Annotated in this window: 382 protein-coding genes, 12 tRNA genes and 6 pseudogenes (3 of these 400 only partly in view); 191 read left to right on the top strand and 209 right to left on the bottom strand. The window is 70.1% G+C overall.

Going from position 1 to position 457,013, the window contains the following annotated elements; translation table 11 throughout:
- Nucleotides 1-9, bottom strand: the 5' portion of a protein-coding gene (gene aroQ / locus JHW38_RS05515; protein WP_242691362.1) for a gamma subclass chorismate mutase AroQ. Its footprint begins 642 nt before the window's first position; 9 of the gene's 651 nt are visible here — the first part of the coding sequence; it begins with the start codon at nt 7-9; the stop codon falls past the left edge of the window.
- Nucleotides 1-1,082: the 5' portion of a molybdopterin-synthase adenylyltransferase MoeB gene (moeB, locus tag JHW38_RS05520; protein ID WP_207524996.1), read on the bottom strand. 55 nt of this gene lie to the left of the window's left edge; 1,082 of the gene's 1,137 nt are visible here — the first part of the coding sequence; the start codon lies at nt 1,080-1,082; its stop codon lies off the left edge, out of view. Before moeB ends, aroQ begins: the two co-directional genes overlap by 64 nt.
- 197 nt (nt 1,083-1,279) lie before the next feature.
- On the bottom strand, nt 1,280-2,500 hold the full coding sequence (locus JHW38_RS05525) for a molybdopterin molybdotransferase MoeA (protein ID WP_207524997.1): 1,221 nt from the start codon (nt 2,498-2,500) through the stop codon (nt 1,280-1,282).
- Nucleotides 2,501-2,585: 85 nt separating this feature from the next.
- Complete coding sequence (mobA, locus tag JHW38_RS05530) at nt 2,586-3,176, bottom strand: molybdenum cofactor guanylyltransferase (RefSeq protein ID WP_207524998.1); 591 nt, start codon at nt 3,174-3,176, stop codon at nt 2,586-2,588.
- Between the two features lie 237 nt (nt 3,177-3,413).
- Nucleotides 3,414-4,814 (bottom strand): ribosome biogenesis GTPase Der, encoded by a 1,401-nt coding sequence (gene der, locus JHW38_RS05535; RefSeq protein ID WP_207524999.1) that lies wholly within the window; start codon nt 4,812-4,814, stop codon nt 3,414-3,416.
- 310 nt (nt 4,815-5,124) lie between these two features.
- On the bottom strand, nt 5,125-6,369 hold the full coding sequence (gene bamB / locus JHW38_RS05540; protein ID WP_207525000.1) for an outer membrane protein assembly factor BamB: 1,245 nt from the start codon (nt 6,367-6,369) through the stop codon (nt 5,125-5,127).
- Complete coding sequence (locus tag JHW38_RS05545; RefSeq protein WP_207525001.1) at nt 6,369-6,998, bottom strand: YfgM family protein; 630 nt, start codon at nt 6,996-6,998, stop codon at nt 6,369-6,371. The genes bamB and JHW38_RS05545 overlap by 1 nt, the downstream gene beginning before the upstream one ends.
- Before the next feature lie 178 nt (nt 6,999-7,176).
- Nucleotides 7,177-8,001, bottom strand: coding sequence for a helix-turn-helix domain-containing protein (locus JHW38_RS05550; protein WP_207525002.1), 825 nt, complete (start codon nt 7,999-8,001; stop codon nt 7,177-7,179).
- Entirely contained in the window at nt 8,001-8,852 is an 852-nt protein-coding gene (pilW, locus tag JHW38_RS05555) for a type IV pilus biogenesis/stability protein PilW (RefSeq protein ID WP_207525003.1), read from the bottom strand. Before pilW ends, JHW38_RS05550 begins: the two co-directional genes overlap by 1 nt.
- Nucleotides 8,842-10,062 (bottom strand): 23S rRNA (adenine(2503)-C(2))-methyltransferase RlmN, encoded by a 1,221-nt coding sequence (gene rlmN / locus JHW38_RS05560; protein ID WP_207526271.1) that lies wholly within the window; start codon nt 10,060-10,062, stop codon nt 8,842-8,844. Before rlmN ends, pilW begins: the two co-directional genes overlap by 11 nt.
- Before the next feature lie 128 nt (nt 10,063-10,190).
- Nucleotides 10,191-10,616, bottom strand: a complete 426-nt coding sequence (gene ndk / locus JHW38_RS05565; RefSeq protein WP_091793433.1) for a nucleoside-diphosphate kinase — start codon at nt 10,614-10,616, stop codon at nt 10,191-10,193.
- 308 nt (nt 10,617-10,924) lie between these two features.
- Here ndk and JHW38_RS05570 point away from each other — a divergent pair, with 308 nt between their 5' ends.
- The 3 genes from JHW38_RS05570 (at nt 10,925) to JHW38_RS05580 (ending at nt 15,391) form a co-directional block, all read left to right on the top strand.
- Entirely contained in the window at nt 10,925-11,545 is a 621-nt protein-coding gene (locus tag JHW38_RS05570) for a TetR/AcrR family transcriptional regulator (protein ID WP_207525004.1), read from the top strand.
- Nucleotides 11,546-11,712: 167 nt separating this feature from the next.
- Nucleotides 11,713-14,088 carry a 3-hydroxyacyl-CoA dehydrogenase/enoyl-CoA hydratase family protein gene (locus JHW38_RS05575; RefSeq protein ID WP_207525005.1) on the top strand — a complete coding sequence of 792 codons (2,376 nt, stop codon included), beginning with the start codon at nt 11,713-11,715 and terminating at the stop codon, nt 14,086-14,088.
- Nucleotides 14,089-14,188: 100 nt separating this feature from the next.
- Nucleotides 14,189-15,391, top strand: coding sequence for an acetyl-CoA C-acyltransferase (locus JHW38_RS05580; protein ID WP_207525006.1), 1,203 nt, complete (start codon nt 14,189-14,191; stop codon nt 15,389-15,391).
- 360 nt (nt 15,392-15,751) lie between these two features.
- Here JHW38_RS05580 and JHW38_RS05585 read toward each other — a convergent pair whose 3' ends face one another.
- The 3 genes from JHW38_RS05585 to JHW38_RS05595 form a co-directional block, all read right to left on the bottom strand.
- Entirely contained in the window at nt 15,752-16,066 is a 315-nt protein-coding gene (locus JHW38_RS05585) for a hypothetical protein (RefSeq protein WP_207525007.1), read from the bottom strand.
- A 275-nt stretch (nt 16,067-16,341) separates the two neighbouring features.
- On the bottom strand, nt 16,342-16,707 hold the full coding sequence (locus JHW38_RS05590; protein WP_207525008.1) for a tRNA-binding protein: 366 nt from the start codon (nt 16,705-16,707) through the stop codon (nt 16,342-16,344).
- Nucleotides 16,704-17,999, bottom strand: a complete 1,296-nt coding sequence (locus JHW38_RS05595) for an NAD(P)/FAD-dependent oxidoreductase (protein ID WP_207525009.1) — start codon at nt 17,997-17,999, stop codon at nt 16,704-16,706. The genes JHW38_RS05590 and JHW38_RS05595 overlap by 4 nt, the downstream gene beginning before the upstream one ends.
- A gap of 83 nt (nt 18,000-18,082) precedes the next feature.
- Here JHW38_RS05595 and JHW38_RS05600 point away from each other — a divergent pair, with 83 nt between their 5' ends.
- Complete coding sequence (locus JHW38_RS05600) at nt 18,083-18,520, top strand: hypothetical protein (protein WP_207525010.1); 438 nt, start codon at nt 18,083-18,085, stop codon at nt 18,518-18,520.
- A 196-nt stretch (nt 18,521-18,716) separates the two neighbouring features.
- Here JHW38_RS05600 and galU read toward each other — a convergent pair whose 3' ends face one another.
- From galU to cmk, 8 genes are all read right to left on the bottom strand, one after another.
- Nucleotides 18,717-19,619: a UTP--glucose-1-phosphate uridylyltransferase GalU gene (gene galU / locus JHW38_RS05605; protein WP_207525011.1), complete on the bottom strand. Its 903-nt coding sequence runs from the start codon at nt 19,617-19,619 to the stop codon at nt 18,717-18,719.
- Nucleotides 19,619-21,529 (bottom strand): polysaccharide biosynthesis protein, encoded by a 1,911-nt coding sequence (locus JHW38_RS05610; protein ID WP_207525012.1) that lies wholly within the window; start codon nt 21,527-21,529, stop codon nt 19,619-19,621. The genes galU and JHW38_RS05610 overlap by 1 nt, the downstream gene beginning before the upstream one ends.
- A gap of 74 nt (nt 21,530-21,603) precedes the next feature.
- Nucleotides 21,604-22,572 (bottom strand): lipopolysaccharide biosynthesis protein, encoded by a 969-nt coding sequence (locus JHW38_RS05615; RefSeq protein WP_207525013.1) that lies wholly within the window; start codon nt 22,570-22,572, stop codon nt 21,604-21,606.
- A gap of 3 nt (nt 22,573-22,575) precedes the next feature.
- The gene (gene lapB / locus JHW38_RS05620) at nt 22,576-23,754 is read right to left on the bottom strand and encodes a lipopolysaccharide assembly protein LapB (protein WP_207525014.1); all 1,179 of its coding nucleotides are present in this window, start codon (nt 23,752-23,754) and stop codon (nt 22,576-22,578) included.
- A 4-nt stretch (nt 23,755-23,758) separates the two neighbouring features.
- Entirely contained in the window at nt 23,759-24,037 is a 279-nt protein-coding gene (locus JHW38_RS05625) for a LapA family protein (protein WP_207525015.1), read from the bottom strand.
- 173 nt (nt 24,038-24,210) lie between these two features.
- Nucleotides 24,211-24,513: an integration host factor subunit beta gene (locus JHW38_RS05630; protein ID WP_057947915.1), complete on the bottom strand. Its 303-nt coding sequence runs from the start codon at nt 24,511-24,513 to the stop codon at nt 24,211-24,213.
- Between the two features lie 350 nt (nt 24,514-24,863).
- Nucleotides 24,864-26,552, bottom strand: a complete 1,689-nt coding sequence (gene rpsA, locus JHW38_RS05635; RefSeq protein ID WP_207525016.1) for a 30S ribosomal protein S1 — start codon at nt 26,550-26,552, stop codon at nt 24,864-24,866.
- A 204-nt stretch (nt 26,553-26,756) separates the two neighbouring features.
- Nucleotides 26,757-27,449, bottom strand: a complete 693-nt coding sequence (gene cmk, locus JHW38_RS05640; protein ID WP_207525017.1) for a (d)CMP kinase — start codon at nt 27,447-27,449, stop codon at nt 26,757-26,759.
- A 193-nt stretch (nt 27,450-27,642) separates the two neighbouring features.
- Here cmk and ykgO point away from each other — a divergent pair, with 193 nt between their 5' ends.
- The 5 genes from ykgO to JHW38_RS05665 all read left to right on the top strand — a co-directional run bounded on the left by ykgO (nt 27,643) and on the right by JHW38_RS05665 (nt 31,115).
- Nucleotides 27,643-27,768 (top strand): type B 50S ribosomal protein L36, encoded by a 126-nt coding sequence (ykgO, locus tag JHW38_RS05645; protein WP_010342887.1) that lies wholly within the window; start codon nt 27,643-27,645, stop codon nt 27,766-27,768.
- Nucleotides 27,769-27,957: 189 nt separating this feature from the next.
- Nucleotides 27,958-28,287 carry a hypothetical protein gene (locus JHW38_RS05650; RefSeq protein ID WP_207525018.1) on the top strand — a complete coding sequence of 110 codons (330 nt, stop codon included), beginning with the start codon at nt 27,958-27,960 and terminating at the stop codon, nt 28,285-28,287.
- Nucleotides 28,288-28,291: 4 nt separating this feature from the next.
- A complete protein-coding gene (locus JHW38_RS05655) occupies nt 28,292-29,344 on the top strand; it encodes an agmatine deiminase family protein (RefSeq protein WP_207525019.1) in 1,053 nt (350 codons plus the stop codon).
- Between the two features lie 311 nt (nt 29,345-29,655).
- Nucleotides 29,656-30,543: a carbon-nitrogen hydrolase gene (locus tag JHW38_RS05660; RefSeq protein WP_207525020.1), complete on the top strand. Its 888-nt coding sequence runs from the start codon at nt 29,656-29,658 to the stop codon at nt 30,541-30,543.
- Entirely contained in the window at nt 30,543-31,115 is a 573-nt protein-coding gene (locus JHW38_RS05665) for a GNAT family N-acetyltransferase (RefSeq protein ID WP_207525021.1), read from the top strand. The genes JHW38_RS05660 and JHW38_RS05665 overlap by 1 nt, the downstream gene beginning before the upstream one ends.
- 77 nt (nt 31,116-31,192) lie before the next feature.
- Here JHW38_RS05665 and JHW38_RS05670 read toward each other — a convergent pair whose 3' ends face one another.
- The gene (locus tag JHW38_RS05670; protein ID WP_207525022.1) at nt 31,193-32,209 is read right to left on the bottom strand and encodes a tripartite tricarboxylate transporter substrate-binding protein; all 1,017 of its coding nucleotides are present in this window, start codon (nt 32,207-32,209) and stop codon (nt 31,193-31,195) included.
- Nucleotides 32,210-32,532: 323 nt separating this feature from the next.
- Nucleotides 32,533-33,471: a hypothetical protein gene (locus tag JHW38_RS05675; RefSeq protein ID WP_207525023.1), complete on the bottom strand. Its 939-nt coding sequence runs from the start codon at nt 33,469-33,471 to the stop codon at nt 32,533-32,535.
- 323 nt (nt 33,472-33,794) lie between these two features.
- Between JHW38_RS05675 and JHW38_RS05680 the strand changes: the two genes are divergently transcribed.
- Nucleotides 33,795-34,412: a TetR/AcrR family transcriptional regulator gene (locus JHW38_RS05680; RefSeq protein WP_207525024.1), complete on the top strand. Its 618-nt coding sequence runs from the start codon at nt 33,795-33,797 to the stop codon at nt 34,410-34,412.
- 20 nt (nt 34,413-34,432) lie between these two features.
- Complete coding sequence (locus JHW38_RS05685) at nt 34,433-35,359, top strand: alpha/beta hydrolase (RefSeq protein WP_242691231.1); 927 nt, start codon at nt 34,433-34,435, stop codon at nt 35,357-35,359.
- Nucleotides 35,360-35,534: 175 nt separating this feature from the next.
- Here JHW38_RS05685 and JHW38_RS05690 read toward each other — a convergent pair whose 3' ends face one another.
- On the bottom strand, nt 35,535-36,179 hold the full coding sequence (locus tag JHW38_RS05690) for a glutathione S-transferase family protein (protein ID WP_242691232.1): 645 nt from the start codon (nt 36,177-36,179) through the stop codon (nt 35,535-35,537).
- Between the two features lie 236 nt (nt 36,180-36,415).
- Between JHW38_RS05690 and JHW38_RS05695 the strand changes: the two genes are divergently transcribed.
- Nucleotides 36,416-37,030 carry a TetR/AcrR family transcriptional regulator gene (locus tag JHW38_RS05695; protein ID WP_207525025.1) on the top strand — a complete coding sequence of 205 codons (615 nt, stop codon included), beginning with the start codon at nt 36,416-36,418 and terminating at the stop codon, nt 37,028-37,030.
- Between the two features lie 101 nt (nt 37,031-37,131).
- Nucleotides 37,132-38,343 carry a TraB/GumN family protein gene (locus JHW38_RS05700; protein WP_207525026.1) on the top strand — a complete coding sequence of 404 codons (1,212 nt, stop codon included), beginning with the start codon at nt 37,132-37,134 and terminating at the stop codon, nt 38,341-38,343.
- A 319-nt stretch (nt 38,344-38,662) separates the two neighbouring features.
- Here JHW38_RS05700 and JHW38_RS05705 read toward each other — a convergent pair whose 3' ends face one another.
- The 3 genes from JHW38_RS05705 to JHW38_RS05715 form a co-directional block, all read right to left on the bottom strand.
- On the bottom strand, nt 38,663-41,752 hold the full coding sequence (locus JHW38_RS05705) for an efflux RND transporter permease subunit (RefSeq protein ID WP_207525027.1): 3,090 nt from the start codon (nt 41,750-41,752) through the stop codon (nt 38,663-38,665).
- 1 nt (nt 41,753) lies between these two features.
- Nucleotides 41,754-45,272, bottom strand: coding sequence for an efflux RND transporter permease subunit (locus JHW38_RS05710; protein ID WP_428995311.1), 3,519 nt, complete (start codon nt 45,270-45,272; stop codon nt 41,754-41,756).
- A 97-nt stretch (nt 45,273-45,369) separates the two neighbouring features.
- Nucleotides 45,370-46,512 carry an efflux RND transporter periplasmic adaptor subunit gene (locus JHW38_RS05715; protein WP_207525028.1) on the bottom strand — a complete coding sequence of 381 codons (1,143 nt, stop codon included), beginning with the start codon at nt 46,510-46,512 and terminating at the stop codon, nt 45,370-45,372.
- Between the two features lie 379 nt (nt 46,513-46,891).
- Here JHW38_RS05715 and JHW38_RS05720 point away from each other — a divergent pair, with 379 nt between their 5' ends.
- On the top strand, nt 46,892-47,284 hold the full coding sequence (locus tag JHW38_RS05720) for a c-type cytochrome (RefSeq protein ID WP_207526275.1): 393 nt from the start codon (nt 46,892-46,894) through the stop codon (nt 47,282-47,284).
- A gap of 11 nt (nt 47,285-47,295) precedes the next feature.
- Entirely contained in the window at nt 47,296-47,745 is a 450-nt protein-coding gene (locus JHW38_RS05725; protein ID WP_207525029.1) for a c-type cytochrome, read from the top strand.
- 552 nt (nt 47,746-48,297) lie between these two features.
- Here the strand turns inward: JHW38_RS05725 and JHW38_RS05730 are convergent.
- Both JHW38_RS05730 and JHW38_RS05735 read right to left on the bottom strand, forming a co-directional pair.
- Nucleotides 48,298-50,061, bottom strand: coding sequence for a hypothetical protein (locus JHW38_RS05730; RefSeq protein ID WP_207525030.1), 1,764 nt, complete (start codon nt 50,059-50,061; stop codon nt 48,298-48,300).
- A 19-nt stretch (nt 50,062-50,080) separates the two neighbouring features.
- Complete coding sequence (locus tag JHW38_RS05735) at nt 50,081-50,677, bottom strand: NfuA family Fe-S biogenesis protein (protein WP_207525031.1); 597 nt, start codon at nt 50,675-50,677, stop codon at nt 50,081-50,083.
- 139 nt (nt 50,678-50,816) lie between these two features.
- Between JHW38_RS05735 and JHW38_RS05740 the strand changes: the two genes are divergently transcribed.
- The gene (locus JHW38_RS05740) at nt 50,817-51,158 is read left to right on the top strand and encodes a 4a-hydroxytetrahydrobiopterin dehydratase (RefSeq protein ID WP_207525032.1); all 342 of its coding nucleotides are present in this window, start codon (nt 50,817-50,819) and stop codon (nt 51,156-51,158) included.
- 7 nt (nt 51,159-51,165) lie between these two features.
- Entirely contained in the window at nt 51,166-51,576 is a 411-nt protein-coding gene (locus tag JHW38_RS05745) for an energy transducer TonB (RefSeq protein WP_207525033.1), read from the top strand.
- A gap of 76 nt (nt 51,577-51,652) precedes the next feature.
- On the opposite strand, the gene JHW38_RS05750 is transcribed toward JHW38_RS05745, so the two are convergent.
- Nucleotides 51,653-52,612, bottom strand: coding sequence for an RluA family pseudouridine synthase (locus JHW38_RS05750; RefSeq protein WP_207525034.1), 960 nt, complete (start codon nt 52,610-52,612; stop codon nt 51,653-51,655).
- Nucleotides 52,613-53,114: 502 nt separating this feature from the next.
- Between JHW38_RS05750 and JHW38_RS05755 the strand changes: the two genes are divergently transcribed.
- A complete protein-coding gene (locus JHW38_RS05755; protein WP_207525035.1) occupies nt 53,115-56,789 on the top strand; it encodes an Rne/Rng family ribonuclease in 3,675 nt (1,224 codons plus the stop codon).
- A 507-nt stretch (nt 56,790-57,296) separates the two neighbouring features.
- Here the strand turns inward: JHW38_RS05755 and JHW38_RS05760 are convergent.
- The gene (locus JHW38_RS05760) at nt 57,297-57,944 is read right to left on the bottom strand and encodes a response regulator (RefSeq protein ID WP_207525036.1); all 648 of its coding nucleotides are present in this window, start codon (nt 57,942-57,944) and stop codon (nt 57,297-57,299) included.
- Nucleotides 57,945-58,339: 395 nt separating this feature from the next.
- Here JHW38_RS05760 and JHW38_RS05765 point away from each other — a divergent pair, with 395 nt between their 5' ends.
- Nucleotides 58,340-59,152 (top strand): isocitrate lyase/PEP mutase family protein, encoded by an 813-nt coding sequence (locus JHW38_RS05765; RefSeq protein ID WP_207525037.1) that lies wholly within the window; start codon nt 58,340-58,342, stop codon nt 59,150-59,152.
- Between the two features lie 236 nt (nt 59,153-59,388).
- Here JHW38_RS05765 and JHW38_RS05770 read toward each other — a convergent pair whose 3' ends face one another.
- Entirely contained in the window at nt 59,389-59,778 is a 390-nt protein-coding gene (locus tag JHW38_RS05770) for a DUF4180 domain-containing protein (protein WP_207525038.1), read from the bottom strand.
- Between the two features lie 113 nt (nt 59,779-59,891).
- On the opposite strand from JHW38_RS05770, the gene JHW38_RS05775 reads away from it, so the two are divergent.
- From JHW38_RS05775 to JHW38_RS05790, 4 genes are all read left to right on the top strand, one after another.
- Nucleotides 59,892-60,065, top strand: a complete 174-nt coding sequence (locus JHW38_RS05775) for a hypothetical protein (protein ID WP_207525039.1) — start codon at nt 59,892-59,894, stop codon at nt 60,063-60,065.
- Between the two features lie 387 nt (nt 60,066-60,452).
- Nucleotides 60,453-70,022 (top strand): non-ribosomal peptide synthetase, encoded by a 9,570-nt coding sequence (locus JHW38_RS05780; protein ID WP_207525040.1) that lies wholly within the window; start codon nt 60,453-60,455, stop codon nt 70,020-70,022.
- Nucleotides 70,023-70,064: 42 nt separating this feature from the next.
- The gene (locus JHW38_RS05785; protein WP_207525041.1) at nt 70,065-72,803 is read left to right on the top strand and encodes a non-ribosomal peptide synthetase; all 2,739 of its coding nucleotides are present in this window, start codon (nt 70,065-70,067) and stop codon (nt 72,801-72,803) included.
- A gap of 10 nt (nt 72,804-72,813) precedes the next feature.
- A complete protein-coding gene (locus JHW38_RS05790) occupies nt 72,814-77,331 on the top strand; it encodes a non-ribosomal peptide synthetase (protein ID WP_207525042.1) in 4,518 nt (1,505 codons plus the stop codon).
- Nucleotides 77,332-77,341: 10 nt separating this feature from the next.
- On the opposite strand, the gene JHW38_RS05795 is transcribed toward JHW38_RS05790, so the two are convergent.
- On the bottom strand, nt 77,342-78,271 hold the full coding sequence (locus tag JHW38_RS05795) for a LysR substrate-binding domain-containing protein (RefSeq protein ID WP_207525043.1): 930 nt from the start codon (nt 78,269-78,271) through the stop codon (nt 77,342-77,344).
- 65 nt (nt 78,272-78,336) lie between these two features.
- On the opposite strand from JHW38_RS05795, the gene JHW38_RS05800 reads away from it, so the two are divergent.
- Nucleotides 78,337-78,957: a LysE family transporter gene (locus tag JHW38_RS05800; protein WP_207525044.1), complete on the top strand. Its 621-nt coding sequence runs from the start codon at nt 78,337-78,339 to the stop codon at nt 78,955-78,957.
- Between the two features lie 13 nt (nt 78,958-78,970).
- Here the strand turns inward: JHW38_RS05800 and JHW38_RS05805 are convergent, their stop codons facing one another.
- A complete protein-coding gene (locus JHW38_RS05805; protein WP_207525045.1) occupies nt 78,971-79,573 on the bottom strand; it encodes an FMN-dependent NADH-azoreductase in 603 nt (200 codons plus the stop codon).
- A 134-nt stretch (nt 79,574-79,707) separates the two neighbouring features.
- Here JHW38_RS05805 and JHW38_RS05810 point away from each other — a divergent pair, with 134 nt between their 5' ends.
- From JHW38_RS05810 to JHW38_RS05860, 11 genes are all read left to right on the top strand, one after another.
- Nucleotides 79,708-80,082: a winged helix-turn-helix transcriptional regulator gene (locus tag JHW38_RS05810; protein WP_207525046.1), complete on the top strand. Its 375-nt coding sequence runs from the start codon at nt 79,708-79,710 to the stop codon at nt 80,080-80,082.
- Between the two features lie 269 nt (nt 80,083-80,351).
- Nucleotides 80,352-81,068 carry an HvfX family Cu-binding RiPP maturation protein gene (locus JHW38_RS05815; RefSeq protein ID WP_207525047.1) on the top strand — a complete coding sequence of 239 codons (717 nt, stop codon included), beginning with the start codon at nt 80,352-80,354 and terminating at the stop codon, nt 81,066-81,068.
- 106 nt (nt 81,069-81,174) lie between these two features.
- Nucleotides 81,175-81,597 carry an HvfA family oxazolone/thioamide-modified RiPP metallophore gene (locus JHW38_RS05820; RefSeq protein ID WP_207525048.1) on the top strand — a complete coding sequence of 141 codons (423 nt, stop codon included), beginning with the start codon at nt 81,175-81,177 and terminating at the stop codon, nt 81,595-81,597.
- Between the two features lie 96 nt (nt 81,598-81,693).
- On the top strand, nt 81,694-82,563 hold the full coding sequence (locus JHW38_RS05825; protein WP_207525049.1) for an HvfB family MNIO-type RiPP peptide maturase: 870 nt from the start codon (nt 81,694-81,696) through the stop codon (nt 82,561-82,563).
- Complete coding sequence (locus JHW38_RS05830; RefSeq protein ID WP_207525050.1) at nt 82,556-83,341, top strand: HvfC family RiPP maturation protein; 786 nt, start codon at nt 82,556-82,558, stop codon at nt 83,339-83,341. The genes JHW38_RS05825 and JHW38_RS05830 overlap by 8 nt, the downstream gene beginning before the upstream one ends.
- Nucleotides 83,338-83,985, top strand: coding sequence for a ferric reductase-like transmembrane domain-containing protein (locus JHW38_RS05835; protein WP_207525051.1), 648 nt, complete (start codon nt 83,338-83,340; stop codon nt 83,983-83,985). Before JHW38_RS05830 ends, JHW38_RS05835 begins: the two co-directional genes overlap by 4 nt.
- A gap of 30 nt (nt 83,986-84,015) precedes the next feature.
- Nucleotides 84,016-84,441 carry an organic hydroperoxide resistance protein gene (locus JHW38_RS05840; protein ID WP_207525052.1) on the top strand — a complete coding sequence of 142 codons (426 nt, stop codon included), beginning with the start codon at nt 84,016-84,018 and terminating at the stop codon, nt 84,439-84,441.
- Between the two features lie 28 nt (nt 84,442-84,469).
- Nucleotides 84,470-85,252, top strand: coding sequence for an alpha/beta fold hydrolase (locus tag JHW38_RS05845; protein ID WP_207525053.1), 783 nt, complete (start codon nt 84,470-84,472; stop codon nt 85,250-85,252).
- 33 nt (nt 85,253-85,285) lie between these two features.
- Nucleotides 85,286-85,843 (top strand): thioredoxin family protein, encoded by a 558-nt coding sequence (locus JHW38_RS05850; RefSeq protein WP_207525054.1) that lies wholly within the window; start codon nt 85,286-85,288, stop codon nt 85,841-85,843.
- A 107-nt stretch (nt 85,844-85,950) separates the two neighbouring features.
- The gene (locus JHW38_RS05855) at nt 85,951-86,691 is read left to right on the top strand and encodes a response regulator (RefSeq protein WP_207525055.1); all 741 of its coding nucleotides are present in this window, start codon (nt 85,951-85,953) and stop codon (nt 86,689-86,691) included.
- Nucleotides 86,688-88,028, top strand: a complete 1,341-nt coding sequence (locus JHW38_RS05860) for a sensor histidine kinase (protein ID WP_207525056.1) — start codon at nt 86,688-86,690, stop codon at nt 88,026-88,028. Before JHW38_RS05855 ends, JHW38_RS05860 begins: the two co-directional genes overlap by 4 nt.
- 16 nt (nt 88,029-88,044) lie before the next feature.
- Here the strand turns inward: JHW38_RS05860 and JHW38_RS05865 are convergent, their stop codons facing one another.
- The 7 genes and pseudogenes from JHW38_RS05865 to JHW38_RS05895 form a co-directional block, all read right to left on the bottom strand.
- Entirely contained in the window at nt 88,045-89,076 is a 1,032-nt protein-coding gene (locus tag JHW38_RS05865) for a saccharopine dehydrogenase family protein (protein ID WP_207525057.1), read from the bottom strand.
- A gap of 199 nt (nt 89,077-89,275) precedes the next feature.
- A complete protein-coding gene (locus JHW38_RS05870) occupies nt 89,276-89,935 on the bottom strand; it encodes a DUF6304 family protein (RefSeq protein ID WP_207525058.1) in 660 nt (219 codons plus the stop codon).
- Nucleotides 89,936-90,021: 86 nt separating this feature from the next.
- Nucleotides 90,022-90,444: an SgcJ/EcaC family oxidoreductase gene (locus JHW38_RS05875; protein ID WP_343225446.1), complete on the bottom strand. Its 423-nt coding sequence runs from the start codon at nt 90,442-90,444 to the stop codon at nt 90,022-90,024.
- Nucleotides 90,445-90,525: 81 nt separating this feature from the next.
- A complete protein-coding gene (locus tag JHW38_RS05880) occupies nt 90,526-91,092 on the bottom strand; it encodes a GNAT family N-acetyltransferase (RefSeq protein ID WP_207525060.1) in 567 nt (188 codons plus the stop codon).
- A gap of 154 nt (nt 91,093-91,246) precedes the next feature.
- Nucleotides 91,247-92,050, bottom strand: a complete 804-nt coding sequence (locus JHW38_RS05885) for an AraC family transcriptional regulator (RefSeq protein WP_207525061.1) — start codon at nt 92,048-92,050, stop codon at nt 91,247-91,249.
- A gap of 105 nt (nt 92,051-92,155) precedes the next feature.
- Nucleotides 92,156-92,245, bottom strand: a tRNA-Ser gene (locus JHW38_RS05890).
- 208 nt (nt 92,246-92,453) lie between these two features.
- A pseudogene (locus JHW38_RS05895) lies at nt 92,454-93,371 on the bottom strand (LysR family transcriptional regulator); the annotation flags it as partial.
- Nucleotides 93,372-93,494: 123 nt separating this feature from the next.
- Between JHW38_RS05895 and JHW38_RS05900 the strand changes: the two are divergent.
- Entirely contained in the window at nt 93,495-94,073 is a 579-nt protein-coding gene (locus tag JHW38_RS05900; RefSeq protein ID WP_207525063.1) for an FMN-dependent NADH-azoreductase, read from the top strand.
- 165 nt (nt 94,074-94,238) lie between these two features.
- Here JHW38_RS05900 and JHW38_RS05905 read toward each other — a convergent pair whose 3' ends face one another.
- Nucleotides 94,239-94,634: a hypothetical protein gene (locus JHW38_RS05905; protein WP_207525064.1), complete on the bottom strand. Its 396-nt coding sequence runs from the start codon at nt 94,632-94,634 to the stop codon at nt 94,239-94,241.
- Nucleotides 94,635-94,720: 86 nt separating this feature from the next.
- Complete coding sequence (gene serS / locus JHW38_RS05910; protein ID WP_207525065.1) at nt 94,721-96,013, bottom strand: serine--tRNA ligase; 1,293 nt, start codon at nt 96,011-96,013, stop codon at nt 94,721-94,723.
- A gap of 172 nt (nt 96,014-96,185) precedes the next feature.
- On the opposite strand from serS, the gene JHW38_RS05915 reads away from it, so the two are divergent.
- Both JHW38_RS05915 and JHW38_RS05920 read left to right on the top strand, forming a co-directional pair.
- Nucleotides 96,186-96,857, top strand: coding sequence for an energy transducer TonB (locus tag JHW38_RS05915; RefSeq protein WP_207525066.1), 672 nt, complete (start codon nt 96,186-96,188; stop codon nt 96,855-96,857).
- Nucleotides 96,858-97,030: 173 nt separating this feature from the next.
- The gene (locus tag JHW38_RS05920; RefSeq protein ID WP_207525067.1) at nt 97,031-97,615 is read left to right on the top strand and encodes an energy transducer TonB; all 585 of its coding nucleotides are present in this window, start codon (nt 97,031-97,033) and stop codon (nt 97,613-97,615) included.
- Nucleotides 97,616-97,839: 224 nt separating this feature from the next.
- Here the strand turns inward: JHW38_RS05920 and aroA are convergent, their stop codons facing one another.
- The 4 genes from aroA to serC all read right to left on the bottom strand — a co-directional run bounded on the left by aroA (nt 97,840) and on the right by serC (nt 102,775).
- A complete protein-coding gene (aroA, locus tag JHW38_RS05925; protein ID WP_207525068.1) occupies nt 97,840-99,159 on the bottom strand; it encodes a 3-phosphoshikimate 1-carboxyvinyltransferase in 1,320 nt (439 codons plus the stop codon).
- Nucleotides 99,156-100,313 carry a histidinol-phosphate transaminase gene (gene hisC / locus JHW38_RS05930; RefSeq protein WP_207525069.1) on the bottom strand — a complete coding sequence of 386 codons (1,158 nt, stop codon included), beginning with the start codon at nt 100,311-100,313 and terminating at the stop codon, nt 99,156-99,158. Before hisC ends, aroA begins: the two co-directional genes overlap by 4 nt.
- Nucleotides 100,310-101,545: a prephenate dehydratase gene (pheA, locus tag JHW38_RS05935; RefSeq protein WP_207525070.1), complete on the bottom strand. Its 1,236-nt coding sequence runs from the start codon at nt 101,543-101,545 to the stop codon at nt 100,310-100,312. Before pheA ends, hisC begins: the two co-directional genes overlap by 4 nt.
- Before the next feature lie 144 nt (nt 101,546-101,689).
- Nucleotides 101,690-102,775, bottom strand: a complete 1,086-nt coding sequence (serC, locus tag JHW38_RS05940; protein ID WP_207525071.1) for a 3-phosphoserine/phosphohydroxythreonine transaminase — start codon at nt 102,773-102,775, stop codon at nt 101,690-101,692.
- Between the two features lie 184 nt (nt 102,776-102,959).
- Here serC and msrP point away from each other — a divergent pair, with 184 nt between their 5' ends.
- Together msrP and msrQ are read left to right on the top strand one after the other, a co-directional pair.
- Entirely contained in the window at nt 102,960-103,931 is a 972-nt protein-coding gene (msrP, locus tag JHW38_RS05945) for a protein-methionine-sulfoxide reductase catalytic subunit MsrP (RefSeq protein ID WP_207525072.1), read from the top strand.
- Nucleotide 103,932: 1 nt separating this feature from the next.
- Nucleotides 103,933-104,625: a protein-methionine-sulfoxide reductase heme-binding subunit MsrQ gene (gene msrQ / locus JHW38_RS05950; protein ID WP_207525073.1), complete on the top strand. Its 693-nt coding sequence runs from the start codon at nt 103,933-103,935 to the stop codon at nt 104,623-104,625.
- Nucleotides 104,626-104,740: 115 nt separating this feature from the next.
- Here the strand turns inward: msrQ and JHW38_RS05955 are convergent, their stop codons facing one another.
- A complete protein-coding gene (locus tag JHW38_RS05955; RefSeq protein ID WP_207525074.1) occupies nt 104,741-105,544 on the bottom strand; it encodes an FHA domain-containing protein in 804 nt (267 codons plus the stop codon).
- A 165-nt stretch (nt 105,545-105,709) separates the two neighbouring features.
- Between JHW38_RS05955 and JHW38_RS05960 the strand changes: the two genes are divergently transcribed.
- Together JHW38_RS05960 and JHW38_RS05965 are read left to right on the top strand one after the other, a co-directional pair.
- The gene (locus JHW38_RS05960) at nt 105,710-105,985 is read left to right on the top strand and encodes a polyhydroxyalkanoic acid system family protein (protein WP_207525075.1); all 276 of its coding nucleotides are present in this window, start codon (nt 105,710-105,712) and stop codon (nt 105,983-105,985) included.
- A gap of 10 nt (nt 105,986-105,995) precedes the next feature.
- Nucleotides 105,996-106,328, top strand: a complete 333-nt coding sequence (locus tag JHW38_RS05965; RefSeq protein ID WP_207525076.1) for a hypothetical protein — start codon at nt 105,996-105,998, stop codon at nt 106,326-106,328.
- Nucleotides 106,329-106,445: 117 nt separating this feature from the next.
- On the opposite strand, the gene JHW38_RS05970 is transcribed toward JHW38_RS05965, so the two are convergent.
- Nucleotides 106,446-107,168, bottom strand: coding sequence for an FFLEELY motif protein (locus JHW38_RS05970; RefSeq protein WP_207525077.1), 723 nt, complete (start codon nt 107,166-107,168; stop codon nt 106,446-106,448).
- 400 nt (nt 107,169-107,568) lie between these two features.
- Between JHW38_RS05970 and JHW38_RS05975 the strand changes: the two genes are divergently transcribed.
- The 3 genes from JHW38_RS05975 (at nt 107,569) to JHW38_RS05985 (ending at nt 111,061) form a co-directional block, all read left to right on the top strand.
- Nucleotides 107,569-108,933 (top strand): patatin-like phospholipase family protein, encoded by a 1,365-nt coding sequence (locus tag JHW38_RS05975; protein WP_207525078.1) that lies wholly within the window; start codon nt 107,569-107,571, stop codon nt 108,931-108,933.
- Nucleotides 108,934-109,082: 149 nt separating this feature from the next.
- Nucleotides 109,083-109,664, top strand: a complete 582-nt coding sequence (locus JHW38_RS05980) for a phasin family protein (protein WP_207525079.1) — start codon at nt 109,083-109,085, stop codon at nt 109,662-109,664.
- 353 nt (nt 109,665-110,017) lie between these two features.
- A complete protein-coding gene (locus tag JHW38_RS05985; protein ID WP_207525080.1) occupies nt 110,018-111,061 on the top strand; it encodes a restriction endonuclease in 1,044 nt (347 codons plus the stop codon).
- Between the two features lie 185 nt (nt 111,062-111,246).
- Here JHW38_RS05985 and JHW38_RS05990 read toward each other — a convergent pair whose 3' ends face one another.
- On the bottom strand, nt 111,247-113,235 hold the full coding sequence (locus JHW38_RS05990) for an SDR family oxidoreductase (protein WP_207525081.1): 1,989 nt from the start codon (nt 113,233-113,235) through the stop codon (nt 111,247-111,249).
- Between the two features lie 155 nt (nt 113,236-113,390).
- On the opposite strand from JHW38_RS05990, the gene JHW38_RS05995 reads away from it, so the two are divergent.
- From JHW38_RS05995 to JHW38_RS06005, 3 genes are all read left to right on the top strand, one after another.
- Nucleotides 113,391-113,648: an acyl-CoA-binding protein gene (locus JHW38_RS05995; protein ID WP_207525082.1), complete on the top strand. Its 258-nt coding sequence runs from the start codon at nt 113,391-113,393 to the stop codon at nt 113,646-113,648.
- Between the two features lie 38 nt (nt 113,649-113,686).
- On the top strand, nt 113,687-114,313 hold the full coding sequence (locus tag JHW38_RS06000) for a TetR/AcrR family transcriptional regulator (RefSeq protein ID WP_207525083.1): 627 nt from the start codon (nt 113,687-113,689) through the stop codon (nt 114,311-114,313).
- Between the two features lie 164 nt (nt 114,314-114,477).
- On the top strand, nt 114,478-115,059 hold the full coding sequence (locus JHW38_RS06005; RefSeq protein ID WP_207525084.1) for a dihydrofolate reductase family protein: 582 nt from the start codon (nt 114,478-114,480) through the stop codon (nt 115,057-115,059).
- 79 nt (nt 115,060-115,138) lie between these two features.
- On the opposite strand, the gene JHW38_RS06010 is transcribed toward JHW38_RS06005, so the two are convergent.
- Nucleotides 115,139-115,564 (bottom strand): hypothetical protein, encoded by a 426-nt coding sequence (locus JHW38_RS06010; RefSeq protein ID WP_242691236.1) that lies wholly within the window; start codon nt 115,562-115,564, stop codon nt 115,139-115,141.
- A 175-nt stretch (nt 115,565-115,739) separates the two neighbouring features.
- On the opposite strand from JHW38_RS06010, the gene JHW38_RS06015 reads away from it, so the two are divergent.
- The 3 genes from JHW38_RS06015 (at nt 115,740) to arsC (ending at nt 117,490) form a co-directional block, all read left to right on the top strand.
- Nucleotides 115,740-116,594: a hypothetical protein gene (locus JHW38_RS06015; protein WP_207525085.1), complete on the top strand. Its 855-nt coding sequence runs from the start codon at nt 115,740-115,742 to the stop codon at nt 116,592-116,594.
- A gap of 315 nt (nt 116,595-116,909) precedes the next feature.
- A tRNA-Val gene (locus JHW38_RS06020) sits at nt 116,910-116,984 on the top strand.
- Between the two features lie 140 nt (nt 116,985-117,124).
- Nucleotides 117,125-117,490, top strand: coding sequence for an arsenate reductase (glutaredoxin) (gene arsC, locus JHW38_RS06025; RefSeq protein WP_207525086.1), 366 nt, complete (start codon nt 117,125-117,127; stop codon nt 117,488-117,490).
- A gap of 123 nt (nt 117,491-117,613) precedes the next feature.
- Here the strand turns inward: arsC and JHW38_RS06030 are convergent, their stop codons facing one another.
- From JHW38_RS06030 to JHW38_RS06045, 4 genes are all read right to left on the bottom strand, one after another.
- Nucleotides 117,614-119,239: an FMN-binding glutamate synthase family protein gene (locus tag JHW38_RS06030; RefSeq protein ID WP_207525087.1), complete on the bottom strand. Its 1,626-nt coding sequence runs from the start codon at nt 119,237-119,239 to the stop codon at nt 117,614-117,616.
- A 408-nt stretch (nt 119,240-119,647) separates the two neighbouring features.
- Nucleotides 119,648-120,937 carry a nucleotide sugar dehydrogenase gene (locus tag JHW38_RS06035; protein WP_207525088.1) on the bottom strand — a complete coding sequence of 430 codons (1,290 nt, stop codon included), beginning with the start codon at nt 120,935-120,937 and terminating at the stop codon, nt 119,648-119,650.
- A 115-nt stretch (nt 120,938-121,052) separates the two neighbouring features.
- The gene (locus JHW38_RS06040) at nt 121,053-121,406 is read right to left on the bottom strand and encodes a hypothetical protein (protein ID WP_207525089.1); all 354 of its coding nucleotides are present in this window, start codon (nt 121,404-121,406) and stop codon (nt 121,053-121,055) included.
- Nucleotides 121,403-122,470: a diguanylate cyclase gene (locus tag JHW38_RS06045; protein ID WP_207525090.1), complete on the bottom strand. Its 1,068-nt coding sequence runs from the start codon at nt 122,468-122,470 to the stop codon at nt 121,403-121,405. The genes JHW38_RS06040 and JHW38_RS06045 overlap by 4 nt, the downstream gene beginning before the upstream one ends.
- Before the next feature lie 399 nt (nt 122,471-122,869).
- Between JHW38_RS06045 and JHW38_RS06050 the strand changes: the two genes are divergently transcribed.
- Nucleotides 122,870-124,372 (top strand): S8 family serine peptidase, encoded by a 1,503-nt coding sequence (locus tag JHW38_RS06050; RefSeq protein WP_207525091.1) that lies wholly within the window; start codon nt 122,870-122,872, stop codon nt 124,370-124,372.
- Nucleotides 124,373-124,572: 200 nt separating this feature from the next.
- The gene (locus JHW38_RS06055) at nt 124,573-124,920 is read left to right on the top strand and encodes a hypothetical protein (RefSeq protein WP_207525092.1); all 348 of its coding nucleotides are present in this window, start codon (nt 124,573-124,575) and stop codon (nt 124,918-124,920) included.
- Between the two features lie 179 nt (nt 124,921-125,099).
- Here the strand turns inward: JHW38_RS06055 and JHW38_RS06060 are convergent, their stop codons facing one another.
- From JHW38_RS06060 to JHW38_RS06085, 6 genes are all read right to left on the bottom strand, one after another.
- The gene (locus tag JHW38_RS06060) at nt 125,100-125,555 is read right to left on the bottom strand and encodes a macro domain-containing protein (RefSeq protein WP_207525093.1); all 456 of its coding nucleotides are present in this window, start codon (nt 125,553-125,555) and stop codon (nt 125,100-125,102) included.
- A 222-nt stretch (nt 125,556-125,777) separates the two neighbouring features.
- Nucleotides 125,778-126,497, bottom strand: a complete 720-nt coding sequence (locus JHW38_RS06065; RefSeq protein WP_207525094.1) for an SDR family oxidoreductase — start codon at nt 126,495-126,497, stop codon at nt 125,778-125,780.
- Complete coding sequence (locus tag JHW38_RS06070; RefSeq protein WP_207525095.1) at nt 126,497-127,060, bottom strand: 2-amino-4-hydroxy-6-hydroxymethyldihydropteridine diphosphokinase; 564 nt, start codon at nt 127,058-127,060, stop codon at nt 126,497-126,499. Before JHW38_RS06070 ends, JHW38_RS06065 begins: the two co-directional genes overlap by 1 nt.
- Nucleotides 127,061-127,190: 130 nt before the next feature.
- Nucleotides 127,191-128,174, bottom strand: coding sequence for an NAD-dependent epimerase/dehydratase family protein (locus tag JHW38_RS06075; protein ID WP_207525096.1), 984 nt, complete (start codon nt 128,172-128,174; stop codon nt 127,191-127,193).
- Between the two features lie 119 nt (nt 128,175-128,293).
- A complete protein-coding gene (locus JHW38_RS06080; protein ID WP_207525097.1) occupies nt 128,294-128,818 on the bottom strand; it encodes an HD domain-containing protein in 525 nt (174 codons plus the stop codon).
- Nucleotides 128,819-128,929: 111 nt separating this feature from the next.
- Nucleotides 128,930-129,100, bottom strand: a complete 171-nt coding sequence (locus tag JHW38_RS06085) for a hypothetical protein (RefSeq protein WP_207525098.1) — start codon at nt 129,098-129,100, stop codon at nt 128,930-128,932.
- 260 nt (nt 129,101-129,360) lie between these two features.
- Here JHW38_RS06085 and JHW38_RS06090 point away from each other — a divergent pair, with 260 nt between their 5' ends.
- The 6 genes from JHW38_RS06090 to JHW38_RS06115 all read left to right on the top strand — a co-directional run bounded on the left by JHW38_RS06090 (nt 129,361) and on the right by JHW38_RS06115 (nt 135,246).
- A complete protein-coding gene (locus JHW38_RS06090; protein WP_207525099.1) occupies nt 129,361-130,488 on the top strand; it encodes a hypothetical protein in 1,128 nt (375 codons plus the stop codon).
- Between the two features lie 12 nt (nt 130,489-130,500).
- Nucleotides 130,501-131,715 carry a toxic anion resistance protein gene (locus JHW38_RS06095; protein WP_207525100.1) on the top strand — a complete coding sequence of 405 codons (1,215 nt, stop codon included), beginning with the start codon at nt 130,501-130,503 and terminating at the stop codon, nt 131,713-131,715.
- Nucleotides 131,716-131,797: 82 nt separating this feature from the next.
- Nucleotides 131,798-133,414, top strand: coding sequence for a substrate-binding and vWA domain-containing protein (locus JHW38_RS06100; protein WP_207525101.1), 1,617 nt, complete (start codon nt 131,798-131,800; stop codon nt 133,412-133,414).
- Nucleotides 133,414-134,079, top strand: coding sequence for a hypothetical protein (locus JHW38_RS06105; protein WP_207525102.1), 666 nt, complete (start codon nt 133,414-133,416; stop codon nt 134,077-134,079). The genes JHW38_RS06100 and JHW38_RS06105 overlap by 1 nt, the downstream gene beginning before the upstream one ends.
- Before the next feature lie 8 nt (nt 134,080-134,087).
- On the top strand, nt 134,088-134,549 hold the full coding sequence (locus JHW38_RS06110) for a DNA-binding protein (protein ID WP_207525103.1): 462 nt from the start codon (nt 134,088-134,090) through the stop codon (nt 134,547-134,549).
- Between the two features lie 295 nt (nt 134,550-134,844).
- Nucleotides 134,845-135,246: a hypothetical protein gene (locus JHW38_RS06115; protein WP_207525104.1), complete on the top strand. Its 402-nt coding sequence runs from the start codon at nt 134,845-134,847 to the stop codon at nt 135,244-135,246.
- Nucleotides 135,247-135,267: 21 nt separating this feature from the next.
- On the opposite strand, the gene JHW38_RS06120 is transcribed toward JHW38_RS06115, so the two are convergent.
- On the bottom strand, nt 135,268-136,146 hold the full coding sequence (locus JHW38_RS06120; RefSeq protein WP_207525105.1) for a helix-turn-helix domain-containing protein: 879 nt from the start codon (nt 136,144-136,146) through the stop codon (nt 135,268-135,270).
- A gap of 226 nt (nt 136,147-136,372) precedes the next feature.
- On the opposite strand from JHW38_RS06120, the gene JHW38_RS06125 reads away from it, so the two are divergent.
- Nucleotides 136,373-137,422: a VOC family protein gene (locus tag JHW38_RS06125; RefSeq protein WP_207525106.1), complete on the top strand. Its 1,050-nt coding sequence runs from the start codon at nt 136,373-136,375 to the stop codon at nt 137,420-137,422.
- A 116-nt stretch (nt 137,423-137,538) separates the two neighbouring features.
- Nucleotides 137,539-137,625 (top strand) — tRNA-Leu (locus JHW38_RS06130).
- 41 nt (nt 137,626-137,666) lie between these two features.
- On the opposite strand, the gene JHW38_RS06135 is transcribed toward JHW38_RS06130, so the two are convergent.
- On the bottom strand, nt 137,667-138,611 hold the full coding sequence (locus tag JHW38_RS06135; protein ID WP_207525107.1) for an MBL fold metallo-hydrolase: 945 nt from the start codon (nt 138,609-138,611) through the stop codon (nt 137,667-137,669).
- A gap of 359 nt (nt 138,612-138,970) precedes the next feature.
- Between JHW38_RS06135 and JHW38_RS06140 the strand changes: the two genes are divergently transcribed.
- Both JHW38_RS06140 and JHW38_RS06145 read left to right on the top strand, forming a co-directional pair.
- Nucleotides 138,971-139,663, top strand: coding sequence for an alpha/beta hydrolase (locus JHW38_RS06140; RefSeq protein WP_242691238.1), 693 nt, complete (start codon nt 138,971-138,973; stop codon nt 139,661-139,663).
- A gap of 203 nt (nt 139,664-139,866) precedes the next feature.
- Nucleotides 139,867-140,181, top strand: a complete 315-nt coding sequence (locus JHW38_RS06145; RefSeq protein WP_207525108.1) for a hypothetical protein — start codon at nt 139,867-139,869, stop codon at nt 140,179-140,181.
- Here JHW38_RS06145 and JHW38_RS06150 read toward each other — a convergent pair.
- Nucleotides 140,160-140,501, bottom strand: coding sequence for a hypothetical protein (locus tag JHW38_RS06150; protein WP_207525109.1), 342 nt, complete (start codon nt 140,499-140,501; stop codon nt 140,160-140,162). The genes JHW38_RS06145 and JHW38_RS06150 overlap by 22 nt on opposite strands.
- A gap of 177 nt (nt 140,502-140,678) precedes the next feature.
- Here JHW38_RS06150 and JHW38_RS06155 point away from each other — a divergent pair, with 177 nt between their 5' ends.
- From JHW38_RS06155 to JHW38_RS06170, 4 genes are all read left to right on the top strand, one after another.
- Nucleotides 140,679-141,062 carry a hypothetical protein gene (locus tag JHW38_RS06155; protein ID WP_207525110.1) on the top strand — a complete coding sequence of 128 codons (384 nt, stop codon included), beginning with the start codon at nt 140,679-140,681 and terminating at the stop codon, nt 141,060-141,062.
- A gap of 283 nt (nt 141,063-141,345) precedes the next feature.
- The gene (locus JHW38_RS06160) at nt 141,346-142,026 is read left to right on the top strand and encodes a carbonic anhydrase (protein ID WP_207525111.1); all 681 of its coding nucleotides are present in this window, start codon (nt 141,346-141,348) and stop codon (nt 142,024-142,026) included.
- A gap of 13 nt (nt 142,027-142,039) precedes the next feature.
- Nucleotides 142,040-143,569 carry a SulP family inorganic anion transporter gene (locus JHW38_RS06165; RefSeq protein WP_428995312.1) on the top strand — a complete coding sequence of 510 codons (1,530 nt, stop codon included), beginning with the start codon at nt 142,040-142,042 and terminating at the stop codon, nt 143,567-143,569.
- Nucleotides 143,570-144,062: 493 nt separating this feature from the next.
- Nucleotides 144,063-144,425: a hypothetical protein gene (locus tag JHW38_RS06170; RefSeq protein ID WP_207525113.1), complete on the top strand. Its 363-nt coding sequence runs from the start codon at nt 144,063-144,065 to the stop codon at nt 144,423-144,425.
- On the opposite strand, the gene JHW38_RS06175 is transcribed toward JHW38_RS06170, so the two are convergent.
- The 24 genes and pseudogenes from JHW38_RS06175 to JHW38_RS06290 form a co-directional block, all read right to left on the bottom strand.
- Nucleotides 144,392-144,730 carry a DUF5713 family protein gene (locus tag JHW38_RS06175; protein WP_207525114.1) on the bottom strand — a complete coding sequence of 113 codons (339 nt, stop codon included), beginning with the start codon at nt 144,728-144,730 and terminating at the stop codon, nt 144,392-144,394. The two genes, JHW38_RS06170 and JHW38_RS06175, sit on opposite strands and share 34 nt — an antisense overlap.
- A gap of 169 nt (nt 144,731-144,899) precedes the next feature.
- Nucleotides 144,900-144,975: transfer RNA gene (locus JHW38_RS06180), tRNA-Gly, on the bottom strand.
- 114 nt (nt 144,976-145,089) lie between these two features.
- Nucleotides 145,090-145,165 (bottom strand) — tRNA-Gly (locus JHW38_RS06185).
- A 44-nt stretch (nt 145,166-145,209) separates the two neighbouring features.
- A tRNA-Cys gene (locus tag JHW38_RS06190) sits at nt 145,210-145,283 on the bottom strand.
- Nucleotides 145,284-145,424: 141 nt separating this feature from the next.
- Nucleotides 145,425-145,500: transfer RNA gene (locus JHW38_RS06195), tRNA-Gly, on the bottom strand.
- Between the two features lie 142 nt (nt 145,501-145,642).
- Complete coding sequence (pgsA, locus tag JHW38_RS06200; protein ID WP_207525115.1) at nt 145,643-146,215, bottom strand: CDP-diacylglycerol--glycerol-3-phosphate 3-phosphatidyltransferase; 573 nt, start codon at nt 146,213-146,215, stop codon at nt 145,643-145,645.
- A 95-nt stretch (nt 146,216-146,310) separates the two neighbouring features.
- Nucleotides 146,311-148,233, bottom strand: a pseudogene (gene uvrC, locus JHW38_RS06205) (excinuclease ABC subunit UvrC); the annotation flags it as partial.
- 503 nt (nt 148,234-148,736) lie between these two features.
- Nucleotides 148,737-149,213, bottom strand: a complete 477-nt coding sequence (locus JHW38_RS06210) for a low molecular weight protein-tyrosine-phosphatase (protein ID WP_207525117.1) — start codon at nt 149,211-149,213, stop codon at nt 148,737-148,739.
- Between the two features lie 3 nt (nt 149,214-149,216).
- Nucleotides 149,217-150,032: a 3-deoxy-manno-octulosonate cytidylyltransferase gene (kdsB, locus tag JHW38_RS06215; RefSeq protein ID WP_207525118.1), complete on the bottom strand. Its 816-nt coding sequence runs from the start codon at nt 150,030-150,032 to the stop codon at nt 149,217-149,219.
- Nucleotides 150,033-150,250: 218 nt separating this feature from the next.
- Nucleotides 150,251-151,288: a tetraacyldisaccharide 4'-kinase gene (gene lpxK, locus JHW38_RS06220; RefSeq protein WP_207525119.1), complete on the bottom strand. Its 1,038-nt coding sequence runs from the start codon at nt 151,286-151,288 to the stop codon at nt 150,251-150,253.
- Nucleotides 151,289-151,451: 163 nt separating this feature from the next.
- Nucleotides 151,452-153,206 (bottom strand): lipid A export permease/ATP-binding protein MsbA, encoded by a 1,755-nt coding sequence (gene msbA, locus JHW38_RS06225; RefSeq protein ID WP_207525120.1) that lies wholly within the window; start codon nt 153,204-153,206, stop codon nt 151,452-151,454.
- Complete coding sequence (locus tag JHW38_RS06230; RefSeq protein WP_207525121.1) at nt 153,203-153,655, bottom strand: ExbD/TolR family protein; 453 nt, start codon at nt 153,653-153,655, stop codon at nt 153,203-153,205. The genes msbA and JHW38_RS06230 overlap by 4 nt, the downstream gene beginning before the upstream one ends.
- 12 nt (nt 153,656-153,667) lie before the next feature.
- Nucleotides 153,668-154,327, bottom strand: a complete 660-nt coding sequence (locus JHW38_RS06235) for a MotA/TolQ/ExbB proton channel family protein (protein WP_074865316.1) — start codon at nt 154,325-154,327, stop codon at nt 153,668-153,670.
- Nucleotides 154,328-154,354: 27 nt separating this feature from the next.
- A complete protein-coding gene (locus JHW38_RS06240) occupies nt 154,355-156,757 on the bottom strand; it encodes a DNA internalization-related competence protein ComEC/Rec2 (protein WP_207525122.1) in 2,403 nt (800 codons plus the stop codon).
- A 703-nt stretch (nt 156,758-157,460) separates the two neighbouring features.
- On the bottom strand, nt 157,461-158,210 hold the full coding sequence (gene lolD, locus JHW38_RS06245; RefSeq protein ID WP_207525123.1) for a lipoprotein-releasing ABC transporter ATP-binding protein LolD: 750 nt from the start codon (nt 158,208-158,210) through the stop codon (nt 157,461-157,463).
- Nucleotides 158,203-159,447, bottom strand: a complete 1,245-nt coding sequence (locus JHW38_RS06250) for a lipoprotein-releasing ABC transporter permease subunit (protein WP_207525124.1) — start codon at nt 159,445-159,447, stop codon at nt 158,203-158,205. Before JHW38_RS06250 ends, lolD begins: the two co-directional genes overlap by 8 nt.
- Nucleotides 159,448-159,541: 94 nt before the next feature.
- Nucleotides 159,542-159,970 carry a hypothetical protein gene (locus tag JHW38_RS06255; RefSeq protein WP_207525125.1) on the bottom strand — a complete coding sequence of 143 codons (429 nt, stop codon included), beginning with the start codon at nt 159,968-159,970 and terminating at the stop codon, nt 159,542-159,544.
- Between the two features lie 109 nt (nt 159,971-160,079).
- Nucleotides 160,080-160,352, bottom strand: a complete 273-nt coding sequence (locus JHW38_RS06260; protein WP_207525126.1) for a succinate dehydrogenase assembly factor 2 — start codon at nt 160,350-160,352, stop codon at nt 160,080-160,082.
- Nucleotides 160,353-160,396: 44 nt separating this feature from the next.
- Nucleotides 160,397-160,819, bottom strand: coding sequence for an MAPEG family protein (locus JHW38_RS06265; protein ID WP_207525127.1), 423 nt, complete (start codon nt 160,817-160,819; stop codon nt 160,397-160,399).
- A gap of 237 nt (nt 160,820-161,056) precedes the next feature.
- A complete protein-coding gene (locus JHW38_RS06270; protein WP_207525128.1) occupies nt 161,057-161,845 on the bottom strand; it encodes a succinate dehydrogenase iron-sulfur subunit in 789 nt (262 codons plus the stop codon).
- 15 nt (nt 161,846-161,860) lie between these two features.
- Entirely contained in the window at nt 161,861-163,615 is a 1,755-nt protein-coding gene (gene sdhA, locus JHW38_RS06275) for a succinate dehydrogenase flavoprotein subunit (RefSeq protein ID WP_242691365.1), read from the bottom strand.
- Between the two features lie 42 nt (nt 163,616-163,657).
- A complete protein-coding gene (sdhD, locus tag JHW38_RS06280) occupies nt 163,658-164,056 on the bottom strand; it encodes a succinate dehydrogenase, hydrophobic membrane anchor protein (protein WP_207525130.1) in 399 nt (132 codons plus the stop codon).
- Nucleotides 164,053-164,448: a succinate dehydrogenase, cytochrome b556 subunit gene (sdhC, locus tag JHW38_RS06285; protein ID WP_207525131.1), complete on the bottom strand. Its 396-nt coding sequence runs from the start codon at nt 164,446-164,448 to the stop codon at nt 164,053-164,055. Before sdhC ends, sdhD begins: the two co-directional genes overlap by 4 nt.
- Nucleotides 164,449-164,565: 117 nt before the next feature.
- Nucleotides 164,566-164,763, bottom strand: coding sequence for a DUF1674 domain-containing protein (locus JHW38_RS06290; protein WP_207526278.1), 198 nt, complete (start codon nt 164,761-164,763; stop codon nt 164,566-164,568).
- A 30-nt stretch (nt 164,764-164,793) separates the two neighbouring features.
- Here JHW38_RS06290 and JHW38_RS06295 point away from each other — a divergent pair, with 30 nt between their 5' ends.
- Nucleotides 164,794-165,657 carry a YgfZ/GcvT domain-containing protein gene (locus JHW38_RS06295; RefSeq protein ID WP_242691240.1) on the top strand — a complete coding sequence of 288 codons (864 nt, stop codon included), beginning with the start codon at nt 164,794-164,796 and terminating at the stop codon, nt 165,655-165,657.
- Nucleotides 165,658-165,879: 222 nt separating this feature from the next.
- Here JHW38_RS06295 and JHW38_RS06300 read toward each other — a convergent pair whose 3' ends face one another.
- The 8 genes from JHW38_RS06300 to JHW38_RS06335 all read right to left on the bottom strand — a co-directional run bounded on the left by JHW38_RS06300 (nt 165,880) and on the right by JHW38_RS06335 (nt 176,206).
- Entirely contained in the window at nt 165,880-166,599 is a 720-nt protein-coding gene (locus JHW38_RS06300; protein ID WP_207525133.1) for a hypothetical protein, read from the bottom strand.
- A 9-nt stretch (nt 166,600-166,608) separates the two neighbouring features.
- Nucleotides 166,609-167,787, bottom strand: a complete 1,179-nt coding sequence (locus JHW38_RS06305; RefSeq protein WP_207525134.1) for a S1 family peptidase — start codon at nt 167,785-167,787, stop codon at nt 166,609-166,611.
- A 204-nt stretch (nt 167,788-167,991) separates the two neighbouring features.
- Complete coding sequence (asnB, locus tag JHW38_RS06310; protein ID WP_207525135.1) at nt 167,992-169,971, bottom strand: asparagine synthase (glutamine-hydrolyzing); 1,980 nt, start codon at nt 169,969-169,971, stop codon at nt 167,992-167,994.
- Between the two features lie 5 nt (nt 169,972-169,976).
- Nucleotides 169,977-172,256: a thiamine pyrophosphate-dependent enzyme gene (locus JHW38_RS06315; protein WP_207526279.1), complete on the bottom strand. Its 2,280-nt coding sequence runs from the start codon at nt 172,254-172,256 to the stop codon at nt 169,977-169,979.
- Nucleotides 172,257-172,349: 93 nt separating this feature from the next.
- On the bottom strand, nt 172,350-173,000 hold the full coding sequence (locus JHW38_RS06320; RefSeq protein ID WP_207525136.1) for a glutathione S-transferase family protein: 651 nt from the start codon (nt 172,998-173,000) through the stop codon (nt 172,350-172,352).
- A complete protein-coding gene (locus JHW38_RS06325; protein ID WP_207525137.1) occupies nt 172,997-173,593 on the bottom strand; it encodes a GNAT family N-acetyltransferase in 597 nt (198 codons plus the stop codon). Before JHW38_RS06325 ends, JHW38_RS06320 begins: the two co-directional genes overlap by 4 nt.
- A 234-nt stretch (nt 173,594-173,827) precedes the next feature.
- Entirely contained in the window at nt 173,828-174,991 is a 1,164-nt protein-coding gene (locus tag JHW38_RS06330) for an acyl-CoA dehydrogenase family protein (RefSeq protein WP_207525138.1), read from the bottom strand.
- Between the two features lie 381 nt (nt 174,992-175,372).
- Nucleotides 175,373-176,206: a glycine zipper 2TM domain-containing protein gene (locus JHW38_RS06335; RefSeq protein WP_207525139.1), complete on the bottom strand. Its 834-nt coding sequence runs from the start codon at nt 176,204-176,206 to the stop codon at nt 175,373-175,375.
- A 213-nt stretch (nt 176,207-176,419) separates the two neighbouring features.
- Here JHW38_RS06335 and JHW38_RS06340 point away from each other — a divergent pair, with 213 nt between their 5' ends.
- Nucleotides 176,420-176,641 (top strand): DUF6116 family protein, encoded by a 222-nt coding sequence (locus tag JHW38_RS06340; protein WP_207525140.1) that lies wholly within the window; start codon nt 176,420-176,422, stop codon nt 176,639-176,641.
- 13 nt (nt 176,642-176,654) lie between these two features.
- The gene (locus JHW38_RS06345) at nt 176,655-177,416 is read left to right on the top strand and encodes a TatD family hydrolase (RefSeq protein WP_207526280.1); all 762 of its coding nucleotides are present in this window, start codon (nt 176,655-176,657) and stop codon (nt 177,414-177,416) included.
- Between the two features lie 119 nt (nt 177,417-177,535).
- Here JHW38_RS06345 and JHW38_RS06350 read toward each other — a convergent pair whose 3' ends face one another.
- Entirely contained in the window at nt 177,536-178,384 is an 849-nt protein-coding gene (locus JHW38_RS06350) for a tRNA threonylcarbamoyladenosine dehydratase (protein ID WP_207525141.1), read from the bottom strand.
- A gap of 250 nt (nt 178,385-178,634) precedes the next feature.
- Here JHW38_RS06350 and JHW38_RS06355 point away from each other — a divergent pair, with 250 nt between their 5' ends.
- The 3 genes from JHW38_RS06355 to JHW38_RS06365 all read left to right on the top strand — a co-directional run bounded on the left by JHW38_RS06355 (nt 178,635) and on the right by JHW38_RS06365 (nt 181,161).
- Nucleotides 178,635-179,087 (top strand): cytochrome c, encoded by a 453-nt coding sequence (locus tag JHW38_RS06355; RefSeq protein WP_207525142.1) that lies wholly within the window; start codon nt 178,635-178,637, stop codon nt 179,085-179,087.
- Between the two features lie 225 nt (nt 179,088-179,312).
- Nucleotides 179,313-179,822 carry a glycine zipper 2TM domain-containing protein gene (locus JHW38_RS06360; protein WP_207525143.1) on the top strand — a complete coding sequence of 170 codons (510 nt, stop codon included), beginning with the start codon at nt 179,313-179,315 and terminating at the stop codon, nt 179,820-179,822.
- A gap of 232 nt (nt 179,823-180,054) precedes the next feature.
- A complete protein-coding gene (locus tag JHW38_RS06365; protein WP_207525144.1) occupies nt 180,055-181,161 on the top strand; it encodes a M35 family metallo-endopeptidase in 1,107 nt (368 codons plus the stop codon).
- A gap of 566 nt (nt 181,162-181,727) precedes the next feature.
- Here the strand turns inward: JHW38_RS06365 and JHW38_RS06370 are convergent.
- Nucleotides 181,728-181,937: a cold-shock protein gene (locus JHW38_RS06370; protein WP_057943363.1), complete on the bottom strand. Its 210-nt coding sequence runs from the start codon at nt 181,935-181,937 to the stop codon at nt 181,728-181,730.
- Between the two features lie 216 nt (nt 181,938-182,153).
- Between JHW38_RS06370 and JHW38_RS06375 the strand changes: the two genes are divergently transcribed.
- The 3 genes from JHW38_RS06375 (at nt 182,154) to JHW38_RS06385 (ending at nt 185,447) form a co-directional block, all read left to right on the top strand.
- Nucleotides 182,154-182,639, top strand: a complete 486-nt coding sequence (locus tag JHW38_RS06375; RefSeq protein WP_207525145.1) for a DUF456 domain-containing protein — start codon at nt 182,154-182,156, stop codon at nt 182,637-182,639.
- A gap of 169 nt (nt 182,640-182,808) precedes the next feature.
- Complete coding sequence (locus JHW38_RS06380) at nt 182,809-183,966, top strand: phospholipase A (protein WP_207525146.1); 1,158 nt, start codon at nt 182,809-182,811, stop codon at nt 183,964-183,966.
- Nucleotides 183,967-184,472: 506 nt separating this feature from the next.
- Complete coding sequence (locus JHW38_RS06385; protein WP_207525147.1) at nt 184,473-185,447, top strand: patatin-like phospholipase family protein; 975 nt, start codon at nt 184,473-184,475, stop codon at nt 185,445-185,447.
- Between the two features lie 176 nt (nt 185,448-185,623).
- On the opposite strand, the gene JHW38_RS06390 is transcribed toward JHW38_RS06385, so the two are convergent.
- The 3 genes from JHW38_RS06390 to JHW38_RS06400 form a co-directional block, all read right to left on the bottom strand.
- On the bottom strand, nt 185,624-187,138 hold the full coding sequence (locus JHW38_RS06390; RefSeq protein WP_207525148.1) for a fumarate hydratase: 1,515 nt from the start codon (nt 187,136-187,138) through the stop codon (nt 185,624-185,626).
- A gap of 248 nt (nt 187,139-187,386) precedes the next feature.
- Nucleotides 187,387-187,614 carry a hypothetical protein gene (locus JHW38_RS06395; RefSeq protein ID WP_207525149.1) on the bottom strand — a complete coding sequence of 76 codons (228 nt, stop codon included), beginning with the start codon at nt 187,612-187,614 and terminating at the stop codon, nt 187,387-187,389.
- A 57-nt stretch (nt 187,615-187,671) separates the two neighbouring features.
- Nucleotides 187,672-187,902 carry a hypothetical protein gene (locus JHW38_RS06400; protein ID WP_207525150.1) on the bottom strand — a complete coding sequence of 77 codons (231 nt, stop codon included), beginning with the start codon at nt 187,900-187,902 and terminating at the stop codon, nt 187,672-187,674.
- 233 nt (nt 187,903-188,135) lie between these two features.
- On the opposite strand from JHW38_RS06400, the gene JHW38_RS06405 reads away from it, so the two are divergent.
- From JHW38_RS06405 to JHW38_RS06415, 3 genes are all read left to right on the top strand, one after another.
- The gene (locus JHW38_RS06405) at nt 188,136-190,022 is read left to right on the top strand and encodes an ABC transporter ATP-binding protein (RefSeq protein WP_207525151.1); all 1,887 of its coding nucleotides are present in this window, start codon (nt 188,136-188,138) and stop codon (nt 190,020-190,022) included.
- A gap of 193 nt (nt 190,023-190,215) precedes the next feature.
- Entirely contained in the window at nt 190,216-191,409 is a 1,194-nt protein-coding gene (locus JHW38_RS06410) for a PQQ-dependent sugar dehydrogenase (RefSeq protein WP_207525152.1), read from the top strand.
- Between the two features lie 67 nt (nt 191,410-191,476).
- Nucleotides 191,477-191,869, top strand: coding sequence for a GFA family protein (locus tag JHW38_RS06415; protein ID WP_207525153.1), 393 nt, complete (start codon nt 191,477-191,479; stop codon nt 191,867-191,869).
- A 60-nt stretch (nt 191,870-191,929) separates the two neighbouring features.
- Here JHW38_RS06415 and JHW38_RS06420 read toward each other — a convergent pair whose 3' ends face one another.
- Complete coding sequence (locus JHW38_RS06420) at nt 191,930-194,326, bottom strand: Tex family protein (RefSeq protein ID WP_207525154.1); 2,397 nt, start codon at nt 194,324-194,326, stop codon at nt 191,930-191,932.
- Nucleotides 194,327-194,579: 253 nt separating this feature from the next.
- Here JHW38_RS06420 and JHW38_RS06425 point away from each other — a divergent pair, with 253 nt between their 5' ends.
- Complete coding sequence (locus JHW38_RS06425; RefSeq protein ID WP_207525155.1) at nt 194,580-195,389, top strand: ferredoxin--NADP reductase; 810 nt, start codon at nt 194,580-194,582, stop codon at nt 195,387-195,389.
- Nucleotides 195,370-195,969, top strand: coding sequence for a TlpA family protein disulfide reductase (locus JHW38_RS06430; protein ID WP_207525156.1), 600 nt, complete (start codon nt 195,370-195,372; stop codon nt 195,967-195,969). Before JHW38_RS06425 ends, JHW38_RS06430 begins: the two co-directional genes overlap by 20 nt.
- A gap of 34 nt (nt 195,970-196,003) precedes the next feature.
- Here JHW38_RS06430 and JHW38_RS06435 read toward each other — a convergent pair whose 3' ends face one another.
- Nucleotides 196,004-196,954, bottom strand: a complete 951-nt coding sequence (locus JHW38_RS06435; protein WP_207525157.1) for a LytTR family DNA-binding domain-containing protein — start codon at nt 196,952-196,954, stop codon at nt 196,004-196,006.
- 152 nt (nt 196,955-197,106) lie between these two features.
- Here JHW38_RS06435 and JHW38_RS06440 point away from each other — a divergent pair, with 152 nt between their 5' ends.
- Nucleotides 197,107-198,300, top strand: coding sequence for an acyltransferase family protein (locus JHW38_RS06440; RefSeq protein WP_207525158.1), 1,194 nt, complete (start codon nt 197,107-197,109; stop codon nt 198,298-198,300).
- 641 nt (nt 198,301-198,941) lie between these two features.
- On the opposite strand, the gene JHW38_RS06445 is transcribed toward JHW38_RS06440, so the two are convergent.
- Nucleotides 198,942-199,427 (bottom strand): glutathione peroxidase, encoded by a 486-nt coding sequence (locus JHW38_RS06445; protein WP_207525159.1) that lies wholly within the window; start codon nt 199,425-199,427, stop codon nt 198,942-198,944.
- A 65-nt stretch (nt 199,428-199,492) separates the two neighbouring features.
- Here JHW38_RS06445 and JHW38_RS25880 point away from each other — a divergent pair.
- Nucleotides 199,493-199,594: pseudogene (locus JHW38_RS25880) on the top strand (DUF6053 domain-containing protein); the annotation flags it as partial.
- A gap of 104 nt (nt 199,595-199,698) precedes the next feature.
- Here JHW38_RS25880 and JHW38_RS06450 read toward each other — a convergent pair.
- The 3 genes from JHW38_RS06450 to JHW38_RS06460 all read right to left on the bottom strand — a co-directional run bounded on the left by JHW38_RS06450 (nt 199,699) and on the right by JHW38_RS06460 (nt 204,892).
- Complete coding sequence (locus tag JHW38_RS06450) at nt 199,699-201,984, bottom strand: TonB-dependent receptor (protein WP_207525160.1); 2,286 nt, start codon at nt 201,982-201,984, stop codon at nt 199,699-199,701.
- A 411-nt stretch (nt 201,985-202,395) separates the two neighbouring features.
- Nucleotides 202,396-204,450, bottom strand: coding sequence for an amidohydrolase family protein (locus JHW38_RS06455; RefSeq protein ID WP_207525161.1), 2,055 nt, complete (start codon nt 204,448-204,450; stop codon nt 202,396-202,398).
- Nucleotides 204,451-204,505: 55 nt separating this feature from the next.
- A complete protein-coding gene (locus JHW38_RS06460) occupies nt 204,506-204,892 on the bottom strand; it encodes a VOC family protein (protein WP_207525162.1) in 387 nt (128 codons plus the stop codon).
- A 253-nt stretch (nt 204,893-205,145) separates the two neighbouring features.
- Between JHW38_RS06460 and JHW38_RS06465 the strand changes: the two genes are divergently transcribed.
- From JHW38_RS06465 to JHW38_RS06485, 5 genes are all read left to right on the top strand, one after another.
- Nucleotides 205,146-207,362, top strand: a complete 2,217-nt coding sequence (locus tag JHW38_RS06465) for a M3 family metallopeptidase (RefSeq protein ID WP_207525163.1) — start codon at nt 205,146-205,148, stop codon at nt 207,360-207,362.
- Nucleotides 207,363-207,661: 299 nt separating this feature from the next.
- Nucleotides 207,662-208,429: a response regulator transcription factor gene (locus JHW38_RS06470; RefSeq protein WP_207525164.1), complete on the top strand. Its 768-nt coding sequence runs from the start codon at nt 207,662-207,664 to the stop codon at nt 208,427-208,429.
- A 364-nt stretch (nt 208,430-208,793) separates the two neighbouring features.
- Nucleotides 208,794-212,135, top strand: a complete 3,342-nt coding sequence (locus tag JHW38_RS06475; protein ID WP_207525165.1) for a YadA family autotransporter adhesin — start codon at nt 208,794-208,796, stop codon at nt 212,133-212,135.
- Nucleotides 212,136-212,345: 210 nt separating this feature from the next.
- Nucleotides 212,346-212,816 (top strand): hypothetical protein, encoded by a 471-nt coding sequence (locus tag JHW38_RS06480; RefSeq protein WP_207525166.1) that lies wholly within the window; start codon nt 212,346-212,348, stop codon nt 212,814-212,816.
- Between the two features lie 213 nt (nt 212,817-213,029).
- On the top strand, nt 213,030-213,866 hold the full coding sequence (locus tag JHW38_RS06485) for an NAD-dependent protein deacetylase (RefSeq protein WP_207525167.1): 837 nt from the start codon (nt 213,030-213,032) through the stop codon (nt 213,864-213,866).
- Between the two features lie 127 nt (nt 213,867-213,993).
- Here the strand turns inward: JHW38_RS06485 and JHW38_RS06490 are convergent, their stop codons facing one another.
- From JHW38_RS06490 to JHW38_RS06500, 3 genes are all read right to left on the bottom strand, one after another.
- Nucleotides 213,994-215,319 carry a glycerophosphodiester phosphodiesterase family protein gene (locus JHW38_RS06490; RefSeq protein WP_242691242.1) on the bottom strand — a complete coding sequence of 442 codons (1,326 nt, stop codon included), beginning with the start codon at nt 215,317-215,319 and terminating at the stop codon, nt 213,994-213,996.
- 100 nt (nt 215,320-215,419) lie between these two features.
- Nucleotides 215,420-215,734, bottom strand: a complete 315-nt coding sequence (locus JHW38_RS06495; RefSeq protein ID WP_207525168.1) for a hypothetical protein — start codon at nt 215,732-215,734, stop codon at nt 215,420-215,422.
- A gap of 316 nt (nt 215,735-216,050) precedes the next feature.
- The gene (locus JHW38_RS06500; RefSeq protein ID WP_207525169.1) at nt 216,051-216,356 is read right to left on the bottom strand and encodes a hypothetical protein; all 306 of its coding nucleotides are present in this window, start codon (nt 216,354-216,356) and stop codon (nt 216,051-216,053) included.
- Nucleotides 216,357-216,592: 236 nt separating this feature from the next.
- Here JHW38_RS06500 and JHW38_RS06505 point away from each other — a divergent pair, with 236 nt between their 5' ends.
- Nucleotides 216,593-218,035, top strand: a complete 1,443-nt coding sequence (locus JHW38_RS06505) for an amino acid permease (RefSeq protein ID WP_207525170.1) — start codon at nt 216,593-216,595, stop codon at nt 218,033-218,035.
- 175 nt (nt 218,036-218,210) lie between these two features.
- Here the strand turns inward: JHW38_RS06505 and cfa are convergent, their stop codons facing one another.
- From cfa to JHW38_RS06520, 3 genes are all read right to left on the bottom strand, one after another.
- Complete coding sequence (gene cfa / locus JHW38_RS06510) at nt 218,211-219,356, bottom strand: cyclopropane fatty acyl phospholipid synthase (RefSeq protein ID WP_207525171.1); 1,146 nt, start codon at nt 219,354-219,356, stop codon at nt 218,211-218,213.
- 272 nt (nt 219,357-219,628) lie between these two features.
- The gene (locus JHW38_RS06515) at nt 219,629-220,468 is read right to left on the bottom strand and encodes a DUF3298 and DUF4163 domain-containing protein (protein WP_207525172.1); all 840 of its coding nucleotides are present in this window, start codon (nt 220,466-220,468) and stop codon (nt 219,629-219,631) included.
- 136 nt (nt 220,469-220,604) lie between these two features.
- Entirely contained in the window at nt 220,605-221,318 is a 714-nt protein-coding gene (locus tag JHW38_RS06520) for a pseudouridine synthase (protein WP_207525173.1), read from the bottom strand.
- Between JHW38_RS06520 and JHW38_RS25885 the strand changes: the two are divergent.
- Nucleotides 221,317-221,586, top strand: a pseudogene (locus JHW38_RS25885) (DUF6053 domain-containing protein); the annotation flags it as partial. The gene JHW38_RS06520 and the pseudogene JHW38_RS25885 overlap by 2 nt on opposite strands.
- On the opposite strand, the pseudogene JHW38_RS25890 reads toward JHW38_RS25885, so the two are convergent.
- The 3 genes and pseudogenes from JHW38_RS25890 to JHW38_RS06530 all read right to left on the bottom strand — a co-directional run.
- A pseudogene (locus JHW38_RS25890) lies at nt 221,505-221,714 on the bottom strand (DUF6053 domain-containing protein); the annotation flags it as partial. The pseudogenes JHW38_RS25885 and JHW38_RS25890 sit on opposite strands and share 82 nt — an antisense overlap.
- The gene (locus JHW38_RS06525; RefSeq protein WP_207525174.1) at nt 221,654-221,929 is read right to left on the bottom strand and encodes a GNAT family N-acetyltransferase; all 276 of its coding nucleotides are present in this window, start codon (nt 221,927-221,929) and stop codon (nt 221,654-221,656) included. The pseudogene JHW38_RS25890 and the gene JHW38_RS06525, both read right to left, overlap by 61 nt.
- A gap of 102 nt (nt 221,930-222,031) precedes the next feature.
- Entirely contained in the window at nt 222,032-223,762 is a 1,731-nt protein-coding gene (locus JHW38_RS06530) for a hypothetical protein (protein WP_207525175.1), read from the bottom strand.
- Nucleotides 223,763-223,983: 221 nt separating this feature from the next.
- Here JHW38_RS06530 and JHW38_RS06535 point away from each other — a divergent pair, with 221 nt between their 5' ends.
- Complete coding sequence (locus tag JHW38_RS06535) at nt 223,984-224,175, top strand: hypothetical protein (RefSeq protein ID WP_207525176.1); 192 nt, start codon at nt 223,984-223,986, stop codon at nt 224,173-224,175.
- 151 nt (nt 224,176-224,326) lie between these two features.
- Here the strand turns inward: JHW38_RS06535 and JHW38_RS06540 are convergent, their stop codons facing one another.
- The 4 genes from JHW38_RS06540 to JHW38_RS06555 form a co-directional block, all read right to left on the bottom strand.
- Nucleotides 224,327-224,944 (bottom strand): rhomboid family intramembrane serine protease, encoded by a 618-nt coding sequence (locus JHW38_RS06540; protein ID WP_207525177.1) that lies wholly within the window; start codon nt 224,942-224,944, stop codon nt 224,327-224,329.
- 92 nt (nt 224,945-225,036) lie between these two features.
- Entirely contained in the window at nt 225,037-226,659 is a 1,623-nt protein-coding gene (locus tag JHW38_RS06545; RefSeq protein ID WP_207525178.1) for an oligopeptide:H+ symporter, read from the bottom strand.
- A 204-nt stretch (nt 226,660-226,863) separates the two neighbouring features.
- Nucleotides 226,864-227,529, bottom strand: coding sequence for a hypothetical protein (locus JHW38_RS06550; RefSeq protein ID WP_207525179.1), 666 nt, complete (start codon nt 227,527-227,529; stop codon nt 226,864-226,866).
- Between the two features lie 153 nt (nt 227,530-227,682).
- Complete coding sequence (locus JHW38_RS06555) at nt 227,683-228,309, bottom strand: glutathione S-transferase family protein (protein ID WP_207525180.1); 627 nt, start codon at nt 228,307-228,309, stop codon at nt 227,683-227,685.
- 330 nt (nt 228,310-228,639) lie between these two features.
- On the opposite strand from JHW38_RS06555, the gene JHW38_RS06560 reads away from it, so the two are divergent.
- Both JHW38_RS06560 and JHW38_RS06565 read left to right on the top strand, forming a co-directional pair.
- Nucleotides 228,640-230,436: a M14 family metallopeptidase gene (locus JHW38_RS06560; RefSeq protein WP_207525181.1), complete on the top strand. Its 1,797-nt coding sequence runs from the start codon at nt 228,640-228,642 to the stop codon at nt 230,434-230,436.
- Between the two features lie 229 nt (nt 230,437-230,665).
- A complete protein-coding gene (locus JHW38_RS06565; RefSeq protein ID WP_207525182.1) occupies nt 230,666-231,523 on the top strand; it encodes an endonuclease/exonuclease/phosphatase family protein in 858 nt (285 codons plus the stop codon).
- A gap of 39 nt (nt 231,524-231,562) precedes the next feature.
- Here the strand turns inward: JHW38_RS06565 and JHW38_RS25430 are convergent, their stop codons facing one another.
- The 9 genes from JHW38_RS25430 to JHW38_RS06615 form a co-directional block, all read right to left on the bottom strand.
- Nucleotides 231,563-232,534 (bottom strand): YdeI/OmpD-associated family protein, encoded by a 972-nt coding sequence (locus JHW38_RS25430; RefSeq protein WP_242691243.1) that lies wholly within the window; start codon nt 232,532-232,534, stop codon nt 231,563-231,565.
- A gap of 100 nt (nt 232,535-232,634) precedes the next feature.
- Complete coding sequence (gene thpR / locus JHW38_RS06580) at nt 232,635-233,225, bottom strand: RNA 2',3'-cyclic phosphodiesterase (protein WP_207525183.1); 591 nt, start codon at nt 233,223-233,225, stop codon at nt 232,635-232,637.
- A gap of 107 nt (nt 233,226-233,332) precedes the next feature.
- A complete protein-coding gene (locus JHW38_RS06585) occupies nt 233,333-234,454 on the bottom strand; it encodes a hypothetical protein (RefSeq protein ID WP_207525184.1) in 1,122 nt (373 codons plus the stop codon).
- A gap of 38 nt (nt 234,455-234,492) precedes the next feature.
- Nucleotides 234,493-235,299, bottom strand: coding sequence for a helix-turn-helix domain-containing protein (locus JHW38_RS06590; protein WP_207525185.1), 807 nt, complete (start codon nt 235,297-235,299; stop codon nt 234,493-234,495).
- 208 nt (nt 235,300-235,507) lie between these two features.
- Nucleotides 235,508-237,394 carry an ATP-binding cassette domain-containing protein gene (locus JHW38_RS06595; RefSeq protein WP_207525186.1) on the bottom strand — a complete coding sequence of 629 codons (1,887 nt, stop codon included), beginning with the start codon at nt 237,392-237,394 and terminating at the stop codon, nt 235,508-235,510.
- Between the two features lie 206 nt (nt 237,395-237,600).
- Nucleotides 237,601-239,163 carry a protein adenylyltransferase SelO gene (locus tag JHW38_RS06600; RefSeq protein ID WP_207525187.1) on the bottom strand — a complete coding sequence of 521 codons (1,563 nt, stop codon included), beginning with the start codon at nt 239,161-239,163 and terminating at the stop codon, nt 237,601-237,603.
- A gap of 781 nt (nt 239,164-239,944) precedes the next feature.
- Nucleotides 239,945-240,622: a glutathione S-transferase gene (locus tag JHW38_RS06605; RefSeq protein ID WP_207525188.1), complete on the bottom strand. Its 678-nt coding sequence runs from the start codon at nt 240,620-240,622 to the stop codon at nt 239,945-239,947.
- A 60-nt stretch (nt 240,623-240,682) separates the two neighbouring features.
- Nucleotides 240,683-241,690 carry a nucleotidyl transferase AbiEii/AbiGii toxin family protein gene (locus JHW38_RS06610; protein ID WP_207525189.1) on the bottom strand — a complete coding sequence of 336 codons (1,008 nt, stop codon included), beginning with the start codon at nt 241,688-241,690 and terminating at the stop codon, nt 240,683-240,685.
- Complete coding sequence (locus JHW38_RS06615) at nt 241,659-242,447, bottom strand: hypothetical protein (protein WP_207525190.1); 789 nt, start codon at nt 242,445-242,447, stop codon at nt 241,659-241,661. The genes JHW38_RS06610 and JHW38_RS06615 overlap by 32 nt, the downstream gene beginning before the upstream one ends.
- A 114-nt stretch (nt 242,448-242,561) precedes the next feature.
- On the opposite strand from JHW38_RS06615, the gene JHW38_RS06620 reads away from it, so the two are divergent.
- The gene (locus JHW38_RS06620) at nt 242,562-243,059 is read left to right on the top strand and encodes a YaiI/YqxD family protein (RefSeq protein WP_207525191.1); all 498 of its coding nucleotides are present in this window, start codon (nt 242,562-242,564) and stop codon (nt 243,057-243,059) included.
- Between the two features lie 6 nt (nt 243,060-243,065).
- On the opposite strand, the gene JHW38_RS06625 is transcribed toward JHW38_RS06620, so the two are convergent.
- Together JHW38_RS06625 and JHW38_RS06630 are read right to left on the bottom strand one after the other, a co-directional pair.
- Nucleotides 243,066-244,247, bottom strand: a complete 1,182-nt coding sequence (locus JHW38_RS06625; protein ID WP_207525192.1) for an MFS transporter — start codon at nt 244,245-244,247, stop codon at nt 243,066-243,068.
- A gap of 195 nt (nt 244,248-244,442) precedes the next feature.
- Complete coding sequence (locus JHW38_RS06630; protein ID WP_207525193.1) at nt 244,443-245,225, bottom strand: DeoR/GlpR family DNA-binding transcription regulator; 783 nt, start codon at nt 245,223-245,225, stop codon at nt 244,443-244,445.
- Between the two features lie 354 nt (nt 245,226-245,579).
- Here JHW38_RS06630 and JHW38_RS06635 point away from each other — a divergent pair, with 354 nt between their 5' ends.
- Both JHW38_RS06635 and JHW38_RS06640 read left to right on the top strand, forming a co-directional pair.
- Complete coding sequence (locus tag JHW38_RS06635; protein ID WP_207525194.1) at nt 245,580-247,616, top strand: DEAD/DEAH box helicase; 2,037 nt, start codon at nt 245,580-245,582, stop codon at nt 247,614-247,616.
- A gap of 286 nt (nt 247,617-247,902) precedes the next feature.
- On the top strand, nt 247,903-248,658 hold the full coding sequence (locus JHW38_RS06640; RefSeq protein ID WP_207525195.1) for a type 1 glutamine amidotransferase: 756 nt from the start codon (nt 247,903-247,905) through the stop codon (nt 248,656-248,658).
- A 109-nt stretch (nt 248,659-248,767) separates the two neighbouring features.
- Here the strand turns inward: JHW38_RS06640 and JHW38_RS06645 are convergent, their stop codons facing one another.
- Nucleotides 248,768-249,691 (bottom strand): pseudouridine synthase, encoded by a 924-nt coding sequence (locus JHW38_RS06645; protein ID WP_207525196.1) that lies wholly within the window; start codon nt 249,689-249,691, stop codon nt 248,768-248,770.
- Between JHW38_RS06645 and JHW38_RS06650 the strand changes: the two genes are divergently transcribed.
- The 3 genes from JHW38_RS06650 to JHW38_RS06660 are packed head-to-tail and all read left to right on the top strand — an operon-like array spanning nt 249,690 to nt 252,828.
- Nucleotides 249,690-251,051 carry a DUF418 domain-containing protein gene (locus JHW38_RS06650; RefSeq protein ID WP_207525197.1) on the top strand — a complete coding sequence of 454 codons (1,362 nt, stop codon included), beginning with the start codon at nt 249,690-249,692 and terminating at the stop codon, nt 251,049-251,051. The genes JHW38_RS06645 and JHW38_RS06650 overlap by 2 nt on opposite strands.
- 30 nt (nt 251,052-251,081) lie before the next feature.
- Entirely contained in the window at nt 251,082-251,642 is a 561-nt protein-coding gene (locus JHW38_RS06655; protein ID WP_207525198.1) for a YaeQ family protein, read from the top strand.
- Nucleotides 251,643-251,694: 52 nt separating this feature from the next.
- Nucleotides 251,695-252,828: an NAD(P)/FAD-dependent oxidoreductase gene (locus JHW38_RS06660; RefSeq protein WP_207526283.1), complete on the top strand. Its 1,134-nt coding sequence runs from the start codon at nt 251,695-251,697 to the stop codon at nt 252,826-252,828.
- A 118-nt stretch (nt 252,829-252,946) separates the two neighbouring features.
- Here JHW38_RS06660 and rimO read toward each other — a convergent pair whose 3' ends face one another.
- Nucleotides 252,947-254,317, bottom strand: a complete 1,371-nt coding sequence (gene rimO / locus JHW38_RS06665) for a 30S ribosomal protein S12 methylthiotransferase RimO (protein WP_207525199.1) — start codon at nt 254,315-254,317, stop codon at nt 252,947-252,949.
- Between the two features lie 212 nt (nt 254,318-254,529).
- Between rimO and JHW38_RS06670 the strand changes: the two genes are divergently transcribed.
- The 8 genes from JHW38_RS06670 (at nt 254,530) to JHW38_RS06705 (ending at nt 266,437) form a co-directional block, all read left to right on the top strand.
- On the top strand, nt 254,530-255,192 hold the full coding sequence (locus JHW38_RS06670; RefSeq protein ID WP_207525200.1) for a dienelactone hydrolase family protein: 663 nt from the start codon (nt 254,530-254,532) through the stop codon (nt 255,190-255,192).
- Nucleotides 255,189-255,599 (top strand): HIT domain-containing protein, encoded by a 411-nt coding sequence (locus JHW38_RS06675; protein WP_207525201.1) that lies wholly within the window; start codon nt 255,189-255,191, stop codon nt 255,597-255,599. Before JHW38_RS06670 ends, JHW38_RS06675 begins: the two co-directional genes overlap by 4 nt.
- Nucleotides 255,596-256,354: a 5-oxoprolinase subunit PxpB gene (gene pxpB, locus JHW38_RS06680; protein ID WP_207525202.1), complete on the top strand. Its 759-nt coding sequence runs from the start codon at nt 255,596-255,598 to the stop codon at nt 256,352-256,354. Before JHW38_RS06675 ends, pxpB begins: the two co-directional genes overlap by 4 nt.
- Nucleotides 256,351-257,337 (top strand): biotin-dependent carboxyltransferase family protein, encoded by a 987-nt coding sequence (locus JHW38_RS06685; protein ID WP_207525203.1) that lies wholly within the window; start codon nt 256,351-256,353, stop codon nt 257,335-257,337. The genes pxpB and JHW38_RS06685 overlap by 4 nt, the downstream gene beginning before the upstream one ends.
- Before the next feature lie 360 nt (nt 257,338-257,697).
- Nucleotides 257,698-258,363 (top strand): ECF-type sigma factor, encoded by a 666-nt coding sequence (locus tag JHW38_RS06690; RefSeq protein WP_207525204.1) that lies wholly within the window; start codon nt 257,698-257,700, stop codon nt 258,361-258,363.
- Between the two features lie 43 nt (nt 258,364-258,406).
- Nucleotides 258,407-261,430: a serine/threonine-protein kinase gene (locus tag JHW38_RS06695; protein WP_207525205.1), complete on the top strand. Its 3,024-nt coding sequence runs from the start codon at nt 258,407-258,409 to the stop codon at nt 261,428-261,430.
- The gene (locus JHW38_RS06700; protein ID WP_207525206.1) at nt 261,427-264,438 is read left to right on the top strand and encodes a serine/threonine-protein kinase; all 3,012 of its coding nucleotides are present in this window, start codon (nt 261,427-261,429) and stop codon (nt 264,436-264,438) included. The genes JHW38_RS06695 and JHW38_RS06700 overlap by 4 nt, the downstream gene beginning before the upstream one ends.
- A 139-nt stretch (nt 264,439-264,577) precedes the next feature.
- Entirely contained in the window at nt 264,578-266,437 is a 1,860-nt protein-coding gene (locus tag JHW38_RS06705; protein ID WP_207525207.1) for a DUF885 domain-containing protein, read from the top strand.
- Nucleotides 266,438-266,563: 126 nt separating this feature from the next.
- Here the strand turns inward: JHW38_RS06705 and JHW38_RS06710 are convergent, their stop codons facing one another.
- From JHW38_RS06710 to JHW38_RS06720, 3 genes are all read right to left on the bottom strand, one after another.
- A complete protein-coding gene (locus JHW38_RS06710; RefSeq protein WP_207525208.1) occupies nt 266,564-268,333 on the bottom strand; it encodes a ShlB/FhaC/HecB family hemolysin secretion/activation protein in 1,770 nt (589 codons plus the stop codon).
- A gap of 104 nt (nt 268,334-268,437) precedes the next feature.
- On the bottom strand, nt 268,438-278,847 hold the full coding sequence (locus JHW38_RS06715; protein WP_207525209.1) for a hemagglutinin repeat-containing protein: 10,410 nt from the start codon (nt 278,845-278,847) through the stop codon (nt 268,438-268,440).
- 123 nt (nt 278,848-278,970) lie between these two features.
- The gene (locus JHW38_RS06720) at nt 278,971-279,174 is read right to left on the bottom strand and encodes a hypothetical protein (RefSeq protein ID WP_207525210.1); all 204 of its coding nucleotides are present in this window, start codon (nt 279,172-279,174) and stop codon (nt 278,971-278,973) included.
- 18 nt (nt 279,175-279,192) lie between these two features.
- Between JHW38_RS06720 and JHW38_RS06725 the strand changes: the two genes are divergently transcribed.
- The 6 genes from JHW38_RS06725 (at nt 279,193) to JHW38_RS06750 (ending at nt 282,948) form a co-directional block, all read left to right on the top strand.
- Complete coding sequence (locus tag JHW38_RS06725) at nt 279,193-279,357, top strand: LiaI-LiaF-like domain-containing protein (RefSeq protein ID WP_091793749.1); 165 nt, start codon at nt 279,193-279,195, stop codon at nt 279,355-279,357.
- Nucleotides 279,358-279,371: 14 nt separating this feature from the next.
- The gene (locus tag JHW38_RS06730) at nt 279,372-280,115 is read left to right on the top strand and encodes a LamB/YcsF family protein (RefSeq protein ID WP_207525211.1); all 744 of its coding nucleotides are present in this window, start codon (nt 279,372-279,374) and stop codon (nt 280,113-280,115) included.
- A gap of 70 nt (nt 280,116-280,185) precedes the next feature.
- Nucleotides 280,186-280,908, top strand: a complete 723-nt coding sequence (locus tag JHW38_RS06735) for a DUF969 domain-containing protein (RefSeq protein WP_207525212.1) — start codon at nt 280,186-280,188, stop codon at nt 280,906-280,908.
- Nucleotides 280,905-281,858 carry a DUF979 domain-containing protein gene (locus tag JHW38_RS06740; RefSeq protein WP_207525213.1) on the top strand — a complete coding sequence of 318 codons (954 nt, stop codon included), beginning with the start codon at nt 280,905-280,907 and terminating at the stop codon, nt 281,856-281,858. The genes JHW38_RS06735 and JHW38_RS06740 overlap by 4 nt, the downstream gene beginning before the upstream one ends.
- The gene (pcp, locus tag JHW38_RS06745; RefSeq protein WP_207525214.1) at nt 281,855-282,523 is read left to right on the top strand and encodes a pyroglutamyl-peptidase I; all 669 of its coding nucleotides are present in this window, start codon (nt 281,855-281,857) and stop codon (nt 282,521-282,523) included. The genes JHW38_RS06740 and pcp overlap by 4 nt, the downstream gene beginning before the upstream one ends.
- 125 nt (nt 282,524-282,648) lie before the next feature.
- Complete coding sequence (locus tag JHW38_RS06750; RefSeq protein ID WP_207525215.1) at nt 282,649-282,948, top strand: hypothetical protein; 300 nt, start codon at nt 282,649-282,651, stop codon at nt 282,946-282,948.
- 179 nt (nt 282,949-283,127) lie between these two features.
- On the opposite strand, the gene JHW38_RS06755 is transcribed toward JHW38_RS06750, so the two are convergent.
- The 3 genes from JHW38_RS06755 to apbC all read right to left on the bottom strand — a co-directional run bounded on the left by JHW38_RS06755 (nt 283,128) and on the right by apbC (nt 285,865).
- Nucleotides 283,128-283,640 carry an RDD family protein gene (locus JHW38_RS06755; protein WP_207525216.1) on the bottom strand — a complete coding sequence of 171 codons (513 nt, stop codon included), beginning with the start codon at nt 283,638-283,640 and terminating at the stop codon, nt 283,128-283,130.
- Nucleotides 283,641-284,110: 470 nt separating this feature from the next.
- On the bottom strand, nt 284,111-284,683 hold the full coding sequence (dcd, locus tag JHW38_RS06760; protein WP_207525217.1) for a dCTP deaminase: 573 nt from the start codon (nt 284,681-284,683) through the stop codon (nt 284,111-284,113).
- Between the two features lie 117 nt (nt 284,684-284,800).
- Nucleotides 284,801-285,865, bottom strand: a complete 1,065-nt coding sequence (apbC, locus tag JHW38_RS06765) for an iron-sulfur cluster carrier protein ApbC (RefSeq protein ID WP_207525218.1) — start codon at nt 285,863-285,865, stop codon at nt 284,801-284,803.
- 572 nt (nt 285,866-286,437) lie between these two features.
- Here apbC and JHW38_RS06770 point away from each other — a divergent pair.
- From JHW38_RS06770 to rnfB, 5 genes are all read left to right on the top strand, one after another.
- Entirely contained in the window at nt 286,438-289,185 is a 2,748-nt protein-coding gene (locus JHW38_RS06770) for a TonB-dependent receptor plug domain-containing protein (RefSeq protein ID WP_242691245.1), read from the top strand.
- Between the two features lie 406 nt (nt 289,186-289,591).
- The gene (locus JHW38_RS06775; RefSeq protein WP_207525220.1) at nt 289,592-292,585 is read left to right on the top strand and encodes a TonB-dependent receptor domain-containing protein; all 2,994 of its coding nucleotides are present in this window, start codon (nt 289,592-289,594) and stop codon (nt 292,583-292,585) included.
- 283 nt (nt 292,586-292,868) lie between these two features.
- Nucleotides 292,869-293,306: a DUF2147 domain-containing protein gene (locus JHW38_RS06780; RefSeq protein WP_207525221.1), complete on the top strand. Its 438-nt coding sequence runs from the start codon at nt 292,869-292,871 to the stop codon at nt 293,304-293,306.
- A 285-nt stretch (nt 293,307-293,591) separates the two neighbouring features.
- On the top strand, nt 293,592-295,664 hold the full coding sequence (gene metG / locus JHW38_RS06785; RefSeq protein WP_207525222.1) for a methionine--tRNA ligase: 2,073 nt from the start codon (nt 293,592-293,594) through the stop codon (nt 295,662-295,664).
- Between the two features lie 102 nt (nt 295,665-295,766).
- Nucleotides 295,767-296,177, top strand: a complete 411-nt coding sequence (gene rnfB / locus JHW38_RS06790; RefSeq protein ID WP_207525223.1) for an Rnf electron transport complex subunit RnfB — start codon at nt 295,767-295,769, stop codon at nt 296,175-296,177.
- A 132-nt stretch (nt 296,178-296,309) separates the two neighbouring features.
- On the opposite strand, the gene JHW38_RS06795 is transcribed toward rnfB, so the two are convergent.
- From JHW38_RS06795 to JHW38_RS06820, 6 genes are all read right to left on the bottom strand, one after another.
- The gene (locus JHW38_RS06795; RefSeq protein WP_207525224.1) at nt 296,310-297,371 is read right to left on the bottom strand and encodes a TraB/GumN family protein; all 1,062 of its coding nucleotides are present in this window, start codon (nt 297,369-297,371) and stop codon (nt 296,310-296,312) included.
- A gap of 616 nt (nt 297,372-297,987) precedes the next feature.
- A complete protein-coding gene (locus tag JHW38_RS06800; RefSeq protein WP_207525225.1) occupies nt 297,988-298,974 on the bottom strand; it encodes a DUF1684 domain-containing protein in 987 nt (328 codons plus the stop codon).
- 23 nt (nt 298,975-298,997) lie between these two features.
- A complete protein-coding gene (gene mutL / locus JHW38_RS06805) occupies nt 298,998-300,899 on the bottom strand; it encodes a DNA mismatch repair endonuclease MutL (protein ID WP_207525226.1) in 1,902 nt (633 codons plus the stop codon).
- A 186-nt stretch (nt 300,900-301,085) separates the two neighbouring features.
- Nucleotides 301,086-302,801 carry an N-acetylmuramoyl-L-alanine amidase gene (locus tag JHW38_RS06810; RefSeq protein ID WP_207525227.1) on the bottom strand — a complete coding sequence of 572 codons (1,716 nt, stop codon included), beginning with the start codon at nt 302,799-302,801 and terminating at the stop codon, nt 301,086-301,088.
- 123 nt (nt 302,802-302,924) lie between these two features.
- The gene (gene tsaE, locus JHW38_RS06815; RefSeq protein ID WP_207525228.1) at nt 302,925-303,443 is read right to left on the bottom strand and encodes a tRNA (adenosine(37)-N6)-threonylcarbamoyltransferase complex ATPase subunit type 1 TsaE; all 519 of its coding nucleotides are present in this window, start codon (nt 303,441-303,443) and stop codon (nt 302,925-302,927) included.
- A gap of 7 nt (nt 303,444-303,450) precedes the next feature.
- Nucleotides 303,451-304,977 carry an NAD(P)H-hydrate dehydratase gene (locus JHW38_RS06820; protein WP_207525229.1) on the bottom strand — a complete coding sequence of 509 codons (1,527 nt, stop codon included), beginning with the start codon at nt 304,975-304,977 and terminating at the stop codon, nt 303,451-303,453.
- A gap of 94 nt (nt 304,978-305,071) precedes the next feature.
- Between JHW38_RS06820 and queG the strand changes: the two genes are divergently transcribed.
- On the top strand, nt 305,072-306,109 hold the full coding sequence (gene queG / locus JHW38_RS06825; RefSeq protein WP_242691367.1) for a tRNA epoxyqueuosine(34) reductase QueG: 1,038 nt from the start codon (nt 305,072-305,074) through the stop codon (nt 306,107-306,109).
- A 128-nt stretch (nt 306,110-306,237) separates the two neighbouring features.
- Here queG and pgi read toward each other — a convergent pair whose 3' ends face one another.
- The 6 genes from pgi to pcnB form a co-directional block, all read right to left on the bottom strand.
- Nucleotides 306,238-307,749: a glucose-6-phosphate isomerase gene (gene pgi, locus JHW38_RS06830; protein WP_207525230.1), complete on the bottom strand. Its 1,512-nt coding sequence runs from the start codon at nt 307,747-307,749 to the stop codon at nt 306,238-306,240.
- Between the two features lie 13 nt (nt 307,750-307,762).
- Nucleotides 307,763-308,143 (bottom strand): aspartate 1-decarboxylase, encoded by a 381-nt coding sequence (gene panD / locus JHW38_RS06835; protein ID WP_123647667.1) that lies wholly within the window; start codon nt 308,141-308,143, stop codon nt 307,763-307,765.
- A 163-nt stretch (nt 308,144-308,306) separates the two neighbouring features.
- Nucleotides 308,307-309,158, bottom strand: a complete 852-nt coding sequence (gene panC, locus JHW38_RS06840; RefSeq protein ID WP_207525231.1) for a pantoate--beta-alanine ligase — start codon at nt 309,156-309,158, stop codon at nt 308,307-308,309.
- Between the two features lie 158 nt (nt 309,159-309,316).
- On the bottom strand, nt 309,317-310,159 hold the full coding sequence (panB, locus tag JHW38_RS06845) for a 3-methyl-2-oxobutanoate hydroxymethyltransferase (protein ID WP_207525232.1): 843 nt from the start codon (nt 310,157-310,159) through the stop codon (nt 309,317-309,319).
- 351 nt (nt 310,160-310,510) lie between these two features.
- Complete coding sequence (gene folK / locus JHW38_RS06850) at nt 310,511-311,026, bottom strand: 2-amino-4-hydroxy-6-hydroxymethyldihydropteridine diphosphokinase (protein ID WP_207525233.1); 516 nt, start codon at nt 311,024-311,026, stop codon at nt 310,511-310,513.
- A 178-nt stretch (nt 311,027-311,204) separates the two neighbouring features.
- On the bottom strand, nt 311,205-312,566 hold the full coding sequence (gene pcnB, locus JHW38_RS06855) for a polynucleotide adenylyltransferase PcnB (RefSeq protein WP_207525234.1): 1,362 nt from the start codon (nt 312,564-312,566) through the stop codon (nt 311,205-311,207).
- Nucleotides 312,567-312,725: 159 nt separating this feature from the next.
- Between pcnB and JHW38_RS06860 the strand changes: the two genes are divergently transcribed.
- The 3 genes from JHW38_RS06860 (at nt 312,726) to JHW38_RS06870 (ending at nt 314,076) form a co-directional block, all read left to right on the top strand.
- Nucleotides 312,726-312,801, top strand: a tRNA-Glu gene (locus JHW38_RS06860).
- Between the two features lie 194 nt (nt 312,802-312,995).
- Entirely contained in the window at nt 312,996-313,319 is a 324-nt protein-coding gene (gene fdxA, locus JHW38_RS06865) for a ferredoxin FdxA (protein ID WP_074865034.1), read from the top strand.
- 127 nt (nt 313,320-313,446) lie between these two features.
- A complete protein-coding gene (locus JHW38_RS06870) occupies nt 313,447-314,076 on the top strand; it encodes a hypothetical protein (RefSeq protein ID WP_207525235.1) in 630 nt (209 codons plus the stop codon).
- Between the two features lie 198 nt (nt 314,077-314,274).
- On the opposite strand, the gene JHW38_RS06875 is transcribed toward JHW38_RS06870, so the two are convergent.
- Both JHW38_RS06875 and dapA read right to left on the bottom strand, forming a co-directional pair.
- Nucleotides 314,275-314,796: a hypothetical protein gene (locus JHW38_RS06875; RefSeq protein WP_207525236.1), complete on the bottom strand. Its 522-nt coding sequence runs from the start codon at nt 314,794-314,796 to the stop codon at nt 314,275-314,277.
- 19 nt (nt 314,797-314,815) lie between these two features.
- Entirely contained in the window at nt 314,816-315,721 is a 906-nt protein-coding gene (dapA, locus tag JHW38_RS06880) for a 4-hydroxy-tetrahydrodipicolinate synthase (protein WP_207525237.1), read from the bottom strand.
- 372 nt (nt 315,722-316,093) lie between these two features.
- Between dapA and JHW38_RS06885 the strand changes: the two genes are divergently transcribed.
- The 14 genes from JHW38_RS06885 to JHW38_RS06950 all read left to right on the top strand — a co-directional run bounded on the left by JHW38_RS06885 (nt 316,094) and on the right by JHW38_RS06950 (nt 331,303).
- Entirely contained in the window at nt 316,094-316,654 is a 561-nt protein-coding gene (locus JHW38_RS06885) for a glycine cleavage system protein R (RefSeq protein ID WP_207525238.1), read from the top strand.
- Nucleotides 316,655-316,671: 17 nt separating this feature from the next.
- Nucleotides 316,672-317,157 carry a peroxiredoxin gene (locus JHW38_RS06890; protein ID WP_207525239.1) on the top strand — a complete coding sequence of 162 codons (486 nt, stop codon included), beginning with the start codon at nt 316,672-316,674 and terminating at the stop codon, nt 317,155-317,157.
- 142 nt (nt 317,158-317,299) lie between these two features.
- Nucleotides 317,300-318,697 carry a PhoH family protein gene (locus JHW38_RS06895; RefSeq protein WP_207525240.1) on the top strand — a complete coding sequence of 466 codons (1,398 nt, stop codon included), beginning with the start codon at nt 317,300-317,302 and terminating at the stop codon, nt 318,695-318,697.
- Between the two features lie 3 nt (nt 318,698-318,700).
- Entirely contained in the window at nt 318,701-319,381 is a 681-nt protein-coding gene (locus JHW38_RS06900; RefSeq protein WP_207525241.1) for a DUF5625 family protein, read from the top strand.
- A 156-nt stretch (nt 319,382-319,537) separates the two neighbouring features.
- Entirely contained in the window at nt 319,538-320,374 is an 837-nt protein-coding gene (gene thiD / locus JHW38_RS06905; protein WP_207525242.1) for a bifunctional hydroxymethylpyrimidine kinase/phosphomethylpyrimidine kinase, read from the top strand.
- Nucleotides 320,367-321,224, top strand: coding sequence for an alpha/beta hydrolase family protein (locus JHW38_RS06910; protein ID WP_207525243.1), 858 nt, complete (start codon nt 320,367-320,369; stop codon nt 321,222-321,224). Before thiD ends, JHW38_RS06910 begins: the two co-directional genes overlap by 8 nt.
- Nucleotides 321,225-321,779: 555 nt before the next feature.
- Complete coding sequence (locus tag JHW38_RS06915) at nt 321,780-322,526, top strand: TorF family putative porin (protein ID WP_207525244.1); 747 nt, start codon at nt 321,780-321,782, stop codon at nt 322,524-322,526.
- A gap of 14 nt (nt 322,527-322,540) precedes the next feature.
- The gene (locus tag JHW38_RS06920; protein WP_057948112.1) at nt 322,541-322,633 is read left to right on the top strand and encodes a potassium-transporting ATPase subunit F; all 93 of its coding nucleotides are present in this window, start codon (nt 322,541-322,543) and stop codon (nt 322,631-322,633) included.
- A 133-nt stretch (nt 322,634-322,766) separates the two neighbouring features.
- Nucleotides 322,767-324,482 carry a potassium-transporting ATPase subunit KdpA gene (gene kdpA, locus JHW38_RS06925; RefSeq protein WP_207525245.1) on the top strand — a complete coding sequence of 572 codons (1,716 nt, stop codon included), beginning with the start codon at nt 322,767-322,769 and terminating at the stop codon, nt 324,480-324,482.
- 116 nt (nt 324,483-324,598) lie between these two features.
- Nucleotides 324,599-326,584: a potassium-transporting ATPase subunit KdpB gene (kdpB, locus tag JHW38_RS06930; protein WP_242691368.1), complete on the top strand. Its 1,986-nt coding sequence runs from the start codon at nt 324,599-324,601 to the stop codon at nt 326,582-326,584.
- A gap of 79 nt (nt 326,585-326,663) precedes the next feature.
- Nucleotides 326,664-327,263: a potassium-transporting ATPase subunit KdpC gene (gene kdpC, locus JHW38_RS06935; RefSeq protein WP_207525247.1), complete on the top strand. Its 600-nt coding sequence runs from the start codon at nt 326,664-326,666 to the stop codon at nt 327,261-327,263.
- Nucleotides 327,264-327,445: 182 nt separating this feature from the next.
- On the top strand, nt 327,446-327,673 hold the full coding sequence (locus JHW38_RS06940) for a hypothetical protein (RefSeq protein ID WP_207525248.1): 228 nt from the start codon (nt 327,446-327,448) through the stop codon (nt 327,671-327,673).
- Nucleotides 327,674-327,869: 196 nt separating this feature from the next.
- Complete coding sequence (locus JHW38_RS06945; RefSeq protein WP_207525249.1) at nt 327,870-330,590, top strand: sensor histidine kinase; 2,721 nt, start codon at nt 327,870-327,872, stop codon at nt 330,588-330,590.
- Nucleotides 330,587-331,303, top strand: a complete 717-nt coding sequence (locus JHW38_RS06950; RefSeq protein WP_207525250.1) for a response regulator — start codon at nt 330,587-330,589, stop codon at nt 331,301-331,303. The genes JHW38_RS06945 and JHW38_RS06950 overlap by 4 nt, the downstream gene beginning before the upstream one ends.
- 349 nt (nt 331,304-331,652) lie before the next feature.
- Here JHW38_RS06950 and JHW38_RS06955 read toward each other — a convergent pair.
- The 9 genes from JHW38_RS06955 to lexA all read right to left on the bottom strand — a co-directional run bounded on the left by JHW38_RS06955 (nt 331,653) and on the right by lexA (nt 338,633).
- Nucleotides 331,653-331,729, bottom strand: a tRNA-Arg gene (locus tag JHW38_RS06955).
- A gap of 452 nt (nt 331,730-332,181) precedes the next feature.
- Nucleotides 332,182-332,258, bottom strand: a tRNA-Arg gene (locus JHW38_RS06960).
- A 125-nt stretch (nt 332,259-332,383) separates the two neighbouring features.
- Nucleotides 332,384-332,476 (bottom strand) — tRNA-Ser (locus tag JHW38_RS06965).
- 88 nt (nt 332,477-332,564) lie between these two features.
- The gene (gene csrA / locus JHW38_RS06970) at nt 332,565-332,768 is read right to left on the bottom strand and encodes a carbon storage regulator CsrA (protein WP_057948118.1); all 204 of its coding nucleotides are present in this window, start codon (nt 332,766-332,768) and stop codon (nt 332,565-332,567) included.
- Nucleotides 332,769-332,912: 144 nt separating this feature from the next.
- Nucleotides 332,913-335,546: an alanine--tRNA ligase gene (alaS, locus tag JHW38_RS06975; protein WP_207525251.1), complete on the bottom strand. Its 2,634-nt coding sequence runs from the start codon at nt 335,544-335,546 to the stop codon at nt 332,913-332,915.
- A 165-nt stretch (nt 335,547-335,711) separates the two neighbouring features.
- Nucleotides 335,712-336,212, bottom strand: coding sequence for a recombination regulator RecX (recX, locus tag JHW38_RS25435; protein ID WP_242691369.1), 501 nt, complete (start codon nt 336,210-336,212; stop codon nt 335,712-335,714).
- Between the two features lie 466 nt (nt 336,213-336,678).
- Nucleotides 336,679-337,707 carry a recombinase RecA gene (gene recA / locus JHW38_RS06985; protein WP_207525252.1) on the bottom strand — a complete coding sequence of 343 codons (1,029 nt, stop codon included), beginning with the start codon at nt 337,705-337,707 and terminating at the stop codon, nt 336,679-336,681.
- A 36-nt stretch (nt 337,708-337,743) separates the two neighbouring features.
- Nucleotides 337,744-337,968 carry a hypothetical protein gene (locus JHW38_RS06990; RefSeq protein ID WP_207525253.1) on the bottom strand — a complete coding sequence of 75 codons (225 nt, stop codon included), beginning with the start codon at nt 337,966-337,968 and terminating at the stop codon, nt 337,744-337,746.
- A gap of 8 nt (nt 337,969-337,976) precedes the next feature.
- The gene (gene lexA / locus JHW38_RS06995) at nt 337,977-338,633 is read right to left on the bottom strand and encodes a transcriptional repressor LexA (protein ID WP_207525254.1); all 657 of its coding nucleotides are present in this window, start codon (nt 338,631-338,633) and stop codon (nt 337,977-337,979) included.
- Between the two features lie 115 nt (nt 338,634-338,748).
- Between lexA and JHW38_RS07000 the strand changes: the two genes are divergently transcribed.
- Complete coding sequence (locus JHW38_RS07000; RefSeq protein WP_207525255.1) at nt 338,749-339,690, top strand: bifunctional helix-turn-helix transcriptional regulator/GNAT family N-acetyltransferase; 942 nt, start codon at nt 338,749-338,751, stop codon at nt 339,688-339,690.
- A 176-nt stretch (nt 339,691-339,866) separates the two neighbouring features.
- On the opposite strand, the gene JHW38_RS07005 is transcribed toward JHW38_RS07000, so the two are convergent.
- The 3 genes from JHW38_RS07005 to JHW38_RS07015 form a co-directional block, all read right to left on the bottom strand.
- Nucleotides 339,867-340,391, bottom strand: a complete 525-nt coding sequence (locus JHW38_RS07005) for a CinA family protein (RefSeq protein ID WP_207525256.1) — start codon at nt 340,389-340,391, stop codon at nt 339,867-339,869.
- A gap of 102 nt (nt 340,392-340,493) precedes the next feature.
- Entirely contained in the window at nt 340,494-341,543 is a 1,050-nt protein-coding gene (locus tag JHW38_RS07010) for a PD40 domain-containing protein (RefSeq protein WP_207525257.1), read from the bottom strand.
- A 448-nt stretch (nt 341,544-341,991) separates the two neighbouring features.
- Nucleotides 341,992-344,514, bottom strand: coding sequence for a TonB-dependent receptor (locus JHW38_RS07015; protein ID WP_207525258.1), 2,523 nt, complete (start codon nt 344,512-344,514; stop codon nt 341,992-341,994).
- A gap of 486 nt (nt 344,515-345,000) precedes the next feature.
- Here JHW38_RS07015 and JHW38_RS07020 point away from each other — a divergent pair, with 486 nt between their 5' ends.
- Nucleotides 345,001-346,029 (top strand): M15 family metallopeptidase, encoded by a 1,029-nt coding sequence (locus JHW38_RS07020; protein ID WP_207525259.1) that lies wholly within the window; start codon nt 345,001-345,003, stop codon nt 346,027-346,029.
- A 309-nt stretch (nt 346,030-346,338) separates the two neighbouring features.
- Entirely contained in the window at nt 346,339-346,635 is a 297-nt protein-coding gene (locus tag JHW38_RS07025; RefSeq protein WP_207525260.1) for a hypothetical protein, read from the top strand.
- 28 nt (nt 346,636-346,663) lie between these two features.
- Here the strand turns inward: JHW38_RS07025 and JHW38_RS07030 are convergent, their stop codons facing one another.
- Together JHW38_RS07030 and JHW38_RS07035 are read right to left on the bottom strand one after the other, a co-directional pair.
- Complete coding sequence (locus tag JHW38_RS07030; protein ID WP_207525261.1) at nt 346,664-348,082, bottom strand: amino acid permease; 1,419 nt, start codon at nt 348,080-348,082, stop codon at nt 346,664-346,666.
- Between the two features lie 139 nt (nt 348,083-348,221).
- Nucleotides 348,222-349,055 carry an oxidoreductase gene (locus JHW38_RS07035; protein WP_207525262.1) on the bottom strand — a complete coding sequence of 278 codons (834 nt, stop codon included), beginning with the start codon at nt 349,053-349,055 and terminating at the stop codon, nt 348,222-348,224.
- A gap of 89 nt (nt 349,056-349,144) precedes the next feature.
- Here JHW38_RS07035 and JHW38_RS07040 point away from each other — a divergent pair, with 89 nt between their 5' ends.
- Nucleotides 349,145-350,074, top strand: a complete 930-nt coding sequence (locus JHW38_RS07040; RefSeq protein ID WP_207525263.1) for an AraC family transcriptional regulator — start codon at nt 349,145-349,147, stop codon at nt 350,072-350,074.
- Nucleotides 350,075-350,090: 16 nt separating this feature from the next.
- Here the strand turns inward: JHW38_RS07040 and lnt are convergent, their stop codons facing one another.
- From lnt to JHW38_RS07055, 3 genes are all read right to left on the bottom strand, one after another.
- Nucleotides 350,091-352,553: an apolipoprotein N-acyltransferase gene (gene lnt, locus JHW38_RS07045; RefSeq protein ID WP_207525264.1), complete on the bottom strand. Its 2,463-nt coding sequence runs from the start codon at nt 352,551-352,553 to the stop codon at nt 350,091-350,093.
- Between the two features lie 64 nt (nt 352,554-352,617).
- Nucleotides 352,618-353,280, bottom strand: coding sequence for a hypothetical protein (locus JHW38_RS07050; RefSeq protein ID WP_207525265.1), 663 nt, complete (start codon nt 353,278-353,280; stop codon nt 352,618-352,620).
- A 23-nt stretch (nt 353,281-353,303) separates the two neighbouring features.
- A complete protein-coding gene (locus JHW38_RS07055) occupies nt 353,304-354,392 on the bottom strand; it encodes a hypothetical protein (RefSeq protein WP_207525266.1) in 1,089 nt (362 codons plus the stop codon).
- Nucleotides 354,393-354,599: 207 nt separating this feature from the next.
- Between JHW38_RS07055 and JHW38_RS07060 the strand changes: the two genes are divergently transcribed.
- Both JHW38_RS07060 and JHW38_RS07065 read left to right on the top strand, forming a co-directional pair.
- Nucleotides 354,600-355,166 (top strand): hypothetical protein, encoded by a 567-nt coding sequence (locus JHW38_RS07060; protein WP_207525267.1) that lies wholly within the window; start codon nt 354,600-354,602, stop codon nt 355,164-355,166.
- A gap of 174 nt (nt 355,167-355,340) precedes the next feature.
- Nucleotides 355,341-356,891 (top strand): hypothetical protein, encoded by a 1,551-nt coding sequence (locus JHW38_RS07065; RefSeq protein WP_207525268.1) that lies wholly within the window; start codon nt 355,341-355,343, stop codon nt 356,889-356,891.
- Between the two features lie 46 nt (nt 356,892-356,937).
- On the opposite strand, the gene JHW38_RS07070 is transcribed toward JHW38_RS07065, so the two are convergent.
- Entirely contained in the window at nt 356,938-357,135 is a 198-nt protein-coding gene (locus JHW38_RS07070) for a hypothetical protein (protein WP_207525269.1), read from the bottom strand.
- Between the two features lie 376 nt (nt 357,136-357,511).
- Between JHW38_RS07070 and mutS the strand changes: the two genes are divergently transcribed.
- From mutS to JHW38_RS07085, 3 genes are all read left to right on the top strand, one after another.
- On the top strand, nt 357,512-360,115 hold the full coding sequence (gene mutS, locus JHW38_RS07075; protein ID WP_242691370.1) for a DNA mismatch repair protein MutS: 2,604 nt from the start codon (nt 357,512-357,514) through the stop codon (nt 360,113-360,115).
- A gap of 132 nt (nt 360,116-360,247) precedes the next feature.
- Nucleotides 360,248-363,622 carry an AAA family ATPase gene (locus tag JHW38_RS07080; protein ID WP_207525270.1) on the top strand — a complete coding sequence of 1,125 codons (3,375 nt, stop codon included), beginning with the start codon at nt 360,248-360,250 and terminating at the stop codon, nt 363,620-363,622.
- A gap of 293 nt (nt 363,623-363,915) precedes the next feature.
- Nucleotides 363,916-365,382: a catalase gene (locus JHW38_RS07085; RefSeq protein ID WP_207525271.1), complete on the top strand. Its 1,467-nt coding sequence runs from the start codon at nt 363,916-363,918 to the stop codon at nt 365,380-365,382.
- A 440-nt stretch (nt 365,383-365,822) separates the two neighbouring features.
- On the opposite strand, the gene JHW38_RS07090 is transcribed toward JHW38_RS07085, so the two are convergent.
- Nucleotides 365,823-366,035, bottom strand: a complete 213-nt coding sequence (locus JHW38_RS07090; RefSeq protein WP_207525272.1) for a hypothetical protein — start codon at nt 366,033-366,035, stop codon at nt 365,823-365,825.
- Nucleotides 366,036-366,559: 524 nt separating this feature from the next.
- Here JHW38_RS07090 and katG point away from each other — a divergent pair.
- Together katG and JHW38_RS07100 are read left to right on the top strand one after the other, a co-directional pair.
- Nucleotides 366,560-368,743, top strand: coding sequence for a catalase/peroxidase HPI (gene katG, locus JHW38_RS07095; protein ID WP_207525273.1), 2,184 nt, complete (start codon nt 366,560-366,562; stop codon nt 368,741-368,743).
- A 252-nt stretch (nt 368,744-368,995) separates the two neighbouring features.
- On the top strand, nt 368,996-369,631 hold the full coding sequence (locus JHW38_RS07100) for a DUF937 domain-containing protein (RefSeq protein WP_207525274.1): 636 nt from the start codon (nt 368,996-368,998) through the stop codon (nt 369,629-369,631).
- A gap of 327 nt (nt 369,632-369,958) precedes the next feature.
- Here JHW38_RS07100 and JHW38_RS07105 read toward each other — a convergent pair whose 3' ends face one another.
- Nucleotides 369,959-370,381, bottom strand: coding sequence for an RNA-binding S4 domain-containing protein (locus JHW38_RS07105; protein WP_207525275.1), 423 nt, complete (start codon nt 370,379-370,381; stop codon nt 369,959-369,961).
- Nucleotides 370,382-370,568: 187 nt separating this feature from the next.
- Between JHW38_RS07105 and JHW38_RS07110 the strand changes: the two genes are divergently transcribed.
- Nucleotides 370,569-372,077 (top strand): MATE family efflux transporter, encoded by a 1,509-nt coding sequence (locus JHW38_RS07110; RefSeq protein ID WP_207525276.1) that lies wholly within the window; start codon nt 370,569-370,571, stop codon nt 372,075-372,077.
- 17 nt (nt 372,078-372,094) lie between these two features.
- On the opposite strand, the gene JHW38_RS07115 is transcribed toward JHW38_RS07110, so the two are convergent.
- The 9 genes from JHW38_RS07115 to ffh all read right to left on the bottom strand — a co-directional run bounded on the left by JHW38_RS07115 (nt 372,095) and on the right by ffh (nt 379,107).
- Nucleotides 372,095-372,565, bottom strand: a complete 471-nt coding sequence (locus tag JHW38_RS07115) for a ribbon-helix-helix protein, CopG family (RefSeq protein ID WP_207525277.1) — start codon at nt 372,563-372,565, stop codon at nt 372,095-372,097.
- A gap of 88 nt (nt 372,566-372,653) precedes the next feature.
- A complete protein-coding gene (locus JHW38_RS07120; RefSeq protein ID WP_207525278.1) occupies nt 372,654-373,019 on the bottom strand; it encodes a hypothetical protein in 366 nt (121 codons plus the stop codon).
- A 544-nt stretch (nt 373,020-373,563) separates the two neighbouring features.
- Nucleotides 373,564-373,962, bottom strand: coding sequence for a 50S ribosomal protein L19 (gene rplS / locus JHW38_RS07125; protein ID WP_207525279.1), 399 nt, complete (start codon nt 373,960-373,962; stop codon nt 373,564-373,566).
- Between the two features lie 78 nt (nt 373,963-374,040).
- The gene (gene trmD / locus JHW38_RS07130; protein WP_207525280.1) at nt 374,041-374,901 is read right to left on the bottom strand and encodes a tRNA (guanosine(37)-N1)-methyltransferase TrmD; all 861 of its coding nucleotides are present in this window, start codon (nt 374,899-374,901) and stop codon (nt 374,041-374,043) included.
- 47 nt (nt 374,902-374,948) lie between these two features.
- Nucleotides 374,949-375,179 carry a hypothetical protein gene (locus tag JHW38_RS07135; protein WP_207525281.1) on the bottom strand — a complete coding sequence of 77 codons (231 nt, stop codon included), beginning with the start codon at nt 375,177-375,179 and terminating at the stop codon, nt 374,949-374,951.
- Between the two features lie 76 nt (nt 375,180-375,255).
- On the bottom strand, nt 375,256-375,771 hold the full coding sequence (gene rimM, locus JHW38_RS07140) for a ribosome maturation factor RimM (protein ID WP_207525282.1): 516 nt from the start codon (nt 375,769-375,771) through the stop codon (nt 375,256-375,258).
- 41 nt (nt 375,772-375,812) lie between these two features.
- Nucleotides 375,813-376,070: a 30S ribosomal protein S16 gene (gene rpsP, locus JHW38_RS07145; protein WP_207525283.1), complete on the bottom strand. Its 258-nt coding sequence runs from the start codon at nt 376,068-376,070 to the stop codon at nt 375,813-375,815.
- 344 nt (nt 376,071-376,414) lie between these two features.
- A complete protein-coding gene (locus JHW38_RS07150) occupies nt 376,415-377,317 on the bottom strand; it encodes a hypothetical protein (RefSeq protein WP_207525284.1) in 903 nt (300 codons plus the stop codon).
- 422 nt (nt 377,318-377,739) lie between these two features.
- On the bottom strand, nt 377,740-379,107 hold the full coding sequence (gene ffh / locus JHW38_RS07155) for a signal recognition particle protein (RefSeq protein WP_207525285.1): 1,368 nt from the start codon (nt 379,105-379,107) through the stop codon (nt 377,740-377,742).
- A 254-nt stretch (nt 379,108-379,361) separates the two neighbouring features.
- On the opposite strand from ffh, the gene JHW38_RS07160 reads away from it, so the two are divergent.
- The 7 genes from JHW38_RS07160 to JHW38_RS07190 all read left to right on the top strand — a co-directional run bounded on the left by JHW38_RS07160 (nt 379,362) and on the right by JHW38_RS07190 (nt 386,790).
- Nucleotides 379,362-380,162, top strand: coding sequence for a cytochrome C assembly family protein (locus tag JHW38_RS07160; RefSeq protein WP_207525286.1), 801 nt, complete (start codon nt 379,362-379,364; stop codon nt 380,160-380,162).
- A 43-nt stretch (nt 380,163-380,205) separates the two neighbouring features.
- Nucleotides 380,206-380,892: a CPBP family intramembrane glutamic endopeptidase gene (locus JHW38_RS07165; protein ID WP_207525287.1), complete on the top strand. Its 687-nt coding sequence runs from the start codon at nt 380,206-380,208 to the stop codon at nt 380,890-380,892.
- 294 nt (nt 380,893-381,186) lie between these two features.
- A complete protein-coding gene (locus JHW38_RS07170) occupies nt 381,187-381,645 on the top strand; it encodes a MarR family winged helix-turn-helix transcriptional regulator (protein ID WP_207525288.1) in 459 nt (152 codons plus the stop codon).
- Between the two features lie 3 nt (nt 381,646-381,648).
- Nucleotides 381,649-383,169 (top strand): efflux transporter outer membrane subunit, encoded by a 1,521-nt coding sequence (locus tag JHW38_RS07175; protein WP_207525289.1) that lies wholly within the window; start codon nt 381,649-381,651, stop codon nt 383,167-383,169.
- Nucleotides 383,166-384,362 carry an efflux RND transporter periplasmic adaptor subunit gene (locus JHW38_RS07180; protein WP_207525290.1) on the top strand — a complete coding sequence of 399 codons (1,197 nt, stop codon included), beginning with the start codon at nt 383,166-383,168 and terminating at the stop codon, nt 384,360-384,362. Before JHW38_RS07175 ends, JHW38_RS07180 begins: the two co-directional genes overlap by 4 nt.
- 340 nt (nt 384,363-384,702) lie before the next feature.
- On the top strand, nt 384,703-386,295 hold the full coding sequence (locus JHW38_RS07185) for a DHA2 family efflux MFS transporter permease subunit (RefSeq protein ID WP_207525291.1): 1,593 nt from the start codon (nt 384,703-384,705) through the stop codon (nt 386,293-386,295).
- A gap of 279 nt (nt 386,296-386,574) precedes the next feature.
- Complete coding sequence (locus tag JHW38_RS07190; protein ID WP_207525292.1) at nt 386,575-386,790, top strand: hypothetical protein; 216 nt, start codon at nt 386,575-386,577, stop codon at nt 386,788-386,790.
- Between the two features lie 73 nt (nt 386,791-386,863).
- On the opposite strand, the gene JHW38_RS07195 is transcribed toward JHW38_RS07190, so the two are convergent.
- Nucleotides 386,864-388,609 (bottom strand): hydrogenase maturation protein, encoded by a 1,746-nt coding sequence (locus JHW38_RS07195; protein WP_207525293.1) that lies wholly within the window; start codon nt 388,607-388,609, stop codon nt 386,864-386,866.
- A 284-nt stretch (nt 388,610-388,893) separates the two neighbouring features.
- Between JHW38_RS07195 and JHW38_RS07200 the strand changes: the two genes are divergently transcribed.
- From JHW38_RS07200 to JHW38_RS07215, 4 genes are all read left to right on the top strand, one after another.
- A complete protein-coding gene (locus tag JHW38_RS07200; RefSeq protein WP_207525294.1) occupies nt 388,894-389,103 on the top strand; it encodes a hypothetical protein in 210 nt (69 codons plus the stop codon).
- A 33-nt stretch (nt 389,104-389,136) separates the two neighbouring features.
- Nucleotides 389,137-389,337 carry a hypothetical protein gene (locus JHW38_RS07205; protein ID WP_207525295.1) on the top strand — a complete coding sequence of 67 codons (201 nt, stop codon included), beginning with the start codon at nt 389,137-389,139 and terminating at the stop codon, nt 389,335-389,337.
- A gap of 294 nt (nt 389,338-389,631) precedes the next feature.
- A complete protein-coding gene (locus tag JHW38_RS07210; RefSeq protein WP_207525296.1) occupies nt 389,632-389,865 on the top strand; it encodes a hypothetical protein in 234 nt (77 codons plus the stop codon).
- 85 nt (nt 389,866-389,950) lie between these two features.
- Nucleotides 389,951-390,355 carry a glutaredoxin family protein gene (locus JHW38_RS07215; protein ID WP_207525297.1) on the top strand — a complete coding sequence of 135 codons (405 nt, stop codon included), beginning with the start codon at nt 389,951-389,953 and terminating at the stop codon, nt 390,353-390,355.
- An 88-nt stretch (nt 390,356-390,443) separates the two neighbouring features.
- On the opposite strand, the gene JHW38_RS07220 is transcribed toward JHW38_RS07215, so the two are convergent.
- From JHW38_RS07220 to JHW38_RS07240, 5 genes are all read right to left on the bottom strand, one after another.
- On the bottom strand, nt 390,444-391,964 hold the full coding sequence (locus tag JHW38_RS07220) for a hypothetical protein (protein WP_207525298.1): 1,521 nt from the start codon (nt 391,962-391,964) through the stop codon (nt 390,444-390,446).
- A 202-nt stretch (nt 391,965-392,166) separates the two neighbouring features.
- Nucleotides 392,167-393,579, bottom strand: a complete 1,413-nt coding sequence (radA, locus tag JHW38_RS07225) for a DNA repair protein RadA (protein WP_207525299.1) — start codon at nt 393,577-393,579, stop codon at nt 392,167-392,169.
- 198 nt (nt 393,580-393,777) lie between these two features.
- Nucleotides 393,778-394,065: a hypothetical protein gene (locus JHW38_RS07230; protein WP_207525300.1), complete on the bottom strand. Its 288-nt coding sequence runs from the start codon at nt 394,063-394,065 to the stop codon at nt 393,778-393,780.
- A gap of 320 nt (nt 394,066-394,385) precedes the next feature.
- The gene (locus JHW38_RS07235; protein ID WP_207525301.1) at nt 394,386-395,807 is read right to left on the bottom strand and encodes an HlyD family type I secretion periplasmic adaptor subunit; all 1,422 of its coding nucleotides are present in this window, start codon (nt 395,805-395,807) and stop codon (nt 394,386-394,388) included.
- 6 nt (nt 395,808-395,813) lie between these two features.
- Nucleotides 395,814-397,970: a type I secretion system permease/ATPase gene (locus tag JHW38_RS07240; RefSeq protein ID WP_207525302.1), complete on the bottom strand. Its 2,157-nt coding sequence runs from the start codon at nt 397,968-397,970 to the stop codon at nt 395,814-395,816.
- 315 nt (nt 397,971-398,285) lie between these two features.
- Between JHW38_RS07240 and JHW38_RS07245 the strand changes: the two genes are divergently transcribed.
- The 4 genes from JHW38_RS07245 (at nt 398,286) to JHW38_RS07260 (ending at nt 402,775) form a co-directional block, all read left to right on the top strand.
- Complete coding sequence (locus JHW38_RS07245; protein ID WP_207525303.1) at nt 398,286-398,768, top strand: hypothetical protein; 483 nt, start codon at nt 398,286-398,288, stop codon at nt 398,766-398,768.
- Between the two features lie 194 nt (nt 398,769-398,962).
- On the top strand, nt 398,963-399,973 hold the full coding sequence (locus tag JHW38_RS07250) for a glycoside hydrolase family 16 protein (RefSeq protein ID WP_207525304.1): 1,011 nt from the start codon (nt 398,963-398,965) through the stop codon (nt 399,971-399,973).
- Between the two features lie 396 nt (nt 399,974-400,369).
- Nucleotides 400,370-400,445: transfer RNA gene (locus tag JHW38_RS07255), tRNA-Thr, on the top strand.
- 716 nt (nt 400,446-401,161) lie between these two features.
- The gene (locus JHW38_RS07260; RefSeq protein ID WP_207525305.1) at nt 401,162-402,775 is read left to right on the top strand and encodes a hypothetical protein; all 1,614 of its coding nucleotides are present in this window, start codon (nt 401,162-401,164) and stop codon (nt 402,773-402,775) included.
- 178 nt (nt 402,776-402,953) lie between these two features.
- On the opposite strand, the gene ispH is transcribed toward JHW38_RS07260, so the two are convergent.
- The 5 genes from ispH to murJ form a co-directional block, all read right to left on the bottom strand.
- On the bottom strand, nt 402,954-403,904 hold the full coding sequence (ispH, locus tag JHW38_RS07265) for a 4-hydroxy-3-methylbut-2-enyl diphosphate reductase (protein ID WP_207525306.1): 951 nt from the start codon (nt 403,902-403,904) through the stop codon (nt 402,954-402,956).
- A gap of 79 nt (nt 403,905-403,983) precedes the next feature.
- Nucleotides 403,984-404,511, bottom strand: a complete 528-nt coding sequence (gene lspA / locus JHW38_RS07270) for a signal peptidase II (protein ID WP_207525307.1) — start codon at nt 404,509-404,511, stop codon at nt 403,984-403,986.
- Between the two features lie 82 nt (nt 404,512-404,593).
- Nucleotides 404,594-407,452, bottom strand: a complete 2,859-nt coding sequence (gene ileS, locus JHW38_RS07275) for an isoleucine--tRNA ligase (protein WP_242691371.1) — start codon at nt 407,450-407,452, stop codon at nt 404,594-404,596.
- Nucleotides 407,453-407,600: 148 nt separating this feature from the next.
- The gene (locus JHW38_RS07280; protein ID WP_207525309.1) at nt 407,601-408,614 is read right to left on the bottom strand and encodes a bifunctional riboflavin kinase/FAD synthetase; all 1,014 of its coding nucleotides are present in this window, start codon (nt 408,612-408,614) and stop codon (nt 407,601-407,603) included.
- Nucleotides 408,615-408,763: 149 nt separating this feature from the next.
- Nucleotides 408,764-410,392 carry a murein biosynthesis integral membrane protein MurJ gene (gene murJ, locus JHW38_RS07285; protein ID WP_207525310.1) on the bottom strand — a complete coding sequence of 543 codons (1,629 nt, stop codon included), beginning with the start codon at nt 410,390-410,392 and terminating at the stop codon, nt 408,764-408,766.
- A gap of 197 nt (nt 410,393-410,589) precedes the next feature.
- Between murJ and rpsT the strand changes: the two genes are divergently transcribed.
- Entirely contained in the window at nt 410,590-410,862 is a 273-nt protein-coding gene (gene rpsT, locus JHW38_RS07290) for a 30S ribosomal protein S20 (protein ID WP_207525311.1), read from the top strand.
- Nucleotides 410,863-411,154: 292 nt separating this feature from the next.
- Here the strand turns inward: rpsT and cgtA are convergent, their stop codons facing one another.
- From cgtA to rplU, 3 genes are all read right to left on the bottom strand, one after another.
- Nucleotides 411,155-412,222: an Obg family GTPase CgtA gene (cgtA, locus tag JHW38_RS07295; protein ID WP_207525312.1), complete on the bottom strand. Its 1,068-nt coding sequence runs from the start codon at nt 412,220-412,222 to the stop codon at nt 411,155-411,157.
- Nucleotides 412,223-412,426: 204 nt separating this feature from the next.
- Nucleotides 412,427-412,687, bottom strand: a complete 261-nt coding sequence (gene rpmA, locus JHW38_RS07300) for a 50S ribosomal protein L27 (protein WP_057948184.1) — start codon at nt 412,685-412,687, stop codon at nt 412,427-412,429.
- A gap of 12 nt (nt 412,688-412,699) precedes the next feature.
- Nucleotides 412,700-413,020: a 50S ribosomal protein L21 gene (gene rplU, locus JHW38_RS07305; RefSeq protein WP_057948185.1), complete on the bottom strand. Its 321-nt coding sequence runs from the start codon at nt 413,018-413,020 to the stop codon at nt 412,700-412,702.
- Between the two features lie 445 nt (nt 413,021-413,465).
- Between rplU and JHW38_RS07310 the strand changes: the two genes are divergently transcribed.
- From JHW38_RS07310 to JHW38_RS25440, 5 genes are all read left to right on the top strand, one after another.
- The gene (locus JHW38_RS07310) at nt 413,466-413,666 is read left to right on the top strand and encodes a hypothetical protein (protein ID WP_207525313.1); all 201 of its coding nucleotides are present in this window, start codon (nt 413,466-413,468) and stop codon (nt 413,664-413,666) included.
- Between the two features lie 488 nt (nt 413,667-414,154).
- On the top strand, nt 414,155-416,248 hold the full coding sequence (locus JHW38_RS07315) for a S8 family peptidase (RefSeq protein ID WP_207525314.1): 2,094 nt from the start codon (nt 414,155-414,157) through the stop codon (nt 416,246-416,248).
- A 578-nt stretch (nt 416,249-416,826) separates the two neighbouring features.
- The gene (locus JHW38_RS07320) at nt 416,827-417,798 is read left to right on the top strand and encodes an OmpA family protein (RefSeq protein WP_207525315.1); all 972 of its coding nucleotides are present in this window, start codon (nt 416,827-416,829) and stop codon (nt 417,796-417,798) included.
- A 400-nt stretch (nt 417,799-418,198) separates the two neighbouring features.
- A complete protein-coding gene (uvrA, locus tag JHW38_RS07325) occupies nt 418,199-421,147 on the top strand; it encodes an excinuclease ABC subunit UvrA (RefSeq protein WP_207525316.1) in 2,949 nt (982 codons plus the stop codon).
- Nucleotides 421,148-421,428: 281 nt separating this feature from the next.
- Entirely contained in the window at nt 421,429-421,821 is a 393-nt protein-coding gene (locus JHW38_RS25440) for an acyl-CoA thioesterase (protein WP_242691372.1), read from the top strand.
- Nucleotides 421,822-421,948: 127 nt separating this feature from the next.
- On the opposite strand, the gene JHW38_RS07335 is transcribed toward JHW38_RS25440, so the two are convergent.
- Nucleotides 421,949-422,443 carry a copper chaperone PCu(A)C gene (locus tag JHW38_RS07335; protein ID WP_207525318.1) on the bottom strand — a complete coding sequence of 165 codons (495 nt, stop codon included), beginning with the start codon at nt 422,441-422,443 and terminating at the stop codon, nt 421,949-421,951.
- A 64-nt stretch (nt 422,444-422,507) separates the two neighbouring features.
- Between JHW38_RS07335 and JHW38_RS07340 the strand changes: the two genes are divergently transcribed.
- Both JHW38_RS07340 and JHW38_RS07345 read left to right on the top strand, forming a co-directional pair.
- A complete protein-coding gene (locus JHW38_RS07340) occupies nt 422,508-424,094 on the top strand; it encodes a DUF4139 domain-containing protein (RefSeq protein ID WP_207525319.1) in 1,587 nt (528 codons plus the stop codon).
- The gene (locus JHW38_RS07345) at nt 424,091-424,849 is read left to right on the top strand and encodes an enoyl-CoA hydratase/isomerase family protein (protein WP_207525320.1); all 759 of its coding nucleotides are present in this window, start codon (nt 424,091-424,093) and stop codon (nt 424,847-424,849) included. The genes JHW38_RS07340 and JHW38_RS07345 overlap by 4 nt, the downstream gene beginning before the upstream one ends.
- Before the next feature lie 125 nt (nt 424,850-424,974).
- Here JHW38_RS07345 and JHW38_RS07350 read toward each other — a convergent pair whose 3' ends face one another.
- The 4 genes and pseudogenes from JHW38_RS07350 to JHW38_RS07365 all read right to left on the bottom strand — a co-directional run bounded on the left by JHW38_RS07350 (nt 424,975) and on the right by JHW38_RS07365 (nt 429,548).
- Entirely contained in the window at nt 424,975-426,315 is a 1,341-nt protein-coding gene (locus tag JHW38_RS07350) for a substrate-binding domain-containing protein (protein ID WP_207525321.1), read from the bottom strand.
- A gap of 645 nt (nt 426,316-426,960) precedes the next feature.
- Nucleotides 426,961-427,812: a sulfurtransferase gene (locus tag JHW38_RS07355; RefSeq protein WP_207525322.1), complete on the bottom strand. Its 852-nt coding sequence runs from the start codon at nt 427,810-427,812 to the stop codon at nt 426,961-426,963.
- Nucleotides 427,809-428,656: pseudogene (locus JHW38_RS07360) on the bottom strand (NUDIX hydrolase). Before JHW38_RS07360 ends, JHW38_RS07355 begins: the two are co-directional and overlap by 4 nt.
- A gap of 205 nt (nt 428,657-428,861) precedes the next feature.
- On the bottom strand, nt 428,862-429,548 hold the full coding sequence (locus JHW38_RS07365) for an FKBP-type peptidyl-prolyl cis-trans isomerase N-terminal domain-containing protein (RefSeq protein ID WP_207525323.1): 687 nt from the start codon (nt 429,546-429,548) through the stop codon (nt 428,862-428,864).
- Between the two features lie 238 nt (nt 429,549-429,786).
- Between JHW38_RS07365 and JHW38_RS07370 the strand changes: the two genes are divergently transcribed.
- The 4 genes from JHW38_RS07370 to JHW38_RS07385 all read left to right on the top strand — a co-directional run bounded on the left by JHW38_RS07370 (nt 429,787) and on the right by JHW38_RS07385 (nt 433,422).
- Complete coding sequence (locus tag JHW38_RS07370) at nt 429,787-430,569, top strand: enoyl-CoA hydratase/isomerase family protein (RefSeq protein WP_207525324.1); 783 nt, start codon at nt 429,787-429,789, stop codon at nt 430,567-430,569.
- A 7-nt stretch (nt 430,570-430,576) separates the two neighbouring features.
- On the top strand, nt 430,577-431,014 hold the full coding sequence (locus JHW38_RS07375) for a hypothetical protein (protein WP_242691247.1): 438 nt from the start codon (nt 430,577-430,579) through the stop codon (nt 431,012-431,014).
- 313 nt (nt 431,015-431,327) lie between these two features.
- A complete protein-coding gene (nth, locus tag JHW38_RS07380; RefSeq protein WP_242691249.1) occupies nt 431,328-431,984 on the top strand; it encodes an endonuclease III in 657 nt (218 codons plus the stop codon).
- 145 nt (nt 431,985-432,129) lie between these two features.
- Nucleotides 432,130-433,422 (top strand): OprO/OprP family phosphate-selective porin, encoded by a 1,293-nt coding sequence (locus JHW38_RS07385; protein WP_207525326.1) that lies wholly within the window; start codon nt 432,130-432,132, stop codon nt 433,420-433,422.
- 304 nt (nt 433,423-433,726) lie between these two features.
- On the opposite strand, the gene JHW38_RS07390 is transcribed toward JHW38_RS07385, so the two are convergent.
- Nucleotides 433,727-434,341, bottom strand: coding sequence for a LysM peptidoglycan-binding domain-containing protein (locus JHW38_RS07390; protein WP_207525327.1), 615 nt, complete (start codon nt 434,339-434,341; stop codon nt 433,727-433,729).
- Nucleotides 434,342-434,610: 269 nt separating this feature from the next.
- Between JHW38_RS07390 and pstS (JHW38_RS07395) the strand changes: the two genes are divergently transcribed.
- The 13 genes from pstS (JHW38_RS07395) (at nt 434,611) to JHW38_RS07455 (ending at nt 446,655) form a co-directional block, all read left to right on the top strand.
- Nucleotides 434,611-435,630 carry a phosphate ABC transporter substrate-binding protein PstS gene (gene pstS, locus JHW38_RS07395; RefSeq protein WP_207525328.1) on the top strand — a complete coding sequence of 340 codons (1,020 nt, stop codon included), beginning with the start codon at nt 434,611-434,613 and terminating at the stop codon, nt 435,628-435,630.
- 353 nt (nt 435,631-435,983) lie between these two features.
- Nucleotides 435,984-437,072 (top strand): phosphate ABC transporter substrate-binding protein PstS, encoded by a 1,089-nt coding sequence (pstS, locus tag JHW38_RS07400; RefSeq protein WP_207525329.1) that lies wholly within the window; start codon nt 435,984-435,986, stop codon nt 437,070-437,072.
- A 290-nt stretch (nt 437,073-437,362) separates the two neighbouring features.
- Nucleotides 437,363-438,334, top strand: a complete 972-nt coding sequence (gene pstC, locus JHW38_RS07405) for a phosphate ABC transporter permease subunit PstC (protein WP_207525330.1) — start codon at nt 437,363-437,365, stop codon at nt 438,332-438,334.
- A complete protein-coding gene (gene pstA / locus JHW38_RS07410; RefSeq protein ID WP_207525331.1) occupies nt 438,334-439,239 on the top strand; it encodes a phosphate ABC transporter permease PstA in 906 nt (301 codons plus the stop codon). The genes pstC and pstA overlap by 1 nt, the downstream gene beginning before the upstream one ends.
- A 37-nt stretch (nt 439,240-439,276) precedes the next feature.
- Nucleotides 439,277-440,086, top strand: a complete 810-nt coding sequence (gene pstB, locus JHW38_RS07415) for a phosphate ABC transporter ATP-binding protein PstB (RefSeq protein WP_207525332.1) — start codon at nt 439,277-439,279, stop codon at nt 440,084-440,086.
- A 136-nt stretch (nt 440,087-440,222) separates the two neighbouring features.
- Nucleotides 440,223-440,933: a phosphate signaling complex protein PhoU gene (phoU, locus tag JHW38_RS07420; protein WP_207525333.1), complete on the top strand. Its 711-nt coding sequence runs from the start codon at nt 440,223-440,225 to the stop codon at nt 440,931-440,933.
- A 331-nt stretch (nt 440,934-441,264) separates the two neighbouring features.
- The gene (locus JHW38_RS07425) at nt 441,265-441,780 is read left to right on the top strand and encodes an RNA polymerase sigma factor (RefSeq protein ID WP_207525334.1); all 516 of its coding nucleotides are present in this window, start codon (nt 441,265-441,267) and stop codon (nt 441,778-441,780) included.
- A 211-nt stretch (nt 441,781-441,991) separates the two neighbouring features.
- A complete protein-coding gene (locus JHW38_RS07430; protein ID WP_207525335.1) occupies nt 441,992-442,384 on the top strand; it encodes an HvfA family oxazolone/thioamide-modified RiPP metallophore in 393 nt (130 codons plus the stop codon).
- A 13-nt stretch (nt 442,385-442,397) separates the two neighbouring features.
- The gene (locus tag JHW38_RS07435) at nt 442,398-443,282 is read left to right on the top strand and encodes an HvfB family MNIO-type RiPP peptide maturase (protein ID WP_207525336.1); all 885 of its coding nucleotides are present in this window, start codon (nt 442,398-442,400) and stop codon (nt 443,280-443,282) included.
- 4 nt (nt 443,283-443,286) lie between these two features.
- The gene (locus JHW38_RS07440; protein ID WP_207525337.1) at nt 443,287-444,039 is read left to right on the top strand and encodes an HvfC family RiPP maturation protein; all 753 of its coding nucleotides are present in this window, start codon (nt 443,287-443,289) and stop codon (nt 444,037-444,039) included.
- 163 nt (nt 444,040-444,202) lie between these two features.
- On the top strand, nt 444,203-444,853 hold the full coding sequence (gene rnt / locus JHW38_RS07445) for a ribonuclease T (RefSeq protein WP_207525338.1): 651 nt from the start codon (nt 444,203-444,205) through the stop codon (nt 444,851-444,853).
- Nucleotides 444,854-444,878: 25 nt separating this feature from the next.
- A complete protein-coding gene (locus JHW38_RS07450; protein ID WP_207525339.1) occupies nt 444,879-445,910 on the top strand; it encodes a hypothetical protein in 1,032 nt (343 codons plus the stop codon).
- Between the two features lie 133 nt (nt 445,911-446,043).
- A complete protein-coding gene (locus tag JHW38_RS07455; RefSeq protein ID WP_207525340.1) occupies nt 446,044-446,655 on the top strand; it encodes a glycoside hydrolase family 19 protein in 612 nt (203 codons plus the stop codon).
- Between the two features lie 15 nt (nt 446,656-446,670).
- Here JHW38_RS07455 and JHW38_RS07460 read toward each other — a convergent pair whose 3' ends face one another.
- The 4 genes from JHW38_RS07460 to rnr form a co-directional block, all read right to left on the bottom strand.
- Nucleotides 446,671-447,117, bottom strand: a complete 447-nt coding sequence (locus JHW38_RS07460) for a GNAT family N-acetyltransferase (protein ID WP_207525341.1) — start codon at nt 447,115-447,117, stop codon at nt 446,671-446,673.
- 90 nt (nt 447,118-447,207) lie between these two features.
- Nucleotides 447,208-447,519, bottom strand: a complete 312-nt coding sequence (sugE, locus tag JHW38_RS07465; RefSeq protein WP_207525342.1) for a quaternary ammonium compound efflux SMR transporter SugE — start codon at nt 447,517-447,519, stop codon at nt 447,208-447,210.
- 269 nt (nt 447,520-447,788) lie between these two features.
- Nucleotides 447,789-448,544 carry a 23S rRNA (guanosine(2251)-2'-O)-methyltransferase RlmB gene (gene rlmB, locus JHW38_RS07470; RefSeq protein WP_207525343.1) on the bottom strand — a complete coding sequence of 252 codons (756 nt, stop codon included), beginning with the start codon at nt 448,542-448,544 and terminating at the stop codon, nt 447,789-447,791.
- Nucleotides 448,545-448,810: 266 nt separating this feature from the next.
- Nucleotides 448,811-451,306, bottom strand: coding sequence for a ribonuclease R (rnr, locus tag JHW38_RS07475; protein ID WP_207525344.1), 2,496 nt, complete (start codon nt 451,304-451,306; stop codon nt 448,811-448,813).
- A gap of 462 nt (nt 451,307-451,768) precedes the next feature.
- Here rnr and JHW38_RS07480 point away from each other — a divergent pair, with 462 nt between their 5' ends.
- From JHW38_RS07480 to JHW38_RS07490, 3 genes are all read left to right on the top strand, one after another.
- The gene (locus JHW38_RS07480; protein WP_207525345.1) at nt 451,769-453,145 is read left to right on the top strand and encodes a trypsin-like serine peptidase; all 1,377 of its coding nucleotides are present in this window, start codon (nt 451,769-451,771) and stop codon (nt 453,143-453,145) included.
- Nucleotides 453,146-453,384: 239 nt separating this feature from the next.
- Nucleotides 453,385-454,002 (top strand): CGNR zinc finger domain-containing protein, encoded by a 618-nt coding sequence (locus JHW38_RS07485; RefSeq protein WP_207525346.1) that lies wholly within the window; start codon nt 453,385-453,387, stop codon nt 454,000-454,002.
- A gap of 140 nt (nt 454,003-454,142) precedes the next feature.
- Nucleotides 454,143-455,090, top strand: coding sequence for a PD40 domain-containing protein (locus JHW38_RS07490; RefSeq protein ID WP_207525347.1), 948 nt, complete (start codon nt 454,143-454,145; stop codon nt 455,088-455,090).
- Nucleotides 455,091-455,107: 17 nt separating this feature from the next.
- Here JHW38_RS07490 and JHW38_RS07495 read toward each other — a convergent pair whose 3' ends face one another.
- Together JHW38_RS07495 and JHW38_RS07500 are read right to left on the bottom strand one after the other, a co-directional pair.
- Nucleotides 455,108-455,626: a hypothetical protein gene (locus tag JHW38_RS07495; protein WP_207525348.1), complete on the bottom strand. Its 519-nt coding sequence runs from the start codon at nt 455,624-455,626 to the stop codon at nt 455,108-455,110.
- 28 nt (nt 455,627-455,654) lie between these two features.
- Nucleotides 455,655-457,013, bottom strand: the 3' portion of a protein-coding gene (locus tag JHW38_RS07500) for a monovalent cation:proton antiporter-2 (CPA2) family protein (protein ID WP_207525349.1). 468 nt of this gene lie beyond the right edge of the window; 1,359 of the gene's 1,827 nt are visible here — the last part of the coding sequence; the start codon falls outside the window, past its right edge — the gene reads right to left on this strand; the stop codon is at nt 455,655-455,657.

The following is a 457,013-nucleotide window of genomic DNA, read 5'->3' on the forward strand; positions in this document are numbered from 1 at the left end:
GCCGCGCACACCGGGCAATCCGGATCCGGCCGCAGGCGGGTCTCGCGAAAGCGCATGCCCAAGGCGTCGAAATGCAGCAGCCGCCCGGCCAGCGATTCGCCGATGCCGAGGATCGACTTGACCACCTCGGTCGCCTGCACCAGCCCGACCACGCCCGGCAGCACGCCGAGCACGCCGGCTTCGGCGCAGTTCGGCGCCGCTTCCGGCGGCGGCGGCTGCGGGAACAGGCAGCGGTAGCACGGGCATTGGCCGCGGTGGCGGCCGGCGTCGAACAGGCTCACCTGCCCTTCGAAACGATGGATCGCGCCGTACACCAACGGCTTGGCCAGCTTCACGCAGGCATCGTTGAGCAGATAGCGCACCGGGAAATTGTCGGCGCCGTCGAACACGACATCGGCGTCGGCGATCAGCCGTTCGACGTTGCCGGAGGTGATCCGCTCGGCGAAGGTTTCGACCCGCAGCCGCGGATTGAGCGCCTGCAACGCGATCTTCGCCGACTCGACCTTGGCCATGCCGATGCGTTCTTCGGTGTGCAGGATCTGCCGTTGCAGGTTGCTGCGGTCGACCACGTCGTCGTCGGCCAGCACCAGGGTGCCGACGCCGGCCGCGGCCAGATAGAACGCCGCCGGCGAGCCCAGGCCGCCGGCGCCGATCATCGCCACGCGCGCGGCCTGCAGCTTGCGCTGGCCGGCTTCGCCGACTTCGGGCAGGCGCAGGTGGCGCGAATAGCGGTCGTAGAAATCGATCTCGTCGGGCGACTGGCGCGACTCGGCCAGCGGCAGCCCGTCGGCGATCCAGCGCGCGGTGCCGCCTTCGACCGAGGCCACCTGGGCGTAGCCGGCATCGAGCAGCGCCTGCGCGGCGCGCAGCGAGCGCGCGCCGGTCTGGCAGATCAGCAGGATCGGCGCGGCGCGGTCGGCGACGGTGGCGGCGGGATCGGCTTCGAGCGCGTCCTTGGCCACGCCGAGCGAATGCTCGGCCTGCCCGGTCGCGCGCTCGTGCGCCTCGCGCACGTCGATCAGGACCGCGCCGGCCTGCTGCCGGGCGCGCGCCTGCGCGGGGGAAATCTGTTCGATGCTCATGCGGGGATTATCCGCTTTCGCAACCGGCGCGGTGGGCGCGGGCGGGGATGCAGTGTTGCGGGGGTTGGCGGGAGCCCTCACCCCAACCCCTCTCCCGCAGGCGGGGTGAGGCGCTGCGCTTGCGAGCCATCGGCTCGCGCAGCGCCGAACGCCCGAACGCTATGCGTTCGGGCCGGGGCAGGATTGGGCTGAGGGACTTAAGCCAACGCGTACGGCCAAACCTCCACCACCGCCCCTTCCGCCAACTGCTGCGGCCCTTCAGGCACCACCATCAGCGCATCCGAATCCGCTGCCGCGCGCAGCCGGTGCGAGGCGGTCGCCGGATTCGGATCGACCCACAACACGCCGTCCTCGTCGCTGCGCAGCCGCGCGCGCACGAACTCGCGGCGCGGATGGGTCTTCTCGATCCCGCCGACCACGCGCGCGCGCAGCTTCGCCCGCGGCTCGCTGCGGCCCTGCAAGCCGTCGATCAACGCGCGCCCGAAACTCAGATAGGTCGCCAACACCGACACCGGATTGCCCGGCAAGCCGAGGAACCGCGCCTGATCCATGCTCGCCAGCAGCAGCGGCATGCCCGGCCGCATCTTCACTTTCCAGAAGTGGATCCGCCCGAACTGCCCCAGCACCGCCGGAATGTGATCCTTCTCGCCGGCCGACACCGCGCCGCAGGTGAACACCAGATCGAACGCGCAGGCGGCGTCGCGCAGCGCGATCTCGACCTGTTTCGGATCGTCCGGCAAGCGCGGCCACGCGGTCGGCTCCAGGCCGTCGGCGCGCAGCAGGCCCATCAGCAGCTCGCGGTTGCTGTCGTAGATCTGCCCGGGCCGCAGCGGCATGCCCGGCTCGACCAGTTCGTCGCCGCTGGTGAACACCGCCACCGTCGGCTTGCGCCGCACCGGCAGCGACGGCAGCCCCAGCGACGCCGCCAGCGACACCCGCGCCGGGGTCAGCGCCTGGCCGTCGCGCAGCACCGTCTCGCCGGCGCCGACGTCTTCGCCGGCGTAACGCACGTGATGGCCGCGCTTGGCGTCGGGCACGAACACGCGCGCGCCGTCGACGCGCACGTTCTCCTTGATCGCCACGGTATCGGCGCCGGCCGGCAGCGGCGCGCCGGTGGTGATGCGCGCGCATTCGCCGGCGCGCAGGGTCAGATCGAGCGCGACGCCGGCGAATTGTTCGCCGACCAGACGCAGTTCGGTTTCCTCGCCGCGCAGGTCTTCATGGCGCAGCGCGAAACCGTCCATCGCGCTGTTGTCGAACGGCGGCAGCGACAGCGGCGCGACCACGTCGCCGGCGAGCACGCGGCCGTGGCAGCGCGGCAGCGCCGGGTGCTCGATATCGAGGCGATGCGCGGCGACGACCTCGGCGGTCAGGCGCATGGCCTCGTCGAACAGCAGGCCGGTGGGGAATTCGGTCATGGCGGGCTCTTGCGGAAGGCGCGGAATCGTGGGGTTTGCGGCCTGCGCCGGCGCAATGCGGCGACGCCGGCGGTCGGGGCGCCGATCATGCGGGCGGATCGGCGACGACGCCGGCCGCGGCCAGATCGGCCGGCGTGTTGAGGTTGCCCAAGCGTAGTCCGGACAGGCGCAGCGCCGCCATGCCGAGCGTGGCCTGCAACTCGCGCACCGCCAGACGCCGCTGCGCCAGCGCCGGCGCCAGCGCGGCGCGCAACGGCGCCAACGGCCACAGCGCGAACAGCGGCTGCACGCCGTCGTCGTCGACGACGTAGGCGCCCTGCCCGGCTTGCGCGGCGGCCAGCGCGGGCAGCAGCGCGGCGTCGGCGTGCACGGCGTCGACCGGAAGCGTCAGCAGCCACGGCGTCGTCGCGACCGCCGCCAACGCGTCCAGGCCGCCGAGCGGGCCCAGCTCGGGCACGCGATCGGGCACCGCGCGCAGGCCGTGGCGCGCGTAACGCGCGAGATCGCGATTGGCGCTGACCGCGACCGCGGCGACCGCGGGCGCGAACATCCGCGCCAGCCGCAGCGCCTGCGGCTCGCCGTCGCGCCGCAGCCAGGCCTTGTCGATCCCGCCCAGGCGCACGGCTTGCCCGCCGGCGAGCAAGCCCAAGGTCAGATCGGCGGGAACGATGGGCATGGGCACCGGGATTCGCGGACTCGGAACCGGCATTGTGCGCGCTCGTGCGTCGCCTCGCCGCCGGGTCGTCCGCAGATCCGCCGGCGACGCGGGCCGCAAAACCGAAACGGGTTCCGGTTCGCCCCGGAACGACGGATCCGCGGAGCATCGACGCTCCCACCGCCGCTCCGGCGCAAGCCGGAACCCATTCGACTTCGGCGCCTGGCTTCGCGCATCGCGCGAAACCGGCCGCCGCGCTTACTTGCCGCGCTTCACATGCCGGATCAGGCGCTTCTTCTTCGCCACCTGCCGCTCGGTCAGCACGTTCTTCTTGCCTTCGTACGGATTGCTGCCTTCCTTGAACACGAACCGCACCGGCGTGCCGACCAGCTTGAAGCGCTTGCGGAAGAAGTTCTCCAGATAGCGCTTGTAGCTGTCGCTCAAGGTGCGCAGGCGGGTGCCGTGGACGACGAAGGTCGGCGGGTTGAGCCCGGCCGGATGGGCGAAGCGCAGCTTGGCGACGTGCCCGCGCACGACCGGCGGCGGGTTGGTCTCGTAGGCGATTTCCATCGCCTTGGTGACCTCGCTGGTGCCGATCTCGGTCGTCGCCGAGGCGTGCGCGCGGTGGATCGCCGCGAACAGCTCGCGCAGGCCGGAGCCGTGCTTGGCGCTGATGCGCACCGGCTCGGCCCATTCGACGAAGGCGAGCTTGCGCTTGAGCAGGTTCTCGGTCTGCTGGCGCTGGTATTCGGTCTGCCCGTCCCACTTGTTGACCGCGACCACCAGCGCGCGGCCGGCGTCGAGCGCGTAGCCGAGCACGCTGGCGTCCTGGTCGGTGACGCCTTCGGTGCAGTCGAGCATCACCACCGCGACCTGGCACTGCTCGATCGCCTGCAGGGTCTTGATGATGGAGAACTTCTCCACCGCTTCCTCGACCTTGGACTTGCGCCGCACGCCGGCGGTGTCGACCAGGCGGTACAGGCGGCCGTCGCGCTCCATGTCGACCGCGACCGAATCGCGGGTCGTGCCGGGCACGTCGGAGGCGATCATCCGCTCCTCGCCGAGCAGGCGGTTGACCAGGGTCGACTTGCCGACGTTGGGGCGGCCGATGAAGGCCACGCGGATGCGGTTGGGGTCGTTGTCCAGTTCGGCCGTCGCGCCTTCCTCGGGCACGCGCGCCAGCACTTCGGCGAGCAGTTCGTCCAGGCCCTGGCGATGCGCCGACGAGATCGCGATGGCGTCGCGGATGCCGTAACGGGCGAAGTCGTCGATCGCCGCGCGCGCGTCGAGGCCGTCGGTCTTGTTGACCACCAGCAGGGTCGGCCGCGAGGTCTTGCGCAGCCAGGCCAGGATCTCGTCGTCGAGCGCCGAGGCGCCTTCGCGGCCGTCGACCACGAACAGCACCAGGTCGGCCTCCTCGGCCGCCGCGCGCGCCTGGCGCGCGGTGGCGCCGGCCAGCCCCTGCTCCTCGCCGGCGATGCCGCCGGTGTCGACCACCGCGAACGCGCGCAGGCCCTCGGGCCGGCACACGCCGTAATGGCGGTCGCGGGTGACGCCCGGCTCGTCGTGGACGAGCGCGTCGCGGCTGCGCGTGAGCGCGTTGAACAGGGTGGATTTTCCGACGTTGGGACGGCCAACGAGGGCGACTAGCGGAAGCATGGTCAGTTTGGAACCGGGAAGAAGGGAAAGGGGATCGGGGACTGGCGGCGGCGCAGTCTGCGGGCCCTCGCGCCGAACGCGTCGGGGCCAGCGAAATCGCCGCCATAGTGCCAGAGCGGGCGCGAAGCTGCCTTCGCGCCGTCGTCGCCGGCCGCGCCGGCACGACCCGGAGGTCGGATCGGTCGCCGCAAACGAACGGCCCGGGACGGCTCAACGCCGCCCGGGCCGCGATATCTCAGGACGCCGGGACAGGCCGCGGGGAATCGGCGTCGCCGCCGTTCCCTGCCCGCTCGTTCCCGGTTCCCTGCTGTTACTGCAGCTTGAACGCGGTCAGCCCGCCCTTGACGTTCTGCACGATCAAGATGCCGTCGGCCACCACCGGCGCCGCCTTCAGCGGCTTGCGGCCGGCGCGTTCGCGCGCGGCGAACTCGCCGGTCGACAGCTTCATCCAGTGCACGTAGCCGTCGTAGTCGCCGACCACGGCGTAGTCGCCCTGCACCGCCGCGCCGCTGAGGTCGCGGCGCGCCAGCGACGGCTGCGACCACAGCGCGCTGCCGCTGTTCTTGTCCAGGCCGTACACGGTACCGGACGGATCGGCGACGATCAGCTTGTCGCTGGCCAGGCCCAGGCGGCCGACGCCGCCGTGCTCGCTGGCCCACATCGGCCGGCCGGTCGGCGCGTCGATGGCGACGGTCTGCTTCTTGAAGCTGCTCACGTACAGCACCGCGCCTTCGAGCACCGGGGTGCCGTCGATGTCGGCCATGCGGTCGAGCTCGGTGCGGCCATCGGGCTGCGCCACAGGCAGGTCCCAGGTCGGGCGGCCGTCGCTGGAGGCCAGCGCCTGCACCGTGCCGTCGTCGTTGCCGACGAACACGAAGCCCGGGCCCAGGGTCGGCGAACCGTTGCCGCGCACCGACAGGATCGGCACTTCGCGGGTCCAGAACCAGCGGCGCTCGCCGCTGGTGGCGTCGAACGCGGTCACCCGGCCGTCGTTGGAGCGCACGAACACCATGCCCAGGCCGATGCTCGGCGCGGAGATGACTTCGTTGGGCACCTTGGCGGTCCACTTCTGCTCGCCGGTGGCGGCGTCGAGCGCGATCACCTCGCCCTCCAGGCTGCCGACCACGACCAGGCCGTCGCCGGCGCCGGGACCGCCGGACAGGCGGATCTCCTTGTCCTTCTTGTCGCGGTCCTTCTTGTCCTTGCGGGTCGGCACGAAGTGCCAGACTTCCTTGCCGGTCTGCAGGTCGTAGGCATGCACGCCGCCGCGGATCGCCGCGGCGTAGACGCGGCCGTCGGCGACCACCGGGCCCTGGCGCACGCCGATCCGGTCCTCGCCCTTGCCGGCGTTGACCGACCAGATCTTGTCGACCTTGACGCTGGGGGTGAAGTCGGTGAGCTCGGTCGGCTCGGTCGGCTTCTCGTCCTTCTTCTTGCTGCTGCCGAACCAGCCCTTGACCGTCGAGCATCCGCTCAGGGCGAACGCGCACAACGCGGCGGCGGCGGCGACGCGCACGAAGGCGCCGCCGGAAGACCTTTTCTGGGCTTGGATCATTAAGACTTGGCCTCGGGCTTGGCCGGCGTGCCGCCGGCTTCGGTGAGCTTGAGTTCGAGCAGGCGGCGGCGCGGCGAGGCTTCGTCGAGCTTGGCCAGCGCGTCGGTGTATTCCTTGCGCGCCAGTTCCTGCTTGCCGAGCGCGAACTGCGCGTCGCCGCGCACTTCGATCGCCAGCGGCTGGGTCGAGGCGGACAGCAGCTTGAGCGCTTCGGCCGGCTGCTTGGCGTCGATCAACAGGCGCGCCAGGCGCTGGGACACGATCTCGGCGATGGCCGCGTCGTCGGTCTTGATCGAACGCAGGGTGGCGATGGCGGCGTCGCGCTGCGCGCCGTCGACCTGCATCTTGGCCAAGTCGAGCGCGGCCAGCGTGCGGTACGCGCTTTCCGGCAGCGCCGCGACCTTGGCCGCGGCGGCCTTGTCCTTGGCCTGGATCGCATCGACCGCTGCCTGGTACTGGCCGGCGGCCTGGGCGCTCTGCTGGACCTGCTGATTGCCCCACCACTTCCAGCCGCCGATCGCGGCCAGGCCGAGGGCGATGCCGCCGATGAGGCCGGCGCCGTTGGCGCGCAGCCAGGACAGCACGCGTTCGCTTTGTTCGTGTTCGTCGAGCAGGTCGTCTATCGCCATGATGCGCCGTGGTTGTGCTGCCTGGACGGCCCGAGGCCGCGCGTAGCGCGGCAGGCGGGACCGAACGGGCCGTTAGGGAAACAGGCCAGTGAGCCGGCCGCGTGGCGGCCGAGCCTGGACCTGCAACTCATGAACTGGAAACGCTATGTCCGGGTGGTTCGCGGACCCGCGGCGCGGGTCATTCCGAGACCGGCGCGAGGGAACCGTCAGAGGATAGCGTAAAGCGCGCCACGTTCGCGCGGCTGAACGGCGTCAGATCGACCGGTTGGCCGGCGTTTAGGACTTCCACCGCGGAGGTGTTGCCGAGCCGCACGTTGGCGACTTCGCCCGGGGCGTAGCTGCGTTCCTGGCCGGCGCCGAGAATGCCTTCCTCGAACTTGCGGCCGTCGTTGCCGACGATCTGCACCCAACTGTCGCCGCTGAACTTGAACGTCAGCGACTTGGCGGCCGATGCCGGCGCCGGCGCGGCCTGCGGCAGGCTCGGACCGATCGAAGCGATGACCGGCGTGCGCTGCGGCGGTTCGGCCGCGGGACGCGCGGCCTGGGCGGCGTCGCCGGCCGGCAGCGCGGCCATGTCCAGCGACTGCACGGTGGAATTGCCGGCCGGGTGGCGGGTGGCGATCCAGATCGGCACCGCGATCGCCGCGGTCATGACGATATAGACGGCGCGGCGTGTGGTCTGTTCGAACACCCGGCGGTAGCGCGGGGTGTGGGTATGGCTGATCAGCTCCGACGGCGCGGTCGAGGCGATCGGGCTGGCGACCAGCTGATCTTCCAGGTCGACGCCGAGCAGGCGGGCGTAGCTGCGCAACTGGCCGCGCACGAACACCGGCGCGCCGATACGGGCGAAGTCGTCGCTTTCCAGCGACTGGATCGCGCGCGCCGGCATTTTCAGCTTCGCGGCCACGTCCTCGACCGACAGCCCCGCGGCTTCGCGGGCCTGTTTCAGACGCGCGCCGCAGCTTCCGCCGACCTCAGGCGCGAATTCGTTCGACTGCATCATCACTTACCGCCATCCCCCGATTCGGAGCCCTGCGCGTCAGGGAACTCCGCCCTCATTCGCTGAACGTATCTCGCGGCGGCAGCCCTGTCGCCGAGTTTTTCTTCGATTTGTGACGCAGTCATCAGCGCTTCAGCTGAAATAGGCTCAACGGCCAGACGGCGTTCAGAAAAGGCGCGCGCCTCGAAGGCCTTGCCGATGCGCAGCTGACGCTTGGCCATCGCGCCCAGCGCGGTGGCGTTGACCGGGTCGAACGCCAGCGCCTGGCGCAGGTCGCGCTCGGCGCGTTCGCCCTGCCCGGCGCGGTCGGCGCAGGCGCCGCTGTTGGACAGCAGCACGGCCTGGTCGGTGTAGTCGGGATCGAGCCGGGCGTTGTCGAAATAGCCCAGGGCCTGGGCCGGCTGCCCGTTCGCGCACAGCCAGACCGCGTAGTTGTTGAGCACCGCGCCGCGCAGGGGCGCCAGTTCGGCGGCCTTGCGGTAGTAGCCGCCGGCCTCGGCGGTCTTGCCGTCGCGTTCGGCCATCACCGCCATCACGCTGTAGGCCTCGACCGACTTGGCGTCGAGCTTGAGCGCCTGGCGCAGTTCCTCGCGCGCCTTGGCGTCCTCGCCGGCCTGCAGGTAGCGCTGCGCGGCCAGGACCCGGGCGTTGGCCGCGGCCGCGCCGCTGGGCGCCTGCCGGCTTTTCTTCAGTTCGTAGCTCGGGCCGGTCTCGTCGTAGCCCTTGCGTTCCAGGTTCGGCTTGATGAAGGTCAGGCGGTTGCAGGCGGCGGCGCCGACCAGCACCAGCGCGGACAACATCAGGCCGCGCAACAGGCGGCCGCGCAACGCGCCCGGCGACCGGTCAAGCGGCATCGCCGATCTCCCCGCCGCGGCCGTGCCCGCCGTCGTCGAGCCCCTGCGCCTGCAGGCTCTTGCGGAACTCGGCCTGGCGGCGGGTGCGGTCCATGACCTGCCCCTTGAGCTGGCCGCAGGCGGCGTCGATGTCGTCGCCGCGGGTGCGCCGCACCGGCGCGATCATCCCGGCCTCGTTGAGCTGCTTCTGGAAGGCGCGGATGGCCGCGTCGTCGGGGCGCGCGAAACGGGTGCCGGGGAACGGGTTGAACGGAATCAGGTTGACCTTGGCCGCGTCCTTCATCTGCACCGCGTTGTCGAACTGGCGCAGCAGCCGCACCAGCTGCCGCGCGTGCTGCGGCTGGTCGTTGACGCCCTTCATCAGGGTGTATTCGAAGGTCACCGAGGTGCCGCGCTTGCGCAGCGCGTAGCGCACGCAGGCTTCCATCAGCACCGCGATCGGATATTTCTTGTTCAGCGGCACCAGCTCGCTGCGCAACTCGTCGTTGGGCGCGTGCAGCGACACCGCCAGCGACACGTCGGACACTTCGCCGAGCTTGTCGATCATCGGCACCATGCCGGCGGTCGACAGGGTCACGCGCTTGTTGGCCAGGCCGTAGCCGAGGTCGTCGCGCATGATGCTCATCGCTCGCACGACGTTGTCGAAGTTCGCCAGCGGCTCGCCCATGCCCATCATCACCACGTTGGTGAGGCGGCGCTGCTGGTGCGGGACGTTGCCGAGGTGGCGCGCCGCGACCCACACTTGGCCGATGATCTCGGCGGTGGACAGGTTGCGGTTGAAGCCCTGGGTCGCGGTCGAGCAGAACTGGCAGTTCAGCGCGCAGCCGACCTGCGAGGACACGCAGAGGGTGCCGCGGCCCTTGTCGGGAATGTAGACCGCCTCGATCGCGTTCTTCGGGTCCATGCCGAGCAGCCACTTGTGGGTGCCGTCGGCGGAGGGCTTGTCGAACACGACCATCGGCGCGCGCACTTGCGCGTTGGCTTCGAGCTTGGCGCGCAGCGCCTTGCCCAGGTCGGTCATGTCGGCGAAATCGGTGACGTAGCGGTGGTGGATCCACTTCATCACCTGGTGCGCGCGGTAGCGCTTCTCGCCCAGGGTCTGTTCGAAGAAATCCTCGAGCTGGACGCGGTCGAGGTCGAACAGGTTGGTCTTGCCGTTGTCGGGCACGGCGGCGGGTTTCGCCGCCGCCGTAACCGGCGCGGCGCCGATCGGATCGGCGCCGGCCGCAGCGGAGACGTCCGCGCGCGCGGCGGTTTCCGTCTGCGGCTGCGCAGCGGAAGCGGCGTTTGCGTTGTCGCGGATATCGTTCACTGCGGTCTCGTGTGTGTCGCTGGGGCTTAGCGCGCGTAGACGTCGGTGGCCGGGAAGAAGTACGCGATTTCGATCGCGGCGTTCTCCAGGCTGTCCGAACCGTGCACGGCGTTGGCGTCGATGCTGTCGGCGAAGTCGGCGCGGATGGTGCCCGGCGCGGCGTCCTTCGGGTTGGTGGCGCCCATCAGGTCGCGGTGCTTGAGCACGGCGTTGTCGCCCTGCAGCGCCTGGATCATCACCGGGCCGCTGATCATGAACTCGACCAGGGCGGCGAAGAACGGACGCTCGCGGTGGACGGCGTAGAAACCTTCCGCTTCCTGCTTCGACAGGTGCTTCATCTTGGCGGCGACGACCTTGAGGCCGGCCTTTTCGAAGCGGGTGTAGATCTCGCCGACCACGTTCTTGGCGACGGCGTCGGGCTTGATGATGGACAGGGTGCGCTCCAGCGCCATGGAATCTCTCCGGGTAGGCGGGCCGCTTGCGGTCGGCCCTGAGAATAACAGAAAACCCGCGACGGGACGCGGGTTTAGCCGATATGGCTGCGGTAATTCTACATGCAAGCGCGGCGATTCGGGAGTGGGGACGACGTGCGAACGGACGGCGTCCCGCCCTCCCCGGCTTTGCCGTTCGCCGCCGTCGGCGGCCCGACATACGCCACCGGATTGACCCGGAGGCCGCGCCCGGACTAGCATCAAACAAGCGTTTGATTCATGCCTGCCTTCCTGCCAGCCCAGGCCGCGTCCCGGAGTCGCCCGCCCGCATGTCCAGCACCGCCCATTTTTCGACCAAGGACCGCATTCTCGGCGCCGCCGAGGAGCTGTTCGCCCAGTTCGGCTTCACCGGCACCTCGCTGCGCCAGGTCACCAGCCGCGCCGATGTCAACATCGCCGCGGTCAACTACCACTTCGGCAGCAAGGAAAACCTGGTCAACGAGGTGTTCCGCCGGCGCATGGACGAGATGACCGCCCAGCGCATGAGCGCGCTCAAGACCGCCCTGGCCGAGCGCCCCGGCGAGCTGGAGCCGATCCTGGCCGCGTTCGTCGAACCCGCCCTGGCCCTGGCCCAGGACCGCAACGGCGGCGGCGCCTTCGTCCGGGTCATCGCCCGCGCCTACGCCGAGAAGAACGACAGCCTGCGCAAGTTCCTGTCCGACCATTACGGCCACGTCCTGCGCGAATTCGCCAAGGCCATCGCCATCGCCGTGCCGGGCCTGAGCAAGGAGGAGCTGTACTGGCGCCTGGACTTCCTGGCCGGCTCGCTGACCTATGCGATGGCCGACTTCGGCCTGATCAAGCGTCCCGCGGGTGTCACCGAACAGGCGCACCGTGAACGCGCCGCGCGCGAACTGATCCGATTCGCCGCCGCCGGCTTCAAGAGCTGAGCGGCGCGGGCGCCGGCCCCGGCGGGGTCGGCGCCGCCGGGACGCCTCGCGCCCGGTCCCGAACCTCCCGCCGCCGAACTCCCCCGCCACGCAAGTTTTCCGCTTCCGCCGGGCCGCTCGCCAAGCGCGTCCCACGAAGCGCTCTTCACTCCAAGGAGTTGTAGACGATGTCCAACCAATTGCTAGTCCGTCGCGCCGCGGTCCTCGGGGCCGGCGTCATGGGCGCCCAGATCGCCGCGCACCTGACCAACGCCGGCGTCGACACGGTCCTGTTCGACCTGGCCGCCAAAGACGGCGACCCCAACGGCATCGTCAACAAGGCCATCGCCAACCTGGCCAAGCTGAGCCCGGCGCCGCTGGCGAGCAAGGCCCTGGCCGAGCGCCTGACCGCGGCCAACTACGACACCGGCCTGGAACAGCTGCGCGGCTGCGACCTGGTGATCGAAGCGATCGCCGAACGCATGGACTGGAAGCAGGACCTGTACAAGAAGATCGCCGACTACGTGCCCGAGCACGCGGTGCTGGCTTCCAACACCTCCGGCCTGGGCATCAACAAGCTCGCCGAGGTGCTGCCGGAGCAGTTGCGCCACCGCTTCCTCGGCGTGCACTTCTTCAACCCGCCGCGTTACATGCACCTGGCCGAGCTGATCCCGGCCAAGACCACCGACGCGGCGGTGCTGGAGGGTCTGGAGACCTTCCTGACCACCACCCTCGGTAAGGGCGTGGTGATCGCCAAGGACACCCCGAACTTCATCGGCAACCGCATCGGCGTGTTCTCGATGCTGGCCGCGATGCACCACACCGAGCAGTTCGGCCTCGGCTTCGACGCGGTCGACGCGCTGACCGGCCCGGCGATCGGCCGGCCGAAGTCGGCGACCTACCGCACCGCCGACGTGGTCGGCCTGGACACGATGGCGCACGTCATCAAGACCATGGCCGACACCCTGCCCGAAGACCCCTGGCACCAATACTTCAAGGCGCCGAAGTGGCTCAGCGCGCTGGTCGAGAAGGGCGCGCTCGGGCAGAAGGCCGGCGCCGGCTTCTACACCAAGAAGGGCAAGGACATCCTGGTCCTCGACCTGAAGGCGCAGGACTACCGCGTCTCCGCCGGCGAGCTCGACGCCGACGTGGCGGCGATGCTGAAGGAAAAGGACCCGGCCAAGAAGTTCGCCGCGCTGCGCGCCAGCAGCCATCCGCAGGCGCAGTTCCTGTGGGCGGCGTTCCGCGACACCTTCCACTACAGCGCCTACCACCTGGAATCCATCGCCGACACCGCGCGCGACGTCGACTTCGCCATGCGCTGGGGCTACGGCTGGTCGCTGGGCCCGTTCGAAACCTGGCAGGCCGCCGGCTGGAAGCAGGTCGCCGACTGGATCGCCGAGGACATCGTCGCCGGCAAGGCGATGGCCAGCGCGCCGCTGCCGAACTGGGTGTTCGACGGGCGCGAGGGCGTGCACGACGGCAAGGGCAGCTACAGCCCGGGCCGCGGCGCGCAGGTGCCGCGCTCGTCGAATCCGGTGTACGCGCGCCAGCGCTTCCCCGACGCCCTGCTCGGCGAGAAGTTTTCGCAGGGCCAGACCGTGTTCGAGAACGACGGCATCCGCCTGTGGGCCGATGAAGGCGACGACATCGCGGTCATCAGCTTCAAGACCAAGATGCACACGGTCAACGACCACGTGCTCAACGGGATCCAGGAAGCCATCGGCATCGCCGAGAAGAAGTTCAAGGGCGTGGTGATCTGGCAGCCGAAGGAGCCGTTCTCGGCCGGCGCCGACCTGTCCGGCGCGCTCGGCCTGCTGCAGGCCGGCGACATCAAGGGCTTCGAGGCGATGGTCGCCAACTTCCAGGCCACCAGCCAGCGCATCAAGTACTCGCTGGTGCCGGTGGTCGCGGCGGTGCGCGGGCTCGCGCTCGGCGGCGGCTGCGAATTCCAGATGCATTCGGCGCGCGCGGTGTTCGCGCTGGAAAGCTACGTCGGCCTGGTCGAGGCCGGCGTCGGTCTGCTGCCGGCCGGCGGCGGGCTCAAGGAACTGGCGGTGCGCGCGTCCGACGCGGCCGGCCCCGGCGGCGACGTGTTCGCGCATCTGAAGACCGCGTTCGAAAGCGTGGCGATGGGCAAGGTCGCGACCTCGGCGTTCGAAGTGCGCGAACTCAAGCTCGCTCGCAACGACGACGTGGTGGTGTTCAACGCGTTCGAGCTGCTGCACGCGGCCAAGGCGCAGGCGCGCGGCCTGGCCGAGGCCGGCTACCGCCCGCCGCTGCCGGCGCGGCGCATCCAGGTCGCCGGCGACGTCGGCATCGCCACCTTCAAGATGCTGCTGGTGAACATGCTCGAAGGCCGCTTCATCTCCCCGCACGATTACGAGATCGCCACCCGCATCGCCACCGTGATCTGCGGCGGCGAAGTCGACCGCGGCGCGCTGGTCGACGAGGAATGGCTGCTCAAGCTCGAGCGCGAGCATTTCGTCGCCCTGGCGCAGATGCCCAAGACCCAGGAACGCATCGCGCACATGCTCAAGACCGGCAAGCCGCTGCGGAATTGAGATTGGGGATTGGAGATTCGGGATTCGCCAAAAGCGAACACGAATCTCCGCCCTTTCATCCCGAATCCCTAATCCCGAATCCCGCTTTCGGAGTAAACACATGAAACAGATCCAAGACGCCTACATCGTCGCCGCCACCCGCACCCCGGTCGGCAAGGCTCCGCGCGGCGTGTTCCGCAACACCCGTCCCGACGACATGCTCGCCCACGTGCTCAAGGCCGTGGTCGCGCAGGCTCCGGGCATCGACCTGGGCCGCATCGACGACGCGATCATTGGCTGCGCCATGCCCGAGGGCGAGCAAGGCATGAACGTGGCGCGCATCGGCGTGCTGCTGGCCGGCCTGCCCGACACCGTCGCCGCGCAGACCATCAACCGCTTCTGCTCGTCCGGCCTGCAGGCCGTGGCGCTGGCGGCCAACGAAATCCGTCTCGGCAACGCCGACCTGATCCTGGCCGGCGGCACCGAGTCGATGTCGATGGTGCCGATGATGGGCAACAAGGTCGCGCTGTCGCCGTCGGTGTTCAAGGACGACCACGTCGCCATCGCCTACGGCATGGGCATCACCGCCGAGAAGGTCGCCGAGGAATGGAAGGTCTCGCGCGAGGAGCAGGATGCGTTCGCCGCGGCGTCGCACCAAAAGGCGCTGGCCGCGCAGGCCGCCGGCGAGTTCCGCGCCGAGATCACCCCGTACGACGTGATCTCGCACGTGCCGGACCTGTCGTCCAACGCGATCAAGCTGCGCCAGCTCAAGGTCGAGAACGACGAAGGCCCGCGCGCCGACACCTCGGCCGAGGGCCTGGCCAAGCTCAAGCCGGTGTTCCGCAACGGCCAGTTCGGCGGCACCGTCACCGCCGGCAACAGCTCGCAGATGAGCGACGGCGCCGGCGCGGTGCTGCTGGCCTCGGCGCAGGCGATCAAGGACTACGGCCTGACTCCGCTGGCGCGCTTCGTCAGCTTCTCGGTCGCCGGCGTGCGACCCGAAGTGATGGGCATCGGCCCGATCGCCGCGATTCCGAAGGCGCTCAAGCAGGCCGGCCTGACCAAGGACCAGCTGGACTGGATCGAACTCAACGAAGCCTTCGCCGCGCAGGCGCTGGCGGTGATCCGCGACAGCGGACTCGACCCGTCCAAGGTCAACCCGCTCGGCGGCGCGATCGCGCTGGGCCACCCGCTCGGCGCCACCGGCGCGATCCGCACCGCGACGATCGTGCACGGCCTGCAGCGCCGCAAGCAGAAGTACGGCATGGTGACGATGTGCATCGGCACCGGCATGGGCGCGGCGGGGATTTTCGAAGCGCTGTAAGCGCCAGCGGCTTCGGACACGAAAAACCCCGGGATTTCCCGGGGTTTTTTGTTGCCTCGATGGCTACCTGTAGGAGCGGCGCGAGCCGCGACCGCGCCAACGCAACGACGACGAAAACCGCGGCACAGCGAAAGAGCCGCCGCCGCTGAGAAAAACGAAAGCGCAGGAAACCTTCGTCGTGATTGCGTCGGCGCGGTCGCAGCTCGCGCCGCTCCTACAGGAGCAAGCAAAGAAAAACCCCGGCGTCGTGCTAGGCCGCGCACCGGGGCCGCGCGACGCCACCCACAAGACAGGCGCGCGCGAACGACGAAACGGGAACGGCGCGGCCGCCGGTTCACGGCGGCCGCGCGGCGACGCGGGTTACTTCGGGCAGGCGGTGAACTTGCCCTTGGCGTCGCGGCAGTGCTTGCTGTCGGCCTTCTTGGTGGCGCAGGCGATGAACTTGCCCTTGGCGTCGCGGCAACGTTCGGTCGCGGCCTTGGCCGGAGCGGTCTTGGCCGGAGCCGCGGCGGCGGCCGGCGCCGGGGTCGCGGCCGGCTTGGCGGCAGGCATCGTGGCCGCGGGCTTGGCCGCCGGGGTCGGTTGCGCGGCGGGCGCCGGCTGCGGCGCGGCGAACGCGCCCAGGCTCAGCGACAGCAGGACGGAAGCGAGCGAAACGGCGAGCGTGCGGCGCATGGCGAGTCTCCCTGAAAGACGACCCGAATGTGGATCGCAGGGCGATGCTAGCGCCGCTGTGTGCGGCGGGATGTGTTTGGGGGATTAAATTTACTTAATGAAGCGGCGTCGTTTGTGCGGTTTCGCGGTCGCGGCTCGCGCCGCTCCTACAGGGGTGGCCGTGGCCACGCCCCCGACTGTAGGAGCGGCGCGAGCCGCGACCGCGAAACCGCAACCACGTCGCAATTACGCCCACCCGCGCGGCCGCAGGCCTGACGCCCCGAGAACCACCGGCCTCAAGCCAACCGCGTCCCGTTCGGCACCGGCCGCTCCACCGCGGTGATCACCACGCCCTCGTCGGTGTGAAACCCGGTCAGCAGAAACTCCGACACGAACGGCCCGATCTGCTTCGGCGGAAAATTCACCACCCCGACGATCTGCCGGCCGACCAGATCTTCGGCCGCGTACAAATGCCGGATCTGCGCGCTGGTCTTGCGCACCCCGTACGGCCCGAAGTCGACCCACAGCTTCCACGCCGGCTTGCGCGCCTGCGGGAACTCCTCGACCTGGGTCACGGTGCCGGCGCAGATCACCACCTTCTCGAAATCGCCCCAACTGATCGGCTCGTGCGCCGGTGCGGCGGCGTGTTCGTTCTCGCTCATCGATCGCGTCTCTCGCTGTTGTCCTTGAACCAATCCTTGAACTGCGCCCAGGCGTAGCTGACTTGCGCCGCCGCCAGCCCGGCCGGCTTGAACGCGGAGACCAGGCCGTAGCCGGACAGCTCGCGCCAGCCTTCGTCGCCTTCGGCGATGGCCTTGGCCAGCAACTCGCCGGCGAAGGTCGTCGGCGCGACGCCGTGGCCGCCGAAGGCCTGGGCCAGCCACAGCCCGTCATCGACCCGGCCGATCTGCGGCATCTGATGGCGCGCATAACTCATCAGCCCCGACCAGGCGTAGTCGATGCGCGCGCCGGCCAGTTGTGGGAACACCCGCAGCAGATCGCGGTACAGCACCCGCTGCACCTGCCGCGGCGAGCGGTCGCGCACCGAGATGCGCCCGCCCCACAGCAGCCGGCCGTCGTTGAGCGGGCGATAGTAGTCGAAGGCGAAACGGCTGTCGTAGACCGCGGCGCGGGTTTGCAGCGCGTGTTCGAGCCGCTCGCCGAGCGGCTGCGTGACCATCACGTAAGTCGCGATCGGCATCACCGCGGCGTCGACTTCGCGCCGCAATCCGGCCAAGTAGCCGCCGCAGGCCAGCACCACCTGTTCGGCGCGCACCTCGCCGCGCGCGCTGCGCACGCGCCAGCCCGCGCCGTCGCGCTCCAGCGCCAGCGCCGGCGAGCCCTCGTGCACGCGCACGCCGAGCGCCTGCGCCTGCGCGGCGAGGCCCTGCGCGTATTTGAGCGGATGGAAGTGGAAGGCCTGCGGTTCGAACAAGGCGTCGTGGTAGCGCGCGCTGCGCACGCGCTCGCGCAGGCGCTCGCGCGGCCACCATTGCCAGTCCACGCCGAAGTGCTCGGCCAGCAGACGTTGCCGCGAACGCAGCACCTCAGGGTCGCGGAACCAGTTGGCCCAGATGATCCCGGCCTCGGTGGCGTCGCAGTCGATGCCGTAGCGGCGGATGCGCGCGCGGATCAGTTCGACCGCGTCGAGCGTGCCGCGATACAGCGCCTTGGCCCGCGCCGGCCCGAGCTCGCGCAACAGCGCGTCCTCGCCGCGCGAGAAGCCGCCGAACACGAACCCGCCGTTGCGCCCGGACGCGCCGTAGCCGATCCGTTCGGCCTCCAGCAGCACGACGTCGCCGACACCGCGCTCGGCCAGGCCGAGCGCGGCGTTGAGCCCGGCGAAGCCGCCGCCGATCACGCACACCCGCGCCCGCACCGGTTCCTCCAGCGCCGGCCAATGGCGGTCGGCAGCGAGGCTGGCGCGGTAGTAATGATCGGCGAGTGTGGACATGGACGGTCGACGGCGCTTTGATGGCGGCGGACGGGCGGCCTGCGGACAGCGGTGCGCCGTCGCCCGAACGGAAGGGGAATGCGATGCAGCCGATGGAAATCCACCGCGCCGACCTAGCCTACCGCAGACGCAGCCTGCGGCTGCTGCTGGCGATCGCCGTCGGCTGCGCGTTCGCGCTGTGGCAGTTGCACGGCTGGCTGCAAACCGTGCAGACCTACATCGCCGGCGCCGATGCGGCGCAAGCGCGGCGCTGGCTGCGCTACGCGCTGGCCGGACTGGCGCTGGCGCCGGTGGCGCCGCTGTGGCTGTGGGGCCGCGGCCTGCGCCGGCTCGGCGCCGCCGCATCCGCGCAACGGCGCTTCCCGCCGCGCGACTGGAAAACCTGGCGCGACGTGCGCGTGCTGCGCGATGCCGCCGCCGCGGCGTGGGCGGCGCGCAGCGAGCGCCTGGGCCGCGTCGCCCAGTACGCCGCGCTGGCTTGCGTGGCGGCGGCGCTGGCGGTGTGCTGGCGGCTGGCCTGAGCGCCCTGCCCCTTCGCTCAGCGCTGACGCGCGCTCAGCACCGGACTCCTGGCCCTCTCGCTGTCGTCGCTTCGCTCTTGCCGCTCCGCCCTCGCCCGCTCGCGCACGACCTCACGCGCGCATCGACGCGGGCGCGAAACGAAAAAAGCCGCCGATCCTCGCGGACGGCGGCTTTGGTCGGTGCGCAGCGACCGACTCAGGCCAGGTCTTCGACGCCGAGCTCGTTGAGCGCGTTCTGCATCATCTGCCGCGCCGAGTCGCTGAGCTTCTCGTGGTCGAGCGCGTAGCGGATGGTCGCCTCGATCAGGCCGATATGGGTGCCGCAGTCGAAGCGCGTGCCCTGGAAGCGATAGGCGTTGACCGCCTCCTGCTGCAACAAGGTCGCGATCGCGTCGGTCAGCTGGATCTCGCCGCCGGCGCCCGGCGTGGTGCTTTCCAGCAGCTCGAAGATGCGCGGATTGAGCACGTAGCGGCCGACCACGGCCAGATTGCTCGGCGCGACCTCGGGCTTGGGCTTCTCGACGATCGCGGTGATGCGGCCTTGGCGCGCGTCGAAGTTCGAGGTCGCGACGATGCCGTAGCTGCCGGTCTGCTCGCGCGGCACGTCCTGCACGGCGATGGTGCTGGCGCCGCTGGCCTCGGACGCGTCGGCCATCTGCTTGAGCGCGCCGGCGCCGCCGCGGTTCCAGATCAAATCGTCCGGCAGCAGCACGGCGAACGGCTCGTTGCCGATCACGTCCTTGGCGCACAGCACCGCATGGCCCAGGCCCAGCGCTTCGGCCTGGGTCACGAACACCGCGCGCACGCCGCGCGGCAGCACGTTGCGGATCAGTTCCAACTGCTCGGTCTTGCCCGAGCGTTCGAGCTTGTGCTCGAGCTCGTAGGCCTTGTCGAAATAATCGGCGACCGCGTGCTTGTAGCGGTTGGTGATGAACACCAGGGTGTCGCAACCGGCCTCGACGGCCTCGTCGACCGCGTACTGGATCAGCGGCCGATCCACGATCGGCAGCATTTCCTTGGGGACGGTCTTGGTCGCGGGGAGGAACCGGGTGCCGAGGCCGGCGACGGGGAATACGGCCTTGCGGATGCGTGCAGCCATCAAATCTTCCTGGCGTTACGGGCGGGAAAGGCCACCACGGTAGCCGATTCCTTGTAATCCGGGTGTTCGCCGACCGGATGGAACTCCGGAACCGCGACGCGCAGCAAGGCGCCCAGGGCCTCGCGGTCGTAGCGGATCGAGGCCTCGCGCAGCTGCACCAGCGAGTGCTCCAGCGCGCTCATCGAGACCTCGCGCGGCTCGGCCTGCAGGATCTTGGGATGCACCGTCGGGCGGTAGCGCTCGTCGGCATGGAACAGGGTCTCGTGCAGCTTCTCGCCCGGGCGCAGGCCGGTGTAGACGATCGCCACGTCGCGCCCCGGCTGCTTGCCGGCCAGGCGGATCATCTGCTCGGCCAGCAGCCGGATCGGCACCGGCTCGCCCATGTCGAGGGTGTAGATCGCCTCGTGGGTGCCGATCGCCGAGGCCTGCAGGATCAGCTGGCAGGCTTCCGGGATGGTCATGAAGAAGCGGGTCACTTCCGGGTCGGTCACGGTGACCGGGCCGCCGGCGCGGATCTGTTCGCGGAACAGCGGCACCACGCTGCCGGCCGAGTCGAGCACGTTGCCGAAGCGCACGGTGACGAAGCGGGTCTTGCGCTGGTCGGCCAGGGCCTGGCAGGTCATCTCGGCCAGGCGCTTGGTCGCGCCGAGCACGTTGACCGGGTCGACCGCCTTGTCGGTGGAGATCAGCACGAAGGTGCCGACCCCGGCCGCGCGGCAGGCGCGGGCCACGGTTTCGGTCGCCAGCACGTTGTTGCGCACCGCTTCGCGCAGCTGCGCTTCCAGCAGCGGCACCTGCTTGTAGGCGGCGGCGTGGAAGGCGGCGTCGGGTTCGGACAGCTTCAGCGCGTACTCGATGACCGCGCGGTCGCCGCAGTCGCCGAGGATCGGAATGAATTCGACGTCGGGGAAATCGCGGCGCAGCGCGGTCTCGCTGGTGACCAGGGCGAGCTCGTCGATTTCGATCAGGGCGATGCGGCTGGCGCCGTGGCGCGCGCACTGGCGCACCAGTTCCGAGCCGATCGAGCCGCCGGCGCCGGTGACCAGCACCGAGCGTCCGCCGAGCCAGCCGCGGATCGCCTTCCAGTCCGGCAACACCGGCTTGCGGCCGAGCAGGTCCTCGATCGCGACTTCCTTGAGTTCGCCCGGCAGCGAGCGGCCTTCGAGCACGTCCTGCAGGCGCGGGACCATGCGGAACGGCAGGCCGGTGCGCTCGCAGGCGATGACGATGCGCTGCATCGCGTTGGCGTCGGCCGACGGCATCGCGATGACCAGCAGCTTGGCCGCGGTCTCGCGGGCGATGTCGGCGACGTCGTCGACCTTGCCGAGCACCGGCACGCCCTGGACCTTGCTGCCGCGCAGGCGCGCGGCGTCGTCGAGGAAACCGATCGGGTGGTAGGTGCCGAAGCGGCGCAGATCGCGCACCAGCGCTTCGCCGGCGCGGCCGGCGCCGAGGATCAGGATCCTCACCGACACCGCATTGGCGCTGTCGATGCGGCTGTCCTTCCACGCCCGGTACAGCAGCCGCGGCGCGCCAAGCATACCCATCAGCACCAGCGGATACAGCACCAGCACGGTGCGCGGCACCTGATCGACGCGGTTGTAGAGGAACAGCCCGAGCACGATCGCGAACAGGCCGAGCATGCAGGCTTTGAAGATGTTCCAAAGATCGGGCACGCCGGCGAAACGCCACAGCCCGCGGTACAGGCCGACCTGCCAGAACACCAGGCCCTGCGCGGCGAGCACCAGGGCGATCTCGGTCGACCACAGCGGCAGCGGCGGCGGCTGCGCGATCACGCCGAAGCGCAGCTTGTGCAGCGCCTGCCAGACCAGCCAGACCATCGCGAGATCGTGCGCGACCACGGCCAACCGCGGCAGGCCGCTCTTGAGTCGATCGCGCAATGAGCTCATTCCTGCCTCGCCTGTGAATCTTTGAGTTCGGTCGGTACGTTCGCCGATCGCAGATCCCGGGTACGCCAGGGTACTTAGGACGCGGGCCGCTCGGTCCGCTGGATCAGCCACCACAAAAAAGCGGCGGATATATACCACCCGCCTCCCATACACAGCATGAAACCGATCCGGACTTCGGTCACAAGGTGCAGCGAGACTAAAGACAGCGATGTGAAAATCGCATATGCGAGCGTGACCCGGACATGGCCCGCGCGGCGCGCCCAGACCTGGTACGCGTGCTGGGTGTGCGGGGTCCACCAGCGCTCGCCGCGGCGCACCCGGCGCAGCAGGGTGAAGCTGGAATCGACCATGAATGCGGCCAGCGGGATCAGCAGCAGCGGCGCGTGCCAGACGTCCAGGCCGGTCGCGGCCAGGGCGCCGATGCCGGCCACGGCGTAGCCGATCGCGCCGCTGCCGACGTCGCCCATGAAGATCTTCGCGCGCGGGAAGTTGAACGGCAGGAACCCGGCGCAGGCCGCCGCCAGCGCCAGCGCCAGCCAACTCCAGACCGCGCCGCCGAACCAGGCCAGGGCCAACGCCACCAGCGCCGCCTGCGAGGCGGCCAGGCCGTTGATGCCGTCCATGAAGTTCCACACGTTGGTCAGCCCGACCGCGAACACGAACGCGGCCAGCCCCAACCACGGGTCGCCGCGCAGCAGCCAGATCGCCGCGCCGAGCAGCGCCGCGGCCAGCGCGTGCACGGCCAGGCGCAGCCACGGCGACAGCGGGCGGTGGTCGTCGACCCAGCCGATCGCCGCGATCAGGGTCAGCCCCAGCCCGAACGCCAGCGCCAGCGCGGCGTAGGCGGGAAACTTCAGCCCCAGCGAGGCGGTCGCCACCAGCAGCGCGATCACGATGGCGATGCCGCCGCCGCGCGGGGTCGCCACGCTATGGCTGCGGCGCTCGCCGGGCTGGTCGATCAGGCGGCTGCGCAGCGCATACAGCCGCGCCAGCCAGGTACCGGCCGCGGCCAGCGCGGCGTGCATGCCGATCCAGGCCCACATCGCTCAGACCACCGCGTAATTGAGCAACGGCTTGACCGTGCCCCACTCCTTGCAGCTCGGGCATTGCCAGTGGTGGCTGCGCGCGCCGAAGCCGCAGCGGTTGCAGCGGTAGCTCGGATTGCGCACCAGCAACTGGTCGGTGATGTGCTTGAGGTCGTGCAGGGTCGCCTGCGGGTCGGCGCCTTCGGCCAGGGTCAGGTCGATCAGCGCGGCTTCGCCGCGCACCGACGGGCGGTCCTTGAGCTGGCGCGCGAGATACGCGCGCGCCGCCGGCACGCCGTCCTCGGCTTCGACCATGCGGGTCAGCGCCAGCACCGGGGCGATGCCGCGGTAGTGCTCGCACATCTCGGCCAGGAACGCGCGCGCGCCGGTCGGGTCGCCGTTGCGTTCGTAGCAGCTCAGCAGCGCCGGCAGCACTTCCGGCAGGTAATCCGGATCGGCGCGGGCGACCCGCTCGAACGCGCGGATCGCGGCGGTGTCGTTGCCGGCTTCGACTTCGATCCGGCCTTCCAGCATGCCGGCGCGGACCGAATTGGCGTCGGCCTCGTAGGCGCGCTTGACCGCCTCGCGCGCGGCCTGCGCGTCGCCGGCGGCGCGGTGGCGGTCGGCCAGCTCGCATTCGAACTGGGCGATCAGCTTGCCCATCGGCTCGCCGGTGGCGTCTTCGTAGCGCTGCGCGTTCTCGATCGCCTTGCCCCAGTCGCGCTCGGCCTGATAGATGCCGATCAGATGGCGCAACGCCAGCGGCGCGCGCATGTCCAGCGCGACCAGATCGCTGAACACGGTCTCGGCGCGGTCGAGCAGGCCCGAACGCATGTAGTCCTCGCCGAGCGCCAGCAGCGCCTGGACCTTCTGCTGGTCGCTCAGGCCCGGCCGCTGCACCAGCGCCTGGTGCAGGCGGATCGCGCGGTCGACTTCGCCGCGGCGGCGGAACAGATGGCCGAGCGCGACCTGGGTCTCGAAGGTGTCCTTGTCGAGCTCGGCGATGTGCAGGAACAGCTCGATGGCCTTGTCCGGCTGCTCGTTGAGCAGGTAGTTGAGGCCGCGGAAATAGGTGGTCGACAGGTGGCTGACCTGGTTGTCGCTATGCCGCTCGCCGCCGCGGCGGCCGATCACCCAGCCGCTCAGCGCCGCGATCGGCAGCAACAGGAAGAACCAGAACCACTGACTGATGAATTCCATGCGCTCAATTCTCGGCGGCGGTGACGGCCGGCAATTGCGCGCCGGCGGAGGAGCGCTCTGCGCGCGCGAGGCGCCGGCGCAGCGGCAGCACCACACTGGCGCTGATCGCCAGCCCGCCGATCAGCGCGCCGGCCAGCAGCGACACGATCAGGACGATGCCGAGCGAGGTCGCCGGCACGAAGCCGAAGCCCAGGTCGATGCTGACGCTCTGGCGGTTGAGCGCGCCGAGGACCGCGCCGGCGGCCAGGCACAGCACAGCGATGAGTACGCGGATCAGGCGCATGAGGACTCCCGGTGTTCGTGTACGCGCGATGCGTGCGGCAGGCTAAAGAGTAGCCGACGCGAAGCGATGCCGCGTAGAGGGCGGCGCAGCGGCGCGCGCGATGGCGCGGTCGCCCGTGGGCTGCGGGGCGCAGCGTGGGCCGGCGCGGACCGCGCCGGCGGCCGCGGACGGCCTCAGCCTTCTTCGTCGAGCGGGGTCACGCCGCTGACGCGCTCGCGCAATTCCTTGCCGGGCTTGAAGTGCGGCACGTGCTTGCCGGGCAGCGCGACCGATTCGCCGGTCTTCGGGTTGCGGCCCAGGCGCGGCGGACGGTAGTGCAGCGAGAAGCTGCCGAAGCCGCGGATCTCGATCCGCTCGCCGGCCGACAGCGCGCCGCCCATCATTTCCAACAAGGCTTTCACCGCCAGATCCACGTCGTCGCCCTTTAGGTGGGCCTGACGCTGCGAAAGGATCTCGATGAGCTCGGACTTGGTCATGCGCTGTATTGCCTGGCCTTATGAAAAGGTCTTCGTTGAAGATGCGGCCTCGCGCCGCGCGCGATCCCCTGCCGCCTGCCCTGGCGCGTTCCGGCCGTGCCGGCCCGCCGGGCCCGGTGCCCCGTCCCGATCGCGGGACGCGGCATCGAAAATTCTGATGGAACCGGTGTTGCGGGAACATGTGCCGCTGGAGCAGGTGTCGCTGGAGCAGGTGTCGCTGGAGCAGGTGCCGCTAAAGCGGATGCCGCAAAAGCAGCTGCTGCCATCGTCCGACGGCGCCGACAAGCGGCGCCGCGGAGGATGGCCGCCGTCCCGGCGGACCGGGACGGCGGCGGTACAGCGTGACGCGATTACTCGGACTTGCCGCTCAGGCGCTCGCGCAGCAGCGCGCCCAGGCTGGTCGTGCCGCTGGCAGCGTCGCCGGCCTGACGGTTGTAGTCCGCCATCGCCTCGTGCTGGTCGGCTTCGTCCTTGGCCTTGATCGACAGCTGCATGCTGCGGCCCTTGCGGTCGGTGCCGATGATCTTGGCCTCGACTTCCTGACCGACCTTGAGGTACGTGGAAGCGTCTTCGACGCGTTCCTTGGCGATGTCGCGCGCGGCGACGTAGCCTTCGATACCGTCGGCGAGTTCGATCACCGCGCCCTTGGCGTCGACTTCCTTCACCACGCCCTTGACGATCGAGCCCTTGGCGTTGGAAGCGACGTACTGACCCATCGGGTCCTGCTCCAGCTGCTTGACGCCCAGGCTGATGCGCTCGCGCTCCGGATCCACGGCCAGGACGACGGCTTCCAGCGTGTCGCCCTTCTTGTAGTTGCGGACCACGTCTTCGCCGGTGGTGTTCCAGCTGATGTCGGACAGGTGGACCAGACCGTCGATGCCGCCGTCCAGGCCGATGAAGATGCCGAAGTCGGTGATCGACTTGATCTGGCCTTCGACCTTGTCGCCCTTCTTGTGGATGGCCGCGAAGGTCTCCCACGGGTTCGAGGTGACCTGCTTCATGCCCAGCGAGATGCGGCGACGCTCTTCATCGACGTCGAGCACCATGACCTGAACCTCGTCGCCGACCTGCACGATCTTGGACGGGTTGACGTTCTTGTTGGTCCAGTCCATTTCCGAAACGTGGACCAGGCCTTCGACGCCCGGCTCGATCTCGACGAACGCGCCGTAATCGGTGACGTTGCTGACCTTGCCGAACACGCGGGTGTTGGCCGGGTAGCGGCGCGCGATGTTGTCCCACGGATCCTCGCCCAGCTGCTTGAGGCCGAGGCTGACGCGGTTGCGCTCGCGGTCGTACTTGAGCACGCGGACGTCGAGCTCCTGGCCGACTTCGACCACTTCGCTCGGGTGACGCACGCGCTTCCACGCCATGTCGGTGATGTGCAGCAGGCCGTCGATGCCGCCGAGGTCGACGAACGCGCCGTAGTCGGTGAGGTTCTTGACCACGCCCTTGAGGATCGCGCCTTCCTGCAGCTTCTCCATCAGCTGTTCGCGCTCGACGCTGTACTCGCTCTCGACCACCGCACGGCGGGAGACGACGATGTTGTTGCGCTTGCGGTCCAGCTTGATGAGCTTGAACTCCAGCTCCTTGCCTTCCAGGTACGCCGAGTCGCGCACCGGACGCACGTCGACCAGCGAACCGGGCAGGAAGCCGCGGACGTCCTTGATGTCGACGGTGAAGCCGCCCTTCACCTTGCCGCTGATGCGGCCGGTGATGGTCTCGTTCTTTTCCAGAGCCTGTTCGAGCTCGTCCCACACCATCGCGCGCTTGGCCTTCTCGCGCGACAGCACGGTTTCGCCGAAGCCGTTCTCGATCGAGTCGAGGGCGACCTTGACTTCGTCGCCTTCGGCGACGTCGATCTCGCCGGCGTCGTTACGGAACTGTTCGATCGGCACGATGCCTTCGGACTTCAGGCCGGCGTTGATCACCACCACGTCGCCGCGGACTTCCACGACGACGCCGGTGACGATGGCGCCCGGCTTCAGCTTGGCCAGGTATTGCTGGCTCTGTTCGAACAGTTCGGCAAATGATTCGGTCATTGGATTTGATTACTCGGTTGAACACACGGATCGCACCGTTTGACATCGTTGCCGTCGTGGCAACGCAAGCAGAACGTGGTCGACCCACCCGTTATGTGATGCGATGCAGCCGCATCATGTGTTGTGGTTGATCCGGCGCGGAATTGCGCCGGGGCTTTCGGTACAAACTGCTTCCGCTGCGAAGGTTTCGTCGCGCCGCGCCGTTCAGCGCGCAGGCAGCAAAGCCAGCACCTGTTCGACTACCGTGTCGATTCCAAGACCGGTGGTGTCGATGCGGACGGCGTCATCGGCCGGGCGCAAAGGAGCCACCGCGCGCTGGGCGTCACGGGCGTCGCGGGCGAGAATCTCCCGCAGCAGACCGTCTAAAGTAACCGAAACCCCCTTGTCCTTCAACTGCTTATAGCGCCTTTCGGCGCGTTCCTCGGCGCTGGCGGTCAGGAACACCTTATAAGCGGCGTCCGGGAAGATCACCGTGCCCATATCACGGCCGTCTGCGACCAGCCCCGGGGCCTGCCTGAATACGCGTTGGCGCTCCTTGAGCGCGGCCCGGACCTCGGGGATGGCGGCGATGGCCGAGGCGGCCGCGCCAGCGGTCTCGGTGCGCAGCTCGTCGGTGGCGTCGACGTCGTTGACCAGCACCCGCAGCTCGCCGGAGGCGTCGTCGCGGAAGCCGATCCGGGTGTCGAAGGCGCAGCGGACCAGGGCGGCCGGGTCGGCCAGGTCCAGGTCGGCCCAGCCGGCGGCGACGCCGACCGCGCGGTACAGCGCGCCGGAGTCCAGGTAATGCCAGCCCAGGCGCTGGGCGATCAGGCGGCTGATGGTGCCCTTGCCGGAGCCGGAGGGCCCGTCGATGGTCAGGACAGGGATGGAACGGGTGTCGGAAGATGCGCTATTCATGCGCCGCATTATGCCGCCGCGGCGGCCGGACCGGTCCCCGTCCGCCGCCCTCGCCGGGCGCGCAAATGCCGCGGCCGCCGGCCGCGCCCGCAGCCGAAGACGCAACCACTTGATCGGCCGAAGTTTTATCCGCTAGAATTGCGGGCTAGATTTTCTCAACCCATCCCATCCACTCAACCAGCCGAGATCTGTCATGAAGGTCCTGTCCTCTCTGAAGTCGGCGAAGGCCCGCCACCGCGACTGCAAAGTCGTGCGCCGCCGCGGCAAGGTCTTCGTGATCTGCAAGTCGAACCCGCGTTTCAAGGCGCGTCAGCGCTGAAACCGGCCGGCGGATTCAAGTCCGCCGCAGGTTCAAGTCGAAAGCCGCCGCAAGGCGGCTTTCTTCGTTCCAATCCCCCTCCACCGGCCCGCAAGGCCGGCCTGTTCGCCAAACCGTGACGGCCGCACCCTGCCGCTGCGCGTCACCTTGTGCCTAGAATCCCGCGTCCTTTGCCCAGGTGAATTCGCCATGAAGCTGCGCGTTGCCGTTGCACCCCTGCTCGCCCTGCTGGCCCTGTCCGGCGCGGCTTCGGCCGATACCCTGCTGATCCAGCGCGTGCAGGAAGAAGGCAAGGCGGCCCTGCCGGCGCGCGGCCAGAGCATGGACCAGGTCAAGTCGCGCTACGGCGAGCCGGCCCAGCGCCTGGATTCGCGCGGCGGCCAGAAGAAGGCGTGGCCGCAGATCAACCGCTGGGTGTATCCGGCCTTCACCGTGTACTTCGAGAAGAGCCGGGTCATCGACGTGGTGGCGAACAAGGCCGGTGCCGGCGAAATCGGGCCGAAACCGCCTATCCTTTGAGGTTATGACCAACAACGCATTGCGCTTCCCCGCGGAGTGGGAACCCCAGTCCGCGGTCTTGATCGCGTGGCCGAACGCCGACACCGACTGGGCCGAGCGCCTGGGCGAGGTCGAAGAAACCTACATCGCCCTGGTCGCGGCCATCACCCGTTTCCAGCCGGCGCTGATCTGCGTGGCCGACGACGACGTCCAGGCCTACGCGCGCGCGCGCCTGTCCTCGGCCCGGATCGACATGGGCCGGGTGCGTTTCATCGACGCGCCCTACGACGACACCTGGCTGCGCGATTCCGGTCCGATCACGCTGCGGCGCGAGGACGGCGGCGAGCGCGATGGTTTTCGCCTGCTCGATTTCCGCTTCACCGGCTGGGGCGGCAAGTTCGACGCCAGCCAGGACGACCTGCTGGTCGAGCGCCTGCATGAGCAAGGCGTGTTCGCGCCCGGCAGCGAGCGCGAGAGCATCGATTTCGCGCTGGAAGGCGGCGGCATCGAGACCGACGGCGCCGGCACCCTGCTGACCACCTGGCGCTGCCTGCACGAGCGCCATCCCGCGCTGAGCCGCGAAGAAATCACCGCCAAGCTGTGCGCGTGGCTGCGCCAGGACCGGGTGCTGTGGCTCGACCACGGTTATCTGGAAGGCGACGACACCGACGCCCACATCGACACCCTCGCCCGCTTCGCCGCGCCCGACGCCATCGTCTACCAGGGCTGCGACGACCCGTCCGACTCGCATTACCCGGAATTGCACGCGATGGGCGCCGAGCTCGCCGCGCTGCGCACCCGCGACGGCCAGCCGTACCGCTTGTTCGCGCTGCCGTGGGCGAAGCCGGTCATCGATGAGGACCGGCGCCTGGCGGCCAGCTACGCCAACTTCCTGATCGTCGACGGCGCGGTGCTGATGCCGGCCTACGGCGACGCCGCCGACGCGGCCGCGCAGGCGGTGCTGGCGCAGGCGTTCCCGGACCGCGAGATCGTCGCGGTGCCGTGCCGGCCGCTGATCTGGCAGAACGGCAGCCTGCATTGCGTGACCATGCAGTTGCCGAAGGGCGTGGTGGCGTAAACCCGTCGCGACGCGCAGCGATCTCGCGCTGCGCGTCGTATGCGGCGTCCGCGTTGCGTGTGGGTTGCCGTTGCGCAGGTTTTTACCCGCGCCGCAGCCCGTCGATCCGGCGAAGGCCGGAACTCATTTGGATTCTGCTTCGCCGCTCGCTGCGGCAACGACGGCGCCAGGGTTTCCGGCTTACGCCGCAACGACGGACTGGAAGCCGCCGCTCGTTCCGCCCCGAATTCCCGTGCGCTGCCGCTGGCCGCGCCCCCGTCATGGCGCAGTCCTACAATAGGAACCCGCCCCACAGCCGGACCCCGCTCCCGATGAAGAAGACCACCCTCCCCGTCGCCCTGATCCAGGACCGCGACCACGGCTCGCGCGAGGCCAATCTGGCCAACATCGAGCAGCGCGTCGGCGAGGCCGCCCGCCAGGGCGCGAAGCTGGTGCTGCTGCAGGAACTGCACAACGGCCCGTACTTCTGCCAGCACGAATCGGTCAGCGAGTTCGACCTCGCCGAGACCATTCCCGGCCCGAGCACGCAGCGCCTCGGTGAGCTGGCCAAGCGGCACGGCATCGTCCTGGTCAGCTCGCTGTTCGAGCGCCGCGCGGCCGGGCTGTACCACAACACCGCGGTGGTCTACGAAACCGACGGCTCCATCGCCGGCAAGTACCGCAAGATGCACATCCCGGACGATCCGGGCTTCTACGAGAAGTTCTACTTCACTCCGGGCGATATCGGCTTCGAGCCGATCCAGACATCGGTCGGGCGCCTGGGCGTGCTGGTGTGCTGGGACCAGTGGTATCCCGAAGGCGCGCGGCTGATGGCGCTGGCCGGGGCCGAGCTGCTGCTGTATCCGACCGCGATCGGCTGGGACCCGGACGACGTCCAGGACGAGAAGGATCGCCAGCGCAACGCCTGGATCCTCAGCCACCGCGGCCACGCGGTCGCCAACGGGCTGCCGGTGCTCAGCGTCAACCGCGTGGGTTTCGAACCCTCCCCGCTCGGCGCTTCGGGCATCCAGTTCTGGGGCTCCAGCCACGTGCTCGGCCCGCAGGGCGAATACCTCGCCGAGGCCAAGACGATGGAGCCGGAAATCCTCATGGCCGACGTCGACCTGGGCCGCAGCGAGCACGTGCGGCGGATCTGGCCGTTCCTGCGCGACCGCCGCATCGACGCCTACGCCGACCTGCTCAAGCGCTATCGCGACTGATGGCCGCGCCTGCGCCGCAGTTGCGCCTGCGCGCGGCGGTCGAGTCCGACCTGGACGCGATCGCCGCGCTGTACGCGCGCGAAGTGCGCGAAGGCGTCGCGACTTACGAGTACGACGTACCCGACCGCGCCGAGATGCATCGGCGCTGGCGCGCGATCGCCGACGCCGGTTATCCGTACCTGGTCGCCGAGCTGATCGACGACGGCGCGGCGCGCTTCGCCGGCTACGCCTACGCCAGTGCCTACCGCAGCCGCATCGGCTATCGCTGGACGGTCGAGAATTCGGTCTATGTCGAGCCGGCCTGCCACGGCCGCGGCGTCGGCGGCGCGCTGATGCGGCGGCTGATCGAGGACTGCGCCGCGCTCGGGTTCCGGCAGATGGTCGCGGTGATCGGCGACGGCAGCAACGCCGCGTCGGTGGCCTTGCACGAGCGGCTCGGGTTCAAGCTCGCCGGCGTGTTTCCCGGGATCGGGCGCAAGCACGGGCGCTGGCTCGACACGGTGCAGATGGTGCTGCCGCTCGGCGACGGCAAGCTCGGCGAGCCCGATCCGGACGCGCCCGGGCTGCGCTGAGCCTTCTCACCGATCCTGCGCGCTGAGCCTGCGCGCCGTTCGCGTACCGCGCGGCCTGTCTGCGGCGCGCGGCGCGGCTACGGCGTCGGCGCCGACAACGCGCGCAGCCAGCGCTCGCGTTCTTCGTCCTCAAGCGTCAGCAGTTCCTCCGGGGGCCCGCCGCCACCGATGGCCTGCAGATCCGCGAGCTGTTCGCGCACCGGCGCGGCGTCGAGCACCTGCGCAACGGCTTGCTGCAATGCGCGATTGGACGCCGTATCCGAACGCGCCGGCGCCCACAGGCTGAAGCGATCGTAGGCGTTGTAGCCGGCCAAGGCCGGGTTCGACGCCAGGCTCGGCCAGTCCTGACCTTCGAAACGCAGCGGTTGGTCCGGGTCGGCGGTGGTGCCGAGCACGCGCAATTGCCCGCGCCGCACGGCGACGATCACGCCGTTGACCGGAGCGAACAGCAAGTCCGCCGCGTGCTCGCGGGTGATGCGGTCCGAGTCGGGATACATGCCGTCGAAAGTCTTGCGCCGCACGTCGACGCCGCTCAGCGCGCGGAACTGGCCGTAGGCGAGTTGGCCGGTCCAGCCGTCGGCGCCGGTAGCGACGCTGAGCGCGCCGGGGTGCGCACGCGCGTACGCGAGCAGTTCGTCGAGGCTGCGAATGCCGAGCGCATCGGAGCGCTCGCGGTCGATCGCCAGCACCAGCGGCTGCGACGCCAGCAAGGTCACCGGACGCAGCGCGCGCAACGCGTCTTCGATCGCCGGCCCGGTCTGCACGCCGGCGATACCGCCGCGCGGCAGCCGCACCGCGGCGAGCAGCACCGTCGCATCGCTCGCATCCTCTGCGAACCGGCGGTAATCGGCTTCGCCGGCCTGGGCCACGTGTTCGACCCGAACCTCGCGCCCCAGCAGCTTGGGCAGACGCTGCGCCAGCAGTTCGGCGTAATGGCTGCTGCGGCCGCCGGGCGCGAACGGCACGAGGATGCGCAAGGGCGGCTGCGCGGCCGGCGACAACCTCAGCACGCGGCCTTCGACGGTGTCGACCGGTGCCGGCGCGCGCGGGGCCTGGTCGCCGAAGTTCAGGCTCAACCAGCGCGATGCCGCCATCGACTCGGGCGCCATGCCGAGGCTGAAGACGGAAAGGTCCCGCCGCGGCGGCGATCCTGCGTCGGCGGTCCGCAGTCGCCATGCCGGCGGCGTCGACGGCGCAGCGTCGAGATCGGCCTGCCGCGTCCGATAGTCCGACGGCGCAGCGGCGGCCGGGCATAGCGCCGCGACTAGAATCAGCGCAGCGCCGGCGAGTTTGGCGAGTTTGGCGAGTTTGGCGAGGCTCGCGAGGTTTCGTAGCGGATGTCGCATCGGTGGCGCCCTCCTTTTCGTCCAGCGATTCGGTCTGCGATGCGCGCCGGCGCGTGCGGCCGGCGAGCTCGTCAGGCGGCTTCGGCCGCGGCTTCGCGCGCTTGCGTCCCCAACTCCGCGACGATGTTGCCGGAAAAGAAATCGAGGATCTCGCCGGCGTGGCTCAGCACGCGGTCGCCGAACCAGTCCGCGGCCAGCCGCGCCGGCGGCCCGCGCTGGCGCAGCAGGTTCGCTTCGATCCGCCCGCGCTCGAGTTCGACGACGAGGTCCTCGCCCCAGCCCGAGCGCTTCGACGCCGGCAGCGACAGCAGCGCATGGGTGCCGGCCTGGTTCAAGAACAGATTGCCCGCGCCGGTATCGCCGATGGCGGAGAAGTCGAGCGACCAGTGCGTCGTGCCGTCGCGCGCGTGTCGCGACAGCGTTCCTTGCTCGCCGACCACCAGCAGCGACGCGCCGTCGCGGGCGAACCGCACGCGCGCGACGGCGCCGCCGACCGCCACCGCGACCCGCTGCGCGCTCGCGTCGGCGCAATCCACGCGCAGCAGCGCGTCGGCTTTGCGCGGATCGGGCACCCATAGCCGACCGTCGTCCGGATCGACCTCGCCGTTGCGCGCATCGACCTCGCGCGCCATCGTCGCCAGCACTTCGCAATTCGCCGTATCCAGCGTCACCGGGCGCGCCTTGCCGTTGAGCGTGCCGACCAAGGCGCGCTGCCCGCTCGGGTCGAACACGGTCCAGTGCGACAGCAGACGCTCGCTGACGCTGGGCGCCTGCCCTGCGGACACGAAACCGATGCGCGAGCGGTTGGCGCCGCGGACCGCGAGCCACTCGGCCGAACGCAGCGCCAGGCGGCGGTCGCGCGACACGTCGCAGACGACATCGTCGTCGCCTGCGCCAGGCACCGCATGCAGGCGGCCGTCGCCGGGGGCGTAGCGGCGCAGCGGCGGCGCGCCCAACACCCGGTCGGAGCGGTCGAAGTACACGAGGCCGCGGCGGATATCTACGTACATCGTCAGCCTCATCCAATCGCCAATGGGGTGCGCGGCTGCGTCGCCGCCGCGCGGGGGCGGCGCGGCCGCGCGCCGCGAGCACGGAACGGAGCCTGCAAACCGGGTATACGTCGCGGCCGCCGACGCCGTATTTTTTTGCGCCCGGCGGCCCGCCGGCGCGAAAAACACAATTTGAAACCCCGCAGCGGGCGATTTTCGGTCAAAACGTCAAGCGGCCGCCACGACTCGCGGCTGCGCCGGTCGCGGGCCTCGCCCGCAACGGCAACCAGGACCGGCCGACGAACGGCTCCATTAAAACGAACGGACGTGCTAATTTGCGCCCTATGTCCTCCCTGACCGCCACCAACAAAGGCGCCGCGACCCGCGAAGCCATCCTCGACCAGGCCTACAGCATCGCCTGCTCGGCCGGCCTGGAAGGCTTGTCGATCGGTCCGCTGGCGACCGCGGTGGGCATGTCCAAGAGCGGCGTGTTCGCCCACTTCGGCTCGCGCGAAGATCTGCAGCTGGCGGTGCTGGACAAGGCCAGCGAGCGCTTCATCGCCTACGTGCTGCTGCCGGCGCTGAAGCGCCCGCGCGGCCTGGCGCGGCTGCGCGGCATCGTCGAGTCCTGGTTCGACTGGTCGCGCCACACCGACGGCGGCTGCGTGCTGCTGGCCGCGGTCAACGAGTACGACGACCGCCCCGGCGCCCTGCGCGACAGCGTGGTCGACCAGCAAAAGCGCTGGCACCAGGAACTCGGCCGCGCGGTGCAACTGGCGATCGACACCGGCGAGCTCGAAGCCGGCACCGACACCGCCCAGCTCGCGTTCGAAATCTACGGCCTGGCCCTGGTGGTGCATCACGACGCCGGCCTGTTCGGTTTCGATGCCGCCCTGGTCCGCGGCCTGCGCGCGTACGAGCGGCTGATCCGCTCCTACGCGGCCCTTCCCCTCCCCGCCTGATCCTCCCCACGAGGCCTGTCATGCCTAGCGCTATCGGCAAAATTAGCACGACCGTTCGTCATCTTGGCCAGCTGTACGGCCTGCGCCTGGGCTTCGCGGTCGGCGCCTGGTTCGCGCCCGAGGCGACCATGCGCCGCGCCGCCGACCTGTTCTGCACCCCGTTCGCCTCCAGCCGCCGCCGCGCCCTGGCCGCGCCGACCCTGGACGCGCGCGAGGAGATCCTTCACGTCGACGGGCACGCCATCGCTTGCTACGTTTGGGGCGAGCCGCGCGAACAACCGTATGTGCTGTTCGCCCATGGCTGGTCCAGCCACGGCACCCGCGTGGCCAAATGGCTGCCGGCGCTGCGTGCGGCCGGCTATGCGGTGGTCGCTTTCGATCAGCTCGGGCACGGCCGCAGCGAAGGCCGGCTGGCGACCCTGCCCGACTTCACCCGACACCTACATGCAGTCGGTATGCATTACGGCCCGGCGGCGGCGGCGATCGGCCATTCGCTCGGCGGCGCCGCGACCTTGCTGGCGATGGCGCGCGGCCTGCGCGCCGAGCGCGCGGTGCTGATCGCGCCCGCGGCCGACCCGGTCGCCGCGGTCAAGCGCTTCGCCCGCTTCCTGTGGGTCGGCGAAGACCTGTGCCGGCGCATGTTCGCCTACTTCGAAGCGCGCATCGGCATCAGCTTCGATTCGCAACAGGCGCACCGCAACGCGCCGAGCATCGCCCAGCCGGCGCTGATCGTGCACGACCTCGGCGACAAGGAGGTGCCGTGGGCCGAGGGCGAGCGTTATGCGCGCTACTGGCCGGATTCGCGGCTGCTGACCACGCAGGGGCTGGGACATAACCGAATCGCCGACGACCAGACCGTGATCGCCGCAGCGCTGCGCTTCCTGCGCGGGGAAGCGGTCGGCGACAAGGTGGTGTCGAGCGCGAATCTGCCGTACGGAATCGCCTGAGGCGCGCAGGACGCGACCGGTCCCGCGCTCGATCCAAGCTGCAACCGCGAACCGGTCCGGCCGAAGCTCACCCCTCCCGCTTCGGCCGGACCGTTCGCCTCCCGCGCGGTCCGGGCGCGCCGCCGCGCAGGCCGCGCGCGTCGGATCGGCCTGGCCCGGCCGCGCGAACGGCGTCTCAAGCCGCCATATCGACCGCGTCGGCATCCGGATACGGCTGCCGCCACGCCGGCAACGCCTCGATCCGCGCGTACCACTGGCCCAGGTGGGCATAGTCGTCCAGCGGCAGTTGCGCGGCGCGCGTCCACGGCAGCATCGCCGCGACCGCGAAATCGGCGGTGCTCAGCGCGTCGCCGAGCAGATAGCGGCGTTCGCGCAGATGCGTGTCGAGCACTTTGGCGAAATGGCGCAGGTGCTTGCCGGCTTCCTCGACCGTGGCCGCATCGGGCGCGCCGAGGCCGAAGATCGGCTTGGCCACCCGTTCGAAGAACAGGCTGCCGGCGTGACGGTTGAAATGCGCGGCGCCCCAGTGGGTCCAGCGCAGCAGTTCGACCTGCTGCGACGGCGCCGACGGCCACAGCTCCGAACCGGTCTTCTGCGCCAGGTACGCGGCGATCGCCGGCGATTCCCAGATCGTCGTGTCGCCGTCGACCAGCACCGGCACCTTGCCGTTGGGGTTGATCGCCAGGAACTCGGGCCGGCGGTGTTCGCCCTGCCTGAGCTCGATGCGGACGAACTCGACCGGCGCGCGCACATGGCGGGCGACGGCGCAGGCGGTGCGGGCGTTCGGCGATTCGTAGTAGTACAGCAGCATGGGCTTCATCGCGATGTCCTCGTGGCGTGGGAGCGGGCGCAGTGCGGATGGATCGGAGCGGTGCCGCGCGGTCGATTTTGCGAAGCGGTTAAATATGTTCAAGAACACATTTAAAATCGTGCTAAACCCGTTCCAGCTAAGCCCTTTCCGGCGAAGCCCGCTCCAGTCAAGCCCGCTCCAGCCAAGCCTGTTCCGGCCAAGCCCACCCGCGAACGCCCCACACGCGCTGCCCGCTGCCACCCGCCATGCCCTACACCAGCGAACACAAAGCCCAGACCCGCGCGCGCATCGTCGCCACCGCGCGCCGTCTGTTCACCCGCCGCGGCTTCGCCGAGGTGTCGATCGACGAGATCATGGCCGAGGCCGGCCTGACCCGCGGCGGCTTCTACAACCACTTCAAGCGCAAGCAGGATCTGTACGCCGAAGCGGTCGAGCACATCCTCACCGCGATGCCCGCCGGCGGCTGCGAAACCGATCCGCCGGCGGCCGCGCGCCTGGCGCGCGAGTACCTGTCCGACCGCCACGTCGCCGATTTCGACTACCCCTGTCCGCTGGTCGCGTTTTCCTCCGAGGTCGGGCGCGGCGACGACTGCGTCAAGCGCGCCTACACCCAGGTGCTCGACAGCCTGATCGCGATGATGCAGCGCTCGCTCGGCCCGGGCCCGGCGGCGCGCGAGCGCGCGGTGACGATGGCGACCCTGTGCGTCGGCGGCACCCTGCTCGCGCGCGCGATCGACGACGCCGAATTGGGCAAGGAGATCCGCCGCGCCGCGCTCGATCAGGTTCTGGCCCTGACCGACGCCGTCGCGGCGCCGGCCGCCGCGCCGGCACAGGCGCGGGCGCGGCGCGCGCGCGGCTAGCCGCACCGGCCGCGGCGCCGGTTTGCCGGCCCCTGCCGCAGCCTCTATGCTGCGGGACTTTCTGTGTCCCGGCACAGCCGCCGCGAGCCGCCCAAACCCGCATGAACGAACCGCTCCCCGTTTCCGACGGCCTGCACGGCCAACCGCACGCCATCGTCGAGCGCGACGGGGTCCGCTATACCCTGCTGGGCACCGCGCACGTGTCGCAGGCCAGCGTCGAGGCGGTACGCGAGGCGGTCGGCAGCGGCCGCTTCGATGCGGTCGCGGTCGAACTCGACCCGCAGCGCCTGCAGGCGCTGACCGACCCGGACGCGCTGGCGCGGCTGGACCTGATCCAGGTGATCCGCTCGGGCAAGACCGCGCTGTTCGCCGCCAACCTGGCCCTGGCCGCGTATCAGCGCCGGCTGGCCGAGCAGCTCGGGATCGAGCCCGGCGCCGAGCTCAAGCGCGCGGTGACCGAAGCGCGCGAACGCGAACTGCCGGTGCACCTGATCGACCGCGAAGTCGGCCTGACCTTCCGCCGCGCCTCGCAGCAATTGGGCTTCTGGGGCCGGGCCAAGCTCGGCGTCGGCCTGGTCACCAGCCTGTTCGCCGCCGACGAGGTCGGCGAGGACGAGATCGAGAAGCTCAAGCAGGGCGACATGCTCGAATCGAGCTTCGGCGAGTTCGCCAAGGAAAGCCCGCAGTTGTACGAAGCGGTGATCGCCGAGCGCGACCGCTACATGGCCGCGCGCCTGCGCGAGACCGCGGGCGAGTCGCGCGAGGTGCTGGCGGTGGTCGGCGCGGGGCATCTGCAAGGCCTGGCCAGGCATCTGCGCGAAGACCAGGGCGACCCGGTCGCGCAGCGCACCGCGCTCGAACAGGTCCAGACCAAGAGCAAGGTGCCGTGGGTGATGATCGCGATCACCACGCTGATCCTGGCCGGCATCGCCTGGGGTTTCTGGAAAGGCGGCGCTGCGATGGGCGCGGACCTGTTGCTGCAATGGGTCATGTACACCGGCGGCCTGGCCGCGCTGGGCTGCCTGCTCGCCGGCGGGCATCCGCTGAGCATCATCACCGCGGCGCTGGTGGCGCCGCTCAAGCCGTTCCGTCCCGGCGTGCCGGCCGGCGCGGTCAGCGCCCTGGTCGAAGTGCACCGGCGCAAGCCGGCCTACGGCGACTTCATGGCCTTGCGCGACGATGCCCAGACCGTGCGCGGCTGGTACCGCAACCGGGTCGCGCGGGTGGTGCTGAACTTCATGCTGACCAACATCGGCACCGGCATCGGCGTGTGGCTGGCGGGGTTCCGGATCGCCAGCAAGCTGGTGGGATAAGGCGGTAGAGCCGTCCGGGGCGCGCGTTCGCGCCCTCGCCTTGCGCTGGCTGGCGTTCTTTCTTCGATGCGCGCGATGGATTCGATCCGTCGCTGCGGCTTCGTTCGCGAATGCGGGTGGCGCCGTAAGCGTGGTGTCGCGGTCGCGGCTTCCAGGGCCGCACGAAAACGGGCGCACTACCTGTAGGAGCGGCGCGAGCCGCGACCGCGGGCTAGCCGCTTGCGTCGCATCTGCGGTGTCGCGGTCGCGGCTTGCGCCGCTCCTACAGTCGGTATCCGCAGCGACGCCGAAGCCGATGGGGGCGATGCGCCCCCATCGCTCAGGCCTGCGCCGCAGCCGCGCCCTTCGCCGCCACGCCGCGCGCGCGCCGCACCAGCGCGGCGCTGCCGTCGCGCAGGTCGTCGAGGATCGCGTAGATGGTCGGCAGGAACAGCAGGCTGACCACGGTCGAGAACGCCAGGCCGCCGGCCACCGCGCGCGCCATCGGCGAGTACGCCAGGCCGCCGAGCACGACGGTGTCGCTGAGCGAGATCGGGATCATCGCCAGGATCGCCGTGCCCATCGTCATCATGATCGGGCGCAGCCGCTCGCGGCTGCCTTCCACCAGCGCCTCGTTGCGGCTCAAGCCGCGCCGGCGCAGGTTGTTGATGTGCTCGACCATGACGATGCCGTTGTTCACCACCACGCCCATCAGCACCAGGATGCCGATGAAGGCCATCACCGTGAACGCGGTGCCGGTGATCCAGAACAGCCAGAACACGCCGAAGATCGAGAACACCACGCAGCTCATGATCGCCGCCGGGAACAGCAGCGATTCGAACACCGCCGCCATCACCACGTAGATCATCACCAGGGCGATGACCAGGTTGAACATCATCTGCTTGCCGGCGTCGTCGTCGCGCTCGAACGAGCTGCCGTCGAAGCTGTAGTTGTAGCCGGCCGGGAACGCCACGGTCTTGAGCGTCTCCTCCATCGCCTTGCGCGCCTCGGGCGTGGTCGCCTTGCCGTTGAGGCTGGCCTGGATGGTCAGCGTGGTCTGGCGGTTGCTGCGGTTGATCTGGCTCGCGGTCGGCCGCACCGCCACGTCGACCATGGCCAGCAGCGGCACGCTGCGGCCGTCGCCGGCGCGCACGGTGAACTCCGACAGGTTCTCGATGCCGTAGCTCTCCGCGCCGGCGAAGCGCGCCCACACCGGCACCTCGGTCTCGCCGCGCTGGAAGTCGCGCAGCTGCGCGCCGCGCAACGCCAGACCCACGAAGCGCGAGACTTCCTCGACGCTGAAGCCGAACGAGGCCGCGCGCTCGCGGTCCACGCGCACGTTGAGCTCGGTGTTGCGGTCGCCGATGTCGATGCGCACGTCGCGCAGTTCCTTGCGCCGCGCCAGGATCGGCACGATGTCGTTGGCCAGCTCGGTCAGGGTTTCGGTCGAATCGCCGACCAACTGCACCTGCACGTTCTTGGCTCCGTTCTGCCCGCCGCCCTCGTCCTGCCCCATGCTGATCTCGGCCTTGGCCGACTTCGGCAAGGCCTTGGAAATCGCCTCCACCAGCGGCTTGGTGTTCTCCACCTGCTCCTCGTGGAACTGCAGGCGGGTGCCGGCGTCGCCGCCGCCCTGGGTGCTGAAGAACGAATAGATCTGCTTGATGTGGTACTGCTTGCGCCGCGCTTCCAGGAACTTCTCGATCTTGAGGATTTCCTCCGACATCTGCTCGCGGGTGTAGCTGCCCTTCCAGTGGTACTGGATGAAGGCTTCCTTGCCGCCTTCGTTGCCGAACATGTCGAACTTGGTCCGGCTCGCCGGGAACACGCTGATCGCCACCACCAGCACGATGCCGATCACGCTCAGGCCGCGGTGTTCCAGGGTCCAGCGCAGGAAGCGCGCGTAGGAACGCTGCAGGCGCGGGATCAGGCCGCGGTCGCTGGCCACCGCCGGCGGGGTCTTGAGCCGCGCCGAGATCATCGGGATCAGGCTCACCGCGACCAGCCACGAGGCCAGCAGCGACACCGAGATGGTGATGGCGATCTGCGACATGAAGATGCTGATGTCGTTGGTTTCGCCGAGCAGGTTGGGCAGGAACACGATGCAGTGGCACAAGGTGCCGGCCGACAGCGCGATGGCGACGTGGCGGGTGCCGAGGATCGACGCCAGCTCGGGCTGGTCGGGCATCTTCTCGCGTTCCTGGTAGATGCTCTCCACCACCACGACCGCGTTGTCGACCAGCATGCCGACCGCCAGCAGCAGGCCCATCAGCGACAGCACGTTGAGGGTCACGCCGACGAAATGCATGAAGCCCAGGGTCATCACGAAGCAGATCGGAATCGCCAACGTGACCATCAGGGTCGAGGGCCAGTGGCGCAGGAAGAAGAACAGCACCGCGATCGACAGCAGCAGGCCGATGCCGCCGGCTTCGGCCAGTTCCAGCAACGAGCTGGTCACGTCCTCGCCCTGGTTGCGCACCACCTTGATCTCGATGTTGCGCAGCTCCGGCTGGGCGCGGATCGCCTCGACCTCGGCCAGGGCCAGGCGCGAGACCTCGACCAGATTGGCGCTGCGCTCCTTGAAGATGTCCAGGCCGATCGCCGGCCGCCCGTCCAGGCGCCGCCCGGTTTCCAGCCGCGCCGGCTTGAGCCGCACGTCGGCGATGTCGCGCAGCTTCAGCCCGCTGGTGTTGATGCTGACGTTGCGGAACTGCTCCAGGTCGATCACCTGGCCGATCGGCTGCACCCGCAGGCGGCGGCCGCCGTCTTCGATCTCGCCGGCGGAAATCGAGAAGTTCAGCGCCTGCAGGCGCTTGGTCAGGGTGTTGAGATCGACGTCGTGGGCGACCATGCGGTCGGGCAGGATCGCGATCTCGACCTCGTTCGGCGCGGCGCCGCCGATCTCGACCTTGGCCACGCCGGGGATGCGTTCGAGCCGGCGCTTGAATTCGCGGTCGATCAGATCGTAGGAATGGCTCAGGTCCATGTCGCCGGCCAGACGCACCTGCAGCACCGCCTGGTCGGAGCTGGACCACTTGAACACGAAGTAGCGCTGGAAGCCGTCGGGCAGGTCGTCGACGATCGCGTCGATGCGCTCGCGCGCGTCCGAGGCGGCGATGGCGACGTCGCGGTCCCAGTCCTTGAACTCCATCTGGATCGTCGCCGCGTCCGAGCTGGCGGTGCCGTGCAGGCGCTTGATCCCGGTCATCGTCGCCAGCGCCTCCTCGGCGGGGCGCAGGATGGTGCGTTCGACCTCCTCCGGGGTGGAGCCGTCGTACGGCAGCTGCACCAGCAGGAACGGCGCGGTGATGTCCGGCAGCGACTCCAACGGCAGCCGCACGGCCGCGATCAGGCCGATCACGAACATCGACACGAACAGCATGATGGTCGTGATCGGCCGCTTGATGCTGATCTCGGCGACGCCGCTCATGTCAGTGCGCCTCGCTCAGCGGATCGTTGTCGTGGCCCAGCGACTCGGCCACCGCCGCGTCGCGGCGCTTGGCCTTGCGCACGCGTTCGCGGTAGTAGGCGTCGCCGCGGCGGTCGAGCAGGTCGTACACCACCGGAATCACCAGCAAGGTCAGCAGGGTCGACACCAGCAGGCCGCCGATCACCGTGATCGCCATCGGCGAGCGCACCTCGGCGCCTTCGCCGGTGGCGATGGCCAGCGGCAGGAAGCCGAACAGGGTGCACAGCGTAGTCATGATGATCGGGCGCAGGCGCGAACGCGCGCCTTCGATCAGCGCCTCGCGCTTGGCCACGCCGTGCTCGCGCAGCTGGTTGACCTTGTCGATCAGGATGATCGCGTTCTTGACCACCAGGCCGACCAGCAGGATCAGGCCGATGAACACCACCACCGAGATCGTCGAGTTGGTCAGCAGCAGCGCCAGCACCGCGCCGACCAGGGCCAGCGGGATGGTGAACAGGATCACGAACGGATGCAGCAGCGATTCGAACTGCGAGGCCATCACCAGGTAAACGAGGAAGATCGCCAGACCGAACGCGAACAGCAGCGAGTTGATCGACTGCTGCAACTCCTCGCCCTGGCCGCCGATGTGCATGCGCACCTCCGGGCTCAGCGGCTTTTCGCGCACCATCTGCTCGACCTCGGCGATGGCGCCGCCGAGGTCGATGTCGCGCAGGTTCGACGAGACGATCGCCACGCGCACCTGATCGGCGCGGTGGATCTCGCTCGGACCGGTGGTGGCGACCACGTCGGCCACCGATTCCAGGGTCACCGGACGGTTGCTGCCCGGGTTGACGATCAAGCGGCGGATGCTCTCGATCGACGCGCGATCGGCCTGGCGCGCGCGCACCAACACGTCGATCTTGCGGTCGCGGAAGCTGTAGCGGGTGGCGACGTCGCCGCGCACCTTCTTGACCACCACGTCGGCGACATCGCGCGTGGCCAGGCCGAGCGCGCCGGCGCGGTCCTGGTCGAAGCGGATCTGGATTTCCGGGAAGCCCTGCTCCACCGTCGACTTGACGTCGGCGAAGTGCGGGCTGCCGCGCAGCAGCTTGGCCATGTGCTGGCCGGCGCGCTGGATCGTCTCCAGGTCCTGGCCGCGCAATTCGATTTCCAGCGGCGTGGAGAAGCTGAAAAGCTGCGGACGGGCGAAGTCGACCTGGGCGCCGGGATGGGTGCGCATGGTCTGGCGCAGGCGTTCGGTCTCCTGCGCCTCGACCTGCTTGCTGCCGCCGTCGGCCATCACCACGGTGATCTTGCCGATGTTCTCGCCGCTCTCGGTCGGGTTCGCGTCGAGCCGCGTGCCGCTGCCGCTGACGCCGAACCAGGCGCGGATGCCGGGATCCTTCTCGTGCTGAGTCTGGATCTGCCGCACCAGCGCATCGGTCTCGCGCAACGGCGTGCCCGGCGGCAGCTTGACGGTCATGTCGAAGCGGTCCTGGGCCAGCTGCGGGATCAGGTCGGCGCCGAGCAAAGGCACCGCCGCCAGGGTCGCGGCGAAGGCCGCGCCGGCCAGGGTCAACACCAGCCCGCGGTGCGCCAGCGCCGCCGGCAGCAGCTTGAGGTAGCCGCGTTCGGCGCGGCCGTACGGCGACATCGCGATGTCGCTGGCCTTGCCCATGACCGGACCGACCACCGCGCCGAGCAGGCGCCAGCCGCGCACGATCACCCAGGCGAAGGCGAAGAACAGCGAACGCACGCCGATGCCGATGCCGCGCGGAATCCACGCCAGCGCGCGCAGCGCCGGGTTCTTCGGTTCCCAGCGCGGCTGCGGCGGTTCTTCCTGGAAGCCCAGCGCCGGCCGTCCGCGCAGCGCGCTGAGCATCGGGATCAAGGTCATCGACACGATCAGCGAAATGCCGATCGCCAGCGCCACGGTCAGCGCCTGGTCGCGGAACAGCTGCCCGGCGATGCCTTCGACGAACACCAGCGGCAGGAACACCGCGATCGTGGTCAGGGTCGAGGCGACCACCGCCATGCTGACCTCGCGCGTGCCGGCGACGGCCGCCTCGAGGATGCCGAGCCCGCGTTCGCGCGCCTTGGCGATGGATTCCAGCACCACGATCGAGTCGTCGACGACCAGGCCGGTCGCCAGCGCCAGACCGCCCAGCGACATCACGTTGAGGCTCAGGCCGAGCCGGTCCATGAAGAAGAAGGTGGCGACGATCGACACCGGCAGCGACAGGCCGATCACGAACGTGCTCCAGCCGTCGCGCAGGAACAGGAAGATGATCAGGATCGCGAGGAAGCCGCCGATCACCGCGTCCTTCTTGACGTCGGCGATGGCGTGGCGGATGAACTGCGACTGGTCGTCGATCGTGGTCAGTTCGACGTCCGGCGGAATCTGCGCCTTGATCTGGGTCAGCCGCGCCTGCACCGCGTCGGCGGTGGCCACGGTATTGGCGTCGCCTTCCTTGTAGATCGCCAGCTCGACCGCCTCCTTGCCGCCGAGGCGGATGATCGACTCGCGTTCCTTGTAGCCCTGGCGGACCTCGGCGATGTCCTTGAGCCGCACCGGCTTGCCGCCGGCGGCGACCGCCTGGTCGCCGGAGTTGGCGCTTTCCACCGACGCCGCCGCGGCCATCGCGTCGGCCGAGCCCGAGGCCGCGGCCACCCGCGCCATCTGCGCGGCGGCTTCGGCCGCGGCGTTGCCGCCGGCCTTCTGCGTGGTCACCAGCATCTCGCGGATTTCCGGCACGGTCGCGAACTCGTTGACCGTGCGCACCAGATAGCGCTGCTGCCCTTCTTCCAGGCGGCCGCCGGAAATGTTGACGTTCTCGGCCTTGAGCCGCTGGATGACGGTGTCGATCGGCAGGTTGAGCTGGGAGATCTTCTGCTGGTCGATGTCGACCTGGATCTCGTCCTCCAGGCCGCCGCCGACCTTGACCGCGGCCACGCCGTCGACCGGCTCGAGCTTCTTCTTCAGGTCGTCGTCGGCGTAGCGGCGCAGCGCGGTGAGCTGGCGGATCGCCTCGCCGTCGCTGGCCTTCTCGCCGCCCTTGTTGGACAGGGCGATGCGCAGGATCGGCTCGGTCGAGGGATTGAAGCGCAGCAGCACCGGCTTCTTGGCTTCCAGCGGCAGCTGCACGACTTCCATCTTGTCGCGCACCTCCAGGCTGGCCTGGTCCATGTCGGTGCCCCAGGCGAACTCCAGCACCACGTCGCTCTGGCCGGTGCGCGAGACCGACTTGAGCTTGCGCAGGCCCTTGACCACGCCGACCGCTTCTTCCAGCGGCTCGGTGATCAGCGTCTCGACCTCGGTCGGCGCGGCGCCGGTGTATTCGGTGCGCACGGTCAGCGTGGGATAGCTGAGGTCCGGCAGCAGATTGACCTTCAGGCTGTTCAGCGCGATCACGCCGAACAGCAGGAAAGTGAGGGTGACCATCGCCACGGTGACGCGGCGGCGGGTGGAGAACTCCACCAGATTGAAGGACGTCGCGTCCGGAAGCTGAGCCACAGCCGGTCCCCAGTTTCGGTATTGGATTGCGCGCGGTCGCGGCTACGGCCGCGCCGCGAGATGGCGGCTCGCGCCGCCGCGGGTTCCTTGCGCGGCGCCGCCTCGGCGGCGCCGGCGTTCGGACTTATTGCTGGGTCGGCGCGGCCGGAGCGGCGGCGCTGGCGATTTGCTTGGCGTTGATCGCCAGCACCTCGCTGCCTTCGCGCAGCGCGGTCTTGCCGGCCACCACGACCTGGTCGCCCTGCTTCACGCCGGCGCGGACCTCGGCCCAGGAGCCGTCGAGGTAACCGAGCTTGACCGAGGTGCGCGCGACCTTGTTGCCGCGCACCACGAACACCGCCGGATCGCCTTCGTCGTCGAGCAGCGCCGCGCGCGGCACCACCAGCGCATCGGCGCGGCTGTCGTAGTCGATGCGCAGGCGGCCGAACATGCCCGGCTGCAGGGCGCCGCCGCCTTCGAACGAACAGATCACCCGGAAGGTGCCGCTGCCCGAATCCACCACCGGCGCGATCCGGTCGACCTTGCCGGCGAAGCTCTTGCCGGGCATCGCGTCGACCGTCATCTGCACCGGCTGGCCGGCCTTGAGCGTGGCCAGTTCGCGCTCGGGCACGTTGAGCACGGCTTCCAGCTGCGAGGTGTCGACGATGCGGATGATCGGCGAGTTGATCTGGACGAAGTTGCCGGGCTTGATCGAACGCGAGGCGACCACGCCGGAAATCGGCGCCTGGACCTGGGCGTAGGAGACTTCCAGATTGGCCAGGCGGTTGCCGGCGCGCGCGGCTTCCAGGTCGTAGCGCAGCTGGTCGCTGTCGTTGGCGCTGAGCAGGCGCTGCTCGGCCATCTGGCGGGCGCGGGAGTAGTTGGCCTCGAGCTTGCGCAGGGTCGCCGCGGTCTGCGCGGCCTGCTGCTCGGAGCGGGCCGAATCCAGCCGCACCAGCACCTGCCCGGCCTTGACCTGCTGGCCTTCCACGACCATCACCTGCAGCGCCACGCCGGAGGTCTTGGCGACCACCTGCGACTCGGCGCGCGCCTCCAGCGGCGCGGTGCCGGTGTAGCTGGCCGCGATCGCGCGCCGGCCCGCCACCGCCACCTCCACCGGCACGGCGTCCGATGCCTTGTCCTTGCTTTCCTTCGCTTGCGCCTCGGCGGCGCCCGCGCCGCCCTTGCAGGCCGACAGGCCCAGCGCGCATGCCAGCGCCAGTGCAGCGACCGCTGCCGTGACGCGCACCGCCGGACCGCCCTCGCGGTTGTTGGTGAGTTGACGCATTCGAGACGACCCCAAAAAGTGCTAGAAAATTCGCCGGTTACCGGTCGTATGCCGGTGTTGTATGTAGGTATATCACCGACCTGGCGAGGCAACATCCGCCAGAGGTCATGATGACTGGAGCCACGGATCGGATCTGAGGCAAGGTACGCGCAAGTCCTGCTGCATTCGCGCGTACGGCCTGCATCGGCGATCCCGCTCCGGCCCCTGCTCCGGGCGGACGCCGCCGCGAATCCGCGACCGGCGTCAGTATGGATGCATCCAGGGACGGCTTCGTTGCAATCGCCGTGCCGGCTATACTCGCCGACTTATGCGCGGCCCCGGCCGCGCGGAGCCAGCCACCACCTTTCGCTAGCCACTCGAGATTGCGGATTACGACATGATGCGACCGCTGACGATCGCCTGCTGCTTCGCCCTGACCCTGGCCACCGCGACCGCGGCCGCCCAGGAACCCGCCAAGACTCCGGCCGCTCCTGCTCCGGCCGCCGCTGCCGCCGCGGCGCCCGCCGCGCCGGCCAGCGTCGCCGGCAACGCGCAGACCGGCCGCCAGCTCACCTACACCTGCCAGGGCTGCCACGGCGTCACCGGCTACAAGAACGCGTATCCGAACTATCACGTTCCCAAGATCGTCGGCCAGTCGCAGGAATACCTGGTCAACGCGCTGACCGAGTACAAGAAGGGCGCGCGCAAGCACCCGACGATGCAGGCCCAGGCCCAGAGCTTCTCGGACCAGGACATCGCCGATATCGCCGCCTTCCTCTCCAGCGCCAAGTGAGCCGCCGACCCATGACGAATCCCAGCCTCCTGCGCGGCCTCGCCATCGCCTCGCTCGCCCTCGCCCTGGCCGCCTGCTCCAACTCCGGCGACGCCCCGGCCGGCCATTCCTCGGCCGACCGCAACGAAGGCCACACCTCGTCGTCCTCGGGCCTGCCCGCGGGCAACCACCTCGCCGGCGAGAAGCTCGCCAGCACCAAGGGCAAGGCCACCGGCCAGTCCTGCGTGGACTGCCACGGCGCCGAAGGCAACGCGCCGATCGACCCGACCTACCCCAAGCTCGCCGGCCAGTACCACGACTACATCGCCCACTCGCTGCAGATGTACCGCGACGGCGACCGCGAGCACGCGCTGATGTCGTCGCAGGCCAAGGACCTCAGCGACCAGCAGATCGCCGACCTCGCCGCCTACTTCGGTTCGCGCGAGAAGGGCACGCTGCGCGACCTGCACGGCATCCACTGAGTTTTCGCCGGGTTCCGGCGAGCGTTTGCACGAACGGCCCGCGATTGCGGGCCGTTTTTGTTTTGAGGCTTATTGATTAAGAGACCTCAGAGCTGCGTTGCGATAAAGCCCTGGATTCCCGCATTCGCGGGAATGACGGCAGGTGGGTAGCGCGGAGAACCTTCCAGACCGTCATCCCCGCGAAGGCGGGGATCCAGAGACTTCAGAGCCATGCCGCGATAAAGCCCTGGATGCCCGCCTTCGCGGGCATGACGCCGGGTGGGTTGCGCGGCGGCTCTTACCAGTCGTCATCCCCGCGAACGCGGGGATCCAGAGACTTCAGAGCCATGCCGCGATAAAGCCCTGGATGCCCGCCTTCGCGGGCATGACGCCGGGTGGGTCGCGCGGCAGCTCTTACCAGTCGTCATCCCCGCGAACGCGGGGATCCAGAGACTTCAGAGCCATGTCGCGATAAAGCCCTGGATGCCCTCGTTCGCGGGCACGACGTCGGGTGGGTTGCGCGATAACCCCTGGGCACCGACGCATCGACACGCATCGAACCGCCGCCCGCCCTCACCCGCCCGGCGGCGGCCGCACGCTGCCGTTGTCTTCCTGCAGGTGCGGCTTGAACGGCACGTCCGGCGGCGGCCGCGCTTCGGCCGGCTGGTCGTTGAGGTTGGGATCGTTGAGACCGCAACCGCCGCCGAGCATCAGCAGCGCGACCGAACACTGGATCCGCTTGGTGGTGCCGGGAATCGGGATCGACACGTTCTTGATGCTGCGCCGCACCCACTCGGCCAGCAGGGTTTCGTTCGGCCGCCAGTACTTGTCGAGCGTGGTCGGCTCGTAGTCGGTCGGCTTGCGCCGCAGCCAGGTGCCGGCGCGGTCGAGGTTCTTGATCTCCTCGGTGACGGTGCCCGGCGGGAAGCCCGGCGACGCCGAACCCGGCGCGTCGGCGATGCGCGGGCTGCCGTCGCGGTTGTACAGGCCGGGCGCGGCGCCGGGCGGGCCGCCCGGGCGGTTGCGCGCGGACTCGCCCCAGTCGTCGCCGCGGTGCGGCGTCGGCAAGGTGCCCGGCGCCGGATTCGGCTTCGGTCCGGCGCCCGCGGTCGCCGCCGGCGGCGCCGCAGTGGACGCGGTGGCGCTCGGGCCGGCCGCGGGCGCGCTCGGCGCGGCCGGACTAGCGCTGGCCGCCGCGGGATTCGCCGCGGTCGCGCTGGCCGGCGTCGACGCCGACGGCGTGGCGGCCGGCGCTTGCGAGGGCGCCGCCGGCGCAGGCGTCGCGGCCGCGGGCGCCGGCGGCGTCGGAATCTCGGCCACCCGCACCTGCGGCACGTTGGCGTTCAACTGCGGCGCAGCGACCGGCTTCGGCGCGACCTCGCGCACCTGCAACTGCGGCAGTTGCGCCGGCGCCGGCACGTCGCGCACGGCGACCTCGCGCGGCTGCGCCTGCACGCTCGGCAGCGCGATCTCGCGCTGCCGCACTTGCAGCGACGGCGGCTGCACCGGCGCGGGTACGTCGAGGCTGCGCAGCGGCTGCTGCGCGGCCTGGATCTGCGGCGCGCGCACGCTGTCGTCGAGGCGCTTGCGCGTCGGCGGCAGCAGGAACACCTGCGGCGCGTCCGGAGTCGGCGTGCTGACCATCACCGGCTGCTCGACCGTCGGCGGCGGCAACTGCGGCTCGGGCACGTCGCGCACCGGCACGTCGGGCAGCTGCGCCTGCAATTGCGGCGTCGGCGGCGCGGCGACCGCGACCTGCGCCGGCGGCGCCGGTTCGGCCGGCGCGGGCTGCGGCGGCGAAGGTTCGGCCGGTTGCGGCTGCGGCTGGTTCTGCTGCGGCTGATCGGGCTTCGGTTGATCGCTCGGCTGCTGCGAACCGCCGCCGGGTTCCTCCGGCGTGCCCTTGCCGACGAACTCGATCATCGTCACCTGCTCGCCTTTCGGCTCGGGCCGGGTGGCGAAGTACTGCAGGTACATCAGCCAGATCAGCAACCCGCCGAACAGCACGTGCCACAGCAGCGAGATCGCGCCCGCGCCCCAGCGCAGACGGCGGTCTTCGGGTTCCGGCGGCAGCCATTGCTGGCGCCACAGCACGGCGAAGGCCTGCCAGCGGTTGAGCATCGGCGCGCGCCGCGGCGGCGAGGTCAGCGGGCGCTGGGCGAACACCGCCACCCAGGCGTCGGCGGTGGCGCCGACGACCGCGCCGGGACGCGCGCTCTGCGCGTCCAGCCAGCCCTGCCAGGCCGGCGGGAACTGGCCGGGTTCGGGCGAATCGCGACGCAAGCTCAGCCGCAACCGGCGTTGCAGGGCTTCGATGATCGATGCGGCGGTGGGCACAGGCTGCGCCGCGCCGGGGTCAGGCCGCGCTGTCGCGCGGGATGTACGGCGCCTCGCCGGTATCGTGATCGGTCGCGTCGCGCACCGCGGTCACGCCCGGCACCTTGCTCATCAAGGTGGTTTCGATGCCTTGCTTGAGGGTCACGTCGGCCATGCCGCAGCCGTGGCAGCCGCCGCCGAAGCGCAGCAGCACCACGCCGTCGGCGGTCACTTCCTGCACCGAGACGTGGCCGCGGTGCTGGGCCAGCTGCGGGTTGATCTCGTTCTCGACCAGCCAATGCACGCGCTCGACCAGCGAGGCCGAATCGGCCGGCGCCTCGCCCTTGATCTTCGGCGCGCGGATCTGCAGCTGGCCGCCGGTGGCGCGGCTTTCGTAATCGATCTCGGCGCCGTCGAGGTACTTCACGCTGTCGGCGCGCAGCCACAGGGTAAAGCCGTCGCAGTCCACCGCCCATTCGTCGCCGGCCAGGTCGGCCGGCTCGGCGAACTCCAGACGCACGTCGGCGCGCGCGGTGCCGGGATGGACCGCAGACAGACGCACGCCGAGGCCCGGCAAGGCCTCGCGTTCGATCAGCTTGCGGAAATGCGCCTGGGCGGATTCGGAAATATTGATCATCGGGCTATTCTAACGGGGACGGCGCGGCCTGATGTCGCGCATGCAGCCTACGACCGCCGCGGATACGGGTCCATTCACATGGGGCCGGCGCGGCCAGACGCAACGCCGCGGCGCCAACGCCGGGCCGCCAGGAGTCCCCATGAACGACCTCATTCCCCTCGTCCAGGCCCATTGCGTGCCGCTGCGCGGCAGCGAACACCGGCTCAGCGAGGCGCGCGTGCGCGAACTGCTGCCGCAGGTGCCGGGCTGGGAACTGGCCGAGGACGGTCACGCCCTCACCAAGACCTTCCGTTTCGACGACTACTATCGAACGATGGCGTTCGTGAACGCACTGGCGTTCATGGCCCATCGCGAGGATCATCACCCCGACCTCGGCGTGCACTACGACCGCTGCGTGGTGCGTTATTCCACCCACGACGTCGGCGGGCTCAGCGAGAACGACTTCATCTGCGCGGCCAAGGCCGAAGCCCTGATTGGTTGATCCCCTCATGAACCTCAAGCGCCGCCTGCTCGCTCCGTCCCTCGCTTTCGCTCTGGCCGCGACGGCGGCCGGCTGCGGCCAACGCGCCGCCGAGGAACCGATCATCCCGTCCACGCCGCTGCGCGCGGTCGACACCCCGCCGCCGGACTATCCGCTGGAAATCGGCTGCGACCAGGTCGGCGGCAAGGTGGTGCTGCAGCTGACCGTCGGCGCCGAGGGCAAACCGACCCGCGCCAACGTGCTGACGAGCAGCGGCGTGCCCGCGCTCGACGCGGCCGCGACCCAGGGCGTGCAGCGCTGGCGCTTCGAAGCCGCGACCCGCAACGGCAAGCCGGTGGCGACCGACATCCAGGTGCCGGTGACCTTCCACGCGCCGGCCGAGCGGCCGGAGCATTGCGGCGGCGCCAGCGCCCCCTGAGCCGCACGCGGCGCGGCGACGACGCGCGCCGCCGATCCAAACCTCAGGCCGGGCGCCCACAGTGCCCGGCCTCGCTTTATCCGCCCAAGCGGTCCAGCACCTCGATCAGCTCCGGCGCCAGCGGCGCATTGAGCGAATAACGCTCGCGCCCGCCGTCGAGGGCGAACTCCAGGGTCGAGGCGTGCAGGAACAGCCGGCGCAGGCCGAACTGGTCGCGCAGCTTCTTGTTGACCTCGGCCTCGCCGTACTTGTCGTCGCCGGCGACCGGGTGGCCGATGTGCTGGGAATGCACGCGGATCTGGTGGGTGCGGCCGGTTTCGATCCGCACCTCGCAATACGACTGCCCGCCGCGCCGCTCGAGCACCTTGAAGTGGCTCAGCGAGGCTTTGCCGTCGCGATGGACCTGGACATGCCGCTCGCCGCCCTGGCGCAGGCCGATGTGCAGCGGCGCGTCGACGGTCATGACGCCGTCGGGCATGCGCCCGGTCAGCAGGGCCAGGTAGCGTTTGGCGATACCGCCCTCCTCGCGCATCAAGGCCTGCATCTCGGTCAGCGCCGAGCGCTTCTTGGCCACGATCAGCAGCCCCGAGGTGTCGCGGTCGAGCCGGTGGACCAGCTCCAGGCCCTGGTTCGGGCGCAGCGCGCGCAGGGTCTCGATCGCGCCGAAGCTGATCCCGCTGCCGCCGTGGCTGGCCACGCCGGAGGGCTTGCTCAGGGCCAGCAGGCGCGCGTCCTCGAACACGATCGCGCGCTCCATCGCGTCCAGGAAGCCCTTCGGCGGGGCCGGTTTTTCGCCGGCCTCAGTGAGACGGACCGGCGGAATGCGCACCTCGTCGCCGGCCTCGAGCTTGCGCTCGGCCTTGGCCCGGCCCCCGTTCACGCGCACCTGCCCGGAGCGGACCAGCTTGTAGATCAAGGACCTGGGCGCACCTTTGAGTTGGCCGAGGAGGAAGTTGTCCAGGCGCTGGCCGTCGCGATCGTCGGGCACGCGCACGGTGCGGGCGCCGGCATTGCCGGAGTTTGCTGATTGGGTCATCCCGAAGCGTTATCTGTTACACTCGCGACGCGAGATAAGGTTTTGATTTCGCTGGGAGTTGCACCGGTCGTCCGCCCTCTTGGCGTGCGCCCCGGTACGGGGCCGAAAGCCCCTCCCGCGATTCCGGTCCGCGTCTAACCACTGCCCACGGGGCAGCCATGTTAGCAGCGACGGACCGGCGGAACCCGCCCTCGCCGACGGATGACACCGTCGCGATGAACACCTGTGCGGCGCCAGAGTCCGTCCTCGAACACGAACGAGCAGACCACTCGAAGCAGCCGTCGCCCGTCCCGTGCGGCGTTCGCGCCGCCGGCCCGAAAGTTGAGTAAAGGTATGAGAGCGCTCCCGCGGCGTGCCGTGGTGATGTAGCGCTGGTAGTGGAGACCTCGCCGGCGCGGCGGGCGGCCCGGTTCCGGGCGCCGAACGCGACGGCGCGGACTCAGTTCCCAGATTGCGAAACGCCATGGCGTTCCGCGCGGTAGAGCGCGCGAGGAACGCAACAATGAAGCGCATGCTGATCAATGCGACGCAGGCCGAAGAACTGCGCGTGGCCATCGTCGACGGCCAGAATCTGTACGACATCGACATCGAACAGCCGTCGAAGGAACAAAAGAAGTCCAACATCTACAAGGGCCGCATCACCCGGCTCGAGCCTTCGCTGGAGGCCGCGTTCGTCGAATACGGCGGCGAGCGCCACGGCTTCCTGCCGCTGAAGGAAATCTCGCGCGACTACTTCCAGCCCGGCGTCGACCACAACAAGGCCGGCCTGCGCGAGCTGCTGCGCGAAGGCCAGGAGATCGTGGTCCAGGTCGACAAGGAAGAACGCGGCAACAAGGGCGCCGCCCTGACCAGCTTCATCTCGCTGGCCGGCCGCTACATGGTGCTGATGCCGAACTCGCCGACCGCCGGCGGCGTCTCGCGCCGGATCGAGGGCGACGACCGCGCCGCGCTCAAGGAGGCGATGGACAAGCTGACCATCCCCGACGACATGGGCGTGATCATCCGCACCGCCGGCGTCGGCCGCGACGCCGAAGAGCTGCAGTGGGACCTGGACTACCTGGTCAGCATCTGGAAGGCGATCACCGACGAGGCGCTGAAGAAGCCCGCGCCGTTCCCGCTGTACCGCGAGTCGCGCCTGATCATCCGCGCCCTGCGCGACTACATGCGCGCCGACATCGGCGAGATCCTGGTCGACACCGACGAGATGTACGACGAGGCGCGCCAGTTCGTCGAGCAGGTGATGCCGCACAACCTGCGCAAGCTCAAGAAGTATTCCGACGACACCCCGCTGTTCAACCGCTTCCAGATCGAATCGCAGATCGAGAACGCCTACGAGCGCACCGTGCGGCTGCCGTCCGGCGGCGCCCTGGTGATCGACCAGACCGAGGCGCTGACCGCGATCGACGTCAACTCGGCGCGCGCCACCAAGGGCGGCGACATCGAGGAGACCGCGTTCAACACCAACCTGGAAGCGGCCGAGGAAGTCGCCCGCCAGATGCGCCTGCGCGACCTCGGCGGCCTGGTGGTGATCGACTTCATCGACATGTCCTCCAACCGCCACCAGCGCGAAGTCGAGAACCGCCTGAGCCACGCGCTCAAGCAGGATCGCGCGCGGGTGCAGATCGGCCGGATCTCGCGGTTCGGCCTGCTCGAACTCAGCCGCCAGCGCCTGCGCCCGTCGCTGGGCGAATCCAGCCAGCTGGTGTGCCCGCGCTGCGAAGGCCACGGCCGCATGCGCAGCGTCGAGTCGCTGTCGCTGTCGATCCTGCGCGTCGCCGAAGAGCACGCGATGAAGGAGAACACCGGCCAGGTGCTGGTGCAGGCGCCGACCGAGATCGCCAACTTCCTGCTCAACGAGAAGCGCCGCGCGCTGATGGAGATCGAAGCGCGCCACGACGCGCCGATCGTGATCGTCGCCGACGAGCACCTGGAAACCCCGCACTACGAAGTCACCCGGGTGCGCGAGAACGAGGTCGGCGAGGAAACCAGCAAGCCCAGCTACCAGCGCGGCACCCAGCGCAAGCTGCCGGTCCACGCGCTGACCAAGGCCCACCTCAACATTCCGGAAATGCCGGCCGTGACCAACGTGCGCCCGGCCCAGCCGGCGCCGCTGCGCGAGCCGCGCGAAGCCGTGGCCGCCGCGCCCGCGCCCGCCCCGGCTCCGGCGCCCGCGCCGGTGGCCGCGCCGACCCATTCGGTCGGCCTGGTCGAACGCATCCTGCGCATCTTCCGCGGCGCCCCGCAGCCGGCCCCGGCCGCGCCGGAACCGGCCGCGCGCGCCCAGGACGGCCGCGGCAACGGCGGCCGCAGCGAAGCGCGCGGCGAGCGCAACGGCAACGGCCAGCGCCGCGACAACCGCGGCAACGGCAAGGGCGGCCGCGACGGCCGCCGCGACGAGCCGCGCCAGCAGCAGGAACAGCCGCCGCGCCGCGACAAGCAGGCGCAGAACCCGGGCCAGCAGGCCGGCGGCGCGCAAGCGCAGCAGCAAGGCCAGGGCAAGCAGCCCAAGCAAGGGCAACAGCAAAACCAGCAGCAGCCCAAGCAACAGCAACCGCAGCAGCCCAAGCAGGCGCAGAACCCGCAGCAAACCAAGCCGCAGCAGGACGCGGCCGCGCAAGGCGGCAACGCCAACGCGCAGGCCGGCAACGGCGCGGCCCAGAACGGCAACGCGCCGCGCCCGCCGCGCGAGCCGCGGCCGCCGCGTCAGGACGCCGCCGCCGCTGAAACCGCGGCTGCGGTCGCCGGCGCCGCTCCGGTCGCCGCGGTAGTCGCCGCCGGCACCGCGCCGGCCGCTGCCGACCACGCCGCCGACAACGCAGCGAAGAACGACGCCGCCGAAACGGCCGCGGTCGCCGAAGCGGTCGCCGCCAGCGACGCGGTCGCCGGCGACGCGCCGGCCGACGCTGCGGGCGATGCCGGCGAAAGCGGCGGCCGTCGCCGTCGCGGCCGTCGCGGCGGTCGTCGCCGTCGTCGCGGCAACGGCGAGAACGCCGGCGCCGAGGGCGGCGCCGACGGCGCGCTCGACGCCGAGGGCGGTTTCGACGACGAAGACGAGGCCGGCGCCGAACCGGGCCAGGCCCCGGCCGCCGCACACCGTTCGCAGCCGGAGTTCGACTTCGACGACGTGAGCGCGCCGCAGTCCGCGCGCGCCGCCGCGCCGGCCGCGGCTGCCGCGACCGCCGTTGCGGCGGTGGCGTCCGCGCACGCCGCGCCGGCGAAGACCGAAGCCGCCGCCAGCGACGACGCTGCGCCGGCCAAGGCTGAAGCCGTTGCCAGCGACAGCGCCGCTTCGTTCAAAGCCGACGCCGCCGCCAGCGACAGCGCCGCTTCGTTCAAGGCCGACGCCGCCAGCGACAGCGCCGCTTCGTTCAAGGCCGACACCGCCGCCAGCGACAGCGCCGCTTCGTTCAAGGCCGACGCCGTCAGCGACAGCGCTGCCGCCTTCAAGACCGACACCGCCGCTAGCGACGACGCTGCGCCGGTGAAGGCCGAAGCGCAGGAAGCAGCGACGGTCGCGAAGATCGAAGCCGAGACGGTTTCGGCTCCGGCCGACACCGTCGTCGACGCGGTCGCGAACGTCGAGCCGGTCCCGCCGCAGGCGCCCGCGCCGATCGAAGCCGCCCAGGCCCAGACCTACGCCGCCCCGGTCCGCGCCGAGGCCGACCCGGCCGAAGTCGCCGCCGAGCGCGCGATCCAGGCCCAGCCGCAGGCCGAAGCCGCCGCACCGGCGGTCGCCGCCGCGCCGGCCGAGCCGGCGGTGGTGGTCGAAGCCGCCAAGGTCGAGCCGGTCGTAGCGAACCCGGAACCGGTGGCCGAGCCGGTCGTCGCGGTCGCGCAGGCCGTGCAGCCCGGCGAAGCCGAGCTCGCGCAGGCCGAAGCCGCGGCGCAAGCCGTCGCCTCGCCGGCGCGCGAAGCCGCCCAGGCCGTGCCGGGCTTCAGCTACGCCGCGCCGCCTGAAGCGCCGGCCGCGATCGCCCCGGCCTCGGCCGAGGTCGAAACCGGCGCCAGCGACCCGGTTTCGCCGCTGCTGCCGCGCACCGCCGGCCTGTTCGACGGCCTGCCGCATCCGGTCGCGCCGGCGCCGGTCGCCGACAACGCCGAGGCCGCCGCCGAGGGCGAGGCCAAGCCCGCCGACGGCGATGAAGGCGGCGACGGCTCGCAGGAGCGTCGCGCCTGATCGCGGGGCGGCCGTCGCGGCCGCCCTGGTTCGAAACGGCAATCCAAAAACCGGCCGCGCGAGCGGCCGGTTTTTTTGTGTCTGTCCGATCCGGCGGTTTTACGCGGCAACTGCGTAGGCCGCCCGCGACGCGAGTCAGCGCTCAGGCAGCGCGGGGATTCGGGTCCGGGCGACGCCTTCCGGCGCGCTGACGCTATGCCCGCTCGGAACGCGTTCGGTCTTCAACGGATGCGCGGCACACCCAGGACGCCGGCGCGGGAACGGCGCGCAAGAGCAACGACGAGTGGGTTCACGCGTTCTCGGGGCGGGTTCCCGGCAAGCCCAGCACGCCGACGCAGGAACGCTGCGCAAGAGCGGCAACAACGGTATTGCGACTTTCGCCGCGCAACGACCGGCAAGCGGCGATTCGCCCGTCGTCCCCGCCGTTGCGGCGAAAACCGTACGCCATGCCGGCCTCAGCTCCGCAGCGCCGCCAGACCCGGCGCGCCGCTCGAACGCCGCGCCGCTTTACAGCGAATGCGCCGGATCGGCGAGCCCGTACTGCGCCGCCAACCGCGCCAGAGCGATGGTGTCGGTGATCGTCAGCTTCTCGAACAGCCGGGTCTTGTGGGTGTTGACGGTCTTCGCGCTCAGGCTCAGGCGCTTGGCGATTTCTTCCTGGCGGAAGCCCTGCACCAGCAGCAAAGCGATCTCCAGTTCGCGCGGCGACAGCTCGTCGAACGGCGAGGCGCCGCCGTCGAGCGTCGACAGCGCCAGATGCTGGGCGATGTTGCTGGCCAGATAACGCTTGCCGCGGGCCACGTCGCGGATCGCGCGCAGCAGTTCGCTGGCGTCGCCGCCCTTGCCCACGTAACCGGACGCGCCGGCTTCGAGCAGGCGTTTGGGCATCGGCCCGTCCTCGAGCACCGACACGATGATGACGCGGGTGCCGTGGTCGCCCTTGACGATGCGCTCGGTGACCTCCAGCCCGCTGACGCCGGGCAGGTGCAGGTCGCACAGGACCACGTCGGGCTTGAGCTTGCGGATCAGCGGCAAGGCCTCCTCGCCGCTCTCGACATCGCCCAGCACTTCGATATCCGTCTCCGCCGAGAGGATCATGCGCATGCCCGTACGCACCAGCGCATGGTCGTCGACGATGAATACACGGATGGTCATACCGTCCCCAGAACTGCCTTGAAGCCCACGCCAGCGAGGCTACGCGGCGCCCAGGGGGCCGCGCAAGGCATTGATATTTATTGGCTCACTGCCGGCGCCCGGACTCGCACCCAGTCCGGCATGGCCCGCGCCGAAAAGGCGCACGCCGGCCGCAACGGCGCCCGCTACCGATGAACTGGGTCACAACTTGGCAATCCCTAGGCTGAGTTGCTAGCGCGAGCGCGCGGCAATGGTATCTCAGCGCCGCGCGATTGAACGCAATCGGCGGCGCAAACTCGGGAAAAAGCGGGCATTCGCACAGGCCGGGCGTCGCCGTCCGAAAACGGCCGGTCGCGCGAGCGCGCGCATGCGATGCTGCGCCGCGCAGTTCCCCACTCCTCATGCCAGGACCGTCCATGACCAGCCAAAGCGAACGCGCCGAACGATTCCGCCGACTGCACGCCGACGGCCTGCTGCTGCTCGCCAACGCCTGGGACGCCGGCAGCGCGCGCCTGATCGAGAGCCTCGGCGCGCAGGCGGTGGCGACCACCAGCGCCGGCGTGGCCTGGGCGCACGGCTTCGCCGACGGCGACCGGCTGCCGGTGCCGCGCCTGATCGCCACCGTCGCCGATATCGCGCGCGCGGTGCGGGTGCCGCTGAGCGTGGACATGGAAGGCGGTTATTCCGACGATCCCGACACCGTCGCCGACCATGTCGCCGGCGCGATCGACGTCGGCGCGGTCGGCATCAACCTCGAAGACGGCGGCGGCGCGCCGGACGCGCTGTGCGCCAAGATCGAACGGATCAAGCGCGCGGCGGCGCGGTTGGGCGCGGACGTGTTCGTCAACGCGCGCACCGACGTCTACCTGCGCGGCCTGGTTCCGCCCGAACGGCGGGTCGAGGAAACCCTGGCGCGCGCCGCGCGCTACCGCGCAGCCGGCGCCGACGGATTGTTCGTGCCCGGGCTGACCGACGAAACCCAGGTGCGCGCGATCGCCGCCGGCGGCGGCCTGCCGCTGAACCTGCTCGCCCGCGCCGCGCTGCCGCCGGCCGCGCGACTGCGCGACTGGGGCGTGCGCCGGCTCAGCGCCGGCTCCGATCTGGCCCAGTCGGCGCACGCGCGCGTGCGCAGCCTCGCCGCAGGTTTCCTGCACGACGGCGACAGCAAGCCGCTGGCGGCCGAGGCGATGGCGTATACCGAACTCAATGCGTTGTTCGAGCCGCGTTGAGGTTGCTTGCGGCGTGGACGGCGGGCGGTCGCGCGTCGAGGCTTCGTCGGTACGGCGGCGGAAACGCTCGATAAAGAGCAGGCTCGACGAAGGACTTACCCGCTAAAAGGCCGGCCCGCTAAAGAACCGGCTCGATAAAGAGCCCGTTCGATGAAAGCCGCTTCCATGGAACGCCGGATCGAGCGGTTTGCGGCTCAGGCCGCAGCGAGGGCGCACGAGCCTGCGCCGGCAGCGGCTTACTCGCGGCCGAGAATCCGCGCCAGCGCGTCGAGATCGTCGACGAACATCACCGCGCGCCCTTCGCCGCATTCGCGCACCCAATCGCGCAGCGGCGCGCTGCGCCGCAGATGCGCCTGGATGTCGCCGACCACCGCCAGGCGCAGGCGATAGTTCACCGCCTTCTGCGCGATCTCGCCCGCCAGTCCGCTGGCCAAGCGGAAGAACGAAACGTCCAGCCGCGCCACCGGCAACGCCAGCACCGTCGCGCCCGCGAACGAGGCTGCGCCGATCAGATCGGTCGCCGCGCGCGCGTCGGCGATCGGCGCGCCTTCGGCCGCGCACAGCAACACGCGTTCGCTGCCGATCGGCAGCACGGTGAAGGCGGATTCGTCGGCGGCGTCGTTCATATCGGTAAATTCGCAGCAAAGACCGCACAGTTCCGCACGCTGCGCGCGGATGCAAGCGCGTAGGCGCAGCGGCCCCATACCGGCCCGCTTCGGCACATCGGTTCGGCGCCAGAATGACGGCACGGATCGATGCGGATCCGATCCGTGCGGGTTCCGCCGAACGCACGCGCGAGCGCGGAAAACCGCGGAAAAACCCGCGGCGCCGATCCGGCCGCGAGGTTGCGCGCGCACTGCGCGCCGCCGCGCGTGAGCGCCGCAACGCCGACCACGCCGAAACGAAAACGTGACCGCGCACGCAATCGCTGCCGAAGCGCAAGCGTTCTCACGCTTTGGGACTCGCCGCCGCCAAGCTAAACGGCCATGACAACACTCACTTCGGAAGCATCGCATTCGTTGCCAGACTGCGCCGGCGCGACCGGCTCTGCGGCGCGCCATGAGCGTCGCCGGCGGCCGCGAAACGGAACCCGATCACGTTCATTTCAACGCGAACGGATGCCCGATGGTTCCGCGGCGATCGCGCCGTCCGAGCCGAGTGACCGCCCGACCGCCATCGCACTTGCCTCTCCCCCCGTTCACGAGTCGCCCGCTGCGACGTTGCATCCGGACCGTCGCGCCGCGACCCGGACGCCGTCGCGCGGCCTCGTCCGTCGCCGTTTCCGGAGCCCGTCGCACCCATGTCCCGATTCGAACCCACCTCCCCGTTGAATCCCGCCGCGGCGGGCCACGACGCCGCGCACGAGCGCGCCGCGTTCGCCGGCCTGCAGCACCGGTTCGAACGTCACGCGCAGCGCCGTCCCGACGCGATCGCCCTGGTCCACGACGGCCGGCGCATGCGCTACGGCGAACTCAACGCGCGCGCCAACCGGCTGGCGCAGCGACTCATCGATGCCGGCGCCGGCCCCGACGGTCTGGTCGCGCTGTGCGTGCAGCGCGGCTTCGCCCTGCCGGTGGCGGTGCTGGCGGTGCTCAAGGCCGGCGGCGCGTACGTACCGTTCGATCCCGACTATGCCTCGGCGCGGCTCGCGGCGATGCTGGCCGACGCCGCGCCGCCGATCGCGCTGTGCGACGAGGCCGGCCGCGCCGCGCTCGGCGCGCACGCGCTGGCCTCGCTGCGCGTGCTCGATCCGCTGGCCGATTCGACCTGCGATCCGGCCTGCGATCCGGACGGCGGCGACGAACGCGTCTGGGCCGCGCGCGACCCGCAGGTGGCCGGATTGCGCCCGCATCATCTGGCCTATGTGATCTACACCTCCGGCTCCACCGGCGCGCCGAAGGGCGTGATGGTCGAACACCGCAACCTGATCCACCTGTGCGCGACCGAAACCGCGCGCCTGGGCATCGACGCCGACAGCCGCATCGCCCAGTTCGCCTCGCCGGGCTTCGACGCCAGCGTGCTGGAACTGACGATGGCGCTGGCCCACGGCGCGCAACTGCATCTGGCCGCTGCGGCGCAGCGCGCCAGCGCCGAAGCGTTCAACCGATGGTTCGAGGACGAAGGCCTGACCCACGCGTTGTTGCCGCCGGCGTTCCTGCAAGGACGCGCGCTGCGCTTCGGCCGACGGCCGGTGCTGATCCTCGGCGGCGAGGCGCCCGGCCCCGCGCTGGTGCGCGAACTGGCCGCGCAGGCGACCGTGGTCAACGCCTACGGCCCGACCGAGATCACCGTGTGCGCGACGCAATGGATCGCCCCGGAGTCCGCCGCCGTCGGCGACGCGCCGGTGCCGATCGGACGCGCGCTCGCCGGCACCCGCGTGTACCTGCTCGATGCCGACGGCCGGCCGGTGGCGCGCGGCGAAACCGGCGAGATCCACATCGGCGGCGGCGGCGTGGCGCGCGGTTATCTGGGCCAGCCCGAACTCAGCGCCGGGCGCTTTCTCGCCGATCCTTTCGCCGCCGAGGACGGCGCGCGCATGTACCGCAGCGGCGATCTGGCGCGCGAACTCGACGACGGCGCGCTGCTGTTCCTCGGCCGCAACGACGATCAGATCAAGCTGCGCGGCTACCGCATCGAACTCGGCGAAATCCAGGCGCGCCTGGACGAGCATCCGCAGGTGCGCGAATGCGCGGTGCTGGCGCGCGAGGACGGCGCGGGCGAGCCGCAGTTGCTCGCCTACTACGCCGGCGCGGCCGCGCCGGCGGCGTTGCGCGCGTTCCTGGCCGAACGCCTGCCCGGCTACATGCTGCCGGCCGCGTACGTGGCGCTGCCGACGCTGCCGCTGACCGGCAACGGCAAGCTCGATCGCGCCGCCCTGCCCGCGCCCGCCGACGGCGACCGCGCGCGCGCCGATTACCGGCCGGCGCAAGGCGCGGACGAACGCGCGCTGGCGCAGTTGTGGTGCGAGTTGCTCGGCGTCGGACGGGTCGGCCGCGACGACGACTTCTTCGCCCTCGGCGGCCATTCGCTGACCGCCGCGCGGCTGCGCGTGCGGCTGCGCGAACGCGACGGAGTCGAATTGCCGACCGCGGCGCTGTTCGATCATCCGACCCTGGCCGCGCTGGCGGCGCAGATCGGGCATCTGCGCGCGCACGACGCCGGCGCGCCGCCGCTGCCGCCGATCGAACCGGCGCCGCGCGGGGCGACGCTGGCGGTCTCGCACGCGCAGCAGCGCCTGTGGTTCCTGCACCAGCTCGAGCCGGGCGAGGTGCGCTACAACATGCCGCTGCGCCTGGAGCTGGACGGCGAGCTCGACCTCGCCGCGCTGCGCCGCGCGCTCGACGCGGTCTACGCGCGCCATGAGGCGCTGCGTACGGTGTTCGCGGCGCAAGACGGCGAGGTCCGCGCGAGGCTGCTGCCGGCGGCGTCCGGCTTGCGCTTGTGCGAACACGATCTGCGCGGGCTGGACGATCACGCGGCGCGGTTGCGCGAACTGTGCGAAGTCGACGCGCGCACGCCGTTCGATCTGGCCGCGGGGCCGCCGATCCGCGCGCGCCTGATCCGCACCGGCGAATGCCGCCACGTGCTGATGCTGACCCAGCACCACATCGCCTGCGACGGTTGGTCGCTGCACCTGCTCGGCCGCGAACTCGGCGCCCTGTACGCGGCGGCGCGCGCCGGCGAGGCCGATCCACTGCCGCCGCTGCGCGTGCAATACCCCGACTACGCCGCCTGGGAGCAGCGCTGGCTGCACGGCGAGCGTCTGGCGCCGCAGGCGGAGTACTGGCGCGCGACCCTGGCCGGCGCACCCGGGCTGCTGGCGCTGCCGACCGATCGCCCGCGCCCGCCGCGGCCCGCGCACGCCGCCGGCGCGCTGCCGCTGCGGGTGGATGCGGCGCGGGTCGAACGCCTGCAACGGCTGTGCCGCGACCACGGATGCAGCTTGTTCATGGCCGTGGCCGCGGCCTGGTCGCTGGTGCTGGCGCGCCTGTCCGGGCAAGACGAAGTGGTGATCGGCACGCCCTCGGCCAATCGCGAGCGCGCCGAGATCGAACCGCTGCTGGGTTTCTTCGTCAACACCCTGGCCTTGCGCGTGGACTTCGCCGACGAACCCGACACCGCGCGCCTGCTGCAACGCGTACGCGCCGCCGCGCTCGGCGCGCAGGCGCACCAGGACCTGCCGTTCGAGCAAGTGGTGGAACTGGCCCAACCCGAGCGCCGGGTCGACCGCACGCCGCTGTTCCAGGCGCTGCTGGCCTGGCAGAGCAACGAAACCGGGCGCTTCGAGTTGCCCGGCCTGAGCGTGCGCGCGAGCCAGCCGTTCGCCGCGGTGCGCTTCGAACTGGAACTGCACGTGCGCGAGCACGACGGCGAGCTGATCGGCGAACTCGGCTACGCCAGCGAGCTGTTCGACGCGGCCACCATCGAGCGCCAGCTCGGCGGCCTGCACGCGGCGCTGGACGCGATGTGCGCGCAGCCCTCGCTGGCGGCGACGCGGATCGACCTGCTCGACGCGGCGCAACGCGCGCACGTGCTCGGCCCGCTTGGGCGCGGCGAACCCGAGGCGGACGCCGCTGCGCCCGAGTGCGTGCACCGGCTGTTCGAGCGGCAGGCCCGCGCGACCCCGCACGCGACCGCGCTGATCCACGGCGAGCGGCGCATGGACTATGCCGAACTCGACGCCCGCGCCGAACGCCTCGCGCGGCGGCTGCGCCGCTGCGGCGCCGGCGCCGACGAACGCATCGGCCTGTGCGCGCAGCGCGGCTTCGGCGTAGCGGTCGGCGCGCTGGCCGCGCTCAAGGCCGGCGCCGCCTACGTGCCGCTCGACCTGAGCCATCCGCGCGAGCGTCTGGCCCAGGTGCTCGCCGACGCCGCGCCGGTGGCGCTGCTGGCCGACGGCGCCGGACGCGAGGCGCTGGCCGGCGCCGTGCCCGGCGGCGCGCGCGTGCTGGACCTGGACGCGTACGCGTTCGGTCCGCTCGACGCGACCGAAAAGGACGCCGCCGGCGATCCGCCGCACGCCGGACCGGGCCCCGAACATCCGCACCCCGAAGGCCTGCACCCCGAAGGCCCGCGCCCCGAACATCTGGCCTACGTCATCTACACCTCCGGCTCCACCGGCGCGCCCAAAGGCGTGACGATGCCGCATGCGCCGCTGGCGCAACTGCTGCATTGGCAGCGCAGCGCGCTGGCGCCGGCGCGGCGGGTGCTGCAGTTCGCCGCGACCGGCTTCGACGTGGCGTTCCAGGAAATCTTCGGCGCCCTGTGCAGCGGCGCGGCGCTGGTGTTGATCGACGCGCCGCAGCGCCTGGACATGGCCGCGCTGCCGGCGCTGCTCGGCGCGCACGAGGTCGATCGCCTGCATCTGCCCTACATCGCCGCGCAAAGTCTCGCCGAAGCGATCGAGGACTGCGACGACGCGGCGCTGGCCGGAGTGCGCGCGCATTTGCGCGAAGTGATCGTCGCCGGCGAGCAACTGCGGCTCACGCCGCAACTGCGGCGGATGCTGCGGCGCCTGCCCGACTGCCGCCTGCACAACCACTACGGCCCGACCGAAACCCATGTCGCGGTCGCCTGCGCGCTCGGCCCCGACCTCGACGCCGAGCCCGACCATGCGCCGATCGGCCGGCCGATTTCCGGCAGCCGCGTCTACCTGCTCGACCGCCACCGCCAGCCGGTCCCGCGCGGCGCGGCCGGCGAGCTGTATCTGGCCGGGGCCTGCGTGGCGCGCGGTTATCTGCGCCGGCCCGGGCTCGAAGCCGAACGCTTCCTCGCCGATCCCTTCGCCGGCGGCGCCGCGCGCATGTACCGCACCGGCGACCTGGCCCGCTTCCGCGCCGACGGCCGCCTCGAGTTCCTCGGCCGCAACGACCAGCAGATCAAGATCCGCGGTTTCCGCATCGAACCGGGCGAAATCGAAGCGCGTCTGGCCGAGCATCCGCAGGTGCGCGAATGCGCGGTCATCGCGCGCGAACGGCCCGACGGCCAGACCGCGCTGGTGGCTTACGCCGCGCCCGCCTGCACGGTCGGCGCCGACTGGCCGGCGGCGCTGCGCGCGCATCTGGCCGCGCGCCTGCCCGATTACATGCTGCCGTCGGCGTTCGTAACGGTGACGGCGCTGCCGGCGACGGCCAACGGCAAACTCGACGCCCGCGCCCTGCCCGCGCCGGATCCGTCCGCGTTCGCGCACGCCGCGTTCGAGGCCGCGCGCGGCGCCACCGAAACCACGCTGGCGCGGTTGTGGCAGGAACTGCTCGGCGTGGCCCGGGTCGGCCGCGGCGACCATTTCTTCGACCTCGGCGGGCATTCGCTGATCGCGGTGCGGCTGCTCAGCCGGATCGGCCGCGCGTTCGCGATCGAGCTGCCGCTGGCCGAGTTGTTCGCGCGCCCGCGCCTGGCCGATCTGGCCGCGGCCATCGACGCGCTGGCGGCGCGAACCGACGGCGGCGCGGCCGCGCCGATGCGGCCGCGCGAACCCGGCGACGACGACGGCGCGCTGCCGCTGTCGCCGGCGCAGCAGCGCTTGTGGTTCCTCTCGCAGTTCGACGGCAACGGCGCCAACTACCACATCCCGCTGGCCCTGCGCCTGCGCGGCGCGCTCGATGCCGCCGCCCTGCGCCGCGCGCTGGATCGGGTGTTCGCCCGCCACGAAGGCCTGCGCAGCGTGTTCGTCGACCGATCCGGCGCGCCGCATGCGCGCCTGCTCGACCCCGACAGCGGCATCGACTGGGCGCAGTGCGACCTGCGCGGCGACGACGACGGCGAGGCCCGGCTGCGCGAACGCATGGACCAGGCCGCGGACGCGCCGTTCGATCTGCAACGCGGGCCGCTGCTGCGCGCGCGCCTGTTCCGCCTGCGCGACGACGAGCACGTGTTGTCGCTGGTGGCGCACCACATCGTCGCCGACGGCTGGTCGCTGGGCGTGCTGATGGACGAGCTCGGCGCGCTCTACGCCGCGTTCGCCGCCGGCGCCGCCGATCCGCTGCCGCCGCTGCCGCTGCAATACCCCGACGTCGCGATCTGGCAGCGCCGCCACCTCGACCCCGCGCGCCTGCGCGCGCAGGCCGACTATTGGCGCGGCGCGCTGGCCGATGCGCCGGCGCTGCTGGAACTGCCGGCGGACCGGCCGCGGCCGGCGCAGCAATCCTTCGCCGCCGGCTTCGTGCCGCTGCGCCTGGACGCCGCGCTGACCGCCGCGCTCAAGCGCTGCGGCCAGCGCCACGGCGCGACCTTGTTCATGACCTTGCTGGCGGCGTGGAGCGCGGTGCTGGCGCGAGTGTCGGGCCAGGACGACCTCGTCGTCGGCGCCGCCACCGGCGGCCGCAACCGCCACGAAACCCAGACGCTGATCGGCTTTTTCGTCAACACCCTGGCGCTGCGCATCGATCTGTCCGGCGCGCCCGACGCGGCCGCGCTGCTGGCGCGCGTGCGCGCGGCCGCGCTCGATGCGCAGGCGCACCAGGACCTGCCGTTCGAACAAGTGGTCGACGCGCTGCAACTGCCGCGCCGGCTCGACCGCACGCCGCTGTTCCAGGCCATGTTCGCCTGGCAAAACGAGGAAGACCCGGTGCCGCGCCTGCCGGGGCTGGACGCGCGCGCCGAGCCGCTGCGCCTGCGCTGGACCAAGTTCGACCTCGAACTGGTGCTGGGCGAACGCGACGGCATCGTCGAAGGCGGGCTCAACTACGCCGCCGGCTTGTTCGACCGCGCCACCATCGAGCGCCATCGCGACTATCTGCTGGCCGCGCTGCGCGCGTTCGCCGCGCAAGACCCGGGCGCGGTGGCGCACTGGCCGCTGCTGCCGCCGCACGAGCGCGCGGCGCTGCTGCACGAACGCAACCGCGGCGAAGCCGCGTTCGACCGCGAGCAGTTGTTGGACGCGGCCTTCGCCCGTCAGGCCGCGCGCACGCCGCAGGCCGACGCGGTGGTCCACGCCGGCGCGCGGCTGAGCTACGCCGAACTCGATGCGCGCGCCAACCGTCTCGCCCATGCGCTGATCGAGCGCGGCGTCGGCCGCGGCGACCGGGTCGCGCTGGGCGCGCAACGCGGGTTCGGCCTGATCGCCGGCGTGCTCGCCATCCTCAAGGCCGGCGCGGTGTACCTGCCGTTCGACCCGGTCTATCCCTCGGCCCGGCTCGGCCGCATCCTCGCCGACGCCGCGCCGGCGCTGGCGCTGTGCGACGCTGCCGGCCGCGCCGCGCTGGACGCCGTCGCCGGCGACAGCGACGGCGCCGTCGCGCCGCCGCGCCTGCACCTGGACGACGAAGCGCTGTGGTCGCAAGGCGTCGCGTACGCGCCGCAGGTGCCCGGCCGCAGCGGCGCGGACCTGGCCTACCTGATCTACACCTCCGGCTCCACCGGCGCGCCCAAGGGCGTGATGGTGGAACACCGCAACGCGGCGCAACTGGCCGCGGCGCAAGTGCGGCGCTTCCGCCTGGGCCGACGCAGCCGGGTGCTGCAATTCAATTCGATCGGTTTCGACGCCAGCGTGTTCGACCTGCTGATGGCGTTCGTGCGCGGCGGCGCGCTGTATCTGCCGGAACCGGCCGAGCGCGCGTCGGCGCAGGCGGCGATGGCGTTCGTGCGCCGCCACCGCATCACCCACGCGACCCTGCCGCCGGCGCTGTTGCAAGGCCAGCCGGTGCCGCGCTTCGAGCACCGTCCGACGCTGCTGTTCGGCGGCGAGGCGCCGAATCCGGCGCTGATGCGCGCGCTGTCGGCGCATGCGCGCGTGGTCAACGCCTACGGCCCGACCGAAACCACGGTCTGCGCCAGCGCCTGGACCGCGCCGCGCGATTTCGCCCAGGCGCCCGACGCGCCGCTGCCGATCGGCCGGCCGCTGGCCAACGTGCGCCTGTACCTGCTCGACGCGCAGCGGCAACCGGTGCCGACCGGATCGGTCGGCGAGCTGTACATCGGCGGCGCCGGCGTGGCGCGCGGCTATTTCGGCCGTCCCGACCTGACCGCCGAACGTTTTCTCGACGATCCCTTCGATCCGCGGCCGGGCGCGCGCATGTACCGCAGCGGCGATCTGGCCCGCTATCTGTCCGACGGCGAACTGCTGTTCCTCGGCCGCAACGACGAACAGATCAAGCTGCGCGGCTTCCGCATCGAACCGGGCGAGATCCAGGCGCGGCTGAGCGAACATCCGGCGGTGCGCGATTGCGCGGTGATCGCGCGCGAGGACCGCGCCGGCGAGCCGTATCTGGCCGCGTATCTGGTCGCCGACCGCACCCACCCCGCCGCGCAGGGCGAGGACGCGCTCGCCGCGACCTTGCGCGCGTTCCTGGCCGAACGCCTGCCCGACTACATGCGCCCGACCGCGTTCGTACGCATCGACGCGCTGCCGCTGACCGCGCACGGCAAGCTCGACCGGCGCGCATTGCCCGCCCCCGGCGGCGACGACTTCGCCCACGCCGCCTACCAACCGCCGCAGCCCGGCGAGGAACGGCGGCTGGCGGCGCTGTGGCGGGAACTGCTGGGCGTGGAGCGGGTCGGCCGCCACGACGATTTCTTCGAACTCGGCGGCCATTCGCTGCGCGCGGTGCAATTGGCCGCGCGGCTGGGCGAAGAATTCGACGCGCAGGTGCCGGTGCGCGAACTGTTCGCGCATTCGCGCCTGGACCGGATGGCCGCGCTGCTGCATGCGCACGCCGGCGCGGCGGTCGGCGACGCGGCGTTCGACGGCGTGGCGGCCGACGGCGCGGACCTGGACGCCGAAGCGGCGCTCGACCCGGCCATCGACGGCGCCGGGCTACGCGCGGCGGCGGCAGCCGCGGATTGCCGCGAGCTGTTGCTGACCGGCGCCACCGGCTTCCTCGGCGCGTTCTTGTTGCAGGCCTTGTTGCAGGCCACTTCGGCGCGCGTGCACTGTCTGGTGCGCTGCGCCGACCCGGCCGACGGCCGGCGCCGTCTCGAAACCGCGCTGGCCGCGCTCGGTCTCGACGGCGTCGCCGACCCGGCGCGGGTCGCGATCGTGCCGGGCGATCTGGCCCAGCCGCGGCTGGGCTTGAGCGAGTCGGGATTCGATGCGCTGTCCGAACGCATCGACGCGATCTACCACAACGGCGCCTGGGTCAATTCGCTGCACGGCTACGCCGCGCTCAAGCCGGCCAACGTCGGCGGCACGATCGAGGTCATGCGCCTGGCCGCGCGGACGCGGCGCAAGCACGTGCACTACGTTTCGACCCTGAGCACCGTGCCCGCGCCCGCGCAGGTGCGCGCGCTGGGCGCGCCTGCCGGCGACGAGGAAGCGCTGGCGCGGTGCTGGCGCGCGCTCGGCAGCGGCTACGCACGCAGCAAATGGGTGGCCGAACGGCTGCTGCGCGCCGGCGGCGAGCGCGGGCTGCCGTTCACCGTCTACCGTCCGACCCACATCGCCGGCGCCGGCGGCGACGGCGCCTGCAACCTCAGCGACGCCTGGAGCCTGTTCGTGCAGGCGTGCTACCGGCTCGGCAACGCGCCGGACATCGACCTGCGCATGAACTCGCTGGCGGTGGACCGCATGGCCGCGGCGATCGTCGAGCTGTCGCTGCGCGGCGACAGCGACGGCCGCAGCTTCAACCTCGCCGACCCGCACGGGTACCGGTTGGCCGACTGGATCGATTGCGCGTTGGAACAAACCGGCATGGCCGCGGCCAAGCGTCCGTACCCGCAGTGGTTGCGCGATTGCGCGGCGCACCCGGCGACTGCGGCGATCGCCTCGATCCTGCCGCCCGAGCTGAGCCCGCACGCCGACGCGGACGGCGAACCCGAGCAAAGCCCGATCGCCAATGCCGTGGCCGAACGGCTCGATCCGGCGCGCTTCCCCGCTCTCGATCGCGACCACCTGCGCCGCTGCGCGCAGTGGTTGCGCCGCCACTGCGACTGATCCGCTGTCATTCCCCTTCCAACCACCGATCGTGACGACACCATGGACGAGCTGCGTACGAATCCCAACCCGGCGCCCGCCGGCGCCACCCGCGCCGATCGCGGCGACGTTGCCGCCGGTGCGCCCGCACCGCGATGCGAAACCGACATCGTCGGGTTCGCGCACGGCGAATCCAGCCCGATGCGCGCCGAGACCGACGCGTCCGCGGCCGACGCAGCGCTGGCGTATTGGCGCCGCGCGCTGAGCGGCGCGCCGGCGCGGCTGGACTTGCCGACGCGGCAACCGCGCCCGGCGCAAGCGTGCATCGACGGCGCGATGCTGCCGCTGCGGATCGACGCCGCGCTCGCCGACGCGCTGCGGCGGCGCGCGGACCGCGACGGCAGCGGTCTGTTCGCGCTGGTGCTGGCCGCGTGGGCGTTGGTGCTCTCCCGGCTTTCCGGCCAGGACGATATCGTCGTCGGCGCGTCCGACGCGCAGCGCGAACCGGCCGGCGGCCCGCCGCCCGACGAGGTCTGCGCCGACGCCCTGGCGCTGCGCATCGACCTGTCCGGCGATCCCGAAGCCGGCGAACTGATCGCCCGCGTCCGCCGCTGCGCGCTCGAAGCCCGGGATCGCGCGTTGCCGCTCGAGCGCGTGGCCGAAGCGCTGATCCCGCCGCACCGCGCCGACCGCGCGCCGCTGTTCCAGGCCCTGTTCGCCTGGCAGGACGGGCACGCCGCAGCTGCGACGCCGTCGGGCACCGACGCGTCGGCGCACAGCGCCGGACTCGATCTCGAACTTCGGCTCGGCGAACGCGACGGCGGCCTGACCGGCGGCTTGCGCTACGCCACCGCGTTGTTCGATGCCGCGATGATCGAACGCCACCGCGGCTACCTGCTCGCCGCGCTGCGCGCCTTCGCCGACGACGTCGCCGGGCCGGCCGCCGGCATCGACCTGCTCGACGCCGACGAGCGCAGGCTGCAATTGCACGATTGGAACCGCACCGACGCCGACTATCCGCGCGACGCCTGCTTCCACGCCTTGTTCGAACAGCAGGCGCGGCGCACGCCGGACGCGGCCGCGCTCGAACACGCCGGCGCCGCACTGAGCTACGCCGCGCTCGACGCCGCCGGCAATCGTCTGGCCCGGCGCCTGCTCGCCGCCGGCGTGGCGCCCGACCGGCGCGTGGTCTTGTGCGCGCGGCGCGGCTTCGACGCGATCGTCGCGATCCTGGCCGTGCTCAAGGCCGGCGGCGCCTACGTGCCGCTGGATCCCGCCCACGTCAGCGCACGCAGCCTGCGCGTGCTCGCCGACGCCGCGCCGGTGTGCGTGCTGACCGATGCCGAAGGCGGCCGCGCCCTGGCGGCAGTCGGCGATATCGGCGCGTGGCCGCAGCTGACGATCGACGGTGCGGCAGCGGCGAGCGACGGCGACGCGGCGCCGCTGCGAACCGACGTCCGCCCCGAGCATCTGGCCTACATCGTCTACACCAGCGGCTCCACCGGCGAGCCCAAGGGCGCGATGATCGAACACCGCAACCTGGTCCAGTTCGCCCACAGCCAGGCCGAACGCTTCGGCATCGGCGAACGCAGCCGGATCGGTCAGTTCGCGTCGCTAAGCTTCGACGCCAGCCTGATCGAGATCGGCCTGAGCCTGATCCGTGGCGCGACGCTGTGCATCCCCAGCGAGCGCGAACGCGCCGACGCCGACGCGTACCTGGACTGGATCGCGCGCGAACGCATCGGCTTGAGCTATATGCCGCCGGCGTTCCTGCAGGGACGCGATCGCTTCCCCGACTTCGCGGCCGCGCCGACGTTCCTGGTCGGCGGCGAAGCGGTGCCGCCGGGCCTGCTGAGCGCCTTGCGACGCGGCGGCGCGCGCCCGGTGAACGTGTACGGCCCGACCGAAACCACGGTGCTGGCCACCGCCTGGGAACCGCCGCCGCACTGGCCCGGCGACGCGCCCACACCGATCGGCCGGCCGCTGGCCAACACCCGCGCCTATGTGCTCGACGCGCAGCGCCGGCCGTTGCCGCTGGGCGCGCCGGGCGAGCTGTATCTCGGCGGCGCCGGGGTCGCGCGCGGCTACCTCGGCCGCCCCGACCTCGACGCCCAACGCTATTTTCCCGATCCCTTCGACCCGGCGCCGGGCGCGCGCATGTACCGCAGCGGCGATCTGGTGCGCTATCGCGACGACGGCGAACTGATGTTCCTCGGCCGCAACGACGGCCAGGTCAAGCTGCGCGGCTACCGCATCGAACTGGGCGAAATCGAAGCGCGCCTGCGCGAACACGCGGCGGTGCGCGAGGCCGCGGTGCTGCTGCGCGAGGACGAGCCCGGGCGTAAACGACTGGTGGCCTATGTGGTCGCCGCCGCGGCCGGCGAAGGCGAGCTCGCGACCGCGCTGCGCACGCATCTGATCCCGCGCCTGCCCGGCTACATGCTGCCGGCCGCGTACGTGCGCCTGGACGCGCTGCCGCTCAATCCGAACGGGAAGCTCGACCGCCGCGCCCTGCCCGCCCCCGGCGCCGATGCGTTCGCGCGCCGCGCTTACGCGCCGCCGCAAGGCGAGCTGGAAACCCTGCTCGCGCAGTGGTGGCAGGAGTTGCTGCACAGCGACCCGGTCGGCCGCGGCGACGACTTCTTCGAACTCGGCGGCCATTCGCTGCTGGCGATGCGGCTGCTCGCGCGCTTGCGCGAGGAACTCGGCGTGGCGGTGGCGCCGTCGCTGCTGTTCCGCCGCCCGCGCCTGGCCGGTTTCGCCGAGGCGCTGTTGGCCGCGGCCCTGCAGGATCACGACTGAGGAACATGCCATGACCTTGATCAAAGCCATCCTCGGCCGGCTCGATCCGGCGCAGATCGAACACCTGCGCGAACTGCGCCGCGAGCTCGGCCTGGACGCCGCCGGCACCGCCGAACCGGCGTTGGCGCCGCGCGCGCACGACGGCGACGCGCTGCCGATGTCGTCGGCGCAACAGCGGCTGTGGTTCCTGACCCAGCTGGACGGCGCAAGCGCCAGCTACCACGTGCCCTTGGCCGTGCGTCTGCGCGGCGCGCTCGACCGCGCGGCGCTCGCGCGCGCGCTCGATGCGTTGTTCGCCCGCCAGCAGGCGCTGCGCAGCGTATTTCCCGCGCGCGACGGCGAGCCGGTCGCGCAGTTGCTGCCGGCCGCGCACGGCCTGCCGCTGCGCGAGCGCGACCTGCGCGCAGGCGGCGATCCCGAGGTCGCCCGCGCGGCGCTTGCCGCTGCGGAACTGCACGCCCCGTTCGATCTCGCCGCCGGCCCGCTGGTGCGCGCCACGCTGTTCCGTCTGGGCGACGAGGATTACGAACTGCTGCTGATCCAACACCACATCGTCTGCGACGGCTGGTCGATGGACGTGCTCGCGCGCGAACTCAGCGCGCTCTACAACGCGTTCGCCGCCGGCCGCGCCGATCCGCTGCCGCCGTTGGCCCTGCACTACTGCGATTACGCCGCCTGGCAGCGCGGCGGCGCCGACAGCCCGCGGCTGCGCGCGCAAAGCGACTACTGGCAACAGCGTCTCGCCGGCGCGCCGCAGCGCCTGGAACTGCCCACCGACCGGCCGCGTCCGGCGCAGCAGTCCTTCGCCGCCGCGAGCGTGCCGCTGCGCCTGGACGCGCACGACACCGCCGCGCTCAAGCGGCGCGCCCGCAGCCGCGGCGCCAGCGCGTTCATGGCCGTGCTGGCGGCGTGGTCGGCGCTGCTCGCGCGCCTGTCCGGCCAGGACGAAGTCGTCGTCGGCACGCCCGCCGCCAATCGCAGCCAGGCCTTGCTGCAGCCGCTGATCGGTTTCTTCGTCAATACCCTGGCCCTGCGCGTGGACGTGGCCGGCTGGGCCAGTCTGGGCGAATTGCTCGAACGCGCGCGCGACGCCGCGCTGGAAGCGCAGGACCGCCAGGATCTGCCGTTCGAGCGCGTGGTCGAGCGCTTGCAGCCGCAGCGCCGGCTCGACGCCACGCCGCTGTTCCAGGTCATGCTGGCCTGGCAGAGCAACGCGCCGCCGGTGTTCGCCTTCGACGGCGTGCGCGCCGATCCGCCGCGGCTGACCGGCGACACGCTCAGGGTCGACCTGGAACTGCATCTGCACGAGGACGACGACGGCATCGTCGGCGAACTGCAGTACAGCACCGCGCTGTTCGACGCCGCCACCATGCGCCGCCACGTCGGTTATCTGCTGACCCTGCTGCGGGCGATGAGCGCCGACGACAGCCGCGCGCCGGCGTCGGTGGAACTGCCGGATGCGGCCGAGCTCGCGTTGCAGTTGCACGAATTCAACCGCAGCGCCGCGGCGCCGGCGACGCACGAGGGCGTGCACCGCGCGTTCGAGCGGCAGGCCCGCGCCACGCCCGCGGCGATCGCGCTGGTCCACGGCGAGCAACGGCTCGACTACGCCGCGCTCGACCGCCTCGCCGAACGCCTGGCGGCGCGCCTGTGCGCGGCCGGCCTGGGCCGCGGCGGCATCGTCGCGTTGTGTTTGCAGCGCGGCATCGCGCCGGTGGTGGCGATGCTGGCTACGCTCAAGGCCGGCGGCGCGTATTTGCCGCTGGATCCTGATTATCCACGCGAACGTCTCGGACGGATCCTCGCCGATGCCGGCGCGACGCTGCTGCTCGCCGACGAAGCCGGGCGCGACGCCTTGGCCGACTGCGGCGCGGCGCTGCCGCCGATGCTCGATCCGCACGACCGGGACTTCGCGGATGGCGCCATTGCCGACGACCGCTTCGGCGACGATCCCGAAGCGCCGGCCTACCTCATCTACACCTCCGGCTCCACCGGCGTACCCAAAGGCGTGCTGATGCCGCACCGCCCCTTGCTCAACCTGCTGCGCTGGCAGGCGCGCACGCTGCCGCCGGCGCAAACCACGCTGCAATACGCCGCGCTCGGCTTCGACGTGGCGTTCCAGGAAATCTTCGGCTGCCTCGGCCAGGGCGGAACGCTGGTGCTGGTCGACGCGCCGCTGCGCTTCGATTTCCCCGCCCTGCTCGCGCAGCTGTGCGCGCAGCGGGTGCAGCGTCTGCATCTGCCGTACATCGCGCTGCAAGGGCTGGCCGAAGCCGTCGTCCAGTGCGATGCGGCGCAGGCGCAGGAACTCGACCGGCACTTGCGCGATGTCGCGGTGGCCGGCGAAGCGCTGCGGATCACTCCGCAGATCCGCCGCATGTTCGAACGGCTCGGCAGCGCGCGCCTGCACAATCATTACGGGCCCAGCGAAACCCACGTCGCTACCGCCCACACCTTGCCGCGCGAGCCCGCGCATTGGCCCGAGCTGCCGCCGATCGGCCAGCCGATCGACCGCGCGCGCGTCTACCTGCTCGATCCGCAGCGACGCCCGGTGCCGCTCGGCGCGGCCGGCGAGCTCTACATCGGCGGCGACGCGGTCGCGCAAGGCTATCGCGGCCAGCCGCAGCTTACGGCCGAACGCTTCCTCGCCGATCCCTTCGCCGCGACCGGCGACGACGCCGCGCCGCGCATGTACCGCAGCGGCGATCTGGCCCGCTACCGCAACGACGGCAGCCTGCTGTTTCTCGGCCGCAACGACCGCCAGATCAAGATCCGCGGCTTCCGGGTCGAACCCGGCGAAATCGAAGCGCAGCTGGCCGGCCAGCCCGGCGTCGCCGAGACCGCGGTCGTCGCGCGCGAAGACCGGCCTGGCGAAACCCGTCTGGTCGCCTACGTGGTGCCGACCGATCCTTCGCTTCCGCATGCGCAACTCGCCGCCGAACTGCGCGCCGCGGTCGCCGCGGCGCTGCCCGACTACATGCGGCCGGCGGCCTTCGTCGCCTTGCCGCGGCTGCCGCTGACGCCGAACGGCAAGCTCGACCGCGATGCGCTGCCGGCGCCGGACGGCAGCGATCTGGCCCGGCGCAGCGCGCAGCCGCCGCGGCCCGGCGCAGAAACCGAACTGGCGCAGATCTGGCGCGCCCTGCTCGGCGTCGAAGCGATCGGCCGCGACGATCACTTCTTCGAGCTCGGCGGGCACTCGCTGCTGGCCGCAAGGCTGGCCGCGCAACTGAGCCAGCGCGCGAACGCGCCGGTGCCGGTGCGTCAGGTGTTCCTGCGCCCGCTGCTGCGCGAGATGGCCGCGCTGCTGACATCGGCCGCGCCTGCGTCCGCGCATTCGCCGCTCGACCTCGCCGCCGAAGCGAGGCTGCCCGACGACCTGCGCGGCCACGGCCCGGCGCGCGCGCAGAGCGCACCGCAACGGGTGCTGCTGACCGGCGCCAACGGTTTCCTCGGCGCTTATCTCTTGCGCGAATTGCTGCGGCGCACGCCGGCGCGCGTGCACTGCCTGCTGCGTTGCGCCGATGCCGCGCAGGGCCGCCTGCGCCTGCGCAACGCGTTGAGCGCATTCGGCCTGGACGCGGACTGCGACCTCGATCGGATCGACATCGAACCCGGCGACCTCGCCGCGCCCGCGCTGGGTTTGACGCCCGAGCGCTTCGACGCGCTCGGCGAACGCCTCGACGCGATCTACCACAACGGGGCCTGGGTCCACTCGCTGCATCCTTACCGCACGCTCAAGCCGGCCAATGTGCTCGGCACGCTGGAGGTGATGCGGCTGGCCGCGCGCGGCGCGCCGACCCGCGTGCACTACGTGTCCACCGTCGCCGCGCTGTCGCCGCGCGATCCGCTCGCGGACGCCGATCTCGACGAAGAAACGCTGCTCGCGCGCTGGCAAGGCCTGCGCACCGGTTACGCGCAAAGCAAATGGACCGCCGAACGGCTGCTGCGCGCCGGCGCCGCGCGCGGCCTGCCGTTCGCGGTGTACCGCCCCACCCACATCAGCGGCGACAGCGCCACCGCGCTCGGCAACGACCGCGACAGCTGGAGCCTGTTCGTCGACGCCTGCCTGCGCCACCGCTGCGTGCCGACGCTGGAGGCCGCGCTGAACTGGCTGCCGGTGGACTGGATGAGCGCGTTCCTGGTCGAGCTGTCGCTGCGCGAGGGCCTGGACGGACGCAGCCTCAACCTGATCCATCCGCATTCGTTCCCGTTCGCGCGCCTCGCCGACGCCATCGCCGCCAGCGACGGCGCGCGGGTGCGGCGGGTCGATTATCGCGACTGGCTCGCGCTCGTCGCCGCCGACCCGGCCAGCGCCGAGGTCGCCGCGGTGCTGTCGGCCGATGCGGCCGACGCGACCGGCGCGACCGGCGTAACCGCCGCGACCGCCGCGTTCGAAGATCCGCGCATCGGCAACGCCGTCGCCGAACTGATCGGGCAGGCGCGCTGCCCGCCGCTCGACGACGCGCTGCTGCGCGCCTACGTGGACGGCCGCAACCACGCGCTGGCTGCGCGCCGCGGGGGCTGAGCGGCTTCGCTCAGGCCTGCGCGCGCAACCACGCCGCCAGCCGCGCCGCCGGCGAACCGGCGCGCGCCGGCGCCGGCGCCAGCAGGTAGTACGCGCTGCCGTCGGCGACGAAGCCCAGCGGCGCGGCCAGCACGCCGGATTCGACGTCGTCGCGCACCAGCTGCCACGGCCCGATCGCCGCGCCGACGCCGGCCGCGGCGGCCTGCAGGCTGAAGTAGAAATGCTCGAACGTCTGCGCCGTCGCCGCCGCGGGACGCTTGCGCCGCGCCGCGCGCGCCCAGTCGTCCCAGGCGCCGGCGCGGGTGGCGCTGTGCAGCAGGCAGGCGCCGGGCGCGAAGCGCGCGCTGCGGCCGCTGCCTTCGACGTGGGCGTCGCGATAGGCCGGGCTGCACACCGGGCCGACCCGTTCGTCGAACAAGTGCAGCGCGTGCACGCCGCGGCCCCAGGCGAAATCGTTGCGGCGGATCGCCAGGTCGACCTCGCCGAAGCCGACCGCGCCGCCGCCGGCCACCCATTGCAGGGCGATCTGCGGATGCGCGGCCTGGAACGCCGGCAGGCGCGGGATCAGCCAGCGCATCAGCAGGGTCGGTTCGCACGACACCACCAGCGCCGGTTTGCGCGGCGGCTCGCGCAGTTCGCGCACGGTCGCGGCGAGCAGTTCGAACGCGCCGGCCGCGGCGTCGCGCAGGCGCTCGCCGGCTTGGGTCAGGTGGACGCGCTGGTTGCGGCGTTCGAACAACTGCACGCCGAGCGCGTCCTCGATCGAACGCACGGCGCGGCTGACCGCGCCGTGGGTCAGGTGCAGTTCCTGCGCGGCGCGGGTGAAGCCGCCCAGGCGCGCGGCCGCCTCGAAGCAGCGCAGCGCGCCCAGCGGCGGCAGCGCGGTCCGCGCGCGCCATGCGGGCAGTGAGTTTTGCTCACCATCGTCGTGAGAATCCATCGTTTGCGGCTCGGCTGGCCCGCATCTAATTTAGCCGCAAACCGACCCGACCGTGCGGACCGCCCATGCAGGAATTGTTAGCCGTAGTCACCATCACCGCGCTGGCGGTGATCAGCCCCGGCCCGGACTTCGCGATGGTCTCGCGCAACGGCCTGCTGCGTTCGCGTCGCGCCGGCGTGCTGACCGCGCTCGGCATCGCCCTGGGCGTGTGGGTGCACGTGGGCTATACCCTGCTCGGGGTCGGGCTGGTGATCCGCGAATCGATCCAGTTGTACGCCGCGCTCAAGCTGCTCGGCGCTTTGTATCTGCTGTGGCTCGGCGTGAAGATGCTGCGCTCGCGCGACGCCGACGACACCGCGGCCGCGGCGCCGCCGGCCGCGGCCGGCGATTTCGCCGCCTTGCGCACCGGTTTCCTGACCAATGCGCTGAATCCCAAGTGCACGGTGTTCGTGGTCAGCCTGTTCCTGCAGGTGGTGGGGCCGGACACGCCGTTGAGCGTGAAGCTCGGCTACGGCGCGTTCGTCTCCGGCGCCCACCTGCTGTGGTTCGCGCTGGTCGCCCTGCTGTTCTCGCAGGGCGCGGTGCGGGCGCGGCTGCTGCGCTGGCGGCGCGGCATCGACCGCGCGTTCGGCGTCTTGCTGATCGGCTTCGGCGCGCTGCTGGCGGGCTCGGCGCTGCGGCGCTGAGCGCGCTTCGCGCTTACGCCGCGCGCAACTGCCCGACCTGCTCCAGCGCGCCGGCCACGGCGCGTTCGGCGTGTTCGGCGCCCAGGCGCACGCCTTCGGCGCGCACGAACTCGAGCCGGGTCACGCCGAGGAAACCGAAGAACGCGCGCAGATAGTTCTCATGGTGCTCCAGCGCCGCCATCGGCGACTCCGGCGCGTACACGCCGCCGCGGCTGGAGGCGACGATCACGCGCTTGGCCCCGAGCAACCCCTGCGGCGCGCCGCCGTCGTAGCTGAAGGTCTTGCCGGGCACGGCCAGCGCATCGAGCCAGGCCTTGAGCGGCGCGGGCACGCTGAAGTTGTACATCGGCGCGCCGATGACGATGGCGTCGGCCGCCAGCACCTGCGCCAGCGCCGCGTTGAGCGCGCGCACCTCGTCGTTGCCGGCCGGCGCGGACGCGTCCAGCGCATGCGCGTTGGCCGTGCTCAACTGCGGCAGCGGCTCGCGGTTGAGGTCGCGGTAGATCACGTTCGCGCCGGGCGTCAGCGCGCTGAGTCTGGACACGATCGCCGCCGACAGCTTGCGGCTGACCGACTGGTCCTCGAGGATGCTCGAATCGATGTGCAGGATGTTCATGGTCGGGTCGCCAGTGAATGCCTAAAGGAAGGGGGGGCGCGAAAAACCCCTGCAAACGCAGGCGTTTCGCGCTTGCCGGGCAATCTATTGGCGTATAGTGATCCTCACAAGAAGGATGATTTTCCGGACTGGGTATGCCCGACCATACTGACCCCTGCAGCCAGCACGCCGACCGCGTCGACGAGGCGCACGCCGAAATCCGCGCCGCGTTCGCGGTGTTCGCCGGCAAATGGAAGCTGGAAATCCTGTGGCTGCTGAGCCAGCGCATGCATCGCTTCAACGAGCTCAAGCGCGCGATCCCCGGCGTCACCCAGCACATGCTGACCCAGCAGTTGCGCGAGCTGGAGAGCGACGGCGTGGTCCGCAGAACGGTCTATCCCGAAATCCCGCCGCGGGTGGAATACGAAATCACCGAAGACGCGCGCCGGCTGCGGCCGGTGTTCGAGGCGATCTTCGCCTGGTCGCGCCAGCGCGGCGCGGCGCCCGGCGCCGAGGATGCGGCGGCCTGAAGGCCGCGCCGGACGGGCCTTCGGGCCCGTTTTTGTTTTCAGGGCCGGAAAAGACTGATTTGGAGCCCGACAAGAGCGCCCGACCTTCTCGGCGGGAGGGCCTGACGGCCTTCCCGCAACGGCCCGTGCCCGGGATTTGTATCCCAATGTATCCGCCGCCTCCCAGGCCACATTAGGCGACAAAAGCGCCGCTGCGCCGACACGTTGCCGATACCCCGCCGCTCCGAAATAGCGCCACACCCACCGGGCGCCACCTTCAGGAGCGAATCATGCGGACTGCCACTGCCACCCTCACCCACGCCACCTCGCCGCTGTCGAGCGCACTGTTCCCGCGCATCGACGCGGTCGGCGCCTGGATCGCGCCGGTCGCGCTGCGCGCGCTGTTGGCCTGGGAGTTCGTCGAATCCGGCCTGGAGAAGTTCAACGGCGAAAACTGGTTCGCCGAACTCGGCGACAAGTTCCCTTGGCCGTTCTCGCTGTTCGGCGCCGATGCGTCGTGGTTCGCCGCGACCTGGCTGGAACTGATCGGCGGTCTGGCGCTGCTGATCGGCTTGGGCACGCGCTGGTTCGCGTTCGCGCTGTGGGTGCTGACCGTGGTCGCGATCTACACCGTGCACTGGCCCGAGCACTGGTCGAGCCTGGCCGAGCTGTGGCAGGGCTATGCGATCAGCGACCAGGGCCACGGCAACTACAAGCTGCCGCTGATCTATCTGGCGATGCTGCTGCCGCTGATCCTCGGCGGCGGCGGGCGCTTCAGCCTGGATCATCTGATCGCGCGCTCCTTCCAAGGTTTTTCGCTGCGCAACGCAGCCGACGCCGACGCCTGCACCTGGGCCTTGGTCGCGCTCGGCTTCGGCCTGCCGAGCGCCCTGCTGCTGCCGTGGTTCGGCGGCGCGCTGATCGCGCTGGCCGCGGCGCTGGCGCTGGCCGCGCAGTGGCGACGCGTCCGCCTGCCGCGCAACGCCGTCGTCGCCGCGCACGCCTGAGCATCCGTTTCCCGCAGCGCGCCTGCGCTCGCATCTCCCTTTCGTTTCCGCGCCGCCACCGCGGCGCTCATCCCCGCGGCCCGTCCGCACCTTCAGGAGTACCACCATGTCGCGCAACCACAACGCTGCCGCCCGTCCCGTCCGCACTCTCGGCCTGCTCGGCGTCGCCCTCGGCGGCGGCCTGCTGCTCGCCGGCCAGGCGTTCGCTTCGCAACCGCTGGCCCAGGGCTATCTGGTCTCCGCCGGCCACGCCGCCAAGGCCGCCGAAGGCAAATGCGGCGAGGGCAAGTGCGGCGAAGAAAGCTTCGCCCAGACCGACCGCAACCACGACGGCAAGGTCTCGCGCGAGGAGTTCGTCGCCCGCGCTCCGGATCGCGCCGCCGAGTTCGACGGCATCGACAAGAACCGCGACGGCTCGATCTCGCTGCCCGAAGCGCTGGAGTCGGTGAAGGCCGCGCGCAAGGCCGCCGGCAAGCCGGTCGGCGAAGGCAAGTGCGGCGAGGGCAAGTGCGGCGCCGGCAAGCGCTGAGCTCGATCGGCTTCGTTCGTCCGCATCGTTGAACCACGACGCCCCTTCCTCTCCCTCCCCCGGGAAGGGGCGTCCTTTCCGCCACGAGGCTCCGTCATGACCGCACTCCCCGCCCCCATCCGCGCCGGTCTCGGCCTGCGCCGCGCGCTGCTCGCGCAACTCGCCGCGATGGACGACGGCGCCGTCGACGTCCTCGAATGCGCGCCCGACAACTGGATCGGCGTCGGCGGCCGCGCCGGCGCGGCGCTGGCGCAGCTGGCCGCGCGCTTCCCGCTGACTTGCCACGGCCTGTCGCTGTCGCTCGGCGGCAGCGCCCCGCTCGACCGCGAGCTGCTGCGCCGCACCCGCGAATTCCTCGACCGCCACCGGGTCGCGCTGTACAGCGAACACCTGAGCTATTGCAGCGACGACGGCCATCTCTACGACCTGTTGCCGATCCCGTTCACCGACGAAGCCGTGCGCCACGTCGCCGCGCGCATCCGCCAGACCCAGGACGCCTTGGGCCGGCGCATCGCGGTGGAGAACGTGTCCTACTATGCCGCACCGCATCAGGCGCTGGCCGAGATCGATTTCATCCTGGCCGTGCTCGCCGAAGCCGATTGCGACCTGCTGCTGGACGTCAACAACCTCTACGTCAACGCCCACAACCACGGCTACGACGCGCAGGCCTTCCTGGCGCGGCTGCCGGCCGCGCGCATCGCCTCGCTGCACATCGCCGGGCATTACGACGACGACAGCGGCCTGAAGGTCGACACCCACGGCGCGCCGGTGCGCGGCGACGTGTGGCAGTTGCTGGCCCAGGCGTATGCGCGCTTCGGCGTGCGCCCGACCCTGCTGGAACGCGACTTCGGTTTTCCGCCGCTGGGCGAATTGCTGGCGGAAGTCGAACGCATCCGTTCGTTGCAGGCCGCGGCCGACGGCGTTGCCGCGGGCCTCGTCGCGAACCGGGAGCCGGCCCATGTCTGAGCGCCTGCGCCGCCAGCAGTTCGCCCTGACCCGGCACCTGCGCGACCCGGAGCGTTATCCGCCGCCGCCGGGCATCGAGGAGCGCCGCCTGCGGATCTATCGCGAGCTGTTGATCGGTTCGGTCGAAGGCCTGCTCGCCGGCGGTTTCCCGGTGCTGCGCGAAACGCTCGGCGAGGCGCAATGGCGCGCGCTGGTGCGGCGCTTCTACGCCGCGCACCGCTGCGCCACGCCGTTGTTCCCGCAGGTCGGCGGCGAGTTCGTCGCGTTCCTGCAAAGCCGTCGCGGCGCAGTGCGCGGCGCGCCGTGGCTGGCCGAGCTGGCGCACTACGAGTGGGCCGAAGCGGCGCTGCTGGCCTGCGACGACGCCGCGCCGGCGCACCGCGGCGACGGCGACCTGCTCGAAGGCGCACCGTTGCTGGCGCCGTGGGCGTGGCCGCTGGCGTATCGCTGGCCGGTGCAGCAAATCGGCCCGGACTTCCAGCCGCGCCGCGCGCCGGCCGCGCCGACCCTGCTGCTGGTGCACCGCGACCGCGACGGCGATGTGCGCTTCGCGCAACTGGCGCCGCTGTCGTATCGCCTGCTCGATGCGCTGCGCCAGCACCGCCGCAGCGGCGCCGGGCATCTGCGCGCGCTCGCCGCCGAAGCCGGCGCGCCGGCCGATGCGCTGCTCGCCGAAGGCCGCGCCGCGCTCGAACAGTGGCGCGAGCAAGGCGTGGTGCTCGGCGTCGCCGAAGACCTCGTTGCGTCCCAACCGTCCGCCGCCAGGAGCCGCGCATGAACGCTTATCGCCCCTACTTCAGCGGCTGGTCGCTGCTGAGCCTGATCGCCGTCGCGGTGCTGGCCATGACCGGCCTCACCCTCGCTTCGCAGGCCGACCTGGTCGAAGGCGTGCACAGCGCCGTGCGCGCGACCGCGCGCAGTTCGTTCGCGCTGTTCCTGCTCGCCTTCACCGCCTCGGCCTTCGCCGTCCTGCTGCCCGGACCGGCCAGCGCGGCGCTGCTGCGCGAGCGGCGCTACATCGGCCTGGGCTTCGCGTTCTCGCATCTGGTCCATGCCGTCGTCATCTACGCCTACGGCCGGCTCGCTCCGGAGTTCTGGCCCGGCCGCACCGGGCTGGCCAACGTCCCCGGCAGCATCGGCTATCTGTTCCTGCTGGCGATGACCGTCACCTCGTTCAAGCCGGTCGCCCGGCGCATGAGCGCGAACGCGTGGAAGCGCCTGCACACCGCCGGCATGTGGGTGCTCGCCGCGGTGTTCGCGCTGTCCTACTTCAAACGCATTCCGATGAACCCCGCCTATGCCCTGCCGTTCGCGCTGCTGATCGCAGCGACGGCGGTGCGGCTGGTCGGCAAGTTCGCGCTGCGCAACAAACGCCGCCAGCGCGCGACCTCCGGCGCAGCCGCCGCGCTGCGCGCGTCCTGACCCTTCCCACCCTCACCAGGAGTCGTACTCATGACCCACACTCTCGAAGAAGTCCTCTACACCGCCCGCACCCGCACCACCGGGGGCCGCGAAGGCAACGGCCGCAGCGACGACGGCGCACTCGACGTGCGCCTGGCCACGCCCGGTTCCGGCCGGCCCGGCAGCAATCCCGAACAGCTGTTTGCGGTCGGCTATTCGGCCTGTTTCATCGGCGCGATGCAGCTGGCGGCCGCGCAGCACAAGCTCCGGCTGCCGGCCGACACCGCGATCGAAGCCGAAGTCAGCCTCGGCCGCATCGACGGCGGCGCGCACTACCAGCTCGCGGCCAAGCTGCGCATCGCCCTGCCGGGCCTCGACGACTCGCTCAAGCGCACGCTGGTGGAAACCGCGCACGCCACTTGCCCGTATTCGCGAGCCATCGGCAGCAACATCGATGTCGAATTCGAGCTGATCTGACTTTCTGCTTTTTCAACGAGACCTCCCCATGCTCCGCACCGCCCTGTTCCTCGCGCTCGCCGTCGCAGCGACCGCGCCCGCAAGCGCCGCCGAAATCCGCGACGCCGACGCTCCGACCGTGATCCTCGCCCACGGCGCCTTCGCCGACGGCGCCAGCTGGGACAAGGTCGTCCCGATCCTGCACAGTTGGGGCGTGCGCGCCGTCGCCGTGCACGAGCCCTTGAGCTCGCTGCACGACGACGCCGACGCGGTGCGCCGCGCGATCCGCGCCGCGCCGGGCCCGGTGGTGCTGGTCGGCCACTCCTGGGGCGGCAGCGTCATCACCGAGGCCGGCGCGGATCCGAAAGTGAAGTCGCTGGTCTACGTCGCCGCGTTCGCGCCCGATGTCGGCCAGAACAGCGCCCAGCAAGGCCAGAACTATCCGCAGCCGCCTGGGCTGGCGGGCCTACGCGAACGCGAGGGTTGGCTGTGGCTCGACGAGGCCAACGTGGTTCGCGACTTCGCCCCCGACCTGAAACCGCGTCAGGCGCGAGTGCTGGCGAGCCTCCAGGCGCCGATCAAGGCCAGCGCCTTCGCCGAACCGCTGACCCAGGCCGCGTGGCGGCTGAAGCCGAGCTGGTACGTGATCGCGCGCAACGACCGCATGCTGTCGCCGCAATTGCAGGCCGACACCGCCCGCCGCATCGGCGCGCAGGTGCGTTCGGCCGGCTCCGGCCATGCGGTGCCGCTGGCGCAGCCGCGCGAAGTCGCCTTCGCCATTCTCGAAGCCGCCGGCATTTCCACCCAGGACGAAGCGCAGAGCGGCGGCTGAGCCCGCCCGCCGCATCCCACCGGAGACACCGTCATGCCCAAGACTCCCATCGCGATCAAACCGCTGCTGCTGGCGCTGAGCCTGTGCCTGGGCGCGGTGGCCTGCACGCCGGGCGCGCAGGCCGAGCCGGTCCAGCCGACCGCGCGCCAGCCGGCGCCGCCGGCGCCCGACTTCCAGGGCATCCACCGCTGGATCAACAGCCCGCCGCTGCGCATGAGCCAGTTGCGCGGCAAGGTGGTGCTGGTCGAGTTCTGGACCTACGCCTGCATCAACTGCCTGCACGTGCAGCCGCACGTCAACGACTGGCATCGCCGCTACGCGCCGCAAGGCCTGGCCGTGGTCGGCGTGCACACGCCCGAATACGATTACGAGCACCTCAGCGGCAACGTCCAGGCCGCGGTGAAGCGCTTGGGCATCGAGTATCCGGTCGCGCAGGACAACGATTACGCGACCTGGAACGCCTACAACAACCGCTTCTGGCCGGCGCTGTACCTGATCGACCGCGACGGGCGCATCGTCTACCGGCATTACGGCGAGGGCGATTACGCGCAGACCGAGGCGATGATCCAGGAGTTGCTGGCGCGCGGTTGAGCCCGCGGGCGGCGGCGCGCCGCCGCCCGCGCCCGCTTCGCCCCACCCGCGCGAGTGCATAATCGCAACGCGAACGTATCCGCACCCGCAATGCCCCAGGACCCGCCATGAAGCCCAGCGACCACATCCTGATCGTCGACGACGACCGCGACATCCGCGACATGGTCGCCGACTACCTGCGCAAGAACGGCCTGCGCGCCAGCACCGCCGCCGACGGCCGCGACATGCGCGCGGCGCTGGACGCGCAGGACATCGACCTGATCGTGCTCGACCTGATGCTGCCCGGCGACGACGGCCTGGTGCTGTGCCGCAACCTGCGCGCCGGCCCGCACAAGGCGATTCCGGTGCTGATGCTGACCGCGCGCGACGACGCCACCGACCGCATCGTCGGCCTGGAAATGGGCGCCGACGACTACCTCGCCAAGCCCTTCTCGCCGCGCGAGCTGCTGGCGCGGATCAACGCGGTGATCCGGCGCACGCGCATGCTGCCGCCGAACCTGCGGGTCAGCGAAGCGGTGCGCCTGATCGCGTTCGGCAGCTGGCGCCTGGACACTACCGCGCGCCATCTGCTCGACCGCGACGGCACCGCCATCGCCCTGAGCGGCGCCGAGTTCCGCCTGCTGCGGGTGTTCCTCGACCATCCGCAGCGCGTGCTCAGCCGCGACCAACTGTTGAACCTCACCCAGGGCCGCGACGCCGAGCATTTCGACCGCTCCATCGACCTGCTGGTCAGCCGCCTGCGCCAGCGCCTGCAGGACGACGCGCGCGACCAGTCCTACATCAAGACCGTGCGCAGCGAAGGCTATGTGTTCTCGCAGGCGGTCACCCTGGTCGGCGAAGACGCATGAACGCCGCGGCCGCTCCCGTCGGGAAACGCAAGCGCGGCTGGCTGCCGCGCAGCATGGCCTCGCGCTTGTACCTGATCCTGTTCGCCGGGCTGGCGCTGGCGCACACGCTGTCGTTCGGGCTGCTGTTCTACGAGCGCTACGTCACCGCCACCTCGATGATGCTCGGCAATCTCGAACTGGACGTGCGCACCGCGGTCGCGGTGATCGACCGCCTGCCCGCGGACGAGCGCGCTCAGTGGCTGCCGCAGTTCAAGCGCCGCACCTACCATTACATCCTCGGCCCCGGCGAACCCGGGACGCCGCAGCTCAGCGAGCGCGCGCAGGACATCTCGCGCTTGATCGGCGGCGTGCTCGGCTCGCGCTATGCCATCCGCACCGAAACCGTCGAGCAACGGCCCGAGCGTTTTCAACTCCACCTCACCCTCAGCGACGGCCGGCCGCTGACCATCGAGGTGATGCCCTCGACCATGCCGATCGCGCAATGGCTGCCGTATGTGCTGGCCGCGCAGCTGGCGCTGCTGGTGCTGTGCGCGTGGCTGGCGGTGCGGCTGGCGACGCGGCCGCTGGAGCAACTCGCTCAGGCCGCGCAATCGCTGAGCCCCGGCGGCGCCGGCCAGCGCATGGGCGAAACCGGGCCGACCGAAGTCGCCCAGGCCGCGTCCGCGTTCAACGCCATGCAGGACCGCATCGCCGCTTACCTGCGCGAGCGTCTGCAGATCCTCGCCTCGATCTCGCACGACCTGCAGACCCCGATCACGCGCATGCGCCTGCGCACCGAGGCGATGGACGAATCGCCCGAGCGCGCGCGGCTGCTCGACGATCTGGCCCAGATCCAGCACCTGGTGCGCGAAGGCGTCGACTACGCGCGCAGCGCGCACAGCAGCGCCGAGGCGCCGATCAAGCTCGACCTCGACGCGTTCCTCGACAGCGTGGTCTGCGACTACCAGGACACCGGCAAGGCGGTGACCCTGTCCGGCCGCGCCGCCGCGCCGCTGGTCGCGCGCGCGCATGCGCTGCGGCGGGTCGCGACCAACCTGATCGACAACGCGGTCAAGTACGCCGGCGCCGCCGAAGTCGCGGTGACGCCCGACGGCGGCGGCTTCCGCATCGACGTGCTCGACCGCGGCCCCGGCATTCCGGCCGAAGAACTCGACGCGGTGATGCAGCCGTTCTACCGCCTGGAAAGCTCGCGCAACCGCGACACCGGCGGCACCGGGCTCGGGCTGGCCATCGCCCAACAGCTGGCGCTGTCGCTGGGCGGGCGCCTGAGTCTGTCCGCGCGCGAAGGCGGCGGCCTGCGCGCGTCGCTGTGGTTGCCGGCGCAGGGCCGCGAATAGGCGCGGCCCGCGCGGGTCATTCCTGCGGCAGATACAGACGCAGCGGCTCCGGCGCCAGCGCGGCGAAAAAATCCCCGGCATCGAAGGCGTCGCCGGGCGCGCGCACGCCGCGCGCGCTCGAGCGTCCGTCGAGCAACCGTTCCATCGCTTCGACCAGCAACGGCGCGGTCACCGCGTAGATGTCGCGCCCGCTCGCGCCGAGGCGCCGCGTCTGCGTCCCGCGCCGCACCGCGGCCTCGATCGCGAACCGCTGCGCCGAGCGCCCGCTGGCGTCGGCCGCGACCGGCGCCGGCGTGTGCGGGTCGCGCACATCGCGCAGCGAGCCCTGGTCGAGGTAAGCCCTGGCGCTGCGCGTGCGCAGGTGGCGCGACAGCAGCGCGATCTCGCTCATCGGCACGGTCGCAACCGCCTGTGCGCCGAACGGCACCGGGAACGTCCAATCGCGCGACGGCGACGGGCTCGCCACTTCCGCCAGCGCGCCCTCGTCGATCACCAGCCGCTTGGCGGTATTGCGCGCCCCGGTGATGCGCGTGCCCGCGGTCGGATGCCACCCGTCCAGCGCCACCGCGATCTCGACCGCATCGGCGTCGATCCAGTCGCCCATCGCCGCGGTCGCGAGCAAGTCGCCGAGGCCGCCGTAGAACGCCATCGCCGGAACCACCGCGATGCCCGTCGCGCGCGCGTCCGCGTCGTAGCGCGCGAATGCCGTCAACACCGGTTGCTGCTCGGCGGCGGTGTCGAGGTAGTGGATACGCGCGCGCAGGGCCGCTTCGATCAAGGGCGCGGTGGTATCGCTGAACGGGCCGGCGCAGTTCAGCACTGCCGCGCAACCAGCCAGGGCATCGTCGAGCGAGGCGGGATCGTCCGCCTGCGCGACCTGGATGTCGCTGCCCGGCCACTGCGCCGCCAGCGCCGCTAACCGCTCGCCATCGCGCCCGCACAGGCGCGGCCGCCAGCCGCGTTCGCACAGGCGCGCGACGACGAAGCGGCCGGTGTGGCCGTAGGCGCCGAAGACGGCGATGGAGTGGGATTGGGCGTTTGCGGTCATGGGCGGGTTCCGGGCGATTGCGATGATGCGTATTGCACCCGCTTCGCCCCGGCCGCGCTGTCGGAATCTTTAGCGTCCGCGCTGCGGCGCCGACACGCCGAGGCCCGCGCGCCCTACCGGACTCAGTCTTAGTCTTCGCTGAACTTTCCCGACTCTATATGCTGCCGCACGAACCGGCGCCATGGTGCGGAAGGCCCGACTAACCCCGATACCCGGTACCCGGCCGCCGCCTCGCATGTTCGGAACAAAGATGCGTTTCCTGCACGAATTCCGTTGCCGTATCCCAGATCCGGAACAGATCGCCTTTGGAGCGCACGTCGCGATAGGCTGCCTTGTTGCCGCGGAAACAAGCCAGGTCGCCGAATAATCCGTGGCCATAGGGGCTGTAGTCGGAGAACGCGCAGGTGATGCATGCCTTGAGAGACAGCCCGTCCGGCAGTTTGGATTGAAGCTCGATGAGTTCGTCCTCGAACCATCCCGAGTCGCCGGCGCTGTGGAAGTCGCCGAACGCCGTGCTCAGCGCCAATGAGACGGATTGGGAGACGAGGCCGCCGCGCTCCGGATCGGGATCTCCGAGGGCGATCGTTGCGCGCAGTTGCGCCGGCGTCGTCGTGCCGTCGGCGAGAGCGATCGGCAGCGGGATCGTGCATTCGATCGTGCAGGAGCACAGATCGCCCTGGCACATCGTGAAAGACGACAGCCCGTCTGCGGGCTGGTCCGGCGCAGGCGACAAAAGATCGAAATCGGTACCTGCGAATACGATTCCGCGGACCGTCATCTCAAGCCTATGGCCGTCGTTGCGGATCGTCGTATTTACCGTATCGAACCGATCCCGGTAAATCGTTGCCCAAGTGACCATGGCCTTGCCTCGTGTCGGCTTGCGAAACTGTGGCGCTACTGCAGCGGCAGCCCCGCCCGGCACGCCGCGACCAGCATCGGCAACATTCAATCCCGCAGAATCGCCGCACCTGTGCGCGGATTCGTCAACGTCACGTTTTCGAGCGCCTTGATGAGCCAACCCGCGCCAGCGCGGCTCAACACGGCGAGCACCAACGTATCGACCGAATGCGCGCCTGCCGGATGCGCGTCGCCTACAGTGAGGCGGCTCCAGAAGTGAACGACAGCGGCTTCCTCGCCGATGGCGACGACATCGATCAATTCGTTGGCGAGCGTAGAGTCGCGGTAAATCGTCTCGTGAATCGGCGCATGCAGCGCGACGATTTCGGCGACGCCCTTCACGTAGTGCCCGAACCGATTCACGAACGTGGCATCCGGGTGAAAGAGCGATCCCAAGGCCGCCATGTCATGCGCGTTCCAGGCAGCCTGGAACCCCTGCGCTGCGTCTTCCGGTCGTGGCATCCCAGACATGAAATCGCCTCACTTCAGAAGGAGACCACAGATTAAGCTCAACTACGCGTTTGTCGACAGGTTCCAAGCGCCAGGGAAAGGTCATCCGCTCCGCTGGGACGACGCGGCTCCGCTCGTCGAATCGGGCTGGCCGCCGCTCCGGTCCCCGGCCAATTCCAGCACCACCGAAGTTTCGATCTGCCGCTCTGGAATCCGCCAATAGCGGCGCAGCAACGCATCCGCGCGCGCCGGCGGCGCCAACTCGAAACCGTTGCGGCGATAGAACGCGATCGCCCACGACGCATCGGCCCAGGTGCCGACCAGCACCGGACGCTGCGCATGTTCGCGCAGATGCCGCAGCAATGTCGCGCCCACGCCCGAGCGCTGCCGGCCCGGCCGCACGTAGGCGTGACGGATCAGATCGACCTCGCGCACGGCCTGGATCCCCATCACTCCGAGCAGCGCGCCGTCGGCCTGGAATCCCGAGAACGCCACGCCCGCGGCGATCTCGGCGCGCAGGTCCTGCGCCGACATGTACGGCTCGCGCCAGCGATCGGCCGGAATTACTCCGCGGTAAGCCTCGGCGGCGGCGTTGACGATCTCCAGGATGGTGTCGGCTTCGTCGTCGCGGCACGGCCGGATCGCGCCGGTCGAGGCGGCGGCGCTCATCGAGCCGCTCCGGCGGCGCGCTGCGAAAGGCTCTGGATCGAAGCGGAAAACGAAGGTTCGCGAACAGGCTGCATATGAAGCTCCTGAAAGTCGGAGCCCCACTGTCGCCGCGGCGGCGCCGCGGGTCTTGGATAAAAGTGCGCGCGGCGCCCGTTCAACCCAGGCTTTGCGCGTACCGATGCGGAGTGACGCCGAACTGGCGCACGAAGCAACGATTGAGATGGCTCTGATCGTAGAACCCCGCCTGCGCCGCCGCCTCGGCGGCGCCCTGCCCGGCGCGGATCAGGCGCCGCGCCAAGGCGATGCGGCGCTGCACGATGTAGGCATGCGGGGTCAGGCCGAGTTCGCGGGCGAAACCGCGGATCAACTGATAGCGGCTGACGCCGGCCTCGCCGGCGAGATCGAGCAAGGACAACGGCGCGCCCGGCTCGGCGTCGATGCGTTCGCGCGCGCGCCGCACCGACGCGACCGTCTTGGCGTCCGCGCGGCGCGGTTCGGCGGCATTGACGCTGGCTCCCGCGATCAAACGCAGCAACGCGGTCTCGCACGCCATCGGCGCGTCCGCCGCGAGCAGATCGGCGAATGCGGCTTCGAGCAATCCGCGCAAGCGCGGATCGGCGAACACCGCGGCGGCGAAGGTCAACGGCCGCGCCGCGCCGTCGCCGATATCCCGGCACGCGCGCGCAACCAGTTCCGGATCCAGATACAGCATCCGCCACGCGCGCGGACGCCCGCCGATCGCGCGGCCGTCGTGCACTTCGCCGGGATTGACGAAGATCAACTGCCCCGGCCCGGCCTCGACCTGACGCCGGTCGCTGGCCGACACGTGCCCGCCCGCATCGACCACGCCGATGCCGTACTGATCGTGCACATGCCGCGGATACGCGCGCGCGGTGGCCGCGCTCATCGCATCGACGCCGGGCATGGCGGTGGGCAGATAGCGGATCGATTCGGGCATGACGTTCGTATCCTACCCGCCACAACGACGGACCGAACGCTGTCGCCGAAGCAGCGCGGGCCACGGCAAGGATGCCGTCCCAGGGGAACGGCCGCGATGCGGAAGTGGCGGAGAGAGTGGGATTCGAACCCACGGAAGGTTTGACCCTTCGGCGGTTTTCAAGACCGCTGCCTTAAACCACTCGGCCATCTCTCCGTAAACGGATCGCGCAGCGGGTCGCCGACCCGTGCGCGGACGCTTGCAGCGTCCGCGCCGCCCGAAGCGGCACCGCACCCGGCCTTGCGCCGGGCGCGGCATTGTCTCACGCCTGGGCCGGGACGCCAGCGGGCTTGTCGGCCTTCTTCGGCGCCTTGGCGTCGCGGCCGGCGATGCCGTCGGGGCACGGCTGGCCCTTGATGTCGCTGCATTGCAGGCGCGCGGATTCGACCAGCGACGGCGCCTTCTCGGCCAGGAAGTCGATGAACACCCGCACCGCCGGCAGCAGGCCGCGGCGCGAGGCGAACACGGCGTGGAAGATGCCCTGCGGCAGGCGCCAGTTCGGCAGCACCACTTCCAGTTCGCCGCGGCGCACGGCTTCGGCGCAGACGGTTTCCGGCAGCAGGGTGATGCCGACGCCCTGCTCGGCCAGCGCCATCAGCATCGGGAAGTCGAAGCCCATGACCCGCGGCTTGAGCTCGACCTTGCGCACTTCGCCGTCGGGGCCGTGCAGTTCCCAGCGCTGGCGCGCGTCGTCTTCGCTGATGCTCAGGGTGACGTGGTCGGCCAGTTCGTCGGGATTGGTCGGCCGGCCCATGCGGTTGAGGTACTTGGGGCTGGCGACCAGCAGTTCCTGGATCTGGCCGAAGCTGCGCATCACCAGGCTGCCGTCGTCGTCGAGCTTGGAGCGCACGCGCAAGGCCACGTCGACGCCTTCGTTGATGATGTCGACGCGGCGGTTGCTGACGTTGAGCTGGACCCGAACCTGCGGGTACTTGGCCAGGAATTCCGGCAGCAGCTTGGGAATCTGCTGTTGGGCCAGGCCGACCGGCACGCTGACGCGGATCACGCCGCGCGGTTCGGCGCTGAGCCGGTCGACCACTTCGCGCGCGGCCTGGGCCTCGGCCAGCATCGATTGGGCGTGGCGATAGACGCTGTTGCCGACCTCGGTGACCGCGAAGCGGCGGGTCGAGCGTTGCAGCAGGCGCACGCCCAGGTCGGTTTCGAGTTGGCTGATGCGCCGGCTCAGGCGCGACTTGGGAATGCCGAGCGCGCGCTCGGCGGCGGCGAAACCGGCGTGGTCCACGACCATCGCGAAGTAGTACAGGTCATTCAGATCGTGCATGACGATAGTTCCAAAATTAGAACAGCGAGTGATATTGAACCAGCTTTATCCCATTGTCGCAACGATCCAGACTTTGCTCCAACGCGGCAACGCCCGCACAGAACGACCTTGCGAGGTCCCGACATGAAGCTTCTGCACATCGATTCAAGCGCCCTCGGCGCAAATTCCGTGACCCGCGAACTCACTGCCGCGGTGGCGGCGCGCTGGCAGGACGATCTGCCGGGCCTGCAGGTCGAGCACCTCGACCTGGACGCCGACCCGATCCCCCATCTTACCGGCCGTTCCCTGGCAAAGGACGATCCGGCCGAATCCGGGCGATCCGAGCGCATCCTGCAACAATTCCTGGAATCCGACGTGATCGTGATCGGCGCGCCGATGTACAACTTCGGCATTCCCTCGACCCTGAAGGCCTGGATCGACCGCATCGCGGTGGCCGGCAAGACCTTCCGCTACACCGCCGAGGGCCCGGAAGGCCTGGCCAAGGGCAAGAAGGCGATCGTGGCCAGCGGCCGCGGCGGCCTGCACAGCGGCCAGCCCAGCGACTTCCAGGAGACGTATCTGCGCCACGTGCTGGGCTTCATCGGCGTGACCGATGTCGAGTTCGTGCGCGCCGAGGGCGTGTCGTACTCGCCGCAGCACCGCGCCGATGCGCTGGCCGCGGCGCACGCCTCGATTCCGCGGCCGCAGCGTCTGGCGGCCTGAGGCGCCGGCCCGGCTTCGACGCCGGGCCCGCATCGAATTCCGGCGGCCCCTCTCCCACGCCGGCATTGGCGGGGTCCCGACGGGCCCGGCTTTTTTATTGGGTCATCGACGGCGGCCGGTCGCTATCGCCCGGCCCGACCGGTCGCGCCGCCCTCGAGGCGAGGATTACGCCTCGCCCGGATCGTCCGCCACGGGCTCGGCTTGCGGCGCCGGCGCGGCGCCGGGCTGCGCTCGCAGCACCCACCGGCGCGCCAGCTTGAACCCGCACAGCACGGCGACCGCCAAGCCGACCGGCAGCGACAGCAGGATCAGGAAAAAGCCCGCATCGGTAAGTTCGCCGCCGATCGAGAGGATCACCGCCCCCGCCAGCGCCAGACAGGCCGCACCGGCCAGAACCCCGACGCCGGCGCCGAGCAACGCGCGTGCGAACAGGCGCCCGTTCGACAGCGGCTGCACCCGGCGGCGATTGGCCGGGCCGAGCGCCGCGTACTGCACCACCGCCCACAGCGCCAACGCCAGCAGCGCCTTGCTGACGATGGCGAACAGGAAGAACGAATCCATGCCACAACCCTCCATGGTTGCGCGCGGCGCGGGCAGCGGACGCCGGCCCGGCCGCGCTTAATCCAGAGCGCCGAAACCGGCCGCGATCAGGCCAGCACCTCGATCCCGCCCATGTAGCGCCGCAGCGCCTCGGGCACCTCGATCGAACCGTCGGCGTTCTGGTAGTTCTCCATCACCGCGATCATCGCCCGGCCGATGGCCACGCCCGAACCGTTGAGGGTGTGCACCGGCTCGGGCTTGCCCGTGGCCGGGTTGCGCCAGCGCGCCTGCATGCGCCGCGCCTGGAACGCTTCGCAGTTGGAGCACGAGGAAATCTCGCGGTAGCGGTTCTCGCTCGGCAGCCACACTTCCAGGTCGTAGGTCTTGGCCGCGGAAAAGCCCATGTCGCCGCTGCACAGCAGCATGCGGCGGTACGGCAGGCCGAGGGTTTCCAGCACGACTTCGGCGCAGCGGGTCATGCGCTCGTGTTCGGCGTAGCTGTCTTCCGGACGCGAGATCGCGACCAGTTCGACCTTCTCGAACTGGTGCTGGCGGATCATGCCGCGGGTGTCGCGGCCGGCGCTGCCGGCTTCGGCGCGGAAGCACATCGAGTGCGAGGTCATGCGCAGCGGCAGCGCGTCGGCCTCGACGATCTCGTCGCGCACCACGTTGGTCAGCGGCACTTCCGAGGTCGGGATCAGATAACGCTTGCTCGCCGCCTCGCCTTCGCCGACCACGGTCGCGAACAGGTCGTCCTCGAACTTCGGCAACTGGCCGGTGCCGCGCATCGAATCGGCGTTGACCAGCAGCGGCACGTTGGTTTCCTGGTATTCGTGCTGTTCGACGTGCAGGTCCAGCATGAACTGGGCCAGCGCGCGGTGCAGCCGGGCCAGGCCGCCGCGCAGCACGGTGAAGCGCGCGCCGGACAGCTTGGCCGCGGTTTCCGCGTCGAGCCAGCCGTGGCGGGCGCCGAGCTCGACGTGGTCCTTGACCGCGAAATCGAACTCGCGCGGCTTGCCCCAGCGGTGCTGCTCGACGTTGCCGCTTTCGTCCGGGCCCAGCGGCACCGAATCGTTGGGCAGGTTGGGAATGCTCAGCGCCAGCGCCTCGATCTCGGCCTTGATCTGGTCGAGGCGGACTTCGCCGCGCTTCTGCTCGTCGCCGGACGCCGACACCTGCGCCATCAGCTCGGCGACGTCCTCGCCCTTGCTCTTGCGTTTGCCGATCTCGGCCGAAAGCTTGTTGCGCGCGGCCTGCAGTTCCTGGGTGCGCACCTGCACCATCTTGCGTTCGCTTTCCAGCGCCGCCAGCGCGTTCGCGTCGAGGGCGTAACCGCGGGTGGCGTGCAGGCGGGCGGCGACTTCAGCGGGCTGCTGGCGCAGCAGGTTCGGATCGAGCATGACGTAGCCGATGGGATGCGTAGCGGGAAGAACCGCAGATTATCGCGTCGCGCGGGCTTTTTCGCGAATCTTCGCGTCCGCGTCGCCCGCGCGCGCCGCCGCGGCCGACGCGGCGCGGCGTTTCGTAGCAGAATGCACGCCACCCCGGATGGACCTGCGAGCCTGCCGCCCTATGTCGACGCCCTCCCCCGCACCGCGCCGTTCCTTCGACTTCGCCGCCTGGCTCCCCTCGGGCAAGGCCTGGCTGTGGGTGCTGGGCGCGTTCGCGATCGGTCTGGCGCTGTTCGCCTGGGTCTGGCAGAGCAACCGCCACCGCAGCGACGGCTTCTACCGCGCCGACGGCGCGCCGCCGACCAGCGAGCAGCCGTTCTACGCGCCGCTGCCGGCGCCCGCGCCGGCCGACGGCAGCGCCAGCCCCGCGCCGGCGCCGCAACAGGCGCCCGAGGCCGCGTCGGCCGCGGACGAGGAACGTCCGCAACTGGTCGAGAACCCGCGTCCGCCGGCCGCGCCGCAATCGCTGCCGGGCCCGAACGCGCCGCCGGCGCCGGCCGCCGCGCCCGCCGGCGCCCACGTCGGCGCCGCGCCGCTGCCCGGCAACCGCGCGCCGCAGTACCCCGCGGCCTCGCTGCGTCGCGGCGAAGGCGGCACGGTGCGGGTGCAGGTGCAGATCACCGAACAGGGCGATGTCGCCGACGCCGAAGTGGTCCAGGGCAGCGGCTCGCGCGCGCTCGACCGCGCCGCGCTGAGCGCCGTGCGCGGCTGGCGTTTCAAACCCGCCACGCGCGGCGGCCGCCCGGTCGCCGATACGGTGCTGGTGCCGATCACGTTCAATCCGAATCAGTAACGGCGAGCAGCGAGCGCAAGCGATGTCGCTCGCTGCCGACGCCTCTGCGCCCGCGTTGCGCTTTTGAATCGCTACTGAACCGAATCGACGCGGCGTTCACCCACGGGTAACGCCGGCGCTTGGAAGCTCGCCCTCCGCGAACCATCCCCCGGGTTCGTCGAACGGAGGCCGGCATGAGCACTGCATCACATTCCATCGATCCTCAGGCGCGCGAAACCGAGCCGCAGCCGACTGTCGCTACCGATTCTCCGCGCAGCATCGGCGTGTGGTTGTTGCTGATCCTGCTCGGCGCGACCTTCCTCGGCTGGTATCTGTACGGCAAGCGCCCGGCGCAGCCGGCGCCCGCGCCGATGGCCCCGGTGCTGGCGCTGCCGCCGGTCGAACGCGCCCCGGCCGGCGACGAGGCCGCCAAGGCCCAGGCCGGCAGCAGCAACAAGAGCGTGGCCAAGGCCGCGACCGAGAAGAAGGCCGCCGCCAAGCCGCGCGCGACCGACGCGCTGGCGCTGAGCAATCCGGCCCCGCGTTATCCGGCCTCGGCTTTGCGCCGCGGCGAAGGCGGCACCGTGGTGTTGCGGGTCAACGTCGGCGCCGACGGCCGCGCCGACGAGGTCGCGGTGAGCCGCCGCAGCGGTTCGCGCGAGCTCGACCGCGCGGCGATGACCGCGGTGCGCGATTGGCGCTTCAAGCCGGCTACGCGCAATGGGCGCGAGGTGGCTTCGGTGGTGGAGCAGCCCGTTGAGTTCCGCCCGATGCAATAAGCCTTGCGTCGAGACCTGAGCGGAAAGCGTCGGGACTGAGGTTCCTCTGACAAAGAGCTTCCGTCGCTGCCACAAAAGCCAAGCGCCTTCCACAGAAGCCGAATCCTCGCAGCGCCTGTGGCAGGGCCTTTGAAGCCCAACGCTTTTCGGCCAGATCCCCTATCGCCCAGCTACGAAAAAGGCGGCCCGCGGGCCGCCTTTTTCTTGCGCCGACCACGCAGGCTTCAGGCCGCGCCGACCCGCATGCCCGCCTTCGCCGCCAAGTCCTCGAACCCCGGAAACGACGTCGCCACATTCGCCACATCGCCGATCCGCACCGGACCTGCGGCCAACTGCGCCGCGACCGCGAAGCTCATCGCGATGCGGTGATCGCCGTGGCTCTCGACCGTGCCGCCGCCGAGCGCGCCGCCGTCGACGATCGCGCCGTCCGGCGTTTCTTCGATCGCGACGCCGAGCGCGCGCAAGCCCGCGGCCATCGTCGCGATGCGGTCGGACTCCTTGACCCGCAGCTCGGCCGCGCCGCTGACCACGGTGCGGCCTTCGGCGACCGCCGCGGCCACGAACAGCGCCGGGAATTCGTCGATCATGTCCGGCACCAGCGCCTGCGGCACCTCGATCCCGCGCAGCCGCGCATGCCGCACGCGCAGGTCGGCGACCGGTTCGCCGCCTTCGCTGCGCGGGTTCTCCTCGACGATGTCCGCGCCCATCAGCCGCAGCGCCGACAGCAGGCCGGTGCGGCGCGGATTCATGCCGACCGCTTCGAGCAACAACTCCGAACCCGGCACCACGCTCGCGGCGACCAGGAAGAACGCGGCCGAGGAGAAGTCGGCCGGCACCGCCACCTCGGTCGCGCGCAGCGCGTGGCCGCCGCTCAGGCGCGCGTAGCCGGGCGAGAACTCGATCGGCCAGCCGAACGCGGCGAGCATGCGCTCGGTGTAGTCGCGGGTCGGATGCGGCTCGCGCACCACCGTCTCGCCTTGCGCGTACAGGCCGGCCAGCAGCAGCGCCGATTTCACCTGCGCGCTGGCGACCGGCAAGGTGTAGTCGATCCCGCTCAGGGCGCGGCCGCCGTGGATGCGCAGCGGCGGCAGACCGCCCTCCTCGCTGTCGATGCGCGCGCCCATCGCCGCCAGCGGCTCGGTCACCCGCCGCATCGGCCGCTTCGACAGCGAGGCGTCGCCGATCAGCACGCTGTCGAAGGCCTGCCCCGCCAGCGCGCCGGCGAGCAGGCGCATGCCGGTGCCGGCGTTGCCGCAGTCCAGCGCCGCGTCGCTGCCGCGCAGGCCGTGCAGGCCGACGCCGTGGACGATGCGTTCGCTCGCGCTCGGCGTTTCGATGCGCACGCCGAGCTGTTCGAACACCCGCGCGGTGGCGCGGGTGTCCTCGCCTTCGAGAAATCCGGTGACCCGGGTGACGCCCTCGGCCAGCGCGCCGAGCATCACCGCGCGGTGCGAAACCGACTTGTCGCCCGGCACGCGGATCGAACCGCGCAGCGGCGCGCCCGGCGCCGCGGTCCAGGCCTGGGGAGAATCGCTTGCGCTCATGCCAGCACTTGGTCCAATGCCGCCAGCAGGCGGCGGTTTTCGTCGGCCGAGCCGACGCTGATGCGGATGCAGTCGCCGAGGCCGTAGCCGGCCATCGGCCGCAGGATCACCCCGCGTTCGACCAGCGCGGCCTCGACCTGCGGCGTGCGCGCGCCGAATTCGGCGAGCACGAAGTTGGTCTGCGACGGGAACGCGCGCAGGCCGCGGCGGTTCAACGCCTCGCTCAAGGCGGCGCGCTGCTCGGCGTTGCGCGCGCAGGCCCAGCGCAGGTGATCTTCGTCGCCGAGCGCGGCCTCGCACGCGGCCAGCGCCGGGCCGTTGACGTTGAAGCTTTCGCGCAGGCGCTCCATCACCGCGATCAGCCCCGGCTGCGCGATCAGATAGCCCACGCGCAAGCCGGCCAGGCCGTAGGCCTTGCTGAAGGTGCGGGTGACCGCGACGTTGGGATAGCGATCCAGCACGCTCAGCGCGCTGGCGTAGTCCGGCGCGTCGGCCATCTCGGCGTACGCCTCGTCCATCACCACGATGACGTGCGGCGGAATCTTGTCGAGGAACGCCACCAGCGCGTCGCGACCGAACCAGGTGCCGGTCGGATTGTTCGGATTGGCGACGAACACCAGCTTGGTGTCCGCGCCGACCGCCGCGGCGATCGCGTCGAGGTCGTGGCCGCACGGCATCGCCGCCTCGCGCGGCAGCGCGTCGACGATGGTCATGCGCGCGCCGGCCGCCTGGGTCGACAGCGCGAACACCGCGAAGCCGTAGCGCGAGAACACCACTTCCTCGCCGGGGCCGGCGAACACTTGCCCGAGCTGCATCAGCAGCTCGTGCGAGCCGTTGCCGAGCATGATCCGGCCGGCGTCGACGCCGTGCTTGCGCGCCAGCGCGCGCTTGAGGTCGCCGCCGAGCGGATCGGGATAGCGGTGCAGCGCGTGCAGCGAATCCAGGATCGCCGCGCGCGCGGCCGGCGACGGGCCGTACGGATTCTCGTTCGACCCGAGCTCGACCAGGTTCGCCTCGCCGTAGCGGCGCCGCAGCGCGACCAGATCGTGGCCCGGATCGTAGGCCTTGAGCCGCTGCACGCCCGGCTGGGCGCGCGCGGCGAACCAGGCTTCGTCGAACGCCTGCTGCGGCGCTTGCGCGGCCGCCTGGCTCATGCGATCGCCACCGGGTAGGAACCGAGCACCTTGACCTCGTGGGCCAGTTCTTCGAGTTCCTCCAGCGCCTCGCGCATCGCGTCCTCGCCGACGTGGCCGCCGATGTCGACGAAGAACGCGTACTGCCAGCGGCCGGTATGGCCCGGGCGCGATTCGATCCGGTTCATGCTCAGGCCGCGCTTGGCGAACGGCGACAACACGTTGTAGAGCGCGCCGGGCTGGTCCTTGATGAAGATCAGCAGCGAGGTGCGGTCGTTGCCCGACGGCGAGAACAGCTCGCGGCCGATCACCAGGAAGCGGGTCGTATTGTCCGGCCGGTCCTCGATCGGCCCGGCCACGCTGCGCAGCCCGTACACGTTGGCCGCGGCGACGCCGGCGATGGCCGCCGCGTCGTCGGCGTTGCGCGCGCGGCGCGCGGCTTCGGCGTTGCTCGACACCGGGATCTTCTCGGCCTTCGGCAGGTACTCGCGCAGCCACGCCTTGCACTGGGCGAAGGATTGCGGATGCGAGTACACGCGCTCGATGTCTTCGATGCGGCCGCCGCGCGAGAGCAGGTGCTGGTGCACGCGCAGTTCGACTTCGCCGCAGATTTTGAGCCCGGAGGTCAGGAACATGTCCAAGGTCGACTGGATCGTGCCCTGGGTCGAGTTCTCCACCGGCACCACGCCGAAATCGGCGCTGCCGGCCTCCACTTCCTGGAACACTTCCTCGATGCTGGCCAGCGGCAGGCCGTGGATCGAATGGCCGAAGTGCTTGTACACCGCCTGCTGCGAGTGGGTGCCTTCCGGGCCGAGGAAGCCGATCTTCAGCGGCTCCTGCTGGGCCAGGCAGGCCGACATGATTTCGCGGAACAGCCGCACCAGCACTTCGTCGTTGAGCGGACCGTCGTTGCGGTCGACCACCCGGCGCAGCACCTGCGCTTCGCGTTCGGGGCGGTAGTAGTCGACCGCCGCGGCCAGCTTGCCCTTGGCCTTGCCGACCTGGTTGGCGAACTGGGCGCGCTCGGCGATGAGCTGCTGGATGTGGCGGTCGATGCCGTCGATGCGCGTGCGCAGCGTGGCGAGGTCGGGGACGGCGGCGGCGGGAGCGGCCGCTTCGGCGACGGCTTCGGTCTTGCCGGCGGCCTTTTTCTTGCTTGCGCCTTTATCCGCGGCGGTCTTCGCGGCGGGCTGGGTCTTCGCGGCGGCCGGCTTGTTCTTGGCGGGCGCGGTCTTGCTGGATTTGGTGGTCATATGCGTGTCGTTGTGTCCGAACCAAGCGCGTTGCCGTCCATGGCGCCACTCGCTGCCTCCTTCGGATCGTCCGGCCCGGCCATCCCTGGCCGGGCGTTCGCGACCGCAGCCGATGCCGATAGGGCATCGGCTAAGCGCGGTCGCTCACCCGTGTCTTTGTTGGAAATCGCGCATGAACGAAGCCAGGGCCTGGACCCCCGCTTCCGGCATCGCGTTGTAGATCGACGCGCGCATGCCGCCGAGGGCGCGGTGGCCCTTCAGCGAGATCAGCCCGGCCGCTTCGGCTTCCTTGAGGAAGGGCTTGTCGAGCGCTTCGTCCTTGAGGAAGAACGGCACGTTCATGCGCGAGCGCGCGGCGACGGCGACTTCGTTGCGGTAATAGCCGCCGGAGTTGTCGATCACGTCGTACAGCAGACCGGCCTTGCGCGCGTTGCGCTTGGCGAATTCTTCCACGCCGCCTTCGGCCAGCATCCACTTGAACACCAGCCCGGCCAGATACCAGTTCCAGGTCGGCGGGGTGTTGAGCATCGACTCGCCCTTGACGTGCGAGCGGTAGTCGAAGATGTCAGCGCGCGGCTGGCCGGCGCGCTCGAGCAGATCGCGGCGCACGATCACCACGCTGACGCCGACCGGGCCGAGGTTCTTCTGCGCGCCGGCGTAGATCACCCCGAACTTGGACACGTCGACCGGCTCGGCGGCGATCGAGGACGAGAAGTCGGCGACCAAGGGAACGTCGCCGGTCTGCGGAATATCGCGGAACTCGACGCCGTGGATGGTCTCGTTGGCGGTGTAATGGACGTAGGCCGCGTCCTTGGACAGGTTCCACTCGGCCCGCGCCGGAATGTCGCGGAAGCCGCCGGCCTCGCCGTTGGCGGCCACGTTCGCGCTGACATAAGGCTTGACCTGCTTCAATGCGGTCTTGCCCCAGTGGCCGGTGACCACATAGTCCACCGCCTGGCCCGGGTCGGCGAAGTTCAGCGCGATCAGCGCCTGCTGCGCGGTCGCGCCGCCCTGCAGGAACAGCACCGCGTAATCGTCCGGGATCGACATCAGCGAACGCAGGTCGCGATCGGCCTCGGCGGCGACCTGGATGAACTCGGGCCCGCGGTGGCTGAGCTCGACGATCGAGGCCCCGGCGTTGTTCCACTCCAGCAGCTCCGACTGCGCCTGCAGCAGGACCGGTTCGGGCAGGGTCGCGGGACCGGCACTAAAGTTGAAAGCGCGGGACATCGGTAGCTCCGTGGTGTGGGGGGTGGCCCCGCAGTATGCCGCAGTGCAGCACCGTGTGTACGTGTCGTTACCCGCGCAACTTTTGCCGCCCGGGCTGCCTCTATGGAATGAAACGGTTCGTAGATCGTCTTATGACCGGTACCCTACGCGCCGCCCCTGCGTCCCACCGCTTTTGGAGCCCCCCATGTCGTTGCGCCGAGTTCTGCAAATTCCCGCATCGTCGATTACCGACGAGGCTGTCTACCGCGAGCGCCGGCGGTTGCTGACGGCGCTCGCGCTGAGCCCGGCCCTGGGACTCGCCGGCTGCGCCGCGGCCGAGGCGCCGCCGCCGCCGAACGCCCGGCCGGCCAGCCCTGAGCAGATCAAGGCCGGTTTCCACGCCAGCGAGACGTTGACCACTTACGCCGACGTCACCAGCTACAACAATTTCTATGAATTCGGCACCGACAAACGCGACCCGTCGTCGGCCCGCAAGACCTTGCGCCTGAGTCCGTGGACGGTCAGCGTGGGGGGCGAATGCGCCAAACCGGGCAAGCTGGGGCTGGAGGATCTGATCAAGGGCCTGGCGCCGCAAGAACGGGTCTACCGGCTGCGTTGCGTGGAAGGCTGGTCGATGGTGATCCCCTGGCTGGGGGTCCCGCTGGCCGATGTTCTGCGGCGCTTCGAACCCAGTTCCAAGGCCAAATACATCGCCTTCACCACGCTCGCCGACCGCGCCCAGATGCCCGGGATGGCCTATCCGTCGATTCCCTGGCCTTATCGCGAGGGCCTGCGCATCGACGAAGCGATGCACCCGCTGACCCTGCTCGCCACCGGCCTGTACGGCAAGCCGTTGTTGCAGCAGAACGGCGCGCCCTTGCGGCTGGTGGTGCCGTGGAAGTACGGCTTCAAGAGCATCAAGTCGATCGTCGCCATCACCTTCGTCGAACGCCGCCCGGCCACCGCCTGGAATTCGCTGCAGCCGGAGGAGTACGGCTTCTTCGCCAACGTCAATCCGGCGGTGGACCATCCGCGCTGGAGCCAGCGGACCGAGCGCCGAATCTCCGGCAGCGCGAGCAAGATGTTCCCGGAGCGGGTGCCCACTCAGCCGTTCAATGGCTATGCCGAACAAGTGGCGAGCCTGTACGCGGGCATGAACCTCAGGACCTGGTTCTGAGATGAGCGACGCTGCCCCCGCTTCCGGCCGCCCCGCCACCGCCCGTCGTCCCGTCGCTCCGCGCAAGACTCCGCCTTGGCTGCTCGTCGCCAAATCGGCCGCCCACCTGCTGGCGTTGGCCCCGGCCGCGGCCCTGGCCTGGCAGATCCGCGCCGAGATGGTGAGCGGCCACAGCGACCTCGGCGCCGACCCGGTGGCCGAGATCGAGCACCGCCTGGGCCTATGGGCGCTGCGTTTCCTGATGATCGCGCTGGCGATCACTCCGCTGCGCCAGCTCACCGGCCAGCCCGCGCTGCTGCGCTTCCGCCGCATGTTGGGGCTGTATGCGTTCTTCTACGCCACCTTGCATCTGGCCGCTTACCTGGGACTGGACCTGCGCAGCTACTGGACCCAGATCTTCGAAGAAATCGCCAAGCGCCCCTACATCACCGTCGGCTTCGCCGCGTGGCTGCTGCTGGTGCCGCTGGCGATCACCTCGACCCAGGGCATGATGCGGCGCCTCGGGCGGCTGTGGGGAAAGTTGCACCAACTGGTCTACGTCATCGCCGTGCTGGCGGTGCTGCACTTCTGGTGGCTGGTCAAATCCGACATCCGCGAACCGGCGCTGTACGCCGGCATTCTCGTGGCGCTGCTCGGCTGGCGCGTGTGGAAGAAGCTGTCCAAGTCCAGGACGAAGCGGCCGCAGCCCCTGTAGGAGCGACGCGAGTCGCGACCGCGAAACCTCGCTTGCGGCGGAGCTGGCGACCCCGCGGTCGCGGCTCGCGCCGCTCCTACAGGGAGCTACCGAGTCTCGCGTGGGTGCGACGGAATCAGCGCGCGCCGTACAGCAGCAGCAACCCCAGCAACCCCGCCATCACCACCGCCGCCAACAGCAGCCACGGCATGCGCCGCACCGACGACGGCAAGGCCGACGGCGGCGTCGGCCGCTCCTCGTTCGCCGCCTGCTCCTGCGCGAGCTGCGCCTGCAGCGCGTCGGCAGCGCTCAGCCGCCGGGTCGGCGCTTCGATCACGAAGCGGTGCTGACCGTCGAGCAACAACTGGTCGCCCGGCTTGAGCAGCGCGTGGCGCACCGCCTGGCCGTTGACCACGCTGCCGTCGAGCGAACCCACGTCGCGCAGCACCACGCCGTCGGCGTGCGCTTCCAGCCGCGCGTGGCGGTCGGCGAAGGCCGGTTCGTTGATGCGTATGTCGCAATCGCCGGCGCGGCCGATCACCTTGGGCTGCTCCAGGGTGTAGCAACGGCCGTGGTGCATGCCGCCGACGCCGCGCACGACCATGCGCGAATCGGCCGGAATCTCGACCCCGAACGGCGGCGCCGGCTCCGGCTTGTCGGCCACCAGCAGCAGTTCGACCCCGTCGATGAAGATCGCATCGCCGGGCCGCAGCATCGCCATGCGCTTGACCGGCCGGCCGTTGACGTGCAGACCGTGCAGGCTGTCGCGCACCTGCAGCCAGACGCCGCGGCGGTCGACGCTGAACTGCGCGATCGCCGCGTCGGCGTCGTCGACCAGCACGGTGCGGCCGGCCGAATCGCGGCCGATGGCATGCACGCCCGGCTTCAACGCCAGGTCGCCATGTTCGCGGTTGGGGTATCGCAGTTTGAGGGCGCTCACCCGGCGGAAATCTAGCAGGTTGGCGCGCCCGGCACACCTCGCCGCGCGCGGTCGCGCATGAACGACGGCAACGCCGGCGTCGACGCCGCCCGCGCGGCGCCGGCGGCGGACTTGGATGCGCCCGCCCCTGCCCGCACAATAGCCGGCTTCCAGGGAGACCCAGACATGTCCAGCATCGATATCCGCCACCCGCATTCGCTGGCCCCGGCCAAGGCCCGCAAGGCCGTCGAAGACGTGGCCAAGAAGCTCGCCGAACGCTTCGACGTCGAATACAACTGGGACGGCGACGTGCTGAACTTCGCCCGCAGCGGCGTCGACGGCAAGATCGCGGTCGGTCCCGAACACCTGCGCGTGACCGCCCAGCTCGGCTTCCTGCTCGGCGCGATGAAGGGGCCGATCGAGGCCGAGATCCGCCGCGTGCTGGAAGAAAAGTTCAAGTAAGCCCGGCCGCATGACCCGGGCCCGCCTCGACCAGCTGCGCGACGCGCTCGAACGCGCGGGCTGGCGGGTCGAGGGCGAGTCCGGCGCGGACGGGTTGTTCGACGTCGAAGGCGAACGCATCGCCTGGCGGTTGAGCCGCGACGACGGCGCGCGCGAGCGGCTCGAGTTCTTCCTGTTCGCGCCGCTCGGCGGCCCGACCCAGCGGCTGGCCGACCTGGCCCGGGTCGATGCGCGACACAGCGGGCGCAGCCTGTATTTCGACAAGATCGGCAGCGCGCAGTGGCGGCGGGAGCTGCCGGCGTTCGTGCAAGCCCTCAGCGACAGCGGCCGCAAGCCCCTGTAGGAGCGGCGCGAGCCGCGACCGCGACACCGCGCTTGCGACGCCGGCCTGCAACCCCGCGGTCGCGGCTCGCGCCGCTCCTACAGGGAGTTGCCGCGACAATTGCTGCGACCTGATCGGCTAGTCGAGCCCCGGAAACGGATCGTCCTCGCCGTCGAACAAACGCCGCGCCACCTCGCGCTCGTCGGCGCCGATCTCGGCGATGAACTCGCGCACATCGCCGAGTTGCGCGAACGCGGCGAAGCCGCGCTCCAGGAATCCCTGCAGCTCCGACAGCCCGGCCGCCTTGGCCGGGCCGCGCGAAAGCTTGAGCAGGGTCATGATCCCCGGCATGCGCAGCGCCTTGCCCAGGCCCAGGCCGACCGCCTCGATCAATTCGATCTGCCGCTCGCGCAAGCGCGGCAGCCCGCAGGCGCGGTAGGCCTGCGCGTACAGCGCGCCGTCGAGTTTGCGCCGGCGCGGCGCCAGCGCGTGCAGGCGCTCGCTGATGCGCAGGTCGAAGGCCTGGGTCAGCAGGCCGAGCTCGATCGCATCGGCGACCGTGGCCAGCAGCGGGCCCGGCAACAGCTTCTGCATCATCGGCAGCACCCGCGCGATGTCGGCGTCGCGGCGGCTGAAGTCGCGGTCGTTGTAGACATCGCTGAGGAAGAACCGCGCCGCCGGACGCCGGCGCGGATCGCGCAGGAAGCGGTCGAAGCTGGCTTCCAGCCGGCGCGCCTGCCATTGCCGCAGCTCCGGCAGCCAGCGCAGGCGGTTGCGCGGCTCGCGCTCGGGATCGTGCAAGGCCTGGTGGCGGGCCAGCAGGCAGGCCATGCGGCGGTTGAGGTCGGATGTTCTGGACATCGAAGGCGATGATCGCGGGCGCCCGAAGAACCCGCAAGAGCGAGCCCCTCAGACGCGACGCAAGCCCCGGAGCCGAGGGCACCCCGCGGGCTTTTGCCGAAGGCCTTGCCCGTGAGGTCGGATGTTCTGGACATCGAAGGCGATGATCGCGGGCGCCCGAAGAACCCGCAAGAGCGAGCCCCCAGACGCGACGCAAGCCCCGGGGCCGAGGGCACCCCGCGGGCTTTTGCCGAAGGCCTTGCCCGCGGGGTGCCCTCGGCCCCGGGGCGTTCCTTCCCGGAGAGTTCCGCCCAAAGCCCCCAGAACCGCACCGCCTTCGACCTTCGTACGCCCCCGCTCGACGCCCCGCCCCGCTGGGCTACACTCGACCGACTACCGCCAGGGCCGTGCCGCCGATCACATGCTGTCACTCCATTCCGCCCGCAATCGGGCGAGCCGCAAGCCGGCGGCGAAGGGAAGCCAGTCCAACGGCGGCGCCGATCACGGCACCTCCACCAACGGCACTGCAAAACGCGCCTCCAGACGCAACAGCGCCGCCGCGCCGGCGCGGCCCCCGCGCATCGGCCTGGCCATCGCCGGCGGCGGCCCGATCGGCGGCATGTACGAACTCGGCGCGCTGCGCGCGCTCGACGAAGCCATCGAAGGCCTCGACCTGACCCGGCTGGATTGCTACGTCGGCGTCAGCAGCGGCGCCTTCCTCGCCGCCGGCCTGGCCAACCGCATGGACACCGCCGAGATGTGCCGCATCTTCGTCACCGGCGACAGCGCCGACGTCGAATTCCGGCCCGAAACCTTCATGCGCCCGGCCTTCGTCGAATACCTCAAGCGCGCCGCCAGCTTTCCGCGCCTGGCCACCGAATGGTGGCGCGAACTGCTGTTCTCGCCGCTGGAAGCGCGCTGGTCGGACCTGATCACCCGCTTCGGCGGCCTGATCCCCAACGGCCTGTTCGACAACCGCGAAGTCGAACGCTTCCTGCGCGAAGTGTTCACCCGCCGCGGCCGCAGCAACGACTTCCGCGAACTCGACGCCGAGCTGTACGTGGTCGCGGTCGACATCGACAGCGGCGACGCGGTGCGCTTCGGCGGCGAAGGCTGGGACGACGTGCCGATCTCCAAGGCGGTGCAGGCCAGCGCCGCATTGCCCGGCCTGTACCCGCCGGTGCAGATCGAAGGCCGCCATTTCGTCGACGGCGCGCTGCGCCGGACCATGCACGCCTCGGTCGTGCTCGACCGCGGCATCGACCTGCTGATCGGCCTCAACCCGCTGGTCCCGTTCAACCACCACCACGGCGCCGCCGTAGCCGAAGACAACAGCCTCGCCGCCGGCGGCCTGCCGGCGGTGCTGTCGCAGACCTTCCGCACCCTGCTGCAATCGCGCATGCAGGTCGGCCTGGCCCGCTACGCCCAGCAATACCCCGACATCGACCAACTGGTGTTCGAACCCAACGCCGAAGACCGCGAACTGTTCTTCACCAACGCCTTCAGCTTCTCCGCGCGCCGGCGCATCTGCGAAATCGCCTACCGCAACACCCTGGCCGACCTGCGCGCGCGCGCCGAGCAACTGGCGCCGATCCTGGCCGCGCACGGTCTGCGCCTGCGCGAAGACGTGCTGGCCGATCCCGAGCGCTCGATCCTCGACGGCATCGCCCCGCCCGCGCGCGACAGCGAGACCACCGCGCGCCTGCGCCGCGCGCTCGACGACGTCGACCGCCTGGTCGCGCGGCGGCGGCCGGGCAAGCGCCGGCAGGCGACCGCGCCGCACTGAGCCGCGCGAACGCGCGCACCCGATCCGATCGACGAGCGAAGGCCGCGCGCCTTCGCTCGCTTCCGCGCATCCGTCGCTCGCTGGTGTGAATACTCTAGACAGCGGGCCCATCGTGACGGCACAGCACTAACCTTAATCACAGGACGTCCATGGCCGCCAAGTTCAAGAAGACCGCGAAGAAGACCTCGGGCAAGACCCGCTCCGCCGGCGCCGCCGGCAAGGGCGCGGGCGCGCAGGAACAGGCCGAGCGCCTGTCCAAGACCCTGAGCGAATCGGCGCAGCAGATCTGGCTGGCCGGCGTCGGCGCGTTCGGCCGCGCCCAGGCCGAAGGCACCAAGCTGTTCGAAGGCCTGGTCAAGGAAGGCTTGAGCCTGGAGCAGACCGCGCGCAAGTTCACCGGCGGCCAAGCCGGCGCCCTGCGCGATGCGGTCGAGTCCAAGGTCGGCCAGGCGCGCGAGCGCGCGACCGACACCTGGGACCGCCTGGAAAAGGTGTTCGAAGAACGCGTGCAGCGCGCCCTGGTCAAGCTCGGCGTGCCGGGCCGCGACGATCTGGCCGAACTCAGCGAGCGCGTCGACGCGCTGACCGCCGAGCTGCGCCGCCAGGGCGGCGCCGCCCCGGCGCGCAAGGGCACCGCCAAGAAGGCCGCCAAGCCCGCCGCCGCCAAGCCGGCCAAGGCCCGCGCGCCGCGCAAGGCCGTGGCCAAGCCCAAGCCGCCGGTCGCCCCCTGATTCACGCCGCGGTCGCGCCGGCGTCCTGAACGCTGACACGAAACTTCGGTAGTACTACCCGCTGTACCGCGCCGCGCCGCCAGCGCGCGGCGCCGCTTAAGCCCGCCAGTCCGCGCTTCCGTATGCTCCCCTCCCCTTACGGTTTCGGACTGGCGGGCTTTCTTATGCCCGAACGCCGCGTATCGCAGGGTTTGCGCTGTTTTTGCGCGCACTTCACTACCCTCTCGGCGCCACGTTCTGCCATGAACGGCACACTCTGCACACATCATTTTCGCGAACTGCGTCGCAATTCGCGAGGAATTCATATGTCTGAAGCCGTATATCCTCAGCGTCTTTTATGGGCTTAGCGTTGCATGTCGAGTTTCTCCCTGTGGGCCGCTGCCGCCGTCGCGCTTACGCTCGGCCTGGGGTCCACCGCCTACCTGTGGTCGTATCGCCGCCATCGCACTGAAGTCGCCACCGGCATCGCCGGGCTGGCCAAGATGCGCTGGCGCGAATTCGCGCGCCTGATCGTCGAGGCGTTGCGCGATCGCGGTTTCGAGGCCGAATCGGTGGAGGAATCGCTAGCCCGCGGCACCCAGGCCGAACTGCGCCTGCTGCGCGCCGGCAAGCCCTGGCTGCTGTCGTGCAAGCTCGGCGACGGCGACTACAAGGTGCCCGCCGCGACCGTCGCCGAACTCGCCGACGCGGTGCGCTTCCACGGCGCCGCCGGCGGCCTGCTGGTCACCACCGGCCGCTTCGACACCCATTCCGAGCGCGTCGCCGACGGCCTCGACCTGTACAGCGGCGAGACCTTGTGGGAACTGGTCGAACCGCAACTGCCGGCCTCGACCCGCCACGACATCATCGCCGCGGCGCAGAAGCGCAGCATCCAGACCATCGTCGGCGCCTGGGGCGCGGCGATCGTGCTGGCCCTGATCGTCGGCTTCGCGGTGCCGCAGTTGCTGCCGGACGAACCGGAGGCGCCGGCCGCGCCGGTCGCAGCGAACGCGCCTGCGGACGGCAACGACAGCGACGCGAACGACAGCGACGCGCCGGCGCAACCGCCCGCATCGCCGGCGGCCGCCGCGCCCGAGCCGGCGACTGCGACGCCCGCCGCGCCCGTCGCCGCGCCGCATCCGGCCACGCCAGCGGCCTCGGCGTCCAGCGGCAACGCCGCCGCCGACCGCGCCGAAGTCATCCGCACCGTCGCGCGCCTGCCCGGCACCGAGCGCGCGCTGTGGTCGACCCCGTCGAACCTGCTGATCTACCGCCTCATCGACGCCGAAAAAGCCGACGTCGACGCGATCTGCCAGGTCCTGGAGCGTTATCCGGAACTGCGCTCCTCGCGCGTGCAACTGCAACCGCCGCCGGGCAGCAACACCCGCGTGCGTTTCTTCCAGTGCAAGGCCTACTGATCCGGCTGCAACCCCTGTAGGAGCGACGCGAGTCGCGACCGCGGGGTTGCAAGCTTGCGTCGCAAGCGCGATGCCGCGGTCGCGGCTCGCGCCGCTCCTACAGGGAGCGCAGGCGGATCTCGCAAGAGCTTGAAACGACGAAGCCCGGCAGCGCCGGGCTTCGTGCGTTGCGCCGGACGGCGCGCTTACCAGTGCACGCCGCGCATCAGCGCCGCGAACGCGATCTGTTCGTTGCTGGCGTGTTCGTCCTTGAGCCCCTTGCGGTCGCCCTTGGCCGCGGCCGAGTCCGGGAACAGTTCGAACGCGGTGCTCATGACCACCTCGTAGGCCTTCGGCGCCAGCGCGTTGACCACCGAGGCGAAGATGCCCAGGCGGGTGGCGATGCGGCTCGGCCGTTCGATGATGCCCTTGACCACCAGGTCGGCGGCCTCGTCCGGGCTCAGCGTCGGGATGCTGTCGTACATCTTGGTCGGCGCGATCATCGGCGTCTTCACCAGCGGCATGTTGATGGTGGTGAAGCTGATGCCCTTGCCCGACAGCTCGCCCTGGGCGCAGCGGCTGAACGCGTCGAGCGCGGCCTTCGACGCCACGTAGGCCGAGAACCGCGGCGAATTGGCCAGCACGCCGATCGAGGAGATGTTGATGATGTGGCCCTTGCGGCGCTCGGTCATCTTCGGCATGAAGCCCATGATCAGGCGCAGGCTGCCGAAGTAGTTCAGCTGCATGGTCCGCTCGAAATCGTGGAAGCGGTCGTAGCTGAGCTCGATCGAGCGGCGGATCGAACGGCCGGCGTTGTTGACCAGGATGTCGACGTGGCCGTGTTCCTTGAGGATGGTCTCGACCAGGCGGTCGCAATCGCCCATGTCGGCCAGGTCGGCGGTGTAGGCGAACACCTTGCCGCCGGCGGCCTTCATCGCGTCGCGCGCCTTGAACAGCTCGTCCTCGCCGCGCGCGACGATGATCGTGACCGCGCCGGCCGCGGCGACCTTCTCCGCCGTCGCCAGGCCGATGCCGGACGAACCGCCGGTGATCACCACGACCTTGTTGCGCACCTTGCCCTTGAGGGTGCGGTCGACGAACAGGTCCGGATCGAGATGGCGTTCCCAGTAATCCCACAAGCGCCACGCATAGCTGTCCAGGTGCGGCACCTTGATCCCGCTGCCGCGCAGCGCGCGCTCGGTTTCGCGGTTGTCGAAGCGGGTCGGATAGGTGATGAACTTCATCACCTCCTTGGGAATCTTGAAGTCGCGCAGCAGCATGCCGATGAAGCGCTTGACCGGCGGCAGGTTGCTGACCGCGCCGCGGATGCCGGACGGCACGAACGCGAACATGCGCGCGTCGATGCGCATGGTCATCTCCGGCGTGTGGCCGGCGCGCGCGAAGGTGTTGAGCACCTCGCCGACGCGCTGCGGCTCCGGATCGGTCAGATGGAAGCAATGGCCGTCGAGCTTGGGCTTGTGCGCGATGTGGTCCATCGCGTCGACCACGTAGTCGACCGGGATGATGTTGATGCGGCCGCCTTCCAGGCCCAGCATCGGCATCCACGGCGGCAGCATTTCGCGCAGTTTCTTGAGGAAGGTGAAGAAGTAGTACGGCCCGTCGATCTTGTCCATCTCGCCGGTCTGCGAATGGCCGACGACCATGCCGGGGCGGTAGATCCGCCACTTGATCCGCTTCTCCGCGCGCACCAGCCCTTCGGAATCGTGCTTGGTGCGCAGGTAGGGATCGTCCAGGCCTTCGGCCTCGTCGAACATGTCCTCGCGGAACACGCCCGGGTACATGCCGGCCGCGGCGATCGAGCTGGTGTGGTGGAAGCAGCCGGCGTTGAGCGCGGCGGCCAGGTCCAGCGCATGCTGGGTGCCGTCGATGTTGGCCGCGCGCTGCGCCTGCGCGCTGGCGGTCAGGTCGTAGATCGCGGCGAGATGGAAAAAGTGCCGGATCTTGCCGCTCAACGCGCGCAGCTGCGCCGGCGTCAGCCCGCACTTGGGCTGGGTCATGTCGCCCGCCACGGGGATCACCCGCTTGAGGTCCCAGCCCATCTTCTTGGCCGTGGCGTCGAACTTCTTCTGCGAATCCTTGCGCACCAGCACGTGGATCGTGCCCTTGCGTTTCAGCAGGTTGCTGACGAGGAAGCGACCGATGAAACCCGTCGCGCCGGTGACGAAATAGCTCATACCCCTCTCCTGGATGGCCCCGATCGGCCGCCGTTGCGGCGGCATGACGCTACGGTGCCAGAGCGCGGCCGCGGTAACAATTCCTTTCCGTATTGACCCACCCCGGCACGCATGGTGAGATGCCGCCTCAGCCTGGCGCCCAGGAGAGGCCCAACGTGTCCGATATCCAAGCCGCATTCGAACAAGCCGCCAAGGACGTCCAGTCCCTGCCCGAACGCCCCGATAACGACACCCTGCTGCGCCTGTACGCGATGTACAAGCAAGGCGCCGAGGGCGACGTCAGCGGCCCCAAGCCGGGCTTCTTCGACTTCGTCGGCACCGCCAAGTACGAGGCCTGGGAAAAGCTCAAGGGCACCGACCAGAACGAGGCCAAGAAGAAGTACGTCGACCTCGTCAAGAAACTGCGCGGCTGACGCCGCGCCCCGCCCCGCTCCCCCGCCCGGGCCCCACGATGGCGAAACAGACCCGCCAGCGCATCCTCGATGCCGCGTTGATCATGTTCAACGCGCAGGGCGAACCCAACGTCACCACCAACCACATCGCCGACGAGCTGGAAATCAGCCCGGGCAATCTGTACTACCACTTCCGCAACAAGGACGACATCATCGAGCAGCTGTTCGCTCGGTTCGAGGAGCGCATGGACGCCGCGCTGGCCGCGCCGCAAGGGCGCCTGCCGGGATTGGAGGACATCTGGCTGCAGCTGCACCTGGTGTTCGAGTGCATCTGGGACTACCGCTTCCTGTACCGCGACCTGGTCGAGATCCTCAGCCGCAACCGCCGCCTGCGCATGCGCTTCGCGCGCATCCTCAAGCGCGCCGACGAACAGGCCCACCTGGTCATGCGCGGGCTGTCGCAGGCCGGGATCATGCGCGCCTCCGGCGACGAGCTGGCCGCGACCGCGACCAACGTGCTGGTGATCGCCACGTTCTGGCTCAACTACGCCGCCGCGCGCGGCGACAAGGACGAGCACGCGGCGATCCGCGACGGCATCGTCCAGGTGATGATGCTGCTGTCGCCGTTCCTGCGCGACGCCGAGCGGATGCACCTGAACACGCTGACCCGCGCCTACCTCGACTGAACGCGGCGGGTGTCGGCCAAAAAGGGCGCCGCATGCCGCCCTTTTCGTCGGCTCGGGCCTTGCGCGTGCGGCGCGCCGCCGGCTTGCGCGGCGCACGCCGCGGCGCTGACAAACCGCACCGCCCGCGGCGCACACTGGCCCGCACCGCCCGCCGGAGCCGCGCCATGCGCCCGTTGATCGTGCAGATGCAGATGTCCGTCGACGGCCGCGTGGCCTCGTCCGGACCGCCGTGGAGCTTGTGGAATTTCGGCTGGGACGGCGACTGGCCGTGGGACGCGCAGCTCAAGCGCCGCTTCAACGCCGGCTTCGAACGCGCCGATGCGATCGTGCTGAGCCGGCCGATGGCCGAGGAAGGCTATATCGAGCACTGGACCCGCGCCGGCGAACGACGCCCCGAGCCGGAGTTCGAATTCGCCCGGCGCATCGCCGCGCTGGAGAAGATCGTGGTCAGCCAACGCATCGAGCGCGCGCCGTGGCCGCGCACGCGCATCGCCGGCGGCGCGCTGGCGCAAGCGGTGAATGCGGCCAAGGCCGAACCCGGGCGCGGCCTGCTGTGCTTCGGCGGCACGCGGTTCGTCGCGGCGCTGACCGCGGCCGGGCTGGTCGACGAGTTCGAGTTCTACCTGAATCCCGCCGCGGCGGGATCGGGCGATTCGATCTTTCCCGAGGCCGGGCTGGCGCTGGAATTGCTGGATTCGCAGGCTTACGCCTGCGGGATGGTGGTCAACCGTTACCGTCCGCGCTGAACGCACGGCGCCGCCGTCGGCCGCGGCGGCGCGCAACGCGGCGGAGCGCGCATCGCTCCGCCGGGTCCGATGCGGGTCGTCAGGCCTTGCGCGTGCGGCGCGCGGCCGGCTTGCGCGGCGCGCGGCGCGGCGCTGCGGCCTTCTTCGCCGCCGGCTTGCGGCCCTTGCGCTGCGCGCGCGGCTTGCGCTGGCCCTTGAGGCCGAGCTTGTCGAGCACCGGCGCCAGCCGCGCCTCGACTTCGGCGCTGAACTGCATCACTTTCGGCTCGACCTGACCGCGCACGTTCTCGATCCCGCCGACGACGTTGCCACGCGCGTCCGCGGCGATGCCGCGCACCCGCTGCTGCAGCGCCTCGACCTGTCCGGCGGCGCGGCCGGCGCCGGCCAGCGCCTCGCGGCGGGCGACCGCGGCCAGGCCCAGACCGGCCAGCCACAGGTGCCGCAGCGTGGTGGCCTGATTGACGGCCGGCTCGGCCGCCTGCTTGTTGCGTTTGCCCACTGCCATCGTTGCGCTCCGTCGACCGCCCGGAATGGACGGTTTCGCCCGCGCACTATCGCCAGCGCGCATCGAGCAATGGCACTAGCGCGTTCAGCCGCACACCCTCGCGCGCGCCCTCTTGCCAGCGCCCCCGCCGCGGCGGGATGCTGCCGGTCCGATCCCGTTCGAACAAGGACAGTACATGGCCGCCAAGACCGCCTGGGCCGCTTTTCCGCACGACGCCAAGGCCTACGCCTACGCCGGCGACGCCCTCAAGAAAGCCTGGCCCAAGCTGCACGCCGGCGATGCCGAGGCCTTCCCCGACGCCAAGCGCGCCGCCGCGCTGATCAAGGCCGCGGGCAAGGCCGCGCCCAAGGGCGTGGACGCGGACGCGTTGGCCGAGGCGCTGCAGGAGGCCTGGCGCGCGTTCCATCGCGGCGATTTCAAGGCCGCGTTCGATGCCGGCGAAAAGCTCGGCCCGGTCGGCGCGTCGGTCGCGGTCAAGGCGCTCGGCATCCACGCGACCTATCTGGTCGACGACGAAGCCGAGCAGCTCAAGCGCTACCAGCAGGCCGCCAAGATCGCCGAAGCCGCGGTCGCCGCGCTGCCGGACGAGGCCAACAGCCATTACCGCTACGCCTTCGCCTTGGGCCGCTACAGCCAGGGCCTGAGCATCGCCAAGGCGCTCAAGGACGGCATCGCCGGCAAGGTGCGCACTGCGCTGGACGCGACCCTGGAACTCGAGCCCAAGCACGCCGAAGCGCATACCGCGATGGCGCTGTACCACGCCGAGATCATCGACAAGATCGGCGGCATGATCGGCGGCCTCACGTACGGCGCCAAGGCCAGCGAAGCCGAGAAGCACATCAAGACCGCGCTGAAGCTGACCCCGGACTCGCCGATCGCCCATATCGAACACGGCAACGTGCTGATGCTGCTGCACGGCGACAAGCAGGAAGCCGCGGCCGCGGCGGCATATGAGAAGGCCGCCAAGCTCAAACCGGTGGATGCGATGGAAGCGCTGGATGCGGCTTACGCCAAGGAACAGATCGAGTGACTTGAGCCCGAGCGTGGCGCGCGCTGGAGCCGGCCGCAGGATTCGGCCAGGATGCGCGGCCGCGCGGCTTAGGCTTCAGCTTCGCGCGCCGGCGGCGCCCCGTTCGCGGGGACGGCCGCCCGGCCCGGAGTCGCGGCCGGCGCGCGGAATCGTCGCGAATCGGGCTGTTTTCAGGGCGATTCGCGGCCAGGGCGCAAGCCTTGCGGCCCCGTTTTCGCAGACGGGGCCGGGCCGCAAGGCCGCTTCGAACCGCGATGCCCGCAAAGGCTTGTCAGTTCGCGAAGGCCCGATTACAATTTGCGACCCGATTACATCGGGCGGTTAGCTCAGCGGTAGAGCATCGCCTTCACACGGCGAGGGTCGCAGGTTCGAACCCTGCACCGCCCACCAGTTGCAAGAAACGAGCCGGCGAAAGCCGGCTTTTTTCGTTGCGGCGCCGATCGCTCGCAACCGCGTTCCCGCGAACGCGCGCGTGCGCATCCGAGCCGCCGCGCGCGCCTCGCCCGACTTTGGTTTGCAGGAGTCCGTCCATGACCGACGCGCATCGCGCCCCTACCCGCCTCTACCACAACCCGCGCTGCTCCAAGTCGCGCGGCGCGCTGGAGCTGCTGCGCGAACGCGGCATCGAGCCGGAAGTGATCGCGTATCTGGAAACGCCGCCGGACGCGGCGCAGTTGCGCGAGCTGCTGGGCTTGCTCGGCGTCGACGCGCGCGCGCTGCTGCGCACCGGCGAGGACGAGTATCGGCAGCTCGGGCTCGACGATGCCGCGCTCGGCGAAGATGCCTTGATCGCGGCGATGGCCGCGCATCCGCGGTTGATCGAACGGCCGCTGTTCGTGCACGGCGGACGCGCGGTGATCGGGCGGCCGCCGGAGCGGGTGCTGGAACTGTTGTAAGCGGTCCGGCGCTGCGCGGCTGCCTGCGCAGCGCCCACAAAAACCGAAACGGGTTCCGGCTTGCGCCGGAACCCGTTTTCGTTTCGCTGCCGCGCAACGCCTCGGAGCGCTGCGCCGCCGCGATCAGAACGACTTGCTCGCCCGCATCGCCAGCACCCGCTCCGGCGCGGCGAACGAATCGCTGCGCGCGCCGGCCCAGAACGACTGGAATACCGCATGCGCCGGAATCTTGCCGATCAGGTCGCCCGGGGCGAGGAAGTTGTACAGCGCGCCGAGCGAGCGCACTTCGGTCGGCGACACCCGGCGCAGGATGTGCTCGGGGCCGATCTCCGAAGTGTGGCGCAGGCCGGCCGCGCACAGCAGGTCGCGCAGCGCCTTGAGCGTGTTCTCGTGGAAGTGGAACACGCGCGCGGATTTGTCCGGCACGTCGAGCTTGTTCCAGCGGCTCGGGTCCTGGGTCGCGATGCCGGTCGGGCAGCGGTCGGTATGGCAGCTCTGCGCCTGGATGCAGCCCAGCGCGAACATGTAGCCGCGCGCGGCGTTGCACCAGTCCGCGCCCATCGCCAGGGTGCGGGCGATGTCGAACGCGCTGGTGATGCGGCCGGCCGCGCCGATGCGGATCTTGTCGCGCAGCTCCAGCCCGACCAGGGTGTTGTGGACCAGCATCAACGCCTCGTGCATCGGCACGCCGACGTGGTCGATGAACTCCGCCGGCGCTGCGCCGGTGCCGCCCTCGGCGCCGTCGACGACGATGAAGTCCGGCAGCAGCCCGCTTTCGTGCATGGCCTTGGCGATGCCGAACCATTCCCAGGGATGGCCGATGGCGAGCTTGAAGCCGACCGGCTTGCCGCCGGACAGCTCGCGCAGCCGCGCCACGAACTTCAGCAGGCCCAGCGGCGAGTCGAACGCGGTGTGCGCGGCCGGCGACACGCAGTCCTGGCCCATCGGCACGCCGCGCGTGGCCGAGATCTCGGCGCTGACCTTGGCCGCCGGCAATACCCCGCCGTGGCCGGGCTTGGCGCCTTGCGAGAGCTTGATCTCGATCATCTTCACTTGCGCGTCGGTCGCGTTGGCGACGAAGCGTTCTTCGCTGAACAGTCCGCGCTCGTCGCGGCAGCCGAAATAGCCCGAGCCGATTTCCCAGACCAGGTCGCCGCCGTTCTCGCGGTGGTACGGCGAAATCGAGCCTTCGCCGGTGTCGTGGTAGAACCCGCCGAGCCTGGCGCCCTTGTTGAGCGCGCGGATCGCGTTGGCCGACAGCGAGCCGAAGCTCATCGCCGAGATGTTGAACACGCTGGCCGCATACGGCTGCGCGGTGTTTTCGCCGATGCTGACGCGGAAGTCGTGGGCGACGTGCGCGCTCGGCGCCAGCGAATGGTTGATCCATTCGTAGTCCAGGCTGTAGACGTCGACCTGGCTGCCGAACGGGCGCACGTCGTTGACCGACTTGGAGCGCTGATAGACCAGCGCGCGCTGCTGGCGCGAGAACGGGACCTCGGCGGTGTCGGCCTCGATGAAGTACTGGCGCATTTCCGGGCCGATCGACTCCAGGCCGTAGCGGAAGTGGGCCATCACCGGGTAATTGCGGCGCAGGGTGCTTTTGGTCTGCAGCAGGTCGGCGGTGCCGAGCGCGGCGACCGCGCCGAACGCGGCCAGGCCCCACAGCCAGTACGGGTGATGCAGGAAGACCAGAATCGCGCAGACCACGGTCAGGACCAGGCTGGCGACGTACACGGAATAGCGCGTCATGGCGATCGGAAGGTTCACGGGCTGGGGTCGAGCATAACCGCGGCCGGGTGCAGGATTTGTACGGGGCCGGGCGGGATGCGGCGGCGGAGCGAACGGCGGCGGGGCTGGAGGCCCTGCCGCCATCGCTTCGCTGGCGGGTGCGCGGCGGCTCTGGATCCCCGCTTTCGCGGGGATGACGTTCTGGAGGAGGCGTGGCGGACCTTTGTCGACCGATCGCGGCGCCGGAGCGAAACGCGTCGGGGCCGAAGCCCCTCCCACCGTCGTTTTGTCCGCAGGTACGCTGCGGCTCTGGATCCCCGCTTTCGCGGGGATGACGTTCTGCGAGGTGCGCCTGCTCTTGTGGGAGGGTCTTCAGGCCCGATGCCTTTCGGCCCGGTCGCCGCGATCTGCGGACCTACGCCCCCGACCTCACAAGCGCCCGTCGACCTCGTCGCGCGGATACAGGCTCTTGATGTCGTACAGCAACGCCCCGGGCTTGCCGTAAGCGCGCGCGCCGGCGGCGCCGAGGGCGCGGAACTGCTCGTGCGCGACCGCCACCACGATCGCGTCGTAGGCGCCTTGCGCGGGCTCCTCGACCATGTCCAGTCCGTATTCGCGCCGCGCTTCCTCGGCGTTGGCCCAGGGGTCGCAGATCTCGACCCGGGCGCGGTATTCGCCGAACTCGCGCGCCAGGTCGATGACCCGGGTGTTGCGCAGGTCGGCGCAGTTTTCCTTGAAGGTCAGGCCGAGGATCAGGATGCGCGACTCGGCCACGGCGATGCCGCGCTGGATCATGCGCTTGATCACTTCGGCCGCCACGTGTCCGCCCATCGCGTCGTTGATGCGCCGGCAGGCGAGCAGGATGTCGGGGTAGTAGCCGGCGCTCTGCGCCTTCTGGATCAGGTAGTACGGGTCCACGCCGATGCAGTGGCCGCCGACCAGGCCGGGCCGGAACGGCAGGAAATTCCACTTGGTTCCGGCCGCTTCCAGCACTTCGGTGGTGTCGATGCCCAGGCGCTGGAAGATCAGCGCGAACTCGTTGATGAGCGCGATGTTGGCGTCGCGCTGGGTGTTCTCGATGACCTTGGAGGCTTCGGCCACGCGCAGGCTGGAGGCGCGGTGGGTGCCGGCGGGAATGATGCTGCGGTACAGCGCGTCGACCCGCTCGGCGGTGTCCGGGGTCGAGCCCGAGGTCACTTTGGGAATGTCGACCAGCTTGCGCTGGCGGTCGCCGGGATTGATCCGCTCCGGGCTGTAGCCGACGAAGAAGTCTTCGTTGCAGCGCAGGCCCGACGCGCGTTCGAGCTCGGGCACGCAGATTTCCTCGGTCGCGCCGGGATACACGGTCGACTCGTAGATCACCGTGTCGCCGCGCTTGAGCACGCCGGCGAGCGCGCGGCTGGCCAGGATCAGCGGGGTGAAGTCCGGGCGCTTGTGCTCGTCGACGGGCGTGGGCACGGTGACCACGAAGGTGTCGCGGTCGTCGAGGTCTTCGAGCGCGGCGCTGAAGCGCAGGCGCGCGGCGCTGCGGATCTCGTCGGCATCGTGCTCGTGATGGCGGTCCTCGCCGGTGCTGAGCTGGGCCACGCGCACCGGGTCGATGTCGTAGCCGACGGTGTCGTAGACCTTGCCGAATTCCAGCGCCAGCGGCAGGCCGACGTAGCCCAGGCCGATCACGCCGATGCGCGCCTGCGCGACGCTGTTGTCGTTGTCTGCCATACCCTGCCTTGATGGGAACCGCGGCCCCGGCGAGGCTCGCTGCGGCGTGCGGGGATTCTAGAGAGCGGGCTCGCGCGCTGGCAAATGCCGGCGCCGCGGTCGCCGGCGGCCGCGCCTAGCCGGCGGCGGGCGTTCGCGCGGTCAGGCCGAACGGCGCGGCGATCGCGAGCAGATGCCGCAGCGCGCCGCCGCTGCCTTGGGTCTGCAACTCGGCGATGCGCTCGCCGCTGTAGCCGATCAGGATCGCGCTGCCGTCGGCGCAGTACTCCCACACGGTCAGTTGGTGGCTGAAGTTCATGCACTGCCATTGCCCGTCGGCTTCCGACAGGCCCTCGTGCAGCGCGTTCCAGAACGCGGCTTCGTCGGCGTATCCGGCCCATCCGCCGGCCGGCGCCCAGTCGGTCCAGACGACGGCCGCGCCGTCGTGCGGCTCGCGCGATGGCGCGATCTCGTTGGTCGCGTCGCTCATTCCGGCGCCACCTCGACCGCGTTGCGGCCCGATTGCTTGGCCCGGTACAGGGCCGAGTCGGCGTGGCGCATCCACATCGCCGCGGTGTACGAGCGCGCGCCGGTCGCGGCCACGCCGATGCTGACCGTGCAGCGCAGCTCCGGCGCGTCGTCGAAGCGCGCGTCCTCGACCGCGCGGCGCAGGCGCTCGGCGATGGCGCGGGCGTCGTCGGCCTCGGTGTCCATCAGGATCAGCGCGAACTCGTCGCCGCCGATGCGGCTGGCGGTGTCGGTCATGCGCGCGGCGCGGTGCAGCACGTCGGCGACCCGGCGCAGCACCGCGTCGCCGATCTGGTGGCCGTGGTAATCGTTGATCTCCTTGAAGCGGTCGACGTCGATGACCACCAGCGCCGCGCGTTTGTCGCAGCGCGCGCAGTGGGTCATGGTCGCGCTGGCCGCGTCGTCCCAGTGCAGGCGGTTCTGCAGGCCGGTCAGCGGATCGGTGCGGCTGATCAGGGCGAGCTGGCGGTTCTGCCGCACCACCTTGCGCGCCAAACCATAAGCGGCGCTGCTGATCGCCATCGGGTAGACGAACATGAAAGGCAGGCAGGCCAGGATCACCGTCATCGAGCTGTGCGGGGCGAAGCCGAACCCGAGCGCGGCCCAGGCGATCGCGCAGGCCAGAGCCTGCGCGGCGGCGGTGCGCAGCAGGAAACGCCAGCCGCCGACGCCGATCTTGTCGGCCGACAGCATCACCGCCAGCAGCGCGCTCGGCACCACGTTGAACTGCATGACCGCAATCCACACCCCGCCCATGATCGAGTCGATCATCAGGCTGCGGTACTCGACGAATTCGGGATCGCGGCTGCGCACCGCCAGCAAGTAGGCCGCCGGCGGCCACAGGAATCCGTTGCCGAACAAGGCCGCCCACAGCCACCACGGCGCGACCTGCTGATACAGCACGCCGCCGACCGCGAAGAAGCCGAAGCCCAGGCCCAGGGTGCGCATCTGGTAGATGCGCCGGACGAAGCGCAAGTGTTCGCTGGCGCGGGCCGGATCGTATGCGCTGTCGTCGTTTGCCGTCACGCGCGCTCTCGCGAAGGTCGCTGTCCGCGCGGTACAGCGCGGCGCGCACAGCATACCGTGTGCGCGGCCTGGCACGCTCGGACTGGTTAAAAGGCGCGTCCGGCCCGGCGGTGCGGTGCTCGCAGGCGCCGATTCGGCACACCGCAACCGAAAGGTGGCGGCAGCGTCCAACGGTGCGCGCGATCACTGATTGCCCTGGTTTCCAGGCGCTTTTGCCGATTCCGGGCCGGCGCCCGGGCCTACAGTGGGTCCGGGCCCGACCCGCCGGCATCGCCGATCCGCCGTTCGCGCGACCCCGATGCCCCGCCGACGCGACCGAGCGTTCGCCCCGGCCGCCACGCCCCGCCGGACCCGTCCCGCCGCTGCCTGCGGCCTGACCCCAACGTGAGGACTTCGCCGATGTCGCACCCGACCCTGCCACGCCTCCACGCTTCCGTCCGCGCCCTGCGCCCGCTCGCGCTCGCCACCGCCGCGGTCCTGGCCGCGCTCTGCGCCGCGCCCGCCGCGGCCGCCACGGTCAACATCGCCGGGCTCGAGGACGGCGTCCGCTACGACCGCTTCATCGTCAAGTTCCAGGCCAACAGCAAGGCCCGCGCCAGCGCGGCCGAGTTCGACGCCGCGCTCGGCCGCGCCGCCGCCGCGCTGCCCGCGGCCAAGGGCCAGCCGCGCCTGGGCCTGTCGCACCTGCGCCGGATGTCGATGGGCGCCGACGTGATCCGCGCCGACCGCGGCCTCAGCCGCGGCGACGCGATCGCGCTGATGAAGCGCCTGGCCGCCGATCCGCGGGTGGAATACGTCGAACCCGACCTGCTGATGAGCGCCCAGCTCACCCCCAACGACACCCGCTTCAGCGAGCAATGGCATTACGCCGACAGCGCGGTCGGCATCAACGGTCCCAGCGCCTGGGACAAGGCCGACGGCGCCGGCGTGGTGGTCGCGGTGGTCGACAGCGGCTATCTGTCGCACACCGACCTCAACGCCAACCTGCTGCCGGGCTACGACTTCGTCAGCTCGGTCAACGGCCTCGGCCTGTCGTGCCTGTTCGCCGGGCTGCCGTCGAACTGCGGCGGCGGCAACGACGGCAACGGCCGCGACAACAACGCCACCGACTCGTCCAACATCAAGCACGGCACCCATGTGTCGGGCACGGTCGCGGCGATCACCAACAACGGCGCCGGCGTCGCCGGGGTCGCGCGCAACGCCAAGATCCTGCCGGTGCGCGTGCTCGGCAACAGCGGCGTCGGCGCCACCTCCGACATCGCCGACGGCATCGTGTGGGCGTCCGGCGGCACGGTCAGCGGCATACCGGCCAATCCCAATCCGGCCGACGTCATCAACCTCTCGCTCGGCGGCGCCCAGGCCTGCACCCAGACCCTGGCCTATCGCGATGCGATCAATGCCGCCACCGCCAACGGTTCGATCGTCGTGGTCGCGGCCGGCAACAGCAACACCGACGTGTCCGGCTTCACCCCGGCCAGTTGCCCGAACACCATCACCGTCGCCGCCAGCGACATCAACGGCAACCGCGCCTGGTACTCGAACTACGGCACCGGCATCGACATCGCCGCGCCCGGCGGCGAGACCTGCTCGCCGGCGACCGAGTTCCTCGCGCTGGGCGAGTCGGTCAGCGGCAAGTGCACGCAGAACCACGCCAACCGCGGCGTGCTGTCGACCGTGGACGGCAACGGCTACGACTTCTATCAGGGCACCTCGATGGCCGCGCCGCACGTGGCCGGCGTGGTCGCGCTGATCAAGTCGGTGAAGCCGGCGCTGAACACCGCGCAGGTGCAGGCGATCCTGACCAGCACCGCGCGGCCGATCGCCGCGGCCAAGTGCCCGGGCGGTTGCGGACCGGGCCTGATCGACGCCAATGCGGCGGTGACGGCGGCGCAAGGTCCGTAAGCGGCGCGGGTCGCGGATGCGACGGCCCGCTGCGCCCGCATTCCCCGCCCGGCGCGGACTTTTCCGCGTCGGGCGGTTGCGCGCGGCGAAGCGCTGCCCCATTCACAGTTCACGCAATCGCGAATCGTTCCTAACGGACAACTAACATCGGCCTGGGCTACGGTGCGCGCACAGGGGTTCCCGACGACGGAGCCAGAGCGATGACGACCACCCTGCAAGGCCGCCCCACTCCGACCACGCCCGGGCTGAGCTATTGGGCCAGCCACTTCCGCGAGGCGGAGTTCTATCGCGAAGGAACGCATTTCAGCGATTACGCGCCGGCGTTCTACGTCGGCATTTCCGTGCAGCTCGAACACCCCGGCCGCGATTTCGACGATCCCGGGCTGGACCTGCGCGGGCGCTACCAGCGCATCCGCCTGGGTTCGGCCTTGAGCTGGGAGCAGGCCCAGGGCGCCGCGCGCGCCTCGTGGGAACGCGCGCGCGACAACGCCGCTGCGGCGCGCCAGCGCATCGCCCAGCACATGGCGGAGTTGGCGGCGCAGGCTTGAGGCGGCGGCTCGAAGCCGTTTGCTATGCGATGAACCCGCGGCGCGCGGCGCCGCGGGTTTCGGCTGTCTGAAACAAAGCCTCGGGCCCGAAGGCTCTCCCGCAACAGCGACCGGCCTTCGGGTGCGCTTGCGCGAGGACCTTCAGGACCGACGCTTTCCGATCCGCGCAGCGCGAACCCTCAACCGGTGAACTCGACCAGGGTGTGGTCCTCGCCGGCTAGCGCCTCCTCGATGATCGGCGCGATGACCTTCCAATCGCCCTTGGCCAGGCCGGCGCCGATCAGCGGATAGCCGATGCGCTGGCCGTGGAACTCGCGCGCGACCGCGCGCATCGCCCGGCCGATGGCGTCGTAGTCGGCGAGCACGCCCTCGCCCTGCCAGTGGAACTGGGTGTAGGCGTTGACCACGACGAAACGGTGGCCGTTTTCTTCGACCTGCGCCTGGCTGTAAGTGCCGAGCTTGCCGCGGTCGGCGGGCACGGTGCGCTGGTCGGCTTCCCACGCGGCCGGGAAGCGTTCGCGGATGCTCAGCGCGATGCCGCGGCCCATCCGGCATTGGCAGTTGCAGCCTTGCACGATGACGTCGAAGCGGCCTTCGGCGGCGAGTTGCAGCAGGTCGCCTTGGATGATGTTCATGGTCTTCCTTGGTTTTCGGGAGGGTGGATCGCAACCTGAGCTCCCTGTAGGAGCGGCGCGAGTCGCGACCAACCGCAGCGGTGTACGCAAGCGTCACGGCCGAAGCCTGGGCATCGGCGTTTTCCAGCGGGTAGATCCGTTGCTTCGGAATGAGGCGTGGTATTGCGTCGCTGCGGTTGGTCGCGGCTCGCACCGCTTCTACAGGTAGGCCATGCGGGTTTTTCAGAGTTTGAAGCGGCCGCCGTCGACGCGCAGGATTTCGCCGGTGACGTACGGCGCGTCGCGCAGGTACAGGACCGCGGCGACCACGTCGTCGACCTCGCCCATGCGTCCCAACACGGTGCGTGCGGCGATCGCGTCTTCCTGTTCGGCGCGCTCGGCCGGGTCGCGCACCGACGGCAACACCGTGCCCGGCGCGACCGCGTTGACCCGGCACGGCGCCAGTTCCGCGGCCAGCGCGCGCACCAAGCCGGCGCCGGCGGCGCGGCTGACCTGGTAGGCCGCGTGGCCGGGAAACGAGCGGTCCAGATAGGTGTCGAGCAGCATCACCACCGAACGCAACGGCCGCCGCGCGTGCAGGCGCACCGCCAATTCCCACGGCGCCAGCAGGTTGACCTGCAACTGGCGGACGAACCGCTCGCGTTCGTCGGCGCTGGCGCTGCCGGGGCCGGCCTGCGCCGACAGCGCGTTCCAGGCATGGCCGCGTTCGAACAGCGAGGCGCTGAGGATCAGATGGTCGATCTGCTGCGCCGGCAACTCGCCGAGCGTTTGCCGCATGTCCCAGCACCAGGCCTCGACCGGCGCCGAATACGGCTCGGGCGCCGCGTCTTCGCTGCGCCGGTGCGCGACCACGCGCTCGCCGCGCGCCAGGCAGGCTTCGGCCAATGCGCGGCCGATCCGGCGCGAGGCGCCGGTGACCAGGGTCGTCGCGGTGGCGCTCATCAGCCGGTCTCCCGTTGTCCGTCGCCGGCGCGCAATTGCGCGGCGCGTTCGAGCAGATAGCGGCGCACGAAACCGGCGCCGGCATAGGCGTAGAAGCCGTGCGCATTGGCTTGCGCCTGGAAGCCGCGTTGGGTTTGCAGCGCTTGCAGCGCGGCCTGCAACGGCGGCAACGCCAGCTGGTTCAAGCCGTGAAACAGATAGGCCCGGCCCGGATCGTAGCGCGCCTGCCAGTGCGCGCCGGCGGCGTCGAGGGTGCCGATCAGGTCGATGTCCAGCGGCACCGGCATGCGCCGGCGCGGATCGCGCTCGCGGCCGAAACCGGCCTCGATGCGCTTGAAGCGGCGCTCCAGCGCCTCGGCCGGCAGCGCGTTGCGCCAGTCCAGCGCCAGCATCAGGTTCAAGGTCGCGCCGCCGGCGTGCAGGCGGTGGCGGTCGCCGTACAGTTCCGACACCGCGGCCAAGCTGGCGTCGGAGTCGGCCAGCAACTGCGCCGCGGCTTCGAGCAGATTCTCCGCGCGCGGGCCGTCGCTGGCGCCGAGGCAGATCAGGGCGGTCGCGCTCATGCGCGGCGCGCTCGCGACGGCATCGGCGGGGTCGGGCTTCCTGGCATCGTGCGGCTCCTGCGCCGCGGGCGAACGGCGGCGCGAGCCGGCATTGTAGCCGGCCGCGGCGACCGCGCCGCGACAGGCCCGCTCAGTTCACCGGATACGGCATGTCGTCGAAACGCTGCGCGTGGTAGCCCTTGACCCCGACCTCGTGCGCCAGCGCGCTGCGGAAGTCCAGCCCGCGCTCCAGGCAGTCGAGCACGTAGTCGAAGCCGTAGCGCGGCTCCCAGCCGAGGTCGCGGCGCGCGGCGTCGTTGACGTAGACCCGGTCCAGTTGCGGGAACAGGCTCCAGCCCTGGGCCGCATACAGCTCGCGGCAGCGCGGGAACAGACGCTGCACCACCGCGGCCGCGTCGCGGCTGAGCTCGGGCAGGTGCTCGCGCCGGAACGGCGTGGTCGCCGAGACGATGTAGCGGCCGAAGCCGAGCGCCGGCGCGCGCTCGATCGCGCGCAGGTGGGCCTGGGCCACGTCGTCGATGTCGGCGCGCCGGTACAGCAGTTCGTTGGCCTGGCTGTTGGCGGTGTCGTAGCGGCTGCGGCGCGCCGCGTCGTCGTCGTCCTCGGGGAAGAAGCGCGAGGTGCGCAGCACCAGCACCGGCAGCGTGTGGCGGCGATGGAACAGTTCGCACAAGCCTTCCGCCGCGACCTTGCTGGCGCCGTAGATGTTCTTCGGAATCGGCGCCACGCTCTCGTCGATCCAGGTCGCCGGCTCGCCCGGCGCCGGCGTCAGCGCCGCGCCGAACGCGCTGGTGGTGCTGGTGAACACGAACGAGGCCACGCCCTGCTCGTGCGCGGCCTGCAGCAGGTTCAGCGTGCCGCTGATGTTGGTGTCGACGAAGTCCTGGTAACTGTGGGTGGCCACGTGCGGCTTGTGCAGGGTCGCGGCGTGGATCACCGCCTCGGCGCCGCGCACCGCCTCGAAGGCGAACTCGCGGTCGGCGATGGAGCCGACCCGGTCGGTGAACGCCGAAGGCTTGAGGTCGATGCCGCGCGCCGCGCGGCCCTGCGCGCGCAGCAGGCGCATCAAGCCTTCGCCGAGGTGGCCGGCGCTGCCGGTGACGAGAACAGTCATGCGGTGGACTCTTGGAGGGACAGAAACGCCGCAGCGCCGGCGTTGTCGGCAACGTCGGCACTGGATGGGCGCATGCGCCCAGGGTAGCGCCGCCCTCGCCCGCCGGCCACCGACAAGTGTCACACCGCGCTGCGCGCGAGCCGTTGCGGCCCGTCGGCGGCGATGCGCTCGAAACCCGAGTCCAGGGCCACGAACAGGTTCCAGCGATCATGCCCGCCCGCGGCGGCGGCCGCATCGATGAAACGCTCCTCCAGTTCGGTCTTGCGCACGCCCTTCCACAGCTTGTCGGCCAGCGCGACGGCCAGTTCTTCGAGCCGGCAATCCATCGCCGCCCAGCGCGCATGCGACACGCAGACCCGGGCCAGTTCGGGCGACGCGCCGGCGGCCAGCAGCATGGCTTCGCCGGCCGGCTCGTGCTCGCCGCCGGGGCCGTGCAGTTCGGCCGGATGGCGGATCTTGCCGGTGTCGTGCAGCACGATGCCGACGCGCACGAAAGCCTCGTCGACGGCGACGGACTGCTCGCGCAGCAGCGCCAGCAACGCTTCGCCGGCCTCGCCGACCAGCTCGACGTGACGTTGCAGGCGCGCGGGCGCGCCGAGGGAGCGGATCAGATCCATCGCCTGGGCGGAATCGGCAGGAAACATGCGCACCTCGTTCGCGGGGAAGCCATGTTCACGCAAAACGGGCGCGACAGCGGACAGCGCGAGAGCGTCGGTGGTCCGGCGATGGGGCGGGCGATGCGCGCGAACGCGCCCTCAGGCCTCGATCCACTCGGGCCCGCCGGAGCCCGGCTGCGGCGCCGCCGCCAGCGGCTGCGCCGCACGCGCGGCGGCCAGGATGGCTTCGGCCAGCGCCTGCGGGTCGCGGATGCGCGACAGCTCCGCGGCGAGGCGGTCGAGATCGCGCGGGTCCTGCGGCTGGCTCATGCGCGTGGCGTCCTCGGGCGGGCGGCGGGCGGCCGGATGCGGGGCATGCTGCGCCGGGGGATGTTGAACGAATGTCGGAACCGGGTGGAAGGCCGCGGCCGGGGTTCAGTGTGGCGGGGGCGGATGACAGCGCGGCGGCTGTTCAGGACGCCGCGGACGGGCCCGACACCGTCCGGCCGGCGCCCTCGACCTCGCCCCGCGACTGTCAAACATAGGTCATACATAGCCCATACGCTGACGGCGAATAAGGAGGTTCGCCCATGAGGAAGTTCCTCGGCCCCGCATTCGCGGCGCTGTTGTTGGCCGGCGTGATCGCCGGCATCGTGATGTCCTTCAACGGCAAGCGCGCCGACGACCGCGCCGATGCCACGGCCCGCCAGCAGCAGGCCGACGCCGCCGCCCGCATCACCGTGCGCGTGCTCACCGGCTCGGAAAAGCTCGATTTCCTGCGCGACCCCGAGCTGGCCCAGGCGCTGCTCGCCGAAAACATCGTGCTCGACGTGCAGAAGGCCGGCTCGCGCGAAATCGCCACCCGTCCCGACCTCAAGAGCTTCGACGCCGCCTACCCCGCCGGCACCGCCGCTGCGCGCAAGATCGCCGACGCCACCGGTTCGCGCCGCATCTACAACAGCTTCTACACGCCGATGACGGTGGCCAGCTGGAAGCCGCTGCTGCCGGCGCTGGAGGCCAACGGCATCGTCGGCAAGCGCGGCAACGCCTACTTCATCGTCGACATGCGCAAGCTGGTCGCGCTGATGGAAAGCGGCGCGCGCTGGAAGGACCTGCAGCCCAATCCGAACTACGCGGTCAGCAAGTCGGTGCTGATCACCAGCACCGATGTGCGCACCAGCAATTCGGCGGCGATGTACCTGGCCCTGGCCAGCTACCTGGCCAACAACGACGACGTGGTCGCCAGCGAAACCGCCGCCGATCAGGTCGCCGACCGGCTGGTGCACCTGTTCTCGAAGCAGGGCTACCAGGAATCGAGTTCGTCGGGCCCGTTCGAAGACTACGTCACCATGAAGATGGGCAAGTCGCCGCTGGTGATGATCTACGAACAGCAGTTCCTGGAGTACGCGTTCAAGCACCCGAAGCTGGACCCGGACATGCTGCTGTTGTACCCGCAGCCCACGGTTCTGACCAAGCACACCATCGTCGCGCTCAACGACAAGGGCGCGCGCTTCGCCGAGGCCTTCGAGCGCAATCCCAAGGTGCGCGAGATCGCCGCGCGCTACGGCCTGCGCGGGCCCGACAACGCGGCGCTGTTCGCCGACGCCGGCAAACGCGGCATCGACATGCCGCAACAACTGGTCGATGTGGTCGATCCGCCGACCTACGACCTCCTCGAACGCATGATCGGCCGCATCGAACAGCGGCTGGGCCACTGAAGGAACGCCGCCATGAGCACGACCCAGACCACCACCCTCGCCGAACCGATCGCCCCGCTGACCCTGGAAATGCCGGAACCGGCGGCGACCGTCGCCGAACCCGACCGCGCCGCGGCGATGATCCCGTTCAAGGACGAGACCCGCGCCCAGGTGCTGACCCAGGCCGACCAGTTCATCGCCGACCTGCTCGCGCTCGACCCGCATTCGGAAGACTTCCGCAGCCGCGTCGACAGCGCGTTCCGCCTCGGCCGCAAGGAAATCGGCGACAGCACCCTGCTGACCAACAAGTTCCTCGACCGCAACTTCGTCGCCGACGCCGACAGCCCGGCGTTCAAGGTCATGAGCGAGATGCGCATCCTGTTCGAGGACCTCAACCCGTCCAAGGAAGGCGACCTGATGGCCGCGCACAAGCTGCTCGGCCTGATTCCGTTCGGCAACAAGCTGCGCGCCTACCTGCAGCGCTTCGACTCGGCCGGCGAATCGATCCGCAAGACCATCGACAACCTCTACGGCGTGCAGGACGAACTGGCGCGCGACGACCAGGCGCTGTTCGCGACCATGCAGAAGCTGCTGGAAGCGCTGACCCGGCTCAAGGCCGCCGACGTGTTCGCCGAACAGCTCGACGGCAAGCTCACTGCGGCGCTCGATACGCTGAAAGCCAGCGACCCGGCGCGCGCCCAGGCGGTCGAGCAGGAAGTGCTGTTCTACGTGCGCCAGGCCAGCGTCGACATCAAGACCCAGATCCTGGTCTGCATCAACGGCTACAAGATGCTCGAAGGCCTGCGCAAGACCGGGCGCGAGCTGCGCAACGGCTGCGACCGCATGGCCACCATCGGCATGTCCAGCCTGTCGATCGCCGCGACCCTGGCGCGCGCGCAGGGCTACCAGTTGCAGGTCATGGACGCGCTGAAGTCGTCCTCGCGCGCGATCGAGGGCCTGATCGCCTCGACTTCGGCGCAGTTCGGCCAGCATGTCGACCGCGTCGCCGAGTTCCAGAGCAATCCGCTGATCGGCGTGCAGACCCTGCAGAACGCCTTCGACACCACCTTCGCCGCGCTCGACCGCATGGACGAGTTCCGCAGCAAGGGGATCGGCGCGATGGGCAGCAACATCGAGCAACTGCGCGGCCTGATCGCCAAGGGCGAGGCGCGCATGAACCGCGAGCGCGAGGCGGTGACGGCGGTGCAGCGCAGCATCGCCGCGCCGGCCGGGCCGGTGGCGCTGTAAGCCGGCGCCCGCGTCCGCTGCCTTCGCGCATGCCCGCACTCCCTCGATCCCACCCCGCCACACGCCACAGGAAGGCCCGCCCGTGATCCGACTCCTGCGCTCTGCCCTGCCCCTGCTCGCCGCGCTGATGCTGGCCGCGTGCGGCGGCAACGGTTCCGCCGGCGGCGACGCCGAACCCGGCGGCGCCCGCGCCGACGGCGCCGCGGACTTCACCATCCTCGCCGGCTCCGAGCTCAAGGACGTCGACACCCAGCTCGGCGACGAGATCGCCCAGGCCACCGGCGTGCGTCCGCGCTTCACCTACGCCGGCACCCTCGACGCCATCGACCGGCTCGCCGCGGGCGAAAAGTTCGACGCGGTCTGGGTCAGCCACGGCAAGTACCTGGCGATGAACCCCGCGCTGAAGCAGCGGCTGCTGGCGCAGGAAAAGATCATGCTGTCGCCGGTGGTGCTGGGGGTGAAACAGTCCAAGGCGCGCGAGCTCGGCTGGGACCGCAGCGATCCGACCTGGAAGGACATCGCCGAAGCCTCGCGCTCGGGCCGTTTCAGCTTCGGCATGACCAACCCGACCTCGAGCAACACCGGTTTCACCGCGCTGGTCGGCATCGCCGCCGCGCTGGCCGCGAACCCCGATGCGCTGACCGAGGCCGACGTCGCCAATCCCGCGCTCAAGGCCTTCTTCCAGGGCCAGCGCATGACCGCCGGCTCCTCGGGCTGGCTCGCCGATGCGTATGCGCGCGAACAAGCCAAGGTCGACGGCCTGATCAACTACGAATCGGTGCTGCTGAGCCTCAACCGCGACGGCCGCCTCAGCGAGCCGCTGACCCTGGTGTATCCGAAGGAAGGCATCGTCACCGCCGACTATCCGCTGATGCTGCTCGACGCCGGCAAGCGCGCCGGCTACGACAAGCTCGTCGCGTTCCTGCGCTCGCCGGCGTTCCAGACCCGTTTGTCCGCGGCGACCCTGCGCCGCCCGGTCAATCCCGAGGCGCAGGCCGCGGCGGCGATCCCGCAGCGCACCCTGATCGAGCTGCCGTTCCCGGGCCAGCCGCAGGTGATCGAAAGCCTGTTGCAGGGTTTCCTCGCCGACGTGCGCATCCCCGCCAGTTCGCGCTACGTGCTCGACCTGTCCGGCTCGATGGGCAACGACGGCCGCATCGAGGCGATGAAGGCGGCGATGGACACCCTCGCCGGCGGCAGCGCCGCGTCGTTGACCGACCGCTACGCGCGCTTCCAGAACCGCGAGCGCATCGGCGTGCTGACCTTCTCCTCGCGCCCGAACCGCACTCGATTGTTCGACATGGGCAACGACGCGGCCGGCAACCAGGCGACGCTGGCGGCGATCCGCGCCGAGATCGCGCCGCTGCGTCCCGACGGCGGCACCGCGATCTTCGACAGCGTGCGCCAAGCCCTGACCGAACTGGCCGCCGACAAGCGTGCCGCGCGCGAGCCGCGCTACTACACCGTGGTGCTGATGAGCGACGGCGAGAACACCGAAGGCAGCGACCTGCGCGAATTCCTCGGCTGGTACGCGGCCCAGGACGAGACCCTGCGCTCGATCCGGGTGTTCCCGATCCTGTTCGGCGACGCCGATCCCGAGGAAATGAAGGGGCTCGCGCAGGCCACCGGCGGCCAGGTCTTCGACGCCAAGAGCAAGTCGCTGACCCTGGTGTTCAAGGACATCCGCGGGTACCAGTGATGAAGCTGCCGGTCGCCCCGCCCACTACGCCGAGTCTCGCTCAACGCCTGCGGCTGTATCTCTACAGCAACCGCAACATCGCCGGCAGCGCGGGCGGGCTGGTCGGGCTGGGCCTGTTGTTCGCCGGGGTGATCGAGCGCGGCTGGCCGCTGATCGTGCTCGGCCTGTACGCGGTCGGCGCGCTGGCGTGGCCGCGCGACCGCCTCGGCGCGCGCGTGGCCGAGGCCGAACTGCCGGTGGAGGCGCTGATCGAACACCTCGACCGGCTGATCGGCGAGGTCGCCAAGCGCGTGCCGGCCGACGCGCTGACCAGCCTGCGCAGCATCCAGCAGACCCTCGACGAACTGCTGCCGCGCCTGCGCGAGCTGCGCCAGTCCGGGGCGCTGTCGGCCTCGGCCGCGTTCGCGGTGCAGGAAACCCTGCGCCGCTACCTGCCCGACATGCTCGGCGGCTACCTCAAGCTGCCGCCGGTGTTCGCCCGCACCCAGGCGCTCAAGGACGGCCGCACCGCGGCGCAGACGCTGTCGCAACAGCTGGCGCTGCTGGACCAATCGCTGCAACGCATCTCGCGCGAAGCCTTCGCCGGCGACGCCGAATCGCTGCTGCTGAGCGAGCGTTTCCTCAAGGAAAAATTCGACGCCGCCGCGGCGTTCGAACTGGCCTAGGCGCGGCGATGACGACCGATCACGACGCGCTGTGGAAGATCCGCCAGTCGCTGGCCGAACCGGCCCGCGCCGGCGCCAGGCGCGCGCCGTTGGAACAGGCCCAGCTCGAGGAGATCGCCTGGCGCATGCTGCGCGCCGGCGTGCAGCCCACGGTCGAGGGCATCCGCGCGGTCTACGGCAGCGGTTCGCCGAATCGCCTGCATCCGATGCTGCGGCGTTTCTACGCCGGACTGGCCACGCGCCTGCAACTGGCGCCGGTGGCCGAAGACGTGCCGGCGCCGCTGCGCCAGCTGTGGCTGCAAGCGCTGGACATCGCCAGCGACGCGGTGCGCGAACGCCACGACGCCCAGGCCGAAGAACTGCGCCTGCGCGTGGCCGAGCTGGAAAAGCGCGAGGCGATGCTGGAGCGCAAGCTCAAGCGGCTGCGGCGCGACGGCGCGGCGGCGCGTACGGAAGGCGCGGGCGAGTAGGCCCAAGCGCGGCAACGATGCGGATCGGACGGCGAGCCCGCGAACGATGTTGAACGTCGATTAAGAAACGGACGCCATCGCGCATTCCAGCGACGCTTTTTTTGGGTTTCCGCGAATGCGGAAAACCACTCGCGCGACAGGTCCGAGCAAGCGAATCCCGTTTCCCCTCAAACGATTGCAGAGATGACGATAGCGATGCTCGCGGCCGCTGAGAACGCGGCCGCAAGCCAGCGCAGCGGATCGCAGATACTGCATCGGCCTCGCTTGGAGGCGACGCATCCGAAGGAAAACATCGATGAAACCGAACCTTGTTCGCGCCGCGGCGTTCGGCGTTTTCGCCATCGTCGCTTGCGCCGCCGCGCACGCGGGAACCGTCACCAACTCGGCGGTGGCCATCGACAGCAGGAGCGCTTCGGGATCGCTGGCGTACGTGCGCAGCACCGCCGACGCGACCCAGTACATCGAGTGCTACAGCGGCGCGTCGATCCAGACCAACCAGGTCTACGCACAATGCGTAGCGCGCGACGCGGCCGGCGCTACGTTCTCCTGCTCTTCGCAGAACCCGAACATCATCGCCGTGGCGCGATCCATTTCGAATACGTCCTTCATCACGGTGGCGTCCGACGGCAATCTGCCCAACGGCGACCGCGAGTGCACGAACCTGTTCGTCTACAACTCGTCGCGGTACATCCCCTGACCACGGCGCGGCAAGCTGCGGTCAGCCCCGCGCTTGCCGCACCTGCATCGGGCTGACCCCGATCAGCCGGCGCATGCACCGCGCCATGTGGCTGGCATCGGCGAAGCCGGTTTCCAGCGCGATCTCGCTGAGCCCCTGCGCGCTTTCGAGCAGGCGCTGGCGCGCGCGCTCGACCCGCCGCTCCAGCACGAACCGGTGCGCCGGCACGCCGGTGGCGCGTTTGAACAGCGGCTTGAAGTGGGAAACGCTGAAGCCGGCGACGGCGGCGAGTTCGGCCAAGGTCAGGTCGGCGTCCAGGTGCGCTTCGATGTAGTCGATCACCCGCCGCAGCCGCCACGCCGGCAACGCCTGCGCGGGCGCGCCGGCCGCGGCGGCGAAGCGGCGCTGCTGCACGGCCAGCAGGCGCGCGGCCAAGGCGTCGGCGAGCGCGTCGACGAACAAACGGCCGCTCGGGTAACGCTCGCGTTCTTCGGCCTGCATCATGACGCCGATGCGTTCGATCTGCGGATCGCGCAGATGCGCCGCCGGCGCCAGTTCGACGCGGCCGCCGCCGGAGCCCATCGCCTGCGCGGTTTCGTCGATCAGCTCCGGGGTCACCCGCAACAGCAGCGAGATCGCCGGGCCGGACATGGTCCAGCGGGTGCTGCCGTTGGCCGGCGACACGCAGTACTGGCCTTGCACGCGCACGCCGCTGCGCTCGTAGCGGCCCTCGCGGTAGCTGACCGGCACCGGGCCGCCCTGGTGCAGGCACAGCACGTGGCGCGGGTCGAACGGGGTGTCGAACAGGCCCTGCGGCACCGGCACGGTCAGCACGTCCAGGCGCGGCGCGCCGAAGTCGGCGTGTTCGCGCGGCCGCGCCGGGCGCGGGGTGTCGGGATAGCACGAGGGACGGTCGGCCATGCGCCGATGCTCGACCCGGGCGGCGGCGGCCGACAGAGGCGAAAGTCATCCTTTCGTGCTGACGGCCGGCCGTTCCTGCGCGCGCCGCGCGCGCCCGAACGCGAGGCTGGGCGCCTGTCTCCACGAGATCCCCCGCATCGCCGCCGCGAACCGCCAAGCCGCCGGATCCAGGCTGCGGCGCAGCGCCGGACCGCGTCCCTCCCCGCCCCTATCGAGCCCGACCTCCATGCGATCGCCGCTTTCCCTCGCCGCCGCCGTCCTGAGCCTGTCGCTGTCCGCCTTCGCCGCCGCTGCGCCGGCGCCCGCCTCGCCCGCGCGCGCCTCGCGGCCGCCCGCCGGCGAACGCCTCGACCACGCCCTGCTGTGGGGCCGCAGCCCCGACCAGATCACCGCGGCGATGACGGTCAAGCTCGGCTTCCAGGTCGCGCCCGGCCGCCCGCAGGACGGCCTGGCCAACCGCTACGTGCGCCTGGACGACGAACGCTTCATCGAACTGCTGGCGCTGACCGGCAACGGCGGCGCGCTCGACCCGGGCGCGCAGGCCGACCAGGCGCAACTGCACGGCGGCCCCGGCGCGCGCACCTTCGGCCTCCACACCGATGCGCTCGACGCCGCGCGCGCGGCCTTGCTCGCGCAAGGCCAGAAGACCACGCCGGTGTTCTCCGCCGCGGCCGACGACCCCGACGGCACCGGACCGGGCACCGCGCCGCGCTGGAGCCTGTTCGTGCTCGATCCCTCGCCGCTGTCGAACCATCTGTTCTACATCCACTACCCGCCGGCGCGCGCCGACATCGCCGCCGACCGCCGCATCGCCCGCGTCCATGCCAACGGCGCGCGCGAGCTGTCGTCGCTGTGGCTGCTGTCGGCCGACGCCGACGCCGACCGCGCGCAACTGGCCAAGCTCGGCCACGACCGCGCCGTGCCGGTGCGCCTGCCGCAGATCGGCGCGCGCGGTTACTGCGTGGCGATCGGGCCGACCCAGTTGCTGGCCCTGCAACCCGACGGCGACGGCGAGGCCGCGCAAGCGCTGGCGCGCGGCGGCGCGCAGATCGCCGGCATCGGCATCGGCGTCGACGATCTCGCCCGCGCCCAGCGCCGGGTCGAACGCGGCTACGAACGCACCCTGACCCGCTACGCCGGGCTCGCCGGCGCGTCGTTCCTGGCGCCGAGCCAGGACGATCTGGGCCTGTGGATCGAGTTCCATCAGCGCGGCAAGTCCGCGACGGCGTGCGGCGCGGGCCAGGCTGCGGCGGCCGGCGCGAAGACCAGCCGCTGAGCCACGCGCGCGCATCGGCGCGCGCGGTGCGGGCCGTCGTAGCCCGGGCGCGGGTTGCGGCCGCCTGCGCCGGCAGCGCGGGCGGATCGGCTAAACTAGCTGCGTCACCGCATCCTGCCCGGATGGCGAAATCGGTAGACGCAGCGGACTTAAAATCCGCCGGCTTCGCGGCCGTGCCGGTTCGAGTCCGGCTCCGGGCACCAGCATGCAGGGCGGCTCGTCCCGACGGACGGCCGCCGCTTCGTTACTTCCACTGCATCTCGCCCTTGGCGACCTTGGCGCTGAGCTCCAGCGAACTTTCGCCGCCCAGGCCGGGATAGCGCTGCTTCATCGCCGCGATCAATCCGGCCGAGTCCTTGGCCCTGGCGGTTTCCTCGTCGAACGCGCGGATGTAGCCGGCGGTGAAGTCAACCGCGCGCAGATCCATCGGCGCGCCCGCGGCGAAGTGCCCCGGCACGACCGTGGCCGGTTGCAGCGACTTGATCCGCTCCAGCGTCGCCAGCCAGTCTTGGTGCGACTTCGGCGTCTGCGTATCCGCCATCCACACGTGCTCGCCGGCGAGCACCGGGATGCCGCCGACCACCGCCTTGATCGACGGGATCCAGACGAAGCTGCGATCCGGCGTCGGGCCATCCAGGCCGACGATCTTGAGCTCGCGGCCTTCCAGCGACAAGGTATCGCCCTGCAGCGGCTGCGGCAGCACGATCCGCTTGGGCGCGTTCTCGCCCAACTGCGGTCCCCAGACTTTCAGCTTGTCGTCCTGGGTCGCCTGGATATGCGCGATCGTCTGCGGCGTCGCCACGATCCGCGCCTGCGGGAACGCGGCCTGCAAGGTATCCAGGCCGAAGTAGTAATCCGGATCGCCATGACTGATGTAGATCGTCGTCAGGCGCTTGCCGGAGGCCTTGATCCGCTCCGCCAGCTTGCGCGCTTGCTCGGCCGAGAACTGGGCGTCGATCAGCACCGCATCCTTCTCGCCTTCGACCAGCACCGACGACACCGCGAAGATCGCCGCCTCGCCCGGGTTGAAGACATCGAGCTTCAGCGCTTCCTGTCTGGCTTGCGCTTGCGCGGGAGCCTGGGTTTTTTCGGCTTGGGCAGGCGCGGCTTGCTTGCATCCCGAGATCGCGGCGGCGAGCAACAGCGCGCCCGCCGATGCGGCATAGCCCAGTCTCTTGGTCGCGTTCATCGTTTCGCCTCGGTCGGTCTGGAGAATCCGTTGCAGAACGTACCACTCGGCAACGTGATGTCGCCGTACACCGGGGCGTTGGAAGGTTTTCGGAGCCTGCACGACGCGAGTCCGCGCCGCTGCGAACGCCACGCGGCTGCCTCGGCCTGAAGGGCGTTGTCCAGGCAAAAGCCGCGGGAGCCCACGCGCCGCCGTGCCCGCCCGCGCACGGCCGCATCGCCGGTTCGAGTTTTGCTAAGGGCAAGCGCGAGAACGTTTTTCTGGTCCGCGATCGCGGCCATCCCTACGCTGGCGACGAGCGGCGAATCCCTCGCCGCCGCATCGCCCGATGCCTCGCCGAACCGCCCCAGGAACCGCACGTGCTCTCACGTTCATTTCTTCTCGCAGCGCTGCTGAGCGCCACCGCCCACGCCGGCACCGTCCTCACCGTGCCGCCCGAACGGCCCGAGCGCGACCGCACCTACGTCTTCTACCTGCACGGCCGCATCGTCGAGGACCGCGGCGTGCGCCCGGTCGATACGCGTTTCGGGCTGTACGACTATCCCGGCATCCTCGACGCCTTGTCCGCGCGCGGCGCGGTGGTGGTCTCGGCGCAACGGCCGCACGCGGCCGATCCGGACGAATACGCGGGCAAGATCGTCGCCCAGATCGAGGGCCTGCTGCGCGCGGGCGTGCCGGAACGGCGCATCGTCGTCGTCGGATTCTCCAAGGGCGGCATGATCGCCACTCGCGTCTCCAGCTTCCTGCGCCGCCCCGGCGTGCGCTACGCGCTGCTGGCGGCGTGCTGGGACAGCCAGGACGAACCGCAGTTGCGCCTGACCGGGCAAGTGCTGGCGCTGCGCGAAACCAGCGACGACCTCGCCGGGCGCAGCTGCCGCTACCTGGCCGAACGCAGCGAACGGCCGGTGTCGTACCGGGAGATCGAACTGTCGACCGGCAAGTCGCACGGCGCGTTCTACCTGCCGCAGCGCGAATGGCTGGATCCGGTGATGGATTGGATCGACGCGCCGGCGTCGACGCAGGCACCGGCCGCTGCGCAAGCGCGAGACTGACCGGTCCGGCGCGACCCCGCGCCGGCAGGCGAAGCGTGGCGCCGAAGTCTGACGGGCGCAGCGACCGATTCGCTGTGCGCGGCCTGCCGCGCTCCCCGCGACGACCACGTCCGGTACCGGATCCCGTAGCATCTGCGCCATCCCAGGCGCGAGTTCGGCGGCGCGTCTGCGCCCCAGGTCGCCGGCGTTCGAGGGTTGCGAACATGAAGACCAGCATGGCCATCGGCCTCACCTTCACCGCGCTGGCCGCGGCGGTCGTCCTGGCCGCGTCGCTGCGCAACGAACGCGACGCGCCGCAAGGCGCCGCGGCCTCCGTCGAGGGCCGCGTCATCGATTGCCGCAAACCGGGCGGCCGCCTTTCGGCGAGCTCGGCGACGCGCTGCCTGATCCGCCTGGACGACGGCTCGCGGCTCGAACTGTGGTCGCCGCAGCCGTTCGAAGCCGGACGCAGGGTGACGCTCGCGGCGCAGCGCAGGCAGCACAGCGCGGACATCGTCTACAGCATCGACGAACAGTGACCGTCCTGCGCCGCGGCATCGCGCGCGCAGTCGATCGCGACCCGCGACGCTGCGGTTCCGCGACGCGCAAAAACATCGCGGCGTGATCGGGAAAGCACTACGCGCATTCGAACCCGATCGGCAACGGTCGCGACGAAACTTCCGGCATCCGCGCGTGTCGCTGCGGCGCCGCGGCTGAACCGAATGAGCGCCATCGCTTCGATGCCGCATCGCCAATGTGCGGCTCGCTCCAGTTCGGAAAAAACCCGCGTTCGTTCATGCTGCATCCACTGACAGACCGCAGCGCGCTCGCTAGCATCGTTCGCGTTGTCCATCGCCATGCACGCCACGCATGAGCGCACGCGCAGACCGCGTCTGCCGCCTCCCCCAAGGTCTTTCTTCGAAACGCCGTGAACAAGATCGTCGACGCGAAGCCGTCCGTCATGGACGGACCGACCCGCGTTCCCCATCGTTCGCCACGCCCGCACCGCGCACGTCCGCGCGGCGGACGACTGCGCGTGTGGCCGCAAGCGGCGTTGCGCCTGCTGTTGGCGTTGGCATTGCTGGCCCATCTGGTCGTGCTGCCGGCGATGGCGATCGGCGCGTCGGCGATGGGCCCGGCTTCAAAACACAGCGCCGTGATCGATCAGGTGCCCGAGTACGACGCGTCCGCCATCGCAACGGCGAAGGCCGCCGCGAACGATCCGGCAGAACCCTCGCCGCACGCGCCCGACCTCGCCGACGCCAACGTCTGCAACGAATACGCCGACAGCGAACCCGCCCTGCCTGCGCCGCCGCTGGACGATTGCGGCCGCCGCACCGACCCCGCCGCGTTGCCCGACATCGCCCTGGGCGCGCCGCTGCGGCCGCAAGGGCCCGATCCGCGCCCGCCCTTGGCCTGATCCGCCGCGCGCGGCGTCGCACGACGCTCGCCGCCGCCCACGCCGCCGCGAACCGTAACGCCGCCCGCCGCGGCGGCCGCCAGCGCGCCGATCGCTCGACGCGATTGGCCGCCGCCCGCCGACCGTGCGCCGGGCGTCTTCGGCGCGCGCGCTTCGACCCGCCTGCTTCGATACCACCGCACGTTCGGCCTGCGCCGTGCGTCGCCTTGCCGCGCGCCGTGTTCGCGCAAACGCCGGCCGCCGCCGGCCTGCCTCCCCTCCCCCACTGCAAGAGAGCTCCCTCATGGACCGTTTGATCCAAGGCTTCAACAAATTCCGCCGCGAGGTGTTCCCGCACCAGCGCGACGTGTTCCACAAGCTCGCCCAGGGCCAGCAGCCGCACACCATGTTCATCACCTGCGCCGACTCGCGGGTGATGCCCGAACTGATCCTGTGCGCGCAGCCCGGCGAGCTGTTCGTCTACCGCAACGTCGGCAACATCGTGCCGCCGTACGCGCAGCACGTCAGCGGCGTAGTCGCGGCGATCGAATATGCGGTCAAAGTGCTCAAGGTCCGCCACATCGTGATCTGCGGCCATTCCGATTGCGGCGCGATGAAGGCGCTGCAGGATCCCGAGCGCATCGCCTCGATGCCGTCGCTGTCGGCGTGGCTGCGCCATGCCGACGTCGCCCGCCACGTCGTCGCCGAGAACGGCCCGACCCTGCACGGCGAGATCGGCCTGCGCTGCCTGACCGAGGAAAACGTGGTCGGCCAGCTCGAACACCTGCGCACCCTGCCGGCGGTGGCCGCGGCCATCGCCAACGGCAGCCTCGCCATCCACGGCTGGATCTACGACATCGCCCACGCCGACCTGCGCGCGTTCGATCCGGGCGCGGGCCGTTTCGTCGCGGTCCTGCCCGGCAGCGAGTCCGCGCCCGACGCCACGCCGCTGGCGCGCTTCGCCGCCGCCGGCAACGCCGCATGAGGACGCGCCCATGTTGAATTCCGCTTCGCTCAAAGCCTACGTCGCCGGCGGCCCGTTCGGCCGCGACCTGCTCGGTTCGCTGGTGGTGTTCCTGGTCGCGCTGCCGCTGTGCATGGGCATCGCCATCGCCTCGGACATGCCGCCGGCCGCGGGGCTGATCACCGGCATCGTCGGCGGCGTGGTGGTCGGCGCCATCGCCGGATCGCCGCTGCAGGTCAGCGGCCCCGCCGCGGGCCTGGCGGTGCTGGTGTTCGAGCTGGTGCGCGAACACGGCGCGTCCGCGCTCGGCCCGGTGATCCTGCTGGCCGGCGCGATCCAGCTGCTCGCCGGCCTGTGCCGCGCCGGCGTGTGGTTCCGCATGACCTCGCCGGCGGTGGTGGCGGGCATGCTCTCCGGCATCGGCATCCTGATCGTCGCCTCACAGTTGCACGTGCTGATCGACGCGGTTCCGAAGGCGCGCGGGCTGGAGAACTTCGCCGCGTTCCCGGATGCGCTGCGCGCCGCCGTCGCCGGCAGCGGCGACGCCAGCGCCAGCGCGCTGCTGGTCGGCGTCGCCACCATCGCGATCATGCTGCTGTGGGAAAAGCTGCGTCCGGCGCGCCTGCGGTTGTTGCCGGGCGCCTTGCTCGCGGTGGTCGCGCTGACGCTGGCGAGCCAGGCGCTGGAGCTGGACGTCAAACGCGTGCAGATGCCGTCCAACCTGCTCGCCGCGATCGCGCTGCCCGACGCGGCGGCCCTGTCGCGCCTGGCCGAACCGGCGATGCTGGCCGCGGCCTTCACCTTCGCCCTGATCGCCAGCGCCGAAACGCTGCTGTCGGCCGCGGCGGTGGACCGCATGCACGACGGGCCGCGCACGAACTACGACCGCGAACTCGGCGCGCAAGGCGTGGGCAACATGATCTGCGGCGCGCTCGGCGCCTTGCCGATGACCGGGGTCATCGTGCGCAGCGCGGCCAACGTGCAGGCCGGCTCGGCCACGCGCATGGCGACGATCTTCCACGGCCTGCTGATCCTGCTGTTCGCCGCGCTGCTGCCGTGGCTGGTGCGGATGACGCCGGTGGCCTGCCTGGCCGGCATCCTGGTCTACACCGGCGCGAAGATGGCCAACCTGCGCCAGCACGCGCGCGGCTTCGCCGCGTTCGGCAAGGGCTGGGTGGCGATCTACTTCGCCACGGTGATCGCCATCGTCGCCACCGACCTGCTGATCGGCGTGCTGATCGGCTTCGCCCTGTCGCTGCTGCGGCTGGCCTTGCAGGCCTCGCGCCTGCACGTGAGGTTGGTCCACGACGCCGACGGCGGCGCCTGCCTGCGGCTGGAAGGCTCGGCCACCTTCCTCAAGGTGCCGGCGATGGCGCGCGCGCTTGAACGGGTGCCGCCGAACACCCATCTGCGGCTGGTCCACGACCGCCTGCATCACCTCGATCAAGCCTGCCTGGAGCTGCTGCGCGACTGGGGCCGCAATGCCGCGGCGCGCGGGTGCGAGTTGGTGGTGGACTGGCAGGAGTTGCAGCGGCGGGTCGAGGGGGCGCCTGCGCGCGGTTGACGGCTTGGGTTGCGCGGTGCGATCGGCTTGCTGCGCGACCCGCCTGCCGTCGTTCCCGCGAACGCGGGAACCCAGAGCTTCATCGAGGCATGGCGCTGAAACCTCTGGATCCCCGCCTTCGCGGGTGATGACGACTTGTGAGAGCGCGACGAAACTTACCTACCGTCATTCCCGCGAAGGCGGGAATCCAGGGCTTCATCGCTGCATGACTCTGAAGCCCCTGGATCCCCCGCTTTCGCGGGGATGACGGCTTGCGCCGCAGCGGCCCTCACCCATCGCGATCGGTTCCTCGCAATCAGCCAACAGGACTCGTCTCCAGCTCTGAGATCGCCGCCTCGATTGTCCTGATGAGGTCATAAGGCAGGACAGGAACGGCACGCGGCCACTCGGCGTCTGTCCTCCTCCATGCCAGCCAAAGCTTTCCCTGGACAGGAAGAAGAAAGCAAAGGCAATCGTCCGTAGTGGGACCCCACGAGAGGATGCGCAACGGCTCATGCAAGTCGCCCAACGACACCCGTTCGAAGGCCTCCTCGATCCCGAGCCCCCAGAGTTCGCGCTCATGGCGAAGGAAGTTCAGTTCGCCGCGCAGATGGTTCGCCGTGCTCCTCATGGCATGCAAGAAGGCGGGCGGGTAAACGAAGCGATCCTCGCCGGTCAGACGCTCGTTTCCAACCCGGATCTCGACGCGGCGCAAGCCGTCCTTACGCTCGCCGACAACGATCGCGAACTCGCCTTGGTCAGTCATCTGCATTGCCGCCGGCTTGGATTGAAAGTCGATTCATCGCATCCGCCCGGCGACGGCTTGGCCCGCCGGCGCCGCTTTCACCAATCGCGCGTCGCGATCAGTTCCTCGTAATCCGCCTCGAATCCATACGCCTTGGCGACGACCCCGAAATCCTCGCCGATGTTCTCGCGCGCCGCGGTCTCGATCTCGCTGTCGTGTTCGTAGAACTCCTCGGCGAGTCGGTTGAACTCGTCGGTCGCCGCATGGGTCAGCACGTACAGCGCCTCGAGCGACTGCGGCTGTTGCGCTTCGATGGCCTCGCACAGGCGGATCAGGATCTGCCGCCCCTTCTGCACCAGCGGCGGCGGAAAGTACGCGTCGCGCTGCATGTAGGCGAGGAAGTCGTAGTGCTGCAACTGCGGGTTGGCGATGCTCATGCGGCGGTCCTTGCTGGGAGTCGGATGGCGCCGACGCGGAACGCGTCGATGCGCCGACGCGAGCATACGCCGCCGCGATCGCACCAGGCGCGCGCGCAAAGAAAAAGCGGCCGGCTTGCGCCGACCGCTTCGTTTGCTGCTTGTGCGCCGCCGAAGCGCCGCATCGGATTGGAGCGGGAAACGAGACTCGAACTCGCGACATCTACCTTGGCAAGGTAGTGCTCTACCAACTGAGCTATTCCCGCTGATTTTTCGCCTACCCCGTCGCGGATCCAAGACCCGTTCGGGGAAAGAAAAGGCGACCGGCCGGGCCGGACGCCTTGGGTGCCGCGGATGCGCCGCCGTGGCGGACATCGATCTGGAGCGGGAAACGAGACTCGAACTCGCGACATCTACCTTGGCAAGGTAGTGCTCTACCAACTGAGCTATTCCCGCTGATTTTTTCGACTCCGGCGATGCTGCCGCCGAGGTCGCGAATTTGGAGGCCGAGGTCGGAATTGAACCGGCGTACGCGGATTTGCAGTCCGCTGCATAACCACTCTGCCACCCGGCCGGTGACGTCGACACATGTTGCCTTAACACTACGACGGCTGGCAATCCCGAATAGCTTCGACTGCCGACCTTCGTCAAAAAAACAAACCCCCGCGAGGGGGTTTGATTTCAAGACATTCGCATTACCGAACGACTTTGAATCTGGAGCGGGAAACGAGACTCGAACTCGCGACATCTACCTTGGCAAGGTAGTGCTCTACCAACTGAGCTATTCCCGCAGAGGAAGCGATATTTTAGGCATCGAAAGAAAACTGTCAACTGCTTCCTTAACGCGGCCCCGGGATGCTCGCGAGCGTCCCGTCCCCTGCCCTGGCAGCGGCCCGCAGGCCGCAATGGCGCAAAACGGGCCCGGCCGGAGGATCAGCGCGGCCCGCTGGTGTCGGCGCGCATGATCGGCCAGGCCGCGCGCAGGTAGGCCAGGCCCGACCACAGGGTCAGCAGCGCCGCGGCCGCCAGCAGCCATTCGCCGATCTGGAACACCGGCAGGCCGAGGATGCGTTCCTGATACAGCAGGCAGACCAGCGCGACCATCTGCACGATGGTCTTGATCTTGCCGATCGCGGCGACTTTGACCGCGGCGCGCTGGCCGAGCTCGGCCATCCACTCGCGCAGCGCCGACACCGCGATCTCGCGGCCGACGATGACCGCGGCCCACAGCGTCATCCACACGGTCGGGTGCTTCTGCACGATCAGCAGCAGGGCCACCGCGACCATGAGCTTGTCGGCGACCGGGTCGAGGAAGGCGCCGAACGCCGAATACTGGTCGTAGCGGCGGGCGATCCAGCCGTCGAGCCAGTCGGTGATCGAGGCGAAGGCGAAAATGAACGCGGCCGCGAAGTTGGTCCAGGTGTAATCCAGGAAGAACACCACCACCAGCACCGGGATCAGCACGATCCGCGCCAGGGTCAGCATGGTGGGTATGGTCAACTTCATCCTTCGCTCCGCTTGGGTTCCGCCGGCCCGGCGGCCGTGCGCTGCTTGCCGCCCTTGCCCGCCTTGGGGGCGGCCGCGGGCGTTGCCGGGACCGCGGCGGCGGCCTCGTCCGGCGCGTCCAGCCCGTGCAGGGCGGCGTAGATGCGCTCGGCCAAGGCCTCGTTGACGCCCTCGACCCGGGAAATTTCTTCGACCCCGGCCGCCTTGAGCCCGCCGAGGCCGCCGAAATGCCGCAACAGATTAGCGCGTCGGCGCGGCCCGATGCCGGGAATGTCCTCCAGCCTACTGCTGTTGCGCGCCTTCTGCCGGCGTCCGCGGTGGCCGGTGATGGCGAAACGGTGCGCCTCGTCGCGGACCTGCTGGACCAGTTGCAGCGCCGGCGACTCGGCGCCGGGGTGGACCGTGCGCCCGTCGGGCAGCAGCAGTTCCTCGTCGCCGGGGCGCCGCGCCGGGCCCTTGGCCACGCCGACCAGGATCACCCCGTCCACGCCGAGCTCGTCCAGCGCCGCGCGCGCCTGCGCGACCTGGCCGGCGCCGCCGTCGATCAGCAGCACGTCGGGCATGACTCCGTCTTCCTCGACCGCACGGCGGAAGCGCCGGGCGATGGCCTGGTTCATCGCCGCGTAGTCGTCGCCCTCGGTGATGCCGGCGATGTTGTAGCGGCGGTACTGGCCGCGCACCGGGCCCTGCGAATCGAACACCACGCACGAGGCCACGGTGGCCTCGCCCATGGTGTGGCTGATGTCGAAGCATTCGATGCGCTGCGGCAGCGCCGGCATCTTCAGCAGGTCGCGCAGCGCTTCGGCGCGGGCCAGCTGGGCGGCGTGGCTGGTCATTTCGGTGGCCAGCGCCATCTCGGCGTTGCGCCGGGCCAGATCGAGGTAGCCGGCGCGTTCGCCGCGCACGTTGCTCTTGATCTGCACGCGGCGTTCGCCGGCGGCGGAGAAGGCCTGTTCGAACAGTTCGCGGTCGGGCAAGTCGCGGTCGAGCACGATCTCGCCCGGCGGGGTCTGTTCGCCGTAGTACTGCGAAATGAAGGCGGTCAGCACTTCCTCGGGATTGTCGCTGCCGCGGGTCTGCGGGAAGAACGCGCGGGTGCCGAGGTTGCGGCCGTCGCGGAACGCCAGCAGCAGCACGCAGGCGGCGGCGCCGGACATCGCCAGCGCGAGCACGTCGAGGTCGGCGGCGCGGCCGTCGACGTATTGGCGCGCCTGCAGGCTGCGGATGCTGGCGATCAGGTCGCGCAGGCGCGCGGCGTCTTCGAAGTCGAGGCGCGCGCTGGAGGCTTCCATGTCGCGGCCGAGTTCGTCGGTGAGCTCGTCGCTGCGGCCTTCCAGGAACAGGCCGGAACGGCGCACGCTCTCGGCGTAGTCGCGCGCCGCGACCAGGCCGACGCAGGGCGCGCTGCAGCGGCCGATCTGGTGCTGCAGGCACGGCCGCGAGCGGTTGCGGAACACGCTGTCCTCGCAGCTGCGCAGGCGGAACAGCTTGTGCATCAGGTTCAGCGTGTCGCGCACCGCGCCGACGCTGGCGTAGGGGCCGAAGTAGCGCCCGGCGACCGCGCGCGGGCCGCGGTGCATGGCGATGCGCGGCCACGCCTCGCTGGTCATCAGCACGTAGGGATAGCTCTTGTCGTCGCGCAGCAGCACGTTGTAGCGCGGCTTGAGCGACTTGATCAGCTGGTTTTCCAGGATCAGCGCTTCGGCCTCGGTGCGGGTGACCGTGACTTCCATGCGCACGGTCTGCGCCAGCATCGACATGATCCGCGCCGACTTCGGCGTGGCGTTGAAATAGCTGGAGACGCGGTTCTTGAGCGCGCCGGCCTTGCCGACGTAGAGCGCCTTGTCGTCGACGCCGAGCATGCGGTAGACGCCGGGCGCGGTGCTCAGCTGCTTGACGAAGGCCTTGCCGTCGAACGGCACGGGCTTGGCGGGCGCGGGCTTGGCCGGTGCGTCGTCGGCCGGCGCGGCGGCGTCGGGCGCGGGCTGGGCGTTCGCGTCGGGCAGGTCGGCGCTCATGCGCGTGCGCCTCGCGCGGCGGCCGCGACGCGGGCGCGCGGCGACGCGGCCGCGGCGAAGCGACGGGACGAAGGCGGGCAAGCGGTGGCGGGCGTCGCGGTTGAAAGCATCGGCGGCGGCTGGCGGCCGGCGCTGCGGCCGGCGAATCGGGGCAGGAACTGAATTGGGTCGATTATGCGCGAGCGCAAGGGCCGGCGATGGGATGGACGGCTGAATGCGCCAGCGCGGCAAGGCGCCGGGGCGTTGCGGTTCGAGCCGGCATGTCGCGCCGGGATCGCAACCGGATCGGACAGTGTCGGGCCTCAAGGCGCTCCGGCAAGAACGCCGGCGGCGTCAGGCTCGACGGTTTTCCGACTGACGAGGAGCAGCCGCGCCGCCCCTTGTGGGAGGGGCTTGAGGCCCGACGTCGTTCGGTCGGGCGCGAGGATCTGGCCGGAAAGCGTCAGGCCCGACGGACCTCTGCAAGGCAGCGGAAGCATCGGGGGCAAAGCCCCGCGGCGCGATCAGCGCTGCTGCAACTCGCGGCGCAGTCGCGCGATCGCCCCGTCGGCCGCGCGGTCGAGCAGTTGGAACACATGCTCGAACTGGGCCGCGCCGCCGGTGTAGGGATCGGGAACCTCGCCTTCGTGTTCGCTGCCGCACCAGTCCAGCAGCAACGCGCTGCGCGCGGTCGCGTCCGCGGGCGCGCGGGCGCGGACGTCGCGCAGGTTGGCGCGGTCGGCGCACAGCAGCCAGTCGCATTCGCGGTAGTCGGCGGCGGCGAGCTGGCGCGCGCGCAGGCCGGAGATGTCGATGCCGTGCTGCGCGGCGTTGGCGATCGAGCGCCGGTCCGGCGGTTCGCCGACATGCCAGTCGCCGGTGCCGGCCGAATCCAGTTCGATCAAGCCGCGCAGCGACGAGGCCTCGATGCGCGCGCGCAGCACGCCCTCGGCGACCGGCGAGCGGCAGATGTTGCCCAGGCACACCACCAGCAGGCGCACGGCTTACGTTCCTTCGTCGGCGGCGCCCTGCCCGGCCGCAGTCGCAGCGGCCGCGCCTTGCGCGGCCAGGAAGGCTTCGGCGCGGGCCAGGTCCTCGGGCGTGTCGACGCCGGGCGGGAACGCCTCGGGCGCGATGCCCACGGCGATGCGGAAACCGGCTTCGAGCGCGCGCAGCTGTTCCAGCGATTCGATCTGCTCCAGCCGGCCCGGCCGCATCTTGGCGAACTTGCGCAGGAAGCCGGCGCGGTAGCCGTAGATGCCGATGTGGCGCAGCCATTCGCCGCCGCCGGGCATGCGCTCGCGGTCCTTGGCGAAAGCGTCGCGCGGCCACGGGATCGGCGCGCGGCTGAAGTACAGCGCGTCGCCGTTGCCGGCGCGCACCAGCTTGACCGCGTTGGGATCGAACAGGGTTTCGACCTCGGTGACCGCGACCGCGAGGGTCGACATCTCGGCGCCGCTGTCGCGCAAGGCGTCGGCGACGGCGACGATGCCGGCGGCGGGCGCGAACGGTTCGTCGCCCTGCAGGTTGACCACCACGGTGTCGTCGCGCCAGCCGGCGATGTCGGCGCATTCGGCGAGGCGATCGGTGCCGGAGGCGTGGTCGGGCGAGGTCATCGCCACCTGCACGCCGCTGTCCTTGAGCGCGGCGGCGATGCGCTCGTCGTCGGTGGCGATCCACACCTCGCGCGCGCCGGCGGCGAGCGCGCGGCGGGCGACGTGCAGCACCAGCGGCTCGCCGGCGAGTGCGCGCAGCGGCTTGCCGGGCAGGCGCGAGGCGGCGTAGCGGGCGGGGATGGCGACGACGAAGTCCTGGCTCATGGTTGGCTCCGGAACGGTGGGGCGTGCGGCGTGATGCGTGATGCGTGATGCGTGATGCGTGATGCGTGATGCGAGTATCGCGGACGGGGCGTGACGGCGACGCGGGATGGCGGCAGCGGCGCGGCAGGCGTGGTGTCGCGGTCGCAGCTCGCGCAGCTCCTACAGGCAGCTTATGCAGGAGCGGCGCGAGCTGCGACCGCGCCGATCCAGCTACGGCGTCACTTGGCTTTGAACGCCTGCAGCTTGTCCAACAGCGACACCCAGAACGCCTCGGGCAGTTCCGCGCGCACCGGCACGCTGTAGTACGACTCCGGATCGAACCCGCCCTGCCCGTCCAGCGGGATCTTGACCGCGTCCTTCTCGGTCATCAGCACCGGCAGCTTGCTGCCGAACGCGAAATCGGCGGCGCCGTAACGGTGATGGTCGGGAAACGCGTGCGGGACGACGGCGATGCCGTGGCCGCGCAGCATCGCGAAATAGCGCTCCGGATCGCCGATGCCGGCGACCGCGTGCACGCGCTTGCCGGCGAACGCGTCGAGCCGCAGCGGACGCGCGCCGAGCAAAGGCTGGGCCTGGTCGGCGATCAACCGCATCGGCCATTCGCCGAAGCCGGCGTTGGCCGCGGCTTCGCCGGCCGCGGGCGCGGGCAGGTTGACCACGCGGAAGTCGCACTGCGCGCCGCGTTCGGGCGGTTCGCGCAACGGGCCGGCCGGCAGCAACTGGCCGTTGCCGTAGCGGCGGCGGCCGTCGACCACTTCGATTTCGATGTCGCGCGCCAGCCGGTAATGCTGCAGGCCGTCGTCGCAGACCACGATGTCGCAGCCGGCCTCGGCCAGCGCGCGCGCAGCGCTGGCGCGGTCGCGGTCGGCGCGAACCTTGGCGCCGGTGCGGCGCGCGATCAGCACCGGTTCGTCGCCGCCGGCGCGCGCGTCGGTGTCGCGCTCGACCCACAGCGACGCCGCGGCGTCGTCGCGGCCGTAGCCGCGGGTCGCCACGCCGGGGTTCCAGCCTTCCTGCTTCAGGCGCTGGACCAGGGCGATGGTCAGCGGCGTCTTGCCGGCGCCGCCGGCGGTGATGTTGCCGACCACGATCACCGGCACGCCCGGATGGCGCCGGCGCTTGAGCCCCTTGCGATACAGGCCGCGGCGAAAACCGGTGACCGCGGCGTAGAGCGCGGCGAGCAGGCGCGCATGCGCCGGCACCGCGCTGTCGTCGTACCAATAAGCGGGCGGGCCGCCGCGGCGTTCGGCGCTCATCGGCGCAGGTCCGGGTTGGCGGCGTCCGCGGCCGCGGCGCGGCTCGGAAACACATGACTCGCAAACACACGACTCGCAACAACGCGACTCGCAGCGACGCGGCTCGCGGCGGCAGCGATCGCGGCGCACACAACGCCGCCGCTGTGGAGCTTGGCGACGGCCTTCATTCGGCCTCGCGGAACTGCATGCGGTGCAGATGCGCGTACAGCCCGCCCTGGGCGAGCAGTTCGCTGTGCGAGCCGCGTTCGACGATCCGGCCCTGGTCCATCACCAGCACCTGATCGGCATGCTCGATCGTCGACAGACGATGGGCGATGACCAGCGTGGTGCGGTCGGGCATCAACCGCTCCAGCGCGTCCTGCACCAAGCGTTCGGACTCGGTGTCGAGCGCGGCGGTGGCTTCGTCGAGGATCAGGATCGGCGCGTCCTTGAGCATCGCGCGGGCGATCGCCAGGCGCTGGCGCTGGCCGCCGGAGAGCTTGCCGCCCTTGGCGCCGATCGCGGCGTCGAGACGGTCGGGCAGCTTGTCGACGAACTCGGCGGCGTTGGCGCCCTGGATCGCGCGCTCCAGCGTGGCCGCATCGACGCCCTGCATTTCGCCGTAAGCCACGTTGGCCGCGATGGTGCCGTCGAACAGCATCACCTGCTGGCCGACCAGGGCGATCTGGCGCCGTAGGTCGGCGAGCTTGTAATCGGTGAGGCTGTGGCCGTCGAGCAGGATCTGCCCGGACTCAGGATCGTAGAAGCGCGGAATCAGCTTGATCAGGCTGGACTTGCCGCTGCCGGAGCGGCCGACGATGGCGGTGACCGTGCCGGGCCGGGCGACGAAGCTGATGTCGGCCAGCGCCGGACGGTCCTGGCCCGGATAGCGCGCGGTGACCTCGCGGAACTCGATCAGCCCGCGGCTGCGCGCGAGCTCGCGGCTGCCGCTGTCGGGCTCCTCGGCCGCGTCGAGCACCTCGAACAGGCGCTCGGCCGAGGCCACGCCGCGCTGGAGCATGTTCTGCACGTTGGTGAGCTGGCGCAGGTTCGGGATCATCGCCATCATCGCCATCATCAGCGCGACGAAGCCGCCGGCGCTCAGGCGCCCGTTGAAGGCTTCGTAGCCGGCCACGAACAACAGCACCGCCAGGCCGATCGAACCCATCAGCTGGACCATCGCCGAGGCGATGCTGCGGGTGGATTCGACCTTGAGGCTGAGTTTGAGGTAATGGTCGGCGATCGAGCGGTAACGCGCCAGTTCGGACTGTTGCGCGCCGTAGACCTTCACTTCCTGCTGGTTCGACAGGCTCTGGTCGGCGGCCAGCAGCAGTTCCGCGCCGCTCTCCTGGATGCGGTGGCTGATGCGGCGATAGCGCCGGCCGACCTTGTCCATGACCCAGGCCAGCGGCGGCGCCACCACCAGCACCGCCAGCGTCACCTGCCAGCTGGTCCAGATCATCACCGCGAGCAGGCCCAGCGCCTGGGTCGACTGCTGCACCATGACCTTGAGCGCATCGACCGAAGCCTGCGCGACCTGGTCGCTGTCCGAGCCCAGCCGCACCAGCATCGACGGCACCGGCTCGGTGTCGAAGCGCGAACCCGGCAGGCGCAGGTATTTGGCCAGCACTTGCACGCGCAGGTCGCGGGCGACGCCGCGCCCGGACTTGGCCATGTAGTAATCGGTGATGTAGCCGGCGATGCCGCGCAGCACGAACAGGCCGACGATGGTCAGCGGCAGCCAGATCGCGATCCGCTCGTTCTTGGCGATGAAGGTCTGGTTGATGACCGGTTCCATCAACTTGGTGAAGCCCGCGCCGGCGGCGGCCTCGATCAGCATGCCGATCACCGCCAGCCACAGCAGGCTGCGATACGGCAGCGCGAAGCGGAGCAGGCGACGGTAGGTCTGCCACGGCGACACGGTCGCGTTCGCCGTCACCGCGCGGCCCCCGCGGCGGGCTTGGCCGCCGACGCCGGCGGCGGCGCGGTGGCGTTCATGATCTTGCGGAAGCCGAGCTGGCCGAGCGCGTCGTAGACGGTGACCACCGCCTGGTACGGCGTGCGCGCGTCGGCGCGCAGCATCACGGTGCGGTCGCGGTCGTCGCCGGCGACTTCCGCGATCGTGCTTTTCAGCGATTCCAGATCGTCGCGCAGCACCTCGCGGTCGCCGACGAAATAACGGCCCTCGGCGTTGACCAGCACCACCAGCGCCTTGCTGGCGTCGCCGGACGGTTCGCCGGTGGCGCGCGGCAGCTCGAGCTTGAGCACCGAGCGCGCGTCGAAGGTGGCGGTGACCACGAAGAAGATGATCAACACCAGGATCACGTCGATCAGCGGGACCAGGTTGATTTCCGGCTCGTCGTCGGCGCGGTGGTCGCGAATGCGCATGCGGGCGGCGCCTCAGCCCTGGCCGCCGGCCAGGCGCACCGGACGCGGCTCGCTGGCGCGGCCTTCGCCGGGGTGCTGCTGCAGCACGTCGACCAGGGCGATGGCCTCGTGCTCCATCGCCACGATGTACTCGGAGATGCGGCCGCGGAACCAGCGGTGCGCCATCAGCGCCGGGATCGCCACGATCATGCCGGTGGCGGTGCACACCAGCGCCTTGCCGATGCCGCCGGCGAGCTGGTTGACGTCGCCGATGCCGTGGTCGTTGATGACCAGGAACATCTGGATCATGCCGACCACGGTGCCAAACAGGCCCAGCAGCGGACCGGCGGCGGCGATGGTGCCGAGCGTGTTCAGGTAGCGCTCCATGCGGTGGACCAGATGCCGGCCGACGTCCTCGATGCGTTCGCGGATTTCCTCGCGCGGTCGGCCGCGCACATCGAGCGCGGCGGCGAGCAGCGCGCCGAGCGGCGCGGTCGCGCGCAACGACTCGATGTGGGCCGGGTCGAGCTTGCCGCCGGCGGCCCAGGCGCGCACTTCCTGGCCCAGGTTCGGCGGCAGCACGGCGCGCCGGCGCAGGGTCCACAGCCGCTCGATGATGATCGCCAAGGCCACGGCCGACAGGATCAACAACGGAATCATCGGCCAACCGCCGGCCTTCACCAGTTCCAGCACTCGCGAACCTCCGGCCCGTGGCCGACTTCAATCCGGCCGATAGGATAGCCCAGGCGCGCGCCGGCTCGCGTCCCACAACCTTGGGTGTGTCTGGCGTCGCGATTCCAGGCGCAAACCGGCGCCGCCGCCGGCCCGGTCCGGCGCGCGCAGCGCGATCCGCAGGGCGCCGTCGGCGGCGGTGTCGGCGACCCGGGCGCCGGCCCGGCGCCAGCGTTGCGACACCTCCGGACGCGGGTGGCCGAAGCGGTTGCCGTGGCCGCTGGAGACCAGGGCGTAACGGGCGCCGGTGGCGCGCACGAACGCCGGATCGGAAGACTCGCCGCTGCCGTGGTGGGCGACCAGCACCACGTCGGCGCGCAGCGTCTCGGCCGGCGCCTGCGACGCGCGCCGGACCAGGTCGCGCTCGACCACTTCGCCGATGTCGCCGGTCAGCAGCGCGCTGGCGTGCGCGGCGTCGATCCGCAGCACGCAACTGGATTCGTTGCGCAGATAAGGGAAGTGCGCGGGCGGATGCAGGAAACGCAGGCGCACGCCGTCCCAGCGCCATTCGCGGCCGGCTTCGCAGGTTTGCAGGCGCAGGCCGCGCACCGCGTCGCCTTCGATCCCCGGCGGCCCCCACCGCAGCGGCGCCGGAAACGCGCGCAGCACGGCGGCGAGTCCGCCGGCGTGGTCCTGGTCGCCGTGGCTGACGATGGCCGCGTCGAGCCGGCGCACGCCGAGCGCGTGCAGCGCCGGCACGACCGCGCGCTCGCCGGCGTCGAAACCGTCGCGCACCGCCGGGCCGGCGTCGAACAACAGGCTGTGATGGGCGGTGCGCACCAGCACCGACAGCCCCTGGCCGACATCGATCACCACCAGTTCGGCCGCGCCGGGCGCCGGCAGGCGCCGGTCCGGCCACAGCAGCGGCAGCCACAACAGCAGCGCCAGCGCCTTGCCGGGCGTGCCGCGCGGCAGCAGCAGCCAGAACGCGCCGAGCAGCGCCAGCGGCAGCGCGAACCAGCGCGGTTCCGGCAACCACCACAGCGCCAGCCCGCTGCCGGCCAAGCCCTGCAACGCCGGCCAGCCCGGTTCGAAGCAGGCCGCGGCCCAGCGCCAGGCGAATGCGCCGGCGCCGGCATGCACGCTGTCCAGGCCGGTGCCGATCAGCGCCAACGGCACGACGATCAGGCTCCACCACGGCACCGCGACCAGGTTCGCCAGCGGCCCGGCCAGCGACGCCTGACCGAACAACGCCACGCACAGCGGCAGCAGGCCCAGGCTGGCGACGCCCTGCGCCGAAACGAAACCGCCCAGGCGCTCGCGCCAGCCGCCCTCGCCCGCCGCCGGCAGGCACCACAGCAGCCAGGCCACGCCGAGGAAACTCAGCCAGAAGCCGGCGCCGAGCAGCGCCAACGGATCGGCCAGCAACACCGCGATCACCGCCAAGGCCAGCGCATCGGCACCGTGGCCCGGCCGCCGCAGCAGGCGCAGCGCCGCGATCACCGCGATCATCAGCCAGGTGCGCACGGTCGGCAGGGCGAAGCCGGCCGCAGCGGCGTACAGCAGGCCGCCGGCCATCGCCGCCAGCGATGCGGCCGCGACCGCCGGCACGCGCCGGCCCAGGCCCGGCAGCAGCCACCACGCGCCGCGCGCGAACAAGGCGAAGAAGCCCGCGACCAGACCGACGTGGAAGCCGGAAATGGCGATCAGATGGGTGAGGCCGTTCGCGCGCAGCACGTCCCAATCGGCGTCGTCGAGCCCGCGCGTGTCGCCGAGCGCGAGCGCGCGCACGAAGCGCGAGCCCGGCGTCGTAACCGCCGCAGCGATGCGCTCGCACATGGCTTCGCGCCACGCATCCAGCCCGGCGGGCGGCGCGAGCAGGCGCGCGTTGGCCTGCGGATCGCGCAGGTAGCCGTTGGCGCTGAGACGCTGCGCCAGCGCGTACTTCTCGGCGTCCGGACCGCCCGGGTTGCGCAGCCCGCGCGGCGCGCGCACCCGCGCCCGCAGTTGCCAGCGCTGGCCGGCTTTCAGTGCGGCGCGCTGCTGCGGATCGTCGTCGTACCAGGCCAGACGCAGCAGCCGACCGCGCAACGGCGCGGGCTGCGCGGCATCGTCGTCGACGCGGAAGCGGAACTGGCTGCGGCGAGACTCGTGCACGGGCAAGTCGACGATGCGGCCGCGCAACGCGACTTCGCGCTTCTCCCAGTCCGGCGGAAGTTGCAGCGCCAAGGCATGCGCCGCATGCAGGCTCGCCAGGGCGAAGCCGAACGCGAACGCGGCGAGCGCGCGGGCGCGCCGCAACCGCCACCAACCGGCCGTGGCGAGCAACGCCAGTGGCGCCATCGATGGCCAGGGCAACAGCCACGGCGAGGCCAGCGCGGCGCCGATGCCGGCCAGCAGGGCGATGGCGACGAGTTTCCCGAACGGCGGCGTCCTTGCCGCTTCGAACATGGCGATGTCTCCAGAATCCGGATCGGTACCGCAGCGACGCGTTGCGGCACCCGACGCCTCGCCGCAGTGCGGCGAAATGATCGGCGCGACGGCCGATGAGCCCGATCTCCAGGCTAAGGCGACGGCGTGGGCAGCGCCGTCGGCACGACGGCCTGCTCAGCGTAGGAACATGCCGCGCGAGTCCGTCGGCGCGGGTTCGGTCGCGGCGGACCGATACTCTGCCGCGCAGCCGGACCACGATATGCTCGGCCGAACCGAGTCGGGGAAGCTTCGCAAATGGATCGGACCGACAGACAAATCGCGATCGGCGCGGCCGTGTTGCTGTCGGCCTTCTGCGCCGCGGCGTTCGCTTTCTTCTGCTGGATGTGGACGCTCGACCACTACGCCGCCGACGAACCGGCAGTGTCGCCCTACGGTCTGCGCGTCGCCCAGGAACGCGGCGGAGAAGAGCCTTATTCCCAAAGCGTGTATCTGCGCTACGGCTTTCTGCCGTTCGGTGTCTGGTCCAGGCCGATCGTCGAGAACTGCCGGCACCCGCAGCTGCGCTGGCGTTCGACCGACCGGCTGCAGGCGACCTGCACGCGGAACCGGAGCGAGGAGGACCGGATCGCACGCCGCACGGGCGGCGTGCGGATCGAACTGGACTACGTCCCCGAAGACCCCGCGTCCGTAGCCCTGCGCGCCAGGATCGACGCGATTTACGCTAAACCTCGTCCGCGCGCAATTCCCTCAGCCTGCCTTCGTGCAGCTCCATCACCCGGTCCAGCCGCCGCGCCAGGCGCCGGTCGTGGGTCACCATCACCAGGCTCGTGCCCTGGTCGCGGTTGAGCGAGAGCATCAGCTCGAACACGGTCGCTGCGGTCTTCTCGTCGAGGTTGCCGGTGGGTTCGTCGCCGAGCACGCAGGCCGGGCGATTGACCAGGGCGCGCGCGACCGCGGCGCGCTGGCGCTCGCCGCCGGACAGTTCGCCGGGTTTGTGGCCGAGGCGATGGCCGAGGCCGACCGATTCCAGCAACGCGGTCGCGCGCTGGGTCGCTTCCTTCACCGACGGCGAACCGCGGCCGCCGAGCAGCACCGGCAGGGTCACGTTCTCCAGCGCGGTGAACTCCGGCAGCAGGTGATGGAACTGGTAGACGAAGCCCAGCGCGCGGTTGCGCAGCAGGCCGCGCGCGCGGTCGGACAGCGAATTCATCCGCTGGCCGGCGACGTACACCTCGCCTGCGGTCGGCGTATCCAGCCCGCCGAGCAAATGCAGCAGCGTGCTCTTGCCGGCGCCGGACGCGCCGAGGATCGCGACGGTCTCGCCGCGGCGCACGGCGAAGTCCAGGCCGTTGAACACCGGCGTGTGCAGGGTGCCTTCCGAATACGTCATCGCCAGGCCCTGGCAGCTGAGCACGGTCTCGGCGGCATCGTGCGCGGACGCGTTCGCGCGGTCGGCGGCAGGGTTACTCATAGCGCAGCGCCTCGGCGGGAGCCGTGCGCGCGGCGCGCCAGGCGGGATAGATGGTGGCCAGGAACGCCATCGCCAGGGCGACGCAGGCGATGATGGTCACGTCGCTGGTCTGCAGGTCGGTCGGCAGGCCGGTGATGTAGTAGACGTCCTCGGGCAGCAGCTGCACGCCGAGCACGCTCTCGATGGCCTTGAGGATGTGTTCCAGGTTCAGGGTCAGCACGATGCCGCCGATGACCCCGAGCACGGTGCCGATGATGCCGATCAGGGTTCCCTGGACCACGAAGATGCGCATCACGCTCATCGGCGTGAGGCCGAGGGTGCGCTGGATCGCGATGTCGGCCTGCTTGTCGGTGACCAGCATGACCTGCGAGGACACCAGGTTGAACGCGCCCATCGCGATGATCAGCGACAGCAGGATCGCCATCACCGTCTTCTCCATCTTCAGCGCGCGGAACATGTTGGCGTTGTCGCTGCTCCAGTCGGTGACCCGGTACGGGCCGCCGAGGTTGACCGCGAGGTCGCGCGCCACGTCCCAGGCCTGGTCCATGTCGTGCAGCTTCAGCCGCACGCCGGTGACGCCCTCGCCCATGCGCAGCACCCGCTGCATGTCGTGCATGTTGGCGACCGCCATGCCCTTGTCGTATTCGTTGTAGCCGGCTTCGAAGATGCCGCTGACGGTGAAGCGCTTGAGCTGCGGCATCGCGCCCATCGGCGTGCTGCGGCCGTCGGCGGTCATCATCACCACGCTGTCGCCGACCTGGGCGCCCATCCACAGCGCCAGTTCCTTGCCGAGCACGATGTTGAAGCTGCCGGGTTCGAGCGAATCGAGCTTGCCTTCGACCATCTTGTCGGCCAGCACCGAGACCCGCCCCTCCAGCGCCGGATCGACGCCGCGCACGATCGCCGGCTGCTGGCGCGTGGCCGAGAGCAGCGCTTCCTTCTCGACGTAGGGCGCGGCGCCGGCGACGCGCTTGTCGGCGGTCGCCATGTCGACCGCGTGGCGCCAGTCCTGCAAGGGTTCGCCGTAAGCGCTGACGGTGGCGTGCGCGGCCATCTGCAGCATGCGGTCGCGGATCTCGCGCTGGAAGCCGCTCATCACCGCCAGGGTGGTGATCAGCGCGGTCACGCCCAGGGCGATGCCGGCGATGGACGCGAGCGAGATGAAGGAGATGAAGCCGTTGCGGCGTTTGGCGCGCAGGTAACGCAGGCCGATGGCGACGGAAATGGGTTTGAACATGGAACCCGGCAATGGGGATGGGGAATGGGGCTCGGGCGGAACTTCGGGACGGCAGCGGCGCGGCCGCGTGCGGTCCCGAATCCCCGAGCACCGCTCATGGTGCCACCGAACGCGGTGAAGACGCAGGCAGTACGACCGTGGCGGCCAGCCGGAGTTCACGCCGGCCGTGGGCGTCGAGGCGGTCGGGCCACCACAGCAGGCGGCCGCGGCGGCCGTCGCCGGTGCGGAATTCCAGGCGCGCCAGCGGCCCGCGCCAGTGCAGGCGCAGCTGCGCGATCGGGGCGTCGTCGAGCCAGGCGCGCGCGCCGGCGAAGCGCAAGCGGCGCGGCGGCCGGCGCAATTCGCGCCGGGCCAGGGCCGTGCCCCACCCCGCCGCCAGCGCGGCCAGCGGCCAGGCCAGGGGCGGCGGCAGTTCGCAGGCGAGTACGGCGAAGGCGGCGAGCAGGCCGATCAGGACCAGCGCCGCGGCCAACCAACGCGAAGGGCGCCAGTCGATGCAGCCGGGATCGCGGTTCGCGCGCACCGCTTCGGCCGCATCGCCGCCGAACCGGCGACGCGCAGCGCGCCGCCACAGGTGCGCATGCGCCGCGAACGCTCGCCCGCCACCGGCCCGCGCCGCGGCGGCCTCCGCCTCACACCGGCAGGTTGCGGATCTTCTCCACCAACGCCTGTAGTTGCGCATCCTGCGCTTCCTCGTGGCCCATGAACCAGTGCCAGAGCTTATCGTCCTCGGTTTCCAGCAGCCGTAGGAAAACCCCGCGCTCGTGTTCGGAAGACTGCCGCCACGCGCGGTCGAGATAACGGCCGAACAACTGGTCGAGTTCGCGCATGCCGCGGCGGCAGCGCCAGCGCAGGCGGCGCAGTTCGAGCTCGTCGCGGTCTTCGGCCGAAGGGGTATCGCTCATGGTGTTCTCCTGCGGTTCGGAATCCGCTTTCTTGCAACTCGACGCTACGACGCCAGCAAGCCGTAGCCGATGCGCAGCCACAGCGCCCACAACACCGCGCCGCCGGCGGCGTAGGCATAGAAGCGGTGCATGACCTTGTTGTAGCCGCACTGGATCGCGCTGTGGGCGATGCGCAGGGCGACGAACAGCCACGCCAGCGCCAGCGTCGCGGCATCGGCGAAGCCGTTGAACGCGGCCACCGCCAGCGCCAGGTAGAACAGCACCGGCAGTTCGAACAGGTTGCGGAAATTGTCCGCGGCCTTGGATTCGGTCAGCTTCGCCACCGCCTGCGCCGAGGTCGCGACCGATTGCGGGTGGATGCGGTCGCGCTTCATCTGGCCGATGCGCACGTAGAACAGACGCAGCCACACCACGCAGGTCAGCGCGGCCATCGCCAGCGCGGGAAGGAAGATCGTCTTCGTGTCCATCGGGGTCTGCACTCCCTGTGAGGCCGCGCGCGGCGCAGCGGATGGCGGCGCGGCCGGCGCCGCGCCAGCGCGCATCGTCCGTCAATCTCCGCGGCGCCGCCACTGGACCTGCGGCCGATGCCGCGCGCGTTCGCCGCGAACCGGCGACCGCGCTCACGAAAACGCCGCCGCCCGGTAACGGACGGCGGCGTCGATTCGAGACCAACCGATCGGATCAGGCCGATCGAATCATGCCGATCAAATCCGCCGCTGCAACATCAGCTTCTTGATCTCGCCGATCGCCTGCGCCGGGTTCAAGCCCTTCGGGCAGGTCCGCGCGCAGTTCATGATCGTGTGGCAGCGATACAGCTTGAACGGATCTTCCAGATCGTCGAGGCGCGCGCCGGTGTCCTCATCGCGCGAATCGATGATCCATCGATAGGCCTGCAGCAGGATCGCCGGGCCGAGGTAGCGGTCGCCGTTCCACCAGTAGCTCGGGCAGCTGGTCGAGCAGCACGCGCACAGGATGCACTCGTACAGGCCGTCGAGCTTCTCGCGGTCGGCCGGGGTCTGCAGGCGTTCGCGGTCCGACGGGGTCGGGCTCTGGGTGCGCAGCCACGGGCGGATCGACGCGTACTGCGCGTAGAAGTGGGTCAGATCCGGAACCAGATCCTTGACCACGTCCATGTGCGGCAGCGGATAGATCGGCACATCGTTCTTGGCGTCGCCGCAATCGGCGATGGCGCGGGTGCACGCCAGGGTGTTGGTGCCGTCGATGTTCATCGCGCACGAACCGCAGATGCCTTCGCGGCAGGAGCGGCGGAAGGTCAGGGTCGGGTCGATCTCGTTCTTGATCTTGATCAGCGCGTCCAGAACCATCGGGCCGCACGAAGCCAGATCGACTTCGTAGGTGTCGACGCGCGGGTTCATGCCGTCGTCGGGGTTCCAGCGGTAGACCTTGAAGGTGCGCGGCTGCTTGGCGCCCGGCGTCGCCCAGTGGCGGCCCTTCTGGATCTTGGAGTTCTTAGGCAGTGAGAATTGGGCCATGTCGGCGGCTCCTGATCAGTAGACGCGCTTGGCCGGCGGGATCGATTCGACATCCCCCGTCATCGGCTGCATGTGGACGGGGCGATAGTCGATGCGGGTATTGCCCTTCTCGTCCACCCAGCACAGCGTGTGCTTCTGCCAGTGCTGGTCGTCGCGCTCGGGGAAGTCCTCGTGCGCGTGCGCGCCGCGCGATTCCTTGCGGTTCTCGGCGGACACGATGGTGACCAGCGCCTGATCGAGCAGGTTGGCCAGCTCGAAGGTCTCGATCAGGTCCGAGTTCCACACCATCGAACGGTCGGTGACCTTGACGTCGGCGAACGAGGCGTGGATGTCGCGCATCTTGGCCACGCCTTCGGCCAGGGTCTGGCTGGTGCGGAACACCGCCGCGTCGGCCTGCATGGTGCGCTGCATCTTGTCGCGGATGACCGAGGTCGGGGTGCTGCCGCTGGCGTTGCGCAGCTTGTCCAGGCGCGCCAGGGCGATGTCGCAGGCGTCCGCGGCGAGCGGCGCCTGCTTGGCGTCGGGCGTAATCGTCTCGGCGCAACGGTTGGCGACCGCGCGGCCGAACACCACCAGGTCGAGCAGCGAGTTCGAGCCCAGGCGGTTGGCGCCGTGCACCGACACGCAGGCCGCTTCGCCGATCGCGTACAGGCCCGGCACCACCGCGTCGGGGTTGCCGTCGCGCAGCTGCACCACTTCGCCGTGGTAGTTGGTCGGGATGCCGCCCATGTTGTAGTGCACGGTCGGGATCACCGGGATCGGCTGCTTCTCGACGTCGACGCCGGCGAAGATGCGCGCCGATTCGGCGATGCCCGGCAGCTTCTTGTGGATCACTTCCGGGCCGAGGTGGGTCAGGTCGAGCAGGATGTGGTCCTTGTGCTCGCCGACGCCGCGGCCGTCGCGGATTTCCATGGTCATCGCGCGGCTGACCATGTCGCGCGGGGCGAGGTCCTTGACGCTCGGCGCGTAGCGCTCCATGAAGCGCTCGCCGCTGCTGTTGCGCAGGATGCCGCCTTCGCCGCGCACGCCTTCGGTGATGAGGCAGCCGGCGCCGTAGATGCCGGTCGGGTGGAACTGCACGAACTCCATGTCCTGCATGCCCAGGCCGGCGCGCAGGGCCATGCCGCCGCCGTCGCCGGTGCAGGTGTGGGCCGAGGTGGCGCTGAAGTAGGCGCGGCCGTAGCCGCCGGTGGCCAGCACCGTGCCCTGCGCCTTGAACAGGTGCAAGGTGCCTTCGGCCATGTCCAGCGCGAGCACGCCGCGGCAGGCGCCGTGCTCGTCCATGATCAGGTCGAGGGCGAAGTATTCGATGAAGAACTGCGCGTCGTGCGCCAGCGACTGCTGGTACAGGGTGTGCAGGATCGCGTGGCCGGTGCGGTCGGCCGCCGCGCAGGTGCGCTGCGCCGGCGGGCCCTTGCCGAACTTGGTGGTCATGCCGCCGAACGGACGCTGGTAGATCTTGCCGTCGTCGGTGCGCGAGAACGGCACGCCGTAGTGTTCCAGCTCGATGATGGCCGGAATCGCCTCGCGGCACATGTACTCGATGGCGTCCTGGTCGCCGAGCCAGTCCGAGCCCTTGACGGTGTCGTAGAAGTGGTACTTCCAGTTGTCGTCGCCCATGTTGGCCAGCGCCGCGGCCACGCCGCCCTGCGCCGCTACGGTGTGCGAACGGGTCGGGAACACCTTGGTGATGCAGGCGGTCTTCAGGCCCTTCTGGGCCAGGCCGAAGGTCGCGCGCAGGCCGGCGCCGCCGGCGCCGACCACGATCATGTCGAAGGAATGTTCTTGAATCTTGTAGGCAGAGGCCACGGATCAGGCTCCCAGCGCGATGCGGATGATGGCGAGAACGCTGGCCAGGGCCGCGACTGCGCAAACGAAAACGATGGCGATCTGCGAAGCGGCCGCGAGCAGCGGCGCGTGCACGTAGTCTTCGACCACGACCTGCAGGCCGAGCCTGGCGTGCAAGAACATCGCGATGACGAACGCGCTCAGCAGCACCGCGTTGCAGGGATGGGCGACGCTGGCGCGGACGCTGGCGTAATCGCCGCCGATCCACGACACGATCAGGCCGATCACGTACAGGCAAAGGAAGATCAGCGCGATCGCGGTGACCCGCTGGACCACGAAGTGGTGGGTGCCGTCCTTCGCCGAACCCAGGCCGCGCGCGCTCTTGAGCGGAGTGCGCAGTTGCTTTTGGCTGAAGATGCTCATGCGCCACCTCGCGACATCATGGCGACGATCCAGATCAGCGCGGTCAGCACCAGGCTGCCGACGACGCTGGTCCAGGCGCTGCGGACGAAGGTCTGGACCTTGTAGCCGAAGCCCGCGTCCTGGACCAGGTGACGGATGCCGTTGAGCAGGTGGTAGGCGAAGGCCCAGGTCCAGCCGAACAGGATCAGGAAGCCGAGCGGCGAACGCGCGCAGGCGATGAAGCTCGCCCAGGCGTCCGGCCCGGCGGCCAGGGCGCTGAGGCCCCAGGCGATCAGCAGGGCGCCGACGGAAAGGATGACACCGGTGGCTCGGTGCAGGATCGAGGTCGCCATCTGAACCTGCCAGCGGTAAACCTGCAGGTGTGGCGACAAAGGTCGTTCGCGGTTCGCCATGAGGGTATGGCAATCTCGGCTGGGCGGCGGCGCCGCGTGGCGGGAAGCGTGTGGAAACGCCAGTAAGGGGGTGCGCTTGAAATGCGCGGATGCGGACCGATCAACTAGCGAGCGACGCTAGAAATCGATGCAGCGTCCGTTCTTTTCCCAGTCGCCGTAGCGGGTCGGCTCGAGACCTTCGCGACCACCGTGCTCTTTGGGAGCGTCCTTGGCGGAAGGCGAATGGCCTCCCGTCTCGGACGCGCCGGACACGGGAGTCGCCGCGGTCTCGGACGCGTCGTCCGAACGTGCTTCCGGGGTGGTTTCGCCTATCATCACAGCGTTAAATATTAATTCCCGGCCCCCATGCCTGACAACCCGCACGCCTTGCCCGGACAGGCCTTCGCCCTGCCCGGCCAACGACTCATCGCCCTGGAAGGCCGCGACGCCGCGGTTTTCGCCCAGGCGCAATTCATGAACGACGTCAAGGGCTTGGCCGACGGCCACTGGCAATGGAGCGGCTGGCTGACGCCCAAAGGCCGCGCCGTGGCGCTGTTCGCGCTGCTGCGGCTGTCCGCGGAGCGCATCTGGCTGGTCGTGCCCGATGCCGACGCCGATGCGCTGGTGGAGGCGCTCAAGCGCTTCGTGTTCCGCAGCAAGGTCGCGATCGCCACGCGTGAAGACCAGGTGATCGAGGGCCGTTTCGGCGCGCCCGAGCGGGCTTCGGGCGCGGCGATCGACGGCAACGGCGACGACAGCGTAGAGATCGACCTGAGCGGCGACGGCGGCGCGCGGACTTTGCGCATCGTGGCGGCCGGGCGCGCGGCCGCGGCCGATGCCGATCTCGCCGAACGCTGGGCCGAGGCCGACCTGCGCCACGGCCTGCCGCGGCTGCCGGCGTCACAGGCCTCGCAATGGACGCCGCAGCAGTTGTCGCTGGACCGTTTGCGCGGCTACAGCGTCAAGAAAGGCTGCTATCCGGGTCAGGAAATCGTCGCCCGCACCCATTTTCTCGGCAAGGCCAAGCGCGGACTGGCGCTGTATCGCAGCGAGGGGCCGGTCGAAGCCGGCGCCAAGCTCATGGCCGGCGAGGAGACGCTCGGCGAGATCGTCGCGTGCGCTGGCGATTGGGCGCTCGCGGTGACCGGACTGGATCGCGAGCCGACGCCGGCCCAGGCCGGCGCGACGCAATTGCAGCCGCAGCCGTTGAGCGCGGGGCTGGAGCGCTGAAGGACGCGTTGCGCGGCGATCGCCGCGCAACGCCGAAAGGTGCGAAGCGCGGCAGTCGCTGCGCCACTGCGAAAGATGCGCGGCGCGACGATCGCCGCGCAACCTCGCAAGATGCGGGGCGCGAGGATCTTCGCGTCTTGCTTCAAACCGCATCGCGCAGCGATCGCCGCGCGATGCCGAACGACGCAGGGCGCGACTTCGCCGCGCCCTGCCCCGCCAAACTTACTTGCGTGCGGCGACGGTGTCCGGCGGAAAGTAGAAATCCATTTCCTGGCGCAGCGCCAGCACCGCCGGATCCTTGGCGATCTTGGCCGCCGCTTCCGGCACGGTCGACTTGACCCATTCCATGCCGGCCTTGCCGATGCCGGCATCCACCGTCCAGAGATTCTGCGCGCGCGCCGCGGTGCGTTCGAAGCTGTAGCTGGTCAAGGGACGGCCGTTGAGCATGAGGTCGTACTTGATCACCATGCGCTCGCTGCTGACCACCGGAATCAGGCCGAGCGAGCCGCCGGCCAGCACCGCGCTGAGCAGGCCCGCGGCCATGCCGCCGGCGGTCGGGCGCATCGTGTGGGTCACCATCAGCGACAGCGGGCTGCCGACCAGTTCCTTGTCGAGCGCGGCGAAATTCGGATCGGCCTTGAGCCCGGCGTAGATCTCCTCCTCGGCGACCGAGGCGAGGAAACGCATCGGCGGCAAGGCGCCGGCCTTCGGCGCGACGACGGCGGACGCCGCGGACGCAGGCGTTGCGGACGCAGGCACGGCCGGCGCGGACGCCGCAGGCGCAGGCGCGGCGGCCGTGGCCGTGGCGGGCGCCGGCGCCGGCGCGGGCGCGGGCACCGGCGACTGGATCGGCGTGCGCGCCGGTTCGTACGCGCCGGCGCCCAGCGGCGCCAGCACGGACAGGGCAAGCAACGAAGCGCGGATCGTGAAAGCACGGTTCATGGCGGCCCCTTACTGGTAGCAGTTGAGCTGGACGGTGTTCGACAGCGCGGCCTGATTGGCCGTCTGCATGCTGCCCGCGCCCTGCGCGCGCAAGGTCTCGAACGGCACCTTCTCGCGTTGCAGGAACATCGCCACATAGCGCCCGTCGAGGGCGAAGTTGACGTTCTGCGGAATCAGCCCGAGCTTGGCCATGCTCTCGGCGTTGAGCGTGCTGACCGCCACGCCGAGCAGTTCGCCGTTGTCCGACACGATCGGGCCGCCGCTGTTGCCGGGCTGGATCGGCGCGGAGAACTGGAACATGCCCATCGAACCGCGCGGCCCGCGGCTGGCGCTGACGTTGCCGCGGGTGACGTTGGGCGAATCGCCGAGCACGCCCTTGAGCGGATAGCCGACGCTGGTGATCGACTCGCCGAGCTCGATCGCCTGGCCCTGGCGCAGCGCCAGCGCCGCGGCGCGCGGCTTGCCCGAGTCGAGCACGGCGACGTCGAGCAGGTCGCTGGCCGCGCGCGCCTTGACCGGGAAGGTCGCGCCGTCCTGGTGCGCTTCCATCGCCACGCAGTTGCGCGCCACGTGCGCGGCGGTCAGCAACTGGCCGTCCTTGTTGACGAAGAACGCGGTGCCGGTGCGCAGCGGCTTGCTGCGGTCGACCAGCGCGGTCAGGTCGATCTTCGCGGTCGCGCCGGTGGCCGGGAACTTGACCGGGTCGGGCTGCAGCGCGCCCTGCACCTGCGCCATCACCTGCTGCACCGCCTGCCGGGTCACGGCCTGGGCGCTGGCGCCGAAGTTGCCGTACTTCAGCGCGGTGCTCTGCTCGGCGCTGCCGCTGGTGAGCTTCTTGCCGTCGGCGCCGTAAACGTCGTAGGGCACGGACAGGGTCAGCTTGCCGCCCTCGCTCGACCACTTCGGCGCCAGATCCAGCAGCAGGCCGTAGCGCTCGTCCTTGGCCGCCGGGACCACGTGCAGGGCCGGAAAATAGCGGCGCCCGACCTCGTCGAGCGCGTCGCCCAGGGCCTTGCCCGGCTCCACCCACATGTTGGTGCGCGGCAGGTAGGTGCTGGAGGTCAGCATCGACGGCGGCACGTACACCGCCAGTTCGGCGGCGCTGGCGACGACCGGCGCGTTGTTGCGCGGCGGCGCCGCCAGCGCGGGCAGGGCCAGCGCGGCGAGCGCGAAAAGCAGGGGTGACACGGACGAACGCATGGGTCGGTTTTCCTGACGCGACCGCGCCCGGCGGGCGGAAGCGACCCGGGGCGCGCGGATTTGCTGGGAGGTCCGGCCCTTGGCTCCCCCTAAGGCCAACCGTGACGGGAGTTTAACCGCGTCGCGGCAGCGATCACAGCCGGGGCGCCGCCGCCGGTCGCTGACAGGCGCGCCGGCGCGCCCGCGCGGGCCTCAGAGCCCGCCGTCGCCGCTGCTGGAACGCGCCAGCGCCTCGCCGGCGCCGTCGCGCTGCTGGCGCCAGTGCTCGTGCCAGGCCTGGAACATCAGCACGTTCCACAGATGCGTATGCCAGCGCTTCTCGCCGTCGAGGAAGGCGCGCCACAAACCGTGGACCAGATCGGCGTCGAAATAGCCTTGCGCGCGCAACAGCTGCGGATCGAGCAAAGCCTCGGCCCATTCGCGCAGATCGCCGTGCAGCCACTGCGACACCGGCGCGCCGAACCCGCGCTTGCCGCGGTCGACCATGGCATCGGGCAGATAGCGCCGCAGCACCCGCTTGAGCAGGTGCTTGCTGCCGCCGTCGTCGCCGCGCTTGTAGTGCAGCGGCAGCGACCAGGCGAACTCGGCCACGCGCGTGTCCAGCAACGGCGCGCGCGCCTCCAGCCCGACCGCCATGCTGGCGCGGTCGACCTTGCACAGCAGGTCGTCGGGCAGATAGACGCTGTAGTCGGCCAGCATCATCGCGTCGGCCGCGCTGCCGCGTCCGCCGAGCGGTTCGGCGAGGTCGTACAGGGTCGGCGGCAGTTGCGCGCCGGGCACCGCCGCTTGCGGGAAGCGCCAGCGCACGATCCGGTTGCGGTAGACGTCGCCGATGCCGCGCGCGCCCATTTCCGCGGCGAACGCGGCGAACCCGCCGGCGCGCGAGGCCTCGCCGTGGCCCTGCGCGCGCCCGGCCAGCCAACGCCGCAGCGGCACCGGCACGCGATGCAACAGGCTCAGGTTGCGCAGCGCGCGTTCGTAGCGTTTGTAGCCGAAGAACAATTCGTCGCCGCCGTCGCCCGACAGCGCCACCGTGACCAGGTCGCGCGCCAGCTTGCACACCAGCGCGGTCGGCACCTGCGAGGCGTCGGCGAAGGGTTCGTCGAACATCGCCGGCAAGCGCGGCACCACCGCCAGCGCATCGCTGCCGCTGACGTAAAGCTCGGTGTGCGCGGTGCCCAGATGGCGCGCCACTTCCAGCGCCAGCGGCGCTTCGTCGTGGTGCGAGCCCTCGAAGCCGATGGTGAAGCTCTGCACCGGCTTGGGATTGAGCGCCTGCATCAGCGAGGTCACCACCGACGAATCGGTGCCGCCGGACAGGAACACGCCGACCGGCACGTCGGCGACCATGCGCAGGCCGACCGCTTCGCGCAGCAGTTCGTCGAGACGGTCTTCGGCCGCGTCGATGTCGCCGTCGAACGGATCGGCGATCGCCGCCTGCATGCGCTCGGTCGCGTTCCAGTAACGCTGCTGGTCGCGCGCGGGATCGTGCGCGCCGGCGCCGCGCGCGACCGCGGCGGCGTCGAAACGCAGCAACGCGCCCGGCGCCAGCTTCCAGGTATCGGCGTGGATGCAATACGGCGACGGCACGTAGTCGTAGCGCAGCAGCAGCGCCAGCGCGTCGCGGTCGACGCCGTTGTCGAACTGCGGATGCCGCCACAAGGCCTTGAGTTCGGAACCGAACACCAGGGTGTCGCCGGCCCAGCCGTAGTACAGCGGCTTCTTGCCGACCCGGTCGCGCGCCAGCCACAGCTCGGCGCGCTCGCGGTCCCACAGGGCGATGGCGAACATGCCGTTGCAGCGCGCGATCGCCGCTTCCACGCCCCACTGCGACACCGCCGCCAGCAGCACTTCGGTGTCGGAATGGCCGCGGAAACCATGGCCGAGGCCCTGCAACTGCTCGCGCAGTTCGGCGAAGTTGTAGACCTCGCCGTTGTAGGCGATCACGTAACGCCCGTCGGCCGACGCCATCGGCTGATGGCCCAGCGGCGACAGATCGAGAATGCTGAGCCGGCGATGCGCGAGCGCGATGCCGGCCTGCGGATCGGCCCAGACGCCGTCGTCGTCGGGGCCGCGGTGATGCAGCGCTTCGCCCATCGTAGCGGCGAGCGCCTGCAGGTGCTCCTGGTCGAGATCGTTGCGCGGACGCAGCAGTCCGGCCAGTCCGCACATCGGCGTCAGCCCTTGGCCAGCGCGTCGGCGGCGCGGACGATGTCGTCCTCGCCCGGGATCACCAGGAACGCCGCGCCGGCCAGCGGGGTGTAGGTGTCGACGCCGACCACGCGCTGCATCGGCACGCCGCCGAAGCCGGCCTCGGCCAGCGCGGTGATGACGCCCTCGCCCACGCCGGCGCTGCGGCGGCCTTCGTCGACCACGATGACGCGCTTGGCGCCGCGCGCCTGCTGCGCGATGTAGGCGTCGTTGAGCGGCACCAGCCAGCGCAGGTCGACCACGCGCGCCTTCCAGCCGTGGGTCTGCTCGATCTGGCGGGCGGCGCGCAAGCTCATCGGAACCCCGTTGCCGTAAGTGAAGATCACCAGATCGTCGCCGTCACCATACACCCGGCCCTCGCCGAGCGGCATGGCCTGGTCCGGCGCCGGGTACGAAGTCAGCCACTGGCCGTCGCCGGCTTCGTACAAGTCCTTGGTCATGTACAACGCGATCGGCTCCAGGAACACGGCCACGCGGCCGTCGACCTTGGCCAGCGCGGTCAGCGTGCGCAGCATGGTCGCCGCGTCGTCGCCGCGCGAGGGGCAGCCGACCACCAGCCCGGGAATGTCGCGCAGGGCGGTGATCGAGTTGTCGTTGTGGAAATGGCCGCCGAAGCCGCGCTGGTAGCCGAGGCCGGCGATGCGCACCACCATCGGGTTTTGGTACTGGTTGTTGCTGAAGAACTGCAGCGACGCCGCTTCGCCGCGGATCTGGTCGCAGGCGTTGTGGAAGTACGCCAGATACTGGATTTCCGGAATCGGCAGCAGGCCGACGTTGGCGAAGCCCTGGGCCAGGCCGAGGATCATGGTCTCGTCGAGCAAGGTGTTGAACACCCGGCGCGGGCCGAACGCTTTCTGCAGTCCCTTGGTGACGGTGTAGACGCCGCCCTTCTGCGCCACGTCCTCGCCGAACAGCAGGGTTTCGGGGTATTTGGCGAACAGGTCGTGCAGCGCGTTGTTGATCTGGATCGCCAGATGCCGCGGCGGCTGCGCCTCGGGCAGCTTGGCTTCGCTGCCGAACGCCTGCAGGCGGCGCTCGGCGTAGTCGGCGCGCTGCGCCTCGGCCTGGACCGCGTCGGGCGTGTACGGCGCCAACGGCGCGATCACGTGCTCCAGGGTCTCGATCTTGGGCCGGCGGTCGGCTTCCTCGGCCGCGGCGAAGCAGCGCTTGCGCGTGGCCTCGTACAGCGCGAGCACCTCGTCCTTCGACATCAGCCCCGATTCCATCGCGATCGCCGCCGAGCGCAGCAGCGGGTCGCTGGCCTCGACCGCGCACAGTTCCTCGACCGGACGCCACTCGATTTCGAAGTCGGTGCCGGCGTGGCCCATGATGCGGGTGGTGCGCAGGTGCAGGAAGGTCGGGCGACGGCTGCTGCGGCAATGCTCGACCGCGCGCTGCACGTCGGCGTAGCCGCTGGCCAGGTCGAGGCCGTCGGCGGCGAAATAATCCAGCCCGTCCATGTTGCGGAAACGGTTGCCGATCCAGCCGCCCGGGGTCTTCACCGAGATGCCGATGCCGTTGTCTTCGCACACGAACAGCACCGGCGCCGGCAGCTTCTGGTACGCGGTCCAGGCGGCGGCGTTGAACGCGGTCTGGGCGGTGGCGTGATTGGCCGAGGCGTCGCCGAACGAGCAGATGGCGATGCTGTCGTCGGGGATCGGCAGCGCATGGCCGAGGCGGCGCGCGGTCTCGACCGCGACGGCCGTGCCCAGCGCCTTCGGCAGATGCGAGGCGATGGTCGAAGTCTGCGGCAGCACCCACAACGGCTTGCTGCCCCACACCTTGTGGCGGCCGCCGGACGCGGGGTCCTCGGCGCTGGCGGCGAACGACAGCGCCGAATCCATCACCGGGTCCATGCCCGGCAGCTTGCGGAAACGCTCGGCCATGAAGCCGCCGCTGCGGTAATGCAGGAACGCCGGATCGGTGTGGCGCGCGGCGCGCGCGACCATCGCATTGCCTTCGTGGCCGCTGGAACCGATGGTGTAGAAGACCTTGTTCTGCACCCGCAGCACCCGCGCCATCAGGTCCAGATGGCGGCTGATCAGTTGCGATTCGAACAGTTCGCGGAAGCCGCGCGCATCGAGCGCGCTGCCGTCGAGGATGGCTTCGTTCGGCGACGGGCGCGCGTCGGCGCGGCCGTTCCAGGCCTTGACGAATTCGACGAAATTGACGTCGCAGATCTCGGCCCGGTTGAGGCCCTTCATGCGCGCCGGGATCGGGCTGGCGACCGGGTTGAAGTTCGGCATCTGGCTGAAGATCGAAGACTGCGGTTGCGCTGACATCGGGGACTCCGCCGCCCTGTTCGGGCCGGCTCGACTAGAGGGAATTCGGGGGAAGACTCAGGGACACGCGTGGGTGGCGGCGATCCGCTGCGCGGCCTGCGCATGGGGTTCGGGCAAGGCGACGAAGCCGGGCGTGGCGCGCACCCGCGCCAGCCACGAGAGCACCTGCGGATAAGCGTCCAGCGCGATCCCGCCGTGCGGGGCCACGTCGGTGTAGGCGAACAGGGCGATGTCGGCGATGCCGTAGCGCTCGCCAGTGAACCAGGCGTTGCCCTGCAGATGCCGCTCCATCACCGCCAGCGCCTGATGGCCGCGCTCGCGCAGCGCCGGCAAGTCGGCGCGGCGCGGCGAATCCGCCGGCGTCCAGCCGGCGATGAAACGCGCCACGGCGATGTACGGCTCGTGGCTGTACTGCTCGAAGTTCATCCAGCTCAGCGCCTGCGCGCGCTGCCACAGGTCGGCCGGCAGGAACTCGCTGCCGTCGGCCAGGTAGTAGAGGATCGCGTTGGATTCGCTCAAGGTGCGGCCGTCGCCGAAGTCCACCACCGGCACCTTGCCGTTGGGGTTCAGCGCGAGGAACTGCGGCGTGCGGGTCTCGCCGCAGCTGCTGTCGACCTCGACCCAGCGATAGCGTTCGCCGAGTTGCTCCAGCAGCAGGCGCAGCTTGTGGCAGTTGCCGGACGGCGAGAAGCCGTGGACGGTGATCATTCGGGCGAAACTCCGGCTTGCGCCGCGTCCGCTCGCGCCGCGCCGGCCTGCGCCTTGCGCCGCGCGCGCCACTCCTCGCGGCTTTGCCCCCACACTTCCACTTCCTTTTCGTGGAACGGCTCGGGCAGACGGTCCTGGCGCAGATAGCGCGAACCCAGCTTCCTGGCCACGCCTTTGGAGCCGAGGTTGTCCGAGTCGATGGTGTGGATCACCTCGGTCCAGCCCAGATGATCGAACGCCCAGTCGATCGCCGCGGCCGCGCCTTCGCTGGCATAGCCCTGGCCGCCGGCGTCCTCGACGATGCCCCAGCCGACCTCGGTGCCCGGCCAGCCGTCCGGCTGCCACGGGCCGAGCCGGCCGATCCAGCGGCCGGAGGCCTTTTCGTAGACCGAGAAGAAACCGAAGCCGAGCGCGGCCCAGGAGCCGATCACCGACATCATGCCGCGCCAGGCCACCGGCCGCGGCTGCGGGCCGCCGATGTAGCGCAGATAGTCGCCGGCGTTCATGAACTGCGCCCAGGCGTCGAAATCCTCGATCCGCGGCGGCCGCAGCAGCAGGCGCGGGGTTTCCAGTTCGATGTCGGCGATCGTCATCACGGATCGGTTCTCCCCTTGGGCAAGCACCGCGATTGCGAAGCCCCTCTCCCGCTTGCGGGGTGAGGGGCCATGCTTGCGAGCCACTGGCTCGCATGGCACCGAACGCCCGAACGCTCTACGTTCGGGCTGGGGCGAGCGCGAAACCGCACGATCCACTGTGCCGGCCTGCCCTCGCCCGGCCCTTCGGGCCGACCTCTCCCGCACGCGGGAGCGGCCAACTCAAAACACGTTTCAGAACGCGTTGATGCCGGTCAGCTCGCGGCCCACAACCAACTGGTGCACGGTCTCGGTGCCTTCGTAAGTGATGACCGATTCCAGGTTCAGCGCGTGGCGGATCGCGGCGTGCTCGGTGGTGATGCCGGCGCCGCCGAGCAGGTCGCGGCATTCGCGCGCGATGTCGATCGCCATGCGGCAGTTGTTCCACTTCGCCAGCGACACCTGGGTCGGCTGCATGTTGCCGGCGTCCTTCAGACGGCCCAGCTGCACCACCAGCAACTGCGCCAGGGTGATGCGGCGCGCCATCTCGGCCATCTTCAGCTGCGCCGACTGGGTCGCCGCGACCGGACGACCGAACAGGATGCGCTCCTTGGTGTAGCCCAGCACTTCGTCCAGGCAGGCCACGGCCGCACCGATCGGGCCCCAGGTGATGCCGTAGCGGGCCTGGGTCAGGCAGCCCAGCGGACCCTTGAGGCCCTTCACGTTCGGCAGGCGGTTGGCGTCGGGCACGCGCACGTTGTCGAAGAACAGCGACGAGGTCACCGACGCGCGCAGGCTCATCTTGTGCTTGATTTCCTGGGCGGCGAAACCGGGCATGCCCTTCTCGACCACGAAGCCCTGGATGCCGTCCTCGGTCTGCGCCCAGACGATCGCGATGTCGGCCAGATTGCCGTTGGTGATCCACATCTTCGAGCCGTTGAGGATCCAGTCCGCGCCGTCCTTCTTCGCGTTGGTCTTCATGTTGGCCGGATCCGAGCCGCCGTGCGGTTCGGTCAGGCCGAAGCAGCCGATGATCTCGCCCTTGGCCATGCCCGGCAGCCAGCGCATGCGCTGTTCTTCGCTGCCGTAGGCGTAGATCGGGTACATGCACAGCGAGGACTGCACGCTGACGAAGCTGCGGATGCCGCTGTCGCCGCGCTCGAGTTCCTGGCAGATCAGGCCGTAGCTGACCGCGTTGAGGCCGGCGCAACCGTACTGCTCCGGCAGCGAGGAACCCAGCAGGCCGAGCTCGGCGATCTCCGGGATCAGTTCCTTCGGAAAGCGGCCCTGGTCGAACGCATCGCCGATGATCGGGATCACGCGCTCGTCGGTGAAGCGCGCCACGGTGTCCTGTACGGCGCGCTCCTCCTCGCTGAGCAGGGAACGGACGTCGTAAAGATCGTAGGGATGCAGGGCCATCGCGCTCAGAGACCTTGGTCGGGGCAGAAAGACGGCCATTGTAATGGGCGGGCGAAGCCGGGGTAAGGCCGGGAATGGCGGCTGCTGCGGTGCGCGTCGAATAAACTGCGCGCGTAAGCGGTTTCTGCGTGCACCGTGACGAACCGGCGGCGATGCGGGAAAGCGCTGTTTTCAAGCGCTTTTTCGCGCACGAAGGAGAAACTTCGGCGGCGTCGCGGGGGTATTCGGCCAACGCCTGCTTATCGCCGCAATTCTTAGTTCGGCGCCCTGCCCCGGAGAAAATTTATTCTTTCTTCGCGCCCCATACGCAAAAAAAAACGGGGCCGGTGAACCGGCCCCGTTTCTCGTCGATGGTTTTCCTTGCGCGAGCTTCGGTTGGACTCAGCCGCGGCCCGGCGACGCCAGCGCGGCCGTCTGGGTCACGACCTGGCCGTTGACCACCGGCAGACGCTGGGTCGGGCGTTCGTCCATGCGCACGGTCTGCTCCTGGCCCTGGTAGCGGTAGGTCACGTTGTAGCCGACGACCTTGTTTTCCGAACCCAGCGAGATGCGGCTGCCCGGCTTGGTCTCGGTGCGCATGGTGCCGGTGGTGCCGTCGGGGTTGCGGTAGGTCACGTTGTAGGCGACGACCTTGCTCGACTGCGAGGTGTCCGAAACGGTGTGGCACTGGCGCTCGGTGCGGTTGACCACGCGGCCGCCGACATGGTTGCGGTCGATGCGGTTGCCGACGAAGCCGCCGGCCACAGCGCCGGCCGCGGTCGCGGCCTTGCGGCCGTTGCCCTTGCCGATCTGGTTGCCGAGCAGGCCGCCGACCACCGCGCCGACCACGGTGCCGCCGACGTTGCCGTCGCGCTCGGGCAGGCGTTCCTGCACGACCACGTCCTCGCACACTTCGCGCGGGGTCGACACGGTGTTGGTCTCGCGCACCGGGTCGGTGCCGATCACGCTCGCGTAGAGCTTTTCTTTCTGGTTGATCGGCTTGACGTTGACCACGTCGGCGTAATCGAGCTGCGGCTGGGTGTTGATCGCGCCGCTGGCGGCGAGGTCGCCTGCCGGGGTGGCGCCGTTGACGGCGGCGGCGGGAACCTCGGCGGCCGGGGCCGGAGTCAGCGCCGCAGCCGGAGCGGCGGGGCCGCGGAAGCTCTGGAAAGCCGCGACCGCCACGCCGCCTACGAGCAGCGACGCGATAGCGACAGCAATCAAATTCTTGTTCATTTGGAGCCTCCTGCAGCGGGGGAACCGCGGTGGTCGTCGGTACGATCCTTACGGAATGTAAAGATCGCGTTGGGCGGGGTCATTCCACCACCGGAAAGCTGAACCAGCGCCTATTGAATCGGGCCTTTTTGGCGCCAATCTGTCCCTCGTATGAACCCTGCGCCGGCCGCGTGCTAGCGTGTTTGCCAACTGCATCACAAGCCTTTCACCGCCATGGCCAATCCGCTGCTCGCTCCCCTGATGGGTTTCCTCGGCCGCCTGAGCTATCCGCGGCTGTTCCTGATCACCGCCGGCCTGTTCGCGCTGGACCTGGTGATCCCCGACTTCATTCCGTTCATCGACGAGCTGTTGCTCGGCCTGGGCACCCTGCTGCTGGCGAACTGGAAGAACCGCAAGCAGCCGGCGACGATCGAGCCGCCGGCGCCGCAGCGCTGAGAGCGGCGCCTTGCTGATCGACAGCCATTGCCACCTCGACGCGCCGGAGTTCGACCCCGACCGCGCCGACGTGGTCGCGCGCGCCCGCGCGGCCGGGGTCGGCGCGCAGGTGGTGCCGGCGATCGACGCGGCCGGCTGGCCCAAGCTGCGCGAGGTCTGCGCCGCCGCGCCCGGGCTGCATCCGGCCTACGGCCTGCATCCGATGTTCCTCGATGCGCACCGCCGCGAGCACCTGCCGCTGCTGCGCGAGTGGCTGCAACGCGAGCGGCCGTGCGCGGTCGGCGAATGCGGGCTGGATTACTACGTCGAAGGGTTGGACCCCGAAACCCAATCGTTCTACTTCGACGGCCAACTGCGACTGGCGCGCGAATTCGACCTGCCGCTGATCGTGCACGCGCGCCACGCGGTCGACGCGACGATCGCGGCGATCCGCCGCGTCGGCGGCCTGCGCGGCGTGGTGCACAGCTATTCGGGCAGCGAAGAACAGGCGCAGCAGCTGTGGAAGCTGGGCTTCCTGCTCGGTCTCGGCGGGCCGGTCACCTACGAGCGCGCGCAACGGCTGCGCCGGATCGCGGCGACGATGCCGCTGGAATTCCTGCTGCTGGAAACCGACGCGCCGGATCAGCCCGACGCGCAGATCCGCGGGCAACGCAACGAGCCGGCGCGGTTGGCGGGGATTTGCGAGACGATCGCGGAACTGCGCGACGTGTCGGCCGATGAAGTGGCGCGGGCGACTACGGCCAACGCCCGGCGCTTGTTCGGGCTGGATGCGTAAGCGCCGACGGCAAAGCGTCGAGACCGAAGCCGCTCCCACAAACGCCCCGGCTTGCCGGCATCGTGCGGCGGTTGCGGAAGGGACGTCGGTCCCGACGCTTCTCTACCCGCCGCCGCGAATCAAGCGGCCTGCGCCTTCGGCTTCAGCAAAATCTCCAACGCCCGCGCCACCGCCGCGAATGCGAACACGCCGGTGATGTGCGTCGCCGCGCCCAGCCCCGCGCCGCAATCAAGCTTCAGCGCCGCATCGCCGTCGAGCTTCGGCCGCAGGCCGCACACGCTGCCGTCGGGCTGCGGGTACTTGACGTTCTCCAGCGAATAGATCGCCGACACGCCGAAGTAACGGCTGGCGTTCTTGGGGAAGTTGAACTCGCTGCGCAGCTTCTTGCGGATCAGCGCCAGCATCGCGTCGTGTTCGGTGCGCGACAGGTCGCGCACCCGCACCAGGGTCGGGTCGGTGCGGCCGCCGGCCGAGCCGACCGCGATCACCGGCAGCTTGCGCCGCCGGCACCAGGCGATCAGCTCGACCTTGCTGCGGAAGCTGTCGCAAGCGTCGAGCACCAGATCGAAGCCGCGGTCGAGCAGTTCGCTGAGGTTGCTCGGAGTGAGGAAACTCTGCACCGCATCGACCTCGATCGCGGGATTGATCGCGCGGCAGCGCTCGGCCATCGCCTCGACCTTGGCCCGGCCGTACTGGCCGGCCAGCGCCGGCAGCTGGCGGTTGGTGTTGGACACGCACAGGTCGTCGGCGTCGATCAGGGTCAAATGCCCGATGCCGGTGCGCGCCAGCGCCTCCACCGCCCACGAGCCGACCCCGCCCATGCCGACCACGGCGACCCGGCACTGGCGGAAGCGGGCCACGGAACCCTGGCCGTAGAGCCGGTCGATGCCGGCGAAGCGTTCTTGCCAGATCGCGTCGTCGGCGGCGGCATCGGAGGGGCGGAGGGAGTCGGAAGCGATGGCGTTCATTGCCGCCCATTGTAAGCGCCGCGGCGGCGCGCACCGTCGCCGGCCGCGGAAAACAGCGGCCCGCGGGCGCGATGCGTCCCCTGCCCGGCCGGCGCCGCCGGTGCGGGACGCGGCTTCGCGCCGGCCGCCGATGAGCGCCGCGCACACCCGCACGCACCCGTTCCGCGACCGCCTGCGCCGCCGCGCGACGTGATCGGAAGCTCACATCCTTGCGTGCTATGGTGCCGCGATCTTGGATGGAGGCCAGGCAATGAGCGACACCCAGCCCACCGCCGCCGCGCCGAAGCGCAAAGGCAATGGTTCGAAGTATCTGTTCCTGTTTCTGATCGGCCTGGTCGGCGGCGTCGTCGCCACGGTGATGGCGATGAACGCGTTGAACCAGCGCAAGGACCATTTCCCCGACAGCGTCATGCACGTGCAGGCCTGGCATCTGGGCGAGCTCAACGGCAAGGTCAAGCAGAACCGCTGCGCGGCCACCGACACGCTGCCGCACATCAAGACCTTGCGCACGATGGCCGACGACCTGGATCCGGCTTTCCCCGGGCTCAAGGACGATCCGCGCTTCTCCCAGCATTCGGCCAAGATGCGCGCCGCGCTCGACAACGCGCTGGCCAATCCGCCGGTCAGCTGCGCCGGCGTGACCACCGTGGCCGAGCAGATCGGCGAGGCCTGCAAGGCCTGCCATCAGGATTTCCGCGGCTAACCGCGCACGCGGCATCGATGCGCCGACGGCGCGGCTTTCGCGGGCCGCGCCGTTCGCATTTGCGCGGCGCCGATGGCGCTGCATCGCACAAGCTGAACGCGCACTCAGACCGGCACTCGCGCGGCGCCCGAATTGAACATCCGTTCACGTAGCGGCTTTTAGCTTGGCAAGCGCGTGGCGACGGACACCGCGCCACACCCCATCGCACACACGCAGGAGCCTGCAATGAACATCAAGAACATCCGTTTGCTGGGCGTCGCTGCGGCGGCTTCGCTGGCCCTGGCCGGCTGCGCCACCTCGGGTTACGGCGGCGGCGGCGGTTACGGCGGCGGCGGTTACAACAACTATCCGCAGCAGCCGCAGCCGGGTTACGGCGACCAGAACCGCTGCTACGACTGCGGCGTGGTCACCCGGATCGAGCAGATCAGCACCCAGAGCACCGCTCCCAGCGCCACCGGCGCCGTGCTCGGCGGTCTGGTCGGCGCGGTCGCCGGGCGCAAGATCGCCGACGACCACACCGACAGCAAGGGCCGCAAGAACAGCGCCACCGTGGCCGGCGCGGTCGCCGGCGCGGTCGCCGGCAACGCCATCCAGAACCGGGTCGGCGCGCCGAGCTACAACGTCTACGTGCGCATGGACGACGGCCGCACCCAGGTCGTCACCCAGAAGAACCTCGACGGCATCCGCGAGAACACCTACGTGCGCGTCGCCAACGGCCGCGTTTACATCCGTTGACCGCAGCCGTCGACCGCAGCGCGCCGATGGCGCGGTGAAACAATGTAACGATAAAAAACGGCCCGCATCACGGGCCGTTTTTTTGTATGTCGGCGATGTTTCAACTCCACCAACGACATCACGATTGGCCGCGGAACTAATGCACTAATCGCTCTGCTCGCCGGCCGCCCCCTGCGCTAGCGTCGATGCGCCCGTTTCGCGGGCCTCGCCATCGCAAGATCAGGAGATCGGAATGAAACTTCGCTTCGTGCATGTGGTTTCCGTGGGCGCCGTACTGTCCGGCGCGATCGCCGCCGCCGTCGCCACGCCGCCGTCGGCCGGTCAGAACAATCCGCTGCGCGTCGGCATCGTCGCCGTCACCGGCGGCGCCGACGATTTCCTCGGCGCGGTGGAGATCAGCATCACCAACACCGGCAAGCAGGCGGTGCGCCTGCCCAAGTGGCAGCTGCCGAACGACGAGTTCGACGCCAAGCTGTTCGCGATCAGCTACAACGGCGCGCCGGTCGCGTACGAAGGCAAGATGGTCAAGCGCGGCGTGCCGACCGCGGCGGATTTCGCGATCCTGCAGCCGGGCCAGACCTATCGCCGCACGGTCGACCTGTCGGCCGGCTACGACCTCTCGCGCACCGGCCAGTACGTGGTGACCTTCCGCGCGCCGTTGCAGCACGCTTCCACGTCCGACCGGGTCATGCTGCATCAGGCCAACGGCCTGCCGATGAGCGCGCAGAGCGCGCCGCTGCAGCTGTGGGTCGACGGCATCGACCAGCTCGGCGGCGCCAAGCTCGCCGCGGCGAAGAAGCCGGTCGGCCCGACCGCGGTCGTCAACGGCGTCAACTACGTCGGCTGCACCACCGCGCGCACCAGTTCGGCCGGCCAGGCCGTGGTGCAGGCGCGCGCTTACGCCGAAAACGCCAAGGGCTATCTCAACGGCGGCACCGTCGGCCCGCGCTACACCACCTGGTTCGGCGCCTACACGTCCAGCCGTTATTCGACCGCGCGCTCGCACTTCCAGGCCATCGACACCGCGCTGGACCAGAACAACGGCCAGATCACCATCAACTGCGGCTGCACCAGCAGCGCCTACGCCTACGTGTATGCGAACCAGCCGTACCAGATCTACGTGTGCAACGCGTTCTGGAACGCGCCGCTGACCGGCACCGATTCCAAGGCCGGCACCCTGGTCCACGAGATGAGCCACTTCACCGTGGTCGCCGGCACCGACGATCACGCCTACGGCCAGTCCGCGGCCAAGAGCCTGGCGACGAGCAACCCGACCAACGCGCTCGACAACGCCGACAACCACGAGTACTTCGCCGAAAACACCCCGTTCCAGAACTGAGCCGTGGCGACGGCGCGGCGGCTGCGGCCGCCGCGTCGTCGCCACGCCGATGCCGGACCCGACGGCCCGCCCTGCGCGGGCCGATTTTTTGCGCCGTCCTCAACCCCGCCGGCGCGCGCGGGGCGTTGATTCCTTCGAGCCGGCGCAGGACGCGCGGCCACGGCCAGGACGGCGACGCGGACGGCGCGGGAGGCGAGGCCCGCGACCGGCGGCGGCAGGCAGGCTCGGCGCGCCAGGGACGGCGCGCAGCGGCACCGGCGCGGGGCGAGGAACGGGTTCGCCGGATCGAATGCCGGCACAGGGACGGTGCGGGCGGCCACGGACGGCCGCCACGGCGTGCGGGGACCAGGACGGTCCCCGCCGCTTTTTCTTTCGCGGATTCAGGAACCGGCCCGGCAGGACCCGCGCTGCACGGCGGACGATGAGCGCATCGGCAGTGCCCTGCGGTTGGAAATCGTATTTGTGATTTCCATCAAAAGTATACGCAAAGAAAAACCCGGCCTGAGCCGGGTTTCTCGTCGTCGCGCGCCGCGGATGCGGCGCTGCAACATGAAGCGCGAAGCGTCTTACAACGGCTCGACCGCGTCGGCCTGCAGGCCCTTCTGGCCCTGGACCACGGTGAACGAAACCTTCTGGCCTTCCTTCAGGCTCTTGAAGCCCTGGGACTGGATCGCGCGGAAATGCACGAACACGTCTTCGCCGTTTTCGCGGCTGATGAAGCCAAAACCCTTAGCGTCGTTGAACCACTTGACGGTTCCGATCTCTTTACCGGACATCGCTACTCTCTCCTTGGAACGTGGTGTTGTTAGCGCGAACTAGCGCGTTGCTGGTTGCAAGGAGGAAGCGAGGTGCAACGATGTAGCGGATCGATGGATCTACCGCATCGGGCCACGATTCACGGTGACCCTTGGCAAACGCAGCGCCCGCAACGTACCCCGACATCGGCCAAAATGCAAACCGCCCCGGACCGTCTGTCCGGACAGGGAAAAAGCATGAATCTGGACACGTTTTATTACATCCTCGCCGCGGTTCTGGTGATCGTGGGAATCATCGGGACGATACTCCCGGCACTGCCGGGGCTGCCTTTGGTGTTCGGCGGGATGTTGCTGGCGGCATGGGTGTCGGGGTTCGAGAAGGTCGGCTGGATCACCCTGACCGTGCTGGCGGTGCTGACCGTGCTGTCGATGGTGGTCGACTTCGTCGCCACCGCGATGGGGGCCAAACGGGTCGGGGCCAGCAAGCTGGCGATCGTCGGCTCGGTCATCGGCACCTTCGCCGGACTGGCGTTCGGGCTGATCGGGGTGTTCGTCGGGCCGTTCGTGGGCGCGCTGATAGGCGAGTGGATCCACACCCGCCAGCTCGACCAGGCGACCAAGGTCGGCCTCGGCACCTGGGTCGGCATCGTGGTCGGCACGGTGTTCAAGCTCGGGCTGGCGTTCGCGATGGTCGGCGTGTTCGCGGTCGCGTGGTTCTATTGATGCGTCGCGCCGGCGCATTCCACTAAGCGTGTTGCGAGCCGTCGAGCCACACGCGATTCACATTCCGTTCGCGCCGCGATGCAAGACTGCGGCGCCCCGCGCAGCCCACGATGCCGGCTGCCGTTGCGCGACCGCCGCAACGCACGCGCCCCGACGCAGGACTTTCGCCATGCCCTATTCCCGCTCCGTGTTGTTGACCGCGCTGGCCGCCGCGCCGCTGCTGGCGTCGGCGCAGACCGCACCGACGCCGGCCACGCCCGAAGCCTGCCTGGCCATTACCGTCGACGCCGACCGCCTGGCCTGCTACGACGCAGCGCTGGGCCGCCAGGGCGGCGGCGTGCGCCAGGCCGACATCGCCGCCAAGGAAGCCAAGGCGATCCAGCAGAACCTGGAACTCAGCGACGAACTGGCCGGCAAGCCCAAGGCCGGCGTGGTCGAACGCGCGCGCGCGGCCGCCGGCGGCGGCGTGTTCGCCCACGACGCGCCGCTGAACGACGCCATCGCCAACGCCGGCAAGGGCGGCCTGCTCGACAGCCGCTGGGAACTGGCCAAGGACTCCAAGCTGGGCCTGTTCAATTTCCGCGCCTACAAGCCGGTGTACCTGCTGCCGGTGTTCTGGAACAACGACCCGAACACGCGGCCGCACTCGCCGAACCCGCGCAACACGGTCAGCGAGCCGCAATCGCTGGACAGCGTCGAGGCCAAGTTCCAGATCAGCTTCAAGACCAAGGCGGCGGAGAACCTGTTCGGCGACAACGGCGATCTGTGGATGGGCTACACCCAGTCCTCGCGCTGGCAGGTCTACAACGGCGAGGACTCACGGCCGTTCCGCGAGACCAATTACGAGCCGGAAGTGTTGCTGGTGTTCCGCAACAACTACCGCATCGGCGACTGGAAGGGCCGGATGTTCGCGGTCGGCCTCAACCACCAGTCCAACGGCCGCGCCGATCCGTTGTCGCGCAGCTGGAACCGGGTGATGTTCAACATCGGCCTGGACAAGGAGAACTGGGCGCTGATGCTGCGCCCGTGGTACCGCATTTCCGACGGCAACGACGACGACAATCCGGACATCGAGGATTACATGGGCCGCGGCGACCTGACCCTGGTCCACCGCCGCGGCGGCCACGAGTTCTCGCTGATGGCGCGGCATTCGCTGCGCGGCGGCGACCGCTCGCACGGCGCCTTGCAGTTCGATTGGGGATTTCCGATCCACAACCAGCTGCGCGGCCACTTGCAGATTTTCGACGGCTACGGCGAAAGCCTGATCGACTACAACCACAAGGCGACATACATCGGCCTGGGCATCTCGTTGCTCGAGTGGTACTGAGCGCAGAACCGCACCCGCCAAGTCGGAGCGTTGCGGTTGCGGTTGCTGTCGTTCTTCGCTCCCCCCGCCGCAATGAACTCGCCACAGGCAAACGCAGACCCGGAGGGCGCGCGCATGGATGCGCGCGTGCGGGACCGGGCCAGGATGGCCCTTGTCCCGCATCCCTGCGCAAGCGCCGAACGATAGTGGCTCTTGATTCGAAAACAAGGAAAGCGCCTTTCTTTGGTTACTTTCTTTGGCAAGACAAAGAAAGTGACCCGGCCGCTTGCGGACGGAAGCTTTGGATTGTCGCTTGTCGTCACCAAGACAAAACGACAACAGCGAAAACAACAGCAACCCGATTCCAGCTTTCGTAAACTCCGGAAAAGAAAGCGCCGGACCCGAAGGCCCTCCCACAACAACGCCCCACCCCGCCCGGTATACAAACACAAACCCAAAAACTGCGACGCACTCCGCCCGAGCAACGCGACACCCACGCTACCCTGCCCGCTCGAACGGAGACCCCAATGAAGATGCGGCGCATCCTCAGCCTGGACGGCGGAGGCATACGCGGCCTGGTGAGTTGCCACTGGCTGGCCGGCGTGGAACACGCCTTGGCGCAGTCCAAGAAAGCCCAGGCGCGCGGCAAGACCGGTTTGCTCGACCACTTCGACCTGCTCGCCGGCACCTCGACCGGCGCGCTGGTCGCCTGCGGCCTCGCCGCCGGGTTCTCGCCCGAAGCGCTGGCACAGTTGTACCGCGAGCAGCGCCACACGATCTTCCCGAACCTCGCCGGACGGCTGTGGTCGCGCGCCAACCGCCTCATCAGCGACGGGATGTCGGCGCCGCGCTACGACGGCTTCGGCATCGAGCGGGTGCTGCGCGAGGTGTTCGGCAACACCACCCTCGGCCAGCTCAAAGCGCCGGTGCTGGTGACCAGCTACGACACCATCACCCGCACGCCGGTGATCTTCAAGAGCTTCGACCCGCTGCACCGCGACCTGCCGGTATGGGAAGTCTGCCGCGCCTCCACCGCCGCGCCGACCTATTTCCCGGCCCATCCGATGACGGTGGAAGGCAAGCCGCGCGCGCTGATCGACGGCGGCGTGGTCGCCAACAATCCCACCGCCTGCGCGATCGCCGAAGCGCTGCGCAAGGACGTGCGGGTCGACAACAGCCGCGACCTGGTGGTGCTGTCGGTCGGCACCGGCGAGCGCACGCGCAGCATCGATCTGGAATCGGCGCGCACCTGGGGCGCGCTGGAATGGGCGGTGCCGATCATCGACGTGCTGTTCGACGGCAATACCGACTCGGTGGATTACATCGCCAGACAGTTGGTCGGCGACGGGTATTACCGCATGCAGGCGGAGCTGTTGGTGGGGTTGGACGATCTGGACGATACCAGCGAGACCAATGTGCTGGCGCTGGAGACGTTGGCGAAGGAGTATCTGACCCGACCGGCGACGAAGAAGATGTTGGCGCAGTTGGGGAAGAAGCTTTAGCGGTTGTGGCGGCGCCGCTTTGGCGAGAGGTTCGCGGTCGGCGTATTGGCGCGGTCGCGGCTTGCGCCGCTCCTACAGGGGGTGCATGCAGGAGCGGCGCGAGCCGCGACCGCGAAAACGACGACGCCCGGCACAGGCCGGGCGTCTTGGAGCCGCATCGCGGTGTCGGCCGAAACTTACTCGACCACCACCGGAATCTTGCCGATGCGCGCCTGCCATTCCTTCGGGCCGGTCTTGTGCACCGATTCGCCGGCGCTGTCGACCGCGACCGTCACCGGCATGTCCTGCACGGTGAATTCGTAGATCGCTTCCATGCCGAGGTCGGCGAAGCCGACCACGCGCGAGGCCTTGATCGCCTTCGACACCAGATACGCCGCGCCGCCGACCGCCATCAGATACACCGAGCGGTGCTTCTTGATCGCGTCGATGCCCGCCGGGCCGCGCTCGGCCTTGCCGACCATGCCGAGCAAACCGGTCTGCGCCAGCACCTGTTCGGTGAACTTGTCCATGCGCGTGGCCGTGGTCGGGCCGGCCGGGCCGACCACTTCGTCGCGCACCGGATCGACCGGGCCGACGTAATAGATGAAGCGGCCCTTGAAGTCGACCGGCAGCGGTTCGCCCTTGTTGAGCATGTCGACCATGCGCTTGTGCGCGGCGTCGCGGCCGGTCAGCAGCTTGCCGTTGAGCAGCAGCACTTCGCCGGGCTTCCAGCTCGCCACGTCTTCCGGCGTCACGGTGTCCAGGTCGACGCGGCGGCCCTTGGACGAGTCGTAGGTGAGCTGGGGCCAGTCTTCCAGCGACGGCGGATCCAGCATCACCGGGCCGCTGCCGTCGAGGGTGAAGTGCGCATGCCGGGTGGCGGCGCAGTTCGGGATCATCGCCACCGGCAGGTTGGCCGCGTGAGTCGGGTAATCCTTGACCTTGATGTCGAGCACTGTGGTCAGGCCGCCGAGGCCCTGCGCGCCGATGCCGAGCGCGTTGACCTTTTCGTACAGCTCCAGGCGCAGTTCTTCGGCGCGGTTGCCGGCGCCGCGGGCCTGCAGGTCGACGATGTCGATCGGCTCCATCAGCGATTCCTTGGCCAGCAGCATCGCCTTCTCGGCGGTGCCGCCGATGCCGATGCCGAGCATGCCCGGCGGGCACCAGCCCGCGCCCATCGTCGGCACGGTCTTGAGCACCCAGTCGACGATCGAGTCGGACGGGTTGAGCATGGCGAACTTCGACTTCGCCTCCGAGCCGCCGCCCTTGGCCGCGACGATCACGTCGACGGTGTTGCCCGGCACGACCTTGACGTTGACGACCGCCGGCGTGTTGTCCTTGGTGTTGGCGCGCTTGCCGGCCGGATCGGCCAGCACGCTGGCGCGCAGCTTGTTGTCGGGGTGGTTGTAGGCGCGGCGCACGCCTTCGTTGACCATGTCTTCGACGCCCATCGTCGCGCCGTCCCAGCGCACGTCCATGCCGATTTCCAGGAACACGGTGACGATGCCGGTGTCCTGGCAGATCGGCCGGTGGCCTTCGGCGCACATGCGCGAGTTGATCAGGATCTGGGCGATGGCGTCCTTGGCCGCCGCGCTCTCCTCGCGCTCGTAGGCAGCGGCGAGGTTCTTGATGTAGTCGACCGGGTGGTAGTAGCTGATGTACTGCAGGGCGTCGGCGACGGACTGGATCAGGTCGTCCTGGCGGACGACCACGGGGCCGCGGGAAGCGGCCGAAGACGGAGATGCGGTCACGGCGGGCGTAAGGCTGGCGGTGGGGGCGCCCATTCTACCCGCCCGGCCGGGCGCGGCGGCCCGGCGCGGCGAAACGGCTCGTTCGGACCGGTTCGGACGGGTTTTCGGCGGCTCGCGGGCCGTCGGAGCCGTTCAGCCGCGGCGTTCGACGCGATCCGCACCGCCCGCCGGCAAAGGCCCGCCCCGGCGTGGAGCGGGCCGGCGCCGGCTTACTGCGGGCAGGCGTCGAGCACGCACGAGCGCCACTGCAGTTCGCAGTAGAACGCCCCGGCGCCGTGTACCTGTTCGCATTCGCGCTGCAGGTCGTAGCAGTAGACGCCGCCGGCGCAGACGATCAGGTCGCGCTGCGCGGCGGTCGCGCCGAACGCGAACGCGAAGGCGAACAGGGCCAGCGCGAGGCTGGCGCGGCGGGTCTTGAGCAGGGCAAACGATTTCATTCGAACTCTCCTTTTCGATGGCGGTTGTGGCGCAGGCCAGGCGATCGGGCCGGCGGTTTACTGCGGACAGGCGTCGAGCACGCAGGAGCGCCACAGGCGGTCGCAGAACGCCGCGCTCTTGCCCGAATCCAGGCAGGGCTGGCGCACGTCGGCGTCGCAATAGACGCCGCCGCCGCAGACCAGGATGTCGCGCGGCGCCGCGGTGGCGCCGAACGCGAGCGCGAAGGCGAACGCCGCCAGCGCGGCGGTGGCGCGCAGGCGCGTTGCGGGGGATTGCTTGAAGCTCATTCGAACTCTCCTTTTCGTGGCGGGCCAAGCCAGGCCGAAGCGGGCCGATCCGGGCCGCAGGGAACCGGCCCAGTCGCGGCCGGGCGCTCCGCCTGGAGCGCTCCCCACCTTAACCGCGCCGGCCGCGCCCACGGCCTGTCAGAAATCGCAGCGGCACACTTCGAAACCGCGACCGCGCGCAAGCCGTCGCGGCGACGACGACGCCGCAGCGCGGGACTTGGCAGAATCGGCGCATGAGCCGCCCCCATCCCTCGCCCGCGCCGCCCGCCCGCGGCGCCCAAGCCGGCAAGCCGAGCCTGCGCGAACGCTTCGCCGCGCTGCGCAACCTGCCGCCGTTCCTGCGCCAGATCTGGGCGACCAGCCCGACCCTGACCCTGATCACCCTCGGCCTGCGCCTGATTCGCGCGCTGCTGCCGATCGCGACCTTGTACGTCGGCAAGCTCATCATCGACGAGGCGGTGCGGCTGGTCGCAACCGGCCTGCATGTCGATTCGCTGGCCCAGGCCTGGAACGGCGGCCAGCTCGACACCCTCGGCGCGCTGCTGCTGATCGAATTCGGCCTGGCGGTGGGTTCGGACCTGCTCGGCCGGGTCATCAGCTACGGCGACCAGATGCTGTCGGAGCTGTTCACCAACGCCACCAGCGTGCGCCTGATGGAACACGCCGCGACCCTGGACCTGGAGGATTTCGAGGACCCCGACCTGCAGGACCGGCTCGACCGCGCGCGCCGGCAGACGGTCGGACGCATGAGCCTGATGAGCCAGTTGTTCGGCCAGGTCCAGGACACCATCACCGTGATCAGCTTCGCCGTCGGCCTGCTGGTCTACGCGCCGTGGCTGATCGCGCTGCTGGCGGTGGCGCTGATCCCGGCCTTCGTCGGCGAGGCCCACTTCAACGCGCTGAGCTATTCGCTCAACTACGCCTGGACGCCGGAGCGGCGCCAGCTCGAATACGTGCGGCAGATGGGCGCGAGCGTGGAAACGGCCAAGGAGGTGAAGATCTTCAACCTCCACCGTTTCCTGATCGCGCGCTATCGCCAGCTCGCCGACAAGTTCTTCGCCGCCAACCGCGCCCTCGCCCGCCGCCGCGCGTTCTGGGGAACCGTGCTGGCCGGCTTGGGCACGCTGGGGTATTACGTGGCTTACGGCTATATCGCCTGGCGCACGGTCAAGGGCGATTTCAGCATCGGCGACCTCACTTTTCTGGCCGGCAGCTTTCGCCGGCTGCGCCAATTGCTCGAAGGGCTTTTGGTCGGCTTCTCGCAGGTCGCCGGGCAGGCGCTGTACCTCGACGACCTGTTCTCGTTCTTTCGCATCGAACCGGAAATCGTCTCGCCGGCCGAGCCGGTCGCGGTGCCGCGGCCGATCCGCAGCGGCTTCGTGTTCGAGGACGTCGGCTTCCGCTATCCCGACGCCGAACGCTGGGCGCTGCGCGGCCTGAACTTCGAGTTGCGCGCGGGCGAGGTGCTGGCCCTGGTCGGCGAGAACGGCGCCGGCAAGACCACCCTGGTCAAGCTGCTGGCGCGGCTGTACGAACCCGACGAAGGCCGGATCCTGCTCGACGGCCGAGACCTGCGCGAGTACGACCTGGACCAGTTGCGCGCCAGCATCGGGGTGATCTTCCAGGACTTCGTCCGCTACGACCTCACCGCCGGCGAGAACATCGGCGTCGGCCAGATCGACGCGATGGGCGATGCCGAACGCATCCGCGAAGCGGCGCGGCGCGCGCTGGCCGACGAAGTCGTCGCGGGTTTGCCGCGCGGCTACGACCAGCCGATCGGGCGGCGCTTCAAGACCGGCGTGGACCTGTCGGGCGGGCAATGGCAGAAGATCGCGATCGCCCGCGCCTACATGCGCGACGCGCAGGTGATGATCCTCGACGAACCGACCGCGGCGCTGGACGCGCGCGCCGAGTTCGAGGTGTTCCAGCGCTTCAAGGAACTGTCGCAGGACAAGACCGCGGTGCTGATCTCGCATCGCTTCTCGAGCGTGCGCATGGCCGACCGGATCCTGGTGCTGGCGCAGGGGCGGCTGGAGGCCAGCGGTACGCACGAGGAGTTGCTCGCGCAGGGCGGGCGTTATGCGGAGTTGTTCGAGTTGCAGGCGGCGGGGTATCGGTGAGTTGCGGCGTCGTTTGATTGTCGCGGTCGCGGCTCGCGCCGCTCCTACATGGGCTGCCTGTAGGAGCGGCGCGAGCCGCGACCGCGAAAACTCAACCGCCGCGCAAGCTACAAACGCAAACACAAGTCGAATTGTCGCGCCCGCCGCGCCGGGCTAAGGTCGGACGCATGCCCTCACCGCCCAGGAGCGACGCATGACTTCCTTCCTACGCCGCGGCGCGCTCGCCGCCGCCCTGCTGCTCAGCCTCGCCGCCTGCCAGCGCGGCAACAACGCGGCCGCCGCGGTCGCGGCCAAACCGGCGCCGGCCAAGGCCGCGACGCATCAGGTGCCGAGCGAACTCGGCGAGCTGACCGTCACCGAAGTCGCCAGCGGCCTGGAGCATCCCTGGGCGGTCGCCTTGCTGCCGGACGGCGGTTTCCTGGTCACCGAACGCCCGGGCCGCCTGCGCCGGATCGGCGCCGACGGCGCGATCTCCGCGCCGCTGAAGAACGTGCCCGAGGTCTGGGCGCAAGGCCAGGGCGGCCTGCTCGATGTGGTGCTGGCGCCGGACTTCGCCGGCAGCCGGCGCATCTACCTGAGCTACGCCGAACCCGGCCCCGACGGCAGCGCCGGCACCGCGGTGGCGACAGCGACGCTCGGCGACGACGCGTTGACCGATGTGAAGCGGATCTACCAGCAGCAGCCCAAGCTGGTCGGGCCGAATCATTTCGGCTCGCGCATCGCCTTCGACGGCAAGGGCCACGTGTTCATCACCCAGGGCGAGCGCCAGCAGCGCATGGCCGCGCAGCAGCTCGACAAGCTGCAGGGCAAGCTGGTGCGCCTGAACCTCGACGGCAGCGTGCCGGCCGACAATCCGTACGTCGGCCGCAGCGACGCGCGCCCGGAAATCTGGAGCTACGGCCACCGCAACATGCAGTCGCTCGCGGTGGATCCGCGCACCGGTACGCTGTGGGAAGCCGAACACGGCCCGCGCGGCGGCGACGAGATCAATCTGCCGCAGGCCGGCAAGAATTACGGCTGGCCGATCGTGACCCACGGCATCGACTACAGCGGCCTGAAGATCAGCGAGGCCGAAGGCAGCGAAAAACCCGGCATGGAGGCGCCGTACCACGTCTGGGAGAAGTCGCCGGCGCTGTCGGGCATGGCCTTCTACAGCGGCCACGCCGGATCGGCCTGGAACGACAGCCTGTTTCTCGGCGCGCTCGCCGACGGCAGCCTGATCCGGCTGGCCCTGGACGGCGACAAGATCGTCGCGGAAGAACGCCTGCTCAAGCCGCTGGGCTGGCGCATCCGCGATGTGCGCGTGTCGGCCGACGGCAAGGTGTATGCGCTGACCGACGAGAACGACGGCAAGCTGTTGCGGATCGAGCCGCCGAAGGCGAAGTGAACCGGCCGCGCGCGTTCGCGGACCGGCGCCCGCCGGCCGCGGCGCGCGCCATCGAAGGAGGCGCGACATGGAGCGATTCGACGGCGGCTGCCTGTGCGGCGAGGTGCGCATCGAGGCCACGGGCCGCCCGTATCGGGTGGCGCTGTGCCATTGCCTGGATTGCCGCAAGCACCACGGCGCACTGTTCTACGCGGCGGCGATCTTCGCGCAGGATGCGGTGCGCGTCAGCGGCGAGACGCGCGACTACAACGGCCGGCATTTCTGCCCGCGCTGCGGCTCCTCGGTGTTCGCGCGTTGCGGCGACGAGATCGAGCTGCACCTCGGCGCGCTCGACGCCCCCGATCGACTGATGCCGACCTACGAAAGCTGGACGATCCGGCGCGAATCCTGGCTGCCGCCGTTTCCGCTCCTCAGGCATTACCGACGCGATCGCGAAGCCGCGGGGCGCACCGAGGAATAAGCGCCGCAACGAAAAAGCCGCCCCGAAAGGCGGCTTTTTCGCTTACCCCGAACGCGAAGCTCAGGACTTCTGCTTGGCCCGCGCGAACGCGTCCGCCAACGCCCCGCCGAGCGGCGCGGCGCCCTTGCCCGGCGGCGAGAACGAGCCGCCGCGCTGCTGCGGCTGATCGCGGCGGCCGCCGCCGCGCGGGCCGCCGCGGTCGTTGTTGCGAGGCTCATTGCCGCCGCCGCGCTCGCCCGGCGCGCGCGGCGCCGGCACCGCGTCGTCCAGGCGCCGGGTCAAGGCGATGCGCTTGCGCGGGATATCGACTTCCAGCACCCGCACCTTGACCACGTCGCCGGCCTTGACCACGTCGCGCGGGTCCTTGACGTACTTGTCCGACAGCGCCGAGATGTGGATCAGGCCGTCCTGGTGCACGCCGATGTCGACGAACGCGCCGAACGCGGCGACGTTGCTGATGACGCCCTCCAGGATCATGCCGACCTGCAAGTCCTTAAGGTCTTCGACCCCGTCGGCGAACTTCGCCGCCTTGAACTCAGGGCGCGGATCGCGGCCGGGCTTTTCCATTTCCTTGAGGATGTCGCGCACGGTCGGCACGCCGAACTTCTCGTCGGTGTACGGCTCCGGCTTCAGGCTGCGCACGAACTGCGGATCGCTGAGCAACTGCTTCACCTCGCGTCCGCACTGCTTGACGATGCGCTCGACCACCGGATACGCCTCCGGGTGCACGGCCGAGGCGTCCAGCGGCTCGTCGCCGTCGACGATGCGCAGGAAGCCGGCGCATTGTTCGAAGGTCTTCTCGCCCAGGCGCGGCACCTTGAGCAGTTCCTTGCGGGTCTTGAACGGGCCGTTCTCGTCGCGGTGGCGGACGATGTTCTCGGCCACGGTCGAGGACAGGCCCGAGACCCGCGCCAGCAGCGGCGCCGAGGCGGTGTTGACCAGCACGCCGACCGCGTTCACGCAGTCCTCCACGCGCGCGTCGAGCGCGCGCGCAAGGCGGTACTGGTCGACATCGTGCTGGTACTGGCCGACGCCGATCGCCTTGGGTTCGATCTTGACCAGTTCGGCCAGCGGATCCTGCAGACGCCGCGCGATCGACACCGCGCCGCGGATGCTCACGTCGAGGTCCGGGAATTCCTTCGAAGCGAATTCCGACGCCGAATACACCGACGCGCCGGCTTCGCTGACCACGGCCTTGGTCAGCTTGGCCTCGGCCATGAGCTTGATCAGGTCGCCGGCGAGCTTGTCGGTTTCGCGCGACGCGGTGCCGTTGCCGATCGCGATCAGCTCGACCCCGTGCTTGACGCACAGCGCGCGCAGCGTGTGCAGCGACTGGTCCCACTGCTTGCGCGGCTCGTGCGGGTAGATGGTGTCGTGGGCGACGAACTTGCCGGTGGCGTCGACCACCGCGACCTTGACCCCGGTGCGCAGGCCCGGGTCGAGCCCGAGCACCGCGCGCGGACCGGCCGGCGCGGCCAGCATCAGGTCCTTGAGATTGTCGCCGAACACTTCGATCGCCTCGGCCTCGGCCTTTTCGCGCGCCTGGCCGAACAGGTCCAGCAGCAGGTGCAGGTGCAGCTTGGCGCGCCAGGTCAGGCGGCAGCAGTCCAGCAGCCAGCGATCGGCCGGACGGCCCTGGTCGCGGATGCCGGCGTTGACCGCGACGCGGCCTTCGCCCTGCTGGTGGCCGGCTTCGGCGTCGCTGCCCGGGTCGAGGTCGAGGAACAGGATTTCTTCGCGGCGCGCGCGGAACAGCGCGAGCAAGCGGTGCGAGGGAATCTTGGCCAGCGATTCGGCGTGATCGAAGTAGTCGCGGTACTTGGCGCCTTCGTTCTCCTTGCCCTCGGCCACGCGCGCGCGGATCACCCCGACTTCGCTGAGCCAGGTGCGCAGGCCGCCGACCAGGGTCGCGTCTTCGGCCCAGCGCTCCATCAGGATCGCGCGCGCGCCGTCGAGCGCGGCCTTGACGTCGGCGACCTGCTTTTCTTCGCTGACGAAAGCGGCGGCGTAGTCCTCGGGCTTGAGCGTCGGATCGGCCAGCAGCGCATCGGCCAGCGGCTCCAGCCCGGCTTCGCGCGCGATCTGCGCCTTGGTCCGGCGCTTGGGCTTGTACGGCAGGTACAGGTCTTCCAGCCGCGCCTTGCTGTCGGCGGCTTCGATGTCGGCGCGCAGCTCGTCGCTGAGCTTGCCCTGCTCGGCGATGCTTTCCAGCACCGCGGCGCGGCGATCCTCCAGCTCGCGCAGGTAGCGCAGGCGCGATTCCAGATCGCGCAGCTGGATGTCGTCGAGGCCGCCGGTGACTTCCTTGCGGTAACGGGCGATGAAGGGAACCGTCGCGCCTTCGTCGAGCAGGCCGACCGCGGCCTGGACCTGGGCGGGCTGGGCGGCGATCTCGCCGGCGATGACGAGGGCGATCTTGCGGGCGATCTGTGCGGACTGCGCGTTCTGGTCTTGCATCGTTTCCAATCGGCTAGCCCCGACCGCGGGGCGCGCGGGGATTGTCGCAATGTGGGGGGGATGGGGGAACCCGTTGACAGGATTGGGTTTTTGGGGGCCGGAGCGAGCGGCGAACGCGCAGCGGCAGGGAGCGAGCGGATGCGCGTTGCGCCTTTGCGCGTTGCGCGCGACGCGCCGCTTGCCGCGTCAAGATAAGAATCGCTCTCATCCATTGAGCTACAATGGCCGCCCCGCTCCACCGACTCCCCCGGCAATGTCCTCCGCTTTTGGCACCGAGACGGTGCTGGACGTCCGTCACTGGACCGACGACTACTTCAGCTTCACCACCACCCGCGACGACGGCTTCCGCTTCGAGAACGGCCAGTTCGTGATGATCGGGCTGCAGGTCGCCAACGAGGCCGGCGTGGTCAAGCCGCTGCTGCGCGCGTACTCCATCGCCAGCGCCAACTGGGAGGAGCAGCTCGAGTTCTTCAGCATCAAGGTGCCCAACGGCCCGCTGACCTCGCGGCTGAAGTCGATCCAGCCCGGCGACAGCGTGCTGATCGGGCGCAAGCCGACCGGCACCCTGCTGCTGCACGACCTGCTGCCGGGCCGCAACCTGTACCTGCTCGGCACCGGCACCGGCTTCGCGCCGTGGCTGTCGGTCATCAAGGACCCGGAAACCTACGAGCGCTTCGAGAACGTGGTGCTCTGCCACGGCGTGCGCAGCGCGCAGGACCTGGCCTACCGCGACTACATCGTCAACGAACTGCCGCAGCACGAGTTCCTCGGCGAACAGATCGCCGCCAAGCTCAAGTACTACCCGGCGGTGACGCGCGAAGACTTCGTGTTCGAAGGCCGCGACCAGCGCGGCCGCCTGACCGAAATGATGGATTCGGGCCGGATGACCGAGCAGCTCGGCCTGCCGCCGCTGGACGCCGAACTCGACCGCGCGATGATCTGCGGCAGCCCGCAGATGCTGGCCGACTTCCGCGACATCCTCGACCGCCGCGGCTTCGCCGCCGCGCCGCGCATCGGCACGCCGGGCCAGTATGTGTTCGAGCGTGCGTTCGTCGAGAAATAAGGCCTCGCGCCTGCACGCGGGCCTGGCCGGGCTCGCGCTGGCGTTCGCCTGCGCGGGCGCGGGCGCGGCGCAGGCGCAGGCGCCCGCGGGCGCGGGCGCGCAACCGCCGCGCTCCGCCGCCGCCGCGCCGCAACTCGGCGAGCTCGCGCCCGATTTCCTTGGGCTCGACCGCGCCGGCCGGCCGGTCAAGGTCAGCGACTATCGCGGCAAGCCGGTCGTCGTCAGCTTCTGGGCCGGCTGGTGCGCGCCGTGCCGGCGCGAGCTGCCGATGCTGTCGACCCTGCTCAAGTCGGTCGGCCGCGAACACTTGCAGGTGATCGCGGTCAATCTCAACGAACCCAAGCGCGACTACGAAGACTTCCTGCGTCTGAATCCCTCGCTGGAGCTGAACTTCGTCCACGACGCCGGCAGCGCCGCGCGCTACTACGGCGTGCGCAGCGTGCCCAACCTGTTCGTGGTCGACCGCGACGGCCGGCTGGTGCAGATCCATCGCGGCTATACGCCGGAAAAGATCGAGCAGTTCGTGCGCGAGCTGGCGCCGCTGCTGCCGCCGCAGGCCTTGCGCAAGCCCGGCGGCTGAGCCGCACCGTGGCGGCGCGCACCGCGCTGCCGCCCTAGCCCGCCCGCCGCTCCTGCCGCAACGCCGCGCGATAGCGCCGGCTGCACGGCACCTGGCTGCCGTCGCGCATGGTGATGCGCGCATCGCCGCTGTCGAGCGGTTCGATCTCGCCGACGCAGTCCAGGTTGACGATGTAGCTGCGGTGCACGCGCGCGAACCGGGCCGGGTCGAGCTGGACCTCGATCGCCGCCATGGTGCTGCGCAGCGGGTAGTCGCGGCCGCGCACGCGCAGGTTGACGTAGTTCGACGAGGCCTGCAGCCATTCCACTTCGTTGGCCGCGACCAGGAATTCCTTGCCGAGCTTGCGCACCAGGAAGCGCTCCGGGCGCTCGGGCTGGGCCGGCGCGGGCAGATCGTCCGGCGTCGCCAGCACGCTGGCCTCGCCCTGCCAGCGCCGCAGCAGCAGCCGGTAGCCTTCGATCCACAGCACCATGTAGCCGTAGCTGCGTACGTCCTTGAGGTACTCGTAGACCAGGTTGATGCCCCAGGCGCCGAGTTCGTAGCGCTCGCCGAGGCCGGCGTAGACCGCCTGCCGGATCGCGACCATGCCGGCCACGTGCAGCACCGACCAGACCACGCTGGCGAGCAGGTGCAGGGCCAGCGCCCGGCGCCAGCGGTCGAAGCGGAACGGCACCGCGCGGGTGAACCAGACCAGCGCCGGCACCAGCGCCAGCGCGGTCGCGCAGCTGCTGGTCTCCCACACCAGCGGCGCCCAGTCGGGGATGTCGAGGCCGTAGCGGTGGATGTCGATGATCGAGGTCAGGGTGCCGGCGGCGGCGTTGACGGCGAAGATCGCCACCCAGCTCGCGATCTCGACCGGACGGCGCCAGGGCTGGTAGCGGTCCCAGACGCTGCGCGGGACGGCGGCGGCCGATGCGGCCGGAGGAACGACAGGCGCGACCGCGGGCGGCGCGGGCGCGAGAGAGGTGGGAGCTTCGGCGTTCATGCCGCGCATTCTCGCCCGCGACCGGGGCGGGACGGCAACCGGCCGTCCCCGCGGGCCGCGTTTTGTCCCTCCCGGCCCCCTCCGGTCACCCCGCCGTACCGCGCAAGTGCCTGATCGCGCAAGGTTCGCCGACCTTCCAGCGCGGACCGACCATGCAACGCCGCTACGACATCGACGCCCTGCGCGCCCTCGCCTTCTGCCTGCTGATCCTCTACCACTGCGCCATGCTCTACGTCGCCGACTGGGGCTGGCACCTCAAGAGCGCGCACCTCTCCGAGCCGCTGCAACTGCCGATGCTGTTCCTCAACCGCTGGCGCATGGACCTGATCTTCCTGATCTCGGGCCTGTCGGTGCACTTCCTGTTGCGCGGCACCTCGCTCGGCCGCTTCGTGGTCCAGCGCAGCTGGCGCCTGCTGCTGCCGCTGACCTTCGGCTGCCTGCTGATCGTGCCGATCCAGCCCTACGCCCAGGGCGTGGCCAACGGCCTCGTCGAACCGGGCTTCGGCGCTTTCCTGCTGCGTTACTACCAGTTCAAGCCTTGGCCGCAGGGCGCGTTCGACGGCTGGGAGTACGGCTTCACCTGGAACCACCTGTGGTATCTGGCCTATCTGTGGGTCTATACGATCCTGCTGGCCGGCCTGCTGCCGCTGTTCCGCAACCGCTACGGCCGCCGCCTGCACGCCGCGCTGACCGGCCTGCGCGGCTGGAAGCTGGCGATCCTGCCGGCCTTGCCGCTGGCCTTGTTCACCTTCGCGCTGGCGCCGTTGTTCAAGGAAACCGGCGATCTGATCCACGACTGGTACCGCCACGCGATCTATTTCAGCGTGTTCCTGTACGGCTATTGGATCGGCAACGACCGCGGCCTGTGGGACGAGTTCGTGCGCCTGCGCAAGTGGACGCTGGGGTTGGCGCTGGGCCTGTTCGGGTTCTATCTGAGCCTGGTGGTGTGGCTGCCCGAGCAGATTCCGGACTGGCTGCAGAACAGCGTGTGGCTGCTGCGCAACCTGTACGTGTGGTTCGCGATCAGCGCGATCCTGGGCTGGAGCCACGCCCTGCTGAACCGCCCGTTCCGCTGGCTGCCGTGGGCGACCGAAGCGGTGTATCCCTGGTATGTGCTGCACCAGAGCCTGATCGTGCTGATCGCGTACTGGATCCTGCCGCTGAAGTTCGGCCCGGTGACGGAGCCGGCGATCGTGCTGACCGGCACCGTGGCGGGCTGCTTCGTGCTGCACGAGATCATCCGGCGGGTGCCGCTGCTGCGGCCGTGCTTCGGGTTGAAGGCGCGCAAGGGGCGCGTGTCGGCGAGTTTGGGCGCGGCTTCGGCGCCGGCGCCGAATCCGGCTTGAGCCGCGAAATCTTTCGATGACGCGTCGCAACCGCCGCGCATCGCCCTTACCTGCCGTCATGCCCGCGAAGGCGGGCATCCAGGGCTTTATCGCGACATGGCTCTGAAGTCTCTGGATCCCCGCCTTCGCGGGGATGACGGTCTGAAAGGATCGACGCGAAACCCCTCTCACCCGTCATGCCCGCGAAGGCGGGCATCCAGGGCTTTATCGCGACATGGCTCTGAAGTCTCTGGATTCCCGCGTTCGCGGGGATGACGGTCTGAAAGGGTAGACGCGAAACCCTTCTCACCCGTCATGCCCGCGAAGGCGGGCATCCAGGGCTTTATCGCGACATGGCTCTGAAGTCTCTGGATCCCCGCGTTCGCGGGGATGACGGTCTGAAAGGGTCGACGCGAAACCCCTCTCACCCGTCATGCCCGCGAAGGCGGGCATCCAGGGCTTTATCGCGACATGGCTCCGAAGTCTCTGGATCCCCGCCTTCGCGGGGATGACGGTCTGAAAGGGTCGACGCGAAACCCCTCTCACCCGCCATGCCCGCGAAGGCGGGCATCCAGAGCTTTATCCAGGCAGGACGCTGAAGTCCTTGGATCCCCGCCTTCGCGGGGATGACGGTCCGGACCAGGCGCCAGCGCTTGTATACGTCAGGCCGCCAGGGCTTTATCGATATCCGCCGCGATCGACTCGGGCTTGTCGGTCGGCGCATAGCGCTTGATCACACGCCCGTCGCGGCCGATCAGGAACTTGGTGAAGTTCCACTTGATCGCATCGATGCCGAGGAAGCCGCCCTTCTCGTCCTTCAGCCACTTCCACAGCGGATGCGCCTTGTCGCCGTTGACGTCGACCTTGGCGTACATCGGAAAGGTCACATCGTAGGTCAGCGAGCAGAATTCCTTGATCTCGGCTTCGTCGCCCGGTTCCTGGTGGCCGAACTGGTCGCACGGGAAACCCAGCACTTCGAAGCCGCGCACCTGGTAGTCGCGCTCGAGCTTTTCCAGGCCGGTGTACTGCGGGGTGAAGCCGCACTTGGAGGCGACGTTGACGATCAGCAGGACCTTGCCGCGGTAGCGGTCCAGCGACTGGTCGCGGCCGTCGATGTCGGTCGCGGAGAAATCGTAGGCGGTGGTCATGGCGGCGCTCGCGATCGGTGAGGAGGTGGCGGAACGATAGCGCGTCGGCGCGGGGTTTGCCGGTGATGGCATCACCGCGGTCACGCTTCGCAGCCGTGGGAGGACTTTCAGGCCCGACGCTCTTGGCTCGGTTCCCGGCGATCCGGACCAAGAGCGTCGGGCCTGAAGCCCCCCACACCAGCAGGCTTCGGCAAACCAAACCACCGCTCCAAAAAAAACGGCCCGCCGAAGCGGGCCGTTGCGATGCGTTCGCTCGCGAACTCGGGCGCGGTCAGAACTGCGCCTTGAACTCCACGCCGACGATGCGCGGGTCGTTGACGAAACCGACCAGGTTGTTGAAGTCGATGCCGCCGACCGCGCGCACCTGGTCGAGGATGTTGCGGCCGTACACCGCCACGTCGTAGCGGCCGTTGTCCCACATGTAGCCCACGCGCAGGCCGCCTTCGGTCAGCGACTTGCCGCGGAACTCCTTGGACTCGTACAGGAAGAAGTTCACTTCGCTGCGGTAGGCCCAGTCGGTGAACACGTAGAACTCGTTGCCGTTGGCCAGCGGCACGCTGTAGCGCGCGGTCAGGTTGTAGACCCACTTCGGCGCCTGCGGCAGCGGGTTGCCGTCGATCGCGGCCAGGGTCTGGCCGTTGCGCACCACCAGCGGATCGGTAACGGTGCAGCCGCCGCCGCAGGGCGCGACGAACAGGTTGGCGTCCTTGATCTCGGTGTCGTTGTAGCTGGCGCCGAAGGTGACCATCAGGTTGTCGGTCACGTAGGCGTCGAAATCGACTTCCACGCCCTGGCCGACGGTCTTGTCGGCGTTGAGCAGGATGGTCTGGTTCAGCGCGCCGCCGACCGCGTTGATCTGCTGGTTGTCGACGTTGTAGCGGAACAGCGCCACGCCCAGGCGCGCGCGCTTGTCGAACAGGTCGGCCTTCACGCCGGCCTCGTACGAGATCACCTTCTCCGCGTCGGCGACCGACGGCTGCGGCGGAGTCTGGAACAGCAGGCGGCCCTGGATGCTCGGCGCGCGGAAGCCCTTGGCGACGCGCGCGTACAGATTGACCGCGTCGGTCGCCTGGAACACGCCGCTGATGTCCCAGCTGACGTCGTCGACATCGGTGTTGACCTTGAACGGGCCCGACACCGGCGCGCCGAACGGCGCGCTCTGCAGCACGCTGGCGGCGAAGTCCTTCTTGTCCTGGGTGTAGCGCAGGCCGCCGCGCAGCTTGAAGCGGTCGGTGAGCGCGTATTCGACCGAGCCGAACGCCGCCCAGGCCTTGTTGCGCTGCTTCTGCTGCGCGTGGCCGGCCTGCACGCCGCCGCCGAGGGTGTCGTAGTTCAGGCTGTCGACGGTGATGTCTTCGTCGAAGTAGAACAGGCCGGCCTGCCAGTTGAACGGGCCGCTGTAGTTGGATTCCAGGCGGAATTCCTGGGTCCACTGGCGGTGGTCGGGCAAGCCGTCGGCGGATTCGGCGGTGAACGGAATGCCGGCCGGGGTGCTGCCGCCGGGCAGGAACGCGGCGCCGATGCCGCCGTCGATGTCGCCGCGGCTCAGCGATTCGGCGGTCTCGTAGCCGGTGATCGAGTACAGGGTCAGTTCGTTCGACAGGTCCCAGCTCAGCTTGGCGCTGGCGCCGAAGGTCTTGAGGTGCTGGAAGTTGCGGCCGTCGATGCCGACCTTGTCGACGTCGAAACCGTCGAACAGGTCGTTAGTGCCTTTCTTGAACAGCATCGCGCGGAACAGGCGCGCGGTGCCGTTGAGGCGGCGCGCGTGCACGTTGAACAGCGCGTGGAAGGTGTCGCTGCCGTCGTACTGCAGCTGCAGGCGCAGCGCCGACTCGTCGTAGCCTTCCAGCTTCTTGTTGCTGCGCGCGTTCGGGTTGGTGTTGTCGACCCAGTCGTCGCGGCGCTGGAACAGCGCCGAGGCGCGGCCGGACCAGTTCTGGCCGAGCGGGCCGCTGACCGCGCCTTCGAAGTTGGTGGTGCCGTAGGTGCCGTAGGAAATCTGGCCGTAGCCTTCCAGTTCGCGGGTCGGCTTGGCCGATTCGAACTTGACCACGCCGGCCGGGGTGTTGCGGCCGAACAGCGTGCCCTGCGGGCCGCGCAGCAGTTCGACGTTCTCCAGGTCGAACACCGGGAAGCCCTTGAGCAGCGGGTTTTCGAGCACGATGTCGTCGTACACCAGCGACACCGGCTGGGACGCGTTCAAGTCGAAGTCGGTGTTGCCCAGGCCGCGGATGTAGAAGCGCGGGAACGCGCGGCCGAACGAGGATTCGATGTTGAGGCTCGGCAGGCGGCCGGACAGGAAGCGGATGTCGCCGCCGCCGGAGCCGAGCACGTGCAGCTTCTCGCGGTCGACGGTGGTGAGCGCGACCGGCACGTCCTTGGCGCGTTCGACCTTGCGCTGGGCGGTCACCATCAGCGCGTCGAGGGTCTTGGCCTCGCCGGCGGCGGGCGCGGCGGGCTGGGCGGCGTCCTGGGCGAACGCGGCGGCGGAGGCGAAGGTCAGGCCGACGGCAAGGGCGAGGGCATGACGGCGGGGAGCACCAAGGTGCTTGGGCATGGTCGGGTTTCTCGGTGGACGCGGCGCGTGCGGCGCCAGTGCTTGGGAAACCGCCGCGGCGTTGCGCTCCCGGGACCGGGGGATGGGGCGCGAGCTCTGGACGGCGAGGGTCGATCGGACCGCCCCTTGGCGGCCGTGACGCGGACCGGCCCGCGCCGTGGTCGGCTCATTGACCGGCGAATGTTACCAAATCATTAAAGAGCCGGTGCTCGAATGGGCGCAAGCTGGGGGAATCCCTATTGGGCCCAGAGAGTTAACGGCCTCTGGCGGCCCTCACCCCAACCCCTCTCCCGCTAGCGGGAGAGGGGCTTCAGAGCGCAATGGCGGAGAGCGAAGATGAGTCAGGCGCCAGCACCCTGCCCCCTCTCCCGCTAGCGGGAGAGGGTTGGGGTGAGGGCTGCGCAACCGCGTTTACTTCGCCGCAACCACCTTCGCGGCAGGCGCGAACGGCTTCACCCCCAGCTCCGCATACACCTCGCTCGGGTAGTACGCCGTCTGCCCCTGCAGCACCAACGAAACCTTGCGCAGATCGCCGATATCCCGCGTCGGATCGCCATCGATCAGGATCAAGTCCGAGCGCTTGCCCGCCGCGACCGAACCGCGGTCGCCGTCGACCCGCGCGACCTTGGCCGCGTTCCAGGTCGCCACCTGCAGCGCCTGCGCCGGGGTCAGGCCGGCGCGCACGTACAGCGCCAGCTCGTGCTGCAAGGTGAAGCCCGGAACCTCGTCGGTGCCGGCCAACAGCGGCACGCCGGCCTTGTAGGCGCGGCCGACGAACTCCACCGCCTTGTCGTAGGACTTGTTGTAGCGCTGCCATGTCGCGTCGTCGGGAATGTTCATCTCCGCCGCGCGGCGGCCGCGCTGCACGTCCGGCGGCAGGTGCGCGTCGACCGCGGCGAAGATCGGCGACAGCTCGCCTTCGCGCTGGTGCAGGAACTCGAACGTCGCCAGGGTCGGATCGATCGCGATCTTCTTCGTCGCCAAGGTGTTGATGAAGTCCTGCACCGGCTTGGAATCCAGGTCCAGTCCGGCGGTCTTCTCGGCGACCAGATAGAAGCGCTGCAAGGTGCGCGTGTCGGTCTTGTCGTCGACGAAGAAGTTCAGCAGCAGCTGGTTGATGTGCTGGATCTCGTCGAAGCCCTGGTCGACCACGTCCTGCGCGCGCAGGAACGCCGGCACGTGCCCGCTGACCCGCATGCCCTTGCTGTGCGCGTAGGCGACGGTGTCGCGCAGCACCGCCTTGGGGAAGGAATTGTAGATCTTGATCTGCGGGTAGCCGTGTTCGGAATACCAGTCCACCGCCTTCTTGGCTTCGTCGAGGTTCTTGATGACGAAGCCGTTGCGCGCGGAGTAGTCGCTCTCGCCTTCGATGAAGCCGGCCGGGACCACGTTCGGCGACATCAGCGTGCCGTCCTTGATCTCGCCGATCATCTGCTGCAGCGTGGCGTTGTCGTTGCCCATGTCGCGCACCGTGGTCACGCCGGCGGCGATGTTGAGGCCGCCGTCCCAGCGCGAAACGTGGCCGTGCATGTCGAACAAACCCGGCATCAGGGTCTTGCCCTTGCCCTCGACCGTGCGCGCGGGCTTGACGTCCTTGCCGGCCTTGCCGATCGACACGATCTTGCCGTCGCGCACCAGCACGTCGGTCGGCGCGCCGAGGCTCGCCTTCTCGCTGTCGAACACGCGCACGTCGCGGATCAGGGTGGCGCCGGCGAAGTCGTGGCCGAGCTTCTTGCGCAGGTCCACCAGCAGCTCGCCTTCGGCGGCTTTCTGCCGGGTTTCCAGCGCCGCGGCGTTGGCCTGCCAGCCGTCTTCGATCAGTTGCAGGAAGCCGGGATAGATCAGCGCGAACATCCGCGGCTGGGCCTCGTCGGTGGCCCAGACGAAGTTGGGGGTGAAGCCCTGCCCGGTCAGCGCCAGCAATTGCACGGTCTGGCTTTTGCCGTCGCGGCTGACCTGGGCGGTGCCGAGCTTGCGCGCGCTGAGGCTGCCGCCCGGCAGCAGCGGCAGGGTGCCGTCGCCGCGCTTGGCCAGCGCGCCCAGCGCCACCGACATCCCGGCCGGGGTGCCGCCGAGCGGCGAGTACAGGCCGGTGCCGGAGACCTTGAGCTCGCCGTGGTCGGACTTGCTCTTCCAGCGCACGGTGTCGCCGTCGCGCTCGAAGCTTTCCTCGACCTTGGCGCCGAAGGTCGAGGTGCCCTGCACCGCGTAACGGCGGTAGGTGCCGTCCTCGGCCAGGGTGTAGGTCTCCTTGAGCTCGGGGCCGCGGCCGTTGTCCTTGAACACGAAATCGACGGTATAGCTGCCGTCGTCGGCGCGGGTCACCACTTGCTGGCCGGCCTGCTTGCCGCCGTCGACCAGGGCCAGGTAGCGCGTGGTTTCGGCCGCCAGCGCGGTGGCGCTGAAGCTCAACAGCAGGCCCAGGGCCAGGGTGCGGCGCGGCAGGGAATGGCGCAGGAGAGTCATCGAGGAGAGCCCTGGAGGATGGAAGGAAAGGAGAGAAATGCAGCCAGCCGCGGGGTCAGTCGCGGCTGTGGGTGATCATCAGCACATAGCCGTCGGGATCGCGGGCGCGGAATTCGCCGTGCGGCCGGTAGAACGGATAGCCCATCGGCCCGGCCTCGAAGCCGGCCGCGAGCAGGCGCTCGCGCATCGCGACGACGTCGTCGCAGTAGACGTAGAACAGCACCGCCTGGACGCTGTCGTCGACCGGGCCGTCGGCGCGCACGAGCATGAACTCGGCGCCGCCGGAGCTCTGCATCCAGGCCCAGACCGGCTCGTCGCCGCACTCGGGCACGCGGTGGACGTTGCCCATGGCGAAACCGAGCAAGGCGTAATACTCGGCGGCGCGGGCGACGCTGGCGACGTGGACCATCGGCACGAAGGCCTGCGCGGTGGGGGCGCTCATCGCCGCGCTCCCGCCGGCGCCTCATGCGTTTTTGCGATTCCTGTCGGCATCCGGCCCATCCTGGCGTCTCCTGCGTGAGGTGGGCCCGAGTGTAAACCGGCCCGCCCCGGCCCTACCCGGGCGGTTGGTCATGCGCGATCGGTGGGTTTCGCCGCCGCCGCGGCCGTCGCGGCGGCGGCCATGCCTTTCGTCATGGGCTCGCCACCGGCCCATCGGGTAGGCTTCGAGGTTCCCTTTGACGAGGTTGAAGCATATGAAGCACCCGCTCGCCGTGGCGCTGGCCGTGGCCCTGATCGCCACCGTCCCCAGCCTGGCCCACAATGCCCAGGCCCAGGCCAAGACCGACAAGACCGTGAAATTCACCGCCGATACCGCCAAGCCGAGCGCGAATCCGTTCTTCCAGCCGAGCCCGCTGCCGCTGCAGTTCCCGCAGTTCGACAAGATCAAGGACAGCGACTTCGCGCCGGCCTTCGATCGCGGCATGGCCGACCAGCTCAAGGAAGTCGCCGCCATCGCCGACAACCCCGAGCCGGCCACGTTCGACAACACCATCCTGGCGATGGAGCGTTCGGGCCAGATCCTCAACCGCTCGGTCTCGACCTTCTTCAACCTGGTCGGCACCGACACCAACGCGAACCGCGAAAAGCTGCAGCAGCAGTACGCGCCGAAGCTGGCCGCGCACCGCGACGCGATCTCGCTGAATCCGAAGCTGTTCGCGCGGATCAAAGATCTGTATGAGAAGCGCGCTTCGCTGGGCCTGGACGCCGAGGGCGTGCGCCTGATCGAGCGCTACCACTCCGACTTCGTCCGCGCCGGCGCCAACCTCAGCGAAGCGCAGAAGACCCGGGTCAAGGCGATCAACGGCGAACTGGCCGAACTGGGCGCGAACTTCAGCAAGAACGTGCTCAAGGAAGTGCAGGATTCGGCCATCGTGGTCGACACCAAGGAAGAACTGGCCGGCCTGTCCGACGAGCGCATCGCCGCCGCGGCCGAAGCCGCCAAGGGCCGCAAGCTGGAAGGCAAGTACCTGCTGACCCTGCTCAACACCACCGGCCAGCCGCCGGAAACCGACCTGACCAACCGCGCGCTGCGCGAGAAGCTGCACAAGGCCTCGGTGATCCGCGGCAGCCGCGGCAACGAGTGGGACAACACCGCGATCGTGTCCAAGGTCGTCGCCCTGCGCGCCGAACGCGCCAAGATCATGGGCTACCCGAACTACGCGGCCTACGTGCTCGAGGACGAAACCGCCAAGTCGCCGGAAGCGGTCAACAAGATGCTCGGCCAGCTCGCCCCGGCCGCGGTCGCCAACGCCAAGCGCGAAGCCGCCGACCTGCAGGCGATGATCGACAAGGAACAGGCCGCCAAGGGCGAAAAGAGCTTCCAGCTCGAGCCGTGGGACTGGGCGTTCTACGCCGAGAAGGTGCGCAAGGAAAAGTTCGCCTTCGACGAAGCCGAGCTCAAGCCCTACTTCGAAATGAAGAACGTGCTCGAAAACGGCGTGTTCTACGCCGCCGGCCAGCTCTACGGCCTGAAGTTCAAGCAGCGCACCGACCTGCCGCTGTACCGCGACGACGTCACCGCCTACGACGTGTTCGATTCCAACGGCAAGCAGTTGGCGATCTTCATCGCCGACATGTACGCGCGCGATTCCAAGCGCGGCGGCGCGTGGATGAACTCCTACGTCGAGCAGTCGGAACTGTTCGGCACCCTGCCGGTCGTGGCCAACCACCTCAACATCCCCAAGCCGCCGGCCGGCAAGCCGACGCTGATGACCTGGGACGAGGTCACCACGATGTTCCATGAGTTCGGCCATGCCCTGCACGGCATGTTCTCGAACGTGAAGTACCCGTATTTCTCGGGCACCAGCGTGCCGCGCGACTTCGTCGAGTTCCCCTCGCAGGTCAACGAGATGTGGGCCGACTGGCCGTCGGTGCTGGCCAACTACGCCAAGCACTACCAGAACGGCCAGCCGATGCCGAAGGAATTGCTGGACAAGGTGCTGGCGGCGTCGAAGTTCAACCAGGGCTTCACCACCACCGAATACCTCGGCGCGGCGATGCTGGACCAGAACTACCACCAGATCGGCGACCTGTCGAAGGTGCCGGCGGCCAAGGACGTGGTCGCGTTCGAGACCGCCTCGCTCAAGAAGGACGGCATTTACTACCCGCCGGTGCCGCCGCGTTACCGCACCACCTATTTCAGCCACATCATGGGCGGTTATGCGGCCGGCTATTACGCGTACATCTGGTCGGAGGTGCTCGACGCCAACACCGTGGAATGGATCAAGCAGCACGGCGGCCTGACCCGCGAGAACGGCGACCGCTTCCGCGCCACCCTGCTCTCGCGCGGCGGCAGCAAGGACGCGTTGCAGCTGTTCCGCGATTTCTCCGGCCACGAGCCGCAGATCCAGCCGCTGCTGGAGCGCCGCGGCCTGACCGCCCCGGCGGCCAAGCCGGCCAAGGCGAAATAAGTTTCGCAACCCCTGCTGAGACCCGCGAGGCCGGTTAACACCGGTTTCGCGCAGAAGGGCGGCGTACCGTGTCCGGTGCGTCGCCCTTCTTGCGTTGGAGCGCACAAGGACCACATTCGATCCGTTATCACGATCTAAATATTGAGCATTAATTACCTGTTTTTAGTGGACTTTTTGCGAACGTCGATTTATGTCACATTAGATTCCAATGGACCCCCACTAACCTGATATTGGATATCGACGGCACTGTTTCTGCATGCAGAAACAGCTTGGAGTTCGATTCAACAGGGGACATCAGGATGGCCGCCATTTCACCAGTCCACCCCGGCGCCGGCCTCAACGGCGTCGATCACCGCAACAGCCGACGGGTCGCCGTCGTCGAACGCGACCCGAACCTGCGCCAGCAAATCCAGCACTCGCTGCTGACCCGTCAGTTCGCCATCGTCGAATGCGCCAACGCCACCGCGTTGTACCGCAACCTGCTGAGCGCGCCGTGCGACATCGCGGTCATCGCCAGCGACCTGCCCGACGACAACCCGCGCAACGTCGCCCTGCACCTGCGCCAGCATTCGGACATCGGCATCATCGTGCTCGATGCCGACGCCGGTTACGGCGGCCAGTCCGACGGCTACCACGAGATCGCCGACGCCTGCTTCCGCAAGCCGGTCGACCTCGACGGCCTGGCCACCGTGGTCACCGCGATGCACAGCCTGCAGCACCACATGCGCGCGTTGCCGACGCGCGCCGGCGGCGGCCAGCCGGAATGGGAACTGGCCCTGGACGGCTGGACCCTGCGCACGCCCGACGGCGCCAGCATCGACCTCAGCGCGCCCGAGCGCAGCGTGCTGCTGCGCCTGGTCAACACCGGCGCGGGCGGCCATCCGGTCTCGCACGACAGCCTGATCGGTTCGCTGACCAACGACGTCTACGACTTCGATCCGCACCGGCTGGAGATGCTGATCTACCGCCTGCGCAAGAAGGTCGCGCTGATGAGTCCGCTGCCGTTGCCGCTGCGCGCGGTGCGCGGGATGGGCTACCTGTGCACGATCGTGAGAGCCAACGGCTGAGGCGCGCTGCCGGGCGCAGGCCCGCGCGGCGATACGGAACGACGGCGGCTACGGCCGCCGTCGGCGTTTTCGGCGATGGCTGCGGCCACGCATCGACGACGCGAACGCCGCATCGCGCGCGTCGCACGTGCCCATGCGTAATGCGACGGTGATCGCAAGTGAGCGAGCGTGAACCAGCATGAGTGCGTTGTCCGCGCGCGCTGCCTAGCCTGCAATCGCCGATGCGCCGCTCGCGCCAGCGAACCCGGGCGGCCGCCGGCATCGGGGGAATCAGGGACTTTCGACGATGGCCGCGACGCGGCCGCGCTGTGCGCCTGGCGCCCGCGATGCCGATCGGTTCGTACCGATCACGACGGAGGCCGCCATGATTCTGCGCCAACCGCACGTCCGCACCCTTCCCTTCCGCCCCGACACCGACCCTGCCCGCGCCCTGCCGCGCGCCCCTGCCCTGCGCGCCAGCCTGCTCGCCGGCTGCGTAGCCCTGGCCCTGCTCGCGCATCCGGCCGTTGCGGCCGAGACCGCGGCGGGCGATTCCTCCGCCGCTTCGGCCGGCCAAAGCGCCGAACCGACCGCGAGCGGCGAAACCGCGCCGGCCGCCGACAAGACCGACGACGCCTTCGCGAGCCCCGCGCCGCTGCTGCCGCTGGTGTTCGACGGCATGCCCAACGCCGACACCTGGCGTTCGGCCAGCGCCTTAGACGGCGGCTTGGTCTCGCCGATGAGCATCATCGAACCGCCGCCGGCGCTCAACAACACCCTGCCCGGCCTGGTCGGCTATCTGCAGAACTGGCTGCTCGGCAACGACTACCAATCCTGCGGCCTGCTCGGCACCGGCTGCCTGACCATCGACCGCGCCAACTTCAATTACTCGTACCTGTCGCTGATCCTCAACCTGGTCCAGTTGCCCAACGCGGTCGACCTGGACGGCAACCAGCCCGCCAACCACCTGACCCTGATCGGCGCGGTGCATTCGGACAGCTACATCCAGTTCCAGGACAGCAACTACACCGGCAACAACAACAACGCCTCGTGCGTGGTCATCGGCGTGGCCTGCACCTGGCGCACCAACGCCGCGCAGAACAACCAGGTGCTGATCGGCGACGGCAGCTACGCCAACGGCTCCAACACCATCGTCATGGGCACCAACGCCCGCCACCAGCTGCCGACCATCAGCGCCGCGCAGGCCGGCTTCACCGGCGGACCCGACACCAACTACGCCGCGCGCCTCGGCAACTCGGTGGTGATCGGCGACAACAGCTTCGGCAACGCCGACCGCCAGACCCTCCTCGGCTTCGGCGCGACCTCGACCCACGCCAACAGCGTCGCCCTCGGCGCGGGCTCGTCGACCGCGGTCGGCGCGCAGATCGGCTATACCGCCTTCGGGCTGGCCGCATCGCAAACCTCGACCGGCGAAGTGTCGATCGGCGCGGCCGGCGCGACCCGCAAACTGACCAACCTCGCCCCGGGCAGCGTCGGCACCGACGCGGTCAACCTCGCCCAGTTGCAGGGCGCGCTGGCCACCGCGGCCAGCGACCCGTTCGCGGTCAAGTACGACGACGCGGGCGGCTCGCCGAACCTGCAAAGCGTCACCTTGCAGGGCGCCGGCGGCACCACCCTGAGCAACCTGCGCGCCGGCGCGGTCAACGCCGGCAGCACCCAGGCGATCAACGGCGCGCAGATCTTCGCGATCAGCCAGTCCAACGCGCAACGGCTCGGCGGCGGCGCCGCGGTCGCGGCCGACGGCACGGTGACCGCGCCGAACTACGTCATCGCCGGCAACGGCTACAACAACGTCGGCGCCGCGCTGGCCGCGCTCAACGGCAACGCCCAGGCGCTGGACGCGTTCGCGGTGCAGTACGACGACGACGGCGCCGGCAATCCGAATTACGCCGCGATCACTTTGCGCGGGCCGGCCGGCACCGGCACGACCCTCGGCAACGTCGCCGCCGGGCAGATCGCCGCCGGCAGCCTGCAGGCGATCAACGGCGGCCAAATGTTCGGTCTCGGCACTGGCATCGCCAATATTTTCGGCGGCGGCGCCGCGTTCAACGCCGGCGGAACGTTCACCGCGCCGAACTACGTCATCGGCGGAAACACTTACACCAATGTCGGCTCCGCGTTGAGCGCGCTCGACAACGGCCAGAGCGCCGGCAACGCCTTCGCCGTGCGGTACGACGACGACGGCGCCGGCAATCCGAACTACGCCGCGATCACCCTGCGCGGGCCGGCCGGCACCGGCACGGTCCTCGACAACCTCGCCGGCGGGCAGATCGCCGCCGGCAGTCTGCAGGCGATCAACGGCGGGCAGGCGTTCGGCCTCGGCACCGGCATCGCCAACATCTTCGGCGGCGGCGCCGCGTTCAATGCCGGCGGAACGTTCACCGCACCGAACTACGTCATCGCCGGCACCAGCTACACCGACGTCGGCGCCGCGCTGACCGCGCTCGACAACGGCCAGAGCGCCGGCAACGCCTTCGCCGTGCAGTACGACGACGACGGCACGGGCAATCCCGACTACGCCGCGATCACGCTGCGCGGGCCGGCCGGCACCGGTACCACGCTCGACAACCTCGCCGCCGGGCAGATCGCCGCCGGCAGCCTGCAGGCGGTCAACGGCGGGCAGATCGCGACGATGGGCGACTCCATCGCCTCGATCTTCGGCGGCGGCTCGCTGTTCAACGGCGGCAGCTTCGGCGCGCCGAACTACAGCGTGCAGGGCGGCAGCTACAGCGACATCGGCGCAGCATTCGCCGCGGTCGACGCGAGCCTGACCAACCTCAACAACCGCATCGACAACCTGCCGCCGGCGACCACGCCCGATCCGCGCGTCGCCATCGACGGCACCGGCAACGCCTCGGTCGCGGCCGGCTCGCGCGCGGTCGCGGTCGGCGCCAGCGCCAGCGCCGGCGGCAGCCGCGCCACCGCGGTCGGCGGCGACAGCTACGCGGCCGGCGCCAACGACACCGCGATCGGCGGCAACGCGCGCGTGAACGCCGACGGCAGCACCGCGCTCGGCGCGAACTCCAGCATCGCCGCAGGCGCCACCAACGCGGTCGCAGTCGGCGAAAGCGCCAGCGCGACCGCTTCGGGCGCGGTCGCGCTGGGCCAGGGCGCACTCGCCGACCGCGCCAACACGGTGTCGGTCGGCAACGCCGCGCAGCAGCGCCAGATCGTCAACGTCGCCGCCGGCAGCCAGGACCACGACGCGGTCAACGTCGCCCAGCTCAAGGCTTCGCAAACCGGCACGGTGCGCTACGACAGCAATCCCGACGGCAGCGTCAACACCAGCCAGGTGACGCTCAACAACGGCGGCGCGGCGGTGACCGTGCGCAACGTCCGTGCCGGCGTCGCCAACACCGACGCGGTCAATGTGCAGCAGCTCAACGAAGGGGTGAACCGCGCGATCAGCACTTCCAACCAGTACACCGACAACTGGGGCAACCAACTGCGCAGCGAGATCGGCCGGCTCGACGACAAGGCCAGCGCCGGCGTCGCCTCGGCGATGGCGGTGGCCGGCCTGCCGCAGTCGTACATGCCCGGCAAGAGCATGGCGGCGATCGCCGCCAGCAGCTTCCGCGGCGAAAGCGGTTTCGCCATCGGCATTTCCACCATCAGCGAAGACGGGCGCTACGTGTACAAGCTGTCGGGCAACAGCAACTCCAAGGGCGACGTCGGCGTGACCATCGGCGCCGGTCTGGTGTGGTGAGCGCGGCGGCCGCAGGACGCGCGCCGACGCCTCGCCGCTGAGCATCACTGGGACCTCCCCCCGGCGACCCGCAAGCCCCCCGTTTGCGGGAAGCCAGGCCGCCCGGAGCGATCCGGGCGGCCTTTTTGTTTCGGGATTCGGGATTCGGGATTCGGGATTCGGGATTCGGGAGTCGGGAGTCGGGAATTGCAAAGCGCGGCGGTTTGGTCTTTGCTGATCGCCGTATCCACCTCGGCCTCGCGCATGTTCTATGTCGGCCTCTCCGCGGAACCCGGGCGCGACGCCGTCGCGGCGGCGTTCGCAGTGCACGCGCCGGCGGCGCGGCTGCGTTGGGCCGGGATCGACGAGGATTGCGACGGGGTGATTTTCCTCGACGTGCAATGCAATGCCAGCGAATTTCCCTACGTACTGGGGGCGACCAATCTGGCCGGCGGCGACGACTACGAAATCGGTCTGGCGATCGCGCGCGACTTGTCGGTCGTCTTGCGCTGCCGGACGGTGTGCGACGGCACCCGGCACGGTCCGGGCTCCTCGCCGGGTTGGTGCGTGGTCTGGGACCAAGGCAGGGCCTTCTTGGGCGACGATTACGGCAGCGTTTTCTACGACGACTCGCCCGAGCTGAGCGACTCCGAACGCGCCGCGTTGGGGCCGGTCCGCATCCTGCATCCGCTGGAGATTTGACGGGCCGCTGCGGCCGCGGATCGGCACCGGATCGCACCCACGGCATCCCGGCGAAGCCGATGCCTCGCGTTTGCAGACCGCCGCACAGCCTAGCGATGCGGCGGCGAACCTGGATGCAGCCGCCGCGCACGCGACCGCGACCGGGCGCACAGCCTTGCTTCGACCGCGAAAGCCACCATCTCCGACCTAGCCCCCGCGACGCCCCGTCCCCGCATGACTGCCGAAGCCCCCGCCCCCTCCGACGCCGCCCAACGCCTGCACGACTGGCTGCGCCCGCACCGCCGCGTGTTCGTGCTGACCGGCGCCGGCATCAGCACCGGTTCGGGCATCCCGCATTACCGCGACGAGAACGGCGCGTGGCAGCGCAAGCCGCCGATCGACTACCGCGCCTTCACCGGCGACGCGCGCGCGCGTTCGCGCTACTGGGCGCGCAGCTTCGTCGGCTGGCCGTCGTTCGACGGCGCGCAGCCCAACGCCGGCCACGTCGCGCTGGCGCGCTGGCAGCAGCGCGAGCCGGCGCATGCGCTGGTGACCCAGAACGTCGACGCCCTGCACAGCCGCGCCGGCAGCCTCGACGTGGTCGACCTGCACGGCCGCCTCGACGAAGTGGTGTGCCTGGACTGCGGCGCGCGCCAGCCGCGCGCGCAGGTGCAGGCCGAGCTCGCGCAGCGCAATCCGGACTGGCGCGACCTCGACGCGGCGGTCCTGCCCGACGGCGACGCCGATCTGGAGGGCCTGGAATTCGAGCGCTTCCAGATCCCGCCGTGCGCCGCCTGCGGCGGCATGCTCAAGCCCGACGTGGTGTTCTTCGGCGAAAACGTCCCGCGCGCGCGCGTGGCCGCCGCGCAGCAGGCGCTGGCCGCGGCCGACGCGATGCTGGTGGTCGGTTCCTCGCTGATGGTCTATTCCGGCTTCCGCTTCGCCCGCGCCGCGCGCGAGGCCGGGCTGCCGCTGGCCTTGCTCAACCGCGGCGTGACCCGCGCGGACGATATCGCCACGCTCAAGATCGAAGCCGATTGCGCGGCGACGTTGGATGCCGCGCTCGCATAAGCCGCGGTTGCTCTACCTGTAGGAGCGGCGCGAGCCGCGACCGCGACAACGCAACTACGCCGCAACCTTCGTCGCAGTTGCATTGTCGCGGTCGCGGCTCGCGCCGCTCCTACAGGGAGAAACCGCTTTACTTCCCCGGCGGCGCGATCTTGCTCTGCTCCAGGAACAGCTTGCGCGCAGCCACGCCGATGTCGGGGTTGTCGATGAAGAACCCCTGCACGCCGAGCCCATACAGCTGCAAGGCCTCGCCGAGCGCGCTCTGGTCGACGCCGTTGGCGGTCTGGGTCAGGAACGGTTCTTCGGCGCGCACGGTGTAGGGATGCACCTGCAGGCCCAGCGCCAGCGCGCGGCCGAGTACGGGGTGGATGAAGCCGGTGTTGCGGGTCGCCAGCAGCGCGTGGCCGTCGCCGTCGGCGTCGCGCTTGGCCGGCAGCGGCGCGCGTTCGATCAGGCTGCTCTTGGACGGGCCCAGGCCCGATGCGTAGTGCGCCTGCATCCATGCCAGCGCATCGGCCTCGGTCAGCGCGCCGAACGTGGCCTTGTCCAGCCCGCCGGGAATCGCCTTGCCGAAGTCGCCATAAAGGCGCGCGAGGTCGGCGCCGGTACGGCGGTTGTAAACGATGTCGTACGGCGTGTCGCGGCCGAAATCGCCGTACAGTTGCACCAGCGGCAGGTCGACGCCGGCCTTGGGCATGATCTCGCGCTTGAGCTCGATCAGGTTGGCGACCTCGAAGCTCTGGATATAAACGCGATGCGGGTCGGTGAAGCCTTCCGCGACCAGCGTGTCGATCAGCTTGCGGCCCAGCGAGATGCCGATCGGGCTGCCGTCCAGGTGCTTGCCTTCGCTGGCGAACCAGGTCGGGTGCTTGGTTTCCGGATAGATGCCGATGACCCGGCCGTCGCGGCTTTCGGCCTTGGCCAGCGCGATCACTTCCTTCAGCGTCGCGATCTCGAACTGGCCGTCGTAGCGTGCATTGCCCGGGCGGATCTGGGCGATGCGTTCGCGCGCGCGCAGGGTCTTGAGTTCGGCCAGGGTGAAGTCTTCGGTGAACCAGCCGGTCAGGGTTTCGCCGTCGATGGTCTTGCGGGTCTTGCGCGCGGCGAACTCGGGATGCGCGGCGACGTCGGTGGTGCCGGAGATTTCGTTTTCGTGGCGCACCACCAGCTCGCCGTCGCGGGTCGCGACCAGGTCGGGCTCGATGAAGTCGGCGCCCTGGCGGATCGCCAGGCGATAGGCCTCGAGCGTGTGCTCGGGGCGATAACCGCTGGCGCCGCGGTGGGCGATCACGATCAGGCCGTGCTGGCCGAGCGGTGCGCCGGTTCGGGCGGCGGTGGGCGTAGCGGCGTGCGGCATGGACGGTGTCCGTTCGGGCGCGGCCGCACCGGCGACGGTGGCGGCGAGCAACAGCGCGAGCGCGGCCAACGGCCGGCGCGGGAAATTCAGGGGCGGCATCGGGCAATCCTAGAGCGTGGCCGGGCGGGTTGCACGGCGGCCGTGGGCTCAGCTTGCCGCGCGCCGATGACAGCCGATGCGAGCGCCGCCGCGCCGGCGCTCAATTCGCCGGAAAATGCAGCGCAAGCGCCGAACCCGGCGCCGTCGGCGTCCAGCCTGCGGCCAAGCCGCGCCGGATCGCCTCGCCGACCTGGGCCGGGGTCACCCGCACGCTCGCGACCGGCAGCCACGCGTCCGGCCGCGCCGCGTCCAGCGTCGCGTGCAGCACCTGGCCTTGCGCGGCGTCGGCGCTCTGCACCGCGAAGCTCAGCGGCGCGCCGAGGCCCTGGTCGTAGGTCGGCCGCGGGCGCAGGCTCCAGCGATAGCTCTGGCCATCGACGACGATGCGGCGGCTGCCCTTGCTCGCGATGGCCATGCGCTGCGGCCTCCTTCCGGCGGATGCGTCGGCGTCCATGCTACCCGCGGCGCGTTGGGTCGGGGACGGACGGATCGAGCCGGCCGGGCCTGAAGCGCGAGCGGCAACGGGCCGCATCGCGCCGAGCCGATGAGCGTCCGCGAAACCGGCGTCGCCAGTCCCGCCCGATCCGAGCCGAACCGGACGCCGCGAGCGATCCGTTCCTCAGGCCCGCGAAGACGAGCGCGACGCCCGGCGCCGCGCTCGTCCCGCAACGGCCGCGGCGGCGATTCGCCGGCGGCGGTGCCGCCCCGCGACCGCCGCCGCGGCCCCGCACTCAGGCCGCGGCCTCGCTGACCCCGGTGATGGTGGCGATGCCGTCGGCGACGGTCATGGCGATGCGGTCGCGCGACGCGGTGCCGCCGGGCAGCACGGCGATCCCGGTGGTGCCGGTGTTGTTGCGCTGGGCGACGATGCCGTACTGCTCGAACAGCTTCATCCACTGCGCGGCCTGCTCGGTCTTGGCCGGAATGGTCTGCTCGGCGAGCGCGGCGATTTCCTCGATCACCGACGAGGCCTGGATCGGGTTGGTCAGCTGCTGCAACTGCTCCGGGGTGACCTGATTGATGAATTGATAGGACATGGAAACTCCTGGCGTAGCGCGGGGGAACCGCCGCGTGCGGCGCGCCCGCGGACCGGACGCCTAGCCCTGGTCAACGCCCGGGCGCCGCCCGGGTGAAGCCGGCGCGGTCCGCCGCGGGCCGCCGCGGTCCGCCGCGGGCCGGGCCGGCGCCGCCGCGCGTGCGTCTCCATGCGCCACCGTCCGCCGCGCGCCCGCGCAGCCGCTATGATTCGGCGGTCATTCGGAAGGAGCGCTCGATGAGCCTGGTCGCCAAGATCCTGCGGCACAAATCGGTAGAACAACTACAGGCGGAGGCCGGCAAGCGCTCGGACTTCCGCCGCGTGCTCGGGCTCTGGCAGCTCACCGCCATCGGCATCGGCGGCATCATCGGCGTCGGCGTGTTCGTGCTCGCCGGCCACGAGGCGGCGGCCAACGCCGGCCCGGCGGTGGCGCTGGCCTTCCTCATCGCCGGCATCGCCAGCGCCGCCGCGGCGCTGTGCTACGCCGAGTTCGCCGGCATGATCCCGGTCACCGGCAGCGCCTACACCTACAGCTACGCCACCTTGGGCGAACTGGCGGCGTGGCTGATCGGCTGGGACCTGCTGCTGGAATACGCGCTGATCGTCGCGGTGGTGGCGATCGGCTGGTCCGGCTACGTGCAGGTGCTGCTGGAAGGCGCCGGCATCGAGCTGCCGCTGTGGGCGCAAGGCGCCTACGGCACCGGCGAGGGCCGGGTGTTCAACCTGATCGCCGCGCTGGTGACCCTGGCGGTGTCGGCGCTGCTGGTGTTCCGCACCGAATGGGGCGCGCGCTTCAACACCCTGATCGTGACGATCAAGGTGCTGGCGGTGGTGCTGGTGATCGGCGTCGGCGTGTTCTACATCAACACCGCCAACTGGGTGCCGTTCATTCCCGAACGCATCGTCGACGAGAACGGCGTCGGCCACTTCGGCTGGAAGGGCGTGGGCACGGCCGCGGCGGTGGTGTTCTTCGCGGTGTTCGGCTACGACACCCTGACCACGGCGGCGGAAGAATCCAAGAACCCGCAGCGCGACCTGCCGCGCGCGGTGCTGCTGTCGCTGGGCGTGTCGATGGTGCTGTACCTGGCGGTGTCGCTGGTGCTGACCGGCATCGCCCACTACTCCACCCTCGGCGGCGACGCGCCGGTGTCGGACGCCTTCGCCGCGCTCGGCCTGCCGTGGATCGCCAAGACCATCGCGTTCTCGGCCGTGGTCGGCATCGCCAGCGTGCTGTTCGCGTTCATGCTCGGCGCGGCGCGGATCTGGTTCTCGCTGTCGCGCGACGGCCTGCTGCCGGGCTGGTTCGCCAAGATCCATCCCAAGTACGGCACCCCGCACCGCCCGACCATCGCGCTGGGCGTGTTCACTGCGCTGGTCGCCGGCTTCCTGCCGATCGGCGAGGTCGCCAAGCTGGTCAACATCGGCGTGCTCTCGGCCTTCATCATCATCTGCGCGTCGGTGTGGGTGCTGCGGGTGCGCAAGCCGAACCTGGAGCGCAGCTTCCGCACCCCGCTGGTGCCGCTGATCCCGATCGTCGGCATCGCGTTCTCGATCTGGCTGCTGGCCGAGCTGGCGGCGATCACCTGGCTGATCTTCCTGATCTGGGTGTCGCTGGGGCTGCTGGTGTATTTCTGCTACGGCATCCGCCACAGCAAGCTGGCGCAGGAAGCGCACGAGTAAACGTCGGGGCGCCGGCGGGCTGCGGTTGCGCCGGCGCCTGAAACGACGCGGTCGCGGCTCGCGCCGCTCCTACAGGTAGCCCATGTAGGAGCGGCGCGAGCCGCGACCGCGAATCCGCACCAACGTCGCACCCCGCCCCACCCGCGCCGCGGCCACCCGCGACGCCCACGCCCGCTCACCGCGGCGCGACGTACCCGCCGGGCACCCCGCCCGGCGACAGCACCAGTTGCCACAGCTGCGCATGCCGGGTGCGGAAGGTCGCCATCGACGCGGCCAGGTAGAACCGCCACATCCGCCGGAAGCGCTCGTCGTAGCGCGGATCCAGCGCGTCCCAGGCCGCTTCGACGTTGGCGCGCCAGGCCTGCAGAGTCAGGTCGTAATCGGCGCCGAAGTTATGCCAGTCCTCGATCACGAACCGGTTCTCGGCGTGTTCGGCGATCTGCCGCGCCGACGGCAGCATCGAATTGGGGAAGATGTACTTGGCGATCCACGGGTCGGTATGGCTCACCGATTTGTTGCCGCCGATGCTGTGCAGCAGGAACAGCCCGCCGCCCTCGCTGTCGCGGTCCAGGCAGCGCAGGGCGACGTCGAAATACGCGGCGTAGTTCTTGACCCCGACGTGCTCGAACATGCCCAGCGAGAAGATCCGGTCGAAGCGCTGGTCGAGCTCGCGGTAATCCTGCAGGCGGATCTCCACCGGCAGCCCGCGGCACAGGTCGCGGGCGAATTCGGCCTGTTCGTGCGAGACGGTCACGCCGACGCCGACGATGCCGTAGCGTTCGGCGGCGAACTTCAGCGCCTCGCCCCAGCCGCAGCCGATGTCGAGCACGCGCATGCCGGGCTTGAGGCCGAGCTTGCGGCAGACCAGGTCGAGCTTCGCCTCTTGCGCCGAGTCCAGATCCCGCAAAGGCCGGCCTTCGCGGTCGCGCCAGTAACCGCAGCTGTAGACCAGGCGCTGGCCGAGCATCGCGCGGTACAGATCGTTGCCCAGGTCGTAATGGCGCTCGCCGACGGTGAAGCTGCGGCGGTGGCTTTGCAGGTTGATCAGGTGCGCGCGCAGGCCGTCGAGGATCGCCGCCCAGCCGTGCACCTGCTCGTCGACGTGGGCGCGCATCAGCCGCTCGAGCAGGCCGTCCAGCGACTGCGTGCGCCAGGCGCCGTCCATGTAGGTTTCGCCGAGGCCGAGCGAGCCTTGCGCGATGACCCGCGAATAGAACGACTCGTCTTCGACCTGCAGATCCCAGGGCCGATCGCCGCCGACGCGGATGTCGGCCTGCTCCAGCAATCCTTCGACTCGTTTGTGCAGCGACGCAAGCGACATGGCGGCCTCGTGCTCGGGGCGGGGGAACGCCCGGTGGATGCTCGACCTGCTGATGTGGAGCGCGGGCCCGGACGACGCGTCGTCGTGCGCCCGCCACGCTCGTCCTGAGACGGCTGGCGGCCCGCTCTGCGGGCCGCTTGCGGCGGCGCGTCCGTCGCGCCGCGGATCGACGATAGCAAAGCCGCGCCGGCGCGAGATGCCGATCCTGTCGCCTGCGGCGAACGCTGCGTTGCGGCGGTTGCAAGAGGGCCCTCAGGCCCTCCGCCAGCGGCTCAGACGCCGCCGAGGAACATCCCGCGGTACGCCGGCGCCAGATGCGGCAGCAGCACCGAGGCCGGCACTTCCACGGTCTGGGTGCCGTCGGAGTACGGGCCGACTTCGTACGGCGCGAACACGAACTTGAGCCCGCTGAGCTTGCCGTCGGCGCCGCGTACCGGTTCGAACATGGCGAAGTTGGCCGGGTCGGCGCCGGTGCCGTCGTCGATCATGCGGCCGCCGGTCTCGATCTGCTCGGCGCGCACCGCCGGAGCCAGGTCGTCGGCGTCGATGCGCTGCGACAGCGCCGAGTGCAGCTGTTCGCGCACGTACTGCGAGATCGCGGTCCAGCCGGCTTTCTCGGGCACCAGTTCCTGCGCGGTCAGCAGCTTGTTCTGCTTCGGCAGCCAGACGAAACGCGCGATCAGCGGCGCGGCGTGGGCGCCGCCGGTGTAGCTGCTGCCGTCGGCCGACACCGCCATCAGTTCGGGCGAATCGATCACGTCGTCGAAGGTCAGCGACAGCTCGTACGGCGACGGGTTGTCCTTGGCGGTGCGGCCGCTGGCGGCGTCGACGAGTTCGGCGCGGGCGTCGTCGGCGTAGCGCTTGAGTTCGCGCGCCAGCCCCGGGTACTTGGCCGCCTGGGTCGTGTAGGTGATGCCGACCACATAGCCCGGCGTGGTCTCGACCACTTCCTTGAGCTCGACCGGCGCGGTGGCCGTGTCGACCACCGGCGCGGGCAGCGCCGCGGTCGGCGCGTTCGCGCTGGATTGGCTGGTCGCGGGCGTGTCGGCTTCTTTCTTGCAGCCCGCCAGGGCCAGGGCCAACAGGCAGACGGCGGCGGTGACGCGCTTCATGCAGCGATCCTTTTCGAGGGGTGCGTCCGTGGGGTTTGCGCGCGACATTATCGCTCAAGGCGTGACGCCGGCATCTAGGCCGCGGCGTCCGCGAACGCCTATGCGGCCGACGTGGGCGCCCGCGTTTGCCCGGCGTTCACCACTGCGTGCGTTGCGGCAGCAGCCCCTGCAGTTCGGCGTCGGTGAGGTTGCGCCATTGGCCCGGCTTGAGATGGCCCAGCTTGACGTTGCCGATGCGCGCGCGCAGCAGTTGCTTGACCCGGAAACCGAAGTGCGCGGCCATCAGGCGGATCTGCCGGTTGAGGCCCTGCACCAGGACGATGCGGAAGCCGAAGCGGCCGAGCTTGCCGGTCTTGCACGGCAACGTGGTCTGGCCGTGGATCGGCACGCCGCGGCCCATGCCGCGCAGGAATTCCGGGGTGACCTCGTGGTTGACCGCGACCAGGTATTCCTTTTCCAGCTTGTTCTCGGCGCGCAGGATCTCGTTGACGATGTCGCCGTTGCTGGTCAGCAGGATCAGGCCTTCGGAATCCTTGTCGAGGCGGCCGATCGGGAAGATCCGGCGCTCGTGGCCGACGAAGTCGACGATGTTGTCCTTGACCCCGGACTCGGTGGTGCAGACCACGCCGACCGGCTTGTTGAGCGCGATGTAGACGTGCTGGCGCTTGCCCTTGGCGGCGACGCGCACGCGCAGGATTTCGCCGTCGACGCGGACCTCGTCGCCCTCGCCCACTTCGCTGCCGACCCGGCCGCGCACGCCGTTGACGGTGACCCGGCCCTCGGCGATGAGGCGGTCGGCCTCGCGGCGGGAGCAGAAACCGGTGTCGCTGATGTGTTTGTTCAGGCGCATGGGCGAAGCATGCCGGAAATCCGGCCTGCGGGAGACGTGGGGGGCGCGTAGGCTGGCACAGACTCGGGGCGAAGGCGAGTGCGGCGCGGCCGGCGGGCCGCGGACGGCTCAGGTTCGGACGCCGTTTCGCCGGGGTTTCGCGCTTGCGGGGCGGCCCTTTTGCGTTTGTTGGAGGCCTGCTGCTCTTGCGGGAGGGGCTTCAGCCCCGACGCTCTGCGGCCCGATTACCGAGACCCGGCACCAGAGCGTCGCGGCTGAAGTCCCTCCCACAACAGCAGATCTCCCACAGCAGAAGCCTTTCCCGAAGGGGCTTCTGCCCTGAGACGCGGCCCGGCTCAGGCGAGCAACTGCGAATACTCCGGATGCCGCTCGGCCCACGCCGCCGCATACGAGCACGCCGGGCGCACCTTGTAGCCGGCCTCGCGCGCGTACTCGAACGCGGCGCGGACCAGGTCGCTGGCGATGCCGCGGCCGCCGATGGCGTCGGGCACGCCGGTGTGGGCGATGACGAGTTGGTCGCCGCGCATCTGATAGTCCAGTTCCGCCTCGACGCCGTCGACGACGGTGCTGAAGCGCTGGCGCGCGGGGTCGTGTTTCACCTGGACGGACATGGTCGGTTCCTGTGCGGATGAAGGCGCGGACGGCGGCGCCGCGCGCCGCGTACCCACGCCGGAGCCGGCACCGCCGCACGGGCGATGCCGGCCGCAGGGGCCTCAGCGGTTGTCGCGCTTGCCCTGGTTGTGGCGGTCCTGGCTGCCGATCTCGCCCTGGATCGCGTCCATCCGGCTTTCGGCCGCATGCAGTTCGCCGGCCTTGTGCGCGGCGCTGTCCGACTGCGGGCCCGGCGCCGGCACATGGCCGTGGCCCGGATCGAGCTGCTGCCACGGCTGCGGTTCGCGCGCGGCGTCCTGCTTGGCCTGCAGCAGGCGGCGGGTGTTTTCCAGCGCCTGTTCCGGAGTGATGTGGGCGACGGGCTCGTCGTCGCCGGCGCTGTGCGCGGCGTCGGCCGCGACCGCGGACGATTCGACCGCTTCGGCGCTGGCGGCCGCAGCCGCGTCGGCGCCGGCTTCCAGCGCGGTTTCCGCCGCGCCCTGGGCGACCGCGCTCGGCGCGGCGGCCGCGTCCTCGGGCTGGTGCGTTTCGGACTGCAACGCGGGCGCCGCGGCTTCGGCCGCGGCACCGGCGGCGACCAGAGAACCGGCCGGCAGCGACGACGGCGCCTCGGCCGCCGCTTGCGCGGCGGGCTTGGGCTTCGGCTTGCGCTCGGCCTTGGGCTTGGCCGGCGCGGCGACCGCAGGTTCGGCGGCGGGTTCGGCGAACAGTTCGCCCGAACGCGTCGGCTCGTCCTGAGGCGCCGACGCAGGCTTGGGCTCGGTGCGCGGACGCGCCGGCTTGGCGGCGGCCGGCTTCGGCGCGGCCGCGACATCGGCCTTCGGCGTCGCCGGCTGCGCGGCCTTCTTGGCCGGTGCAGCCGCAGGCTTGGCGGCCGCCGCGGCCGGCTTCGCTGTCTCAGGCTGGGCGGCTGCGGGCTTGGATGCTGCGGGCTTGGACGTTGCGGGCTTCGACGCCGCGGGCTTGGCGACCGCGGGTTTCGCGGCAGCGGATTTACCGGCGGCGGACTTGGCGACCACGGACTGCGTCGGGGCGGACTTGGCGGCCGCGCCCTTCGCGTTCGCGGCGACCGGCGGCTTCGCCGGCGCCGAACGCACCGGCGCGACGAGCGCGCTGTTCTTCTTCGCAGCCGAACCCTGCGGCGCGTTCCTCAGCGGCGCCTGCTTGGGCGCGGCCTGCTTCGGCGCGGCCTGCTTGACCGCGGCCTGCTTCGACACAGGCGCGGCCGCGACCTTCTTGCCCGCGGCCTTGCCCGCTACCGCCTTGTTCGCGGCGACCTTGCCGGCCGCTGCTTTCTTGACGACCTTCTTCGCCGCCGCCTTCTTGGCGACCGGCTTCTTGGCGACGGACTTCGCCGTCTTCTTGGCTACGGGCTTCTTGGCGACAGACTTCGCCGTCTTCTTGGCCGCAGGCTTCTTCGCGGCGACCGGCTTGGCCGCCTTCTTCACGATCTTCTTGGCCGCAGCCTTCTTGGCTGTCGCCTTCTTGCCCGCGACCTTCTTCGCGACCTTGGCCGCGGACGCCTTCTTGACCGCCTTCTTCGCGGTCTTGCCCGCGGCCGCCTTCTTGGCGACCGCCGTCTTGGCCTTCTTCGCCGCCGCCGGCTTGGCCGCGGCCTGCTTCACCTTCTTGACCGCGCTCTTGGCGGCTTTCTTCGCCGCCGCCTTGCTGCTCGCGACCTGCTTGCCCGCGGCGCGCTTGCGCGCCGGCTGAGCCGATTTGCCTGCGGATTTCTTGCTTGCGGACTTGCCCGCCTTCTTGCTCGCCATGCTTGACTCCTCGTCGAGTGTTTGCGAATGCGCGAATGATAGCGGCTGCCCCTGCGACTGCATCAGCCTGTGCTGTAGACAACACGAGTCGTGTGTTATCACGCGCCACCTTCATGCGAGGTGAGCGGAAGTGAGACAGCGCCGCGCCGCGTCAGCCGACTGATGTTGTCAGGCCGGTGTTGACGCCTCGCGTCACTTTTCGCTCGCGCAAGCTAGGGAAAACCCTGGCATGGAACCTGCTTGGAACTGTGCGTAAGTCCACAGTTACGACGAAGGGGATTCCAATGGCTCGCCACATCGACCGTTACAGCGACGACGTCCACAGCAACGCCGTCATCGCCCGCCTGTTCGACCTCGCCCGCAACGGCGAAGGCGACGATGCCGAGTTGCGCGAGCTCGACGCGCAGATCCAGGCCGGCCTGGCCGCCGCTTACGGCGAAGGCGCGATCGAATTGGACAGCGCCCTGGCGGCCTGAGCCGCGCTCGCCGCATCGCGGCAAAACCGCCGCAAAAACTTGGGCCCGAAGTCCGCCCCGCCGCTGCGGGAGGCCTTCGGGCCCAGTCGTTTTCGGACCGGCCGCTGCGCGGCTGGTGTGGCAGGGCTTCAGCCCCGCCACCGCTTCGGGCTCAGCCGAAGAACCCCGGCCCGCGCGGGCTGGCCAGGCGCTCCAGGAACACCAGCAGCACCCGCGGCTCCAGCAGCAGCATGAACAGCAGGCCGTACAGCGCGCCGGACAGGTGCGCGCTGTGGTTGATGTTGTCGCCGCCGCGCTTGTCCATCCAGTACGAGTAGCCGACGTAGGCGATGGCGTAGACCACGGCCGGCACCGGCACCACGAACACGATGATCCAGTTCCACGGATCGAACAGCACGAACGCGAACAACACCGCCGAAACCGCGCCGGACGCGCCCAGGCTGACGTAGCCGGCGTCGCGGCGGTGGCGCAGGTAGCTCGGCAGGATCGCGACCACGATCGCCGACAGGTAGAACAGCACGAACATCCCCGGCCCGACCAACTGGGCGAACACGTTCTCGACCGCGCGGCCGAAGAAGTACAGGGTGATCATGTTGAACGCCAGGTGCATCCAGTCGGCGTGCACGAAGCCGTGGGTCAGCAGGCGGTCGTACTGGCGGAAGCGCTCCACCCCCGGCGGCCACAGCACCAGCCGCTCGTACAGGCGGCGCTTCTGGAAGGCCTGCCACGACACCAGCACGGTCACGGCGATCAGGACGAAAGTGATCATGGTCGGGTCGGGCTCGCGGGTCGGAAGTACGAAGGGAGACGGTCAGGCGGCGCGGCGGGTCGGGCCGCGCGGTGGATCCGGCGGCGCGGCGGTCACGCCGCGCGGTAGTGGTCCTGCATCGGATAGCGCCGCGCGTACAGCGCGAACGCCGCCGCGGCGACGAACGCGAAGCCGGCGAAGAAGAACATCAGGAACGCGTTCTCGCTGAGCCCGGTGGCGGCGATGTGCGAGGTCACCGCCTCGTTGCGCACCGCCGCGTTGGTCAGCATCACCCACAGGTTGCCGAAGGTGCTGGTCAGGTACCACAGCGCCATGATCACGCCCTTCATCGACGGCGGCGCCTGGCTGTAGGCGAACTCCAGCGCGGTCGCCGACACCAGCACCTCGCCGAAGGTCAGCAGGATGTACGGAAGGATCTGCCATGCCAGCGACATGGGGTGGCCGGCGTCCATATACAACTGCAGCACCGCCGCGACGATCCACGACAGGCCCGAGACCGCGATGCCGAAGCCCATGCGCCGCAGCGCGGTCGGGTTGATGCCGATCCGGCGCAGCGCCGGGTACAGCACCAGGTTGTTGAACGGGATCAGCAGCATCACCAGCAGCGGGTTGATCGCCTGCATCTGCGAGGCCGCGGCCTTGGCCCCGCCTTCGCCGGAGATCAGCCAGCTCGGCCACCACCACAGGTCGGTCGGCACCACCATGCGCTGGCCCTGCAGCACCCAGGTCGAGGCCTTCTGGTCGAACAGCGACCAGAACGGGGTCACGAAGGCGAACACGATCAGGATCCGTAGCACCGCGCGCACCCCGTCGACCGCCGCGTCCGGATGCGCGCCGCGCGCGCGTTCGAGCTGCAGCGAAACGCCGTAGCCGCCGAAGCCGATCAGCAGGCCCAGCGCCATGCAGGCACTCTTGACGAAGCCCAGGCTCGGAATCAGCGCCAGCGCGCCGGTGGCCAGGGCCACGCCGACCGCGGCCACCGCCACGCCGGGATTGCCCTGCCCCGCGGCCTTGGCGCGCAGCGCGGTGCGGGCGACGTTGAAGAACGAATGCGGGTCCGGCGCGTTGCGGGTCGGCGGCACCAGCACATAGCGCTTGCGCCCGAGCCAGAAGATGAAGGTGGCCAGGAACATCAGCGCGCCGGGGATGCCGAACGCCACCGAGGGGCCGTATTCGCGCAGGAAGATCGGCATCAGCAAGGATGCGAACAGCGAGCCGAAGTTGATCGTCCAATAGAACGCGTCGAACACCAGCTTGGCCTTGTGCTTGTTGCTCTGGTCGAACTGGTCGCCGCAGAACGACACCACCAGCGGTTTGATGCCGCCGGCGCCGAACGCGATCAGGAACAGGCCGGTGTAGAACCCGGTCTGGCTGTGTTCGAACAGCGCCAGGCAGGCGTGGCCGGCGCAGTAGACCAGCGAGAACCAGATGACGGTGTTGTACTTGCCGAAGTAGCGGTCGGCCAGCCAGCCGCCGAGCAGCGGGAAGAAATAGGTGCCGATCATGAACGTGTGGAACACGTCCTTGGCCATGCGCTCGCGCTCGGCGAGGTCGCCGGTGGAGGCCATCAGCAAGGTCCCGACCAGGAACGCGGTCAGGATGTTGCGCATGCCGTAGAAGCTGAAGCGCTCGGCCGCCTCGTTGCCGATGATGAAGGCGATCTGGCGGGGCATCTTGCCCTGCGAATCGGCGGGTGCGGTGGCGGCTTGGGTCATCTACGGCATCCTGGTCGCCGACCCGGGGTCGGCGCTGCGTCATTGGGGTGCATGTCCGTTGCGGGGTGCCCGGCGCGGGGCCGGAGGTCCAGCCCCACAGACTACCCCATCGTCCGCGCGGCCGGTTTGGCCGGCGCGGTCGCGAAGCAGGGCGAGAACGCCCGCGGGGCGGGGCCCGGCGCGGGGTTCGCGGCGAACGACCGTTCAGATCGCCGGGTCGCCGACCTGCAGTTCGTATTCGAAGTTCTGCAGCATGCGGCCGTAGTCGGGATCGTCCGGATTGCCGTAGTTGGCGCCGACGCTGAGCCGGTGCGGGCCCGGCGCCAGCGGCGGCAGCAGCAGCCAGTAGCCGTCGGCGGCGGCGCGGACCACGCCGCGGCGATCGTCGGGGCCGGCGTCGTCGCGCTCGGCCTGCGGGTCGAAGCAGCGCGAAATCAGTCGCTCTGGCCGCGCCAGCGGCTTGCCGTCGAGCAGGACCACCGCACTGACCAGATAGTCGTTGTTGACCGCGGCGCGGCGCTTGACCTGGGCGCAGCTCATCGCGTTCTCGCCCAGGCGCGGGCCGTGGAAATACATATTGATGACCGGGACCAGCAGGTGCTTGCCGGCCGGCACCCGGCAGCGGCGCCTGGCGTCGAAGCGGCCGTCGGTGCCGGCCAGGAACCAGACCGGGCCGTCGTCGTCCTGGCCCATCGCGCAGCGGCGGCCGTCGCGGTCCAGGTAGGGCTCCAGGCCGTCGGGGAAGCTGCGCGTCCAGCGCCACCAGCGGATCGTCCATTCGGCCGCGGAGACGCCGCCGACTGAGGCCGGCGCCGCCGCGGGCGCGCGCGATGCGGGTGCGGCGGGTGCGAGCGGCGCGGCGAGGACCAAGACCGCGGCGAGAACGGCCGCGGCGCGGCGGCGATGCGATGCGTCGGTGCGGCTCGTACGCGCCTGCTTCGTACCGCCCCGCTTCGAACCAGTGTGCTCCATGCTTTCGCGCTCCTTAAACAAACCAGTGCGTACCCGCAGTCCCGGTACGGCTCAGGCCCACTCCTCCAAACCTTCGCGCCGGTACAGCTCGGCGAAGCTCGGCCGCGCCTTCATCCGCCGCGCCAGTTCGCCCAGATGCGGCCAGTCGTGGGCCGGACGCGGCAGCTTGCGGGTCCAGCGCATCAGCATGGTGAGATAGAAATCGGCGGCGTTCGGCTGTTCGCCGAGCAGGTACGGGCCGTGGTCGCGCAGATGCGCGTCCAGCCGTTCGCAGGCCGCTTCGATCCGCGCCTGCGCGCCGCTGCGCACGGCCTCGTCGCCGGCGTTCAAGTCGCCCGGATACCACCACAGCCGCAGCGGCGCCTGCAGGGTCGCGGTGAGGTTGAACATCCATTGCAGGTATTCGGCGCGGCGCGGATCTTCCAGCGACGGCGCGAACCGGCCCTGGCCGTGGCGGTCGGCCAGATACAGCGTCAGCGCCGCGGCCTCGTAGCGCGGCTGGCCGTCGACCAGCAAGGTCGGCACCACGCCGTTGGGATTGAGCGCGAGATAGCCGGCGCCCTTGTGTTCGCGCCCGGCCATGTCGACGTTGCGCAGCTCGTGCGGCAGGTCGAGTTCGATCAGCAGCCAATGGACCACGAAGCTGGCGGTTCCGGGCGAGTAGTACAAGGCGTACATGCGCGATTCCTGGCGGCGGCGGATGCGCAGTCTAGGCGATGCCGCCGGCGCCGCGCATGACGGCTGTCATCTCTTGTCGGCAGGCCGCTTCGCGCACAGGCGGGGCGCGGCGCGATCCCGTACATTAAGCCGCGCCGCGCCCGCCGCGGCGCATCGCGCGGACGCAGGGAGCCGTCCGCCGCCGCATCCGCCAGGAACCCGCCCGCATGCGCCTGTCCGCCGTCGTATGAGTCGCCCCCTCGCTGCGCGGCATGCGCTGCGCGCGCGAGCGACGCCGCCCCCCCGCAGCGAATCCGCCCTCACCCCATTCGCACCACACTGGAATCCGCAATGACCCGCCAACCCCCGTTCCGCATCGCCGCCCTGCCCTGCGCCCTCGCCGCGCTGCTCGCCGGCGCTTTCGCCGCGCCGGCGGCGGCCGCCGACGCGCCGATCACCACCGTGTCCGAACGCAGCGGCTTCCTCAAGACCGGCCGCTACGACGAGGTGATCGGGCTGTGCGCGAGTTTCGCCCAGCGCTATCCCGACGCGGTGCGCTGCGAGGACTTCGGCGTCACCCCGGAAGGCCGGCCGATGAAGGTGCTGGTGGTCACCCGCAGCGGCGCGTTCACGCCCGCGCAGGCGCAGGCCAAGAACCTGCCGGTCATGCTGATCCAGGGGGGCATCCACGCCGGCGAGATCGACGGCAAGGACGCCGGTTTCCTGGCCCTGCGCCAGGCGCTCGACGGCGAGGCGGCCAAGGGCGCGCTGGCCAAGCAGGTGCTGCTGTTCGTGCCGGTGTTCAACATCGACGGCCACGAGCGCTTCGGCGCCTGGAACCGCCCCAACCAACGCGGTCCGGAGGAAATGGGCTGGCGCGTCACCGCGCAGAACTACAACCTCAACCGCGATTACCTGAAAGCCGACGCGCCGGAAATGCAGGCGATGCTGAAGCTGGTGCAGCGCTGGGATCCGCTCGCCTACATCGACCTGCACGTCACCGACGGCGCGAAGTTCGAGCACGACGTGTCGATCCAGGTCGAACCGGTGCACGCCGGCGACGAGGCCCTGCGCAAGGCCGGCACGGCGCTGCGCGACGGCACCATCGCCCGGCTGGCCAAGCAGGGCTCGCTGCCGCTGCCTTATTACCCTTCGTTCGTCGAATCCGACAACCCGGCTTCGGGTTTCGAGGACGGCGTGCCGCCGCCGCGCTTCTCGCACGGCTATTTCTACCTGCGCAACCGTCTAGCAATGTTGGTGGAAACCCATTCGTGGAAGGACTATCCGACCCGGGTGCGGATCACCCGCAACGCCATCGTCGACCTGCTCGACCTGGTCGCCGCCAACGGCGCGCAATGGCGCGGCGAAGCGCTCGCCGCCGACGGCCGCGCGAAACAGCTCGGCGGGCAGACCGTGGCGCTGGACTACAAGGCCGGCGACAAGACCCGCACCGTCGCGTTCCGCGGCTACGAGTACACGCGCACGCCGTCGGACGTGTCCGGCGCGCTGATGACGCGTTACGACGAAACCAAGCCGCAGGTGTGGAACGTGCCGTTGAAGTACGACATCCAGCCCGCGCGCCAGGTGCCGGCGCCGCGCGCCGGCTATCTGGTGCCGGCCGCGCAGGCGGCGTGGGTGGCGGCCAAGCTCGACCAGCACGGGGTCGAATACCGGCGCCTGGACGAGGCGCTGCGCAGCGCGCAGGTCGAAGCCTTCCGCGCCGACAAGGCCGAGTTCTCGCCGCAGTCCAGCGAAGGCCACCAGCGCAACACGCTGACCGGGCAATGGAAGCGCGAGACCCAGGATCTGCTGGCCGGCGCGCTGTTCGTGCCGATCGCCCAGGCCAAGTCGCGTCTGGCGATGGCCCTGCTGGAACCGCAGGCGCCGGATTCGCTGGCGGCGTGGGGCGAGTTCAACAACGCCTTCGAGCGCAAGGAATACATGGAGGATTACGTGGCCGAGGACGTGGCGCGCGAGATGCTCAAGGATCCGCAGGTCAAGGCCGAGTTCGAAGCCAAACTGCGCGAGGATGCGGCGTTCGCCAAGAACCCGCAGGCGCGGCTGGACTTCTTCTATCGCCGGCATACGGCGTGGGACGAGCGTTACAACCTGTATCCGGTGCTGCGCACCGACACGATTCCGCGCTGACCGCGACGGCGACGCCGCGCTTGCGCCGGTGTCGCCCAAGTTGATCGTAATCAAACTGTAGGAGCGGCGCGAGCCGCGACCGCGACAACGCAACTGCGACGAAACCGACGGCGTAGTTGCGTTGTCGCGGTCGCGGCTCGCGCCGCTCCTACAGGGGGGCGCCGCAGCAATGCGGCGATCCGGCGGCTTCGCGTTATCCTCGATCTACCGCCGTCATCGGGAGCGCCGCATGTTCGCGCGCCGCATGTTCCTGCTCGCCCTGGCCGCAACCGCGCTCGCCGGGTGCGCGTTGTCGTCCAAGCCCTCGCACGCCGCGCCGCGCGAGGTGCGCGTGCTGACCCTCAACCTGTGGCACGACAAAGGCGATTGGCCCAAGCGCCGCGCCTTGATCGTCGAAGAAATACAGCGTTTGCGACCGGATCTGATCGCGTTGCAGGAGGTGCTGCAACGGCCGGGCCTGCGCAATCAGGCCGAAGACCTCGGCGAGGCGCTGGGCTACGAGGCGAATTTCGTCTCGGTCGATCCGGCGGATGCGCCGCGCCGCTACGGCAACGCGATCCTGTTGGCTCGTGCGGGCAAGCAGACGCAGGAACGCAAGCTCGAACCCTTGAACGATTACCGCACCGCCGCGCATGCGCTGGCCTTGGCCGATGCGGGCTTCGCCGGCGTGGATTTCTACGCCACCCACCTGCACAACGAACGCGACGGCGGCGCGGTGCGGCGGCGCCAAATCGACAGCCTGCTGGACTTCGTCGACGCCACCGCGGGCAGCGGCTACACGGTCGTCGCCGGCGATTTCAACACCGAGGCCGACGCGCCGGAACTGGCGGCGTTGCGTGCGCGCTATGCCGACGCGTTCGCCAGCGCGCATCCGCAGTCGGCCGCCGATCCGCAACGCGCCAGCACGCTCAATCCGGCGTATCTGCCGGCGCAGCGGATCGATCATGTGTTCTACGACCCGAAGCGGTTCGCGGTGGCCGAGGCGCGGATCGTGCTGGACCACAGCCGCGACGGGGTGTGGCCGTCGGATCACTTCGGGTTGTTCGTGCGGTTGCGGGTGTTGGCGGGGGATGCGTCGAAGCGGTGAAGCGGGCGTTGCGAGGTCGGCTCGCGTACGGTTGCGGCGTCAAGCCTTGTTTTTATGGCCAGTTTGCTTGGCCATGTATTTCCAGTTCCGCACCTTCCCCTGCGCCATCCACTCCACCGCCTGCGCCACCCGCGCGCGCCGGGTTTCCTCGCGCTTGGCGGTCTCCACCCACTCCACGTATTCGCGCTGCTGGCTCGGCGGGAACGCATCGAAGGTCGCGCGCGCGGCGGGCTCGGCGGCCAAGGCCGCGGCGAGGTCGGCCGGCGCGCGCGGCGGCGGTTTGACGCTCGCCGGCCGCTTGACGCCGGTCGCGGTCAGCGCCATCGCCTGCTTCAGCATCGCCGCGAGTTCGCGCCGGCCCGGCAAGTCGGACAACGCGGTCAGGGCGCCGAACTGGCCCATCGCGTCGCTGCCCTTCGACGGCTCCAGGCCGGCGATGTGGGCGCCGTGCCAGAGGTTGAAGCTGGCGTGCTGCTTGAACGCGGCCATGCCGCACAGGATCTTGCCGCGGTAGACGAAGGCCGGCATGCCCCACTTGATCGCCTCCTGCACCGACGGGCAGGCCGCGTGCACGCGCTCGCGCAGTTCGCGCAGGATCGGCTGGGCGAACGGCGCGGCCTTGTCGATATAGGCGTCGATGCGCGGTTCGCGCGGGAACGCGGCGGCGGATTCGCGCGCCGGCTTGGCGGCTGCGGGCGCCGTTCGTTTCGCAGGCGCCTTGTTCGCCGCGGCTGCGTTCGCGACAGTTCGCTTCGGCGCGGCCGGCTTCGATGCGCCCGGCTTCGTCGCGGTCTTTTTCGATGCGGTCTTTTTCGCTGCAGCCTTTTTTGGTGCGGTCCGCGTGGCGGCCGCCGGCTTCGCCGCGGGCTTTTTAACCTCGGGCTTCTTGGCTGCAATCTTCTTGGTTGCGACCTTCTTCGCCGCGGCCTTGCCGGTTGCGCCCTTCTTGACCGCCGTCTTCTTGACCGCCGCTTTCGCCGCCCCGCCCGCACCCGCTCCGCGTCGAGCCATGACCCGCACTCCGTACCGAGAACGCCCCATTGTGCGCTGCCGGCAGGCGCCGGCTCAATGCGCCGGTCCGGCACGCCGATTCAGTCGACCGCAGCCGCGCTCAGCCCGGCAACCGCCACTCGCCGAGCAGCGAATACTCGTTGCGCCGGCCCAGCTCGCTGTGCAGCAGCACGAAGCGGTCGACGCGCCAGCGCAGCGGCTCGACCGGCGTCGGCGGCAGCGCGCGCTCGGCCTGGCGCACCACGGTGACGTGCGGCGCGTGGGCGCGATGGCTGGCGACGACCTTGACCCCGTGCTTGGCCAGGGCCACGCCAAGCCGGTCCCACAGCAGGGTCAGCCCTGGATCGGGCTCGGCGCTGCCGAGCCACCACGGGATGTCCTTGTTGGCGAAGCTGCCGGCGCGGTCGAGGACCAGGTCGAACGCCGCGGCCTGCACCGTCGCCGCGGCGGCGCACGCGCGCTCGGCCAGCGACTGCGGCAAGGAGTCGAAATCGCCGAGGAACTGCAAGGTGAGGTGATAGCGATGGGCGCCGATCATGCGCCCGCCGGGCTGCTGCGCGGCCTCCAGCGCCTGCGCGCGGTCGCGCATGCGCGCGCGCGTGTCGGCGTCGGGCCACAGCGCGAAGAACAGGCGGTGCAGTTCGCCGGGGCGACCCGGCGCGGGTTCGCCGAACAAGGAAGACTGATGCATCGGCGAAGTTTAACGGCTGCCGGCCGCGAACATCGCAGCGCCGGCGTTGCGCCGCGTACAACGAAAAAGCGAACGCGCGGCTCCGCAGCCGCGCGTCCGCCGCATCCTCAGGGCTTGGCCTTGGCGTCCTCGGCGTAGGTCCCGGCCGGTTCGCCCTCGATCTTGCGCGTATCGGCGCCGAGGATCTGCGCGGCGACGCGGCGCACCGCGGCTGGATCGGCCGTGCGCAGATCGGCGTCGGGCTTCAGGCCCAGCGCGGCGACGGTATCGGCCAGCACCTTCTTGTTGGCGTAAGGGTGCGGATGGTCGATGTTGTCGTCCTGGCTGCGGTAGAACCGGTCCAGCAGCTTGCCGCGGCTGCTGTCGGCCTTGGCCAGCTCGACCAGCTTGGCGCGGTATTCCAGCCGCCACGGCGGCAGTTTCGGCCAGCGCTTGAGGTCGGCGAAGTGCTGCGCCTCATGGCCGAGGAAGCTGACCTGGAAGTCTTCGCCCTGCAGGTCGCCGTAGGCCTCGCGCACCGCGTACAGGCCTTCGGGCTTGGCCCAGCCGGCCGCGCCGGTGGCGCCGCAGGCGCTGTAGTGGCTCCAGCCGCGGCTGATCCAGGCGTCCATCACGAACACCTTGACCGGCTGCTCGACCCCGCCCGGCAGCTCGACGGTGTAGTCGCGCACCTCCTGCCCGCCCCACAGGAACAGGTCGTACAGCGGCGGGGTGCGGCCTTGCAGCGGATGCAGGCCGCTTTGGCGCAAACGCGCGTCGATCTTGGCGTACAAGGCTTCGAACGCGTCCTCGCCGTCGGCCGGCGGCGGCTCGCCGACCGCCGCGGCCAGTTCGTTCTTGAGCTGGCGGTCGAGCTGCGCGCGCTGCTGCGGCTCGCGCACCGCATGCCACCAATAGCGCTGGTAGATGTCGAGCACCTTGGCCGCGAACTCGTCCTTGGGCGCGCCCACGGTCGGCGGCGGAGTCTTGCGCTCGTGGCGTTCGAGCATGCACTGGCGGAAGGCCGCGTCCTTGCCGTCGAACTGTTCGGCCGGCGCGGCCTTGAGCGCGCCCAGCGCTTCGGGCGCGTCGGCGCGCAGCACCGCGCCGAGCGCGCGGCTGACCGCGTCGGCGGCCTGCGGGCCGCTGTTCGGCGACAGCGGCGCGGCGGTCGCGCCGATCATCCAGCCGATCATCACCGGCAGCGCGGCCGCCGGCAGCAGGGACAACAACGGGGAACGGTTACGCATGGGGGACTCCGTGTTCGCGCGGTGGGCTGTTGCGGCGATTAAGCCGCGAGCGCGATCGCCGGGTCTTGTACGCACTTGATCTGACCTTCGGCAGGGCCGGGGCCGGAGGGCGGCCCGGCCAGCCGTTCGCGCGCGGACGAATCCTGGTCCAACCGCTCCTGCGCCAGCTGCCGGCGCAATTGCAGCGGCGTGCAGCCGGCATGCGCGACCACGATCCGGTGCAGATGGCTCTGGTCGGCGAAGCCGGCCGCCGCGGCGACCTGCACCAGCGGCATCGGCGCGCCGAGCAGTTGCAGTGCCCGCCGCCAGCGCGCCTCGCGCCGCAGCGCGCGCGGCGACATGCCGAAGCTGCGCCCGAGCGCGCGGCTGGCGTGTTCGGCCGAGACCCCGAGCTCGCGCGCCAGCTCGGCGATCTCGCGTTCGTCCTCGGCCATGCGCCGCAGCAGTTCGCCCTGCCAGTCCGGCAGCGCCGCCGCGGCCTGCGGCGTGGCGCAGGCCAGCAGCTCGGCCAGCCGCTGCGGCGCGCGTTCGAACACCTCGCGCGCCTCGCGCAAGTCGTGCACGCGCCAGGCGCGCGCGGCGAAGCCGGCGTCGGCGACCACGCCGGGCGTGGCGATCGCGCTCAGTTCCAGGTTGACCGCGCTGGCGCCGCTGCGGCCGAAGCGGTCGCCGTGGGCGTGGAACGGCGGGTGCAGCACCAGCGTCCCCGGCGCGCACGGCAGCGGCCCGTCGAGGCTGGATTCGGTGTAGTCGCCGTCCAGCACCAGCGCGACGTAGGCGTCGCGGTGGCGGTGGGTGGCCAGCGCGGCGTTGCGCTCGTGGCGGGTGCGGTAGGCCGGGCTCATGCGCGCGCCGGTGCCTGCAACGCAGGCGCAAAACCGCGGCCGCGGGCGACGGCCGCGCCGTCGGCGCGGCGGATCGCGGTCGCAACGGGGCGGGCAGCGCGCATCGGCAGGCTCCTGCGCCGCCGGTGCGGCGCCGTTGTCCGGATTAGGAACCGCGCGGGGCGGCGCCGGCAATGGCCGGAAGTTGGGGCGGCGCCGCCCGCGCCGTTCAGCCGTCGAGTTCGGCCCAGCGCGCGTAGGCCTGTTCGAGCTCGGCCTGGGTCTTGGCGATCTCGGCGTTGTGGGCGTTGATCGCGGCGCTGTCGCGCTGGTAGAACGCCGGCTGGTTCATCTGCTCGCTCAGCTCGGCCAGACGCGTTTCCAGCGACTCGATCCGCTGCGGCAACTGCTCCAGCTCGCGCGCGTCCTTGTAGCTGAGCTTGCGCTTGGGCGCGGCCGGTTCGGGCGCCGCTACCGGCGCCGCTGCGGCCGGCTGCGCCGCCAGCGCCGCCGCGGGCTTGCCGGCGACCGCGCCGACCGGACGCTGGCGCAGCCAGTCGCTGTAGCCGCCGACGTACTCGCCGACCGCGCCGTCGCCTTCCATGACCAGGGTCGAGGTCACCACGTTGTCGAGGAAGTCGCGGTCGTGGCTGACCAGCAGCAGCGTGCCCGGGTAGTCGCCGAGTAGTTCCTCCAGCAGCTCCAGGGTTTCCACGTCGAGGTCGTTGGTCGGTTCGTCCATCACCAGCAGGTTCGACGGCTGCGCGAACAGCTTGGCCAGCAGCAGACGGTTGCGCTCGCCGCCGGACAAACGGGTGATCGGCGCGCGCGCGCGCTCCGGGGTGAACAGGAAATCCTGCAGGTAGCCGATGATGTGCTTGTTCTTGCCGCCGACTTCGACGTACTCGCGGCCTTCGGCGACGTTCTCGATCGCGTTCCAGTCCTCGCGCAGGGTCGCGCGGTACTGGTCGAAGTACGCGATCTGCAGGTTGCTGCCCAGGCGCATCTCGCCCGAGGTCGGCGCCAGTTCGCCCAGCAGCACCTTCAGCAGCGTGGTCTTGCCGCTGCCGTTGGGGCCGATCAGGCCGATGCGGTCGCCGCGGAACACGGTGCTGGAGAAATCGCGCAGCATCGGCTGGCCGCCGTAAGCGAAGTTCACGTCCTTGGCTTCGAGCACCTTGCGCCCGGACTGCTCGGACTGGGCGAACTCCATGCGCACGTTGCCGACCGTGTCGCGGCGCTGGGCGCGCTCGTTGCGCATGGCCTTGAGCCGGCGCACGCGGCCTTCGTCGCGGGTGCGGCGGGCCTTGATGCCCTGGCGGATCCAGACTTCCTCCTGCGCCAGCAACTTGTCGAAACGGGCGTTTTCCTGCGCCTCGGCGTTCAGGCGCTCCTCGCGCCGGCGCAGGTAGTTGTCCCAGTCGCCGGGCCAGCTGGTGACCTTGCCGCGGTCGATCTCGACGATGCGGGTCGCCAGCGCGCGCAGGAAGCGGCGGTCGTGGGTCACGAACAGCAGCGCGCCGCTCCACGACTTGAGGAACTGTTCGAGCCAGTCGATGGCTTCGATGTCGAGGTGGTTGGTCGGTTCGTCGAGCAGCAGCAGGTCCGGCGCCGACACCAGCGCGCGCGCCAGCAGCACGCGCCGCTTCATGCCGCCGGACAGGCCGGAGAATGCGGCTTCGCCGTCCAGGCCGAGCCGGGTCAGGGTCTCCTCGACGCGCTGGTCCAGGCCCCAGCCCTGGGCGTCCTCGATCTTGGTCTGGACCTTGGCCACCGCGTCGGCGTCGTAGTGCTCGGCGTGGCTGAGGTGATGGAATTCGGCCAGCCAGTGGCCGAGCTCGCCGAGGCCGTCGGCGACCACGTCGAACACGCTGCCGCTGGCGCCGGCGGGGACTTCCTGTTCGAGCCGGGCGACGCGCACGCCGCCTTCGCGGCGGATCTCGCCGTCGTCGGGCACCAGCTCGCCGGCCAGCAGTTTCATGAGGGTGGACTTGCCCGCGCCGTTGCGGCCGATCAGGGCGATGCGTTCGCCCGCCTCGATGGCCAGTTCGACGTTTTCGAGCAGGAGCGGGCCGCCGACGCTGTAGTCGGCGTTCTGTACGGTGATCAAAGGCATGCGCATAGTCTAGCCGGCGCGGCGGCCCCGCGTCCGCTCCGTCCTTGCGCGGATGCGCGGCGGCCCCTCGGCGCCGCGGATTGCGGCACCTCCCTGCAGGAGCGGCGCGAGCCGCGACCGCGGCAATGCAGCCATGTCGCGAGTTGCGCCGCAGTTGCGTTGCCGCGGTCGCGGCTCGCGCCGCTCCTACAGGAAGATTACAGGCGTCAGGAGCTGCACGAGAGCATCGAGCACCCGGCCCGCTCGCGCGCCCAGTCCGGCCGCCTGGCCGCGAACGCCTCGCGCCCGGGCTGGTCGTCGTAGGGCCGACGCATCACCTCGAGCAGGTCGCGCACGCCGCCCGGATCGCCCTGTTCGGCCCGATCGATCGCTTCCTGGGCCAGATAATTGCGCAGCACATAACGCGGATTCGCCGCATCCATGCGCGCGGCGCGCTCGGCCGCCGAAGAACCGTCGGCGCGCGAGCGCTCCGCGTAACGCGCCAGCCAGTCGCGCAGCGCCGGTTCGGCTTCGGCCACGCGCTGCGGATCGTAGTAAGCCTCGGCCAGCGGCGCCGGATCCGGCGCCGCGGCCGCGACCTCGATATCGGCCAGCGCGCGATAGAAGATCGTCATGTCGACCTCGTGGGCCTGCAGCCAGCCGCGCAGTTCCTGCATCAGCGCCACGTCCTCGTCGCCGCAGGCGCGCAGGCCGAGCTTGGCCGCGATGGCGTCGCGCTCGGCCTGGTTGTAGGTCTCCACGTAGCGCCGCAACCCGTCCTGCAAGCGCTCGGTCGCGATCAGCGGCGACAGCGCGCCGGCCAGCCGGCTCAGGTTCCAGTACGCCACCTGCGGCTGCTGGCCGTAGCGATAACGGCGGCGGCCGGCGTCGGTGGTGTTCGGGGTCCAGTCCGGATCGTAGTTGTCGACCCAGCCGTACGGGCCGTAATCGATGGTCAGGCCGAGGATCGACAGGTTGTCGGTGTTCATGACCCCGTGCACGAAGCCGACCCGCATCCAGTGCGCCATCAGCGTCGCGGTGCGCTGCGCCACCTCACCGAACCACTCGCCGTAAGCGCGCTCGCCGGGCTCGCCCAGGTGCGGGAAATCGCGGCGGATGCAGAAATCCGCCAAGGTCTTCAACAACGCGGTATCGCCGCGCGAGGACGGCAGTTCGAAATTGCCGAAGCGGATGAACGACGGCGCGGCCCGGCACACGATCGCGCCGGCTTCGGCCTGCGGATGGCCGTCGTAGAACATGTCGCGCACCACCGTCTCGCCGGTGCCGACCAGGCTCAGCGCGCGCGTGGTCGGCACGCCGAGGTGGTGCATGGCTTCGCTGCACAGGAACTCGCGGATCGACGAGCGCAGCACCGCGCGGCCGTCGGCGCTGCGCGAATACGGGGTCGGGCCGGCGCCCTTGAGCTGCAACTCCCAGCGCCGGCCGTCGTCGGCGAGCGCCTCGCCGAGCGAGATCGCGCGGCCGTCGCCGAGCTGCCCGGCCCAGGCGCCGAACTGGTGGCCGCCGTAGTTGGCCGCGTACGGCTGCATGCCCGGCAGCAGCGCGTTGCCGCCGAACACCCGGGCGAACTCGGAGCTGGCGACGTCGGCTTCGCTGAAACCCAGCGCCGCGGCCATTTCGGCCGAGTGCGCCAGCAGCGCCGGCGCCGCCACCGGGGTCGGCTCGACCCGCGAATACAGCGCGCCGTGGACCTGGCGCACGCCGGGCGCGGCGTCCGGGTCGCCGGGCAGGTCGCGGACGAAGGCGTTGTCGAAGCGCAGTGCGTGCATGGGGGCGGGGAGCGGTCGGGGATGCAGGGGAGATGGGTGCCGATGACGGCGAATCCAAGCTGCGGACGGCTTTCGCCGCGTCTCTCTGAACCGTCGTTCCCGCGAAAGCGGGGATCCAGAGACTTCAACGCCATGCCTGGATGAAGCCCTGGGTTCCCGCTTTCGCGGGAACGACGATAGGTGGGTTTCGCGGCGCCTCTGCAAGTCGTCATTCCCGCGAAAGCGGGGATCCAGAGACTTCAACGCCCTGCCTGGATGAAGCCCTGGGTTCCCGCTTTCGCGGGAACGACGATAGGTGGGTTTCGCGGCGCCTCTCCAAGTCGTCATCCCCACGAAAGCGGGGATCCAGAGACCTCAGCGCCATGCCTGGATGAAGCCCTGGGTTCCCGCTTTCGCGGGAACGACGATAGGTGGGTTTCGCGGCGCCTCTGCAAGTCGTCATCCCCGCGAAAGCGGGGATCCAGAGACTTCAACGCCCTCCCTGGATGAAGCCCTGGGTTCCCGCTTTCGCGGGAACGACGATAGGTGGGTTTCGCGGCGCCTCTGCAAGTCGTCATCCCCGCGAAAGCGGGGATCCAGAGACTTCAGCGCCATGCCTGGACGAAGCCCTGGGTTCCCGCTTTCGCGGGAACGACGATAGGTGGGTTTCGCGGCGCCTCTCCAATCCGTCATCCCCGCGAAAGCGGGGATCCAGAGACTTCAGCGCCGTGCCTGGATGAAGCCCTGGATGCCCGCCTTCGCGGGCATGACGACGGGTGGGTTTCGCCGCGCCCTGCCCGCCTCAACCGAGCAACGAATACGGCCCGCCCTTCTCCAACGCCCGCTGATACGCCGGCCGCGCGCGGATGCGCTCGACGAACGCCTGCATGCGCGGCCGTTCGCCGCCGGCGCGCGCCGCCGCGGCTTCGACCGGAAAGCTCATCTGGATGTCGGCGGCGGTGAAACGGTCGCCGGCGAACCACTCGCGCTTGCCCAGCTCGCTCTCGATATAGCCCAGGTGCAGCGCCAGCTGCGGCCCGACGAAGGACTGCATCGCCTTGTCGGCGATGCCGCGCGCGACCGGCTTGACGAAGAACGGCATCGGCGCGGACTTGATCCGCGAGAACACCAGGCTCAGCAGCAGCGGCGGCATCGCCGAGCCTTCGGCGTAGTGCATCCAGTAGCGGTAGCGCTGGCGCTCCTCGCCGTCCAGCGGCTGCAGCGGCGGCGACACCCGCTGCTCGCTGTCGTAGCGCTCGCACAGCGTTTCGATGATCGCCGCCGACTCGGCCAGCACCTGCCCGTCGAGTTCCACCAGCGGCGACTTGCCCAACGGGTGGATCGCGCGCAGTTCCGGCGGCGCCAGCATCGTCTTGGGATCGCGCTGGTAGCGGACCACCTGGTACGGCAGCTCCAGTTCCTCCAGCAGCCACAGCACGCGCTGGGAGCGGGAGTTGTTGAGGTGGTGGACTGTGATCATGGCCGGCGCCGTCGGTGGGAGGATGCGCGCATGGTAGCCGGCGCGCCGCCGCCGTGCAGATCAGCCGCGGCTGACGATCAATTGCGCGGTCAGACGCTGCTTCCACAGCTCGACATCGCCTTCGACCCACGGACACTCGGCGCGGAAGTTGTCCCAATCGACCGACCAGGAGCCGACCTCGGGCAAGGCGCCCTCGGGCCAGCCGCGGTAATCCGGCGTACTGCTCAGAGCCTCGACGAACAGCGAAAGCGGCATAGTGCAGCGCTCGGCCAGCAGCACCGCGTCGTAAAGATCCTTGCCCTGCGGCCACATGTCGGTCTGCAGCCATACCAGTTTCCATGCCAGCGACAATTCGGCGGTGGCGCCCAACAGCGACACCGGCTCGCCTTCGTTCAGCGGTATTTCGACCGTTGCCGGCGGCTGCGGCAACGCTTCGCAGAACACGAAGTCGAGCTGGATCTGGCCCTCGGGCAGATCGTCCAGCGACCACACGATGGTCATGCGCCGGCCTTCGGCGCGTTCGTAAGCCCAGATATCGTCGTGAGCGACGCGGTCGAAGTGGATGCGCACCGGACCGATGTCGCGACGCTGGGTCAACAGCGTGGCCAGGTCCCGCAGCATCAGTACGGCTGCGGGATCGTCGGCCTTGAGTTCGGGCGGCAACACGATCCAGTCGATATCGCCGGGCGGCCGGGCACCGTCGCCGAGGTACGCGTGCAGCAGGACGCTGCCTCGCAACACCAACTTGTCCCGCCAGGGCGAGCCGGCGATGGCGCTCAGCATCTGCGCCAACACCGAGGCCCGAGCCGCGTACCAGCGGCGTCGATCCTCGTCGTTGGAGAAGATCGGGTCGCCGGTGCGGAAGGCATCGTTGTGATGCCGCAGCGCCGGGTCGAACAAGTCCGGCCGCCCTTGGCCGTTGAGCTGAGTGCTCAGCGGATAGCGGATTTCGCGCGTCCGCGCGGGACGCTGCGGCGGACCCCAGTTTTTGCCGGAGGTCGCCGGCTGTTCCCCCGCAACGAGGGCGTCGACCAGCTTATCGCTTCCCGCGCTGAGCCAGCGGCCCATCCGTTGCCAAATCGATCCAGCCATCGTCCACCGCCAGGTTGTCGTCGTACACCACGTATTCGGTTTCCACGCCGAGGCGGCGCAGGCCCGCACCATCCAGCACATCGAGCAGCGCGCGCAGTTCGGCATAGGCCCGTCGCAGGCCGCCGTGGCTGCGCTGGGTGACGAAGCGCTGGTCGAGCCCGTCCTCGCGCGTGCGCAAGGCGTTGCGCGACAGGTGCGCGCTGTGTCCGCGCACCCGTTCGGCCAGTTCCGTCAGGTCCGCGCCGGCTTCGAGCAGCAGTTTGATATGGCTTTCGAAATAGCGGCCGGCCACTGCCTGCGCATCGTCCTGCGGCACGTCGCGATTGCCCGGCGCCGCCTCGATCTTGATCCGCAGCGGCTGCATCCCGTGCGCGCGCAACTGCGCCGCGACCGCGTCGGCCTGCGCGCGCTGCCGGGCGAAATCGCCGCGGCCGCGCCAGCTCAACATCGGCTGGAACGCGCGCACGCCGCGCGCGAGCTCGATGTGCAGGCATTTGAAGCCGTGCGCCGCGGCGAAACGCTGCAAGGCGCCGGCATGATCGGCGGCGACGGTCAGATGGGTTTCGAACTCGCCGTCGAAGCCGGGCGCGGCCTCGACGCCGGCGACGGGCGCCGGCGCGGTGCGGTCCTTGGCGAAGGCGGTGTCCATGAGCGGATCGTCGGCGGGCGCGGTCGCGCGCACTGGCTTGCGGCGGCTGAGGATATCAGCGCCGCGGCGCGTTTTACGGCCCACCGCCGCGTCCGCAACCGCCGCGGATCGGAAGACGAACGGTCGCAGCGGCCGCCGCGCACATGACGCCGCCGGCCTTCGGCCGCACAATGCGCATCGCTTCCCTGCCCGCCCGCCATGACCGACACCCCCGCCGCACCGCCGGAAACGCCGCAGGCCGCCGCAGCGCAGATCTGGGTCGACGCCGACGCCTGCCCCGTGGTCATCAAGGACATCCTGTTCCGCGCCGCCGAGCGCGCGCAGATTCCGCTGACGCTCGTCGCCAATCAGTGGCTGCGCACGCCGCCGTCGCGCTGGATCGGCGCGATCCAGGTGCCGTCAGGAGCGGACGTGGCCGATACCGAGATCGTGCAGCGGCTCGCGGCCGGCGATCTGGTCGTGACCCAGGACATTCCGCTGGCCTCGCTGGCGCTGGCCAAGGGCGCGGTCGCGCTGAATCCGCGCGGCGACCTGTACACCCGCGACAACATCGCCGAGCGCCTGTCGATCCGCAATTTCATGGAGGAACTGCGCGGCGCCGGGGTCCAGACCGGCGGCCCGCCGGCGCTGCACGCGCGCGATCGCCAAGCGTTCGCGGCGCAGTTGGATCGCTGGCTGGCGCGGCGCAAGCGCTGAGCCGACTCAGCCCTTTCGCGCCGCGACCAGCCGCGCGCACGCGGCCACCGCGACCAAACCCACGCCGAGCAGCGCGAACGCCGCCGGCAGGCTGCTGATCTTGGCGATCCAGCCGATCCCGGCCGGGCCGATCAAAATGCCGGCATAACCCAGCGTGCTGACCGCGGAGATCGCCGCGCCGGCCGGCATCGCCTTCTGGTTGCCGGCGGCGGTGAACAGGATCGGCACGATGTTCGAGCAGCCCAGCCCGATCAGGGCGAAGCCCAGCAACGTCGCGCCGACCCACGGCAACAGCGCCGCCAACGCGAAGCCGGCCGCGGCGCAGACGCCGCCGAGCGCCAGCACCGGGCGCGCGCCGAAACGCTGGACGATGCGGTCGCCGTTGAAGCGGCCGATGGTCATCGCCAACGCGAACACCGCATAGCCCAGGCCGCCGGCGCTGGCCTCGACGCCGCGCTGCGAGACCAGCAGCAGCGCGCTCCAGTCCAGCATCGCGCCTTCGGCCAGGAACACGATGAAGCACAGCGCGCCGACCAGGATCACGATGCCGTGCGGCAGCACGAACATCGAACCGCCGTGGCCGTCGTCGCCGTAGCGCAACAGGCCGCGGCTGCCGGCCAGCATCAGCAGCGCCAGCAGCACCGCCACGCTGAGCGCGGCGATCAGCGGCGTCGCCTGCAGCCACAGCAAGGCGCTGGCCAGGGCCGCGCCGGCGATGCCGCCGACGCTGAAAAAGCCGTGGAAACCCGACATCAGCGCGCGCCCGCTGGCTTTCTCGACCACCACCGCCTGGATGTTGATCGCCACGTCGATCGCGCCGATCGCCGCGCCGAACGCGAACAGCGCCAGGGCCATGCCGGCGACGGTATCCAGGTGCGCGAGCAACGGCAGGGTCGCGGCGACCGCGGCGCTGGCCAGCAGGATCACCTTGCGGCAGCCGACCCGCGCGGCCAGCGCGCCGGTCAGCGGCATCGTAGTCATCGAACCGGCGCCCAGGGCCAGCAGCAACAGGCCCAGGGTGGCTTCGTCGACGCCGGTGCGGGCCTTGGCGTAAGGCACCAGCGGCGCCCACGCCGCCATCGCCAGGCCGGCGATGAAGAAGGCGATGCGGGTCGACAGGCGTTCCAGCGCGCCGATGGTTTCGCCGCGGGCGGCGGCGGGGGCCGGGACGGTTTGCGAATCGCTCATGAGGGGTCTCGTCGATGCTTGAAGTTCGAGGTTCGGTTTGCGGCGATCCGAGAAAAAGCGTCGGGACTGAAGCCCCTCCCACGGTGGAGGGGTGCAGCGCGAGGCTGCCGTGGGAGGGACTTCAGTCGCGACGCTTTCGGTTCCGCTGCGATGCTGCCGACGGCGCGCGCGCCGCAACGCGCGCCGCCTGCACAGTCACTGCATCGGCTGCGCGCGCAACACCCGCGCGCCCTTGGCCGCGAACGCGCGCGCCTGCGCGGCATCGCCGTCGTGTTCGATCACCAGCGCCGACACCGCGTCGGCGGCCAGCACGGTGAACGGCGCGGCGGTGCCGAACTTGTCGTCGGTGACCACCACCGCGACCGCGCGCGCGGCGTGGGCCGCGGCCTGCTTGAACTGCGCGTCTTCGTAATCGCGCGCGCTGATGCCGGCCTCGTGGTCGGCGCCGCAGACGCCGAGGAAGTACCAGTCGCTGCGGATCGCCTCGACCTCGCGCAAGGCGCCGGCGCCGAGCGCGGCGCCGATGCGCGGCTCGATCCGGCCGCCGATGGCGATCAGTTGCAGATCCTCGCGCGGCGCCAGCAGGGCGGCGATGGCCGGGGCGTTGGTGGCGACGGTCAGGCCGAAGTCGGCCGGCAGCGCCTGGGCGATGGCGATGTTGGTCGAGCCGGCGTCGAGGAACAGCACCTGGCCGCGCTCGATCAGGCCGACCGCGGTACGCGCCAGCGCGGCCTTGCGGCCCGGCGCCTGGGTCTGGCGCTGGGCCAGGGTGCCGCGGTCCGGCGCCAGCGGCAGCGCGCCGCCGTAGACCCGCCGGCACTGCCCGGCCGCGGCCATCTCGCGCAGGTCGCGGCGGATGGTGTCGTGCGACACCTCCAGTTCGCGCGCCAGATCGACCGCGATGACCCGGCCCTGGGCCAGCAGGCGCTCCAGGATCAGGCGGTGGCGTTGCTGCGGCAGCAGTTCCTCGGCGGACATCGGCGGCTCCAGGCGGTTCGGGCTTCGGCGGTTCGGGTTTCGACGCTTCACGATTCGACGCAATCGTGCACAAACGTGCAGCCGCGTGCAAGCACGGGTCTGGCAGCGCCCCCAAACCGGCAAATGCGGCACAGCCCGTCCGGCGCCGCCGATGCGCCCGCCACCGCGTCCGCACGCCCGAGCCCTCGCGCAGACGGCTGCGGTTTCCCAGCGGTTTCGCCGCGCCGCGCGCACGGCGACCCCGCGACGGCGCGATCGCGGCCCTGCCCCATTCATTGAGCCGTAGCTCCACCCGCATCGGAGTAAACTGGTCGGTCATCCGACCGGCTCTGCCGGCGCTGCCAGAGAATCGCCATGAGCGCCGACACGCCCAGCGACACCGCGACCCCCAACACCCCCAAATTCACCGACCTCGCCCTGTCCGAGCCGCTGCTGCGCGCGCTGGCCGACGTCGGCTACGAATCGCCCTCGCCGATCCAGGCCGCCACCATCCCGCCGCTGCTGGAAGGCCGCGACGTGCTCGGCCAGGCCCAGACCGGCACCGGCAAGACCGCGGCGTTCGCGCTGCCGATCCTGGCCCAGATCGATCCCAGGCAGTACAAGCCGCAGGCGCTGGTGCTGGCGCCGACGCGCGAGCTGGCGATCCAGGTCGCCGAAGCTTTCCAGAAGTACGCCACCCACCTGCCCGGCTTCCACGTGCTGCCGATCTACGGCGGCCAGAGCTACTACCCGCAGCTGCAGGCGCTCAAGCGCGGCGTGCATGTGGTCGTCGGCACCCCCGGCCGGGTCATCGACCACCTGGAACGCGGCTCGCTGGACCTGTCCGAACTGCGCTGCCTGGTGCTCGACGAAGCCGACGAAATGCTGCGCATGGGCTTCATCGACGACGTCGAGAACGTGCTCAAGAAGACTCCGGACACGCGCCAGGTCGCGTTGTTCTCGGCGACCATGCCGCCGCAGATCAAGCGCATCGCCCAGACCTATCTCAAGAGCCCGGTCGAAATCGCGATCAAGTCGACCACCGCCACCGCGGCCAACATCCGCCAGCGCTATTGGTCGGTCAGCGGCGTGCACAAGCTCGATGCGCTGACCCGCATCCTCGAAGCCGAAGCCTTCGACGCGATGATCGTGTTCTCGCGCACCAAGCTCGGCACCGAGGAACTCGCCGAGAAGCTGTCGGCGCGCGGCATCTCGGCCGCGGCGATCAACGGCGACGTGCAGCAGGCGCAGCGCGAGAAGACCATCCAGAACCTCAAGGACGGCAAGATCGACGTGCTGGTCGCCACCGACGTGGCCGCGCGCGGCCTCGACGTGGAACGCATCAGCCACGTGCTGAACTACGACATTCCCTACGACACCGAGAGCTACGTCCACCGCATCGGCCGCACCGGCCGCGCCGGGCGCAAGGGCGAGGCGATCTTGTTCGTGACCCCGCGCGAGCGCGGCATGCTGCGCGCGATCGAGCGCGCCACCCGCCAGCCGATCGAGCCGATGGAGCTGCCGAGCGTGGAGACGGTCAACGAGCAGCGCGTCTCGCGCTTCCTCGGCCGCATCACCGAAGCGCTGGACGGCCAGGACCTGAGCCTGTTCCGCGACCTGGTCGAACGCTACGAGCGCGAGAAGAACGTGCCGGCGGTCGAGATCGCCGCGGCGCTGGCCAAGCTGGTGCAGGGCGACAACCCGCTGCTGCTGACGCCGCCGCCGGCGCTGCCGAAGTATTCCCGCGACGAGCGCGACGGCCCGCGCGAGCACCGCGGCCAGGCCACGCGCAAGTTCATCGAGCGCGACAACGCGTCGAATTCGGGCGCGCACCGCCGCGAGTTCCGCGACGACGGCCGTCGCGACGACAGCCGCGCCGCGCGGCCGGCGCGCGACGAACGTCCGGCGCCGCACCGCCACGAGGACCGCCAGTTCACTCCGCCGAGCGCGTCGCGTCCGCCGGTCAACCGCGCCGAGTCGTTCTTCGACGACGACGCGCCCGCGCCGCGTCCCGCGCGCAGCGAGCGCGCGCCGGCGCGCGAGGGCGACGTCGGCATGGAGACCTTCCGCATCGAAGTCGGCCATTCGCACGGCGTGCAGCCCGGCAACATCGTCGGCGCGATCGCCAACGAGGCCGACCTGGAAAGCCGCTACATCGGCCGCATCGACATCCGCGACGAGTACACCCTGGTCGATCTGCCCGAAGGCATGCCGCGCGAGCTGATGGAGCACCTCAAAAAGGTGCGCGTGGCGGGACAGCCGCTGCGCATCCAGCGCGCCACCCCGGGCGACGCCGAAGGCGGCCGCAGCGGCCGCGGCGCCGGCCGTCCGGGCGGCCCGGGTCCGCGCGGGCCCAAGCCGCACGGCGCCGGGCCGCGCAAGCCGCCGTTCAAGCCGCGCGGGCCGCGCTGAGGCGCGCGCGGGGCGAACGCCAGGCCGAGCCGGCGCCCGCCCTGCGAAATCCCGGGAACGTCATCCCCGCGAACGCGGGGAGCCAGAGACCTCAGGCGTTCTCGCACGAAAAGCCCTGGATCCCCGCGTTCGCGGGGATGACGGCGTGAAGCGGCGCGAGTGAACCGCGGCGGCGCCCTGCCGGAAAACGGCGCCCCAACCAAAAACCAGAAGTCATAAGCCGCAACGCCCCACAACCCCGCGCGCTTTGGCATAGTCGCAGGCGTAAGCCGCCGCTACGCCGCTCATGTCCCGCATCCTGGTCTTCCAACACGTCGCCGCCGAACCGCTGGGTACGCTCGATCCGCTGATCCGTCGCCGCGGCCACCGCATCCGTTTCGTCAATTTCGACCGCGATCCCGGCGCCGAGCCGAACCTGGAGCGCTATCGCGGCCTGATCGTGCTCGGCGGCCCGATGAACGTCGAAGACCGCGCCGCGCGTCCGCACCTGTCCACCGAGCTGCGCGCGATCGAATCCATGCTCGAACAGGGCAAGCCGGTGCTCGGCATCTGCCTCGGCGCGCAGTTGCTCGCGCACGTGCTCGGCGCGCCGGTGCGCAGGCATCACGTGCCCGAGATCGGCTGGTATCCGCTGCACAGCACCGACGCCGGCCGCGACGACCCGGTGCTGGCCCCGCTGGCCGGCGCCGCGCCGGTGTTCCAGTGGCATCGCTACAGTTTCGAAATCCCGGCCGGCGCGCAGCATCTGGCCCGCACCGACACCTGCGAGCAGCAGGCCTTCCGCTGGGGCGACAACGCCTACGGTTTCCAGTTCCACCTGGAGATGGACGTGCCGCTGATCGAGCGCTGGCTGGCCAATCCGGCCTATCGCGCCGAACTGGCCGAACTCGGCCACGGCACCAGCGAGGACGCGATCCGCGCGCTGACCGCGCAGCACATCGCCGGCATGCAGCAGCGCGCCGACGCGGTGTTCAACAACTTCCTCGACCTGATCGGCCGCCCGCAGCGCCGCTACACCCTGCCCTCGCGCGAGTGGGTCTAGGCCCTGGTGGCCTCCCTGTAGGAGCGGCGCAAGCCGCGACCGCGAAAACCGAACTACGCCGCCGCTGCACCTACCCACGACAACGAAGCGCGACCGACCGCCGCCCGCGCTACAACCCCAACCCGCTCTCGAACCGCCGCTCGCGCCCATCCACCGGATCGACGAACCGCAGCGACTGCGCCAGCAACTTGAGCGGCCGCGCGAAATCCTCGTCGTCGCCCTGCGCCTGGAGCGGATAGAAACGATCGCCGAGGATCGGCGCGCCCAGCGCGGCCATATGCACGCGCAGTTGATGCTTGCGCCCGGTAACCGGCCGCAAGGCGTAAGTCCACGCTTCGTCCTGGCGAGCGACGACCTCGATTTTGGTCTCGCTGTTGGCCTCGCCCGCGACCTCGCGCATCAGGAAGAACGGCTCGCCCGCTTCGATCCGCGAACGCCGCAGCAACGGAAACGCCAGCCCCGGCAGCGGCGGCGCCAGCGCCAGATAGCGCTTGTCGATGCGGCGTTCGCGGAACAGCGCCTGATACGCGCCGCGGCTGCCGCGTTCGCGCGAGAACAGCACCAGCCCGGCGGTGGCCGCGTCGAGACGGTGCAGCGGCGCGAGATCGAGCTCGCCGTAGCGGCGCTGCAACCGCCCCAGCAGGGTTTCGGCGACGAAACGCCCGGCCGGCGCGACCGGCAGGAAGTGCGGCTTGTCGACCACCAGCAAGCGCTCGTCGGCGTGGACGATGCGTTCTTCGAACGGAATCCGCGGCTCGCGCTCGACCTCGCGGAAGTACAGGATCTCAAGACCCGCGCGATACGGATCCTCGGCCCGCAGCGGCCGCGCGTCGCGCGCGTCGAGCACGCGGCCGCGGGCGAAGCGCTCGCGCCAGCGCTCGCGGCCGATCGCCGGGAAACGCGCGCACACGCCGTCGAGCAGATTCGTCCACGGCCCCGGCGGCAATTGCAGGCGGCTCGGCGGGACCGAGTCGGCCGATGCGGCGTCGGCCGGGCCTGGGTCGAACGGCGCATCCGGCGGAAGATTCGGCATGCGACCATCATCGCTCACTTCGTCCGCCGGCGCGGCCACCGCGGCCACCGCGGCGACGGCCGCGGCTGCGACCATTCCGCCCGAGACGATCACGCCTGCACCGATGACGATCCCGACCGCAGCCTCCGCCGACTTCAACCCCGCGCAGCAACCGACCGAACAGCGCGTGGAACTCATCGACGCCCTGCGCGGCTTCGCCCTGGCCGGCGTGCTGCTGTCGAACCTGCGCGATTTCAGCCTGTACACCTTGATCGAGGACAGCGCGCCGACGCTGTGGCCGGGCGAGCGCTGGTTGCAGATGGCGCTGGCCGCGTTGCTCGACGCCAAGGCCATGACCGTGTTCGCGCTGCTGTTCGGCGTCGGCTTCGCCTTGCAGCTCGAACGCGCCGAAAACAGCGCGCAGGCGCGCCGCCGCTACGCCTGGCGGCTGTGCCTGCTGCTCGGTTTCGGGCTGATCCACGCGGCGTTCTGGTACGGCGACATCCTGCGCTACTACGCGCTGCTGGGCCTGTTGCTGCTGCCGCTGGCGCGCTGGCGGCCGGCGGCGCTGGCCGCGCTCGGCGTGCTGGTCGCGGTGTTCGCCAGCGCCGCGCTGCAACCGTGGATGAAACCGTGGACCGCGCAATTCGTCCCCGCCGCGCAGGCCGCGGCCGCGGCGCGCGAGGCCTTCGCGTCGCCGCAGTGGACGACGATGCTGGCCGGCAACCGCGACTACGACCTGTGGGTGCACGCGACTGCGTGGAGCCTGCCGTTGTTCGCCCTCGGCCGGCTGCTGCTGGGCATGGCGATCGGCCGCGCCGGCTGGTTGCAGCGGCCGCAGCGGCATCTGCGCGCATGGCGCCGCCTGTGCGCCTGGAGCCTGCCGGTCGGGCTGGTCCTGGCCGTGTACTTCCTGTTCCGCGATTTCGCCGGCCTCGGCCCGGAATTGTTCGGCCTGCAAGGCGGCGCGGCGCGCGCGTTGAGCCGGCTGTTGCGCAATATCGCCTACCTCTCGCTCGGCCTGGGCTATGTCGCCGCGTTCGTGCTGCTGTTCCAGCAGCCGCGCGCGCGCCGCTGGCTGGCCTGGCTGGCGCCGGTAGGACGCATGGCGCTGAGCAACTACCTGGCCCAGACCGTGTTCGGCCTGGCCCTGTTCTACGGCATCGGCCTGGGCCTGGGGCCGCGCTACGGCCTGAGCGGCGCAGTGGTCGCGTTCGTCGCGGTATTCGCCGCGCAGACTGCGCTGAGCCACTGGTGGCTGCGGCGCTTCCGCTACGGCCCGCTGGAATGGCTGTGGCGCTGCCTGACCTATCGCCGCGCGCTGCCGCTGCGGCGCGCGCCGGCCGCGGCCGCGACCCCGGCGCCGGCCGCGCGCGGGTAGAATGCGCGCTGTTTCCCGCAGGCCCGGCCAATGGCGACCAACGCCACCATCGTCAAGATCGAACTGCAAATCAGCGATATGGACCGGCACTACTACGCCGGCCACGCCCTGACCCTGGCCCAGCACCCGTCGGAAACGCCGCAGCGGCTGATGGTGCGCACGCTGGCCTTCGCCCTGAACGCGCACGAGCGGCTCGAATTCGGCCCCGGCCTCAGCGCCGAGGGCGAGGAACCGGAAATCGCGTTGCGCGACTACACCGGCGACATCGAACTGTGGATCGACGTCGGCCAGCCCGACGAATCGCGCATCCGCAAGGCCTGCGGGCGCTCGCGCCAGGTCGTGGTGGTCAACTACGGCGGCAACGCGGCCGACATCTGGTGGGACAAGAACGGCAACGCGCTGCAACGTCTGAAAAACCTTACCGTGATCGACATCGGCAGCGCCGACGTCGAGGCGATGGCGGCGATGGTCGAGCGCAGCTTCCGCCTGGATTGCCAGATCCAGGACGGCGAAGTGGCCCTGACCACCGACAAGGCCAGCCTGAGCCTGACCCCGCGCCTGCGCCTGCAATCGGCCGCGCGGGCGGCCTGAAGTGGCGGAACGTTTCGACGCGCTGATCGTCGGCGGCGGCGCCGCCGGGCTGATGTGCGCGCTGACCGCCGGCCGCCGCGGCCGCCGCGTGCTGCTGATCGAGCACGCCAACAAGGTCGGCAAGAAGATCCTGATGTCGGGCGGCGGCCGCTGCAATTTCACCAACACCGGCGCCGGCCCCGGCAACTACCTCTCGACCAACCCACATTTCTGCAAGTCGGCGCTGGCGCGCTACACGCCGTGGGATTTCATCGCGATGGTCGAGCGCCACCGCATCGCCTATCACGAGAAGGAACTCGGCCAGCTGTTCTGCGACCTCTCGTCGAAGCTGATCGTGAAGATGTTGGTCGACGAGTGCGAGGCGGCCGGCGTGCGCATCGCAACGGGTTGCTCGATCGAACGCATCGCGCACGAGGACGGCGGCGACTTCCGCGCGCACACCGCGCACGGCGCGTTCGCCGCGCCGTCGCTGGTGATCGCCAGCGGCGGCTTGTCGATCCCGAGCATGGGCGCGAGCGGCTTCGGCTACGAACTCGCGCGGCGCTTCGGCCACGAACTGCTGCCGACCCGCGCGGGGCTGGTGCCGCTGACGCTCAGCGGAAAACATCAGGAGCGTTTGGCCGATCTCAGCGGCGTGGCCTTGCCGGTGACCGCCAGCTGCAACGGTCGCGACTTCAGCAACCAGATGCTGATCACCCACCGCGGCGTCAGCGGCCCGTCGATCCTGCAGATTTCCTCGTACTGGCAGCCCGGCGACGACCTGCGCCTGGACCTGCTGCCGGGCCGCGACGCGCTCGACTGGCTGCAGCGGCAGCAGCGCGAACGGCCCGCGGCGGAGCTCAAGACCGTGCTCGGTGACGTCCTGCCCAAGCGCTTCGCCCAGCGCCTGTGCGAGCACTGGCTGCACAACAAGCCGGTCAAGCAGTACAACCTGCCCGAGCTCAAGCAACTCGCGGCGACCTTGTCGGCGTGGCCGCTGGTCGCCAGCGGCACCGAGGGCTACCGCACCGCCGAGGTGACTCTGGGCGGCGTCGACACCGATGCGGTGTCGTCGAGCACGATGCAGTCCAAGCGCGTGCCGGGGCTGTATTTCATCGGCGAGGTGCTGGACGTGACCGGTTGGCTCGGCGGCTACAACTTCCAGTGGGCGTGGGCGTCGGGCAACGCGGCCGGCCTCGCGATTTGATCGGTAGATTCCTGTAGGAGCGGCGCGAGCCGCGACTGCGCCGTGTCCGTTCGCGGCGAAAGTTTCGCCGTAGTTGCGTTGCCGCGGTCGCGGCTCGCGCCGCTCCTACAAAAGCGGCTCAATCGTTCTCGACCGCCTCGCCGAACAGATCGTGCTCGTCGCTGCCCATGATCTCCACGTCGACGAACTGGCCCACGCGCAAACCTGCGCTCTCGCCGTTCTGGATCTGCACCAGCCCGTCGATCTCCGGCGCATCCGCCATCGAGCGCGCGATCGCCAGTTCGCCGTCGATCGCATCGACCAGGCAGCGCTGCACGCTGCCGACCTTGGCCTCGAGCTTGGCCGCGGAAATCTCCGCCTGCCGCTCCATGAAACGCGCCAGCCGCTCCTGCTTGACCTCCTCGGCGACCGGGTCCGGCAGATCGTTGGCCTTGGCGCCGTCGACCGGCGAATAGGCGAACGCGCCGACGCGGTCGAGCTGGGCTTCGTCGAGGAAGTCCAGCAGCTCCTCGAACTCGGCTTCGGTCTCGCCCGGGAAGCCGACGATGAAGGTGCTGCGGATGGCGATGTCCGGCGCGATCGAACGCCAGCGCTGGATCCGCTCCAGGGTCTTGTCGACCGCGCCCGGGCGCTTCATCAGCTTGAGCACGCGCGGGCTGGCGTGCTGGAACGGGATGTCCAGGTACGGCAGCAGCTTGGGCATGCCGTTGGCGCCGGTTTCGGCCATCAGCGCGATGATTTCGTCGACGTGCGGATACGGATACACGTAATGCAGGCGGGTCCAGATGCCGAGCTCGCTGAGGCCTTCGCACAGCGCCTTCATCCGGGTCTGGTAGCCCTTGCCGCGCCACTGGCGCTCGGCGTACTTCACGTCGACGCCGTAGGCCGAGGTGTCCTGCGAGATCACCAGCAGTTCCTTGACCCCGCCCATCGCGAGTTTTTCGGCCTCGCGCAGCACGTCGTCGACCGGGCGCGAGACCAGGTCGCCGCGCATCGACGGGATGATGCAGAAGCTGCAACGGTGGTTGCAGCCTTCGGAAATCTTCAGGTAGGCGTAATGCTTCGGGGTCAGCTTGACGCCGATGCCCTCGTCGCGGCGCGGCACCAGGTCGACGAACGGGTCGTGCTTGGGCGGCAGCACCGAATGCACCGCGCTCATCACGCTGCCGTAGTCCTGCGGGCCGCTGATCGAGAGCACGTCCGGGTGCGCTTCGCGGATCAGCTCCGAACGCTTGCCCAGGCAGCCGGTGACGATGACCTTGCCGTTCTCGGCGATCGCCTCGCCGATCGCGTCCAGCGATTCGGTCACCGCCGAGTCGATGAAGCCGCAGGTGTTGACCACGACCACGTCGGCGTCGTCGTAGCTCTGGACGATGTCGTAGCCCTCGACCCGCAGTTGGGTGAGGATGCGTTCGGAGTCGACCAAGGCCTTGGGACAGCCCAGGCTGACGAAACCGACTTTGGGATTGGCGGGGGCGCTGGCGGACATGCTGGCGGGAGAACCTGATGAATGGAGCTGAACGAACGCGGCGGGCCGGCGGGGCGAGCCTGGGCGTGCGGCGGCGAAAGGACGAGGGTCGGGGCGCGAAACCCGCTCGGGGGCGCGGATTATAGCCTGCGGGGCTAAACTGCCTGCGAATCGGTTGCATCCGCAGCGGATGCAGGCCCGCTCGATCACATCCGCACAAGGAGCATCCCCCCATGGCTCATTGGATCGACCTGGACACCCCCGCCGGCCCGGTGCGGGCCTGGCGCGCCGACCCCGGCGGCGTGCCGCTCGGCGGCGTGGTGGTCCTGCAGGAAATCTTCGGCGTCAACGAACACATCCGCGCGGTCGCCGAACGCTTCGCGCAGGCCGGCTACGCGGCCCTGGCCCCGGCCCTGTTCGACCCGGTCGAGCGCGGGGTCGAACTGGCCTACGCCAAGGACGATTACGCCCGCGGCGTCGAACTGCGCAACGCGCTCGGCTTCGACCGCGCCAGCGACATCGTCGGCGCCGCCGCGCACCTGCTGCAGAGCGAGGGCCTGCGCACCGGCGCGGTCGGCTTCTGCTGGGGCGGGACCCTGGCCTTCCTCGGCAACACCCGTCACGGCCTGCCGGCGGTGAGCTACTACGGCTCGCGCACCGTGCCGTTCCTCGACGAAGCGCTGCGCGCGCCGATGCTGTTCCACTTCGGCCGCCGCGACGCCAGCATTCCGCCGGAGGCGATCGAGCAGCACCGTCAGGCGCTGCCGAACGCGCCGATCCATCTCTACGACGCCGACCACGCCTTCAACCGCGACATCGGCGACCACTTCGAACCGGCCAGCGCCGCGCTGGCCTGGACCCGCACCCTCGACTTCCTCGCGGACGCGCTGAAATGAATCCCTGGCACCTGCACCCGCAACTGGCCGACGACACCCATCCGGTGGCGCAGTTCGAACTGTGCGAGCTGCGGCTGATGGACGATGCCAACCATCCGTGGCTGATCCTGGTGCCCAAGGTCGACGGCGCGGTCGAGCTGATCGATCTGAGCGAAGACCAGCAGCAGACCCTGACCCGCGAAATCGCCGCGACCAGCCGCGCGCTGCAGGCCGCGTTCGCGCCGCACAAGCTCAACGTCGCCGCGCTCGGCAATCTGGTGCCGCAACTGCACGTGCACGTGATCGCGCGCTATCGCGAAGACATCGCCTGGCCGCGGCCGGTGTGGGGCATGGCCACCGCGCAGCCGTATTCGCCCGAAGCGCTGGTGCAGCGGCTGCGCGTGCTGCAAGGCGCGCTGGCGCGGTGAGCGCGCACGCAGGCGAGGCCGCCGCGGCGGTGGAATTCGAAGCGCTGGCCGACGACGCCTGGCTGCTGCGCCTGGGCGAACGCATCGACGATGCGCTCAACGCGCGCGTGCACGCGCTGGCCGCGCGCATCCGCGCGCAGGCGCCGGCGTGGCTGCGCGATCTGGTGCCGGCTTACGCCAGCGTGGCGGTGTTCTTCGATCCGCGCGCGGCCGATGCCGAAACCGTGCGCGGTTGGCTGCTCCGGCAGTGCGGCGAAGCGGCGCAAGGCGGCCGCGCCGCCGCCGCGGAATCGGCGCGCATCGTCGAGATTCCGGTTGCGTACGGCGGCGAGTTCGGCCCGGACCTCGATGACGCGGCGTCGCAGTTGGGTCTGGCCGCCGAGCAGTTGGTCGAGCGCCACAGCGGCGGCGAGTACCGCGTGGCGATGATCGGCTTCGCCCCCGGTTTCCCCTATCTGTCGGGCCTGGAGCCGGCGCTGGCGCTGCCGCGGCTGGCGACGCCGCGCACCCACGTCGCCGCCGGCAGCGTCGCCATCGGCGGCGCCCAGACCGGCATCTATCCGCGCCCCGGACCCGGCGGCTGGCGTCTGCTCGGGCGCACCCCGCTGCGGCTGTTCGACGCCGCGCGCGCCGCGCCGAGCCTGTTGCAGCCCGGCGACCGGGTGCGCCTGCGCGCGATCGGCGCCGACGAATTCCAGGCCCTGCACGACCAGGCCCTGCACGACCAGGCCCAGCGCGAGGACGCCGCCCGATGAACGCTGCGCAGCTCAGCCCCGGATGGATCGACGTGCTCGCGCCCGGCGCGCTGAGCTGCGTGCAGGACCTCGGCCGCGACGGCTGGCGCCACCTCGGTGTCGGCCGCGGCGGCGCGCTGGACCCGCGTTGCGCGATCCTCGCCAACGCCCTGGTCGGCAACCGCGCCGACGCCGCGGTGCTGGAACTGGCGCTGCACGGACCGAGCCTGCGCCTGCACGCGCCGACGCGGCTGGCGCTGCTCGGCGCGGCCTGCGAACTGCGCTTCGACGGGCAGGCGCTGCCGGCGGCGCGGCCGCTCGAACTGCCTGCGGGCACCGTGACCATCGGCGGCATGCGCGCCGGCGTGCGCGCGTGGCTGGCGGTGGCCGGCGGCTTCGCCGTCGAGCCGGTGCTGGGCAGCCGCGCGACCGATCTGCGCGGCGGTTTCGGCGGCCTCGCCGGGCGCGCGCTGCGCGCCGGCGACCGCCTGCCGCTGGGGCCGCAGCGCGCGCCGCGCGCGCAGACGGCGCGCGCCGGCCGCTGGTGGATCGATCCCGACTTCGGCCTCGACCCGCACGCGCCGATCCGCTATCGCCCGACCCAGGCCGCCGGCCTGGCGGAGGTCGCGGCGCGTTTCGGCGACAGCGGTTGGCGGGTCGACCCGGCCAGCAACCGCCAGGGCTTGCGCCTGAACGGCGATGCGCTCGAAACCGGCGCCGCGACGGCCAGCGGCGTGTCCGAACCGGTCGCGCCGGGCACGATCCAACTGCCCGCCGACGGCCGCCCGATCGTCTTGCTGGCCGACGCGCAGACCGTCGGCGGCTACCCGCGCCTGGGCCATGTGATCGCCGCCGACCTGCCGCGGCTGGCCCAGGCCCAGCCCCATGCGAAGCTGTATTTCCGCGCCTGCGACGCCGACGAGGCGGACCGCGCGCAGCGGCTGGCCGAGGCCGAGCTGGCGCGGTTGCGCTGGGCCATCGCCGACCGGGTCGGCGCAGGCTGACGAGCGCCGCGCGCCGCGGCGCGCGCGCATGCGTACGGCGCGTTCGAGTCGTGCCGGCCGCAACCGCCGCGTCGCCGCGGGTATACAGTATGTTTCGATTATTTGTGCATGGACGCGCTTTATATTCGGACGGCGCACGCATTGGATACACGCATTAACTGCCTGCCCTAAGCAATAAGTGCGCCAATCAGTAATAGCCGCCGCACATGTCTAGCGACAGGTTTATTGCCTGCCGTATTTTTCGGATGAATCGTTATCGACAATTGCGTGCGTTTGGCGTATTTCTGTGCCGACTTGAACGCCGGCCAATGAAGTCGGGCTAACGAAAATCCCATCGTCCTGCCTAAGCCGAAACCGGACATGACCCAAGAAGGCCCCTCGCGCGATCCGCTCGCCAAGCCGCCGGCCCCGGACGAATTCGAGTTCCCCGAAGCGACCCTGGATTCGGTGACCCAGCTCATCGTGGCCGCGCAGAACGGCCAGCCCGGCGCCTGGGACCGCGTCTACACCCTGCTCTACCGCGACCTGCACGAGGCCGCCTCGCTGCAGATCCGGCGCCGCTGGCGGCGCGGCAGCAAGCGCTCGCCGACCTCGCTGATCAACCGCACCTGGCTGCGCCTCAACCAGGACAAGCTGACCCTCAACAACCGCCAGCACCTGCTCGCGGTGCTGTCGCAGGCGATGCGCTACGCCCTGCTCGACGAAGTGCGCCGGCTCAAGCGGCTCAAGTACGAGGAAAGCTATCTGGCCGACAAGGCCGATCCGCATTACGAGCCGTCCTACGATCCGGACCTGGACCAGTTGCTGGCGATCGACCGCGCCCTGGAAGCGCTCAGCGCGGTCGAACCGCGCCTGACCCAACTGGTGGAAATGCGCTACTTCGCCGGCATGAGCGACATCGAGATCGGCGAAGTGCTGGGGCTGACCGACCGCACCATCCGCCGCGACTGGCGCAAGGCGCGCGCGTTCCTGGCCCTGCATCTCAAGACCACGCCGGACCTGGACGGCGAGGACGACGCCGCCTGAGCGGTCGTCCCCACCGCCCCGCCCGCCGCGCCGGACCGCGCGCATGAACGCTTCTTCCGCACGCGCCTTGCACCTGTTCGACGAATTCGTCGAACTGCCCGCCGCCGAGCGCGAGCGCCGGCTGGCGGCGCTGGCCGTCGCCGAACCCGACACCCATGCCGCGCTGTGCGCGCTGCTGCAGGCCGACGACGACGACGGCGGCGTGCTCGACCGCGCGCCGGCGCAGATCCTGTCCGAGCGGCGCCAACGCGACGCCGCCGCGCCGGCGCCGGCCGCTGCGGACGCCGGCCATGACGCCGACCCGGCCGGCGACGGCAGCGCCGACCTGCGCATCGGCGCGCGCCTGGGCGCATGGCGGATCGACCGCATCGTCGGCCGCGGCGGCATGGGCACGGTCTACGAAGCCCATCGCGACGACGGCGAGTATCAACAGCGCGTGGCGCTCAAATGCATCCGCGCCGAACTGGATTCGCCGCAATCGCTGGCGGCGCTGCGCGAGGAGCGCAATCTGCTCGCGCGCCTGGACCACTCCGGCATCGCCGCGCTGGTCGACGGCGGCGGCGACAGCGACGGCCGCCCTTGGTTCGCGCTGCGCTACGTCGAAGGCGAACCCATCGACGCCTGGTGCGACCGGCACGGGCTCGACGTCGCCGCGCGCGTCGACCTGCTGCTGCAGGTCTGCGACGCGGTCGCCTACGCCCATGCCCAGGGCGTGCTGCACCGCGACCTCAAGCCTTCCAACGTGCTGGTCACCGCGGACGGCCGCGCGCAGTTGCTCGACTTCGGCATGTCCGCGCGGATCGGGCCCTGGCGCGAAGCGCAATCCGAACTGGCCGCGCCGACGCCGCACTACGCCGCGCCGGAAGCGCAGTTGCGCGGCGCGCAAGGGCCGGCGACCGACCTGTACGCGCTCGGGGTGCTGACCTATCGCCTGCTGTGCGGGCGCTGGCCGACCCCGCTGCACGGCCTGCGCCCGCTGCTGCACGGCTCGGATTCGGGCGCGGCGCTGCCGATGGCGCAGTTGGCCGAAGACGCCGACGACGCCAGCGCCCGCGCGCGCGGCGCGGCCGACCCGGCGGCGCTGGCGCGGCGCCTGCGCGGCGACCTGTCCGCGGTGGCGCTCAAGGCGGTGGCCGCGCGCGCCCAGGACCGGTACCCCAGCGTCGCCGAATACGCCGACGAGCTGCGGCGCTGGCGCCAGGGCCGGCCGGTGCGGGTGCGGCCGGGGACCTGGCTGTCGCGCACGCGCAAGTGGCTGCGGCGCAACCGCGCCGCCACCGCGCTGAGCGCGACCGTGCTGGCGGCGGCGCTGGCCGGCGCCGGCACGTTGTGGTGGCAGCATCGGCAGGTGCTCGGTCAGGCCGAAGCCGGCGCGCAAGTCGGCCGGCTGTTCGCCTCCACCCTCGGCGCGGCCACCCTGTCCGGCCTGGGCAGCGCACGCTTTTCCTCGCGCGCGCTGCTGGAGAGCACCGAACGCGAACTGCGCGCGCTGCCGCTGTCCGATCAGCCCGGCGTGCGCGCGCACGCGCTGGCGACGCTGGCGCGCGGCTACGCCAAGATCGGCGACTATCGCCACGCCGCGGCCCTGGCCGCGCAAGCCCAGGACTTGGCCGACGACGACGCAGGCAGCGACGAAGACGGCTTCGTCGCCGCGACCCGGCTGGAAACCTTCAACTACACCGGCCGCTACCGCGAAGCGCTGGCGCTGGCGGACGAGCGCCTGCGGCGGCTGGACGGCGGCGATGCGGCGACGACGCAGGCGCGCATCGCCATCGGCGGCGAACGCGCGCGCGCGCTGTGGGGGGCCGGCCAGACCCGCCAGGCGCTGGCGAGCGCCGACGAACTGCTGGCGCTGGCGCGCGCGCTGGCGCCGGCGCGCGACGAACTGGTCGCGTACGCGTTGATCCTGCGCTCGGGCTTCCTGCGCGGCCTCGGCCGCCTGCCGCAGGCCGAAGCCGACGCGCAAAGCGCGCTGGCGCTGGCGCGCCCGCTCGACGCCCTGCTCGCCGACGACGCCCTGGAGCGCCTGGTCGACGTGCAGCGCGTGCGGGTGAGCCCGGCCTTCGCCGCCAGCGCCCGCGCCCTGCTCGAGGAGCGCCGCAGGCACCTGGGCCCCGACCATCCGCAGACCGCGCTGGCCGAAGCGTATTACGCGCTGAGCCGTTTCCCGTACGTGCCGCGCGCAGAAGCCGAGCGGATTCTGGCGCGGATCGAGACCGGCTACGGCCGCGAACACCCGGTCTACGCGCTTGCGCTGTCGCGCCTGGCCTGGACCGCCGCGCGCGACCGCCAGGACGAGCTGCGCATGCAGCGCGAAGCGGTGAGGCTGCTGCAACGCAGCGGTTCCGACGGCGAAATGCTGCTCAACGCGCGCACCAACCTGGCCCGCGTCCTGCTCGGGAGCAACCACGAAACCGCGCTCGATTACGGTCAGGCGCTGGAATTGCTGCGGCTCAACATCGCCGAACGGCATCGGCTGGGCCTGCCTTCGGCCAGCGACGAGTTCACGCTCGCGCTGACCCTGTCGATCGAGGGCGGCGACTCGCGCCTGGCGCTGGCGCGCCGCACGATCGACGACGCGCTGCGCAAGGCGCCGGACTATTACGCCCCCGGCGATGCGGTCAAGCTGGACTTGCTGATGTTCGGCGCGATCGTGCGCTACCGCGAAGGGCTGCGCGCGCAGGCGGACTCGGAGTTCGCCCGCTTGCTCGACGCGATCGACGCCGCGCCGGTGGCGTCGGGCAATGCGCAGGGGCGCATCGACGATGCGCGGATGGTCGCGCTGGCGTACCGCAGCGCGTACGCGTTCCAGACCTGCCGCGACGCCGACGCCTCGCGCTTCATGGAGCGGGCGATGCAGGTGGCGCAGACCGGGCCGCGACTGCGGTTCAAACTCGAAACCGCCGACCTCGCCCGCGATCTGCGCCAGGGCTGGCTGCCCGCCCGCGCGCCCTACGTCGCGCGCACCGAAGGCGATTACCGCTATCGGCCTGCGCCCAGGCGCGACGGCGAGTTGCGCCGCGGCTGCGCGCGCGACGGCGGCGCGGCCGCGAACATCGGCCGATGAGCGACGCCCTCGCCCGCGCCCTGGCCCTGTTCGACGCCTACGTCGACCTGCCCGCGGCCGAGCGCACGCGCAAGCTGGCGGCGCTGGCGGCGAGCGACCCGGCGCTGCACGCCGCGCTGCGCGACCTGCTGGATTCCGATCTCGACGAAGACGCCGGCGTGCTCGACCGCTCGCCGGCGCAGATCGTCGCCGCCCACCAGCCCCGCGGCGACGACGGCGCCGGCGACGGCGCGCGCAGCGACGGGGCGGCCGGGCGCGACGCCGAGGAGGACGAGCGCGACGACCGCCGCGTCGGCGAGCGCCTCGGCGTCTGGCGCCTGGACCGCATCCTCGGCCGCGGCGGCATGGGCACGGTCTACGCGGCCCATCGCGACGACGGCCAGTACCAGCAGCAGGTCGCGCTCAAGTGCATCCGCAGCGAGCTGGATTCGCCGGAACTGGTCGCCGCGTTCCGCGCGGAACGCAACCTGCTCGCGCGCCTGGACCATCCCGGCATCGCCGGCGTGGTCGACGGCGGCATCGACGGCGACGGCCGGCCCTGGTTCGCGTTGCGGCGGGTCGAAGGCGAGCCGATCGACGCCTGGTGCGACCGCCGCGGGCTCGACGTCGGCGCGCGCGCCGAGCTGCTGGCGCAGGCCTGCGACGCGCTCGCCTATGCGCATGCGCAAGGCATCCTGCATCGCGACATCAAGCCGTCGAACCTGCTGGTGACCGCCGACGGCCGCGTGCAGTTGCTCGACTTCGGCATCTCCACCCGCTTCGGCGGCGACGCCGACGCCGGCGCGCACCTGGCGATCACCCCCGACTACGCCGCGCCGGAAGCGCGCCAGCACGGCATCCAGGGCCCGGCCACCGACCTGTACATGCTCGGCGTGCTCAGCTACCGGCTGCTGTGCGGGCAATGGCCGACCCGGCTGCACGGCCTGCGCGAGCTGCTGCCGATCGCCGTCGGCAACGCGCCCGAGCCGATGGACCGGCTGCTCGACGACGCCGACGACGAGCTCGCCCGCCGCCGCGGCCTGGCCGACGTCGCCGCGCTGCAACGCACGCTCGGCGGCGACCTCGCCGCGGTCGCGCTCAAGGCGGTCGCGCACAAGCCGCAGGACCGCTACCCCAGCGTCGCCGAGTTCGCCCGCGACCTGCGCGCCTGGCGCGAACACCGGCCGGTCGGCGCGCGCCGCGCCGGCTGGCGCGAACGCCTCGGCAAATGGCGGCGGCGCAACCGCGCCGCGGCGACGCTGTTCGTCTCGCTGGCGCTGGTGGTGGCCGCCGGCCTCGCCGCGATCGGCTGGCAGCACCAGCGCGCCCAGCGCGAAGCGCGCGCCAGCCAGGCGGTCGGCCGCCTGTTCGCCAGCACCCTGGGCAGCGCCACCCAGAGCGGCCTGGGCAGCGCGCCGTTCTCCTCGCGCGCGCTGCTGGAACGCACCGAACGCGAGCTGCGGGCGATGCGCCTGGACGACCAGCCCGACCTGAAGGCGCGCAGCCTCGGCACCCTCGCGCGCAGCTACGCGCTGATGGGCGACTACCGGCGCGCCGAAGCGCTGGTCGCCGAAGCCCAGCGCACCCTCGGCGCCGGCGACGACCGCGACGGTTTCCTCGCCTCGACCCGGCTGTCCCTGCTGATCGCCCAGGCGCGCTACGCCGAGGCCTTGCAGCTGGCGCGCGCGCAGCTCGACGGGCTCGACGGACGCGGCGACGAAGTCGCGCGCACCTCGCGCGTCACCATCGGCGCGCAGATGGCGCTGGCGCAGTGGTATCTGGGCCGTCCGCTGGACGCGCTGGCCGCCGCCGACCGCGTGGTCGCCGAAGCCGAGCGACTCGGCCGCGGCCACGAGGAACTGCTGGCGCAGGCGCTGATCCGCCGCGCCGGCCTGCGCTACCGGCTGATGCGCGCCGCGCCGGCGGAAGCCGACGTGCGCCGCGCCATCGCCCTGGTCCGGCCGCTCAATCCGGTGCTGGCCGACGATGCGCTGGAAGTGCTGATGCGGATCGTGCAGCTGCAACCGAACCTCGACGCGCGCGAGCTGGCGCGCGAGCTGGTGCGCAACCGCACCCGCACGCTCGGCGCCGCGCATCCCAAGACCGCCTACGCCAAGCTGCGGCTGAGCGTGTTTCCCGATTCGGGCCTGTCCAAAAGCGAGATCGCCGCGGCGCTGACGACGATGCGCGAGGTCTACGGGCCGGACAATCCCCAGTACGCCTCGGCCCTGGCCAGCAGCGCCTGGGCGATCGCGCGCGACCGCGACGACGGGCTCGAACTGCAGCGCAGCGCGGTGCGCGTACTCGACCGGCACCTGCCGCCGGGCAGCGAAATGCGCGGCGCGGCGCGCTACAACCTCGCGCTGGCCTTGCTCTACGGGGCCGACGCGGCGGACGCGCGGGAGGTCGAGGAAGGCCTGGCCGCATTGCGCGAAAGCATCGCCGAAGAAGTGCGCGCCGGCCTGCCGGCGACGACCGAGCGCGCTTTGCTGGTCCAGTACCTGCTCGACCGCGGCGGCCCCGCGCAGTGGCCCGAGGCCGAACGCACGCTCGCCGATCTGCGCGCGGAAACCGTCGCCCTGTTCGGCGCCGGCAACTACCGGTTGCAGGACATCGATTACTTCCAGGCCAAGCTGAGCTTCCGCCAGGGCCGCGGCGCGCCCGCCGACGCCGGCTTCGCCCGCCTGATCGAGCGCGACCGCGCCTTCATCGACGCCGGCGGCGCCGGCCAGGGCGCGCTGACCGACTTCCAGACCCGCAGCCTGTACCTGACCCGGGCGCTGCTCTACCGCGCCGTGTACGCGCTGCGGACCTGCCGCGCGGCGCAGGCGCAGGCGTTCGCGGCGCAGGCGGTGCAGCTGAGTTCGAGCGCGCCGCTGATCGCGGCGCAGGAACGCCTGGTGGTGCGCGCCTACCTCGACGGGGTACGCCGCCGGCGACTGCCCGCCGTCGGCCACGACCTGCTCAGCGCGGCCGAGCGCGAGCGCATCGACCTCGACGTGCGCCGCTGCGGCGACGAGCGTGGGTGACGGCGCCGGCGGCGCAGCGGCGACACATGCCGAAAGTCACTGTGCAAGCGCTGCACGAGCGCACAGGATGGTCGGCCGTAACGCCCTGCCCGCGCGGCCCGTCCGCCGCGCCCGCCCTGGCCACCCGGAGACCCCTGCAATGCGATCCAGCCTGCGCCTGCTGTCCCTGTCCGCCTGCGTCGCCGCCGCGCTGATCGCCGGCTGCAAGTCCGAAACCGCCCCGCCCGCCGCCGACGCGGCCGCCGCGCCGGCCGCCGCCAAGCCCGCCGCCGGCGCCGAGTGGAACGCCGCCGTCGACGGCTTCCTGCAGGGCTATTTCGAACGCAACCCGGTCGCCGCCGCCGGCGCCGGCAAGCACGAGTTCGACGGCAAGCTGCCGGACTACTCGCCGCAGGCCTTGCAGGGCAACATCCAGTGGCTGCACCAGCAGCGCGACGCGGTGGCCGCGTTCGGCGACGACCGCCTCGACGCCGGCCAGCGCTTCCAGCGCGACTACGTGCTGGCGACCATCGACGGCCAGCTGTTCTGGCTGGAAGACTCCGGCTTCGCGACCAAGAACCCGGCCTTCTACCTCGGCGACCTGTCGCCGAGCATGTACCTGACCCGCCCCTACGCGCCGCTGGAACAGCGCATGGCCGCGTTCGCCGCGTACCAGGAAGCGCTGCCCAAGGCCGCCGAGCAGATCCGCGCCAACCTCAAGGGCCCGCTGCCGGCGACCTACATCGACCTGGGCGTGATGGGCTTCGGCGGCATGGCCCAGTTCTTCAAGACCGACGTGCCCGCCGCGTTCGCCGAGGTCAAGGACGAGGCGCTGCAAAAGCGCTTCGCCGCGTCCAACGCCAAGGCCATCGAAGCCATGCAGGGCCTGGCCGATCACCTGAGCCAGCAGAAGGCGCAGGCGACCCAGGACTTCGCCCTGGGCGCGGACAAGTACGCGCGCATGCTCAAGGCCACCGAGGGCGTCGATCTGCCGCTGGACCAGCTCAAGGCCGTCGGCGAAGCCGATCTGGCGCGCAATCTGGCCGCGCTCAAGAGCGCCTGCGAGGCCTACGCCAAGGGCCAGACGCTGCAGGCCTGCGTCGACAAGGCCGGCGCCGACAAGCCGGTCGGCGGCGCGGTCGAAGGCGCGCGCGCGCAGCTCGCGGGGCTGCGCCAGTTCGTGGTCGACAAGGACCTGGTCAGCATCCCCGGCACCGAGCAGGCCAAGGTCGAGGAAGCGCCGCCGTTCAACCGCAACAACTTCGCCTACATCGAGATTCCGGGGCCGTACGAGAAGAACCTGCCCTCGGTCTACTACATCGCCCCGCCCGATCCGAAGTGGCCCAAGGCCGAACAGGACGCGTACGTGCCGGGCAAGGCCGACCTGCTGTTCACCTCCGCGCACGAAGTCTGGCCGGGGCATTTCCTGCACTTCCTGCACGCCAACCGCTCGCAGTGGAAGTTCGCCCAGTTGTTCGTCGGCTACGCCTACACCGAAGGCTGGGCGCACTACACCGAGGAGATGATGTTCGACGCCGGCCTCGACGGCGCCACCCCGGAGATCCACATCGGCCAGCTCACCAACGCGCTGCTGCGCGACGTGCGCTATCTCTCGGCGATCGGCCTGCACACCGGCGGCATGACCGTGGCCCAGTCCGAGCAGATGTTCAAGGACAAGGCCTTCCAGGACCCCGGCAACGCCCGCCAGCAGGCCGCGCGCGGCACCTACGACCCGGCCTACCTCAACTACACCCTCGGCAAGCTGATGATCATGCAGCTGCGCGAGGACTGGACCGCGAGCCACGGCGGCCGCGCGGGCTGGAAGGCCTTCCACGACCAGTTCCTGAGCTACGGCGGCCCGCCGGTGCCGCTGGTGCGCGCGCAGATGATGGGCGGCAAGGCCGAGACCAAGCTGTGGAGCGCGCCGGCTGCGGGCGCGCCCGCTGCGGCGGCGCCGGCCGATGCCGGCGCTGCGGCCACCGCGCCGCCGGCCGCAGGCAAGGACGGCGCCGCGAAGTAAGCGCGCCGCGCAACGAATTCGATTTGGCGAGATCTTTCGCTTGGAACACGGGGCCGTTCGCGGCCCCGCTTTTTTATCCCCGGCGGGCACGGGGCGCGGCGCCGGTCCGCGACCGCGAACGGCGGATCAGAACCCCGCCAGCAGGCTGAAGCCGAAGGTCACGTCCGCGGTCGGGTAACCGCGCGGGCGGACGATCGGCGCGCCCATGAACACGTCGTAGTTCAAGCGTTTCCACGCGCCGCGCACGCCGAGCGCGCCGCCGGCGAGTTCGCGGCCGAGCAGGTCGGCGGCCGAACGCCCGCCGACCCGGCCGTAATCCAGCCCCAGGTACAGCTCCGCGCCGCCCTGCGGCAAGGCCCAGCCCAGGTCGTTGCGGACCAGCCAGCCGCGGTCGCCGAGCAGGCTGGTCTCGCCGTCGAAGCCGCGCACCGAATAGCGCCCGCCGATCGCGAAGCGGTCCTGCGGCGTCAGCGGCGTGCGGTTCCATTGCCCGCGCGCCAGACCGACGTAACGAAAGCCGCGCTCGCTCGCGCCGATGCGCAGCTTGAACGGCAGCGAGACGTTGACTTCGGCGCCGATCAGCTTCAGCCGCGAGGTGCCCTCGCCGAACGGCTGCTCCGGCGCGGCGATGGCGCCGAACGCGCCGGTGCCGCGGCGGTACGACAGATTCGCCTCCACGCTGGCCTTGCCGACGAATTCCTTGTGGTTGAGGCTCAGCTCCCAGCCGCCGACGGTGCGCCGCTGCACCTGGATTTCGGTGTCGTCGACGAAGTTGTGCGAGCCGCGGCGGAACGCGCGCAGCGCCAGCGCGGTCTTGCGCATCTGGTCGCGGTACAGCAGCCGCGACAGCCGCACCTCGGCGTTGTCGCTTTCGCCGGAATACTCGTAGGTCTGGTTGAGCCCGGCCACGGTCTGGCGATAGCCGCTGCGCGAACCGGTCAGGCTCAGCGCCCAATAGCCGTACGGCAGCGAGTAGTGCGCGGTGCGGCTGTCGGTGCCCTTGTCGGCGCCGCGAAACAGCGGGCTGGCGAGGGAATGGTTGTAGCTGACGTACAACAGGTCGTTGAGCCCGAACGGGTTGTCCAGCGACGCGGTGATCCCGCCCTGGTTGCGCCCGGTCGAATCGGTGCCGCTGTCGTCGGCGCTCAGCGTCAGCCGCCACTTCTTCGCCTGCACGTACTGCACGACCAGATCGCTGTCGCCGGGCCTGGCGTCGGCGGCGGCGGACGGTTCGATGCGGATGTCGGCATCGGCGGTCTGCGCGCGCTTGAGGTTCTCCAGCCCCTGCTCGATGTCGCGCAGGTTCAGCAGGTCGCCGGGACGCGCGGGAATCGCGCTGCGCAACAGCGCATCGGCGCCGAGCAAGGGCACGTTCGACCCGTCCTTGAGCCGGATCGCGGCGATCCGGCCGGGGACGACGGTCAAGGTCAATCGCCCCGACGCCAGGTCCTGCGGCGCGGCCAGGATCCGCGTGGTCACCCAGCCGCGCTCGATCGCGCGTTGCTGCGCGCGTTCGAGCAGGGTGTTGATCCCGGCCGTGCCGAGGCAGCGGCCGATCGGCGAGTCGTCGCGGTCGGGCCCGGACAGGTCGGCGACCGCCCATTGGAAGCGTTGCGCCTGCTCGCCGGTCAAGACGATGCGGTCGATGCGGAAGCACGGCGATTCGTTGTCGGCGATGCGCTGCGCCGGCGCCGCCGGCGTCGGCAGGCGTTCGTCGACGCTGCGTTCGTTCTGCTCGCGCAGGGCGCGTTCGCGTTCTTGCTGGCGTTGTTGCTCGATGATGGGTTGCGGGGTGGTGGCGGTCTGGGCCCAGGCCCAGCCGGGCGCGGCGACGGCGCAGACGCTCAACGCGGCGCACGCGGCCGCGCGCGCCGCGATGCGATCGGATGTGTTCAAAGTACTTCCCCTGAAAAAGGTGGTTCAAATCGGCGGGCGTCGGTGGACGCCGCCGCAAACGGCCGCAGGGCGCCGCGTCGTCGCGGCGCCGTGCGGATCGCGCCTCAGTTCTTGGACGGCGGCGGCGGCAGCGGCGGCGCGGTGCCCGGCCTCGGCGTGCCCTTGGGGACCGGGAACGGCGTCACCATCACTGTCGGCCGCGCCGTTTGCCCCTGCTTCGGCACCGCGACTTCGACCACATAGGCCTTGATCGTGTAGCCCTGCTGGAGCAGATCGTTCAAGCCTTGCGCATAGGCCTGGTCGGCGGCGCTGATCGGCTGGCCCTTGATCTTTCCGGTCGCCGCCTCGGTGATCCAGTCGCGCATCCGCGTCGGCAGATCGCCGACCCGCTGACGGTTGTCGGTGTCGGTGGTCTTGATCTCGAAGCCGCTGATGATCTTCTTGGCCGTGTCGATCTGGCCGCCGATGTAGTCGGGGCCGTTGCCGCGGCCGTTCATCAGCGAACGTCCGCCGGGCGACAACTGCTGGACGATCTCGGTGCCCAGACCGTTGGGCCCGTCGCCCCACGCGCCCAGGCGCACGCCGGCGTTTTGCCCGCTGATGCGCTGACCCTGCTCGGGCATGACGAACACGCTCGGCCCTTCGATGTCGGCCAAGGTCATCTGCCGCACTTGCCGCGCCACCTGCTGCTTCTGCAGGTCGTAGACGTTCGGCAGATCGCCGTCGCCGACGATCGGCGAGGGTTCTTGCGGCGTACGCGCGGGCGCCGGCGTCCGCGTCGACGGCCGCAGCCCGCCGACCGCGCGCACCGCGAGCGGCACGCCCGCGCTGATCGCCGACAGCGCCCAGTAGCGGGCGACGCGGTCGTCGAGCGCTTGCTTCACCGCTTCATCGCAAGCGCCGCCGCTCATGCCGACGCAGTAATCGCGACGGAACTGCGCGACCTCGGTCGCCTGCTGCACGTCGGTTCCGCCGATCGCGCCGACGCCGCCGACCGTGCCCAACTGGTGGATGTTGTTCTGCCAGCCGCGGAACACATCGGCCATGCCGCCGTAACCGAACGGAATCGCCTCGTCGATCGCGGCCGCGGTCGCGGCCTGCCCTTCCAGCGCCGCCACGCCGGCGACGTCGCCGGCGCGGATGTAGGCGCGGACCTGATCGATGTTCTGCTGCGACAACGCCATGTAGCGGCTCGCGATCGCCTTGATCTCCTCGTCGCCGCAGGCGCTGCCGCGCGCCTTGCAGGCGTCGAAGTCGCGTTTCATCTGCGCGGCCTGATCGTGCTTGAGGAAGTTCTGGCTGGTGCCGTTGCTGGCCACCGCGGCGTTGATCTCGACATCGGTGCGTCCGCCGGCGGCGGTGCCGACCGCGATCCCGAGCAGGGTCGAGCCGGTCTTCATCAACTCCTTGAACGCGACGCTGTCGCGCTTGATGCCCTGGCTTTCCAGGAACTGCGCCATCAGCGGCGCGAGTTGCTCGTTCAACGCGCCGGTGAGGAAGCCGGCCGAACCGTTGCCTTCGGCGATCTTGGCCTGGATCAACCCGGCCAGGCCGTGCAGCGCCGTCTTCTCCAGCGAGCCGTCGGCCCAGGCGGTGATCTTGCTCGGCTCCTCCTTGGCCGCCGCGGCGCGCTTGTTCTCCTGGTCCTGCAGCTCCTTGTTCAAGGCGCCGCTGATGTCGCCGATCGCGCCGGAGATCACTCCGCCGACCTTGTCGGCCAGTTCCAGCCGCTTCTGCGCTTCGGCCTGGCGCTTGGGAATCTCTGCGGCCTGCTGCAGGGTCAGGCTGTTCTTGAGCGGATCGTTCGCGGTCTTGGGATCGCGCACGGTCAGCGCGGCGACGTTGTCCGCGCTGCGCGCGTCGATCCCGGCGTCGCCGGTGCCGGTGATGGTCACGCTGCCGGGGCTGATGACGCTCAGCGTATGGCTGCGCTGCTCGCCGTCGGCCGGCAGGCCGTTGCTGCCGGCCGCCAGGTTCGAGCGCAGATTGCGGCCGGCGTTGGCCAGGAGCTGATCGCCGAGGCCGGTGCCCTGCGCATAGGCGTTGGAGCCGGAACTGAAACTCAGGTTGACGCTGCTGCTGGACGAACTGGTCGCCTGCTGGTTCTCCAGGTCGCGGCTGGTCAGGCTGGCGGTGCTCAGCCGGTTCTTGTCCGGCGTCGCGGTGCTGACGATGGCGCCGCCGACCAGATCGGTGTTGCCGCGCACGCGGATGTCGTAGCCGCCCGAGCCCGCGGTGATGCCGCTCTGGCCGCCGGCGCTGCGGTAGCTGTGGTCGACCGATTCGCTGGAGTACTTGGCGGTCACCGAGACGTATTCGCCGTAGCAGATCGGCGGAATGCACAGGCTCAGGTCGAGGCCTCGGCTGCTCTTGTCGCTGGCGTACTGGGTGACGTCCTGCAGGGTCTCGATGTTGAGATCGCGGCCGACGTCCAGCTTGACGCTCTCGCCGGCCAGCTGCGCGCCGCGCAGGTTGGTGTCGCGGCCGCTCTTGATCGACAGCGAATCGGTCGCGGTCAGGCGGGCGTTGTCGTGGACGACCTCGAAGCCGGTGGTGCGGCCGCGGCTTCCGCCCATGCTGACCTGCACGCTGACGCCGTTCTGCGAGCCGAAGCCGACCGTGGCGCCGCCGCCGAACGAGCTGCCCGAGCTGCTGCCCAGGGTCGCCGAGGTGTTCTGCGCCGCGAACAGGTTCACGTCGCGCTTGGCGTCCAGGGCGATGTCGCGCGCCTGCAGCTTGCCGCCCTGGATGTTGATGTCGCTTTCGCGCGCGGTGACGTCGATGCGGCCGGCCTGGATTTCGGTGCCGCGCTGGGTGGTGCTGAAGGTGGCGGTGTCTTCGCGGCTGCGGCTGCGGTTTTCGCTGACGCTGACGCCGAAGGCCGCGCCGCCGGGCGAATTGCCCATCGCCGCTTCGCTGCTGCCGGCGGCCACCGCCTTGTCGATCGCCGCCTGATCGACGCCGCCGGCGATCTTCTTGCCGAGCGAATCGTCGTTGGCGAACTTGTAGGCGTCGTAGCCGGCCTTCAGCGCCGCCGCGCCCTGCTCGCGCTTGTCGGTGGCGGTGCGCGCCTTCTCCAGTTGCTTGTACAGGCCGGTGATCTTGCCGCCGACGGTGCCCGACAGCTCGGCGCCGAGGGTGTGGCTGCTGCTCTCGGTGTGCTTCTTGCTGAACTCGGTCGAGGTCGCCGCCATCAGGTTGACCGCGTTGCCGGAAATGCCGACCCGGTCCTTGGCGAGCAGGTTGGCGCCTTCGGTGGTGACGTTGCCCTGCCCCGTGCCCTGGTACTTGGCGTCGACGCCGGCGATCAGCGACAGATTGCCGCCGTTGGCGCTGAGGGTGCTGGTCACCGCCTTGCTGGTCTGGCCGGTGCCGTCTTCGCCCTTGCGGGTGCGGCTGTACAAGGTCTGGTTCGGCGCCGCGCCCGGCTTGAGGTTGCGGCTGAGGTCGTTCTTGTCGCTGGCCGACATCGTGCTGTCGGTGTTGTACGCCGCCAGGATGTCGATGTTGCGGCCGGCGGTGATGGCGATGTCGCGGTCGGCCAGCACCTTGCTGGCGACGATCTGCGCATCGCGGCCGGCGTCGATGCTGACGTCGGTGCCGGTGATGCGGCTGCCGGCCTGGCTGACGCCGTTGCCGATCTTGAACTGGCTGGCCTTGTTGCTGGTGTAGTTGATGCCCTCGGCGATGCCGCGCGACAGGCCGCTGCTCTTGCTCGAGGAGAAGCTGGCGGTCTGCTTGTACTCCTGCGCGCTTTCGATGCGCACGTCGCGGCCGGCGCTAAGCACCGCCTGGCGTTCGGCGTTGACTTCGCTGCCGCGCACGATCAGGTCGTTGCCGGCCGACAGGACCACATCGCGCCCGGACAGATTGCTGCCGATCGCGCTGACGCTGTTCTCGCCGTCGAGCTTGGAACTGCTGCTGCGCACCAGCATCTTGCGGCCGGAGGATTCCTGCGTGGTCAGCACCGAGTCGGCGCGCACGCCGGCATCGATGCGGATGTCGTTGCCGGCGTCGACCGCCAGGGTGCCGGCGGCCGCGACCGTGGCCGCGCGCGCGTTGACGTCGTGGCCGGCGACGATGGCGACGCTGCCGCCGCCGAGGATCGCCGAACCGACCTCGCTGGTCTGCGCGGCCATGCCGCTGGCCTTGGTGTTGCCGCTGCGGCCGGTGGCATAGGCCGAATAGCCCTGGGTCACCGTGCCGACGGTGACGTCGCGCCCGGCCTTGACCAGGGTGCGTCCGTCCGCGCCGGCATTGGCCAGCACCGCGCCGGCCAGGTTGACGTCGCGTCCGGCCGAGGCCAGCAGGATGCCGCCGGGATTGCTGACGTAGACGCCGGCGATCCGGTCGATGTTGCTGCCGGTCAGCAGACCAATGGCGTTGCCGGTGGTGGTGCGGATGTTGATGTCGTTGCCGGCGGTCAGCATCGCCGCGTCGCGCGCGTTGATGCTGCCGCCGATGTTGTTCAGATCGTGGAGCGCGTTGAGGTTGACCTGGCCGCCGTCCATGCGCCCGCCGAGGTTGTCGATGTTCTGCGCGTTGATCGCCAGCAACTGGCGGCCGGCGATGGTGCTGGTGTTGACCACGCCGCCGGCGCTGTCGATGCGGGTGGTGGCGCCGCTGAGCAGCGCGCCGGACCCGTCGATGTCGCCCGGCCGCACCCGCACGTACACCTGCGGCACCAGCACGCGCTGGCTGCCGCCGCCGGGCAGGGCCACGGTCTGCTCGACCAGCCAGACGATGTCGCTGGTCAGCTGCGCCATCTGCGCCGCGCTCAGCGCCACGCCGGGGCGCAGGCCGTATTGCGCGGCGAAGGTGGCGCCGGCGTTCATCAGCGCGGCGTACTGGGCTTCGTCGTTGCCGAAGCCCTCCAGGTAGCGGTAACCGGTCAGTTGCGCGATCTGCTCGCGGATCAGCTTCTGCTCGTAGAAACCGTCGCCGAGGCGCTTCTGGGTCAGGTTGCCGTCCATGCCGAGGCGGCTGAGCAGGTAGTCGCTGCTGAGCCAGCGGCGCTGGTCGGTGAAGCGCGGATCGGTTTCGATCAGGTAACGGCTGGCCGAATCCGGGCGCAGGCCGAACAGGCTGGCGCGCGGCACCGTCGCATCGGGCGAACGCGTGCGCACCACCATCGGCACCGATTCGGAACCGCCGGTGCCGTCGGCACCGGCGCCGCCATTGGCCGCGCCGGCCGCGGCGCCGGACGCGCGCGCGACGCCGCCGACGTTGGCCGGCACTTCGATCATGGTTTGCGCGCCAGCCCCGCCGACCGCGCCGGCGCCGCCGATCGCGGCGTTGACGCCGGTAGCGCCGGCGGCGCCCGGGTTGTAGCCCTGCACCGCGTTGACGTTGCGTTGCGGCTCGTACTTGTTGAGTTCGAAGGTTTCGTTGATGTCGGACAGCGCGCCGCCGCCGACCAGCTTGCCCTCGTGGTTGATGACGGTGAACACCCGCTTGATGTTGCGGTTGCCGTTGAGCCCTTCGTTGAAGACTTCGCCGACGGTGGTCAGGTCGCCGCCGGCGACGATGCGGCTGCCGCGGTTGTGCAGGTTGCCGTCCAGCAGCATGTCGCCGCCGGACACGATGCGCGAGGGGTCGGCGTCGGTCGCGGTGTCCTCGGTCACCGCGTAGATCGTCGTCCACAGGCCGTAGCCTTCGCTGGAGAGCAATTCCCCCGGCGAGCCGTCGGGATTGCGCGCGTACACGAACGGCGACCCCGGCGCGTAGATGACCTCGTCGGGCAGGTACATGCGGTCCGCGCCGATCGGCGCGATCGCGATCAGCGGCGCCTTGGCCGGATTGGCCGGCGTGCCGATGCGCAGGTGTACGTCGTGGTTGTTGATCCGGTTCATGGCGATGGCCATGTCGCCGAGCGATTCGATCTCGGCGCTGAGATTGTTGAGCGTGCCGCCGCGGCCGGTCGCGCGGCGTTGCGCGTCGAGCGCGCCGCCGAGGCTCATGTCGCCGGCGCTGAAGATCAGCGCGTGCTCGCGGTTGTTGATCGTGCCCGCGCCGATGTCGAGCGTGGCGCGCGCGGCGATGGTGCCGGACTGGGCGCCCTCGACGTCGTTGTTGACGGTGCCGGCGCCGATCGAGACGTTGTCGCCGTAGATGCGGCCGCTGCCGAGGTTGTCGACGGTGCCGGCGTCGATGCGGGTGTCGCGGCCGTCGATCAGGCCGCGGTTGATGAGGTGCCCGGTGCCGACCACGGTGGTGGCGCCGACGATTTCGCCGCCGGCGCGGTTGTCGAGCGTCGCCGCGCTGACGGTCAACGTCCGCCCCGCCATCAGCTTGCCTTGCTGGGTCAGGGTGCCGGCGGTGGCGTAGCTGAGGTCGCGGTTGGCGGCGACTTCGCCGGTCTGGACCACGTCGCGGCTCAGCGCGATGCTCAGGTCCTGGTTCGACAGCACCCGGCCGTCGCCGCTGAAACCGGCGGCGTCGATGCGCAGGTTCTTGTCGGCGACCAGGGTGCCGCCGGTGTTGACCAGCTCCAGCGTCTTGGCGCCGGGATTGGCGCGGTTGGGATCGAGGATGTCCAGGGTGTCTGCGGCCGACATCAGGCCGCCGCTGTTGTCGATGCGTCCGGCGCTGGCGAGGACCACGTTGCGGTCGGCGCGGATCGCGCCGCTGCGGTTGTCCAGCGTCGCCGCGGCGAGGTTGACGTCGCGTCCTTCGATGCCCTGCCCCGCGCCCTGGGTCGCCGCGTTGACGACGCTGCCGGCTTGCAGCGACACCGCGCCGAGCGCGCGGATCAGCGCGCCGGTGTTGTCGATCGCGCCGGCGCGCAGGGTCAGGTCGCTCTTGGCCAAGGTCTGGCCGCCGCGGTTGTCGTAGCCCGCGCCGTGGGTGTCGATCAGCACACTGTCTTCGCCGAGCACCACGCCGCCGCCGGTGTTGGCGAAGGCGCCGGTGTCGGCGACGAGCGCGCGCTTGGCCGCGATCGAGCCGGCGCGGTTGTCGACCGCGCCGGCCGTCAACGTCAGCGTGTCGCCGCTGCTGATGCCGCCCTGGCCGTTGGCGCCGCCAGCGGCGTCGGCGTTGCTCAGCGCCGCGCCGTGGGTGTCGATGCGCAGCGCCTTGCCGGACTGGATCAGGCCGGCGTCGTTGTTCAACGCGCCGGAGCTCAGATCCAGGCCCTGGGTCGCGGCGATCACGCCCTTGCCGCGGTTGTCCAAGGCCTGCCCGCGGGTATCGATCGACACGCTGTCGCCGAACACCTGTCCGCCGGCATTGCTGAATCCGCCGTTGCTCAGGCTCAGCGCGCCGCCGGACTGCAGCTTGCCGGCGTCGTTGCGGGTCGTCGACACGGTGGCGACTTGCAGGCCGCCGCGCACCGCGGCGATCGTGCCGCCGCTGTTGTCGAGCCGCTCGGCCGAGAGCCGCGCATTGCCGTTGGCCGCGAGCGTGCCGCCGAGGTTGTTCAGCGCCGCGAGCGCCTGCACGTCCAGGTCGGCGACCGCGGCGATGCGGCCGCCGCTGTTGTCGAGCGCGCCGACGCGCAGCACCGCGTTGCCGCCGGCGGCGATGTCGCCGTTGCCGCGGTTGTCCAGGGTCTGCGCCACGTCGATGCGCAGGTCGGAGTTCTGCGCGGCGCGCAGGCTGCCGCCGCGGTTGCTGAGGCTGCCGGCCTGGATCCGCGCCGCGGCGTTGGCGGCGATCGCGCCGCCGTCGTTGTCGAGCGCGCCGGCGACGCTCACGCGCGCTTCGCCGTCGCCGCCGTGGACGATCTGGCCGCCGCGGTTGGCCAGCGAACCGGCCTGGATCGACACCTGTTTGGCGCCGGTCTTGGCGCCGTTGTGGTTGAACGCGCCGCTGAGGTCGACCGCGAGCGCGCCGTTGCCGGCGATCTGGCCGTTGTCGCCGTCGAAGCGGCCGCCGGCGATGCTCAGCGTGCCGCTGCCGGCGTGCTCGATCTTGCCGCCGGCGTTGCCGATGGTCGCGCCGCGCAGGCTCAGGTCGGCCGCGTTGACCGCGATGCGGCCGCCGTCGTTGCTGAGCGTGCCGCGCGCGGACAGCAGCGCCGCGGCGGTGCCGGTCTGGACGATCTCGCCGCCCTGGGCGTTGCGGAGGTTGCCGGCGCGCAGTTCGATCTGGCCGCCCTGCAAGCGGCCGCCTTCGTTGACCAGCGACTGCGTCGCGGCGGCATCGGCATCGATGCTGAGGCGGCCGCTCGCGACCACGTTGGCCCGACTCGCGAGCACGTCGCCCTGGCGCGCGCGCAGCGCGATCTCGGCCGCGCTGGTCTGGCCGCCGGACAGGTCCAGGCTGGCGCCGCTGAGGCTGGCGCCGCCGGCGGCGAGCTGGGTGCCGCGCACGACCACCGCACCGCTGGCGTCCACGCGCAGGTCGCCGGCCGCGCCGAGCTTGCCGTCGGCCTGCACGCCGGCGCCGAGCACGCCGCCGCTGTCGCCGGCGACGCTGCCGGCGGCGACGTTCAAATGGCGCCCGGCGGTGATCGCACCGCTGTTGCTCAAACCGGCGGTCAGCGCCAGCGCGGCATCGTTGCCCGCGCGCAGCTGGCCGCGGTTGCTGAGTTCGCGCGCGGACACGTTGAGGTCGCCCGCGGCGGCGGTCTGTCCGTCGCCGTTGTCGAACGCGCCGGCGATGCTCAGGCGCGCGTTGCCCTGCGCCGATTGGATCGTGCCCTTGCCGTTGTCGAGCGCGCCGGCGCCGATCGCGGCATCGCGATTGGACGCCAGCGTGCCGCCGCGGTTGTCCAGCGCGGCAGCGGCGGCGATGCTCAGCGCGCCGTTCGCCGCGACCGTGCCGCGGGCGTTGTCGAAGCGGCCGCCGACGCTCAGCGCGGCATCGCCGGTGCTCGACAGCGTGCCGTCCTGGTTCAGCAGTTCGCCGCTGGCGGCGATGTTCAGGCGGCCGGCGTTGAGCTTGCCGCCGCGGTTGTCGAACTGTTCGACGCGGGCGTCGAACCGTTCGCTGACATCCAGGGTGCCGCCGCGATTGTCGAAGCGCGGCTGGGCGATGCTCATGCGCGCGACGCTGAGGCTGCCGCCGCGGTTGTCGAGGTCGGCGCTGTCGAGATCGATCGCGCCGCCGAGGTAGATCCGGCCGCCGTCGTTGCGCAAGGCGCCGGCCGCGGCGATCGCGCCGGGCGAGAGCGGCACGTAAGGCGGCGGGACGATGCCGCCGCCGGGTTCGCGGGTGCCGGGCGTGCCGGTGCCGGGCGTGCCGGTGCCCGGGGTGCCGCCGCCGGGCGTGCCGCCGCCCGGAGTGCCGCCGCCGGGCGTGCCGGGGTCGGTGCCTGGGGTCGGCGTCTGCGCGATCGGTTCCTGGCCGATGACGCCGCCGACGTTGCTGAGCTTCGGCGCGTTCAAGACCACGCCCGCGCGGCTGGTCTGGCGCAAGGTGCCGCCGCGGTTGTCGACGTCGCCGCTGGCGCTGCCCAGTTCCAGCCGGCCGCCTTCGATGGTGCCGCCCTTGCCCGCCGCGGCATTGCTCAGGTCGCCCTGCGTGGCGATCTTGAGGTTGCCGCCGCTGGACACGCGCCCGCTGTTGGCCAGCGCCGCGGCGCTGAGCGCGACGTCGGTGGTGCCTTGCAGGGTGCCGAGATTTTCCAGCCGGCCGGCGCTGGTGACCACGAGCTGCCCGGCGCCGGCCAGGCCCGCGCCGGCTTGCGCCGACGCCGCCTGCACGGTGCCGGCGTTGCGCACGCCCAATCCCGCCTCGGTGCCGATCAGCGCGATCTTGCCGGCGTACATGCCGCCGAGCGCGGCCACGTCGAGCGCGTAGGCCGGCGCGGCGCCGCCGGCCGCGATCGTTTCGATGCGCCCGTGATCGGCGTCGATGCGGTTGGCGCCGGTCACCACCTTGAGCTCGCCGGCCCAGATGCCGGCGTTGGCCTGGACCGCGCGCGCCAGGATCGCGGCGTAGTCGGTGCGGCTCAGGTCCAGGCCCTTGCCTTCGATGCTGACGGTGCCGCCGCGGACCAGGTAGCCGTCGAGGCCGCCGATCGCGCTGAGCTGCGGCGTGCCGGTGGTCAGGGTCGCGCGGCTGGCGTTGATGAAGCCGCCGCCGTCGACCGCGATGCCGGCGGGGTTGGCGATCACCACTTCGGCGCGTTGGCCGGCGACTTCCAGATAGCCGCGCAGACGGCTGGGATCGCCGCCGTTGACTTCGTTGAGGATGACCCGAGCGCCGCCGCCGGCCAGTTGCGGATTGCCCTGGACCCAGCCGCCGAGCTGGGTCTGGGCGTTGGTGCGGGCGTTGTTGAGGATCGCGCCCTGCGGATCGACGTTGAACTGCTGGTAGACGTTGCGGCTGACCCCGGCGGCCGACGGGGTCTGGATGTTGATCAGCGGCACGCCGTTCGGCGCGGTCAGCAGCACCGGCCGTTGCGCGCCGGGCGCGTCGGGCGCGGCGACGATCTGGCCGTAGCCGGGCGGCGCCGCGAGCGCGGCGCACAGCACCGTCAGCGCGGCGGCCAGCGGCTTCAACACAGGGCGGCGCCCCGCGCCGACAGCGGCGGCGCGAGGCAGGAAGCTCGGGAGGGGAGTCATAACGGTCGTCCGTGAGAAATGTTCGGTGGTGCGCGGTCTCAAGGCCTGACTGGCCGCGCTCCCCTGACAAGACGAGCCTGCTTGCGCGCGCCCCCATGCCCGCACGCCGCCGGCGCGGATTTTTTATCGAATCGTGAGCGCAATCACGCCAGGCCGCTTCGCGAGTTCTTTAATGAATTCAATGAACTGCGGCAATAAATCACAGTGCTTGCGCCAATCGATCACAGTATCTGCGCCGATGGCCTTTTCCCGCCGGGATTGGGAAAAACCGCGCCGCCCCACTAGACTGCGGTCGCCTGTACCGGCCAGCGCGACCGGTACGTTCACCCGGAACCAGACCCACCCATGAAATCCCACGTCGTCGGCGCCCTGATCCTGATCGTCATCGGCACCTTGTTCCTGCTCAACAACCTGGGCTTCACCAATCTCAGCGTGACCAAGCTGTTGGTGACCTGGTGGCCGGCGATCCTGATCGCGGTCGGCCTGGGCCTGTTGTTCAAGCGCAACTGAGCGCGCCTCGCGCCATGTCCGCACGCATCGATTTCAACTGCGATCTCGGCGAAGGCTGCGGCGACGATGCGGCGATCCTGCCTTATGTGACCTCGGCCAACATCGCCTGCGGCGGCCACGCCGGCGACGCGGCGACGATGCGCGACACCCTGCGCCTGTGCCGCGCCCACGGCGTCGCCGCCGGCGCGCATCCGGGCTACGCCGACCGCGAGCACTTCGGCCGCCGCGCGCTGGCGCTGAGCGGCGAGCAGGTCGTCGCGCTGGTGCGCGATCAGCTGGCGCGGCTAGCGGCGATCGCCGCAGAGGAAGGCGTCGCCCTGACCCACCTCAAGCCGCACGGCGCGCTGTACAACCTCGCCGCCGACGACCGCGACGTGGCCGAGGCCATCGCCGCCGCGGTGGCCGGCTTCGATCCGGGCCTGATCGTGTTCGGCCTGGCCCAGTCCGAACTCACCGACGCGGCCGCGCGCCGCGGCCTGCGCGTCGCCCACGAGGTGTTCGCCGAACGCGGCTACGCCGCCAACGGCCGGCTGCTGCCGCGCGGCCAACCCGGCGCGGTGATCGAATCGCTCGACGAGGCGGTCGCGCAGGTGCGCGAGCTCGCCGTGCACGGGCGCGTGCGCGCCGCCGGCGGAGAGTCGATCGAACTGCGCGCCGACACCTTGTGCCTGCACGGCGACCGCAGCGACGCGCCGCAGTTCGCGCGCGCGGTGCGCGCCGCGCTCGAAGCCGACGGCGTGAGGGTCGCGGCATTGTGACCGCGGCGGTACGCACGGCGAAGGATCGCTTCCATCCGATTTCGCTTCCGCCACGCGAGGACTCCGCCGCATGAACTATTGGCCCCTGATCGGCGTCGCCGCGCTCGCGCTCGGCTTCGTGCTGCGGCTCAACCCGGCCCTGGTGGTGGTCGCCGCCGGCTTCATCACCGGCCTGGCCGCGCAGATCTCGCCGCTGCAGGTGCTCGAGGTGCTCGGCAAGGCCTACACCGAGAAACGCTTCCTGCTGCTGTTCCTGCTGACCTTGCCGGTGATCGGCCTGCTCGAGCGCCACGGCCTCAAGGAACACGCCCAGCGCTGGGTCGCGCGCCTGCGCGGAGCGACCATGGCGCGCCTGCTGATCGCCTACCTGCTGATGCGCCAGCTCGCCTCGGCGGTCGGCCTGACCAGCCTCGGCGGCCATCCGCAGACCGTGCGCCCTTTGCTGGCGCCGATGGCCGAGGGCGCGGCCCAGGCCGGCCACGGCGATCTCGACGAGGACACCCGCCAGCGCATCCGCGCGATGGCCGCCGGCACCGACAACGTCGGCCTGTTCTTCGGCGAGGACATCTTCATCGCGTTCGGCGCGGTGCTGCTGATCCAGAGTTTCTTCAAGGAGCACGGGCTGAACCTCGACCCGCTGCACATCGCGCTGTGGGGCATCCCGACCGCGGTCTGCGCGTTCCTGATCCATTGCGTGCGGGTGCTGCGCTTCGAGCGCCAGATGATCCGCCGGCTGCACCGCCAGCGCGCCGCCGAAGTCGCCGCGCTCGCCGACCAGGCGCGCGACGCATGATCGGGCTGGATTTCGTCTACTGGCTGCTGGGCCTGTACTTCGGCGCGCTGGCCTGGCGCGGCGCGCGCGATGCGGGCAATCCGAAGCGCTGGACCACGGCCGCGTTCTGGGGCCTGATCGCGGCGCTGATGTTCTTCGCCGAACATCTGCCGAACAAGGTCGTCGGCGCCTGCGTGGTCGCGCTGGCGCTGTTGGCCGGCTGCGGCGGGCTCGGGCGCGGCCGCTACGCCGAAACCGGCGAGCAGGAAAAACAGCAGGAATCGCTGCGCCTGGGCAACCGCCTGTTCTGGCCGGCGCTGCTGATTCCGGCGGTCACGCTGGCGTTCGCGCTGGGCCTCAAATACCTGCGCATCGGCGACGCGCCGCTGCTGGAAACCGCCAACATCACCCTGATCGGGCTGGCGTTCGCCTGCATCGTCGCCTTGGTCGCGGCCTGCCGGCTGACCCGGCAGAGCGCCTGGAGCGGCATCGAGCAATCGCGCCGGCTGGTCGACGCGATCGGCTGGGCGGCGCTGCTGCCGCTGCTGCTGGCCACGCTCGGCAGCGTGTTCGAAGCCGGCGGCGTCGGCCAGGCGGTGGCCGGGGTGGTGCGCATGGCGATCCCGGTCGACAACGCCTTCGCCGTGGTCGTCGCCTACGCGGTGGGCATGGCGCTGTTCGCGGTCATCATGGGCAACGCCTTCGCCGCGTTCCCGGTCATGACCGGCGGCATCGCCCTGCCCTTGCTGGTCGGCCACCACCACGCCGACCCCGCGCCGCTGGCCGCGATCGGCATGCTCTCGGGCTACTGCGGCACGCTGTTCTCGCCGATGGCGGCCAATTTCAACCTGGTGCCGGCGGCGTTGCTGGAACTCAAGGATCCCTACGGGGTGATCCGCGCGCAGTGGCCGACCGGCGCGCTGCTGCTGGCGTGCAACGTGCTGCTGATGTACTGGATCGCGCTGCGATGAGCCGCCGCGACGAACCCGCGCCGGTGCTGCTGACCGGTTTCGCGCCGTTCGGCGGCGAAGCCGGCAACCCCAGCTGGGACGCGGTGCGGCGCCTGGACGGCGAACGCATCGGCGGCCGCCGCGTCGTCGCCGACTGCCTGCCGGTGGCGTTCGGCGCCTCGCTGCGGCAGCTGCGCGAACGCCTCGACGCGCTGGCGCCGGCGCTGGTGCTGTGCATCGGCCAGGCCGGCGGCCGCGCGCAACTGTCGCTGGAACGCGTGGCGATCAACGTCGACGACGCGCGCATCGCCGACAACCTCGGCGCCCGGCCCATCGACGAGCCGGTGGTCGCCGGCGGCCCGGCCGCGTACTTCAGTTCGCTGCCGATCAAGGCGATGCGCGCGGCCCTGATCGAGGCCGGATTGCCGGCGGAAATCTCGCAGACCGCCGGCACCTACGTGTGCAACCACGTCTTCTACGGGCTGATGCACGAACTGCATCTGCGCGGCGACGCGCGGGTTCGGGGCGGCTTCATCCACATCCCGTATTCTCCCGCGCAAGCCGCGCGCCACGCCGGCGCGCCGAGCCTGGACACCGACAGCGTGGTCCGCGCCCTGCGCGCGATGATCGAAACCGCGCTGGCCACGCCGCTCGACCACCGCCTCGCCGGCGGCGCCGAGCACTGACGCCGGCGCGCCGCCGGCGTCGAACCCCTTCGCCGGCCGGCCGCCGGTGTCGAACCCCTTCGCCGGCTAGCCGCCGGCATCGCCATCGCTCGCGGCCGTCGCGGCCGCACCGCCGGAGAATCTTCATGCGCCGCATCCTGCTCGCCGTCCTGCTCGCCGCGGCCGCCGTCGCCCCGGCCCACGCCGGCCTGTTCGACAAGAATCCCGACCAGGTCGCGCAGGACGCGGCCGACAAAAACCTGCACGCGGTGACGCTGTGGGTCGACGCGACCTGGGGCTTCCGCAACCAGGGCGCGGCCAACGCGCTGAGCCGCGCGCATCAGGCCTTCGCCACCCGCGGCTACGACGTGGTCAGCGTCGAGCCGTATATCGAGAACGGCGATCTGCAGGGTTTCTTCGTCACCTATCAAAAGCCGCGCACCTGACGGCAGCTACCTGTAGGAGCGGCGCGAGCCGCGACCGCGACAACGCAACCGCGGCGAACGTTGCGGCGTAGGTGCGTTGTCGCAGTCGCGGCTCGCGCCGCTCCTACAGGGCGCCACCGAAAATAAAAAAGCCGGCGCTTGCAGCGCCGGCTTTTTCGTTCGCGACGTTCGCGCCGGACTCAGCGCGCGATCACCACGCGGGTGCCGGCGATCTGGTCGTGCAGGCAGCGGCGGTCTTCGCGGAAGATCATCAGCACGTCGACCAGGATGATGATCGCGCCGAGGCACGGAATCAGGCCGATGCCCTGCTGGAACAGGTAGCGCTTGCCCATCAGCGTGGCCAGGTCGGGCTTGTTGCCGTCCTGGTCGACGATCTTGATCTTCATCACCCGCTTGCCCCAGGTCTGGCCGCTCTGGCTCAGCGGCAGGTACTGCACCGCGAAGAACAGCAGCAGGCCGCCGAGGCCCCACATGATCTGCAGGCCGTAGGCCTGCTGGCCCGCCTGCGCGGCCTGCATGATCGCGGTGAAATAGCCGCCGATGGCCATCAGCGGCAGCATCAACACCATCATGATGACGCCGTCGATGATCGCGGCGACCAGGCGGGTGCCGCGTTCGGCCAGTTCCTGATCGCCGCCGCTGTGCGCGGTCAGTTCCGACTGCGGGCTCTGGTAAGGGTTTTGCGGGTCCATTCGTCTACTCCTTGCAGGGGTGGATGGGTCCGCGCGATTCCCCGTCGCGCGGCCCACGTTGGGCCCGGGAAAGATAGCAGGCAAAACCGCGATCGGCTGCACCGGTCACAGTCCTTTTCGGCCTGCGATGGCGCGCGCGGGCAGCGCCGCTGCGCAGGTTGCGCGAAAAACCGCGACGCGCGGACGGCGCCGTCCGGCATGGGCGGCGCCGATCCGCAGAGACAACCGCGTCCGTCAGGGCCGCCGCAGGCTTGCGCGCGGCGCGCGCGAACGCAATCCCCGCGAGGCCGGAGCAGGCAACCCATCGACGGGGAATCGTCTTGCGGGAGGGACTTCAGTCGCGACGCTTGCCGCCCGACCCGCGAAGAAGCCGCAACGAAAGCGTCGGGCCTGCAGGCTCCCTTACGAGAGCCGCAAGCCTCAGGGCCGCAGTTCCGGACTCAAAAAACCAAGCGCGAACGCGCCGCGCCTCAGGTCCGCGGCAAGGTCACGCCGACCTGGCCCTGGTACTTGCCGCCGCGGTCCTTGTACGAGGTCTCGCAGACTTCGTCGGACTGGAAGAACAGCATCTGCGCCACGCCCTCGTTGGCGTAGATGCGCGCCGGCAGCGGCGTGGTGTTGCTGAATTCCAGGGTCACGTGGCCTTCCCACTCCGGCTCCAGCGGGGTCACGTTGACGATGATGCCGCAGCGCGCGTAGGTGCTCTTGCCCAGGCACACCACCAGCACGTCGCGCGGGATGCGGAAGTACTCGACCGTGCGCGCCAGCGCGAACGAGTTCGGCGGGATGATGCACACGTCCGATTCCACGTCGACGAAGCTGCCGCTGTCGAAATGCTTGGGATCGACGATGGTCGAGTTGATGTTGGTGAACACCTTGAACTCGCGCGAGCAGCGCACGTCGTAGCCGTAGCTGGAGGTGCCGTAGCTGACGATGCGCTGGCCGTCGGCGGACTGCTTGACCTGGCCGGGTTCGAACGGCTCGATCATGCCTTGCGGCCGTTCGGACATGCGGCGGATCCAGCGGTCGGACTTGATGCTCATGCGGTGTTCCTTCGGGGGCGCGGCCGGAGCCGCGCGGTCTGCGTTTGGGGGTCGGGCGACAGGCGCGTCCGGTCCCGGATTGTAAGGGCTGCGGCAGCGCGCCGGCCCGCGCCGCGCTTACAGCAGCGAGGCGGAAATCGACGGCGCCATGCGCGGACGCCGCGCCAGTTCCGCGGCCAGCCGGCGCGCGGTGCCGCGGTACGCGCGCGCGGCCGCCGAATCGGGCTGCGCGGCGACCACCGGCACGCCGGCGTCGCCGTGCTCGCGGATCGCGATCTCCAGCGGCAGGCTGCCGAGCAGCGGCACGCCGTACTGCGCGGCCATGCGCGCGCCGCCGCCGTCGCCGAACAGGTGCTCGGCGTGGCCGCAGTTCGAGCACACGTGCACCGCCATGTTCTCGACCAGGCCCAGCACCGGCACCTCGACCTTCTCGAACATGCGCAGCGCCTTGCGCGCGTCCAGCGTCGCCACTTCCTGCGGCGTGGTCACGATCACCGCGCCGGCGACCGGGATCTTCTGCGCCAGGGTCAGCTGGATGTCGCCGGTGCCCGGCGGCAGGTCGACGATCAGGTAGTCCAGCTCGCCCCATTGGGTGTCGTTGAGCAGGGTGGTCAGCGCCGAGGTCGCCATCGGGCCGCGCCAGATCATCGGCGTGTCCTGTTCCACCAGCGGGCCGATCGACATCGCTTCGATGCCGTGCGCGCGCAGCGGTTCGATGTGCTTGCCGTCCGGGCTGTCGGGCTTGCCGTGCACGCCGAGCATGGTCGGCACGCTGGGCCCGTAGATGTCGGCGTCGAGCACGCCGACGCGGGCGCCGTCCCCGGCCAGTGCCAGGGCCAGATTGACCGCGGTGGTCGACTTGCCGACCCCGCCCTTGCCCGAACCGACCGCGATCAGGTTGCGCACGTTCGCCAGCGGCGACAGCTTCGGCTGGACCGCGTGCGAGACGATCCGCGCGATCAGCTCCAGGCTGGCCAGGGCCAGGCCTTGCGGCGCCAGCGCCGCGGCGATCGCGGCTTCGAGCCCGGCGCGCATGCCTTCGAGGGCGAAACCGGCGGTGACCGACACCGCGACCCGGCCGTCGGCCGCGCCGGCGCGCACCCGCGCGCCGCTGTCGGCCAGGCTCAGATCGGTGTCGGGAAGGTGGATCGCCGCGATCGCGGCCTGCAGCGATTCGTTCATGCCGGACGTCCGGCAAGGCAAAGGAAATGGAGAGGCATGGAAGCTCTAGAAAGGAAACCAGCGGCCGCCTCGCGCGGCCCGGGCCTCATGGTAAGGCCTGCGCCGCACAAACGTCCCGTCCTGCGCCTGCGGCGCAGGATGTGGCGCCGGGGTGAGCCGGCACACGGCCGCCACGTCCGCACGAGGTACAACGCCGGCTGAATTTGCAATTCAAAATTGCCTAACAATCCGACGAAATGGCCGAAATCGCTCCTGAAATCCCCCATACGGCGGCGAATTCGGCACTGTTTCGCACTCACAATCGAATATAAAACTATTATTTTTCATATAGATATAAAAATGCCAGTGACGGATTTCCACGTTCCGATGGCTTTTTCGATGACAGAACGGTTAACCACATGTTAATTTCAACCTGAAGGAACAAAATTTCCGCCAAGGTCGGCACAAAGCGGCAGACGACCGCGCATCTCAAACGTTCCAGGGGAAAAAACCAGATGGCACACCACAACAGCGGCCTGCGCCCGAGCAGGCTGTCGCGGGCGCTTGCGGCCGCGATTTTGATCGGCGGCGTCGTGGGGACGACGCACGCACAGCAGGACGAGCCGGCCGCCGCCGGCACGACCGCGAAGAAGACCACCAACGTCGAAGGCGTGGTCGTCACCGGCTCGCGCATCAAGCGCACCCAGATCGAGGGGCCCTCGCCGGTCACCGTGATCAGCTCCACCCAGATCCAGCGCGAAGGCTTCGTCACCGTGTTCGACGCGCTGTCGACGCTGACCCAGAACGGCGGCGTGGTCCAGAACGAGCTCAGCGCCTCCGGCGGCTTCACCCCGAACGGCAGCCCGGTCAACCTGCGCGGCCTCGGCCCGGGCCGGACTCTGCTGCTGATCAACGGGCGCCGCGCGGCCGACTATCCGTTCCCGTACAACGGCCAGAGCAACTTCCAGAACTTCGGCAACATTCCCTCGGCCGCGGTCGACCGGATCGAGATCCTGTCCGGCGGCGCCTCGGCGATCTACGGCTCCGACGCCGTCGCCGGCGTCATCAACGTCGTGCTCAAGACCAATTTCAACGGCGACAAGCTGACCGTGCGCGGCGGCACCACCACCACCGGCGGCGGCGACTTCGGCAACGTGCAATGGGTCGGCGGCCGCTCCGGCGACAAGTGGAGCGTCACCTACGCGCTGGAGTACTTCGCCGACGAACCGGTGTTCGCGTTCCAGCGCAGCTTCATGGATTCGGCCGACGACAATCCGCGCCCGACCCCGGAGCTCGGCGTCAACCAGCCCAGCGTCGGCCTGCGCCTGAACCGTCCGGGCGGCGCCGCCAATTCCTACATCGCCCCGCCGCCGGGCGCCTGCGAGCGCTTCGGCGGCGAGTTCGTCGACTACAACTTCCGCACCGTCGTCGCCGGCTCGCGCGCGGTGACCAACCTCGGCAAGGGCTGCGGCTCGTGGGGCAACGTCGGCTACCAGACCATCGCCAACGGCAACAGCGACTGGTCGGGTTATCTGTACGGCACCTACGACTTCAGCGACGGCCTGCAAGCCTGGGCCAGCCTGCAGGGCTTCTACTCCAAGTCCAAGCTGTCCGGCGGCACCGAGTCGATCAGCGGCCCGCACATCGACGGCACCGGCCGCGTCACCACCTGGTTCGACACCGGCTTCAACGCCAACCTCAACATGAACCGGATCCTGACGCCGCAGGAATACGGCGGCTTCGACGGCCTGTACCAGCGCTACACCGAGAAGTCGCTCGACGCGGCGTTCGGCCTGCGCGGCACCATCGGCCGCTTCGACTGGGACGTGACCCTGGGCCGCGCCGAGTACCGCGCCGAACGCACCCGCCAGCGCCTGGACGGCTCCAAGGTCACCGACTGGTTCTTCGGCCCGCGCCTGAACACCACCGGCACGCCGCGCTACAAGCTCAACCTCGATCGCTTCTACACCCCGCTGACGCCGGAGCAGTACCGGGCGATGTCGGACACGCTGAAGTACCAGTCCAAGTCGTGGGTGACCCAGGGCAGCGCGACCCTGTCGGGCGACCTGTTCGAGCTGCCGGCCGGCCCGCTCGGCTTCGCCGCGGTGCTCGACTTCACCAAGCAGGGCTACGACCTCAAGTCGCCGCGCAGCATCCTGCCGACGGTGATCGAGACCTACAACCTCACCGGCACCAACGGCGGCGGCGACCGCGAACGCGCCGCCGCGGGCGTGGAGTTCTCGATTCCGATCCTGCCCTCGCTGAAGGCCAGCCTGGCCGGCCGCTACGACAAGTACGACGACATCACCGCGGTCGACGACGCCAAGACCTGGGGCTACGGCCTGGAGTGGCGCCCGTTCGACAACCTGCTGCTGCGCGGCAACTACTCGACCAGCTTCAAGGCGCCGGACATGCACTTCGTGTTCAACGAAGGCAGCGGCAGCTTCACCAGCCCGCTGGATACCTACCGCTGCCTCAACGCCGGCCTGGCGGCGTCGTCGTGCACGGGCTCGGTCTACAACTACGCGGTGTTCGCCACCAGCAAGGGCGAGCCGAGCCTGACCGAGGAAACCGGCAAGTCGTGGGGCGCGGGCCTGGTCTGGGACGTGACCGACGGCCTGTCGATGTCGGTGGACTACTACGACATCAAGCTCGACGACGCGGTCACCACCCTCAGCAGCGCCTACATCCTCGACAACGAGGGCGGCTGCCGCACCGGGCTGACCCGCACCCGCCAGCCATTCCAGTTCTCGCCGGATTCGGCGTTCTGCCGCGAGATCGTCAGCCGCGTGCGCCGCATCGACGCGCCGGGCGAGCCGACCCCGCGCATCGACGGCGTGCGCAGCGGCCCGGTCAACCAGTCGCTGCTGCACGTGTCCGGCTTCGACGCCGCGCTGAACTGGCGCTTCAGCACCCAGCGTTTCGGCGACTTCCGCACCGAACTGGGCTGGACCCACACGCTCAAGAGCGAGCGCCAGCTGCTGGCGACCGACCCGATCGATCGCGACTACCGCGACGACCCGGGCAACTTCGCCTTCCGCAGCCGCGTACGCGGCTCGGTCAACTGGCAGCGCGACGACTGGAGCGCGACGGTGTTCATGACCCGCTACGGCAGCCTGCCGAACTGGCAGGAAACCGGGCGCATCGCCCCGTACTTCCTGTGGAACCTCAACCTCGGCAAGCAGATCACCGACAAGGCCCGGGTCACGGTGTTCGTCAACAACGTGTTCAACAAGTTCCATCCCAAGGACAGCGGCTTCGACGCCTATCCGTACTTCTGGGACGCCTACAGCCCGATCGGCCGCGAGGTCTCGGCGCAGCTGGAATACAACTTCAACTGATACCGGCCGCAAGGCCCGCAGTTTGTTCGCACAGCCCGGCTTCGGCCGGGCTTTTTTTCGCCCGCGCGGCGGGCGGCGGCGGCGCCCATAAGCCAACTTCAAGTTGGCAAAAAACGGGGACGCATCGATTTTTATTGTGAGTTCGACCGCATTTGATTGCCCGCTCGCGGTTGCGCCGAGCGCTCTCGCGCGCCGGCCCTATCCGATTTAATACATAAATTTCAATGCTTTGCAGAACACATTCGGCAAAGTCAACGAGCGCCCCTAGCCAAAAAGCAAATATTACGGATGTGTTAAGTTCAGTTTCGTAAAGGGAGCGTTAAAGCCTCGGAAGGCAAGCAAAACACGCACATCGAAACAAGCACCTGCGTTTTTCACGCGTCACTTTCAGCTAGGGGAACCACCGATGGCAGCACCCAATTCGTTCGGCCTGCACCGCAGCAGGCTGACGGCAGCGCTCGTCTCCGCGATCGCCTTTTCCATTGCCGGCAGCGCCGGCGCCCAGGAAGCCGCCGCCGCCGAAGGCGCGGCCGCCACGCCGACCGACATCGACGCGGTCACCGTCACCGGCTCGCGCATCAAGCGCATCGGCTTCGTCACGCCGTCGCCGGTCGTGGGCATCAGCAACGAGGAAATCCGCGCCACCGGCGCGGTGACCATCGCCGACCTGATGACCACCCTGCCGCAGCTGTCGGCCACCTACACGCTCGGCAACTCGACCCGCTCGATCGGCACCGCCGGCCTGGGCCTGCTCGACCTGCGCGGCATGGGCACGACCCGCACCCTGGTGCTGGTCAACGGCCGCCGCCACGTCGGCGGTCTGTCCGGCTCGACCGCGGTCGACATCAACACCATCCCGGTCGAACTGATCGAGCGCGTGGAAGTGATCACCGGCGGCGCTTCGGCCGTGTACGGCGCCGACGCGGTCGCCGGCGTGGTCAACTTCATCATGAAGAAGAAGTTCGACGGCTACGAGCTGCGCGCGCAGACCGGCGACGCCAGCGAAGGCGACTTCAGCCGTTCGTTCTTCAGCTTCACCGGCGGCAACGAGTTCGCCGGCGGCCGCGGCAGCGTGGTGTACTCGGCCGAGTACAGCAAGCAGGACAACATCGGCCGCGCCGACCGCAAGATCGGGCGCGAGAACCTGGTCAGCATGCCGAACCCGAACTACAACCCGGCGCTGCCGCCGAGCCAGCAGAACCCGCAGCGCGTGTTCATGGGCCCGGGCGGCAACTCCAGCATTTCCTACGGCGGCACCTTCAACGCCGGCGGCAAGCGCTACCTGTTCAACGACGACGGCACCTTCCGCCCGGTCCGCTACGACGGCCCGCGCGACGGCGCCAACACCTGCGTCAACTGCGACTTCGTCGACCTCAACGGCGTGGCCGACCTGCAGCCGGGCTTCGACCGCTACAGCGCCAACGCGCTGGTGAACTTCGATATCAGCGAGAACCACAAGTTCTTCTTCGAAGGCAAATACACCAAGACCGAGTCCGAGTTCCGCGCCCAGCCGGCCTACGACCAGCCGTTCCGCATCCGCCGCGACAACGCCTACCTGTCGCCGCAGCTGGCCGCGCTGATGGACGCCAACGGCCTGAGCAGCCTGACCGACCGCGCGCAGATGCTGCAGGTCTCGCGCTTCAACGTCGACGCCGGCCGCCGCGGCGAGAACGTCGAGCGCACCACCCAGCGCTACGTCGCCGGCCTGGAAGGCTATCTGACCGAGAACTGGACCTACGAGGTCTCGGCCAACTACGGCCAGACCGAAGTCGACCGCCTCAACCTCAACAACCGCATCAACGACCGCTGGCAGGCCGGCATGGACGTGGTCCGCGACGGCGCCGGCAACCCGGTCTGCCGCGTGACCCTCGACCCGAACGCGATCAACCCGAACACCGGCGTGCGCTACCTCGACCTGTCGCGCCAGGGCTGCGTGCCCTTCAGCGTGTTCGGCAACGGCGCGGTCAACCCGCAGGCGGCCGCCTGGTTCAACTACGACGCGGTCAACCGCACCAAGCTGACCCAGAAGGTGTTCAGCGCTTCGGTCGCCAACAGCTCGCTGTTCGAGCTGCCGGCCGGCGGCGTCGGCTTCGCCGGCGGCGTGGAATGGCGCAAGGAGACCAGCCAGGAGATCACCGATCCGCTGGCGGCCCAGGGCCTGACCTTCCTCAACGCGATCCCGAGCCGCAAGGGCGAGTACAGCGTCAAGGAAATCTTCGCCGAAGCCACCATCCCGGTGCTCGCGGACCTGCCGGGCGTGCAGCGCCTGAGCCTGGACCTGGCCGGCCGCTACTCCGACTACAGCACGGTCGGCGAGACCAAGACCTGGAACATCGGCCTGGATTGGGCGGTCAACGACTCCTTCCGCGTCCGCGCCAGCCTGGCCCAGGCGGTGCGCGCGCCGAACATAGGCGAGCTGTTCAACCCGCAGACCCAGAACTTCGCGCCGATGAACGACCCGTGCGACACCCGCCCGGGCCGCACCAACTCGGTCAACACCGCGGCCGACCCGGCGCTGCGCGCGCGCAACTGCGCCGCGCTCGGCCTGCCGGCGAACTACCAGGACACCTACGGCGGCACCCGCCCGGGCGTCAGCGGCGGCAACCCGGACCTCGACGTCGAAGAAGCGCGTTCGTTCTCGTACGGCTTCGTCTGGCAGCCCGAGTTCATCCAGGGCTTCGGCCTGTCGGTGGACTACTGGCGCGTCAACCTGAAGGACGCGATCGGCGCGGTCACCGCCGAGCAGCTGGCGACCCGCTGCGTGGATTCGCCCGGCGGCATCGGCAACGAGTTCTGCGCCGCGATCAAGCGCGCTCCGGCCGGCGGCTACGTCGACTCGCAGGGCCGCACCTTCCCGGCCGGCGCGATCTACAACTGGACCGCGCTGAACGAGAACCTGGCCCGTTCGCGCCGCGCCGGCGTCGACATCGAAGCCGACTACCGCTTCGAGATGGCCGGCGGCCAGGCCGCGCTGCGCTTCGTCGGCACGCGCCTGATCTCCTCGCGCGAGTGGGCGTTCCAGGCCTTCCCGAACGAGTACCGCGAGTACCTGAACTACGTCAGCGACCCGCGCTGGCGCGCCTCGCTGACCGCCAACTACAAGCGCGGCAACTGGCGCGCGAGCTGGGACATGCGCTACATCCACACCAACCTGCGCGTGGAGCCGTGGAGCTACCAGAGCAACCCCGGCCAGGTGAACCCGATCCGCAACGGCTCGTACACCTACCACAACCTGCAGGTCGGCTATAAGGTCCCGAACACCGGTCTGGACCTGTACGTCGGCGCCGACAACGTGTTCGACAAGGATCCGCCGCTGAACTACTTCGGCGAAGCCGCGGCCAACTCGAACTACGAGACCATCGGCCGTTACGTGTACGCCGGCGCCAGCTACAAGTTCTAAGGCGGGCGTAATCACTGCTCCAAGCTCGTAGCGGAAAGCCCGGCGCAAGCCGGGCTTTTCGTTTTGCGCGGCGCGGCGGGCGCGGCGTTCGCGCCGCCGCGCGGGGCTCGTCGCGCGTGCCGGGCGCCCGGCTCTGCGCGCTCCCGCGCAAGCGCTTCGCGCGCCGCGGCTGAACCCGCGCCGCGCGGCTTCCATACCCGTGCGGATGCGGTATAAAGAACCTCGTCCCGCCGCGCCGGCCCACGGCGCGCGGCCACACGCTCACATCTCTGGGAGGGGATACATGCGTAAACAATTGCTCGCCCTGCTGCTGCTCGCGCTGCCGGCGGCGGCGTTCGCCCAGGCCACCCCGGTCGGGTCCTGGACCACGATCGACGACAAGACCCAAAAGCCCAAGTCGATCGTCGAGATCTACGAGGCCAAGGACGGCAGCCTCGCCGGCCGGGTCAACGAAGTGCTGCAGTCCGAGCACGGCCCCAACCCGGTCTGCGACAAGTGCGACGGCGAGCGCAAGGGCAAGCCGGTCAAGGGCATGGTCATCCTGTGGGGCATCCGCAAGAGCGGCGACACCTGGGAAGGCGGCAAGATCCTGGATCCGGCCAGCGGCAAGATCTATTCGGTCAAGGTCACCCCGCAGGAAGGCGGCAAGAAGCTGGAAGTGCGCGGCTTCATCGGCTTCTCGCTGATCGGCCGCAACCAGACCTGGATGCGTCACGAATAAGTCCTGGCCGGCCCGTGTCGCCTACGGAAGCCCGGCCCATGGCCGGGCTTCTTGCTTTCGCGCCTCCGCCGGCCGCCCCGGCTTGCGCGGCCGGGACTTCGGGCCCGGCGCTTTCGTCCCGGATCGCCGCGAGCGCGCCGCGAAGCCTCGGGCCTGACGGCCCCGCCGCAGAAGCATCCTCAAACCGCTTCACAAAACCAGCGGGCCCGCAGCCCGCCCACGCTTCACAGCCCGGCCGCTGCGGCCGCCCATGCCATAATTCACGACCACCTACGGCCCCCGTCTATGTCCCGCGAAATCGTCGTCTCCAACGCGCTGCCCTATGCCAATGGCGAGCTCCACCTCGGTCATCTGGTCGGCTACATGCAGGCCGACATCTGGGTGCGGGCGCAGCGCATGGCCGGCCACACCGTGCACTACATCTGCGCCGACGACACCCACGGCACGCCGATCATGCTCGCCGCGGAAAAGGCCGGGCAGACGCCGGAGGCGTACATCGCCCAGATCCAGGTCCGCCACGAGCGCGACTTCGCCGATTTCGGCGTGGCCTTCGACCACTACGACTCGACCAACTCGCCCGCCAACCGCCAGCTGACCGAGGCGATCTACGCGCGCCTGGACAACAACGGCCACGTCCAGAAGCGCTCGGTCGCGCAGTTGTTCGACCCGGTCAAGGGCATGTTCCTGCCCGACCGCTACGTCAAGGGCATCTGCCCGAACTGCAAGACCCCCGACCAGTACGGCGACAACTGCGAAAACTGCGGCGCCACCTACGCGCCGACCGACTTGCTCGAGCCGCGTTCGGTGGTCAGCGGCGCGACGCCGGAACTGCGCGACTCCGAGCATTTCTTCTTCGAAGTCGGACACTTCGAGCAGTTTCTGCGCGAGTGGCTCGCCGGCGACGTCGCCACCGCCGGCATCCGCGCCAAGCTGCACGAATGGCTCGATGCCGACGGCGGCCTGCGCGCCTGGGACATCTCGCGCGACGCGCCTTACTTCGGCTTCGAGATTCCCGGCCATCCGGGCAAATACCTGTACGTGTGGATCGACGCGCCGATCGGCTACCTCAGCAGCTTCCAGACCCTGTGCGAACGCAAGGGCCTGGATTTCTGGTCGTACCTCGCGCGCGACAGCCAGGCCGAGCTGCACCACTTCATCGGCAAGGACATCGTCACTTTCCACGGCCTGTTCTGGCCGGCGGTGCTGCACGGCGCCGGCTTCCGCGCGCCGACCCGGCTGCACGTCAACGGCTATCTGATGGTCAACGGCGAGAAGATGTCGAAGTCGCGCGGCACCTTCATCCAGGCCCGCACGTATCTCGACCAGGGCCTGGCCCCGGAAGCGCTGCGCTACTACTTCGCCACCAAGACCAGCGGCGGCGTCGAAGACATCGACCTCAACCTCGCCGACTTCGTCGCGCGGGTGAACTCCGACGTGGTCGGCAAGTTCGTCAACGTCGCCAGCCGCTGCGCCGGCTTCATCGAAAAGCACTACGCCGGCCGTCTCGCCGACGCGTTGCCGGAACCGGCGATGTATGCGCGCTTCGTCGAACAGCTCGCGCCGATCGCGCGCGCCTACGAAGCCAACGAAGCCGCCGGCGCGCTGCGCCTGACGATGGCGCTGGCCGACGAAGCCAACAAGTACATCGACGAGCGCAAGCCGTGGGTGCTGGCCAAGCAGGACGGCGCCGACGCCGAGCTGCAGGCGGTGTGCACCCAGGGCCTGAACCTGTTCCGCGTGCTCGCCGCCGCGCTCAAGCCGGTGCTGCCGCGCGTGGCCGCGCAGAGCGAGGCCTTCCTCGCCGCGCCGGTGACGCTGTGGAGCGACCTCGCCGAGCCGCTGAGGGCGCGCGACATCGCCGCCTACGTTCCCTTGTTCACCCGTATCGACTCGAAACTGATCGACGCCATGATCGACGCCAGCAAAGAATCCCTCGCCCCCGCCGCCGACGCCAAGCCCGCCAAGCCGGCGGCCAAGGCCGAAGCGCCCAAGGCCGAGGCCAAGCCCGACGCCGCCGCCGGCCCCGCCACCATCGCCATGGACGACTTCGCCAAGCTCGACCTGCGCGTGGGCAAGGTGCTGGCCTGCGAGTTCGTCGACGGCTCCGACAAGCTGCTGCGCTTCGAACTCGACGCCGGCGAACTCGGCAAGCGCCAGATCTTCTCCGGCATCCGCGGCTCCTACGCCGAACCCGACAAGCTGGTCGGCCGCAGCGTGGTGTTCATCGCCAACCTGGCGCCGCGCAAGATGCGCTTCGGCGTCAGCGAAGGCATGATCCTCTCGGCCGGTTTCGACGGCGGCAACCTGTTCCTGCTCGACGCCGACGGCGGAGCGGAACCGGGCATGCCGGTGCGTTGAGGCCAGGACATAGCGGATAGGCGATGGGAGATAGCCAGAGCAGAAGCGACACGCTGACGGCTTTGCTATCTCCCAGCTCCTGACCGCCAACGCCTAGCTCTCATGGACCTGACCGAACGCCTCGACCGCCTGCTGCCGCAGACCCAATGCGGCCAGTGCGGCTACGCCGGTTGCCGTCCCTACGCCGAAGCGATGGCGCACGGCGAGGCCGGCGTGGACCGCTGCCCGCCGGGCGGCGACGCCGGCGCGCGCGCCCTGGCGAAACTGCTGGACGTGCCGCCGCTGCCGTTCGACCGCGAACGCGGCCGCCATCTGGCGACGCCGCCGGTCGCGCTGATCGTCGAAGCCGACTGCATCGGCTGCACCAAATGCATCCAGGCCTGCCCGGTCGACGCCATCGTCGGCGCGGCCAAGCACATGCATACGGTGATCGAACCGTTGTGCACCGGCTGCGAGCTGTGCGTGCCGGCGTGCCCGGTGGATTGCATCGTGCTGGTCGCCCCCGCCGCGTAGTTCGCTATCTGCCTGTAGGAGCGGCGCGAGCCGCGACCGCGACAACGCAGCCACGTCGAAACTTTCATCGTAGTTGCGTTGTCGCGGTCGCGACTCGCGTCGCTCCTACAAAAAGCGCGAAACCCGCGCGGATCAGCGCTTGGGCTCGACCTTCTTGCTCTCGCGCGGGTCGTCCGGCGTCAGCTTCACCGACGGCGCCACTGCGGGCGCCGGCGCCGGCATCGGCGCCAGATCCGCGGTCCCGGCCGCGCAGGCCGAGCAGATCCGCTCGATCTTGTAGCCCTTCGCGCGCAGCCGCTCGACCAAACCGTCGTTTCCGAGCAGATGCAGGCTGCCGACCACCACCAGGGTGTCGCCCTTCTTCTGCTCGTCGAGCAGCTTCTGGATCTGCGGCACCCAGGCCTCGTTGCGCTCGACGTTGACGATGCGATAGGTCTGCGGCGTCTTGAGCTGCATCTCCACCCGCGCCTTCTCGTCGAGCTTGGCCAGGTCGGCTTCGCGCCAGGCGGTGTGCATTTCCTCGAGCATGGCCGGCACCTCGGTCGGTCGGTCGAGGAATTCGCGCAGCGCCTTGATCTGTTCGTCGGCGGGGCTGGCGTCCATCACGTCGAGCTGGTGGTCCATGCTCTCCAGCCCGGTCGCGCCCTTGCCGGCTTCGGACGCCTGGCGCATCAGGTACTGGTCCAGGCCCAGTTGCGGGCTGAAACCCAGCGACTGCGACACGCCCAGCACCAGCGACAGATTGACGAACCACGGCTCCAGCGCGTCGACCTGGCTCAGCGAGCGGCCGTTCTTGGCCAGCACCCGGTTGAGCTTTTCGCGCAGGTCGGCCGGCAGGGTCTGGCTGAGGGTGCGGCCGTCGTCGTAGCGCGCGCGCTGCAGGAAGCGCTGGCCGACGCTGGGGTCGAACATCTCCTGCGGCGCGACCTCGAACACCAGCTTGTCGGACGCGGCGAAGGCGCGGTCGATGTCGGACGACAGCGGATAGTCGTCGGCGCGCAGCAGATGGAACGAGCCGAGCAGGAACACCGCGTTGTCGGCGTCCGACACCCGCCACAGCAGCGGCACCGGCGGCGGCTTGGCCGCGCTGCGCGCCGCCTGCGCGACCGCGTCGGTGGCGGTGGCCGAAGTCAGCGGCGCGCTCAGCGCGACCGCGGCGCACAGGGGCAGGACGAACAGCTTGAGCAACCGCATGGGGGAGACGGACCTCGAAATGAGCGGGCGGCGGCCGCGGCGCGATGCGGCGCGCGGCGCGAGGAAACGGGCGCCCAGTGTAAGCGGTGGCGCCGGGGCTTCGTATTACGAAGCCGTAAACGGCTGCGGCCGCGAATCGCGGCGGGCCGGCAGAGGCGGAGCCGAACATCCAGGGTTTTATCCAGGCATGACTCTGAAGTCTCTGGATCCCCGCTTTCGCGGGGATGACGTCTGGCAAGAACGCGACGCAACCCACCTACCGTCATTCCCGCGAACGCGGGCTCCGCTTTACTTCGGCGAAGCCGAACATCCAGGGCTTTACCCAGGCATGACTCTGAAGTCTCTGGATCCCGCTTTCGCGGGGATGACGTCTGGCAAGGACGCGACGCAACCCACCTACCGTCATTCCCGCGAACGCGGGCTCCGCTTTACTTCGGCGAAGCCGAACATCCAGGGCTTTACCCAGGCATGACGCTGAAGTCTCTGGATCCCCGCCTTCGCGGGGATGACGACCGGTGAGGACGCAGCGAAACCCACCCACCCGTCGTTCCCGCGAACGCGGGCTCCGCTCTACCTCAGCGGAGTCGAATACCAAAGCCTCACCGCGACCAACCGCTCAAGACGCATGCGCCGCCTTCCCAGCCGGCTTGTACGCCTTCTCCCCCGCGGTGACCTCCAGGTCCAGGCGGTTGCCTTCCGGCGGCAGCGGGCAGGTCGCGAACGGGGTGAACGCGCACGGCGGGTTGTAGGCCTTGTTGAAATCGACCGTGACCTTGCCCTGCAGGTTCGGCCGCGGCACGTCGAGGAAACGCCCGGCGCTGTAGCTGCCGTGGCCGCTGGTGCGGTCGGCGAACACCAGCATCAGCTCGTCGCCGCCCTGGTCCAGGGCTTCGATGCGATAGGTGCGGCCGTCGCGCTCGAACTCGATCGCGCCGGGGTTCGGCGTCGGCTCGATCACGCCGATGATGTTGGCGACCTCGATGGTCTGCCCGGCGGGATGGGCGACGAACTTGGCGCTGACCTTCCAGTCCTGCTGCGCCGGCCAGTAGTCGATGCCGCCGAAACCGGTGCGGCTCGGCGCGTCGGCGTGGCGCACGCGCAGGTAGTAGTTGCCGCCGCGCTTGATCGCGGTCAGCAGGCCCTTGCCCTCGTCGAAACCGATCCGGGTCGGGCCGGCCGGCGAATCGTCGGCCAGCAGCACCGCCGCGCCCTTGAGCGGCTGTTCGTTGAGGGTCAGCGCCAGCCCGCGCTCGGGCACGAAGCGCAGCCGGCCCTTGTCGAGGTTCAGCAGGCCGACATGGCCGGGGCCGACGCTCAGGCGGATGCCGTTGTCGGCGTCGCGGCCGAAGTAATGCGCGCCGGCGTCGATCGGGTGCAGCCCGACCAGGCTGGTCCAGCCGTCGGGCTTGAGCAGTTCGGCGCTGCGCTGCTCGCGCCACAGCTGCTGGTCGCGCTGGAAATCCTCGCCGGCGTGGGCGACGCGCTCGGCCTCCTTGGCGCGTTCGGCCTTCTGCGCGGTCGAATCGCAGGCGGCCAGCGCCGGCAGCAACAAGGCCGCGCACATCAGCGCGCGCCATGCGGACGCGGCGGGCACGAGGGACATGAGCGAACGGACAGCGGCGGTCATCAGCGCCCTCGCAGGAACCAGCGGTCGATTTCCGACAGGGTGAAGCGGGCCCAGGTCGGGCGCCCATGATTGCATTGCCCGGAGCGTTCGGTCGCCTCCATTTCGCGCAGCAAGGCGTTCATTTCCGGCAAAGTGAGACGGCGATTCGCGCGCACCGCGCCGTGGCAGGCCATCGTCGCGAGCAATTCGTCGCGGGCCGCGCCGACCCGGCGCGATTCGCCGTGTTCGCGCAGGTCGGCCAGCACGTCGCGCAGCAGCGCTTCGACGTCGCCGTGGGCGAGCAGCGCCGGCACCGCGCGCAGCGCCAGCGACTGCGGGCCGGAGCGGGTGACCTCGAAGCCGAGCGCGGTCAGGGTCGCCTCCTCGCGCTCGGCCACCTCGGCCTCGCGCTCGGACACCGCCAGGGTCGCCGGCACCAGCAGCGGCTGGGTGCGCAGGCCTTCGTGGTCGTGGGCGAACTTGAGCTTCTCGTAGCCGATGCGTTCGTGCGCGGCGTGCATGTCGACCACGATCAGGCCTTCGGCGGTCTCGGCCAATACATAAATTCCGTGTAACTGGGCGATGGCGTAGCCCAGCGGCGGCAGGGTTTCGTCGTCGCTGTGCGGCAGCGCCGGCATCGGCGCGGCGGCGTAGGCGCCGCCGGCGCCGGAGTAGCCTGCGCCGGGACTTCCGGCGTAGCCGCCCGCGGACGCGCCGCCGCCGTTGTTGCCGTACAGCGCCACATAACCGGCCTGGGTCTCCTGCACGCGCAGCGCCAGCGGCGCGGTCGGGCGGTACTGGTACATGCCCGCCTGCGACGGCGCCGCGCCGGCGGCCGCCTCGGCGCCATATGCGCCGCCGTAGGCGCCGCCTGCGCCGCCGGCCTCGCCGGTCTGCGCCGACGGCAGCGTCCCCGCGCGCGTCTCGGCCAGCGCATCGTTGAGCGTGCGGTAGACGAAGTCGTGGATCAGCCGCGCATCGCGGAAACGCACCTCGTGCTTGGCCGGGTGCACGTTGACGTCGACCCGGCGCGGATCCAGTTCCAGGAACAGCACGTACGCCGGCTGGCGGCCGTGGAACAGCACATCCGAATAGGCCTGCTTGACCGCGTGGGCGATGCTGCGGTCGCGCACCGAGCGGCCGTTGACGTAGAGGTATTGCTGGTCGGCGCTGGCGCGGTTGTACGACGGCTGCGCGATCCAGCCGTGCAGGCGCAGGCCGGCGCCGCTGTGGTCCACGCGCAAGGCGTTGCGCGCGAACTCCTCGCCGAGCGCCTCGCCGATGCGCACGTCCGACAGGCCGATGTCGACCAGGTCGCCCTCGCCTTTCCAGCGCCGGGTCGGCTTGCCGTTGTGCGACACGCGCAGTTCGACATCCGGCCGCGCCAGCGCCAGCTGGCGCAGCCATTCCTCGATATGGCCCAGCTCGGTGCGCTCGGCCTTCAGGAACTTGCGCCGCGCCGGCACGTTGAAGAACAGGTCGCGCACCTCGACCGTGGTGCCTTGCGGATGCGGCTTCGGCGCGATCTCGCCGAGCCGGCCGCCGTCGATCTCCAGCACCGCGCCGCGCTCCTCGCCGATCCGGCGCGAGCACAGCGAGAAGCGGCTGACCGAAGCGATCGACGGCAGCGCTTCGCCGCGGAAGCCAAGGGTGACGACGCCTTCCAGGTCGTCGAGCGACGCGATCTTGCTGGTCGCGTGGCGCGACACCGCCAGCGGCAGTTCGTCGGCGGCGATGCCCTTGCCGTCGTCGCGGATCCGGATCAGCCGCACCCCGCCCTCCTCCAGGTCGATGTCGACCCGGCGCGCGCCGGCGTCGAGCGCGTTCTCGACCAGTTCCTTGACCACGGACGCGGGCCGTTCGACCACTTCGCCGGCGGCGATCTGGTTGATGAGGGTGTCGGGGAGCTGGCGGATGGTCACGGCGGCGTTCCGGTGCGCGCGCGCACCGCGGGGGATTGGGAATCGATCATAGCCGCTGCCGCCGCGGCTCCGCGATCCGCATCCTGCGCTCTCAGCGTTGCGCCCGCGTTGCGGTCGCCGGCGCCGCAACGAAAACGGCCCCGGGATCGCCGGGGCCGTCGGAATCGATTGCGCTGGACCGGCCCGTCAGGGACTGCCGCCGAAACCGCCGCCCTGCTGCGGCGCGGCCTGCTGGGCCTCGGCGCGCGCGGCGTACAGCGAGCCCGGCGGCGGCTGGCGGGTGAAGTAGTTGTTGATCCCGCCGAGCACGGCGCGGGCCAGCGCGCGCTGGTGCGCGGGATCGGTCAGGCGCCGCTCTTCTTCCGGATTGGAGATGAAGTTGGTCTCGACCAGCATCGCCGGCATGTCCGAGGTGCGCAGCACCGCGAAGTTGGCCTTTTCCACGTGCGGCTTATGGTTGTTGCCGACGTCGCGCAGGCCTTCGAGCACGTGCGAGGCGGCGTCTTCGGACGCCTTCATGTGGCCGCTCTGGGTCAGGTCGAGCAGCACCGAAGCCAGGGTGTTGTCGGTCTGCTGCAGGCGCACGCCGCCGATCAGGTCGGACGCGTTTTCCTTGTCCGCCAGCCAGCGCGCGCGCTGCGAGGTCGCGCCCTTGAGCGACAGCACGTACACCGAGGAGCCGCGCGCGCTGCGGTTTTCCGCGGCGTCGGCGTGGATCGAGACGAACATGTCGGCCTTGGCCTGGCGCGCCAGCTGGGCGCGCCGCGGCAGCGGGATGAACACGTCGGTATCGCGGGTCATGTAGGCCTTCAGGCCCGGCGTGGCATTGATCTGGCGCGCCAGCTCGCGGCCGATCGCCAGGGTCACGTCTTTTTCGCGCTTGCCGCCCTGGCCGATCGCGCCCGGGTCCTGGCCGCCGTGGCCGGGATCGATGGCGATGATCAGCGGGCGCATGCCGCGGCCGCGCATCACGTCCTTGAGCGTCTTGACCGCGCCGGCCGGCGGCGCGGGCTCGGCGGCCGGCGGCGCGGCGGCGGCGGCCGGGTTGTTGTTGGCGAGCGCATTGGCGGCGGCCGAGCCCGGCATCGGCGTCGGCACGCCGGTGGCGATGCGGGTGGGAACGCCCGTAGCGATGCGGGTCGGAACGCCGGTCGCGACGGTGGTCGGCACCGGCGCCTGCGCGGCTTGTTCGAACACGGCTTGGTTGGCGGCCTGCTGCGCGCCGGACGGCGGCGCGGCGGCGGCCACGGCCGGGGCGGCGCCCGGCGGCTGGCCCGCCGGCGCGGAATGCGCGGCCGCCGCAGGCGCGCCGGCGCCGTTGCGCGCGGCGAGTTCGGCGATCAGGCGGCTGGTGGCGGCGTTGGAGGCGATCGCCGGGTCGGCCGGCTCGGCGCCGGCGTTGGACGGGGCCTGCGCGGCGACGTTCTGGAACGCGGCAGCCGCAGCCGGCGCGGACGCCAGCGCAGCCGCGGGCGCGGCCGGCTTGGGTTCGGGCGCCTTCGGCGCCGCAGCGATCGCGGCCGCCGGTTCGCTGCCGTCGCCCGGCCACTCCAGGACCAGACGCGGGCCGCCCGGGCCCTGCTCGATGCGCGGCTTGAGCACCGCCACCGGCTGGGCCAGATCGAACACGATGCGTGCGGTGCCGGGCTGCGGCTCGCCGCTGCGCACGGATTTGACGATGCCGGAACCGGCCGGAAGCTTGACGCCCTTGCCGAGGCTCGAGGCCGGCAGATCGACCACGAGGCGGTCGGGGCCCTTGAGGCTGATGACTTTGTATTGGCCGGCGCCGTCGAGAACGATCTCGGCGCGGGTGCCGGTGGCCCCGTTGCTGAGCTCCAAGCCCTTGATTTCGCTGGCATGAGCGAGATTCCAGGCCAGCGCTGCCAAGAGCGCCAGGCCCATCAGGACTTTCTGAACGGTGGCCCCCTTGACTCGCATGGGCGTAAGTCAAGCACTGGGATAATCGAATTGCAAGTATTTTTTCCTTGCAAATCCGGTACCTGCCGCCACTTCCTAGGGAATCGTTCAGGAGTCGGCCGCAAACGCCCCTGTATCACGGCTTTGAGCGACCGCTGCCAGCCACGCCCGGCCGGCCGCGCTGGCCGCCGACACGCGGGCGCTGCGGCCCGCCCCGTCCACGGCCAGGTCGATGCGCAGATCGGCCGCCGGCAGCCAGCCGCGGCCGCGTTCGGGCCATTCGATCAACCATAGCGTGGCCTCGCCGCCGTCCAGGCCGAGGAACTCCAGCTCGCCGGCGTCGCCGATGCGGTACAGGTCCAGGTGCCAGGCTTCGCCGCCGTCGCTCAAGGGATAGCGCTCGACCAGGGTGTAGGTCGGGCTGCGGATCGCGCCCTGCACGCCGAGCGCGCGCAGCAGCGCGCGCGCCAGCGTCGACTTGCCGGCGCCGAGGTCGCCGTGCAGATGCGCGTACAGCACCGGCGCGGCGGCGCCGGCGCGCGCGGCCGCAAGCGCCGCGCCGAGCGCGTCGGTGGCGTCGGCGTCGGCCAGATGCAGGTTCAATTCGGAAGCGGTCGCGGAACTCATCGCGAAATCATCGCTCATCCGCACGCGGATTGGCGCAGCGGCGCAGCCACGGCATCAGGTCGCTCGGCAACAGCCCGCGCTCGCCGCCCTCCTGCGCAGCGCGGTCGCCCGCGACTGAATGCAGCAATGCGCCGCAACTGGCGGCGTCGAACGCGTCCAGGCCTTGCGCGCGCAGCGCCGCGATCGCGCCGCTGAGCGCATCGCCCATGCCGCCCACGGCCATGCCGGGATTGCCCGCGCCGATCGTGCGCACGCCCTGCCCCAGCGCGTGCACCAAGGTGCCGGCGCCCTTCAACACCACCGCGCAGCGATAGCGTTCGCTCAACGCGCGCACCGCGGCGTAGCGGTCGGATTGGATGCGCGAAGCGTCGCTGCCCAGCAGGCGCGCGGCTTCGCCGGGATGCGGCGTGAGAATGCAATCGGCCGGCAACGCGCGCGGCTGCGCGGCGAGCAGGTTCAATGCATCGGCATCGAGCAGCAGCGGCTTGCCGCTGGCGAGCGCGGCGGCGAACAGATGCGCGCCCCATTCGTGCTGGCCCAGGCCCGGGCCGATCGCGATCACGTCGGCGGCGTCGAGCGCGGCGCGCGCGTCTTCGCTGGATTCGACCGCGCGCGGCATCGCTTCGGGCAGGCGCGCAAGCAGCGGCGCGATGTGGTCGGCGCGGGTCGCCGCATCGACCAATCCGGCGCCGCTGCGCAGCGCCGCCTGCGCGCACAGCAGCGGCGCGCCGCCGTGGCCGTGGTCGCCGCCGATGCACAGCACACGGCCGTTGCGGCCCTTGTGGCTGTCGCGCCGGCGCGGCCGCAGCCAGCGGCGCAGGTCGCCGGCGCGCAGCCATTCGGCGACCGGATACACGCCGTAGTCGGGCACGCTCAGGCCCAGATCGGCGAGGACGAGTTCGCCGCAAAAATCCAGCGCCGCGCCGGTGCGCAGGCCGTGCTTGCGGGCGATGAATTCGAGCGTGCAGTCGGCGACGACCGCGGCGCCGTCGGCCGCGCCGCGGTCGGCATCGACGCCGCTGGGAACGTCGAGCGCGAACACCGGCGCGGGGTGCGCGTTGATCGCGTCGATCAGCGCGCCGGCGGCGGCGTCCGGCGGGCGCGACAGGCCGATGCCGAACAGCGCGTCGACGACCGCGTCGGCCGCCGGCAGCGCGCCGTCGAATTCGACGACGGCGCCGCCGGCGTCGAGGTACTCGGCGGCGGCGCGTTGCGCCAGTTCGCCGCGCGGTGCGTGTTCGCTCAGCCGCACCACCGCGACCCGGCGGCCGTTGCGCTGCGCATGCGCGGCCATGACATAACCGTCGCCGCCGTTGTTGCCGGGCCCGCACACCACCAGCAGCGAATAGGCCTGGGTCCAGCGGTCCAGCCACTCGCGCCACGCGGCCTCGCCGGCGCGGCGCATCAGTTCGTAAGCGTCGCCGAGGCGGTCGGCCGCGGCCTGCTCCACCGCGCGCAAGGCCGCGGCGTCGTACAGAGCGGCTTCGGAAGGCGTTGCGGCGCGCGCGCCGAGCGTTTCAGCGGACCTGGACATGCGCTGATTCTATACTTGCCGCACTGTGAGCCAGATCGACGCCAGCCCCAGTTCCAACGATCCCGCCAGCCGTCCCGCGCCCGACTATTCGGCGCTGGCGCAGCGCGTGCGCGCGCTGGCGCGCGAATTCGGCTTCCAGCGCTGCGGCATCAGCGGGGTCGAACTGGGCCAGGACGAGGCCTATCTGCTGGATTGGCTGGAACGCGGCCTGCACGGTTCGATGGACTGGATGGCGCGCCACGGCGAGCTGCGCGCGCGGCCGCAGCAACTGCTGCCCGGCACGGTGCGGGTGATTTCGGTCGGCCTGGACTACGGCCGCCGCGACGACGACGAGGCCTGGGCGACGCTGGCCGACGGCGAACGCGCCTACGTCGCGCGCTACGCGCTCGGCCGCGACTACCACAAGCTCATGCGCCAGCGCCTGCAAAAGCTGGCCGAGCGCCTGGCCGAACTGGTGGGGCCGTTCGGTCACCGCGTGTTCGTCGATTCGGCGCCGGTGCTGGAACGCGCGCTGGCGCGCAACGCCGGGCTCGGCTGGATCGGCAAGCACACCTGCCTGATCGACAAGGACGGCGGCTCGTGGTTCTTCCTCGGCGAAATCTACGTCGACCTGCCGCTGCCCGTCGACGCGCCGGCCAGCGCGCATTGCGGCACCTGCACGCGCTGCATCGACATCTGCCCGACCCAGGCCATCGTCGCGCCGCACCGGCTCGACGCGCGCCGCTGCATCGCCTACCTGACCATCGAGCACGACGGCGCGATTCCGCTGGAACTGCGCGAGCCGATCGGCAACCGCATCTTCGGCTGCGACGACTGCCAGCTGGTCTGCCCCTGGAACAAGTTCGCGCAACGCAGCGACGAGCCGGATTTCCGCGCCCGCAACGAGCTCGACCGGGCGACGCTGGCGCAGTTGTTCGCCTGGGACGAAGACGAATTCCTGCGCCGCACCGAAGGCTCGGCGATCCGCCGCAGCGGGCACGAGCGGTGGTTGCGCAATATCGCGGTGGCGTTGGGCAATGCGCCGACGACGCCGGAGGTGGTGGAGGCGTTGCGTTCGCGGCGCGAACATCCGAGCGCGTTGGTCCGCGAGCACGTCGAATGGGCGCTCGCGAAGCACGACGTCCCCCTGTAGGAGCGGCGCGAGCCGCGACCGCGACAACGCAACTACGATGAAAGCAACGGCGTAGTTGGGTTGTCGCGGTCGCGGCTCGCGCCGCTCCTACGCAAAACAACAACGGCGCCGAAGCGCCGTCGTTTCGATCAACCGCGCAACCGCGCCAACAACTCGCGCGTCACCGGATCCTCCGCCTCGGCCTCGCCGGCCAGCGCCGGCAGCAGCTTGCTGGCGACCTGCTTGCCGAGTTCGACGCCGAACTGGTCGAAGGCGTTGATGCCCCAGAACACCGATTGCAGATAGACGCTGTGCTCGTACATCGCCAGCAGCGCGCCGAGCGAGGCCGGGGTCAGCGCGTCGAGCAGGATCGTCGTGCTCGGCCGGCCGCCGGCATAGGCGCGGTGCGGATCGTCGCTGGTCTGGCCGTTGGCGAAGGCCTCGGTCTGCGCCAGCAGGTTGGCGTGCAGCGCGCGGTGGTTCTGCGGGTACGGCGCATCGCTGCGGACCACGCCGATGAAGTCCGCGGGGACGATCGAGGTGCCCTGGTGCAGCGCCTGGAAGAAGCTGTGCTGGGTGTCGGTGCCCGCCCCGCCCCACCACACCGGCACGGTGTCTTCGCCGACCGGCGTGCCGTCGAGCTTGACCGACTTGCCCAGGCTTTCCATCACCAGCTGCTGCAGATAATTCGACAGCAGCTTCAGCCGCTCGTCGTAGGCCAGCACCGCCTGGGTCGCATAGCCCAGGCCGTTGCGGTTCCAGATCGAGGTCAGCGCATGCCACGCGGCGAGGTTGTCCGGCAGCGGCGTCTGCAACACGTGCGCGTCCATCTGCGCCGCGCCGGACAGGAACTGTTCGAACGCGTCCATGCCGATCGCCAGCGCGATCGGCAAACCCACCGCCGACCACAGCGAATAGCGGCCGCCGACCCAGTCCCACATCGGCAGGATGCGTTCGGGCGGGATGTTGAAGGCCTGCGCCGGGCGTTCGAGATTCGCGCTGATCGCGTACAGGCGCGAGTCGTCGCCGAGCCAGTCGCGCAGGATGCCGCCGTTGAGCAGCGTCTCCTGGGTGCCGAAGGTCTTGGAGATCAGCAGCGCCGCGGTCCGCTTCGGGTCGAGCCCGGCCAGCGTGCGCTGGGCCGCGTGGCCGTCGACGTTGGACAGGAAATGGACGCGGAAGCGGCCCGGCTTGGGCCCGCTCAGCGCGTCCACGGCCAGGCGCGGGCCGAGGTCGGAGCCGCCGATGCCGACGCTGACGATGTCGGTGACTTCGCTCGCCTCCAATGCTTCGATGGTCGCGCGCATCTGCGCGCGCGCCTTGAGCGCCTGGCGGTGCGCGTCGCGGGCGATCGGCGCGTGGGAGAAGTCGCCGCGCAACGCGGTGTGCAGCGCCGGCCGGCCTTCGGTGACGTTGACGGTCTGGCCGTCGAACAGCGCCTTGACGCGCTCGACGCTGCCGGCCGCCTCAGCGGCGCGGAACAACCACGCCAGCGCGTCGCGGTCGTAGCGCTGACGGGCGAAGCTGGCGTAGACGGGGCCGACCTTGAGAGCGAAGTCGCCGGCGCGGGCCGGGTCGGACGCGATCAGCCGGGACAGCGGCGTGGCAGCGACGCGCCCGACTTCGGCGCGCAGCTCGTGGAGTCGGGGGTCGTCGCTCATCGTGCGTCGGTTCTCAGGCGGCCTGTGCCGGCATCGAGTGGTTGGTGTGGGTCAGCTGGTTGTGGCGGTCCACGTAGACCAGGGTCGGCTTGTACTTGGCCGCCTCGGCTTCGTCGCAGATGCCGTAGGCGCAGATGATGACCAGGTCGCCGGGCTGGGCCTTGTGCGCGGCCGCGCCGTTGACCGAGATCACCCCGCTGCCCTCCTCGCCGCGGATGGCGTAGGTCGAGAAGCGGTGGCCGCTGTTGATGTTGTAGATGTGCACCATCTCGTACTCGCGGATGCCCGAGATGTCGAGCAGGCGGCCGTCGATCGCGCAGGAGCCTTCGTAATGCAGCTCGGCGTGGGTGACGGTGGCGCGGTGGATCTTGGCCTTGAGCAGATTCAGTTGCATGTCGGTCACTCGTGGGCCCGCGGACGCGCGGGCGCGAAGGGTTTGAAGTCTAGCAGCGCATGGCGCGCTGCAACATGGCCTGGACGGAGTTGGGACGCAACGCAGCTTTCCCGCCCTGGGCCGCCCCGGAACCGGGCCGGAGCCCTGTTCAGGCGCAGATCGCTCAGACCGCGAATTCGAGGTTGTCGATCAGCCGGGTCCGGCCCAGGCGCGCGGCGATCAGCGCGACCCGCTCGCCGTCGCCGGGCTCGCCGGCCTCGGGCAGGCTCAGGTCCGGGCGGCGCAGCGCGGCGTAATCGACTTCGAAACCGGCCTCGGCGAGCCGGCGCGCGGCGGCGGCCTCGACCGCCTCGCGTCCCTGCCCGGCCTGGACGGCTTCGCGCATCGCCTGCAGGGCGCGGTGGATCTCCGGCGCGCGCGCGCGTTCGCTGTCGGACAGGTACTGGTTGCGCGAGCTCATCGCCAGCCCGTCGGCCTCGCGCCGGGTCGGCGCGGCGACGAGTTCCAGCCCGAACGCGAGGTCGCGGACCATGTAGCGGATCACCGCGAGCTGCTGGTAGTCCTTGCGGCCGAACACGGCCACGTCCGGACGCACCTGGTTGAACAAGCGCGCGACCACGGTCGCGACGCCGTCGAAATGGCCCGGGCGGTGCGCGCCTTCGAGAGTTTCGGTCACGCCCGGCACCGCGATCCGCACGGTGCGCTCGGCGCCGTACGGATACATGGTCTCCACCGACGGCCGCCACAGCAGGTCGCAGCCGGACGCGCGCAGGCCTTCGGCGTCGGCCTCGGGGGTGCGCGGGTAGCGGCTGAAATCCTCGTTCGGGCCGAACTGGGTCGGATTGACGAACACGCTCGCCACGACCCGGTCGGCGCGCTCGCGCGCGAGCTTGATCAGCGAGTGATGGCCCTCGTGCAGGTTGCCCATCGTCGGCACGAAGGCGACGCTGTGGCCGGACGCGCGCCAGGCCTGCAGGGTGGAACGCAGGGCGCCCAGTTGATCGACGGTCAGCATGCGGTAACTCGTGGAGTGACGGCGCGGTCCGTGCGCGACGGGCCGGCGCGCGCGGCGCCGGTTACGGAATCGGCGACGGCCTGGAGCCCAGGCCGGTCGATGGTTCGAAGCTGGGGCCGGCGGCCGCGGATTTCCAGGCCGCGCCGGCGCGCCGCGATTCAGTCGTAGGAATGCGCGGCGTCGGGGAAGCTGCCGTCGCGCACCGCCTGCCCGTAGGCGGCGAAGGCGCCGGCGACCGAGCCGCCCTCGGCCAGGAAGTCCTTGACGAACTTGGGCCGGCGGTGGCCGGAGTTGACCCCGAGCAGGTCGTGCAGCACCAGCACCTGGCCGTCGCAATGCGGGCCGGCGCCGATGCCGATGGTCGGAATGGCCAGGTCGGCGGTGATCGCCTCGGCCAGCCCGGTCGGCACGCATTCCAGCACCAGCAGCGCGGCGCCGGCCGCGGCGACCGCGCGCGCGTCGCTGCGCAGCTTGGCCGCGGTGGCGTCGTCGCGGCCCTGCAGCTTGTAGCCGCCCAGGCGCAGCACCGACTGCGGGGTCAAGCCGAGGTGGGCGCAGACCGGGATTTCGCGCTCGACCAGGAAGCGGATCGCTTCGAGCTTGTGCTCGCCGGCGCCTTCGATCTTGACCATCGCCGCGCCCGCGCGCAGCAGCGCGATGGAGGCGTCGAGCGCGCGTTCGGGCGTAGCGTCGGACCCGAACGGCAGGTCGGCGATCAGCAGCGCCTTGCTGAGCCCGCGGGCGACGCAGGCGGTGTGGTAGGCCATATCGGCCGCAGTCACCGGCAAGGTGCTGGCGTGTCCCTGAACGACCATGCCGAGCGAATCGCCGACCAGCACCAGGTCGGTGCCGGCGGCGTCCATCGTGCGGGCGAAACTGGCGTCGTAGGCGGTCAGCATCACCAGCTTGCGGCCTTCGCGCTTGGCGTCGGCGAGCATGGGCACGGTCCAGGCTTTGCGCTTCTCGGAAGGCGTGGCGTCGGTCGGAGCCGAGGTGTACATGGGCGGAAGTCCGGTGGCGACGGACGTGGTGGGGAGGTCGCTTAACTTAGCAGGTTGCCGCGCGCTGGCGGCCCTCGCCGCTGCAACGCTGTCGCGCCGCCACGCGCGGGCAAGCCGGTCGGCAACCCGCACAAACACGCGCAGCCCCGTTCGCCCCGTGTAGGAGCGGCGCGAGCCGCGACCGCGCCAACTCAGCCACGGCGAAACCCCGCGAACTGTGCGGCCGGTACCCGATCTGTCGACGCGCGCCCCATTCGCGAACGCAGTCTTGCGTCTGCGGCGATCGCGTGAGTCGCGCCGCAGTTGCGTTGGCGCGGTCGCGGCTTGCGCCGCTCCTACAGGGGGCCGCTCCTACAGGGGGTTTTCCGGCGGCAATGCTTCGATGCCGCCCAGGTCGATCCGCGCCAGCGCCTCGCGCGCCGGGCCGATCCCGGGGATCGCGACGTCCGGCGCGATCTCCACCAGCGGCGCCAGCGCGAACGCGCGCTCGTGCAGATGCGGGTGCGGCACGTGCAGGCCGGCTTCGGCGATGGTCGCCTCGCCGTACAGCAGCAGGTCCAGGTCCAGCGTGCGCGGGCCCCAGCGATCGCTGCCGTCGGCGCTGCGCGCGCGGCCGGCATCGCGTTCGATGCCCAGCATCGCCGCCAGCAGCTCGCGCGCCGGCAGCGCGGTGTCCAGCTGCGCGACCGCGTTGAGGAAGTCGGGCTGGTCGGTGCGGCCCCAGGCCGCGGTGCGGTACAGCCGCGAGGCGCACACCAGTCGCGAACCGGGCAGGCCGGCGAGCGCGCGCACGGCCGCGCGCAGCACCGCGGCGCTGTCGCCGAGGTTGCTGCCCAGACCGATGTAGGCGGAAACGAGGGAAGTCATGGCGTGCGGCGCGGACGGACGGCGGATGGACTGCGAACGCGGCGTCCGCGCGGGCCGCGAAACGGGCCCGCGCGCAGCGGCGCGACATCGACGAAACGGAACCGGCTAACGGAAATCGGGCAACCCCAAACGATGCAGCGGGCCGGCGCGAACCGCGCCGGCGCCGCAGCGCGGCGCGTTACTCCGCCGCGTTGCCGACCGGCGCGCCGCGACGGCGCCGACGACGCTTGCGCGGAGCGCCGCCTTCGCCGCCCTCCTCGTCGCCGTCCTCGCCGGAACGCGCCTGCGCTTCCTGCTGCGCCAGCAATTCGTTGGGATGCTGCTGCGCCTCGCGCCAGAACTCGACGTCGCCGGCGTGTTCGGCGGACGCGGCCATGCGCAGGCTGAGGAAATCGAACGCGGCGCGGAAGCGCGGATGCGACAGCAAGCGGAACACGCGCTTGCGCTGGCGCTGCTGGAAGCGCGATTGCAGCAGCCAGATCTCCTGCATCGGCAGCGAGAACCGGCGCGGCAGCGCGATGGTCGCGAGCTGATGCAGGGTGACCCGGTCGGCGGCGCGGCGCTGCGCCTCGGCGGTGTGCACGCCCTGCGCCTGCAGGCCCATCAGGTCGCGGCAATACGCCGGCCACAGCAGCAGCGCGAACAGGAACGCCGGCGACACCGGCTCGTCGGCGGCGACGCGCGCGTCGGTGCCCTTGAGCCCTTCCAGCACCATCCGCCGCAACGCGCCGCTGCGGTTGGACTTCAGCGCCGCGGCGCTTTCCGGCAGCAGCGCCGGCAGCAGGCCGTAGCGCTCCAGGCCGAGGAAGCTCTCGACCGCGTGGCCGGACAGGAACAGCTTCAGGCATTCCTCGAACAAGCGCGCCGGCGCGGCTTCGGCCAGCAGCGGCGCCAGGTGCGGAATCGGCTCGGCGGTGCCGCGTTCGATCTCGAAACCGAGCTTGGCCGCCAGGCGCACCGCGCGCAGCATCCGCACCGGGTCTTCGCGGTAGCGCGTTTCCGGATCGCCGATCAGGCGCATCAAACGGTTCTGCACGTCCTCGAAGCCGCCGACGTAGTCGCGCACCGAGAAATCCTCGACCGCGTAATACAGCGCGTTGGCGGTGAAATCGCGGCGCACCGCATCGTCTTCGATGCTGCCGTAGACGTTGTCGCGCAGCAGCCGGCCGCCGTCGTCGGTCTCGCGGTCGCCGCTGCCGTCGTCGATGTTGGCGCGGAACGTCGCCACTTCGATGATCTCGCGGCCGTAGACCACGTGGGCCAGGCGGAAGCGACGGCCGATCAGGCGGCAGTTGCGGAACAGTCCCTTGACCTGCTCGGGCGTGGCGTCGGTGGCCACGTCGAAGTCCTTGGGATGGCCGCCGACCAGGATGTCGCGGACCGCGCCGCCGACCAGGTAGGCGCCGAAGCCGCTGTCGCGCAGGCGGTACAGCACGCGCAAGGCGTTCGGGCTGATGTCCTTGCGCGAGACATTGTGCTGATCGCGCGGGATGACCCGCAGCGAAGTCGGGATAGGGGATGAGTAATTGTCGGCTTGCATCGAACGCGGACGCGCCGCCTTATCTGAAAGAAATCAATCGGGTCAGGCCGTTGCCGGAGGCTGCGGCGGCGCATATACTAGCAGGCCGCACAGGATTGAGAGACTGGGCGGTCCGCCAGGAAGCCTCCGGTCGCCGGAGCCCCCGCCGGAAGCATCATCGCTCCCTTCGTCTAGAGGCCTAGGACGTGGCCCTCTCAAGGCTAAAACACGGGTTCGAATCCCGTAGGGAGCGCCATTCAAGCGACTCGGTCGCAGAACAAGCCCGCCTCGCGCGGGCTTTTTCGTTTCCCGGCCCCTCGCCTGCGTTCGCGGGCGAGCGCGCCGGGGCCGCGCCAGACGCCACGCGCGGCCTTGGGCCGGCGCGGCGCGAATGGCTAAACTATCGGCCGCCCGGCCTGCCACGTAACCGGACCACCACAGGACCCAGCCATGCCCTTCGTCGTCACCGAGAACTGCATCAAGTGCAAGTACACCGACTGCGTCGAGGTGTGCCCGGTGGATTGTTTCCATGAAGGCCCGAATTTCCTGGTGATCGATCCGGACGAGTGCATCGACTGCACCCTGTGCGAGCCGGAATGCCCGATCAACGCGATCTACCCCGAGGACGACGTGCCGGCCGGCCAGGAAGGCTTCGTCGCCCTCAACGCCGAGCTGGCCAAGGCCTGGCCGGTGATCACCACGCGCAAGGACGCCCTGGCCGACGCCAAGGATTGGGAAGGCAAGACCGGCAAGATCGACCTGCTCGAACGCTGAGCCCGGCCGCGGCCGCCGCGGCGCCGCGAAAAAGTTCCGCAACACCCTGAAACTGCCGGGTTTTCGGCGCGGATGCGTTCATCCGCGCGCGCCTAGACTGGCCGCGGTCCCTTCACGCCGCGCCGCCATGTCCAAGCTCCTGCCGTTCGGCCTGCTGCTCGCGCTCTGCCTCACCCCCGCCGCGACCGGCGCCCAGCACCGCGGGTTCGATCTCTCGCAGTTGGATCTGTCGCAACTCGACCTGTCGCGGCTGGATCCGGCCGCGATCATGGCCAGCGCCAACGACACCCTGATGCGCGCGCCCGACGATCGCATCGACGGCCTGCTCCAGGCCCTGCGCAGCGCCTCGCGCGACCGCGCCGACGCCGCGACCTTGTGCGCGCTGTTCGATCCGCGCGCCGACCGCAGCGCGCAGGCGCTGATGGCGGCGGCGCAACGGCTCAGTCCCGACAGCCACCAGCGCTTCGGCAATGCGCTGATCGAGATCGCCGCGAGCGGCCTGCAGAGCCCGCGCCAGCCTTACGACGGCGCCGGCGCGAAGCAGTCGCTGAAGTCGGCCGCGGCCCGGGCGATGATCTTGCACGACGGCTTCGGCGCCGGGCTCAACGCCGACGGCGCCGACGAGGCCTCCAGGCAGGCGCGCTGCCAGTCGTTCGCGTGGCTGCTCGATGCCTTGGGCGATCAGCCGCTGGCGCAACGCGCCGGGGCGATGCGGCTGATGTTGAACGAAGGGATGAGCCGGTTGGCGGTGCGCTGAGCGGCAGACGGCGGAGCCGCCGGAAGCGAGGCGTCGAGCCTGAGGCCCTGCCGCAAGCGCGGGCCCGCCAAGGCGCCCCTGCCGTCGCGGGAGAACGATCAGGCCCGATGCCTTCGGCTAAGCCGCGGCGAACCTGTCCCCACCAACGAAAACGGGCGCCCTCGGCGCCCGTTTCCGCATTCGGCCGAAGCCGGACGATCAACGCCCGCCGAGCGCCGTCTTCAGGTCGCCGATCAGCTTGGTCGGGCCCGCGCCCGACGCCGGCAGGCCGCGCGGATCGACCGCCGACACGTAGGCGCCGGCTTCCACCGCGCTGACCCGGATCAGGAAGTTGCCGCCCTGGTAGTTCACGTCGTAGGCGCCGAGCAGCTGGGCGCGGCTGGCGATGGTCAGGCCCTCGGTCTTGCCGAGCACTTCGCCGACCTTGTTGAAGGCGTCGTCGCGGTTGCCGCTGAGGGTGAAGCCCAGCGCCGAGGACGCCGGCACGCCCGGTTGAGCCTGGGTCGGACGGTTGCCCGACGCGGTCGCCGAGCCCGGGATCGCCATCGCACCGTCGGTGCGCGGCTGGTCGAGGTCCGGCGGCACTTCCAGCGGACGGTTTTCCGGCGCTTCGGCATACAGCTTGTTGCCCTTGCGGAACCAGCTGCAGCCCGACGTGGCGACCACCGCCAGCAACAGACCGGCGACGACCGCACGGGACAGAGAAACGTTGGAACGCATGAGCATCTCCTGCAGGGGTTCAGGCCGCCAGATCGGCGCGGCCAAGGTGTTCGAGTTCGGCGGCCAGCGCCGCGGTGCGGCGCAGCGCGTCGGCGTGCGCGGACGACAGCGTCTGCAACGGCAGGCGCAGGCCGTGGCCCAGGCCCTGCGCGGCGAGCAGCGCCTTGACCGGGATCGGGTTCGGTTCGACGCCGAGGAAATCGTAGGCCGGACGCAGGCGCGCGTCCCAGGCCTCGGCCTCGCCGCGCTTGCCGGCGCGGGCCAGGTCGGCGAGGCGGCGGAACGCCGCCGGCATCGCGTTGGAGCCGACCGAGACGATGCCGTCGGCGCCGGCCAGCATGGCCCGGCACGCGGTCGGGTCGTCGCCGCTGAGCACGGCGAAGGTTTCGGACTTCAGCGCCAGCAGTTCGCTCATGCGCTGCGGGTCGGACACCGCTTCCTTGATGCCGACGATGCGCGCATGGCCGGCCAGTTCGGCGACGGTCGCCGGCAGCAGGTCGCAGCCGGTGCGGCCGGGCACGTTGTAGAGCACGACCGGCAAGGCGCCGTCGTCGGCGATCGCGCGGTAATGCGCGAGCAGGCCGGCCTGGGTCGGGCGCACGTACGGCGGCGCGACCACCAGCGCCGCGTCGGCGCCGAGCGCGGCCACGCGCCGGTTCAGTTCGATGGTCTTGGCGGTGTTGGACTGGCCGGTGCCGGCCAGCACCGGGACGCGCCCGGCGACGAATTCGACCGCGCTGCGCAACAGGGTGTCGTACTCGGCATCGAACAGCGCCGCCGCCTCGCCGGTGGAACCGGCGACCACGAGCGCCTGGGTGCCGCCCTCCAGCTGTTTCGCCAGCAGCGAGCGCCAGGCGTCCAGGTCGAGTTCGGCGGACGCGGTGAACGGCGTCGCCAGCGCGGTGATGCTGCCGGTAAGTCGCAAGGTTGGAACCCTGTGGGCTGGTGCGGCCGCGGGCGCGGGCGCGAATGGGCGGAACGGGCAAGACGGGCGGAACAAGCAAACTCTGGGGCAGGCAAACTCTGGAGCGGGGTTCGGGACCGCCGCGGCGCGCCCGGGCCGGGCCGGCGCGGGTCGATCGCGGCGGAGCGGAGGGCATCGCTGAAACGGGCCTGCGAAAGCGGTCCAGTCTAAACCGGCCTGCGGGCACGAAACGCTGCCTGCGGACGGCCATACACCGGGCGATGTTACTTGCGGCGCGAAAGCGCGGGCAAGTATGCTGACCCGCAGTCGCGTCCCGCGTCCGGGCCGCCGTTCATTCTCCGAGCCGACATCGCTCCCCTTGCAGGCGCCGCCTTGACCGATTCCGCTTCCCGGCCGTCGCCGAACGATAACCACCTCCTGATCAACGCCTATACGACGCATCCGGAGTCGCCGCTGCTGTCGGTGACGCGCCGGATCGCCGATTCGGGCTGCAATCTCGTCGACGCGCGCCTGGCCACGGTCGGACGCGACGTGTCGGTGACCGCGCTCGCCCAGGGCTCCTGGGATTCGGTCGCCAAGCTCGAGGCGATGATGGCCCGGCTGGAGCGCGAGGAAGGCCTCAAGCTGGTGTGGTACCGCACCGGCGCCAAGCAGGTGCAGTCCAGCCTGCTGCCCTACATCGTCGAAGTCGTCGCCGCGGACAAGCCCGGCATCCTGTTCCAGCTGGCCGACTTCTTCGACCGCCAGGGCATCACCATCGAAAGCCTGCACTGCTCGCGCTACCGCGCGATGCAGACCGGGGCGGACATGTTCTCGGCCCAGATCACGATCGGCGTGCCTTCGAGCATGCACATCGCCGCGCTGCGCGACGATTTCCTCGAGTTCTGCGACCACTTGAACCTGGACGCCATCATGGATCCGATGAAGTTCTGAGAGGTAAGCTGGCAACCATGCTCGACACCGGCGATCGCGCTTACGGCGGCAAAACGCCCAATTACGACCTGGCCCTGTCCAGCGGCGAAACGGTCAAGCTCAAGGACTACGCCGGCGGCTGGCTGGTGCTTTACTTCTACCCCAAGGACAGCACGCCCGGCTGCACCACCGAGGGCCTGGACTTCAACGCCCACTTGGCCAAGTTCAAGAAGGCCGGCGCCACCGTGCTGGGCGTGTCGCGCGACTCGGTCAAGTCGCACCAGAACTTCTGCGCCAAGCAGGGCTTCAAGTTCGACCTGGTCAGCGACAAGGACGAGACCTTGTGCAACGCCTTCGGCGTGATCAAGGAAAAATCGCTGTACGGCCGCAAGTACATGGGCGTGGAGCGCAGCACCTTCCTGATCGACCCGAAAGGCGTCATCGTGCAGTCATGGCGTCCGGTGAAAGTCGCCGGGCATGCCGAAGCCGTCCTCGCCGCACTCAAGGAACACGCCGCCCAGTGAGGCCGCCCCTTTCCCCGACGCGCCGCCGTCCCGCCCCGCGGGCCACGGCGGCGCTGCCGTGCGCGCAAGCCGGCGCGCGCTGCGCGACCCCGATCGTTTTTCCCCCGGCGTGCCGCCACGCCACACTCCCGCGGAGCTGTCGATGACACGAAGCAAGCGCATCTACGTGCTGGATACCAACGTGCTGATGCACGATCCCACCGCGCTGTTCAAATTCGAGGAGCACGACGTCTACCTGCCGATGCAGGTCATCGAAGAGCTCGACAACGGCAAGAAAGGCACCTCCGAAGCCAGCCGCAACGCGCGCCAGGTCAGCCGTTTCCTCAACGAGCTGATCGAGGCCGAGGGCACCGACAAGATCTCCAGCGGCATCTCGCTGGTGCGGCCGCAGGGCCTGCAGCTGCGCGGCGCGCAGAGCATCGGCAAGCTGCGCTTCCAGACCGATTCCTTCGACGCCGGCAAGCGCTTCGGCACGGTCATCCCGGACAACCACATCCTCGGCGCGGTGCTCGCGCTGAAGGAAAGCGACCCGGGCGCGCCGGTGGTGCTGGTGTCGAAGGACATCAATCTGCGGATCAAGGCCTCGATCGCCGGGATCGTGTCGGAAGACTACGAGAACGACCGCGCGCTCGACGATTTCAGCCTGCTCTACACCGGCGCGACCGCGCTGCCGGAAGACTTCTGGCAGAGCCACGGCAAGGACCTCAAGTCCTGGACCGAGAAAGGCCGCACCTTCTACGAAATCGCCCGCACCGAGAACGACGACTGGTACCCGAACCAGTTCCTGTACCTGCCCGGCGACGACGAGTCCGAGCTGCGCGTCACCAAGGTCAACGACGAACGCGTCACCTTGCAGATCGTCGACGACTTCCGCCATCACCAGCACGCGGTGTGGGGCATCAGCGCGCGCAACCGCGAGCAGAATTTCGCGCTCAACGCGCTGATGGATCCGGAGGTCGACTTCGTCACCCTGCTCGGCACCGCCGGCACCGGCAAGACCTTGCTGGCGCTGGCCGCGGGCCTGGCGCAGACGATGGACCAGCAGCGCTACCGCGAGATCATCATGACCCGCGCCACGGTCAGCGTCGGCGAGGACATCGGCTTCCTGCCCGGCACCGAGGAAGAAAAGATGACCCCGTGGATGGGCGCGCTGACCGACAACCTGGAAGTGCTGACCCACAACCAGGACGGCGGCGCCTGGGGCCGCGCGGCGACCAACGACCTGCTCGCCTCGCGGATCAAGATCCGCTCGATGAACTTCATGCGCGGCCGCACCTTCCTGAGCCGCTGGCTGATCCTGGACGAGGCGCAGAACCTCACCCCGAAGCAGATGAAGACGCTGATCACCCGCGCCGGCCCGGGCACCAAGATCGTCTGCCTCGGCAACGTCGAGCAGATCGACACGCCGTACCTGACCGAGACCACCTCGGGCCTGACCTACGCGGTCGACCGCTTCAAGGGCTGGGCGCACAGCGCGCACGTGACCCTGCGCCGCGGCGAGCGTTCGCGCCTGGCCGATTACGCGTCGGAAGTTTTGTAAAGGATGCCGCCGACGACAAGGACGTCGTGGTCCGGATTCCGATTCGCGCTGGCGGCGTTCGCCGCGTTGCTGCTGGCGCGGGTCGGATTCGAATATTGGGCCGACGATCTGCAGGCGCCGCCGCTGGACGCGCCGATCGCGGTCGCCGCGGGCGGCGCGCTGGACCAGCGCATCCGCCTGCGCGCGCGCGACAGCCACCGCATGCAACTGCGCTTCCTGACCGCCGGCAGCGACTACGACCGCCTGCGCGCGCTGCTGGAGCAGCCGGTCTATCGCGACGGCAAGCGGGTATCGGCCGGGCTGGAAGTGCCGGTGCGCTGGTCGCTGAGCGAGATCGACAGCGGCCGCGTCGTCGCCGCCGGCGAAAAGGCGACCGAGGACGTGTCGGGCTGGAACAGCGACGAATTCTCCCGCTCCGTGGCGAGCTTCGCCGCGCCGCCGGGCGAGTATCGCTTGCAGGTGCGCATCGCCCGCCCGGTGCCGGAACTGGCCGGCGTGCCGGCGCGCGTGCTGGTCGGGCTGAATCCCAAGGCCAGCAGCAGCTGGCAGACCGAGTGGGCGTGGTTCGGGCGCTTGCTGTGCCTGCCGCTCGATCCGTTGCTGGCGATCGCGGCGGCGCTGCTGGGGTGGTTCGGCTTGCGCCGTTGGTGGGCCTCGCGGCGCGGCGCCGCGGCGATGGTCTGAGTCGCGCGTGGCGGCTTCGCGCCGCCGCGCCCACACGCTGGCGCGCCCTCTCCCAAGCGCGCGCCCGCACGAGCCGCGCCTCGCAGCGCGCGCCATGTCCGCCATCGCGCCCGAGTCGGCGCTGCCGCGCCCTGCGCTTTTCGCTACGCTTGCGCCATGAGCGCAATTTCCACCGCATCCACTGCCCCCTTCTCCGTCGCATCCGCGCTGACCATCGCCGGCTCCGATTCCGGCGGCGGCGCCGGCATCCAGGCCGACCTCAAGACCTTCGCCGCGCACCGCGTACACGGCCTCAGCGCGCTGGCCGCGCTGACCGCGCAGCACACCCGCGGAGTCAGCGCGGTGCACGTGCCCGACACCGGCTTTCTGCGCGCGCAGATCGACGCCTGCTTCGACGACTTCGACGTGCGCGCGGTCAAGCTCGGCATGCTCGCCACCGCCGAGGTCATCCACGCCGTCGCCGACGCGCTGGAGCGGCACCGGCCGCGCTGGCTGGTGCTGGATCCGGTGATGGTCGCCACCTCCGGCGCGCGCCTGCTCGAACCTTCGGCGCTGGACGCGCTGCGCACGCGGCTGCTGCCGATGGCGAGCGTGGTCACGCCGAACCTGCCCGAAGCCGAATTGCTGATCGGCGCGCCGATCGCCGACCGCGACGCGATGCGCGCGGCGCTCGACGGCTTGTTCGCGCTCGGCGCGCGCGCGGCGCTGCTCAAGGGCGGCCACCTGCCCGGCGACGGCGACGTGGTCGACCTGTTCGCAGCACCCGGCCAAGCGCCGCGCGAGATCGTCCATCCGCGCCTGCAAGTCGACGCGCACGGCACCGGCTGCACGCTGGCGTCGGCGGTCGCCGCGAACCTGTGCCTGGGCCGTTCGCTCGACGACGCCTGCGTCGCCGCCGCCGACTACGTCCACCGCGCGCTGCGCCAGGGCTACAAGCCCGGCCGCGGCGAGGTGCTGGTGCTCGATCATTTCGGCGCCGCTCCGCATGGCTGAGCCGATCGACCGCGAGCCACGCACGCTGGCCGCGAGCGACGGCCACGCCTGGTCGCTGAGCTGCGCGATCCCGCCGCGCCCCAGCGCCAGCCTGCTGTGGCTGCCGGCGCTCGGCGTGGCCGCGCGCCACTACCAGACCTTCGCCGACGCGCTGGCCGCGCGCGGCATCGCCGTGTTCGTGCACGAATGGCGCGGCAACGGCAGCAGCACGCTGCGCGCCAGCCGCGCCGTCGATTGGGGTTACCGCGAACTGCTGCTCGCCGACCTGCCGGCCAGCGACGCCGCGGTCGCCGCCGCGCTGCCCGGCGTGCGCCGCATCGTCGGCGGCCACAGCCTCGGCGGGCAGATGGCGTGCATGCGCCTGGGCCTGGCCGCGCTGCACAACGATCCGCAAATTCCCACCGCGCTGTGGCTGGCCGCGAGCGGCGCGCCGTACTGGCCGACGTGGCCGATGCCGCAGCGTTTGGCGATGCCGCTGATCTACCGCTTCCTGCCGTGGCTGGCGCAGGTCAACGGCACCCTGCCCGGCCGCCGCATCGGCTTCGGCGGCAACGAAGCGCGCGGCCTGATCCGCGACTGGGGCCGCACCGCGCTGAGCGGCGTCTACGCCGCGCGCGGCATCGAGGCGGACATCGAAGCCGGCATGGCGCAGGTGCGCGTGGACGCGCGCGCGGTGCGCATGGACGACGATTGGCTGGTGCCGCGGGCGTCGCAGGATTTCCTGCTCGGCAAACTGCCGCTGGCGCGGGTCGAAACCGTGGAGTTGGGAGCGCTCGAGTTGGGCGTTCGCGCCGATCATTTCGCCTGGATGAAGCGGCCCGATGCCGTAGTCGAGGCGTTGCTGCGCTAGTCGTTTGTTGGGTGGCCCTCCGTCGTTCCCGCGGACGCGGGCTCCGCATTTACTTCGGAGAAGCCGAACGTCCAGGGCTTCATCGAAGCATGGCGCTGAAGTCTCTGGATCCCCGCCTTCGCGGGGATGACGACTGAAACAGGCGCGGCGAAACCCACCTACCGTCATTCCCGCGAACGCGGGAATCCAGGGATTTACCCAGGCATGACTCTGAAGTCTCTGGATCCCCGCCTTCGCGGGGATGACGACTGAAACAGGCGCGACGCAACCCACCTACCGTCATTCCCGCGAACGCGGGAATCCAGGGATTTACCCAGGCATGACTCTGAAGTATCTGGATCCCCGCCTTCGCGGGGATGACGGCTGGTGACGACGCAGCGAAGCCAACCTGCCGCCGTTCTCCTCGCACCCTGCCCGACATTTACGCCGCCGGCGCGATCTTTTACGCCGAATTTACGCGGCGACGCCGATCACGAAATAGCGGCTTTACGCCCTGCCTTCCGAGAATGAACACGTGGCCGAACCGGCCTCGTTCGCTTCTTCCCGGATACTTCCATGTCGTCGTCGCACCACCTGTTCCGCCGCCGCGAAGCCGCCACGCCGTTGCTGCTGGCCGCCTGCGCCGGCCTCGGCCTGCTCGCGCTGGGCGCGAATGCGCGGGCCGAGGAAACGCCTGCTTTCACCCTCAGCGGCTCGGCCGCGCTGACCAGCGATTACGTCTGGCGCGGCAGCTCGCAGAGCCAGGGCGACCCGGCCGCGCAAGTCGGCTTCAAGGCCGCGCACCGCAGCGGCTTCTACGCCTCGGTGTGGGGCTCGGGCGTCGAATTCGCCCCTGAAACCCACGCCAGCAGCGAACTCGACTTCACCGTCGGCTGGGCCGGCAAGATCGCGCCGGACTGGGCGCTGGACCTCAACGTCCTGCACTACCGCTATCCCTCGACCACGGTCGATCTGAACTGGACCGAGCTCAACGGCACGGCGACGTACCGCGACAACTACTGGCTGTCGCTGGCGTATTCCAACGAAGCGCTCGGCAGCAAGCATCGCGGCGTCTATTCGCAGCTCGGCGCGCGCTTCCCGGTCAACGACGCGCTGCGTTTCGAAGCCGCGGTCGGCCACTACTTCCTCGACGACGTCTACGACCGCAGCTACAGCCACGGTCAGCTCAGCGCGATCTGGGCGTTCAAGGCCCCGTTCGAACTGCGCCTGACCGCGCACGGCACCGACCGCAACGCCGAGCGGATCTTCGGCGATTCCCTGGCCGGCTCGCGCGTCGAAGCCGCGGTCCAGGCGTCCTTCTGACAGGAGACACGACCATGCCCGGCTGGCTCTCGATGCTGTGCGCGATTTCGGTCCTGGTGGCCGCCGCCTATCTGCTCTACGTCGTGCTGCGCCCCGAAGATTTCTGACGGCGCGCCCGCGGCATGAGGAACGCGCCGCGGTTCCATTCTCCTGCGCGCGTCCGCCGTTTGAGCGGATGCGCGCCAGGCCGTTGCCGCGCCGGATGCGCGGACGCGGCCCCACCACCGTCCGGTGTTCGTCATGATCGAAATCTTGCTCGTCTTCGCCCTGGCCGTCGGCCTGGGCTGGCCGTTGGGCCTGTATCTGGCGCGGGTCATGCGCGGCGACCGCTCGCGCCTGGATCCGCTGTTCGCGCCGCTGGAACGCGCGATCTACCGCGCGATCGGCACCGATCCGTCGCGCGGCATGAGCTGGCGCGGCTATGCGCTGGCGTTCGCGCTCAGCAACGCCGTGCTCGCCGTGTTGGTCTGGGTGTTGTTCATGACCCAGGCCTGGCTGCCGTTCAACCCCGACGCCGTGCCGAACATGCGCTGGGACACCGCGCTGCACACGATGGTGTCGTTCCTCACCAACACCAACCAGCAGCACTACTCCGGCCAGGCCCAGCTGAGCTATCTCTCGCAGATGGTCGGCATCGTCGGCCTGCAGGTGGTGACGCCGATGATGGGCCTGGGCATCGTCGCGGCGACCTTGCGCGGCCTGTTCGGCGGCCGTCAGGCGATGGCCGCGCCGGGCGCGCCGGCGCGCGAGGGCGAAACCCGCGACCTCGGCAATTACTGGGTCGACGTCACCCGCGCCACGTTGCGCTTCATGCTGCCGCTGTGCCTGGTGTGGGCGCTGCTGCTGACCTGGCAGGGCGTGCCGTCGACGCTGCAGAGCGGTGCGACGGTCGCGCCGCTGGACCAAAGCGCTGAGCTGAAGCAACAGAAGATTCCGGTCGGCCCGGTCGCGGCGATGGTCGCCGCGAAACAGCTCGGAACCAACGGCGGCGGCTGGTACGGCCCGAACAGCACGGTCGCGCTCGAGAACCCGACGCCGTTCTCGAACCTGATCGAAACCCTGGCGCTGATCCTGATTCCGGTCGCGGTGACGTTCATGATCGGCCCGTTCACCGGCCGGCGCAAACTCACCGCGCTGGTGTTCGGCAGCATGCTGCTGATGTCGACGGTGTCGACCGGCCTGTCGGTGTGGTCGGAAGCGTACTCGGCCACCACTAACGACGTGGCGCTGATGGAAGGCAAGGAAACCCGCTTCGGCGCCAGCGATTCGGCGCTGTGGTCGGCCTTGACCACGCAGAGCAGCAACGGTTCGGTCAACGCCATGCACGACTCGCTGGCGCCGCTGACCGGCGGCGTGTCGATGGTCAACATGCTGATCAACGCGATCTGGGGCGGCATCGGCTGCGGCCTGCAGCAATTCCTGGTCTATCTGCTGCTGTCGGTGTTCCTCGCCGGGCTGATGACCGGACGCACGCCGGAACTGTTCGGCCGCAAGATCGAAGCGCCCGAAGTGCGCTTGCTGGCGCTGCTGATCCTGTTGCAGCCGCTGGTGGTGCTGGGCTTCAGCGCGATCACGTTGGCGATTCCTTCGATCACCGGCAATTCCAACCCGGGCTTCCACGGCATCGGCCAGGTGTTCTACGAGTACACCTCGGCGTTCGCCAACAACGGTTCGGGTTTCGAAGGGCTCGGCGATGCGACGTACTGGTGGAACCTGAGCTGCGCCGCGGTGCTGGCGCTGGGCCGCTACCCCGCCCTGCTGGTGCCGCTGGCCGTCGCCGGCCTGCTCGCGCGCAAGCGCGTGGCGCCGGAAAGCGGCGGCACCCTGCATGCGGAAACGCCGACGTTCGCGCTGACCCTGATCGCGGTGATCGTGATCCTGACCGTCCTGCAATTCATGCCCGCGCTGGTGCTCGGCCCGATCGCCGACCACCTGACGCTCGCGAAGGCTCTGTGAGGTAACGCCTTATGAACAACCAACATATCCGTCACGGCGCTCAAGAGCGCCTTGGGCACTTGGGCGCACAGCGCCGCAGCGGCGCCGTCGCCGGCCTCGACGCCGCCGGCCTGCGCATGGCGATCCGCGAATCCTTCGTCAAGCTCGCCCCGCACCACGCCGTGCGCAGCCCGATCATGGCCGTGGTCCTGCTCGGCACCGTGCTGTCGGCGCTGATCACGATCTTCGTCCCCGGCAACGCCGGCTTCGGCGCGGCGGTCACCGTGATCCTGTTCGTCACCGTGCTGTTCGCCAACTTCGCCGAAGCCGTCGCCGAAGCGCGCGGCCGCGGCCAGGCGGCGTCCTTGCGCGCCGCCCGCCGCGATCTGGTCGCGCGCAAGCTCGACACCGTCGGCCGCAACGAAACCCGCGTCGCCGCGTCCACGCTCAAGCCCGGCGACCGGGTCGTCGTCTCGGCCGGCGAACTGGTGCCGGCCGACGGCGAAATCGTCAAGGGCGTGGCCACGATCAACGAATCGGCGGTCACCGGCGAATCCGCGCCGGTGCTGCGCGAGGCCGGCACCGACCGCTCCGGCGTGATCGGCGGCACCAAGGTGCTGTCGGACGAGATCGTGATCGAAGTCAGCGCCGAACCCGGCCAGAGCTTCCTCGACCGCATGATCGCGTTGGTGGAAGGCGCCAACCGGCAGAAGACGCCGAACGAAATCGCCCTGACCATGTTGCTGGCGGCGATGACCCTGACCTTCCTGATCGTGGTCGCGACCCTGCCGTTCTTCGCCGGCTTCGTCGGCGCCAGGCTCGACCCGCTGCTGCTGATCGCGTTGCTGGTCTGCCTGATTCCGACCACCATCGGCGGCCTGCTGCCGGCGATCGGCATCGCCGGCATGAACCGCGCGCTGTCGGCCAACGTGCTGGCGAAATCCGGCAAGGCGGTGGAAGTGGCCGGCGACGTCGACGTGCTGCTGCTCGACAAGACCGGCACCATCACCCACGGCGACCGTCAGGCCACCGCGTTCCATCCGCTCGCCGGCATCGACCGCTCGCAGCTGCGCGACGCCGCCCTGCTCGCCTCGCTCGCCGATCCGACCCCGGAAGGCAAGTCGATCGTGCGCCTGGCGCGCGAGCAGCACAGCGCCGTGGCCGAACCCGAGCGCGCCGACTACCTGCAGTTCACCGCGCAGACGCGCATGTCCGGCGTCGACCTGCCCGACGACTACGAAGGCGGCGCGCGTTCGATCCGCAAGGGCGCCGGCGACGCGATCGGCAATTACGTGCGCTCGCTCGGCGGCGACGTGCCGGCCGAACTGGCCGCGCGCATCGAACAGGTCGCGCGCGGCGGCGCCACTCCGCTGGTGGTGGCCGAAGGCCGTTACGTACTCGGCGTGGTCGAACTGTCGGACGTGGTCAAGCACGGGGTCAAGGAGCGCTTCGCGCGGCTGCGGGCGATGGGCGTGCGCACGGTGATGATCACCGGCGACAATCCGCTGACCGCCGCCGCCATCGCCGCGGAAGCCGGCGTCGACGATTACATCGCCGAAGCCCGGCCCGAGGACAAGCTCGCGCGCATCCGCGCCGAGCAGGCCGGCGGCCGCCTGGTGGCGATGGTCGGCGACGGCACCAACGACGCCCCGGCGCTGGCCCAGGCCGATGTCGGCCTGGCGATGAACTCGGGCACGCAGGCGGCCAAGGAAGCCGGCAACATGGTCGACCTGGATTCGGATCCGGCCAAGCTGCTGGCGGTGGTCGAAGTCGGCAAGCAGCAACTGATCACCCGCGGCGCGCTGACCACGTTCTCGCTGGCCAACGACGTGTCCAAGTACTTCGCGATCCTGCCGGCGCTGTTCGCCGCGGCGATTCCGCAGATGGCCGCGCTCAACATCATGCATCTGTCGAGCCCGGCCAATGCGGTGCTGGCGGCGCTGATCTTCAACGCGATCATCATTCCCGCGCTGATCCCGCTGGCCCTGGCCGGCGTGCGTTTCAAGCCGGCCACCGCGGTCGCGCTGCTGCGCCGGAACATGCTGGTCTACGGCCTCGGCGGCGTGCTGCTGCCGTTCGCCGCGATCAAGCTGATCGACCTGGCGCTCTCCGCGATCTTCTGAATCCGAAAGCCCCTCTCCCGCTCGCGGGAGAGGGGTTGGGGTGAGGGCCACGCCCTCGAACACCGCAAGGAACACCACCATGACCACCCAACCCAGCTGCGCTCCCAGCATCGACGACCGCCAATCCCTGCGCGCGCCGCTGCTCTACGCCGTCGTTTCCCTGATCGGTTTCGGCCTCGCCTATTCGCTGGCCGGCACCGCGCTCGGCCGGGTCGCGTTTCCATCGCAAGCCACCGGCTCGATCGTCGAACGCGACGGCCGCGCCGTCGGCTCGTCGCTGGTCGCCCAGCCGTTCGCCGACGCGCGCTACTTCCAGCCGCGTCCGTCGGCGGCCAAGTACGATCCGATGGCCGCCTCCGGCAGCAACCAGGCGCGCAGCAACCCCGACCTGCGCAAGCGCTTGGCCGAGGAAACCGCGGCGATCGCCAAGCGCGAAGGCATCGCCGAAAGCGCGGTGCCGGCGGAACTGGCGACCCAATCCGGCGGCGGCCTCGACCCGCACATCTCGCCGCGCTCGGCGCAGGTGCAGGCCGCGCGCGTGGCCAAGGCGCGCGGGCTCGACCTCGCCAAGGTCGAAGCGCTGATCGCGCAGCACACGCAAGCGCCGCAGTTCGGCGCGCTCGGCGAACCGCGCGTCAATGTGCTCGAACTCAACCTCGCGCTGGATGCGGCGCGCTGAACGTGCGCGCGCCGCAACGCCGATCCGCGCGACGCGGCCGCCGGCCTCGCCCGGCGCGAAAAAACAACTGTCAAAATCGCAACTGTTGCGATCGGTAGAACTGCGAACGCGATTCGTTCTGTGCGAATGCGGGCTCTTAGGCTCGACTCGCCAGAACGATCTGGCGTCAAGGAGAAAAGCACATGAAGCGTTTGTTCGCAGGAAAGAAGGCGATGCTGCTGGCCGTGGCCGGCGTCGCCACCTTCGGCATCGGTTTCGCCTATGCCGCGACGTATCCGTGCGTGGAATGCGGGATCGAACGCGACCGCTGTCTGGCCTCCGGCGAAAACCCGACCCTGTGTCAGGCGATGTACAAGACCTGCTGGCAGGAGAACGGCTGCAACCCGGCCAATCCGGGCAACCCGCGGTAATCGCTCCGCAGCCGGTTCCCGAGCCGGCATCGGCGTCGGCGCGGCCCGATCGGGTCCGCGCCGCGCCGGCTTGCGCGCCGCAGCCCCAGGCGACATGCTGCGCGCGAGTCCCGCGCCGATGCGGTCCGCGCATCGGCGCGACAGGGGCGGCCGCCGGCCCCCATCCGCCCGGCCTGGCCTGGAAAGATCCCGACCGATGAGCGACCCCCGCAGCGCCCAAGCCGATGCCCTGATGGGCGAACTGCAACGCCAAGGCGCCGGCCGCCTCACCATCTTCCTCGGCGCCGCGCCCGGCGTCGGCAAGACCTACGCCATGCTCGGCCGCGCGCGCGAACTGCAGCGCCGCGGCGTAGACGCGGTGGTCGGCATCGTCGAAACCCACGGCCGCGCCGAAACCTCGGCCCTGGTCGAAGGCCTGGAGGTGCTGCCGCGCAAGCACCAGGACTATCAGGGCCGCACGCTCGAGGAGATGGACCTCGACGCCCTGCTCGCGCGCAAGCCCAAGGTCGCCCTGGTCGACGAGCTCGCCCACCGCAACGTCCCCGGCAGCCGCCACGAGCGGCGCTGGCAGGACGTGCTGGAGCTGCTCGACGCCGGCATCGACGTCTACACCACGGTCAACATCCAGCACCTGGAAAGCCTCAACGACGTCGTCCACCGCATCACCGGCGTGCGCGTCAGCGAGACCGTGCCCGATGCGCTGTTCGACCGCCTGCGCGACATCGTCCTGGTCGACCTGCCGCCGCGCGAGCTGATCGAGCGCCTGCAGCAAGGCAAGGTCTACGTGCCCGAACAGGCCGCGCACGCGCTGCAGGCGTTCTTCTCGCCGTCCAACCTCACCGCGCTGCGCGAACTGGCGATGCAGACCGCGGCCGACCGCGTCGACAGCGACCTGCGCGAAGCGCAGACCGCGCGCGGCCTGCCCGGGGTGCCGTTGCGGCGCGCGGTGATGGTCGCCATCGACGGCCTCGGCCAATCCGAATACCTGGTGCGGGTGGCGCGGCGCCTGGCCGAGCGCCGCGACGCGCCGTGGCTGGTGGTCACCGTGCAGACCGGCGACGCGCCGGATCCGCAGCGCCAGGGCGAGCTCGACCGCGCCTTCGCCCTGGCCCGCCGGCTCGGCGGCGAAGCCGTGGTCCTGCACGGCAACAGCATCGTCGACGCCCTGCTCGATCACGGCGAACGCGCCGGCGTGTCGACGATCGTGCTCGGCCGCACCCGCGAACGGCCGCTGGCGCGCATGGTCAACCGCACCCTGACCCAGCAGCTGATCCAGCGCGGCGCGCATTACGAACTGACCATCGTCAGCACGCCCGAAGCGCGCGCCCGCGCGCGCCGCTCGCTGCGCGAGAACGGCGGCCGCCTGCGCGGCCTGCTGAGCCGCAGCGACGCCGCGCTGGCGGTGTTCGCGGTGGCGATGGCGGTGATCCTGGCCTGGTTCGCCGAACGCTGGATCGGCCTGGACGACCTGTCGCTGGTGTTCATCGTCGCGGTGGTCGTGGTCGCCGCGCGCACCCGCATGACCGCCGCGGTGCTGGCCTCGGCGCTGTGCTTTCTGGCCTACAACTTCTTCTTCATCGAACCGCGCTACACCCTGCTGATCGGCGCGCGCCAGGGCGTGACCACGGTGACGCTGTTCCTGATCGCCGCGCTGGTCGCCGGGCGGCTGGCCTCGAAGCTGCGCATGCAGGTGGTGGCGCTGCGCGCGGCCAACGCCCACGCCACCGAACTGCAGACCCTGGGCCGCGAACTGGCCGTCGCCGCCGACGCCGGCCAGGTCATGCGCGCGGGCAAGCGCGCGCTCAAGCGCTCGCTCGGCGCGGAAGTGTTCGTCTACATCGGCAAGGCGCCGCTCGGCGGAGCGAACCTGCCGGAGCTCAGCGACAAGGACCGCGCCGCCGCCGACTGGGCGCTCAAGCACCGCCAGCCGGCCGGGCGCTACACCGACACGCTGTCGGGTTCCGACTGGTGGCTGCTGCCGCTGGCCGGCGACGCCGGCGACAAGCCCGCGGCGGGACTGGTCGGCCTGCGCCTGCCGCCGTCGCTGACCCGGCTCGGGCCGGAGCAGCGCCGGCTGGCCGAGGCGATGACCGACGACATCGCCCAGGCGGTGCTGCGCACGCGGCTGGTCGCCGACCTGGAAGACTCGCGCGTCAGCGGCGAGACCGAACGCCTGCGCTCGGCGCTGCTGTCCTCGGTCTCGCACGACCTGCGCTCGCCGCTGGCCTCGATCATCGGCGCGGCCAGCAGTCTGGACAACTACGCCGAAGCGATGCCGCGCGAGGACCGCCACGCCTTGCTGGAAACCATCCGCATCGAAGGCGAGCGGCTCGACCGCTACATCCAGAACCTGCTCGACATGACCCGGCTCGGCCACGGCGGCCTCGCCCTCAACCGCGACTGGATCGGCGTGGACGAGCTGATCGGTTCGGCGGTGACGCGCCTGCAGCGTTATGAGCCGGCGGCGCGCTTCGAGGTGCGCCTGCAACCGGGCCTGGGGCCGATCTGGGTGCATCCGGCGCTGGTCGAGCAGGCGCTGTTCAACGTGCTGGAAAACGCGGTCAAGTTCTCGCCGCCCGACGCACCGGTCACGATCGACGCGCGCCGCGTCGACGGCGAGCCCGGCGGCCCGGACCGCCTGCTGCGCATCGACGTCAGCGATCGCGGCCCCGGCATTCCCGAGGACGAACGCGCGCGCATCTTCGACATGTTCTACAGCGTCGAGCGCGGCGACCGCGGCCGCCAGGGCACCGGACTGGGACTGGCGATCTGCCAGGGCATGATCGGCGCCCACGGCGGCAGCGTGGTCGCCCTGCCCGGCCAGCCCGACGACCAGGGTCGCCGCGGCACCACGATCCGCATTACCCTGCCGCCCATCGAACCCGAACCCAAGGCCGACGCCGCCCCCGCGCCATGACCGAGGACCACGCCCCCCACACCGCCGCGCCCGCGCGCGTGCTGGTGATCGACGACGAACCGCAGATCCGCAAGTTCCTCGACATCGCCCTGCGCGCGCAGGGCTACGCGGTGGATCTGGCCGACACCGGCAACGCCGGCCTGGAGAGCCTGGCCACGCGCGGCGCCGATCTGGTGATCCTCGACCTCGGCCTGCCCGACCGCGACGGCCACGACGTGCTGCGCGAACTGCGCCAATGGTCGGGCGTACCGGTGATCCTGCTGACCGTGCGTTCCAGCGAAGCGGAAAAAGTCGCCGCGCTCGACGGCGGCGCCAACGACTACGTGACCAAACCCTTCGGCGTGCAGGAACTGATGGCGCGCGTGCGGGCCCTGCTGCGCGCGCACGGCCCGCAGGGCGAGACCCTGCCGGTGTTCGACGACGGCCGCCTGCGCATCGACCTGGCCCGGCGCGAAGTGCATCTGGACGGCGAACCGGTGGTGCTGGCGCGCAAGGAATACGCGCTGCTCGCGTTGCTGTTCCAGCACGCCGGCCGGGTCGTGACCCAGCCGCAGTTGCTGCGCGAACTGTGGGGCCCGACCCACCAGGAAGACACCCACTATCTGCGCATCCTGGTCGGCAAGCTGCGCCACAAACTCGGCGACGACGCCGCCGCGCCGCGCTATATCGCGACCGAACCGGGCGTGGGGTTACGGTTCATCGACAAGCATTGAGTTGCGCGCGGAACCTGCGCAAGCGCGGCGCCGGACGACGACATCGCCCACCAGCGCGGATGGCCCGTATCTCCCTGTAGGAGCGGCGCAAGCCGCGACTGCGGACTCCAAGACACGGCGCAAGCACGCAAACGCGACGCTGCCCGCCGGCAGCGGGCGTTCGCTGCGCAGACGAGAACCGTACGGGCCGTGTTCCTGCCGGCGCCCGCATCGGGACTCGCGCCGGCGTTCGTGTTGGCGCAGTCGCGGCTTGCGCCGCTCCTACAGACTGCATCGGGACTCGCGCCGACATTCGTGTTGCGGAAAAGAAAAAAGCCGGCAATCTCGCGATTGCCGGCTTCTTCGATGATGGCGCGCCCGGAAGGATTCGAACCTCCGACCCCCAAGTTCGTAGCCTGGTGCTCTATCCAGCTGAGCTACGGGCGCCTGAGTGCAATTATGACGTGTAATTCACGCGACGGGAAGCTCCATTGCGGCTCTGCGACGGCATTGCGACATATCGTGCAAGAACGTCGCCGCCGCAAAGACGGCGCGCGCTTTCGATGCGGTCGCGAACCTCGTTCGCATCCGCGCGCGAACGAGAGCGTCGCGACAACACGATGAAGTTTCGATGCGGCGAGCGCCGGCGCGTTCGTGGCTCTCGACACGTAAGAGCATCGGGAGGGAGCTGCGATGCCTCGACGCCACAGCGCTCCAAACATTTCGTCGCTGTTAGCTGGTCGCTTCGACGCTTCGACGCTTCGACGCTGCAACGCCTCAACGCCTCAACGCCTCAACGCCTCAACGCCTCAACGCCTCAACGCCTCAACGCCTCAACGCTTCGCGGAATCCGCACAAAAGAAAAAGCCGGCAATCTTGCGATTGCCGGCTTCTCAATATGGCGCGCCCGGAAGGATTCGAACCTCCGACCCCCAAGTTCGTAGCCTGGTGCTCTATCCAGCTGAGCTACGGGCGCTTAGTTGGAAAATTATGACGGACAAAGTGCCTTCCGTCAACATTCTCCGAACCTTTGCCGACTCGACCGCGTCGCCTTGGACGTGCCGGCAAATAAAAGCCGCCGATGGCGGCTCTCGGTACAACTGGCGGAGAGTGAGGGATTCGAACCCTCGATAGAGTTTTTGACCCTATACTCCCTTAGCAGGGGAGCCCCTTCGGCCACTCGGGCAACTCTCCGCATCTTTGAAGCGATGCGGGCGGCAATCATAACGGCTCGCCTGAATTACAGCAATATCCGCTGCAACACTTCAGGCGAACTTTTTTCTCAGCCGCCCGTGTGTTTGCCCGAATCGTCCGACGCGTCCTCGCCGCGCTGAATGCGCTGGTAAATCTCCTCGCGATGGACTGCGACATCTTTGGGTGCGGTAATACCGATACGCACCTGGTTACCCTTGACGCCGAGCACGGTGACCGTCACCGAGTCGCCGATCATCAGGGTTTCGCCGACGCGACGCGTCAGGATCAGCATTGAAAACCTCCTCGAGCCGGCACCCTAGGCACCGGCGGTGGCATTCTTTCCATGCGGAAGAATGCTTCAATTTGTACACAAACGTGAACCATCTTAGCGACCGGTCAAACAAGGTCGCAAGCGATAGCAGTCACTGTTCGCCATTCAGAATAACTTACTCTCAACCCACTGCGCGACGCCCGCCAGAGCTTGGACCAGGGCCGGGCCGTCATCGCCGCCGCCCTGCGCCATATCCGGACGGCCGCCGCCTTTACCGTTGATCTGACTGGCCACGTGCGAGAGGAGTTCCCCCGCCTTGACCTTGCCAGCCGCGCTTCCGTTCACTCCGGCGACCAAGGCCGCCTTACCGTCGCTGGCGCCCGCCAGCACGATCACCGCATCGCCAAGCTGCTGCTTGAGGCGGTCGACCGCCTCGCGCAACGCCTTGGCGTCGAAACCTTCCAGCCGGGTCGCCACGACCTTGACCGCGCCGATCTGCGCCGCCGAAGCGGCCAGGTCGGCCGCGGCGCCGGAGGCGGCCTTGGCCTTGATCGATTCGAGCTCGCGCTCAAGCTTCTTCTGCCGGTCCAGCAGCGCGCGCACCTTGTCAGTGACGTCGGCCGGGTTGCCGCCGAGCAGGCGCGCGGCCTGTTCCAGACGGGCTTCTTCTTCGGCCACGTAGTCCAGCGCGCCCTGCCCGGTCACCGCTTCGATGCGGCGCACGCCGGCCTGGACGCCGCCTTCGGCGACGATCTTGAACAGGCCGATGTCGCCGGTGCGCGACACGTGGGTGCCGCCGCACAGTTCGGTCGAGGCCTCGCCCATGCGCAGCACGCGCACGCGGTCGCCGTACTTTTCGCCGAACAGCGCCATCGCGCCGAAATCCAGGGCTTCCTGCATGCCCATCTGGCGGACTTCGGCTTCGTAGTTGCCGCGCACGTCGGCGTTGACCTGGCGCTCGATCTGCGCGAGTTCGGCGTCGGTCAGCGGGTTGAAGTGGGAGAAATCGAAACGCAGGCGATCCGGCGCGACCAGCGAACCCTTCTGGGTCACGTGGTCGCCGAGCAGGCGGCGCAGGGCCGCGTGCAGCAGGTGGGTCGCGGAGTGGTTGAGCACGGTCGCGGCGCGGCGGCCGGCGTCGACGGCGCCGAGCACGCGGTCGCCGACCTTGAGGCTGCCGGCGGTCAGCACGCCGACGTGGCCGTGGAACTGGCCCGCGAACTTCAGCGTGTCGTCGACCTGGAATCGGGTGCCGGCTTCGTCGAGCTCGCCGGTGTCGCCGACCTGGCCGCCGCTTTCGGCGTAGAACGGGGTGCGGTCGAGGATCACCGCGCCTTCGTCGCCGATGCGCAGCTCGTCGACGGCGACGCCGTCGCGCAGCAGCGCGACGACTTGCAGGCCGCCTTCGGTGAGGCGGTCGTAGCCGAGGAATTCGGTCGGGGCCAGGCGCGCGGCGACTTCGGCCGGGATCGCGGCCTTGTTGCCGAACTTGCCGGACTGGCGCGCGATCTCGCGCTGCTTTTCCATCTCGGCTTCGAAGCCGGCCATGTCCACCGACAGGCCGCGCTCGCGCGCGATGTCGCCGGTGAGGTCGGCCGGGAAACCGTAGGTGTCGTAGAGCTTGAACGCGTCGACGCCGGCGATGGCGCCGGACGAGCGCGCGGCGATCTCGTCGAAGATGCGCATGCCCGAATCCAGGGTCGCGGCGAAGCGCTCCTCCTCGGCGGCGAGCGCGGCGGCGACGAAGTCGGCCTTGGCGGTCAGTTCGGGATAGGCATCGCCCATCACCTCGACCAGCGCCGGCACCAGCTTGTGGAAGAACGGGCCCTTCTGCCCGAGCATCCAGCCGTGGCGCAGGGCGCGGCGGATGATCCGGCGCAGCACGTAGCCGCGGCCGTCGTTGGACGGCAGCACGCCGTCGACGATCAGGAACGAACAGGCGCGGATGTGATCGGCGATCACCCGCAGCGACTTGTTCTCCAGGTCCGCGGTGCCGGTGGCCTGGGCCGCGGCGGCGATCAGGTGGCGGAACAGGTCGATCTCGTAGTTGCCGTGCACGCCCTGCAGCACCGCCGCCAGACGCTCCAGGCCCATGCCGGTGTCGACGCACGGCGCCGGCAGCGGCACCAGGGTGCCGTCGGGCTGGCGGTCGAACTGCATGAACACCAGGTTCCAGATCTCGATGAAGCGGTCGCCGTCCTCGTCGGGCGAGCCCGGCGGGCCGCCGGCGATGTGCGCGCCGTGGTCGTAGAAGATCTCGGTGCACGGGCCGCAGGGGCCGGTGTCGGCCATCTGCCAGAAATTGTCCGAGGCGAACGGCGCGCCCTTGTTGTCGCCGATGCGCACGATCCGATCGGCCGGCAGGCCCATCTTCTTGTGCCACAGGTCGAAGGCTTCGTCGTCGGTGTGGTAGACCGTGACCAGCAGGCGCTCGGCCGGCAGCTTCCACACCTGGGTCAGCAGTTCCCAGGCCCAGGCGATCGCGTCGGCCTTGAAGTAGTCGCCGAACGACCAGTTGCCGAGCATTTCGAAGAAGGTGTGGTGGCGCGCGGTGTAGCCGACCTGGTCGAGGTCGTTGTGCTTGCCGCCGGCGCGCAGGCAGCGCTGCACGTCGGCCGCGCGCACGTAGCCCGGCTTCTCGCTGCCGAGGAACACGTTCTTGAACTGGACCATGCCCGAGTTGGTGAACAGCAAGGTCGGATCGTTGGCCGGCACCAGCGGCGCCGACGGCACGATGGTGTGGCCTTTGCCCCGAAAGAACTCGAGGAAATCGCTGCGGATTTCGGTGGTCGTTTTCATGCCTGGGGGAAGATTCGCCTGGTCGGGAGCGGAGCGCTCGACCGAACCCATGCCACCACGATGGGGGCATCGACTGGAACAGGCAACCCGGGACCCGAAAGCGGCGTAGCCTAGCAGGCCGGAGGCCGTTGTGCGCAAGCCCGCGCAGGAAAAATGCCTGAACGTTCAGTCCGACGGGTACGAACGGCTGGCGATACGGATGGTTTCCATCTCGAAGCCCCGCCGCATCAGCAAATCCGCGGCTTTGCGGCGCCGCGCCGGGTCGTCGGCATAGGCCTCGCCGAAGCGTCGCCGGAGCAGGTCGCGGGCGTTTTCCAGCCAGTCGCCGTCGAAGCTCGCCATGGCCGCGGCGATGGCCTCGCCGTCGAGCCCGTGGGTGCCCAGTTCGGCGCGGATATGCATCGGCCCATAGCCATTGTTGGCGCGACTGCGGACCAGGGTCTGGGCGAAGCGCTCGTCGTCCTGCCAGCCGGCTTCGGCGAGGCGGTCGACGGCTTCGACGACCTGCTCGCGGTCGAGGCCGCGCGAGGTCAGTTTCCGGGTCAGTTCCTTGCGCGAATGCTCGCGCCGGACCAGCAGGCCGAGCGCGCGCTGGGCCGGGCTCTGCTGACGCGAGGCCTTGCGTCGCTCGCGTGGGGAAGGGCCACTAGTACTTTGGTCGAACAGGTGGCCGTCGCCGTCGGCAAACGGGTGTTCGAACGCGGTTTCGGGGGCGCGGTGCGCGAGGTCGCCGCGGGCGTCGGAGCCTTCGCCGTCGCGTGCGGAGGTGTTGCGGAGGGCGGCGTCGGCGTCGGGCCGAGCCGGGTCGGCGTCGCGGTGGCGATCGTCGCTGCCGGAGCCTTCGTCGCGGCCGGCAACCGAGCCGATCCGCCGCGGCGCCCGCGGGCCAGCGTCCGAATCATCGCCGGACGCCGAAAACGCCGAATCGCGGGACGACCGGTCCGCAGCTGCGGACCGGTCCCCGCTTTCGATCGCGCGCATGCGCGCGCGCAGTTCGTTCAGACCTACCGCTTCACGGCCGGGCGAGTGCTCGCCACCCTGCCCGGCCGTGCTGCCGGCGTCACCACCATGACGCCGTCCGTCATCCCGATCGGAACTCATTGCAAGACGATTCGCTAAGGGCCGGCGAGCATTACTCGTCGCTGGCGGCCTCGTCGCGCGAAGCCTCGGCCGGCACGAACTTCTCGCGCAGGTTGGCTTCCAGGCGCTGGGCCATTTCGGGGTTTTCCTTGAGGTATTGGCGGGCGTTCTCCTTGCCCTGGCCGATGCGCTCGCCGTCGCAGCTGTACCAGGCGCCCGACTTCTCGACCAGCTTGGCTTCCACGCCCATGTCGATCAGCTCGCCCTCGCGCGAAATGCCTTCGCCGTAGAGGATTTCGGTGACGATCTGCTTGAACGGGGGCGCCATCTTGTTCTTGACGACCTTGATCTTGGTCTGGTTGCCGATGATCTCGTCGCCCTTCTTGATCGCGCCGATGCGGCGGATGTCCAGGCGCACCGAGGCGTAGAACTTGAGCGCGTTGCCGCCGGTGGTGGTTTCCGGGCTCTGGCCCGGCATCATCACGCCGATCTTCATGCGCAGCTGGTTGATGAAGATCACCAGCACGTTGGAGCGCTTGATGTTGCCGGTGAGCTTGCGCAGCGCCTGCGACATCAGGCGGGCCTGCAGGCCCGGCAGCTGGTCGCCCATTTCGCCTTCGATTTCGGCCTTCGGGGTCAGCGCGGCGACCGAGTCGACCACGACCATGTCGACCGCGGCCGAACGCACCAGCATGTCGGCGATTTCCAGGGCCTGCTCGCCGGTGTCGGGCTGCGAGACCAGCAGGTCGTCGATGTTGACGCCGAGCTTGGCGGCGTAGATCGGGTCGAGCGCGTGCTCGGCGTCGATGAAGGCGGCGGTGCCGCCGTTCTTCTGGCACTGGGCGATGGCCTGCAGCGTCAGGGTGGTCTTGCCCGAGGATTCCGGGCCGTAGATCTCGACCACGCGGCCCTTGGGCAGGCCGCCGATGCCGAGCGCGATGTCGAGCATCAGCGAGCCGGTGCCGATCACTTCGGCGGCTTCGACCGCGCGGTCGCCCATGCGCATCACCGAACCCTTGCCGAACTGCTTTTCGATCTGGCCCAGGGCGGCCGCAAGCGCGCGCTTCTTGTTCTCGTCCATCGCTGTGTTCCTTAAGTCTGTCGTGGTGGGGATACGTTAGAGGGCGCGTATCGCAGAGGCTGAGATCGCAGCGCCGAGAGCCAAATTATCCGTCGAAGCGGCCGTGCGCTGCCGGGCGGTTGCCGATGCCGGGGTCGGATTTCCCCGCGCCAGCGCAGCGGAAATCGTCTCGTCGAGGCCGCGCAGGGCGGCCTCGGCGGCGCCGACCGCGGCGCATTCGCGCGCGAAGCCGTAGCGGTCGAACAGGCGGGCGCTGGCCATCGCGGCGCTCAACGGTTGGGCCGGACCAGGCCGCAGTACAGGCCTTCGATGGCGAAGTCCTGGTCGGGCAGGACCTCGATCGGCGCGTAATCGGGATTGCGCGGCAGCAGGCGGATGCGGTCCTTGCCGATCTTCAGCAGCTTGACGGTGATCTCGTCGTCGATGCGCGCGACCACGATCTGGCCCGAGCGCGCGTCGTGGGTGCGGTGCACGCCGATCAGATCGCCGTCGAAGATGCCCTCGTCGCGCATCGAGTCGCCCTTGACCTTGAGCAGGTAGTCGGGCGACGGGAAGAACATGTTGCGATCGAGCAGGACGTAGTTGTCCGGCTCGATGCCGGCGGCCGAACCGATCGGCGCGCCGGCGGCGACCCGGCCGAGCACCGGCAGGCGCAGCGCGTCCTCATCGATCGCGGGCGCGGCGACCAGCCCCAGCTCGCGCTGCGCCTGCGGCGGCGGCTGCAGCACGCGGATGCCGCGCGCGCGCCCGGGCAGGCGCTCGATCGCGCCGGCCGCCTCGAGCGCTTCGAGGTGGTACTGCGCGGCGCGCACGCCCTTGAAGCCGAACGCGCGGGCGATCTCGGTCTGCGACGGCGGGAAACCCTCGGCGTCGATCCGTTCCGCGATCAGCGCGAGGATGGCTTGCTGGGTGTCGGTCAGATTCATGGTTAGTAGTATTACTACTAACAACCGGGGCGGGCAAGGCCGTTCGTCTGCGAATTGATTGACTGAGTCAAATAACTGCCGCACCCTGCCCGCTCGTTCCCTACAAGCCGCCGCCATGACGCCCGAGATCGCCCCGGCCCAGGTCGATGCCGTCCGCGCCTTCAACCGCTTCTACACCCGCCGGATCGACGTGCTGCGCGAGGACCTGCTCGACAGCCCCTACACCCTGACCCAGGCGCGGGTGCTGTTCGAACTGGCCCAGCGCGAACCGGTGGCGGCGCGCGAGATCGGCGAGACGTTGGGCCTGGACGCGGGCTATCTGAGCCGGATCGTGCAGGCCTTCGTCGATGCCGGGCTGATCGAAAAGCAACGCTCCGAACACGACGCGCGCAGCTTCGCGTTGCGCCTGACTGGGTCCGGCCGCAGCGCCTTCGCCGCGCTCGACCGCAGTTCGCACGAGGCCACCGCGACGATGCTGGCGGCGCTGTCGCCGCTGGACCGCGACCGGCTGCTGCGCGCGATCGCCGACGCCGAGCGCGCGCTGACCGCGCACGCGCTGCCGGCGCCGCAGCGGCTGCGCGTGCGCGAGTACGGGGTCGGCGACATCGGCTGGGCGATCGAACGCCACGCGCGCCTGTACGCCGACGAGTACGGCTGGAACGGCGATTTCGAAGCGCTGGTGGCGCGGCTGTTCGCGCAGTTCGCCGGCCAGCACGATCCGGCGCGCGAGCGTTGCTGGATCGCCGAGATCGACGGCGAGCGGGTCGGCTGCGTGTTCGTCGTGGCCAACAACGAGGACCCGCAGATCGCGCAGTTGCGCTGCCTGCTGGTGGACCCACGCGCGCGCGGGCTCGGCGTGGGCAAGCGCCTGGTCGAGACCTGCATCGACTTCGCGCGCGGCGCGGGCTATCCGCGCATGCGCCTGTGGACCAACGACATTTTGGTCGCGGCGCGGCGCATCTACGAGAGCTTCGGCTTCGTGTTGATCGAGGAAAACCGCCATCGCAGCTTCGGCCACGATCTGGTCGGGCAGATCTGGGAGCGCTCGCTGGAGTGAACCGCCGCGTTGCCGCGACCGCCCCCTGTAGGAGCGGCGCGAGCCGCGACGCGGCCATTGCGATAGCCGATGCAACGATCGCAGCCGTTCGGCGGCCGTGCGCGATGCAGGTGGGTTTCGGCGCGGCCTGAAACCCCGCGGTCGCGGCTTGCGCCGCTCCTACAGGGAGCCGACGCTCAGGACGCGAGCGTGTCCAGGCCTTGCAGCGCCGCCGCGACGGTCTGCCGCCGCACCGCTTCGCGGTCGCCTTCGAAGTGGAAGGCTTCGGCGCGCGGATAGCCGCCGCGGCGTTTCCACGCGACCCACACCGTACCGACCGGCTTGTCCTCGGTGCCGCCGCCGGGACCGGCGATGCCGGTGACCGCGACGGCGAGGGTCGCGCCGGTGTTGGCCAGGGCGCCGGAGACCATTTCGATCACGGTTTCGCGGCTGACCGCGCCGTGCTGCTCCAGAGTCTGCGGGCGCACGCTCAGCAAGGCCTGTTTGGCTTCGTAGCTGTACGCGACCAGGCCGCATTCGAACCAGGCCGAGGAGCCGGCGATGTCGGTCAGGGTCTTGGCGATCCAGCCGCCGGTGCAGCTTTCGGCGGTGACCAGCATATGGTGATTGCGGCGCGCGGTTTCGCCGATGCGCGCGGCCAGGGACTGGAGCACGGCGTCGGTGGTTTCGGCGGGGTCGAGGGTCGGGCTGTGGGCGCTCATGGGCGTCACTATAACGGGCGCGGGGGCGCCGGCTTTGCCGGGTGGGTCGGGATCGCGGGCGGATGCGGGCGCGGGTTGCGCGTGGGGTCTCGGCGGTGGGATTTACCGCGTCGCGGCTTGCGCCGCTCCTACAGGGGCTGCGGATGGTTGCGTGGTGCGGTGTGCGCTCAACAAAGGTTGCAGCGGAACCTGCCAGATGTTGTAGAGCGAGTTGTCCCAGGCCTGGATGCGGGCCAGGTCCGCCGCGGTCTGTTCGCGGGTGCGCGGGTAGGTCACCGGTTGGCTGCGTTCGCTGCTGAAATACAGGGTCGACAGGTCGGGGCTCAGGCGCGGTTCGGCGTCGGAGCCGCTGCTGTTGACGCGGTCGCCGAGCCATTGCGGAACGCCCCAGCCGGCGCCGTCGCGGAACACCACGAACAGGTCCATCGAGGCGGTGGCCGGGGCGCGGCGCGAGCCGAAGATCAGGAAGGATTGGTCCGGCGCCACCGCCGGGTCGACGTCGCTCTGTTCGCCGCCGCTGAACGGCAACGGCTGCGGTTCGTCGTAGTCGCCGTCGCGCAGGCGCGCGCTGAACAACTGGAAGTAGCCGGTCTTGGCGTTGGGGTGCATGAAGTACAAGGTGCCGTCGGCGGCGATGCTCGGCGCGTAGACCGAGTCGTTGCGGTTGATCCGGTCCGGCAGGCGCTCGGGTTCGCTCCAGCCGTGGGCGGTGCGGCGCACGCGCCACAGCGCGCTGCCCTTGCCGGGCCAGGTCTTGCCGTTGTAGTGGCCGTCGCGCGGCGGCTCGCCGGGGCGCGCGGGACGGTTGGAGACGTAGACCAGATAGGAACCGTCCGGCGCCATCGCCGGCTCCATGTCGGTCCACTCGCCGGAGAACGGCGCGATCCGCGGCGCGCTCCAACCGCGTGCGCTGCGATGCGATTCCATCACTACCGCGACCTCCGGCGCCTGGCGGCCGAAGAACACGGTGGCGCCGTCGGGCGAGAACGCCGGCGCGGCGTCGTGGGCGGGGCCGGAGATCACGCCGGCGGCGAACACCGTCGGCGTCGGATCCGGCGCGGCGGCGGCGCACAGGGCCGAAGCGAACAAACCGAAAGCGGACAGCAACGCCACGCCGGACAGGCCGGCGCGCAGACGGACGGAAACGCGCATGCGCGGATACTCCGGAGAGCGGAAGGCGAACGGCGCGTTCGCGGGCGGCGCCGTTCCGTGGCCGGATGGGTTGTCGCTGGATGCGCGGCTCACGCTAGGGCGGCGCGCAGGCGGCGGCATGTGCCGCTCGTCATTGCGGTTTCGCGGGATTTTTGCGTGGTTTTCGCGCGAGGCGCGGCGCGAGGGGCTGGCGTTTTTCGCCAGTGATTTATGTCAGCGCGATCGGTGGCGGCGGTGGGTCGGCCGGCCGGAGGTGTAGCGTCTCGGCGGTGGCGAGGGCCGGGTCGCGGCTTGCGCCGCTCCTACAGGTAGCTGCGGAGGGTTGCGTTGCGACTGTAGGAGCGGCGCGAGCCGCGACCGCGCAACGTCCGGTCGCGGCGAAAGCCGATGAAGACTCTGCGTCGCACAGCGGCGGTCGCGTACGACCGCCGCCCGCCCGCGCAGACGCTCAGTACGACACGCGCAACGTCACGCCATACGTCCGCGGCGCGCCGAGGAACGCGTTCCACGACCCGGTCTGCAACGGCGCGTCGAAGCCGACCTGCTTGTACTCCTCGTCGAACAGGTTCAGCGCCCAGGCTTCGACCATCCAGCGCCGGTTCTTGGCGCCGATGCCGACGCGCGCGTTGACCACGGTGTAGGCCGATTGGGCCTTCTCCGGATCCAGGTCCGAACCGGTGTTGTAGTCGGAGGAATACTTGGCGCCGATGTTGAAGCGGCCGATCAGGTCGGGGCCGAAACCCCATTGGTAGGTCACCGCCGCCGAGGCCGACCACAGCGGCGCGAAGCTGGCGCGCGCGCCGGGCAGCTTGGCCAGGTCGGCGTCGGGCAGCGGATCCTTGCCGTATTGGGTGTCGGCGTACATCACGCCGCCTTGCAGCATCAGGCCCTTGATGCCGGTCTGCCACAGCACTTCGGTGTCGATGCCCTGCGACACCACTTCCGGGATCGAGCGCACCACGAAGCTGGTGCCGAGGAAGCTGTTGAGCTGGAAGTCGCTGTAGGTCTGGTGGAACAAGGTCGCGTTGAGCAGCAGGTTGCCGCCGGCCCAGGTGGTCTTGGCGCCGAGCTCGTAGCTGTCGACGAACTCGCCCGGGAACGAGGTGTCGTTGACCGGGGTGATGCCCGCGGTGCCCGCCGACAGGCCGTTCGACGACTGCACTCGGTCGAGGTTGAAGCCGCCGGCCTTGTAGCCGCGCGCGGCCGAGGCGTAGCCCATGACGTGCTCGTTCCAGCGGTACGCGGCCTTGATCGTGCCCGACCATTCCTTCTCGTCGCGCTCCTGGCTGGTGACCCGGCCGTTGTGCAGGGTGTTGGCCCACGGCAGGCACATGAAGCCGATCACCTGCGGCACCAGCGCGCTGAGCGCCGCCAGCGGCACCCCGCGCGCGGCCAGCGCCTGGCCGACCCGGGTCGGATTGGCCAGGCCGGCGCCGCAGCCGAGGCCGCCGTTGGGATTGCTGTAGACCGAATCGAGTTCCTTGTTTTCCTTGGTGTAGCGCAGGCCGACGGTGAGGTCGAGCTTGTCGGTCGCGTGCCAGGTGTTGTTGGTGAACAAGGCCACGCTCTTGCTGTTCTGCTGGTAGCGGTCGAGCGCGCCGAGGCCGCCGAAGCTGCTGCCGAACGGGCGCCCGCTGGCCTGCGACAGGAAAGTAGCGGCGTTGGCGGTGTTGACCACGCCGGCCGGGAAGCGCGCGGCGATCTGGCTCAGCACCGCGGTCGACAGGTACGGCTCATAGGCCGAGCCCAGGCTGTAGGAATCGTTGCGCTTGAGGTCTTCGTCGGAATAGAACAGCCCGACCATCCAGTCGAGCTTGTCGGTCGCGCCGGTCAGGCGCAGTTCCTGGCTGAACTGCTTGAAGCCGGTGAAGGATTCGTCCGCGTTGGGATTGCGGTAGATCATGTCGGCGGTGGTGAAATCGAAGTCCAGGCCGTTGATCGCCTGCCAGTCGCGCGCGGCGGTGATCGAGGTCAGGGTGGCGCCGCCGAACCAGGGAGTGATCCAGTTGATTTCGGCGGAAACGCCCTTGTCCTTGATGTCCTGGGTGGTCGGCCGGTTGCTCCAGGCGCGGCGCGCGAACGGATCGGCGACCGGCGCCACGCCGGTGCCGCCGACCAGCGCGTTGATGATCGCCGAGGTCGGCCCGCGCACCGTGGTCAGGCCGACGCAGCAGTTCTCCTCGCGGCTGCTGTAGTCGGCGATCAGGTTGATGTCGAGCTTGTCGTTCGGCTCGAACAGCAACTGGCCGCGCAGGGTGTGGAAGTTCTGGTCGCCGTCCTCGCGCTCGCCGCGCGGGCCGCGGCCGACTTCGACGTCGGTGAAGCCGTCGCGCTTGCGCTTGGCGCCGTAGACGCGGAACGCGGCGTTGTCGCCGAGCGCGGTGTTGAACGAGCCGGCCGCGCCGACCGCGCCGTAGTCGCCGATGGTCAGCTCGCCCTCGACCTTGGTGTTGTAGTCGGGGCGGCGGCTGATGACGTTGATGACGCCGGCCGAGGTGTTCTTGCCGAACACCGTGCCCTGCGGGCCCTTGAGCACTTCGATCCGCTCGATCTCGCCGAGGTCGCCGAAGCCGACGCCGTTGCGCGGGCGGTAGACGCCGTCGATGACCACGCCGACCGACGATTCCAGGCCTGCGTTGTCGCCGACCGTGCCGATGCCGCGGATGCGCGCCACCGTCTGCACTTCGCTCTGGGTGCTGCTGACGGTCAGACCGGGCACCAGCAGCTGCACGTCCTTGATGTCGCGCACGCCGGTGTCCTGCAGCAGTTGCTCGGGCAAGGCGGTGATCGAGATCGGCACGTCCTGCATCGCCTCCTCGCGCTTCTGCGCGGTGACGGTGAGGCCGGCCAGGGTCTTGGCCTCCTCGTCCTGCGCCGGCGCGGGCGATTGCGCGTGCGCGGCGGCGGACGCGGCCAAACTCAAGGCGACAGCAAACGACAAGGTCTTGCGACCTGGCAGGCGAGCGAGCATCGGACATTCCCCTCTGTGACGACGTTCCGGCGAAACCTCAGGACTTCTCTGTCTGGCGACGGCAGCGATCTGCACGCTGCGCGCGCTTCCTATGCGCAAGGCATCCACGACGTATACGCGATCGGCGGGGGAAGACGGCCGGGTGACGTGGGACGCACTTTGATGCTGGAAATTAGCACGCAATACGCTGCCGTCATGTCGCGTCGCAACACCTTTGTTTCGGCAAACAATTGCGTGGCGTGCGCACGAACGTTCGGAAAAACGTTCGAACGCATCGCGCTGCGCGGGCGACGGCGGTCGCATGCCCGCTTCGGTTCTGCACGTCGCGAGCGGAGCCAGTTCCGTGACTCACGTCGCCGCGGCGATGAGGCCGCGCGCAGGTCCTAGGGTCGTTCCTAGCTGGTCCCCTGCCCTCGCCGCGCCTGCAATGGACCGCGACCGCCGCCGCGGCGCGATGCACGCGGCGCACGACCAGGAGAACGGCTCATGGACAGCGTCAACGGCAGTTCGGGCACGTCCGGCACGGCCTCGGCCTCGCACGCCAACGACAGCGCGTCGCTCGGCGCGCAAGCCGAACCGAGCGCGGCGCAGACCCGCGAAGACGAACTGCGCGATGCGCTGGAGAGCAATCCCGACGCGGTGGCCGCGCTCGGCGCGCTGACCGCCGCGCCGAGCTACGCCGCGCTCAGCGTCGAGCAGCAAGTCGAGGCCTTGAACGCGTTCGCGGCGACGCCGAACCTCGCCACCGCCACCTACCTGCAAGGCGCCGCCGAACAGACCCTGGACCCGCAGGCCACGCCGAGCGCGCTGACGCCCGACGCCGGCACCCTGACTCTCGACGGGCAGACCTACAGCATCCGCAACGGCGAACTGATCGGCGCCGACGGCGCGGTCGCCGGCAGCATCCGCAACGACGGCCAGGTCCAGCTCAACGCCGACACCGCGCCGCGCAGCGTCTACGACGACATCAACACCCGCGTGCAACTGCGCGAACTCGGTCCGGACCAGCAGATGCGCGACCTGGTCAACCTGCACGCGGCCGATCCGAACGGTCGCCTGGACAACCCCAACATCAACCGCGAAATGGCGCGGCTGGCGACCGCGACCATCGCCCAGGCGCGGCGCGAGGCGATGGACATGCGCGTGGTCAGCGATTTCCGCAGCGTCGAGGAACAGAACGCGCTGTACGCGCAAGGCCGCACCGCGCCGGGCCGGATCGTCACGAACGCCACCGGCGGCAGTTCCTGGCACAACTACGGGCTGGCGGTCGACGTGGCCTTCAACGACGCGCGCGGCCAGCCGAGCTGGCCCGACAACGCCCACTGGGACCGCTACGGCGAGATCGCCGCGGCGCGCGGACTGGAATGGGGCGGCAACTGGCGCGGCATCAACGATCGCCCGCACATCGAATACCACCCCGGCCTCGGCGCCGGCGAGGCGCGCACGATGCTGCCGGGCTATCGCCAGGGCGGCCTGCAGCAGGTCTGGAACCAGCTCGGGCTCGGCGCGCGCTGAGCCGCGCGGCGGCGGCGCGGCCCGGCCGGCGCGCAGCGCAGACCGAACCCCGGCGCGGCCCGCGCCCGAACGCGCGCACGCGACGCCGGCCGCGTGCGCCTGCGCGCGGCCCGACTAGGGTCGTTCCTAGCTGGCATCGTCGTCGCGCTTGGCGTGCAATGCGTGGCTTCGCGTGCGATCCTCGCCGCGGTCCGGGGGGACGTTCTGCACATGCAGCCGCCACAACACGGCGCCACCATAAACGCATAAGCGCGCTCGAACGCGCATCGCGGCCGCCAAGGCCGCTCCGCCACACTTCTTCGGTATCGCATGAAAACCACTCTCGGCGTAGCGCTTACGCCACCGACCGCGGCCGCGCTGATCGCCGGCGCCTGCCTGCTGGCGGCCGCGTTCCTGCCGTCCCGCCCAGCCCGCGACCTGCCGCGCAGCGCCGCGGTGGCGTCGACCCAGCCCTGCCGCGCCGCGCGCGCGAACCGGCCCGCGGCGAGCGCGCACGCGCGCCGCGCGGACGACTATCCCTTCGACGAAGCCGCCGAAGCGGCGCAGGCCGCGCGGCGCCCCGCGGCCGCGGCCGCAGCCGGCCACGCCGCCAGCGGCCAGCGCTGAGCGCGTCGCCGCGGCGGGTGCGCGGCGCTCAGCCGGCGCCGGCGGGCGCGTCGGCCAGACGGCTGTGGCGGATACCGTATCCGAAGTACACCGCGCAGCCGATCAGCAGCCACAGCGCGAAGCGCTCGTAGGTGATCCACGGCAGGCCGGCGATCAGCCACAGCGAAAACCCGATCCCGATCAGCGGCACCCACGGCGCGAACGGGGTGCGGAACGGCCGCTCCAGCTCGGGCCGGGTCCGCCGCAGCACCAGCACCGCGCTGCAGATCACCACGAACGCGCACAGCACGCCGATGTTGACCAGCTTGGCCAGCTCTTCCAGGGTGAACAAACCGGCCGCCAGCGCCGCGACCGCGCCGATCAGCCAGGTGGTGCGCCACGGCGTACGCCAGCGCGGATGGGTCTGGCCGAACCAGCCCGGCAGCAGCCCGTCGCGCGCCAGCGCGAACCAGATCCGCGCGCCGGCCATCAGGTTGGCGAAGATCACGCTGGTGATCCCGCAGATCGAGGCCAGCGAAATCGCCACCATCACCCGCGGCAGGCCGATCGCGGCGAAGGCGTTGGCGACCGGCGCGTCGTTGTCGAGGCTGGCGTAGGACACGATCCCGGTCAGCACCAGGCAGATGCCGACGTACAGGGTCATCGCGATGGCCAGCGACAGCACCACCGCGCGCGGCAGGTCGCGCTGCGGGTTCAGCGCTTCCTCGGCCGCGGTGGTCATCATTTCGTAACCGAACACGGCGAAGAACACGATCGAGGCGCCGGTGACCACGCCGCCGAAGCCGAACGGCATGAACGGCTGCCAGCGCGCCGGATCGACGAAGGCCGCGCCGGCGGCGATCACCAGCACCGCCGCGCCGATCTTGATCGCCACCACCACGGTGTTGAAGCGCGCGCCGGCCTGGGTGCCGAACGCCAGCAATGCGGTGATCGCCAGCGATACGAACACCGCCGGCAGGTTCAACACCTGCCCCGGCACGTCGCCGAAGTACGCGCCGCGCGCCCACAGCGGCAACTCCACGCCGGCCGCGGCCAGCAGCGCTTGCACATAACCCGACCAGCCCACCGCCACGACCGCGGCGATCAGCGCGAACTCCAGCAGCAAGTCCCAGCCGATCAACCAGCCGGCGAATTCGCCGAGCACCGCATAGCCGTAGGTGTAGGCGCTGCCCGACACCGGGATCAGCCCGGCGAACTCGGCGTAGCACAAGGCCGCCGCCGCGCTGGCGACGCCGGCGATCAGGAACGACAGCACCACCGCCGGCCCGGCGTGGCCGGCGGCGACGGTGCCGGTCAGCACGAAGATGCCGACGCCGATGATGCCGCCGAGGCCGATCGCGGTCAGATGCCACAGCCCGAGCACCCGCCGCAGCTCGCCGCGCGCCTGCGCCTGGCGTTGCAGTTGTTCGACCGATTTGCGGCGCAGCATGCGGGCGGTGAGGCGCATCGGAACTCCCGGCGGCGAAGGTCCGGGCGATGCTCGCACCGGCGCGGCGCGCGGGACTAGTCGCGCTTGCCCTGCTCGCATGCGGATGTCCGCACAATCGCCCGCCGAGTGCGCGCCAGCGGCCGTTGCGGCGCCGGCCTCAACCGTCGGTCGAGCGGGTCACCGCTTCCCAGCGCTCGAATTCCTGCAGCAGCGCGGCGGTTTTCTCGCGCACCAGCCGCAGCGCATCGCTGCCGAGCAACAGATGCGCGGGCGGCGCGGGGCTGTCGAGGATGTGCAGCAGCGCCTGCGCGGCCTTGTCCGGGTCGCCGAGCTGTTGGCCGCTGGTTCGTTCGCGCCGCTCGCGCACCGGGTCGAACACCGCGTCGTAGTCGCTTATCGAGCGCGGCGTGCGCACCATCGAGCGGCCGGCCCAGTCGGTGCGGAACGAGCCCGGCGCGACCGCGGTGACATGGATGCCCAGCGCCGCGACTTCCTGGCACAGCGCTTCGCCGATGCCTTCCAGCGCGAACTTGCTGCCGCAGTAATAGGCGATGCCCGGCATGGTGATGAATCCGCCCATCGAGGTGATGTTGAGGATGCGGCCGCGGCGACGCGCGCGCATGCCGGGCAGCACCGCTTTGATCATCGCCACCGCGCCGAACACGTTGACCTCGAACTGGCGCCGCAGTTGTTCCAGCGGCGACTCCTCCAGCACGCCTTCGTGGCCGTAGCCGGCGTTGTTGACCAACGCGTCGATCGCGCCGATATCGGTTTCGATGCCGTCGACCACAGCCGGAATCGCGTCGAAATCGGTGACGTCGAGCAGACGCGCATGCGCCCGCCCCGGCGCCAGCGCCTCGAACGCGCGCGCCGCGTCGGCGTCGCGCAGCGTGCCCACGACGCGATGCCCCGCCGCCAACGCGGCCTGGGCCAGGGCGCGGCCGAAGCCGCTGCCGACACCGGTGATCAGGATCAGCTTCGGGTGTTCCATGATGCGCTCCAAGAACGAAAGAGAGCGCACAATACGTAACGACCGGCGCCCGGATAAGGCGCATACCGCTCATGGAATTGCCTATTCCTATGAACCCGACCCTGACCTCCCTGACCCCGCTCGCCCGCCTCCTGGCGCCGCAGGAGGGCTACAACCTGACCGCCCTGGACGGTGTCCGGATGCTGCGCTCGGACCGGCCGCTGGCGCGCACGCCGGTGCTCTACGACCCCGGCATCGTGATCGTGTTCCAGGGCCGCAAGCGCGGTTACTTCGGCCAGCGCACTTACGTCTACGACGCGCACCAGTACCTCGCGGTGTCGGTGCCGGTCCCGTTCGCGATGGAAACCGATGCCAGCGCCGAAGCGCCGTTGCTGGCGCTGTACCTGCACCTGGACTTCGCCCTGGCTGCGGAGCTGACCCTGGAGATCGGCCGCCACGGCGGCGCCGGCGACGCCGAACCGCAGAGCATGCTGTCGAGTCCGCTCGACGAGGCGATGCAGTGGTCGCTGCTGCGCCTGCTGCGGGCGCTGGCCGATCCGCTCGAAGCCGCGGTGCTGGGCCCGCAGTTGCTGCGCGAGCTGTACTACCGCGTGCTCACCGGCCCGCAAGGCCCGACCCTGCGCTCGGCCCTGGCCATGCAGGGCCGCTTCGGCAAGATCGGCAAGGCGCTGCGCCGCATCCACGCCGGCTACGCGCAAGCGCTCGACGTGGCCGAACTGGCGCACGAAGCCGGCATGAGCGCGCCCTCGTTCCACAGCCACTTCAAGGCGGTGACCTGCACCTCGCCGATGCAATACCTCAAATCGATCCGGCTGCATCAGGCGCGCCTGCTGATGGTCCGCGAAGGCATGACCGCGGCCGCCGCCTGCCACGCCGTGGGATTCGAAAGCGGCTCGCAGTTCAACCGCGAATTCAAGCGCCTGTTCGGCCTGACCCCGGCGCGCGAAGCGCGGCGCATGCGCGCGAGCTTCGCCCTGCCGCGGCCGCCGCCGGGTTCGGCCTTCGTTTCCTCGCATTGACGCCGCGGCGCGCGCGTCAGCCCATCGACAGCAAGCGCCACGCCAGCCACGCCGGCACGCCGAGATAGAACGCCGCGCGCGCCAGCCATTCCAGCGCATCGCGCACGCCGGCCGCGTGCGCCGGGCGCAACGCGACGGCGGCGGCGACCAGCGCTTCCGTCGCCACCCGCAACACCGCCGAGAACAGCATCAGGCCGATCGCCCACGACGCCCACCAGATCAGCAGGCCGGCGAGGTAAGCGCCAAGCCCGTAGCTGTAGTACTCGCCGAACGTACCGCCGAAGGCGATGACCTGATGCAGGCGGAACGCGACCAGCGCCAGCAGCAGCGGAAACAGCGCGAACTTCGCCAGCGGATGATCGAGCCGACGCCGGCGCGCATCGGCGCGCGCTTCGGCCCACGCGGCGCGCGCGGCGGCGGCGCGGCCTTCCCAGCGGATCGGCGCGCCGCTCGCGGCCAAGCGGCGCAGCAAGGCCTGCGGGCGGGTCACGGCGAGGCTGCGGGTCCACAGCGGGCCGGCGGCCAGACGCAGGTCGACGCCGCTGCGCGGCAGCGCGATCCACCACGGCCGCAAGGCCGCGATCGACGCCACCGGCAATTCGATGCGTTGCCGGCGCCGCTCCAGCACCAGCGACCCGTCTTCGACCCGCACCCGCGCGGCGAACGCGCGCTCGATCGCCCATGCGGCCACCGCCGGCGCCACCACCGCCGCGGCGAATAGGCGCAACTGCGCCAACGACTGCACCTGCAAGCCGATCCGGGTCAGCATGTCGAACCCGAGCCACAGCAGCCCCGCGCCCGCGCACAGCCGCAGCGCGCCGCCCAGCGCGCGCCACGCCGGCGTCAGCACGGCGGCTTCGATGGTCGGTTCGGTGCGCGGCGCAGCGCTGGCGCGGCGGCGCGCAGCCCGCCACAACGCCAGCGCGGCCAGGGCCAGCAGCAGCGCGGCGCCGGCGCGGCCGACCCAATCGCCCCAGCGCACCATCAGCGTCGGCGCCGGATCGCGCGCGGCGACGAACGCGGTCAGCACCGCCTGATCGCCCATCGACGTCTTGGCCAACACCTCGCCGGTGTCGTCGATGATCGCGCTGAGCCCGTTGCTGGTGACGCGCACCTGCGGCAGCCGGGTTTCGATGCTGCGGAACGCCGCCACCGCCAGATGCAAGCGCGCGCCGGCCGGGTACGCGGTGAACCAGGAATCGTTGGACATGCCGATGATGGCCTGGGCGCCTAGCCGCGCGCCGTCGATGGCCAGATCGCTGTGCACATCGTCGAGGCAGATCAGCGGCACCACGTTGACCTCGCGCCCGTCGGCGCTGCGCAGCGGCAGCACGCGCGCGCCGTCGCCGCGCTGCCAGCCGCCGGTCCACGGCAGCCAGCGGCGCAGGCGCGGGCCGTCGAGCCACGGCGGCACGTATTCGGTCAGCGGGAACGGATGGGTCTTGCGGTACATGCCGAGCAAGCCCTTGCCGGGCTCCAGGAACGCGGCCGCGTTGTACTCGCCCTGCCCGTCGCGGTCGTAGGTGCCGAACACCAGCGGCACGCCCGCGGCGTCGACGAAGCCGCGGATCTCGGCGTCCAGCGCTTCGCCGTCGGCGCTGCGCGGATGGCCGTAGCTGGTCGGATACACGGTTTCCGACCACAGCAGCGCATCGGCGCCGTGATCGCGCAGCGCCGACCACGACAGCGCGTAATGGGTGTCGAGCACCTTGCGCACCACGGCGTAGGCGCCGATTTCCTTACGCAGGCGTTCGTAGTCGGTGATGCTGGCCTGGATCATCGCCACGCGCAGGGTCGGCGCGTCGGCCGGCGGCGCTTGCAAGGCCTCACGTCGGATCAAGCCGTAGCCAGCGAGGCAGGCGACGATCATCGTGGCGAGCGCGAGCGGCCTGGCGATCGCACGCAGGCCGTCGCGGCGCCGCTGAATCGCCGCGAGCGCCGCTTCGTTGACCAGCAACAACGCGAAGGTCAAACCGGCGGCGCCGCCGAGGTCGGCCGCCTGCCGCAACAGCGCGGACGGATACAGCCCATGCGCCAGCGTGTCGCCGAGCAGCTTCGGCACCAGCCATTCGCAGGCCACCCACGCCGAGGCCGCGGCCAACGCGCGCACCACCGGGCCGTGACGCCGCCCCGCCCATTGCCGCACCGCGGCGTAGGCGAGGAACTGCGGTTGCAGCAGCGGCGCGCACGCCAGCAACACCAGCGTGGCGGTCGATGCGTTCGCGCCGATGTAAGCGCCGATGGCCGCGCCGAACCAGTAGAACACCGCGGCGACGAAGGCCACGCTCATCAGCGCCGCGTTCGCCAGCGTGCGCAGCATCGGGCGCTCGCGCTCCAGCGTCGCCAGCCACGGCGCCAATGCGACGAAGCCCAACGGCCACGCGTAGCCGCCGCGGGCGTACGCGCAGAGCAAGACCGCGCTGGCGAAAATGCCGGCGACGCTGCGCCAGCGCGATGAGGACCAGCGCTCCTGGATCAAGTCGAAACACTCCGTGTCGCGGCGCCGGTGCGCGTTGGGCCGTACCTGGAAACCCGCCTGTCCGTTATCCGCGCGGCGGAATCCGTATCTGCCGCTGCGGCATGCCGGGCGGCGCCAGCTCCGGCGTCACGATCCGGTCTTCCGGCATCGCCAGCGGCCGCCCGCGCGCGTCGCGCAGGACGAAACCCGGCGCGAACATCAGCACCGGTTCGATCGGCACGCCTTCGTCGGTGACCTGATGATGGCGCACATAGCCCGCGGGCAAAGGATAACCGTCCGGCACCGCCAGCCCGAGCAGCGGCGGACTGGTGCCGGGCGGATTGAACGCGCCCAGGCCGGTGCGCACGCCGGCCTGCTGCAAGGCCTGGATGACTTGCGCGCCGGTGGGCTCGGGATCGCCGGGACGGAAGTACCCGGCGAGGTCGTCGGGATCGTTGCCGGGCACGGCCGCCTCCTGCTGCGGCGCCGCCGCGGGCGCGGCCGCGCGCGCGGCGGGCGCGCCGCCCGCCGGCTGCGCCGGCGCGTCCTCGTGGCGCGGGCTGGCATGCGCGCCGCGCACCGAGTCGGGCTGCAGCCACCAGCCCGCCAGCGTCACCGCGACGGCCACGGCGATCGCCGCCATCCAGCGCCGCTGGCCGTCGCCGGGCGGCGCGGGTCGGTCGATCACGCGCAGGCCTTCGCCGTCCGCGCGGGACGGCGAAGGATCTTTGCTACGAGGTTCGGTCAAGACTCAATGCTCCTGTACGCGAATCACGGACTGGCCGGCTGATACACCGACAACGCCCAGCCCATCCGCTCATGTCCGAACTGGTTCCAGATCGGGCTGCGGCCGTTGCTGAAAGTCGAATAGCGCGGCGCGCCGCTGCCGGTGGTGCCGCCCCACAGCCCCGCCGACACGGTGCCGCCGGTGTAGGTCGGATGGGTGTCGTCGGACTGGATGTAGTCGTAGGAACTCGACCCGGTCACGAACTTGGTGTTGGCGTCGCGCAAGGTCGCGCGCAGCGTCGTCGCGGTGCGGTTGACGTAGCTGGCCTCGCTTTCGCCGGCCACGTAACGCAGCGCGTCGGAATCGACCAGGCCGTCGCCGTTGCTGTCGTAGTCCGCGCCCATGTACTGGGCGAAGCTGTCGACGCACTTGAAGCCCTTCTGGCGCGCGTATTCGCACATCCAGTAGTTCATCTTGGCGATCGCCGGCAGGAACCGGTCGCGCATGTTCACGGTCTGGCCGGTGCCGGCGTCGCGGCACGAGCTCTGCACGTTGTCGGCGGCGTAGCCGGGGTAGTACAGGTTCGAGATCACCTTGAGCTTGACGTTCGGGCTCGCGTTGGCGTTGATGTAGTCCATCGCCGCGGCCACGTAGGTCTTGCAGGAGTTGATCGCCGCGTCCATGCCGCTGTAGTCGCAGGTGCCGGTCTGCGACTTGAACGCCGAGCGCGCCTGCAGGCCGTCGTTGCCGCACATCTCGAAGCTCACGATGCGGGTCGAGACGGCCTGCATGTACGAGCGCTCGGCGACGATCTTGTTCTCGTAGACGTCGCGCGCGACCGCGCCGGACTTGGCCCGGCGGACGTTCTCGATGTCGGCGTTCCAGCGCGCCGACAGGTATTCGGCGTCGACCGTCGGCGCCGAGTACTTGGCCGCGTTGCTGATCGAACCGTTGTAGCCGGCGAAGATCGAATCGCCGTAGGCGACGCTGCGGTAGGTGGTGCTGGTGCCGGCCCGGTCGATGGTCCACGACACGTTCTGGTTCAGCGTGCTGGCCAGGGCCGGGGCCGACAGCGCGAGCAGCGCCGCGGCCGGGAGCAGCCGTGCCGCGGTGTTGCGGTAAAGAGTCTTCATCCTTGTCCCCTTCGAGATGGTGTGCGCGGAGCACCCGCAGGTGCCCGGTGAGAAAACGCCAGACAGCGATCCACGACGGGCCCGCTCGCGGGCCCGGTTCACGACGAAACCGGTTCATGAGTCTTCGCGACGAGGACGCCCGAGACGTCGCGGCACCGCCCCCTGCCATCGCCCCCGGACGCTAGCGTACGGTTCTGCGGGCACGCAATGTGCGCTGCAACAGTCGCGGGGGGCTGCATCACGTTTTGGCGAATGCGGCGCGGGAATCGTTGCGGCGGCCGGTGCGCGGGCGCGACGCGGGTCGGCTCGGCCATCGCGGCGGTTGCCGTGCCGAAGCTCGCGCGCGAAGCTGTGCGCCGCTATCGGGACCGCAGGCGTGCAGCGATGATCGACGACAGCCCCTGCGGCCCGCACGGGCCGAACGCGGACGGCGCGCGCGCGGCGCTGGCCGGGTTCCTCGCCGAACTGGACGCCGGCAGGGCGGCCCTGGACGAAGCCTTCCACTTCGACGACCGCGCCGCGGTCAAGCCCGCCTACGACGCGCTGATGCGTCTTGCCGATACGCACGGCGCTGTGGCGTCGGCGCTGAAGGCGCAGCGCGCGCCGTCCGCCGACGCCAACGGCGGCGGCGACGAAACGATCCGGACCGTCGAAGAAATCCTGGCGGTGTTGCGCGACATGGCCGGCGGCGCCGGACGCTATCACGCCGAGTCCGGCCGGCTCGCCCGCTTGCAGTCGCAGCTCGCGGATGCGCTCGCGCGCATGAGCGGCTGAGGCCTCGCCCGTCGGCCGCCGCCGCGGCGACCGCACCGGACGCAACGCATCGCCGAATCGCACGACCGGGCGCATCCCCGCCGCACCGAAGCCGCGAACGGCTGGCCGCCGCCCGCGCCCCTTGCCGTTGACGACAACGGGAACAGACCGCCGCCCCAGGAAGGGCTCATCGCCATGCCGATCAACTACATCCCCAACGATCCTCGCGCGAAGAAGTTCAACCGCTCGCGCAAGCAAACGGCGATCAAGAACCGGCCCGCGAAAGACGCGCAATTGACCTTCCGCGCGCTCCCCGGCCAAAAACCCTATGCGGAAGGCGGCCTGGATTGGCTGGCGTGGCAAGTCCGGGAATCGTCGCTGCGCGCGCTGGCCGCGTTCGAAAAGATCGACGGGCCGCTCGCGCGCTGGCCGCGGACCGCCGCGGCGAAATCCTTGCCCGTGACCCTGGTCCGCGGCCAGGAGGCCAATGCCTACTACTCCGGCGGAGAACTGGTGTTTTGCCGGGTCCGCCGCGGCAACAAGGACCACTACACCGGAGCCAGCGCCGATGTCGTGGCGCACGAAGTGGGGCATGCGCTGCTCGACGCGCTGCGGCCGGAATTGTGGGACATCCAGTTCATCGAGGTCGCGGCGTTCCACGAATCCTTCGGCGACTGCATCGCGCTGCTCAGCGCGCTCGCCGACAAGGACATCCGCAACGACATCGTCGCCGGCAACGGCTTGAACCGGCGCAACCACCTGGAAACCTGGGGCGAGCAACTCGCATGGCTGGCGGGACCGGACAACGTCCCGCGGCAGATGCTCAACGACTTGCAGTGGCATTTCCCGAGCAAGGACGACGAGATCCACGACTTCGGGCAGATCTTCACCGGCTGCTTCTACGACCTGATCCGCTTCCGGCTCGCCGCCGCCAAGACCCGCAGCGAAAAGACCCTGTGGAACGCAGCGCAAAGCGCCGCCCGCCTGCTGTTCGCCGCCGCGCGCAAGGCCCCGGTGACGCCGCGGTTCTTCCAGGCGCTGGGCCGGGTGATGGAGATCGAATCGGTGCGCGATCGCGCGCTGCACGCCGCGGTGCGGCAGGCGTTCGGCCGCCACGGCATCGCGCTCGGCAGCGCCGCCATCCTCAGTCCGAAAGCTACGCTCGCGGGCAAGGCCGGATCGGCGCGGGCGCAGTGGCGTCCGTCCGACGACGGTCTCGACGACCTGCGCAACCGCACCGGCGCGGGCGACGCGGTGCCGCTGTGCCTGCGTCCGCTGCAACTGGGCGGCCACGAACTCGTCGAAGCGACCTACCCGCGCGCGATCGACATCGGCCGGCGCCTGTCCGGCGCGCTCAAGGGCGGCGCGCTCAAGGGTGCTGCTCTTAAGGGTGTGCAAGCGTTCGCAGCGGAAGGCGTGCTGCTCGGCCGGATGAAGCCGGCGACGAGCGCGGCGCGGACCTCCAGCGTAGCGATCCTGACCGCCCTGCCCGACGCCGTCGCGACCGAGAACGAAGTGATGGAGTTCGTCGCCGGCTTGGTCGAACGCAAGCAAGTCGCGGCGAAGGTTCCCGCGCCGCGTGCCGCGGGCGCGCAGCGCCGGACCAAGGCGGCCATGGCCGCCGCAAGCGCAGCGAGCGTCGGCGACGAGCCGCCGGGCACAACGCATCGGGTCGTGGACACCGAAGACGGCAGACGCGTTCTGAAGCGGCTGCGATTCGCGTGCGCTTGCCGCGAACGGCGCTGACGGGCGTCGACGCACGGCGCGTGCGCGCCGCGAACGCGAGCGGAAACTAGCGCGCGGAAAAACGCCGGCGGACCAGGACCTCGCCATCCGGCGACTCGGCCACCGAATGCGTCGCGCCGGCTTTCGGTTCGCCCGCGTCCCTCTGAACCTGTCCCGCCTTTTCCAGCGTCCGGCGGAACAGCTTTTGTTCGCCTTTGCCGGGACGCTTCGCCTTGGCAGCGCGTTTGCTCGGCCTGGTCGCCATCGGGGCTTGCCGCCTCCCCCGCCTCGCGGGGAAATCAATGCTTGACAAGCTAGCACGGCATATGCAGGCGGACAACGCAAGCGCGGTGTCGCCCGCCCGATCCGCCAGACGCCGGATCGCATAGCGCTTCTGCCGCGCGTTCCAGGCAAAATCGACGCTCCCGCCGCTGCCGCCGGGAACCAGAACGGGAACGGGAACGCCAGCCAGGCCAGCCGTTCCCAACCGGGACGAGGGTCAGCGCACCTTCCGCGACCGCCTGCGTCCCCGCGCCGCTCCGGTCCGGCCGCGCCGCGCGACAAGACGGCGTGCCTGACCGGCCTTAGTTGTCCATACTCGTCGGCACTCAGTGGTTCCGAAAACCAAAGCCTTGAATCAAATGCAAAAAAGCCAGAAACCCAGCGCCGGCAAGAGCGCCGAAGAACACACCCCGCTGATGAAGCAATTCTTCGCCGCCAAGAACGAGCACCCCGATGTGCTGCTGTTCTTCCGCATGGGCGATTTCTACGAACTGTTCTACGACGACGCGCGCAAGGCAGCGCGCCTGCTCGACATCACCCTGACCCAGCGCGGCGCCTCGGCCGGCCAGCCGATTCCGATGGCGGGCGTGCCGCACCACTCCGCCGAAGGCTATCTGGCGCGCCTGGTCGCGCTCGGCGAGTCGGTGGCGATCTGCGAGCAGATCGGCGACCCGGCCCTGGCCAAGGGCATCGTCGAACGCAAGGTGGTGCGCATCATCACCCCCGGCACGGTCACCGACGAGGCGCTGCTCAACGAGCGCCGCGACACGCTGCTGCTGGCGGTGTCGCGCGGCAAGAGCGGCTGGGGCCTGGCCTGGGCCGACTTGGCCGCGGGCCGTTTCCTGGTCAACGAAGTCGCCAGCGAAGACGCGCTGGAAGCCGAACTGGCGCGGCTGGAGCCGGCCGAAACGCTGATGCCCGACGAAGACGGCTGGGGTGCGTTCGTGTCGCAGCGCAGCGGCGTGCGCCGGCGCGCGCCGTGGCTGTTCGACGTCGACAGCGGCCGCCGCCAGTTGCTGCGCTTCTTCGGCCTGCACGACCTGTCCGGCTTCGGCCTGGAAGACAAGCCGCTGGCGGTCGCCGCCGCGGCCGCGCTGCTGGGCTATGTCGAGGAAACCCAGAAGCAGCGCCTGCCGCACCTGACTTCGATCGCGGTCGAATCCGGCGACGGCGCCATCGCCATGAACGCGGCCACCCGCCGCCATCTGGAGCTGGACAGCCGCATCGACGGCGACAGCCGCACCACCCTGCTCGGCGTGCTCGACAGCACGGTCACGCCGATGGGCGGACGCCTGCTGCGGCGCTGGCTGCACCGGCCGCTGCGCGACCGCGCCGCGTTGCGCCACCGCCATCAGGCCGTGGCCACGCTGATCGAGAGCCGCGCCGGCGACGAGGTGCGCGAACGCTTCCGCGCGCTCGGCGATCTGGAGCGCATCCTCTCGCGCATCGCCCTGCGCAGCGCGCGCCCGCGCGACCTGTCGACCCTGCGCGACGGCCTCGGCCTGCTGCCCGACGTGCGCGGCCTGCTGCGCCCGCTCGACGCGCCGCGGCTGAGCGCGCTGGCCGCCGAACTCGGCGAGCACGACGCCCACGCGCATCTGCTGGCCGAAGCGATCGTGCCGCAGCCGCCGGTGCTGGCGCGCGACGGCGGCGTGTTCGCGCCCGGCTACGACGCCGAACTCGACGAGCTGCGCACGCTGTCGACCAACGCCGACCAGTTCCTGGTCGACCTGGAAGCGCGCGAGCGCGCCGCCAGCGGCATCGCCACGCTCAAGGTCGGCTACAACCGCGTCCACGGCTATTACCTGGAAGTCAGCAAGGCCCAGGCCGACAAGGCGCCGACCCACTACACCCGCCGCCAGACCCTCAGCAACGCCGAGCGCTACATCACCGAGGAGCTCAAGCAGTTCGAGGACAAAGTGCTGTCGGCGCGCGAACGCGCGCTGGCGCGCGAGCGGCTGCTGTACGAACAACTGCTCGACGCGCTCAACGAACGCCTGGAGCCGCTCAAGCGCTGCGCCGCGGCGCTGTCGGAGCTGGACGTGCTGTGCGCGTTCGCCGAACGCGCCGCCAGCCTGGACTGGTCGCAGCCGGAGCTGACCGAAGCGCCGGGCCTGAGCATCCTGCGCGGCCGCCATCCGGTGGTCGAGGCGGTGCGCAACGATCCGTTCGAGCCCAACGACCTGGTGCTCGACGACAGCAACGGCCGCCGCATGCTTGTCATCACCGGCCCGAACATGGGCGGCAAGTCGACCTACATGCGCCAGAACGCGCTGATCGTGCTGCTCGCGCACATCGGCAGCTTCGTGCCGGCATCGCGCGCGACGATCGGCCCGGTCGACCGCATCCTGACCCGCATCGGCGCCGGCGACGACCTCGCCCGCGGCCAGTCGACCTTCATGGTCGAGATGAGCGAAACCAGCTACATCCTGCACCACGCCACCGATTGCTCGCTGGTGCTGATGGACGAGATCGGCCGCGGCACCTCGACCTACGACGGCCTGGCCCTGGCCGAGGCCTGCGCGCGCCACCTCGCCCACCACAACCGCGCCTACACCTTGTTCGCGACGCATTACTTCGAACTGACCGCTCTGGCCGAACCCGGCAACGGCATCGCCAACGTGCATCTCGACGCGGTCGAGCACGGCGAGCAGCTGGTGTTCATGCACGCGGTCAAGGACGGCCCGGCCGACCGCAGCTTCGGCCTGCAGGTGGCGGCGCTGGCGGGGTTGCCGAAGTCGGTGGTCAAGCAGGCGCGTGGGCGTTTGATCGAACTGGAGAACCAGGGCCGCGAGACGCCGAAGCCGTCGTTCGCCAAGGCCGCGCTGGATGCGCCGCAGCAGTTCGGCCTGTTCGCCGCGCCGTCGTCGGCGGCGCTGGATGCGCTGGCCGAAGTGGATCCGGACGAGCTGACGCCGAAGCAGGCCTTGGAGGCGCTGTATCGGATCAAGGCGCTGGCCTGATCTTCGTATGGGAGGGCCTTCAGGCCCTCCCGCACCAGCGAAAGCCGCAACGCAATCTGTGACCGAAGCGACGCTCTGCGAGCGCCGACACCCAACCGCTAAACTGTCGCCGGAACGGACACCGGAGCGCATGTGGAAGCCTTGCTATTCCTGGTCGGCATCGTCGCCGGCCTGATCCTCGCCCGCCTCTATCGCCCCGCCGCTGCTGCGCAGAGCGCGCCGGCGGCGATCGCGACGCCGCCGGCCGCCGTTGCCGACAACGACGACGACGCGCCCGCCGCCGTTGAAGCTCCGGCCGAGCCCGCGCCGCCCGCCGCCGAAGACACCCCGCAAGAACGCCTGTTCGCGCTGATCCGCCGCATCGACGCGGTCGACGAGCGCATCCAGCGCCCGCAGGACCTGCTCGCCCTGCCCGAATTCCACCAAGGCGTCGAACTGCTCGCCAGCGACGCCTTCAACCACGAAGACCTGATCCGCCAGCTCAGCGGCACCGGCTACGTGCTGCAGTCGATGATCGTCAAGGCCGGCTCGCGCCGCGACGACATCCTCGCCGACTGGCTGATCGAACCGGCCGGCCAGTACGGCGGCTATCCGCTGCATTTCCTGATCGAACACCTGCGCGCGCTCGACGGCGCCGAACTGCTGCCGCAGCTGATGCGCCACGCCCAGCCGTGGTGGTGGGAGTTCGCGCCGATGCGCCAGCAGGTGCGCGATTACCTGCGCTGGGCCGGCGACCAGGGCTACATCCCGCCCGCGCCGAAGCTCGACGAGCTGGACGAGAACAACGCCAAGCAGCTCGCCGAGACGCTCAAGCGCTTCGACTCGCCGCTGCTGCAGCCGCTGCTCGACGAAGTCGAGCGCTGCGCCGGCGCGCGCCGCGAGAGCCGCGTGCTCGGCGCGTTCGGACGGGTCAATCCGGCGCCGAAGACGGCGCTGCGGATCGAGCACGAGGCCTTGCGCGAGCAACTGGATCAGCTGCAGGAGCTGCTGACCGCGAAAGAGGCGGCCTCGGTGCTGATCAGCGGCGAACACGGCGTCGGTAAGAGCGTGCTGATCGACCTGCTGTGCCAGCGCCTGCAGGCGCAGGGCTGGCTGGTGTTCGAAGCCAGCGCCGCGGAAATCCTGTCCGGCCAGTCCTACATCGGCGAACTCGAAGAACGCGTGCGCGAAATGCTGTCGGTGCTCGACCGCGACAAGGCGCTGTGGCGCGCGCCGGAATTCTTCGAACTGCTGTCCAAGGGCGCGTACAAGCAAGACCCCACCGGCGTGCTCGACCTGGTCCTGCCGGCGATCGAACGCGGCCGGCTGCGGGTGATCGGCGAGATCAGCCCGCGCCAGCTGGCCCAGTTGCAGGTCGCGCGCCCGGTCGTCAAGCACCACTTCGACGTGCTGACGCTGAGCCCGCTCGATCCGCAGGCGCTGGCGCCGCTCGCGGCCGAATGGGCGCGGCTGGAAAGCGAGCGTCTCGGCCGCGAAGTCGCCGACGCGCGCACCCTGGCCGAGGCCGCGCGCATGGCCGCGCAGTATTTCCCCGAACAGCACGAACCCGGCCGCCTGCTGCGCCTGCTCGACGACGCGCTGCGCAACGCGCAGGCGCTGGAGCCGCCGGCGCTGCCGCTCGACGGCGAACGCCTGCTCGCCACCATCGCCCAGCGCAGCGGCCTGCCGCTGGACGTCATCGACGACCGCCAGAGCCTGGACCTGGAGCGACTGCGCGCGTTCTTCCAGCGCCGCGTGCTCGGCCAGGACGAAGCGGTCGACGCGCTGCTCGACCGCATCGCCATGCTCAAGGCCGGGCTCACCGACAACGGCCGCCCGATCGGCGTGTTCCTGTTCGCCGGCCCGACCGGCACCGGCAAGACCGAACTGGCGAAGGCGCTGGGCGAACTGCTGTTCGGCAGCGACGAACGCCTGCTGCGCCTGGACATGAGCGAGTTCCAGTCCGAAGACTCGGCCTGGCGCCTGACCGCCGACCAGGGCGGCGCCGCCGGCGTGCGCTCGCTGACCTCGCGCATCCGCGAGCAGCCGTTCTCGGTGGTGCTGCTGGACGAATTCGAAAAGGCCCATCCCAAGGTCTGGGACCTGTTCCTGCAGGTGTTCGACGACGCGCGCCTGAGCGACAGCAGCGGCCACGCCGTCGACTTCCGCCACAGCATCATCATCCTCACCAGCAACGTCGGCTCGACCATTTCGCGCAGCGCCGGCCCCGGCTTCACTTCGGTGCGCGGCGGCTATTCGCGCGGCGCGGTCGAGAAGGCGCTGTTCGAAACCTTCCGCCGCGAGTTCATCAACCGCCTCGACCGGGTGGTGCTGTTCAATCCGCTCGACCGCGCGCTGATGCGCGAGATCCTGCACAAGGAACTGAGCCGGGTGCTGACCCGGCGCGGCCTGCGCAACCGCGACTGGGCGGTGGAATGGGAGCCCTCGGCGATCGAGTTCCTGCTCGACCGCGGCTTCACTCCGGACCTGGGCGCGCGTCCGCTGCGCCGCGCGATCGAGCACTACCTGCTGGCGCCGCTGGCGCGCAGCATCGTCGAGCACCGCGCGCCGCAGGGCGACCAGTTCCTGTTCGTGCGCAGCGCCGGCGACAAGCTCGAAGTCGAGTTCATCGACCCGGCCCCGGCCGCGCCCGCGCGCATGCCGGCGCCCGCGAACGAGTCCGCGCCCGCGCACGGCGACGACGATCTGCGCGACCTGGTCTACGCGCCCGCGGCCGACGCCGGCGCCATCGCCCGGCTCGACGCGCGGCTGGCGGCGCTGGAAGAAACCGTGCTCGGCGCGCAATGGCGCGACGAGCGCGAGGCCGACTACGCGCGCATGGCCGCCGCCGGCTTCTGGGAATCGCCCGAACGCCACGCCGCGCTCGACCGGATCGAACGCCGCGACCGCATCGAAAGCGCGCTCGACACTGCGGTGCGCCTGCAACAGCGGCTCAGCCGCGACGGCGGCAATCCGAGCTTCGCCCAGTCGCTGGCGCAACTGCTGTTCCTGCTCGGCCTGGCGGTCGACGCGCTGCGCGCCGGCCGGCCGCAGGACGCGCTGGTCGAGATCGATCTCAGCGAATCGGCGCAGCAGCGCCAGAACCCGGACCTGCGCCAGTGGTGGCAACGCGTGCTGGCGATGTACCAAGGCTGGGCGCAGCGCCGCAACATGCGCGTACAGGTGCTGCGCGAGGACCGCGAGCGCTGCAGCGCGTGGCTCGCGGTCAGCGGCTTCGGCGCGTTCGACCTGCTGGAAGCCGAAGCCGGCCTGCACGTGTACGAAGACAAGGCCGAGGACAGCACCCAGCGCCTGTCGGTGCTGGTCCAGGTCGCGCCCGACCTGCCCGGCCGCGCGCGCCAGCCGCAGGCCGCGCCGGCGCATGCGGGCGGCGAGAGCGAGCGGCGCATCGCCCGGCGCTATCGGCAATCGCCGTCGCCGCTGGTGCGCGACGGCGTGCGCGGGTGGCGCAGCGGGCGGCTCGACCGGGTGTTGGCGGGCGAGTTCGATGCGATGAGCGGGGATTGAGCGCAGGCGGCGTTCAGTTCGTTCAGCGGTTGCGCGCGGCGGCGGTCGTGTCGCGCGCGTGTGCGGCGTTCGGCGTGGTTTGGTTTTCGCGGTCGCGGCTCGCGCCGCTCCTACAGGTAGCCCATGTAGGAGCGGCGCGAGCCGCGACCGCGTTCCATAACGTTCGCGCCGCAACCCGCATCGTCCCGCAATAGCCCAACCCTATCGAACAAGTCGAAACATTCGATTTCCCAATCCCGCCGCACGCCCCTATCGTCGAGGCTCCTCCCCGCTCCCCAAGGCACGAAGCCAGCATGAGCCAGCCCGACGATTCCAAGCCCCGCAAGCTCACCACCGCGTTCGGCGCGCCGGTGGTCGACAACCAGAACAGCATGACCGCCGGCCCGCGCGGCCCGCTGCTGATGCAGGACCTGTGGCTGATCGAGAAGCTCGCCAACCTCAACCGCGAGATCATTCCCGAGCGGCGCATGCACGCCAAAGGTTCCGGCGCGTTCGGCACCTTCACCGTCACCGGCGACATCCGCCGCTACACCCGCGCCAGCATCTTCGCCGGCATCGGCAAGCAGACGCCGATGTTCGCCCGCTTCACCACCGTCGCCGGCGAGCGCGGCGCGGCCGACGCCGAGCGCGACATCCGCGGCTTCGCCTTGAAGTTCTACACCGAAGAAGGCAACTGGGACCTGGTCGGCAACAACACGCCGGTGTTCTTCGTGCGCGATCCGCGCAAGTTCCCGGACCTCAACAAGGCGGTCAAGCGCGACCCGCGCACCAACCTGCGCAGCGCGCGCAACAACTGGGATTTCTGGACCAGCCTGCCCGAAGCGCTGCATCAGGTCACCATCGTCATGAGCGACCGCGGCATCCCGGCCAGCTACCGCCACATGCACGGTTTCGGCTCGCACACCTACAGCTTCATCAACGCCGACAACGAGCGTTACTGGGTCAAGTTCCACCTCAAGACCCAGCAGGGCATCAAGAACCTCACCGACGCCGAGGCCGGCGAGCTGATCGGCCGCGACCGCGAAAGCCACCAGCGCGACCTGTTCGACGCGATCGAGCGCGGCGACTTCCCGAAGTGGAAGGTCTATGTACAGGTCATGCCCGAGCTCGACGCCGACAAAGTGCCTTACCACCCCTTCGACCTGACCAAGGTCTGGCCGAAGAAGGACTACCCGCTGATCGAAGTCGGTCAGATCGAACTCAACCGCAACCCGCAGAACTTCTACGCCGACGTCGAGCAGAGCGCGTTCGCGCCGAACAATCTGGTGCCCGGCATCAGCTATTCGCCGGACAAGATGCTGCAGGCGCGGCTGTTCGCCTATTCCGACGCGCAGCGCTACCGGCTCGGCGTGAACCACCACCAGATCCCGGTCAACGCCGCGCGCTGCCCGGTCCACAGCAACCACCGCGACGGCGCGATGCGCGTGGACGGCAACTACGGCGGCGAGCTGCACTACGAGCCCAACAGCTACGGCCAATGGGAAGAACAGCCCGAATACCGCGAAACGCCGCTGCGCATCAACGGCGACGCCGACTTCTGGAACTTCCGCGAGGACGACGACGATTACTACCGCCAGCCCGGCGACCTGTTCCGGCTGATGACGCCGGCGCAGCAACAAGTCCTGTTCGACAACACCGCCCGCGCGATGGGCGACGCGCCGGAGTTCATCAAGCGCCGCCACATCGGCAACTGCGCCAAAGCCGACCCCGCCTACGGCGCCGGCGTAGCCAAGGCCCTGGGCCTCAGCGAAACCGAGTAACCCATCCGCGCCGCTCCTGCAGCCCTCCTGTAGGAGCGGCGCAAGCCGCGACCACGACACCGCACAAACGACGAACCCAACCGCAACCCGCGCAATTTCGCCGGACTGCGGCTTGCGGGCGTTGCGCGCGATCCAAGTTGCGGCGCAGTTGTATCGACGCGGTCGCGGCTCGCGCCGCTCCTACATGGGCCACCTGTAGGAGCGGCGCAAGCCGCGACCACGACACCGCACAAACGACGAACCCAACCGCAACCCGCGCAGTTTCGCCGGACTGCGGCTTGCGGGCGTTGCGCGCGATCCAAGTTGCGGCGCAGTTGTATCGACGCGGTCGCGGCTCGCGCCGCTCCTACATGGCCTACCTGTAGGAGCGGCGCGAGCCGCGACCGCGAATCCTCAAACTCGCGCCGCAAGCTCGAAACCGCAGCGCTCGACGCCTGCGCTCACTCCAACTCGCAAGCCGAAGTGCATTCGCGATACTGCCGCCCGCAATGCCGCGTGCTGCCGCCACCGGCCTGGGCGATGCAATCGTTCAACTGTTCCTGGCACGCGCTGTAGCAACCCGGATCCGAGGCCAGCGCCGACGCCGACGCGCCGAAGCCGAGCCCGAACACCAACGCGGCCAACGCCGCCCAACGCATCTGCATCCGCTTCATCGCCTTCCTCCCCGATCGATCCGTCGACGCGCCGGCCACCGCGGCCGGCGCTGGCCGCAGTGTAGGCACGGCCTCCCGCGCGGCCGGCATGCTGCGCGGCAACAAGCGCGCCGATACGCGCGCTGCGTCGCGATTCCCGCGCGCGGTCACACCGCCGCCATCGCTGCGCTCGCATCATCGGCAGGCGATACGGCGGCGGAGCCCGGCTTGCAATAGTCGAGTTCTATCGAATACGTCGAAAGGATCGATTTCACATCGGAATCGCGCCGCCCTATCGTCCCGTGGTACCCCGCGACCGCGAACCGCCAGCGATGAGCCAGCCGGACGATCCAACTTCGCTCGCACGCGCCGAGCCCGCATCCGCCGAGCGCGGCGCGCGTCGACGCGCATGCGCGCATCCGCTCGCTTCGCCGCAACTCCCCCTCCCCGCCTCCTAGTCCACGCCACGCCGCAACGCGCGGCGGCGAACGCACGCCCGCGTCCCTTCCCGATCGTCGGTCCACCCCCGTCAAAGGCACCCACCCATGTCGAACGAAAGCAAATGCCCCTTCAACCACGCCGCGGGCGGCGGCACCTCGAACCGCGATTGGTGGCCCAACCAGATCAACCTCAAGCTGCTGCACGCGCATGCGCCGGCGACCGATCCGATGGACGCGGACTTCGATTACGCCGCGGCGTTCAAGACGCTCGATCTGGACGCGGTGAAGAAAGACCTGCACGCGCTGATGACCGACTCGCAGGACTGGTGGCCCGCCGACTTCGGCCATTACGGCCCGTTGTTCATCCGCATGGCCTGGCATAGCGCCGGCACCTACCGCATCTTCGACGGCCGCGGCGGCGCCGGCTCCGGGCAGCAGCGCTTCGCGCCGCTCAACAGCTGGCCCGACAACGGCAACCTCGACAAGGCGCGGCGCCTGCTGTGGCCGATCAAGCAGAAGTACGGCAACAAGATTTCCTGGGCCGACCTGCTGATCCTGACCGGCAACGTCGCCCTGGAATCGATGGGCTTCAAGACCTTCGGCTTCGCCGGCGGCCGCGCCGACGTGTGGGAGCCGGAAGAAGGCGTGTACTGGGGCGCGGAAACCACCTGGCTCGGCGACAAGCGCTACAGCGGCGAACGCGTGCTGGAGAATCCGCTCGGCGCGGTGCAGATGGGCCTGATCTACGTCAACCCGCAAGGCCCCAACGGCAACCCCGACCCGCTCGCCGCCGCGCACGACATCCGCGAAACCTTCGCCCGCATGGCGATGAACGACGAGGAGACCGTAGCCCTGATCGCCGGCGGCCACAGCTTCGGCAAGACCCACGGCGCCGGCCCCGAATCGCACGTCGGCCGCGAGCCCGAAGGCGCGGACCTGGCCGAGCAAGGCCTGGGCTGGACCAGCAGCTACAACAGCGGCATCGCCGGCGACGCCATCACCAGCGGCCTGGAAGTCACCTGGACCAGCACGCCGACGCGCTGGAGCAACGAGTTCTTCGCCAACCTGTTCGGCTACGAATGGGAACTCAGCAAGAGCCCGGCCGGCGCGCACCAGTGGGTGGCCAAGGATCCCGCCGCGGCCGGCAAGATTCCCGACGCGCACGACCCGAACAAGCGCCACGCGCCGACCATGCTGACCACCGACCTGTCGCTGCGCATGGATCCGGCCTACGAAAAGATCTCGCGCCGCTTCTTCGAAAATCCGGCCGAGTTCGCCGACGCCTTCGCCCGCGCCTGGTTCAAGCTGACCCACCGCGACATGGGCCCGCGCGTGCGCTACCTCGGCCCCGAAGTGCCGGCCGAACACCTGATCTGGCAGGACCCGATCCCCGCCGTCGACCACGCGCTGATCGATGCCGGCGACATCGCCGCGCTCAAGGCCAAGATCCTCGCGTCGAACCTGAGCGTGTCGGAACTGGTCTCCACCGCCTGGGCCTCGGCCTCGACCTTCCGCGGCTCGGACAAGCGCGGCGGCGCCAACGGCGCGCGCATCCGCCTGGCGCCGCAGAAGGATTGGGAGATCAACCAGCCGGCGCAACTGGCCAAGGTGCTGGCGGCGCTGGAAGGCATCCAGAAGGACTTCAATGCCTCCGCCGGCGGCGGCAAGAAAGTCTCGCTGGCCGACTTGATCGTGTTGGCCGGCGCCGCCGGCGTCGAGAAAGCGGCCAAGAACGCCGGCGTCAACGTCGAGGTGCCGTTCGCGCCCGGCCGCATGGACGCCAGCGCCGAGCAGACCGACGTCGAATCCTTCGCCGTGCTCGAACCGCGCGTCGACGGCTTCCGCAACTACCTGCGCGGCGAGTACGCGCCGAACGCCGAGACCTTGCTGATCGACCGCGCGCAACTGCTGAACCTCAGCGCGCCGGAACTGACCGCGCTGGTCGGCGGCCTGCGCGTGCTCGGCGCCAACGCCGGCGGCAACCAGCAAGGCGTGTTCACCGACAAGACCGATACGCTGAGCAACGACTTCTTCGTCAACCTGCTCGACATGGGCACGGTATGGAAGCCGACCTCCGACGCGCAGGTCGCGTTCGAAGGCCGCGACCGCAAGACCGGCGCGCCGAAGTGGACCGCCAGCCGCGTCGACCTGGTGTTCGGCTCGCATTCGCAGCTGCGCGCGATCGCCGAGGTGTACGCCGGCAGCGACGCCAAGCCGAAGTTCGTGCGCGACTTCGTCGCGGCGTGGAACAAGGTGATGGACGCCGACCGGTTCGATCTGAAGCCGTAAGCCGTTCGCCGCGGCGGCCGCAGCTTGCGGCGCCGCGGCGGCGGTTCGCCCCCGACTCTGCGCGACCTGTGTGCCCGGCGAATATCCGTCGGGCTTTTTTTATCGCCGCACGTCGTGCGCGCCCTCGGCGCACGCTGCCGCGCTTCGCCGCGCACCTGCGTTGCACACCCGGGCTTCGGCGGCCGCCCGGCATCACTCGGCACTAACGACCCGGCGCTAGCATCTGCACTCCCCGTGCACCGGAATTTAACGATGAGCGCCTCGCTGACCGACGATCTCCTCAACCAGCTCCAGGGCCAGCCACTGGCGCAAATCGGCAGCCAGCTCGGCTTGTCCGAATCGCAGACCCAGGGCGCGGTGAGCCAGGCGCTGCCGTTGCTGCTCGGCGCGCTCGGCCGCAACGCCAGCCAGCCCGAGGGCGCGCAGGCGCTGTTCGGCGCGCTGCAGCGCGACCACGCCGATGCCGGCGGCGGCGCGGCCGGGCTCGACCTGGGCGGCGTGCTCGGCGCGGTGCTCGGCGGGGGCGGCGGCCGCCAGACCGACGGCGCCGGCATCCTCGGCCACATCTTCGGCGGCCGCGAGGACACCGCGGCGCAGGGCCTGGGCCAGAGCACCGGCCTCGGCGGCGGCCAGGCCAACACCCTGCTGAAGATCCTCGCCCCGATCGTGCTGTCCTACCTCGCCCAGCGCATGTTCTCCGGCGGCAACCAGGCCGCAGCCAATCCGCAGCAGCTCGGCGACGCGCTCGGCCAGGAACACCAGCGCATCCAGCAGCAAGGCGGCGCCGGCGGCCTGCTCGGCGCGGTGCTCGACCAGGACGGCGACGGCCAGCTCGGCCTCGGCGACCTGCTCAAGATCGGCGGCAATCTGCTCGGCGGCAAGCGCTGAGTTGCTTGCCCGGCACGCGGTTGCCGGGATGCGTCGAACGGCCGCCTTGTGCGGCCGTTCGCGTGTTGGGCGGGAAGGAATCGTGGGATCGGCGCGAATGCGGCGATGATGGATGGAGAGCGGCTGCGGGACGCTTTCGACGCAGTTGCCTTGGCGCGGTCGCGGCTCGCGCCGCTCCTACAGGAAGCTCATGTAGGAGCGGCGTGAGCCGCGACCGCGAAACCGCATACGCCTGCGACGCTAGCATCGTGCCGGCGACTGTCACGAAATGGCTGACCCGCTCCGGCTGCCGCAGCAGCGCTTTCGCGGCCACCGCCACCGCAACCGCTACAACGCGTCGATATCCCCCAACGCCTTGATCAACCGCCGCGCGCGCTTGTCCGGCTTGGTTTCCGGCGCGCGGTAGCCGTTGCGCTCGGCCGCGCGCAGGGCGCGCGCCTGTTCGCGCGCGACGCGCGAGGCCTCGGTCTCTGCGTACAAGGCCTGCGCCGCGCTGGCCGGGCCGCGGGTGTCGCTGAGGCCGGTCACCGCGATCTCGAAGCTTTCCTCGCCGCGCGCGACCTTGAGCGCGTCGCCGACGCGCACCGCGCGCGAGGCCTTGGCGCGCTGGCCGGCGACTTCGACCTTGCCGGTCTCCACCGCCTGCCGGGCCAGGCTGCGGGTCTTGTAGAAGCGCGCGGCCCACAGCCACAGGTCCAACCGCACCGTCGCCTGGACGGGCGCGGCCGTCGTTTCGTCTTGCTTGCTCATATCGGCGCGAACGATACCACCGCGCGGCGTGCGCCGATGCGACAGCGCGGCGCCGCCCGTCGCCGCCGCACGGCCGCGGCGCGTGCAGATATCGACCGAACGCGCCACACCGCGCGCAGGCGGCGACGACGCGCTAACCCCGGCGCGGGTCATACTGCCGCCCTTGCCCGCCCCGCCCGGAACCGACATGGCCCCCAGCGCCCCCCGCGGCAGCCAGCTGCTGACCGAAGGCCCGATCGGCCGCACCATGATTTCGTTCGCGCTGCCGATCATGGCCGGCAACGCCGCGCAATCGCTCAACGGCTCGATCAACTCGATCTGGGTCGGCCGCTACCTCGGCGAGGCCGCGCTGACCGCGACGGCGAACGCCAACAACATCATGTTCTTCCTGATCGGTTCGATGTTCGGCATCGGCATGGCCGCGACGATCCTGATCGGCCAGGCCACCGGCGCGCGCGACACCGCGCGGGCGCGGCGGATCATGGGCACCAGCGCCAGCTTCTTCCTCGGCCTGTCGGCGGCGATCGCCGCGATCGGTTGGTTCCTCGCCGACGCGATCCTGCGCGGCATGGGCACGCCGCCCGCCGCGCAGCCGCTGGCCGAGCAGTACCTGCGGGTGATCTTCCTCTCGATCCCCTTCATCTACGCGTTCGCGTTCCTGTCTTCGGCGCTGCGCGGCCTCGGCGATTCGCGCACGCCGTTCCGCTTCCTGCTGATGTCGGTCGCGCTCGACATCGTGCTCAACCCGCTGCTGATCTTCGGCTGGGGCCCGCTGCCGGCGCTGGGCATCGCCGGTTCCGCGCTGTCGACCTTCGTCGCCCAGGGCGCCAGCCTGGCCGCGTTGCTGATCCATCTGCGGCGCAAGCGCCACGTGCTGTGGCTGGGCCGCGGCGATGCGCATCTGCTCAAGATCGATCCGGCGGTGCTGCGCGCGCTGATCGTCAAGGGCGTGCCGATGGGATTGCAGATGGTGCTGATCTCGCTGGCGATGATCGCGATGATCCGCCTGGTCAACGCCCACGGCACCGCCATCGCGGCGGGCTACGGCGCCGCGCTGCAGCTGTGGACCTACGTGCAGATGCCGGCGATGGCGATCGGCGCGGCGTGTTCCTCGATCGCCGCGCAAAGCGTCGGCGCCGGGCGCTGGGACCGGGTCGGCGCGGCCGCGCGCACCGGCACCTTGTTCAATTTCCTGATGACCGGCGCGCTGATCGCGCCGCTGATCCTGTTCGACCGCTACACCCTGGCGCTGTTCCTGCCCGACGGCAGCGCCTCGTTCGAGATCGCCCGCCACCTCAACCACATCGCGATCTTCTCGTTCCTGTTCTTCGGCGTGACCTTCGTGATCTCCGGCGTGGTCCGCGCCACCGGCGCGGTGATCCCGCCGCTGCTGATCCTCGGCTCGGCGCTGTGGGGCATCCGCGTGCCGTTCGCGACCTTCCTGCAACCGGTGCTGGGCATGGACGCGCTGTGGTGGAGCTTTCCGGTCAGCGCGCTGTGCTCGATGCTGATGTCGCTGGCGTATTACCGCTGGGGCGGCTGGCGCAAGGCCAAGATGATGGCGCCGCCCGAGCGCGTGGCCGCGCCGGTGGCGACCCAAACCATCGCCGCGCCGGCGGAAGTGCCGGCCGCGCCGCCGGCGCCGGTGGCCGATGCGGCGCCGGACGAGGATGCCGCCCCGCAGCGAACGCATTGATCGCGCGCCGGGCGCCTTCAGGCCGGCCGCACTTCCATCATGTAGTCCTTCCATTCCTGGAAGCTGCGGACGTACAGGTGGTAGCGGTCGGTGCCGTAGCTGGGATATGCGGGCATGTGGCGAGCGATCACGTACAAGGTCCGGTCGCGATCGAAGCTGTCGCTGAAACCGACAGGGACGTTGCGTCCGTGCACGCCGCGGCCAGGGGTGCCGTTGTTGGGCTTCGCGGTGAACATCGCGTTGCGCTGGCACCAGTCGGCGATCTCGTGCGCGTGCTGGTACTGCTCGGCATAGGCCTTTTGCCGCTGGACCATCGACTCGGCGGCGTTCTCCTGCACCGCTTGCTGGAGCGGCAGGCTGCCCAACTCCACGGTCTTGAAGTGGTCCGCCAAAGCCTGGGCGACGATCTGGTTTTTCGACTGGCCGCTGGCGCGGGCCAGAAAATCGAGCTGCGTTTCCAGCTCGGAAGGAAGTCTGACGGACAACATAGGCGCATCTTCAAAATTGGCGCGGCACTCGCCGCAAGCCAAATGATGCATATGTATTCATCGTGGGTCAACAGTATTCTTACTCGGGCTAGATCTGCTCCAGCACCAGGGTGAACACCCCGGCTTCGCCTTTGTCGAAAGCCTCGCGCCAGATCCGGTACCCCTCCAGATCCTCCTCGCCGACCGGCATGCGCCCGATCACCCGCGGCGCGGCCTCGGCCACGCGCGTGCCGACGATGGGGAAATGGCCGAGCAGGCGCACGGTCTTGAGTTCGGCGACGTCGGCCGCGTCCTCGCGCCGCACTTCTTCGGCGGTGTGGGTGTCGAACTTGCGCAGCGACAGCGCGTCGCGCCCGTCCGGCAAGGCGTCGATGCGCTGCACCCAGAAAAAGCCCCAGCTGCCGTCGCTGCGCGGATAGGTGCAGATGTCGCCTTCGGACAGGCCAGGATTCATGGACGCTCCCGCCGCGGGGGCGGCGCGATTTCGGGGGATGCGGCGGGCAGCGCCGCGAGGCGAATCTAGCGCGATTCGCGCGCAGCGCACAGCGGCGACAGCGGTCAGGGCGCGGGGCGGTTGCGGCCATGAGCGGGTGGTGCGCCTGGAGGAGCGGGCGCGAGCTTGCTGTGCTGCGAGTCGCCCGGCACGAGATGGCGAGGCCAGCGAGGAGCCTGGATGGGTGAGGAGCGGGCGCGAGTCCGCTGCGCTTCGAGTCACGGCCAGCGAACCGAAGGAGTGAGGAGCGAGCGCAAACCAGCGTCGTCGTGCGACGTCCGCTGGGCGACAGCTGTCGCCGCGAAGCTGTGCGCTACGGCAGGCGCGCGCAAGCGGATTCGCGCATGGCCGGCGGCGACGCGGCATCGGCCGCGAAACGCGGGCGTGCGCAAAGCCGATGCAGCGCAGGCCTGCGGCGTTCGCTCGCCTCTGCGCGCCGCGTCGGGCCGCAAAAGCAAACGGCCGCCTTTCGGCGGCCGTTCGCAGCGCAGCTCGGGCGAGCCGATTACTCGGCGGCCGGCGCGTTCTTGGCGCGCGCGTAGGCGGCCAGGTCTTCCTTGATGCGGGCCTTCTTGCCTTCCAGGCCGCGCAGGTAGTACAGCTTGCCGGAGCGGACCTTGCCGCGGCGCTTGACTTCGACCGAGTCGATCACGGCGCTGTGGCTCTGGAACACGCGCTCGACGCCGTAGCCGTGCGAGATCTTGCGCACGGTGAAGGACGAGTTGAGGCCGGCGTTCTTCTTGCCGATGACCACGCCTTCATAGGCCTGGACGCGCTCGCGGTTGCCTTCCTTGACCTTGACGTTGACGACGACGGTGTCGCCCGGGCTGAAGTCGGGCAGCTTGCGCTGGACCTGTTCGGCTTCGAAGTTCTGCAGCAGCGTATGGATGGAGGGCTTGTTCATGGCTATGGCCTGTTGGATTAGTTGTTGCGCGAGTGCACGTGGACCCGCGTCATGGCATGGATACAGCTAAGCGGCTAATTATAACGGGGTTTTTTCGGCCGTGGCTAGGGCTGAGGCGCCCTGCCCCGGATCGGCGCCCTCGGCGCCGGCTGAATCGGGGCCGGCGCCGGGGCTGGAAGCGGTTTCCCGCGCCTTGCGCGCCTGCGCCAGCTCGACCCGGTAGGCCTCGAGCAGCTTGCGGTCGGCCTTGGACAGGGCCGCCTCGTTCAGCAAGTCCGGGCGGCGCTGCCAGGTCCGCCCCAGCGACTGCTGCCGGCGCCACTGGGCGATGCGGGCGTGGTTGCCCGACATCAGCACCTGCGGCACCGCGCCGAGTTCGTGCTCGACCGGGCGGGTGTAGTGCGGGCAATCCAGCAGCCCGTCCTCGAAACTGTCCTGCACCGCCGACTCGGCGTCGCCGAGCGCGCCGTCCTGCAGGCGCGCGACCGCATCGACCAGCACCGCCGCGGCCAGTTCGCCGCCGGACAGCACGTAGTCGCCGATCGACAGTTCCTCGTCGATCTCGGCCTGGATCAGGCGCTCGTCGACGCCCTCGTAGCGGCCGCACAGCAGGATCAGCCGCTCGTGGCCGGCCAGTTCGCGCACCTTGGCCTGGTCCAGCCGCGGGCCCTGCGGGCTCAGGTAGATCGTCCGCGCCGGCGCCGGATCGGCCGCGCGCGCGGCGCCGATGGCGGCGCGCAGCGGATCGATCAGCATCACCATGCCCGGGCCGCCGCCGAACGGACGCTCGTCGACGCGGCGGTAATTGCCTTCGGCGTAATCGCGCGGATTCCAGCCGTGCATCGACAGCAGCCCGCGCTCGCCGGCGCGGCCGACCACGCCGAACGCCGCGCATTGCGCGACGAACTCGGGGAACAGGCTGATGACGTCGATGCGCATGCGGACTCGCGAAAACGGATGCCAAGCTAAACGAAAAAGCGCTGCGCTCAGTCGAAGCGCTGGAGGAAATCGGCGATTTCCCGATCGGTCGCCGCCCAGTCTTCGCCGCGCAACTGCACCATCGCGATCAAGCCGAGCAGTTCCACTGGATTTTCAGCCAGGAACGAATGCTCGCCTTTGCGCGCCAGCCACCAACCCGGCAGAGTCGGATGGCCTTCAAGCTCGTAGCCTTGCTGCAACAACGCCGCTGCCGCGGGCGCCAGGGTGTTGTTGGCCATCGTCACGCGCATTCGGGACCTCGCCAAGCGCCCGGCTTGCGCCGGCGATCCCTTCGGCGCGTGCGCGCGAAGGGCTTCAGAAATCCGGATCCCAATCGACGGTCACCCGCCGGGTTTCGAAATCCACCGACTGCACGTACTGCGGGATCACGAACGGAATCATCCGCTCGCGTTCGTCGTCGCGCGCCACCAATACGTCGTTGGCGCCGGTCGCGAACAGATGCGTCACCCGGCCGAGGGCGACGCCTTCGGTGGTGACGACCTCCAGGCCTTCCAGGTCGACCCAGTAGAACTCGCCTTCGCGCGGCGGCGGCAGGGCCGAACGCGGGACGTAGATTTCGGTGCCGCGCAGCGCTTCGACCGCGTCGCGGTCGGTCACGCCGGGCAGGTTGGCGATCAGGAACTTGCCGCTTTCGCGGCCGCGCACGCCCGACAGTTCGCGCTCGCCGCCGTGCGGATCGCGCACGATCCACGGCTGGTAGCGGAAGATCGCGGCGCGCGGCTCGGTCCAGGACTCGAGCTTGGCTTCGCCGCGAATGCCGAACGCGCCAAGCACCCTGCCCAACAGGATGCGGCGCGAGGATTCGCTCATATGCGTAAGAGGGCCGCGCGCCAGGCGCGCGGCCCGCCGGCTCAGGCGGCCGGAGCGGCCTTGACGGCCTGCTTGTACAGGTCGGCGACCTTGTCGGTCAGCTGGGCGCCGTTGCCGATCCAGTGCTTTACGCGCTCGAGGTCGAGCTCGACGCGCTTTTCGTTGCCGGCGGCGACCGGGTTGTAGAAACCGACGCGCTCGATGTTGCGGCCGTCGCGGGCGCTGCGGCTGTCGGTGACGATGATGTGGTAGAACGGACGCTTCTTGGCGCCGCCACGGGTCAGGCGAATCTTGACCATGAGGGTTGCTTTCCTGTGTTGCCCAGCCGTCGGAATGACGGGGTAAGCCGGCGATTGTAGCCCATGCCGCGACCCAGGCCAACCCGACCCGGCTCGAACCCGGCCTCTGCCCGCTCCGGCCGGCCCCGCAAACGGCATCTCCGGCCGCCCTCCCCGCCAAATCGATCCGGGCCGTCCCCGCACGGCACCGCGCCGCCTGGTTCCGGCCCGGAATCGCCGGGCCTGCCTGCCCTGCTTCGCCGCGGCCCGCTGCCTGCGGGCCGGCGGCGCGGAGCGCGCCGTCCCTGGCGCCCCCGCCGCGACCGGATCGCCCCCGACGCCGGCCGCTGTCCTCCCCCGCGAACTCAGCGCTTGTAGCGGATGCTGCCGCGCAACGCGGTCGAACCGGCCTCGCAGTTCTGCACGAAGTCGGCCGACAGGCCGGCGACCATGCGCGTGACCGGATCCACGTCGACCGCGTTGATGGTCACGCTGCCCGCGACCCGGTTGCAGCCGCGGCCGCTGCCGCTGAAATCGAAACCGAAGCTGTTGGCGTCGCCGAAGCGGGTGATCGGGAACGTGCCCGGCCGCAGCGCCTGACCGGTCGGCGGCCGCAGGATCGCCATCCAGGTGTCGCGCTGGCCCGAGGCGCTGTAGATGAAGTAGCTGTCGTTGCCGGACATCGCGAAGGTGCTGGTGTCGCCGGCGTAATCCTTGCGCAGGCCCTGGCCGATGTAGTCGCCGGCGTCGCTGTCCAGCGTCAGCGCCATCGGCTGCACGTTGTAGCGCAGCTTCGCGGTCAGCGCCGGCGCGTTGTCGCGTTCGCAGCGCTGCTGGCCGGTGGCTTCCAGCGCGGTCACCGCGTCGTTGGCGCCGAATTCGATCTGCTGGATGTAGACCGAACCCCAGACCCGGTTGCAGCCGCGGCCGTTGCCGCCGATGTCGATGCCCGGCGAGCGGCCGGTGCGGAACGAGGAGCGTTCGGCGAGGTAGTAACGGCCCGGCTGCAGGCGCTGGCCGCGCGCCGCGCTGAGTTCGACATACCAGTTGTCGCTGCCGCGGCGCACGCTCATGGTCAGCAGTTGCGAGTCGCCGCTGACGGAGATGGCCGAATCGGCGCCGGTGTAGCTGCGGGTCTGGCCCTGGCCGATGTAGTCGCCGGTTTCGCTGACGAAGGAGTACGAGGTCTCGGCCAGCGCCGCGGGCGCGGCGGCGAGGCCGGCGACGGCCAGCGCGAGCGCGCCGCACATCGTCGAGAATCGGGTCATTGAGCGATCTCCATGATCTGTTTGCGGCCGCGCGGATGCGCGGCCGGTCCTTGCGCTGAGGTGCGAGTGCTGTCGTGCCCGTGTGCGGGCGTGCTGCGACTGCGGTGGTGCGCCTGCGTTGCTGCGGAGGTCAGTGTGCGGCGCGGGCGTCGCGCGCGTGGAGAACGGCGCGGGCCGTCGGTCGGCGATGCGTGGGGCGGCGGCGTCGCGGTCGGGGCGACGCGTGTGGCGTTGCGGCGCGGGTCGAGCCGCGAAGACGCTGCGTTTTTTCGTCGCGATCGCGGCGACGAAGGAATCGATGGAGGCGTCGCGGTTGCGGCGGCACGGTCGCGGCTTGCGCCGCGCCTGCAGGGGGCTACGGCGGAAACGACGACGGCGGCCGTCAGGCCGCCGTCGTGGGGAACGCAATGCGCGCGCTGCGATCAGCGGAACGGCATGCCGCCGCGGCCGCCCATCATGCCGCGCATGCCGCGCATCAGGCCCTTCATGCCGCCGCCGGACAGCTTGCTCATCATCTTTTCCATCTGCTGATACTGCTTCATCAGCTTGTTGACGTCGGCCGGGGTCAGGCCCGCGCCCTTGGCGATGCGCGCGCGGCGCGAGCCGTTGAGCAGGGCCGGGTTGCGCCGCTCCTTCTTGGTCATCGAGTTGATGATCGCGACCATGCGCGGCACTTCCTTGCCGGTGATCTGGCTCTTGACCGAATCCGGCACCTGGCCCATGCCCGGCAGCTTGTCCATGAGCCCGCTGAGGCCGCCCATGTTCTGCATCTGCTCGAGCTGGTCCTTCATGTCGTTGAGGTCGAACTTCTTGCCCTTGGCGACCTTCTCGGCGAGCTTCTGCGCCTTGTCCTTGTCGACCTGCTGCTCGACCTGCTCGACCAGCGACAGCACGTCGCCCATGTCGAGAATTCGGCTGGCGACGCGGTCGGGATGGAACACGTCCAGGCCGTCGGGCTTTTCGCCGACGCCGATGAACTTGATCGGACGGCCGGTGATGTAGCGCACCGACAGCGCGGCGCCGCCGCGGGCGTCGCCGTCGGTCTTGGTCAGCACCACGCCGGTCAGCGGCAGCGCTTCGCTGAAGGCCTTGGCGGTGGCGGCGGCGTCCTGGCCGGTCATCGCGTCGACCACGAACAGGGTTTCGACCGGATTGACCGCGGCGTGCAGCACCTTGATCTCGGCCATCATCGCCTCGTCGATGGCGAGGCGGCCGGCGGTGTCGACCAGCAGCACGTCGACGAAGGACTTGCGCGCATCCGCGATCGCCGCGCGCACGATCTCCTCGGGCTTCTGCGAAGCGGCCGAGGGGAAGAACAGCACGTCGACCTGTTCGGCGAGCTGCTTGAGCTGTTCGATCGCGGCCGGGCGGTAGATGTCGGCCGAGACCACCATCACCTTCTTCTTGCGCCGTTCCTTGAGGTGCTTGGCGAGCTTGCCGACCGTGGTGGTCTTGCCCGCGCCCTGCAGGCCGGCCATCAGGATCACCGCCGGCGCCGGCACGTTGAGGTTGAGGTCGGCGGCCTGCGAGCCCATCACCGCGGTCAGCTCGTCGCGCACGACCTTGATCAGCGCCTGGCCCGGGGTCAGCGACTTCAGCACTTCCTGGCCGACCGCGCGCACCTTGATCCGCTCGATCAGGGCCTGCACGACCGGCAGGGCGACGTCGGCCTCGAGCAGGGCGATGCGCACTTCGCGGGTGGCTTCGCGGATGTTTTCCTCGGTCAGGCGACCGCGGCCGCGCAGGCGCTCGATGGTGCCGGAGAGGCGTTGGGTCAGGGACTCGAACATGGCGCTGCTTACCTGAGATGTTGGGCCGGCGCGGCCTGGACCGGGGTCCGCGCGCCTGGCCGAATGGGGCCGCTGGAACGCACGGCCGGAACGGGAATGGGCCGCGAAGTATAGGCCAGGATGTCGGGGCCGCCCCAGCGGTGCGCAAGCGCCGCGTCCGCGGGCCGCGCCGGCCGCCTCGCTGCGGCGTTCTGCCCGGCGTCGCGCCAGCGCCGGCGCTACGGATCGCCGCGCCGCTATGCCACACTCCTTCGATGACAATCGTTCTCATCGCCATCGCCCTGTACCTGAGCGCGTGCGGCCTGCTGGTGTCGGCGGTGCGCCGCGACGGCGGCCGCGGCGCGCGCGGCTGGCTGTTGCCGGCCAATCTGGCGGTGCTGCTGCACGGGCTGGCGCATCTGATGGCCTGGCGCGCGGCCGGCAGCGCCGGCGGCGCCGACCTGCATTTCTTCGCCGCGCTGTCGCTGGTCGGGCTCGGCATGTCGGTGCTGACCGCGATCGTCGGCGCGACCGGGCGCATGGCCGCGCTCGGCGTGGTGGTGTTTCCGCTGTCGGCGCTGATGCTGCTGGCCTACCAGCTGTACGGCCACGTCCAGCACCCCGAGCCGCTGGACTGGCGCCTGCAGCTGCACGCGTGGATGGCGCTGCTGGCCTACGCGACCCTGGCGGTCGCGGCGCTGTTCGCGATGATGCTGTGGCTGCAGGAACGCGCGCTGCGCCGGCGCGAATTCCACGGCTGGCTGCGCGCGCTGCCGCCGCTGGTGGAACTGGAGAGCCTGCTGTTCCGCACCATCGCGGTCGGCTTCGCCCTGCTGACCGCGACCCTGCTGACCGGCGTGCTGTTCGTGGAGAACCTGCTGGCCCAGCACCTGGTGCACAAGACCGTGCTCAGCGTGCTGTCGTGGCTGGCGTTCGGCGGCCTGCTGCTGGGACGCTGGCGCTACGGCTGGCGCGGCGTGGTCGCGGTGCGCTGGACCCTGGCGGCGATGGCGCTGCTGGTGCTGGCGTTCTTCGGCAGCAAGTTCGTGCTGGAACTGGTGCTGCGGCGGGTTTGAGCGCAACGCCTCCAGACCTCACCGCCGGCGCAAGGAAAGCCTGATGGGCCACTGGATCAAATCGCTGTCGGACCGCAGCGAATTCATCGGCGTGCTGACCCTGGCGTTCGGCTGGACGATCGCCTCCAGCGTGAGCATGGCGCTGTCGAACCTCGGCGTGGCGCCGCCGCAGCCGGCCGACGCGCAGACGGTCGACCCGAACTGGCTGGCCGGCGTGCTGTGCATGGAACTCCCGATCCTGGCGATGATCGGCCTGTTCCTGCGCGAGCGCGGCTGGACCTGGAGCCGGCTCGGATCGCCGCCGTCCTGGCGCGACGTGCTGCCGGGCCTGTCGCTGGCGCTGGGCACGGCGCTGCTGTTCTGGCTGGCGCAGATGATCGCCGCGAGCGTCGGCCTGGAAACCCGCGCGCCCGACGAGGCGGTGCCGGTGCAGGCCGGGATGGACTGGCCCCTGATCCTGGCGGTGTCGGCGGTCAACGGTTTCTACGAGGAAGCCCTGGTCTGCGGCTACCTGATCGCGGCGATGCGCGACAAGCGCTCGATGTGGACCGCGATCCATCTCAGCACCGCGATCCGGGTCGCCTATCACCTCTATCAGGGCGACGTCGGCGTCATCAGCATCGTGCCGATGGGCCTGGCCTACGCCTGGCTGTACGCGGTCACCGGCCGGCTGTGGCCGCTGGTGCTGGCCCATATCGTGCTCGACGCCTGGGCGCTCGGCGCGGCCTGAGCGCCGTTCGGGCGCTGCGCCCGGTCGGCCGCAGGCGCCCGTTCGTCGGCCTGCCTTAGCCGGATTTGGCCTGTTGCGGCGCAACAAATCGTAGCGCTGGCGAAACGGTCAGTATTCGACCGCTTTGGTCACAACTTTGCGCCCACGAAAAATATCCATTTCGATCAATATCTTGGGCGATAAACACGGCCCGAGCCGGCATCCGCACGCCCGTTCTATACTTGCTGAACGGGCCTTTTGCTAGCTCAATATTTGCATTGACAACTATTGCGCGGGCGAGCAACATGCCGCGCCATGACGACCCCGACCCCCACCCAGCCCTGCTCCACCTCCAACCTCGGCCTGCTGTTCCGCCAAGTGCGCGACGCGATGTGGGCGCAGATGGAGCGCGAGCTGGCCCAGGCAGGCCACGATCTGACCTTCAGCCAGTTCATCACCCTCAAGGAGTTGGCCATCGGCACCGCCGGGGTCACCGAACTGGCGCGAGCGGCCCAGCTCAATCCGGGCGCCATGACCCGCCTGCTCGACAAGCTCGAAAGCCGCGGCCTGGTCGCGCGCGTCGCCGATCCGGACGACCGCCGGGCGCTGAACATTCACCTGACCGAAGCCGGCACCGCGATCTGGGCCGACATCGACCAGTGCGGCCGCCGCGTGCGCGAACGCGCGATGGCCGGGCTCAGCGACTCCGACCGCGAACAGCTGTACCGCTTGCTCGAACAGGTCCGCGACAACCTCTCTCTTTCCGGTTCCTGAGCCATGTCCGCCAACGACACTCGCCCGCGCCGCGGGCTGCTTTACGTGCTCACGCCGCTGGCCGCGGCGCTGATACTCGCCGGTTGCGCCAGCACCCGCGGCTTGCAGCCGTCGGGCCGCTCGCTCGACGCCGACACGCTTGAGGCCAAGCGCAGCCTCGCCGTCGCCGACTTGTCCGCCGCCGCGTTCCCGCAGCGCGACTGGTGGACCGCGTTCGGCGACGCGCAACTCAACGGCTTGATCGACGAAGCCCTGGCCGGCTCGCCGAGCCTGGACGCGGCCGACGCGCGCGTGCGCCAGGCGGTGGCCCAGGCCGGCCTCGCCGACGCGGCGCGCAAGCCGACCCTCGGCGGCAGCGCGCAGTACTCCGGCGCGCATCTGCCCGAGACCCTGGCGCCGGACCCGATCGGCGGCAAGTACCTCGGCGCCGACGTGCTGATGCTGAGCTTCAAGTACTCGCCCGACCTGTGGGGCGGCAAGCGCGCGCGCTGGCAGGCCGCGCTGGGCCAGTCGCGCGCGGCCGAAGTCGAAGCCCAGGCCGCGCGCCTGACCCTGTCGTCGAACATCGCCCGCAGCTACGTCTCGCTGGCCCAGGCGTTCGAAGCGCAGGACGTGGCCAAGGCCGAGAAGCAGCGCTCCGACCGACTGCTCGGCCTCGGCCAGCAGCGGGTCAAGGCCGGCCTCGACAACCAATTGCAGATCCGCAACGCGCAAAGCGCCAGCGCCAGCGCCGACCAGCAGATCCAGGCCGCGCAGCAGCAGATCGACGCCGCCCGCAACGCGCTCGCCGCGCTGCTCGGCAAGGGCCCGGACCGCGGTCTGGACATCGCCCGCCCGACCCTGCTCGCCAACAACGCCGCCGGCGTGCCGGACGTGCTGCCGAGCGAACTGCTCGGCCACCGCCCGGACGTGGTCGCCGCGCGCTGGCGCGTGGAGGCTTCTTCGCACGGGATCAAGGCGGCCAAGGCCGACTTCTACCCGACCGTGAACCTCAACGCGATCGTCGGCCTGGCCACCGCGCATCTGTCCGACCTGTTCACCAGCCAGGCGCGCCTGTACCAGGGCGGCCCGGCGATCAGCATGCCGATCTTCGACGGCGGCCGGCTGCGCAACGAACTGGCCGGCAGCGACGCCGACTACGACCTGGCCGTGGCCAACTACAACCAGAGCCTGATCGGCGCGCTGCGCGAAGTCGCCGACGCGGTCCAGTCCTCGCGCTCGCTGCAGGGCCAGTTGGCTTCGGCGCAGCAGGCGCGCGACGCCGCGCAGCAGGCCTGGCAGATCGCCACCACCCGCTACCGCGCCGGCCTGGGCACCCAGATCGACGTGCTGACCGCGCAGCGCCCGCTGCTGCAACTCGACCAGCAACTGACCTCGCTGCGCGCGCAGCGGCTCGGCGCGCAGATCGATCTGGATCGCGCCCTCGGCGGCGGCTTGCAACTGAGCCCGCCCGACCCGGTCGCCGCGACCGTTCCCGACGCTACTTCCGCTAACAACGCTATTGCCAAGGCCCCCACGCCATGACGACCGAAGTCAATCCCAATGCCGCCGCGGCCGCACCGGCCGCGCCGCCGAAGAACGGCAAGCGCCGCAAGGCGCTGCTGATCCTGCTCACCGTCGTGGTGATCGCCGCGGTGGCCTGGACGCTGTACTACATGCTGGTGCTGCGCTGGCATCAGGACACCGACGATGCCTACGTGCAGGGCAACGTCGTCAACATCACCCCGCAGGTGCAGGGCACCGTGGTCAGCATCGGCGCCGACGACGGCATGAAGGTCGTCGCCGGCCAGGTGCTGGTGCAGCTGGATCCGAACGACGCGCAAGTCGCCTACGACCAGTCGGTGGCGAACCTCGCCAACACCGTGCGCCAGGTGCGCGGCTTGTTCAGCGCGGTCGACGCCGGCCAGGCCGATCTGTCGGCGCGCGAAGTCGCGGTGCAGAAGGCCCGCGCCGACGTCAAGCGCCGCGAGGGCCTGGTCGCCGGCGGCGCGGTCTCGGCCGAGGAGCTGGCCCACGCCCGCGACGATCTGGCCGCGGCCGAAGCGGCGCTGTCGTCTTCGCGCGGCAGCCTGGCGCGCAACCGCGCCCTGGTCGACGCGACCACCGTCGCGCGCCAGCCGCAGGTCGCCGCCGCGGCCGCGCAGCTGCGTCAGTCGTATCTGAACCTGCAGCGCTCGGCCATCGTCGCGCCGGTCGACGGCTACGTCGGCAAGCGCAACGTGCAGCTGGGCCAGCGGGTCGCGCCGGGCACGGCGCTGATGACGATCATCCCGCTCAACGAAGTGTGGGTCGACGCGAACTTCAAGGAGACCCAGCTGGCCAAGATGCGCATCGGCCAACCGGTCGAGCTGCATTCGGATCTGTACGGCTCGCAGGTGCGTTACGACGGCAAGGTGATGAGCCTGGGCCTGGGCACCGGCAGCGCGTTCTCGCTGTTGCCGGCGCAGAACGCCAGCGGCAACTGGATCAAGATCATCCAGCGCGTGCCGGTGCGGATCGAGATCGAGCCCAAGCAACTGGCCGAACACCCGCTGCGCCTGGGCCTGAGCATGCACGTCGACGTCGCCATCCGCGACCAGAACGGCGCGGTGCTGGCCAGCGCGCCGCCGGCCAAGCCGGTGCTGAGCACCCAGGCCTACGCCAAGCAGCTGCACGACGCCGATGCGATGATCGACAAGATCGTGCGCGAGAACCTGCCGGGCGTGCAGCACGGTTGAGGATGGAAGCGGACGCGCGCGCATGAGGCGCGTGCGTCCGCGTTGTGGCGCGGGCTGCGTCCGCATCGGCCGATGTCCCCTCCCCCGCATCGGGATCGAAGCGAAACGTTGCATCGCCGCAAGGCGCAGGCGGGCACCTCCCCCACGTCGTCCCCGCCTGCGCTTCCGCTGTACCTGCGAAGTTGCGCCGCGCCGTTGCGGCTCTCCCGCAACGGCGCCGCAGCGAAGTCCGGCAGCGCCGGTCCGAGCCTGCGCCGCCGCAACGACACGATCCGCGGCCCCGCGCGTTCCGCGCGGCCCGTCCTGAGCGATCAGGCCCCCGACTCAACAGGCACGTTCCATGTCCGCCACCACCGCTAACGCCGGCCCCTCCGGCCCCGCCGCGCCCCCCGCGCAGCCGCAAGCCGCCTTCAAGCCGCCGAACATGGCGCTGACCACGCTGGGCCTGGCCCTGGCGTCGTTCATGCAGGTGCTCGACACCACCATCGCCAACGTGTCGCTGCCGACCATCTCCGGCAACCTCGGCGGCAGCGCCAATCAGGCCACCTGGGTCATCACCTCGTTCGCCGTCAGCAACGCCATCGCGCTGCCGCTGACCGGTTTCTTCACGCGCAAGTTCGGCGAACGCAAGCTGTTCATGTGGGCCACGCTGCTGTTCGTGATCGCCTCGTTCCTGTGCGGCCTGGCCAACAGCATGGGCCTGCTGGTCGCCGCGCGCGCGCTGCAGGGCTTCGTCGCCGGGCCGATGTATCCGGTGACCCAGGCGCTGCTGATCTCGATCTATCCACCGCACAAACGCGGACAGGCCATCGCCCTGCTGGCGATGGTGACCGTGGTCGCGCCGATCGCCGGCCCGATCCTCGGCGGCTGGATCACCGACAACTACAGTTGGGAGTGGATCTTCTTCATCAACATCCCGATCGGCATCTTCGCCAGCGTCGTCGTCGGCAACCAGTTGCGCGGCCGCCCGGAGCGGCTGGACAACCCGAAGATGGACTACATGGGCCTGGCGATGCTGGTGATCGGCGTGGCCGCGCTGCAGATCATGCTCGACCTGGGCAACGACGAGGACTGGTTCAACTCCACCACCATCGTCGTGCTGACCATCGTCGCGGTGATCGCGCTGGCGGTGTTCGTGATCTGGGAACTGACCGAGCGCGACCCGATCGTCAACCTGCGCCTGTTCCGCCACCGCAACTTCGCCAGCGGCACCGCCGCGATGGTGCTGGCCTATTCGGCGTTCTTCGCGATCGGCCTGCTGGTGCCGCTGTGGCTGCAACGGAATCTGGGCTACACCTCGATCTGGGCGGGCCTGGCGACCGCGCCGATCGGCATCCTGCCGGTGCTGCTGACGCCGTTCGTGGGCCTGTACGCGGCGCGCTTCGACCTGCGCTGGGTCGCCACCGGCGCGTTCATGGTCATGGCCGCGACCAGCTTCGTGCGTTCGGGCTTCAACCTCGACGTCGACTTCCACCACGTCGCGCTGGTGCAGTTGTGGCAAGGCCTCGGCGTGGCGTTGTTCTTCATGCCGGTGCTGACGATCCTGCTGTCGGATCTGGAACCGCACGAGATCGCCGCGGGCTCGGGTCTGGCGACGTTCGTGCGAACGCTCGGCGGCAGCTTCGCCGCCTCGCTGACCACCTGGGCCTGGAACCAGCGCAGCACCATCCACCACGCCCAGCTGACCGAGCACATCGGCGCCTACGATCCGCAGATCCAGCAGACCGTCGACCAGCTCGGCCGCGGCGACCCGACCCGCGGCGCGCTGGCGCTGAACCAGATGATCTCGCAGCAGGCCGCGCAGATCGGCTTCAACGAGATGCTGTACCTGATCGGCATCCTGTTCGTGGTGGTGACCGCGTTCGTGTGGCTGGCCAAGCCGCCGTTCACGGCCAAGGTCGGCGGCGGCGCTGCGGCGGCCGGCGGGCACTGAGCCGCGCGAAAAACCCAAAGCATGCGAACGGGCCGGTCATCCGGCCCGTTCGCTTTTTGCGGAGCCGCAACGCGCGCAGCCGCGCCGCCTGCGAATGGCCGTGGGCGTGATCCGTTTTCTCCGCGCATTGCGAGTCTTGAAACGGCGCCCCGAAGGATTGCCTTCGGTCACCAGCCGCGACCGCGAACCTGTCCCCACGGTGTCGCCCGGGTCTCGCGGCTTCGCCGGCGCCGCGCGCTCCACTTCCGGAGCGCGCGAACGCATCCAGGAGAGAGTTTCATGAAGACCCGCTCGCGCAAGCTCGGACTGCCCGCACTCGCCGCCCTGGCCTTCGGTTTCGCGTTCTCGATGAGCGCGATGGCCGGCGTGTGCAACACCTGCTGGAACCGCTGCATCGCCCAGTACGAGGACTGCAAGCAGCAATACGGCGACGGCTGGGCCTGCTCCTCGCAGTTCACCCAGTGCGGCAAGGGCTGTGGCTGCGAGATGCCCTGAACCGTCGCGGCAAGGCCCGCGGCAGGCCGGCGCTTCCGGCCTGCCGCATCCGCGCGCGCGCGGCGCGCAGCGATCAGGCGCCGGCGCGCACCGCCAGCGTCGCGCCCGCGGCGCCCGCGCGTTCGCCGGCGAAGCTCTCGCCGGCCTCGCACGGCGCCGCCGCCTGCTTGCGCACGAAGCGCCGGCGCGCCTCGTGGTAGCTGCGGTCGGGGCCGAAGAAGTTGCGGTACATGTGCGCCAGTTCTTCGGCGCCGTAGCTTTCCAGCGGCTTGCGCCGCTCGTCGTCGGCGCGGCGCTTGCGCTTGGCCGCCAGCGCCTTGCGGCAGGCGCCGGGCTCGATCAAACGTTCGGCGCGCTGTTCGACGTGGGCGAGGAAATCGGCGCCGCCGGCGCCGAAGGCGGCATCGATCAGGCCGATGCGCTCGGCCGCGGGCGCACCGATCGGACGCAGGCCCTGGGTCAGTTCCTGGGCGACGGCGTCGCCGACCCGGCGCGGCAGCAGATAGGTCCAGTACTCCGAGCCGTACAGGCCGCCCATGCCCTGGTAGTGCGGGTTCAACACCACGCCGCGGCGCGCCCACACCTCGTCGGCGGCCAGCGCCAGGATCACCCCGCCGGCGCCGGCGTTGCCCTGCATCGCCGCGACCACCCGGTGCGAATCGGTCAGCACGATCTCGCGCACCAGCGCGTTCATCGCCAGGATGTTGCGCCACGATTCCAGCGCCGGGTCGGCGGCCGCCTCGATGGTGTTGAGGTGGATGCCGTTGGACCACAGGTCGCCGCCGCCGAGCAGCACGATCGCCCGGGTCGGGCGCTGGCGCGCGTGCAGGAACGCGGTGCGCAGGCGGTCGCACTGCAGAGTCGACATCGCGCCGTTGTAGAAATCGAAATGCAGGTAGCCGACCGCGCCGGTTTCGCGGTAGCGGATCTGGCGGTAGCCGTGGTCGCGGCGGCCGGCCACCGAGGTCGCCGGCTTGAGCGCGCGCGCGGCCACGCCGCGCAGGCGCGCCTCGCCGAGCACCTGGGTCGCCGGCAGCTTGATCCCGTCCTTGTCGCGCAGATGGCTCAGCCACAGCGCGCCGTCGCCGCTGGCCACGCACACCGCGCCTTCGCGGCGGCCGAGCAGTTCGCCGGGACGGCCGCGCAACGCCGGTTCGACGTGGGCGCCGAACACCTGGCAGCGCAGGCCGGCGATTTCGCCGCGCGCGCCCGGGGCGCTGTCGCCGCAGCGGATCCGCGCCAGCAGCGCGGCGTTGTCCATCTCCCAGTCCAGCGCGCGGTCGCCCGGGCGCATGCTCGGGCGCAGCCGCCCGCGCACCTCGGGGTCGGCGTAATCCAGCGGCTGCGGCGCGTAGCCGCCGGCTTCGAAACGCTCCACCGCCTGCAGCAGCGCGCGCACCGCCGCGTCGGTGACTTCGTGGCGGTACAGCTCGCTCTTGGATGCGCCGCGCACGGCGAAACCGGCGCTGGCCCAGATGTCGCCGGCGTCCATTTCCGCCGCCGCCTGCAGCACGGTGACGCCCCACTGGGTTTCGCCTTCCAGGATCGCCCAGTCCAGCGACGACGGGCCGCGGTCGCCGACGATGCCGGGATGCACGATCAGGCAGGTGTGGCGGCTCCAGATGTCTTCGGGAATCGCCGACTTCAGCATCGGCGCGACGATCAGCTGCGGGCGCTCGCGCGCGACCGCGGCGCGCATGGTGTCGGCGTCGGAAGTCGCGTGCACCGCGACCTCGTGGCCCAGCTCGGTGAGTTCGGCCCAGGCGCGCTGGGCCAGTCCATTGAACGCAGTGCACAAGAACACGATGCGCAGCGACATGGTCCATCCCCCTGTCACCTACGAAGTCTCGAATGTGTGCCAATGAGTGTTCATAAACATGAGTCGAGATCACAGATTTCTGCTGCATCGCAGCGAGCTTGCGGATTTACGACGCGCATCGCCGTTCCACAAGAAAGTCGTCTCGAAAGTGCCGTGCGGTGGCCGACCGTCTCGCCATAGCGCGTTCGCCCCAGCGGTCGCGCCGCATCCGCGACCGCTGCGGCCGCGCGCCGGCCGCCACCCGCTCATGAGGAGCGTTCCTCCCATCGCACAAGGAGAGATCGATGTTCGCCAGCACCCGCCGTACCCTCGCCGTCGCCGCGTTCTGTTGCGGCGTGGCGTTTTCGCTGAGCGCGTTCGCCAGCGCCTGCGAAGACTGCTACCGCAATTGTCTGGTCGAGCGTTCGCAATGCCGCGCTGCCGGCACGCCGCAGGAACAGTGCCTCGCGGCTTATGTCGAATGCCGCAAGCGTTGCAACTGCCAGTTGCCCTGATCGCCACCGCCACCGTCACCCAAGGACACGACCATGTTCAAGCACAACCGTTTCGCCGTCGCCGCCGCGTTCTGTTTCGGTATGGCCTTCTCGCTCGGCGCGTTCGCCCAGCAGGATTGCCAGGCTTGCACGGACGCCTGCTACGAGCAGTACGAGCAATGCAACTTCGACGGTTATCCGTTCTGCAAGGCCAACCTGCGCGCCTGCACCCGGGCCTGCGGCTGTCAGGTCTGAAGCCGCCGTCGTTGAGCGCTCGGCCCGGGCGGACGCGCGCGTCCGCCCGGGCCGTACGCGGCGGCGCGCGCCGTCGCCGCGCGTTCGCGCAAACCCGTGCCGCAGCGCAGCGCAAAGCGCGCACGCGCCGCCGCGGCGCAGCGCGCGCGCAGCGGCGCGCACTGTCGGAAACGACAGGATTCGCCGGCGTTCCGCAACCGGCATCACATCTGCCGTGCCGACGGGACATGGAACGCGCGCGGCGCGGTGCTATAACGCCCAGGCGCCCACAGACGGGCACAGGGAGGAACAGTGATGTTGACCGCCGCTTTCCGCCGCGCACGCGCGGCCCGTCGCCTCGCCGGCCTGGCCTTCTGCTTCGGCCTGGCGTTCTCGCTCAGCGCGTTCGCCGGGCTCACCCCGGAACAGTGCGCGTTGTGCTGGCAGGACTGCATCGCCCGTTACGACCAGTGCCGCGCCGAAGGCGGCGGCAGCGACTGCTTCCGCGAACGCCAGCGCTGCGTCAACGCCTGCGGCTGCCGCGGCTGAGCGCCGCGCCGCGGCCGCTTCGATCCCTCGCCCACGCCGCCAGCGGCGCGGGCTCCATTTCGCCACGATCCACCGAGGACAAGGAATGAATTTCAAGTCGATCCTGACCACCATCGCCGTCGTCGCCCTGGCCCTGGCCCTCGGCGTCGGCGCCGGTTATCTGGTGCGCAACACCGGCCTGCTCGGCGGCGGCAAGGGCGTCGAGCTCGAGCAGGGCGACTACTCCGCCGTCTACGCCAAGGCCGGCGGCGACATCGTGCTGTACTCGCTGTCGACCTGCCCGTTCTGCCACAAGGCCAAGGAACTGCTGGACAAGCGCAACGTGCGCTACGTCGAGCGGGTCATCGACAAGGACGAAGTCGCGCGCAAGGAAGCCGACGGGCTCAAGATCAAGAGCGTGCCGGTGATCTACATCGGCGACCAGAGCATGCGCGGCTTCGACGAGGCCAAGCTGGTCGAGCTGCTGGACAAGCACGGCAAGAAGGCCTGATCCGAAGTCGCGGCGGCGCCGCGCCGGAAAGCGCGGGCCGCAGGAGCGCGCGGACGCCGCATCGCGGCGCCCGCGCGCGCGGCGGGCTTCAGGTTTCCGCCTGCCAGGCCCACTTGGTCTCGCCGCCGGCCGCGTTCTTGCACTGCACGCGGATGAAGCTTTCGTCCGCCTCCACATAACGGATTTCGGCATCGCCGGCCGCGGCGTTCGCGGGCGTCACGCTGAAGCGCGCGGGCCGGCCGAGCAGGCCGTGGGCGATCGCGAACGAATTGCCGCCGCCGAAAGCGGCCACCCCGCCGCCGCGGGTCTGCTGGTTGTTGGTGTTGAGCACCATGACCTTGTTGGCGTCCTGCGGCTGGCAGTTCACCGGCGTGGCGCTGACTCCGAGCGTGCCGCCGCTGACGTGGATCCGCGAGATCTGGCCGACCGCGGCGTTGCCCAGCTCCAGGAAGCGCTGACCGCCGTCGTAGTTCGGCGCGACGATGTCCAGCCCGTGCACCGACGAACCCGGCAGGGTCCGCACCACCGGCACGTTGCCGGCGATCTGGAACTCGCAGTTGGCCAGATTGATGCGCTTGGCCCGGCCGCGGAAGGTCAGCCCGGCGTTGGTGCCGGAGATGTAGCAATTGGCGAAGTACAGATGTTCGGCGTCGTACAGCTCGATCGCGTCGGCATCGATGCCGGCCTGATTGAAGTAGCTGTTGGAGCAGAACACGAAACGGCAGGCCCCGCCCTGCCCGTCGATGCGCAACGCCGCCTTGACCGAAGCTTCGAACACAGTGTTGTCGATCTGATGGATGCCCGACAGAGCCGCGTTGGACACCAGGCGGAAGCAGTTTTCGCTGAGCTTGGCCGGCGACATCATGCAGTCGGACAGGATCACCGAACCGGCGTTCTCCAGATAGAAGCCGTACTTGCCCTGACCCGAGGTCATCTGGCACTGGAAGAACTGCAGCGCGTAGCCGGCCTTGTCCGTGGCTGCGACGCCCGCGCCGTTGACGTGGGCGTTGACGCAGGCGAACCAGCGGATGTTCTCGAAGTAGGAATAGAACACCACGCCGAACACGTGGATGCTGTTCTGGCAGCCGTCGAACACGATGTTGCGCAGGTAGACGTTGCCGATGCCCGGGTTGCGGCCCTGCGCGTCGACCGGCTTGACCCCGTACAGCAACACGCCATCCTGCTGTTCGCGTCCGGCGCCGAGCGCGACGGCATCGCCGAGGATGCCGAAGTTCTCCAGCGTGCACTGGGCCTTGATCGTCAGCGCCGGCGCGTTGGCGCGGATCAGCAGGCGGCTGCCCTGGGTGCCGGCATCGGTGCCGCGGATCTTGATGCCTTCGCTGCCGTCGACGGCGTCGATGGTCAGGCCGCCGAACAGCGCGATGTCGCCGCTGGGCAGCACCAGTTCCAGCTCGCGGCGGGTGCAATAGTCGATGGCCTGGGCCATCGCCGCGGCGTTGTCGGTGCTGCCGTCGGCGACGACGCCGAAATCGGTGGCGTTGACGGACCCCTTGTAGACCGGTTCGGCCGGCGGATTGGCCAGCGCGGCAGGCGCGGCGGCGGCGGCCAGCCCTACCGGGAGGGCGCCCAGGAAATGACGACGTTGCATGTCGGTACGACTCCTTGTCGCAATGAGGAGCCTGCGCAGGATCGCCGGCTCGGGAACTTGGAACGGGCGGGGGCAGGCGCGGACCGGTCCGGTCCGCCGCAGCACGACGCGGCCCGAATCGGCTTGGCCCGAATCGGCCTGGCTTGAATCGGCTTGGCCCGAATCGGCGCAGCGGTGTTCGGCGCCAGCCGGGCCGCTGCGCTCAGATCGCCTCCAGCGCCTCGGCCAACCGCTCCACCGCGATGACCTCCATTTCCCCCACCCGGCCGCCGCGCGGCACGTTGCTCTTGGGCACGATCGCGCGCTTGAAGCCATGAGTGGCGGCTTCCTTCAACCGGTCCTCGCCGTTGGGCACCGGGCGGATCTCGCCGGACAGGCCGACCTCGCCGAAGGCGATGGTCTGCTCGGCCAGCGGCTGGTCGCGCAGCGACGACAGCACCGCCAGCAGCAGCGGCAGGTCGACCGCGGTTTCCTGCACGCGGATGCCGCCGACGACGTTGACGAACACGTCCTGGTCGCCGACCGCGATGCCGCCGTGGCGATGCAGCACCGCCAGCAGCATCGCCAGCCGGTTCTGCTCCATGCCGACCGCGACCCGGCGCGGGTTCGACAGCGGCGAGGAGTCCACCAGCGCCTGCACTTCCACCAGCAGCGGGCGGGTGCCTTCGCGGGTCACCATCACGCAGCTGCCCGGCTGCGGCGCGCGGCTGCCGGACAGGAAGATCGCCGAGGGGTTCGGCACTTCGCGCAGGCCCTTGTCGCTCATCGCGAACACGCCGAGTTCGTTGACCGCGCCGAAGCGGTTCTTGAACGCGCGCAGCACGCGGAAACGGCTGCCGCTCTCGCCTTCGAAGTACAGCACCGCGTCGACCATGTGCTCGAGCACGCGCGGGCCGGCGATGCCGCCTTCCTTGGTGACGTGGCCGACCAGGAACACCGCGGTGCCGGTTTCCTTGGCGTAGCGCACCAGCCGCGCCGCGCTCTCGCGCACCTGGCTGACCGAGCCCGGCGCGGCGCCGAGCTGTTCGGTCCACAAGGTCTGCACCGAGTCGGCGACGATCAGCGCCGGCTTCATCTTGGAGGCGTGTTCGAGGATGCGTTCGACGCAGGTCTCGGCCAGCGCATGCACGCCGTCCAGCGGCAGGCCCAGGCGCGCGCCGCGGCCGGCGACCTGCGACAGCGATTCCTCGCCGGTGACGTACAGGCCCGGCAGGGTCTGGGCCATGCGGGTGATCGCCTGCAGCAGCAGGGTCGACTTGCCGATGCCGGGATCGCCGCCGACCAGCACCACCGCGCCGTGGACCAGGCCGCCGCCGAGCACCCGGTCGAATTCGCCGATGCCGGTGGTGACGCGGGTTTCTTCCTGATGGGTGACGTCCTTCAGCGCGGTCACCGCCGGCGCGTCGGCGCGCCCGGCCCAGCTGGTGCGGCGGCTGGCGGCGAGGTTCGGCGCGCCGCCCTTGGCCGCCGGCTCGACCACGAATTCGCTGAGCGTGTTCCAGGCCCCGCATTCGCCGCACTGGCCCTGCCATTTGCTGTAGTCGGCGCCGCATTCGGAACACACGTAAGCGGTGCGCGCCTTCGACGCGGCGGTTTTGGCGGGGGGCTTGGACATGGCGGACGGCGACTGCGCGGGTAAAGCCGCACTTTAGCCGCTGCCGGTCGCAGCGCGCGAGACGGCCGGCGCCCGCGCGGGGCGCCGGCGTCGGGCGGTTCGATGACAGGCTGGGCCCTTAGTCGGGCCGGGCTGGCTGGGCCGGGCGGATCAGGCCAAGTCGGAATCAGGCCCGATCGAAATCGGGCGCGGCCGGAATCAGGCCGCGATCGGCCGGTGCTGCTCGGGATAGATCGCGCGCAGGTGCTGTTGCGGCATCGCCAGCAGGCCGCTGACGTCGCTGGTCGCGACGATGCTGTAGCCGCGCGCGTCGATGTCGTTGCCGATCGCGCGCCAGTCGAGCATCGGCCGGGCCAGCGCGGTGTCGATGGTCCAGCCGAAGCGCAGCGCGCCGAGCGCTTTCATTTCGTCCAGCGGCAGCCAACTGTCGGACGGAGCGACCACATACCCCTCGTTGTCGCCTACCACGAATACGTCTATGCGCATTTTCGTCATTGCCTTGTTGCCTGAGGCGCCTGTGTTGCGGGCCGGCGCATGGTGTCGAGACGGCCGATAAAAACGGGTGAAGACGGGATTGCGAATCGGTAAAGCTGAATCGTTTTCGAATTTGAGTTCACCTTCTATGCAAGACGATGACAGTCCCGGCCGGCCCGCCGCCTTCGCTGCGGTCGTCCGGCGCCGCCCGCGACAAACCGCATCGGCGTGCGACACCGCGGCTAGGTCGGACCGCGACCATGGCCTCGCCCGGATCGCAACGGTCGTCATGAACCTTCGGCGGCCCGCCCGATCAAGGCCGCTCCCCGGCCTCAGCGCTCGCGCAAGGCCTCGCCCGCGTGCTGGCGCAGCGGACCGAGCAGGTAATCGATCACCCGCCGCTTGCCGGTGGCGATCTCCACGCTCAGGGCCATGCCCGGGCTCAGGCGGACCTCGACGCCGTCGATGCTCAGGCTGGCTTTCGACAGCCGCACCCGCGCCGGGAACACCAGGCCGAGCTTTTCGTCCTGGGCCGCATCGTGCGACACGCTTTCGACCGTGCCGGTGAGGTAGCCGTAACGGGTGTACGGAAAGCTTTCGATCTTGATCGTCGCGGTCTGTCCGGGGCGGACGAAGCCGATGTCCTTGTTGAGCACGCTCGCCTCGACTTCGAGCGCGTCTTCCGCCGGCACCACCGCCAGCAACGCCTGCGCCGGCGCGACGACGCCGCCGACGGTGTGCACGGCCAGTTGCTGCACGGTGCCGGAGACCGGCGCGCGCAGCCGCATTAGCCGGTCGCGCTGTCCGGTCTTGGCCACTTCGGGCGCGAACTGGCGGACCCGTTCGCGCGCCTCGCGCAAGGCGTCGAGGGTCTGCCGGCGGGTGTCGGCGATCAACGCGGCGAGCTGTTCGCGCGCGCCGGCCAGCGCCGACCGGGTCTCGTGCAGGCGGCTGCGCTGCGTCGCCAGGTCGCGCTCGGCGGCGATGCGCTCCTGTTCGCGCAGCAGGTACTCGTGGCGGCCGACGTATCGGCCTTCGATCAACCCGGCGTAGTCCTCGGCGCGGCCCTTGGCGATCGCCGCGTTGCGCTGCAGCGGAACGATCGCCGCGCCCACGGTCCGCAGCTCGGCCTGGCGCTGGCCGATCGCCGCTTCCAGGCTGCCGAGCTTGGCGCGGTAGGCCTGGAACTCGCTGCTCGCCAACTGTTGTTCGGCGCGCAGGCGCGCCGGCGGCAGCGCCGGATCGGGCGCCAGCCGCGGCTCGCCGCGGCCGTCCAGCGCGGCGGCCAGCGCGCTCAGCCGCAGTTCGGCCAGACGCGCGCTGGTCAGGGCTTCATCGGCTTTTTCGCGATCGGCCGCGGCCGCGGTGGCGTCCAGCTCGATCAGCAGCTGGCCGTGCTTCACCGCCTGGCCGTCGCGCACCAGGATCCGGCGCACCACCGCGGTCTCGGCCGGCTGCAACACCTTGGTGCGCGAACCGGCCACGGTCTTGCCCTGCGCCACCGCGACGATGTCGAGCTGGCCGATGCAGGCCCACGCCAGCGCGATCGCGAACAAGGCGACGATCGCGCGCATGGTCCAGCCCGGCAGCGGCGACAGCGGAGTTTCGATCAGTTCCAGGTGCGCCGGAAGGAACGCCAGTTCGTCGGCGCTGCGGCGCGGCGGATCGAGGCTGCGGCGCGCCGACCAGGCCGCCTTGAACACCCGGGCGTAGTGCGCGGCGAAATCGCCGACGCCTTGAACGACATGCTTCATGACGGCTCAGCCCTGTTGCAGGCGGTGCAGGTACGCGTAATAGCCGTCGGCGCGGCCGAGCAGCTCGGCATGGCTGCCGCTTTCGGCGATGCGGCCTTTCTCGACCACGACGATGCGGTCGGCGCGACGCACGGTCGACAGGCGGTGGGCGATGATCAGCACCGTGCGGCCCTTGCAGATCGCCTGCATATTGGCCATCACCGCGTGTTCGGACTCGTAGTCCAGCGCGCTGGTCGCCTCGTCGAGGATCAGGATGCGCGGGTCGGTCACCAGCGCGCGGGCGATCGCGACGCGCTGGCGCTGGCCCCCGGACAGGCCGGTGCCGTATTCGCCGACCGCGGTGTCGTAGCCTTCGGGCAGCTCGACGATGAACTCGTGCGCGCCGGCCAGCTTGGCCGCGTGGATCACCCGCTCGATCGGCATGCCGGGATCGCTGAGCGCGATGTTCTCGCGCACCGAGCGGTTGAACAGGAAGTTCTCCTGCAACACCACGCCGAGTTGCCGGCGCAGCCAGGCCGGATCGGCCAAGGCGAGGTCGTGGCCGTCGATCAGCACCCGGCCGCGCCCGGGCACGTACAGGCGCTGGACCAGCTTGGTCAGCGTGCTCTTGCCCGAGCCGGAGCGGCCGACGATGCCGACGACCTCGCCCGCAGCGATGTCCAGGTCGAGGCCCTGCAAGGCCTCGGGCGCGTCCGCGCGATAGCGGAAGCCGACCTGCTCGAAGCGGATGCGTCCGCGGATCGGCGGCAGCGCCATGCGGCTGCCGGTCAGTTCGGTGCGGGTGTTGAGGATGTCGCCGAGGCGCTCGACCGAAATGCCGACCTGCTGGAAATCCTGCCACAGCTGCGCCAGGCGCACGATCGGCGCGGCCACCTGGCCGGCCAGCATGTTGAAGGCGATCAGCTGGCCGATCGACAGCTCGCCGCGGATCACCAGCTGCGCGCCCCAGAACAGGATCGCCACGCTGGCCAGTTTCTGCACCAGTTGCACGCCCTGCTGCCCGATCGTCGCCAGCCGGGTCACCCGGAACGCCGCGCCGACATAGCCGGCGAGCTGGTTGTCCCAGGTGCGGGTCACGCGCGGGTCGACGGCGCCGGCCTTGATCGTGCCGATGCCGGCCACCGTTTCGACCAGGAACGACTGGTTTTCGGCGCCGCGCGCGAACTTCTCCTCCAGCCGCTTGCGCAGCGTCGGCGTGATCGCCGCCGACCACAGCGCGTACAGCGGCAACGAGACCAGCACGATCAAAGTCAGCCAGCCGCTGTAATAAGCCATCACCGCCAGGAACGACGCGGTGAACAGCAGGTCGAGCGCGCTGGTCAAGGCGTGGCCGGTCAGAAAGGCGCGGATGTTCTCCAGCTCGCGCACCCGGGCGATGGTGTCGCCGACCCGCCGCGACTCGAAATACGCCAGCGGCAGCGCCAGGATGTGGCGGAACAGGCGCGCGCCGAGCTCGACATCGATCTTGCTGGTGGTGTGGGCGAACACGTAGGTGCGCATGCCCGACAGCAGGACTTCGAACAACGCCGTCGCCGCCAGGCCGACCGCGACGACGTGCAGGGTGGTCAGGCCGTTGTGCACCAGCACCTTGTCCATGACCACTTGATAGAACAGCGGCGTGACCAGCGCGAACAACTGGATGAAGAAGGACACGACCAGCACTTCGCCGAGCAGGCGCCGGTATTTGACCACCGCCGGCACGAACCAGCTGAAGTCGAACCGGGCCAGCTCGCCGAGCACCGACGCGCGCGAAGCGACCTGCAGCAAGCGGCCGCGGTAGCGCTCGGCGAACTCGGCGCGGCTCAACTTGAGCGGCCGTTTCTGCGCCAGATCGTGGATCAGCACCGCATCGGCGCCGGCCTTGGCGACGACGAAGGCGTCGCCGTCCGGGTGCAGCGCCAGCGCCGGCAGATTGGCCCGGTCGATGCGCTCGGCCGGTTGCTCGCCGACCCGCGCCTTCAACCCCAGATGCCGGGCGGCGAGCAGCAGCCGGGTCTCGTCGAAGCCTTCGGCGCCGACCCCGAACCGGTGCCTGAGTTGCGCCGCGTCGGCGGCGATGCCGTGGAATTGCGCCAGCAGGACCAACCCTGCGAGCGCGCGGTCTTCCTGCTCGGACGCCTTGCCCGTCCCGACGGCGGCAAGCGCCGCACTTCCCTGCGACATTCTTGAGCTACCTGCTGTTGACGATCGAGCGACGCCGCAGGATGTCATTCCTTGACCGCGAGCAGCGGCTTATCCAGCGCGCGAGGCTGTCAATTCAGACGAGTATCAATACGCAGGGGCTTGGACGATCGGAAGGCCGAAGCGGTTTTTTGCCTGCCGATGCGATCGATCTTTTCGTCGTCAGGCATGTTCTTTAAGACTGTGCGACGACTTCCGGCACCACCGCCGCACATGCCTAGCGCATCCTCGCGACTGCGAATCTGCAATACTGCGGCGGCGCACCGCATCGCTCTTTTCGCACAGCAAGCCTCGCTCATGGACGATCTCGCCGTTTACCGCCGTCGCCACGCCTGGCGCCGCCACGCCGCGGCCGCCGTGCTCGGCGCTGCCGCGCTCGTCGCCGCGCACGCCGTTCGCGCCAGCGGGCACCTGCCCGGGTTCCCGATCCCGCCGCGCAGCTTCCCCGATTACGCCGCCTGCAAGGCCTTCCTCGAGCAGACCGCGCGCGACGACCGCGCCCAGGCCGAGCCGCAGCCGCGCGAAACCGAACCGGGCACGACCCGGCAGATGCTGGTCGTCGGCGACGGCGTGGTCGAACGCGGCCGCGAGCAGGCCGAGTACCGCGTCCAGATCGGCGCGCAGTTCCGCCGCCGCGATCCCGAGCGCCAGGCGATCGTCACCACGTTCTCCTACGACGAGCGCAGCTATCGCTGCGACGGCGGCGCGCTGAGCGGCGAAGCCGGAGCGCGCGGCTACTACCTGCCGGGTTACGAACCGCTGCCCGCGGCCTCGCCCTGAGGCCGGGTACGCGAACGTTGTCGGCGCGTTCCAGCGCCGAGCCCGGCCGCTCCCAAGCCCACAACGACGGGCTTTTTTTGTGTTTTTGGGTGTTTTTGCCCGAACCCCGCGGCGGCCCGATTTGACAACGTTGTCATGAACGAGAGAAGTTCACCGGCTGCGACCCACCACCGGCCACGAGGACCCATCCCGCCATGCGGCAGCATCGACTCTTTCGCGCCAGCGCGCTCGCCCTGACCCTGCTCGCCGCCGGCTGCAATTCGGCGACCGGCCCGGCCGCCGACCCGGCGTCCAAGCCCGCCCAATCCGCCGACTCCGCCGCAGCGCCCGCGCCGGCCGCGGCGAAGGCCGCGTTCTTCTTCGACGACTTCACCTACGCCGACATAGCCGGCTTCAACGACCACGGCTGGAAAGCCCGCACCGAAACCGGCCACCCCGGCATCAAGGGCGCGGCCTGGTCCGCGCAGGGCCTGTCCTTCCATTCCGACATCGCCGACACCCAGGGCGGCGCGGTGCGGATGAGCTCGGTCACCGACGGCAGCGCCGCGAAGACTCGCCAGACCCAGTTCTGCCACGCGCGCAAATACCGCGAAGGCACCTACGCCGCGCGCATTTTCTTCCGCGACGCGCCGAGCTACGGCCCGGACGGCGACGAAGTCATCCAGACCTTCTACGCCATCAGCCCGCTGAAGGCGCCGATGGACAAGAACTACAGCGAGACCGACTTCGAATACCTGCCCAACGGCGGCTGGGGCGAAAACGCCAAGCCGGCGATGTGGACCACCACCTGGGACACGTTCCAGCTGGAGCCGTGGACCAAGGTCAACGAATTCACCCGCCAGGAAGGCAGCTACGCCGGCTGGCATACCCTGCTGCTGACCGTCGCCGACCAGAAGGTCAGCTACTACGTCGACGGCAAGCTGTTCTCGGTGCACTCCAGCAAGGTGTATCCGGAGGACTTCATGTCGATCAACTTCAACCTGTGGTTCATGCCCAAGGGCGCGGACGGCTCGCAGGGCCCCGTGGCCTCGCCGGAGCTGCGCGAGTACCAGCAGGACATCGACTGGGTGTTCTTCCAGGAAGGCGCGGCGCTGTCGATCGCCGACGTGGAAGCGCAGATCGCGCAGCTGCGCGGCGCCAAGGTGGCCTATGTCGACAACGTGAAGGAACAGAATCCGGTGCTGCCGTCGCCCTGCGGGCTGTGATCGCGGCGCGCTGCGGGGACATCGGTCCCCGCGGCGCGCGTCTTGCGGCAGGCAGAGCCTGAAGCGTCGACCGGATCGCCGTCGCCCGGGAAACACGCGATGGCCTGTCCGCCCGGCCGACACCGGGCTTGAGCGCGGCGTCGGGCACGCCACAGGGCAAGCCGCAACGCGCGCGCGGCAGCGGCCAGGCAAGGCAAGCCGGCAAGACTGAAACCGCCGAATGCCCGCGCGGACAAGACGAAGGACGCGATTCGTCCCCGGCAGGCCGCTGCGGCCGCCGGGCACGGTTCGGCCGCCCCCCGCCGGGGCCGCGCCGGGCGCGACCGCGCCAACATACCGATGGCGTCCCGGCAGAATTGACCGTCCCTGCCCCAGCCCCTAGAATTGCCCTCCTTCGCCGGAATAGCTCAGTTGGTAGAGCGGCGCATTCGTAATGCGTAGGTCGTAGGTTCGATTCCTATTTCCGGCACCACGTAACTCCGAGAAAGAAACACCCGCCCGGCCCCCGCATCCAACGGCCGCGCCCCTTCCCGGAAAAACCCCGAAAGGCCCTGCCACCCAGCAGGGCCTTTTTCTTTTCCATCCCGCCCTCCAAAAAACCTCCAACCGCGCCGCCGCCCAGCGCCACAGCCCGCCCGGCATCCCACGCCAAACAAACCCGCCGCGTCCATCGTCGAACCGGCGCACCACCGCATCCGCCTCCGGCGTACAAACCTCATCGCATGCGAACCGAATACCTCGCGACACATCGCTGAAAGCAAACGCAGCCTGCGCGCGTCCGCCATCGCACTGCGCATCCGCCGCCGCAAACAATCGCCGCGTCCGGTCGGCCAGACACTCGATCGCCGCGACGACTCGCGCGCGCTCGCGAACAACCGCAGCGTCGATTCCCAGCGCACTCGAGCGAACGCCGCACCGCCTCGCGCCACCGCGCAGCCGCACCCAAGCGCCCCGCCACAGCGCTAATCGCATCACACCCAATCGCACCCGCCGTTGCGCGAACGCCCGCGCACAACCCCCGCAATCCGCGACCGCGTTGCCGCTTTGGACCATCGCGCCCGCGCCCATGTCGCGTTTTGTGCGCTCGCGCCGCAGCGCAGGCGCGCGCGATGGCCGAGTCTCGCCGCGCGGTCGCGGGTGCAGGGGGCCGCCGCCGTTGCCTACTCTCGACGAAGCAGGAGCCCCCTCATGACCCGTTCTGTGTTGCAAAGCCGCCGGCTGCGAAGCCGCGTGTTGCCGCTCGCGTTCGCCATCGGCGCCACCCTCGCCGCCGCCTCGGCGCAAGCCAAGCTGCCCGACGGCGTGCTCGATCCCGCGTTCGGCCGCCGCGGCCTGGCGATCAGCGATTTCGCCGTCAACGACGACTTCGTCCGCGCCGTGGCGATCCAGGCCGACGGCAAGATCCTCACCATCGGCGAAGGCGGCAGCGACAGCGCCCAGCCCGACGGCCGCCTGCATTGCCGGCTGGTGCGTTTCGGCGCCGACGGCAAGCTCGACCCTGCGTTCGGCACCGACGGCGAAGTGCGCATCTCGCTGGAATCCAGCGCGCAACCGGCCGCCTGCCGCGCGCTCGCGGTGCAGGCCGACGGCCGCATCCTCGTCGCCGGCGGCAACCAGGGCAACGCGCTGGTGCTGCGCTTCCTCGCCAACGGCAAGCCCGACCGCGGCTTCTCGCGCGACGGCGTGCAGACGCTCGACGCCGGCGGCATCGAGGATTTCTACGCCATCGCGCAACAGGCCGACGGCCGCATCGTCCTCGCCGGCAAGCGCGTGGACGAGGACACCGGCCGCGACGCGGTGCTGCTCGCGCGCTACCGCAGCGACGGCCAGGCCGACCGCTGGTTCGGCCGCAACGGCGTGGTGGTGACGCCGCACGACGACCAGCCCAACGGCGCCGGCGCGCAGCATGTGGTGCTGCAGCCCGACAGCAAGATCGTCGTCGCCGGCGGCGGCGGGCGCTGGAACCTGATCGCGCGTTACCTCGGCGACGGCCGCGCCGACGCGAAGTTCGGCAAGGACGGCACCACCATCGACCGCATCACCGGCCTCAACGCCGGCGCGCAAGGCCTGGTGTTGCAGACCGACGGCAAGTTCCTCAGCAGCCATCCGATCGTCGCCGGCAGCGGTGTGCGCGGCACCTTGCTGCGCCACAACGCCGACGGCAGCCTCGACACCACCTATCACCGGCCGGACCTGGAAATCTCCGGGCGTCTGGCGCGCCAGGCCGACGGCCGCGTGCTCGTGGTCGGCAACGCCACCGGCGCCGCGCCGAAGCCGGGCCGCTTGCAGCGCGTGAATCCCGATGGCTCAGTCGATACGACCTTCACCGTCGCGCCGATCGAATTCGGCGGCAACGAGGATTACTTCATCGACCTCGCCATCCCCGGCAGCGGCCGCATGATCGTCGCGGCGTGGCTCAGCGACGAGAACCGCATCGGTCTGGCGAAGGTGGCGGCGACCACTTACTGCCTCGCCGACCCGGTCAATCCGGGCCGCTGGATCGGCTTCAGCGAAAGCGGCTGGTTCTCGACCATCGACAGCGGCTTCGGCGGCAGCGGCCAGGGCCTGGTCGCGAAGGGCCGACTGCGCTCGGTGCAACCGCAAGGCCAGCCGGCCGGACGCGCGCTCAGCGCCGGCGGCCCGTCGCCGGCGGCGTACCGCGTCGATGCGTTCGCCGTCACCGGCGACGTGCGCGGCTTCGGCTTCGCCAACGTGGCCAAGCGCGGCAGCGCGCCGGCGACGTACGGCTTGGTGGATGCGCAGATGAACGATCCGGCCTGCAAGATCCTGCCGGGGCGCTGATCGCGTCGTAACGACGGTTCGGGGCAGCGGCGCGGCGGGCGGGCCTTCGGGGCCGTCCGCCGCGCCGCAGTTGCGCTTGCACGAGGCGCGAACGGAAAAAACAACGGCCGGTTCCGCAAGGACCGGCCGTGTATGCGTTCGTATCGCGGATCGCTGCGCGCGCCGATGCGCGCGAAGCTCAGTTGATCAATTGCAGGCGCAGTTCCTTCGGCAGCGCGAACACCATGCTTTCCTGCTCGCCGTCGAGCTCGGTCACATGCAGCGCGCCGAGTTCGCGCAGGCGGTCGATCACGCCGCGCACCAGCACTTCCGGCGCCGAGGCGCCGGCGGTGATGCCGATGCGCTGGCGGCCTTCGACCCAGCGCGGATCGATCTCGATCGCGCCGTCGATCAGGTAGGCGGCCACGCCTTCGCGTTCGGCCAGCTCGCGCAGGCGGTTGGAGTTGGAGCTGTTCGGCGAGCCCACCACCAGCACCAGATCGCAGCGCGCGGCGAGTTCGCGCACCGAGTCCTGGCGGTTCTGGGTGGCGTAGCAGATGTCGTCGTTCTTAGGCCCCTGGATCGCCGGGTACTTGGCGCGCAGGGCTTCGATCACGCTGCGGGTGTCGTCGACCGACAAGGTGGTCTGGGTGGTGTAGGCGAGGTTTTCCGGCTGGTCGACCTGCATCGCGGCGACGTCGTCGACGTCCTCGACCAGATAGATCTGGCCGGAACCGGCTTCGCGCTTCCACTGCCCCATCGTGCCTTCGACTTCGGGATGGCCTTCGTGGCCGATCAGCACCACGTCGCGCCCGGCGCGGCAATGGCGCGAGACTTCCAGGTGGACCTTGGTCACCAGCGGGCAGGTCGCGTCGAACACTTTCAGCGCGCGCCGTTCGGCTTCCGCGCGCACCGCCTTGGACACGCCATGGGCGCTGAAGATCACGGTGGCGCCATCGGGCACCTCGTCGAGCTCCTCGACGAAGATCGCGCCGCGGTGCTTGAGGTCGTCGACGACGAAACGGTTGTGCACGACTTCGTGGCGCACGTAGATCGGCGCGCCGAGGGTTTCGATCGCGCGCTTGACGATTTCGATGGCGCGGTCGACGCCGGCGCAGAAGCCGCGGGGATTGGCGAGCAGGACGTCCATGGGCGCGATTGTACTCCGGTCGCGGCGGGCGGGCTGGAACGAGGGCTGGGCTGAGCCGGGACTGCGCGAAACGCCGCGGTCAGCCCTTGTTGCCCAAGCCCGGTTCGCGCCGCTCCGCCTCGGGCTTGCTGAACAGCCCGAACGCGGCGATGCCGATGGCGCCGCCGACGATGGCTGCGTCGGCGATGTTGAACGAGGGCCAGTACCAGGTGCGCCAGTACCACTGGATGAAGTCGACCACGTGGCCGTGCATCAGCCGGTCGATGACGTTGCCGATCGCGCCGCCGATGACCAGCGAATACGGCAGCGCGGTCTTCCAGTCGCCGCGCGGCGTGCGCGCCAGCCAGCGCGCCAGCAGGCCGCTGATGCCGACCGCCAGGACCAGGAAGAAATACTTCTGCCAGCCGCCGGCGTCGCTGAGGAAGCTGAAGGCCGCACCGGTGTTGTAGCTGCGGTACCAGTTCCAGAAGCCTTCGATCACCACCACCGGGGTGTACTCCGGCAGCGAGGCCAGCACCCAGTTCTTGCTCCACTGGTCGAGCGCGATCACCACGATCGAGACGATCAGCCAGGGCAACGCGTTCTTGGCGGGGGTGCTTGCGGTCATCGGCTCGGCAGTCGGTAGAGGAATCGGATAGGGATCGGAAGCGGAGAAGCGGCGCGCGCTTTGCGGCGCGCGCCGCGGTGGCTCAGAACCAGCGGCGCTGTTCGCCCGGGCCTTCGACGTTGCTGACGCAGCGTCCGCACAGCTCCGGGTGCTTCGGGTCGGAACCGACGTCGGCGCGGTAGTGCCAGCAGCGCACGCACTTGGTCTTGCCGGTCTTGGCCGCGAGCACGGCGATGTCCTGGATGCCGTCGTCGGCCACCACTTCGACGTCGCCGCTGATGAACAAGAAGCGCAGCTCGTCGGTCAGCGGCGCCAGCCAGTTCTGGTCGGCGACGCCGCAACGCAGGGTGATCTCCGCTTCCAGCGCCGCGCCGATCTCGCCGGCCGCACGCATCGGCTCGAGCGCGCGGGTCACGCTCTCACGCAGCTCCAGCAGACGCTTGAAGTCCTCGTCCGACAGCGCCGCATCCGCCGGCAACGGCGCCAGGCCGTCGTACCAGGTAGCGAACAGCACGTTGCCTTCGCGCGCGCCGCTTTCGGTGTTGGCCGGCAGGTGCCGCCACATTTCGTCGGCGGTGAACGCCAGCACCGGTGCGATCCAGCGCACGAACGCTTCGGCGATGCGGTACATCGCGCTCTGCGCCGAACGGCGGCCGCGCGAATCCTCGCGCATGGTGTACAGGCGGTCCTTGGTCACGTCCAGGTACAGCGAACCCAGGTCGACGCTGCAGAAGTTCGACAGCACCTGCACGATCTCGGCGAAGTCGTAACGCTCGTACGCGCCGGCGATGCGGTCCTGCACTTCGCTGGCGCGGTGCACGATCCAGCGGTCGAGCGCGACCATGTCCTCCAGCGCCGTCAGATCGCGCGCCGGATCGAAGCCGCTGAGGTTGCCGAGCAGGAAGCGCGCGGTGTTGCGGATGCGGCGGTAGACGTCGGCGTTCTGCTTGAGGATCTTGTCCGACACCGACATCTCGGCGCTGAAGTCGGTCGAGGCGACCCACAGGCGCAGCACGTCCGCGCCCATCGCATCGATGACCTTCTGCGGCACCACCACGTTGCCGAGCGACTTGGACTGCTTCTTGCCCTGCTCGTCGACGGTGAAGCCGTGCGTCAGCACTTGCCGGTACGGCGCCACGCCGTCCATCGCCACGCCGGTCAGCAGCGCGCTGTGGAACCAGCCGCGGTGCTGGTCGGAGCCTTCCAGGTACAGGTCGGCCGGCTTGCGCAGGCCGTCCTGCGGCCGCTGCGCGAGCACGCATTCGTGGCTGGCGCCGGAATCGAACCAGACGTCGAGGATGTCGGTGACCTTCTCGTAATCGCCGGCCTCCTCGCCGAGCAACTGCTCGGCGGTCATCGCGTACCACGCGTCCACGCCCTCGCGTTCCACCGCGTCGGCGACCTGGCGCATGATCTCGACCGTGCGCGCATGCGGCTGGCCGGTCTCGCGATGGAAGAACAGCGCGATCGGCACGCCCCAGTAACGCTGGCGCGAGATGGTCCAGTCCGGACGGCTCTCGATCATGTTGTAGATGCGCGACTCGCCCCAGCCCGGGATCCAGGTCACGCCCGGGATCGCCTTCAGCGCATCGCGGCGCAGGCCGGCCTGCTCCATCGAGATGAACCACTGCGGCGTGGCGCGGAACACCACCGGCGTCTTGTGCCGCCAGCAATGCGGATAGCTGTGCTTGATCCGGCCGCGCGCGAGCAAAGCGCCCTGCTCGCGCAGGATCTGCAGCAGCAAGTCGTCGCTCTTGAAGATGTGCTTGCCGGCGAGCACATGCTCGCCGACCGGCGGCGTCGACGGCAGATACAGCCCGCGGCCGTCGACCGGATTGATCTGCGCCGCGTTGTAGCGCGCGATCAGGCCGTACTTCAGCGACACCGCGTAGTCCTCCTGGCCGTGGCCGGGCGCGGTGTGGACCGCGCCGGTGCCGGCGTCGGTGGTGACGTGGTCGCCCAGCAGCACCGGGATTTCGCGCTCGGCGTAGAACGGATGGCGCAGGCGCAGGCCCTCGAAGGCCTCGCCCGGATGCGAGGACCAATCGCGGGTCTCGACGCTGTGGCCCTGCTTGAGCGCCTCGGCGTCGGTGATCGCGGCCAGCACCGCACTGACCAGCTCGTTGGCGATCAGCAGATATTCCGGACGCGCGCCCGGCTCCTTGAACAAGGCCTCCTCGCTAGGCTCGATCCGAACCAGCGAATACTCGACCTGCGGGCCCATCGACACCGCCAGGCTCGCCGGCAGCGTCCACGGCGTGGTCGTCCAGATCGGCACCGACAGCGGGCTGCCGTCGTCCTCGATCCCGAACACGTCGAACACGCGCTTGCGGTCGAGCACCGGATAGCGGACGTAGATCTGGGTCGATTCCTTGTCGTGGTACTCGATCTCGGCCTCGGCCAACGCCGAGCCGCAATCGAAGCACCAATGCACCGGCTTGGAGCCGCGCACCAGATGGCCGCGTTCTACGATCTTGGCCAGCGACCGCATGATGTCCGCCTCGTAGCGGAAATCCATGGTCAGGTAAGGATTCTCCCAATCGCCGATCACGCCCAGGCGCTTGAAGTCGCGGCGCTGCAGGTCGACCTGGGTCGCGGCGTACTCGCGGCACTTGGCGCGAAACTGGGCGGCGTCGAGCTTCTCGCCGACCTTGCCGTAGGTCTTCTCGACCTTGGTCTCGATCGGCAGGCCGTGGCAGTCCCAGCCCGGCACATACGGCGCGTCGAAGCCGGACAGCAGCTTGGAGCGCACCACGATGTCCTTGAGCACCTTGTTGAGCGCGTGGCCGATGTGGATCTCGCCGTTGGCGTACGGCGGGCCGTCGTGAAGCACGAAGCTGCGCTCGCGGTCCTTCACCTTCTCGCGAATTCGCTGATACAGGCCTTCGCTTTCCCAGCGCGCCAGGATTTCCGGCTCGCGCTTGGGCAGGTCGCCTCGCATCGGGAATTCGGTCGCCGGCAGCAGCAAGCTGGCCTTGTACGGGTTGCCGGCGGCGGGTTGGCTCGGGTCGTTGGTCACAGCGGGTCTCGGACGGGTCTTCGGCGGATTGGTCGGGTTGGCGTTCGTTGCTAAGGGTTCGCGCTGCGGATCACGCGGTTCTTTCGGCCGCGCCGGCATCGGCCGCGCGCAGCGGATCGGGCGGCGAAGCCGGAATCAGGCGGCGGCGCTGCGCATCCAGCGCCAGCGACTCGCGCGCTTGCGCGGCGTCGCGGTGCATCTGCTCGGTCAGCGTCGCCAGGTCGGGGAACTTGAGCTCGGCGCGCAGGTGGGCGACGAATTCGACCTCGATCCTGCGACCGTACAGGTCGCCGTCGAAATCGAACAGATGCGCCTCCAGCAGCGGCTCGACGCCGGCCACGGTCGGACGCGTGCCCAGGCTCGACACCGACGGCCGCGGCCGCTCGCCGATGCCGTGCACCCAGGTCGCGTAGATGCCCGACAAGGCCGGGGTCTTGCCGCCGAAACGCAGGTTGGCGGTCGGAAAGCCGAGGGTGCGGCCGAGCTGCTGTCCGCGCACCACATGGCCGCCGATCGCGTACGGCCGGCCGAGCAGGCGCGCGGCCGCGGCGAAGTCGCCGGCGAGCAGGGTTTCGCGGATGCGCGTGCTGGACACGCGTTCGCCGTCCAGGTGCACCGGCTCGATCTCGTGCGCGCCGAAGCCGGCGGCTTCGCCCATGCGCCGCAGCAGCGCGATGTCGCCGCCGCGCGCCTTGCCGAAGCGGAACTCCGGGCCGACCCAGACTTCGCGCGCGGCCAGTTGCCGCACCAGCACGCGTTCGACGAATTCCTCGCCGCTCCAGCTGCTGAGTTCGCGGTTGAAGCGCAGCAGGCCGACCTGATCGGCGTCCAGCGCCAGCAGGCCGGCGGCCTTGGCCCGCGGCGACAACAGCCGCGGCGGCGGCGCGGCCGGGGCGAAGAACTCGCGCGGCAGCGGCTCGAAGCTCAGCGCTACCGCCGGCACGCCCAGGGCGCGGGCGCGCGCGACCGTGTGGCGCACCAGCGCGCGGTGGCCCAGGTGCAGGCCATCGAAGGCGCCGATGCAGACCACACTGCCGTGCGGGCATCGCGTCCCGCGGTCGACGTCTCGAAACAGCCTGCTCATTCGGATTCTGGCGTGGCGACCCGGTCGCCCGGGATACGGCTTGAAGGATGAATCAAGAAGTATAGCCGGCGGCCGGCGCTCTCAATGGCACCGGACGCCGCGGTTGGGCGCCGTTCGCCCGCCGGCAGCGGTCGAAGGCGCGCCAGGACTCAATGCCCGCGCAAATCGCGCGGCCGGATGCCCTGCAGCCACAGCAGCGCCGCATACGCCGCGCCGCCGGCGCCGACCACGACCGCGAGCTTCCACGCCCGCTCCCACCACGGCCAGCCGGTCCAGCCCGGCCACAGCCACAGCAGGAACAGCACCACCGCGCTGAGGCCGACGCTGGCCACGCCGATCTGGCGCAGGAACCGGCCCCAGCCGGGCTGACGCTGGTAGACCCGCGCCCGGCGCAGGTACCAGGCCAGTTGCAGCGCGTTGGTCCAGCCGGCGATGGCGATCGCCAGGGCCAGGCAGGCATGCGCGCCGGGCACCTCGCCGAGCGCCTGGGTCAGGCTCGCTCCGCGCGCCAACGCGGCGCGGCCGGCGTCGCTGAAATGCACCGCCAGCAACAGCAGGCCGACCGTCGACAGCAGGTTCACCGCGACCGACACCACCGCCGACTTGACCGGCGTCTTGGTGTCCTGGCGCGAATAGAACGCCGGCGCCAGCACCTTCACCAGCAGGAACGCCGGCACCGCGGTCGACTGCGCCATCAGGCTCAGGCGGATCATCTGGGTGTCCTGCGGGGTCAGCCGGCCGTACTGGAACAGCGCCGCGATCAGCGCCTCGGCGCACAGCACCAGGCCCAGGCAGGCCGGCACGCCGATCAGCAGGCACAGGCGGAAGCCCCAGTCCAAAGCGCGCGAATAGCCGTCGCTGTCGGTCGCCGCGTGGCGCTTGGACAGATGCGGCAGGATCACCGTGCCGATCGCGACGCCGAACATGCCGAGCGGGAATTCCAGCAGCCGGTCGGTCAGATACAGCCAGCTGACGCTGCCGACGATCAGGAACGAGGCCAGCGCGGTGTTCAGCAGCAGATTGAGCTGGGCCACCGACGAGCCGAACAGGGTCGGCACCATCAGCCGCAGGATCTTGCGCACGCCCGAGTGCTGCCAGCCCCAGCGCGGCCGCGGCAGCAGGCCGAGCTTCGCCAGCGCCGGCAGCTGGAACACCAGTTGCAGCACGCCGGCGAAAAACACGCCCCAGGCCAGCGCCAGCACCGGTTCGGCGCCGAACGGCCGCATCAGCGGCGCGGCCGCGGCGGCCGCGGCGATCATCGAGATGTTCAGCAGCACCGGCGACAACGCCGGCACCGCGAATTTCTCGTAGCTGTTGAGCACGCCGCCGGCCAGCGAGGCCAGCGAAATGAACAAGGCGTACGGGAAGGTGATCTGCAGCATCTGCGTGGCCAGCAGGTACTGCTCGCTGCCGGGCGCGAAGCCGGGCGCGAACACGCCCATGACCCAGGGCGCGGCCAGCACCACCACCGCGGTCAGCGCCAGCAGCGCCGCCGCCAGGGTGCCGGTGACCCGGTCGACCAGCTCCTTGACCGCAGCGTGGTCGTGCTTTTCCTTGTACTCGGCCAGGACCGGCACGAAGGCCATCGAGAACGAGCCCTCGGCCGACAGCCGGCGCATGAAGTTCGGGATCCTGAACGCGATGAAGAACGCGTCCATCGCCGGGCTGGCGCCGAACTGCCAGGCGTAGACCTGGTCGCGGATCAGGCCGGTGATCCGCGAGATGAAGGTCATCGCGCTGAACACCACCGAGGAACGCAGCAGGCCGCCCTTACTCATGCCCGCCCTCCCCGGCCCGGCCGCACCGGGCCCCGACTTGTCCCAAACCCGCCGGGTTGACGCAAGCCCCTGAATCGCCCATACTTTTGGGTCTGATTTTCCGCGATTGCGCTACAGGCGGTTTCGGCCAGCCCGCAGCGCCTCGTCTTTCGTCCAGCTTCATTCACGTTTTCAACCCAAATTTTCAGGAATTCACCGTGGCAAACATCAAGTCCGCCAAGAAGCGCGCCAAGCAGACCCTCGTGCGCAACGCCCGTAACGGCAGCCAGCGTTCGATGCTGCGCACCGCGGTCAAGAAGGTGCTCAAGGCCCTCGGCGAGAACGACGCCGCCGGTGCCAAGTCCGCCTTCGACGTCGCTCAGCCGATCCTCGACCGTTTCAGCGCCCGTGGCCTGATCCACAAGAACAAGGCCGCCCGCCACAAGAGCCGTCTGGCCGCGCGCATCAAGGCGCTGGCTACCGCCGCTTGATTCGTCGCGGCCCGCACGGGCCGCAGCGAAACGCAAAAACCCGGCCTCGGCCGGGTTTTTGTTTGCCTGCGTTTTTGCGTCCGCTTCAGCGCGCGCAGCGAGCACTGCGCCCTGCCCGCGTGCGCGCAGCGGTGCGGGAACGAACGTGGCCGCGGACGCGAACATGCCGCGCATCTTCGGCGCGGCCGGTGAAGCGAAATTGAAGTCGCCCGCGCGACGCGCGCGCAACGCGCAGCCGCGGCGCCTCAAGCGCCGCGACGGGTTCACGTTTTGACGATGCCGAGCCCGAGGCTCAGGGCGCATGGCCGGCAGCGGCGTTGGCGGCTTCCAGCGCCTCTTCGCGCTGACGGTCGAAGAAGGCCATCACCTCGCGCATGATCGGCGCGGTGCCTTCGCGGCCGATCGCCGACACCACGTACCACGGCGCCTGCCAGTCCAGCTCGGCCAGGGTCGCGCGCACGACTTCTTCGCGCTCCTCGTCGAGCAGCAGGTCGGACTTGTTGAACACCAGCCAGCGCGGCTTGAGCAGCAGCTCCGGGTCGTGCTTGCGCAATTCGTTCTCGATCGCGCGCACCTGCTCGGCCGGCGTCAGGCCTTCGACCCCGCCTTCCATCGGCGCGATGTCGACCAGATGCAGCAGCAGGCGCGTGCGCTGCAGGTGGCGCAGGAACTGCGCGCCGAGGCCGGCGCCGTCGGCCGCGCCTTCGATCAGGCCCGGAATGTCGGCGATGACGAAGCTGCGGTGCGCCTCGACGCTGACCACGCCGAGGTTCGGATACAGCGTGGTGAACGGATAGTCCGCGACCTTCGGCGTCGCCGCCGACACCGCGCGGATCAGGGTGCTCTTGCCGGCGTTCGGGAAACCGAGCAGACCGACGTCGGCGAGCAGCTTGAGCTCGAGCTTGAGCTCGCGCTCCTCGCCCGGCAGACCCGGCAGCGCCTTGCGCGGCGTCCGGTTGACCGAGCTCTTGAAATGCATGTTGCCCAGGCCGCCCTTGCCGCCGCGCGCGACCAGCAGGCGGTCGCCGTGCGCGGTCAGATCGCCGATGACTTCGTCGGTCTCGACGTTGGTGACCGTGGTCCCGACCGGCACGACGATGATCAGGTCGTCGCCGCCCTTGCCGTAGGCCTGCCGGCCCATGCCGTTCTCGCCGCGCTGGGCGCGGAACTGGCGCTGGTGGCGGAAGTCGACCAGGGTGTTGACGTTCTCGTCGGCGACCAGCCAGACGCTGCCGCCGGCGCCGCCGTCGCCGCCGTCCGGCCCGCCGAGCGGAATGAACTTCTCGCGACGGAAACCGACGCAGCCGTTGCCGCCGTTGCCGGCGATGACTTGGATTTCTGCTTCGTCTACGAGTTTCATAAGGCGGGAATTAGGGAACCGGAAAACGGGGAATGGGCGCGGCGCGGCACACGGAGTCTACTCGACCCCGGCGCCCTGCCGGCTCGGCAGGCGGGGAAGAGCGGAGCGCGCGGGAATCGATGCTCCCTGCCCCGCCTTCGTTCCCTGCCCTGAAACGAAAAACCCCGCCGAAGCGGGGCTCCTCGCGGCAACGTCGCGGCGCGATTACTCGGCGGCGACGACGCTGACGGTGCGGCGGCTCTTCGGGCCCTTGGTCGAGAACTCGACCTTGCCGTCGACCAGCGCGAACAGGGTGTGGTCGCGGCCGAGGCCGACGTTGGCGCCCGGGTGGAACTGGGTGCCGCGCTGACGCACGATGATGTTGCCGGCTTCGATGGCCTGGCCGCCGTAGATCTTCACGCCGAGGTACTTCGGGTTGGAGTCGCGGCCGTTGCGGGTGGAACCTACGCCCTTTTTGTGTGCCATGGCTGCTGCTCCTTACTTGTTGTCGCCACCGGCGATGCCGGTGATCTGGATTTCGGTGTAGTGCTGACGGTGGCCCATCTGCTTGCGATGGTGCTTGCGGCGGCGGAACTTGACGATGCGCACCTTGTCGGCGCGGCCGTGGCCGACGACCGTGGCGGTGACGCTGGCGCCCTTGAGCGCGTCGCCGATCTTGATGCCTTCGCCGTCGCCGAGCATCAGGACGGTGTCGAACTTGATTTCGCTGCCGGCTTCGACGTCCAGCAGCTCGACGCGGAGCGTCTCGCCTTGCATCACGCGGTATTGCTTACCGCCGGTGACCAGAACTGCGTACATGACCATCTTCCTCTGTAGTTATTTTGGTCCTGCGCCGCCCAGGAACGGACGGACAGAAGCGGAATTGTAGGCACTTCAGCGAGTTACGGCAACCATGCGGGTCCGGCGGACCGGGCGGGCATGCCCTCGCAGGGTGTTTTTCACGGAAAATCAATCAGTTACGAATAAGTTGCCAGGCCAGCCACGGACCGAGTTCTCAGTCCACGTCCTTCGCCGCCCCCTGAATGCGCCTGCGGAGCGGTCCCGGCCGCTCGCCGCCCCGCCCCGCCCGGCCCGGCGCGCATCGGTCCGGAAATCCGCACCGGCCGCTCGCGCCCGCATCGCCTTCGGGCTCGCCGCGGCTTCGCCGCTTTCGCCAACGCAGCGCCGCGATTCCGCAACAGAAACAAATTCGCACCGGATCGCGCATCGCGCTCGCACTCAGTCGCATGCGCGCACAAGAACAGTGGCGGCGCTCAAAAAAATGGCCCGCAGCGCATCAGAAAGCGCGCCGACGAAGTTCACACTTCCGAAAGAAACTTTTTCCGCGAAAAAATCCGCGCGCATCGTCGCGGCGAAATCCGCGCCGACGAAAACGCCTGCAATTCCAGGGCCGCGCGAACCTCGCCGCGACGGCACCGCGAATGCGCGCTGCGTACGTATGTGAGCTCAGTCGCATTCATCCGGCTAGCACGGCTTCGATGACACTTGCATGCCACGTGCGCGCTCAATTAGCTTCGAACGCGAGCGACTTGCAGGGGGTCGCGCGACATGGATCGGCACCGTCCTTGCGCAGCGCGTGCGACGCACGCGGGCCAGCATGGTGCTGTCGCGTCATCGGGGACGTCCTGCATGGGCTTGCAGTCTTCAGCTTGCTGTCTCGTCAACACACCGCCAACCGGCGCAGCGTCCCTGCGCTCAAGCACGCACTCATCGAACGCTTTCCACGCCGCCCGGCTTCGCGCCGCGCGCCGCGCATGGATGCGGACGAGTGCGCGCCCGACATACGGCTGACGCGCCGGCCATGCGCCGCGCGCGTCGCGCCAAGCAAGTCCCGCTCCGGCGTCCCGCACGACGCCTGCGCGGACCAAGGCCCGACGCTCGACAGGGGATGCGAAGGGGATCATGCGCAACGAAGGATCAAGGAAGTTTGTCATGACTCGCAAAGCACGTTCGATGAAATGGACCGCTCTGGCGCTGGCGACTGCCGTGGTGATCGCACCGGTCGCCTATTCCGGCGGTAAGCTGCCGGCGCTCAACAAGGTGCCGTCGGCCAAGGCCGCGGCTTCGCCGAAGGCGGCCAAGCTGGCCGCCGCCAAGCAGAACCAGGCCACCACCTCCAGCCGCTTCATCATCACCCGCGCGCCGGGCGCCAACGCCAAGGTCAGCGCGGCCGCGATGAACCAGCAGTACGCCAAGGCCGCGGCCGCGCTCGGCGTCGGCATCAAGCCGATGCGCACGCTGGCGACCGGCTCGCAGTTGATCAAGACCGACACCCCGCTCGACGTCGCCGCCACCAAGGAGCTGGCGATCGAGCTGATGAAGAACGACCCGAGCATCGTCGAGGTCGTGCAGGATCAGCTGAAGTTCCCGGCGATGATCCCCAACGATCCGGGCTACGCCCAGCAGTGGCATTACAAGAACGGCCCGGGCGGCCTCAACCTCGAACCGGCCTGGGACATCGCCAAGGGGGACGGCATCGTGGTCGCGGTGCTCGACACCGGCATCACCCCGCACAGCGATCTCAACGCCAACATCCTGCCGGGCTACGACTTCATCGCAGATCCCGAAGTCAGCGTCGACGGCGACGGCCGCGATGCGGATCCGAACGATCCGGGCGACTGGCACGACGGCGAGTGCAACATCTTCGGCATTCCCGAGGACAGCAGCTGGCACGGCACCCACGTCGCCGGCACCATCGCCGCGGTGACCAACAACGGCGTCGGCGTGGCCGGCGTCGCGCCGAACGCCAAGGTCCAGCCGGTGCGCGTGCTCGGCAAGTGCGGCGGCTACACCTCCGACATCATCGATGCGGTGACCTGGGCCTCCGGCGGCAGCGTCACCGGCGTGCCCGACAACGCCACTCCGGCCGAGGTCATCAACCTCAGCCTCGGCGGCTCCGGCGCGTGCAGCGCGGCCGAGCAGACCGCGTTCGCCGCGGCCCGCGCGCGCGGCACCACGGTGGTCATCGCGGCCGGCAACTCCGGCGGCGACGTGGCCAACTTCTCGCCGGCCAACTGCGACAACGTGATCGCGATTTCGGCGGTCGGCCCGACCGGCGCGCTGGCGAGCTACTCCAACTTCGGCAACAAGATCGACGTCGCCGCGCCGGGCGGCTCGGGCGCGAACCCCGCGGCCGACAACATCCTGTCGACCTTGAACCTGGGCCTGCAGGGCCAGGAAGGCGAAGGCTATGCGTGGATGGCCGGCACCTCGATGGCCGCTCCGCACGTGGCCGGCGTGGTCGCGCTGATGCAGTCGGCGGCTTCGACCCCGAAGACCCCGGCCGAGATCGAGAAGATCCTGGTCAACACCGCGCACGTCGGCGGCCAGCCGGGCGGCTGCAGCTGGAGCAACTGGTGCGGCTCGGGCATCGTCGACGCGCGTTACGCGGTCGCGGTGGCCAAGGGCACCGAAGCGCTGCCGCCGGATCCGCAGGCGCCGGAACCCGAGCCGGCGACCGAGTTGGAGAACGGCATCACCGTGACCAACATCGAAGTCGGCGCCAACGGCATCCTGCGTTACCAGCTGCTGGTGCCGAACGGCGCGTCGAACCTGCTGTTCGCGATGTACGGCGGCACCGGCGACTCGGACATCTACGTCAAGTACGGTTCCGAGCCGACCAGCACCTCGTACGACTGCCGTCCGTTCACCTCGTCCAACAACGAGACCTGCTTCTTCCCGACCCCGAAGGGCGGCGTGTGGTACGTGCAGATCAAGGGCTACCGCGCTTCGGCCGGTATGTCGCTGTACCCGAGCTTCGTCGACGCGAACTATCCGCGCCGTCTCGACGCCAAGGCCAGCGCGCTGCCGAACCACCGCACCTCGGTCAACCTGTCGTGGGAGAAGGGCAAGAAGAACATCGACATCTGGCGCAACGGCGCGATCCTGAAGACGGTTCGCAACACCGGCGCCAATACCGATACCTTCCGCATCATCGGCAGCGGCACCATGAGCTACAAGGTGTGCAACAACGGTACGCAGGAATGCGACGATCCGGTCGAGATCACCTACAACTCGAGCCGCTGATCCCAGCGCAGCGTTAAGCGAAGGGCCCGGTGCGCCGGGCCCTTCGTGTTTGCGGGCGCGCGTGTCGCGATGGGTTGCCGGGTTTGCGGCCGGGCGCATTGCGGCGTTGTTCGGCTCGGATGCTTGCGCACTGTCGGCCGACGCTCGTTGCGCCGCCCTCCGGTCTTCGTACGAACTTACCTACCGTCATTCCCGCGAACGCGGGAATCCAGGGTTTCATCGCGACGATGCCGCCCGACCGGGATCCGATGCGTCGCAACGCGAGGTCCACCAGCGTTCTCGCTCGAGAAGCCCTGGATTCCCGCGTTCGCGGGAATGACGGCAGGTTGGTTCGCAGGACATAGGAGGGAAGCACGCGACGCGCACTGCAACGAACGGGAACTTGTCCGGCAGCGCAGACTCCATCCATTCGCAGCACCCCATTCGCAGCACCCCATTCGCAGCACCCCATTCGCAGCACCCCATCCGCAGCAACGATGAGCGCCGCACTGCCGGCTCGCGCATCGCTCGTTTCTCCAGCCCCGCATCGACCGCCGGCACCACCCGCGTTCCTCCAAGCCACAACCCGCGGAGACTCCATGCGCACTACCCGCTCCAACGCCATCGGCCACCTCATCCGCAACGCCCGCGACACCGACACCGACACCGGCCGCAGCGTCCCGCGCGCCGCAAGCCCGGCCCACGGCCTGCTCGCCGGCGCCGCGCTTCTCATGGCGCTCGCCGGCCTGAGCGCCTGCAACCGCGACGCCGCCCCGGCCGGCGACGCCGCGCCCGCCGCCAACGCCGCGCCGGCCGTCGCGCCGGCGCCGGTGACCCCGGTCGAAGCCCGGCTCGGCCTGGCCAACAACAACGGCGCGATCCGCTACGACGGCCGGGTCGACAGCGAAGCCACCCGCAAGGCGCTCAGCGTCGCCCTCGCCCAGGCCTACGCCGGGCAGATTTCCGGCGACCTGGAGGTCGCCAAGGCGGTCAAGCCGGCGCCGTGGCAGGACAAGCTGCCGCAGTTCGTCGCCGCGCTCGGCATGCCCGGCGTCGCGGTCACCTTCGAAGGCCAGAGCATCGAACTCAGCGGCCAGGTCAACGACGCCGACCGCGCGCTGCTGCTGGACAAGGCCAAGACCCTGTTCCCCGGCTTCCGCTACGGCGGCCTGTTCGAGGGCGTCGGCGGCGCCGCCGCGTCCAGCGACGCCGCGGCGCAGGCGCTGGCGGCGCTGGTGCCGGGCAAGTCCGGCGCCGGCGAGATCGCGCAGGCGCTGAACAAGATCGAGGTGCGCTTCGAGGAAGGCGGCGCGCGCATCGCGCCGGCCAGCCTCGACATCCTCAGCCGCGCGGCCAAGGCCATCAACGCCGGGCCGAAGGACGCGCGCTACGAGATCGTCGGCCCGGGCGGCGGCGCCGGCCAGCCGGCCGACAACGAGATCCTGTCGCGTCAGCGCGCCGAGGCGGTCAAGGTCCAGCTGATCGTCGCCGGCGCCAACCCCGGCGCGCTCGACACCCGCGGCGAAACCGGCACGGCGGCGACGCCGGCGCGGTTCAATGCGGTCAAGTAGCGCCCTGAATCGAACGGGCCCGCGGACGCTCGAACCGGCCGCGGCCGCCCGAATCTGAACGAAGAAGACAGACGCGGCCAAGGCCGCGTCCGTTGGCAGGGTCCTCGGGCCCGACGTTTTCGTCTCAACTCGCCGCGATCTGGGACGCGAGCGCCGGGCCCGCAGGCCCTCCCAACGCCTTGCGGGCCGCGCATTTGCGCGATGTCCGCCGCGCCGCCGCGGACCCGGCCACGCGCCCGTCCCAGCGCGCGAGCCACGCCCCACGGGCCTGCGCCGACATCGCCCGCGGCGCCCGCCGCGTCTTCCGTTGCGCGGATTTGCCCCCATCTCCCCCACTCGATACGCTCCCCTGTTCGCCGTCGCCTTCCGCGCCGGCGACCCTCCCCCTTGCAGGCACCCGATGGCGCTGGACTACATCCGCATCCGCGGCGCGCGGACGCACAACCTCAAGAACATCGATCTCGATCTGCCGCGCGACAAGCTGATCGTGATCACCGGACTGTCCGGTTCGGGCAAGTCCTCGTTGGCCTTCGACACCATCTACGCCGAAGGCCAGCGCCGTTACGTCGAGTCGCTGTCGGCCTACGCCCGGCAGTTCCTGTCGGTCATGGAAAAGCCCGATGTCGACCACATCGAAGGCTTGTCGCCGGCGATCTCGATCGAACAGAAGTCGACGTCGCACAATCCGCGCTCGACCGTCGGCACGATCACCGAGATCTACGACTACCTGCGCCTGCTGTACGCGCGCGTCGGCAGTCCGCGCTGCCCGGACCACCACTATCCGCTGGAAGCGCAGACCGTCAGCCAGATGGTCGATCAGGCGATCGCGCTGGATCCGGAACAGCGCTACATGCTGCTGGCGCCGGTCATCCGCGAGCGCAAGGGCGAGCACGCCCAGGTGTTCGAGCAGCTGCGCGCGCAGGGCTTCGTGCGCGTGCGCGTGGACGGCGCGCTGTACGAGATCGACGCGGTGCCGCCGCTGGCGCTGCGGGTCAAGCACACCATCGAGGCGGTGATCGACCGCTTCAAGCCGCGCGAGGACATCAAGCAGCGCCTGGCCGAATCCTTCGAAACCGCGCTCAAGCTCGGCGACGGCATGGCCCAGGTGATGTCGTTGGACAACGCCGACGCAGCGCCGCTGCTGTTCTCGTCCAAGTACAGCTGCCCGGTCTGCGACTACTCGCTGCCGGAGCTGGAACCGCGGCTGTTCTCGTTCAACTCGCCGGTCGGCGCCTGCCCGACCTGCGACGGGCTCGGCGTGGCCGAGTTCTTCGATCCGGCGCGCGTGGTCGTGCACCCGGAGCTGTCGCTCGCGGCCGGCGCGGTGCGCGGCTGGGACCGCCGCAACGCCTATTACTTCCAGCTGATCCAGTCGCTGGCCAAGCACTACAAGTTCAACGTCGACACGCCGTGGCAGTCGCTCAGCGCCGCCCAGCAGAAGGCGGTGCTGTACGGCAGCGGCGACGAGCTCATCAGCTTCAGCTACATCACCGAGAACGGCGGCCGCAGCCAGCGCAAGCACCGCTTCGAAGGCATCGTGCCGAACCTGGAGCGGCGCTACCGCGAGACCGAATCGGCCGCGGTGCGCGAGGAATTGGCCAAGTTCATCAGCCAGCGCCCCTGCCCCGACTGCGGCGGCGCGCGCCTCAACCGCGCCGCGCGCAACGTGTTCGTGGCCGAACGCGGGCTGCCGGAACTGGTGGTGCTGCCGGTCGACGAGGCGCTGAACTTCTTCAAGGCCCTGCAGCTGCCGGGTTGGCGCGGCGAGATCGCGGTCAAGATCGTCAAGGAGATCGTCGACCGCCTGCGCTTCCTGGTCGACGTCGGCCTGGATTACCTCACGCTCGAACGCAAGGCCGACTCGCTGTCCGGCGGCGAGGCCCAGCGCATCCGCCTGGCCAGCCAGATCGGCGCCGGCCTGGTCGGGGTGATGTACGTGCTCGACGAGCCGTCGATCGGCCTGCACCAGCGCGACAACGAACGCCTGCTCGGCACCCTGACCCGGCTGCGCGACCTCGGCAACACGGTAATCGTGGTCGAACACGACGAGGACGCGATCCGCCTGGCCGACTATGTCGTCGACATCGGCCCCGGCGCCGGCGTGCACGGCGGCGAAGTGATCGCGCAAGGGCAGCTGCAGGACGTGCTCAAGGCGCCGCGTTCGCTGACCGGCCAGTACCTCAGCGGCAAGCGCAAGATCGACATCCCGAAGAACCGGCACAAGCCCAACCCGAAGGCGACGATGCATCTGCGCGGCGCCACCGGCAACAACCTCAAGGACGTCGATCTGGCGATTCCGGCGGGCTTGCTGACCTGCGTCACCGGCGTTTCGGGGTCGGGCAAGTCCACGCTGATCAACGACACGCTCTACGTCATCGCCGCCAACGAACTCAACGGCGCGGCGCAGACGCCGGCGCCGCACAAGTCGGTGGAGAACATCGAGCTGTTCGACAAGGTCGTCGACATCGACCAGTCGCCGATCGGGCGCACCCCGCGTTCGAACCCGGCCACCTACACCGGCCTGTTCACGCCGCTGCGCGAACTGTTCGCGCAGGTGCCGGAAGCGCGCTCGCGCGGCTATTCGCCGGGCCGCTTCAGCTTCAACGTGCGCGGCGGCCGCTGCGAAGCCTGCCAGGGCGACGGCCTCATCAAGGTCGAAATGCACTTCCTGCCGGACGTGTACGTGCCCTGCGACGTCTGCCACGGCAAGCGCTACAACCGCGAGACGCTGGAAGTCCTGTACAAGGGCTACAACATCAACGACGTGCTGGAAATGACGGTCGAGGCGGCGCTGGCGCTGTTCGAGAACGTGCCCAGCATCGGCCGCAAGCTGGAAACGCTTATGGACGTGGGCCTGAGCTACATCAAGCTCGGCCAGAGCGCGACCACCCTGTCGGGCGGCGAGGCGCAGCGCGTCAAGCTGTCGAAGGAACTGTCGCGGCGCGACACCGGCCGCACCTTGTACATCCTCGACGAGCCCACCACCGGCCTGCACTTCCACGACATCGAGCATCTGTTGGCGGTGCTGCACCGCTTGCGCGACGACGGCAACACCGTGGTCGTGATCGAGCACAACCTCGACGTCATCAAGACCGCCGACTGGGTCATCGACCTGGGTCCGGAAGGCGGCCACCGCGGCGGCACCATCCTCGCCACCGGCACGCCCGAGCACATCGCCTCGCTGCCGCAGTCCTACACCGGCCGCTTCCTCGCGCCGATGCTGGGGATGCCGGTGCCGGGCGCGGTCGGCAGCGACGCGAAGCCGGCCAAGGCCGCCAAGGCCGCGCCCAAGAAGACCGCCAAGACCGACGCGCCGGCCGCGCGCGCCAAGAAGAAATCCGCCGCATGACCGACAGCAACAACGAAGCCAAGCCCAAGGCCAAGGCCGGCAAGCGAACCGAGCAGAAAACGGCGCCGCGCAAGCGCGCGCCGCGCAAGCGCAAGACCGACACCGCCGCGCCGGCGCAACCGCCGGCCGCAGCCGTCGCCGAAGCGGCGGCCGTCGAAGCCGTCGCTGCGACGCCGTCCGCCGAGGCGCGGCCTGCGCAGCCAGAGCGCGCCGTCGCGCCGGCGCAGCCGCAGCCCGCGCCGCCGCAGTTGCTCGAATCCGTCGCCGTCGCCCCGGCCGCGCTGATCCGGGTGCCGCTGTCGGTGCGCTGGCGCGACCTCGACGCGTTCAACCACGTCAACAACTCCAAGTTCCTCAGCTACCTCGAGGAAGCGCGCCTGCGCTGGATGGTGACCCTGCCCGGCCACGGCATGGACGAACACGTCGCACCGGTGGTCGCGGCCGCGCACCTGAACTATCGCCGGCCGATCGAGTGGCCGAACGAGATCGACATCGAGCTGTTCGTCGAACGCCTCGGCAACACCAGCCTCAGCATCGGCCACCGCATCGTCGGCGCCAGCGATCCCGGCGCGGTGTATTGCGACGGCAACGTGGTGATGGTGTGGATCCATCGCGAAACCGGGCAACCGGCGGCGTTGCCCGAGCCCGTGCGCCGGGCCTGCACGGCCGCCTGATAGCTTTTTTGTAGGAGCGGCGCGAGCCGCGACCGCGACAACGCAATTACGACGCTAGTTTCGGCGTAGTTGCGTTGTCGCGGTCGCGGCTCGCGCCGCTCCTACAGTCTGGAATCGAAGCTCCGTATCAAGGCGCGGCCTTGCGCACCTCGAACTCGCCGAGCAGCGAGCCGCCGCCCTTCAATTCGAACTCGATCGCGACCCGGCTGCCTTCCTTCAGCGGCGCATGCGGCTGCATCAGCATCAGGTGCATGCCGCCGGGCTTCAGCACGGCCGCGCCGTCCGGCGCGATGCGCAGTTCCGGCAAGGCGCGCATCTTGCTGACGCCGTCGACGATGCGGGTCTCGTGCAGCGACACGTCGGCGAAGGCCGCGCTCCTCGCGCCGACGATGGTCACCGGCCCCGCGCAGCGGTTCTCGATCCGGCCGAAGCCGGCCATCATCGGCATCTGCATCGGCGGCATGCGCACCCAGCCTTCGCGCACCTGCGCCACGCAGCCCTTGTCCGCAGTCCGATCGGACGCGCGTTGCGGCGCCGGCGATTTCGCCGTCGCGCCGTTCATCGAAGCCGCGGCCAACAGCGCCGCCAGCGCCAACCCTGTTCGGATGCGAGATACGTTCATCGGCCTATGATAACCCTCGGCCGACGATAGGCCGAACGGGTATGGAGCCCTCAAGGAGCTGACGATGAACCAGCCGTTGCGCCCGCATTTCCCTTCGCTCGCGTTCGCCGCGCTCGCCGCCGGCCTGTTGGCCGCCTGCGGCGGCGCTCCGTCCGGCGACCGCCCCGCCGCCGCGTCCGAACCGTACGCCGCCGCCAAGCCGGCCAAGCCCGACCACGCCCGCGACGGCGCGCTGCGCCTGACCGTCTACAGCGGCGACTACGAAGCCTTGGCCAACGTCCGCGCGCCCGCCGCCGGCATGCCCGGCTATGCGCTGGTCGAGCGGCCGCTGCGCGAATCGCTCAAGCGCGGCGCCAACGCCCTGCAGGAAGCGCCGCTGCCGCCGTCGATCGACGTCGAAGCGGCGACGCTGACGCCGCGCACGCCGGGCGTGGGCGTGATCGCGCAACGCTACGTCGCCGCGGTGTCCGGCGCGCAGAACATCATGAGCGGCGCGATCGGACGCAAGGTCGCGGTCGAACACACCTCCGGCGGCGCCAAGCAGACCGACAACGGCGTGCTGCTCGCCGCCGGCGACGGCCTGACCCTCGCGCTCGACGACGGCCGGGTCAAGGTCATCCGCAACTACGACAGCTTCAGCCTGATCGACAACGAAGGCGCGCTGCCGCGCCAGTCGTCGCTGCAGTGGACGGTCGAGGCCGCGCAGGCCGGCGACGCCGAATTCGCGCTGAGCTACCCGATGGGCGGCCTGGCCTGGCGCGCCGAATACCAGGCCACGATCGCGCCCGGCGACGGCTGCACGCTCGCGCTCGACGGCGCGGCGCTGGTCGCCAACCGCTCCGGCCGCGGCTTCGAAAACGCGCGCCTGAGCCTGGTCGCGGGCGAGCCGAACCGGCAACGCGACTACGGCCCCGCGCCGCCGCTGCCGCCCGCGCCGATGGAAGCCTACGCCGCCGATGCCGTCGCCGCGCCGGCGCCGCCGATGCCGGTCGAACGCAGCGCCGGCGAGCAGCACGCTTACGACCTGCCGCAGCCGGTCAACCTGCGCAACGGCGGCAGCGAACGCATCGCCCTGTTTCCGCGCAACGGCGCGGTCAAGTGCGAGCGCATCTACGCGGTCGAAACCGGCGGCGTGAACTGGCAGACCGGCACGCCGCTGGTGCTGCGCGACCTGCAAAGCGAAACCGGCGAGGTGCCGGTGCTGAACAAGGTCGAGTTCGTCAACGACCGCGCCGCGGGCCTGGGCCTGCCGCTGCCGGCCGGGCGCATCCGGGTCTTCCTCGGCGGCGATTTCCTCGGCGAATCCTCGCTCCGGCACTTGCCGGCCGGCGCCGACATCAAGCTCGAACTCGGCAAGGTCTTCGACCTGACCGCCAAACGCGAGCCCACCGATTTCCGTCTCGACCGTACCGGACGCACGATGACCGAATCGTTCGCGATCACCCTCAAGAACGCCAAGAAGACGCCGGCCACGGTCCGCGTCAGCGAACCCTTGCCGCGCTGGACCGATTGGGAGATCGTGGCGTCCAGCCTGCCGGCGAAGAAGAAGGATGCGCGCCGCGTCGAGTTCGAAGCGGCGGTGCCGGCCGAAGGCGAAACCCAGCTCACCTACACCGTGCGCTACCGCTGGCCCCAGGACGTCAAACCATGAATTGCGTAGAGACCCAGACCCACGGCGACATCGTCGAAATCAAGCTGGCGCGCGCGCCGGTCAACGCGCTGAACCCGGCGCTGTGCAACGCCGCGCGCGAGGCGATCGAACACGCGATCGGCCACGGCGCCCAAGGCATCGTGCTCAGCGGCGGGCCGAAGGTGTTCTCCGCCGGCCTCGACGTGCCCTATCTGCTCTCGCTCGGCGATCAGCGCGATCACCTGCTGCTGGCCTGGCAGTCGTTCTTCGGACTGGCGCGCACATTGGCGTCGGCGCAGGTGCCGGTGGTCGCGGCGATCGCCGGGCACGCACCGGCCGGCGGTTGCGTGCTGACGCTGTGCTGCGACTACCGGGTCATGGCCGCGGGCGATTACCGCATCGGCCTCAACGAAACCCAGGTCGGCCTGGTCGCGCCGGAAGGCATCCAGCGGCTGATGCGGCGCGTGGTCGGCACCTATCGCGCCGAGCGCCTGCTGGTGGCCGGCGCGATGGTCGACGCGGAAACCGCGCTGCGCATCGGTCTGGTCGACGAGCTGGTGGAGATCGATCAGGTCGCCGCGCACGCGCGCGAGTGGCTGCAACAGCTGCTGACCCTGCCGCGCAGCGCGATGCTGCAGACCCGCGCGCTGGCCCGCGCCGATCTGATCGAAGCGCTGCGGCCGGAGCATATCGAGCTCGACCGGTTCGTCGATTCCTGGTATTCGGCCGATACCCAGACGGCATTGAAGGCGTTGGTCGCGAAGCTCGGCAAGTAAGCCGGTCGCGCCGGCGTTCGTAGTGTCGCGGTCGCGGCTCGCGCCGCTCCTACATGGGCTACCTGTAGGAGCGGCGCGAGCCGCGACCGCGTCGTTTCGACTACGACGCAAGCCCCGACACCGGCTTACAACAACCAAACCTCGACCCGCTCGTTGCGATAGCGCGCCAACGGATCGCGCGCCCCCGCCACCGCCAGCGCGCTGCCCATGCCGCGCGCCACCTGCACCTTGATCCCGCGCGACACCAGTTCCTGCGCGACCAGATCGGCGCGGTCGTTGCTCATCATCATCGAGGCCATCGGCGAACCCGCGCTGGTGTCGGCGAAACCGATCACCAGCACGCTGCGGCCGCGGTTCGGCGGCAGGCGCATGAAGCTGCGCAGGCGCTCGAGGTCGCGCACCGCGCGGCTGTCGTAGACGCTGGCGGCGACCGCGCTCTCGCCGGAGCCGGCGAAGTTGAAACGCAGGCTCAGCGGCAGGCGCACCGCATGTTCGACCATCTGCCGGTACTCCGGCGGGCCCAGCGTCAGCGGCCGCGGCCGGCCCGGCACCAGGGTCACCGCGACGTGGCCGGCCTGCGCCACCGCGCGCTGGCCGCCGCGGCCCATCGCGTACAGCGCGAAGCTGCGGCTCAACGCGCCCATCATCTGGCCGCCGTACAGATACAGGCGCCGGCTCAGCGGATAGTCCTCGCTGAGCACGTCGGTGCGGGTCGGCGCGATCGCGCGGCCGCCGTCGGCGATCGCCACCGGGCGGGTGCCGGCGCCGTAGCTCTCGCCGATCGGAATCAGCCCGACCCCGAGCGGATCGGCGGCGACCGCGGCGACCAGCGCGCGCGCGTCGGCGTGGGTCTGCGCTTCGCCGAACGCGCTGCCGCGCATGATCTTGTCGTTCATCAGGTCGCGCACCGCGCCGGCGTTCGCGGCCAGGTGCAGGCGCACTTCGCCGGCGCGGCCGCCGAGTTCGCGCCAGTCGCGCGAACGGCCGGAAAACAGCGCGCGCAGTTGTTCCATATCCAGCCGCGCGATCGGATTGGCGCGGTTGACCACCACCGCCACGCCGTCGAGCGCGACCACGAATTCCTGGTCCTGCGAGGCCAGATCGCCGAGCTGCCAGCCGGCGTCGAGCTCGGCCGCGTTCGGCCGCCGCGACATCATCGCGATCTGCGCGTCGCCTTCGACCAGATCGGCGAAGCCGTGGGCCGAATCGCTGCCGGCGATCTCCACGATCAGCGGCTGGCCGTCGCGGCTGGCGTGGATTTCGGTCAGCGCCGCGCGCGGCTTGCGCACCCGGATGTCGCTGTAGCCGATATCGCGCAACCAGGCCTGCGCCACTGTAGGCACCAGCGCCTGCGCCAAGGTGTTGGAGCCGGCGATGCGCACCCGCTCGGCCTCCTGCGCGGGCGCCGCGGCGGCGAACAGCAGCGAAGCGGACAACAACAACGACGACACCGCGGCACGCAACATGGCGCGCTCCCCCTGTAGAGCGAATTGCGCGCAAGGATGGGAAGCGGATGTGACGCAACGGTTACGCGATGGACGTCACTCAGCAATTGTTATGCAATGCACCGATTCCGCATGGAACGGCGATGGTTTTCGCGTGATCCGGATGAGACGCGGGCGCGGTCGAAGCGTGCCGGCGCATGGCGCTGAAGGCTCTGGATCCCCGCGTTCGCGGGGATGACGGCGTGCGCCGACGCGGTGCAAACCGTCTATGACGCCACCCACCTACCGTCGTTCCCGCGAAAGCGGGAACCCAGGGCTTCACCGCGGCATGACTCTGAAGGCTCTGGATCCCCGCGTTCGCGGGGATGACAACGTGCGCCGACGCGGCGCAAACCGTCTATGACGCCACCCACCTACCGTCGTTCCCGCGAAAGCGGGAACCCAGGGCTTCACCGCGGCATGACTCTGAAGGCTCTGGATCCCCGCGTTCGCGAGGATGACGGCGTGCGCCGACGCGGTGCAAACCGTCTATGACGCCACCCACCTACCGTCGTTCCCGCGAAAGCGGGAACCCAGGGCTTCACCGCAGCATGATTCTGAAGCCTTCGAATCCCCGCGCTCGCAAGGACGACCGCGGGCCCAACGCAGCAAAGCCCCGGCCGGCGCTTACTCCGCCCCGGTCGCCACCGGCCGCTGCGGATCTTCGATCCAGCCGCTCCACGAGCCGGTGTACAAGCCGGCGCCGTCGAAACCGGCATGCGCCATCGCCAGCAGGTGATGGCAGGCGGTCACGCCGGAGCCGCACATCGCCGCGACCTGCTGCGGCTCGCGGCCCTGCAGCAGCGGCGCGAATTCCTGCGCCAGCGCCTGCGGCGACTTGAAGCGGCCGTCGTCCAGGTTCAGCGAGTACGCGCGGTTGCTGGCGCCGGGCACGTGGCCGGCGACCTTGTCCAAGGGTTCGACTTCGCCGCGGAAACGCTCGGCCGCGCGCGCGTCGATCAGCAGGCCGCCGGAGTCGAGCAGCGAACGCACCTGCTGCGCGTCGAGCAGGCGGCGCGCGTCGTAGCCGGCTTCGTACGCGGTCGGCTTAGGTTGCGGCACCTGCGCATCGGTCGGCAGCCCAAGCGCGCTCCAGCGCTGCCAGCCGCCGTCGAGCACGGCCACGCGGCGGTGGCCGAGCACGCGCAGCAGGAACCACAGGCGCGACGCGGCCAGGGCGCCGTCGGCGGCGTCGTAGACCACGACCTGATCGCGCGGGCTCACGCCCCAGCGGCCGAGGGTGGCGACGAAATCGGCCGCGTCCGGCCACGGGTGGCGGCCGCCGCCGGGCTTGCGGTGGTCGGACAGGTCGCGGTCCAGGTCGGCGTAGCGCGCGCCGGGAATATGCGCCTGCCGGTACGCCTGCTCGCTGGCGGCGCGGTCGCTCAGCGAGGTGCGCGTGTCGATCACGACCAGATCGTCGCGGCCCAGCGCCGCGGCCAGATCTTCGGCCGATACCAGGGTGGTCCAGTCGCTCATCGCACGGCCTCCAGGCGTTGTCGCAGGTTGAGCAGCATCGACGCGGTCGCGCCCCAGATGCGCTGGTCGGGCCAGCGGTATTCCAGCACGTGGCGCGCGCGTCCCTTGTATTCCAGGGTGCGGGTGGTGAGGTTGTGCGGATCCAGCAGGAACGCCAGCGGCACTTCGAACACGTCGGCCACTTCGGCCGGATCGGGCGCGGCGACATAGGCCGGATCGATCGTCGCCACCAGCGGCAGCACCCGGAAGCCGGTGATGGTCACCAGCGGGTCGAGGAAGCCCAGCGGCGCGATCAGCGCCGGCGCCACGCCGATCTCCTCGAAGGTTTCGCGCAGCGCCGCGGCGACCGCGTCCTCATCGTCGGGCTCGATCCGCCCGCCGGGAAAGCTGACCTGGCCGCCGTGCTGGCGCAGGCCGTCGGTGCGCCGGGTCAGCAGCACCTGCACGCCGTGCGCCCGCGGCACCAGCCCGACCAGCACCGCCGCCTGCGCGCGCGAAGCGTTGTCCGGCAGCAGGCCGTGCAGGTCGTCGAGATTCCAGCCGTCGTCTTCCGGAGCGGCGTCGAGCGGATGCAGCGCCGCCAGCAGGCGGGTGCGCGCGCGCGAATCGCCGGCGAGGAAGTCCGCGTCGAAGTCGCCCGCCGCCGAAGTCGCCGGCCCGCTCATTTGCGGATCGATTCGCGCTGCGGCAGCACGTGTTCCATCAAGCGCAGGCGCTCGTCGTCGTTCATCTGCGACCAGCGCGCGATCTCGGCGGTGGTGCGCAGGCAGCCCTGGCACAGGCCGTCGTCGCCGAGCTGGCAGATGCCGATGCACGGGCTCAACACCGCGCGGAAAGTCGTCATATCGTCCACCGGGGCCATGCCGCCATTTTGCCTGGCGGCGCGGCCGGGTAAAGCCTGGCCGCGAAAACGCGCGCGGCGGCATTCGAAAACCGGCGCGGGCCGCGCGCGGCGGCCGCAACGCCCGCGCCACAAACGACTTGCGCCGGACGGGCCGGCGCAAGTGCGTTGCAACGCAAACTCAAGATCGCGGATCGGATCGTCGGTCTTACTTGACGCTGACCAGCTTGATCTCGAACTGCACGGCGACGTTCGGCGGGAACGGAGTGCGCGGGTCGGCGCCGTAGGCCTGGGCGGCCGGCAGCGTCACTTCCCACTTCGAACCGGCCGGCATCTGCAGCAGCACGTCGCGCATCGCGGCCATTTCGATCTCGCTGACCTTGATCGACGGGATGTTGTTGGCCGGACGCGCCTGCGCCGGACGCTCGCCCCACGGGAACGGACCGGCCACTTCCAGGGCCACGGTGCTGGCCTGGGTCGGCTTGGCGCCGGTGCCGGTTTCGATCACGCGGTACTGGGCGCCGTTCGGCAGCGCCTTGACGCCGGCCTTGGCCTTGTTGGCGTTGACGAAGGCGTCGCTCTTGGTCTTGTTCTCGGAAGCGGCCTTGTCCCACTCGGCCTTGGCCTTCTCGGCCTGGCGCTTCTGCATGTTCTGCACGGCGGTGCGCAGCTGGTCGACCGGCACCGAGGGCTGCTTCTTGGCGTAGCCGTCCTGCAGGCCCTTGATGATGGTGTTCACATCGACCTGCTCGCCGCTCTCGGTGGCATTGCGGCCGAGGTCGTAGCCGAGCGCATAGCTAAGCTTGCCCTTCTCGGACGAAGTGTCCTGCGCGACGGCGTTGCCGGCGGTCAGAGCCAGGGCCGCGACGGCGGCAGCAATCAGACGCAACTTCATTCGGTGAAACCTCCGGTAATGGCACGGGGCGACCTGCGCCGCCCCGATCAGCTTTGGGGACACCTTCCAATGCCCCGTATGTAGTGTCACGCGGATCGTAAGGGCCCGAGTGGACGGGTTAGGATACCGGCGGCAGCGCTTAACCGCCACTGACGCCAGCCCGCTCTGACCGCGCTGCGGGCGCGGAGTTCAACGGCGGTCGCATTCCCCCTAAGTCCCTGAATTCTACGGCCATCACATGACCGAATCGCCCTTGCTGATCGCCGATCGCGGCGCCGTGCGCCAGATCACCGTCAACCGCCCCGACAAGCTGAATGCGCTCAATGCGGCCACCCTGGACGCCTTGCTGGCCGCGTTCGAGGCCGCCGCCGCCGATCCGGCGGTGCGCGCCGTGGTCCTCACCGGCGCCGGCCCCAAGGCCTTCGTCGCCGGCGCCGACATTTCCGAAATGAATGCCTTGACCCCGGTCCAGGGCCGCGATTTCTCGCTGCGCGGGCAGAAGCTCATGCGCCGGATCGAGAAAATGCCCAAGCCCGTGGTCGCGATGATCAACGGCTTCGCCCTCGGCGGCGGCCTGGAGCTGGCGATGGGCTGCCACCTGCGCATCGCCGCCGACAGCGCCAAGCTCGGCCAGCCGGAAATCAATCTCGGCCTGATCCCGGGCTTCGGCGGCACCCAGCGCCTGCTGCGCCTGGCCGGGCGCGCGGCGACCCTGGAGCTGTGCCTGCTCGGCGCGCCGGTCGACGCGGCGCGCGCGCAGCAGTTGGGCATCGTCAACCGCGTGGTCGCGGCGGCCGAACTCGAGGCGGAGACCTTCAAGATCGCCGAGCAACTGGCCGCATCCGCGCCGCTGGCGCTGCGCGGCGTGCTCGACTGCATCGCCGTGGGCGGCGAATGCGGCATCGAGGAAGGCCTGGAATACGAAACCGCGCAGTTCGGCCTGATGTTCTCGACCGACGACATGCGCGAAGGCACCGGCGCGTTCCTGGAACGGCGCAAGCCGGCGTTCCGCGGCAGCTGAGCGCGCGATGAGCGCGAGCGCGTCCGAACCCTGCGCCTGCGGCTGCATCGCTGGCGTCGGCGCGCGCGCGCATGCGATCGCGCGTGCGCTCGCCGGCGACGATGTGGATGGCGCGATCGCGCTCGGCCTGCTCGACCCGGCGTTCGCCGAAGACTGCGTCTGCGCCGCGTGCGCGCCCGAGTGCGCGCAGCGCAGCCGCGACGCGCGCCAGGCGCGGCTGCGCGCGCTGGCCGCGCGCGAGCGCTACCGCGAGCGCGAGCGCCGCCTGCAGCGCCGCGCCGAAGAACGCGCGGCGCAGCGCGCGGCGCCGGCGGCCGTCGCGCAGGCGATGCCGGCAGAAACCGCCACCACCGCCGCGCCGCCGCCCCGCCCCGCGCTGCCGAGCGCCGCCGCCGCCGCGTTGGCGCGGGCCAAGGCCAAGGCCGCGCAGCGCGGAAACGACTAATTACGTCCCAACGCATCGGCGTCCGCTCGAGCGGAACCGCAGCGCACGATTTCGTACCGCACGACTCCAGCGACCCCACCGCATGCCCAAGAAGACCGCGCCCGCCGTCCGGCCAACCACGTCCTCCGCCCGCTCCGTCGCGGGCAAGAGCGCGACGAAGAAGGCCGCAGGCAAGAAAGCCGTCGCAAAGACCGCGGCGAAGAAAGCTGCGAGCAAAACCGCGGGCAAGAAAACCGCAGCCAAGGCGCCGGCCAAACCCGTCCGCCCCAGCGGGCGCGTCGACGCAGCGGTGCGCGAACGCCCCGGCGCGCAAATGAAGCCGCCGCAGATCGAAGAAATGTTCGCGCGCTTGCAGGCGCTGGATCCGCACCCGACTACCGAACTGGAATACACCACGCCGTTCGAGCTGCTGGTCGCGGTCGCGCTGTCGGCGCAGGCCACCGACGTCGGCGTCAACAAGGCCACGCGCAAACTGTTTCCGGTCGCCAACACGCCGCGCGCCCTGGTCGAACTCGGCGTCGACGGGCTCAAGCCGTACATCGCCACGATCGGCTTGTTCAACACCAAGGCGCAGAACGTGGTCGCGCTGTCGCAGCAGCTGCTGGACCGGCACGGCGGCGAGGTGCCGCGCGATCGCGCCGCGCTCGAGGCGCTGCCCGGGGTCGGCCGCAAGACCGCCAACGTGGTCCTCAACACCGCGTTCGGCGAACCGACCATCGCGGTCGACACCCACATCTTCCGCGTCTCCAACCGCACCGGCCTGGCGCCCGGCAAGGACGTGCTGGCGGTCGAGCACAAGCTGCTCAAAGTGGTACCCGAGCGCTATCTGCAAGACGCTCACCACTGGCTGATCTTGCACGGACGTTACGTTTGCAAGGCACGCAAACCCGATTGCCCGCATTGCGCCATCCGTGACCTGTGTCGCTTCCCGGACCAGACGCCCGGCGAGCCGGAACCCGTAGCCACCTGATCCACAAGGATATTCCGCCCGCAATCTGACAGTTGTAACGGCGTCATCCCGCGGTCATGCCTGCGAAATAAGTCAGTTCTGTCACATTTACGCAACTTTCACACTCTAGCCTGCGCGCCATCTCTCCACGCCTCAGGGCTAGACCATGAAACTCTCGCGCACCACCCTCGCTGTTGCGTTGCTCGCCGCGCTCGCTGCGCCCGCCGCGCACGCCGAAATCGCTCTGGACGTCATCGGCGACTCGGAAGTCACCTTCGAAGGTCTGGTCCAGGCGGATTACAACGACTTCAACAGCGACGTGCTGAACCTCAACGGCGACCTGCCCGACGGCAAGGACACCGACCAGGAACTGCGCCGCGCCGAGCTGGTGCTCAAGGGCAAGGGCCCGGGCAACTTCGAGTGGGTCGCCGGCTACGACGCCAAGGCCGACAAGTTCCTCGACGTCAACCTGAAGTACAAGATCGGCGGCGACGGCAACCACTTCGTCCAGTTCGGCCAGTTCAAGCAGCCCAACAGCATGGAAGAGCTGTCGTCGACCAAGAACAACGACTTCATCTCCAAGGCGATGGTGACCAACACCTTCGGCATCGCCCGCCGCCTCGGCGCCGCGTACAGCTACGGCACCAACGACTGGAGCGTCACCGCCAGCTACTTCGGCGACGAGCTGACCCGCAACCAGAAGCACGGCAAGGGCTACGGCCTGCGCGGCACCTTCGCCCCGATCAACGAGAAGGGCAACATCCTGCACCTGGGCCTGTCCTACGTGAACCTGGACGCGGTGCTGGAAGGCAACACCGGCGTGCTCGACAACAGCGCGCGCATCCGCACCCGTCCGCAGGCCGACCTGGCCGCCGGCCGTCTGGTCGACAGCGGCACCCTGACCAACGTCGACTCGCAGGCGATCATCGGCGCCGAGGCGATGTACGTGCACGGTCCGTTCAAGGTCCAGGCCGAGTACATGCGCAGCACGCTCGACCGCTACAAGACCGCGACCCTGACCGGCAAGGACTACACCACCGACAGCTGGTACGTCAGCGGCCTGTGGAACATCACCGGCGAAACCTGGGGCTACAAGTCGGGCACCCCGACCACCCCGCTGCCCAACGAACCGGCCAGCGGCATGTGGCAGGTCGGCCTGCGCTACGACAAGATCGATCTCAACGACGGCAGCCTGCGTCCGGGCGCCACCCCGACCGCCGCTCCGATCGTCGACGGCGTGCTCGGCGGCGAGATGAGCGCCTGGACCGTGGGCGTGAACTGGTACTGGCGTTCGAACTTCAAGTTCATGCTGGACTACTCGATCGTCGACAGCTCGCGCTACATCGGCAAGACCAGCGCGACCTACTCGCAGAGCCCGCAGTACAACAACCGCACCTTCAACCGCGTGGTCGACGACAGCCCGAACGTCGTCAGCGCGCGTCTGCAGTTCTACTGGTAATCCGCGTCGCCCGCCGCCCGCGCTTGCACGCCGCGGGCGGCGGTTTTCTCTCTCCCCCTCGATCGGCTTGATCGTAAGGCGCGGCCTCGGCCGCGCCTTTCTTTTTTGCGGCGCGACGCGAATCGGTTGCCTTCCTGTAGGAGCGGCGCGAGCCGCGACTGCGACAACGCGGCTACGACGAAGGTTGCGGCGTAGTTGTGTTGTCGCGGTCGCGGCTCGCGCCGCTCCTACAGGGGGCACCGTACGAACGAAAACGGGCGATGGCTTCGCGCCACCGCCCGTTCGATACGCCGGATCGCGACGATCAGAACATCTTGCCCGGCGAGTAGTGCTTCGCTCCGGCCGGCACGCCGTCGACGTAGTCCTGGGTGTAGCTGCGATACGCCGGTTCGCCCTGCACCGTGCCCTGCTGCTCGGTGCCGTGGTAAGGACCGGTCAGCGGCTCGCCCTTGGCGTCGGTGCGGATCGACAGGCCGTCGGGGGTGACGATCTCGCTGTTGGCCGGGTAGCCGTTCGGCGCGACCTGCGCCTGATACGGTTCGCCGACCGGCACGCCGTCGCGCTGGTTCTGGAAGGTCGCGTAGCCGTTGGCGTCGGGCGCGCTGGTCTGGGTCGGGCCGTTTTCGCTGAAGGGCCGCACGAACACCACTTCGCCCGGATAGATCAGGTCGGCGTCGCGGGTGCCGGGGTTGGCGGCCGGATCCAGCGACCACTGCGGGTTGTCCTTCAGCAGTTGCTCGACCGTGGTGTTGTTGCGTTCGGCGATCGCGCTGAGGTTGTCGCCGGGTTCGACCACCAGCGCACGGGTGCCGTCGGGCGCCTTGACCTGCCCGGCTTCGACCTCGGCCTTGGTGTTGACCAGGGCCGCGTTGAGTTGCGCGGCCGAGGGACCGGAATAGTCGGGACCGTTCAATGCCATGTTCGTCTCCATGCGGGGGATGGGCCTGGTTGCCCGCGCCCACCTTGAACGCGGAATGTCACCGCGTCAGCTAGGAGCGCCCCTAGCTGCGCGCCATTCGGTCGCGCGCCGCGCCGATTGGCTCCCTCGCGGCCGCGCCGCCGGCCTGTTCAGGCCAGACCTGAGCCGTCGATGCCGGTTCCTGCCGCGCTGACACGGAAATGTCACCAAACCGTTATGAAATAGCGCGCAGGGCGGAACGTGTCCGCACTCACACTCCAGGGAAACCCATGCACAAGCTCCTCAAGCTCCGTTTCGCCGCGCTCGCGCTGACCACCGCTTTTGCGCTCAACGCTCAGGCGGCCGACGTGACCGGCGCCGGCGCGTCGTTCGTCTACCCGGTGATGTCGAAGTGGTCGGCCGATTACGCCAAGGCGACCAACAAGAAGGTCAACTACCAGTCGATCGGCTCGGGCGGCGGCATCGCCCAGATCAAGGCGGCGACCGTGGACTTCGGCTCGTCCGACGCCCCGCTGAAGCCCGAGGAGCTGGCCAAGTTCGGCCTCGCCCAGTTCCCGTCGGTGATCGGCGGCGTGGTGCCGGTCATCAACGTGCCGGGCGTGGCCTCGGGCGCGATGAAGCTCGACGGCGCGACCCTGGCCAACATCTTCCTCGGCAAGATCACCATGTGGAACGATCCGGCCATCGTCGCCCTCAACGGCGGCGTCAAGCTGCCGGAGAAGAAGATCACCGTCGTGCACCGCTCGGACGGTTCGGGCACCACCTTCAACTTCGTCAACTACCTGTCCAAGGTCAGCCCGGAGTGGAAGACCTCGGTCGGCGAAGGCACTGCGGTGAAGTGGCCGACCGGCATCGGCGGCAAGGGCAACGAAGGCGTGGCCGCGTACGTCAAGCAGATCCAGGGCGGCATCGGCTACGTCGAGCTGTCCTACGCGCTGCAGAACAAGATGGCCTATTCGCGCCTGAAGAACGCCGACGGCAAGTTCGTGCTGCCGACCGACGAGACCTTCTCGGCCGCCGCCGCCAGCGCCGACTGGGCCAACTCGAAGGACTTCTACCTGGTCATGACCAACGCGCCGGGCGAGAACTCCTGGCCGATCACCGCGACCAACTTCATCCTGATGTACAAGCAGCCCAAGAACGCCGAAGGCGCCAAGAACGCCAAGGAATTCTTCAAGTGGGTCTACGCCAACGGCGACCAGCAGGCCAAGACGCTAGACTACGTGCCGCTGCCCGACGCCCTGGTCAAGCAGATCGAGACCTACTGGCAGAGCAACATGAGCTACTGATCGGCCCGGCGGCGGCCGGACCGGGGGGTTCTCGCCGCTGCACCGGAAAGATCGCGCAACGGGCCTTCGGGCCCGTTGTTTTTTTGGAGGCCCCGCGCGGGATGCCCGCAAGGCCCTCCCACGAGGACCGGGACCTCGGTTCGGGTGCCGATCCATGCCGCCCCGACCCTCGCCTGGATCGCTTTGTTACCGCCGATTCGCACCAAAACCCTGCAAAAACGCGACTCCCGACACCCCTGACCGGCTTTCACTACAGATTCGTGACGAATCCATGTCATAGCGGTGTAACAAAAAGATCATCAAATGGCGCCACCCAGCCGGCGCCCAGCCGGCCTCCCCTGATGGAGCTCCGCATGAAATCGTCGGCCCGCATCGCCGTCCTGTCCTTCGCCATCGCGCTCAGCGTCGCCGCCTGCGGCGGCAACCAGCAGCAGACCCCGGCCGCCAACGGCGACGCCAAGACCGACGCGGCCGCCCCGGCCGGCGACAAGGTCGCCGCCCAGATCACCGGCGCCGGCGCCACCTTCATCTTCCCGCTGCTGTCGAAGTGGTCGGACGACTACAACAAGGCCACCGGCGCCAAGGTCAACTACCAGTCGATCGGCTCCGGCGGCGGCATCGCCCAGATCAAGGCCGGCACGGTCGATTTCGGCTCCTCCGACAAGCCGCTGCCGAGCGACGAGCTCGCCGCCGCGGGCCTGGGCCAGTTCCCCTCGGCGATCGGCGGCGTGGTGCCGGTGGTCAACGTCGAAGGCATCGACCCCGGCAAGCTGCGCCTGACCGGCCCGCTGCTGGCCGACATCTTCATGGGCAAGGTGGCCAAGTGGAACGACCCGGCGATCGCCGCGGCGAACCCGGGCACGACCCTGCCGGACCTCAAGATCAACGTCGTGCACCGCTCCGACGGTTCGGGCACCACCTTCAATTTCTCCAACTACCTGTCCAAGGTCAGCCCGGAGTGGAAGACCAAGGTCGGCGAAGGCACTTCGGTGCAGTGGCCGGGCGGCGTCGGCGGCAAGGGCAACGAAGGCGTGGCCTCGTACGTGAAGCAGATCAAGGGCTCGGTCGGCTACGTCGAACTGGCCTACGCGCTGCAGAACAAGATGGCCCACACCCAGTTGCAGAACGCGGCCGGCCAGTTCGTCCAGCCCAGCGCCGAATCGTTCCAGGCCGCGGCCTCGACCGCCGACTGGGCCAGCGCCAAGGATTTCAACCTGGTCATCACCAACGCCGGCGGCGAGAAGTCCTGGCCGATCACCGCGACCAATTTCATCCTGATGTACAAGACGCCGAAGGACGCCAAGCGCAGCGCCGACACCCGCGCGTTCTTCAAGTGGGCCTTCGAGAACGGCCAGGGCCAGGCGCAGGGGCTGGATTACGTGCCGCTGCCGCCGGAGCTGGTGAAGCAGATCGAGGCGTATTGGGGGGCGGAGTTCAAGTGACGCATCGGCCCGCGCCCGCGAAAGCGGGCGCGGCTTTGCCGATGCGTCATTCCCGCGAAAGCGGGAATCCAGAGCCTTCAGCGCCATGCCTCCTACCCGGAACGCCACGTCGCGATAAAGCCCTGGATCCCCGCCTGCGCGGGGATGACGGTAGGTAAGAAACGCAACACCTGACTGTTCATCGGCTTCGGCACCTACCGCTCCGCGCCGAAGAAAACCGCGAGCATCCAACGCATCACCCGACAGCCAGCCTCCTTCCCACGCGTGGCCCCGCCGGATATCTCTCGCAAATGAACGCGACCGCCCTACCCGCCCAAACCGGCCCCTCCGCCCGCGACGTCAAAGACGCGCGCCAGGATCGCCTGTTCCGCTACGCCCTCACCGCCACCGTCGTCTTCGTCCTGATCGCCCTCGCCAGCGCCGCGCTGTCGATGCTGTGGGGCGGCCGCCACGTGCTCGAAGAAGAAGGCATCGACTTCTTCATCACCGCGCAGTGGAACCCGGTCGAGAACCACTACGGCGCGCTGGTGCCGATCTACGGCACCATCGTCACCGCGCTGATCGCGATGGTCATCGCCGTGCCGGTCAGCTTCGGCATCGCCTTCTTCCTGACCGAGGTCGCGCCGCGCTGGGCGCGCGGTCCGATCGGCACCGCGATCGAGCTGCTCGCCGGCATCCCGTCGATCATCTACGGCATGTGGGGCCTGTTCGTGCTGGTGCCGGTGATGACCGAATACGTCACGCCCTGGCTCAACGACCACGTCGGCACCTGGCCGCTGATCGGCCCGCTGTTCCAGGGCCCGCCGCTCGGCATCGGCATGCTGACCGCCGGCATCGTGCTGGCGATCATGGTCATCCCGTTCATCTCCTCGGTGATGCGCGAAGTGTTCCTGACCGTGCCGACCCGGCTCAAGGAATCGGCCTACGCGCTGGGTTCGACCAAGTGGGAAGTCAGCTGGGACATCGTCCTGCCCTACACCCGCTCGGCGGTCATCGGCGGCGTGTTCCTCGGCCTGGGCCGCGCGCTCGGCGAGACCATGGCGGTGGCGTTCGTGATCGGCAACTCGGTCAACTTCTCCGCCTCGCTGCTGGAACCGGGCACCACCATCGCCGCGCTGATCGCCAACGACTTCGGCGAAGCCACCGAGACCTACCGCTCGGCGCTGCTGCTGCTCGGCTTCGTGCTGTTCATCGTGACCTTCGTGGTGTTGGCCGCGGCGCGGCTGATGCTGATGCAACTCGCGCGCAAGGAGGGCAAGTGATGAGCGCCGTCGCCCGCAAGCACGACGCGGCCGAAGCCGCGCGCCACCGCACCGCCGATTCGCTGTACCGCCGCCGCCGCGTGGTCAACGCGGTGTCGGTGGTGCTGGCCTGCGGCGCCGCGCTGTTCGGCCTGTTCTTCCTCGGCTGGATCCTCTACACCCTGATCGCCAAGGGCATCGGCGGCATCAACCTGGCGCTGTTCACCCAGAACACGCCGCCGCCGATGCAGGAAGGCGGCCTGATGAACGCGTTCTTCGGCAGCGCGGTGATGTGCCTGATCGCGATCGTCATCGGCACCCCGCTCGGCATCGCCGCCGGCACCTGGCTGGCCGAGTACGGCGCCGGGCGCAAGATGGGCACGGTGGTGCGCTTCGTCAACGACATCCTGTTGTCGGCGCCGTCGATCGTGCTCGGCCTGTTCGTCTACACCCTGGTGGTGATGCAGACCGGCGGCAACTTCTCCGCGCTGGCCGGCGCGATCGCCCTGGCCTTCATCGTGCTGCCGGTGGTGGTGCGCACCACCGACGAAATGCTGCGTCTGGTGCCGCCGCAGATGCGCGAAGCGGCGCTGTCGCTCGGCGTGCCGCAGTGGAAGGTCATCATGCAGGTGCTCTACCGCAGCGCCTCGGCCGGCATCGTCACCGGCGTGCTGCTGGCGCTGGCGCGCATCAGCGGCGAAACCGCGCCGCTGCTGTTCACCGCGTTCGGCAACCAGTACTGGAGCCACAACGTACTGCAGCCGATGGCGAGCGTGCCGGTGGTGATGAACCAGTTCGCCGGCAGCCCCTACGAAACCTGGCAGACCCTGGCCTGGGCCGGCGCGCTGGTGCTGACCTTCTTCGTCCTCGTCGTAAGCCTGCTCGCGCGCGCGCTGGTGCTGCGCAATCGGATCCCCAATGACTGACCTGTCCACCACTCCCGCCGCTGTCCGGAACCCAGTTATGAACGATGCCCGCCTGTCCGTCGCCACGCCCAGCCGCGAAGCGGTCGGCGCCAATCCGGTCAAGCTGGCCGCGCGCGACCTGAACTTCTATTACGACAAGTTCCACGCGCTCAAGTCGATCAATCTGGAAATCCCGGAAAAGCAGGTCACCGCGCTGATCGGCCCGTCGGGCTGCGGCAAGTCGACCCTGCTGCGCATCTTCAACCGCATCTACGCGCTGTACCCGAAACTGGAAGCGCGCGGCCAGGTGCTGCTGGACGGGGACAACATCCTCGACCCGAAGTACCCGATGAACCGCCTGCGCAGCAAGGTCGGCATGGTGTTCCAGAAGCCGGTGCCGTTCCCGATGACCATCTTCGAGAACGTGGCCTACGGCATCCGCCACCACGAGAAGCTGTCGAAGTCGGAAATGAACGACCGGGTCGAGCACGCGCTGCGCCAGGGCGCGCTGTGGGACGAGGTCAAGGACAAGCTCGGCCAGAGCGCGCTGGGCCTGTCCGGCGGCCAGCAGCAGCGCCTGTGCATCGCCCGCGCGGTCGCGCTGCGCCCGTCGGTGCTGCTGCTCGACGAGCCGACCTCGGCGCTGGACCCGATCTCGACCAGCCGCATCGAGCAACTGGTCGAGGAGCTCAAGAAGGACTACACGATCGCGATCGTGACCCACAACATGCAGCAGGCCGCGCGCGTGTCCGACTTCACCGCCTTCATGTACCTGGGCGACCTGATCGAACACGGCCCGACCGAACAGATCTTCTCCAAGCCGACCAAGCAGCAGACCGAGGACTACATCACCGGTCGGTTCGGCTGATTCATCCCTACGAGCCCCTCTCCCGCCCGCGGGAGAGGGGTTGGGGTGAGGGCGACGCCGACGCGCGCCCTCATCCGCCCTGCGGGCACCTTCTCCCGCCAGCGCGAGAAGGAAAAACGCGATCAGGACACCACTCATGAGCAACCAGATGCACGACCACATCGTCAAAAGCTACGACGACGAGCAGCGCCGCCTGCTCGACGAAACCCTGCGCATGGGCGAGATCGCCGCCGCGCAGCTGGAATCCGCGCTCGACGTGGTCCAGCGCCGCGACGACAAGGCCGCCGAGCGCATCATCGCCAACGACGAAGCGATCGACGCGCTCGAGCAGGAAATCAGCCACGACGTGATGAAGCTGGCGCTGCGCGGGCCGATGGCGCGCGATCTGCGCGAGATCCTCGCCGCGATCCGCATCGCCTCGGACATCGAACGCGTCGGCGACTACGCCGCCAACGTGGCCAAGCGCTCGACCGCGCTGAACCTGTCGCCGCCGCTGCCGCACGTGGCCGGCCTGCACGCGCTGGGCACCCTCGCGGTCAAGCAGCTGCGCGACGTGCTGGTGGCCTACCGCGACAACGACATCGAGCTGGCGCAGCGGGTGCGCGACCGCGACGCCGAGGTCGACACCGCCTACACCGGCCTGTTCCGCGAACTGCTGACCTACATGATGGAAGACGCGCGCAGCATCACCGCCTGCACCCATCTGCTGTTCATGGCCAAGAACATCGAGCGGGTCGGCGACCACGCCACCAACATCGCCGAGAACGTGTGGTTCCTGGTCAAGGGCGACGAACCGTTGCCGCCGCGCGACAAGCGCGACACCACCAACACCACCGCTTCGGTCTGAAGCCCGGGCGCCGCGCGCGCCCGCACCGGTCCACGCCACGGCCCGCCGCGTTCCGGCGGGCCGTTTGCGTTCAGGCGCCGGCGACGGGGCCGCGCTGCACCGCAACACAGCGCCGCCGACCGCCGCGCCGCCCGTCGGCGGCGCTTACCGGCCGCGGCGTCTCGGCCTGGCCTGCAACCGGTTACAGGCGCCGCCGCGCTGAACGCCTTGTGAACCTTGCCGCCATAGCAAGCCCCCGCCGCGAACCCTCGCGCCCCCCGCCCCTCTCTTGATCCATGCCCGCACCCCTTGCCGGGTGTATTTTCACGAATCTGGAGAGGACCACCGCGAGATGACGCCGTCACTGGCCAATGGCGATCTGGCCGCCGCCCGCGCGGGCGACACGGCTGCCCTGGAACGGGTGCTGCGGCACTCGCGCCAGGACCTGCGCCGCTACGCCGAATTCCACTGCGTCATCAACGACATCGAGGACGCGGTGCAGGAAAGCCTGATCGCGGTCTCGCGCAAGCTGCGCGACCTGCGCGTGCTCGAGTGCTTCGTCTCCTGGTCGTTCCGCATCGTCAAGCGCGAGTGCAACCGGCTCAAGCGCGGCCGCCGGATGCTCAGCGGCCAGCCGATCACCGACGAGATCGCGCCGGTCGTCACGCCTGAACCGGCCGAATGGCGCCACGATGTCGCCGCCGCGCTGGAATCGCTGCCCGCGCACTATCGCCAGATCATCCTGCTGCGCGATCTTGAAGGCCTGACCGTGGCCGAGATCGGCGAGGAGCTCGGCATGACCCGGGAAGCGGTCAAGTCGCGCCTGCACCGCGCCCGCGTGCTGGCGCGCGAGTATCTGTCGCCATGACTGCATCCGCCGCGCCGCGGGCGCCGTATTCCAGGCTTGTGTGTCCCGCAACCCGCCGCCGGCGAGCGCAACCGCCCAGGCCGTTACCTATGTCACCCCGCAACGCCCCGCAATCGATCTAAGCTCCGCACCATTCTCGTTTCCCGAACGGGCCCCGCCCGCTCGAACTACACCGGCGGAGCACCTGCCCGTCGCCACCTGGAGAGAACGCATGTCCAAGCACATCAACAAACCCGTCGCCCTCGCCCTCGGCGCCACCCTGCTCGGCGGCCTGGGCCTGTCGGCTTCCGCGTTCGCGATGAACGACCTGTCGCAGGGCTATCTGCTCGGCGCCCAGCAGGCGCAGACCGCCGAGAAGGCCGCCGACGCCAAGGCCGCCGATGCGGCCAAGAAGGCCGAAGGCAGCTGCGGCGCCGACAAGAAGAAGGCCGAAGGCAGCTGCGGCGGCGACAAGAAGAAGGCCGAAGGCAAGTGCGGCGGCGACAAGAAGAAGCACGAAGGCAAGTGCGGCGCCGACAAGAAGAAGGCCGAGGGCAAGTGCGGCGGCGACAAGAAGAAGGCCGAAGGCAAGTGCGGCGAAGGCAAGTGCGGCGGTTCGGTGTAATCGCGGCGAATCGATGAACGGCACGCATTCGCTGACTCCGGATGCCGTCGGTCTCGGCCTGCGGCGGGCCCTGCTGGGCCCGCTGCAGTCCGCGCCGCACGCGCCGGGCGCCGCGCGCGATTTCGATTTCCTCGAACTCGCGCCGGAGAACTGGATCGGCGTCGGCGGCGCCTACGGCGAGCAGTTGCGCGAGCTGTCCGCGCGCTATCCGCTGGTCTGCCACGGCCTGTCGCTGTCGCTCGGCGGCACCGCGCCGCTGGACGAGACCTTCCTCGCCCGCGTGCGCCGTTTCCTCGACGAACACGAGGTGGCCTGCTACAGCGAACACCTGAGCTATTGCAGCGACGACGGCCATCTCTACGACCTGCTGCCGATTCCGTTCACCGAGGAAGCCGTGCACCACGTCGCCGCGCGCATCCGCCGCGCCCAGGACATCGTCGGCCGCCGCATCGCGGTGGAAAACGCGTCCTACTACGCCGCGCCGCACCAGGAAATGAGCGAGATCGAGTTCACCCGCGCGGTGCTGGCCGAAGCCGACTGCGACCTGCTGCTGGACGTCAACAACGTCTACGTCAATTCGATCAACCACCGCTACGACGCGCTGGAATTCATCCGCGCGATGCCGCACGAGCGCATCGCCTATCTGCACGTCGCCGGCCATTACGACGAAGCCGACGACCTCAAGGTCGACACCCACGGCGCGCCGGTCAAGCGCGAGGTCTGGGACCTGCTCGGCGACGCCTACCGCCTGTTCGGGCCGCGCCCGACCCTGCTGGAACGCGACTTCAACTTTCCGCCGTACGCAGAACTGGTCGAAGAACTCGGCCTGGTGCGGCGGATCCTGCGCGAATCGGCGGCGCCGGCCGCGCGCGAGCCCTCGCGCCAGGCGCGCGCCTGAGCCCATGAGCGACGCCGTCTCGCGCCTGCGCGCGCAACAGTTCGAACTGACCCAGCACTTGCGCGATCCAGCCGCGAGCCCGGCCCCGGCCGGCATCGAAGACCGCCGCCTCGGCGTCTACCGCGACCTGCTGTTCAACAACATCCTGAGCCTGTTGTCGGGCAACTTCCCGGTGATCGAACGCGTCCTCGGCGAAGAACGCTGGCCGCGGTTGGTGCGCGATTTCTTTCGCGACCACCGCAGCCACACGCCGCTGTTCCCCGAGATCGCGCGCGAGTTCCAGCGCTACCTGCAAGGCCTGGACGCGCTCGATCCGCCGTTCCTGCTGGAGCTGGCGCACTACGAATGGGTCGAGCTGGCCCTGCAGTTCAGCGAGGCGGCCGCGCCGCGCGACGACGGCAGCCTCGCCGACGCCGACCTGCTCGATCGCCCGCCGCAGCTGTCGCCGCTGGCCTGGCCGCTGGCCTACGCCTGGCCGGTGCACCGGATCGGCCCCGAGTTCCAGCCGACGCAGCCGCCCGCGGCGCCGACCCTGCTGCTGTTGCGGCGCGAAGCCGACGGCGAGGTGCTTTTCTCCGAACTGAGCCCGTTGGCGTTCCGCCTGCTGCAACGGCTGGAGGAAGCGCCGCAGCTCAGCGGCCGCGAGCAGTTGCGCGCGCTGGCGGCCGAAGCCGGCAGCGACGACGCGGCCGCGTTCGTGGACATGGGCGCCGGCCTGCTGCGGCAGATGCGCGCGAACGGCGTCGTCTACTTCTGACCGAAGCCCCCTGTAGGAGCGGCGCAAGCCGCGACCGCGACAACGCAACTGCGGCGCCGGTTTCGGCGTAGCTGCATTGTCGCAGTCGCGGCTCGCGCCGCTCCTACAGGGGGCAACCGCGTCTCCGGCGACCGGCGAGCCTCGATTTGCTAGGCTTCCCGCCATGATCGACCCCGGCCCCACCCCCAACGCCGCCCCCGCCGCGCCCATCCCCGCCACCCTCGCCACCCGCTTCCGCGGCTACCTGCCGGTGGTCGTGGACGTGGAAACCGGCGGCTTCGACTGGAACAAGCACGCGCTGCTCGAAATCGCCGTGCAGCCGATCGAACTCGACGCCGACGGCCTGCTGGTGCCCGGCGAGATCGCCAGCGCGCACGTGGTGCCCGCCGCCGGCACCCTGATCGACCCCAAGTCGCTGGAAGTCACCGGCATCGACATCGACCACCCGTTCCGCGACGCCAAGCCCGAGCGGCAGGCGCTGGAAGCGGTGTTCGCGCCGGTGCGCGAAGCGGTCAAGCGCCACGGCTGCCAACGCGCGATCCTGGTCGGCCACAACGCCCACTTCGACCTCAACTTCCTCAACGCCGCGGTCGCCCGCAGCGGCCACAAGCGCAACCCGTTCCACCCTTTCAGCGTGTTCGACACCGTGACCCTGGCCGGCGTCGCCTACGGCCAGACCGTGCTGGCGCGCGCGGTGCAGGCCGCGGGTTTCGTCTGGAACGGCGAGGAAGCGCATTCGGCGGTGTACGACACCGAGCGCACGGCGGAGCTGTTCTGCAAGATCGTCAACGCCTGGCCGGCGCGCGGCGCTTGATCCGCCGGGCTGCAGGGACGCAGTCGTGATCGAGGCTTCGACTTCTCTCCCCTATTTCTGGGCGCCGGGCGCGGGTCCGGACCCGCGCGCGTTGCAGCGCTTGCGCGCGCTGACCCGATTGCCGAAGCAGGCGGTGGGCGAAGCCTGGTTCATGGGCGAGCATCGCGGCCGCTTCTTCTCGCTGATGCACGACGATCCGCGGCAATGGCCCGAGATGGACTTGCGCACGGCATTGTTCGAAATCTCTTCCGGCATTTCCTGTTTCGGCCCGCGGCGCGAATGGCAGTTGTGGTGCGCGTTCCTGCTGCCGCGGTCGCTGGAGCTGCTCGATCCGGCGCTCGATGCCTATTCCGCGCGGCATCTGCATCCGGCCTTGGTCACCGCGACGCTGATGAATCTGGCCCAGCCGGCGTTCCCGCGGCTGCCGCCGCAAGTGCCGCGCGATCTGCTCGACACGCTCGGCCGCGCGATGTTCGCCTCGTCGCTCTGGCACGCAGGCCGCATGCGCGAGGAGGCGTGGTGCCGGCCGTTCCGCGTCGGCACGATCGACGGCGACACGATCGAACCCGATCAGACCTTCGCCGCGTCCTGCGCGCTGGCGCTGAAGCTGCTGGAGCCGGCGCAGTTGCAAGGCTGGCTGGCCTCGGCGCTGGCGATCGACGATCCGCATTGGCGCGCGGCCTGGGTGGTGTGTCTGCATGCGGCCGCGCCGATGATCCTGGAGGGGGCGTATCCGGACGAACTGGATCCGGACGAGTTGGGCGAATGGAATCCCCACAGCGCACGCGAATCGAGTCTGGCGGTTTGGGAAAACAGCCATACGATCAAGCGCGAGGCCTGCGTGCGCGTGCCCGGCCAGGACACGCCGTCCTTCATCGACCCGGACAATCGCCACGCCTTCGTCGCAGCCCTGCGCAGCCTGCTCGGCCGCGGCCGGCTGGAACAGTGGGCGCACGCCCTGTCCGCCTCGGAAGCTTATCCCGGGCAATTGGACTGCGCCCGCCGGCAATACGCCGTCGCCGCGCGCGGCGCGCTGGAGCGCTACCGGCTGGAATGACAGCTCCGCAGGAATGTTGCGCCCACGCAACATCCCCGCCCTGGCCGCCCGCCACGGGCGCCCCCGTTCGATGGAATGCGCGGCCCCCGCTGCGCGCGGCGCCATCGCCGCGATCCACGGATGGGAGGACAGGATGTTCGCTTTCGACGACGAACAGTTTCTCGACGGCTACCGCAAACGCTTCGGCCCGCTGCGCGACGATCTCGCCCAGGCGCTGCGTTTTCTGATCGGCCGGATCGAGCAGGACGCCAGCTTCAGCGCCAATCCGGTGCACCGCTACCAGATCGCGTATTGCCTGGCGACGTTCAAGTGGGAAACCGCGCACACGCTGCGGCCGATCGACGAGTTCGGCAGCGACGAGCGCTTCGAAAAGCTGTACGGCCCCGACACCCGCATCGGCAAGGCGCTCGGCAACACCAAGCGCGGCGACGGCGCGCGCTTCCACGGCCGCGGCTATGTGCAGCTGACCGGGCGCACCAACTACGACCGCGCCGGCAAGTTCCTCGGCGTGGACCTGCTCAACAAGCCCGACGACGCGAAGAAACCCGAGATCGCCTACGCCATCGCCATGCAGGGCATGAAGCAGGGCTGGTTCACCGGCAAGAAGCTCGACAACTACTTCAAGCCGGGGCAGTTGCCGAACTACGAAGAAGCGCGGCGGATCATCAACGGCCAGGACAAGGCGCAGACCATCGCCGACATCGCCCGGCGCTTCGACGAGTTGCTGGTCAACGCGCTGGAGTGAGGCGCGCGCGTCGGCTCAGCCGGACGCGTCGCGCGGCAGCGCCATGTGGATCAGCGGAAACGGACGGCCCTGCCCGTCCAGCGGCGAGCGGCCGGTGTCGAGGAAGCCGTAGCGCCGGTAGAAGCCGTGCGCCTGCGGGTTGTGCTCGTTGACGTCGACCGTCAGCGCGCCGCGCAGGCCGCGCGCGTGGTCGAGCAGGCGCGTGCCGATGCCCTGGCCGCGGCGCGCGGGCTCCAGAAACAGCATTTCCACCTGCGCGTCGGCCAGGCCGATGAAACCGGCCAGGCCTTCGGCGTCTTCGTAGATCCAGATGTCGACCGCATCGAAGTAAATGTCGCGCACTTGCGGGCGCAGCTCGGCGATGTCGGCTTCGCTGAGGAAGTCGTGGGTGGCGCGCACCGAGCGCTCCCACAGTTCGAGCAGCTGCGGATGGTCGGCGGCTTGGCGTTCGCGGATCGGCATGGCGGTTTCTTCCCTGGAAACGAGCGCGGCGCCGCAGTGCGGCGCCGCGGGTAGCGATGATGCCGGCGCGCGGGCGAAGCCGCCAGCGGCTCAGGCCAGTTTGAGGCCGACCAGTCCGGCGACGATCAGCACGATGCTGGCGATGCGCAGCGCAGTGGCCGGTTCGTTGAACAAGACCATGCCGAGGATGACGGTGCCGACCGCGCCGATGCCGACCCAGATCGCGTAAGCCGTGCCGACCGGCAGCGACTTCATCGCCAGACCGAGCAGGCCGACGCTGATGACCATCGACACGACGGTGCCGACCGACGGCCACAGGCGGGTGAAGCCTTCAGTGTATTTGAGGCCGATGGCCCAGCCGATTTCGAACAGGCCGGCGAAGACGAGAAGAACCCAAGGCATGATGCAGCTCCCATGATCGATGGGGCCGTCCCCGCGTGTAACGCGCGCCGTCGAGAAGCGGATCGGGCTGCGCGGACCCGGGCCGTCCCGGGTCGGTCGCGGCGAATTATATCGGCGCGGTCGGCGCTGGGGCCGTGGCGCGGGTCTCGGGGTCAGCCGGGGGTTACATAGGTCTTTGCGGCTTCACAGCAGCGTGGGATCGCTGTGTCGGAGCGGAACGCGTCGCGACTGAAGTCCCGACGCGTTGCGGCCAAACAGCCGCGCCCCGCTCAGCCGCGCTGACGCACCGCTTCGAACAAGGTCACGCCGGCCGCGACCGACACGTTCAGGCTTTCCACGCCGCCGGCCGCATCGCCGCCGGGCATCGGAATCTTGACCAGTTGGTCGCAGGTCTCGCGGGTCAGCCGGCGCAGGCCGTCGGCTTCGCCGCCGAGCGCCAGCGCGACGTTGCCGCGCAGGTCCAGCGCGTAAAGCGAGGTCTCGGCCTCGCCGGCCAGGCCGTAGATCCACACGCCGAGCTTCTGCAGGTCGCGCAGGGCGCGGGCCAGGTTGGTCACCGGGATCACCGGCACGCTGTCGGCGGCGCCGGCCGAGGTCTTGCGCACGGTGGCGTTGACCTGCACCGCCTTGTCCTTGGGGATGATGACCGCGGTCGCGCCGGCCGCGGCCGCGCTGCGCAGGCAGGCGCCGAGGTTGTGCGGGTCCTGCACGCCGTCGAGGATCAGCACCAGGGCGCGGCCTTCGGCGGCCTCGATCAGGCCTTCGAGTTCGTTCTCGCTCCAGGTCTTGGCCGCGGCGTAGCGCGCGACCACGCCCTGGTGGCGCAAGTTGCCGACCACGCCTTCCAGCGCCTGGCTCGCGACCCGGCGCACGTCGATGTCGGCGCGGCGCGCGGCGGTCTCGATCTCGGTCAGGCGCGGGTTCTTGGCGCCGGCTTCGATCAGCACTTCGCGCACGTTGGCGGCGTCGTGCTCGATCGAGGCGGAGACGGCGTTGATGCCGGCGATCCATTGTTTCTGGCTCATGGGTGGTCCGTGTGGGCTGGGTGGCCCGGTGAGGCGTGGGGCGGGAATTCTACGCCATGGGGCCGCCGAAGCCCCGACCGCCCCTGTAGGAGCGGCGCGAGCCGCGACCAACCGAAGCGATCGATACCACAACTCCCGCCGGAGCCCGAGCAAGCGGGCTACGGCAGCAGTCCGCCGATTGTCTGGGCTTCGGCTACTGCACTGACGTCAATCTTTTCGGTTGGTCGCGGCTCGCGCCGCTCCTACAGGGGGCTACCGGGGCCGCGTCAGTACTTTTGTTTGGTCCGCTTGGCCGGTTGGCCGCGCGGCGGCAGCGGCTTGGCGCCGCGCTCCTCGTCGACCAGCTTGAAGTCGATCTTGCGGTCCTCGACGCTGGCCTTGAGCACGACGATGCGCACCTTGTCGCCGAGCCGGTATTCGCGGCCGGTGCGTTCGCCCGACAAGGTCTTGCGGATCGGGTCGAAGTGGTAATAGTCGTGCGGCAGCTGGGTCACGTGGACCAGTCCGTTGACCTTGGAACCGTCGAGTTCGATGAACAGGCCGAAGCTGGTGACGCCGCTGATGACGCCGTCGAACTGGCCGCCGACGTGCTGTTCCATCCATGCCGCACGGTAGCGCTCGTCGACCTCGCGCTCGGCCTCGTCGGCGCGGCGCTCGCGTTCGGAGCATTGCAGCGCCAGCGCCGCCATCTGCCTCGGCGAGTACAGGTACGCCGACGGTTTGGCGCCGCTGAGCGCGTGCTTGATCGCGCGGTGCACCAGCAGGTCGGGATAGCGCCGGATCGGCGAAGTGAAGTGGGCGTAGGCGTGCAGCGCCAGGCCGAAGTGGCCGGTGTTCTCCGGCGAATACACCGCCAGGCTCTGGCTGCGCAGCAGCACCGATTCCAGCAAAGCCGCGTCGGGCCGGTCGCGGATCTTCTTCAGCAGGTGGGTGAAGTCGCGCGGCTCGACCTGGTTCCAGGCCGGCATGCGCAGCTTGAATTCCTTGAGGAACTCCTGCAGGTCGGCGTACTTCTGCTCCGGCGGCCGCTCGTGGTCGCGGTACGGCGCCGGAACCTGCTGCTCCATGAGGTACTTCGCGGCCTCGACGTTCGCCGCGATCATGCATTCCTCGATCAGCTTGTGCGCGTCGTTGCGCTGGAGCATGCCGGCCTGCACGACCTCGCCGTCCTTGCCGATGACGAAACGCACCTCGCTGGATTCGAACTCGATCGCGCCGCGCTGCTGGCGCGCCTTGACCAGCACCTGGAACAGCTGGTGCAGGCGCTGGATGTTCGGCAGCAGCGAACCGATCTGCGCCAGCGCTTCGGCCTTGGCTTCTTCGGGCACGTCGCCGACCGCGTTCCAGACCGTGGTGTAGGTCAGGCGCGCATGCGAATTCATCACCGCTTCGTAGAACTTCGAACCGGTCACCTCGCCGTGGTGATCGATCTGCATGTCGCAGACGAAACACAGGCGGTCGACCTTCGGGTTCAGCGAACAAATGCCGTTGGACAGCGTCTCCGGCAGCATCGGCACGACGAAGCCGGGGAAGTAGACCGAGGTCGCGCGCTTCTGCGCTTCGTCGTCCAGCGGCGTGCCGGGACGGACGTAATGCGAGACGTCGGCGATCGCGACGACGAGGCGGAAGCCTTTGCGGTTGCTCTCGCAATAGACCGCGTCGTCGAAGTCCTTGGCGTCTTCGCCGTCGATGGTCACCAGCGGCATCGCGCGCAGGTCGACGCGCTGCGCGGCGACCGCTGCGGGCACCGTCAGCGGCACCGCCGAGGCTTCGTCGAGCACCTCTTGCGGGAACACATCGGGAATTTCGTGGCCGTGGATCGCGGCCTGCACCGCCAGCGACGCGGTGAGCTTTTCGCCGAGCACCGCCAGCACCCGGCCGATCGGCGGGCGGTGGTGGTCCGGCGCCTGCACCAGCTCGCAGACCACCAACTGGCCGTTCTGCGCGTCCATGCGCGCGTCCGGCGGAATCTGCACGTTGCGCTGGATGCGGCGGTCGTCGGGCACCACGTAGCTGATGCCCTGCTCGAGGGTGAAGCGGCCGATCAAACGGTTGAGCCGGCGTTCGAGCACTTCCACGATCGCGCCTTCGCGGCGGCCGCGGCGGTCGACGCCGGTGACGCTGGCGAGCACGCGGTCGCCGTGCATGGCCTTGCGCATTTCGAACGGCGGCAGGAACAGGTCGTCGCCGCCGCCGGATTCCGGGCGCAGGAAGCCGAAGCCGTCGGGATTGGCGATGACCACGCCCGGGATCAGGTCCATCTGCGCGGCCGGGGCGAATTCGCCCTTGCGGTTCAGCAGCAGTTGGCCGTCGCGCAGCATCGCCGCCAGGCGCTTGCCGAGCGCGTCGGCGCGGTCGGGGTCGGTCAGTTCCAGGCGATGGCCGAGTTCCTCGGCGCGCATCGGGCCGTCGGCGCCGCTGAGGGTCTGCAGGATCAGCTCGCGGCTGGCGATGGGCTGGGCGTAGCGGGCGGCTTCGCGCTCGGCGTGCGGGTCCTGGTAGGCCGCCGCAACCGCCGCTGCGGCGGCCGCGGACGGCTTGCCGGGGGCGCCGGGCGATCCGGAGCGGGGAGCAGCGCCGGCCGGCGCGGGCTTGGCCTTGCCGCGCGGGCCCTTGGCCGGGCCGTGCTGGAGGTTGTCGGGCAGCCAGGCCGGGCGCGGCGCCGGGGCCTTGCGGCCGCCTTTCTTGCCGGCCGGGGCGGCGGTGGAGGCGGAGGAGCCGGTGTTTCCGGTCTTGTTGTTCTTAGTCGTTTTTTTGGTCATGACCGTTATGGTCTCACATCGCCATGAAAGCGGCGTCTGGACGGCACGGCGCGGCCGCTCGCGGTGCGCAGGGGCGCTGGCCGCCGCTCGCGGCGCGCATGCGGCAACCGCCGCCGGCGCGATCGGCATCCACCGAACCGGCCGCGCCGACCCGCGCGACGCAAGCCCGCATCGCGCGAACGCACTCTCGCGATGCGCGGCCGCGAACTGCGACGCGGCGCATCCGCGCGCGCCGATCGGCGCTTCGCGCGCATCGCGTACCGATCCGCGCATTTGTGATCGCATCCGCGCTTGCCCGCGACGGTTTCGCATGCAACGGCTTGTACTTGCGGCTCTTCCGAGAAGCCCGCCCGACCGCACAAAACGCCCGCCGTGCGCGGCTTAGGTTGCAGTCGTCCGCATCGACGCGGGCGCCGCGGCGCGATGCCGCCTCCCATTGCCACTCCGACAAGGAAACGCACGATGATCCGCAAGAATGCGCTGTGCCTGGCGCTCGTCGCCGGGCTGTCCGCTGTTTGCTCTGTTGCTTCCGCCAAATCGCCGGTCGCCGAAATGGATTCGGCGCCGGTCGTCGGCGCGCCCTCGGCCGGCGCCATGGGCGCTGCCGAATTCGCGTCCAGCGCCAAGGCCAGCGTGCCGCGCGTGGTCAGCCTGGGCCAGCCGACCAGCCTGGACGCGTCCGCGCTGAAAGACCGCCGCGTCGCCCAGGACAAGCACGGCCAGCCGCTGGAAATTGGCTTCGCCCGCAACATCGCGCGCAGCGCGGTGGACCTGAACACCCTGGCATGGCAGCCGCTCGCCGACGGCGGCCGCGCCGCGCGCTTCGAAGTGTCCTCGTCCGGCGCGGTCGCGCTGCGCGCGGGCCTGTCGCTGCGCGGCGCCGGCGCCAAGTCGGCGACGCTGCACTTCGCCGGCAGCGACGGCCGCGTGTTCGCCCAGAGCGGCGCCGACTTCGCCGGCAACGAACTGGGCTGGTCGCCGGTGGTCGAAGGCGACACCCTGACCGTCGAACTGGTGCTGCCCAAGGGCGTCAGCGCCAAGTCGCTGTCGCTGAAGCTGCCGCAGCTTTCGCACCTGGACATCAGCCCGGCCGCGAGCGAGCGCCAGATCCAGGCCAAGATCGGCGAGAGCGATTCGTGCGAGCGCGACATCGTCTGCCGCACCAGCCCGCCGTCGGGCTTCGTCTCCATCGCCAAGTCGGTGGCGCGCATGACCTTCACGACCTCCGGCGGCACCTACCTGTGCACCGGCACCCTGCTCAACAACAACTTCTCGCCGAAGAAGCGGTTGTTCTGGACCGCCGCGCACTGCATCAGCACCCAGACCGTCGCCAACACCCTGCAGACCTACTGGTTCTACGACGCCACCACCTGCAACGGCAGCGTCGTCAATCCGGCCTACACCACGCTGAGCGGCGGCGCGTTCCTGCGCCACGCCAACACCACCCGCGACACTTCGCTGCTGGAACTCAAGACCGCGCCGCCGGCGGGCGCCGTGTACGCCGGCTGGTCGAGCGCGGCGATCGCCGCGACCGGCACCGCCATCGAAGGCATCCACCATCCGGCCGGCGACGTGAAGAAGTACTCGCTGGGTTCGGTGACCGGCCTGTCGACCTCGATCGACGGCAAGTCGCCGCTGTACCGCGTGGTCTGGAACACCGGCGTGACCGAAGGCGGCTCCTCGGGCTCGGGCCTGTTCACCGTGACCAGCAGCGGCGGCTACCAGCTGCGCGGCGGCCTGTACGGCGGGCTGTCGTACTGCAGCGCGCCGCGCGATCCGGATTACTACTCGCGCTTCGCCGATATCTATTCGAGCGTGTCGCAGTATTTCAATCCGTAAGCGTTTGGTTTTCGCAAACGCCGGCTGTCGCCTTGTGCGATGGCCGGCGTTTTGCTTTTGCGCGACGGTGTGGATCGTGAGCGCGGCATCGGGGTGACGGCGCGAACGGGAGAGGACGCAGTCGCGACTCGCGTCGCTCCTGCAGGGGCCAGGGACCGTTCGTCGCAAACCCTTTATCGCGTTATTGCAGGTTAGGTGGATTTGGCCTAGCCTGCCCTCGGCAATCCGAAGGGCTACGCATGCGGCTGGAACACCACGAATTCCGCGATATGGACCTGGTCGGCGGCGATCCCGCGCTGGACCTGGTCAATACCGTGACCGCGCGCGACACCCAGCCGCGCGACTGGCTCGACGACTACCCCGCCCTGCTGCGCTGGGCGCGCAAGGCATCGCTGTTGGCCGACCAAGACGCCGAAGCGCTCGCGGCTCAGGCGCAGGCCGCGCCGGTCAAGGCCGCCGCGGCGTTGGCTCGCTGCAAGCAATTGCGCGAGGCCTTGTGCGCGGCGCTGTATGCGCTGGCCGCCGGCGCGGAGCCGGCGGACGCCGAGCTGGAGACGCTGGATCAGGCGCGTCTGGCCGCGTCGCGCGCGGCGCGGCTGGTGTCGCGCGGCGGACGCCTGCAAACGCAGTGGTCGGTCGAAGGCTCCGGGCTGGACCTGGTCGCGCACACGGTCACCGCCTACGCCATCGAGTTGCTCAGGGACGCGCGCCTCGACCGGCTGCGCGTGTGCGACGGCCGCGATTGCGGCTGGGTGTTCGTCGATACGTCCAAGAGCGGCCGGCGGCGCTGGTGCGACATGGCGACCTGCGGCAACGTCGCCAAGGCCAAGCGCTTCAGCGCGCGCCACAAGCATTGAACCGTCGCGGCGCGCGCGCCGCGACTCGCCGCTTCGACCAGCCGCCACTCGACCAGCCGCGGCTTCGACCCGCCGCAGCTTCGAACGCCCACCGCCGCGAACGACCGCTGCTGCGACCGCCACCGTTGCCGGAGACGCCGATGCTTCGCCTGCTCCAACGCTTGCGCACGCCCATCCCGGCCGAATCACCCGCGCGTTGGCTGCCGACGGCGATGCTCGCGGCCGCGTGCGCCAGCGCCTGCGCGCTGGCATATACGCGCGAACCCGCCACTGCGCCGGCGGAGGCGCAGCGCTGGGCGCCGGCCGGCATCGCCAGCAATCAATACGAATCCTCGCCGACGTTCTCGCCCGACGGCCGCGAGCTCTACTTCATGCGCAGCGACCGCAACTTCGCCCACTGGCGGATCCTGCAGTCGCGCTGCACCGATGCCGGCTGGTCGCCGCCGCAGCCGCCCGCCTTCGCCGCCGCGCGGCCCGGACTCGATGCCGATCCGTTCGTAAGCGCCGACGGCCGGCGCCTGTATTTCGTCTCCGCGCGCCACGATCCCAAAGGCGAGGACCTCGACATCTACTACGTCGAGCGCGGCGCCGACGGCGGCTGGGGCGCGCCGGTGCGGCTGCCGGCGCCGGTCAATTCGCCGGCCTCGGAACTGCTGCCGCGCACGCTGCCGGGCGGCGGCCTGCTGTTCGGTTCGGCGCGCGCGGGCGGGCTCGGCCAGGGCGATGTGTATCGCGCCGAGCCGCAAGCCGACGGCCGTTGGCGGGTGCGCAACCTCGGCGCGCCGGTCAGCAGCGCGGCCAACGAATACGAAGCGGAAATGTCGCGCGACGGGCGCGAGCTGATCGCGGTCGCCGACCGCGGCGTGCGCTCGCATCTGTACCGCTATCGGCTGGAACGCGGCCGCTGGCGCGAGCTCGGCCAGATCGCCGCGCGCGCAGACGTGTTCCAGGTCGGCCCGCTGCTGTCGCCGCGCGGCGACCGGCTGCTGTTCGCGCAGGCCGACGGCGAGCGCTCCGGCGAGTTCTTCGTGATCGACCTCAAGCCCGGCGCAGACCGCAGCTGGCCGCCCGCTTGCCCGACCCGCTGAGCGGCGCCGGCCGCAGTCTATTTAGGCAACCAGACCAGCACGCTGCCGACGATGCCGCCGATGGTCGCGATCCCGCCCAACACCAACGCGACCACCCGCACCGCGATGCCCGCGCCGACCGGCCGCTGCACCACGATCCATGCGCGCTGCTGCGCCTCGGCCGACATGCCTTCCACGCTCAGGCTCAGCTCGCCATCGCACGCGAGCTCGAACCAGCCGGTGGAAATCCGGGTCGAGCCGTCCATGCCGCTGGTCTTGGTGCGGCTGAGCACTTTGCGGTGCACCACGACCGGCGCGCCGCCGGCGTCGTGCAGCGCGTAGCGCACGCCGAGGAAATCGGCGCTGAAGGTGCGCCCCTCCACGCACAGGTCGTAACGGCCGGCGGGAACGCTGAGGCGCTCGCCGCTGCGGGCCGGCACGCGCGCGACGACGGCTTTGTCGATCAGCCGCATCAGCGACGGAACGACGCGTCCCAGCACGATCAGCCCGGCCACGAACGCCAGCGGCAACAACACGTTCCAGACGCTGAAATTCATCGCCCGTCGCCTCCCGGCCGCACGCGGCTCACGCGGAAATGCCCGGCACGTGTTCTTCTTCGTTCTCGGGCCTGGCCTGGCGCGGCTTCGGCGCGATCAGCGGCGTCTGCTGCATGTTGCCGTACAGCAGCGACACGCCCGCGCGCACGCCGTCGACCAGTTCCAGCTCGAAGCGCTCGGCGTCGCGGCGGCGGATCTCGGCGACGACTTCGGCCGCGTCGTCGGCCGTCACCCCGAGCTCGATCAGCGCCGCCTCGCCGAAGCGCATCGCCGATTCGAAGGTCTCGCGCACCTGCAGGTCGACGCCGGCGTGGACCAGCTCCAACGCGTGCTCGCGGTCGAAGCTGCGCGCCAGCACCCGCGCCTGCGGGAACTCGTGGCGGATCAGCTGGGCGGTGGTGGTCGCCGCGGCGCGGTCGTCGATGCAGATCGCGATCAGTTGCGCGGTCGCCGCGCCGGAGGCGTGCAGCACGTCCAGGCGGGTGCCGTCGCCGTAGTACACCTTGAAGCCGAAGGTCTGCGCGCTTTCGATCATCTCCACGTCGGTGTCGATGATCGCGACCTCGACCCCGCGCGCCAGCAGCGACTGCGACACCACCTGGCCGAAGCGGCCGAAGCCGATCAGCAGCACGCTGCCGCTGAGGCCGTTGGGTTCGTCCACGCCTTCCAGCGACAGCGCGGTCTTCGGCGAAAGCTTGCGCAGGGCGATGATCGCCAGCGGCGTCAGCACCATCGACAGCACCACGATGGCGGTGAGGTTGGCGCCGACCTCGGCCTGGATCAGGCGCGCGTTGACCGCCGCGGAGAACAGCACGAAGGCGAACTCGCCGCCCTGCGCCATCAGCACCGCGCGGTCCAGCGATTCGGTGTGGCAGGACTTCAGCAGCCGCGCGACGATGTAGATGCACAGCGCCTTGACCAGCATCAGCGCGAGCACGCCGCCGACGATCAGCGGCCAGTTCGCCGCGACCACCTTCAGGTCCAGGGACATGCCGACGCTGAGGAAGAACAGGCCGAGCAGGATGCCGCGGAACGGTTCGACGTCGGCTTCGAGTTGGTGGCGGAAGCTCGATTCCGACAGCAGCACGCCGGCCAGGAACGCGCCCATCGCCATCGACAGGCCGCCGACCTGCATCAGCAGCGCTGCGCCGAGCACCACCAGCAGCGCCGCCGCAGTCATCACCTCGCGCGCCTTGGCCGCGGCGAGGATGCGGAACATCGGATTGAGCAGCCACACGCCCGCGCCGATCAGCGCCGCCAGCGAGGCCAGGGCGATGCCGACGTCGGCCCAGCGCGAGTGCGCGGCGGCGGCGGCGGTGGGATCGGGCGGCGCCATCAGCGCCACCAGCGCCAGCAGCGGCACGATCAGCAGGTCTTCGAACAGCAG

The organism is Lysobacter enzymogenes (genome assembly GCF_017355525.1).
Taxonomy (GTDB): domain Bacteria; phylum Pseudomonadota; class Gammaproteobacteria; order Xanthomonadales; family Xanthomonadaceae; genus Lysobacter; species Lysobacter enzymogenes_C.

Coding starts and splice junctions, on each gene's coding strand:
- JHW38_RS05525 (WP_207524997.1), bottom strand. CDS start 2,500: ATGACCGAATTCCCCACCGGCCTGCTGTTCGACGAGGCCATGCGCCTG.
- mobA (WP_207524998.1), bottom strand. CDS start 3,176: ATGCCCATCGTTCCCGCCGATCTGACCTTGGGCTTGCTCGCCGGCGGG.
- der (WP_207524999.1), bottom strand. CDS start 4,814: ATGCTTCCGCTAGTCGCCCTCGTTGGCCGTCCCAACGTCGGAAAATCC.
- bamB (WP_207525000.1), bottom strand. CDS start 6,369: ATGATCCAAGCCCAGAAAAGGTCTTCCGGCGGCGCCTTCGTGCGCGTC.
- JHW38_RS05545 (WP_207525001.1), bottom strand. CDS start 6,998: ATGGCGATAGACGACCTGCTCGACGAACACGAACAAAGCGAACGCGTG.
- JHW38_RS05550 (WP_207525002.1), bottom strand. CDS start 8,001: ATGATGCAGTCGAACGAATTCGCGCCTGAGGTCGGCGGAAGCTGCGGC.
- pilW (WP_207525003.1), bottom strand. CDS start 8,852: ATGCCGCTTGACCGGTCGCCGGGCGCGTTGCGCGGCCGCCTGTTGCGC.
- ndk (WP_091793433.1), bottom strand. CDS start 10,616: ATGGCGCTGGAGCGCACCCTGTCCATCATCAAGCCCGACGCCGTCGCC.
- JHW38_RS05570 (WP_207525004.1), top strand. CDS start 10,925: ATGTCCAGCACCGCCCATTTTTCGACCAAGGACCGCATTCTCGGCGCC.
- JHW38_RS05575 (WP_207525005.1), top strand. CDS start 11,713: ATGTCCAACCAATTGCTAGTCCGTCGCGCCGCGGTCCTCGGGGCCGGC.
- JHW38_RS05580 (WP_207525006.1), top strand. CDS start 14,189: ATGAAACAGATCCAAGACGCCTACATCGTCGCCGCCACCCGCACCCCG.
- JHW38_RS05585 (WP_207525007.1), bottom strand. CDS start 16,066: ATGCGCCGCACGCTCGCCGTTTCGCTCGCTTCCGTCCTGCTGTCGCTG.
- JHW38_RS05590 (WP_207525008.1), bottom strand. CDS start 16,707: ATGAGCGAGAACGAACACGCCGCCGCACCGGCGCACGAGCCGATCAGT.
- JHW38_RS05595 (WP_207525009.1), bottom strand. CDS start 17,999: ATGTCCACACTCGCCGATCATTACTACCGCGCCAGCCTCGCTGCCGAC.
- JHW38_RS05600 (WP_207525010.1), top strand. CDS start 18,083: ATGCAGCCGATGGAAATCCACCGCGCCGACCTAGCCTACCGCAGACGC.
- galU (WP_207525011.1), bottom strand. CDS start 19,619: ATGGCTGCACGCATCCGCAAGGCCGTATTCCCCGTCGCCGGCCTCGGC.
- JHW38_RS05610 (WP_207525012.1), bottom strand. CDS start 21,529: ATGAGCTCATTGCGCGATCGACTCAAGAGCGGCCTGCCGCGGTTGGCC.
- JHW38_RS05615 (WP_207525013.1), bottom strand. CDS start 22,572: ATGTGGGCCTGGATCGGCATGCACGCCGCGCTGGCCGCGGCCGGTACC.
- lapB (WP_207525014.1), bottom strand. CDS start 23,754: ATGGAATTCATCAGTCAGTGGTTCTGGTTCTTCCTGTTGCTGCCGATC.
- JHW38_RS05625 (WP_207525015.1), bottom strand. CDS start 24,037: ATGCGCCTGATCCGCGTACTCATCGCTGTGCTGTGCCTGGCCGCCGGC.
- JHW38_RS05630 (WP_057947915.1), bottom strand. CDS start 24,513: ATGACCAAGTCCGAGCTCATCGAGATCCTTTCGCAGCGTCAGGCCCAC.
- rpsA (WP_207525016.1), bottom strand. CDS start 26,552: ATGACCGAATCATTTGCCGAACTGTTCGAACAGAGCCAGCAATACCTG.
- cmk (WP_207525017.1), bottom strand. CDS start 27,449: ATGAATAGCGCATCTTCCGACACCCGTTCCATCCCTGTCCTGACCATC.
- ykgO (WP_010342887.1), top strand. CDS start 27,643: ATGAAGGTCCTGTCCTCTCTGAAGTCGGCGAAGGCCCGCCACCGCGAC.
- JHW38_RS05650 (WP_207525018.1), top strand. CDS start 27,958: ATGAAGCTGCGCGTTGCCGTTGCACCCCTGCTCGCCCTGCTGGCCCTG.
- JHW38_RS05655 (WP_207525019.1), top strand. CDS start 28,292: ATGACCAACAACGCATTGCGCTTCCCCGCGGAGTGGGAACCCCAGTCC.
- JHW38_RS05660 (WP_207525020.1), top strand. CDS start 29,656: ATGAAGAAGACCACCCTCCCCGTCGCCCTGATCCAGGACCGCGACCAC.
- JHW38_RS05665 (WP_207525021.1), top strand. CDS start 30,543: ATGGCCGCGCCTGCGCCGCAGTTGCGCCTGCGCGCGGCGGTCGAGTCC.
- JHW38_RS05670 (WP_207525022.1), bottom strand. CDS start 32,209: ATGGCGGCATCGCGCTGGTTGAGCCTGAACTTCGGCGACCAGGCCCCG.
- JHW38_RS05675 (WP_207525023.1), bottom strand. CDS start 33,471: ATGTACGTAGATATCCGCCGCGGCCTCGTGTACTTCGACCGCTCCGAC.
- JHW38_RS05680 (WP_207525024.1), top strand. CDS start 33,795: ATGTCCTCCCTGACCGCCACCAACAAAGGCGCCGCGACCCGCGAAGCC.
- JHW38_RS05685 (WP_242691231.1), top strand. CDS start 34,433: ATGCCTAGCGCTATCGGCAAAATTAGCACGACCGTTCGTCATCTTGGC.
- JHW38_RS05690 (WP_242691232.1), bottom strand. CDS start 36,179: ATGAAGCCCATGCTGCTGTACTACTACGAATCGCCGAACGCCCGCACC.
- JHW38_RS05695 (WP_207525025.1), top strand. CDS start 36,416: ATGCCCTACACCAGCGAACACAAAGCCCAGACCCGCGCGCGCATCGTC.
- JHW38_RS05700 (WP_207525026.1), top strand. CDS start 37,132: ATGAACGAACCGCTCCCCGTTTCCGACGGCCTGCACGGCCAACCGCAC.
- JHW38_RS05705 (WP_207525027.1), bottom strand. CDS start 41,752: ATGAGCGGCGTCGCCGAGATCAGCATCAAGCGGCCGATCACGACCATC.
- JHW38_RS05715 (WP_207525028.1), bottom strand. CDS start 46,512: ATGCGTCAACTCACCAACAACCGCGAGGGCGGTCCGGCGGTGCGCGTC.
- JHW38_RS05720 (WP_207526275.1), top strand. CDS start 46,892: ATGCGACCGCTGACGATCGCCTGCTGCTTCGCCCTGACCCTGGCCACC.
- JHW38_RS05725 (WP_207525029.1), top strand. CDS start 47,296: ATGACGAATCCCAGCCTCCTGCGCGGCCTCGCCATCGCCTCGCTCGCC.
- JHW38_RS05735 (WP_207525031.1), bottom strand. CDS start 50,677: ATGATCAATATTTCCGAATCCGCCCAGGCGCATTTCCGCAAGCTGATC.
- JHW38_RS05740 (WP_207525032.1), top strand. CDS start 50,817: ATGAACGACCTCATTCCCCTCGTCCAGGCCCATTGCGTGCCGCTGCGC.
- JHW38_RS05745 (WP_207525033.1), top strand. CDS start 51,166: ATGAACCTCAAGCGCCGCCTGCTCGCTCCGTCCCTCGCTTTCGCTCTG.
- JHW38_RS05750 (WP_207525034.1), bottom strand. CDS start 52,612: ATGACCCAATCAGCAAACTCCGGCAATGCCGGCGCCCGCACCGTGCGC.
- JHW38_RS05755 (WP_207525035.1), top strand. CDS start 53,115: ATGAAGCGCATGCTGATCAATGCGACGCAGGCCGAAGAACTGCGCGTG.
- JHW38_RS05760 (WP_207525036.1), bottom strand. CDS start 57,944: ATGACCATCCGTGTATTCATCGTCGACGACCATGCGCTGGTGCGTACG.
- JHW38_RS05765 (WP_207525037.1), top strand. CDS start 58,340: ATGACCAGCCAAAGCGAACGCGCCGAACGATTCCGCCGACTGCACGCC.
- JHW38_RS05770 (WP_207525038.1), bottom strand. CDS start 59,778: ATGAACGACGCCGCCGACGAATCCGCCTTCACCGTGCTGCCGATCGGC.
- JHW38_RS05775 (WP_207525039.1), top strand. CDS start 59,892: ATGACGGCACGGATCGATGCGGATCCGATCCGTGCGGGTTCCGCCGAA.
- JHW38_RS05780 (WP_207525040.1), top strand. CDS start 60,453: ATGTCCCGATTCGAACCCACCTCCCCGTTGAATCCCGCCGCGGCGGGC.
- JHW38_RS05785 (WP_207525041.1), top strand. CDS start 70,065: ATGGACGAGCTGCGTACGAATCCCAACCCGGCGCCCGCCGGCGCCACC.
- JHW38_RS05790 (WP_207525042.1), top strand. CDS start 72,814: ATGACCTTGATCAAAGCCATCCTCGGCCGGCTCGATCCGGCGCAGATC.
- JHW38_RS05795 (WP_207525043.1), bottom strand. CDS start 78,271: ATGGATTCTCACGACGATGGTGAGCAAAACTCACTGCCCGCATGGCGC.
- JHW38_RS05800 (WP_207525044.1), top strand. CDS start 78,337: ATGCAGGAATTGTTAGCCGTAGTCACCATCACCGCGCTGGCGGTGATC.
- JHW38_RS05805 (WP_207525045.1), bottom strand. CDS start 79,573: ATGAACATCCTGCACATCGATTCGAGCATCCTCGAGGACCAGTCGGTC.
- JHW38_RS05810 (WP_207525046.1), top strand. CDS start 79,708: ATGCCCGACCATACTGACCCCTGCAGCCAGCACGCCGACCGCGTCGAC.
- JHW38_RS05815 (WP_207525047.1), top strand. CDS start 80,352: ATGCGGACTGCCACTGCCACCCTCACCCACGCCACCTCGCCGCTGTCG.
- JHW38_RS05820 (WP_207525048.1), top strand. CDS start 81,175: ATGTCGCGCAACCACAACGCTGCCGCCCGTCCCGTCCGCACTCTCGGC.
- JHW38_RS05825 (WP_207525049.1), top strand. CDS start 81,694: ATGACCGCACTCCCCGCCCCCATCCGCGCCGGTCTCGGCCTGCGCCGC.
- JHW38_RS05830 (WP_207525050.1), top strand. CDS start 82,556: ATGTCTGAGCGCCTGCGCCGCCAGCAGTTCGCCCTGACCCGGCACCTG.
- JHW38_RS05835 (WP_207525051.1), top strand. CDS start 83,338: ATGAACGCTTATCGCCCCTACTTCAGCGGCTGGTCGCTGCTGAGCCTG.
- JHW38_RS05840 (WP_207525052.1), top strand. CDS start 84,016: ATGACCCACACTCTCGAAGAAGTCCTCTACACCGCCCGCACCCGCACC.
- JHW38_RS05845 (WP_207525053.1), top strand. CDS start 84,470: ATGCTCCGCACCGCCCTGTTCCTCGCGCTCGCCGTCGCAGCGACCGCG.
- JHW38_RS05850 (WP_207525054.1), top strand. CDS start 85,286: ATGCCCAAGACTCCCATCGCGATCAAACCGCTGCTGCTGGCGCTGAGC.
- JHW38_RS05855 (WP_207525055.1), top strand. CDS start 85,951: ATGAAGCCCAGCGACCACATCCTGATCGTCGACGACGACCGCGACATC.
- JHW38_RS05860 (WP_207525056.1), top strand. CDS start 86,688: ATGAACGCCGCGGCCGCTCCCGTCGGGAAACGCAAGCGCGGCTGGCTG.
- JHW38_RS05865 (WP_207525057.1), bottom strand. CDS start 89,076: ATGACCGCAAACGCCCAATCCCACTCCATCGCCGTCTTCGGCGCCTAC.
- JHW38_RS05870 (WP_207525058.1), bottom strand. CDS start 89,935: ATGGTCACTTGGGCAACGATTTACCGGGATCGGTTCGATACGGTAAAT.
- JHW38_RS05875 (WP_343225446.1), bottom strand. CDS start 90,444: ATGTCTGGGATGCCACGACCGGAAGACGCAGCGCAGGGGTTCCAGGCT.
- JHW38_RS05880 (WP_207525060.1), bottom strand. CDS start 91,092: ATGAGCGCCGCCGCCTCGACCGGCGCGATCCGGCCGTGCCGCGACGAC.
- JHW38_RS05885 (WP_207525061.1), bottom strand. CDS start 92,050: ATGCCCGAATCGATCCGCTATCTGCCCACCGCCATGCCCGGCGTCGAT.
- JHW38_RS05900 (WP_207525063.1), top strand. CDS start 93,495: ATGAAGCTTCTGCACATCGATTCAAGCGCCCTCGGCGCAAATTCCGTG.
- JHW38_RS05905 (WP_207525064.1), bottom strand. CDS start 94,634: ATGGATTCGTTCTTCCTGTTCGCCATCGTCAGCAAGGCGCTGCTGGCG.
- serS (WP_207525065.1), bottom strand. CDS start 96,013: ATGCTCGATCCGAACCTGCTGCGCCAGCAGCCCGCTGAAGTCGCCGCC.
- JHW38_RS05915 (WP_207525066.1), top strand. CDS start 96,186: ATGTCGACGCCCTCCCCCGCACCGCGCCGTTCCTTCGACTTCGCCGCC.
- JHW38_RS05920 (WP_207525067.1), top strand. CDS start 97,031: ATGAGCACTGCATCACATTCCATCGATCCTCAGGCGCGCGAAACCGAG.
- aroA (WP_207525068.1), bottom strand. CDS start 99,159: ATGAGCGCAAGCGATTCTCCCCAGGCCTGGACCGCGGCGCCGGGCGCG.
- hisC (WP_207525069.1), bottom strand. CDS start 100,313: ATGAGCCAGGCGGCCGCGCAAGCGCCGCAGCAGGCGTTCGACGAAGCC.
- pheA (WP_207525070.1), bottom strand. CDS start 101,545: ATGACCACCAAATCCAGCAAGACCGCGCCCGCCAAGAACAAGCCGGCC.
- serC (WP_207525071.1), bottom strand. CDS start 102,775: ATGTCCCGCGCTTTCAACTTTAGTGCCGGTCCCGCGACCCTGCCCGAA.
- msrP (WP_207525072.1), top strand. CDS start 102,960: ATGTCGTTGCGCCGAGTTCTGCAAATTCCCGCATCGTCGATTACCGAC.
- msrQ (WP_207525073.1), top strand. CDS start 103,933: ATGAGCGACGCTGCCCCCGCTTCCGGCCGCCCCGCCACCGCCCGTCGT.
- JHW38_RS05960 (WP_207525075.1), top strand. CDS start 105,710: ATGTCCAGCATCGATATCCGCCACCCGCATTCGCTGGCCCCGGCCAAG.
- JHW38_RS05965 (WP_207525076.1), top strand. CDS start 105,996: ATGACCCGGGCCCGCCTCGACCAGCTGCGCGACGCGCTCGAACGCGCG.
- JHW38_RS05970 (WP_207525077.1), bottom strand. CDS start 107,168: ATGTCCAGAACATCCGACCTCAACCGCCGCATGGCCTGCCTGCTGGCC.
- JHW38_RS05975 (WP_207525078.1), top strand. CDS start 107,569: ATGCTGTCACTCCATTCCGCCCGCAATCGGGCGAGCCGCAAGCCGGCG.
- JHW38_RS05980 (WP_207525079.1), top strand. CDS start 109,083: ATGGCCGCCAAGTTCAAGAAGACCGCGAAGAAGACCTCGGGCAAGACC.
- JHW38_RS05985 (WP_207525080.1), top strand. CDS start 110,018: ATGTCGAGTTTCTCCCTGTGGGCCGCTGCCGCCGTCGCGCTTACGCTC.
- JHW38_RS05990 (WP_207525081.1), bottom strand. CDS start 113,235: ATGAGCTATTTCGTCACCGGCGCGACGGGTTTCATCGGTCGCTTCCTC.
- JHW38_RS06000 (WP_207525083.1), top strand. CDS start 113,687: ATGGCGAAACAGACCCGCCAGCGCATCCTCGATGCCGCGTTGATCATG.
- JHW38_RS06005 (WP_207525084.1), top strand. CDS start 114,478: ATGCGCCCGTTGATCGTGCAGATGCAGATGTCCGTCGACGGCCGCGTG.
- JHW38_RS06010 (WP_242691236.1), bottom strand. CDS start 115,564: ATGGCAGTGGGCAAACGCAACAAGCAGGCGGCCGAGCCGGCCGTCAAT.
- JHW38_RS06015 (WP_207525085.1), top strand. CDS start 115,740: ATGGCCGCCAAGACCGCCTGGGCCGCTTTTCCGCACGACGCCAAGGCC.
- arsC (WP_207525086.1), top strand. CDS start 117,125: ATGACCGACGCGCATCGCGCCCCTACCCGCCTCTACCACAACCCGCGC.
- JHW38_RS06030 (WP_207525087.1), bottom strand. CDS start 119,239: ATGACGCGCTATTCCGTGTACGTCGCCAGCCTGGTCCTGACCGTGGTC.
- JHW38_RS06035 (WP_207525088.1), bottom strand. CDS start 120,937: ATGGCAGACAACGACAACAGCGTCGCGCAGGCGCGCATCGGCGTGATC.
- JHW38_RS06040 (WP_207525089.1), bottom strand. CDS start 121,406: ATGAGCGACGCGACCAACGAGATCGCGCCATCGCGCGAGCCGCACGAC.
- JHW38_RS06050 (WP_207525091.1), top strand. CDS start 122,870: ATGTCGCACCCGACCCTGCCACGCCTCCACGCTTCCGTCCGCGCCCTG.
- JHW38_RS06055 (WP_207525092.1), top strand. CDS start 124,573: ATGACGACCACCCTGCAAGGCCGCCCCACTCCGACCACGCCCGGGCTG.
- JHW38_RS06060 (WP_207525093.1), bottom strand. CDS start 125,555: ATGAACATCATCCAAGGCGACCTGCTGCAACTCGCCGCCGAAGGCCGC.
- JHW38_RS06065 (WP_207525094.1), bottom strand. CDS start 126,497: ATGAGCGCCACCGCGACGACCCTGGTCACCGGCGCCTCGCGCCGGATC.
- JHW38_RS06070 (WP_207525095.1), bottom strand. CDS start 127,060: ATGAGCGCGACCGCCCTGATCTGCCTCGGCGCCAGCGACGGCCCGCGC.
- JHW38_RS06075 (WP_207525096.1), bottom strand. CDS start 128,174: ATGACTGTTCTCGTCACCGGCAGCGCCGGCCACCTCGGCGAAGGCTTG.
- JHW38_RS06080 (WP_207525097.1), bottom strand. CDS start 128,818: ATGTTTCCTGCCGATTCCGCCCAGGCGATGGATCTGATCCGCTCCCTC.
- JHW38_RS06085 (WP_207525098.1), bottom strand. CDS start 129,100: ATGAGCCAGCCGCAGGACCCGCGCGATCTCGACCGCCTCGCCGCGGAG.
- JHW38_RS06090 (WP_207525099.1), top strand. CDS start 129,361: ATGAGGAAGTTCCTCGGCCCCGCATTCGCGGCGCTGTTGTTGGCCGGC.
- JHW38_RS06095 (WP_207525100.1), top strand. CDS start 130,501: ATGAGCACGACCCAGACCACCACCCTCGCCGAACCGATCGCCCCGCTG.
- JHW38_RS06105 (WP_207525102.1), top strand. CDS start 133,414: ATGAAGCTGCCGGTCGCCCCGCCCACTACGCCGAGTCTCGCTCAACGC.
- JHW38_RS06110 (WP_207525103.1), top strand. CDS start 134,088: ATGACGACCGATCACGACGCGCTGTGGAAGATCCGCCAGTCGCTGGCC.
- JHW38_RS06115 (WP_207525104.1), top strand. CDS start 134,845: ATGAAACCGAACCTTGTTCGCGCCGCGGCGTTCGGCGTTTTCGCCATC.
- JHW38_RS06120 (WP_207525105.1), bottom strand. CDS start 136,146: ATGGCCGACCGTCCCTCGTGCTATCCCGACACCCCGCGCCCGGCGCGG.
- JHW38_RS06125 (WP_207525106.1), top strand. CDS start 136,373: ATGCGATCGCCGCTTTCCCTCGCCGCCGCCGTCCTGAGCCTGTCGCTG.
- JHW38_RS06135 (WP_207525107.1), bottom strand. CDS start 138,611: ATGAACGCGACCAAGAGACTGGGCTATGCCGCATCGGCGGGCGCGCTG.
- JHW38_RS06145 (WP_207525108.1), top strand. CDS start 139,867: ATGAAGACCAGCATGGCCATCGGCCTCACCTTCACCGCGCTGGCCGCG.
- JHW38_RS06150 (WP_207525109.1), bottom strand. CDS start 140,501: ATGGCGATGGACAACGCGAACGATGCTAGCGAGCGCGCTGCGGTCTGT.
- JHW38_RS06160 (WP_207525111.1), top strand. CDS start 141,346: ATGGACCGTTTGATCCAAGGCTTCAACAAATTCCGCCGCGAGGTGTTC.
- JHW38_RS06170 (WP_207525113.1), top strand. CDS start 144,063: ATGCAAGTCGCCCAACGACACCCGTTCGAAGGCCTCCTCGATCCCGAG.
- JHW38_RS06175 (WP_207525114.1), bottom strand. CDS start 144,730: ATGAGCATCGCCAACCCGCAGTTGCAGCACTACGACTTCCTCGCCTAC.
- pgsA (WP_207525115.1), bottom strand. CDS start 146,215: ATGAAGTTGACCATACCCACCATGCTGACCCTGGCGCGGATCGTGCTG.
- kdsB (WP_207525118.1), bottom strand. CDS start 150,032: ATGAGCCAGGACTTCGTCGTCGCCATCCCCGCCCGCTACGCCGCCTCG.
- lpxK (WP_207525119.1), bottom strand. CDS start 151,288: ATGAGCGCCGAACGCCGCGGCGGCCCGCCCGCTTATTGGTACGACGAC.
- JHW38_RS06230 (WP_207525121.1), bottom strand. CDS start 153,655: ATGCGCATTCGCGACCACCGCGCCGACGACGAGCCGGAAATCAACCTG.
- JHW38_RS06240 (WP_207525122.1), bottom strand. CDS start 156,757: ATGTTCGAAGCGGCAAGGACGCCGCCGTTCGGGAAACTCGTCGCCATC.
- lolD (WP_207525123.1), bottom strand. CDS start 158,210: ATGAGTAACCCTGCCGCCGACCGCGCGAACGCGTCCGCGCACGATGCC.
- JHW38_RS06250 (WP_207525124.1), bottom strand. CDS start 159,447: ATGTTCAAACCCATTTCCGTCGCCATCGGCCTGCGTTACCTGCGCGCC.
- JHW38_RS06260 (WP_207525126.1), bottom strand. CDS start 160,352: ATGAGCGATACCCCTTCGGCCGAAGACCGCGACGAGCTCGAACTGCGC.
- JHW38_RS06265 (WP_207525127.1), bottom strand. CDS start 160,819: ATGGACACGAAGACGATCTTCCTTCCCGCGCTGGCGATGGCCGCGCTG.
- JHW38_RS06270 (WP_207525128.1), bottom strand. CDS start 161,845: ATGGCCCAATTCTCACTGCCTAAGAACTCCAAGATCCAGAAGGGCCGC.
- sdhA (WP_242691365.1), bottom strand. CDS start 163,615: ATGATCGTGGTCGGCGCCGGCGGCGCCGGCCTGCGCGCGACCTTCGGC.
- sdhD (WP_207525130.1), bottom strand. CDS start 164,056: ATGAGCATCTTCAGCCAAAAGCAACTGCGCACTCCGCTCAAGAGCGCG.
- sdhC (WP_207525131.1), bottom strand. CDS start 164,448: ATGGCGAACCGCGAACGACCTTTGTCGCCACACCTGCAGGTTTACCGC.
- JHW38_RS06290 (WP_207526278.1), bottom strand. CDS start 164,763: ATGATAGGCGAAACCACCCCGGAAGCACGTTCGGACGACGCGTCCGAG.
- JHW38_RS06295 (WP_242691240.1), top strand. CDS start 164,794: ATGCCTGACAACCCGCACGCCTTGCCCGGACAGGCCTTCGCCCTGCCC.
- JHW38_RS06300 (WP_207525133.1), bottom strand. CDS start 166,599: ATGAACCGTGCTTTCACGATCCGCGCTTCGTTGCTTGCCCTGTCCGTG.
- asnB (WP_207525135.1), bottom strand. CDS start 169,971: ATGTGCGGACTGGCCGGACTGCTGCGTCCGCGCAACGATCTCGACCAG.
- JHW38_RS06315 (WP_207526279.1), bottom strand. CDS start 172,256: ATGCCGAACTTCAACCCGGTCGCCAGCCCGATCCCGGCGCGCATGAAG.
- JHW38_RS06320 (WP_207525136.1), bottom strand. CDS start 173,000: ATGATCACCGTCCACGGCTTCTCGCCGTCCGGCAACTGCCACAAGCTG.
- JHW38_RS06325 (WP_207525137.1), bottom strand. CDS start 173,593: ATGACGATCGCCGACATCGAACTGGAAACCCCGCGCCTGCTGCTGCGG.
- JHW38_RS06330 (WP_207525138.1), bottom strand. CDS start 174,991: ATGGCCCTGCATCCCTACGATCTTTACGACGTCCGTTCCCTGCTCAGC.
- JHW38_RS06335 (WP_207525139.1), bottom strand. CDS start 176,206: ATGAACAAGAATTTGATTGCTGTCGCTATCGCGTCGCTGCTCGTAGGC.
- JHW38_RS06340 (WP_207525140.1), top strand. CDS start 176,420: ATGGCCAATCCGCTGCTCGCTCCCCTGATGGGTTTCCTCGGCCGCCTG.
- JHW38_RS06350 (WP_207525141.1), bottom strand. CDS start 178,384: ATGAACGCCATCGCTTCCGACTCCCTCCGCCCCTCCGATGCCGCCGCC.
- JHW38_RS06355 (WP_207525142.1), top strand. CDS start 178,635: ATGAGCGACACCCAGCCCACCGCCGCCGCGCCGAAGCGCAAAGGCAAT.
- JHW38_RS06360 (WP_207525143.1), top strand. CDS start 179,313: ATGAACATCAAGAACATCCGTTTGCTGGGCGTCGCTGCGGCGGCTTCG.
- JHW38_RS06365 (WP_207525144.1), top strand. CDS start 180,055: ATGAAACTTCGCTTCGTGCATGTGGTTTCCGTGGGCGCCGTACTGTCC.
- JHW38_RS06370 (WP_057943363.1), bottom strand. CDS start 181,937: ATGTCCGGTAAAGAGATCGGAACCGTCAAGTGGTTCAACGACGCTAAG.
- JHW38_RS06375 (WP_207525145.1), top strand. CDS start 182,154: ATGAATCTGGACACGTTTTATTACATCCTCGCCGCGGTTCTGGTGATC.
- JHW38_RS06380 (WP_207525146.1), top strand. CDS start 182,809: ATGCCCTATTCCCGCTCCGTGTTGTTGACCGCGCTGGCCGCCGCGCCG.
- JHW38_RS06385 (WP_207525147.1), top strand. CDS start 184,473: ATGAAGATGCGGCGCATCCTCAGCCTGGACGGCGGAGGCATACGCGGC.
- JHW38_RS06395 (WP_207525149.1), bottom strand. CDS start 187,614: ATGAAATCGTTTGCCCTGCTCAAGACCCGCCGCGCCAGCCTCGCGCTG.
- JHW38_RS06400 (WP_207525150.1), bottom strand. CDS start 187,902: ATGAGCTTCAAGCAATCCCCCGCAACGCGCCTGCGCGCCACCGCCGCG.
- JHW38_RS06405 (WP_207525151.1), top strand. CDS start 188,136: ATGAGCCGCCCCCATCCCTCGCCCGCGCCGCCCGCCCGCGGCGCCCAA.
- JHW38_RS06410 (WP_207525152.1), top strand. CDS start 190,216: ATGACTTCCTTCCTACGCCGCGGCGCGCTCGCCGCCGCCCTGCTGCTC.
- JHW38_RS06415 (WP_207525153.1), top strand. CDS start 191,477: ATGGAGCGATTCGACGGCGGCTGCCTGTGCGGCGAGGTGCGCATCGAG.
- JHW38_RS06420 (WP_207525154.1), bottom strand. CDS start 194,326: ATGCAAGACCAGAACGCGCAGTCCGCACAGATCGCCCGCAAGATCGCC.
- JHW38_RS06425 (WP_207525155.1), top strand. CDS start 194,580: ATGTCCTCCGCTTTTGGCACCGAGACGGTGCTGGACGTCCGTCACTGG.
- JHW38_RS06435 (WP_207525157.1), bottom strand. CDS start 196,954: ATGAACGCCGAAGCTCCCACCTCTCTCGCGCCCGCGCCGCCCGCGGTC.
- JHW38_RS06440 (WP_207525158.1), top strand. CDS start 197,107: ATGCAACGCCGCTACGACATCGACGCCCTGCGCGCCCTCGCCTTCTGC.
- JHW38_RS06445 (WP_207525159.1), bottom strand. CDS start 199,427: ATGACCACCGCCTACGATTTCTCCGCGACCGACATCGACGGCCGCGAC.
- JHW38_RS06450 (WP_207525160.1), bottom strand. CDS start 201,984: ATGCCCAAGCACCTTGGTGCTCCCCGCCGTCATGCCCTCGCCCTTGCC.
- JHW38_RS06455 (WP_207525161.1), bottom strand. CDS start 204,450: ATGACTCTCCTGCGCCATTCCCTGCCGCGCCGCACCCTGGCCCTGGGC.
- JHW38_RS06460 (WP_207525162.1), bottom strand. CDS start 204,892: ATGAGCGCCCCCACCGCGCAGGCCTTCGTGCCGATGGTCCACGTCGCC.
- JHW38_RS06465 (WP_207525163.1), top strand. CDS start 205,146: ATGAAGCACCCGCTCGCCGTGGCGCTGGCCGTGGCCCTGATCGCCACC.
- JHW38_RS06470 (WP_207525164.1), top strand. CDS start 207,662: ATGGCCGCCATTTCACCAGTCCACCCCGGCGCCGGCCTCAACGGCGTC.
- JHW38_RS06475 (WP_207525165.1), top strand. CDS start 208,794: ATGATTCTGCGCCAACCGCACGTCCGCACCCTTCCCTTCCGCCCCGAC.
- JHW38_RS06485 (WP_207525167.1), top strand. CDS start 213,030: ATGACTGCCGAAGCCCCCGCCCCCTCCGACGCCGCCCAACGCCTGCAC.
- JHW38_RS06490 (WP_242691242.1), bottom strand. CDS start 215,319: ATGCCGCCCCTGAATTTCCCGCGCCGGCCGTTGGCCGCGCTCGCGCTG.
- JHW38_RS06495 (WP_207525168.1), bottom strand. CDS start 215,734: ATGGCCATCGCGAGCAAGGGCAGCCGCCGCATCGTCGTCGATGGCCAG.
- JHW38_RS06500 (WP_207525169.1), bottom strand. CDS start 216,356: ATGTCCTATCAATTCATCAATCAGGTCACCCCGGAGCAGTTGCAGCAG.
- JHW38_RS06505 (WP_207525170.1), top strand. CDS start 216,593: ATGAGCCTGGTCGCCAAGATCCTGCGGCACAAATCGGTAGAACAACTA.
- cfa (WP_207525171.1), bottom strand. CDS start 219,356: ATGTCGCTTGCGTCGCTGCACAAACGAGTCGAAGGATTGCTGGAGCAG.
- JHW38_RS06515 (WP_207525172.1), bottom strand. CDS start 220,468: ATGAAGCGCGTCACCGCCGCCGTCTGCCTGTTGGCCCTGGCCCTGGCG.
- JHW38_RS06520 (WP_207525173.1), bottom strand. CDS start 221,318: ATGCGCCTGAACAAACACATCAGCGACACCGGTTTCTGCTCCCGCCGC.
- JHW38_RS06525 (WP_207525174.1), bottom strand. CDS start 221,929: ATGTCCGTCCAGGTGAAACACGACCCCGCGCGCCAGCGCTTCAGCACC.
- JHW38_RS06530 (WP_207525175.1), bottom strand. CDS start 223,762: ATGCAGTCGCAGGGGCAGCCGCTATCATTCGCGCATTCGCAAACACTC.
- JHW38_RS06535 (WP_207525176.1), top strand. CDS start 223,984: ATGGCTCGCCACATCGACCGTTACAGCGACGACGTCCACAGCAACGCC.
- JHW38_RS06540 (WP_207525177.1), bottom strand. CDS start 224,944: ATGATCACTTTCGTCCTGATCGCCGTGACCGTGCTGGTGTCGTGGCAG.
- JHW38_RS06545 (WP_207525178.1), bottom strand. CDS start 226,659: ATGACCCAAGCCGCCACCGCACCCGCCGATTCGCAGGGCAAGATGCCC.
- JHW38_RS06555 (WP_207525180.1), bottom strand. CDS start 228,309: ATGTACGCCTTGTACTACTCGCCCGGAACCGCCAGCTTCGTGGTCCAT.
- JHW38_RS06560 (WP_207525181.1), top strand. CDS start 228,640: ATGACCCGCCAACCCCCGTTCCGCATCGCCGCCCTGCCCTGCGCCCTC.
- JHW38_RS06565 (WP_207525182.1), top strand. CDS start 230,666: ATGTTCGCGCGCCGCATGTTCCTGCTCGCCCTGGCCGCAACCGCGCTC.
- JHW38_RS25430 (WP_242691243.1), bottom strand. CDS start 232,534: ATGGCTCGACGCGGAGCGGGTGCGGGCGGGGCGGCGAAAGCGGCGGTC.
- thpR (WP_207525183.1), bottom strand. CDS start 233,225: ATGCATCAGTCTTCCTTGTTCGGCGAACCCGCGCCGGGTCGCCCCGGC.
- JHW38_RS06585 (WP_207525184.1), bottom strand. CDS start 234,454: ATGCGTAACCGTTCCCCGTTGTTGTCCCTGCTGCCGGCGGCCGCGCTG.
- JHW38_RS06590 (WP_207525185.1), bottom strand. CDS start 235,299: ATGAGCCCGGCCTACCGCACCCGCCACGAGCGCAACGCCGCGCTGGCC.
- JHW38_RS06595 (WP_207525186.1), bottom strand. CDS start 237,394: ATGCCTTTGATCACCGTACAGAACGCCGACTACAGCGTCGGCGGCCCG.
- JHW38_RS06600 (WP_207525187.1), bottom strand. CDS start 239,163: ATGCACGCACTGCGCTTCGACAACGCCTTCGTCCGCGACCTGCCCGGC.
- JHW38_RS06605 (WP_207525188.1), bottom strand. CDS start 240,622: ATGATCACAGTCCACCACCTCAACAACTCCCGCTCCCAGCGCGTGCTG.
- JHW38_RS06610 (WP_207525189.1), bottom strand. CDS start 241,690: ATGGGCCGCTGGCTCAGCGCGGGAAGCGATAAGCTGGTCGACGCCCTC.
- JHW38_RS06620 (WP_207525191.1), top strand. CDS start 242,562: ATGACCGACACCCCCGCCGCACCGCCGGAAACGCCGCAGGCCGCCGCA.
- JHW38_RS06625 (WP_207525192.1), bottom strand. CDS start 244,247: ATGAGCGATTCGCAAACCGTCCCGGCCCCCGCCGCCGCCCGCGGCGAA.
- JHW38_RS06630 (WP_207525193.1), bottom strand. CDS start 245,225: ATGTCCGCCGAGGAACTGCTGCCGCAGCAACGCCACCGCCTGATCCTG.
- JHW38_RS06635 (WP_207525194.1), top strand. CDS start 245,580: ATGAGCGCCGACACGCCCAGCGACACCGCGACCCCCAACACCCCCAAA.
- JHW38_RS06640 (WP_207525195.1), top strand. CDS start 247,903: ATGTCCCGCATCCTGGTCTTCCAACACGTCGCCGCCGAACCGCTGGGT.
- JHW38_RS06650 (WP_207525197.1), top strand. CDS start 249,690: ATGCGACCATCATCGCTCACTTCGTCCGCCGGCGCGGCCACCGCGGCC.
- JHW38_RS06645 (WP_207525196.1), bottom strand. CDS start 249,691: ATGCCGAATCTTCCGCCGGATGCGCCGTTCGACCCAGGCCCGGCCGAC.
- JHW38_RS06655 (WP_207525198.1), top strand. CDS start 251,082: ATGGCGACCAACGCCACCATCGTCAAGATCGAACTGCAAATCAGCGAT.
- JHW38_RS06660 (WP_207526283.1), top strand. CDS start 251,695: ATGTGCGCGCTGACCGCCGGCCGCCGCGGCCGCCGCGTGCTGCTGATC.
- rimO (WP_207525199.1), bottom strand. CDS start 254,317: ATGTCCGCCAGCGCCCCCGCCAATCCCAAAGTCGGTTTCGTCAGCCTG.
- JHW38_RS06670 (WP_207525200.1), top strand. CDS start 254,530: ATGGCTCATTGGATCGACCTGGACACCCCCGCCGGCCCGGTGCGGGCC.
- JHW38_RS06675 (WP_207525201.1), top strand. CDS start 255,189: ATGAATCCCTGGCACCTGCACCCGCAACTGGCCGACGACACCCATCCG.
- JHW38_RS06685 (WP_207525203.1), top strand. CDS start 256,351: ATGAACGCTGCGCAGCTCAGCCCCGGATGGATCGACGTGCTCGCGCCC.
- JHW38_RS06690 (WP_207525204.1), top strand. CDS start 257,698: ATGACCCAAGAAGGCCCCTCGCGCGATCCGCTCGCCAAGCCGCCGGCC.
- JHW38_RS06695 (WP_207525205.1), top strand. CDS start 258,407: ATGAACGCTTCTTCCGCACGCGCCTTGCACCTGTTCGACGAATTCGTC.
- JHW38_RS06700 (WP_207525206.1), top strand. CDS start 261,427: ATGAGCGACGCCCTCGCCCGCGCCCTGGCCCTGTTCGACGCCTACGTC.
- JHW38_RS06705 (WP_207525207.1), top strand. CDS start 264,578: ATGCGATCCAGCCTGCGCCTGCTGTCCCTGTCCGCCTGCGTCGCCGCC.
- JHW38_RS06715 (WP_207525209.1), bottom strand. CDS start 278,847: ATGACTCCCCTCCCGAGCTTCCTGCCTCGCGCCGCCGCTGTCGGCGCG.
- JHW38_RS06725 (WP_091793749.1), top strand. CDS start 279,193: ATGAAATCCCACGTCGTCGGCGCCCTGATCCTGATCGTCATCGGCACC.
- JHW38_RS06730 (WP_207525211.1), top strand. CDS start 279,372: ATGTCCGCACGCATCGATTTCAACTGCGATCTCGGCGAAGGCTGCGGC.
- JHW38_RS06735 (WP_207525212.1), top strand. CDS start 280,186: ATGAACTATTGGCCCCTGATCGGCGTCGCCGCGCTCGCGCTCGGCTTC.
- JHW38_RS06740 (WP_207525213.1), top strand. CDS start 280,905: ATGATCGGGCTGGATTTCGTCTACTGGCTGCTGGGCCTGTACTTCGGC.
- pcp (WP_207525214.1), top strand. CDS start 281,855: ATGAGCCGCCGCGACGAACCCGCGCCGGTGCTGCTGACCGGTTTCGCG.
- JHW38_RS06750 (WP_207525215.1), top strand. CDS start 282,649: ATGCGCCGCATCCTGCTCGCCGTCCTGCTCGCCGCGGCCGCCGTCGCC.
- JHW38_RS06755 (WP_207525216.1), bottom strand. CDS start 283,640: ATGGACCCGCAAAACCCTTACCAGAGCCCGCAGTCGGAACTGACCGCG.
- dcd (WP_207525217.1), bottom strand. CDS start 284,683: ATGAGCATCAAGTCCGACCGCTGGATCCGCCGCATGTCCGAACGGCCG.
- apbC (WP_207525218.1), bottom strand. CDS start 285,865: ATGAACGAATCGCTGCAGGCCGCGATCGCGGCGATCCACCTTCCCGAC.
- JHW38_RS06775 (WP_207525220.1), top strand. CDS start 289,592: ATGGCAGCACCCAATTCGTTCGGCCTGCACCGCAGCAGGCTGACGGCA.
- JHW38_RS06780 (WP_207525221.1), top strand. CDS start 292,869: ATGCGTAAACAATTGCTCGCCCTGCTGCTGCTCGCGCTGCCGGCGGCG.
- metG (WP_207525222.1), top strand. CDS start 293,592: ATGTCCCGCGAAATCGTCGTCTCCAACGCGCTGCCCTATGCCAATGGC.
- rnfB (WP_207525223.1), top strand. CDS start 295,767: ATGGACCTGACCGAACGCCTCGACCGCCTGCTGCCGCAGACCCAATGC.
- JHW38_RS06795 (WP_207525224.1), bottom strand. CDS start 297,371: ATGCGGTTGCTCAAGCTGTTCGTCCTGCCCCTGTGCGCCGCGGTCGCG.
- JHW38_RS06800 (WP_207525225.1), bottom strand. CDS start 298,974: ATGTCCCTCGTGCCCGCCGCGTCCGCATGGCGCGCGCTGATGTGCGCG.
- JHW38_RS06810 (WP_207525227.1), bottom strand. CDS start 302,801: ATGGGCCTGGCGCTCTTGGCAGCGCTGGCCTGGAATCTCGCTCATGCC.
- tsaE (WP_207525228.1), bottom strand. CDS start 303,443: ATGAGTTCCGCGACCGCTTCCGAATTGAACCTGCATCTGGCCGACGCC.
- JHW38_RS06820 (WP_207525229.1), bottom strand. CDS start 304,977: ATGTCCAGGTCCGCTGAAACGCTCGGCGCGCGCGCCGCAACGCCTTCC.
- pgi (WP_207525230.1), bottom strand. CDS start 307,749: ATGAGCGACGACCCCCGACTCCACGAGCTGCGCGCCGAAGTCGGGCGC.
- panD (WP_123647667.1), bottom strand. CDS start 308,143: ATGCAACTGAATCTGCTCAAGGCCAAGATCCACCGCGCCACCGTCACC.
- panC (WP_207525231.1), bottom strand. CDS start 309,158: ATGCTGACCGTCGATCAACTGGGCGCCCTGCGTTCCACCCTGCAGGCC.
- panB (WP_207525232.1), bottom strand. CDS start 310,159: ATGTACACCTCGGCTCCGACCGACGCCACGCCTTCCGAGAAGCGCAAA.
- folK (WP_207525233.1), bottom strand. CDS start 311,026: ATGACTTCCCTCGTTTCCGCCTACATCGGTCTGGGCAGCAACCTCGGC.
- pcnB (WP_207525234.1), bottom strand. CDS start 312,566: ATGCAAGCCGACAATTACTCATCCCCTATCCCGACTTCGCTGCGGGTC.
- fdxA (WP_074865034.1), top strand. CDS start 312,996: ATGCCCTTCGTCGTCACCGAGAACTGCATCAAGTGCAAGTACACCGAC.
- JHW38_RS06870 (WP_207525235.1), top strand. CDS start 313,447: ATGTCCAAGCTCCTGCCGTTCGGCCTGCTGCTCGCGCTCTGCCTCACC.
- JHW38_RS06875 (WP_207525236.1), bottom strand. CDS start 314,796: ATGCGTTCCAACGTTTCTCTGTCCCGTGCGGTCGTCGCCGGTCTGTTG.
- JHW38_RS06890 (WP_207525239.1), top strand. CDS start 316,672: ATGCTCGACACCGGCGATCGCGCTTACGGCGGCAAAACGCCCAATTAC.
- JHW38_RS06895 (WP_207525240.1), top strand. CDS start 317,300: ATGACACGAAGCAAGCGCATCTACGTGCTGGATACCAACGTGCTGATG.
- JHW38_RS06900 (WP_207525241.1), top strand. CDS start 318,701: ATGCCGCCGACGACAAGGACGTCGTGGTCCGGATTCCGATTCGCGCTG.
- thiD (WP_207525242.1), top strand. CDS start 319,538: ATGAGCGCAATTTCCACCGCATCCACTGCCCCCTTCTCCGTCGCATCC.
- JHW38_RS06910 (WP_207525243.1), top strand. CDS start 320,367: ATGGCTGAGCCGATCGACCGCGAGCCACGCACGCTGGCCGCGAGCGAC.
- JHW38_RS06915 (WP_207525244.1), top strand. CDS start 321,780: ATGTCGTCGTCGCACCACCTGTTCCGCCGCCGCGAAGCCGCCACGCCG.
- JHW38_RS06920 (WP_057948112.1), top strand. CDS start 322,541: ATGCCCGGCTGGCTCTCGATGCTGTGCGCGATTTCGGTCCTGGTGGCC.
- kdpA (WP_207525245.1), top strand. CDS start 322,767: ATGATCGAAATCTTGCTCGTCTTCGCCCTGGCCGTCGGCCTGGGCTGG.
- kdpB (WP_242691368.1), top strand. CDS start 324,599: ATGGCGATCCGCGAATCCTTCGTCAAGCTCGCCCCGCACCACGCCGTG.
- kdpC (WP_207525247.1), top strand. CDS start 326,664: ATGACCACCCAACCCAGCTGCGCTCCCAGCATCGACGACCGCCAATCC.
- JHW38_RS06940 (WP_207525248.1), top strand. CDS start 327,446: ATGAAGCGTTTGTTCGCAGGAAAGAAGGCGATGCTGCTGGCCGTGGCC.
- JHW38_RS06945 (WP_207525249.1), top strand. CDS start 327,870: ATGAGCGACCCCCGCAGCGCCCAAGCCGATGCCCTGATGGGCGAACTG.
- JHW38_RS06950 (WP_207525250.1), top strand. CDS start 330,587: ATGACCGAGGACCACGCCCCCCACACCGCCGCGCCCGCGCGCGTGCTG.
- csrA (WP_057948118.1), bottom strand. CDS start 332,768: ATGCTGATCCTGACGCGTCGCGTCGGCGAAACCCTGATGATCGGCGAC.
- alaS (WP_207525251.1), bottom strand. CDS start 335,546: ATGAAAACGACCACCGAAATCCGCAGCGATTTCCTCGAGTTCTTTCGG.
- recA (WP_207525252.1), bottom strand. CDS start 337,707: ATGGACGAGAACAAGAAGCGCGCGCTTGCGGCCGCCCTGGGCCAGATC.
- JHW38_RS06990 (WP_207525253.1), bottom strand. CDS start 337,968: ATGGCCAGCGCCCGCCTGTTCGACCGCTACGGCTTCGCGCGCGAATGC.
- lexA (WP_207525254.1), bottom strand. CDS start 338,633: ATGAATCTGACCGACACCCAGCAAGCCATCCTCGCGCTGATCGCGGAA.
- JHW38_RS07000 (WP_207525255.1), top strand. CDS start 338,749: ATGACGCCCGAGATCGCCCCGGCCCAGGTCGATGCCGTCCGCGCCTTC.
- JHW38_RS07005 (WP_207525256.1), bottom strand. CDS start 340,391: ATGAGCGCCCACAGCCCGACCCTCGACCCCGCCGAAACCACCGACGCC.
- JHW38_RS07010 (WP_207525257.1), bottom strand. CDS start 341,543: ATGCGCGTTTCCGTCCGTCTGCGCGCCGGCCTGTCCGGCGTGGCGTTG.
- JHW38_RS07015 (WP_207525258.1), bottom strand. CDS start 344,514: ATGCTCGCTCGCCTGCCAGGTCGCAAGACCTTGTCGTTTGCTGTCGCC.
- JHW38_RS07020 (WP_207525259.1), top strand. CDS start 345,001: ATGGACAGCGTCAACGGCAGTTCGGGCACGTCCGGCACGGCCTCGGCC.
- JHW38_RS07025 (WP_207525260.1), top strand. CDS start 346,339: ATGAAAACCACTCTCGGCGTAGCGCTTACGCCACCGACCGCGGCCGCG.
- JHW38_RS07030 (WP_207525261.1), bottom strand. CDS start 348,082: ATGCGCCTCACCGCCCGCATGCTGCGCCGCAAATCGGTCGAACAACTG.
- JHW38_RS07035 (WP_207525262.1), bottom strand. CDS start 349,055: ATGGAACACCCGAAGCTGATCCTGATCACCGGTGTCGGCAGCGGCTTC.
- JHW38_RS07040 (WP_207525263.1), top strand. CDS start 349,145: ATGAACCCGACCCTGACCTCCCTGACCCCGCTCGCCCGCCTCCTGGCG.
- JHW38_RS07055 (WP_207525266.1), bottom strand. CDS start 354,392: ATGAAGACTCTTTACCGCAACACCGCGGCACGGCTGCTCCCGGCCGCG.
- JHW38_RS07060 (WP_207525267.1), top strand. CDS start 354,600: ATGTGCGCTGCAACAGTCGCGGGGGGCTGCATCACGTTTTGGCGAATG.
- JHW38_RS07065 (WP_207525268.1), top strand. CDS start 355,341: ATGCCGATCAACTACATCCCCAACGATCCTCGCGCGAAGAAGTTCAAC.
- JHW38_RS07070 (WP_207525269.1), bottom strand. CDS start 357,135: ATGGCGACCAGGCCGAGCAAACGCGCTGCCAAGGCGAAGCGTCCCGGC.
- mutS (WP_242691370.1), top strand. CDS start 357,512: ATGCAAAAAAGCCAGAAACCCAGCGCCGGCAAGAGCGCCGAAGAACAC.
- JHW38_RS07085 (WP_207525271.1), top strand. CDS start 363,916: ATGAGCCAGCCCGACGATTCCAAGCCCCGCAAGCTCACCACCGCGTTC.
- JHW38_RS07090 (WP_207525272.1), bottom strand. CDS start 366,035: ATGAAGCGGATGCAGATGCGTTGGGCGGCGTTGGCCGCGTTGGTGTTC.
- katG (WP_207525273.1), top strand. CDS start 366,560: ATGTCGAACGAAAGCAAATGCCCCTTCAACCACGCCGCGGGCGGCGGC.
- JHW38_RS07100 (WP_207525274.1), top strand. CDS start 368,996: ATGAGCGCCTCGCTGACCGACGATCTCCTCAACCAGCTCCAGGGCCAG.
- JHW38_RS07105 (WP_207525275.1), bottom strand. CDS start 370,381: ATGAGCAAGCAAGACGAAACGACGGCCGCGCCCGTCCAGGCGACGGTG.
- JHW38_RS07110 (WP_207525276.1), top strand. CDS start 370,569: ATGGCCCCCAGCGCCCCCCGCGGCAGCCAGCTGCTGACCGAAGGCCCG.
- JHW38_RS07115 (WP_207525277.1), bottom strand. CDS start 372,565: ATGTTGTCCGTCAGACTTCCTTCCGAGCTGGAAACGCAGCTCGATTTT.
- JHW38_RS07120 (WP_207525278.1), bottom strand. CDS start 373,019: ATGAATCCTGGCCTGTCCGAAGGCGACATCTGCACCTATCCGCGCAGC.
- rplS (WP_207525279.1), bottom strand. CDS start 373,962: ATGAACAAGCCCTCCATCCATACGCTGCTGCAGAACTTCGAAGCCGAA.
- trmD (WP_207525280.1), bottom strand. CDS start 374,901: ATGCGCATCGACGTCATCAGCCTGTTCCCCGAGTTCGTCGCGCAATGC.
- JHW38_RS07135 (WP_207525281.1), bottom strand. CDS start 375,179: ATGGCCAACAACACCCTGGCGCCCGCGGCAGCGGCGTTGTTGCAGCAA.
- rimM (WP_207525282.1), bottom strand. CDS start 375,771: ATGAGCGAATCCTCGCGCCGCATCCTGTTGGGCAGGGTGCTTGGCGCG.
- rpsP (WP_207525283.1), bottom strand. CDS start 376,070: ATGGTCAAGATTCGCCTGACCCGTGGCGGCGCCAAGAAGCGTCCGTTC.
- JHW38_RS07150 (WP_207525284.1), bottom strand. CDS start 377,317: ATGACCCGATTCTCGACGATGTGCGGCGCGCTCGCGCTGGCCGTCGCC.
- ffh (WP_207525285.1), bottom strand. CDS start 379,107: ATGTTCGAGTCCCTGACCCAACGCCTCTCCGGCACCATCGAGCGCCTG.
- JHW38_RS07160 (WP_207525286.1), top strand. CDS start 379,362: ATGACAATCGTTCTCATCGCCATCGCCCTGTACCTGAGCGCGTGCGGC.
- JHW38_RS07165 (WP_207525287.1), top strand. CDS start 380,206: ATGGGCCACTGGATCAAATCGCTGTCGGACCGCAGCGAATTCATCGGC.
- JHW38_RS07170 (WP_207525288.1), top strand. CDS start 381,187: ATGACGACCCCGACCCCCACCCAGCCCTGCTCCACCTCCAACCTCGGC.
- JHW38_RS07175 (WP_207525289.1), top strand. CDS start 381,649: ATGTCCGCCAACGACACTCGCCCGCGCCGCGGGCTGCTTTACGTGCTC.
- JHW38_RS07180 (WP_207525290.1), top strand. CDS start 383,166: ATGACGACCGAAGTCAATCCCAATGCCGCCGCGGCCGCACCGGCCGCG.
- JHW38_RS07185 (WP_207525291.1), top strand. CDS start 384,703: ATGTCCGCCACCACCGCTAACGCCGGCCCCTCCGGCCCCGCCGCGCCC.
- JHW38_RS07190 (WP_207525292.1), top strand. CDS start 386,575: ATGAAGACCCGCTCGCGCAAGCTCGGACTGCCCGCACTCGCCGCCCTG.
- JHW38_RS07195 (WP_207525293.1), bottom strand. CDS start 388,609: ATGTCGCTGCGCATCGTGTTCTTGTGCACTGCGTTCAATGGACTGGCC.
- JHW38_RS07200 (WP_207525294.1), top strand. CDS start 388,894: ATGTTCGCCAGCACCCGCCGTACCCTCGCCGTCGCCGCGTTCTGTTGC.
- JHW38_RS07205 (WP_207525295.1), top strand. CDS start 389,137: ATGTTCAAGCACAACCGTTTCGCCGTCGCCGCCGCGTTCTGTTTCGGT.
- JHW38_RS07210 (WP_207525296.1), top strand. CDS start 389,632: ATGTTGACCGCCGCTTTCCGCCGCGCACGCGCGGCCCGTCGCCTCGCC.
- JHW38_RS07215 (WP_207525297.1), top strand. CDS start 389,951: ATGAATTTCAAGTCGATCCTGACCACCATCGCCGTCGTCGCCCTGGCC.
- JHW38_RS07220 (WP_207525298.1), bottom strand. CDS start 391,964: ATGCAACGTCGTCATTTCCTGGGCGCCCTCCCGGTAGGGCTGGCCGCC.
- radA (WP_207525299.1), bottom strand. CDS start 393,579: ATGTCCAAGCCCCCCGCCAAAACCGCCGCGTCGAAGGCGCGCACCGCT.
- JHW38_RS07230 (WP_207525300.1), bottom strand. CDS start 394,065: ATGCGCATAGACGTATTCGTGGTAGGCGACAACGAGGGGTATGTGGTC.
- JHW38_RS07235 (WP_207525301.1), bottom strand. CDS start 395,807: ATGAAGCATGTCGTTCAAGGCGTCGGCGATTTCGCCGCGCACTACGCC.
- JHW38_RS07240 (WP_207525302.1), bottom strand. CDS start 397,970: ATGTCGCAGGGAAGTGCGGCGCTTGCCGCCGTCGGGACGGGCAAGGCG.
- JHW38_RS07245 (WP_207525303.1), top strand. CDS start 398,286: ATGGACGATCTCGCCGTTTACCGCCGTCGCCACGCCTGGCGCCGCCAC.
- JHW38_RS07250 (WP_207525304.1), top strand. CDS start 398,963: ATGCGGCAGCATCGACTCTTTCGCGCCAGCGCGCTCGCCCTGACCCTG.
- JHW38_RS07260 (WP_207525305.1), top strand. CDS start 401,162: ATGACCCGTTCTGTGTTGCAAAGCCGCCGGCTGCGAAGCCGCGTGTTG.
- ispH (WP_207525306.1), bottom strand. CDS start 403,904: ATGGACGTCCTGCTCGCCAATCCCCGCGGCTTCTGCGCCGGCGTCGAC.
- lspA (WP_207525307.1), bottom strand. CDS start 404,511: ATGACCGCAAGCACCCCCGCCAAGAACGCGTTGCCCTGGCTGATCGTC.
- ileS (WP_242691371.1), bottom strand. CDS start 407,452: ATGCGAGGCGACCTGCCCAAGCGCGAGCCGGAAATCCTGGCGCGCTGG.
- JHW38_RS07280 (WP_207525309.1), bottom strand. CDS start 408,614: ATGAGCAGGCTGTTTCGAGACGTCGACCGCGGGACGCGATGCCCGCAC.
- murJ (WP_207525310.1), bottom strand. CDS start 410,392: ATGAGTAAGGGCGGCCTGCTGCGTTCCTCGGTGGTGTTCAGCGCGATG.
- cgtA (WP_207525312.1), bottom strand. CDS start 412,222: ATGAAACTCGTAGACGAAGCAGAAATCCAAGTCATCGCCGGCAACGGC.
- rpmA (WP_057948184.1), bottom strand. CDS start 412,687: ATGGCACACAAAAAGGGCGTAGGTTCCACCCGCAACGGCCGCGACTCC.
- rplU (WP_057948185.1), bottom strand. CDS start 413,020: ATGTACGCAGTTCTGGTCACCGGCGGTAAGCAATACCGCGTGATGCAA.
- JHW38_RS07315 (WP_207525314.1), top strand. CDS start 414,155: ATGACTCGCAAAGCACGTTCGATGAAATGGACCGCTCTGGCGCTGGCG.
- JHW38_RS07320 (WP_207525315.1), top strand. CDS start 416,827: ATGCGCACTACCCGCTCCAACGCCATCGGCCACCTCATCCGCAACGCC.
- uvrA (WP_207525316.1), top strand. CDS start 418,199: ATGGCGCTGGACTACATCCGCATCCGCGGCGCGCGGACGCACAACCTC.
- JHW38_RS07335 (WP_207525318.1), bottom strand. CDS start 422,443: ATGAACGTATCTCGCATCCGAACAGGGTTGGCGCTGGCGGCGCTGTTG.
- JHW38_RS07340 (WP_207525319.1), top strand. CDS start 422,508: ATGAACCAGCCGTTGCGCCCGCATTTCCCTTCGCTCGCGTTCGCCGCG.
- JHW38_RS07345 (WP_207525320.1), top strand. CDS start 424,091: ATGAATTGCGTAGAGACCCAGACCCACGGCGACATCGTCGAAATCAAG.
- JHW38_RS07350 (WP_207525321.1), bottom strand. CDS start 426,315: ATGTTGCGTGCCGCGGTGTCGTCGTTGTTGTTGTCCGCTTCGCTGCTG.
- JHW38_RS07355 (WP_207525322.1), bottom strand. CDS start 427,812: ATGAGCGACTGGACCACCCTGGTATCGGCCGAAGATCTGGCCGCGGCG.
- JHW38_RS07365 (WP_207525323.1), bottom strand. CDS start 429,548: ATGAAGTTGCGTCTGATTGCTGCCGCCGTCGCGGCCCTGGCTCTGACC.
- JHW38_RS07370 (WP_207525324.1), top strand. CDS start 429,787: ATGACCGAATCGCCCTTGCTGATCGCCGATCGCGGCGCCGTGCGCCAG.
- JHW38_RS07375 (WP_242691247.1), top strand. CDS start 430,577: ATGAGCGCGAGCGCGTCCGAACCCTGCGCCTGCGGCTGCATCGCTGGC.
- nth (WP_242691249.1), top strand. CDS start 431,328: ATGAAGCCGCCGCAGATCGAAGAAATGTTCGCGCGCTTGCAGGCGCTG.
- JHW38_RS07385 (WP_207525326.1), top strand. CDS start 432,130: ATGAAACTCTCGCGCACCACCCTCGCTGTTGCGTTGCTCGCCGCGCTC.
- JHW38_RS07390 (WP_207525327.1), bottom strand. CDS start 434,341: ATGGCATTGAACGGTCCCGACTATTCCGGTCCCTCGGCCGCGCAACTC.
- pstS (WP_207525328.1), top strand. CDS start 434,611: ATGCACAAGCTCCTCAAGCTCCGTTTCGCCGCGCTCGCGCTGACCACC.
- pstS (WP_207525329.1), top strand. CDS start 435,984: ATGAAATCGTCGGCCCGCATCGCCGTCCTGTCCTTCGCCATCGCGCTC.
- pstC (WP_207525330.1), top strand. CDS start 437,363: ATGAACGCGACCGCCCTACCCGCCCAAACCGGCCCCTCCGCCCGCGAC.
- pstA (WP_207525331.1), top strand. CDS start 438,334: ATGAGCGCCGTCGCCCGCAAGCACGACGCGGCCGAAGCCGCGCGCCAC.
- pstB (WP_207525332.1), top strand. CDS start 439,277: ATGAACGATGCCCGCCTGTCCGTCGCCACGCCCAGCCGCGAAGCGGTC.
- phoU (WP_207525333.1), top strand. CDS start 440,223: ATGAGCAACCAGATGCACGACCACATCGTCAAAAGCTACGACGACGAG.
- JHW38_RS07425 (WP_207525334.1), top strand. CDS start 441,265: ATGACGCCGTCACTGGCCAATGGCGATCTGGCCGCCGCCCGCGCGGGC.
- JHW38_RS07430 (WP_207525335.1), top strand. CDS start 441,992: ATGTCCAAGCACATCAACAAACCCGTCGCCCTCGCCCTCGGCGCCACC.
- JHW38_RS07435 (WP_207525336.1), top strand. CDS start 442,398: ATGAACGGCACGCATTCGCTGACTCCGGATGCCGTCGGTCTCGGCCTG.
- JHW38_RS07440 (WP_207525337.1), top strand. CDS start 443,287: ATGAGCGACGCCGTCTCGCGCCTGCGCGCGCAACAGTTCGAACTGACC.
- rnt (WP_207525338.1), top strand. CDS start 444,203: ATGATCGACCCCGGCCCCACCCCCAACGCCGCCCCCGCCGCGCCCATC.
- JHW38_RS07455 (WP_207525340.1), top strand. CDS start 446,044: ATGTTCGCTTTCGACGACGAACAGTTTCTCGACGGCTACCGCAAACGC.
- JHW38_RS07460 (WP_207525341.1), bottom strand. CDS start 447,117: ATGCCGATCCGCGAACGCCAAGCCGCCGACCATCCGCAGCTGCTCGAA.
- sugE (WP_207525342.1), bottom strand. CDS start 447,519: ATGCCTTGGGTTCTTCTCGTCTTCGCCGGCCTGTTCGAAATCGGCTGG.
- rlmB (WP_207525343.1), bottom strand. CDS start 448,544: ATGAGCCAGAAACAATGGATCGCCGGCATCAACGCCGTCTCCGCCTCG.
- rnr (WP_207525344.1), bottom strand. CDS start 451,306: ATGACCAAAAAAACGACTAAGAACAACAAGACCGGAAACACCGGCTCC.
- JHW38_RS07480 (WP_207525345.1), top strand. CDS start 451,769: ATGATCCGCAAGAATGCGCTGTGCCTGGCGCTCGTCGCCGGGCTGTCC.
- JHW38_RS07485 (WP_207525346.1), top strand. CDS start 453,385: ATGCGGCTGGAACACCACGAATTCCGCGATATGGACCTGGTCGGCGGC.
- JHW38_RS07490 (WP_207525347.1), top strand. CDS start 454,143: ATGCTTCGCCTGCTCCAACGCTTGCGCACGCCCATCCCGGCCGAATCA.
- JHW38_RS07495 (WP_207525348.1), bottom strand. CDS start 455,626: ATGAATTTCAGCGTCTGGAACGTGTTGTTGCCGCTGGCGTTCGTGGCC.